This window comes from Polynucleobacter sp. MWH-UH2A, assembly GCF_018687195.1.
Lineage (GTDB): Bacteria > Pseudomonadota > Gammaproteobacteria > Burkholderiales > Burkholderiaceae > Polynucleobacter.
In genome coordinates this window covers 1,546,798-2,005,251 of record NZ_CP061321.1, presented here as the reverse complement: position 1 = coordinate 2,005,251, position 458,454 = coordinate 1,546,798, and the positions used below count along the sequence as shown (strand labels likewise).

Sequence of the window (458,454 nt, the reverse complement as noted above, 5' to 3'; positions counted from 1 at the left end):
CAGGCGATGAAGGAAATGGTCAATGACTTCCGAGATTTTGCCAAGACTCCAACACCCCAATTAAAGCCGGTTTCAATTAATACGCTGACTTCAGAAATTTTGGGCCTTTACGAGGGTAGCTCAATACGAACACAGCTTGATCCCCGTTGCCCCAGCATCATGGGGGATCCGACTCAACTGAGACAAGTCATTCATAATTTGCTTCAGAATGCCCAAGATTCCACTTTGGAAGGAAATAGGCAGGCAGATCCAGTGGAGGTTAAAACGGAACTGGTTTCTTATGGGGAACAAAGCGGTGCAACACAAAATGCAGTTCGCTTAACAATAAGTGATAGTGGCGTTGGATTTCCAGCTAAGATATTGGCAAGAGCATTTGAGCCTTACGTTACTACGAAGACCAAAGGCACAGGATTGGGTTTGGCTGTAGTCAAAAAGATTATTGATGATCACGGTGCCAAAATAGAAATTCGGAATCGTATGCAGGGAGAAGAAGTGGTTGGCGCGCAAGTATCCATTTTGTTTATGAACTTAGCAAAAGAGGCTGCCTAAGTATGGCGAGTATTTTGGTTGTTGATGATGAGATGGGAATTCGTGAGCTTCTCAATGAGATCCTCACGGACGAAGGCCATACTGTGTATGCTGCTGAAAGCGCAGTACAGGCGCGTACCATTCGCGAACAAATGCGACCCGATTTAGTTCTGCTCGATATTTGGATGCCAGATACCGACGGCATTACTTTGCTGAAGGAATGGTCGAAGACTGGTCAATTGACAATGCCGGTTGTAATGATGTCAGGCCACGCAACCATTGATACCGCCGTAGAGGCAACTCGTATCGGCGCATTAAATTTTTTAGAAAAGCCAATCGCCTTACAAAAGCTATTAAAGACAGTTAGCAAAGCATTAGAGAGTTCACCAAAACAGGTTGAGCCCGTTGAAGAAAAAACACTTGCTGCAGGAGCTTCGGCTAGTGCCACATCAAAACCTTCAGCTGCCGAGCCAGTTTCTGCTCCCCTTGAAGGTGAGTACATTAGCGGAATTGCGAAGACCTATTTTGATTTACCTTTGAGAGAGGCTCGCGATCTTTTTGAGAAGGCCTATTTCGAGCATCAAATGCAAATCATGGGCGGTAGTATGACCAAGATTTCAGAGTACACAGGCCTAGAGAGAACACACTTGTATCGGAAATTGAAGGCTCTTGGTATCGATACCTCTCGCAATAAGGGTGAGCAATAAAGACCTATAAATAATTTGTCAAAATTGTTTGGCAAATTATTTGCATGAGTTTTTGAAGTCACCTCCTTACTCATGCTAACGGCACATCATATTCGGAATTACTTCTATGGAAATTAAAGTCAACTTTCTTGACAAGCTTCGCCTAGAGGCTAAGTTTGACGACTTTACCGTAATTGCTGACCAGCCCATCCGCTATAAAGGCGATGGCTCGGCGCCTGGCCCATTTGATTATTTCTTAGCATCCTCTGCTTTATGCGCCGCATATTTTGTAAAGCTGTATTGCGATACACGAAATATCTCCACTGAAAATATTCGCCTCTCGCAAAATAACATTGTTGACCCTGAAAATCGCTATCAACAGATTTTCAAAATTCAAGTTGAGTTGCCTGAAGATATTTCCGCAGTAGATCGCCAGGGAATTTTGCGATCTATTGAACGCTGTACTGTAAAAAAGGTAGTGCAAGCCGGTCCAGAGTTCGTGATCGAAGAGGTGAAGAATCTAGATGCGGACGCTCAGACTTTATTAACCTTAAAGCCAGCTGTCGATAAAAGCACTTTTATTGTTGGTAAAGATTTGCCACTAGAGCAAACCATCGCCAATATGTCCAGCGTTTTGGCGAACCTTGGGATTAAGATTGAGATTGCTTCCTGGCGTAATCTCATCCCAAATGTATGGTCTTTACACATCCGTGATGCACACTCGCCCATGTGTTTTACCAATGGCAAGGGCTCAACAAAAGAGAGTGCTCTAGCCTCGGCCTTGGGCGAATATATTGAAAGGCTGAGCAACAACCATTTTTATGCTGGCGCATATTGGGGCGAAGATATCGCCAATAAACCATTTGTTCATTACCCGAATGAGTGCTGGTTCAAGCCAGGCATAAAAGATGCATTACCTCCTGAAATTCTGGATGAATATTGCTTAAGCATTTTTAATTCGGATGGTGAGTTACGTGGTTCACATTTAATCGATACGAATTCTGGAAATGCTGAACGAGGCATTTGTGCTTTGCCATATGTTCGTCAATCAGACGGCAAGACGGTTTATTTTCCGACGAACTTAATTGAAAATTTGTACGTTAGTAACGGTATGAGTGCGGGCAATACTTTGGCCGAAGCCCAAGTGCAATGTTTATCAGAAATATTTGAGCGCGCGGTCAAAAGAGAAATTTTGGAAGGTGAGATTGCTTTGCCTGACGTGCCACGAACAGTGCTTGAAAAGTACCCAAGCATCTTGGCGGGTATTCAGGGGCTAGAAGAACAAGGGTTTCCAGTCTTGGTAAAGGACGCTTCGCTTGGAGGTGTTTATCCAGTGATGTGCGTTACTCTCATGAATCCCCGAACTGGGGGGGTATTTGCCTCTTTTGGGGCTCACCCAAGCTTGGAGGTTGCCTTAGAGCGAAGCTTAACTGAACTACTTCAAGGTCGAAGCTTGGAGGGTTTGAATGATTTGCCCCCACCCACTTTTGCAAGTGAGGCAGTAACTGAGCCCAATAACTTCGTTGAACACTTTATCGATTCAAGCGGAATCGTGTCGTGGCGCTTTTTTAGTGCAAAGGCTAATTATCAATTTGTTGAATGGGATTTTTCTGGTCACGGTGTGGACTCTAATGAGCAAGAGGCAGCAACATTATTTGGCATTCTTAAAAACATGGGTAAAGAAGCTTATGTTGCTGTGTACGATCAACTGGGTGCAATCGCTTGCAGAATTCTCGTGCCCAACTATTCCGAGATCTATCCAGTAGAAGATCTGGTGTGGGACAACACAAACAAAGCATTGTTATTCCGCCACGACATTTTGAATTTACATACATTAAGCGATGCAAAACTTAGTCTATTGCTTGATCGACTAGAGAATAACGAGCTTGATGAGTATGGAGATGTTGCCACGCTGATCGGTGTCGAGTTTGATGAGAATACCCCTTGGGGCCAATTAACAGTTTTAGAGCTGAAACTATTAATTCAGTTAGCACTGAAAAATTTTGATGAAGCACAAGAGCTGGTGGGCGCTTTTCTTCAATACAACGACAACACGGTTGAGCGCAAATTGTTTTATCAGGCCCTCAATGCGGCCCTAGAAATAGCGCTTAATGAAGATTTGGCGTTGGAGGACTATGAGACAAACCTTCGTCGAATGTTTGGTAATGAGCGTATGGATGCAGTGCTGGGCTCGCTAAATGGCTTAGTGCGCTTTTATGGATTGACCCCAACTAGCATCAAGCTAGAGGGCCTCGACCGGCACCATCGCCTGCTCGACAGCTATGGGAAATTACATGCTGCCCGCTCAAAGGCGATAACTGCCTCTAGTTAGCGTTAGTAGCCCTCTATCCAATAGGTCTAAGCAAGCAAGACCCACCGCCCGCCAAGCTCCGAATCTATTGGCCTCCATCGGTTTCACATACCCCCCAAATGGCATCGACAGTGTTGAGTTGGCGAGATATTTTTTGAATAATTGAATTAATACACAGCATCGTGATCACCAACATTGATCAAAACAATTTCAATTTCTGTGATGATCATTTCAATGACAATGCGATATTTCAAATTAATAGAAATGCTTTGTAATCCATCTAGCTTCCCCGTTAAGCCATGGAGACGTAAAGAGGGATGATGGGGGTTGAGTTCAAGCAACTCTAAAGTTTTAGCGTATTGCTTCTCAGCATCGGGATGGCGCTTTAAAAATTTAGCAGCACGCTTGTTGTATTGATCGGTAAAAATTAATTGCCAAGTCATTACGTGGCTTTGTTGATTTGCTTTAAGCGCTTGATATGTTGCGCCACAGTTTCTTTAACAAACTTACCATTGGTTAAATCAGCTTTAGATTCAGCTAAAGCAGCTTCAAGCTCACATTCACGCAGATATTGATATTGTTGCTGGTTCATCACCACATATTTCACTTGTCCGCGTACAGTTACAGGCGCTTCTAGCTGACCCAGTAGCGCGTCTTCAATGGCTTTAATGCCTTTGGTCTTTAAATCATTGGCTACGACAGCACCCATAATCACCCCTTTAATAACACGATTAATAATATTGTATATGGGATTATTGGTTTACACAAGCGCCCATTAACTAGGTGCTTAATTTCTTCAAACAATCCTTATACAAGCATTGATCTTTTGATTTTTCTTTCAATGCCTCATTTAGCTTGGCTTTATCTACTGGCATATCAAAACACCGGCATTTTTTATTGCCGCCAATTTGATAGTTGTTAGCCCTTTCGTAGACCGGGCAAATAGTTCCAATATCTTCCGTTCTCATGCCTCGATGCCAAGAGGTTGGATGGATAGAAGACGATCAATCCTCTGCTCCATCACTCTCACCATCAGCAGGATGAAATATCCTAACCAGCTAGGATTTACAAGGTTTTACTAAGGGTTGGCTACAGCCATCATATTTAGACAGCATAAGAAACAGTTTGCGTATAATAGTCAGTCTTGGCCTGGTAGCTCAGTCGGTAGAGCAGAGGATTGAAAATCCTTGTGTCGGTGGTTCGATTCCGCCCCGGGCCACCAAGAAATACCAAAACCACCTTCGGGTGGTTTTTCTTTTTGATTTCCGATTAATTCCCCGCGTATTTGAAACCAGGCGCCCATGGATTGTTTTAAGATGGCCTGAAATTCTTTGGAAAATAAATGAATCATTACTTTATCGGTATCCGTACCCTTGTGGGCTTATCTTTTGTGTTGCTGTTGGTCTCGTTTGGGTTTGCTGGCCCAGTCCAAGCTCAATTCAAGGCAGAGGTTAAATATGCTCAGGTTGGGGAAGTGAGGCTTGCTTACTACACCCGTGGTCAGGGCGATGCCATGATTTTGATTAATGGGTATTCGGCAACGATGAGCATGTGGGATCCGGCTTTGATTGATGAGTTATCCAAAAACAATACTTTGATACTGTTTGATAATCGCGGCATTGGACTATCTGGCGATACTAAAGAAAATAAAACCACTATGGTTCAGATGGCTGATGATGCCGCTGGGCTGGTAAAAGCGCTTGGTTATAAAAAAGCCAATGTCCTGGGCTGGTCAATGGGGGCCCGTGTTGCGCAACAGTTTTTGATTAGACATTCCGACTTGGTTATTAAAGGCATTCTTTGTGCTCCAAACCCGGGCGGCAAGTATCAGGTCAAAGCAAGTAAAAAGACCGAGGAGGAGTTAAACAATCCCCATTTATCAGTTATGGAAAATGTCGCACTTCTGTTCCCGAATAATGAAGCTGGAAAACAAGCTGCTAAAGATGCGTTAGCAAGGGAGCAGGCTGCGAAATTGGCGGGAACCATTCCTGATGATTTTGTTATTTCTAAAGAATCTAAGTTACGGCAAACTCGGGCAAGAACAACCCTATGGGATGCGGACAATAAGAACTTCGTTGATTTAAAGAATGTCAAGGTTCCCGTCTTGGTGGCAGATGGTCAATATGACATTCTTGATGTTCCCAAAAATTCACAAATCATTGCGAATCAGATCCCATTTGCATGGTTAGCCTATTTTGATGGCGGCCATGCGTTTTTATTTCAGCAACATCAGAAATTCGCTGAAACTCTTAATGCTTTTATGAGGTAAGCCATGAAAGAATCTTTGCAGCCCGGCATTCAATACGAACATAAATTCAAAATCCCCAAGTCCAAAACAGTTCCGTCTTTGTACCCCGAGTCCGAAGAGTTTGTGGTAATGCCTGATGTATTTGCTACCGGTTTTCTGGTGGGCTTTTTAGAGTGGGCCTGTATTAAAGCAATTAACCCGCATTTGGATTGGCCACAAGAGCAAACATTGGGAACCCATATTAATGTGAGTCATGAGGCAGCGACCCCTGTTGGTCTGGAGGTCACTGCTAAAGTCAAATTAATTGCTGTAGATGGAAAAAAATTAACGTTTGAAGTTGAAGCTCACGACGGGGTCGATTTAATTTCCAAGGGGCTACATGAGCGATTTGTTATTAATCGACAAAAGTTTGACGAGCGCATAAAAACAAAAGCAAAGAATATTGTTTAAAGCGCTACTCTAAGGCTGTCCTGCTAAGCAAACCCTATTAGGCATTTACTGCTTTTTCTAAGACCTGGCTTAATCCGGCAAAATATTTTGTCGATTTTTTTGTTAGCTCAATTTGCTTTACTCTGCCATCGCTGGTCGATTTTAGTTTTAGATAGCCATCATCTACTAGGGCATGAAGTCTTTTGTGAAGAGTGGCCTGGGATCCCAGTTGGCTAAGCATGAGAATGTCGCCCACCACAATCTTGCCTTTGTTTAAAACAATATGTTTGCTGATGTGTTCAAGAATATCTTTGCTTAGGGAGTCCAAGGGTTTTTCATTGGGATTGATCAGCGTATCTGCTAGATGCAAAAACCGTAGGTAAGAATTAGTCATTTTAGAATGGTCTCCTCTTTTTAAGTATGATGGGTCTGTGCCCATGTTTTCAATAAATCAAATACGACTGCCCATTATCCTCCTAAAAATAGGAGTGCCGTTCTGCCTATATTTTTTCACCTTATATGTCGTTAAAGCTTTTCCGGCGCTAGAGAATCGACCTGAACTAAGTTACTTCATTTATCTTCCCGCCGGCATTAAGGTGCTTTCGGTGCTCATTTTTGGTTGGATGGCCGCTATCGGCGTAGGCTTGGCAGTATTTATCAGGCTACTGATTTTTCAGCCAGAGCAACATTGGTATATATGGTTAACGGTTGCGGTGGTCGGAAGCATTGTTCTGCTTCTTGCGGTGAATTTAACACTCAAGGGGCTTGGTATTGCACGGGATCTACATAACTTGAAATACCGTGATGTTGTTACGCTAGCCCTATTTGCCAGTATCGCCCATGGATTTAGTTATACCTATGTGATCTTTATTGTTCATCACCATCCTTTTGACAACTTCATGCGTGAAAGCATGATTATTGTCATGGGCGGTTTTTTTGGAAACATGTTGGTTATCGGCCTGTTGACCTACTTTGCCCAACACAGTCGATGGTTGCAGCATCAAATCCAGCGACTCAATAAAAATGGCGCCTAGATTGGCCTGAAATCCAAAGGCGCCAGAATTTATTCCTCAAGCAGACTTCTAAGCATCCATGCAGTTTTTTCATGAACATCTTGTCTTTGAGTAAGCAAATCAGCCGTTGGTTGATCACTTGCTTTTTCTACCAATGGAAATAATTTACGGGCTGTCTTCGCCGTTGCTTCCTGTGCTTTTACAAGCAACTTAACCATCTCCATTGCTTTTGGAGTTCCCTGTACCTCATCAATAGAAGTTAGCTTGGCGAATTCTTTGTAGGTTCCTGGTGCCGGCTCACCCAGGGCCCTGATTCGCTCCGCGATTAAATCAAGCGCCGCCCATTGCTCCGTATATTGAGCCATGAACATGGTGTGAAGGGTATTAAACATTGGCCCCTTAACATTCCAGTGGAAGTTATGGGTCATTAAGTAAAGGGAATAACTGTCAGCCAAAAGCGCTGATAGGCCTTTGGCTATCGCCTTACGATCTTTTTCGCTAATTCCAATATCAATTGCAGTTTTGTTTGATTTTGTAGCCATGGTCATGTCTCCTTTAGTCAACGAACACCATAGGATCATTATGATGAAATTATTTATTATTGGCTTAACAAATAATTTTGATTTCATTAATCTGAAAAATCGATAATATAAATAATTCGTATACGATTAGATAGGCACTATTTTTGGAAATACAAATAAACGAGGGCTTATGAAAAGATTTGGTTTAATGATTTTTGTTCTTGGAATGACGATTGGTCTGAGCGCATGTCTTGCAAGCACGACATCGCCAGTCGGAGTGAATTGCGATTTCAGTCAAGAAAAACCATTGTGGGAAATGCCGGTCGCTTGTCAGGGCAGGTAGTGGGCAGCGCGAGTGAGAAACAATCGCTTTAATTTAGAGGCTTAAAAAATGAGACCGATCATCTGTATTAAGCATGCCATCTTAGTCGTACTTATTGGCTTGTTTGGCATCACCTCAGTACTTGCGGCTGATATTCAGGTGATCACCTCTGGAGCATTCGCAGAAGCATTGAAGGCATTGGTGCCAGAGTATGAAAAACAATCGCCCAATAAAGTAATTATTTCTTATGGCTCATCAATGGGCGCTGCACCAGACTCTATTCCATCAAGACTGGCAAGAAACGAGCAATTTGATGTGTTGATTCTGGCTGGGCCCGCATTAGAGGGTTTTATTAAGAGTGGAGCGGTGCAGCCTGGCAGTCGCGTAGATTTGGTTGCTTCAGTCATTGGTGCCGCAGTAAAGGCGGGCGCCCCCAAACCAGATATCAGTACGGTCCCAGCCCTAAAGCAAGCTTTGCTCAATGCAAAATCTGTGGCTTATTCAGCTAGTGCGAGCGGAACGTATTTATCTACCGAGCTTTTTCCTAAATTAGGAATTGCGGAGCAGATGAACAAAACTGCAAAGAAAATTTATAGCGAGCGCATTGGCACAGTGGTTGCAAGAGGTGATGCAGAGCTAGGGTTTCAGCAGGTGAGTGAATTAATTCCCATTCCTGGAATCGATTTCATTGGAGAGATTCCTCCCGAGGTTCAGCAAACAGTTTTGTTTTCCGCTGGAATTACGAATAATGTGGCAAACCTGAATGCTTCAAGAGAGCTCATTGCATTTTTAGCTTCACCCAAAGCGGCTCCTACCATTCAGAAGGCTGGACTTAAGCCGATGTTGCCTGCATTGCCCTGGTAAATTCAATTTAGGTTGATATAGCGGGCGCGTAGTTGCTGCGTTGCTTATCTATTCGGATTTGTATTGGCGTGCTTACTTAAAGCGATAAGCTAGTGCCGCAAAAATATTATCTTGGAATGAGCGATTCATGACGGGGCTGTTATTGATGCCGTTGCCCAACCATTTGCGACGCCCATAGAGATTGACATACCAGTTATCTACTACGGGAATTTCTACCATGAAGCCAGCGATTAAATTATTGGTCGCTGGCGCAACATAGGCGCCATAGCCCGTTGCATTTGCTTCACCAGTATTCATGCCATAGTAATAATTAGCGTACTGGCTAGACTGTCTTTCAATCCCCAGCTCTGGATATACAACGATATTTTTGTAAGTTTCGACCTCAGCAAAATATAAAAGCTCATATAGAGCACCATGAGATTTGCCAAAGTCATGATAGGCGTTCGCAAAAAATCCACCAATAGGAGTTTCTTGATAAGTACCAATGCCAAGAGGAATAGGGTCGCTACGATTGATCGATGCACCATTAAATGGCGATTTGACTTTATAAGTGTTCAGGTCGATCTTCCCAATAAGCTCAAGGTAGCCATTGCCTAATTCAAACGTTTTTATTCCGACCTCATCAATCCGGACAAAGAATCGCTTGTAATCAAAAAACGCATATGGGAGCACTAAAGATTGCGTTCCTTCTGTACCGATATGCATATTCGAGCTATAGACCGCAAGCCCGATATCACCAACGATTCGATCAGGAAGGCCGTTGGGCACGTCAACTGGCTCTAAATCTGCAGCAGAGGCAGAAATAGATAGTGCGATGGCTATTAGGCTAGTCAATAGCTTAATCATGAATTTCATGCCAACATCATAGGCTATTTTGGTATGCTAAAGATCTAAATTGTCGAGAGCCACGTTTTTTAAGTGACTAGTATCAGCCCACTTGTCGACTTGCCAAGTTTGGCCATTATGACGAATCCAATTTAGGGATGCATTAGGTACAGCCACAGCTTTTTCAGATTCTAGAGATTGACTGCTTGCTAGTCGATACATCATATCTAGCGCACCGCCATGACTCACCAACAATATAGTTTTGCCTTCATGCCGCATTCGAATATTTTCTAGGGCGGTATGAATGCGGTTAGCAAATTGTTTGATACTTTCCCCGCCTTCTAACGGGTGATCAAGATTGCGGCTCAGGTGAATAGACCAGAGTTCTGGTTTGATCTGTGGAGCCTCGTCAATAGTCAGGCCTTGAAGTGCTCCAAGATGACGTTCTCGGAGCGCCTGATCTGAAAGAGATTTCACCCCAAATTGAGTTTCTATTGCTCCCGCCGTGTTGGCGGCTCGTTGCAGGTCGCTGGAATATAAAACATCAAATTGCAAATTAATTGCTTTAAGAGCCTTCGCCATTTGTGCTGCTTGGGCAAGCCCATGTTGATTTAGTGGAATATCGGTATGCCCTTGCAGGCGTCGCGCGACATTCCAGTCAGTTTCACCATGACGGACTAAGCAAAAGCGAGTGATTTTCATACTAATTTTTCAGCGTCCAAGCCCGCGGGTTGTGTTCAAAGCCAATATGCTCGTAGTATTCATTCGCTTTTGGCGCTGCTAGCAGAACAATCATGCAGTTGGGACCCAATCGTTTTTTAGTTTGTGCAATGAGCTCTTTGCCAACCCCTTTGCGTTGATATTGCTCATCAACCGCAAGATCGGCCAAATATGCAACATATGCAAAATCAGTCAGTGAGCGTGAAATTCCAATCAGCTTATTGCCATCCCATGCCGTGATGGTGAGATTGGCATTTTCTAGCATTGCCTCAAAAGTTTCTTTGCTATTAATTGGTCGACGCTCTCCAAGTGTGGAGCGGACATACAAATCAATGGCTTCTTCGGCAGTAACTGTAGCGTCATCTCGATACTGAATCATGATCAATCCTTTATTTGTAAGCGCAATATATCGCCCACCGAAATTTCTCCAGCCAGAATAATTTCTGCCCTTAAGCCACCTCGCCCTTCAAATGCATCCATAAAGCTTGGTTTGCCCAAGAGCTGAGCGGGTCTTTCACAAGGCGTACACAACTCAACACCTTTCAGAATTAGTACTCCTAATGCAAATGTTTTGCCAACCAATAGATTGAGATCATCCGCGCTCATGTTGCTAATAACAATATTTCTACGGGTTTGCGAGGCATCAAAAGTCGGCTCTTCTCCGGCCAAAAGCCACTCATTAGCGATAGCTATACCCGATTCAGCGATGAGACTGAGATGGCGTATTTTGCTGGGAGTTGTATCTGAGTAAGCGCCCTTACCATTGGCATATCGATCACCTTGAATCCCGGTCAGCGTGATTTTGGCTTTAGACAGCGACTGCATGGTTGCGCCAGCGTTTGGGGCAATATAGATAGCCTGGATGTAGGGCAATTTTGTACTCATGGGTATTTGTATATTACAGCGCATCGACAGTGCTTTATTAATACAATGATCTCAAATACATCAAAAGGGACAAGAGTGAATCAAGAGAGCAAGGGGATGCTGATTGGCTTTATTGGCATTCTGATTTTTAGTTTGACCTTGCCAGTAAGTAAGATTGCCGTCTTGAGTTTTGACCCTTATTTCATTGCATTTGGAAGGGCGTTTTTGGCCGGACTAGTTGCTTTGGCCTATCTCATTTATAAAGCAGATCCATTGCCCCAAAAATCCGATTGGATCAAATTTATCGTCATTGCTCTTGGGGTTGTATTCGGCTTTCCAATATTCACTACTGTGGCAATGAAAGAGGGATCCTCATCACATGGGGCGGTCATTTTAGGCATGATGCCTTTGGCCACCACCGTAATTGGCGTCATCCGTTTTAAAGAACGTCCATCAATTGGTTTTTGGCTAGTGTCTCTGCTCGGCGCTGCATTGGTTGTGGTTTATGCATTGTTAAAAAGTTCGGGAAGCTTTACTTATATCGATGGCTTATTAGTGGCGGGTGGTATTTGCGCTTGCATCGGATATGTTGAGGGTGGAGAGTTGTCACGCCGCATGAATCCACGTGCGGTGATTTCTTGGGCTTTGGTAGTGTCTTTGCCAATTAACGCCATCGTTGCCTACTATCTATTTGCTCCAGACTATTGGGGTGCTGGTTCGTTCGCTTGGACAAGTTTTATTTATTTAAGCCTATTCCCCATGTTTCTTGGCTTCTTCTTTTGGTATGAGGGCCTTGCGGTTGGCGGCATTGCCAGGGTCAGTCAGGTTCAGCTCATACAACCGTTTTGCACATTAGTGGCCGCCAGCGTTTTATTGGGCGATCATTTGACCATGATGAATATGGTGTTTGCATTCTTGGTGGTTTCAACAGTTATCCTAAGTAAAAGAATGCTAGTAAAGCGTACCTAATATATATTCAAAAGATGATCAACCTTCCCAATCTTATTTTTGCTCTGGTGATGGGCTTTTTAATGTCTGCCAGCATCACACTCGCAACAACATTTGTGCGTATCGGCGCAGTAGAAAATTTCTTTGCGCTATGGCTAGAGGTGTGGCTGGTTGCCTATCCCGTTGCAATCGTTTGTATATTGGCTTATAGACCTTTAGCAACAAAAATAACCGCCGCAGTTCTTGAAAAGCTAAAGAGCTAAGCATGAAAATTCTTGGCTTATTGATAAGTATTTTTGCGCTAGGAGCTTGTACGCCGGTATACACGGATGCATCAGATTCAAACCATGTCACTTTTTTGAATGCAGATGGCGAGTCAATTGATCAATTGACTCAAAAGGCAAATGCTTACTGTGCTCAGTATGGCAAGGTGGCCAAGTACAAAAGTGGCGACTCTTCCCTGGCAACAGTCTTTAGTTGTAACTCCGTGCGCTGATGTTGGATTAGCCGGCTAAGTCGGATTGATAAATGAGGCCGGCGTGTTCTCTTAAGGCGTGGAACTGAATCGATTCCCAACGTTGTTGAGCCACATCTAACTCAGACTTGTGAGACGCTAGAAATACTGGCGCCCCAACAACATCTTCCGCCATGCGATGAATGTTTTCTTGGGTAAATTTTTTTAATGCCACTGGATCATCAGAGCTGACCCAACGGGCAAGACTATAACGCGCTGGTAGTAGACGAACTTCAGCGCCGTACTCTGTCTGGAGGCGGTGGCTAACCACTTCAAATTGCAGCTGTCCAAATGCGCCCAACAACATGATGCCCCCTGCCATCGGACGAAATACCTGGATAGCGCCTTCTTCGCCAAGTTGCATGAGTCCGGTGCGTAATTGCTTGGAGCGTAATGGATCGGCTGATTCAACTAGTCGGAAAATTTCTGGGGCGAAGAACGGTAGCCCAGTAAATTGCAGTTGTTCACCCTCGGTCAGCGTATCGCCTAAGCGCAATAAGCCGTGATTTGGTAAGCCAATAATGTCGCCTGGAAAGGCTTCATCTAAGATATCGCGCCGCTGCGATAAAAATGAAAGCGCATTGTTAGTGCGAACTTCTTTTCCATTGCGACAAATCTTCAGCTTCATGCCGCGCTCAAAATGACCCGAGCAAATTCGCAAGAACGCCACGCGATCGCGATGAGCGGGATCCATGTTTGCTTGAATCTTAAAAACCACTGCTGAGAATTTATTTTCTGCTGGACTAACTTCACGTTGAAGTGCTTTGCGACCACCAGGAGAAGGGGCAAGCTCAACCAGGGTGTTCAAAATTTCTCGCACACCAAAGTTATTAATTGCGGAGCCAAAGAATACGGGAGATTGGCGGCCTGCCAGGAAAGCCTCACGATCAAATGCTGGCATCGCTTCTTTAATCAGCTCGACTTCTCCCAAAGCATTTTCAAGATCGATACCAAGGCGCTCTTTAAGTGCTGGATCATTGATGTCTACCACCGCATGAGAGTCTTCGGTGACGCGGTCTTCGCCAGCCTTGAACATGCGCATGCGATTATTGGCAATATCAATCACGCCGGCAAACGATTTGCCCATACCAACAGGCCAGGTAAATGGCACAACTTCAATGCCAAGTGCGGATTCAATTTCATCCATTAACTCCATCGGCGGCTTTACTTCGCGATCCATTTTGTTAATGAAGGTAACAATTGGCGTGTTGCGTGCGCGACAGACTTCCAGTAAGCGTAATGTTTGTGACTCCACACCATTCGCTGCATCGATTACCATCAAGGCAGAGTCAACCGCTGTAAGCACTCTATAGGTGTCTTCAGAGAAGTCTTGGTGACCTGGGGTATCTAGAAGATTAATAATGCAGTCGCGATATTCCATCTGCATCACCGAGCTTGCTACAGAGATGCCGCGCTGCTTTTCAATTTCCATCCAGTCAGATGTAGCGTGCCTACTGGCTTTACGCGCCTTAACGCTTCCAGCAATCTGAATCGCTCCCGCATAAAGCAATAGCTTCTCAGTTAGCGTTGTTTTACCTGCATCTGGGTGAGAGATGATGGCAAAGCTGCGACGTCTAAGTACTTCTGCGGCGGGGGTGCTGTGGGTATTGGTTTCGATGGTAATTCTGCGCTGATTGATCTAGTTCGGTGGCAATTATAAGCGGGCAAGCCCCTCTAGAATTGCTCTCCTGGCTTTAGATAGCGCCATTGGCCAGGCGGTAGAGGGCCCAAAGAAATACGCCCCATACGTACACGTTTTAATCCAAGTACTCTTAAGCCCACCATTTCACACATACGACGAATTTGACGTTTGCGACCTTCTCGTAAAACGAAGCGTAATTGATCCTCATTTTGCCAGCTGACTTGAGCAGGTTTGAGTGCGACACCATCTAGTGAGAGACCATGTTTTAGGCGATCCAAATCTTCATATGAAAGCCTGCCTTCCACGCGCACCAAATATTCTTTTTCAATTGGACTGTTCTCTCCAATGAGGAGTTTGGCAATTCGACCATCTTGAGTTAGAACGAGTAAACCCGTAGAGTCAATATCCAAGCGCCCTGCAGGCGCAAGACCTTTGGTGTTAAAGCGAGGACTTCGATTTTTATCGAGTGGATTGGCAAAATAATTTTCAGGCGTAATTAAAGATGCAGCAGGTTGATATTCTTGTTCGTCATCGTAATGAGATATAAAGCCAACGGGCTTGTTCAGAATGACCGTAATGCGAGATGCTTGTTGCGCCTTGGCTCCAGATTGCAGCTCAATTTTCTGATGACGATATGCGCGAACGCCTAGTTCATTGACCACTTCACCATCGACTGTAACCAGTCCTTGCTCAATATAAGAGTCAGCTTCGCGCCTAGAGCACAAACCAAGTTCTGACAGCAATTTAGAGACGCGTACTTTTTCTTCCATGGCTACATTATCCGATAAAGAGGCGTCTGTATTGATGCGAGGCAGCATTCGAGATTAGCTACACTAGAAGCCCCAAGACTAACGAATAAAGGAAGAGCCATGACGGTTACCTTAAAGAAGCCACCAATTTATAAAATTCTTTATTTTCAGGTTCTTGTGGCTGTGGCTTTAGGCGTTTTGCTTGGCCATTTTTACCCTTCGTTAGGAACGGATATGAAGCCTTTTGGGGATGCCTTTATTAAGGGCATCAAGATGCTTATCGCTCCTATTATTTTCTGTACTGTAGTGGTTGGTATTGCCGGCATGGAAGATATGAAGAAGGTTGGTAAGACTGGTGGTATTGCACTTTTGTACTTCGAGATTGTTAGTACGATTGCATTGATCGTAGGCCTCGTTGTAGTGAATGTATTGCAACCTGGTGCAGGGATGAATATTGACCCAACTACTCTGGATACCAAAGGAATCGCCGCTTATACCGGCCCAGGAAAAATGGGCACCACCACTGATTTTTTGCTCAACATTATTCCAAGTACAGCGGTTGATGCCTTTGCCAAAGGCGAAATTTTGCAAGTGCTTTTTATTGCGGTTCTATTTGGATTTGCTTTACATCGGTTTGGTGGCCGCGGAACTTTGGTATTTGATTTAATTGAAAAGTTCTCGCATGTCTTATTCGACATCATCGGCATCATCATGAAATTTGCACCAATTGGAGCGTTTGGTGCAATGGCATTCACGATTGGCAAGTACGGAGTGGGCTCCCTGTTCTCATTGGGCAAGTTAATGGGCTCTTTTTATTTAACTTGCTTGTTGTTTGTATTTATTGTCTTGGGAATCATTGCTCGTCTAAACGGGTTCAGCATTTTTAAGTTTGTTCGTTACATTAAAGAAGAGCTTTTAATTGTTTTGGGAACCTCTTCTTCCGAATCCGTCTTGCCACGCATGATGGAAAAAATGGAGCTCTTAGGCGCTAAAAAGAGTTGCGTGGGCTTGGTGATCCCGACGGGTTACTCGTTCAATTTGGATGGCACCTCGATTTACTTAACGATGGCTGCCGTATTTATTGCTCAGGCAACAGATACTCCAATGACAATCATGCAGCAAATAACGCTATTGCTGGTTCTGTTGCTAACCTCAAAAGGTGCAGCAGGAATTACGGGCAGCGGATTCATCGTCTTGGCCGCAACACTCTCCGCTGTGGGCAATGTTCCTGTTGCTGGCTTGGCAATTATTTTGGGAATTGATCGTTTTATGTCTGAGGCTCGCGCTTTAACGAACTTAGTTGGAAATGGCGTTGCCACTATCGTGGTTGCAAAGTGGACAGGCGAACTAGATAGTCGACAATTAACCGAAGTGCTCAATAAAGACAATTGGGTTGAGGCACAAGAGCCAGAGATTATCTTGGATCAAAAGCAAGAAACCATGAAGTGATCGGCATAACAAAGATGATTATGAGATTGTTATTTGCTGCCCTCATCTTTGTATTTTGGAATGGAGCGTTTGCGCAAACGCGTCTTCCTGATATCCCTCCAGAGCAATATACGGTTGAGCAACAAAAAGCTGCGCAGGAGTTTGAGCTCGCTCGTAAGAAGGCGCCTTGGGGCCCTTTTGCGATGCTGATGTACAGCCCGCAACTGATGAATAATGCCCGCGCCATGGGAGACTACCTGCGCTACAACTCTGCATTTGATGCTCGATTAAGTGAGTTCGCTATTTTGATTACAGCCCGTGAGTGGTCGCAAGATTACGAATGGTATGTGCACTACCCAATTGCTATTAAAGCCGGCCTAAAGCCTGAAATTGCACAAGCCTTAAAAGAGGGAAGAAGGCCCGAGGGCATGAGTGAAGACGAGACCATTGTTTATGACTTCACGATAGAGTTACAAAAAAATAAACAGGTTTCTAATGCAACTTTTGCAAAAACAGAAAGTCGCTTTGGTAAAAAGGGTGTCATTGATTTAGCAGGAATATCGGGTTACTACACTTTTCTGGCGATGGAGATGAATATGGCAAGGCACCCAATCCCGGCAAATGCTGAGCGCCTGCCGCGCTTACCGCAATAGATTAAGTTCTGACGATATGAACGCTACAAGGCGCCTCTTCGACAATCTTGGTCATTGAGGTTCGCCAGGGCGTTACCTTGTTTGGCAGTTTATGTGATGCGCCGATCAAGATAAGCGAAGCATCATTGTCTTTTGCGAATTCGACAATGCGTGATGCGGGGTCCATCGCTTCAAGTACGTGATACGAGATTCGTTCTGGCGGTAGCTTGAGTGGCTTTGCCCAATCCATCAATTGCACTAAGTGTCCACGAACAATGCCGCTTGCAGTCTCACTTTCGTGCTTACCTTCATAGGTAGGCGTACTTGCGATTGTGCTGATACAAACAAGCCGGCTCTCTGGATAAGCTTGCAATAAATTCTTCGCAGTAGTTTGCATTCTTTCGCGCAAATTTTCATCGGACTGACGAGTATCAATTGCCGCAATCATCAAAGGCGCATCATAATTTCCCATGCTCGGCTTGGGGCTTGGGGATGGCTCATAGCCTGCAGCTCTGAACATCCCTTTTAGATTTTCCCAGAAACTTGGCGGCTCAACTCGATCTGCGCGTTCGGTTAGGGTGACGCCCTCGGGGTCGCGTAACATTTGGCGTAAGCGAGCAGCACTTTGATAGCGATCTGCAGCGCGAGGCTCTAGGCAACGAAGCACGATTTCTTGCAGCCAACGGGGAATTTCTCGGCGAATGGCGCGCGGTGGAAATGGTTCTGCCCACATGCGTCTTCTGAGACCCGTCATGGTTTGAGGGTTTCCGAAAGGAAGTTCGCCAGTCAGGAGTTCATACATGATGGCACCAATCGAATAGATATCGCTGCGCGAGTCTGTCCGTATGCCAGCCACTTGTTCGGGAGAAATATAGGGGGCGGAGCCAACGCCCTTGCGCATCTCTTCAGCTAGTAAATCTGGAAAGCGATCGTGATGAGAGAGGCCGAAATCAATTAGCGTTAGTTTGCCTTTGTCATCAATCAGAATATTTTCTGGTTTGATATCTAAATGAATCGCATCCTGAGAATGTAGTGATTGAACTGCTTGCGCAAGGTCAGCCCCGATGCGAACAACCTCATCAATTGAAAATTCTTTACCCTCTTTAATTAAGTCTTCGAGCGGCCTTCCTTCCACTCTTTCCATTGCAATATATGGCCTTGTTGCCATATTGCCAGCGCCTAAAAATTTAGGCACATACGGGCTTTTTAAGGAGCGCAAAATAGTGAGCTCTGTTTCAAAACCAATCAGACTTTCTACGGGTTGATCTCTACCAACCCTTGGGATTTTCAATAGAATTGGAACGTCAATTCCTTCTTTGGTTGCCGAGAAAAGACTTGCCATGCCACCGCGATGCACCTCTTGCCCAAGAACAAAACCATCAACGACTTTGCCTTCTTGGAAGATATCGTCTACCGCTTCAATTTCAGTATTAATGGGCATAGCTTATTTGCCCGTAATTAAGCGATTGGCCAAATCCTCGGGAAGTCCCGCGCGTCGGACTTTATCGGCAGCTGTAAAGTGGTCATAAGCAGTGCGATGAAAAGTCAGCACTTCTGTTTCTGGCTCAAAAACTGCAAAACAAGCCTCAGGATTTCCATCCCTAGGTTGCCCAAGAGAGCCAACAACACCAACCCACTGACGATGCTGTAAAACGGGAATGTCATCCCCAGGATGTGGCGCAAAGCGAATGAGCTTGCCAACAGCACTTTGATAAAACAGCGCTTGCTCATGAGCATGACCTACAAAGGTATAGCTTTTGCCAGAGCTCTGAGCACATCGCCAGGCACTCATGCTATCGGTAACGTAGTTCCAGTCTGATGGGTTGTGTGCAGAAGCATGCACAAAGCAAATTTTTTCTTCATTAACAATCAACGGAAGATCTTTTAGGAACTGCACATGAGCATTGCTAAGTTTGCTCTTGGTCCATTCAATCGCAGCATTGGCGCTGGCGTTCATGTGATTGCGACTATCTTTGAATATCGCTTCATCATGATTACCAAGAATTGCCAATGCCCTTTTAGAGTCGACTAGTTCAGCAATTCTTTCAATGACCGCAATTGGGTCTGCGTTGTAGCCAACAAGATCGCCTAGAAAAACCATGCGAGTGACCCCGAGCTCTTCAGCTTTGGTCATGCAGGCCTCAAAAGCCTCTAAATTGCTGTGAAGATCGGCGAACAGCCCAATGCGCTCAGTCATCTTCTAATGATAGGACAAAAGTCCTTTACTTAGAAGGGTTGTAGGGATTTGTTTCGTGATTTGGGCGATTTTTGAATCGCTTGTGAACCCAGTAATATTCAGCAGGCCGTAGACGAATTTCATCTTCGAAATACTGATTTAAACGTGCTGTATCTGCTTTATGGTCGGCAGTGGGAAAGTCCTTCAATGGCTCACCAATTTTGCACAGATATCTAGACCTATCCTGATTCAGGGTAGTTGTCATTAAACAAACTTCAGCGCCAGTAATGTTTGCTAGGCGAGAAACAGTGGTAATCGTATTTGTTTCAATGCCAAAGAAGGGCACAAACTCAGAGTCCTTGAGTCCTAGGTCTATATCTGGCGCCACAATAATGCAGTCACCATTACGAATTTCGCGAATAATCGCCTTAGTATTTCCTTGTCGATCAATGGAATTACCTCCAAATCGATTACGCCATTCAATGATTTTTTGATTGAAGAAGGGATTCTTCATTCTTTGAAAAAATCCTGAGGTTCTTGGCCAATTCATGCGCTTTGCTAGCGCACTCAAAATAATGGCCCCCTCAATCCCTGTAAAGTGCATATTCACCAAAATGCGAGGTTTGCGGCTTGTCAAATCAACAGATGATTGCACTTCAATCAATTTCGAAAGCTGTTTTTCGCTACCTAGCCAAATAATACTTTTTTCTACTAGGCTTCGACCCAATAAGCGCCAATGCTCTTTTCTCAATAGATTGATCTGCGTTTCGCAAAGATCGGGAAAGCATAATTTCAAATTAATTTTGATTACGCGATTGCGATCGCTTGGAATGTTGGCTGCAATATATCCAAGTCCATAGCCAATCGATACCAGCACTCTATAAGGAAGTATTGACAGTAGCTTCAAGCATGCAATGCTTGCATGATTTGTAAAAGCGTTTAACACTAACTCTTACTCTGACTCGTAACGCTTGATTGATTTTGTGTAACGATCCAACATTTCTTCAGTTGAGCTGCAAGACATGCCAAGGTCGTTAACTAGGCCGGTATCCAAGCGATAAGCCCAGCCATGAACTGTCAAGTCTTGGCCGCGAGACCAGGCATCTTGCACAATGGTAGTTTCACAGACGTTCACTACTTGTTCGATGACATTCAGTTCGCATAAACGATCTTGACGTTTGGGAGTTGGCAAAACTTCACCAAGATAGCGCTCGTGTTTTTGATGAACATCTTTTACATGGCGCAACCAATTATCGGCAAGACCTACTCTTTTGTCGCTCAGAGCGGCATGAACACCAGCACAGCCGTAGTGCCCAACCACCAAAATATGTTTGACCTTTAAAAGGTCAATTGCAAATTGAATAACCGATAAGCAATTGAGGTCGGTGTGTACAACCACGTTGGCTACGTTGCGATGAACAAACAGTTCGCCAGGCAACAAGTCGACGATTTCATTTGCGGGCACCCTACTATCAGCACAACCAATCCAAAGATATTCAGGGGCCTGCTGACTTAATAGTCTTTTAAAGAAATCCGGGTCCTTAGCAACCATGCCTTCGGCCCATTGGCGATTGCTTGCAAAGAGATGATCCAAAGCTTGAGAATTTTTGTATGGCATGGGTTTAAGTTTAAAGTACTTTAATGATGCCGATTTGGTTAAAACAAACCCCTTCTGGAATTACGCTTAGTCTGCACTGCCAGCCAGGAGCCAAGCAGACCAAGGTTGTGGGCTTGCATGACGATTGCCTCAAAATTGCCTTACAAGCCCCGCCGCTTGAAAATAAAGCAAATGCATTGTTAGTTGCATGGCTGTCTAAGCAGTTAAAGGTACCGCAAAAACAGATTCAATTTATTTCTGGGCAAAATAGCCGCAAAAAACGAATTGAAGTTCAGGGTGATATTGGTGTTGAACAAATTATTCAAACACTAATGCCAGAGTAATATTTGAGCTGCCGATTTACGACTACCAAAAAATTGCCCACAAGATTCCCAAAATCAGCACCCATTTGCCAATGTAATAAATCGAGCGGTGCTTGGCTTTTAGTTTTTTTGCTTGTGCGCGAAGGTGGTAAAAGTAAGTAAATAAAACATTAACAAATCCAACTTTTTCGCCTGGTACATTTTGTGAGGCAGCAGCACTCATAATGTAGCGTCCAAACCAGCGATTAAACAACTGCACCACTTTTGTATGAACGGGTCTTTCAACGTCGCAAAACAATACAATTCTCTGGTGATCTGTTTCGTTGGCAGCGTAATGAATAAATGTTTCATCAAACATCACAGGCTCACCGTCTTTCCAAAAGTATCGCTCCCCATCTACATCGATAAAACATTTGGGGTCATTTGGTGTTACCAAGCCAATGTGATAGCGCAGTGATCCAGCATAGGGATCACGGTGTCGTACCAGCGTTGCTCCTGGTGGCAGCGAAGCAAACATAGCGGCCTTAATCGAAGGTATTGATTTCAGTAAAGCAACGGTTTTGGGGCAGCTTGTTTGGGCAGAGGGCAAATCTTTGCCATACCAATACAGGTGGAAGCGTTTCCAACCAGTCCTAAAGAAGGAGTTAAAACCGATATCGTTATAACCAGTAGCAGCAGCAATTGCACCATCGGCATTTAAGGAAAGCGCTTCTTGACGAATAAATTCCCAATTATCTTGCAGGGGTTTCATTTCAGGAAATTGGCTTACCGGAATAAAAGCGCTTGCTTTTACTTTAGAGAATAAATACAGTAGGGCATTTATGGGGGCCAAAAGTACCTGGTAATCCGTCAGCGATCTCACAACGCCAAAGCGAACTTTTCCCCTGAAATACACATAAATTGCCGATGCTACGAATATAAAAAAAATAATGTGACGAGCTTGCATTGCTTGTGCCAAGTAAGGTGATGGATCAATTTTAATTTGGAACTAATGGTTTGGCGGACTATTTCTTGTTCTTATAGGCACCTATACTTGACGTAAATCAAGAGAGTTACCCAGTTAGGGTTAATGTGGATATAAATGGAGAACACCGCATGAATAGGTTTACAAAATGGTTCTTAAGCCTTGTTTTAATTGGCTTAGTGGGGATTTCAGCTTACACCTGGTTGATGCTCACTTGGAGCTACGGTAGTGGAGAAAGGGCTGGTTACGTGCAGAAATTTTCTAAACGCGGATATGTTTGCAAGACGTGGGAGGGGGAGTTAGCGATGGTTTCGATGCCGGGAACGATGTCTGAAAAATTCCTCTTCACGGTGCGAGATGATAGTGTGGCGCAAAAAATAAATACTAATTTAGGAAAAAAAGTGGCGCTAAAATATGATCAACACATTGGCTTGCCGACAACTTGTTTTGGGGAGACGGAATACTTTGTTTCCGGCGTAGAAGTATTAAATGATTAATTTGCGGTAGTTTCAAAATTGTTGTCGCGAAGCTTTATTTTTATAATTTTTTGTGGTTAAAATCATGGAAGCGCAATATGCGCCGACATCACTATCTATAAGGAGCTTCATTTGAACAAAGCCGAATTAATCGCAGCGATTGCTGACGACGCGGAGATCTCTAAAGCCAAGGCTGAATTTGCATTGAATTCTGCAATTGAGAACATTATTAAAGCCGTTACTAAAGGCGATTCAGTACAGCTGATCGGTTTTGGTACTTTTGCCTCAGGCAAGCGTGCAGCGCGTATGGGCCGTAACCCAAAAACTGGTGAGCCTCTGAAAATTGCTGCTGCAAAAACTGTTAAGTTTTCTGCTGGTAAAGCGTTTAAAGATTCAGTTAACAAGCGTAAGAAGTAATTATTCATTGTTAATAAAAAAGCCCGGCATGCCGGGCTTTTTTATTAACCTAAAATAAATGAGAAACCCATGAACAAAAAAGGCTTAGATTATTTTGCGCTAGCTTTGTACTAACCGACGGTGTCGATGAATGCTCATCAAAATGCCGGCCCCAAACCCTAGGGTTACTAATGCAGTTCCTCCATAGCTAATAAACGGTAGAGGCACGCCAACCACGGGAAGAAGTCCACTAACCATGCCAATATTCACAAACGCATAAGTAAAAAAGATTAGTGTTACTGCAGCACCAAGCAGGCGCGTAAATAAATTTGGCGCACTTGCTGAAATAGTGAGGCCGCGCTTGATTAATGCAAAGAAGAGGGCAATCAATACTAGGTTGCCAAGCAAGCCAAATTCTTCAGAGAAAACAGCAAAAACAAAGTCAGTATGTTTTTCCGGAATAAATTCTAGATGTGCTTGTGTGCCCTGAAACCAGCCTTTGCCAAAAAAGCCGCCTGAGCCGATAGCAATCATAGACTGAATGGTGTGAAAGCCTTTGCCTAGAGGGTCGCTACTAGGATCCAAAAGAGTGCAAATGCGATGCTTTTGATAATTGTGTACAAAAGGCCATGCAATATCATGCGCACAAATCGTGCCGCCAAAAATAATAATTAAGAAAATGCCAATGGCCCCAACCGCTACAAATGGCAGTATCCACTTCCAAGGCAGGCCCGCCAAAATAATGACATAAAGTCCGGCTGCAAAAACTAGCAATGCGGTTCCGAGATCAGGTTGACGTGCAATGAGAAAAACGGGGATCGCCAAAATAATCATTGCAACAGCGTAATCCCATACTTTTTGAATGCCTTCTCGTTTTTGAAAGTACCACGCCAACATCAGTGGCATTGCAATTTTCATAATTTCAGAGGGTTGAATCACGACGCCAATATTGAGCCATCGTCGCGCTCCTTTTTTGATTAAGCCAAAGACTGCAACAGCAACCAAGAGCACAATACCAAGGCCGTAAATCCATGCAGCGCTGATTTCTAGCCACTTTGGTGGGATGCGAGAGGCTAGCCACATAACTGCAAATGACAATGCAAGATTACGAAGTTCATCTGCAATTTGCACAGGCGTATTTTGGCTGGCAGATAAAAATGTAAAAAAGCCAACGGCTGATAAGCCAAGCAAAATAAAGCCAAGCTGGCGATCTAAGCCAGCAAAAAAACTAAACAAGAGCATCTGGATTCTTTTTACGGGGCTCTTTTCCATTCAGGAACCTCCTTGGGCCACTTTCCCTCGATGTAGTAATCCAGTGCTTTTCGGGCGATGGGGGCTGCATATTGCGCGCCAAATCCTGCATTCTCAACCACCATAGCAATCACAATGGTGGGCTTATCCGCCGGAGCAAAAGCAATGTAGAGCGCATGGTCTCGCAAGAATTCTGCGGTTGCCCCATGTTTGTAATCTTTTGAGTTCAAGCTAAATACTTGAGCCGTGCCTGTTTTGCCGCCTGCAATGTATCCTGCGCCTCTAAATGCCGCGGCAGAGGTGCCAGAAATGTTTACTTCAATCATCGCTTTTTTAATAATCTCAATATTTTCTGGGTTTAAGTCAATGCGATAGCTTTCCTTTGGTGTTGTGAGTATGCGATTGCGTGTAAATGGATCTTCGATAGCTTTTACAAGGTGGGGCTTCATCACAATGCCATTGTTGGCTAAGTTCGCCATTGCATGAGCAAGTTGCAGAATGGTGAATGAGTTATATCCTTGACCAATGCCAAGCGAAATAGTTTCCCCTTCGTACCATTTTTGTTGCTCCGGTTTTTTGAAGGCTGTCTTTTTCCAATCTGTGGAGGGGAGCACACCTTTTGACTCTCCTTGTAAATCAATGCCGGTAATTTGACCAAAGCCCAGGGGTTTCATGAAGTCATGCATCATGTTTACTCCCATATCACGGGCAAGCATGTAGTAGTAGGTATCGCAAGATTCAACGATAGACTTTTGCATGTCCACAATTCCATGCCCACCTTTTTTGTCATCTCGGAAGGTATGATTGCCAAAATCAAAATATCCAGGGTCAGATATGGTTTGTGATGGCGTGCGCTTCTTGTTTTCTAGTGCGGCTAGAGCCATAAATGGCTTATAGGTTGACCCAGGCGGATAGATGCCTTTGAGTGGCCTGTTATATAAAGGTTTTTGTGGTGAGTCATTCAATTCTTTCCATGTCACCGAATCAATGCCTTCGACAAAATCGTTGGGATTAAAATTTGGTTTAGAAACAAATGCCAATACATCGCCGGTTTCTGGTTCGATCGCAACAAAGGCACCTCGAAAGTTTCCATAAAGCTCTTCAACTAAATACTGCAGCTTGACATCAACCGACAGTACAATATTTTTCCCTGGGGACGAGGGGGAGCTTGAGAGTGTGCGAACAGGTTTGCCGCCGGCGGTAATTTCAACTTGGTCATATCCAGGCACGCCACGTAAAATGCTCTCATAACTTTGCTCTAGACCAATTTTTCCTACATATTGGATGCCCGGTAAAAATGAGGTTTGTAAAGCATCCAAATCATCTGCTTTAGAGTTCTCAATTTCAGCCTGCATGCGCTCTTTATCGCGCTGTGAAACTCGACCGATGTAGCCAACTAAATGAGAAGCTAATTCGTTATATGGATATTCGCGAAAATTTCTTGCGCGAATCTCAACACCAGGAAAGCGGTAACGATTTGCCATAAAACGCGCTGTTTCAGCTTCATTTAGCATGGAGCGCAATGGAATTGTGCCCATATTGCGCGAATCTTCCAGAGAGCGTTTGAAATTTCGGCGATCTCTTGGGGAGATGTCAATAATTTCGGAGAGCTCATTTATCAGTTTGTCTATATTGTCTTTTGCTTCCTCTGCATTGATGTCGAGCGTTAAGGCGGAATAATTTCGGCCAATCACAATGCCATTCCGATCGATAATCAATCCTCGATTGGCTGGTGCTGGCACAAGTGCAATACGATTGCTTTCCGCAAGAAGAGAATATTTTCCATGGCTAATTAGCTGTAGCCAAACTAGGCGCGTAATTAAAAGTAAAAAGCAGACGGTAATAAACAAGGTCGCAATGTGAATGCGTTCCTGGAAAGAATCTAGGTTGGGTTTTTTAAAAGAAACCATGTAACTTTTTAAAGCGGACGATTGTAGTCAACGTCAATTGGACGACGTTGTGGCGCTAACAAAGTTCGCGTTACAAATGGCCAGAGCGCTGCTTCTATTAATGCTTGTATAGAGCCCGTCAATGCCCACCAGTAAAGTTCGCCACTAAGCAACCAGTGTGCCAACGCGGGAAACAGGGAGACCAATAAAAATATGGGTATGAGGTGCAAGGCTTGCGATAAAACAGTTAAAGCAATAATGCGTCGATGCCAAGAGATTGCAATGTAAGCCACCAAAGAGTAGCTAAACGCGTGCAATCCCAAAAGATCGGAATTGTGTACATCCATAAATAGGCCCAAAATAAAAGCCCAAACAACATCAACATAGCGGTGTTGGTGGATATTCCAAAACACAATGCACAGGATTAGCCAATCCGGCGCCCAACTGTAATTGCCGATTGGCAATAGATTAAGTAGTAATGCGCAAAATAGGCTGAAGTAAATAAATGCTGGATTTACCGGTCGCAAGATATAGCCGCTTTGAAAATCGATCATTGCATGCCTCTTGCGCGGGTTTGTCGCCGACCAGGGGTGTTATTTTGGGGTCCAGTGGCCGGCTGGTTGTTGGTGGGCGCTTTAGCGTCAAATTGTGGATCGTACAAAATGGCCAAGGCCTGGCGATAGCGATTGACTGCTGCAATCGGCTCGCAAAATACATTAGAAGAGTTTTTATCTGCGTTACGCTCTATTTTGCTGATGACTGCAACTGCAAATCCTGGAGGATAGACGCCATCAATTCCTGAGGTCAGCAAGATGTCGCCAACCTCTAGGTCGCTAGCTACGGGAAGATAGCGTAGCTCTAATGGGTTTCCACGCCCAACGCCAAAAACAGCAGCCCTAAGCCCGTTGCGGGCAACTTGTACTGGAACTGCAAAGTCACGATCTTCTAAAAGAGATACTTCTGCAGAGCGCTCATAAAGACGCACCACCTGACCAAGAATGCCGACATCGTTGGCAATTGGGTTCCCGAGCTTTAAACCATCATTGCTCCCACGATTAATCACAATTCGTTGAGAAATATGGTTGGGTGGATTAAACAGAATTTCAACGGATAAGGTTTTAAAAGAAACTTGCTTTTGCAGTGCCATCAGTTCGCGCAAATTCTGATTTTCAATCATTAGAAATTCTGATTGATTTGCTAGTAGCGAGAGCTCTGCTAGGCGAGTCTTTATTGCCTGATTCTCTTTATCTAAGGTAGAGCGCGTTGTGAAATATTCTGAGGTATTTTTAAAGGCGTTACGTGGCGCCATCATGACATACTCAAGTGGACGCAAAATCCAATTTACATAATTGCGGATTGGATCAAGTGCTTTAAAGCGAAAATCAATCAGCATCAGGGCAATGCTGATTGACAGACAGACAATCAGCTTAAGTAAGGCTGGGATGCCCTGTCTGAAAAGTGGTGGAGCGCTATGTTGCAATTCCTTGGGCTACGAGTGTGTCGTTTATTCGTGTGAGAACACGCCACCTAACTTATCCATGCGCTCAAGTGCGATTCCGCAACCACGAGCGACGCAAGTCAATGGATCTTCAGCCACATGAATTGGTAAGCCCGTCTCTTCCAATAAGAGACGATCTAAGTCTCGCAACAATGCGCCACCGCCCGTGAGCATCATGCCACGTTCAGCGATATCTGATGCCAGCTCCGGTGGAATTTGTTCTAAGGCGGCTTTTACTGCGGTAACAATTTGATTGAGTGGATCCGTTAATGCTTCCAAAATTTCATTACTGGTTACCGTGAAGCTACGGGGGATGCCTTCTGACAGATTGCGTCCTTTTACTTCCATTTCACGCACTTCTGCGCCGGGGAAGGCAGAGCCAATAGTCTTTTTAATAAGTTCGGCAGTTTGCTCGCCAATGAGCATTCCATAGTTACGACGAATATAGTTTGTAATGGCCTCATCAAATTTGTCCCCACCTACGCGAACAGAGCCTTTGTAAACCATGCCACCTAATGACATCATGCCAACCTCTGTTGTGCCGCCGCCAATGTCAACAACCATTGAGCCCGCCGCTTCTGATACAGGCAGGCCTGAGCCAATTGCAGCGGCCATTGGCTCTTCAATTAGGAACACTTGTGAGGCGCCTGCACCCAATGCGGATTCACGAATAGCGCGACGCTCAACCTGAGTTGATCCACAGGGTACGCAAATGATGATTCGAGGGCTTGGTTTTAGAAGTTTGCTCTCATGCACGAGTTTGATAAATTGCTTAAGCATTTGCTCTGTAATAGTGAAGTCAGCAATGACTCCGTCTTTCATGGGACGAATTGCTTCAATGTTCCCTGGAACGCGTCCCAACATCGCTTTTGCCTCTTTGCCGACAGCTAAAATGGTTTTTTTGCCGTTTGGACCACCCTCTTGACGGATTGCAACAACTGATGGCTCATCAAGGACAATTCCCCGCTCACGCATATAAATTAAGGTGTTGGCGGTACCAAGGTCGATGGCTAGGTCGTTGGAAAAGTAGCTGCGGAAAAAACCAAACATGATGTAGTGGGAAAATAGAATGTGTTAATAAAAATATTTAGTAATGATACTCTAGCGCCCCATGAAACTTGATGATGTTCAGCGCATAGCGCACCTTTCCAGGCTTGAGTTAAGTCAAGCCGAAGCTGAAGCGGTTTTGCCTCAATTGCAGGCTGTTTTTTCTCTTGTTGAGGAAATGCAGGCGGTCGATACCAAGGGTCTCGAACCGCTTGCCCACCCCATTTTGTTTTTGCGCGAATTGGCTCAACCATTGCGTGCCGACCAAGTTACAGAGTCAGATCAGCGTTCGGAAAACATGCAATCTGCGCCCGCTCAGCAGGATGGCTACTTCTTGGTTCCCAAGGTGATTGAATGAGCTGGCACAACACTTCCGTTGCCTTAATGGCAAAAGCACTGGCCGCTAAAGAGGTCTCCAGCAAAGAGCTAACCCAGTACTTTTTAGATCGAATTGAGTCTGAAAAGCGGTGGAATGCATTCATTGATGTGAATACTCACTTAAGTTTAGACCAAGCAAATAAGGCGGACTCACTTATTTCAGCAGGTAAATCAGGTAGGTTGACCGGCATTCCAATTGCGCATAAGGATGTCTTTGTCACTCGCGGGTGGAAGACCACTGCCGCCTCCAAAATCTTGGCTGGTTACCAAAGCCCTTTTGATGCCACGGTGGTTGCTAATTTAGGAATCCCAGATGCAAATAACCCGAATGGCGCCGGAATGGTTTGTTTAGGCAAAACCAATATGGATGAGTTTGCGATGGGTTCATCGAATGAGAATTCAGCCTTTGGGCCGGCGCTTAATCCTTGGAATGCATCCTGTGTTGCTGGCGGCTCATCTGGTGGATCAGCTGCTGCAGTTGCTGCAGGTTTAGCCCCGATAGCAACTGGTACCGATACGGGCGGCTCTATCCGTCAGCCGGCTGCATTTTGTGGCTTAACAGGAATTAAGCCTACTTATGGGCGCGTTTCTCGCTACGGCATGATTGCTTACGCATCTTCTTTAGATCAGGCTGGTCCAATGGGCAAGACGGCTGAAGATTGCGCATTACTGCTGACGGCAATGTCTTCACATGATTCGCGGGATTCCACTTCTTTGTCTGATTCAGGCGAAGATTATGGTCGTTATCTCAATCAAGCTTGGCAAGAAGGAAATGCAAATCCTGCAAAACCTTTAGATGGTTTAAGAGTGGGTTTGCCAAAAGAGTTTTTTGCTGAGGGCTTATCTGCAGATGTTGCAAAGTCAGTAAACGAAGCAGCAAAACAGTTGGAAAGCTTGGGCGCTAAATTAGTTGAAGTCAGTCTACCGAAAACGAAATTATCGATACCGGTCTATTACGTATTGGCACCAGCGGAAGCATCGAGCAATTTGAGTCGCTTCGACGGTGTTCGCTATGGGCATCGCGCTGGCGAATACAAAGATCTTGGCGATATGTATCAGAAGTCGCGCACTGAAGGATTCGGTGCGGAAGTGAGGCGTCGTATCTTGATTGGAACTTACGTTCTTTGTCATGGTTATTACGACGCTTATTATTTGCAAGCCCAAAAAATTCGTCGCATTATTGCTTCAGATTTTCAGGCCGCGTTCAAAGAGTGTGATGTCATCTTAGGCCCTGTAGCGCCAGATGTGGCATGGCGTTTGGGTGAGAAGTCAAAAGATCCAGTGCAAATGTATCTTGAAGATATTTACACGCTATCTACCAATCTCGCTGGGTTGCCTGCAATGAGTGCTCCATGCGGATTTAACGAAAACAATTTACCCATTGGAATGCAGTTAATCGGTAATTATTTTTCTGAAGCGCGTCTATTGCAAATCGCTCATCAGTATCAGCAAGCCAGTGATTGGCATTTGCGTCAAGCAAGCGAGGTGGCATGATGCAATGGGAAGTCGTTATTGGTTTAGAAACACACGCGCAGTTACAAACCCAATCGAAAATTTTTAGCGGTGCTAGTACTCGTTTTGGCGCTGCGCCAAATACGCAAGCATGTGCAGTGGATTTGGCTTTGCCTGGCGTATTGCCAGTTCTCAACCGAGAAGCGGTTGAGCATGCGATTCGTTTTGGATTGGCAGTAGGCGCAACCATTTCACCGGCAAGTATTTTTGCCCGTAAGAATTATTTTTATCCTGATCTACCCAAGGGCTATCAAATTAGTCAGTTTGAAATTCCAGTAGTCATCGGCGGGAAAATTGAGATTTTGGTGGGCGATGAAGTCAAGACGGTGGAGCTTACCCGCGCCCATATGGAAGAGGATGCTGGCAAATCTGTTCATGAGGAAGGTTTCATTGGCCCACATGGCGAGCCTTCGAGTGGTATTGACCTAAATCGTGCTGGCACCCCACTTTTGGAGATTGTGACCGAGCCCGTGATGCGAAGTGCCGCTGAAGCAGTGGCTTATGCCAAGGCTTTGCATGGCTTGGTTGTCTGGTTGGGTGTTTGTGACGGCAATATGCAAGAAGGATCTTTCCGTTGCGACGCCAACGTATCAGTGCGCCCAAAGGGGCAAGTTGAATTTGGTACGCGTTGCGAGATTAAAAACTTGAACTCCTTTCGCTTCTTGGAAGAAGCGATTCAGTATGAAGTACGTCGTCAAATTGAGTTGATTGAAGATGGCGGTACAGTTGTTCAAGAAACGCGTTTATACGATCCCGATCGTGGTGAAACTCGTAGCATGCGCAGCAAAGAAGATGCGAATGATTACCGGTATTTCCCTGATCCTGATTTATTGCCAGTAGTGATTGATGATGCTTGGATTGCTCAGGTGCGCAGCACAATGCCTGCATTGCCTGCCGATCTGCGCGCCCAATGGCAAGCTGATTACGGACTAAGTGCCTACGATGTGCAGCTACTAAGCCAAGATCGCGATACGGCTAAAGTTTTTGAAGAGTTGGTGGTAGCTGTTGGTAAGTCATTGGCAAAAGCCGCAGCAAATTTAATTGCAGGGGAATTTGCTTCTGCTATTAATCGAGCCGGCATTGCGATTGCTGATGCGCCATTAAAGGCTGAGCATTTGGCGCCGCTATTGACTCGTGTTGCTGATGGCACGATTTCCAATAAGATTGCAAAGGATATTTTTGCAGTCCTTTGGGATGATGCGATTGCAGGTAACTCGATCAGCACAGTTGATCAAATTATTGATGCAAAAGGCCTCAAACAAATCAGCGATAGCGGTGCACTAGAGGCCATTATTGATCAAGTGTTGGCAGCCAATCAAAAGTCAGTTGAAGAGTTCCGCTCTGGGAAAGAGAAGGCCTTTAATGCATTGGTGGGTCAGATTATGAAAGCCTCGCAGGGCAAGGCCAATCCTGGCCAGGTAAATGAGTTGCTGCGCAAAAAGCTGAGCTAAAAAGAGTTAAGAAAGAGATACATGAGTGCAATAGATCCAAAGCAGGCCGAGCAAGAAGAGTTGGTTGCTGAGTGGTTGCGAGCAACCCCCGGCTTTTTTGAGCGCTATGCTAATTTGTTTAATGAAATTCGGATCAAGCATCCTCACGAAGATCGCGCCATCTCTTTGCAAGAGCGTCAGATGACGGTCTTGCGTACGCAAAACCAAGAGCTCAATCGACGTCTAAGTGAAATGTTGCACTTTGGTAGCCGCAATGACAAAACACAACAAAGTCTAGTGGCTTGGTTGTTACGTTTAATGAAAGCAAACAATAAAGCTGATGTTGAAGCTGCAATTATTTCTGGTTTGGCAGAGGTTTTTGAGGTTGAGGCAGCAAAATTGTTATCACCTAATTCGGCATTTGGCCCTTGGGTAGATACGCCTCTGTGTGGTTCTACAAAAGAGTTGGCCGCCAGTGTGGATTTGCTGGCCAGTCAAACCCAGATTGACCCTGAGTGGCAAAGTATGGTGGCTATCGGCCTCCCGCTAGGTAAAAGCATCGGCGTGAATCAATCCCCGGCAGTTCTACTCTTGGCAAGCAAAGATGAGACTCGGTTTACTGCCGATATGGGTGCCTTCTACTTAAGACAAATTGCAGAACTTACAGCGGCAGCTTTGGATCGCATCCAGGCTTATGAAGCTAAAGCCGACTGATCTGCATCCACTTATGCAAGAGTATTTGCATGAGCTTCATGTATTGCGTCAACTGTCTGCGCACACGTTAAAAGCGTATGGCATGGATTTAAGTGATTTACAAAACTTTGCTCAAGACGATTCAATTGATTTATTAAAGGTGACTAATGCCCATGTTCGTCGCTGGGCAGGACGTTTGCATTCCAAAGAAAAATCTTCGAGAAGCATTGCGCGAGCTTTATCTGCTTGGCGCGGATGGTATGACTGGTTGACAGAGAAAAGCGCTAGGCGTGATGCACAGGCGGGTAAAGCTAGCTTGCAGCTAGCTGCTAATCCTGTAGATGACGTGAAGGCGCCAAAACGCCTAAAGTCCTTGCCCAAGGCCCTATCTGTTGAACAAGCGCTTGCGCTGGTCAATCAGGCAGTTAAAGAGGCGGATGAGAAAAAGGACCTTGAGTCGATTCGGGATGCTGCTATCGTTGATTTGTTGTATTCCTCTGGCTTGCGTTTATCAGAGCTTCTGGGCATTGACGTTATGCAGAGCAAAGATCGTCAGCATGAGTCCGCGGGATGGTTGGATTGGGATGCGGCTGAAGTCACCGTACTGGGTAAGGGCAGCAAAAGACGTTCAGTTCCAGTTGGGGTGCCTGCAATGCAGTCTTTGCTTGCGTGGCGAAATATTCGAGATGCAAGCATGAATGCAAATACTGAATCCATTGCCTTATTTTTGTCGGCAAATGGCAAGCGTTTATCCCCTCGTACCGTGCAGGCACGATTGCGAACTTTAGCGATCCGCGCAGGTTTGCCCACCCATGTGCATCCGCACATGATGCGGCATAGTTTTGCCAGTCATGTTTTGCAATCTTCACAAGATTTGCGCGCCGTGCAAGAGATGTTGGGACACGCCAGCATTGCCAGCACACAGATTTATACCTCTTTAGACTTTCAGCATCTAGCTCAGGCATACGATAAAGCGCATCCCCGAGCTAAGGCTGGCAAAGCTTGAGGAACTCGGTAAGATAGTAGGTTTCCCGACTTTGGGGTCGCAATACCAATACCCAAAGAGATTTTTAGATTTTGATTGGATCATTCATGGCATTAATTCCAGTAACCATATTGACCGGCTTTTTAGGAAGCGGCAAAACCACTTTGTTGAAACACATTCTGACTGAAGATCATGGCAAAAAAATTGCGGTGATCGAGAATGAGTTTGGCGAAGAAAATATCGATAACGATATTCTGGTTCAGGATCACGAAGAGAACATTGTGCAAATGAGTAATGGTTGCATTTGTTGCACCATTCGCGGCGATTTAGTTGAGGCTTTAAACTCCTTATGGGAACAGCGAAAAGATAAAAAGATTCAGTTTGATCGCGTCGTCATTGAGACCACTGGAGTGGCTAACCCAGGCCCTGTGGCGCAAACATTCTTTATGGATGATGATGTTGCAGACCACTATGTATTGGATGCTGTAGTGACGCTGGTCGACGCTAAGCATGGCCAGCAGCAATTGACTGAGCACGAGGAAGCCCAGCGGCAAGTAGGTTTCGCAGATCAAATTTTTATTACTAAAACTGACTTGGTAACGGCATCTGAAGTTGAGGCGCTTCGTGGCCGTTTAATGCACATGAATCCAAGGGCGCCCATCAGTGCAATCTCTAAAGGCGTGGTGCCATTAAATGCCGTTTTGGATCTTAAGGGCTTCAACTTAAATGCGAAGCTAGATATTGACCCTCATTTTTTAGAGCAAGACGATCATGATCATGCGCACTGCGGTCACGACCATTCCCATGATCACGATCACAGCAATTGCGGACATGATCATGACCATGATCACCATCATGGTCATGCGGGGCATACAGATCGCATTCAGTCTTTTGTTTTTCGTAGTGATAAACCCTTTGACCATAAAAAATTGGAAGATTTCCTGGGGGGCATTTTGGAGGTCTTTGGTGAGAAGATGCTACGTTACAAGGGCGTGCTTTATGTCAAAGGAAGTGGCCGAAAAGTGGTGTTTCAGGGGGTGCATCAAATGATGGGCAGCGATTTAGCTGGTCCCTGGGGGTCTGAGCCCAAACAAACCCGCATGGTCTTCATAGGCATTGATTTGCCTAAGGACACCCTACTGGCTGGGCTTGAGGGATGTTTGGTCTAGCAAGATTCGGGTACAATCCGCCGCCACGGCCAAGTTTGTGAAAGCTTGAAGAATATTGGCTGGCAGCGGCAAAAGTTTGGCAGAATGAGGCAATAATGCTTCAAATCTAAGAAAGAATGAGATGACGGTAAAAACAGCAACAAAACCTGCAAGTGCTGCAAAAGCAAGCAGCAAAGCGACTAGCACAAAAGCAGCGAAGGGTGTACCTTTGACTGAGGCTGAATTGCTCAAGATGTCCGATAAGGATTACATGAATGCTGCCCAGTTAGATTTTTTCCGTCAAAAGTTGTTGACTTTAAAAGATGACATTTTGAAAAATGCGTCTGAGACAACTGAACATCTCCGCGAAAATATTTTGGTTCCAGATCCAGCCGATCGTGCCACGATTGAAGAAGAACATGCATTGGAATTGCGCACTCGTGATCGTGAGCGCAAGCTATTGAAAAAAGTTGAGCAAGCGCTTGGCCGAATTGAGTCTGGTGATTATGGTTGGTGTGAAGAAACAGGTGAGCCAATCGGCTTGAACCGTTTAATTGCAAGGCCTACAGCCAATTTATCTCTTGAGGCGCAAGAGCGTCGCGAACTCCGTCAAAAATTATTTGGCGAATAAATACCATTTGTAATGACTAAGCATTTGACATCTATTAGTGATATCTCGCCTTTATTAAAGGCGGAGATTCTTGCTGAGGCATTGCCTTACATTCGTGCGTATCACGGCAAAACTATCGTTATTAAGTACGGTGGAAATGCCATGGTCGAAGAGCGCTTGAAAGAAAGTTTTGCGCGTGATGTGATCTTGTTGAAATTGGTTGGCATGAATCCTGTTGTGGTTCATGGTGGTGGCCCACAAATTGATGAGGCTCTAAAAAAGATTGGCAAAACGGGAACCTTCATTCAGGGGATGCGTGTGACCGATGAAGAAACCATGGAAGTGGTTGAGTGGGTTCTTGGCGGTGAGGTACAGCAGGATATCGTGATGTTGATTAACCATTTTGGCGGGCAGGCAGTTGGCTTAACCGGCAAGGATGGTGGCTTAATTCACGCGAAGAAAATGATGATTCCTAGTGACACTGAGCCTGGTAAGAAGTTAGACATTGGATTTGTGGGCGAGATTGAAGCAATCAATCCAGCGGTTGTGAAAGCCTTGCAGGACGACGCATTTATTCCAGTAATTTCACCGATCGGTTTTAGTGCTGAAGGTCAGGCATACAACATCAATGCTGATTTGGTAGCGGGCAAGATGGCAGAGATCCTGCATGCGGAGAAATTAGTCATGATGACGAATATTCCGGGTGTAATGGATAAAGATGGCAAGTTGCTGACCGATTTAACAGCGAGAGAAATTGATGGCTTGTTTGCAGACGGCACTATTTCCGGTGGGATGTTGCCAAAGATTTCTTCTGCATTGGATGCGGCTAAGAGTGGCGTAAATTCAGTACACATTATTGATGGTCGTATTGAGCATTCTTTGTTGTTAGAAATTTTGACTGAGCAGGCTTTCGGTACGATGATTCGTTCCAGATAAGTAGATGACGATGCGTGAATCTTTAGAACCAGCAGAAATCGACAGCAGTAGCGCTGACGCTGGCAAGACACGCAAGCGCCCTCGTCCTGGTGAGCGTCGCTTGCAAATTCTGCAAGTGCTCGCAGAAATGTTGCAAAATCCAAAGGGTGAGCGCGTCACAACGGCCGCTTTGGCAGCAAAGATTGATGTTTCAGAGGCCGCTCTGTACCGACATTTTGCGAGTAAAGCCCAAATGTTTGAGGGTCTGATTTCATTTATTGAGCAAACCGTTTTTGGCTTAATCAATCAAATTAATCAAAAAGAAGAATTAGGCCTTGCTCAAGCTCGTGGCATTCTGCAGATGCTCTTATTCTTCGCAGAAAAAAATCCTGGAATGACGCGCGTCCTGTTGGGCGATGCCTTATTACAAGAAGATGATCGTTTGCAAGAACGCATCACTCAAGTATTGGATCGTGTGGAAGCCTCTCTTAAGCAGGCTTTACGTATTGCCCAGACTCAAGGTGGGGCATGGTCTAAGTTGGGCCAAGAAGAAGTGAGTATCCGCGCTGCCATGTTGATGAGTTTCATATTGGGTCGTTGGCATCGTTTCGCACGCAGCGGTTTCAAAAAGTTGCCAACAGATGCTTCTGATGTGAGTTTGCGTCTGCTGCTGTCAGAATGAGCGAGCTACACCTCTCTAGAAATACCATTCATTTTGCCGAGCCACTGCCTTTGCAAAGTGGTGCCCTGTTGTCGGGATATGACTTAGTCATTGAGACCTATGGCAAGCTCAATGCCGATAAAAGCAATGCTGTATTAATTTGTCACGCTTTAAATGCATCGCATCACGTAGCGGGTCCAAGTCCAGATAACCCTGAAGATATTGGTTGGTGGGACAACATGATTGGGCCAGGTAAGCCAGTCGATACCAATCATTTTTTTGTAATTGGCGTGAATAATTTGGGCTCTTGTTTTGGGTCTACGGGCCCCATGAGCGTGAACTCTGCCACTGGCAAGCCCTATGGTGCCGATTTCCCCGTGGTTACGGTAGAAGACTGGGTTAACACCCAAGCTCGCCTTGCGGATAAGTTGGGCATCCGGAAATTTGCGGCGGTAATGGGTGGAAGTCTAGGTGGCATGCAAGCCTTAGCATGGGCTATTCAGTTTCCCAAGCGTCTTGATCATTGCATTGTGATTGCTTCGACTCCAAAGTTAAGTGCGCAGAATATCGCGTTTAATGAAGTAGCTCGCAATGCTATTTTGTCTGACCCTGATTTTCATGGTGGCAATTACTACGAGCATGGCGTAGTACCTAAACGCGGATTGCGTTTGGCCCGCATGGTTGGGCACATTACTTATTTGTCTGATGATGATATGGCTGAAAAGTTTGGCCGTGCATTGCAGCGCCCTCATGGCGAATCCAAAGACTATCGTTTCAGTTTTGATGTGGAGTTTGAGGTTGAGAGCTACTTACGTCATCAAGGCGATAAGTTCTCTACCTATTTTGACGCCAACACTTATTTGCTGATTACCCGCGCTCTAGATTATTTTGATCCAGCGCGCCGTTCTGATGGCAGCCTCAATCGCGCTTTAGCTGAAGTGCAGGCGAAATTTTTAGTGGTGAGTTTTTCTACTGATTGGCGCTTTCCTCCAAACCGTAGTCGCGAGATTGTTCAGTCATTGCTTAGCAATAAGAGCGAGGTTACTTACGCTGAAATCGATGCGCCGCATGGTCATGATGCTTTCTTGTTAGATGATGGGCGTTATCACAATCTAGTGAGAGCGTATTTCAAGCAAATGTGCGAGGCTCATCATGAGTAATCTAAATAAGCGTGCTGATTTTGCTGCCATTGCTAATTGGATTGCGCCCAATAGCCAGGTGCTGGATCTCGGTTGCGGTGATGGTAGCTTTTTGGAGTTCTTGCAAAAGCAAAAACCGGTACATACCTACGGCGTAGAAATCGATGACAGTCGTGTATTGGCTTGCGTCCAAAAAGGCTTGAATGTAATTCAGCAAGACCTTGAGGGTGGGCTTGCGCTATTTGAAGATAATAGTTTTGATACGGTTGTGCTGTCCCAGACAGTGCAGACTATTCATCAAACTGAAAAGATTTTGCGTGAAATTGTGCGCGTTGGAAAAGAGTCGATCGTTTCTTTTCCAAATTTTGGACATTGGTCCCACCGTTTGGCGGTTGCCTTGGGTCGTATGCCGGTATCCAAGAGTTTGCCTTACCAGTGGTACAACACGCCAAACGTACGTGTATTGACGGTAGCTGATTTTGAAAAACTAGCATCCAGTCTTGGTCTTAAAGTGATTGATCAGTGCATCTTGCATGATGGTCGACAGGTGACCTTAATGCCAAATCTTTTTGGTAGCCTTGCCTTATTTCGCGTGCGTCGCGCATAAGATAAAACGTCAAGTTGCTGTCCGCCATTCAATCTTGGTTAAAAGACTTTCGGGTTTATCTCGAATGGCCTTGCTTAAGAATGTTATTTCTTGGCTTTTCGGCCGGCTTACCCCTTTTGTTGATTCTAGGAACGCTGAGTTTTTGGTTGCGTGAAGCAGGGATCGACCGCAGCACCATTGGTTACTTAACTTGGGTTGGTTTGATCTACGCATTTAAATGGGTGTGGGCGCCCTTAGTAGATCGCGTACAAATTCCATTCTTAACAACCTTATTGGGTCGCAGAAGAAGCTGGTTGATATTGGCGCAAGCATTAATTGTTCTCGGCTTGGTAGGCATGTCTGCCTTGGACCCAAAGCTGGCCCTGAATTCAATGGTTTGGTGTGCCTTATTGGTGGCATTTGGTTCTGCCACTCAAGATATTGCTCTGGATGCATTTCGCATTGAATCGGCCAATAGTGATCATCAGGCTGCGCTTGCAGCTACATATCAAACGGGTTACCGTTTGGCTCTCATCTGGGCAGGTGCGGGTGTATTGTGGCTGGCCGCAAGGGCTGAAACAGGCAAAGGTTATGATGCCAATGCCTGGCAGTTTGCCTATCTTTGTATGGCAGCATCAATTGGTGTTGGCGTGTTGACAACCTTATTTAGTAAAGAGCCTGTTCGCTATGAATTAGCCAAAGCGCGCAATGCAAAAGCATGGCTTTATCAAACCTTAATTGAACCTTTCGCTGAATTTATTCGCCGCTATCGTTGGCATGCCATATTAATTTTGTCCCTCATTGCCATTTATCGTATTAGCGATGTAGTCATGGGCATTATGGCGAACCCATTTTATGTAGATATGGGTTACACCAAAGATGAGGTTGCTGCAGTAAGCAAAGTATTCGGTGTTGTGATGACCCTAGTTGGCGCCTTTGTAGGCGGTGTTCTGACGCTACGATTTGGAGTGCTCAGAATTTTGTTTTTGGGCGCCGTGCTGTCAGCGGTAAGCAATCTTTTGTTTGCTTGGCTTGCCCATCAGGGGCATGATTTACACGGTTTAATTTGGGTAATTTCTGCGGATAACTTAAGCTCAGGAATTGCTAGCTCGGCCTTTATTGCGTTCCTTTCATCATTAACCAACGTTCGATACTCGGCAACGCAATATGCCTTGTTTAGCTCAATGATGCTGTTGTTGCCAAAGTGGCTCGCAGGATTTTCTGGGGTGTTTGTTGATCACTTTGGGTACCCTGCTTTTTTCTATGGCACCGCCATCATCGGCCTTCCAGTGCTGATCTTAATTTGGGTGACCATGCACTTTCAAGTTGTGCAGATTAAAAAAGAAGGCGAATAGTCCTTAAAGTTTCCAGTCGTAATCTACGGTTAGTGGCGCATGATCAGAAAAGCGTTCATCCTTGTATACCGCAGTTTTTTTTGCTGATGCGGCAATTTCGGGGGTGCTGATTTGATAGTCAATACGCCACCCCACATTTTTTGCATAAGCCTGTCCACGATTGCTCCACCAGGTGTAGCAAGATTCACCAGCTTGTGGCTCTAGTTTTCGGTAAACATCAACATAGCCAACTTGATCAAACAGTTTGGTTAACCAAGCACGCTCTTCAGGGAGGAAGCCGGAGTTCTTAAGATTGCCTTTCCAGTTTTTTAAATCAATTTCATGATGGGCAATATTGACGTCACCACAAAGAACAATTTCACGACCAGATTTTTTGAGCTTGATGAGATGTGGCATAAAACTATCGAGATAGCGATATTTCGCCTCTTGTCGCTCAGGCGAGCTTGAACCCGAGGGCATATACACCGAGATCACCGAAAGATTTTTGAAGCGCGCTTCAACATAACGCCCCTCTGCATCAAATTCTGCATTGCCGTAACCATAAAGCACATCATCTGGTTGGTGGTGCGTATAGATGCCACACCCGCTGTAACCCTTTTTCTCGGCATGATGGAAGAATCCATGCAGTCCATCAGGGTTCAGAATGGCATCTTCCAAATCATCGCGCTGAGCTTTAAGCTCCTGCATGCAGATAAAGTCTGCCTTTTGTTTGACGGCCCAAGATAGAAAGCCTTTTTTAACTGCAGAACGGATACCGTTGAGGTTCGCGGAAATGATGCGTAACATGTAGGTCTATGAGCTCAAATAATTCAAATCAAGATAACTTCATTCGTTTTGCCTTGGAGGCAAAGGTTTTGTCCTTTGGGGAGTTTAAAACCAAAGCGGGCAGGCTCTCTCCATATTTCTTTAATGCGGGCGAGTTTAATGATGGCGCTCGCTTAGGCGCGCTTGGGCATTACTATGCCAAGGCGCTAGTGGAATCGAAAATCCCATTCGACATGCTGTATGGGCCTGCTTATAAGGGTATTACCCTTGCTGCCGCAACTGCCATCGCCTTAGCGAATGACGGCATTAATGTCCCTTATGCCTATAACCGCAAGGAAGCCAAGGATCATGGTGAAGGTGGCGTGTTGGTTGGGGCTCCAGTTAAAGGCAAGGTCATCATTGTTGATGATGTGATTTCAGCAGGCACTTCAGTTAGAGAGTCTGTAGACCTCATTCGCAAAGCAGGTGCGGAGCCGGTGGCTGTATTAATTGCATTGGATCGGATGGAGCGATCCGGTAATGCAACAGACATTGGTGACAAGTCTGCAGTTCAGGCTGTTGAACAAGAGTTTGGTTTGCCAGTCATTTCGATTGCGAACTTGACTGGTTTGATGTCTTTCTTGACTGCATCTAGTGATGCCCAATTAACTGCTTGCTTGCCGGCAGTAAAAGCGTATCGAGAAAAATACGGAATCTAAGAAATAAGTTCTTAGATTTCTGTTTCACCTACGAAAACAGTAACAGCTGGGCCCGTCATGATGACAGGCTGAATTTCGTTGTTCGCAATTCCACCCCAGGCAATTTGGAGATCGCCCCCACGGGTATGAACTTTTACAGGTGAGTCTAGTAGACCTCTTCGAATGCCTGAGACGACGGCCGCACAGGCGCCAGTTCCACAAGCTAGGGTTTCTCCAGCGCCACGTTCATAAACTCGCAACGCTATCTCATTGCGACTCATGATTTGCATATAGCCAGCATTCACTCTTTTTGGAAAGGCGGCATGCTTTTCGATTTCAGGGCCTTCCTCTAAAACGGGGGCGCTTGCAACATCACCAACCACTTGCACAGCATGAGGGTTGCCCATGGAGAGAACACCCACCAAAGTATCGTGTGTCGCAGGATGATTCAGTGGCAGTGCATAGAGTGTTTCATGAAACTCTTGCAGGCTTGCCAAGCCATTGGCATTGAATGGAATTTGACTGTGTTCAAAAATAGGGGCGCCCATATTTACCTCAACCTGCCCATCGGGATGGGATTTGAGTGTAAGGACGGTATGCGCTACTTCAACACGTAGAGGATTTTTATTGGACAAGCCTTGATCAAGTACAAAACGTACAAAGCAACGCGATCCATTGCCGCATTGTTCTACTTCTCCGCCATCCGCATTAAAAATGCGATAACGAAAGTCAGCATCATTCTGAGTAGGCTTTTCAACCAAAAGAATTTGATCTGCGCCAATACCAAATTGACGATGCGCCAAGGCTTGCCATTGCTCGCGAGTGATATTGCTTAAGTCTTGATCGATGCCATTGAGCACGATGAAGTCATTGCCAGCACCATGCATTTTGGTGAAGCGTAATTTGCGTCTAGGCTGGCTAAGAGTAGTGCTCAAAATAATCCATTAATCGTAAAGGCTTGGTTCGCCAGGAGGGCGATGCTTAAAGCGTTTATGAACCCAATAGTACTCTGCCGGCCTTTCTCGAACAAGCTCCTCAATATATTGATTGAGGCGAGCGGTATCTTTTTCAACATCATCACTAGGAAAATTCGGCAGAGGCTCACTAATATGACAAGTGTATCCCTTGCGATCTTTATTTAGTGTTGTGGTCATTAAACAAACCTCAGCACCACTTAACCTAGCCAAGCGTGATACAGAAGTAATAGTATTCGCCTGAATTCCAAAGAAGGGTACAAATACCGAATCACGCGGGCCTAAGTCGATATCAGGCGCTATGAAAATAAAGTTTCCCGTTTGGATTTCTCGGATCAGGTCGCGTAAGCGGCTCTGTCTCTCGATCGATTTGCCACCAAATCGATTTCTCCATTCAATCATTTTTTGATTAAAGAAGGGGTTCTTCATTTTTTGATACAGCCCGGCCCCTTTAGGCCAGTCACGCTGACTTGCCATTACAGATAGCGCCATGAAGCCACCTTCAAGGCCAACAAAGTGTGGATTGATGAGGAGTCGTGGCTTGCGGTCGCCCAGCGTGATGGCAGATTCAATCGTCACAATATCGGTGATTTGTTTTCCGCTTCCAAGCCAAATTCGACTTCTTTCTAAAACGCTACGACCGAATAATTTCCAGTGCTCTAGCGCGAGTGCATCAATTTCTTTTTCATTGAGATTAGGAAAACACAGGCGTAAATTGGTTTTGACTACTTTAGAGCGACTATTAGGAATGTGGGCAGCAAGCCAACCAAGACCATACCCGACGTAGATGGTGACGCTGTATGGAAGAAAGGCAAATAAGCGCAATAGGCTGAGCGCTAAAAAATTAAAAAGGTTTGAAAGCCAATTCATACCAAAAATAATAATGTGCTTTATGTGCTCGGCGGTAATTCTGCGCCTATTGGATGTTTGTAGCGGTTATATGACCAAATAAATTGTTCGGGAGCAATCAAGACAGCATTCTCGATGGCGGTGTTCAGTTCAGCTGCTGCGATCGTGGCATCTTCATTAAAAGGCGCTAAACGCGTTGCTTGCATTAACCAACCTCTTCCAATGGCTTTGCGTTTTGCAGTAAACATCACCACAGGTGTATGGTTGCGATTAGCCAGGCGGGCAGGTAATGGTGTTGTATAGGCCGGTTTTCCAAAGAAAGGCACCCATACACCTTCGCCGCCGCTAGGTACTTGATCGGGAAGAATGCCAATCGCCTCGCCACGCGTCAGCGCTCTCGTCATTTGCCTTACGCCATTGAGGTTGGTGGGTACAAAATGCATATTAGGATATGCGCGCCCTTCCTCTACTACTTCATTGAGCCACTCTTGTCGTGATGGTCGATACAAAATAGTTGCGGGGAAATGTTTCGCCAACACTCTAGGAATAATTTCAAAGCCACCAAGGTGTGGAGTTAACATGACTAAGCCGTGACCTGCTTGAATTGCATGCTCTACTAGATCCCAGTTCTGAATTTCTACCAGCTCGAGTGCTTTTTGAGGGTTTCGCCAAATCCATAAGCTATCTGAAAAAAGCATTCCGGAGGCGCGCACGGCTTCCCAAAGTTTGAAAGGTAAATTGCGTGCCTTAACTACAGCTTCATATTGGGGCCTAAATAAAGATCGATATTGTTTTGATCCTAAATAGGCAAGAAGCCCCAAAAAAGCTCCCAATACCTGCACTACTGCTAGGGGTAGCGCAGCAATAATGTTAAGACCAATCTTTAATAGGAGTTTTTGCACCCCCCAATGATATTCAATGCTGCCAGTAAGACCAAATTTCAGGGCGCCTTGATGAATATGGCGCTTTTCAGATAGAATGGCATCATCGCTGAGTTAAGACAACTTGCAGGGCGATTCAAAAATTCTGCTAAAGCGTCGCCGTTGTAGTTCCAGGCACGTCGAGTTGTCCGATAGATCGTGTTAATTTTTAAAGGAATATGCAATGGCAAATGATTACTTCTTTACCTCAGAATCGGTTTCTGAAGGCCACCCCGATAAAGTAGCGGACCAAATTTCAGATTCGATTCTTGATGCCATCTTGGCGCAAGATCCAACCGCACGTGTTGCGGCAGAAACTTTATGCAACACTGGCTTAGTTGTATTGGCTGGTGAAATTACTACCAATGCAAACGTAGACTACATTCAAGTCGCCCGTAATACCTTGCGTGAAATTGGTTACGACAATACTGCCTATGGTATCGATTACAAAGGTTGCGCCGTATTAGTTGCTTATGACAAGCAAAGCCCAGATATTGCACAAGGCGTTGATAAAGCGCATGACGATGGCTTGGATCAAGGCGCTGGCGACCAGGGCTTAATGTTTGGTTACGCTTGTGATGAAACAGCAGAGCTCATGCCATTGCCGATCCACTTGTCACATCGCTTGGTAGAGCGTCAGTCTCAATTGCGTCGCGATGGCCGTTTGACATGGTTGCGTCCCGATGCAAAGTCACAGGTAACTTTGCGTTATGTTGATGGCAAGCCCGATTCGATTGATACCGTGGTGTTGTCTACTCAGCATGACGAAGACATTTCATTAGAAAAATTGCGTGAAGCGGTTGTTGAAGAAATTATCAAGCCAGTATTGCCCAAGCATTTGATTAAGGGCGCAATTAATTTCTTGGTAAATCCAACAGGACGATTTGTTATCGGTGGCCCCCAAGGTGATTGCGGTTTAACTGGCCGTAAAATTATTGTGGATACCTACGGTGGCGCTGCTCCTCACGGAGGTGGTGCATTCTCTGGCAAGGACCCATCAAAGGTTGACCGTTCAGCGGCATATGCTGGTCGTTATGTTGCGAAGAACGTGGTTGCTGCTGGATTGGCAAGCAAGTGCTTAATTCAGATCTCTTATGCAATTGGCGTTGCAAAACCAACTTCAGTAATGGTGAGCACATTCGGAACGGGCAAGATTTCTGATGAGAAGATTGCGCAACTGGTATCCGAGCATTTTGATTTGCGACCAAAAGGAATTGTGAAGATGCTCAATCTCTTGCGCCCTATCTATCGTAAAACTGCTGCTTATGGCCACTTTGGTCGCGAAGAGCCAGAATTTACTTGGGAGCAAACAGATAAGGCGGCGGCATTACGTGCAGCCGCAGGTCTATGAGCCTTAATTGATGAATTAAGGACTCAAAAAGCGTTTTTAAGATGTATTGAGGCGCATTGAGACAAACCATGGCGAAATTGATTACAATTTCGCCATACCTTCAAGGAGCGTTGCAAGGATTGCCAATTGGCAACTCCCCAGGCTTGAAGGGGTAAATCTAAGCAGATTTACTAATTGCAACTGCGCTCGCTAACCCATGATTCAACGGCTAGCGAGTTTGTACTCCAGCATTGGATCGTATTTAGCTGGAGCATTACATGAATACCGTTTCCGATTTCAATTTAAAAGACTTTGTTGCAACTCGTTGCGCAATTGCTGATATTTCTTTGGCTGACTTTGGCCGCAAAGAAATTGCGATTGCTGAAACTGAGATGCCTGGCTTGATCGCTATTCGCGATGAGTTTGCTGCTCAACAGCCATTGCGTGGCGCACGCATTACTGGCTCTTTACACATGACTATTCAAACTGCAGTCTTGATTGAGACTCTTGAAGCGCTTGGTGCGGAAGTGCAATGGGCCTCATGCAATATTTTTTCAACACAAGATCATGCTGCCGCAGCGATTGCTGCAAACGGCACACCAGTATTTGCTATCAAAGGTGAAACACTTGAACAGTACTGGGATTTCACCCACCGTATTTTTGAATGGGCTGATGGCGGCTATACCAATATGATTTTGGATGACGGCGGCGATGCTACTTTGCTATTGCATCTTGGCGCACGTGCTGAAAAAGACCAGGCATGTTTAAACCATCCAACCAGTGAAGAAGAAACCATTCTGTTCGCTGCCATCAAGAAAAAATTGGCTCAAGACCCAACTTGGTACTCTACTCGTTTAGACAAAGTAAAAGGCGTTACTGAGGAAACCACTACTGGCGTTCATCGCTTGTATCAAATGTTTGCCAAAGGTGATTTGAAATTCCCAGCAATCAACGTGAATGACTCTGTAACCAAGAGCAAGTTCGACAATCTTTATGGTTGCCGTGAGTCTTTGGTTGATGCGATCAAGCGCGCTACCGATGTGATGGTTGCTGGCAAGGTTGCTGTTGTTTGTGGTTACGGCGATGTGGGCAAGGGTTCTGCGCAAGCATTGCGCGCATTGTCTGCTCAGGTATGGGTAACTGAAGTAGATCCAATTTGTGCACTCCAAGCAGCAATGGAAGGTTATCGTGTTGTAACTATGGATTACGCTGCAGACAAGGCCGATATTTTTGTTTCAGCAACAGGTAATTACCATGTGATTACGCATGACCATATGGTGAAGATGAAGGATCAGGCGATTGTTTGCAACATCGGTCACTTTGATAACGAGATCGATGTTGCTGGTATTGAAAAATACAAGTGGGAAGAAATTAAGCCACAGGTAGATCACGTGATTTTCCCTGCAGCCAATGGTATGCCGGAGAAGCGTTTAATCATCTTGGCTAAAGGCCGCCTGGTAAATCTAGGTTGCGGTACTGGTCACCCTTCCTATGTAATGAGCTCTTCATTTGCAAACCAAGTGATCGCTCAGATCGAGTTGTGGAATGCAGTTGGTACTAACAAGTATCCAATTGGCGTATACACCTTGCCGAAGCATTTGGATGAGAAAGTAGCGCGTTTACAGTTGAAGAAATTGAATGCGCAGCTGACTGAATTAACTGATCAGCAAGCAGCTTATATTGGCGTCACTAAGGAAGGCCCATATAAGGCTGACCACTACCGTTATTAATCCGCTGTTAAAGACCTAGGCCCCAATCATGGAATTAAGCGTCGAATTCTTCCCTCCAAAAACACCAGAAGGTGAGAGTAAGCTGCACTTAGTGCGCGAGCGTTTCAGCGAAACACTGAAGCCCTCGTTTTATTCCGTGACTTTTGGGGCTGGTGGCTCTACTCAGTCAGGCACATTAAAAGTAGTTAGCGATATCCATGCTGCTGCTGCGGCGGTTGCCCCGCATTTATCTTGTGTAGGTAGCTCACGCGAAAGCGTGCGCGAAATGCTCAAGCAATATCAGGCTCTCGGAGTAAGGCGTATCGTGGCGCTGCGTGGCGATCTGCCATCAGGCATGGGGCAGTATGGTGAATTTCATCACGCCAATGAATTGGTAGAGTTCATTCGCTCTGAGACTGGCGATTGGTTTCATATTGACGTCGCTGCTTATCCAGAAACGCACCCACAGGCTAAATCTCCCGCAAGTGATATCGATTTCTTTGTGCAAAAAATGAAAGCGGGTGCAAACTCTGCTGTTACTCAGTATTTTTATAACAGCGATGCTTACTTTCGATTTGTTGATGAAGCCTATGATTTAGGCGTTACGCAGCCAATCATTGCTGGCATCATGCCAATAACAAATAGCAGCCAATTGTTGCGATTCTCGGATGCGTGTGGCGCTGAGATTCCTCGCTGGATTCGTTTGCGACTCCAATCGTATGGCGATGACATAGCTTCGATTCGCGCATTCGGCGAAGAAGTCGTAACGGACTTATGCGATCAGTTACTGACCGCTGGCGCCCCAGGCTTACATTTTTATTCTTTAAATCAGGCTGATGCCGTGTTGGCTATTGCTGAGAATTTAGAGTTAACGAATTAATTAGCGTAGCAAACCTGATTCGGTGAGCAACATATCCAAAGGCTCATCGTGAGTTTGAGCAGACCACTGAGCATCATCCAGTTTTTGCCAATCAAACCCAATCCCAACGCAAATCAGCTTGGGATTTTTTTTGCGCAATGCCAACAGGGTGCGATCAAAATAGCCACCACCATACCCTAGACGCCAATAGTGTGCTTTGCCGTTCTCGGTGGAGCTTGACCAGCCTACGCAAGGAATGAAGATGCAATCTGGGTTGATAATGGGTCTGTCTTGATTATTAGGATTTGGTTCAGGAACCCCGTGTTGGCTAGGAACTAAGCTGTCGCCATCGCGCCATTCGTAAAAATTAAGGTGTTTGTCTGGGCGAGCATAGGGTAAAGCTAAGCGACGCCCCTCCTCGTTGCTAGCCCAGCTAAGTAAGGGGGCTCTGATATCAAGCTCGTCTTGAATTGGCCAATATAGGGCAATAGTGCGCAGGGCTTTGCCCTCGCCAGTAAGAAATTCTGGAATAGCGGAAATCAGTTTTTCTCTAATTTGAGGGAAAGCGCTAGCCGCAGCAAATTCCTTGCGTTGTTTTAATAATTCTTGGCGCAGAGTTTTTGGTGAATTACCGTGCATATCGCCCATTATCGGGCGAAAATTAGAAAATATAGTAAATAAGGTTCGATAGTGAAAAAGACGCATCAGATTCTGAAAGGGCATTGTGCCCGCTGGGCTGGAATATTGGTCATGGGGGTGGTTTTTGCTATGCCAAGCGCATTTGCAGAGAAAACCAAAAAGCCAAAGTTACCAAAGTCTTATGAAAGTAAGATAGCGCCCGCAGAAATTACCGATACAGATCGCATGTTCATTGATTTGCGTGATGCCGCAAAGAAAAATGATGTATTTCGAACACAGCAACTATCTTCAGCTTTAGTGAATTATCCGTTTGATGATTACGTTGCGTATTTTCGAATTAAGCCGCAAATGTTTGATAGTGCGGGTGGCCCTCGCAATGATTATGCTGCTGACTCACAGGTAATTGCGTTCCTGAATCAATATCAAGGAACCGCATTGGCCGACCGTATGCGTAACGATTGGTTGCTAGTACTTGGCAAGCGCAAAGATTGGGTGCGCTTTGATGCAGAGTATGCCAAGTTTGTATTGGATGACGATACTCAAGTGAAGTGTTATTCCTTGTTATCTAAATTATCGCAAGGAGAAAACCCAACTAAGTTAGCGATTGATTCGCGCGCGGTGTTATTAGATCCTAGTTATTTTGGACAGGCTTGCCAAGAGTTGGTTCCCGCATTGGTAGCTGCTGGTGGTATGACACCAAGTGAGGCAAAAGCGATTGGCCGTGCTGCAAGTGAAAAGGGCTATGACACGATGGCACGACGCCTCGGTGGCGATGATCCAATAGGCGACATTGTGAAAGTTGCCAAGACAGATCCTGCCAAGGCATATCGGGATTTTTCGCAAACCGCATCTCGCTACAGCAAAGAAAATCAAGCGCTTGCTTGGGGCGTGATTGGACAATTTCTGGCGAAGAAGTTAGATCCGAATGCTGATGATGCATATCGTTTACAACAGGAACTCGGTTACAACGAGCTATTGTCTATAGAGTCGCAAGAGTGGAAAGTGCGTGCTGGTTTACGTGCAAAGGATTGGGCCTTAGTTAAGAATGCAATAGATGGCATGAATTCCGCAGTGAGAAGCAAGGACCCCGCGTGGGCTTATTGGTATGGCCGTGCATTAAAAGCAGAAGGTCAAGACGCAAAAGCAAAAGAAAGCTTCGAGTTAATTGCAGATCAATATAACTTTTACGGCCAATTGGCTCGCGAGGAATTAGGCAAGCCAAATCAGGCGCCAAGCCGGACTAAGGTAACTGAACAAGAAATTGACGCCATGGCAAGTCGCAAAGGCTTTGTCCGTGGCGAGCGTCTATATGCCATGAATTTGCGATTTGAAGGTAATCGCGAGTGGAATTGGGAACTCCGTAATATGACGGATAAGCAATTACTGGCTGCAGCTGAGTATGCTAAGCGCATCAATTTATATGATCGCGTTGTTAATACTGCAGATCGTACAAAACTAGAGCATGACTTTCATTTGCGCTATCCCACACCGTATCGTGATGAGTTATCTCCGATTGCAAGACAGATTGATTTAAATTTAGCTTGGGCATATGGCTTGATTCGCCAAGAATCGCGCTTCATCATGAATGCATCTTCTTCAGTGGGCGCTTCTGGTTTGATGCAGGTCATGCCTAATACCGCAAAGTATGTTGCGAAAAAGATTGGCATGAGCAATTACACAAATGATAAGTTGAGTGATACCAACACCAATCTCACATTGGGCAGTAACTATCTCAATATGGTATTGATCGATCTTGATGGCTCTTGGGTATTAGCTTCCGCGGCATATAACGCTGGCCCATCTAGATCTAAGGCCTGGCGAGAAAAGTTAACTGGTCCAACTGAAGGGGCAATTTTTGCTGAAACAATTCCGTTTAATGAAACTCGCACTTACGTAAAGAATGTGTTGTCAAACGCAAATTACTATTCATCGATATTGAATGGCCAGACACAGTCTTTGAAGCAGCGCTTGGGCGTCATTACTCCTAAAGCTGCCACACAATCCGAGCTACCTTAGATTGATCAAAGAGATTTCTATGCAATACGACATTTTGTTAATTGGGGGTAATGGATTTGTAGGGCGTGTTTTGGCTGCGCAATTGCAATTGGCTGGCTACTCTGTATTGATTCCCTCTGGACATCCATTCGCTGGACGTGATTTACGTTTGTTGCCAAAAGTGCATATTGAAGAAGTGGATATTCACGAGTTTGATGCCTTGCAATCATTGTGTTCGAGGATCAAGCCAAATGGTGCGGTCATTAATTTGGTTGGTGTGTTGCACGATAAGCCAGCCCAACCTTATGGCAAAGTATTTGAATCGGCCCACGTAGAGTTACCTAAAAACATTATTATTGCGATGCAGTTACATGGCCTTAAGCGCTATCTTCATATGAGTGCGCTAGGCGCAGACGCTAATGGCCCATCTAAGTATCAACGAAGCAAGGGCGATGGCGAGTTGGCAGTGAAAGCCAGCAATTTAGATTGGACTATTTTTAGACCATCCGTCATTTTTGGTTCTCAGGACCAATTTATTAATTTATTTACCAGGCTTACAAAGTTGCTGCCTTTAATGCCGTTGGCAAACTATGGAGCAAAATTTCAGCCGGTTAGCGTTGATGATGTTGCTAGTGCTTTTGTTAAGGCATTGGATTTACCGCAGACGATTCACCAATCTTATGATTTAGTGGGTCCGGAGGTATTTACGATGAGAGAAATTGTGGAATTGGCGAAGCGTAAAGCAAATACCTTTTGCTGGATTATCCCTGTGCCCGCTTTTGTGGGCTACCTGCAAGCATTGGCATTTGAATTTTTGCCAGGCCCCACGCTAATGTCTCGTGACAATATTGCGTCTATGCAATTACCGAATATTCTTCCATTGAATGGTGTTGATGCATTAACACACGTATTTAAAATAAGTCGTCACCATTTAGAAGGCATATCGGGATGAAAATTTACGCCGTTGGCGGAGCAATACGTGATGCCCTAATGGGCTTACCAGTACACGATATTGATTATGTGGTGGTGGGCTCGAGCGTAGAAGAAATGCTTGCTAAAGGCTTTCGGCCTGTAGGCAAGGATTTTCCAGTCTTTTTGCATCCAGACACTCAAGCCGAATATGCCTTGGCTCGCACTGAGCGTAAGACAGGTAAGGGTTATAAGGGCTTTCATTTTTACGCAGATCCATCTGTCACCCTAGAGCAAGATTTACTACGCCGTGATTTGACGATTAATGCGATGGCCCAAGAAGTTGGCGAAGATGGAAGTTTGTGTGGACCAATCTTGGACCCCTATAACGGTCAACAAGATTTAGCTGCCAAAGTTTTTCGACATGTTTCAGACGCGTTTGCTGAAGATCCACTTCGTCTATTGCGTATTGCTCGCTTTGCTGCACGTTTTCCTGATTTCAGTGTTGCCGATGAAACGATGTTGGCTTTAAAAGCAATTGTTCAGGCGGATGAATTGCGGGCATTATCAGCTGAGCGTATTTGGCAAGAACTAGCCAGAGGTTTGGTTGCTAATAAGCCTATGCATATGTTTCAAGTCTTGCTCAACACGGGGGCAGCAACAACACTCTTAGCGCCAACACTCGCAGTGCAATTGTCACAAGAAGCATTTCGTGAGGCGATGTTGATCCATTTAAGTCAGGCGGGAGAATCATTGGAAGAGCGTTGCGCCATCGTATTAATGCAGGTGCCTGAGGCGGAGATTCGGTCGTGGGCCGATTGTGTGCGAATGCCAATAGAGATTCGGGACTTCAGTGAAATATTTAGTGCCTTATTGGAGTTGATGAATCAGAATTCGCAAAACTTGCAGCCTGTGAATGTATTGGCGTGGTTTAATCGCGCAGATGTTTGGCGCAAGCCCGATCGCGGGCAGGCCTTGCTAAATCTCGCAGAAAAAATTGGACTTCGCGTTTCACCATTGCTTAAAGCGATGCGCAATGCGCAGGCGCTCATTACTGCGGAGGTTATTGCTGGCGTCGCCGCTCAAGATCGCTCAAATAGTGAGCGTATCGGCAGTGCATTTGAGGCGGCAAGATTGGCCGCAATTACTGTAGCCCTTCAGCCTTAACTATTAAAGTCGATTCCTGCCGCGCAATCCTGGCAGGTCTTCTAGTGAATGTCCTGGAAGTATTTTTTCAAGATTTTTAGAGAAGGCAAAAGCTTTAAACAATTCACCCATCTCGGCTTCTGATAACAGTTTTTGTAATGAGTTGGAGATTGGCAGAAATGTTTCCGGATCGCTAGGATCTGCAATTTCGAGTGCGATATCACCAATGCCGGCATCTAAGAGATAAGCAGCCTGGTTGGTTAAATAAACATCATCAGCATTTTCTGCTAAAGCAGTACGAGCAATTTGTGACCATTCAACGTGAGTCGTTAGATCGCATAGTCCTGGTAAATAAAATGGGTCCTGAATCGCATGATGACGGTGATGTGCCATCAGCGTTCCTTCGGTCCTTTGTGAGTGGTAATACTCGCCCTCAGGGAAGCCGTAGTCAAATGTCAGAAATAAACCGCTATGTAAATGCTTGGCAACGTGATGCATCCAAGCAATGGCTGGCGTGTGTAACTCAGTGACGTAGTCCTCAGGAAAGCTACCATTCAACAGAGTTTCAGGAAGTAGATTTTGTTCAGCGGGTAAGCCAGTTTTCCAAACGAGTTTGTTGTTTTCAACAGCAACACCATGTGAATACCAAAATCCATTTTGATAAATGATGGTGTCGCAAGGAATGGCATCGATCACTTCATTTGCCAAAATCACACCAGAAAAATCTTTTGGCAATTCACTCAACCAATGACACGACGTTTGGGTATCGATCTCTTTGAGTGTTTTCTGAATGCGCACTTCTTGTCGTTGAGCTAAGTCTGGCGAAATTTCAATAATGCTGTAAGAGTCCAAAGCAAATTCAAGATCATGAAGTCGCGTCAGTATGGCCGTGGCTAACTTGCCAGTGCCTGCGCCAAATTCCAATATCTGAGCGGGCAATCCTTGGCGCTTGAGACTCTCAAGTACTGGAATGAGGGTTGAGCAAATCGCAGCCCCAAATAGGGGGCTCAGTTCGGGCGCGGTGGTGAAGTCCCCTCCAGCGCCGAGTTTGTGAGCTCCCGCACTGTAGTAGCCAATTCCTGGCTCATACAGGGCCATTTCCATATAACGAGAAAAAGGTAGCCACCCACCGTTAGAGTCGATTTGGGAGGCTATTTTTGCCTTTAGAAGCTCGCTATGCTCCGTTTCAAGGCTGGTCAAGGTAATATCCATAGCTCGCTAGTCTAAGAGAATTTAATTGAACCCAAGTTCAGCCCATCCTTCAGAGCAAAAAAAAGCAGTTTTAGTGACTGGCGCTGGTAAGCGCCTAGGTCGAGAAATCGCTTTGCAGTTTGCGCGCCAAGGATGGCAAGTGGCAGTTCATTATGGCCGTTCTCAGCAAGAAGCGGAGAAAACGGTAGCTGAAATTCAGGGGTTAGGAATGAAATCCGCCGCCTTTCAGGCTGACTTGTCGGTCGAGGCGGCTGTCAGTGCTTTATTTACTGATGTAACCCAGCAATTTCCAAATTTATCTTGCTTGGTTAATAGCGCCTCAATCTTTGAGTATGACCGCGCCAATTCTGATGCGCCGTTAACTGGTAAATCTTTGCTGGGCCATATGCAGGTGAATTTATTGGCGCCGGTCTTATTGGCGCAATTGATGTTTGCGTACCAAAAAGAAAAAAATCAAACATCCGACTCTATGCCGTCAGTAATTCAATTGCTCGATCAAAAGCTAATCAATCTCAATCCAGATTATTTGTCATACACATTATCAAAGGCGGCACTCGCGTCTTCAGTTGAAACTTTGGCAAAGGATTTTGCTCCCCACCTCAGAGTGGTTGGGTTGGCACCAGGAATTTCTTTGCCATCTGGTGATCAATCGCAACAAGGATTTGAGCAAGCCCATAAAATGACACCTTTGGGTCAATCCTCTTCGCCAGCCGATATTGCTAATGCGGCTGTATTTTTGGCTAACGCCAATGCCATTACCGGAACAACCCTATATGTAGACGGTGGCCAACATTTATTACCATCATCACGTGATGTGATGTTTAAAACGAATTAAGTATTCAACTAAGCATTTAGAAAAAATCCCAATTTATGCACGCCATTCTTTCGCATCCTGCTTTAATTGACTGTCGCCGTTTATTTCTGCGCGACTACGAAATCTATATCAATATTGGCGTTCATGACTTTGAGAAAAAGGCAGAACAACGCGTGATTTTGAATGTGGACTTGTATATTCCGCTCGCTATGAATACGCCAACTCATGATCAATTGAATGAAGTGGTTGATTACGACTTTATGCGCGAGACTATTAAAGGGCTTGCCTCTAAAGGCCACATACAACTTCAAGAGACGTTTTGCGATGACATTATTAGTGCCATGTTGGCGCATCCCAAAGTCTTGGCGGCGCGCGTCAGTACATCAAAACCTGACGTGTATTCAGACTGCCATTCTGTGGGCGTAGAAGTGTTTCGTATAAAGCAGTCTTGAATCTATTGCAAAAGAATTGAGTGCTTATGGGCGATATTCGTAAAGTTGTTTTTGAAGAAAACAAACTAGAGAAAAAGCTTTGCCGTTTAGTTGGCCAGGCCATTGGCGATTTTGGCATGATCGAAGATGGCGATAAGGTAATGGTGTGCGTATCTGGCGGTAAGGACAGTTATGCCATGCTGGATATTTTGATGAAGTTGCGCGAACGTGCGCCGATTCATTTTGAAATTGTGGCTGTTAACTTAGATCAGAAGCAACCTAATTTTCCTGCGGAAATATTGCCAAACTATTTGAAGAGTTTAGGCGTTCAATTTCATATTGAAGAGCAAGATACCTACAGCATTGTGAAGCGCGTTATCCCAGAGGGGAAAACGACTTGTGGACTCTGTTCTCGCTTGCGTCGTGGAATCCTATATCGAGTTGCAGATGAGCTGGGTGCTACAAAGATTGCTTTAGGTCATCACCGAGATGATATTCTTGAAACGCTAATGCTCAATATGTTTTATGCAGGCAAGCTCAAAGGTATGCCGCCAAAGTTGCGATCCGATGATGGTAAGCATATTGTGATTAGGCCACTCGCCTATGTGCCAGAAAAATTATTGGAGCGTTACGCGGGCGATATGAATTTTCCAATTATTCCCTGTGATCTTTGTGGCAGTCAGCCCAATTTACAGCGCCGGGTGATGAAAGAAATGTTGCGCGATTGGGAAAAGAAGCACCCAGGTCGAGTAGAAAATTTATTCCGCTCGATGCACCATATCGTTCCTTCACATTTAATGGATGCCGAGGCTTTTGACTTTAAAAATCTAGAGATTTCAACTGAGCTAACAGGTATTGCCGCAAGGTCTCTGGGAGACAAGGCAATTGATGAGGCGGAATTAGACGAATTGGCTTGCGGAACCCTTGTGCAAGGGATTTATAATCCCCCTTTATGAATATCGTCATATTGGCTGCTGGGCAGGGAAAGCGGATGAAATCCGCGCTACCCAAAGTTTTGCAAACGCTGGCAGGCAAACCTCTTTTGCATCATGTTCTCGATACTGCTTTAGCGCTTCAAGGTAAGTCTTCCAAAAAAGGTCCGATAGTGGTTGTTGGGCATGGCGCTGCTGACGTTAAAGAATTTTTATCAGCCGCTGCTGAAGAAGATTCCAGATTTAGCAAGGTAAGTACCGCGCTCCAGGCCCAGCAAAAGGGAACTGGCCATGCCCTATTACAAGCATTGCCAAAATTAGATGCACAAGAGCCAACTCTCGTTTTGTATGGGGATGTTCCTCTTACTACGCAAAAGACTTTAAGTAAGTTGGTTAAATTGGCCGACGGTGTACGAGGCAAGGATTGCGCGTTCGCTTTGCTTACCCAGAATTTGAGTAATCCAACGGGCTATGGTCGCATCGTGCGAGATGCTGATGGCTCTGTAAAAGAAATTGTTGAAGAGAAAGATGCTTCATCAACGCAGAAAGCGATTCAAGAGATTAATACCGGCATCATGGTGTTGCCAACAAACTCTCTGAAGAAATGGCTCAAGGCTCTGCGTGCTAGCAATGCACAGGGCGAGTATTACTTAACCGATGTGATTGCAATGGCAGTCAAAGATGGTGTCCCCATTCGAACGACACAAGCAGACAATGAGTTTGAAACTATTGGCGTTAATAGTCGTGAGCAATTGGCTGACTTAGAGCGAGTCCACCAACTGAATATTGCAAGTCAATTAATGGACTCAGGTGTATCACTTGCTGATCCTGCGCGTATTGACGTTCGTGGGGCTCTAGAGTGCGGACCAGATGTTTATATCGATGTGGGTTGCGTCTTTGAGGGTTGCGTTACCTTAGCTGCAGGAACCAAAATTGGGCCATATTGCGTTATTCGCAATAGTGCAATTGGTAAGGATGTTACGGTTCATGCATACAGCCATATTGATGGAGCTAAGGTTGGTAACCAGTCTCTTATTGGACCTTATGCTCGCTTAAGACCAGGTGCAGATTTATCAAATGATGTACACATTGGTAATTTTGTTGAGGTAAAAAACAGCAAGATTGCAGCAAATAGCAAGGCCAACCATTTGGCTTATGTTGGCGACTCGATTGTGGGCACAAGAGTCAATATCGGTGCTGGCACTATTACTTGTAATTACGATGGCGTTAATAAGCACCAGACTATTATTGAAGACGACGTCTTCATTGGCTCCGATACCCAGCTAGTCGCGCCAGTGCGTGTTGGTCGTGGTGCTACTTTAGGTGCAGGAACAACGCTCACCAAAGATGCTCCTCCGAATCAGTTAACCGTTTCCAGAGTTAAACAAATTTCTTTGCAGTGGCAGCGTCCTGTCAAAAAAGAAAAAGCTGTTTCTAAGAAGTCAGTCGCTAAAAAAGTAACGGTTAAAAAAACGACAGCAAAAAAGCCCTTGAAAAAAGTGGTTAAAGCTAAGGGTAAAAAATAATGTGCGGCATTGTTGGCGCAGCCTCTCATCAAAATATCGTTGAGGTGTTGGTAGAGGGATTGCGTCGCCTTGAATATCGTGGCTATGATTCTTGTGGCTTCGCAGTTATCAATGGCGATGACGCAAAACATCCTATTGAGCGCGCTCGTACTACTGCTCGTGTTTCTGAATTAGCCGAACAAGGTAAAGATTTCAGGGGAACCCTGGGTATTGCACATACTCGTTGGGCGACGCACGGCAAGCCAGACACTCAAAATGCCCACCCCCATATTTCAAATGGACTCATTGCGGTTGTTCACAACGGCATTATTGAAAATTACGAGACGCTTCGTGCAGAATTAAAAGCAGCTGGATATGTTTTTAATTCCGAGACGGATACAGAAGTGATTGCTCATTTGGTTCATCAGCAATATGTTGGTAGTGGACAAAAAAGTATTGCAGATGCAGTCAAGGCGGTATTGCCAAAATTGCACGGTGCTTATGCAATTGGCGTGATTGCACAAGATAGCCCTAGTACTCTCGTGGGGGCGCGAGTAGGATCCCCTCTGGTCATTGCACTTGGTGATCAGGAGAATTTCTTAGCATCCGATGCGCTTGCTTTGGCGGGTCGCGCTCATTCGATGATGTATTTAGAAGAGGGCGATGTAGCCGTTCTAAAAGCGGATAGCGTACAGGTGCTTAATCAAGCCGGTAAGTTGGTAGAGCGTGAGCGTAAACCGATGCCAGCACAAGCTGACTCGGTAGACCTTGGCCCCTATCAGCATTACATGCAAAAAGAAATCTTTGAGCAACCTAGAGCGATTGGCGATACGCTGGCGAATATTGCTTCTTTTGGCCCAGAGTTATTTGGAGCCAAGCCAGATGAGTGGCAGTCATTTAATCAAATTTTGATTTTGGCGTGCGGTACCAGCTATTACTCGGCATGCGTTGCTAAATATTGGTTAGAAGATATTGCAGGTATTCCAACACAAGTGGAAATTGCTAGTGAATATCGTTATCGCACAACAGTTCCAAATCTGAAGGCTTTAGTTGTAGTGGTTTCGCAATCGGGTGAGACAGCTGATACGCTGGCGGCATTGCGTCATGCTAAAGAGCTTGGACATCGTTACACATTAGCAATTTGCAATGTCGCTAGTAGCGCAATGGTCCGTGAAACTCTTTGGCATTTTTTAACCAAGGCTGGTACAGAGATTGGCGTCGCCTCAACCAAAGCATTTACTACTCAGCTCTTAGCGTTATATCTCTTGGCCGTTTCATTAGCAAAGCGTGCAGGAAAAATATCTGCGGAAAAAGAAAAAGAGCTATTGCGCGAGTTGCGTCATTTGCCCAAAGCATTGCATGCAGTATTGGCGCTCGAGCCACAAATTATTGCTTGGAGTGATGCGTTTGCAAAATGTGAGAACGCGCTCTTTTTGGGTCGTGGCCTTCACTATCCAATCGCCCTTGAGGGTGCTTTAAAGCTGAAAGAGATTTCTTATATTCATGCTGAGGCTTATCCTGCTGGCGAACTTAAGCATGGACCATTGGCGCTAGTAACAGACAAAATGCCAGTAGTAACCGTTGCACCCAATGATGCACTTCTCGAAAAATTGAAGTCCAATATGCAAGAGGTGAAGGCGCGCGGCGGCAAGCTTTATGTCTTTGCTGATCAAGACACAGAAATTGTGAATAGCGATGGAATTAATGTGATTCGTTTACCGGAGCACTATGGAAATCTATCGCCTATTTTGCACGTCGTTCCACTGCAACTACTGGCCTATCACACAGCTTGCGCACGCGGTACAGATGTTGATAAGCCAAGAAATTTAGCAAAAAGCGTAACTGTCGAATAATTTTTTGTTCATTTGACTTTCACATAAACTTGTGTACAAATTTCAGTAGATAAATCAGGGTGTTACATAACCCCTGCATCATTTTTGTGTTCAAATAACTCTTACAAAAGAGAATATTTGCCGCGTCCATGTTTTTTTTAAAAACGATTTCTTCCCTGCGTTCTAAGTTGCTCCCGTGCCTATGCGTGAGCCTACTTTCCGCATGTGCGGTTGGGCCTGATTTCAAACAGCCTGAGGCGCCTAAAACCTCTTCATATACCGAAGGTGTTGTAAGTAAGAAATTAGCAACGGCTCCAGGTGTTCCGGGCGGAACGGATCAGGAGTTTGTAGAGGGCGCAGATATAGAAGCGCAATGGTGGGAGTTGTATAAATCTCCCGAGCTTGATGCGCTGATCAAAAAGGCATTGGAACAAAATCCAAATTTAGGTGCGGCTGATGCCGCATTACGTGCAGCCCAAGAAAATGTGAATGCTCAAATCGGCGGCCAATACTTTCCCGCTATTGGCCTTGGTGCAGGGGCTACTCGTCAACTTCAGCCATCCGCCATTTATGGTTTGCCATATGGCTCAGATACTTACAACCTGTATAACACCTCCGTTAATGTCACTTATAAATTGGATGTATTTGGAGGGGCGCGTCGTGCAGTGGAAGGTGCCAGAGCGCAGGCCGAGGTTGCGCAGTTTCAGTTGGAGGGCGCGTATCTTTCTTTAACGGCTAATGTTGTGACCAGCGCAGTAAAGGAGGCTGCGTTACGCGCTCAGATGAATGCCACTGAAGAGATTCTAAAAGCGCAAACCAATCTTGCTGAGGTGACTGAAAAGCAATTAGTCATTGGCACTGTTTCTAAAGTGGATGTCACTTCGCAAAGAACGTTGGTATCGAATTCACAAGTTGATTTATTAAATTACGAAAGAAATCTGGCATTCACGCGTAATCAGCTCGCAGTTTTGGTTGGTGAGTTGCCTAGTAATGCCGATATCACCCATTTTGATTTAAACAAGTTGCACTTACCGGAGAAGCTGCCGCTGTCAGTCCCTTCGAGTCTTGTACGTCAGCGTCCTGATGTGCGTGCTGCCGAAGCCCAATTAAAAGCGCAGAACGCTTTTGTTGGAGTGGCCACGGCAAATCTATTGCCGCAATTTAATATCACGGGGTCTATTGGCTCGGCTGCCCTTACTTCTGCCGCTCTATTTGGCCCAAATGCAGCCTTATGGTCTATCGGTGGTGGAATCCTGCAACCATTGTTTCAAGGTGGCCAGCTCTTAGCGCAACGTCGCGGCGCGCTTGCTAACTATGAGCAGGCTGCTTTTCAGTATCAGGCTACCGTCTTGAATGCTTTTCAGGAAGTTGCTAATGCCCTACGCGCTTTAGAGACTGGAGCTCAAGCGCTTAAGGCCGCTTCCGATGCAGAGCGTTATGCCTATGAGACATTAGATCTTGTGCAGCAACAATATAAATTAGGGACAGCTAGTTATTTGGCGGTGCTCTATTACCAAAATCAGTATCAACAAGCCAAGGTGAAATCTGTTGCTGCCCAAGCAACGCGGTTTTCGGATACGGCAGCATTATTTACAGCATTAGGCGGTGGTTGGTGGAATCGAGTTGGCCCTGCCTTTAAACCAAAAGACGTAGCGAACAAAGATCAAAATGAAACTTCTGGAAACAATTAAAAGCAAACTGATTGCCATTGTTCTCGCTGTGTGGGCATGGTTAAAGTTAAAGGCCGTGCAATGGAAGTTGCGCGAAAGGGCTGTTGCACTTTGGGAGAAGGCCAAGGCATTCTATGCTCGTATGGGTGTTAAGTGGCGTGGCACCAAGGCATATGCCAAGTTGATGGCAATGGAGCCTTTGCAACGTCGTATGACAGTCATGTTGTGTGGGGTTTTCTTATTGCTCGGTCTGATTTTTGCTTTTAATCAGTTCAAGACATTCATGATTAAGCATTTCATATCAGGAATGGGTCTACCCCCTGCTACAGTTTCAACGATGGTGGTTGCAACTTCAGAGTGGCAACCAAAGTTAACTAGCGTTGGTAACGTGCGTGCATTCAGAGGGGTTGATCTCAGTACGGAAATTGGTGGATTAGTACAAACGGTTCCTGTGAAATCTGGTCAAGATGTGAAAGAGGGCGACTTGCTCATTAAATTAAATGACGCTTCTGACGTTGCGCAGCTGAATTCTTTAAAGGCCATGGCAGATCTCGCAAAAGTAATTAATGAGCGCGACAAGCTGCAGTTAGCCATTCAGGCGATTAGCAAAAACGTTTTTGATACCAGCAAAGCCGATGCAAAATCAAAGCAAGCCCAAGTTGAGGCGCAAACCGCTTTGGTTGCCAAGAAAAATCTGAAAGCCCCATTTAGTGGTCGCGTTGGTATTGTGTCAATTAATCCTGGTCAGTTTGTGAATCCTGGAGACAAATTGATTACTTTGCAGACTTTGGATCCTATATTTGTAGATTTCACATTGCCTCAAGGTAATGCTGAACAAATTCAGGTGGGACAAGAGGTGGTTGTTACTACCGACGCATTTAAAGATGCCAGTTTTACTGGAAAGATCACTGCCGTTAGTCCAAAAGTTGATACGAATACTCGTAATATTCAGATTGAAGCGCAGATTGCCAATCCAGATAAAAAAGTATTGCCCGGCATGTTTGCCAACGTCAATATCAAGCTTGGCGACGAAGTGAAATTGCTAACCTTGCCGCAAACGGCCGTGACCTATAACCCATATGGTTCAACTGTTTTTATTGCTAAACCGACTGGTAAGAAAGATAAGCAGGGCAATCCAGCTTTAGAGGCGCAGCAAGTATTTGTGACAACCGGTGCGACTCGTGGCGATCAGGTAGCGATTCTCAAAGGAATCAATGAGGGCGACACTGTTGTCACTAGCGGTCAATTGAAGCTGAAAAATGGTACGCCACTCATTATTAATAACAAGGTGCAACCTGCGAATTCACCTGATCCTAAGCCGCAGGAATAAGTAGCAGATGAATTGGACTGATATATTCATTCGTAGGCCAGTGTTATCGCTGGTGGTGAGCGCTCTCGTGCTCGTCTTTGGATTGAAGGCAATCGGTTCTTTGCCGGTGAATCAATATCCACAAACTCAAAATGCCATCGTTACGATTACGACTGCCTACTACGGCGCTGATCCAGAAACCATCGCAGGATTTATCACTCAGCCATTAGAAGCCTCAATCGCGCAAGCCCAGGGTATTGATTACCTTTCCTCAACTAGTGTGAGTGGCGTCTCCACCATCATTGCGACTCTGAAGTTGAACTATGACTCCAACTCTGCATTAACCCAGATTCAGACGCAAATTAGCGCAGTTAAGAATCAACTACCCCCACAAGCACAGCAACCTGTTTTGACTGTTCAGGTTGGTCAATCAACTGCTGCAATGTATATGGGGTTTTATAGTGATCAATTGCCTAATAATGCGATCACCGATTACTTATTGCGTGTTGTAAAGCCTAAGTTAGATTCTGTCGAAGGCGTACAAAACGCCGAGATCATCGGCGGAAGAAAATTTGCATTGCGTGCTTGGTTGGATCGCGAAAAAATGGCGGGCCTTGGTGTGGGTGCAGATGATGTGTATAGCGCCATGTCAGCAAACAACTATCTATCAGCGGTAGGCAGCACGAAAGGCGATATGGTCTCTGTTGACCTCGTTGCTGGTACCGATCTGCATACGCTAGAAGAGTTTCGTAAGCTGGTTATTAAAAAGGACGGCGTCAATATTGTTTACTTGGATCAAGTAGCCAATGTCACTTTGGGTTCTGAGGACTACAACACCAATGTGGCCTTTAGCGGTAAACAATCCGTGTTTATTGGCATCAAGGTTGCTCCACAAGCGAATTTGCTCGATGTAGCGCAACGTGTCAGAGATGTGGTTCCGAGTATTCAAAAACAGTTGCCAATTGGAATGAACGGCCAAATTGTTTATGACTCGACAGAATTTATTACAAGCTCAATTGATGAAGTGATCTCCACTTTACTTGAGGCCTTGGTAATCGTGACGGTGGTGATTTATTTATTCTTAGGAAGCGTTCGTGCGGTTGCCGTGCCTGTGATTGCAATGCCCTTATCGTTGATTGGCACTTTCTTCTTGATGCAAATTTTGGGTTACTCCATTAATTTGCTTACGCTCTTGGCTTTGGTTCTAGCGATTGGCTTAGTAGTAGATGACGCCATCATCGTAGTAGAAAACGTTGATAGGCATATGAAGGAAGGTAAATCTCCATTAGAGGCCTCATTAATCGCTGCACGTGAGTTGGGTAGCCCAATTTTGGCAATGACAGTAGTTTTGATTGCTGTTTATATCCCAATTGGGTTTCAGGGCGGTTTAACAGGCGCACTTTTTACTGAATTTGCATTCACCTTGGCTAGCGCAGTAGCGGTATCGGGATTGATTGCGCTGACTCTATCCCCGATGATGTGCTCACGCATTTTTACTGAAGAACAAGAAGCTTCTTCTTTTGTGCACAAGATTGATCAGATTTTTGATAAGGTACATCACAGCTACCAAACTACTTTGCGCGACTTATTAAGTACTTGGCAAGTCATTATTGTGATGGGCGCAATCTTATTGGGTGGAGTGGCTTACCTCTATGCTACTGCGCGTGCCGAATTGGCCCCAACGGAGGACCAAGGCATTGTTTTGATGCAAGCATCTGGACCACCAAACAGTACCGTAAACCAGATGCAAACCTATGCAGATCAAATTTACGCAATTGCAGCAGCCGAACCAGAATACGAACAAGCATTTCAGATCACGAGTCCAACATCGAGTTTTGGCGGCATCTTGCTAAAAGACTGGAGCTCTCGTAGCCGTAATGCGACGAAGTTCCAAGAAGATATGCAGCAAAAATGGAATACGATTGCGGGCGCACGCGTAGCGGCATTCCAATTCCCCGCTTTGCCCGGTGCCCAGGGTTTACCTGTTCAGGTTGTGATCAATACTACTGAGTCCTATGATCAATTGAATGAGGTATCTCAAGCGGTATTAGATAAAGCGCGTCGAAGCGGTAACTTCTTCTTTGTAGATTCAGATTTGAAGATTGATAAACCGCAAGATGTTTTAGTAATTGATCGTGAAAAAGTTGCGGCCTTAGGAATGACGCAACAGCAAGTTGGTGCGGCTCTTTCGGCTGCATTAGGCGGTGGCTACGTCAATTACTTTTCAGTTTCTGGACGTTCGTATAGGGTGATTCCGCAGGTCAAGCAAGTAGATCGTTTGAATCCAGATCAAATTTTGGATTACTACATTCGTACCCCAAGTGGCGCGATGATCCAGGCGCGCACGATAGCCAGTATTCAACAGCGCGTTGTGCCGCAATCAATCAACCACTTTCAGCAATTAAATTCTGCAACGATTTCGGGCGTTAGTACGCCATTTATTTCTCAGGCAGATTTATTGGAATACATGCGTCAAACTTTGAAAGAGGTTGCCCCTAGTGGTTATTCCATGGACTATGCTGGGCCTTCACGCCAATTTATGTCTGAATCAGGCGGCTTTTTGGTAACCATGTTCTTTGCCATTCTGATTGTTTTTCTGGTGCTTGCTGCGCAGTTTGAAAGTTTCCGTGACCCAATTGTTATTCTGGTGTCCGTGCCATTAGCTCTCTTTGGCGCATTGATTTTTATTAATCTCGGCTTCACAACCTTGAACGTTTACACGCAGGTGGGTCTAGTAACTCTGATGGGTTTGATTAGTAAGCACGGTATTTTGATTGTCGAATTCGCAAACGAATTGCAAGAAGCAGGCCGCAGCAAATTAGACGCCATTGTGGAGGCAAGTAGTGTTCGTTTAAGGCCAATCTTGATGACTACCGCAGCGATGGTTTTGGGAGTTGTGCCGCTGGTGATTGCTTCCGGGGCTGGTGCGGCTGGCCGTCAATCGATGGGAATCGTGATTTTTACAGGCCTGTCGATTGGCACCTTATTTACTCTCTTCGTAGTGCCAGCAATGTACCTCTATATGGGTGCCGATCACCATCAGAAGAAATTCAAGCAAGAATAGAATGCGAGATTGAAATGCTCAATATCACTTATTAATGATATTGAGCTCTTTCTCGGCAAATGCTTCGAAATGGGTTTCTGCTTTCAGTTGATTTAGCCAGCGCTCTAAGTTCTTTAGATTTGCGCGTGAACCGGTTTGTTTTGGGAACGTCTCATTGATTAACATCCAGCGATGCGCGCACAAGCTAAGAACAATATCGCCAAGATGAAATTTCTTCCCTGAGCAAAACGCTTGTGAGGCTAATGTTTGATCCAGTACTTCAAATAGCTGATTTGTTTCTTGATAAGACTTCAGAATCAGCTCATGGTTTTGCTCGGCCAGTGGAACTCTTGTGAGGCCCAGAAACGCGGGACGCAAAACCGGCCACAGCGTACCGACTTGCCAATCCATCCACTTCTCAGAGCCATATTGAGAGGCAATGTCCGCAGGAAAGCGACTGTTTTTGTTATGTTGTGAAGCAAGGTAACGCATGATGGTATTAGATTCCCACAACACGAGACCTTTGTCTTCTAGTGTAGGTACTAAACCATTGGGGTTGAGTTTTAAGAACTCAGGAGTGCGCACTTTACCAAACTGAAGGCCGGCATCAATCCGTTCAAAATCAATACCCTCTTTGAGTCCCAATTCAGCGAGACACCACAGAACTTTTTGGACATTAATAGAGCTTTTCCGCCCCCATAAACGCATCATATTTATTCCTATAAGAATTTTGTGAATTAGCTAGCTTTAGTCTCAGAAAAATCTAAGCCCACAAATTTGCTGCGAGCAAATATAAGCGGCTCTCTTTCGGGATAATTTTTTAAATGAATCACTTTAGCAACAATAATATTGTGGTCACCACCCGTGTGAACTGAAACAGTTTCGCATTCATAGTAGGCTACGCAGTGATTGATTTGAGTTAAGTCGCTGTTAGTGCGCTGATGATCAATTCCGGCAAACTGATTAACTTTGACTGTTGCGAAGTGCATTGCTAGTGACTCTTGTGAGCGTTCTAGCACGTGAATCAAATGCTTTTTGCCGACTTCGACCCACGGCATCAGTCGCGAATGCTTCTTAAGGCTCCATAAAATGAGGGGAGGCTCTAGGGAAACGGTATTAAATGAACTGATCGTGATGCCGTGTGGATTCTGATCTTCATCAACACAGGTAATGACGGTGACCCCAGTCGCAAAAGAGGCAAATCCTTTGCGAAGATCTTGCGATGTGAACGGGGCCATATCTTTTTACTTGCTATCTGCTTTCGGTGTTGATTCGATCGTGGTGCCTGGAATTGGAATCAAAACTTCGTTTTCTTCAGCCTTTACGCACTTAAAGCGGTACTCTTTGCCGGCTTTGGATAAAAAGCTTGCACCTTGGTAAAAATCGTTTTTACAGGCTTTGGTAGCGAAGTCCATGACATCTTGCGGATTTGCGCTAGAGCTAATGAGGCGCATATTGCCCATCGACATATTAATTTCGGTCGAATAGCACCCTGCAAGCAATGAGCCAGAAATTGCGGTTAATAGTAGAATTTTTTTCATGGAAGCCTCCATAATCGACAATGCTCGTTAGGATAAACCTATTACACAAAAGCTGCGGGGAAATGAGATATGTTTAAAGCAATCTTGATTAATAAAGATGACCAGGGATACAGGGCCGAGCTTGGGCAGGCTGATGAATCTAGCCTTCCTGAGGGTGATGTCAGGGTCAAAGTTCTGTATTCCACCTTAAACTACAAGGATGGCCTTGCAATTACTGGCAAAGGCCCTGTAGTGCGGAGCTTTCCAATGGTCCCTGGGATCGACTTTGCTGGAGAGGTAATTGAAAGTGCTAGCCCTGACTTTAAGGCGGGCGATATGGTGCTCCTCAATGGCTGGGGAGTGGGTGAGGGTCACTGGGGCGGTTTAGCTCAGCAAGCGCGTGTGAAATCTGAGTGGCTAATTCCATTACCCAAAGGCTTTACTGCAAAACAAGCCCTTGCTATTGGTACTGCTGGATATACCGCTATGTTGTGTGTCATGGCATTACAAAAACATGGACTCAAGCCAAGCGATGGAGAGGTGTTGGTGACTGGCGCTGCAGGTGGTGTTGGTAGCTTTGCGATTACCTTACTTAGTAAATTAGGTTTTACGGTGGTTGCTAGTACTGGGCGAATGGCTGAAGCGGATTACTTAAAAAAATTAGGTGCTGCAGAAGTGATTGATCGTGCCGGCTTATCTGCGCCAGGCAAACCTTTGGCTAAAGAGCGTTGGGCAGCAGTATTGGATAGCGTTGGTAGTCACACCCTGGCAAATGCTTGTGCACAAACCAAGAGCAATGGCGCGGTAGCTGCTTGTGGGCTTGCTCAAGGCATGGATTTTCCCTCAAGTGTCGCCCCTTTTATTTTGCGCGGCGTAACCTTATACGGAATTAATAGCGTTACAGTGCCTCGTGAAAAACGGATCGCTGCTTATGAGCAACTCAGTAAGTTGGTTGATCTGAAGACGCTAGATGAAATTTCTCAGGAAATCACTTTAGAGGAATCATTAAAGTATGCCCAAGAGTTGATGCTTGGAAATGTGCGTGGTCGCTTGATTGTTGATGTTAATCGCTGCTAGATGATGGGCGGAGTTACTCACTCTTTGACTTGTAGTTTGCGAGCAGTGATTGCCTCCCAAATTTTCAGCTTGTCATCATTCGGTAGTTCCGACCAATCTGCGATTTCAGAAAGCGTGCGATAACAACCGCGACAATAGCCGTTTTCAGGGTTGATGTCGCACCAATTAATGCAGGGTGATGGAATCGTTGTCAAAGCGATCTTTAATGCAATAAAAGAAATTAAATATGAGTAAGCAACAGCAAACCACAAATGAATCCGCTATTCATTATCCATTAGGTGATCAAGTTCCGCAGCTAGGTCAAAGTATTGAGCTTGCTCCTGGCGTTCGCTGGTTGCGGATGAAGCTACCCTTTGCTTTGGACCATATTAATCTTTGGTTATTGCGCGATCAAATGAATGGTATTCAAGGCTGGACAATTGTCGATTGTGGGATTGCGAATGATGAGACAAAAGCGTCATGGGAAACTATTTTTGCAACTCAATTAGAGGGGTTGCCAGTATTGCGCGTGATTGTGACGCATATGCATCCAGATCATGTTGGTTTGTCTCAATGGTTATGTGAGAAATGGAATGCTCCTTTGTGGATCTCAATGACCGACTATTTGACGGCGCAATGGTTGAGCTGCAAAGAGGGAGGCGCGGCGGTTGGTGCACGAGCAGGTGGCGGCGGTTCGGCCGATCATTTTCAAAAGCATGGTTTAACTGCCCCAGAGGATTTGGAAAAAATTCGGGCGCGTTCAAATTACTACAGCAATATGGTTCCTGGTGTTCCAAGGCAATACCGACGTATCCTTGATGGCGAGTTGATTTCCATTGGTGGAAATGATTGGCAAGTCATTATGGGTTATGGGCATGCACCAGAGCACGCATCACTTTATTGCAAAGGTTTAAATGTTCTAATTTCAGGGGACATGTTGCTGCCGCGCATCTCTACAAATGTGAGTGTTTATGATGCGGACCCCGATGCAGATCCATTGGGCTTGTACCTGCAATCTCTGGCAAAGTATTTGCCTTTGCCTGATGACGCATTAGCACTGCCATCCCATGGCAAACCTTTTGTTGGAATTAAACCCAGAATTGCACAACTCAATGCCCATCATGATGAGCGTTTAGCAGATGCATTGGAAGCATGCAAAGAACCGATTACTGCTCGCGAAATCGTGCCAGTTTTATTTAAACGCGAGCTCGATATTCACCAACTAACTTTTGCAATGGGTGAGGCTATTGCTCATCTGAATTACCTACTTCGTCGAGGTAAGTTGGATCGCCAGCTTTGCGAGGACGGCGTGTTGAGGTTTTCCGCGGTTTAGCTTTTGTTGTTTTAGGGCTTTCACCGGAATCTGATTTTGTCGTTGCGGCAGTGCTGGCAGCAGAGACTGCATCCCCAAATGACTTGAGGGCCATCATCGTTGCATGTTGTACTTCAAGCCCCTGAATCGTGGACTTCAGGATATTGAGGTTGAGGTTGAGCCAGTTTTCAACGCTTTTCAGGTCTTTAATGCGTTTCTCAAGTTCCTCGATGTCCATGCCTGGAAATGCGGCGCCAAAGCCTCCAGCCGCTTTTGAGGCGTCTGTAGTGAAAGGGAACTGTCCAGCTTGGCCTGCTGCGCCTTGTCCCCACATAGTTTTAAACATCTCAAGACTTTGATTGAATTCAGGAATGGTTCCAAACATAGCGGCTCCAAGGTAAATAAAAAGTGGCTTTTCCAATAGAATAAGGGATTCTAGAGATCAATCCCGGTTAAGCAATGCAATTTAATGGTTTGTCCCAGCCTTACACCCGTGGCAAGGCGCTTCCTGAGCTTTTAAAGCAGCGCATCCTCATATTGGATGGCGCGATGGGAACCATGATTCAGCAATATAAGTTAACTGAAGCGGATTACCGTGGTTTACCTGGCAATACTCGTTTTGTAGATCACCCTGGTGACCTCAAGGGAAATAATGAGTTATTGGTACTGACGCAACCTCAAATTATTAGTGAGATTCATGAGAAGTATCTAGATGCGGGTGCCGACATTATTGAGACGAACACTTTTGGGGCTACTTCGGTAGCCCAAGAGGATTACAAGATGCCTGGTTTAGCGCGGGAGATGAATGAGGTATCCGCAAAGCTCGCGCGCGCTGCTTGTGACAAGTACAGCACGGTTGATAAACCACGTTTTGCTGCTGGCGCGATTGGCCCTACTCCAAAGACTGCGAGCATTTCTCCGGATGTGAATGATCCAGGTGCGCGCAATATTACATTTGACGCTTTGCGTGCTTCTTATCGCGAGCAAATTGAAGGGCTCTTTGCGGGCGGGGTAGATCTATTTTTAGTCGAAACTATTTTTGATACTTTGAATGCCAAAGCAGCATTGTTCGCTCTTGATGAATTCTTTGGGGATACGGGTGAGCGTTTGCCAGTGATGATTTCAGGTACGGTAACAGATGCTTCTGGACGTATTCTTTCAGGACAAACCGTGGAGGCATTTTGGAATAGCTTGCGCCACATTAAGCCTCTAACCTTCGGACTCAATTGCGCTCTGGGTGCAGCCTTGATGCGCCCTTATATTGCTGAGCTTGCGCGTATTTGTGATGCAGCAGTATCTTGCTATCCAAATGCAGGTCTACCTAATCCAATGAGCGATACCGGATTTGATGAGACCCCTGAAATTACTTCTGGATTGGTGGATGGTTTTGCAAAAGATGGATTGGTGAATTTGGTGGGTGGTTGTTGTGGAACGACGCCGGATCACATTCGCGCAATTGCAAATGCTGTTGCAAAACGCAAACCGAGAGTTTTCTATCGCGAACAAGCTGAGGAAGTATGAGCAAGATAGAAAACAAAAATCAGAAGCAAATAATTCCAGCGATGAAGCTTTCTGGATTAGAGCCATTTAATGTGACCACTGATGTGGGCTTCGTGAACATTGGTGAACGTACTAACGTGACGGGCTCCAAAGCATTTGCGCGAATGATTCTGAATAATCAATTTGATGAAGCACTCGCTGTAGCGCGACAGCAAGTTGAAAATGGCGCCCAAGTCATTGACATCAATATGGATGAGGCAATGCTTGATTCCGAGTCGGCGATGACGCGCTTCCTCAATCTCATTGCATCTGAGCCTGATATTGCTCGCGTGCCTATCATGATCGACTCATCAAAATGGAGTGTGATTGAAGCGGGTTTGAAGTGCATACAGGGCAAGCCCATCGTTAATTCGATTTCTATGAAGGAGGGCGAGGAGCCTTTCCGTAAGCAAGCTGCTCTGATTCGTCGTTATGGTGCTGCAACGGTCGTGATGGCATTTGATGAAGCGGGTCAGGCTGATACGTTCCAACGCAAGATAGAAATTTGTCAGAGAAGCTATGACATTCTCGTAAACGAGATTGGCTTTCCTGCGGAAGATATTATTTTCGATCCTAATATCTTTGCGATTGCGACGGGCATTGAAGAGCATGACAACTATGCCGTGGATTTTATTAACGCGACTCGTTGGATAAAAGAAAATCTTCCTGGGGCCAAGGTTAGCGGCGGTGTTTCAAATGTGAGCTTCTCTTTCCGTGGAAACGATCGGGTACGAGAGGCGATTCATACAGTATTCCTTTACCATGCCATTCAAGCAGGCATGGATATGGGTATCGTGAACGCTGGCCAGTTGGGCGTGTATGCTGACCTTGACCCAGAACTGCGCGAACGCGTTGAAGATGTTGTCCTTAATCGTTTTAAAGAAAAAGAGGGTCAAACACCAACCGAAAGACTGTTAGCGATTGCTGATCAATTTAAGGGTGATGGCACCAAGCAGGTTGAGAACTTAGTCTGGCGCGAGGCGCCAGTACGCGAACGTTTAACCCATGCATTAGTCCATGGCATCACAACATTCATTGAAGAAGATACCGAAACATTGCGCGCAGAAATCATGGGCGCAGGTGGCCGACCGATTGAGGTAATTGAAGGCCCGCTGATGGATGGTATGAACGTTGTGGGTGATTTGTTTGGTGCCGGAAAAATGTTCTTGCCGCAGGTTGTTAAGAGTGCGCGCGTAATGAAGCAGGCTGTTGCAATGCTTATTCCTTATATTGAGGAAGAAAAGCGCCAGCACATCGCGGCGGGTGGCGAAGCCAAGGCTAAAGGCAAAATTGTCATGGCTACCGTTAAAGGTGACGTTCACGATATTGGAAAGAATATTGTGACGGTAGTACTTCAGTGCAATAACTTTGAAGTCGCCAATATGGGTGTGATGGTGCCTTGTGCGGAAATCTTGAAGCGCGCCAAAGAAGAGAATGCAGATATTGTTGGCCTTTCAGGATTGATCACACCATCTCTGGAGGAAATGACATACGTTGCACAAGAGATGCAGCGCGATGAGTATTTTCGTTCTCGACAAATTCCGTTGATGATTGGTGGTGCCACAACTTCGCGCGTTCATACTGCCGTAAAGATTGCGCCTCATTACGATGGCCCAGTGGTGTATGTGCCTGACGCATCCCGTTCTGTATCGGTAGCTTCAAGTCTTTTGTCTGATGAAAGTGCCAAGAAATTTATTCAAGAATTACGAGATGACTATGCTCGTATTCGTGAACAGCATGCGAATAAAAAAGCGACGCCAAGTATTTCATTGGAAGCGGCACGCAAAAACCGCGAGATGATCGATTGGTCAGCATATGTGCCAGAGAAGCCAAAATTTATTGGACGTCGTGTTTTCAAGAACTTTGCTCTTTCTGATATTGCGAAATATATCGATTGGACGCCATTCTTTCAAACTTGGGATTTAGCAGGAAAGTTTCCAGCAATACTCGATGATGAAGTGGTTGGCGATGAGGCCCGTAAGGTGTATGCAGATGCACAGAGCATGCTGGATAAGCTGATTAAAGGTCAGTGGCTACAAGCTGATGGCGTGGTTGCTTTTTATCCTGCCAATACAGTTGGTGATGACATTGTTTTGTATAGCGATGAAGAGCGCAAGCATCCTTTATTTGTTTGGCATAACTTACGTCAACAATCAGAGCGTCCAGTGATTGATGGTGTGCGTAGACCGAATCGATGCCTTGCAGATTATGTCGCCCCAAAAGACGCAGGTGTTGCCGATTACGTTGGTTGTTTTGCGGTGACTACTGGACATGGCGTCGAGAAGAAAGTTGCTGAGTTCCAAGCAAAGCATGATGATTACAGCGCCATTATGTTGAAGGCTTTGGCTGATCGTTTAGCTGAAGCTTTTGCTGAATTAATGCATCATCGCGTTCGTACGGATCTGTGGGGCTATGCGATTGATGAGCTTCTCACCAATGATCAAATGATCAACGAGGAATATCGTGGTATCCGTCCGGCACCAGGCTACCCTGCGTGCCCTGCCCATGAAGTGAAGGAAGATTTGCTTCGTGTAATTGGGTCTGAAGATATCGGTATGACTCTTACCGAATCTCTGGCGATGAATCCTGCGTCAAGCGTAAGTGGATTCTATTTGGCGCACCCAGATGCACAATATTTCAATGTTGGAAAAATTACCTCTGAGCAACTTGAGGATTTGGCAAAACGTCGCGGTCAATCCGTCGATGACGTACGTCGGCAACTTGCTAGCTTAGTGGATTAAATGCCCCACATGACAGGCTCGTTTTTTGCTCGAGCCTGCTTCATCAGTTCTAAGAATGGATACGCCCTTTGACCGAGTCGATCAGCTAGTTTGGGTTTCTCGGATTCGCCATCTTTGTTTTCACTCGCTTTTTTACGTTCCTCGAGATCATTCAATATAGCGGTTTCTAGGGCGGTAATCAGGGCGGGCAATTGCTCTTCAGTCAAAATTCCCCTGGGTTCAAGCGGGCGACCCAAGATATCGAAGATTCGCTTGGTCAGATCAGCTAGCATGATGACATCTGGACCGGCTTTGGAGCGAAATTGATAGATCATTTCGACAGCTTACCACCTGATAAACTCACTTATCTATGTTGCAGACCAATAAAAACCGTTTAATTGATATGTTGAGTTCGGCTCTAAAGGGCTTAGCTCAGGAGCGTGGCTTAGATGATGCCCCAAGCCCTCGTTTAGAGCGACCTAAGGCGGTCGATCATGGAGACGTGGCATGCAATATTGCCCTCCAGCTTTCCAAGGCGTGGAAGCTGAATCCGCGGGAGTTGGCCCAGGCTTTGGTAGAGCGTTTGCAAAAAGAGGCTGGTTTTGACAAACTCATTTCGTCCTGCGAAATTGCCGGGCCTGGGTTCATTAACTTCCGTCTGAGTAACTCGGCTAAAACTGCAGTTGTTGGAGAGATCCTTTCGTCTGGTGTTCATTTTGGCGAAGTTGCTCAGGGCTCTGGACCGGTTAGTAGCGCCATGATTGAGTTTGTTTCAGCAAACCCAACTGGCCCTCTACATGTGGGGCATGGCAGACAGGCAGCGTTGGGTGATGCGCTAGCAAATTTATTGGCGACCCAAGGAATTAAGGTGCATCGTGAGTTTTACTACAACGATGCTGGTGTGCAAATTGCCAATCTTGCTTTATCTGTTCAAGCGCGCTTACATGGTTTAAAGCCAGGTGATGCGAATTGGCCTGAGCAAGCATACAACGGCGAATACATCGCGGAAATTGCTTTTGCTTTTAAAGCATCACCTGATTATCAAGATGACCTCGAATCAATTCGTAAATTTGCAGTGGCATATTTACGTAATGAACAAGATATTGATTTGAAGACATTCGGCGTGAAATTCGATTGTTACTATTTAGAATCTTCTTTGTATACCGATGGAAGCGTAAATCAGATTGTTAAAGATTTACAAAATATCGGAAAAACGTATGAGGCTGAGGGCGCGCTTTGGCTTAGAACAACCGATGACGGCGACGATAAAGATCGTGTAATGCGTAAATCAGATGGCAGCTTTACTTATTTTGTTCCAGACGTGGCTTATCACACCAGTAAGTGGAATCGTGGTTTTGAGAAAGTGATTAACGTTCAAGGCAGCGATCACCACGGTACGATCGCACGTGTTCGTTCAGGCTTACAGGGAGTAGCGCAGAAGCGTGGCTGGGATATTCCGAAAGAATACCCAGATTATGTATTGCACAAAATGGTTACCGTGATGCGTCATGGTGAAGAAGTTAAGATTTCTAAACGCGCAGGTTCTTATGTGACCGTGCGAGATCTGGTTGAATGGTCTGGCGGTGTTACTTCCGACATGAGCCCTGAAGAGCGAGAATTGGCGCTGCAGCGCGGACGTGATGCGGTGCGTTTCTTCTTGATCTCTCGTAAAGCAGATACTGAATTTGTCTTTGATATTGATTTGGCGCTTCAACAAAATGATGAAAATCCAGTGTTCTATGTGCAGTATGCGCATGCGCGCATTAGCTCAATCTTGCAGCAATGGGGTGGTAAGCCTGCTGATTTAGTTAACGCAGATTTGTCCTTATTACAAAGCAAGGCTTCCGATCATTTGTTAAGGCGACTAGCAGAGTACCCAGAGGTATTAACTAATGCTGCAGCAGAGTTGGCACCACATGCTCTCGCTTTTTACCTGCGTGATTTGGCTGGTGATTTTCATACCTTCTATAACGCCGATCGCGTATTGGTAGATGACGAAGCTCTGAAGCTTGCGCGCCTTGCCTTGCTATCGGCAACGCGCCAGGTTCTGCAAAATGGATTGAGGGTCTTAGGGGTATCTGCGCCAGCAAAGATGTAGTGGCAATGAATGAAGTGAATATGTAAGATGAGGATATGATGAAAAAACCGAATCAACTAGCAAGCTTCAAAAAGCAAAACATAGACTCCAATACGGGTACTTCAAATCGCAATTCCCAGTATGGCGGAACCATTCTGGGCTTTGTGCTTGGCTTGGGTGCAGGACTAGGAATTGCTTTTGTAATTGCCTTCTATCTTTCTAAAAATACTCCACAAGAGCGCCCTGGTGTCCGTGCGCCGAATTTGCCAATGACAATCAAGCCAGCCGCTCCTGCTGAGGGTGAGGCTGCCCCTCCTGCTGAGCAACCAGATTTAAATAGGCCTCTACAAGGCAAGGTTCCAGCGCCTGCATCTAGTGATCCTATAGGCGATTTAGTCAGCGGCAAAAAATCATCTGATAGTGGCGCTAGTGGTTCATCTACAGCAGCCCCAAAGGGCGATGCAATATATTTCTTGCAAGTGGGCGCCTTTACAAAACGTGCTGACGCAGATGCTCAAAAAGCAGCTCTAGCGATTCAAGGCATTCAGGCGCAATTGAGTGAGGTGACCAGCGATGGCAATACCTTGTGGCGTGTTCGAACTGGCCCTTATGCAAGCGTGGATGAAAGCAACCCCGCTCGCGATAAATTAAATGGCATGGGTATTAAATCTACTCTCATTAAATCAAGTAAATAAACCGTAAATATGATCTCATTAAGCAAACGAATTTTTTTGGCGTTCACTCTAGTAGTTTTGTGTGGTGCAGTTCATGCACAAAAAATCGAGGAAGGTTTTGATTATCGAGTTCTTCCTGTCCCTCAGCCGGTAGAGACAAAAGGCAAAGTTGAAGTGATTGAGTTCTTTTGGTACGGCTGCCCGCATTGTTATGACTTCGAGCCTGAGTTGAGCGCCTGGGTTAAACGTCAGCCCAAGGATGCTGTTTTCCGAAGAGTGCCAGTGGCATTCAGGGATGATTTCTTACCCCATAGCCAGCTTTACTATGCTCTTGAAGCCATGGGTAAAGGTGATGCGCTCAATGAAAAAGTGATGTATGCGATGCACAAAGAGAACAAGCGTCTACTCACCGAAACTGAAATTGCGGATTGGGTTGCTTCACAGGGAGTAGATCGCAATACTTTCCTGGCGACTTATCGTTCTTTTGCTGTGGTTTCAAAAGCAAGAGCTGCAAAACAATTGACCGAGGCTTATCGTATTGATGGCGTGCCCACCATTGTGATGCAAGGCAAGTATGTAACCTCACCGTCGATTGCTGGCACTAAGGCTAAGGCGATTGCAGTGATGGATTACCTTGAAGAAAAAATTCGTAAGGATAAATATCGGCAGTAGTCATGCCGGCAGCAATCAATCAAGCCTGCCTAATAAGCAGGTTTAGATTTTGACGAAGTGACGCACAATCCAAAAATAGATTGGGTAAGGCAAGATTCTTAGGAATTTCAAAAACCTTGAGAATCGTTTTGGAAAGTGAATATCAAATTCACCTTTCTGAATACCTTTTAATATTTCTGAGGCTGCTTCTTCAGCGCTAATCAGAGCGGGCATTTCAAAATCATTCTGCGCAGTTGCTTCTGTTGCTACAAAGCCTGGAGAAATCATGTGCACCCCAATGCCTTTGGGAAGTAAGTCATAGTACAGGGTTTCGCAAAAGTTGATGATGGCTGCTTTGCTAGGGCCATATGCCAAAGCCTTAGGTAAGCCGCTGTAGCCAGCAACACTGCCTACAATCGCAATATTTCCTCTTTGTGCTTGAAGCATTTTTGGGAGAACCAGCGCTACTGCTTTCATGGGCCCAAGAAGATTGGCATCAACAGTTTGTTCGGCAATGCGGATATCAAAGGTATCAGCCCTCAATGGGGTGTAGATGCCTGATACAAATAAGAGCAAATCGATTCCGCCCCACGTGTTGATGATCTTTTCATAAGTAGTAGCTAGCTGCTCATCATTGGTCACGTCCAGTGGCACTACTAATGCTTGATCAACTTTAGCTTCTTGTGCAATTGCATTGAGACGCTCAATCCTTCTACTTGAAAGAATGACGCGCGCATTATGGCCGATTAATGATTTAGCGCATGCCTCGCCAATGCCACTAGAGGCACCAATAATCCATATGCGCTTATTTGAAAAGCTGTCGATCCCGGTTTGCTTCATGCAGTCAGAGCATCAGACGATGCCTTTGGAGATGAGTGGCTCAGGGTGAATTGCACAACATCAATGTTGCGCTCGGCAAATCCGGCGGCGCAATACATAAGATAAAAATTCCAGAGCCGAATAAAGGCTTCATCGAAGCCTAAAGCACGAATTTCTTGAAGTTTTTGATTGAAATTGTCACGCCAAATGCAGAGTGTTTTGGCGTAATCCACCCCGAATGCAAATTCGTTTTCGATTATTAACCCTGCTTTAGTGGCGGCAGCTTTAAAACTAGCACGTGATGGAAGCATGCCTCCGGGAAACACATATTGCTGAATAAAGTCTGTGTTGTGACGATAGCGCTCAAATAAATGATCGGCAATGACAATCGTTTGAATGCATGCTTTACCGCTAGACTTAAGACATTTTGCAAGTGTTTGAAAATATTCAGGCCAGTGCTTTTCGCCAACAGCCTCAAACATTTCAACTGAAGCGATACCATCAAATTGCTCTTGGCAGTCCCGATAGTCCTGAAGCCTAACTTCAAACTGGCTTTGATTATTTGTAAGTGCTTTGATATTTTGCAATCGATTTTCTGCAAAGGCTTTTTGTTCGGTAGATAAAGTAAGTCCCGTGATTGATCTGCCGCTGAGTAATGCTTCTTCCATAACTCCGCCCCAGCCACATCCAATTTCTAGAATGTGATCGCCTGCGTTTGTATTGAGAGAACTTAAGATGCGCTTGATTTTGGATCTTTGTCCATCAGCAAGGGTTTGCTTCGCGCCTTCAGAAAACCATGCACTGGAATAACTCATGCTGGGGTCAAGCCACAGGCTATAGAATGCGTTGCCTAAGTCATAGTGCGCATGAATATTCTTGCGACTTCCAGATTTCGTGTTGTCTCTTAACCAATGCTTCGTACGGTAGAGAATGGAGCCAAGCCAGCTACCGTAAATCGCTTTTTCTAGGATGGCACGGTTACGAATGGCAAGTTCCAAAATCGTTTTTAGGTCAGTGCTATCCCATTCACCTCGAATGTAGCTTTCTGCAAAACCAATATCCCCATGAGACATTAGATCTTTGAATACATTCCAGTCGAAGATTTGAATGTCAGCTTGCAGTGCATCTGCTTTATTGCCAAATTCTCTTACCTGACCATCCGGTAAAGTCATTTTGAGACAGCCGCTATTCAGCTGGGATAGCAGGCCGAGAACAAATTTTGTGCTGTGGTCACCGTTGGGTGAATGCGATTTGCCTCTTTTATGATTTGAAAAATTGAGGCGTGAAAGTAAATTTTGTCCTGGGCGATTCATTTGCTAACTTCAAACTTGGGTGGTTTTGGTTTTGAATGAAAGGGTACACCTTTTAGCCATAATTTCAATGCTTGCCAATGAATACGGAATATCACACCTAAACTCATCAAGGGGTAGCGCAGCAAAGCCAAATAAAGGGCAGATTTAGTGAGGGGGCGACTCACGCCACTGATGCTGGTATTGATGAGGGGCAGCCCATCCTCATGAAGTTCGATGCGGGCGAGTGTATTTCTTTGCGATTGGCTATCTTCTGGAAACAAGAATCGAAACCGGTATTCACCACGCACTTCGCAAAATGGCGATACATGAAATACCTTTTTGCTAATGAGCGTTTCCCCAGATCGGAGTGCCTCTCCAGAATCTTTGTGCAACAGATAACAGTGCCGCTCCCCAAAGGTATTGTTTACTTCGGCCAATATCGCACGAACCTTCTTATCAGAACTGGTGCAGATCCAAAAACTGACGGGATTAAAGACGTACCCTAGTACCCTAGGAAAAGTCTGTAACCAAATTTCACCATCAATTTGACCGATGCCATGTTCCTGCAAAATCCCTTCTATCCATGCAAGGCTATTTGCTTCACCGCGACCATGGTCTTTGTCGTAAAAAGAGCACAAGCCTGGGCGATTGTCGTTTAATCCCGTTTTACTTAGAAGGTTCGTGTCGCTCTGGCGCGAACGCATTGGAATAGAGATGGTGAAAACGCCATAAGAAAACACATTTCTTGCCGGCCTAAAACGGCTGTGTTTTACTACTCCAAAGTTAATCTTTGCCTGACTCATCTAGCATGTATCTTGTTTGGACATTGTGTTTAATGGTGAGTTCATGCTCTCGATTAATGCCTCCGCAACAAGCTCTCCAGAGCGTAATCCATCTTCGTGAAAGCCAAATCCAGTCCAAGCGCCGCAATACCAGATTGAAGACATCCCTTGAATAAGTGGTAATGCCTTTTGCGCCTGAATTGCTTTCATATCAAATACAGGGTGAGAGTATTGAATTTCTTGTTGCACTAATTGAGGGTTAGGCTCGGATGAGGGGTTTAAGCTCACAATAATTTGTGTGTCCTTCAACTCTTTTGGTAGGGGCTGTAGAAGGTTAATGAGGTAGTTCACGCTTACATGTTGTTTGGATGTTGGTGCGGCACCTGATTTAGCGGTGTAGTTCCATGCCGCCCAGCAACGTTTTGTTTCTGGCAGAAAATTGGTGTCAGTGTGGAGAATGGCGCGATTCTCTTGATATGGAATTGCAGCCAAAATATCTTTGGCATCTTGATCAATACCATGCAGCAAGGCGAGAGATTGATCGCTATGGCATGCCATGACTACCTCATCAAAAAAGGCCGATCCTGAAGCGCTAATAACTTCCGCGGCGGATCCATCTTGAGCCGCATTAACACGCAAAACACCCTCGCGTTTGATGGCGACTTGATTTTGTTCAAGGGCATGCACGATACGCTTGACGTATTCACGCGACCCCCCTCGAACCGTAAGCCACTGGGGCCGATTCTGAATCTGCAGAAGCCCATGATTGTGACAAAAGCGAATCATGGTTTGGATGGGGAACTCGAGCATCTGCTCAACAGAGCATGACCATATCGCGCCGATCATGGGTAAAAAATAATTCTCTCTAAAGCTTTGACTAAAACGATTGCGATCTAAGAATGTTGCAATTGCTTCATCTGGCTCAGCATAATGATGGCCAGCTGCAATTTGATCATGAGCCAATTTGGTTGCAAGGCGATTAAAGCGCAAGATGTCATAAACCATGCGCCAAAAAGAGAGGGATAGCAAATTGGCTCGTTGACCAAATAATGAGTTGATGTCATTGCCAGCCCATTCGAGTTTAGGGTGCGCTGGATTTTTCTCGGATGTATCGATTGAAACTGAAAAAGACATTTCAGAAGGTGCTATTGGGGCCTGAATCTCTTCAAATAGTCTCACTAAGCGCGGATAAGTTTTGCGATTGAAAACTAAAAAGCCAGTATCGACGCCATAAGACAATTGTTTGCCAGTATGCTTATAAGTAAAATCGACAGTATTGCTGTGCCCGCCAATGTGGTTTCCGCCCTCATACAAGGTAAGCTCTATATTGGGTTGCTGGCGAAGTGTATATGCGCATCCTAAGCCAGAAATGCCAGCGCCAATGATGGCAATTCTTTTTTTAATCACTGCGCTTTTTCCTCTAACAGTTTTTCGATCTGCTCTGTAATTGAGCTACTAGTTGGTTTGGTGACGCTGCCAAAAGAATCGACAACATTGCCTTTACGGTCAATTAAGTATTTGTAAAAATTCCATTTAGGGGTGGTGCCTGTTTTTGCAATCAGCATTTTAAAAAAGGGATTGGGATTGCTTCCTGAAACACTGCTTTTTGCAAACATCGGAAATTTCACGTCATAGGTGTTTTTGCAGAAATCAGCAATTTCTTTATTGCTACCAGGCTCTTGCTGGCCAAAATCATTTGAAGGAAATCCTAGAACTACAAAACCTTTATCTTTGTATTGTGCGTAAATCTTTTCTAGCCCTTGGTATTGGCTTGTAAAGCCGCAAAAGCTAGCAGTATTCACCGCCAAAATGACCTTGCCTTGATATTGGCAGAGGTTTTGGGGCGCATCATCTTGTAGACGAGGGAAGGTATGGGATAACAGGGGGCTGCAGCTAGATGCAGCTTGTGCGGTGTTAAACAGGGAAAATCCAATAAAAAACAGGAAGAGCCAAACGGTCAAGCGGCGATTTACTATAGGGTTCATAAGGTCTCCATTCTTCTTGTTTTGCCTGCCAAGTCTAAGACATTCTGATGAATATCGCAGGGTAAGACTCAAAGCTATTAATATTGCAATATGAGTACATATTCTTCGCCCTCTTTTGAGTCTAAAGTTTGCACCCCGGCACAACTTCAAGAGCGTATTTCAAAATTACCAAGACCCCTTGTTTTTACCAATGGTGTCTTTGATATTTTGCATCGTGGGCATGCCAGCTATCTCGCTCAGGCACGTGCACTGGGTGCCAGCCTGGTAGTCGGAGTTAATTCAGATGCCTCAGTCAAAATGTTGGGTAAAGGTGATGATAGGCCAATCAATTCTGAAGCTGATCGCCAAGCATTGCTAGCAGCCCTAGAGAGCGTTGATTTAGTCGTGATATTTTCTGAGCAAACGCCTGTGAATTTGATTGAACAAATTCGTCCAGATATTTACGTCAAGGGCGGAGATTATGAAATCGATACCCTGGCAGAGACTAAGCTCGTAAAGACTTGGGGGGGCAAAGCTGTCGCAATCCCATTCTTATACGAGCGCTCCACTACAAGCTTGCTAGGAAAAATACGCTCGTAGAGTTTGGATTGCTTTGGTTCACTTAGTTTTTAGATATTTTTTAAAAGCCAAGCCCAAACACCACGTAACACCAGGCCTTCACTGACTTCAATCTTCTGGGTGCTTAGTAGATTCGCCTGCTGAATTTGATTCATAAGCGTCTTTGCATTGCCACCATCAAGCCAAATTTTTTCTATTGGTAAATTCATTTGTTTAGCCAGGTCTAGTGCATATTGAATTGCACCAATTTGTGCGGCATCACAACCGCCGATGATGGCTTCATTCGTAGACGTTCCAAATCCCTGCTCAGATGCATCACGTACAGCAAGCGGTAGTTGCGCAGTATTCGTTTCAAGACTTTGATGCATTAATCCAAGCCCAGGCAGAATCCAACCACCATAGTGCACTCCATTTGAGCCTAACAAATCAATGGTGGTTGCAGTGCCGGCATTGATGATGAGTGAGTTTGCTTTTGTTAGTGAACGTGCGCCAATAATGGCACTCCAGCGATCAGATCCCAATTTGCTTGGGTCTTGATAAAGTGTGCGCACTCCATCAAAGGCGTCATCACCACTAAGTTGTTTCCATTGAATATCTTGCCATTGTGGAAATAAAGACTGGAGTTGTTGGATTGCCTCTGTACCAGCAACACAGCTAAATGCAATTGCATCAGGCTTTGGCAATGTTTTAGAAATGTAATCAGCTAACTCTGCTCGATGTTCGGCTGACTTTAGTGATTGGGTGCTAATCGAACCAGAGTAATCCCACAATTTTTTTTGTTGATCGGATGGTTGCTTGCTTGACTCGACAGCAGCCCATTTGAGGCGGGTGTTACCAACATCAAAAATTAAATATAGGCTCATGGCTGGACTCTTAAGGAAACATCACCTGCATAAATAGAAATCATTCTTCCTTCTTGCTCAAGCAAGAGTGCGCCATCCATGCCGATGCCTTTTGCTAACCCATATATAGGTTCTTTACCAGCCCCAGAAAGGCAAACAGTTTGGTTTGCATAAGCATCCCATGTGCTCCATTCCTGCTGATATGGGGCAAATCCTTGAGCATCAAAATTCTGAAAGTATTGCTCCAGGGAGTCAAGCAAGCTTAACCAAAGATATTCTGCATCTGGCAGCGTTGAATCTTTTGACAGCAGATCTTCAATTGCACTAACTTTTGCGCCGACCTCATGAAGATTTTTTTCTATTGAACTTGCGTTGCGTAAATTGAGGCCAATACCAACAATCATCCAACTTGGGTCGGTCGGTTTTGCTTGCCCACCCTCAATCAAAATTCCGCCAAGTTTGGCGTTGTTTAACAGTAAATCATTTGGCCATTTGAGACGTAGGCCAGATTGCAACAGCAGCGACTTATTTAGATTGCAAGCTCTCGCAATGCCTTCAATTACCGCTAAGCCCACTAATAGACTAAGACCTGCTAATTGAGCAGGGCTTCTCTTGAAGGGGTAGGCAACGGAAAAGCAGATGGAGTCATCTGGATTTGATAACCAAGCGCGACCAGCCCTCCCTTTTCCGGCAGTTTGTCTATGGGCAATTCTGGCTACAGGGTCTATCAGTTGACCCGAGCGCCAGCGCTCCAATAGGTCATCATTGGTGGATTTGGTCTCGGCAACACGTTCAAGGATGCAATTAGCAGTCATTTCGCCATTGTAGAAAGGTCTGACCTAGAATTGTGGAATGCATGCAAAAGATCACCGCCCCCGGAAGTTGCTTTGGCCATTACAGGCAATGCCACTCGCACGTGCAATGAGTCTGATCTATGTCTTGTTGATTGTCTATATGAGCTTAAACCCATTTGATTTTGACTTTCATAATGGCATTAGCGCATATGCTTGGATTGATGCCCCGTTGCCTCGGTTTATTACGCTTTTCGATGTTTCAGTCAATATTCTGGCGTACATCCCTTTTGGATTTTTATTGGTTTTTGCTGCATATCCTCGTTGGCAAAATTTTGTGGCATTAGGTATAGCTATTGGCTTAAGTGCAGTGCTTGCGCTTACTGTGGAAACACTACAGTCATGGCTGCCAACACGCATCCCCAGTCTGATGGATTGGTGGGCCAATGTATTCGGATGTTTCTTAGGTGCGTTGTTAGCTATTCCTCTAGGCCCCCAGTGGTTATCGGGCAGCGCATTACGGCGAAGATTTGATCAGTGGTTTGGTCTGAATTGGGCTGTGTGTGCACTCTTCCTGCTTTTCCCGTGGTCGCAAATTTACCCTCAAAGCTCATGGCTAGGCGTTGGTGTCTGGGGGCATGTCATTTTTGGTTCAATTGATTGGGGCACTCTCGTAGTCAATCAAGTTGCGCAAGAGATGTTCATCACCGGCTTTTGTTGGCTTGGTGTAGCTTTGCTTCTTTCTTTAGGTATGCGTGCCAAAGCTCCGCAGTGGCAGATCTTAAATGGCTTACTCTGTTTCACAGTTGTTCTGAAGACCTTATTTACGGCCTTGCAATTTGGTGTTGAGTTCAGTTTTATTTGGCTGACTACGGGTGCATTTTGGGGAATGTTTTTATCAACTATCGCTCTACGCTGGGCCTTAGGCTTGCCTCAGAGGACTAAATGGTTTTTAGCAATCTCTTGTTTGATTGGCGTTACTGTCGTGATTAACATAATGCCCGATAATCCCTATTTCATTTTGACTTTAAGGCATTGGAATCAAGGACGGTTATTGCACTTTAATGAATTGATGCAGTGGGTTTCAGTGATATGGCTACCCATGGCTATTGTTTGGATGATTCGGAATGCGTTTCGTCCTCAACCACACTCCCAATACTAAATAAATTTACTTATGGCTTTTTCTCATCACTTATTTTTTTGTTTAAATCAACGTAGTAACGGTGAAGATTGCTGTGATCGTCATAATGCATTTGCTTTATTTGAGTATGCAAAAAATAGGGTCAAAGAATTAGGTCTTGCAGGCCCTGGAAAAATTCGGGTCAATAAAGCGGGCTGCTTAGACCGTTGCGCTGATGGTCCGGTAATGGTTGTGTATCCAGAGGGTATTTGGTATACCTTGATTGATCAAGAGGATGTAGAAGAGATCATTCAATCCCATTTAATTAAAGGCATCCCCGTTGCTCGTTTGCAACTTACCTAAGTTGCAATGATCATTTTTATTGTTGAAAGTATTTTGTATGAATAGTCGCACTAAATTAATTCAGATTGATGGAATTGTTGGTCCAATCGAAATGTCGATTGATCTCCCTGATGAGTTGAAGAGTGATCCAACCTTTCAAGTGCGCGGCCTTGCTTTAGTAGCTCATCCTCATCCGCTGATGGGTGGAACAATGGATAACAAGGTTGCCCAAACAATGGCCCGTTCATTCAACCAATTGGGCTATGTCAGCGTGCGCCCTAATTTTCGGGGTGTTGGTGGAACGGCTGGTGTGCATGATGATGGCGTTGGTGAGTTAGAAGATTTATTGCATGTCACTGAGTGGATGCAAACTCCATCTAGCTGGTCTCAGTTTGAAGCGACATCTAATCAGCCTTGGGTTAACTCGGCCAATACCTTACCTTTAGTAGTTTCTGGATTTTCATTTGGTAGCTTTGTTGGTAGCCATCTGGTTCAGCGATTGGCTGAGTTAGGTCGACCTGCTGAAAGATTGGTGATGGTGGGAAGTGCTGCGGGCAAATGGACCTTAGCGCAAGTTCCTGCTGACACCATCTTGATTCATGGTGAATTGGATGAAACGATTCCATTGATTGATGTGCTTGACTGGGCCCGCCCTCAAGAACTAACGGTTCAAGTAGTTCCTGGAGCTGATCATTTTTTCCATCGCAGATTACATTGCATTCGCAATATCATTACTGGTGCTTGGCTGGGAATGCCAGATCACCGCAAACAATAAAACCTAAAGAACAGAACAAGAACAAAGAACATCACTATGGCTGAAGAAAAATCGTTAATTGAATACCCTTCTTTATTCCCTATTAAGGTGATGGGAAAAAATATTCCTGAATATTTGCCAGCGATTGTGCACATTGCAAAACAGCTTGACCCGACCTTTGATGAAAGCAAGGTAGAGCAGCGACCTTCAAAAGATGGAAATTATTTAGGTATTACATTGCCAATTACTGCAACCAGTCGTGAGCAATTAGATGAGCTCTATCGCACGCTCTCTACCCATCCCCTCGTGAGCATAGTTCTTTAAAGCTTTATGAGGGTTTTAATTAAACATCTTGGAGTAGCTGATTACGCTAAAACGTATGAGGCAATGCAGGTGTTTACTAAAGAGCGTGCTGCAAATACTTCAGATGAGATCTGGGTGCTAGAGCACCCTCCAGTATTTACTTTGGGGTTGGCGGGTGACGCTGGCAATTTGCACTCACCAAGCAATCAGATTCCGATGGTTCAAGTAGACCGAGGTGGTGAGATTACCTATCATGGTCCAGGGCAGCTTGTGGTCTATCTATTGTTGGATTTAAAGCGCTTAGGAATCTACGTTAAAGAGTTGGTTTTTCGAATTGAGCAAGCATTAATTGATACTTTGTCAGACTTTGGGATCCAAGCAGAGAGAAAATCTGGCGCCCCTGGAATTTATGTTTCTGAACAGGGCGGAGTGCCTAACGAGTGGGTTGGGTCTAAGGTGGCCGCCCTTGGATTGAAAGTCTCTAAAAGTTGCTCCTATCATGGCCTGGCGCTAAATGTAGCCACCGATTTGGAGGCATTTGGACGTATCCACCCCTGTGGATATCAGGGCTTAAAGACGGTAGATATGCAAACCCTCGGGATCAAGGACAATATAGGCATGATTAGCCAAGTGCTTTTGAAGCATTTGCAAAAGCAGCTAATGTTAGATGGGCTAGAGAGCTAGATAACTCTGAATGACAATGAATAAATCCGATCCCAAGCAGACGATTGAAGAGCGTCAAGATCTTCAATACGATGCCACTCGAAAACAAAAATCGAGTGAGAAGACTGCTCGTATTCCGATCAAAATTGTTCCTCTTGAAGAGGTGCTAAAAAAACCTGATTGGATTCGGGTGAAAGCGGCCTCTGGAAATTCTCGATTTGCTGAAATCAAAAAGATTCTTCGTGAAAACGAACTGGTGACTGTTTGCGAAGAGGCAAGCTGTCCAAATATCGGTGAATGTTTTGGTAAAGGAACTGCGACATTCATGATCATGGGTGATAAGTGCACAAGGCGTTGCCCGTTTTGCGATGTAGGCCATGGAAGACCTGATCCGCTTGATCAAAAAGAGCCCGCCAATTTGGCTCGCACTATTGCAGCCTTAAAACTGAACTACGTAGTTATTACTAGCGTCGACCGCGATGATCTGCGTGACGGTGGCGCTATGCATTACGTAGACTGCATTACGCAGTCTCGTGAACTTTCGCCATCCACTCGCATAGAGGTGTTGGTGCCAGATTTCCGTGGGCGCCTAGACAAGGCATTGGATATTTTTGCCGAGCATGCCCCCAGCGGTTTACCGGATGTGATGAATCACAATTTAGAAACAGTCCCGCGTTTGTATAAACAGGCTCGTCCAGGCGCAGACTATTTGCATTCTTTAAAGTTATTGAAAGAGTTCAAAGAGCGCTTTCCACATATTCCAACTAAGAGTGGATTGATGGTCGGACTTGGTGAGACTGATGAAGAAATACTGGAAGTCATGCGTGATATGCGCGAGCACAACATTGATATGTTGACCATTGGACAATATCTTGCACCTTCAGGTCATCACTTACCCGTGACACGCTATGTACATCCAGATGTATTCAAGATGTTTGAAGAAAAAGCTTATGAAATGGGCTTTTCTCATGCGGCAGTAGGTGCTATGGTGCGCTCCAGCTATCACGCTGATCAGCAGGCACATGGAGCGGGTGTTGTCTAAAGGCCTTGTTCGGCCTTGCCTGCTGGCAACCTTTTTTCTCCTATTAGTTGCTTGTAGCCCAAAGCTCAATTGGCGAACAGTGCAATCACCGGAACAAAGATATACAGCCTTATTTCCTGGTAAACCAGATAAGTTAGAGCGTCAGATTCCATTTGGCGATCAAGAGTTTCATCAGGCCCTAGAGGCTGTCAAGATTGATGACGATATTTACTCCATCAGCACTATTGAAATACCAGCACAACAAGCCGATTCTGATTCGATCAAGAAAATTACTGCGCAGTTGCAAAGTAATTTGTTAGATAGGGCGAAAGCTTCTGGTGGATCTGTTGCTACTGAAGTAGCCAATTTTCAAAATAGTCAACATCAACGTATTGCAACAACCGACTATTACATTGTCTTTAATCAACCCAGCAAAGCTCAGCAAGCTATGCGAGTTCGGTGGATTACTCGAACAGGTGAGAATAAGAGTGTGTGGGTATATCAAATATCGGTGTTGCACTCTAATGCAAATACCAATGATGCAAAAGCGCTTTTATCTAAAGAAGAATACGCAAACTTTTTTAATGAATTTGTTCTAGAGTAAAAATTCTGGAACAAAGAAATTACCGAGAGAAATTATTTCCCTTGCTCAAGGGCAGCTACTTTTGCTTCAAGCACTTCTAATTTTTCTCTAGTTTTTGCAAGAACCTTGGTTTGCAATTCAAATTCTTCGCGAGTAACCAAATCCATCTTTTGGAAGCCTTGGTTCATCATGGCTCGTACATTTTTTTCGATCTCTTGTGCTGGTGAATTGCGAATAGCCTCACCTACTTTGTTTTGCATGTCGTTGGCAATGCGCTGAATTTGCTCGAGGATTTCGCCAGGTTTTTGCATGATGGGTTCTTTATTGGGATTAGTGGTTGCGTAAAACACACAGATTGATATTTTAATTTGAGGCACCAAAAATGGGGAAAAACGTTAAAAAAGCCTAAAAACTGAAGAAATTCACATAATAGGTGCAATATAAAGCACCAAAAAAGTGCATTGGCATTAATAAGGGGAATGACTGGGAATTCAAAAGGGGTCAGCCCCTCATCATCACCACATGCAATAAGCATTAATCCCTTTTTTGAATACAAACAGTAAGGAGTAATACATGAAAACTTTACACAAGAGAGCAATTTCTGCAGCAGCAGTTGCGTTGCTATCAGGTTTGGCGTGTTCTTCAGCATTCGCTGCTGATACACCAACCGATCCAGAAGATGCTGGTAGTCCCATCGCTGCAAACGTAACAATCGTTAACGACTATCGGTATCGTGGTATCAGCCAATCAAACTTTAAGCCAGCGATTCAAGGTGGCTTTGATTACGCTCATGAGAGCGGTTTCTACATTGGCAACTGGAACAGCTCGATTAGCTGGATCAGTGACTACTATGGACCAAGTGGCGGCTGGAACGGCAAAGGAAATTCTTCTTCGGCTGGTGTATCTTCTCAGATCGAAATGGATTTTTATGCGGGCTTTAAGAAAGAATTTTTAGGGGAAGGGTTCGCATCTGATTTCGGTGTTCTACAGTACTACTACCCAACATCTGGAATTCCTAACACAAGTGGTTACACCGCTAATCCGAATACAACAGAAATTTATGCAGCGCAAAACTTTGTGTTTGGCCCAATTACTGGATTCGCTAAAGTGTCCTATGCTGTCTCAACGTTATTTGGAACAGTAAATTCAACTGGATCTTATTACCCTGATTTGACTTTGAATTACGATACTGGCGTATGGGGTCTGACGCTTAATGGCCACGTAGGCTACCAATATGTTGCTGGTAATGTGAAAAATAGCTCACCTAACAACTGGGTAAACAACACAGTGCCAAATGGAACTTCAAATAGCTCCCTTTACTCCTACACAGACTGGAAACTTGGCGTAACAAAAGACTTCGGTGGTGGCTTATCAGGCGCTCTAGCATACGTTGGTACAAATGCTCCAACGTATAAAGGTGCTTACTCCTACACAAGCCCCTCAGGCAAGAACTTGGGTCAAGCCGGCGGCTTAATTTCCTTAACCAAGACTTTCTAATTTCCACCTCTGAACGGAGATACACATGAAATTAATTACCGCAATCATCAAGCCCTTCAAGCTTGACGAAGTGCGCGAAGCTCTCTCGGAAGTGGGAGTTTCGGGCATTACCGTCACTGAAGTTAAAGGCTTTGGTCGTCAAAAAGGTCACACCGAGTTGTATCGCGGTGCTGAGTATGTTGTAGATTTTTTACCTAAGGTAAAAATTGAAGCTGCTGTTGAAGATGGCATCTTGGAGCGTGCGATTGAAGCAATTGAAAAATCTGCACGTACTGGCAAGATTGGTGATGGCAAGATTTTTGTCTCTCCAGTTGAGCACGTCATTCGTATTCGTACCGGTGAAACCGGCGCGTCGGCACTTTAAAGAGAGGTTCAAAATGTTAACTTGGATGAAACGACTTGTTGCTGGCGGTGCGATGGCCTTGGCCATTGGCGCTACTGGCGTAATGGTGACTTCGCCAGCCCATGCTGATGAAGTTAAAAAGCCAGCAGTAACTGCACCTGCCGCAACTCCAGCTGCAGAACCTGCGCCCGTGCTTTGTTCTGAGAAGTGTAATAAGGCTGATACAGCATGGATGATGGTATCCACTGCATTGGTGTTATTGATGACACTTCCAGGCTTGGCTTTGTTCTACGGTGGCTTAACTCGTAGCAAAAATATCCTCTCCATTTGCATGCAATGCTTCATGGTCTTCTCTTTGATTACAGTGCTCTGGTCTATTTATGGCTATAGCTTTGCATTTACAGAAGGTGGGGCATTTTTAGGTGGACTTGATCGCCTGTTCTTGGGTGGCATGAATCCAGATTCAGTAGCAGCAACCTTTAGTAAGGGTGTTGTGATTCCTGAATATGTATTTATGGCTTTCCAAGCAGTGTTTGCAACGATTACATGCTGCTTGATCATTGGTTCTTTTGCAGAACGCGCTAAGTTTTCTGCAATCCTAGTGTTCATGATCATTTGGTTCACATTCAGCTACTTGCCTATCGCTCACATGGTTTGGTTCTGGCCTGGTCCAGATGACATTAAAGATGCTGCTTCTCTCGAGGCTATTACAGCCCGTGCTGGTTGGTTGTGGCAGAAAGGTGTTCTCGACTTTGCTGGCGGTACCGTTGTTCACATCAATGCCGCGATCGCTGGTTTGGTGGGTTCGTTTGTGATCGGCAAACGTATTGGTTACGGTAAAGAAGCAATGAAACCACATAACCTTGTTTATGTAATGACTGGTGCTGCACTCTTGTGGTTCGGTTGGTTTGGTTTCAATGCAGGTTCTGCACTTGAAGCAAACGGTAGCGCTGCATTGGCATTCGTAAATACTTACTTGGCAACCGCTGCTGCTGTATTGGGCTGGTCTGTTGCTGAATGGGTTCTCAAAGGTAAGCCTTCCATGTTGGGCGCTGCATCTGGTTGCGTAGCAGGTCTAGTAGCGATTACTCCTGCAGCTGGTTTTGCTGGTCCAATGGGCTCAATCGTTATTGGCTTAATCGCTGGCGTAGTTTGCCTTTGGGGTGTTACTGGTCTCAAGAAAATCTTGGGCTCTGATGACAGCTTGGACGTTTTTGGTGTTCACGGCGTAGGCGGTATCACTGGTGCTTTATTGACCGGCGTATTTGCTGACCCTGCTTTGGGTGGCTCAGGCATTTGGGATTACGTAGCAAATGCTGTTGCTCCTGATTACTCAATCGCTAGCCAATTATGGATTCAGGCACAAGGCGTAATTACTACTGTGATTTGGTCTGGCGTAGTTTCTTACATCGCTTTCAAATTGATCGATATCGTGATCGGTTTGCGTGTGAAGGAAGAAGAAGAGCGCGAAGGCTTGGATATCAGCTCACATGGTGAGTCTGCCTACGAGTCTTAATCTGTTTTACCCCTCGCCGGACGGCTTTTAAGGGCTGTTCGGTACTTTAAGCGCGGGATCCTAGGATCCCGCGTCTTTCTTTTAAAAATCTTACAATGGTGGAATGGTTCCACATCTCATTACTGCCCTAAGTGGCCCTTTACTCGAACTCGAGTCAAAGGTGCTTGAAGCAACCCCAACCATTGAGCGCTGGTTCAGGCTTGAGTGGCAAGAGCACACGCCGCCATTCTATTGTTCGGTTGATTTACGAAATTCAGGTTTCAAGCTCGCCCCAGTTGATACCAATTTGTTTCCTGGAGGATTCAATAACCTCTCTCCGCAAATGTTGCCTTTAGCAGTTCAGGCTGCAATGGCTGCGATCGAGAAGATTTGTCCAGAAGCAAAAAATTTATTGTTGATACCTGAGCGTCATACTCGTAATACTTTCTATTTACAGAATATTGCTCGCCTGTCTTCAATTCTGCGTCAAGCAGGATTGAATGTTCGCTTAGGAACTTTTTCTGAAGAGATTAAGAAGCCAACCTGGATTGAATTACCAGATGGCAATCGACTTCTTATGGAACCTTTATCGCGTTTGGGTTTGAAGAAACAACGCTTGGGTTTGAAGGACTTTGATCCTTGTTCTATTTTATTGAACAATGACTTGTCTGCTGGTATTCCACCTATTTTGGAGAACATATACGAGCAATATTTATTGCCAGGTCTGCATGCTGGATGGCATGTACGTCGTAAGTCTAATCACTTTGCCGCGTATGAAGAAGTGGCGAAGAAGTTTGCAAAAGTAGTTGATATTGATCCGTGGATGATTAATCCGTACTTTACAAGTTGCTCAAATATTAATTTTCATGAGCGTAAAGGTGAGGATGAGCTTCAAGCCGCAGTAGAGCAGGTGCTCAAAAAGACTGCAAAGAAATATCGTGAATACGGAATTAAAGATAAGCCTTATGTTGTGGTGAAGGCTGATGCTGGTACCTACGGTATGGGCGTGATGGTGGTGAATGATCCGGCACAACTCAAAGGCTTGAACCGCAAAGACCGAAACAAGATGAGCGTTGTAAAAGAAGGTCTTGAAGTTAGCGATGTATTGATTCAGGAGGGGGTTTATACCTTTGAGAAAGTCAATGAAGCTGTCGCCGAGCCGGTTGTTTATATGATTGATCGATATGTGATTGGCGGTTTCTATCGCGTTCACACTGATCGTGGCCCTGATGAAAATCTCAATGCGCCAGGCATGCATTTTGTTCCGCTTGCATTTGAGCAAAACTCGATGCCAGACCTAGCCGCTAAACCGGGCAGTGCGGCCCCCAATCGATTCTATCTATACGGTGTTGTTGCTCGATTGGCTTTGTTGGCTGCCTCACTCGAATTAGAGAGAACCGATCCCGATATGGAAGTGGCATAAGTCCTGCTCTGAGGGCTACAGAAAATATGGATCTTTTATTTATTGCCGACCCCCTAGAATCTTTCAAGATTAAAAAAGATTCCACTTTGGCAATGATGCGTGTGGCTCAAGAGGCGGGGCATCATTTATGGTTTTGCCAAAGTCGCAATATCTTATGGAAAGATAATTTAATTGTTGCAGATTGTCAGAGCTTGCAGATTAAGCCTGCCTCGACATCCTGGTTTGAATTGGGTGCGCTCGAATCACGTTCTCTAAATACTTTCTCAGCAGTGCTCATGAGAACAGATCCTCCATTTGATATTGAGTATCTCAACACCACTTGGTTGCTTTCTGCCGCGGAAAGACAAGGCGCAAAAGTTTTTAATAATCCAAGTGCCGTTCGTGACCATTCTGAAAAACTTTCCATTACTGAGTTCCCTGAACTAATTCCCCCAACATTAGTCACTCGCGAGTTAAGAGCGGTTGAAGAGTTTCATCGGCAACATCGTGACATCGTCATTAAGCCTCTTGATGGTATGGGTGGGATGGGTGTATTTAGGGTGGGCGCTGATGGTTTAAATTTAGCTAGCATCGTAGAAACTCTGGGTGAGAACGGTGCAAGAACATTAATGGTTCAGCGTTTTCTGCCGGAGATTGCCCAAGGCGATAAGCGTGTATTGCTAATTGGTGGGGAGGTAGTGCCATTTGCTTTAGCCCGCATCCCTCAGGGTTCCGAAATTCGGGGCAATTTGGCTGCTGGCGGTAAAGGTGTTGCAATGCCATTAACGGATGCTGAAAAGCAGGTTGCAGAGAAGTTAGCTCCTATTTTGAATCAACGAGGTTTATTCTTAGTGGGATTGGATTTGATCGGCGGTCGTCTTACTGAAATTAATGTGACTAGTCCGACCTGTTTTGTTGAAATAACAGATCAAACCCAGTTTGATGTACCCCAATTTTGGTTAAAGGCGCTTGAAAGGGCGGTGTCATAACATGGCAGGAATCGTAATTGTTGCGCATACCCCGGTAGCTAGCGCAATGCTAGGATTTGTTGAGCATACATTTGGCGCATTACCTGAACGAATTCGAGCCGTGGATATTCCACCTCACGAAGATATTAAAGCCAGTTTCGATCGTGTTCTAAAAGCTGCTTACGGCGTGAATTCGGGTAACGGCATTCTGATTTTGACGGATGTGATGGGTGCGACACCTGCAAACGTGGCTTCTAAGTTAGAGGGTTTGGGTCCGCTATCAGGCCTGAATACCCCCGTCATTGTTTTAGCGGGTTTAAATCTGCCGATGTTGATGCGTTGTATTTCACATCGCACCGAGGATCTTGAAGAGTTGGCCAAAAAGGCTTTAGCTGGTGGTCAGAATGGCATTTTGCGCTTAGGTGCAAAAGTAAGCCAAGTGTAAATAGGAGAGAAGCGGAATATGCCTGTTGCTGAAATTGAGATTATCAACAAATTGGGTTTGCATGCAAGGGCTTCAGCCAAGCTCTCGCAGTTAGCTGCGCAGTTTCCTTGTGAAATATTGTTGTCACGTAACGGGCGTCAAATTAATGCAAAGAGCATTATGGGCGTGATGATGTTGGCAGCGGGTATTGGTAGCACGGTTACGTTGGAGACTGTTGGCGAGAAGGCGGATGAGGCTATGGAAGCTCTCACAGCATTAATTAATGATCGCTTTGGAGAAGGCGAATAAGCATGACATTTGCATTGCACGGAATTCCAGTATCAAAAGGCATTGCGATTGGCAAGGCCGTACTGATTTCGCGCGCGGCATTAGAAGTAAGTCATTATTTAGTTGAGCCGGGTAAAGAAGAGACTGAGGCCAAAAAATTATTAGATGCGTTTGATCAAGTGCGTTTGGAGTTGGATCAATTGCGTCAAGGATTGCCCAAGGATGCTCCGCAGGAGATGGCGGCATTTTTAGATGTACATGGCATGATCTTGGTCGATCCCGCTCTTGCAGAAAAGCCGCTTAAATTGATTCGTACCCAGCGACTCAATGCTGCTTGGGCCTTGACTACGGAGCTCAACGATCTGTTAGAACAGTTTGCGGAAATTGAGGATCCCTATTTAAAAGAGCGCGCGAATGATATTCGTCAAGTTGCAGAGCGCGTCATTAAGGCGATTAATTCACAAAAAGATACTCTGGAAACTGAGTTCTTGCCATCGAGCGATGTAGGTGTCGAGTCCATCATTGTTGCCCATGATATTGCTCCGCATGACATGTTGCGCTTCAAAGATCATGCATTTACTGGTTTCGTAACAGATCTTGGTGGAAAAACTTCTCACACTGCGATTGTTGCGCGAAGCATGGAGATTCCAGCGGTAGTTGGTGTACGACATGCTAGCGAAATGATTCGTCATGGTGACTGGCTCATTTTGGATGGCGAGCAAGGTATGGTCGTTGTTGCTCCTGATGAGCAATTATTGGCCGAATATCGCAAGCTACAAACACAGGCTGCAAAAGATGCGCGAAAACTTCAACAGTTAAAACACGCAAAAACGGAAACTTTAGATCGTGTTGATATTGAGCTTTTTGCCAATATTGAGTTACCTGAAGATGCTATACAAGCAGTGAAGTTAGGCGCAGTTGGTGTTGGCCTATTCCGTTCTGAGTTTTTATTCATGGATCGCAAGCAAGCCTTGCCGGATGAAGAACAGCAATACCAGGAATACCGTCGGGTCATTGACTTGATGCATGGCTTGCCAGTTAACATTCGAACGATTGACGTTGGTGCTGATAAGGCATTAGGCATGGGTGGAGCCGAAGTTTCGCAAACTGGCACATCACCATTGGGTTTGCGAGCAATTCGTTGGTCCTTAACTGAGCCAGAAATTTTTCTCACTCAGCTAAGAGCAATATTGCGAGCATCTGCCCACGGTCAAGCACGCATCATGATTCCAATGCTTGCTCATGCAAAAGAAATTGATGAAACATTTCGCTTGATTGAAAAAGCGAAACAGCAGTTGCTACAGCGTGGGCAGTCATTTAATCCCAATATTCAAGTGGGCGCGATGATTGAAATTCCTGCGGCTGCACTAGTACTTCCTTTATTTATTGACCGATTTGATTTTTTATCAATCGGCACTAATGACTTAATTCAGTACACCCTGGCGATTGATCGTGCAGATCATGCAGTGGCGCATCTATACGATCCATTGCATCCTGCAATTCTCAATTTAATTGCCAACATCATTGAGCAAGCAAAGCGTGCGGGTGTGCCAGTGGCAGTCTGTGGCGAGATGGCGGGCGATCCCAGCTTAACGAAGTTGTTGCTTGCGATGGGCTTAACTGATTTTTCAATGCACTTCAGTCAGCTGTTGTTAGTGAAGCGGGAAATTCTGCAGGCTAATGCGGGCATCTTAAAGGCTCGCTTCCCACGCGTTCTAAAAGCTTACGAGCCTGAGGCTCAAGCAAAAGCCTTGGAGCGTTTGTTCTCCTCTTAACTAGAGTGATGTTTTCCGCAAACTGGGCAGTCAGGGTTGCGGGCTATTTTGATTTGATCTACTTGTGTGGTGCGAGCATTCCAAAGCAACATACGCCCGACTAGCGACTCACCAAAACCAATGATGACCTGAAGTGCTTGCGCAGCTTGAATGGTGCCAATGATGCCAACGAGCGGAGAAAAAATGCCCATGCTAGAGCAACTAACTTCTTCGAAGTTTTCATCGGGGGAGAAGATACAAGCATAGCAAGGGGAGGCTTCAATTCGAGGATTAAATACGGAAACTTGCCCATCAAAGCGCAGTGCAGAGCCTGAAACTAGTGGTGTTTGATGTTGAACGCAGGATGCATTGATGAGCTGCCTAGTTTTAAAGTTGTCAGTGCAATCTAAAACAACATCAACTGTAGGTAAAAGTTTAGCTAGAAGAGTGGCGGTAATTTTCTCTTGAATGCTATCAACTTGAATGCTTGAGTTCAGTTGAGCTAAAAAATTCTCACCTGAGCCTACTTTGCTTTTGCCAACCATCTGTTCGGTATGCATGATTTGTCGTTGGAGATTGGTTAGCTCCACTACATCATGATCAACGAGCGTGATTTTGCCAATGCCCGCAGCCGCCAAGTAGGGTGCAGCTGCGCTACCTAGACCCCCGGCGCCAATGATTAAGGCATGGCTGCGTAATAACTTTTCTTGACCCTCAACATCGATATCCTCAAGCAATAAATGTCTTGAGTAGCGAAGTAACTGCTCATCATTCATATTTTCTGAATGCTATTCAAGCTTAGATGACGAGCGTTTAACGGGTTGACCATTAATAAATGCCACTGCTTGCGTTAGCATGAAATCGTCAGCGCTGCCCAATTCAACAGGCTTCTTGTTTTTATCCTTTTCTTTTTCCTCAGGAGTTTTCTTAGCATTCTTATCTTCAATGCGCTGAAGTTCCTGAAGACGTCGTTCTTCGCGATCTTTAATTAACTTATCTTCGGCAGATTGCTTATTGCGTAAGTGTTTTTCGCTATCAATCTCGCGCGTAGTCAACACATCATCAGGATCGCCATCTTTATTTTGATCAACTGGAATATCTGGTTTAATGCCAAACGCCTGAATAGACTTGCCACTTGGTGTGTAGTAATAGGCGGTTGTGATTTTGAGGGCCGAGTCATTTGTTAATGGACGAACAGTTTGTACAGAGCCTTTACCAAAAGTGGTTTTGCCAATAATGGTTGCCCGTTTGTAATCTTGTAAGGCACCGGCAACAATTTCAGAGGCTGATGCTGAATACGCATTGACGAGAACGACCATCGGCAATTTCTTGAAGATGGGAGGAACGCTTGCCAATGGATCACCTGGTTCACTGAGGCGGTACATTGCCGGAGTGGCGTTAAAGACCTGCTTGGAATCAGGGGCCTGACCCTTGGTAGAGACAATCACAGAGTCTGCAGGCAAGAATGCTGCGGCAACCCCAACGGCACCTTGTAATAGGCCGCCACCGTTATTGCGCAGATCCAAAATAATGCCCTTCAATTTTGGATCTTGATTGGCGAGATCGGTCAGCTTTTTAGCAAGATCTGGAACCGTACGTTCTTGAAAGCTAGTAATGCGAACCCAAGCGATGTCGTTGTCAAGAATTTTGGCTTTGACGGATTGCACTTTGATTTCAGCGCGAGTAATCGTTACTGGAAAGCTACGTTCCTCACTTTTGCGATAAACCGTTAAGGTGATTTTTGTACCAGGGGTACCACGCATAGTGCGCACTGCTTTATCAAGAGACATGCCACGAACAGGTTTGTCATCTAAGCGAGTGATTAAATCTCCCGCTTGCAAGCCTGCGCGTGCAGCTGGACTATCTTCAATTGGATTGAGTACTTTTACTACGCCATCTTCGGAAGTGATTTCAATTCCGAGTCCTGCGAATTTCCCAGAGGTTTGCTCTTGCATCTCTGCAAAGTCTTTTTTATCCAAGAAAGTGGAGTGTGGATCAAGACTGCTGACCATGCCTTTGACTGCATCTGTTAAGAGCTGCTTATCTTCAATAGGCTCTACGTATTCACGTTTGATTTGAGCAAACACATTAGAGAGTGTGCGCAGCTCATCTAAAGGCAGCTGTCCACCTTGTTGCGCAGTTGCGGATAGCTGAATGGTAGCGGCTACGCCGGCAATCAAACCAATGGCAATCAGTGCAAAGTTCTTCAGAAATTTACGCATATTTTTTTAGGACTTAATCTAAGTAGAAGTGTTGTATTGGCTTGAGGTTATCGTCTAGTTCATAAACTAGCGGTACGCCATTCGGTACGTTGACTTCCATGATGGCTTCATCCGACATTTGGTCAAGGTATTTAATCAAGGAGCGAATGCTATTGCCATGTGCGACAAGTAATACCCGCTTGTTTGCTTTCAGTGCGGGAGCAATCGATTCATTCCAAAGCGGTAATACACGCTCAACGTTATCTTTGAGACACTCACCCAGAGGAATATCAGAAGGATTGAGTTTGGAGTAACGCGTATCATTTTTTGGATTACGCTCATCATCCATTTCAAGAAGCGGTGGGCGCACATCATATGAACGTCGCCATATGTGAACTTGTTCGTCACCATATTTAGCAGCGGTTTCAGCTTTGTTCAAACCTGTTAGTGCGCCGTAATGTCGTTCATTTAATCTCCAGCTATGTACTACTGGAATCCACATGAGGTCCATAGTGTCTTGAACATGCCAAAGGGTGCGAATGGCGCGTCTTAAAACTGAGGTGTAGGCGATATCAAATTCATAGCCCGCTTTTCGAAGATTTTCACCCGCAGCCAGCGCTTGTTCGGTGCCTTTTGGGGTTAAGTCAACATCCGCCCAGCCAGTGAAGCGGTTTTCAAGGTTCCAGGCGGATTCGCCATGACGAATAAGGACAAGTTGTTTCATAGAGCCATTCTATAATCTGATGATGAACTTTCTCACGCAAATTGATAATTTAGCGCTTATAGCCCTGTTGTTGGTATCGGGCGCTGCGCTTTTCCTGCCTACATTATCTACGCTTATTAGCGGTAAAGGCTTATCGCCTACTGAGGCCACTATTTGGATTAATCGTCGTAAGGCGTATGTTTTGGATTTACGTTCTGAGGACGCCTATAAAGCTGGTCATTTACCAGGCGCAAAATCCGCCAATGCTTCTGGTCTAACTGCCGCGATTGAGGGGATGAAGCTAGATCGCAAACACCCAGTAGTTTTGGTGTGTGACACTGGTGCGCACTCACGCAAAGCCATTGCTGAAGTGAAAGGTCTTGGATTTTCTGAAGTCGGCATTTTGGAAGGCGGTGTACAGGCATGGAAGGTTGCCGCACTGCCTTTGGTGAAACAAGGTAAGTGATATGCCACAAGTAACAATGTACAGCACTCAAGTTTGCCCATACTGTGTGATGGCTGAAAAGCTCTTGGTAAAAAAGGGTGTAAATAATTTAGAAAAGATTCTGATTGATCGTGATCCAGCCCAGCGTGAAACCATGATGACAAGAACAGGGCGTCGGACAGTGCCTCAAATTTATATCGGTGATATCCATGTTGGTGGATATGATGATTTGGTAGCCTTGGATCGTGCTGGCAAACTCGATCCATTATTGGTTTAATAGATACAACATTAAGAAAGTTTGTAATGACTGAACAATCTTCTGCACCTAGTGCTACAAATTCTGAAGCAAAAGACCCATCTTTTCGCATACAGCGTATTTATTTAAAAGACTTATCTCTTGAGCAACCTAATGCTCCTGAGATTTTCTTGGTAGTCGCAGAACCACAAGTACAAGTGGAAGTGGACATTGCGGTAAAGCGAATCAATGATGAACTGTTTGAGGTTTCTTTGAGTTCTACTCTGACAGCGCGAGTTGAGGGCAAAGTGTTGTTTTTGGTTGAGGCTAATCAGGCTGGTATTTTTGAATTCAATAATATCCCCGCAGAACAAGTGGATCCGATGTTAGGTATTACTTGCCCAACTATTTTGTATCCATACTTGCGTTCAAATATGGCTGATGTGATCAGTCGTGCTGGCTTCCAGCCAATTCACTTAAATGAAATTAATTTCCACGGCATGTACGAGCATAGATTGATGCAGGCACAACAGACTGCAACGAGCTCTGATAATGATGGTGCTGATGAGAGCAAAATTATTCTCCCGAATTAAATTTCCTAGGCTGAGTCACTCATTATGAAAGTGACATTGCTCGGTGCTGGCGCATGGGGGACTGCAATGGCCTCCCAGGCGGCCCGTCAACTACGTGAAGAAGATGTTTGTTTGTGGTCTCGTAGCGCAGATCAATTAAAGGCAATTTCCCAGAGCGGCGAAAACCAAGCCTATCTTCCTGGCATTTCTTTGTCGAAGAATCTTCATCTTGAGAGTGACTTTGTTGCAGCTGTAAAAAGGCTGGGTGTTGATGATTTGCTAGTGATTGCAACCCCGATGTCAGGCTTATCAGAAATGATTGCGCGGGTTCTGGATTTGGCTGATCATTCATTGAATATTGTTTGGCTCTGTAAGGGCTTAGAGCCTGCAACAGCTCTGTTGCCGCATCAAGTAGTTGAGCGTGAAGATCGACTACATAGTCATGGCATCCAGCATGCATACGGCGCCTTATCTGGCCCCAGTTTTGCTCAGGAAGTCGGCTCTGGAATGCCTTGTGCATTAACGATTGCTAGTTCATCCGAGCGTCTTTGCAAAATTGTGCAAGCGGCATTTCATCATGGCAATATGCGCGTTTACTCAAGCGATGATTTGATTGGTGTTGAGTTGGGCGGCGCCGTTAAGAACGTTTTAGCCATTGCTGCCGGCATTGGTGATGGCTTAGATCTTGGCTTAAATGCTCGTGCTGCTGTATTAACTCGTGGCTTGGCCGAAATGATGCGCTTGGTAAAAGCTGCAGGTGGCAAATCCGAGACCTGTATGGGATTAACTGGAGTGGGAGATTTAATTCTGACGGCCACCGGTAATCTCTCTCGTAATCGTCGGGTGGGCCTCGAGTTAGCATCTGGCAAATCTCTAAATGAAATATTGGAAAATTTAGGGCATGTTGCAGAGGGTGTTTTATGCGCTGCTGCGGTAGGAGATCTTGCCAAGCGATTGAATGTCGAGATGCCTATCACCGCCATGATGGGCGATGTCCTATCAGGTAAGCTTCAAGCGCAAGATGCAGTCAAAAAATTGATGGGACGTGATCCCAAAATTGAATCGTAATTTGACTTCGTTTACTTACCACCTATAAATTCATTCTGGCGCCAAGCTTCATAAGCAACAATTGCTACAGTGTTCGACAGGTTAAGGCTACGACTATTGTCTTTCATCGCTAGTCTTAATTGGTTGTTGGTCGGAATGGAATTGCGCACCTCATCGCTTATGCCTTTTGTTTCAGAGCCGAAAACAAAATAGTCATTCGCTTGAAATTTACTCTCATGAAACTTGCCGCTGCCTTTGGTGGTTAGGGCAAAGAGACGTTGTGGTTGAGGGGATTCGTTTTTGAGGAACTCCGACCAGCTTTGGTGAATCTTAATGCTTGCAAACTCGTGATAGTCCAAGCCAGCCCGTCTCAACTTTGCATCTTCCATTGGAAAGCCTAGGGGCTCTATCAGATGTAGTTTTGCACCTGTGTTGGCGCATAGGCGAATGATGTTGCCTGTGTTTGGGGGGATTTCTGGCTCGAATAAAACAATATTAAACATATGAATTCTTTACTTTATGCAACTCATGGCGCTCAGTTTATGGGTTTAGTTTAGTGGTTCTTAACAATACCCAATTACTAACCCAGACAACACCAATTATTTTGAGGGTGCGGGCAATCTCATTTAATGTTGCCCCACTAGTCATGACATCATCAAAGATGACAACAGATTTACCTTTAAGCGATTCGATGTCTTTTGCATCAACATAAAACATCTGACGTATGTCATGTTTTCGTTCTGAGAAGTTTTTCCCCGCCTGATGCTCTATGTCATGAAATCGTTTCAGAGTGGAAGGTAGTTTTTGAATGTGGCTTCCACATCGAATTCTTTTTGCAATCTCCCAGCTTTGATTGAATCCGCGAGCAAGTAATTTTTTCTGACTCAATGGAACGGGTAGTAGGTAATCAATCGATTGATCATCTATGTCGTTTGCCAATATAGAATTCCAAGCATCACTGAGTCCAAATGCATATGCAAGACGTTTCTGGTATTTGAATTGATGTAGTGCTGCTTGAAGGAGTCCATCATAACGATCAAGGCAGATCGTTTGATCAAAAGCGGGCACTTGTGTACTGCAAGCATGACATTGAATGGAGTGAAGTTCTGCTGCCTGCAGAGGGATTCCGCATTGATAGCAACATTCATAATGCAAAAGACTTTCGTGGTAAAGCATTGGCAGGCAATGCGAACAAATGCTTGCAGACTGAAATTCTTGGCAGATGATGCATGCAGTGGGTAACACTTGCGCACTGATTGACTGAATAAGATTCTCTAGAAATCGCATGGGGCGCTGAGTATACTGAGCCAATGACCCAACCGATCAGATGGTTACAAGATGAAATTGCAGATCGCATGCTGCAAAAGCTCGATATCGTAAAGCTCGATGTCCGAGATATTTTGGTGATCCCAGACTTTCCTGGCAATCATCATGCGGCGTTGGCAAAGCGTTTTCCACGTGCGCATATTCATAGCGTTCTTGAAGACAATTCATCAAAACTTCAATTGTGGATTGCTAAAACTCGCGCGAATTGGCGTTCAATATTTGGCGGTGGAAAAACAAGTTCACTGACACATCTTCGCAGCACTAATAAATTTGATATTCCTGACAATTCTGTAGATTTAATTTTTAGCAATTTATTGCTGCAAGATCTGACTGATCCCAAGTTGTTTTTGCGGGAGTGTTGGCGTGTTTTACAAGAAGGGGGTTTGGTTGTTTTTAGCTACTTGGGGCCAGATACTGGAAAAGAATTGCGCGCCATACAGAGCGAGAGCGGCATTTTGCAGCTGAAGAATCTATTGAGCCCCTGGGATATGCATGATTTAGGGGATGCATTGATGGCGGAGCAGTTTGCAGATCCGGTAATGGATATGGAATACCTCACGCTTGACTATGAACGGCCTAGACTTTTATTGAACGATGTTGAGGCGTTGAAGTTGGCGAATAAAAATCCCCATTTAGATGCTGAAATCGGCGATTTGCCCAAAAAATTGACCCTAGAAATTGTTTATGGACATGCCTGGGCCCTCGGAAAACACCTCGCCAAATCGCAGGACAACGTAGCCTATATTGACGTAAATCAAATTGGACGCAAGACTAGGACAGATTCTCATTAAGTGTAAGTGCTTACTATCATTTTAAGCTCGACCAAGATTGGGTGGAGGGGGGTTATCCCTGTTTGTTGTTGCGTCTAATTAACCCTATAATCACCGCTGGATGTATTGGCTTGAGACCGCATTTTGAGCATTGTGTGGCGTTTTTTGCTGCTGTGCTCGCGACAATAAACAGAGAATAAGATGAATTTATTTGGAAAAGTCACTAGGGCATCGCTCTATTTAGTAGCAGCCTTCGGCTCTGCTTTTGCTTACGCAACAGAAAACATGCCAGGCGGCCCGGCTGTAAACCAGCTGAATTTCGCTGCCCCAGCAACCAAAATCATGCAAGAAATCCACTGGTTACATTGGATGATGCTCGTCATTTGCGCATTGATTTTTGTGGGTGTATTTGGCGTGATGTTCTATTCGATTTTGAAGCATCGCAAATCACTTGGACATAAGTCAGCATCTTTCCACGAGAGCACATTAGTGGAAATCATTTGGACTGTGATTCCATTGTTAATTGTGATTGGTATGGCATTGCCCGCAACGAAAACCGTTGTGGCAATGAAAGACACCACGAATTCTGATATCACCATTAAAACTACTGGCTACCAGTGGAAATGGGGTTACGACTACATTAAGGGTGAAGGTGAGGGCATTAGCTTCTTGTCAACGCTTTCAACTTCACGTGAAGCCATTAATAACCTCGCGCCTAAATCAAATACATATTTGATGGAAGTGGATAACGAAATGGTTGTGCCTGTTGGCAAGAAGATTCGTTTGATCACTACAGCAAATGACGTTATCCATGCGTGGACTATTCCAGCATTTGGCGTTAAGCAAGATGCGATTCCAGGATTTGTTCGTGACACTTGGTTCAAGGCTGAAACAATCGGCACATTCCGCGGTCAGTGCTCTGAGTTGTGTGGTGCCGAGCATGCGTTTATGCCGATCGTAGTTAAAGTAGTTTCACAAGATGACTACACCGCTTGGGTTGCTCAGAAGAAAAAAGAAATGGGCGCTGCCGGCGATGACCCTTCTAAGGTCTACACCTTGGAAGAGCAAAAAGAGCGCGGAGCAAAAGTGTATGCCGCTAACTGTGCTGCATGCCACCAGCCTAACGGTAAGGGCGCTGGTGCATTCCCAGCCCTGGACGGCAGCAAAGTAGTGAACGGTCCAAAAGCTGGTCAATTCAATATTTTGTTGAACGGTAAAAATGCAATGCCGAAGTGGGCTGGCGTAATTTCTGATGGTGATATCGCTGCTGTTATTACTTACACCCGTAACTCATGGGGTAATAAGACAGGTGAAGTCATTCAGACTCAAGAAATTATTACCGCACGCGGTGGCAACTAATCCAGATTAACTAATACAGATAAAACGAAACCGGAGTAATCCATGAGCACAGTCTCTACTACCCACGATCACGCACACGACCACGCGCATGATGATCACACGCCACACGGCTGGCGTCGTTGGTTGTTCGCAACCAACCACAAAGACATCGGTACGATGTATTTGATCTTCTCATTTGTCAGTTTGTTGGCAGGTGGCGTAATGGCTTTGGGAATTCGCTTGGAATTGTTCCAGCCAGGTTTGCAGTTCTTGCGCCCTGAGTTCTTCAATCAGCTCACCACTATGCACGGTCTCGTGATGGTGTTCGGTGCGATCATGCCAGCGTTCGTAGGTTTTGCGAACTGGATGGTGCCTTTGCAAATTGGCGCATCTGATATGGCGTTTGCTCGTATGAATAACTTTAGCTTCTGGATTCTTCCAGTTGCGGCAACTTTATTGTTGAGTTCATTCCTTGCTCCAGGCGGTGCGCCTTCTGGTGGCTGGACAATTTATGCGCCTTTGACATCACAGATGGGCCCAGGTTTAGACATGGGTATCTTTGCGCTTCACTTATTGGGCGCTTCTTCAATCATGGGTTCGATCAACATCATCGTAACCATCTTGAATATGCGCGCTCCTGGCATGACATTGATGAAGATGCCAATGTTCTGCTGGACTTGGTTGATTACTGCTTACTTGTTGATCGCTGTAATGCCTGTATTGGCTGGCGCGATCACCATGGTGTTGACTGACCGCCATTTCGGCACATCATTCTTTTCTGCTGTTGGCGGTGGCGACCCAATTATGTTCCAGCATATTTTCTGGTTCTTTGGTCACCCAGAGGTTTACATCATGATCTTGCCTGCGTTCGGCATCATTAGTGAAATCGTGCCTGCTTTCTCCAGAAAGACATTGTTCGGCTACAGCTCTATGGTGTATGCAACTGCATCGATTGCGATCTTGTCATTCATCGTTTGGGCTCACCACATGTTTGCAACAGGCATGCCAGTAACTGGTCAACTGTTCTTCATGTACGCAACGATGTTGATTGCTGTTCCAACCGGCGTGAAGATTTTTAACTGGGTAGCAACAATGTGGAAAGGTTCAATGACCTTTGAAACTCCAATGTTGTGGTCTGTTGGTTTTATTTTCGTATTTACGATGGGTGGCTTTACTGGTTTGATTTGTGCGATGGCACCAATTGATATCGGTATTCAAGATACTTATTACATCGTTGCTCACTTCCATTACGTGTTAGTGGCGGGTTCATTGTTTGCGATGTTTGCAGGTTTCTACTATTGGTGTCCTAAGTGGACAGGTCGTATGGCTAGCGAAACTCGTGGCAAGATCCATTTCTGGGCTTCCATGATTTTCTTTAACATCACCTTCTTCCCAATGCATTTCTTGGGTTTAGCAGGAATGCCACGTCGTTATGCAGACTACCCAACACAGTTTGCTGACTTCAACATGATCGCTTCGATTGGTGCTTTAGGCTTCGGTTTAGCTCAGGTTTACTTCTTGTTCTGCGTAGCATTGCCTGCTTATCGCGGACATGGCGAGAAGGCTCCAGCTAAACCATGGGAAGGTGCAAAAGGTCTTGAGTGGACAGTGCCTTCACCAGCACCACATCACACTTTTGAAACTCCTCCAAGCGCTGAGCAGTTGCGTGAAGCAGGAATTTAAATCGTCTTCCAATCAGGCCCTGGCTGCGAATAATCGCCGCTTAGGGCTGATTCTTTTGAGCATTGTCATCGTATTCTTTATCGGCATTGTGATGAAGTGGAGCGTTTTGGGTTAAGTGCTTTTCATATGACAGCCAATCAGTCTGCAAACCGTCAAATCTTACTGAAGCTATTGATCGCCTCAGTAATGATGTTTGGCTTTGGTTACGCACTCGTGCCGATGTATCAAGCCTTATGTAAGGTGACCGGCATCAATGTAGTGACCAGCAAGAATGATTACGGAGTCAGAGCATATAGTCCAAACAAGGTTGGTAATACTCAAGTTGATTACTCACGTAAGGTAACGATCGAGTTTGACTCAAATAGTCGCGGACCGTTTACGTTTAAGCCGCTGAAAAACTTTTTAGAGGTTCATCCTGGTGAGATGACTGAGATTGTTTATGAGGTCACCAATAACTTAGGGCGAACTGTAGAGGCGCAGGCAATTCCAAGTTATGCGCCAAAGAGCGCGACTGAGTTTTTTACCAAGTTAGAGTGTTTTTGTTTTCAGCAGCAAACCTTGGCTGCTCATGAAATGAAAAAGATGCCGGTTGTTTTTGTGATCGATGCAGGGTTGCCGCAAGATGTCAAAACAATCACTTTGTCATATACCTTCTTTGAATTAGGTGTTGGCGTGCCACCTGCTGGCTCTACAACTCCAAAGTCTAAAGGCGCATGATGGAGAAAAAGAAAAGTACTTTTATGCAGTCTATGAAAGCCGTGATGTGGGGCTTCTTGGGTGTGCGTAAAAAATCTGGTTTGCAGGAAGATGTAGCTACATTAAGTTTTGTGCACATTATCATTGCGGGTGTTGTTGGGGCCTTGATTTTTATGGCCATCCTGCTCTTGATAGTGAAAGCAGTTGTATCCCATTGATTATTTTTTGATTGAATAGAGAGAATACGATGTCATCCAATTCAACCCCTTACTATTTCGTCCCAGGATTGTCTCGTCATCCTGCTATGGCAGCAGCTGGCTTAATTGCCTTCGGCTATGGCATGACTGGCTGGGTGAACCATACTTCTTGGGGCGGCGCGCTTACTCTAGTTGGCGTAGCTTGGGTTTTATTTGTTCTGTACAACTGGTTCGGTGACACTATCGCTGAATCAAATGCTGGCAAGAACGGCGTGAATGTAGATATTTCTTATCGCTGGTCTATGGCATGGTTCATTTTCTCTGAGATTATGTTCTTCGGCGCATTCTTTGCAGCGCTTTTCTATGCTCGTAATATTGCGATGCCTTGGATGGGCGATGTCGAGAGCAAATTGATTTGGCCTGATTTTCAAGCAGTTTGGCCTAATGATGGTCCTGCTGGTTTGGTTGAGAAGTTCACCACAATGGGCCCATGGCCAATTCCAACCATCAATACTTTGTTGTTGTTGAGCTCTGGTGTAACGATCACGATCGCTCACCATGCTTTAGTAGAAAACCATATGAAGAAGGCCGTTAACTTCTTGGCAGCGACTGTTGCTTTGGGCGCGATCTTCTTAGGTTTCCAGGCTTATGAGTACTACCATGCATACCATGCCCTGAACTTGAAGTTGACTTCAGGCATTTACGGCTCAACATTCTTTATGTTGACTGGCTTCCATGGCTTCCACGTATTCCTTGGTGGCACCATGTTGGCAATTGTTTTGCGTCGTATGATTCGTGGCGACTTTACAGCTAAGCATCACTTTGCGTTTGAAGGTGCTGCCTGGTATTGGCACTTCGTTGATGTCGTATGGCTTGGTCTATACATCGCTGTTTACTGGATGTAAGACAAATAAAAATCGGGGCTTGAAAGCCCCGATTCAGTTTTAAGCGCTTTAGTTTTGCTCTTGTGCTTTGGAGACTTAGTTGGTGCCCACTTTGATTCCAGTTGCTTCGATTAGCCCAAAGTAGTGCGCAAGCAAAATTCCCAGGAACAGGGCAATTGATAGGCCAATACGTAAAATCAGTGAGTGAACCATTCGAGAGCTATTGCCACGATCTTTCATCATGAAATACAGGGCTGAGCCCAAACTGATCACAATCATGAGTAGCACAACGGGAATAATCCACTTCATTTCAAACCCTTATCTTGAATCTTAAAAATAGCCTCTTCGATACCTTGATAGCAAAGCGTGCAGTTGCTACTGTATCAGCCTTATTGGTGATTGCCATAGGTTGCGGGGCTGGAATTTGGCAAGTTAGCAGGGCGCATGGCAAGATCGCTTTAGCTGCTAATTTGTTGGCGCGTCAACAGATGCCGATATTGAATGCGAACGCTAATACATGGACTCTTCAAGAGGCTAGTGAGCGTCGCATGATTGCTCGCGGTAGATATCTTCCTGAGGCTGCCATTTGGCTAGATAACCGCCCACAACCGGTTCCCTCGGGAGGGGCTGGTGCAACCGCGCAAGCGGGTTTCTATTTGATGATGCCGTTTCGCTTGGAGAGTCGTGACGAAATCCTTTGGGTCAATCGAGGGTGGGCGCCGCGTAATCGTGAGAACCGAGAATTGCTGCCAAACATAGAGACCTCAGCTGGTACGGTAAATATTGAAGGTATTGTTTTTGCTCACCCTGGTAAGTTATATGCATTGGGCTCTGAAGATCGGAATGTGGATGTCAATAAACCCCGTATTGCGCAAAATTTTGATTTAGTGCGAGAGGGTCAACTTCATGGCTGGACACAAGCACCCTTTATTTTGCGTTTGGAGGAGGTGGGGATTGTCGATGGCCTAGTCCGAGAGTGGACTCCGCTGACAACGGGTGTCGATCGCCATTATGCTTATGCCTTTCAGTGGTTTGCTTTGGCATTTGCAGGTTTTGTATTTTGGTTGGCTGGTGGTTTGCGTCAATATTGGCGACAAAGTGCTGCACATGGGGATTGAGAGTGAGCGATAAAGATTTGCTGATACCAGCATCACAGACGGATTCTTCCGCAATTAATGCGCAAACCCGTCGAGGCCGTATACAAATGTTGTTTTTGTTGCTTGCATGCGCAGCGCCAGTGATTGCCTCTTATTTTGCATATTATGTGATTAAGCCAGAGGGTGGGAAAACCAACTTCGGCACCTTGGTCTACCCCGCTCAAGCAGCAAATTCAGGATGGTTCGATGTTCCCTTGCAGGGTAAATGGACACTGTTGATTGCTCGTCCCGCAGGCGAGTGCCATATTGAAGATAAAAAATGTATTGAAGCGCTTTTTCTGATGCGACAATCAAAAGTGGCAGCTGGCAGGGAGGGTAGCCGTGTTCAACTTTTATGGGTCAATATGGATGGCAAGCCAGTTGATCCAGTTGTAGCGCAGGCTTACGATGAAAAAGTTGCCGGCTTCAAAGTCGTTACCTTGCCAGTAGATGCTAAGTTGCGTGATGAATTTATGAGCTGGTTGAATAAAGAGGATGCTGGTGATCAGATCCAATTGATTGATCCAAGTCCTGCCAAGATGATGACCATTCCAGTGACTAATTCTCCAAAAGAGTTTGCAGCGATTAAAAAAGACTTGGAGAAGCTGCTACGTCTTAATCACAAGGGTGAGAATTTGTAATGCCCAGCTTTATCTTGCTTTTGGAATTAGCGCTGATTGCGATCGTATTCGCAGGGCTGCCACTCGCATACCTGTGGACGAGACCTGGTTATAGCTTCTTTCAAAGGCTCAATTGGGTCTTAGTATTTATGACCTTCGACTTAATTGTGTTCGGTGCATTCACACGTTTGACTGACTCTGGCCTGGGTTGCCCTGATTGGCCCGGTTGCTACGGCAACTCCAACCCCTTACATGCGCTTGTCGATATTAAGCAGGCTGAACATCTTTTGCCTGATGGCCCAGTGACAGTGATGAAGGCATGGATAGAAATGATTCACCGTTATTTGGCAATGACGGTTGGCATGCTCATTTTGGTGCAGGTGGGAGTCGCCTTTTCTAAACTAAAGTCTTTAGGTAGAGGCCCGCTATTGGGCAGCCTAGGGTTGCTGTTATTGGTTTGCGTTCAAGGGGCTTTTGGTGCTTGGACAGTAACCCTGAAATTGCAACCCATTATTGTTAGTCTTCATTTGATCTTAGCCCTGTTTTTATTGGCAGCTTTAACTGCTTACGCACAACAAGTTTGGGTGGAAAAAAATTCAACAGTTCGCACGCTACGAGTAAGACCTGTTTCTGGTTGCTTATGGCTATTCGCTTTTGCAACTCTCTTCTGCCAAATATTTTTAGGGGCATGGGTTAGTACAAATTACGCAGTTTTAGCTTGTCCTGATTTCCCGACCTGTCTCGGTTCGGCTTGGCCTGAAACCAACTGGCAAGAAGGTTTTACCTTATGGCGACAACTGGGGCTAAATGCCCAAGGTGAATATATATCACCTGTAGCATTACAAACCATTCATTGGACACACCGTCTTTTTGCATGCCTGGCCTTATTGATACTTTCTTTTTTATCTTGGAAAGTCTTGCGGCAATCTAGCGCTGCAACAGAGGGTCTTCATCGTTTCGCTAGACTTTTGTTGGGCTTGCTTGTCTTGCAGATTATTACCGGAGTTTCTAATGTGGTTTTCCAGTGGCCCTTAGTGGCTGCCTTGTTGCATACCGCAGGGTCTGCTGCTTTGGTATTCTGCATGGTCAGAATAAGTTATTGGACTTCTTGGAAGCGCCTATGAGTACAACAAATGTGAGCGAGCAACAGGCTATGCCGCGTTGGCGTCAATACTGGGTTTTAACTAAACCCAGAGTGACTCAACTCGCTGTTTTTTGTGCCGTAATTGGTATGTTCTTGGCTACACCTGGAATGGTGCCCTACCCCATTCTCATTGGCGGTGCAGTTGGCATTTGGTTATTGGCGGGCGCAGCATTTGCTATGAATTGCTTAATAGAGCAGGCAGTAGACGCCAAAATGAAACGCACTTCATGGCGCCCTTCAGCAACCGGTGAAGTCACGCCATTTCATATCGTTCTGTTTTCGATCATTCTTGGTTCACTCGGAATGATTATTTTGTGGAATTTCTGTAATCCTCTGACGATGTGGCTGACTTTGGCAACGTTTGTTGGTTACGCTGTGATTTATACCTGGTTGCTAAAGCCCGCAACCCCACAAAATATTGTGATTGGGGGGCTCTCAGGAGCAATGCCACCGGCATTGGGTTGGGCAGCCGTTACCAATGGCCTCTCGGCTGAAGCCTGGCTTTTGGTATTAATTATTTTCGTTTGGACCCCACCGCATTTTTGGGCGCTGGCTTTATATCGTCGCGATGATTATGTGCAATCGGGTCTGCCAATGCTACCCGTGACACATGGCGAGCGATTTACTTTGTTGAATATTTTGCTCTATACCCTGATTTTGATTGCAGCAACCTTACTGCCTTATATCTACGGGATGAGCGGCGTGGTTTATTTGCTATCTGCAATTATTTTAGGACTGATATTTTTGGGATATGTGATCGCTCTATTTATTTCATATAGCGATGCTTTAGCCAAAAAGACATTTCGTTTTTCGATTACCTATTTATCTTTGCTCTTTGCAGCATTGCTAATAGACCACTATTTTCTTTGAGATGGTTTAAATGAATATTTCCAAATTGCGTAGATTGTTGATTGCCGCATTAGCCATTCTGTTGGTTGCGTGTAGCCCCAAGCCAGAATTTAAGAATATTGATATCACTGGCAGCACTGCATTTGGAAAAGACTTCAGTTTGCAAGATCCTGATGGAAACGTTAGAAGTCTGGCTGACTTCAAGGGCAAAGTTGTGGTGATGTTCTTTGGGTATACGCAATGCCCCGATATCTGCCCTACGACTTTAACGGAGATGCAACAGGTGATGACTTTATTGGGTCCACAGTCCGATAAGGTACAGGTCTTATTTGTTACTGTTGATCCAGAGCGAGATACAGCTGCGATTTTGAAGCAGTACGTGCCGTCCTTTGACCCTCGATTCTTAGGTTTGCGTCCTGCAGATGAGGCTGCTTTAGAAAAGGTGGCGAAGGACTTTAAAATTTATTACAAGAAGGTGCCGGGAAAGAGTCCAGGCTCGTACACGATGGATCATGCGGCTGGCAGTTACGCCTTCGATCCGCAGGGACGCTTACGTCTCTATATCAAACACGCGCAAGGCCCGGAGACCTTAGCGCATGACTTAAAAGAATTAATGAAATAAAGAAAAGGGTTCTGAATCGAACCCTTTTTATTAGGCCGCTTGAAGCAAGCCGCGCATCTTTTTGAGCGCTGCTGTTTCAATTTGGCGGACACGCTCTGCAGAGATGCCGTATTCCTCTGCAAGATCATGCAGAGTTTTTGTGCCGTTACCATCCGCATCCATTGCTAGCCAGCGAGATTGCACAATATTGCGACTGCGCTCATCCAATGCCATGAGAGCCTGATCAAGTTTCGGACCTTGTAAAGCCTCTGCCTGGGCATTAGCAATACGCTCAGTTGGCTCTTGACTATTGTCTGCTAGCCACTGAATTGGGGCATAGGCCGTCTCATCGTCACTGTCATCGCCTTCAAGTGCAACATCACCACCAGCCAGACGCATTTCCATTTCTTTAACATCAGAGCCTTTTACGTCGAGGGCTTTTGCGAGTGCATCCACTTCCGCTGTAGTTAACGAATTTAATGTGGGCTTATTGCTACGTAAGTTAAAGAACAATTTACGTTGCGCTTTAGTGGTTGCTGTTTTTACCAAGCGCCAATTTTTGAGAATGTACTCATGAATTTCCGCTTTGATCCAGTGAATTGCATAAGACACTAGGCGAGCGCCATTGCTTGGGTCGTAACGCTTCACCGCTTTCATAAGGCCAACATTGCCCTCTTGAATAAGGTCAGCATGTGGAATGCCATAGCCAAGATATTGACGAGCAACTGAAACAACTAAACGCAAATGCGATAGCACTAAAGTTTTTGCAGCGTCTACATTTTCAGTGCGACGAAACTCCTGCGCAAGATGTAACTCTTCCGCAGCGCTGAGCATCGGTACGCGGTTTACGTACGCGATGTAAGAATCGAGTGTGCCAACCCCAAGGGATGGCAGCATTGGAAATGCGGACGCCGCTGCAGCCTGCGCTACAGGCAGCCTTTGCAAATTCGGTTTGTCAGATTTCTTTTGAACCATTTTCTTTTTATAAATATGAGGTGTTAATAGAGTTCTATTTTAGCACTCTTGTCAAGAGAGTGCTAATGGTTTCTATTGAATGTAAGTTATTGAATTAATTGAATAATTCAGAGGAATATTGCCCTGCCGTGAATGGGGCTAAATCATCAATTTTTTCGCCTTTACCTAGAGCCAAAATTGCCGGCTTGGGTCCCTCTTTGAGGGTATGGGCCAGGGCGCAAATTACACCCCCTTTAGCAGTACCATCAAGTTTGGTAACAATGATTGCGGTGAGGCCCAAAGCAGCATGAAACGCCTTTACTTGGCTTAAGCCATTTTGTCCGGTATTGCCATCTAGTACCAAGAGGGTATGGTGAGGCGCTCCAGGAAGGGCTTTGCCAATCACTCTTTTAACTTTCTTGAGCTCTTCCATCAGATGGTCTTGAGTGGCAAGGCGACCCGCGGTATCGATAATCAGAACATCATTTTTGCGAGAGATTGCAGAGTGAATTGCATCGTGTGCAACAGCGGCTGCATCCCCACCCTCTTGGGTAATCACATCTACTTGGTTGCGACCACCCCATTCTTGCAATTGATTGCGTGCGGCTGCCCTAAAGGTGTCGCCTGCTGCCAACAATACCGATTTGCCTTGAGATTGAAAGAGCTTGCAAAGCTTGCCAATGGTGGTTGTTTTGCCCGCGCCATTGACGCCAACCACTAGCCACACTTCAGGAATATGGCTTGAAGTGCTGGCAAACAATGGGTTGGGGTTGGGCTCAAGGCTTTGTAATAGGCCTGTAACCTCTTGGATGAGCAAGGCCTGTAGTTCTTCGGCGCTGGATGCTTTTTCTGATTTAGCAGCCTTGCGTAGCTTCGCCATCAATTGTTCAGTCGTGGGTAAACCCACATCACTCTGAATCAGTGATTCTTCTAAATGATCAAACCAAGCATCATCCGTTTTGCTTGATTTAAATAGAGATCCTAGGGTTTTACGTAATCCAAACATAATCGATACAATTTAATCCTTGCATCTTATCAATTTAATTCTTGGGATATGGTGATTTAGCAGATGCGTTCCAATTTACTCCGAATTTCTTTCCTATTCTTGCTGTTTACCCAATTTTCTTGGGCAGCAGGTAAAAATCCATCCGATACCCAGGAGTTTCTATTAAATAACGGTCTCAAGTTGATTGTGCGTGAAGACCATCGTGCGCCAACGGTGGCGCACATGGTTTGGTATCGCGCAGGATCTATGGATGAGACAAATGGCAGAACGGGGGTTGCCCATGTTCTTGAGCACATGATGTTCAAAGGCACGGATAAGGTAAAGGCAGGAGAGTTTTCACGGTTAGTTGCGGCAGTTGGCGGACGCGAGAATGCTTTTACCTCGCGTGACTACACCGCCTATTTTCAGCAGGTAGAGAAATCAAAATTAGAAGAGGTGATTAAGTTGGAGGCTGATCGCATGTCCAACTTAAATTTTGATGATGCGGAATTCTTAAAAGAAATCCAAGTGGTGATGGAGGAGCGTCGTCTTAGAACGGAAGATAACCCAAGTAGCTTGCTCAATGAAGCATTAATGGCAACGGCCTTTATGAGCTCTCCTTATCGTCATCCAGTAGTTGGTTGGATGAATGATTTGCAAAACATGACTGCGTCAGATGCACGAGATTGGTATCGTAGTTGGTACAAGCCAAATAATGCGACAGTTGTCATTACTGGTGATGTGGATGCTCAGCAAGTGTTGGCGATTGTTGAAAAATATTACGGTGCAGTATCTGCCAAAGAGCTTCCCGTTCGTAAGCCACAAATTGAGCCAGCCCAAAGGGGTGTAAAGGAAGTTCAAGTCAAAGCTCCGGCTGATAACGCCCAGTTCACTATGGCTTGGAAGGTTCCCCGACTTGAGCCAGGTAAGCTTGATGAACCTGATCCCTATGCGCTTGAGTTACTAACGGCAGTCTTGGACGGCTATGACAATGCGCGCCTCAATCGAAGTTTAGTAAAGCAAGAAAAAGTAGTGAATGATGTTGGGGTTGGGTATGACATGATTTCTCGAGGCCCAGCGTTATTTGTTATTAGTGCCACTCTTGCTAAGGGTAAGACGATAGAGCAAGCGCAATCGAGCATTCGCAAAGCGCTTAATGAGATTAAGAAAAACGGTATTTTGGAGTCTGAACTCAAGCGTATTAAAGTTCGGATTCTTTCTGATCAAATTTATAAGCGTGACTCTATTTTTGGTCAGGCAATGGAAATTGGTGGAACCGAGATGGCTGGATTCTCTTGGAGAGATATCGACTACATGCTGGAAAGAATGCAGTCAATTACCCCTGAGCAAGTGCAAGCCGTTGCTAAAAAATATTTAGCAGAAGATCAATTAACAATTGCTACATTAGACCCGCAGGCTCGTAAATCAGGCGATAAAGGGAGTAAGCCATGAGATTCCTTCAGCAGATCTCTATTCTTCTTTTGTCTATTTTCGGCTTGCTGACTAATGCTCATGCGACCTTGCCTATTGAAAAATTAGAGTCCTTTCAGGGTGCAAGGGCATATCTTGTGCAAACGAAGTCTTTGCCTATGGTGGATATTGAGGTCAGCATTGATGCTGGAGATCGCTACGACCCTGCCGGCAAGAGTGGTCTGGCTGATTTAACGGCAAGCTTAATGACTTATGGCGCTCGAGGTGAAAAGGGTCTCTTAAGTGAAGCGCAAATCGCTGATGAGATTGCTGATCTTGGCGCGAATATTGGCTTGTCGGTCAGTGGCGAGCGTGCTATTTTACGTATCCGTAGCTTGAGTAGAAAAGACTTACGTGATCGAGCGGTGCAACTTGCCGCTGCCATGTTGAGTGCACCAACCTACGATGCCAATATTGTTGCGCGTGAGAAACAGCGAACCATTACTAGCTTACTTGAGGCAGAGACAAAGCCAGAGTATGTTCTCGAGCGACGTTTTAAGTCCATGGTTTACGGTAAATATCCTTTGGCGGAGAGTCCATCGGTTAAATCAGTTTCTTCAATCACACCCGGTGAGCTCACACAGTTTCACAAGCGCTTTTATCGAGGCGATCGCATGATTGTGAGTATTGTTGGAGATGTAGATCAGAGTCAGGCAAAAGAGATTGTTCAAGGCCTACTGAAAAGGATTCCTCAATCAGGGTCGAGCATTCCTGCGCTTCCGCAATTGCAGCGATCTCCTGTGGAGCCATTAGCTGAGCGTGAGGTGACAATTCCATTTGATTCTCAACAGGCGCATATTGCCATGGGGATGACTGCGGTTACCCGCAACAATCCAGATTACTTCCCATTATTGGTGGGTAATTACATTTTGGGTGGTGGCGGCTTTGTATCGCGTTTAATGGCAGAAGTTCGGGAAAAACGGGGTTTAGCCTATAGCGTCTTTAGTTATTTTTCCCCTGGGAAAGATGTTGGTATTTTTCAGGCGGGCCTGCAGACCAAGAGTGATCAGGGGTCTTTGGCTCTTGAGGTGATGAGTGAGACGATTGCGAAGTTCATTGGTAACGGCCCAACAGTCTCTGAGCTGACTGCTGCTAAGGCAAATTTAATCAATGGTTACCCATTGAGAATCGACAACAATCGAAAATTATTAGATAACGTTTCTTCAATTGCTTGGAATGATCTTCCATTGGATACGATGGAAATTTGGACCAAACAAGTTGAGGCAGTTACTTTAGATCAGGTGACGGCCGCCTTTCAGAAGTATTTGGCAATGGATCGCATGAAGATTGTTCTTCTGGGAGCTCAAAATAAATAAGTCTAAATCCGTGAAGGGTGAACCACCAAAGAAGGTCCGAATTATTGGTGGAAATTGGCGAAGTCGCTTGCTCACGGTAATAGACTTGCCGGGCTTACGTCCCACAACTGATCGTATTCGTGAAACTGTATTTAATTGGTTGGGGCAGGATTTAACCGGGCTCAAATGCTTGGATTTATTTGCTGGTACTGGGGCTCTTGGATTTGAGGCGGCATCACGTGGAGCAAGCGCGGTTATTTTGTTGGAGAAAGATAAAAAAGCCCACGCAAATTTATTGAAAAATTTGCAGCTATTAAATTCATCTCCTGCGACAGGTTCAGTAGAAATTCTGCAGGGAGACTGCATAGAATTTCTTAGGCGACAAGCTGATCGATCTGCCAACTTAATATTGATTGATCCCCCATTTCAAGACACGGACTTATTTAATCGCGCGGTGCTTGAGGCGGCGAGAGTATGTGATGACGCTTTGGGAGGGGGGATTTATATGGAATTTCCTGCGAATCGTTCCCGTGAAGAGGTAGAGTCACTATTGCCATCATGGCATTGTGGAAAGTACTTAGAGGCTGGACAGGTAAAAGCCTGCCTATTTCGGAGTGGAAGAGGCTAAACTCTTGCCTGTAGCCGATAAAGCCTTAGGAGATGTATGACTGTAGCCGTATACCCAGGAACGTTTGATCCCTTAACTCGTGGTCACGAGGACTTGGTGCGTCGCGCGTCCAGTATTTTTGATCAGCTGATTGTGGGCGTTGCTTCGAGCCGTAGCAAGCATCCTTTCTTTACTCTTGAAGAGCGTATCGATATCGCTAAAGAAGTTCTTGGACACTATCCTAATGTGAAAGTGGTCGGCTTTGATGGCTTATTAAAAGATTTTGCACGCGATCACAATGCGCGCGTGATTGTTCGTGGCTTACGCGCAGTATCCGATTTTGAATATGAGTTTCAAATGGCCGGTATGAACCGCTACTTATTGCCAGATGTAGAAACATTATTTTTGACCCCATCTGACCAATACCAATTTATCTCAGGCACTTTTGTTCGTGAAATTGCTCTCATGGGTGGTGACGTTAGTAAATTTGTTTTCCCCTCTGTGGAGAAGTGGCTAACGAAGAAGGTAGAGACTTCGCACCAAAAAACAAAGTAAGTAGATTGGTAAAGTAAGTATGGCATTAATGATCACAGACGAATGCATCAATTGCGATGTATGTGAGCCAGAGTGCCCAAATGATGCGATCTACATGGGCCTAGAGATCTATGAGATCGATCCCAATAAGTGTACGGAGTGCGTAGGCCATTACGATGCGCCTCAATGCCGTCAAGTCTGCCCAGTAGACTGCATCCCATTTAATCCGGAATATGAAGAGACCCAAGAGCAGTTAATGGTGAAGTTTAGGTTATTAACCGCCAATAAAAAGGCTGTCTAGGATCGCAGAATATTAGAGCTATGCTTTGGAGTGAAGCTCTAGCATGGCGGTTTGGGGGTCGCCCTTTAAAAACAGTGGCAATATTTGCAAACCGTTTTCAATGCTCGCATCAATGAGTTTCTGTTCGGTCAATTGGGGCCTGCGCAAAACATAATCAGCCACGTCCATTGCGCGACCATCGCCAGCCAAATCTCGTGGATGACCTATGCCAAGACGTAAACGCCAATATTGAGGAGTTCCAAGGTGGGACTGGATATCTTTTAAGCCATTGTGGCCGCCAGTGCCGCCCCCCAGTTTGAGGCGGGCAGTCCCTGGTTTTAAATCCAACTCATCCTGAACTACCAAAATATCTTCAGTATTGATTTTATGAAAACGGCACAGAGCGCCAACTGCTTGCCCGCTGAGATTCATATAGGTAGTTGGTTTGAGGAGAAAAAGATCATCCCCATCCCACTTTGCTTTAGCTACTTTGCCATGAAAGCGCTTCTCGGTTTCAAAGCGGGTATTTAATTGTTTTGCGAGGACGTCGACAAACCAGAAACCGGCGTTGTGCCGATCTTCTTCGTGCTCATCGCCAGGATTACCAAGGCCAACAATTAATTTGCTCATGATGAGAGTTTAAAGATATAAAACGGTTTCGAGCAAAAAATCTAAGTAAAGGAGTTCTGGAAAAAAATAAAGCCCGCTTGCGCGGGCTTTGGATACATAGATAAGGCTTAATTTATTAAGCTTTGTCCTTAGCATCGGCAGCAGGCGCGGCTGCTGGAGCTGCGGCGGCTGCTGGAGCAGCTTCTTCAGTCTCAGCGGCTTTAACAGCTGGAATACGTGCGTTTGCAATCACTGGGTTTTCTTGCTCAACGTGCAATACCAATGAAACACCTTTTGGCAATGGAACGTCTTTTGCATGAACAGAGTGACCTACTTCAATCTTGCTCAAGTCCACTTCAATGAACTCTGGCAAGTCTGCTGGTAAGCAAGAAACTTCGATGTCATTGAGAATATGGCTTACAACAGCGCCTTGCAATTTCACTGCAGCTGAAGTTTCCGCATTAGTGAAGTGCAATGGAACGCGCATGTGAACTTTCTCAGTCGCAGAAACGCGCTGGAAGTCAATGTGCAAAACCAATGGCTTGAATGGATGCATTTGGTAATCACGTAGCAACACTTTTTGTGTTTTGCCAGAAATTTCCAAATCCAAAATGGATGAGTGAAATGCTTCTTTACGGAGAGCATGGAATAAAGCGTTGTGATCTAACTCGATAACCAAGGCTGGTTCTTTACTACCGTAAACGATTCCTGGAGTTTTTCCAGAATTGCGCAGACGGCGGCTCGCACCCGTTCCCTGTACGCTTCTTTCAAAGGCGACAACTTTCATATTAAATTCCCTTTTAAGGTTAATTTCCGTTCGCGACCAAACAGAAAAGCCTTCGATTATATCGTGGGAACGGTGTTTTTCATCTATAAATGGCAAAAAACACCCAGAAACTGCCAAAAAAGGGGTAAAAAAGCCTTTTTCGCTTATTCGGCGAACATGGACATGACTGAGTCACCCTTGCTGATACGAGACAGGGTCTCGGCAAGCAATGGGGCTACAGACAATTGGCGAATTTTGCTGACTTTTGAGGCTTCGGCTGTCAGAGGGATGGTGTCGGTTACAACCAGCTCATCCAACTCGGAGGCAGCGATACGAGCCACTGCACCACCTGAGAGAACTGCGTGAGTACAGTAAGCAGTAACGCCTTTTGCGCCACGTTCTTTGAGTGCTTCTGCCGCCTTACAAAGTGTGCCGCCAGTATCGATGATGTCATCCATGATTACGCAATGACGACCTTCTACTTCGCCAATCAAATGCATGACTTCAGAAACGTTTGCTTTAGGGCGACGCTTATCAATAATCGCTAAGTCAGTGCCTAGTTGTTTGGCCATTGCGCGAGCACGAACAACGCCGCCGATATCTGGAGATACAACGATTAAATCTTTCTGTGTTTTTTGGGCTTGCAAATCTGCCAATAAGACAGGTGAAGCATAAATATTGTCTACAGGGATATCAAAGAAGCCCTGGATCTGGTCGGCATGTAGATCCATTGTGAGTACACGCTCAATGCCTGCAACGGATTGGAGCATATTCGCTACGATACGAGCGGAGATGGCTACACGAGCAGAGCGCGGACGACGATCTTGGCGAGCGTATCCAAAATAGGGAATGACTGCAGTGATACGACTTGCAGAGGCGCGTTTGAGTGCGTCAATCATGATCATGAGCTCCATCAAGCTATCGTTTGTTGGAGCGCAGGTAGATTGAATGACGACGACATTTTTGCCGCGCACGTTTTCTTGAATCTCAACTTGAATTTCACCGTCAGAAAAACGGCCAACAAAAGCTTTGCCCAGTGGTAACTTTAATTCCTTGGCTACAGCCTGCGCCAAAATCGGATTTGCGTTTCCTGTAAATAAAGTCAATAAATCTGAGCTGGTGGAGGACATAGTTTTAGGGATTTTGTAGGGTCAAAAGATTATCTTTGTCATTTCTACAGTATTTGGCAGGGGAAGAAGGATTCGAACCTTCGCATGCTGGAATCAAAATCCAGTGCCTTAACCAGCTTGGCGATTCCCCTACAGCTCAATCTGAAGAAATCAAATTGTAAGCGGGATTTTTGTTTAGCCCCCGAACAACCCGACCTTTCCACCCTTTAGGAAGATTTTGCAGAAGATTTTGCAGTTTTTCGCGTCCTATCTTAGGGTCTAAGATGGCAAAAACGCTACTGCCGGAGCCCGACATACGGGGTTCAGAACCCGGTATTGCCTGACTAATCCAATCCAATGCTTGCTTCACTTCAGGACATATCCGCATCGCTACTGCCTGGCAATCATTCGAAAGACTAGACCATGGCGATGCAAGAAAGCCTTCTATTGTAATCTGACCGTGATCTCGGGTCAATTCGGGGTCTTGGAAAATGCGGATAGTCGGAATTCCTTGATTGGGGAAGATAACCAAAAAATCCCGCTGATCAAGGCTGATTTCTTGCATCTGCTCGCCAATCCCCTCAACAAAGGCGTTTTTCCCGAAGAGGAAGAATGGCACATCTGCCCCAAGTTGAAGACCCAATTTACAGAGCGTATTGGTGTCAAGCTGAAGGTTCCAAAGGGCGTTTAAGCCAATTAAGATAGTAGCAGCATCGGATGATCCTCCGCCTAAACCAGCGCCCATTGGGATTTCTTTTTGGAGATGAATTTCTACCCCAGCTTTGATCTGGCAAAAATCTTTCAAGAGTTTTGCTGCGCGCACCACAAGATCGTGTTCTGGTAGAACGCCTGGGATTGGATTAGTGTGGCGAATCTCGTTTTCAGCAATTCGCTTGAGCGTAATCGTGTCACACCAGTCGATTAGTTGAAAGGCTGATTGCAGTAAGTGATATCCATCGGATCTGCGACCCACAATATGTAAAAACAAATTGAGTTTGGCAGGCGATCGCAGCGTTAACTTGTTGTGAATGAGTTCACTCATTTGCTTGATCAAACACAAGTCGAATATCAATCGATCCAATGTTAGAGCTGCGGGTCATTGTTAATTTATCCAGGCGATTTTGATCACTCCAGCTATAACGTAAATTCCATCCATCTTGACGAATTTCGCTGACTTGCCCCTTGTTGTTTCTCTCAACACTTGCTTCGCTGCCTGGCCGGGTTTCTCCTCTTAGCCAATTAGATAAACCTCTTGCTGGCAATGGGAGTCCTAATGTGTTTTGCACTAAGGTGTCTGCATCAATTGCGCTTGTGATTTGACCGTCGCGCTCTAGAGTGGCTTCTCCGGGAGTGATGGTAATTTTTGCAATCGCGCCGCCGACAGGGTTGCGAATCTCGAGAGTATCTTTGAGATTGTCTTGAACAAGCGTAAAACCACCAGAGCCCCCTTGATTTTGGGCATCAGTCAGGCCAGTAACTTTGACGGCAAATCGTCCATCCCATGAGCCCTTGAGAGCTTGAGTTGGGCTTGACCAGTCAGGCTTTAGTCGTTTTAACGTTTCTTGAAGAGTGGCATTGTTGGCATCTAATTTCTGCCCCTCTTGCCACATAGCCTCTGCTTCAGCCTGTCGTCCCATTGACCAGAGCACTTCACCAGTATGTGCAGCAATATCCGCTTCGGGTTTCATGCGAAATGCTTGCTGCAACTGTTCTAAAGCAAGTGCATTTTTACCAAGGCGAAAATTAACCCAGCCTAAGCTATCTAATATGAAAGCATCTTGTGGTGAAAGTTGATGCGCTTTGCTGATGAGGGCAAATGCTTCTGGTAATTTGGTATTGCGATCAGCAAGAGAGTAACCGAGTGCATTGAGAGCATTCACATCATTAGGACTTTTGCGCAAAATTTCTCGCAAAGTTTTTTCCATAACATCCACTCGACCCGCTTTCTCTGCTGACATGGCATAGGTATAGAGCAAACTTAAATTTTTGGGGCTTGCTCTTCCGTTCGATGTGATTTCATAGAAAGCGCGTAAAGCCTCGGATTCGTCCTTGGCTTTGCTTAGCAATGCTTGTAGTTGTAACAGTGTGTTTTCTTGTTGAGCAGGCGTCTGTTGGCGTAGTAGCGAAACTGCAGGCTTTACAGCATCAGACCAGCGATTATTGAGAATTAGAAGGGTGATAAATACTTCTTTAGGTTTGGTATCGGAAGCAGGCGCTAGGCTATCCCAAACTTTCGCGGCCTGTAATGCGAGCTCAGGCGAGCCGCCTGCTATCCCAATTTCCATCGCTCGTTGAGCTAGGCGAGGGTCTTTGTATTGCCGAGCCATCTCCAAATAGGTGTTGTAGGCAAGACCTGCTTCTCCCCGCTGTAGCGCAATTTCAGAGGCTAAGACTTCAAAGACGGCTTGCCCAGTTGAGGTCTCATCTGTTTGAGCCTGAGCCGATCCCAGCAACAAAGTCCCACCAGTTAGGGTGGCTAGGATGAAAAGTAACAATTTGCTCATAAGCACATTCTAATCTGCGAATCTACAATCCACTTATGCCAGAACTTCCAGAAGTAGAGGTCACTAGATTAGGAATTGCCCCTCATTTACAGGGGCGAGCTGTTACTGCCGTTCAAATTTTGGATGGTCGTTTGCGTTGGCCAGTTCCCAAAAATCTCCCTAAGATCTTGCTTGGTCAAAAAGTGAGGGGCATTCAACGACGTGGGAAGTATCTATTAATTGAATTTGCAACAGGCCACCTATTGATTCATTTGGGTATGACCGGAACCTTACGAGTGCTTCCTCTTAAAGAACCCCTGAAATTGCATGATCGGGTGATTCTAGAATTCGGAAACTTAAGCCTACGACTTCATGACCCCAGAAAATTTGGAGCCGTTTTGTGGCATGCCAAATCAAAAGGTCCTATAGAGCAAAACTTGTTGTTACAGAAGCTAGGGGTTGAACCTTTTTCGCAAGAGTTTGAAGGTGAGCTTGGTGCCGAACTGTTATTTGAGACTTCGCGTAATCGCAGTGTCGCTGTAAAGCAATTTCTGTTGGCAGGACAAGCGGTTGTTGGGGTTGGCAATATTTACTGTTCTGAAAGTTTGTTTAAGGCAGGCATTCATCCCGCCAAGCCAGCTGGTAAATTAACGCGCCCTCAATGCTCGAGATTGGCTGAGGCAGTGCGAGTCATTTTGAAAAAGGCGATTGCCGCTGGTGGTAGTAGCCTCAAAGATTTTGTGAATAGCGATGGAGATCCTGGCCATTTCATGGTGCAAACCAAAGTCTACGATCGCAAAGATCAGCCGTGTAAAGTTTGTAAAACGCCGATTAAACAAATCGTGCAGGGGCAACGGTCTACTTATTTTTGTCCTACATGTCAAAAACGCTAACGGATCTTTTTTCGCAGAAGCTGATCGCCTGGCATTCTCATCATGGCCGCTCTGGCTTGCCGTGGCAAGGTATTCGTGACCCCTACGCCGTTTGGGTTTCGGAGATCATGTTGCAGCAAACACAAGTTGCCACTGTCTTAGAGCGTTACCCCCGTTTTATGAAGCGTTTCCCCACGGTCAAAAAACTGGCTACCGCGCATATTGATGAAGTACTAGCAGAGTGGGCTGGTTTGGGGTATTACTCTCGTGCTCGCAATTTACATGCGTGTGCACAGCAAGTAGTGAATGAGTTCAATGGAAAATTTCCAAGTGATCCTGCTTTGCTTGAAAAATTAAAAGGGATAGGGCGCTCAACAGCAGGTGCAATTGCTGCATTTGCTTTTCATGTAAGAGCACCCATTCTGGATGCTAACGTTAAACGCATACTGGCTCGCCTATTTGCAGTAGAAGGACCGCTGCAAAATAAGCTTGTGAATGATGGATTGTGGAGTTTGGCAGCACAATTGTTGCCAAAGAATTCCTCGGATATGCCTGTGTACACCCAGGCTTTAATGGATTTTGGTGCTACTTGGTGCACTTCTCGTAAGCCAGTCTGTATGGGTAACGATAAAAAGTGCCCTTTTGAGAAAGAGTGCCAAGCTAGTCTAAGTAATCAAGTGCTTGCCTTCCCCCATAAGACGGTGAAAGCAAAGTCACCTGAATTTGACTGCGATATGTTGCTGATTCGATCGGGTAATTCCATTCTTTTGCAAAAACGTCCGAGCAAAGCCATTTGGGGTGGATTGTGGTCTCTTCCAGAAACAGCTTGGGTCGCAAAGTCTGATAAAAAAAGAAAACTACCGGCGTTCAAGAATATATTTGAGGAGGCTTTGCCAAGCGAGAATGCAGCCCCATGGCTGAAGGCTTGCAAAGGCGCTACTCTGGGCCCCCAGATTAAACATGTCTTTACTCATCGACGCTTATGGATGCAGATTTGGGAAGTTACCGCTTCTCGACCTTTGGGGCCAAAAGGTGAGGATTTACAGTGGGTGCCTTTAAGTCAGTTAGGCCGTTATGGCCTTCCACAGCCCATCAAGATTTTGTTGCAGGGATTGAGTCTAGTTCGCGATGACGATCTAAAAAATTAAGTTGTAAATCCGTAAGATCTTTTTGAGCGCGGAAATGCTCGCTGATGCGATTGACTAAATAGACTGAGCGATGTTGCCCACCAGTGCAGCCTATTCCTATTGTTAGATAGCTACGACCATCTGCAATGTAATGCGGTAACCATTTCTCAATAAATTGAGTAATGTCGTTTTCCATGCTCACCACCTCAGGAATTTTTTCCAAGAACTCTTTCACGGGCTTATCGTTACCCGTAAGTGGTCTTAACACCTTGTCATAGTGAGGATTGGGGAGGCAGCGTACGTCAAAAACGAGATCGGCTTCACTAGGGATGCCTTTTTTAAATCCAAAAGATTCAAAAATGACGGTGAGCCCAACCGGCTTATCTTTCAGGAGATCTTGAATCCATGAGCGCAGGGCATGAGCAGGAAGATTGCTCGTGTCGATGCTGTGGGCTTGGGCACGCAATGGTTCAAGCAGATTGCGTTCTTTATCAATGGCCTCAATCAAGGTGGCTGATTGTGATTGTTTAGCATCACTAGATAAAGGATGCCGACGCCGCGTTTCTGAGAAACGTTGCACCAAGGTATTGGTGTCGGCATTTAAGAAAACAACCCTGACTTGATGCTTGCGCTTGAGTGTGTCTAGAATTGAGGGAAGCTCAGCAATTGATTGACCGCGACGCGCATCTATTGCTACAGCTACCCGTTCACTATTTTCTTTTGAGAGGGTATCAATTAAATTTTCCAACAACGACACTGGAAGGTTATCGACACAGTCGTATCCAGCATCCTCAAATGCCCTCAGGGCAACTGATTTACCTGAGCCTGAGATTCCGGTAATCAGATTAATTTGCATGACTTACAGTAGGCGTCCTTGAGACTTGACGGAATCTGCTTCAGTATTCATTTGAATGCGCTGGCGCTCAATAAATTCTTTTAGGGTATCAATACCGCGCAGTTGCAAAATAGTATTGCGTACTGCTGCTTCAACAAGAACGGCTAAGTTTCGACCTGCGGCCACTTGAATTTTTACAGTACGAATCGGTATGCCCAATACATCAATGTGTTGGGCTTCTAATGGAAGACGCTCAAACTCCCCATCAGTTCTACGAACGAGTTGAACAATAAGGCGAAGCTTTAATTTGCGGCGGACAGCAGTTTCGCCAAAAATAGTACGAATATCGAGCAAGCCAAGACCGCGTACTTCGAGAAGATTCCTGAGGATGGCTGGGCAGCGACCTTCAATGTAATCTGGGCCTAGTCGAGCAAAATCAACTGCGTCATCAGCCACTAGGCCATGGCCACGTGAAATCAGCTCAAGGCCTAATTCGCTTTTGCCGAGGCCGGATTCACCAGTGAGTAAGACACCCAATCCCAAGATGTCCATGAAGACGCCATGCATCGTAATTTGTGGGGCACCAATTTTGGTGAGGTAAGTGCGCAGATGATCAATTACCTCTGCTGCAGAAATTTGTGTTGTAAATAATGGCGTGGAAGAGCGCTGACAAAACAATTGCAAATCGGGATCAGCGGATTTTCCATCGGCCACAATCACGCAAGGTGGCGTTTTTGAAATCAAGCTCGCAATTTGCTCTTGTTTCTGTTTGGGATCTAAGGCTGCGTGGTAATCCACTTCTTGCTCACCAAAAATTTGAATCCGGCTTGGGTGAATGAGGTTTAAGTGGCCCACAAGGTCAGAGCTGGCTGCCGCTGCTTTAACAGCTTCAGGCGGAAAAGTTCGGTCAGCGCCTTCAAGGCCGCCGATCCAAGAGAGCTTGAGATCAGAGACATTGTCGTCAAAAATCTGCTGGGCAGTTACTCCATCCAGGAGTAATGGCTGCGTCATTTTGTATTGCCCCAATGTTGCAATAGTTCACAAACTTTTAATGCATCTGTAGAAGTGCTTAAGGTCTCACGAACATCTGCATCCGAAAGTAGTTGGGCTATGGAGGACAAGATTTCTAGGTGCTGCTGTGTTGCCTTCTCGGGCACTAGCAAGAATATGAGGGTCTTAACAGGTTCGCCATCGGGCGCGGCAAATTCAATGGGATCTTTAAGGCGGATTAAAGCGGCAGCTGGTTGCTTTAATCCCTTAACTCTACCGTGCGGTATTGCAACACCTGCACCAAGGGCTGTAGAGCCTAATTCTTCACGAGCATTCAAAAACTCGACAACTGAGCTTGCATCGATTCCAACTTGCTTGGCAAATAGATTCCCGGCGGCTGCAAACGCATCAGCTCTGTTTTTGGCAGGATTGTCTAATGCAATGCAGTCGGGGGTGAAAAGATTGGTCAGGGCATTCATTAGAAATGATTATAGGTGTCCTGACGCTGGGTATCACTCAAAACGCTTTTCGTGATGATGATCTTGAATCTTTTCCTTGTGTTTCACTACTTGGCGCTCCAGTTTGTCAACAACGGCGTCCATGGCATGGTAAAGATCCGCATTATGAGCCTCGGCAAATAATTCTTTGCCCTTGAGGTGGATGGTGATCTCCGCGCTTTGGCGCAAATCTTTTTCCTTGGCGTTATCAACCACCAAAAAGGCTGAGGCATCAATGACGTGGTCGAAGTGCTTTCGAATTTTTGCTAAGCCGGCCTCCAAGTGGGTACGCATGGCGGGGGTAACTTCAACATGACGGCTATTAATTTTTAAATTCATTAGCAACTCCTTGTATCAAAGTCTGCGCATGGCTATATCCGGGGTGCGCAGCATGCCCCTGTGGAATTTGAGCTGTTTTTTTTGAGAAGTAATGCATGAACCTCCAGCGTATCAGCGAATTTGCTGAAAACCAAGAGGGAAAAGAGATTTTTTCTTACTTATACGGATAGAAGCCTGATGCCTTGCACAAGACTGGGGAATTACATCCGGAAGTTCTCGCCTAAGTAGACCCGACGGACCGCATCATTCTGAATAATTTGATCTGGTTGGCCTTCCGCTAGAACGCTGCCTTCACTGATGATGTAAGCATGATCGCAAATACCAAGGGTTTCCCGAACATTATGGTCGGTAATCAGAACACCGATTTGTCGATCCCTTAAGAAGCGAACAATTCGCTGAATTTCCCCAACAGCAATGGGGTCAACCCCTGCAAAGGGTTCATCCAGCAAAATGAATTTAGGTTGGGATGCTAAGGCGCGAGCGATTTCCACTCGCCTACGCTCACCGCCTGAAAGTGAGAGTGCTGGGTTATTGCGCAGGTGACCGATTTGCAGTTCTCCTAAGAGCTCATCCAATCGATTGGCAATTTCTGCTTTGCTTAATGGCTTACCACCCTGAACTTGGAGCTCTAGAACGGCCTGAATGTTTTCAGCCACATTCAATTTTCTGAATACGGAAGCTTCTTGAGGTAAGTAAGAGAGTCCCATGCGGGCACGCTCATGGATGGGCAAATGGGTGATGTCTTTACCATCAAGCACAATTTGACCACCATCCAATGGAACCAGTCCAACAATCATGTAGAAGGAGGTAGTTTTGCCGGCGCCATTAGGGCCTAAAAGGCCAACCACTTCACCGCATTTCACTTCTACGGATACATCTCGCACTACTGTTCTTGAGCCATAACGCTTTTGTAGTTTATGGGCACTGAGTGTTGCGCTTGATTTGGCTTGAGCGAGGTCCGTAGTCATTTTTCTAATGTGGCTTTTCGTCTTGGTGAGAGAACTGCTCTTGCTAAAGGAAGGTCCTCAGATTTTGCGTTGGGTGGTGGTGTTACACGATAACGTTCAGTAATGTCATCGTACTCAATTTTCCAGCCTTGTAGTTGATCAAGCATTTGCATGTTCAGTAAGCGTTTTAATCTGGCGTCGCCTGTGATGGTTAGCAACTCTGTTTTTGCATTGTAGGAGACCTGAGTGCCATGACCCTGCATAAATTCATCGGCTAGACCTTCTCTTCTTTGTCTAAAACTTGCCGCTGTATCAGTAGTTCCTTTGACATCCACAAATTCATAGCCTTCAGGATCGACTTGAATATGACCATCGTCTCCAGTCACAACTATGCTGCCTTTGATTAATAGAATTTGACCTTTGAGATCGTATATCTGCTGCACATCATTTACTGAAACACTTTCAGCCTCAAGGATGACGGGTTTATCTTGATCAGCTTTTTCTGCATAGGCAAGACTCGTGCACACAAGCAAGCAAAACGAAATCCAAAGAGTGAAGAGTCGAATCATGAGGGTATTTTATTGACCATTACGCGGAGCGCGTTCAATTCGACCTTTTACTTGCCCTGACAGAGTCATGCTTTGCTGAATATTGTCAAAGGTGCCACCATCCGTTGAATGCATTACCGACATCCCTTGTTCAAGCGTAATTGGTTTATCTGTTTGAACGATGTCATCGTTAATCAGCACTTTGTAATAGCTTGATGAAGCTAACATCCTGAGGGTTGCTGGCTCAGTGGCGGTAGCGGGCTGAGGTGGTCTGTAGATTGTTGCGTTATCAAATAACTCCAAAATCGTCAGGTCACCATCAAGATGACCTGTATTGGATTTAACGGTAACAGGTGCTTTATCTGGCTGAAAGAGTCGCATGCGAGGCAAGTCAATATCGATTGAAGCATCGTCATCATAGTGAGTCACCTTGTCGCCCAGAATGCGGTACTTCGTATTGCCTTGTTCATTTAATGCAGATAGCGTGCCATGTTGAATAATGTAGTCAGGCTCATGAAGGCGCACTCGCTCTAGTCCAGAGTGTTCAGCTGGATTATTTTTTCTCACCAACCAAAAGGTGACTAAAGTTAGCAGGCCCATCAATATCAAAGGCATCAGACGTAATACGGTACGGCCAATGCTAAATTTGATTTGTTGGGAATTGAATAACATTGCTCGATTGGCTAATCTTAATTGCGTGCTTTGTTGAGCAACTCTTCATACTGATTCTGAGATTTCAGAATCAGGTCGCACGCTTCTCTGACTGCGCTATTGCCGCCAGTTCGTGTGGTGACAAAATGCGCGAATTCTTTAACAGCTTCATGTGCTTGTGCTGGCGCAATGCGCAGGCCTGCTTGCTTCATCATGGCTAAATCAGGCCAGTCATCACCCATCACAGCACAATCACTCGTCTTGAATCCAAGTGCTTTGAGTACTTCTTCAAGAGCAAGTGCTTTATTCTCAACGCCCATATGTACATGTTTGATGCCAAGTTCATCGCAGCGAGCCAATACCATTTTGGAATTTCTGCCAGTAATAATTGCAGTCGCAATGCCGCATTGCTCTAATAGCTTGATGCCCAGACCATCTTGAATATCAAATGCCTTTAAGCATTCTTTTCCTTCAGCATCAATCCAAACCTGGCCATTTGTTAATACGCCATCTACGTCCAAAACCAATAACTTAATTTTGCTGGCGCGTTCCCAGGCTTGCGGGTAATTCGATAGAGGGTTTGTATTGTGAGTATTAAAAGCGCTCGGCATGGAATGAAATTAGGTGACTACGTTAAATAACTTTGGCCGCAAACAAATCATGTAAGTTCAGTGCGCCAAGCAAAAGACCAGCTTTATCCGTTACTACCAAATGATTAATCCGATGTTTTTCCATCATTTCAATCGCTTCTTCAGCCAATAGTTCGGGCGGAATAGTTCTAGGACTGGAGGTGGTGGCGTTTTTCAGGGTGATGTTGCTGAGGTTGGGGCTCTTCTCGAGCAAACGACGTAAATCACCGTCAGTCAAAATGCCAAACACCTTATCGCTTTCATCAAGAGTGACGACCATGCCCATGCGTTTCGCAGTCATCTCTAGTAGAGCGTCTTGTAATGAGGCCTGAATCGAAATTTTTGGCGTGTCTTCAAAGCTTCTCATGACTTCGCTGACATGCATTAATTGCTTGCGACCTAAGCGACCACCAGGATGTGAGCGTTGAAAATCTTCCGCTTGAAAACCGCGAGCGTCAAGTAATGCAACTGCGAGTGCGTCGCCCATAGCAAGCGTTGCGGTAGTGCTAGTAGTAGGCGCTAGATTGAGAGGGCATGCTTCTTTTTCTACGCTAGTGTCTAGATGCGCATCTGCTAATTTGGCTAGAGAAGAATTCGGTGCGCCGGTGAGTGCAATGAGTTTTGCTCCAGTACGCTTCACGATGGGGACGATTGTCAGTAATTCATCCGTTTCACCTGAATTGGATAACGCCACAAAAACATCTTCACGAGTAACCATGCCCAGATCGCCATGACTGGCTTCGGCAGGGTGAACAAAAAAAGCAGGCGAACCGGTTGAAGCAAAGGTGGCGGCAATCTTGCGGGCAATATGCCCCGACTTCCCAATGCCGGAGACCACAATTCTGCCTTTGCAACCATGGAGTAATTCCACTGCGTGGATTAGGGCATCTGCATTGGCGCCCTCAAGGCGATCGCGCATTGTTTGCAGTGCAGCAGCCTCAATAGTGAGGGTATCGCGTGCAAGCTTTAGGGTACGTTCACGAGTCTTAGCTATCATCGAGTAAGTATATGCCGTCAGTCCTTCAATTAACTCTTATTCTCTTAGCCTCTGGTGTGGCTGGAGTGGTTATTTTCCGCTATTTTGGCTTACCCCCTATTTTGGGCTATTTGGCTATTGGGGTGTTAATTGGGCCAAATGCCTTGGGCTTAGCCAGTGATACCGCCACGGTGAAGTATTTAGCGAAATTTGGAGTTGTCTTTTTGATGTTCTCCATTGGTCTGGAATTTAATCTGCACAAACTCCGATCTATGCGAAATATCGTATTTGGCTTGGGTGGTAGTCAGGTAATTTTGACAATGGTGCTGGCAGTACCTGCCAGCTTACTGATGAATTGGATTTACCCGATTTCATGGCAGGCTGCAATTGCGCTAGGCGGAGCACTAGCAATGTCATCTACAGCGATTGTTACCAAACTCATTTCAGACCGTGCTGAGTTAGAGACAGAGCACGGCCGCAATGTTGTCGGGATATTGTTGTTCCAAGATTTGGCTGTGGTTTTCTTATTGATCTTATTGCCGTCCCTGGGAAAAAATCCTAAAGATCTTTTTGTGGCGCTGACCGCAGCCTCTATCAAAATCACAGTTGCTCTGACCCTGATTTTCTTTATTGGCCAAACCTTAATGAGCCATTGGTTTAGGTTGGTTGCGAAATTACGCTCACAAGAATTGTTCATGCTCAATTTGTTATTAATTGTGCTGGGCATGGCTGGCTTGACTGAGCATTTTGGTTTATCGCTGGCTCTCGGCGCATTCTTGGCCGGCATGTTGATTTCTGAAACACCTTATCGTCATCAGGTTGAAGAAGATGTTAAACCCTTCCGCGATGTTTTATTGGGGCTCTTCTTTATTACGATTGGCATGCTGCTTGATTTCAATGTCATTCGTGAGCAGTGGATGTTGGTATTGGCTTTATTAATCGGCCCATTGGTGTTTAAGTTTGGGCTCATTGCCTTACTCTCGAAGGCATTTGGCTCTAGTGCCGGCATCTCAATACGGACAGGACTATGCCTTGCTCAGGCCGGTGAATTCGGTTTTGTTCTGCTTACGCAAATCGATGGCTTAGATTTGATTGATCCAACCTTAAGTCAAGCCGTTCTTGCGGCAATGCTGCTCTCGATGTTTTGCGCCCCATTTCTGGTTGAGTACAGTGACCGTATCGCAATGCGCTTCTCGAGCAACGAATGGCTTTTGCAATCCCTTGCATTAACTCGGGTTGCCGCGAAAAGTGTTCGTAATGAAAATCACGTCATCATTTGTGGCTTTGGTCGATCTGGTCAAAGCCTAGCTCGCATGCTTGATCAGGAAAAAATTCCTTACATTGCCTTGGATTTAGATCCCGATCGAGTGAAAGAAGCTGCCGCTGCTGGTGACAACGTAGTGTACGGGGATGCTAGTCGTGAAAATTACTTGGTAGCTGCTGGTCTCTCCAGAGCCAAGACGGTTGTGATTACCTATGCCGATACTGCAGCAAGCTTAAGAGTGTTACGTCAGGTTGAGCATTTACGTCCTGGCATGACTGTCTTAGTTCGCACAAAAGATGATGCTGATATTGCCAAGCTGCAGGCTGCAGGGGCTACAGAGGTGGTGCCTGAGTTAATTGAGGGCAGCTTGATGATTGCATCGCATGTCTTGCTCATTATGGGTGTGCCGATGCGCAAGGTGGTCAGGCGTATTACGACTGCGCGTGAAGAGCGTTATAGCTTATTAAGAGGATATTTCCGTGGAGCGGGTGACGATGACTTTGGTTCGAATGAATCTTGGCGTTTGCATTCCATCACTTTGCTGCCTAATTCTCAGGCGGTTGGTAAAACACTTTCTCAGCTTCATCTAGAAATCGACGGAGTTAGTATTCAGGCGGTTCGTCGCAAGGGTCGTAATGCAAACTACAGCAAGTTGACCTTGGCCGCGGACTTACTGCTTCAGGCAAACGACATTCTGGTGATTTCCGGTAATTCAGAGGCCATTGATTTAGCCGAGGCTAAATTACTCTGAAATGTCTGCCATTAGTAGATGGCGAAGGTTCGCCATCTACCTTTTCTTTTTGTTAGTAGTCGTTTTGCGAGTTAACAAGGGCGCCAAATAATGACCTGTGAAACTCACTTCATTCTTGGCAACTTCTTCAGGGGTGCCGGTCGCGATGATTTGTCCGCCACCTGCGCCACCTTTAGGCCCTAAATCAATAATCCAGTCGGCGGTTTTAATAACATCCAAATTGTGCTCAATGATGACAATGGTGTTGCCTTGTTTCTTGAGGGTTTGAATGACGGTTAACAACAATTGAATATCGTGGAAATGTAAGCCAGTTGTCGGTTCGTCCAGGATATAAAGAGTTCTACCAGTATCTCGCTTAGAAAGCTCCAGCGAAAGCTTTACACGCTGAGCCTCACCCCCCGATAAGGTTGTGGCGCTTTGACCAAGCTTTACATAACCTAAGCCAACATCTAACAATGTCTTCAGTTTTCGTTTAACAACTGGAACCGCTTCAAAGAATTCATGCGCTTGCTCAATCGTCATTGAGAGCACTTCATGAATATTTTTTCCTTTGTAGCGGATGTCTAGAGTTTCGCGGTTATAGCGTTTGCCATGGCAAACATCGCAAGGCACATAAACATCTGGCAAGAAGTGCATCTCTACTTTTAAAACGCCATCGCCTTCACAGGCATCACAACGACCACCTTTGACGTTAAAGGAGAAACGACCTGCTTCATAACCACGTTCACGCGCAGCAGGCACACCTGCAAAGAGCTCGCGAATGGGCGTGAAAAGACCGGTATAAGTAGCAGGATTGGAGCGTGGCGTACGACCAATTGGTGATTGATCTACGCTGATCACTTTGTCGAAGTGCTCTAGGCCCTTGATGGCATCGTGCGCAGCTGGCTCAGCACTTGAGCCATATAAATGTTGTGCAACAGCATGATGCAGGGTGTCATTGATCAGGGTTGATTTACCCGAACCTGAGACACCTGTTACGCAGGTCAATAGACCTACAGGAATCTTCGCGTGTACGGATTGCAAATTATTTCCACGTGCGCCAATGATTTCTAGAAAACGATCATTTACGGGAATGCGTTTTTCTGGAACTTCTATTGCTTCGCGTCCAGCAAGGTAGGCGCCAGTCAGTGATTTGGTGTCAGCTTCTACTTCTGTAGGAGTGCCTTGCGCAACAATTTCACCACCATGAACACCAGCGCCTGGACCAATATCAATGACCCAGTCTGATGCGCGGATCATATCTTCATCATGTTCAACGACTAGAACGCTGTTACCTAGGTCGCGTAAATGCTTGAGAGTACCAATCAATCGATCGTTATCACGTTGATGCAGTCCAATCGATGGTTCATCAAGCACATACATCACACCCGTTAACCCGGAACCAATTTGGCTTGCCAGGCGGATACGCTGTGCTTCACCGCCTGAAAGGGTATCGGCACTACGTTCGAGAGAAAGATAGTCGAGTCCAACGTCGTTTAAGAAGCGTAGACGGGCGCTAATTTCTTTAATGATCTTGTCTGCAATCTCTTTTTTAGCCCCTTTGAGTTCAAGAGCCTCGAAATATTCTTTCGCTTCTTTTAATGGCAACGCGCTGATTTCATAAATAGCGCGCGATTGCTTTTTCTCGCCCACTCGTACGAAGCGCGCTTCTTTTCGTAAACGACTACCGCTGCATTCAGGGCAGGTTTGAATGTTCTGATAACGAGAGAGCTCTTCGCGGACAGTAACTGAATCTGTTTCACGATAGCGACGCTCGAAGTTGGCAACGATACCTTCAAAAGCATGTTCGCGGATGGTGTTTTTACCGCGCTCATTGATGTATTCAAAGGGTATGGTGACATCACCAGACCCCAATAAGATCAAGTCTTGCTGTTTCTTGGTAAGTGATTCAAAAGGTTTTTCAACATCAAAGCCACCATGTTTAGCAAGAGTTTGTAGTAGCTTGAAGTAAAACTGGTTACGTCGATCCCAGCCCTTAATGGCACCTGATGCTAGTGATAAATCAGGATGCGCAACAATGCGTTTAGGATCAAAGAAAGACTGATGACCCAGTCCATCGCATGAAGGGCATGCACCCATTGGATTATTGAAAGAGAAAAGACGTGGCTCTAATTCTTGAAGGGAGTATGAGCAAACTGGACAAGCAAACTTGCTCGAGAAAATCATCTCTTTACCAGTGTCCATATCAACAATCATTGCTTTACCATCGGCAAGACGCAGTGCAGTCTCAAACGATTCAGCAAGACGTTGTTGAATATCTGGTCGAACTTTAATGCGATCTACTACAACTTCAATAGAGTGTTTGTCATTCTTCTTTAGAGCAGGTAATTGATCTACTTCGAATATTTCCGCCTTAGCAGCATTCGCAGTACCTCCGCCAGAGCGGACGCGAAAGCGCACAAAACCCTGGGCTTGCAGATCTTGAAAGAAGTCCACAAACTCACCCTTACGCTCACTTACTACAGGAGCAAGAATCATGAGCTTGGTGTCTTCTGGCATTGCCAATACTGTGTCCACCATTTGAGATACGCTTTGCGCCTCTAATGGAAGATCGTGGTCTGGACAATGCGGTGTTCCAGCGCGTGCAAATAAGAGGCGCAGGTAATCATGAATTTCTGTTACGGTGCCGACAGTCGAGCGCGGATTGTGGCTAGTTGCTTTTTGCTCAATGGAGATTGCTGGCGAGAGACCTTCAATCGTATCGACGTCCGGTTTTTCCATTAATTGCAAAAATTGACGGGCGTAAGCCGATAATGACTCTACATAACGTCGTTGACCCTCTGCGTAGAGCGTGTCAAAAGCAAGAGAGCTCTTTCCCGAGCCAGACAAGCCGGTTAATACAACCAGCTTCTCCCTAGGAATGTCTAGATTGATGTTTTTGAGGTTGTGGGTGCGGGCACCGCGGATCTTGATTTCGTTATTCATGATTTTTTAGCGTAACTTGTTAATATAGCTCTTTCTCATGAATCCTTCTGAACTTCGCTCCACTCTCGCTTTAGCAGGCATTTTTGGCCTGCGAATGCTGGGCCTATTCTTGCTATTGCCAGTCTTTAGCATTCATGCGCGTGGTTTGCCGGGTGGCGAGCATGCGCTTTGGGTGGGCTTGACCCTCGGCATCTTTAATATTATTCAAGCTTGCTTTTATATCCCCTTGGGGCGTCTTTCTGACCGTATTGGACGGAAGCCAGTGGTACTTTGGGGGCTTTCTTTATTTGTAGCTGGCGCGCTCATTTGTGCTGCTCAAGATGATTTGCTGTGGATTGCAATCGGTCGGGGAGTAATGGGTGCGGGCGCAGTATCTGCTGCCATTTCTGCGTGGGTTGCTGACCTGACGCGTGAGCAGGTTCGTACACGAGCGATGGCTTTGGTCGGCGGCAGTATCGCGCTCTCATTTGCTTTGTCTTTGGTGATTGCTGCGCCGATATATCGATTAATCAGTCTCAGCGGAATTTTTATTGTCCTTGCGATTTTGGGCGTTGCTGCAATGATGGTCACATACTTTGTTTTGCCAAGCAATAAGCCCGAGGTAAATGCTCAGGCCTCACTAAAAGAGGTTTTTTTACGACCTGAATTAATGCGTTTAAATTTGGGCGTCTTTGTTCTGCATGCAACACAGGTAGCCATGTTTTTGGTTGTGCCACGCTTACTTGTTCAGGCGGGGCTACCCTTAGCTTCCCATTGGGAAATTTATTTACCCGTTGTGTTGTTGTCATTCTTCTTGATGGCACCCATTTTGATTTTTGGTGAGAAGAAACAAAAAATGCGCACCATTTTGCTGTTGGCAATCATATTGTTATTGCTTGCAGAAATTTTGTTCACTAAAACCTCTTCAGTCATCTCAATTGCAATTGCTCTCTTGATTTACTTTGTAGGATTTAACTTATTAGAAGCATTGCAACCTTCTTTGGTGTCCCGTTTTGCAAAAGAATCAAAAGGCACTGCACTGGGCGTTTACAACACCACTCAGTCAATTGGTTTATTTTCAGGGGCAGCTCTAGGGGGCTATTTAATGGATAGCCATGGTGATTTATCGGTCTTTGTGATGGGTGCTGCGCTCTTGGTATGCTGGCTTATAATTGCTTGGTCGATGAGTGAAATGCCTGCGAAAGCAGTTGATTCAAAGGACCAAGCTACAAAGATTTAGCAACATTGATTTCATTAAGACAAGCAACTTTTTAAGCAGCAATAACAGCAGTATTTTCTTCGGGAGACAACATGGCTTCGGTAAATAAGGTCATCATCGTAGGTAATGTCGGGCGCGATCCAGAAACGCGTTATATGCCAAGTGGCGACGCAGTTACCAATATTTCAGTAGCAACTTCAGATCGCTACAAAGATAAGCAAACAGGTGAAATGAAAGAAACCACGGAATGGCATCGCGTTGCATTCTTTGGAAAGCTTGCAGAGATCGCAGGTCAATATCTTAAAAAGGGTTCACAGGTTTACGTAGAAGGTCGTTTACGGACACGTAAATGGACTGACGCAAGTGGTCAAGAAAAATACTCAACCGAAATCGTTGCTGAAACCATGCAAATGCTTGGCGGTAAACCAGTTGGTGGCGGTGATGGTGGTGAGAGCTACAGTCGCTCTAAGTCTGCTGAACAGCCTGCTCCAGCAGCTTCCAGTGCCGCATCACTAGGTGCAATGGATGATGATATTCCGTTCTAAGTAGTAACAACATGCCATTTAAGTAATTGATGGCTGCTAAGAAAAACCCCTCAGAAAATTCTAGAGGGGTTTTTTATTTATTGGCGAGCATGACGAATGTTGTCTGGCCAAGGTGAGTTGTAGTCTGTTCTAAATGGATTGATATCTAGACCACCGCGACGAGTGTAGCGCGCATAAACGGATAATTTTTCTGGCTTACATTGCCGCTTGATATCAGTAAAGATCGTTTCAACACAGTGTTCATGAAATTCCCCTAATTGTCTAAAGCCAATCAGGTAACGCAATAAACCTTCTTCAAGAATGGGTCGACCTTGGTATCGAATTTGAACGCTAGCCCAATCAGGTTGACCTGTAACTGGGCAATTAGATTTCAGTAAATGAGAAATCAAGCATTGTTCAATAGGGCCGAATGATTCATTTACGCCTAATACGCTTGCGTCTGCAGGTAGATTGGGGTCGACTTCAATATCGAGTCTGTCCATCAGAATGCCGTCCATTTCCTGCATTCCTTTTTTAGCTACAGCTTCAGTTGCTTGAATGCGTGTTGTGATCTTGCTTCCTGCAACAGTGGAGAGATCATTGATGAGTAAGTCGCACAACTCATTTTCATCTTCAAAGCGCGCATTATTCAGGCTATTGAGATAGAGCTTGAACGACTTGGATTCAATCATGTTGGGTGAATCTGCTGGAATTTGAAATTCAGCGAGTGCGATCTGAGGCTTCCCTTTTTTATTAAGCCAACTGAGTTCAAAGGCATTCCAAATATCTACACCAATAAACGGCAAGGCTTGACCTTCTTTTAATCCAAGCTTGGTGCGATTCTCTGATCTTGGAATAGGGAATAGCAGACTTGGATCATATTGATCTGGGTATTGCGTTGTTTGCCCAAGTGAGAGTGTCGCCATGGTTACTTTGGGTTTTTTGGCTGATTAGAGACGCCAGATACTACGTGACCAGTGGGTGCAACAGAGGCCGCCGATTGGCAGTGACCTGTTTGGTCATCAAAGAAAAAGTCTGGTTCAAATTCTCGAAGAAATTCACTCTTCGTTAAGCCGCCAAGAAACATCGCTTCATCCACGTCAATGCCCCAAGCCATTAGAGTGCGAATGGCGCGTTCATGGGCGGGTGCTGAGCGAGCAGTTACTAAAGCGGTACGAATGCGCATACCGTTTTCACTAGTTGAGCGTTGCAGTCTATGTAATGCTTCTAACAAAGGCTTGAATGGACCTGGTGGCAGGGGGATATCCACCTTTTTGCTCTCATGATCAACAAATGCTTCAAGACCTTTGTTCTGGAAAACTTGTTCCGCTTCATCTGAAAACAGTACTGCGTCTCCGTCAAATGCAATTCGAATTTCATTGGGGTGAGACTCGGCAATTTTGCTAGATTCTGGAAATACGCGAGCCGCCGGAAAGCCGGCATCAATGGTAGCTCTCACATCATCTTCATTGGCTGACAAGAAGAGGTTGGCGTGGAGAGAGCGCAGGTAATGGTATGGCGGGCGCCCTCTGGTAAAGACACCGCGCTCTAGATGAAGGCCGTGATGTTCTGCAGAGCGGAATACTCGTAAGCCGCTCACTGGATCATTGCGCGAGAGAATCACCACTTCAACCCGTTGTTCGCCCGCCTCATTAAAGGCGAGTAATTTTTTAACAAGTGGAAAGGCCACGCCTGTTTGCGCCGCTATCCCCAAACGTTCAAGCTGAAGCTTCATGTAGGCGCTGTCATCGGTAGATTCGAAGATACGATTTTCTTCTTCAAAATCAAACAAGGCACGCGATGAAATCGCAACGACAAGTTTTCCGGTGAGCGTGTAAGACATAGTTATTTCAAGAATAAGCGATAAGCAGGGTTGTTGCTTTCATCCCAATGTGGATAGCCTAGAGTGGCTAAGAATTTCTGGAATTTCTTCTGCTCATTTTTTGGAACTTGAATGCCGACCAAAATGCGACCATAGTCTGCGCCATGATTGCGATAGTGGAACAAGCTAATGTTCCAGTTCGGGGCCATGCTGGTTAAGAACTTCATCAACGCGCCTGGGCGCTCAGGAAATTCGAAACGGTACAGCAATTCATCTTTGGCCAATGCTGAGTGTCCGCCCACCATATGGCGCAAATGGGATTTTGCTAATTCGTCATGAGTGAGATCAATCGTCGCAAATTTGGCTTTACGGAAATGTTTTGCAATCGCATCACTATCGCCAGATTTTTGAGTGCTGATGCCCACAAAAATATGCGCTTCTTTTTGATCACCAATACGATAGTTAAATTCCGTCACATTGCGTTTGCCAAGTAGTTCGCAGAAGCGTTTAAACGAGCCACGCTCTTCAGGAATGGTTACTGCAAATACCGCTTCACGGAATTCACCCACATCAGCACGCTCTGCAACAAAGCGTAGGCGGCTGAAGTTCATATTGGCACCGCAGGCCACTGCTACTAGGGTCTTCTTCTTGAGGTGTTTTTTCTCGACATACTTTTTCACGCCGGCGATAGCTAAGGCGCCCGCGGGCTCAAGAATGCTGCGCGTGTCAGTAAAAACATCATTAATTGCTGCACAGATTTCGTCGGTATCCACCGTAACGATTTCATCAACTACTTTTTTGCAGATACGAAACGTTTCTTTGCCAACCAATTTAACGGCCGTACCATCGGAAAATAATCCAACATCTTTCATCTCAATGCGTTTATTTGCTTTGAGTGATTGATTCATTGCATCAGAGTCAGATGCTTGAACACCGATGACTTTTGTTTTTGGGCTAACGGCTTTTACATATTCGCCAATACCAGCAATCAAGCCACCACCACCAATTGCAACAAAGACAGCGTCGATAGGATCTGGATGTTGAGTAAAAATTTCTTGCGCGATCGTGCCTTGTCCTGCAATCACATCGGGATCATCAAAAGGATGGACAAAGGTGAGACCCCGTTTTTTTGCCACGACTTCAGAATGCTTAAAAGCATCGCTATAGGATTCGCCGTGCAGGATAATTTCTACCCAGGACCCGCCTCTGGCTTTAACGGCATCAATTTTGACGCTTGGCGTGGTAACCGGCATCACAATGACAGCCTTGCACTTCATTTTTGCTGCTGCCAAGGCTACGCCTTGAGCATGGTTGCCAGCTGAAGCAGCAATAACCCCGCGCTTTAAGGCTTCTGGCGCCAAATGCGCCATTTTGTTGTAGGCGCCTCGGAGTTTGAATGAGAAAACGGGTTGGTTATCCTCCCTTTTGAGCAAAACTTGGTTGCCCAAACGCTTGCTTAATTCTGGGGCGAGCTGAAGCTCAGTTTCTCTCGCTACGTCATAGACGCGAGCCGATAAAATTTTCTTTAGGTAGTTCGTTGCCATCCGATGAGCGTACCACGGATGAGCCCTAAGCCCTTAGATTTTCAGGGGTTTATATCTTTGGTCGGCAACTTTCTCGGTTTCCTGCCAGTATCGAGGTAGCTCAATTAAAATGCATATTTACCAAATATGTCGATATGAACGCACCGTTGGCTTTGAACCAGTTGCAGGATTTTGAGGCGGATTCTCCCCGACTTCGCGAAATTCCCTACAACTACACCTCTTTTTCTGATCGTGAGATTGTGATTCGCCTCTTGGGCGAGGAGTCATGGCGCGTTTTAAATGATTTGCGTGGTGTTCGCAGGACTGGTCGCTCAGCACGTATGTTGTTCGAAATCCTGGGCGATATTTGGGTCGTACAGCGCAATCCTTTCTTGCAAGATGACTTGCTTGATAACCCTAATCGTCGACAGCAATTAATTGATGCCTTGTGGCACCGCTTAGGCGAAGTGAAAAAGCGAAACAATGGCGACTCTGCTGAGCAGGTAGAGGTTTTGTTGAATGCCGCTTATCGCGCGATTGAAAATTTTGAAAATGGCTTTAAAGAAGTTGAGCAAATTCGGAAACGTGCTCGAAAAGAATTAGGTCGTCACACTGCAAGTGACAACATTTGTTTTGACGGTGTTTCTCGTGCTGCGCATGTTACCGATGCAACGGACTGGCGTGTTGAGTTCCCCTTAGTCGTTCTCAAACCCGATTATGAATCCGAGATTCCTGGATTGGTTAAAGCCTGCGTTGAATTGGGTTTGACCATCATTCCGCGTGGAGGTGGCACGGGCTATACAGGCGGCGCCATTCCTTTGTATGCGATGTCTGCGGTGATTAATACTGAGAAGCTACAACAAATTGATGGTGTAAAAAATAAACGCTTACCAGGTGTTGATCATGAAGTTTCAACCATCTTCACTGGTGCTGGTGTTGTAACGCGTCGTGTATCTGATGCTGCTGAGCATGCTGGCCTTGTATTTGCGGTTGATCCTACTTCAGCAGATGCAAGCTGTATTGGCGGCAACATCGCGATGAATGCTGGCGGTAAGAAAGCGGTTTTGTGGGGCACTGCCCTAGATAACTTGGCCAGCTGGCGCATGGTAGACCCAGAGGGAAATTGGCTTGATGTAGAGCGCCTTGAGCACAATCTTGGCAAGATTCATGATGTTGAGAAAGTTCGCTTTCAGCTGACTTGGTCTGATGGCAATAGTGAGCCTGGCCAACGTATTTTGAAGACAGAAATATTAGAGGTAGAAGGGAAGCGTTTCCGTAAAGAAGGTCTCGGTAAAGACGTTACCGATAAGTTTTTAGCGGGCTTGCCTGGCGTGCAAAAAGAAGGTTGCGATGGCTTGATTACAAGCGCAACCTGGGTTCTACATCGTATGCCTAAATTCATGCGCACGGTTTGCCTCGAGTTTTTCGGTCAGGCCCGTGAAGCGATTCCTAGCATTGTGGAGATCAAGGCTTACCTCGAAACCTTAAGCAAGCAAGGTGGCCCAATATTGGCTGGTCTTGAGCATTTGGATGACCGTTACTTGCGTGCAGTTGGCTATTCGACAAAGTCCAAGCGCAATAGTTTGCCAAAGATGGTGTTGATTGGTGATATTGCTGGTGATGATGAGGAAGCGGTTGCGGCTGCAACGAGCGAAGTGGTGCGCATGGCTAACTTACGTGTTGGAGAAGGCTTTGTAGCAGTCAGTGCAGATGCGCGTAAGAAGTTTTGGTTGGATCGTGCTCGTACAGCAGCGATTGCTCGCCATACCAATGCATTCAAAATCAATGAAGATGTAGTGATTCCGTTGCCACGTATGGGTGAGTACACCGATGGCATCGATCGAATCAATATTGAACTCTCTCTGAAGAACAAGCTTCAGGTTTTAGATGGCCTCGAATCCTTCCTCAAAAAGAGCGCTTTGCCCTTGGGTAAAAACGAAGAGGATTATGAAATTCCGACCGCTGAGATCTTGGGCGATCGTGTTCAGCAAGCATTAGAGTTAATTGCAGAAGTACGTTCGCGTTGGTCTGAATGGCTAACGCAAATGGATGCCTATTTCCCGCAGTTGCAGAACTATAGTCTGCGTGCTTCTTGGAAAGAAGAAGTGCGCTCAGAGTTGCGCATCATATTTGGTGGCTTAGCGTTTGAACCCATTCTGAATGAGTTAGAAGCCATTCATAAAAATATTTTACGTAAGCGCGTCTTTGTTGCTTTGCATATGCATGCGGGTGACGGGAATGTGCATACCAATATTCCCGTGAATTCAGATGACTACGAGATGTTGCAGGATGCGCATCGCGCTGTCGATCGCATCATGAAGTTGGCGCGTTCTTTGGATGGCGTTATCTCTGGTGAGCATGGCATTGGTATTACCAAGTTGGAATATCTAACCGAAGCAGAGCTGAAAGACTTCCGTAGCTACAAGAATCGAGTAGATCCTGAGGGGCGCTTTAATAAAGGCAAACTCATGCCACATGCTGACTTGAGTATGGCCTACACGCCCAGCTTTGGTTTGATGGGACACGAGTCCATCATCATGCAGCAAAGTGATATTGGTGCGATTGCTGATAGCGTGAAGGATTGTTTGCGTTGTGGAAAGTGCAAGCCTGTTTGCTCCACGCATGTCCCGCGCGCTAATTTGTTGTACAGCCCGCGCGACAAAATTCTTGCTACTTCATTGTTAATCGAAGCATTTTTATATGAAGAGCAAACACGTCGCGGCATCTCAATTCGACATTGGGAAATGTTTGATGATGTTGCCGCGCACTGCACCGTATGTCACAAGTGCTTAACCCCTTGCCCCGTGAAGATTGATTTCGGTGATGTCACCATGAATATGCGCAACTTGTTGCGCAAAATGGGGCAACAGCGCTTCAATCCTGGAACAGCTGCCTCGATGTTCTTCTTGAATGCAACTAGCCCAGATACGATTCATCTTGCTCGCAAGACCATGATTGGTTGGGGTTACAAATTACAGCGTTTCGGCAATGATGTATTGCGTAAGTTTGCCAAACAGCAAACCGCACATCCACCGGCAACTGTAGGTAAGCCCAGTGTGAAAGAGCAAGTCATCTTTTTTGTAAATAAAAAGATGCCAGGCAATTTACCTAAGAAGACTGCGCGCGCCTTGTTGGATATTGAAGATGCGAACTATGTGCCCATTATTCGTGATCCGAAGATCACTTCTGCGGATAGCGAGGCGGTGTTTTATTTCCCTGGCTGTGGTTCTGAACGTCTATTTTCTCAAGTCGGCTTAGCAACCCAAGCGATGCTTTGGAATGTTGGCGTACAAACTGTATTGCCTCCAGGCTATCTCTGTTGCGGCTATCCCCAGCGTGGCAATGGCGATTTTGATAAAGCCGAGAAGATGATTACTGACAACCGCGTATTGTTCCATCGCGTTGCCAATACTTTGAATTACTTAGATATCAAAACGGTCGTGGTTTCTTGCGGAACTTGTTATGACCAGCTGGCAGGTTATCAGTTTGAGCAGATTTTCCCTGGCTGCCGCATTATTGATATTCATGAATATTTGATGGAGAAGGGCGTTAAGCTTTCTGGTGTGAATGGCGTCAAATATATGTATCACGATCCTTGCCATTCACCTATGAAGTTGCAAGATCCATTGAAGACAGTAAACGAGTTGATTCAGCTGGAGGATGGCAAAGCGATTGCTAAGAACGATCGTTGCTGCGGTGAGTCTGGAACATTGGCGGTTACTCGCCCTGACATCTCCACTCAGGTTCGTTTCCGTAAGCAAATCGAAATGGAAAAGGCTGCCAATGATTTGCGTAAAGATAATTTCACGGGTGATGTAAAAGTCTTAACGAGTTGCCCATCTTGTTTGCAAGGATTGTCTCGATTTAATGCGGATAGTGAAACCACTGCAGACTACATTGTGGTGGAGATGGCGCAAAAATTGCTTGGTGAGAATTGGATGCAAGATTATGTTGCCAAGGCAAATCAAGGTGGCATTGAAAGGGTGTTGGTTTAATGATTCCAAGCAATGTAGTAGTGCATCAGCAATCTAAAGTGCTAGAGCTTGCTTACGATGATGGTCAAACTTATCGCTTGCCATTTGAATTATTGAGAGTGGTCTCGCCATCGGCCGAAGTTCAAGGTCATGGTCCTGGTCAAGAAACCTTGCAAACAGGTAAGCGCGATGTGCTGATTTCCAGTCTTGAGCCTGTTGGCCACTATGCCTTAAAGCCTACCTTTTCTGATGGCCATGATTCTGGTTTGTATTCGTGGGAGTACCTACGGTTCTTGTGTGAAAACCAAGATCAAATATGGCAAGAGCATCTTGATAAATTAGCAGCCGCTGGGCTTGATCGGGATGCTCCGATGGCGTCAACAGGCCATTCCCATGACCATTCTTGTGGAAGTCACTAATGAGTAAAACCCATTTTGGTTACCAAAGCGTTGATGAGAAAGAAAAAGCCGGCAAGGTGGCGGAGGTATTTCACTCAGTCGCTAATAAATATGATGTGATGAATGACTTGATGTCATTTGGTTTGCATCGTGTTTGGAAAAAAATTACGATTGCGCGCGCCAATGTACGCCCTGGTCAAAAGATCCTGGACATTGCCGGGGGAACAGGCGATCTTGCCGCAGCTTTTGCAAAAGCAACTGAATGGGATCGTAATCCTGATGCTCAAGTTTGGTTAAGCGATATCAATGCATCGATGCTTGGTGTTGGGCGCGATCGTTTGCTCGACCGCGGTATTGCGCTCCCTTGCGTGCAATTTGATGCAGAGAAAATCCCCTTTCCTAATAACCATTTTGATGTGGTGACGGTTGCATTCGGTTTACGGAATATGACCCACAAAGAGGATGCCCTTGGTGAAATGTGTCGCGTGATTAAACCAGGTGGACGTGTCTTAGTGTTGGAATTTTCCAAGCCAGATGCGTTTTTGCAGCCCGTGTATGACGCTTACTCATTTAAGGTGTTGCCTTGGTTGGGCGAAAAGATTGCGCAAGATTCAGAAAGTTATCGTTATTTAGCTGAGTCAATTCGCATGCATCCTGATGCGGATACGCTGAAGCAGATGATGTTAGATGTTGGCTTTGATGAGGTAGAAACCCATAGGATGACTGGGGGTATCGTTGCCTTACATATTGGTATTAAATACTGATAGTTGTGTATTTTTCAGTAATAAAAATGCCAAAAAGTAATTAAAAGGAGTAATCCAAATGAGACAACATTTTTTTAGAGCTGTAATAGTGAGTATGGCATTAATGTTTGCAAGCATGAGCCATGTAGAAGCTGCGCGCCTTGGTGGCGGTAAAAGTTTTGGTCGGGCCCCTAGTGCACCAATTCAAAAACAAGCTACTCCGGCTCAGAAGCCCGCTCAACAAGCCCAGCCAACAGCTCCAGCTCCAGCAGTTACTCCACCTGCGCCTGCACCAAGTCGTTTTGGTGGGATGGGTGGAATTTTGGGCGGCTTAGCCGCTGGTCTTGGTATTGGATATCTTTTATCCCATTTTGGTTTGGGTGAAGCTGCAGCCTCGCTGGTAACCGGTTTACTCATTGCGATGTTGGCTGGTTTTGTCATCATGTTTTTGATTCGGAGATTGCTACCAGTAATGTCACCCTCTGGCGTGCAACGTACCAATCTTGGTCAGCCATCCAGACAAGAGCCTGCATTTATTCCCGCAGCCAATGCGTTTGCTGATGTTGGTGCTGATTCAGAAACCTTTCAATCCACTTTGCCTCCAGGTTTTGATGAGCGTACTTTTTTGGAAAATGCCAAGCAATTTTTCGTGACGTTGCAAAGAGCTTGGGATCAGGGCGATTTGCAATCTTTACAAGAGTTCACAACACCAGAGATGTTTGCAAGAATTTCACAGGATCTTGCGGGACGTGTTGATGCCGCAAATCAAACAGATGTGATTACTGTTAATGCGCGCCTATTGGGAATTGAAACCAGTGAAGCGCATTATTTCTGTAGCGTTCAATTTAGCGGGGTCATTTGTGAGCAGCCGGGAGCGCCGGCCAACGACTTCTCGGAAATCTGGAATTTAAGTAAGCCCTTGGAGGGTCCGGGAGGCTGGGTACTAGCGGGTATCTCTCAGTTGGTTTAAGCTTAAGGTACTTTCCGACGGAAAACCCGCACTTGTGCGGGTTTTTTACACTAATGAATACGCTCTCTTCTTCTACCCATACGATTGCAGCAAGTGCGGCTTGCCGTGGTATCAATCATGTTTTGGAGAGTGAACCCTGGGCCTGTACTGAATTAGCAAAGCATGCGGGTAAAACAATTTCGCTTGAATTGCCTTTTGGGCGGCTTGCTTTCTGTATTGGGAGTGCAGGACGTCTTGAAGTTTTGAAAGAGCTTGAAAATCCAGACTTAGCTTTAGAGGTGTCCGCCAAAGCTCTTGGCGATTTAGTTGGCGGTTCTGGGAATTTAAAGGAACAAGCATTTAAAGCAGTGAAAATTACTGGTGATGCGGATTTAGCCCAGTTAATTGGACGATTGGCTGGTCAACTCCGCTGGGAGTATGAAGAAGATTTGGCACGCTTCTTGGGTGATGCTCCGGCTCATTTTGCCGTTCGCAAGGGAAAGAAGTTTGTATCGGCCACTAGATCAGCGACGGGTGATTTGCTGGACAATCTCGTGGAATATGTCAGCGAAGAAAGAAAAGTACTGTTGAATAAGCGTGACTTTATAGTTCATAAATCGGGGTTAAGTGATTTGCGTGATTCCGTTGATCGCTTGGAAAAGCGCATTCAGTTTCTTGAGCAAAAAGGAAGATAGATCGTGCGCCGAATTGCTCGTCTCTCATTTATTTTCTTTACCGCATGGCGTTATGGTTTATTGCCATTGCTACGTGATGTACTAAAGCCAGGTATTGGACGTAGTTGTTTAACAGTGGTTTGTTGGACCTCTCCAGGAACAAAGTTGCCGAGAGGTGAGCGCATTCGCCTAACGCTTGAGGCGCTAGGCCCAATTTTTGTGAAGTTTGGCCAGGTACTGTCTACTCGTCGTGATTTGTTGCCAGAAGATATTGCCAATGAGTTGGCAAAGCTACAAGATCAGGTGCCGCCATTTTCTAACGCAGAATCTCAACACTTAATTGAGACGGCATTAGGACAATCAATTAATGAAACCTTCATTAGTTTTGATGCTTCCCCAGTGGCCAGCGCATCTGTCGCTCAAGTACATTTAGGTGTTCTAAGAGGAACAGAAAAACACCCTGAGTGGCAGGGTCGACCTGTTGCGGTGAAAGTGTTGCGTCCTGGAATTTTGCCTGTGATCGAGGGTGACCTTGCCTTGATGTATGACTTGGCAAAGATTATCGAAAAGAGTTCTGAGGATGGTCGCCGTCTAAAGCCTCGTGAGAACGTTGCAGAGTTTGATACCTATTTGCATGATGAGTTAGACCTCATGCGTGAAGCAGCTAACGCTAGCCAGCTACGTCGATACTTTGCTGATTCCACTAAGCTCATGATTCCAGAAATGTACTGGGATTTATGTCATACCAATGTCATCGTGATGGAAAAAATGGATGGCATTTCTATTGGACGAACTGCGGAGTTGCGTGCTGCGGGTGTTGACTTTAAAAAATTGGCTGCGGATGGCGTGGAAATCTTTTTTACGCAAGTATTTGAGTATGGTTTTTTCCATGCTGACATGCATCCCGGAAACATCATGATTAGTCTCCAGCCGGAGACATTCGGTCGTTTTATCTCTTTGGATTTTGGAATTGTTGGTGCCTTAAGTGAATCAGATAAAAATTACTTAGCCCTGAACTTCTTGGCATTTTTCAATCGGGATTACCGTAGAGTGGCTGAGTTGCATATTGAATCAGGCTGGGTGCCCGCCAATACGCGCGTTGAAGAGTTAGAGGGTGCAGTGCGTTCCGTATGCGAACCCTATTTTGATCGACCTCTCAAAGAAATTTCATTGGGTATTGTGTTGATGCGTTTGTTCCAGACCTCGCGTCGTTTCAAGGTAGAGATTCAGCCGCAATTAACCTTGTTACAAAAGACCCTGCTAAATGTTGAAGGCCTTGCTCGTCAACTAGATCCTGACTTGGATCTATGGAAGACCGCTAAGCCGATCTTAGAAAAATGGGTGAGCAAGCAATTGGGTTGGCGTGGATTGATTGATGGCTTAAAACAAGAGGCGCCTACCTGGGCCAAAATCTTGCCATCATTACCCCGTTTGATTGCAGATAGTTTGGCTCAAAGCAGATCCCCAGTAAAAGACCAAAACGCTGAATTAGAGGTTCTAAAGGCGCTTTTATTGCAAGAAAGGCGTACACATCGCCTATTAGCAGGCTTCTTGCTATTTGCCGGCGGTTTTTTGGCTGGAATATTGATCATTACCCTAGGCATTTACTAGCCTCCCCCTCATTGGGCTCTAACCCGCTAAAATAGCGGGTTAGGCAAAACACATGAAAAAATACTTTATCGCTGGCATTCTTGTATGGGCTCCCATGGCGGTCACCATTTGGGTGATTACATGGGGCTTGGGTTTGCTTGACGGTGTTTTTGGCTCTGTTATGCAAGCCATCATTGCCGTCTTCCCTCATCAGTTCGCTGCTGATCTACAACATTTTCGTGAGCTACCGGGTGTAGGTATTTTGATTGTGGTTGCGGTGATTGTCTTGACCGGCGTTCTCGCAATCAGTTTTGCTGGACAGTGGTGGATTAAGGTTTGGGATAAATTTGTGAATCGTATTCCGGTTGTACGTTCAATTTATTCAAGCGTACAGCAGGTGTCCTCCACATTATTTTCTGGTAGCGGTCAGGCTTTTAGTAAGGCTCTATTAATTCGTTACCCACATGCCGACTCTTGGGTGATTGCGTTTCAAACAGGCACCCCTGCTAAAGAGGTTGCAAGTAAGTTAGGCGATGGATACGTGAACGTATTTTTGCCAACTACACCCAACCCAACCTCTGGATTTTTCATGATCGTGCCACGTGCACAAACGATCGAACTAGAGATGAGCGTAGAGGAAGCATTGAAGCATATTGTTTCAATGGGTTCTGTCCCCCCAAATAATTCCAGTGGATTAACTTCTCCAGAGTTGCCACACCATTTTTGATTTATAGGAAATTGTTATGTCAATGCGTAGCCATAATTGCGGTCAAATAACCGATGCACTGATTGGTCAAGAGGTCACCCTCTCTGGTTGGGTCAATCGTCGTCGTGACCATGGGGGCGTGATCTTTATTGACTTGCGTGACCGCGAAGCATTTGTGCAAGTGGTTTGTGACCCAGATCGTCCTGAGATGTTTGCGCTCGCAGAACAAGTGCGTAATGAGTTCTGTATTCAGATTAAAGGGCTTGTACGTGCGCGTCCTGCAGGTACTGAAAATAATGATTTGGCGACAGGTAAGGTTGAAGTGCTCTGTCATAGTTTGGTGATTCTGAATGCTTCAGTGACTCCACCGTTTCAGATTGATGATGAGAACTTATCTGAAACCACGCGCTTGACACATCGTGTATTGGACTTGCGTCGTCCCCAAATGCAAAAGAATTTGCGTTTGCGTTACAACGTTGCAATGGAGTGCCGTCGTTATTTAGATGACATGGGCTTTATTGATATCGAAACCCCGATGTTGACTAAGAGCACGCCTGAGGGTGCACGCGATTACTTAGTCCCATCACGGGTGCATGACGGTCAATTCTTTGCCTTACCGCAGTCGCCTCAATTGTTTAAGCAGCTCTTGATGGTGGCGGGTTTTGATCGTTACTACCAAATTACGAAATGTTTTCGCGATGAGGATTTGCGTGCCGATCGTCAACCTGAATTTACTCAGATCGACTGTGAGACCGCTTTCTTAAGCGAATTAGAAATTCGGGATTTATTTGAAAACATGATTCGTCATATTTTCAAGAAGACTTTGAATGTTGAATTACCAAGCCCATTCCCAACGATGCCGTATTCAGAAGGCATGGCGCGTTTTGGCTCAGATAAGCCAGATCTTCGTGTGAACTTTGAGTTCACTGAGTTAACGGATTTGATGAAGGACGTTGATTTCAAAGTATTCTCTGGCGCTGCTAATCAGGCTGGTGGGCGTGTGGTTGGTTTGTGCGTTCCTGGTGGCGCTGAAATTAGCCGTAGTGAAATCGACGATTACACGCAATTTGTCAGCATCTATGGCGCCAAAGGTTTGGCATGGATTAAGGTGAACTCTGTTGCAGAGGGTCGTAATGGTTTGCAATCCCCGATCGTCAAGAATTTGCATGACGCAGCAATTGAAGGCATTTTGAAGCGCACTGGCGCAAAAGATGGTGACATTATTTTCTTTGGTGCCGATAAAGAAAAAGTTGTGAACGATGCCATCGGTAACTTACGTTTACGTATTGGCCATTCTGCTTGGGGTAAAGAACATGGTCTCTTTACTGAGGGTTGGAAACCATTGTGGGTTGTAGATTTCCCGATGTTTGACTATGACGAGGGTGAAGCCCGTTGGGTTGCCTGTCACCATCCGTTCACCAGCCCTAAAGATGAACACATGCAGTATCTAGAAGCAGATCCCGGTAAGTGTTTGGCTAAAGCGTATGACATGGTTCTGAACGGTAGTGAAATTGGTGGTGGTTCTGTGCGTATTCACCAAGAAGCAGTTCAGAGCCAAGTATTCCGCGCTCTGAAGATTGGTGCTGAAGAAGCGCAGGCAAAGTTTGGTTTCTTATTGGACGCCCTGCAATATGGCGCCCCTCCTCATGGCGGTATCGCATTTGGTTTAGATCGTATCGTGACAATGATGACGGGTGCTGAGTCAATTCGTGACGTGATTGCATTCCCTAAGACTCAGCGTGCGCAATGCTTATTAACTCAGGCACCAAGCCCAGTAGATGAGCGTCAGTTGCGTGAGCTGCACATTCGTTTGCGTCAGGCAGCACCAGCCGCATAAAAGTACTTAGATTAGTTAGCAGTATCTATCTTGAAAATCCCTATTTCGGTTTTAGTTGTTATCTACAAATCGAATAGGGATGTTTTATTGATAGAGCGCGCTGATCGCCATGGCTTCTGGCAGTCTGTCACCGGCAGCCTAGATTCACCAGATGAGAATTTAGCCTTAGCAGCAGCGCGAGAGGTATTTGAAGAAACTGGTATTGCCGTTGACCACTTACCAGCTAGTTCTTTACGCAATATGCATCATCAGATTGAGTATGAGATCTACCCTGAGTGGCGTTTTCGATATGCTCCTGGCGTTACTCGAAATACTGAACATTGGTTTTCACTCGAAGTGCCTGAGAGAATTCAAATTCAGTTAGCGCCACGAGAACATGTTGCCTATGAGTGGTTGCCATTTGAAGAGGCAGCTAAGAAATGTTTTTCTCGTAGCAATGGCGAGGCCATCATGAGGCTCTTCTCGGCAAATCACAGTAGAACCGAATAAGATAGAACGATGAGACATTCATCGAGTCACCATCGATCCAGCGGAGATGCAAATACGCCTCAACGCGGTGATTGGCGCGTTATTCGTGACCTCCTGCCTTATCTGCTGGAGTATCGCTTTAGAGTCATTCTGGCACTGACTTGTCTAGTAGCAGCTAAGTTCGCGAATTTAGGCATTCCTATTTTGATGAAGGAGTTAATTGACTCTTTAGATATCAAAGCAGGATCTCCTCAAGCCATATTAGTAGTACCTATGGGCATCATTGTTGCCTATGGCTTATTAAGAATCTCTGCTTCTTTGTTTGCGGAGTTGCGTGAGGCTTTATTTGCTCGTGTTACACAAAATGCGGTACGGAAGGTAGCACTTCAAGTTTTTCAGCATTTACATTCATTAGCGCTAAGTTTTCATTTGGCTCGTCAAACGGGTGGCGTTAGCCGCGATATTGAGCGTGGTACTCGAGGCATACAGTCCCTCATTTCTTATTCGCTCTACAGTATTTTGCCGACTTTAATTGAGTTTTGCCTGGTGCTTGGTTACTTCGCTTATTCCTATGACATCTGGTTTGCGGCAATTACTCTAGTCGCTTTGGTTTTATATATAGCGTTCACGATTGTGGTGACTGAATGGCGTACGCACTATCGACGTGCCATGAATGATATGGACTCGAAAGCCAATCAAAAAGCAATTGATTCTTTGTTGAATTTTGAGACTGTTAAATATTTTGGGAATGAGGCTTTTGAAACTGCTCGATACGATGACAATCTTTTGCGTTATCAATCAGCAGCCATCAAGTCCCAAAAAACCTTAGCGTTCTTAAATTTAGGCCAGCAAATCATTATCGCGATTGGTTTGATGTTGATTTTATGGCGCGCTACGCTTGGTGTAGTTAACGGCTCAATGACTCTAGGTGATCTAGTACTAGTGAACACCTTAATGATTCAGTTGTATATCCCTTTAAATTTTCTGGGAGTTATTTATCGCGAGATCAAGCAATCCCTAACCGATATGGACCGCATGTTTTCTTTGCTCAATACGGAAAAAGAAATTGCAGATTCTCCAAATGCGCAGCCTTTACACATTGATAACCCTAATCGGGGCCCTGATGTGCGCTTTGAAAATGTGTCGTTTCATTATGAGAGCAAGCGAGAAATTCTCCGTAATGTCAGTTTTACGATTCCAGCAGGCACCACTACTGCGGTTGTGGGTCAGAGTGGCGCCGGGAAAAGTACCTTGGCAAGATTGTTATTCCGTTTTTACGATGCGCAGTCAGGAAAAATCGTTATTGATGGTCAAAATATTCAAGATGTGACGCAGTTCAGTTTGCGCAAGGCCATCGGCATCGTTCCTCAAGATACCGTCTTATTTAATGACACCATCGGTTACAACATTGCTTATGGAGATCCTTCGGCGAGTTTTGAAGAAGTCCAAGAGGCTGCTAGAGCAGCTCAAATTGATGGCTTTATCAAACGCCTACCGGATGCCTATCAAACTCAAGTGGGTGAACGTGGCTTGAAATTATCGGGCGGGGAAAAACAACGGGTTGCTATTGCGAGAACGCTGTTGAAGAAACCGGCGATGCTGATTTTCGATGAGGCTACCTCCGCATTAGACTCCAAAACGGAGCGTGCATTTCAGGAGGAGTTGTTTAATTTGGCAAAAAATCGGACGACGCTCATCATTGCGCATCGTCTTTCAACGATTGTTCACGCTGACCAAATTTTAGTCATGGATCATGGGCAGGTCGTAGAGCGGGGTACTCATCTAGAGCTATTGGCAGCTAAAGGCAAGTATGCCGAGATGTGGCAAATGCAAGAGCGTGCTGGGCTTGATTAGAATAGACTAATGACGCAGCAATCTTCCCAGCCAATACCCCGCGAGACTATTCTAAAGAATGCTTTTGCAGCAGCGGTGGCAGTAGCAGATCCGCAAGTGATTGTTCCTCAATACTTGGCAAAGATATTTCCTGTTGGGCAAGAGCCTAAAGGGAGATGTTTAGTGGTTGGCGCTGGCAAGGCGAGTGCATCTATGGCAAGCGCATTAGAGGCTTATGCTCAAGATCATTGGCCACAAGTCAAGATTGATGGTGTTGTATTAACCCGCTATGGCCATCACTCACCAACCTCCCGCATTCAGATCGTCGAGGCAGGCCATCCTGTGCCAGACCAAGCGGGCATGGATGGAGCAAGAGCAGTATTGGAGTTAACTCAAACGCTTGAAGCTGACGATGTATTAATCGCCTTAGTTTCCGGTGGTGGATCCAGTTTGTTAACACTACCAGTTGAAGGAATTTCCATCGATGATATGCGTAAGACTACCGAAGCCTTGCTTCGTAGCGGCGCTCCTATCGAAGAGATGAATGTTGTGCGCAAGCACTTATCTGCGATCTTAGGAGGAAATCTTGCAAGATGCGCAATTGCTCGTGGTGCACGAGTGGAAGCATTGTTGATTTCAGATGTAACGGGTGATGCTCCAGCCGATATTGCTAGTGGCCCTTGTGCGGCTGACTATTCAACTTATTTGGACGCACTCAATATTATTGAATCTTATCGTTTGCAAGAACTTGTGCCTGCATCGGTGATGAATCATCTCAAACAAGGTGTATCAGGGCAGAAACCTGAAACCTTAAAAGATATTGATCTGCTGAGCGCAAGAGTATCTAACCATGTGATTGCAACGGCTTATAAGAGCTTAGAGGCTGCTGCGAATGTGGTGAGAGATTATGGATATGAGCCTATTGTGTTAGGCGATACGATTACGGGTGAGGCTCAGGAAGTGGGAGCAGCTCAGGCGCAGTTAGCTCGCGAGCATCTAGTAAAAACAGATAAACCAATTGCGCTGATTTCTGGTGGGGAATGTACGGTGACGATCCCTGTAGGTAGCAAAGGTCGTGGCGGTCGTTGTAGTGAATATCTACTTTCTCTTTTTGCTGCAAGCCCAGATTTGCTTCGCATCTCAGCATTAGCCGCAGATACTGATGGTATTGATGGCAGCGAAAAGAATGCAGGCGCTTGGTTCGATAGCGGTATTCGAGAGTCTGCTAGAGCGATGAATTTAGAGCCAAAGGAATATTTAGCCGCCCATGATTGTTATGGATTCTTTGCACAATTGGGGGCTTTAGTGGAAACTGGCCCTACACTTACGAATGTCAATGATTTCCGCATTATCTTGCTTGATAAATAACTATGTCGAATTTGAATATGCCTTCAACAATTGAAATGATTCAGCCAGATGACTGGCATTTGCATATTCGTGATGGCAATGTCATGAAAGATGTGTTGGCGGATACCGCTCGTCAATTTGCGCGTGCGATCATCATGCCAAATTTAAAGCCACCAGTGACCACCGTGGAATTGGCAAAAGCATATCAATTACGTATTGATGCCAACTTAAAGACCTTGGGTATTACTGACTTCACTCCGTTAATGACTTTGTATCTCACAGATAACACTTCTGCAGATGAAGTTCACAAAGCAAAAGCCGAGGGCATAGCGGCCTTTAAGTTATATCCCGCAGGCGCCACAACCAATAGCGATGCTGGTGTTAGTAACATTAAGCATTGCTATAAAGCTCTGGAAGCGATGCAAGCGGTTGGCATGCCTTTGTTAGTACACGGCGAAGTGACTACTGCTGAAATTGATATCTTTGATCGTGAGGCGGTGTTTATTGATTCCGTGCTTGAGCCCTTGCGCAAAGATTTTCCAGAATTAAAAATCGTGTTTGAGCACATCACTACCAAGCAGGCGGCCCACTACGTGCGTGATGCTCATGCTGGCGGAAAAAATACCATCGCGGCAACCATTACCCCTCAGCATCTTCTGATGAACCGTAATGCTATTTTTGCGGGAGGCATTCGTCCACATAATTATTGTTTGCCGGTATTAAAACGCGAAGAGCATCGAGTTGCACTGGTTGAGGCTGCTACCAGTGGTAATTCACGCTTCTTCTTGGGCACCGATAGTGCACCCCATGCCAAAGGCGCTAAAGAAGCTGCTTGTGGTTGTGCGGGTTGTTATAGCGCCTTCAACGCCTTGGGTTTGTATGCCGAAGCATTTGAGAGTGTGGGCAAGTTAGAAAGACTAGAAGGCTTCGCCAGTTTCTTTGGTCCCGACTTTTATTCTTTACCGCGCAATACTAAAAAAATTACCCTGTCTAAAAAAACTCAAACGATACCCATGGAATTACCTTTGGGTGATGCAACGATTGTTCCTCTGCGCGCAGGGGAAACAATTGCCTGGTCCTTGCTTTAACGTCGTTTCAACTTAGATAATTTATTTTTACCAGCTAATTTGCTCTGACTGCGTTAGACTGCAGGCGCAGAGTCAATTAGGCAATCGCCGCCTCTTTATCGAGGGGGAGGAAAGTCCGGACTCCATAGGGTAGGGTGATGGCTAACGGCCATCCACGGTGACGTGAGGAATAGGGCCACAGAGACGAGCGTATTTAGTTACGGTGAAACGCGGTAACCTCCACCTGGAGCAATCCCAAGTATGCAGACGATGAGGCGTCCCGCTGAGTCTGCGGGTAGGGAGCTTGAGCCGTTAGGTAACTAACGGCCTAGAGGAATGATTGCCCCTAAATGAAAATTTAGGCGACAGAATCCGGCTTATCGATTGACTCTGCACTTATTCTGCAAGGATTTCAACGCTGTATGTCAGTTCAGCAGTTTTGGATAGCATCGTAGTGGCAGAGCAGTACTTTTCATGTGATAACTTCACTGCGCGGTCTACTTTTGCGGGATCCAAGTCTTTCCCTTTAACTTTGAAGTGCAGGTTGATTTTGGTGAAGACCTTTGGGTCTTCTGTTGCTCTTTCTCCCTGGAGAAGCACTTCGCAGCCGCTGACAGCCTGACGGGATCTTTGTAGGATTAATACGACATCAAAGGCAGAGCAGCCACCAGCACCAGCCAAAATGAGTTCCATTGGTCTTGGGGCGAGGTTTCTACCTCCCGCTTCGGGGGCTCCATCCATATTGACGAGGTGCCCACTGCCAGTTTCTGCAGAAAAAGCCATGCCGCCATTACCCAACCAAGATACTCGACATTCCATATTGGTGACCCCTAACTTACTAAATTAATCAATTTTTTCAAGAGTTTATCAATTTTTAACAGATTCAGAGTTGTTGCATAGCAACATAAAATAATTGATTTTGGTCAATTTTCTTGCATTGCAGTAAGTTCTTTGTGTAGAATGACCATATTGGTAGTCAGTCTTATACAAGACTGCGACTTACCTCCCAGTGTCTCCTCCACCCAAACATAGGTGGATTCCAACCCAGGACTAGCTCCTGGGTTTTTTTTTGGGTTATAATCCAAGGCTTTACTGGATTACCAAATAGTCAGCGGTAATCGTTGTACCAGTTAAATTGCTGAATCTGCGAGCTTGCAAATATAAGCAGGGCCAAAGTGGATGTCGTTTGATTGGGGTATTTTTTGACTATAACAATTTGAGAAATCATGAAAACTTTTTCCGCAAAATCCCATGAGGTAAAGCGTGAATGGTTCGTGATTGACGCAACGGACAAAGTCCTCGGTCGTGTCGCCAGTGAAGTGGCACACCGTCTACGCGGCAAGCACAAGCCTGAATTCACTCCACACGTTGACACTGGCGACTTTATCGTCGTGATCAATTCATCTAAGTTACGTGTTACAGGCACTAAAGGCTTGAACAAAATGTACTACCGTCACAGCGGATACCCAGGTGGTATTTCTGAGACTAACTTTGACAAGATGCAAGACCGTTTCCCAGGTCGCGCCTTGGAGAAGGCTGTGAAAGGTATGTTGCCAAAAGGCCCACTCGGCTATGCCATGATCAAGAAATTGAAAGTCTATGGCGATGCTAATCATCCGCATGCGGCTCAACAGCCAAAAGCGTTAGAGATTTAAGGAAACCAAATGGCTATTAATTACGGAAGTTGGAATTACGGTACAGGTCGCCGCAAGAGTTCTGTTGCGCGCGTCTTCATTAAATCTGGCAAAGGCGAAATTACTGTTAACGGTAAGCCTATCGATGCTTATTTTGCTCGTGAAACATCACGCATGATCGCTCGTCAGCCTTTGGCTCTCACAGCCCACTTAACGACCTTTGATATCAAAGTAAACGTTTCTGGTGGCGGTGAAACTGGCCAAGCTGGTGCAGTTCGTCACGGTGTAACACGTGCATTGATTGACTACGACAACGCTCTGAAGCCAACCCTGTCTAAGGCAGGCTTGGTAACTCGCGATGCTCGTGAAGTTGAGCGTAAAAAAGTTGGTCTGCATGGCGCACGTCGTCGTAAGCAGTTCAGCAAGCGCTAATTCTTTCAGTCGCTGTTGTTTTGTCGAAAGGGTCGCGCAAGCGGCCCTTTTTGTTTCTACAATGAGGTTATCAAGTTTGAATAAAACTTCTCGCTGTGAGCATCTTGGAGAAAGATATGATTAAAGTTGGAATTGTTGGTGGCACTGGGTATACCGGAGTGGAATTGTTGCGTTTATTGGCGCAACATCCTGAGGTCAAGATCGTTGCCATCACTTCTCGCACAGAAGCTGGTATGCCAGTGGCTGAGATGTTTCCATCATTGCGTGGCCGAGTTGATCTGAAATTTACTACCCCAGATGAGGCCAAGCTAAATGAATGTGATGTGGTCTTCTTTGCCACACCCCATGGCGTGGCAATGGCACAAGCAAAGGAATTGCTTGCAAACAATGTCAAGATTTTGGACTTGGCTGCCGATTTTCGTTTGAAGGATGTGAAAGAGTTTGCCAAGTGGTATGGCATGGAGCATAGCTGCCCAGATATTTTGGCTGAAGCGGTATATGGTTTGGCGGAAATTAATCGTGAACAAATTAAGAAAGCAAGAGTTGTTGGTTTGGCGGGGTGCTATCCAACATCAGTGCAGTTAGGACTTGCACCATTGCTGTCCCCAAAGTCAACGGGTGGAAAGCAGTTGATTGATGGCGAGCATATTATTTCGGATTCGAAGTCAGGTACCTCTGGTGCTGGACGTAAGGCTGAGATTGGCACTTTGTTGTCCGAAGCAAGTGATAACTTCAAAGCCTATGGTGTTAAAGGTCATCGCCATCTTCCTGAAATCGTGCAGGGTTTAAAAGCCATCGCTGGTCACAACCAGATTGGTTTGACATTTGTGCCACATCTCACGCCAATGGTGAGAGGCATTCATTCGACTTTGTATGTGCGTTTGACTGAGGCTGGTAAAGCAGTGGACTATCAGAAGCTCTACGAGAACTTTTATCAAAATGAACCGTTTGTTGATGTGATGCCTGCTGGCAGTCACCCTGAAACGCGTTCGGTGCGGGGTAGTAACGGAATCCGAATCGCAATTCATCGGCCAGGCGGTGGCGATACATTAGTTATTTTGGTCGTAGAAGATAACTTGGTAAAAGGCGCTTCTGGACAGGGTGTGCAGTGTATGAACCTCATGTTTGGCTTGCCTGAAACCACGGGTCTTACCCAGATTGCTGTATCGCCTTAATGCTTGTGGGGGTATGAATCCATACCCCTTCAGCAAACTAGGCATTAAAAGCCTAAAATAAGACATTGCCTTTTGAATTAGGAGCAAATCATGACTGAACTGGCTACGCAAACCACACAAGATTTAGCTGAACCACCAACCCCATTGGTGTTTACAGACGCTGCTGCCGCTAAAGTGGCTGACTTGATTGCAGAAGAAGGCAATCCAGAGTTGAAGTTGCGTGTATTTGTTCAAGGCGGTGGCTGCTCTGGTTTCCAGTATGGCTTTACATTTGATGATGCCGTAAATGAAGACGACACCCAGTTTGAAAAAAATGGCGTCACCCTGTTGGTTGATTCAATGAGCTTCCAATATTTGGTGGGTGCTGAGATTGATTACAAAGAAGACATCAATGGATCTCAATTTGTTATCAAGAATCCAAATGCAACAACCACTTGTGGCTGCGGCTCTTCTTTTTCTGCGTAAGAGTAGTTAAAGCAATTTAAGCAGGATAGCAAGCGCCTAGAATTCTAGGTCCCTTAGCTCCGGTAACGGCTGGCAAATTTGCTGGCCGTTTTTGTTGGTGGGCCCAGGCAAGCCATGCAAAAGCTAAGCCCTCAACTAGTTGTGGGTCAATTCCCTCGATATCGCTGGTAGTAATTTCTAGGCTATGTTTAAAGAATTCAGTGCTCTTGGATTTAAGTAAGTTCATTAGGGCGGTATTACGGGCACCACCACCACACACAATGAGCTTCTGGGTTTTCGGGGCATGACGAACTAGAGCCTCTATGGCAGATTGTGCAGTTAAGTGAAGTAGTGTTGCTTGTATATCTTCTAATGGATGATTTTCTTTCCCCAGTTTTTCTTGTAGCCAAGCAAGATGAAAATCATCTCGACCGGTACTCTTGGGTGGGGCTTTCGAGAAAAAAGAATCCGCTAATAAATTTTTTAGTAGGGCTTCATTGAGTTTTCCTTGGCTTGCCCAATTGCCATTTTCATCAAAAGTATTTCCTTGGTGCTCATATATCCAGGCATCCATCAACATATTTCCTGGGCCACAATCAAAGCCTGACACTTCTCCGTTTGCTGGAAGCAAGGTCAAGTTCGCTATGCCACCAATGTTCAGAATGGCAATATCTTCTGTGGACAAAAATTGTTGTGCATGAAATGCGGGCACCAAAGGTGCGCCATGACCACCTGCGGCAAGATCCCGACTTCTAAATTCAGCAATAACAGTAATCCCCGTTTGTTCGGCAAGAAGGGCGGGATTCAGTGTTTGGTGGGTATAGGCAAGTTCGCCAAGTTGCGGTTGATGACGTACAGTTTGTCCATGGGCGCCGATAGCGGCAATATCGGAAGCTTGTAGTTTTGATTTTGCGAGAAGCTGCTTGACCGCATCTGCATATGCGAGGGCTAGGGCATTTCCGGCCTGCTTGTCGCGATGAAGTTCATTGGGGCCAGGGCTTTGAAGCTCAAATAAGGCTTTACGTAATTCTGGCTGAAAGGGGAGGCTTACTGCTTCCATGGCAACAGCCTCGCCATTTGAGCCAATTTTGGCAAGTACTGCATCAATCCCATCTAGGCTGGTGCCTGACATGATGCCGATATAGAGGGAATGGGGCTGATTCATGGGGTTCTGGGCTTTGTTCTCAGGAATGCGACAATTATGCTTTAGCAATTTAAATACTAATTTAACTGTATCAGTTATCAGAATCAGCATGGCGGATAAACCAGAACAAAAACACCCTTTAACACCTGAAGTCTTTGCGGCGCTGGAAGTCACTAAGCGTGGCTGCGATGAATTATTGGTTGAAGCGGACTGGGTGCAGAAGTTAGCGCGTAGCCAAGCTACGAAGACTCCTTTACGCATTAAGTTGGGCTTAGACCCAACTGCCCCAGATATTCATTTGGGCCATACCGTTGTTTTAAATAAATTACGCCAATTACAAGATTTAGGACACACCGTCATTTTCTTGATTGGTGATTTCACGAGCATGATTGGCGACCCATCTGGTCGCAATGCTACTCGTCCTCCATTAACTGCAGAAGAAATTGCCGTAAATGCGGAAACCTACTATCGCCAAGCGAGTATGGTTCTCGATCCAGCGAAAACAGAAGTGCGATACAACAGTGAGTGGTGTGATCCTTTAGGTGCCAGGGGCATGATTCAGCTCGCTGCTAAACACACCGTTGCTCGGATGTTGGAGCGAGATGACTTTACTAAGCGTTATCGCAATGGCGTGCCGATTTCAATTCATGAGTTTTTGTATCCGCTGATGCAGGGTTATGACTCGGTCGCTCTCAAGAGTGATTTAGAGCTGGGTGGAACGGATCAAAAATTCAATTTACTTGTTGGTCGTGAACTCCAGAGAGAATATGGCCAGGAGCCACAATGCATCTTGACTATGCCTTTATTGGTGGGTCTTGATGGCGTTGAGAAAATGAGTAAATCGAAGGGGAACTACATTGGTATCAGCGAGCCTGCTGGCGATATGTTCGGTAAGCTTTTGAGTATCTCTGATGATCTCATGTGGGACTACTTCACGCTGTTGTCATTCCGACCCATGTCGGAGATTGATTTAATGAAGCAGGAAGTTGCAGCGGGCCGTAATCCAAAGGATTGCAAAGTACTACTCGCGCAAGAGATCGTCGCGCGCTTTCATTCCCAGGCAGCGGCAGAGAAGGCCTTGGAAGACTTCAATCACCGCGCGAAGGGTGGCGTTCCAGATGACATTCCACAGATAAATCTATCTGGCGCTCCAATGGGGATTGCTGCGCTATTAAAGTCTGCTGGTTTAGCCCCATCCACCTCAGAAGCAATGCGTAATGTAGAGCAAAATGGGGTAAAGGTTGACGGCGTCACTATATCTGACAAGCAAGTAAAGATTGAAGCGGGCACTTACGTTGTGCAAGTGGGCAAACGCAAGTTTGCTAAGGTTACGCTTAGCTAAATAAGCTTTACTTAAATATTAAATATCTAGACTACCTGAACCGCTTGGTGGTGTTAGGCCAAAGTGCTCGTAAGCTTGGCGAGTAGCTACGCGACCACGAGAGGTTCTCTGAAGATAGCCTTGTTGAATGAGATAGGGCTCGAGTACGTCTTCAATGGTGTCGCGCTCTTCGCCAATTGCAGCGGCCAAGTTATCAATTCCTACGGGGCCACCATCAAACTTATGCAAAATAGCTTCAAGCAGCTTTCTGTCCATGACATCAAACCCGCTAGGATCAACGTCTAGCATCTTTAAGGCAGCATCTGCTATGGCCTTGGTGATGGTGCCGGTGCCTTTAACCTCCGCATAATCTCGTACGCGTCGTAATAGACGGTTGGCAATTCGTGGTGTGCCACGAGCACGTTTGGCAATCTCAACGGAGCCTTCAGAATCAATCTTCGCTTTCAACAGATTCGCAGAACGCTCGATAATTTTTGTGAGTTCTTCGGTGTTGTAAAACTCTAATCTAGCAACAATGCCGAAGCGATCACGCAAAGGATTGGTCAACATGCCAGCGCGTGTCGTTGCGCCAATCAAAGTAAATGGTTTGAGATCAATCTTGACGCTACGTGCTGCAGGACCTTCGCCAATCATGATGTCCAGGCTGTAATCTTCTAGAGCGGGATACAGAATTTCTTCTACTACGGGTGAGAGTCGATGAATCTCATCGATAAAAAGCACATCATTTGCTTCCAGGTTTGTTAGTAAGGCTGCAAGATCACCCGGTCTATCTAAGACAGGACCGCTAGTTTGGCGAAGATTGACACCAAGCTCTCTGGCAATAATATGAGCCAGGGTCGTTTTGCCAAGGCCTGGGGAGCCAAATAGCAAAACGTGATCGAGCGCTTCTTGTCGTGCTCTGGTAGCGCTGATAAAGATCTCTAATTGGGCGCGCGCCTTGCTTTGACCTACGTACTCATCTAATTGTTTGGGGCGCAAGGCTTTTTCAAAAATGGCTTCCGCATTTCCTGCGGCACCACTGACAATACGATCTTTTCCCTCGGGTAAATCTTCGGGAATAGAGCTTAGGTCGTCAGTATGAATTGCCATGCTATGAGTTTATTCGGTTTGGCGGGTTAAGCCTTGGATAAATACTTTAAGCCCATACGGATACCATCGGATACCGATGTATCAGGCGGAATTTGCTTCAACGCTAAGAGCGCTTCTTTCTCGGAATAACCAAGAGCTAGGAGTGCTTGTAGGACTTCGCTATTGGTATCAGGAGTCAGTGCTTTACCTGGAGTTATTCCTAAATCAGGGACAAGCTTGCCTTTGAGTTCTAGGCAAAGTCGTTCTGCAGTCTTTTTGCCAATGCCGGGAACTTGGGTAAGGCGATTAGCCTCTTGTAATGCAATAGCTTGGGCAAGCTCGTTCACGCTCATCCCAGAAAGAATAGCCAACGCAGTCCGTGAGCCAACACCGCTAATTTTAATTAGCTGTCGAAATGCTTCACGTTCTGCTTCTGTTGCAAAACCAAAAAGTTGTTGCGCGTCTTCACGCACCTGAAAGTGAGTCAGTAAAGTAATTTTTTGCCCAGCTTGAGGTAATTGGTACAAGGTACTCATTGGTACATCCACCTCATATCCAATGCCTTGGCAATCAACCAATAAGCGGGGCGGGTGAACTGAAACGAGGATTCCTTGAATGCGACCAATCATATGAGAATCTTAACCTGTAATGCGCTTAAACATCGTCTATGCAACTCTTAGCGCTTGGGGTTTTTGGGTGTTAAGGCAGACGTGATTGCCTTAGGGACTTGTGCGTGATGAGCTGCGCAAATCGCGACCCCTAGTGCATCGGATGCATCGCTACCGGGTGCGCGACTCAGTCTAAGCAAGCGCTTGACCATCTCTTGTACCTGAGGTTTTGCTGCTCGACCTGTGCCAACAATTGCTTGCTTCACTCTCAATGCACTGAACTCGGATACCGGTAAATTTGCAGAGACCAAGGCAGCAATCACTGCACCCCTGGCTTGGCCCAGCATCAGAGTGGAGCGAGGGTTGACGTTGAGGAAGACTTCTTCAATCGCGGCAGATTCTGGATGATAGGTATCCAAAACCTCTTTTACGCCCTGATAGAGAGTTCCTAGTCGATCCGGTAAGCCCTTAGCGGGGTCTCCACTCTCAATAGTCCCAGAGGCTACGTAAGTGAGTTTTTGGCCATCAACATCAATGACGCCAAAACCAGTAGTACGTAGACCCGGGTCAATTCCAATCCAACGCATGAATATTGATTAGCCTATTTTCTCTGAAAGCTTAGTGACGGAAGTGTCGTGTGCCAGTAAAGATCATGGCAATCCCATGCTCATCAGCAGCAGCGATGATTTCTTCATCGCGCATGCTGCCGCCTGGCTGAATTGCGCAGCTGGCACCACCATTCACTACAACATCTAGACCATCACGAAATGGGAAGAATGCATCGCTAGCCACCGCTGAGCCTTTGAGACTGAGACCAGCATTTTCCGCTTTGATGCTTGCCATGCGCGCAGAGTCTACGCGGCTCATTTGGCCTGCACCAATACCTAGAGTCATACCGTTAGCGCAATACACAATCGCATTAGATTTAACAAATTTAGCAACGCGCCATGCAAACATCATGTCATTCATTTCGCTAGGAGTTGGCTGTCTCTTACTAACTACGCGCATTTCATTTTGTAAGACATTTTTTGCGTCAGGTGATTGGACTAATAATCCGCCGCCAACACGTTTGAAGTCATAAGTATTAAATACATTGCCCAGTGGAATTTCAAGGAGGCGAACATTTTGCTTGGCTGCAAAAATAGCTTTTGCTTCTTCGCTAAAGCTAGGTGCAATTAACACCTCAACAAATTGTTTTGAAATTGCTTCAGCGGCTACACCATCACATGGCACATTGAAAGCAATAATTCCACCGAAAGCTGAGCTTGGATCTGTTTTAAATGCCTTTTGGTAGGCTTCAAGAGCATTTGCACCAACTGCAACGCCACAAGGATTGGCATGCTTAATGATGACGCAGGCTGCGGCACCGCTGGCATTGCCAGTAAAGCTTTTCACGCATTCCCAAGCAGAGTCTGCATCAGCAATATTGTTATAAGACAACTCTTTGCCTTGAAGTTGCTTGTAATTAGCGAGTGCGCCAGCAACAGGATGGATATCTTTATAAAAAGCGGCTGATTGATGTGGGTTCTCGCCATAGCGCATCTCTTGCACTTTTTCGAAGGCAAGATGCAGGGTTTCTGGATAGGCTGAACGCGCTTTGTGATCCAAATCATCACCCAATGCAGATAGGTAGTTGGCAATAGCACCATCGTATTGAGCTGTATGTGCGAATACTTTTTTAGCGAGACTCAAGTTGGTTTTATAAGAGACGGCATTGTTGTTTGCTTTCATCTCCGCTAGAACGGGCGCGTAATCTTCGGGTGAAATCAGCACAGTGACATCCTGATGATTTTTAGCTGCTGCACGCAACATCGCTGGACCGCCAATATCGATGTTTTCAACTGCATCTTCAAAAGAACAATTTTCTTTGGCAACGGTTTCATTAAAAGGATAGAGATTAATTACCAACATATCGATGGTATCGATCCCATGTTCTTTAAGTGCAGCCATGTGATCAGGAAAATCTCTGCGTGCCAGTAAACCGCCATGCACCATTGGGTGTAGAGTTTTGACGCGTCCATCAAGCATCTCTGGAAATTTAGTCAAGGAGGAAACTTCGACCACTGGTAATTGATTCTCTGCCAATAATTTAGCGGTGCCACCAGTTGAAATGAGTTTGATGCCTTGATCGTGTAGGGCTTTAGCAAAGGGCACGATGCCATTTTTATCGGAGACGGAGAGGAGTGCTGTGCGGATCATATTTTTAAATGTTATTGAATCAATGGCTAAAGGGGATTGATCAAAATTCAAATTATTTGAGTAATTGATGTTCAACCAATTTTTTATGCAAGGTGTTACGGTTAATGCCGAGGTACTGTGCTGCAAGAGATTGGTTTTGTTTTGCATGACGCATTACAAGTTCCAGCATTGGCTTTTCTACTACTGCTAGTACCATTTGATAGACATCAGTCGGAGCGGTTCCCTTGAGGTCATTTAGGTAGCCTTGTAAGTGGGTTTCAATACATTCGGTAATTGGATGCTTATTGCTCATAAAAATCAGAAAAAACTAAAAAATAAAGATAAGAATAAAAAAATTAGAAAAAGTGAATAAATTAAGCTGCTTCTAAAAAGAGCAGGCGATCTGAGTGAGATTTCATTTCAACAAAATAATCATTCACCATTTGCAGCTGTGTTTTGCAGTCATCAGCAGTGTTCATGCGCTGACGAAATGCGTGTGAGTTTCTGAGGCCTTTGCAGTACCAGCCTATGTGCTTACGGGCTGTTCTTAAACCAATGTGCTCACCGTAGAACTCGTAATGATCTAGGAGGTGAGCATTCATGATGCCTTGAATTTCATTAATTTCGGGTATGGGTAATTTTTCACCCGTATTCAAGTAGTGCTGTATTTCCCGGAAAATCCAAGGGCGCCCCTGTGCGGCACGACCAATCATGATGGCATCGGCACCAGTGGTTTTTAGGACGCGGACGGCTTTTTCGGGGCTATCAATATCCCCATTGGCAACCACAGGAATCTTGACGCTATTTTTTACGGCTTGAATGGTGTCGTACTCTGCTTCACCATGATAAAGATCAGCACGTGTGCGACCATGAACAGTCAGCATAGAGATGCCAGACTGTTCTGCAATATGAGCGATCTCTAATGCATTTTTATGATCGCGATCCCATCCCGTGCGAATTTTTAATGTGACCGGTATCGCATCTGGGCCAACGCCTACTGCATTCACTACGGCTTCCAAAATAGTTTTGACTAGCGGTTCATCACGCAAGAGTGCAGATCCCGCAGCAACGTTACACACTTTCTTTGCTGGACACCCCATGTTGATATCGATAATTTGGGCACCATGATCGACGTTTACTTTTGCAGCGGCAGCCATCATCGCAGGATCTGCGCCGGCAATTTGAACGGCAATTGGCTTGAATTCGCCTTGGTGATTTGCGCGACGTTGTGTCTTTTCACTCTTCCAAAGCAAAGCATTAGATGCCACCATTTCTGAAACCGCGTATCCAGCCCCTAAGGTTTTGCAAAGCTGCCTAAATGGGCGATCTGTAACCCCGGCCATTGGGGCGACAAATAGTCGATTTGCAAGGGTGTGAGGGCCAATCTTCATCTATTGGGGTTTGGGGCTGAAAAAGTATTTATGTGTGTTGCGGAAAGCATGACACTTTAGCACATTTAGCCTCTAATCTGCCTATTTTTTAAGCAGATGATAAAGCGGTATCAAGCCAAGAATTAAAGGCTTTTAAGGGGCTTTAGGAGCCTCCTAGCGCCTTCCAAACATCATCTGCCGAGCTAAGGCTGTTTTGACTGGAGGGAGCCATTGAAGCGCTGATAAAGCTAGTCCGCGAGCAATGACAATTGGCGTCAAATTTGAAGTGAAAACTCTAGCCATGAAATCTGTCAGGCCAATGGTTGCTGTTCTATCCGCCTTACGACTTTGCGCATACTCTTCTAGCGCTTGATGAATTTGCCTTGGGTTTTGTTCTTCAGGAGGGCCTGCAAAAACACGACATAGTTTTTCTGCAAGCAAAAAAGCGTCTCTTAATCCAAGATTCAGACCTTGCCCTGCTACGGGGTGAAGCGTTTGTGCAGCATTACCAATCCAGACTTCAGTGTCTTGGATAATTTCTTTACGATAGTTCAAACCTAATTCGTATAAACGACGGTCTTGCACTTTTAGAAATCTACCAACGCGAGAGCCGAATTCATTTTGCAAAGAAATCAAAAACTCTGCATCACTGAGTTGTAGGCGATGCTGTGAAGATTCTGGAGATCCGCACCATACGAGATTCAAGGTATTGGACCCATAATGACTTGGCAAGATGGCTAGTGGACCTTCTGGGGTGAAGCGTTCCCAGGCTTGGTGGGGCTCAGCCTTTTCTACTTCGATAAGGCCAACTAGGGCGGATTGCCCATAATCTTTTCCAGACTCAACCCAATCTTGTTGTTTAAACAGACCACCTTCGGCATGCACGACACACTTCGCTTGAGTGGCTTCGAATGCGCCATCACCAGTAATATGTTGCCAATCAAAATGAGGGCTTTTTTCTTGAATGGTTCTTAAGGCTTGGCGTAAGGCCATATGAATATCGTGATAACGAACGATATGCCCGAGTGCATTTTGATTGAGTTCTTCTCGGGTCATTAAGGCTCTACCAAAACGACCTGCTTGTGAAACATGAACTCGATGAATTTCAGCGCCATCTTTGGGCCAGGCATGAATCGTATCGAGCAGTAACTTGCTTCCATGAGAAAGAGCAATCCCGCGACTGTCGCCTGCTTTTAAGTCGGCATCATTAATGGGGTTGCGATCGATTAGAGTCAGTTTTGCTTGAGGAAGCTTCTGCAATATCCAAACAGCGCAAGCGAGCCCAACGGGGCCGCCACCTTGAATCACGATATCGCAAGAATGGGTGCTCATAGATCTAATGGAAATAACTAGCGCTTCATTAGCGCTTCAATCTCGTCGGCCTTCACTGGGACTCCACGAGAAATGAGTTCACAGCCTGATTCGTTAATCACCGCATCATCTTCAATGCGAATACCAATATTCCAATAGGCCTCATCAATATCATCGGCTGGCCTAATGTAAAGACCAGGCTCAATGGTGATGACCATGCCGCTCTTCAGAATGCGCCATGGTTTTTCTGCTTGAGATTGAGAAATTTCTTCTCTATAAGAGCCCACATCATGTACATCCATACCCAACCAATGAGAGGTGCGGTGCATATAAAAACGTCTATAGGCGCCCGATTCAATCGCATTATCTAAAGAGCCCACATCACTCAGTTTGATTAACTTCTCATCCAATAAACCTTGTGTTAAGACTTTAACTGCGGCCTCATGAGGTTGCATGAAAGTGTTGCCAGGTTTGGTCATGGAAATTGCTGCCTCTTGGGCGGCAAGGGTGATGTCGTAAAGAGCGCGTTGTGGACCAGTAAATTTCCCATTAACTGGAAAGGTGCGAGTGATATCTGAGGCGTAACCATCTAATTCGCATCCTGCATCTATTAGGCAAAGCTCGCCACTACGTAATTCGGTAGAACCTGCTTGATAGTGAAGGATGCAAGAGTTTGCGCCACCAGCAACAATACTGTTATATGCCACGCTTTGTGCACCACTGTTACGGAATTCATGGAGCAGTTCAGCCTCAAGCTGGTACTCGCGCATACCTGGTTTGCAGATTTGCATCGCACGAATATGAGCACGAGCAGAGATAGCAGCTGCACGACGCATGATGTCAATCTCATGCACATCTTTGAATAAACGCATTTCATGAATAAGCACTTCAATATCGTGCAACTCGGATGGTGGATTTATGCCGCTCCGTGCTTGAGCTCGCACTTGTTTCATCCAGCGTCTGAGTTGCGCATCAGCTTCCTTGCTTTCAGCGAGTCGCATATATATCGCAGTTTGATCCGCTAGAAGTTCGCCAAGCTTTTGATCAAGATCGAGATTGCTATGAGCAAACTCAATTCCTAATACTTTGGGCGCTGATTCAGGCCCCAAACGAATGCCGTCCCAGATTTCACGTTCAAGATCTTTAGGTCTGCAGAATAAGTGAGACTCAACGGCGCATGATGTACCGCTACCACTGACTTTCATGACTAAGGTAGCGCCCGGCTCTTCAAAGCCCGTTAAATAAAAAAAGTCACTGTCATGGCGATAAGGAAAATCACTGTCACGGTTACGTGCAAGCTCTGGTGCAGTAGAGATAACGGCAATACCACCGCCAGTTTTGGCAAAAATATGCTTCGCTAAAGCGTTTCTGCGATGCTGATAGATATCCGTTTTATTCATATGCTGCATTGAGTTCTTGTAAGCGTTGTGGCGTACCTACATCGTGCCATGGTCCCAGATATTTTTCACCAGATACTTTATTTTGGTCCATTGCCGCTCGTAATAGCGGCGCTAATTTTGCCGGGCTACCAATCTCAATATTTTGGAAAAGATCTTTGTGGTAGATGCCAATTCCAGAAAAGGTTAACTTTTCTGAATCAGGTAGCTTTTGAGTGCTTACCTGATTGCCTTGGAGGTAAAAATCCCCGTCAGGATGTTGGGTGGGGTTTGGCACCATCAGTAGGTGTGCCAATACTGGATTGGCTTGCCCTTTAAGCCTACCAACTTGCTCTAGGATTTTATTGATTGGTAGGTTTGGGCAAAATACATCTCCATTAATGACTAGGAAATAATCTTCTACCTCAAGTAGAGGCAGTGCTTTTGCAATGCCTCCAGCGGTTTCGAGGGCAGTCTCTTCCGGGGAGTATTGGATTTTGAGACCAAATTGATCTCCGCTGCCCAAAGCTGTCTCAATTTTGTGGCCAAGCCATGCGTGATTAATCACCACCGCTTCAATGCCAGCTTTTGCAAGTGCCTCCAGGTGCCATGCAAGTAAAGATTTATTTTGTATCGTTAGTAAAGGCTTTGGCAAATTATCGGTAAGCGGACGCATGCGTTCCCCCCTGCCAGCGGCAAGCAAAAAACAGGGAAGTGATGTGCGTCGATTCATTGAGGCTAAGTTTAGTTACTTAGTAGTTCTGGTGGATTCCAAAATACGTGCTAATGGTTTCAGTTCTATATAGCGATTGGCAGCTGCAATAGCGTATTCCAAAACCAATGGAATGTCTTTTAAGTAACCATCTTTGCCGTCACGATGAAATAGTCTCGCAAAGATACCAAGAACCTTAAGGTGGCGCTGCAAGCCCATCCATTCAAAATCGCGGTAGAAGTGTCCAAAGTCATCGGGCATTGCTAGCCCTGCTTTGCGACCTTGCTCCCAGAATTTAATGACCCAATCGATGACGCGCTCTTCTGGCCAGGATACATAGGCATCACGCCAAAGCGATGCAGCATCGTAAGTGATTGGTCCATACACCGCATCCTGAAAGTCCAGTACACCGGGGTTATGCTCAGATGTAACCATCAAATTGCGCGAATGGTAATCGCGATGTACATAGACTTTAGCTTGTGCCAAATTGTTTTCGATGATCAATGCAAACGCATTTTTGAGTTGTTGCTTTTGGATATCAGTAAGTTCAATTTGAAGATGCGCTTTGAGATACCAGTCAGGAAATAAATCTAATTCTCGTTGTAATAGTGCTTCATCATAATTTGGCAGGATGTCAGGCTTACTTGCCATTTGCATTTGTATTAATGCATGCGTTGCGTCTTGATAAAGTGCGTTTGCAGTTTGATCATTTAGTGCTGCAAGATAGGTTTGATTGCCAAGATCGTTTAGTAACAAAAACCCTTCAGTAGCATTTTGCTCTAAGATTTTTGGCACATTTAATCCCGCATCTGAAAGCAGTAAATCAACCTGAATGAATGCGTCTAGAGGTTCATGCTGGGGCGGGGCATCCATGATGATGAGACTCCCAAATTTCGGATTTTGGGACTGAATGCGGAAATAACGTCGAAAGCTGGCATCCGCAGAGGCTGGGGCCAAAGTGTCGAGATCTAATTGCCAGTTAGCCTGGAGGGCTTTTAGCCAGTTTTTTAGGGTGTTTAAGCGAGAGTCAGTCATGGTCGATTCGTATAATAAGGCGGTCTGGATCCATGAGTCATTATCGCCGTCGCGCCGGCTTTTGCGCCCCTCTTTTTTTAGCCATAACCCTGCGCATACTGATGGGGGTGGTATTGCTTCCAGTTTCGCTTTTGGGACATGCTCAGGCGCCAGCGGCATTGCCACCAGTTTCGCAAGCTACACAGAATTTCACGCTCTTGCCAGACCGTGGAAATGTCACCGTACTCAAGCTTGATGATCAACTACGTGTAGGCAAGCCAATCTCTGATGGTGAAGCTCTCACATTCACTTCCAGTGATGTGATTGATGGTGTTGTTGAGCGTGATATGCATTTAAAAGGCCGTGCGCAAATTCGCCGTAATGGCGCTGCATTAAAAGCTGATGAGATTACCTATAACCCCGATACCGATATTGCTGACTTAATTGGTAATGCTGAACTGTCAAAAGGAAATACCACTTTTAAAGGACCAAAGGGTCAATTTAAAGTAGATGCACGCGAAGGTTTCATGGAAACACCATCTTATGAACTCAGAGATACGCGTGGAAATGGCACAGCCAATAAGTTAACGATCGAAAACTCAGACATCTTTGTATTTGATCGAGCGACATACACGACATGTACTCCAGAGAATATGGATTGGTATTTCACGGCGAGCAGTCTGGAAATTGATAATGAGCAAAAAGAAATGGTTGGCACTAATGGCGTGATGCGTTTCTTTAATGTACCAATCGCCTACGTGCCTTATTTCACAGCACCAACCTCAGGTGAACGCAGGACTGGTTTGCTGGCACCAGTTGTTGGTTATAACTCCAACAATGGCCTAGATATCACAGCGCCATACTATGTAAACATCGCTCCGAATCGTGATCTATTGCTATTGCCTCGCGAGATGAATCATCGTGGTTTTATGTTGGGTGCTTCTTATCGTTTTCTTGAAAAAGAATATTCTGGTGTTGCTACAGGTGAGTATCTTCCTTACGATAAACAAACTGGCACAAACCGTTGGAAGTACGATTGGCAACAACGTCAGATATTCGCAGGAGGTGTTGGTCCAGGTGGTGCACCATTACCTGGGTCTTGGAGTGGTTATGCCAATATGTCGCGCGTCTCTGATAGCTTGTATCCAACGAACTTTTCACAAAGCATTGCAGGTCAGGTTACCAGTCAGTTTCGTCAGGAGCTTGGAACATCTAAGCAGTTAACTGGTGAACTAAGTAACTGGATGGTTGGTGCTAAAGCGGCCACTTTTCAAACATTGCAGCCAGATCCTAATAATTTAGTGCAGGCGCCTTACAACGTATTGCCTAATATCACCGCTGCTTACAACAGTCAGCTTAGTCCCGTGGTATCAGATGCAAGTGGACGATATTTAGCTTTGCCAACAGGACCGAAGACCACCTTCTCTGCAGACTACACGCGTTTCGCTTACGCATTGGGAAGTAACTTTAATGCACCGCCACCAGGCGCATACACACAGGCAGATCGAACTGTAGTGAAGGCTGGATTATCACTGCCACAAATTACGCCTGGTTATTACATTACACCTACAGTGAGTTTTCAGTCGAACACTTACAATGCAACAGCTAATCCAGCAGCCTTTACTGGCACAAGTCCTGCGGCTGTTCAAGGTTTCACGATACCGACATTTAGTTTGGATTCTGGTTTGGCATTTGAAAGAGATGCCAAAGAGCTTCATGGTTTCTTTGGTCGCGATATGTTGCTAACAATGGAACCAAGAGCGTTCTACGCATACACGCCATATCAAAGTCAGGCCAATACACCTGTATTTGATACTGCTGATGCTGGTTTTGGTGTGTCACAAATTTTTACAGCCAATACCTTTATCGGCAACGATCGTGTTGCTGATACGAATGCTGCGACCTTGGGTTTAACTAGTCGCATGATTGAGTCAAATACGGGTGCAGAGCGCGCGAATGTGACTTTAGCTCAGAAGCAACAATTTACAGGACAAAAAGTAGGCTTAAACGGAAATATTGCCAGCCCTACAACCTACTCAGATACTTTAGGTTCCGCTTCAGTTCGACTGCTTGGCAACTTTAGTGCAGATATGTTTGGGCAGTACAACACCCAATTGAATCGTTTTGTGCAAACAACAGTTGGTGCAAGTTGGCGTCCTACGGTTGGTAGAAGTTTGAACTTTGGTTACCGTAATGTATGGTCGCCACCAATCCAGGCGTCCGCACAAAATAATCAACTGGCAACACCTGCAGCAACAACTACCGATCAGTACAATATTTCTGGTCAATGGCCACTGACGCGCGAAGTTTCAGTATTGGGTCGTTGGGGCTACGATGCTTTAACAACCAAGACTTTAAATACTTTAGTCGGCCTAGAGTGGACAAGAGACTGTTGGACTTTCCGAGGCGCTTATTCCCAGGCAGTGAATACATCCCTCATTACGACCACCCAAGTCTTGTTCCAAGTCGAATTTAGGGGTTTTGCTAGTGCAGGAAGCAATCCAGTTGATATCATGAAGTTAAATGTACCTGGGTATATGCCGACTTCTAAGCCTATCCCTCCATCCATATATGAGAATTACCAATGATGCTTTGTAGGTTCAGTTTGAAAAAAATAGTTCGTTGCTCCATTTTTGTCAGCGCATTTTTATTTGCTGGGGTGGTGGGCGCACAAGATGCATCCAAAACGTCCACATCAAGCGATAGCAAAATTCGCAATATTGATGGCGTGGCTGCAGTAGTCAATACAGGTTATGTCACTCGCAAAGATATTGATGATCGAATCGCAGCACTCAAAAAGCAGGGCGCTAAATTGCCAGACGATGGTTCTTTGCGAAAGGTGATCTTAGAGCGTTTAATTATTGAAAAAATTCAATTACAAAATGCTGAGCAAGAAGGCGTTACGGTTACTAATAAAGAGCTAGACAAGATCATTGCCGATATTGCAGAAAAAAATAAAATTAGCGTCGCTGAATTTAAGGCAAAAATAGTTGCATCAGGAAGCACTTTCGACCGTTATAAGCAGCTATTGCGTGATGACGTTGTATTAAGCCGTTATCGAGAGCGAGAAGTTGAGGCGAAGATTAAGATTTCGGATGCAGAGATTGATAACTTTATTGCCGAGAGAACCCGGTCGACTGGTGGTGCTGCACCTCGCTCTGCACCCGCAGCCAAGGGGGAGCCAGAAGAAATTGACGTGGCCCAAATTTTTATCCCGGTAGATACTTCTGCCGGTGTAGGCGCGCAAGCGGATGCAAAAAGAAAAGCAGATCAACTTTTGCGTGATGCAAAAGGAGATGCGGATTTTATGCAGCTAGGCGCTATGGCTGCAAAAGAAAATCCGAAGATTAAATTTCAGGATTTAGGTTATCGCTCCCCCGATCGACTGCCGCAATTATTCTATGAAGCAATTCGCAATACGGGCGGTGGACAAGTAGCAAATGCGGTTGTGAAAAGCCCTGCTGGTTATCACGTTCTCAAGGTAATGGATCGTCGGGCCATGTCAGCTGGGCAGGCTTCTCAACAGCCTGAGCCAGCAGCATCGACGACAAATACCCCTCAAAATATTCCTATCACGCAGACAATGGCTCGCCATATTTTGTTGCGTAATCGTCCGGGTTTAACCGACCAAGATGCGGAGCGCCGTTTAGCCGGATATCGTGATCAGGTTCGCGCAAAGACTGCGGATTTTGGTGACTTGGCAAAAAAATATTCCGAAGATGGTTCTGTGCCAAATGGTGGAAATTTGGGTTGGATGGGCCCAGGTGATTTGGTTCCTGAATTTGAGCAAGCCATGAATCGTTTACAAATTGGTGAAGTGAGCAATCCCGTAAAAACAGAATTTGGTTGGCACTTAATTCAAGTATTGGAGCGTCGTGAAGCCCAATTAACTGTTGAGAAGCAGCGCCAATTTGCACGTGCGGCTATTCGGGAAAGAAAGTTTGAACAAGCCTATCAGGATTGGTTGCGTGAAATACGAGACACTGCAACTGTAAAAATCTTGAACGTTGAAGATGCAGCAACTGGCGCCACTCGTTAAACTCGTTATTACTACTGGTGAACCTGCTGGCGTAGGCCCTGAGGTATCTATAGCTGCGGCTAAGCAATTTTTGCTTGAGCAAGCAAATGCGAGCATTACCCTATTGGGGGATCAAAACCTTTTAAATAAGGTAACTCAAGACCTCAATGCTGAGCGTCTCCAGGTAGAAGCTGTACCACTTATTGCTGCAGCAACCCCGGGTATATTAAATGCCCAAAACGGACCTTATGTCATTCAGCTCTTGGATCGAGCAATTGATGGTTGTCTGGCGAAGCAGTTTGATGCAATGGTCACGGCACCTATTCAAAAAAGTGTTATTAATCAGGCCGGACTCTCTTTTACTGGGCACACAGAGTACCTCGCGCAACGTTGTGGCGTGAACCATGTAGTGATGATGTTGAGTGCTACCCTAGATAAAGGATTTTTAGGGTTAAGTTCGTCCAGGGATTTTAGGGTGGCTTTAGTCACAACCCATTTGCCATTACAACAAGTGCCTGCTTCATTAAGTCGGGAGCTGATATTGGACACAATCCAAATTGTGCAGCGAGATCTTCAATTAAAAATGGGGATCACTAAGCCCGTAATTCATGTATCGGGATTAAATCCACACGCTGGTGAATCTGGTTATTTGGGTCGAGAAGAAATTGAGGTGATTTCTCCTGCAATTGAAGCCGCTAAAAAAATGGGTATTCGTGTATCTGGTCCGTATCCTGGAGATACTATGTTCGAGCCCAAAGCTTTAGAAGAGGTTGATGCTTTCATAGCCATGTATCACGATCAAGGTTTAGCCCCATTTAAGTTTGTTACTTTTGGGGGTGGCGTCAATATCACCTTGGGTTTGCCCATTATTCGTACCTCAGTAGATCATGGGACGGCTTTAGATATTGCCGGCAAGGGCATTGCTGACTCTGGATCAATGTTGGAAGCCATGTGTGTGGCATATCAAATGGCGCTTACAAAAAAGCAGTTGGTTAACTAATGCATCGAGCGCGTAAACGTTTCGGCCAGAATTTCTTACAAGATCAGGGCGTTATTCATGCCATTGTGCGTTTGATTAACCCAAGTTCAGATATGCATGTCATTGAAATCGGTCCAGGTCTGGGCGCACTAACAAGGCCATTGCTGAGCAATCTTACGCATCTTGATTTATTAGAAATTGATCGAGATTTAGTAGCCTACTGGAATCACGAAAATCTTCAAGGATTAACCGTGATTGAAGGCGATGCTCTCAAGTTTAATTTTAATGAGTGGGCACAGCAACCTACAGCAACTGGTTTATGCAAAGTAGTTGGCAATCTGCCATACAACATTTCATCGCCTTTGCTGTTCCATTTGGTTTCTGCGGCCTCACGCATCGATGAACAAGTATTCATGTTGCAGGCTGAAGTAGTTGAGCGCATGGTGGCGCAGGCCGGTAGTTCTGATTTCAGCAGGCTTTCTGTAATGTTACAGGCACGCTACGATATGGAGCTAGTTCTTGAGGTGCCTCCTGAGGCATTCGAGCCAGCGCCTAAGGTGAACTCAGCAGTAGTGCGAATGATCCCTAGAAAAGACTTCAATTTAAATAATGTTCAATGGACTGCTTTGGAGCAGGTAGTCGCAGCTGCTTTTTCACAAAGAAGAAAAATGCTGAGAACTAATCTACAAGCATTTGCTGGCAAGCTTAAGCTCTCTGAAGGGGAGCTTAAAGCCAGAGCTCAAGATATTTCAGTGGATCGCTATATTGAATGGGCTAAGATCTTAGCCGCTTAACTTTCTTCAAGTTACTTATAAGCGCTCGGGTCTATCAAGCGCATTTCAGCTTCAATCCAGCCTTCAACTTCTTGTTGTAACTCTTCCCCCGATTTGCCCTCGGAATTAATGGCCGGACCGATTGAGAAAATGACAGTACCGGGGCGCTTGAGAAAGCTATTTTTTGGCCAGCAAATACCGGCATTGTGTGCAATCGGAATCACTAAAGCTCCAGTAGCGCTCGCAAGTCTTGCGCCACCTTTTCGGTAGGGATTGGTAGAGCCTCTTGGAGTCCTTGTACCTTCGGGAAATAGCATGATCCATTTGCCTTCACTCAAGCGCTTGCGCCCTTGACTGGCCACTGATAGGGCTGCGGTCTGTTTATTGGCACGATTAATGTGGATCATTTTTAATAAGGCAAGAGCCCAGCCAAAAAACGGGATCCAAAGCAGTTCACGTTTAAAAACAAAGCAAAGTTGTTTTGGCAGTAGCGCTATGTAAGCAATCGTTTCGTAAGCAGATTGATGTTTGCTCAGAATAACTACAGGCTGATCTAAAACGGCACGCATGTTTTCCATGCCCCGAATTTCATAATGAATGCCACAGAGATGCCACAAGAGCCAAATGACTACTTTGTTCCAAAGCCCAATGAAGTTATAGCGATTTTCTGGACTTAGAAAGGGGAAGGCGAGCATGCAGAGCACTGACCAAATTGGCGTGAAGACCAATAAGAAGAGGGTAAATATCGTAGACCGTAGAAATACCATAAATATCCTAAATCTTATTTGCTAGTAAAGAATTCGCAAATGCCATCAGGTCAGCATGAATTTGTGTGCCCTCTGGAAGTTCGCCTTTAGCCAAAGTTTTTTGTCCTTTTCCAGTAAGCACTAAATGGGGTGATGCTCCTAATACTACGCCTGCTTGTAAATCTCGAAGGGAGTCGCCAACAATGGGAACGCCCAATAAAGGTTGTTTCGTATCTGTTCTCTTGTAGCGTAAAGCGATCTCTTTCATCAGCCCTGGCGCGGGCTTCCTGCAATCGCAAGCATGCGCATCGGTATGAGGGCAGAAAAAGATGCTATCAATATTGCCGCCTAGAGGCTTAAGAAGCTTATCCATCTTGCTATGCATGGCATGCAATTCATTGATGGTGAAATACCCCCTAGCCAATCCAGATTGATTGGTGGCAATGGCGATTTGATAACCGGCTTGGTTAAGTAATGCAATCGCCTCTAAACTGCCCGGGATGGGAATCCATTCATCAACTGATTTGACGTAGTCATCACGATCTTCATTGATCACACCATCGCGATCCAAAATAATGAGTTTAGAAGAGCTGGCGCTCATGCTAATTTGCCGAGATCGGCAACAAGGTTCATTTTCTGGTGTAGTTGTTGCAATAGGGCTAAACGGTTATCCCGCAGTTCAGTATTGGGATCCATCACCATGACATCCGCAAAAAACTGATCAATGGGCGCACTCAAGGCAACCAATGCCTGTAAAAGCTCAACGTATTGACGTTTCTCATAAGCTGCATTGAGTGTTGGGGCAACTGATTCGAGGGCTTGATGCAAAGCAATTTCAGCAGGAATTTGCAAAAGTTTGCTTGAGCAGTTTGCTGGAATGGCAGTAGTTGTCTTTTTCAGGATGTTGCTGATGCGTTTATTGGCGGCGGCTAACTGAGCTGCCTGAGGTAATGCATTAAATTCACGAAGGGCTGTCAAACGTTCAATGACATCATTGATTTGATCTGGAGACTGGCTGAGGGCCGCCTCTATTTCAGCACTAGTAAATGGTTTGCCCGCTATTGACTGGTCACGTAAATAAGCGCGCAGGCGATCGATGATGAACTCGTAGATATCAGCTGTTTTGGCTTTTTCTTGAACATCTTTCTGGGTAAATTGCGTGCGTGCCAGTTCAATTAACTCTGGCAAGCTCAATGAAAGATTCTTTTCTAACAGTAGTCGACAAATACCAAGTGCATGGCGACGTAAGGCGTACGGATCTTTATCGCCAGTTGGCGCAAGTCCCACACCCCAGATTCCTACCAGTGTCTCAAGTTTATCGGCGATAGCTAGTATCGTTCCAGTTTGGGTTTGAGGCAGAGAGTCACCAGCAAAACGTGGCATATAGTGCTCACTACATGTTGAGGCTACATCTGCATTTTCGCCATCATGCTTAGCGTAGTAAGTTCCCATGATGCCTTGTAATTCAGGGAACTCACCAACCATGTCGGTGAGTAAGTCTGTCTTGGCAATCTCTGCGGCGCGGCTAGCTAATTTTTCATCGGCTTTGAGTTCCTTGGCGATCCCAACAGCAATGCCTTGTACGCGTTTAGTACGATCAAGTTGGTTCCCAAGTTGATTGTGATAGACCACCTTACCAAGGTCGGCCACACGAGAGGCTAATGGACGTTTTTGATCTTGTTGGAAGAAGAAACGTGCATCCGATAAACGGGGGCGTACCACTCGTTCATTACCCGAAATGATTGCGTCAGGCGTAGCGGTTTCAATATTCGAGACGATTAAAAATCGATTGCGCAATTTGCCTTGCTTATCCGTTAGCGCAAAGTATTTTTGATTAGTCTGCATTGTAAGAATCAGACATTCTTGCGGCACTTCTAAAAATTCTGGGTCAAAGTGACATTCATAAATGGCTGGCCATTCAACGAGTGAAGTCACCTCATCTAAAAGGCTATCAGGCATCAGAACCAAATCATCCCCAGCCGCTTTCAGTAAGGCTGTTTTGATTTGTTCCTGACGTTTGGTAAAGCTAGGGATTATTTTTGCTTTGCTTTGCAGTTCGCTTTCATATTGGTCTGCATTACTGATAGTAAAGACGCCAGGCGCCAAGAAGCGATGCCCCTCAGTTTTATTGCCGGCATCAATGCCAAGACTGTGAATATTGAGTGTCTTATCGCCGTGCAGCGCAAGAATACGATGCGCTGGACGCGCAAACTGAACATCGCTGAGTTCGCCATTTTTTTGTTGCACTTGGTAGTGCATCATTTTGGCAATCGGTAATTTGTTCAATGTTTGTTCTAGTGCAGTTTGCGCAGTCTTTTCAAGTGAAGCACCTTTCGCAACTACATTGAGGTAAAGCGCTTCATTTTTACCTTCACCCGATTTTTCAAGGGCAGATAGGTCAACATCAGAAAAACCAAGAGCAGCTAATTTTTTTAGTAAAGGAGCTGTTGCTTTGCCATCTGCATCAAACGCAATGCTGGTTGGTAAGAGCTTTTCTCTTACTGGGTAATCTTGGGCTTGGTTTAATACATTGCTTACTTGAACTGCTAAGCGACGCGGTGTTGCAAACCCAGTTACAACAGAAGTTTCAGTGGTCAGATTAGCGGCTTTGAGGATTGCAAAAATTCCTTCGCTAAAGGCCTCACCTAAACGACGTAGTGACTTTGGCGGTAATTCCTCGGTAAAGACTTCAATCAACAAGCTTGCTGATGGAGTGTTTGAATTTGATGAGCTCATAGATAAGACGGTAATTTCAATCAGTCAGGCTCTTAAGCCTTAGTTTGGCGTTGGCACATAGGAAAGCCAAGTTTTTCTCGGGAATCAAAGTACGCTTGCGCAACTGCGCGAGATAGATTGCGAATGCGTCCAATATAAGCAGCACGCTCAGTCACTGAAATAGCGCCACGAGCATCTAAGAGATTAAAAGTGTGCGCAGCTTTCAAAACCATTTCGTAAGCGGGTAAGGCTAAAGGCACTTCCATTAAGCGCTTTGCTTCACTTTCGTAGTTTCCAAAGTTCGCAAATAACAACTCTGTATTTGAGTGTTCAAAGTTGTAGCAAGATTGCTCAACTTCGTTTTGGTGATAAACATCACCATAAGAAATTCCATCTGCCCAAACGAGATAATAAACATTGGAGCAATTTTGGATGTACATCGCTAAACGCTCAATGCCATAGGTGATTTCGCCCAAGACTGGTTTACAGTCCAAGCCACCTACTTGTTGAAAGTAGGTGAACTGGGTGACTTCCATGCCATTCAGCCATACTTCCCAGCCTAAGCCCCATGCGCCAAGGGTTGGATTTTCCCAATCGTCTTCAACAAAACGAATGTCGTTTTGTTTGAGATCTAGACCGAGTGCTGCCAAAGATCCTAAATACAATTCCAGAATATTTTCAGGAGCCGGCTTTAAAACCACTTGATATTGATAGTAATGTTGCAAGCGGTTTGGGTTTTCTCCATAGCGCCCGTCTTTAGGTCGACGCGATGGTTGCACATAAGCAGCCTTCCATGGCTCTGGGCCAATTGCTCTTAAGAAGGTCGCGGTATGGGATGTCCCTGCGCCAACCTCTAGGTCGATGGGTTGTAATAGGGCGCAACCTTGTTGGTCCCAATATTCTTGAAGTTTGAGAATGATTTGCTGAAAAGTAAGCATGATTAACCTGGCTAAGCCATTGATTTTACATGGCTAGCTCGCTGTAGAGTTAAAAATGCTTAAAAACGACGATGACGAATCAAGCCCCAGATTAGCAATGCCGCAGAAAGGCTGAGGATGGGCAGGTTGCCCCATCTGACATAGGGCGTTTGACCACTGTATGGCTGGATTGTGACGGTGAGCGTGGCTTGAGTAAATTCCGGAAGGGTTTGAATTACTTTGCCATCTGATCCCAAGACGGCGGTAATCCCAGTATTGGTTGCTCTTATGGCGGGTAAGCCTGTTTCGAGCGACCGTAGTTGTGAAAGACGTAATTGTTGAGTCGGGGCTTGTGATTCACCAAACCAAGCTAAGTTAGTCATATTGATGAGCAAGTGAACAGGTTCTTGACTGCGTCGTATGCGCAAAGCCAATTCATCGCCAAAGACATCCTCATAGCAAATGGTGATTGTTGCATTTACGCTCGCCTGATTCTTGCGTTCAATCCTAAAGGGCTTTTGATCAAAACTACCTCGTGCAAAGTCACTCAATGGAACATTAAATGCTTTGATAAACCAGTGAAAGCCTGGAGGAATAAATTCACCAAATGGAACCAAATGAACCTTATCGTATTGATACGGCTGTGTATTGGGCGACAAGCCAATAGCGCGATTGGTGTATTGCATCTCTTGATCGCCGCGAGCTTCACCCACCAAGCCCAGCAAAAGATTGCTTAAGCTCGTATTGGAATAATTTTGTAGGTAATTGAGTAAGCCGTATGGGAGATTATTTTGTGGCCAAGGAAAAGCAGTTTCAGGAATGATGATGAGATCAGCAGCCTGTTTCTGAATTTCTGAAACATAAAAATCAATCTGTTGACTAATTGCTTGAGGATTAAATTTGAGGCTTTGCTCAAAATTTCCCTGAATGAGACGGACGCTGATTGGTTCGCCAAAAGGTTTGGTGTAGGAGCCTTGTCCGGCTAATTGAGTGAGAGCGATTGTTGCAAATATTGTGATAATGCTGGTGAAGGGTCGCACTCTCAGAGCTAGGATTTCCCATGAAGTCCATACCACTAGGAATGTGCACGCAAGCCCGCCAAAGATTGGTGCTATGAGCGCAAAAGGACCATTGAATTGGTTTTCTGCCAACCCCATCCAAGGAAAGCCGGTAAAGATATAGCCGCGCAAATATTCCATTACTACCCAACTAGCTGCAAGTAGTAAGCCAGCGATGCGACTTTGCTTGCAGTAGCGAATAGTGAAAGTGGCCGCAGAAAAATACATGGCCATGTAGAGTGACAGAAGTAAAACGGCAACCCCGGAGAGGATGGGGTTCATGCCGCCAACATCATGCATGCTGATGTACAACCACCACAATCCGACTAGGAAATAACCAATACCGAAGGTAAGGCCCAGACCAAAATAGCGTTTTGCTGTTTCAGGGACCTCAAGGCGAAGCCTCCACCAAACGATACTCAGGATTGGGATTTGCAGCCAGCCACCGTAGGGTAGTTCAGCAACTAAAGCAAGAAGTGCCCCAAGCCCAAGAAGCATGATCCATGCTGAAATACGTTTTGTAATGTATTGGGGGATGAGCAAGTTGTGCCCTAGTCAATCTTTTGAGCTAATTGCCGTGCTAACAACACATGTATTTGTCGTGGATCGGCACGTTGTACTTCAAATTCAATGCCATCAATAGTGATGCGTTCGCCTATTTTAGGAACACGTCCTAGGTGCTGTATTACAAGGCCTGCAACAGTATCAATATCTTCAATCGCAAAGTGGGTGCCAATGGTATCGTTAAATTGCTCAAGCTCAGTGATGCCTTTAACTCGAATGTCGCCATTATCTAGAGCGATGATGTTATCGGCTTCCTCGTCAATATCGTGTTCATCTTCGATATCACCAACAATTTGCTCGAGGACATCTTCAATCGTAATAATGCCCGCTACGCCACCATATTCATCTACTACGATTGCCAAATGATTGCGATTGTCTTTAAAGTCACGCAATAAAACACTTAAGCGTTTAGATTCCGGAATAAATACTGCAGGTCGCAACCAGTCTCGTATTTGAAAATCCTTTTCAGTCGCATGACGTAATAAATCTTTAGCCAGCAGAATGCCAATCACGTTATCGCGTGTTCCTTCGAAGACTGGGAAACGGGAGTGGGCCGCTTCAATTGCGACCTTCATTAATTCCGATAAAGGTAGATTGATGTCAATCCAGTCGATTTGTGCTCGCGGTACCAAAATATCCCGCGCACACAATTGCCCCACCTGAAAGACGCCCTCAATCATGGAAAGTGCATCATCATCAATTAGCCCCTCTATTTGGGCTTCGCGCAGCGTTTCAATGAGTTCTTGGCGACGCTCGCTCGGGCTAGTTGGTTGTGGCGATAAGAAATCAGCCAGGCGATCTAAAAGGGATTTGGGGTCAGGCATATAGCAAGAATAGCGTAGAACGATGACAAATGAAAATTATGTATTTAAATAGGGATTAGCAAATCCGAGCACTTTAAGAAGTTTAATTTCCAGCGCTTCCATCTTTTTTGCTTCTCGATCGGTTTCATGATCAAGACCCTGGGCATGAAGACATCCATGAATAATTAAGTGCGCTAAATGGGCTTTCAATGTTTTCCCTTGTTCCTTTGCTTCTTTTTGAATGACGGGCAAGCAAAAAATGATGTCTGCTGTGAGGCTATTCTTTGAACGCTCATACGGAAAAGTCAGCACATTCGTAGCGTAATCTTTTTGGCGAAAAGCTGCATTTAACTTTTTACCTTCGGTAGCATTTACAAACCTAAGGGTAATGAGTCCTGAATTGGCGCCCGTACTTTTCACCCATTTTTTGATTAGCGCTGCCGAAGCAGTCTTTTCAACAACGCTCTCAAGAGTTGGGCTAGCAAACTGAAGATCAATCATTAATTTAGCTGGCATGCACTTCTACCATCTCACCTCTGAGGGTGTAATTGAGTACTTCGGTAATTTGAATATCAACCATTTGTCCTGTGAGAGATTCAATCTCATCGCTGGGGGCGGCAAAGTGGACTACGCGATTATTCTCAGCCCTACCTTGTAGGTTTGCACCATCTTTTGCTAGGCCTTCAACTAAAACAGTTTCAATATTGCCCAACATTTTTTGACTGATTTGATTTGCTTGTTCCTCAACGAGACCAAGCAATGTTTGCAAACGCTTTAACTTCACTTCATATGGTGTGGTATCACTTAGATTGGCTGCAGGTGTACCAGGGCGTGGACTAAAGATGAAGCAAAAACTGTTATCGAAATGCAGTTCACGAACCATCTTCAGGAGTTTTTCAAAGTCCGCATCGGTTTCACCTGGAAAGCCAACAATAAAGTCGCTAGAGAGTGTGAGGTCGGGTCGCACAGCACGCATTTTGCGAATAATGCTTTTATATTCAAGTGCCGTGTAGCCTCGTTTCATCGCCGATAGCATGGCATCTGAACCATGTTGTACGGGTAAATGTAGATGACTTACTAATTTCGGAGCTTTTGCATACGTATCAATTAAGCGCTGTGTAAATTCTTTCGGATGACTAGTGGTAAAACGAATGCGCTCAACACCCGGCACCTCGGCAATGTATTCAATGAGTAATGCAAAGTCAACTAGCTCTGCGGTATCACCCATTTTCCCTCGGTAAGCATTGACATTCTGACCTAGTAAAACAATTTCTTTAACGCCATTCGCAGCAAGTCCAGCAACTTCAGTCAGAACATCATCAAATGGACGCGATACTTCCTCGCCTCGGGTGTAAGGAACAACACAGTAGCTGCAATATTTTGAGCAACCCTCCATGATGGATACATATGCAGATCCACGCGTTTGTCGTGAGGCTGGCAGGCGATCAAACTTTTCAATTTCTGGAAACGAAATGTCAACCTGAGGAATTCCTGTTTTACGACGTTCGGCAATCAGATCGGTCAGGCGATGAAGAGTTTGAGGGCCAAAGACAACATCGACATAGGGTGCGCGACTGACGATTTGTTGACCTTCTTGGCTGGCAACGCAGCCACCAACTCCAATCAGTAAATTAGGTCTTGTCTTTTTTAACTCTCTTAGGCGACCAAGGTCAGAAAAGACTTTGTCTTCCGCTTTTTCTCTGATTGAGCAGGTATTTAGAAGAACAACATCCGCATCTTCTGGGGAGTTAGTCATTTCCATACCCTCATCGGCATGGAGAAGGTCGGCCATTTTGCCCGAGTCGTACTCGTTCATTTGGCAACCAAAGGTTTTGATATAGAGCTTTTTCATATGCCGTTCTCAGGTTTATAGCTGGGGGCGAAGCTCAGATTTTACTGTGGATAGCTTTGTTGGACCTAAAGTAGTCGATAGACGGCAATTGCTACTAGCGTGGGCGGTATTGCAGCAATCAATAGATAGAGTGCCGAGACCGCGGCACCAGGAAAGTAGCTACGCAGTATGGCAATGCCTGCTGGATTTGGAGCATTTGCAATGACCGTAAGACCGCCACCAGCAACAGCTCCGCCGACCAGTGCAAGTTTGAAGTCCAGTGATGTGCCCGTTACCAATGATCCCAAATACGTTAGAGCGGCATTGTCGGTAATTGCAGTGAGAGCCAGGCTGCCATAGAACACAGCCGTTGGGCTCATCATTTCGAGGATGGGTTGTAGCCACCAGCCTTGAAGACCTCCAAGGACAACCAAGCCAGCCAAGAAAAATCCAACTAGCAAAGCCTCTTTTAATATGAGTGGGCTCTGATATTTTGGGTAAGCTGTGGTGTAACCAATAAAAAATAAGAGAAGCCATATAAAAATAATGGGGTCGTGAGCAAATACCACCACTCCCAGCAAGAACAGTAGATGAACTGCAATCACGGTCAACGGAATTTTTGTGTGATGATCGGATGTTGTTGGCTCTTGAATTTGGCGATGGAATAAGAGCGTTGCTACTAAAGCGTTAATGAAGATGGCAATACAGGATTCAATGCCGAAATGATGAAACATAAATGCTGAGCTCCACTCCCAGGTGGATGCAACCATCAGTACTGGCGGTGCTGCGAAATTAGTCAGGGTGCCACCAATCGAAATGTTGACAAATAGCGCGCCAAGAGTGCCAAACAGTAATGGTTTAGAGCATTGATGTCGATAGACGAGGTCACGCAATAGGAATGCTGCCAAAGTCATTGCTGCTGGTTCGGTTATTAACGACCCCAAAAGAGGGGTTAAACCAAGTGTTAGGAAATACAGTACTGGAGCGCCTCTGATGCCAAGTAAGCGCTGTAATGCCCGAGTTAAAGCATGTAGTAGTTGTGTTGAAAAGTGCAATACTGGTTTGCTACCAGCCACGATCATGATGGCAAATACAAATAAGGGTTCTGTAAAGTTCCGAGAATTTAAATAAGACTTGGCGGTATGCAAGTCGCCCACTAAGCAGATATAAATGATCAGAGCAGCAGCCCAAAAACCAAATACGATCTCGACTTCCCCCAAAAGATGCCAAAGTCCTGCGTGTCTGGGCGAATGCTTTGCTAATGATTCAAAATAACTAGTGCAAAAGGTGTGCAAAACAGCTATTGCAAAAATAATGCTTGCACCAAGTTCTATCGGGGTAAAGTTCATAGGAGAATGTTAGCAGGTGACCCAACAATAAAGAGAATTGTCACTTTAGGAGATTGTGGTGAAATTAAAGATTGGATATAGAGCGCTCATTGATAGTGCCATGGAGAAAATAGAGACGATTGCGCTCAATCAAGCGCAAAAATTACATCAAGATCCTAATGTGGTGTTTGTAGATATTCGGGATATTCGAGAGCTTGAGCGTGAAGGAATGATTCCTGGCGCTTTGCATGCCCCTCGGGGGATGCTGGAGTTTTGGGTGGATCCAGATAGCCCCTATTACAAACCTATTTTTGGCGAGGACAAGCGCTTTATTCTGTATTGTGCTTCGGCTTGGCGATCTGCTCTCGCTGCTAATACATTACAAGATATGGGTCTTCCCCATGTGAGCCATTTGGAAGGTGGGTTTAGCGCCTGGAAGCAGGCGAACTTGCCGGTCGCAGAGAAGCCAACAAAATCCTCAAAGAGTTAAGCTTTGCTAAATGATGATTAATCTAATTTCGGAGACAGTATGAGAAAAGTTGTTTCACAATTTGGTGATGGGCCATTGCAGCAGAAGTTGCACACGGGTGAGTTACATTTCTTATCAGATGCCTATGCGAGTAATGGTGGACAAGATACCGGACCTACACCTCATGAATATTTGGGGGCGGCATTAGCGGCATGCACTAGCATGACATTAAAAATGTATGCGGGTCGCAAATCCATGAATTTAGAGAATGCGATTGTGACTATCGATATTGAGCGAGCGAATGATGTTGAGATATTTACGCGCGATATTCAACTGCAAGGCAATCTGAGCGATGAAGAAAAAAACCGCTTAATTGAAATTGCCAATAAATGCCCCATTCATAAAGCGCTGGCTGGAGAAATCCAAATAAAAACCCAGCTTGTAAGTTAATACAAGCTGGGTAGTTTTTGCACTAACGCTGTTACCAACGTTAGGTAGGTTGAGCTTAGTTTGGTGAGTTTGCTGGCTTGTTATTCTTCCCAGCGTTATATCCTGCGTTGTATTCAGATGCCTGCTCTTTTTTGTAGGAATCATAAATATAGCCAGATGCTGCACCAACTGCTGCACCACCGACTGCTCCCCAAATTGGGTTGCCATGGAAAATTGCGGTGCCAATAGCGCCCGCTGCTGCGCCAATGCCAGCACCGGATAATGTGCGTTGTTCAGTGTTGCTCATATTGGAACAGCCAGCAATTGCAAGAGTTGCTGCAGTAATCGCGATAATTTTTTTCATATCAACAGATCCTTTTAATTAATTTGAATTGAACGGAATGATCGGATTATTTTCTGGCGCAAGGGAATCGTGCTGCCAAGAAACCTAAGAACACACCAGCAGCAGGTTTGTCTGCGGTTTGTGGATTGTCTTGTCCGAATTTCACAAAATCAGCGATAACTTCATCACGTGATGGAGCGGGTTGCTTTACACAGATAAATGGTTTTGCGCGCTGGGGATGACGCGTAGCTAGGTAAGTGTCATAAATAGCAGTTGAGTAGCCCACGCAAAAGCTTCTAGATTCTGGGCTGGCGGGTAACTTACAAACATTGACCAGCTCTTGTGTGCTGAGAACCTTAACGGCTGCATTGGGTTGGGCTTGTACTAAGCCAGAAAAAGCTGCCGCTACAGCTAAAAAAATAAGGACTTTTTTCATGGGTTCTCCTGTTGGTGTGTGTAAATCCATCATAAACCATCATTTTAGCCAATATATGCACTAATTAAGTGCATTTTGCACCGTAATAGGTTTATTAACTCCCCATAATGATGCAAAAAATAGAAGGGGAAAACAAGTGGAAATTTTGAAATCTGGCAGCGATGCCCTATTCATTTTGTTGGGCGCCATCATGGTGCTTGCTATGCATGCAGGCTTTGCATTTTTAGAGTTGGGCACTGTGCGTAAAAAGAATCAAGTAAATGCCTTAGTAAAAATCTTGGTGGATTTTGCGGTTTCAACTATTGCCTATTTCTTCATTGGTTACAGCATTGCATATGGAGTCAACTTCTTTTCAGGCGCAGAACTGTTGGCCGAGAAAAATGGCTATGAGCTAGTGAAGTTTTTCTTTCTCCTCACTTTTGCTGCTGCAATTCCTGCCATTATTTCTGGTGGTATTGCCGAGAGAGCTAAATTCAATCCTCAATTGATTGCCACTTTTGTTTTGGTCGGTTTTGTTTATCCTTTCTTCGAAGGCATTGCGTGGAATCAGCATTACGGTATTCAGGCATGGATCAAGGGTTTCACTGGCGAAGAGTTCCATGATTTCGCAGGCTCAGTGGTGGTTCATGCTGTTGGCGGTTGGATTGCCTTGCCAGCGGTTATCTTGCTGGGCGCACGTCGTGGTCGTTACACCAAAGAAGGGCAAATTTCTGCGCATCCACCATCCAGCATTCCCTTTTTGGCATTAGGCGCTTGGATCTTAGCGGTGGGTTGGTTTGGTTTTAATGTGATGAGTGCCCAAACTATCGACAAGATTAGCGGTTTAGTTGCCTTGAATTCATTAATGGCAATGGTTGGTGGAACACTTGCAGCATGGGTTGTCGGACGAAATGATCCTGGCTTTGCCTACAACGGTCCACTTGCTGGCTTGGTTGCAGTTTGTGCCGGATCTGATTTGATGCATCCAGTGGGCGCTCTTTTTGTAGGTTTGGTTGCTGGTGCTCTCTTTGTATATATGTTTACCTTGGTTCAAAACCGTTGGAAGTTAGATGATGTGTTGGGTGTTTGGCCTCTGCATGGTTTGTGCGGACTTTGGGGTGGTTTAGCTGCTGGTATTTTTGGAACAAAAGCATTCGGCGGCATTGGTGGTATTGCTTTTACAGGCCAACTGATTGGTAGTTTGATGGGCGTGGGCATTGCCTTGGTTGGTGGCTTTGTAGTTTATGGTGCGCTGAAGGCCGTCATTGGTATTCGGATGTCTCAAGAGGAAGAGTTTGAGGGCGCTGACTTAAGTGTTCATCGAATTTCTTCAACTCCAGATCGCGAGCCTAACTGGTAAGTCGTTTCAGGAGCCATGCTGATATAGCCTGATTCATACCTATAATGGATCATGGCTATATTTGAACTAGATGGAAATGCACCTCAACTCTCTGAGGGTGCTTGGGTTGCCGAGAGCGCTGAGGTCATCGGCAAAGTAGTACTTCACAAAGATGCCAATGTTTGGCCCAAAGTTGTTATCCGTGGCGATAACGATCTTATTCAGGTGGGCGAAGGCAGTAACGTGCAGGACGCATCCGTCTTGCATACCGATCCTGGCTATCCACTCACTATTGGGAAGAATGTCACCGTAGGTCATCAAGTGATGCTGCACGGGTGCCAAATCGGCGATGGGAGTTTGATTGGTATTGGCGCGGTTATTTTGAACGGCGCAAAAATTGGCAAGCGTTGCCTAGTTGGTGCTGGCGCTCTCGTAACTGAGGGAAAAGAATTTCCCGATGGCTCAATGATTATTGGGTCGCCTGCTAAAGCGGTTAAAACTTTAACCCCCGAGCAAATTGCAGGGATTGGTGAGATCGCAGGGCGTTATGTGAAAAATGCGCAACGCTATACCAAAACCCTGAAAAAGATTTCCTAATTCTGCTTACGCTATCTTGCTCTACGTATTTAATGTAGTCCTTCCAGTTTTTGCCCTCATACTGATCGGGTATGTTTGTGGGCGTACTGGGAAGCTGGGCGAGAGTGCTTCGGTTGAGCTCAATCGCTTTGTAGTTTGGTTAGCACTCCCAGCGCAGCTGTTTAATTTTGCCGCTACAAGTGGTTGGCAAACGCTCTGGCAACCCGGCTTTATCGCTGCCTTTTTCTTTAGCTGCTTCATTGTCTTTGTGGTGGTTCTTGCCATTAGCTACTTGAAGAGCAAAGATTTGGCTGCGGCGAGCTTTAATGGATTAAGTGCTTCGTATTCAAACACGGGCTACATGGGTATACCGCTCTGCGCTCTTGCATTAGGTCAGGAGGGAATGGCCCCTGCAATTATTTCCACATTTATTGTGTTTGTAATGTTTGCATTAGTGACGGTGTTAATCGAGATCGATATTCTGTCCCATAAAAAACCTCATGAAATTGTGCTTAGCGTATTCAAGTCGCTCTGTGCTAATCCATTGTTGGTTGCACCGGTTGCTGGCTTGGCATGGGCCTCCTCCGGTCAAACTTTGTACGAACCCATTGCGCAAGTGATTGCCTTCTTAGCTGCTGCGGCAACACCTTGCGCTTTAGTATCTATTGGATTGTTTCTACTGCAAAAGAGCAAAGCTTCGGCTAGTCAGACATGGGGTATCAGTATTGCGAAGCTGATTTTCCAGCCTCTCATTGCCTGGTTGATTGCGGGACCAATTTTGAACTTGCCAACACTTTGGTTAAATGCGATTGTGATTTTGAGTGCGCTTCCAACAGGTACAGGCCCTTTTATGTTGGCTCAGTATTACAAGGCTGATGGCAGTGTGATATCGCGAGTGGTATTAATTACTACGATTGGCTCTCTATTAACGCTGTCCTTATTTTTGTGGTGGAATGCTAGGGTTTAAACCCTCTGCATCGATTTGTTTTTCCCAAGAAGCATCCATAAAGGCTGGTAACTTTAAGCACTCATGCAATATTTTGACTAAGCTAGGGTAGGGAGTGAGATCCATGCCGCTACTAAGTGCGTTGAATAATTGGGGTACTAAGCAAGCCTCAACTAGTCCCGGTTGATCTCCGTATGCAAAACGTCTAACACGAGAATCGGTGCTGAGCTGTTTTTCTAAGCTGTTAAGACCTAACTTTATCCAGTGCTGATACCAAGTATCTTTTGTTTCATTAGTACTGCCGACATTTTTTACTAGGTATCGCAACACACGTAAGTTATTAATGGGATGAATATCACAAGCAATATCCATTGCCAAAGATCGAACCCAAGCGCGGTCTTCGGGTGATGTGGGCAAAAGCCTTGGGTTGGGATGCGTTTCTTCTAGATACTCAATAATGGCTAATGATTGATGAATGCTGACTTTGCCATCTTCAAATAGCGGCACTAAGTGAGTGGGATTTTTTTCTGAGTAATCTAGATCAAATTGGGCGCCACCACTTTTAGTTATGTGAACAGGAGTGATGTCGCAGGGGATGCCTTTGAGGTTTAAGGCAATACGAACACGGAAGGCGGCTGAGCTACGCCAAAAGCTGTAGAGCCTAGGCTTGGAATTCGATGTCGTAGTCATATTGTGGTTTTCAAGAATAAGTTGCTCTCAGTATATGCAGGGCGATGCATTTGGATGAAGTTTATTCAAAGTGTTTTAGACTAATTCCTATGGAACATATTCAGTTTTGGGTTGGCGTCATTGCAACTATGGCGTTTGCGGTGACAGGCGTATTGGCGATTGCGGATCGCGGCGTTGATCTTTTTGGCGTTTTGGTGCTGGGTTTGATTACGGCAATTGGGGGCGGAACCATTCGCGACATCATTTTGGAGGCCCCCGTTTTTTGGTCTGAGAATCAAATGTATGTGTGGCTTGCTTTAGGAGCAAGTGTGCTGACATTTGTTGCCGAATCATTTTTTACGCAACCGCAAATTTATCGTTGGATGCTTTACATCGACGGTTTTGGTGCGGCGCTTTTTGGAATACAGGGTGCCGATAAAGCATCTAGCATGAATTTCGGGCTACCAGTTGCCCCCGTGATTCTGGGTGTGATTACTGCCATTGGCGGCGGTTTGATTCGGGATGTTTTGGCTGGAAGAAAAACCCTCATCATGTCGCATGAGCTCTATGCCATCCCAGTGACTTTGGGGTGTTGTGCTTATGTTTTGGTTTTGAATTTTTTACCTCAATATGCGATCGAGGGCTCTGTACTCTGCATGTTGGGAATATTTGGATTACGCGCAGCCGCTATTCATTGGGATCTGCGCGTGCCCAAATTGTTTATTACTAAAACGCGCTAACAGCGCCATCACTGCGCGGATCCCATCCGCCACGGAGTGTTCCCGAGGGTTCGCGAATGATGCAGCCCGCGTGACCAACTGTTTCATCAAACGCATCAAGCATTTCAATTTCATGGCCTAAAGCATGTAACTCTTTTGCAACCCATGGACTAAAGCGTGACTCTAATTTCAAACTGTCACTGGTTTGTCCCCAAGTGCGACCCAATAACCAACGAGGGCGACTGATGGCATCTTGTGGATCAAGTCCATATGTAGCAGTGCGTGTGAATACCGCACATTGCGTTTGTGGTTGGCCATCACCACCCATAGTGCCGTACACCATTGAACGACCATCTTTAAATAAAGCCATGGCTGGATTCAGCGTATGAAATGGTTTGCGATAGGGCTCAAGGTGATTGAGTGTTTTCGGATCTAGTGAAAAACTGCAACCACGGTTCTGCCAATTAATTCCAGATTTCGGCAGAACAATTCCTGCACCAAACTCGTGATAGATACTTTGGATAAATGAAACGCAGTTGCCGTCACCATCAATGACGCCCATCCAAATCGTATCGGCTGGGCCTTTTCCTTGACCCCATGGCAGCGCCTTATTGGGGTCAATATTCTTGGCAAGTTTTTTCAGAAACGCTGGTGCCAAGAAGGATTGCGCATTCTTGGTCATATAAGCGGGGTCTGTGACAAATTGATCGCGAATCTTAAATGCTTGTTTGGTCGCCTCAACGCAATGATGGACATATTCAGCGCTATCGACTTTGAAACGTTTCAGATTTAATTGGTCCAAGATGCCAACAATCATGAGTGAGACCACGCCTTGGGTAGGCGGAATCATGTTGTAAACATGACCCATGCTGTGTTTGAGTTCAAGCGGATCAATCAGCTTTGCATGATGGCGATGGAGGTCGGCTAGACGTAGAGGACTTCCAATATCCGTAAGTTCTTTTCCGATTAATTCTGCAAGTTCGCCGCGATAGTAATCATCTGTTCCCTTGTCGGCAATTTGTCGCAAGGTTTTTGCAAGGCGAGCCTGTTTAAAAATGCTGCCAACAGCAGGCGCTTTTCCATCTACTAAAAATGTTTTAGCAAATCCGGGAATAGATTTCAGTTCTTCCCGTTTTTTTGCTGTCAGGCTGGATTGGCTGTGGGTAACCGGCACACCAGTTTCTGCATAGTGAATGGCATCTGCCAGCAATCTCGATAGTGGCATTCTTCCGCCCAAGCCTTGCTTGGAAAGTTTGTGAGCGGCACCCCAGCCAGAAATGGTTCCTGCAACCGTGTTGGCGGCTACCGGCCCTCTAAAAGGGATCGCTTTGGTAATGCCGCGCTCTCTGTACCACTCTTTTGTTGCCAAACCGGCAGCAGCACCGCAAGCATCAATTCCACCCATGGCTTTGCCAGGAGAGTGAATGACCCAAAAGGAATCCCCGCCAATGGAATTCATGTGTGGATAGACGACGGCAATCGTTGCTGCTGCAGCGACCATCGCTTCGAGTGCGTTGCCGCCCTCACGAAGAACTGCTAAAGCGGATTCGGATGCGAGAGAGTGAGGCGCTACCGCCATCCCTCTGATTCCCCATTTTGGTTGCATGGTTATTTTGTCCCTAGTTATATGAGTGTTTGTTGATATTAGACATCAGGCGAACATTTGTTGCTTTAATGCAATCGGTTTGAATGTTTCTCGGGAAAACCCGCACACCAATTGATGGGGAATTACCCTAATTAGTAGATTTCTTGATTTTTTTTCACAGCATAATCAGTTCGTTGTTTTTTATTTCAATAAAAATAGTTAGGAGCTACGGATGTCAACAGCGCATAAAGCAGCCCCAATGACCGCAGAAGAACGCAAGGTTATTTTTGCATCTTCATTAGGTACGGTTTTTGAGTGGTACGACTTTTATTTATACGGTTCACTTGCGGCAATTATTGCTAAGCAATTCTTCTCAGGCCTAGATGCTGGCTCTGCCTTCATTTTCGCTCTCTTAGCGTTTGCTGCCGGTTTTATCGTGCGCCCATTTGGTGCACTGGTGTTCGGTCGCTTAGGCGATTTGATTGGTCGTAAATATACCTTCTTGGTAACCATCTTATTGATGGGTGGCGCGACTTTCATCGTCGGTATTCTGCCTAACTACGCAACCATTGGTGTTGCTGCCCCAGTCATTTTGATTGCATTACGTATGCTTCAAGGTTTGGCTTTGGGTGGTGAGTACGGTGGTGCTGCTACTTATGTTGCAGAACACGCGCCTCATGGCCGTCGTGGTGCCTACACAGCATGGATTCAGACAACAGCTACTTTGGGCTTGTTCTTGTCCTTGCTCGTGATTCTCTTCACACGTGAATTCACTGGCCCAGACTTTGATGTTTGGGGCTGGCGCGTTCCTTTCATCGTTTCTATCGCATTGTTGGCGATCTCTGTTTGGATTCGTTTATCCATGAATGAGTCACCAGCTTTCAAGAAGATGAAAGAAGAAGGTAAGTTATCTAAAGCACCTTTGTCTGAGTCTTTCGGTCAATGGAAGAACTTGAAGATTGTTATCTTGGCATTGTTTGGCTTGGTTGCAGGTCAGGCAGTGGTTTGGTACACCGGTCAGTTCTACGCTTTGTTCTACCTCACTCAAGTATTGAAAGTAGACGCAAAGACTGCGAACTTATTGATTGCCGCTTCTTTGGTTATCGGTACACCATTCTTCGTAGTGTTTGGTAGCTTGTCAGACAAGATTGGTCGTAAGATCATCATTATGGGTGGTTTGTTGTTGGCTGTAATTACTTACATTCCAAACACCCCAGTTTCTGTCTTTAACGCTTTGACTCACTACGCTAACCCAGCGTTAGAAAAAGCGATGGCAACTGCACCAGCAACGATTACTGCTGACGTGAATGAATGTACATTCCAGTTCAACCCAACTGGTACAGCGAAATTCACTAGTTCTTGCGATATTGCAAAACAGGTGATGGCTTCAAACTCTGCTAGCTATAGCACTGTTCCTGGTCCAGCTGGTTCTACAGCGGTAGTAAAAATTGGTGATATTGAAATTCAGGGCTATACAGCTAAGGGTATTGATCCTGCTGAAGCTAAAACAAAAGATGCTGAATTCAAGAAGGCCATTCGCGAAGCTTTGAACAAAGAGGGTTATCCAACTAAAGCAGATCCAGCACAAATTAACTATGTTGCTGTGTTGCTCTTGTTGGTTTACTTAGTGATTTTGGTAACCATGGTTTATGGCCCAATCGCTGCAATGTTGGTTGAGATGTTCCCAACCCGCATTCGTTATACCTCTATGTCATTGCCATACCATATTGGTAACGGTTGGTTCGGTGGCTTATTGCCAACGATCTCCTTTGCTTTGGTTGCGCAAAACGGTAATATTTACTACGGTCTCTGGTACCCAATCATCATTGCTGCTATTACCTTAGTAATCGGCACACTGTTTGTTCGTGAAACCAAAGACGTGGATATTTATGCGCGTGACTAATGCGTAGTCAATATCTGCAGTAGGCTAAACCCGATCAGAAATGATCGGGTTTTTTATTTCAATCCCAGAGATCTTTTTGATTGCGATTAGCTAAAAGATTTCGGTTTTGCTGGGCGATAGACGTATCTCTTGGGCCGGGAATTAGCTGAATCCTTTCTCCTGCAGAGACTATTCCTGTCTTGATTACCCGTAAGTACCAGCCGCTATAGCCCGATTGCACCATGGCTTTAGCAGCACCTTTGTAGCCAAGTGCTGCATTGAATTTAAAACATGGTTCGCGTAATTTAGTAACAGCAAATTGCAGTTCGCCGATCACCAGTTTGTCGCCAACAAAGACTTCGGTTTCGAGTAGACCCTCAATCGTGAAGTTTTCACCAAGAGCACCATGTTGAAGAGCAATCGGTTTTTTGGTTTCGCGAGTGAGTAGTTCATTCCAAAATGTGTAATGTTCTGTTGGGTAAACATAAACCGCTTTTTCCAATCCACCATGCACATTGAGATCTGCCTGTTCATCACCCTTAACGCCAAGATTATTGATGTCAACAGCCATTGCATTTTGTAGGTTGCTAATGCTTGTCTTACGAATTGCAGATGGCACAGATTTGTAATCTGGGTGGTGGTTGCCAAATAAAGGCGTCACCTTGCCAGAAGAAATAGAAAGTAGTCGCATTGGCTAAAGATTGTTAATTGGTATTAATAACGACAGCGCGCATCACTCTTGTACTTTGTGTAATAGACAATAAGGTCGGCATCGGATTTATATTGGGTGTAATAGATTACGGCACGGGCATCACTTTTGTATTTTGTATAGAACCATACGCCAGGTTCGTTGTCGCTGGAGTATTGGGTCTCATACACAATGCAATTAGCTTCCGAAGGATATTTCGTGACGAAGACTTTTGCATTTGCTTCTGATGGGTAGTTGGTGATGAAGATCTGAGCGGCAAATACCCCCGAGGGCGCAAAGGCGAGAAAAACAAACAAGCTCAGTATTTTTGAGAAGGGCGTTTTCATGTACCTATATTACGGTTTATGTGGTTGGCGACTACAGAATTGAGCGAATTAGCTCAGCTGGTTAGAGCGACGGAATCATAACTCGCAAGGTTCTTAGGTTGCCAACCCTTTCCCTAATAAAATCAACAACTTAGAAAACCATGGTTTTCGCCGTCCTACACAATGTGTGATACACCGCCCGCAAAGTGCCGAAGAATAAGGTTTTCGTGGAATAAATCCTTAAAACATAAGGCTCAGATCGGAGGGTAGTGGCGAGTGTTGCCGTTTAAAATGATAGTTCTGAGTTAGCCTATTTTCTTTTATGGTGCTGTTTATTTTTCTCTGATGGCAACAACTAGCTAACCCTTCTTTGCTCACGCATGCATTAGTTTTGTTATGTAACTGTGCTTGATGGTGGCGCAAAAAAAGAGGTGTAGAGCGTTCCTTGGCGCACTAACTATTACCTATACTAGCTCTCATGTTAATAGCCTAAAGGTGAATATTCAGTCTCATGAATGTTCAGTAGTATTTCCCTCATTATGGAGGGGGCAATGGCTAACGTAGAACAAATAAAAATAGCCAAATTAATAGGAAAAAAACTACGAGCTAACAGAGAAAAGCAGGGCCATAACTTGGCCATTCTTGCATCAAAATTACAAATGTCAGTAGTCGAGCTTGTGGCAATTGAGGATGGCAATATATTTTCTACCAAAAAGTCATTTCATCAATTCATAGAAGGCGCCCAAGCTTATGCAAAGGAAATAAGCGCACACATAGAGGAATTTTCCAGTCCTGCAAAGAAAATTCAGTCCACTACCGCCAAGGAGTGGGATATAGAAATTCCAGCATTTTTGCGAAAGAAGGATTAGTGATGAATTGGAAAATTCGCTTTAGAGTTAACAAAACTGCTAATAGCCCAATTTCAACTATTCGCATTGATGCCGATAGTTTGCGTGAAGCTTGTATCGAAGTGGTAAGTTTATACAGGGATGCCACTATTTTGGAGTATCAAGAAGGGGAAGGGGCGCTTATTCAATTTGATCTATCAGATATTGGTGCTCAATCTTACCCAATAGATCCAAATGCTTTTTCGGCTATTAAATAAATTGAGCGCCAAGCCTTCATCTGAAGTGATTAAGCATTATTTAGAGCGTGGTGATCTTGCTCTAAAGAATGAACAATTCTCAGTGGCATTTGGACACTATATGCAGGCCGAATCTTTGTCTCCAGAAAAGCATTATTCAAAGACAAGTCAGATGGCAATTAATGGCCAGTTAAATGAATCCGAGATTGAAAGTTTGCTTGATGCCTTGCGCCACGAATATTTAATAAACAAGGCTAGGGCCAGCTTGCACTACGGCTTAGTTTGCAATTACCTGCAGCAATACGAGGAAGCGGGTGAGGCCTATAAAAAAGCCCTATCTCTAGGTATCACAGAGGCAAATGGCTTGCTTGATCAAGTGATTCAAATAAATCAACAAACTAATAGTTAATAAAATTGAGTGCATTAGAAAATTGCTAAGAAGGAGAGTCAATGTCTAGCGTGGAACTGGGAGAATTAAATCTTCGAAATGGAAAAAATGATGCAGCGTTTGATATCTTTTTTGATTTAGCGCAGTTTGAACTAAGCGCAGATGCCCAATTTGCCCTAGTAAAGATGTGCTTTGATGGCCTGCTAAAGACGGAGCAAGCAGAGCGGTTAATGAACTGGCTCAATAGAGAGACCGCTAGAGGCAATGGTTACGCTGATTACAACTTGGGTTTAATTCATGAGCAGGGCACAGTTGGTGGTAAGCCCGACTTTAAAAAGGCAGTTGAGTTTTATGCAAAGGCCATCAAGGAAGAGGTTCATGATGCATTCTGTAATTTAGGAAATATTTTTATTACCGGTTCAGGCTCCGCACAGGGAGTTCCCCAAGATATCAATAGGGGCTTAGAGTTGCTTGAAAAGGGTGCGCAGCTAGGGAGTCGTCAAGCTGCCTATACGGTTGGCAGCTATTATGGCAAAGGTGAGATCGTTCCAGTAAACCATCGCAAAGCGTTTCTTTATCTTACACTCGCAAGTTTAGAAAAACATGATCAAGCTAAAAGAGTCTTGTTAATTATGCAACATGCAGTTAAGGAAGATTTTTCTAGGGAGCTTGAAGAGGCACAGCACATGTATGCAAAGACTCAGAACATGCGTCAGCTATACAAGCTACTATGAGAGATAAGCTTAAAATCCTCATTACCAACCAAAAGGGCGGGGTGGGAAAAAGCACAATCTCAGCTAATCTAGCTGGATTTATTGCCATTGAAAAAAATCATAAAGTCTCGCTTATAGATTACGACAAACAGGGCACTTCATCAGTCTTAATCAGTAAAAATCCCCACGCCAATATTCAGACATATAAGTCAGGCTTGTCTTATCAGCAAAACTCAAATCAAACAATGCTTGAGGCTAAGGCAGCGCTACGGCGCTATGGCGCCCATGCTGAAATTACGATTGCAGATTTGACTTGGACTTTTGGCTTGCCTTATGACTTCATGCTTGAATTTGATGTCATTATTGTGCCCAGCTCTAATAGCAAGGTTGAGATTGCCAGCACCGAAATCTTTATTCTTGAATATGTTCAAAGACAAATGATGAAGATAAAGCAAAAAGGGCAAACCATCTTGGTTGCCCCTAGTCGCATTGATCGTAATCAGCTCAATGAAATTAAATTCCTTGGATTGGAGTTTTTAGATAACTGCGCTATCTGCCCGCCGATATATCGAATCTCGCAAATTAATAATGAAGTATTAAATGATTTTTGGTTTCGTATTGATAACGGTATTATTTCTGAGAACATGATCGAGTTCGGCGATTTTGTTTATGAAAAGATCATGGAGGTAAAAAGGCGAAAAGCGCAAGCTCCTCAGGTATTGCAGCCCCAGATTGTGATGCGCCCAACCTACCCAGTTCAAGCTGCTGAGGTACGGCAGGGGTCAATATTTAACCCGCCAATAGAGCCTGTTTCTAGTCAGGCGGCTCAAGCGGAATTTAGCTTTATTCCTTCTTTTTTGAGAAAAAAGTAAGCCTCGGAGTAGTAATAGGTCGCACTAATTAATTCGCCAAGTAATACAAGAGCCTAAGACTGATTTAGGCGGGTGTGTAAGAGGGTGTCGTTTTAAACGACACTTTAGGATAGAGTTAAATATCCTGGTTGATATTGGGCTAGGTTCAAAATACATGCTTATATAAGTAATAATAAGCACTCCTTGATCTATGGCGCTCTAAGCGATGATTAGGGTTCTGTTATATTTCATTCTCAAACGACCTAGTCAGCACTTGGAGACATTATGTTTTTAGAGCGAATTTCGGTTGGAGTCTCAGTTGTATTGATAATGACATCTTCGGTCATTGCACAAACTACTGCAAATACTTCTTCAAAAAACCCCAATGTCATTTTTATTTTGGCAGATAACGTTGGTTATGGAGATTTGGGTTCATATGGCGGCGGAGAGTTGCGTGGCGCACCCACACCTCGTTCAGACGAATTAGCGAAAAGTGGTTTGCGTCTAACGCAATATTTAGTTGAGCCCGCATGCACTCCATCACGTGCTGCATTAATGACTGGTCAGTATTCAATACGCAATGGATTATCGCTAGTTATTATTCCTGGTTCGCCAAGCACTTTATCTGGCAAGGCTTACACAATGGGTCAATTATTCAAAGATGCTGGCTATTCAACAGCGCTTTATGGTAAGTGGCATCTAGGTAGCGCCCCTCAGAGCTTGCCAGGTGCCCATGGATTTGATCAGTTCTATGGCATCCCACCCGATATTTCTTGGGACTCCGCCAGCCTCGTGCCTCAGGCTATACAAACACATTCATTTGGCGATGTCCCCGATAAAGTTTTGTATGACAAAGGCCCTTGGATCAACCAGCAAAAGGGCAATGGACCTCTGGAACGAGTGAAGCCCTACACCATGGCTGTTCGAGCTGAGATTGATAATGAGCTGACTGATAAATCCATAGCATTTATGAAGCAGCAAAATGCTGCGGGCAAACCCTTCTTTTTGTATTTGCCTTTCTCTATGGGGCATTATCCAAATTTACCCTCCAAGCAATTTGCTGGTAAATCACGCATTGGTCAATATGGCGACAAAATGATGGAGGGTGATTATCACCTTGGTCAGGTTATGGATGCTCTTAAGGAAATGAATATCGAAGACAACACGATTTTGGTGTTCGCCTCCGATAATGGCTCAACGGGTCAAACGGTGATGCACTGGGATCGTCAGGGGCTTGGAGCTCCAGATATGGGATCGAATGGCCCATTTCGTGGCGATTTAGGTGAAGCAACTGAAGGTGCTGTCCGTACGTTTTGCATCATTCGATGGCCAGGGCATACGGCGCCTGGCAGCACATCTAACGCAATGTTTTCTATTATGGATTTCATGCCAACATTTGCAAATATTCTGGGTGCAAAACTTCCAACTGACCGAGCAATTGACGGTGTAAACCAGCTTGATGTACTCATGGGCAAAAGCGCAACAGGTAATCGGGAGTCCTTGCTATCTTTCATTGGACCTGATTTAGTTGCTGCTCGTTGGAAGCAGTGGAGAATTTATTTTAAGGATATGAATCGCACTGGGACGGGGCAGCAAACAGTCGGTGGATTGTGGGCTAACTCAGCGCCTTTATATACCCCAAAGTTCTATAACGTTGAAATGGATCCTCATGAAGATTTGCAATTGACCAACTATGCATGGATTGGTGGACCCATATTTAAAGTGGTTGAAGAGTATTTGGCTTCGGTTAAGAAGTTTCCAAATCCGCCTCCATCAAACGTCACCAATTTTTCTCAGCCGTTGAGTAATTAATTGCGAATAAGAGGCCACTCTTAGACACGCTTATAAAATGAATATGCCTGCATGGACTCGACTAAAAATAGTCGAGTCTTTTTTTCTATTTACCACCTTGGTCACTCCCTTTTACACCTACGCTGATGAGGGCGGAGTTCCTTTTTGGATGTCGGGTCAATACGCAAGTATGGCTGCAGTACCAATGGCAACCGGTTGGTCATTGGTAGCAATGCCCTATGTCTATAGTGGAAGCGCAGATAAATCTAAAACCTTTCAACATGGTCAAAGTGTCAACGCGGGATTGTCAACAAGCATGACTCTTGGACTCATTCAGCTGGGATATGTTGCTGAGGAAAAGATTCTGGGTGGTCAACCTTATATTGGTTTGGGGTGGGGTCCTGGAACAAACACAACCACCGCATCAGTGAGTGTCACTCACCCGAATATTGATCTCAATCGCACAAATACCATGACTGGTGGTTCAGATATTTACCCGTTAGCAAGTCTGACTTGGAATAGTGGAAACAATAATTACAAAACCTATATCACTGGCGACATTCCAGTTGGCGCCTATAGTCCAGCTAGTTTGTCGGGCATTGGAATTGGGCATGGCGCGATGGATGCAGGTGGCGGATATACCTATCTCAATAACACTACAGGTCTAGAGTTTTCAGGTATAGCTGGTGCAACCTATAACATGCAGAACAATCAGACCAACTATAAAAATGGCGTTGATTCGCATCTTGATTGGTCTGTTTCTCAATTTTTGTCTCAGCAATGGCAAGTGGGTATTGCGGGCTATGTGTACTACCAGTTGACGGGTGATTCGGGTAGTGGGGATAAGGTTGGTGCTTTCAAGTCACAAGTGGCAGCCGTTGGCCCCCAAATAGGCTATGTATTTAATATGGGGGCTAATCAGGCTTACATTAACTTAAGAACTTATAAAGAGTTCTGGGCCAAGAATCGTGTTGAGGGGTATGCCACAATCGCAACGATTAGCCTGCCACTAGGTAAATAAGAAATGAATGTTTTACAACGAAAGATTTTGTTAGCTCTCGCAATTGTCTTGTTAGGCATCGGTGCTTTCTTTGCGTGGAAGCAATTCTTCTCCAAGCCAAAACAAGTTACACCAGCAATCATATTAAGTGATGGAAAAAATGCGCCCATTGGTATGGCCTGGATTCCAGGAGGTGAATTTTTAATGGGTAGCGATCATCAAAAATCTCAAGCCAATGAGAGACCGACCCATAAAGTGAAAGTATTTGGTTTTTGGATGGATACCACTCACGTTACCAATGATCAATTTGCTCAATTTGTAAAAGAGACTAATTACAAAACCACTGCAGAGCAAATTCCCGACTGGGAAACCATTCGAGTGCAATTACCCCCAGGAACGCCTAAGCCACTAGCTTCCGTATTTGTGCCAGGCGCTATGGTGTTTGTGGGTACAAAGGCTAAGGTAAACCTCAATGACTATTCGCAATGGTGGGCTTACGTACCGGGTGCAAATTGGCGTCATCCAACCGGACCTAAAAGCAATATTGACGGCAAAGGAAATCATCCAGTTGTCCAAGTGAGTTACGAGGATGCGCTTGCATACGCTAAATGGGCTGGCAAAAGATTGCCAACAGAGGCTGAGTGGGAATTTGCAGCAAGGGGTGGCCTCAATCAAGCCACCTATGCTTGGGGTGATCAACTTGAGCGGGATGGCAAATTACAAGCCAATATTTGGGACGTTAAGAAACAGGCTTTTCCTGTAGTGAGCCCTAAAGCGGGTGGTGCAGTGGGTACTACTGCAGTAGAAGCCTTTCCGCAAAATGGCTATGGCTTATACGATATGACCGGTAATGCTTGGCAATGGGTTGCAGATTGGTATCGCGCAGACTACTTTGCAATGCAGGCTAAAGAATTTGGCAATACTGTCATCCTAAATCCACAGGGGCCAAGCAACTCATATGACCCTGATGATAGTGGTGTGCCGCCCAACGCACCCAAGAGAGTTATTCGTGGGGGATCATTTTTGTGCAATGAAGATTATTGTCAGTCATATCGCCCTAGCGCCCGTCGAGGAGCGGATCCCTATAGCCCAATGTCGCATTTAGGGTTCCGGCTGGTAAAAGATTCCCAATAAGCGTTTCATAGACTCTCGGACTGGTAATAGATCGTACTAATAAATTTTCTAGGCGATATAAGGGTCTAAGACAGATTTAGGCGGGTGTGTAACAGAGTGTCGTTTTAAACGACAAAAACTAGTAATTACTTTCGAGATTTTTGTTGCTCAATCATCAAATTGCGAAACTTCACAAATGCCTCATGATGGTCCAACGCATCAATAGTTTCAATCTCTGTCTGGCCATTACTTAATTTGTACGTAACCACCCAGTATTTGCCACCAGCGTTTTCAATGGAAAGTATTTCATATGAGCTCAAGTTGTCATCCTACAAATGGTCTTGCTTCTTAAGTCGATTAATTAAGTCGAAAAATAATTCTTCAGATTTTTTAGAGAATTCCTCAAGATCTAGCGCTGGCAAGCTAGTGATGCGAAGTTGTTTTTTCTCATCTTGCTCTAAGTAACCCATTTCCTCTAATTTAAGAATCTTGCGCCTGACAGTTTCTCTGGGTATGCCAGTCGACAGGCTAATGGAGTGAGCGTTGCTACCTCTATATTTGGAGGTGAACTCACTTAGCATCACTCTTTCTTGGATGAGCTCGGAATAAACATTGCGAGCGTTGTAATGGGCAATTTCACCTAGCACAATGCAACATTCAATATCACCATCAAAAGCTTGATACAGCCGAATCAAGTGACTTAGGTAATGATCATTAATTGCGAATAAAAATGCACTTTTTTTAAGTGAAACCTGTTTGTCCATAGATTGAGAATACCTTCAAAATGAATGGATTAAATGAAAACTGCCCAAAATGGGTAATTTACTTACAAATTCGACATCATCCCTTGTATTGTTTGCTTGGCGGTTTGTTATTCAGACCCTTTGGAAAGTAATTAGATAGGGCAATTTTGTGGATTTAGGATTCGAAAACACATCTAGTAGCGATAGCTATAACTTCAATCATCCCAAACTCGAGTTGGCTGTATCTAATTTGAATCGTGGTCGCTACGAAGCAGCATTTGATATCTTTTTTGATTTAGCAGTAAACGAATTGGATTCTGAGGCTCAGTTCGCTTTAACCAAAATGTGTTTTGATGGGCACTTAGATGCGGGGCAGCTCGATAAGCTTTTTGAATGGGTGAACTCAAACAGTAGTTTGGGTAATGGCTATGCTCACTTTAATGTTGGTTTAATGCATGAACGCGGTATGGGGATGATTGAGCGAAATATTCCTGTGGCAGTTGAGTATTATGAAAAAGCCATCAAAGAAGAAGTGCTTGATGCTTACTGTAATTTAGGCAATATCTATGTTGTTGGCACTGGCGAGGACCAGGGTGTTCAAAAGAGTATTTCTCGAGGTGTGGAGCTTCTTACCGTGGGTGCCAACGAAGGCAGCCGTCAGTCGGCTTATAACTTGGGCGTTCTTTATGAAAAAGGCGAATACATCAAGCAAGACCATCAAAAAGCCTTTTATTTCTTAACGCTTGCCACTCTTTTAAAGCACCAACATGCACATCGTTGTCTAATCATCATGCAGCACGCCATTAAGCAAAACTTTACCCAAGCCTTTGATGCAGCAGAGAGACAGTATCACAAGATTGAGAATCTAAGAAAGATGTATAAGGTTTTATAAAGCAATCTAATCGAAAGCTATTCGCAGTGGTAAAAGATCGTACTAATCAATTCGCTGATTAATACAGGGGTCTAAGGCCGACTGAGGTGAGCGTGTAACAGACTGTCGTTTGAAACGACAATAAGACACTACGGTGCTAAATTGAGCCTGTCATGTTTAAGTATTCTTGCTAGCGCAACTCTTCTTTAAATAATGTCTTGATGAGTGATACTATTTTGGTATCACCATAAAACCCTACCAGAGGGAGTAGACAAATGAATTACTCTAGATATTTCGCATGGCTCTCCACATTGGTATTGGCGGCCCTCTTCTTTTTTTACAGTATTCCACTGGCGATTCTTTTTAGCGCGCTATTTTTAGTGGGTCTTACAGATGTTATTCAAAATCGCCATTCTATTTTGCGCAATTACCCATTGATTGGGCATCTACGTTTTTTACTTGAATACATTCGCCCAGAAATTCGTCAATATTTCTTAGAGGATGATGAAGAAAAAATTCCCTTTTCAAGGAACCAAAGGGCGATGGTCTACAGTCGTTCTAAGAAGGTAAATGACAAAAGAGGGTTTGGCTCAACCAAATTAATGTATGGGCAAGATGGAGAGTGGTTGGGGCACTCTAATGCGCCACTGCATCCTGACCCTGTGACTTTTAGGATTCAAGTGGGCGGGCCAAGTTGTTTGCAGCCCTATTCACTTTCCATATTCAATATCTCAGCAATGAGTTTTGGAGCGCTCTCCTCAAATGCAATCAGAGCTTTAAATAAGGGTGCAAAGTTGGGTGGGTTTGCGCACGATACTGGCGAAGGATCGATATCTCCATATCACCGAGAATTTGGTGGAGACATTATTTGGGAAATTGGTTCAGGTTATTTTGGCTGTCGAAATGATGATGGAACTTTTTCTGAAGAAAAATTTGCAGCGCAAGTTGTAGATCCACAAATTAAGATGGTCGAGATCAAGCTCTCTCAAGGTGCCAAGCCAGGTCATGGTGGCGTCTTGCCCGGACCTAAGGTAACTGCTGAAATTGCCTTAACACGTGGAGTACCTATTGGTGAAGATTGCGTTTCTCCGGCTAAGCATTCGGCATTTTCTTCGCCTACAGAGTTGATGCAATTTATCGCCCGTTTACGAAAATTAAGCGGTGGCAAGCCGATTGGCTTTAAATTGTGCATTGGTCAGCCTTGGGAGTTTTTTGGAATTGCAAAGGCGATGCTGGAGACGGGTATTAGCCCTGACTTTATTGTCGTCGATGGCAGCGAAGGTGGAACTGGCGCCGCACCAGTGGAGTTTACCGATCATGTGGGCATGCCATTGCGTGAAGGCTTGCGTTTAGTACATAACACCTTGGTTGGAATTGGCAAGCGAAAAGAAATAGCCATAGGCGCTTCTGGAAAAATTATTTCTGCTTATGACATTATTAGAGCGCTTGCTTTAGGGGCAGATTGGTGTAATTCAGCCAGAGGGTTTATGTTTGCCTTAGGATGTATTCAATCAAGATCTTGTCATACCGACAAATGTCCAACAGGGGTTGCAACACAAGATCCGCTGCGACAAAAAGCCTTGGTTGTACCTGATAAGGCGGAGCGTGTTCACGCTTTTCATAAAAATACGATTACATCTCTTTCTGAGTTGATTGGTGCGGCTGGGCTCATGCATCCCAAGGAAATAACTGCTGATTACCTGATGTGCAGAGATGCTTTAGGTAGGGCAATACCGTTTTCCTCTAAATTGCCAACTGTAAGTGCAGGCGCCCTATTGAACAGGGTTGATGGTCAATCTCATTTGCCTCAGGAGTATGAGTTGTATTGGAAGAGGGCTCTAACGAATAAATTTGGATTAGCATTAGCCGATTGAATTTTAATGTACGTTTTACTGTCGTTTTAAACGACAAATGTATATGCGGTTGATATGTCAGTGAATGTATATTGAACGTATGACAAATAGAAACCCTTCGAAACGCCCAATCTTGCTTGAGGCAATGAGTATTTTTCTGGGAATGATTGGGGTAACTGCCTTATCCCATGTGGTTGATGATTATCTTGGTTTAGCGGGGGTGTCATTTCTCTATTTGATTCTTGTCATCTGGGTTTCCTACAAGAGCCAATTAGCCACCTCTATTTTTGTAGCAATAGCATCTTTTCTTCTCATTAATTTCTTTTATGTAGAGCCGAGATATACCTTTGCTATTGGAAGCATTGAGTCTTGGAGCGCATTGCTTGGATTTCTCTTGGTATCTATTGCGATTACCTCTTTGGTCCATCAGCTAAGAGGGCAAAAGGACATTGCCGAAAAAGAAACATTCAAAGCCAATCTATTGCGAGCGATTATCGAAATATTCTCAGTAGAGACGGACTCCATAGTTGCTTTACAAAAATTCTGCCTATTACTTAAAAAAGAGCTAGGGTGTGAGGTGGCGATTTTGAGATTGGACCAAATAACTAAAAATAGCGTTGAGTTGGCAAGCTCAAAACCAGGTGAGGTAAGGCTAGACTCTTGGTACCTCTCGCACGCAATTGAGTACGGTGCAATGTTGGGCCCTCATACGGGAACCCTAGAGGCAATTGATTATTGGTGCGTTCCCTTTGGAAGGTTTTACAAAAGCCATGAATTACCAGCTTTAGTGATTGAGAGGGCGCATGAGGAAGATATTGAGGTCAGTCTTATAAGGGCTATAGCTGATCAGCTGTCCGTTCACTATCAAAAACGAATAGCAGAAATTAAAGCAAAAGATGCTGGCGAGCTAGCGCATCGAGAGTCCATTCAAAAGGCGTTTTTGTCGTCTATCTCACACGACATGAGAACTCCTTTAACAACTATTATCGGTGCTAGTTCATCACTGCTGAAGCAAGGTCGACAGTTGGGGGAGGCACAATTCATAAAGCTGTTAGAGCTGATTCACTCGGAATCTGTATACCTCAATGACTCAACAGAAAATATACTGTCTTTGGTTAAGCTGGGCATGTCTGATGGCAATCACATTCGAATGGATTGGCAGTCGCCTGAAGAAATTGTTGGGGCGGTCATGTCGAGATATAGCAATAGAGAGATAAAGCCTTCCTTGGAATTAGTAATGAGGGCAAAAGATGAGCTCATCTACGGCGATCAAGCTTTAATCGTATTGGCGTTAACAAATTTAATCGAGAACGCAAGCAAAGCGCACTTAGGTAGCAACCCCATTCAGATATCAGTAGATAGAGTTGATGATCAAATTCGAATTGGCGTAATTGATGAAGGCGCTGGATTCCCTAAAGATTTTGATAAAGGATTGGCGGGGCAGCAACAGTCATATCAGCGCAATAAAAAAGGATTTGGATTGGGCTTATCTATAGTTAGGGCGGTGATGGATAAGCACGAAGGGCGATTGATTGTTGAATCTGAGTTTGGTGGCAACCAACGAACTTATGTGGGCATGGCCTTTCCTTATAGGGTAAGCGCATGATTTCAGATTACATATTAGTCGTTGAGGATGATGAGCAAATTGCTCATTTCTTAGTGGCTAGCTTGAGTGCCGCAAAACATCTTCCTAAGTTAGCTAAATCTTTAGAAGAGGCAAATAAATGCTTGGGTGAAAATACCCCAAAGCTAATGATTCTGGATTTGGGTTTGCCTGATGGTGATGGAAAAGATTTAATTCAGAAAATAAGAAAGCAATTTGATTTCCCGATTATTGTTTTATCAGCAAGGCAAGAAGAGCAGGAAAAGATTATTGCTCTGAATGAAGGCGCGGATGATTATTTGTCCAAACCTTTTAATGTAGAAGAGTTACTGGCAAGAATTAATGTTTGTCTCAGGCGCACTCTGAAGATGTCTATGCGTGATCAGCGTTATCAATACAAAGATTTGATAATTGATGTCTCTGCTGGGCTTGTAATGTGTGAAGGTAATGAGATTCATCTAAGTCCTATAGAGCACAAATTGTTGATGTTATTAGCTACAAAGCCGGGCAAGATTTTTACTCAACGCCAATTGCTTTCGGAAATCTGGGGTCCTGAATATGTGGATGACACCCATTACCTCAGAATACACATGGGTAGATTAAGAGCTAAGGTAGAAAAAGTATCTGCTGAGCCCGAGTACCTATTAACAGAGCTTGGCATAGGTTATCGCTTAGCTATTTCATAGTTGTTTATGCGATTGATACATCGCACATGATTTGATGGGATATTCAAATTACTGAGTAAGCCCATGTCTATTAGCAATCCTGAGTATTCACAATCTACTATTCTTCGCCCAATTGAGATTAAGAGCGATAATCACAATAAGGGTAGCCTACCCGCTCTAACGCTTGCTGCAATTGGTGTAGTTTTCGGAGATATTGGAACTAGTCCCTTATATGCGCTGAAAGAATGCTTTAGTCCCGAACATGGCGTTCCCTTTTCTCAGGATGCGGTATTTGGGGTGATATCGATGGTCTTTTGGGCTTTTCTGATTGTTGTCTCGCTTAAATATGTTCTGTTTGTTATGCGGGCAAACAATCATGGTGAGGGTGGCATATTAGCCTTAATGGCTTTAGCTCTCAGAACGGCTCCAGCAAACTCTAAGCGAGCATTAACCATAATGATGCTTGGTGTATTTGGTGCATGCATGTTTTATGGAGATGCTGTTATTACCCCTGCGATTTCAGTGTTATCAGCGGTTGAGGGCCTTGAAATTGTTTCTCCGCAATTCACGAAGTATGTCATTCCCATTACGCTCACCATTCTTGTTGCCTTGTTTCTGATTCAGAAAAAAGGCACGGCTTTAGTGGGTTTTTTATTTGGGCCAATTATGGTGGCTTGGTTCTTGGTTCTGGGATTAATGGGTGCATACAACGTTATTGATAACCCAAATATTTTGCTTGCGGCCAATCCAATATTTGCCGTTAATTTTTTACTTGAACACTCTCTACAGGCGTTCATAGTTTTGGGGGCGGTATTTTTGGTATTAACTGGCGCAGAGGCTCTCTATGCTGATATGGGGCACTTTGGTATTCGACCTATTCAATATGCATGGTTTTTATTAACAATGCCTTGTTTGCTCATAAATTATTTTGGGCAAGGAGCTATGCTCTTATCTAATCCAGAGGCAATATCAAACCCATTTTTTCTAATGGTGCCTGAAGCCTATACGCTTTGCCTGGTAATCCTAGCAACTATGGCCACTGTCATTGCTTCGCAGGCAGTGATTTCTGGTGCGTATTCAATGACAAGCCAAGCTATATTGTTAGGTTTTGTGCCACGCATGAAAATTGCCTATACATCAGACAAAGAGGTCGGGCAAATTTATATGCCAACAATTAACTGGATGTTATTGGCTTTAGTCATCGCCGTAGTGCTGGCTTTTAAGCAATCTAGCAACCTGGCGGCCGCCTATGGAATAGCTGTAACTACCACAATGGTAATCACCACATTGTTGGCGGCAGTAGTTATGAAAGTTGTATGGAAGTGGAATTCAATATTCGTGACGATGATTATTGGTACTTTCCTTTTGGTAGACTTTGCTTTCTTTGCGGCTAATGCTCTCAAAATAGCTGAGGGTGGATGGTTCCCATTATTGCTTGGTGCGTTGTGCTTCCTTTTGTTGATTACTTGGTACAGGGGCAGAATGTTGTTGCGTCAAAAGGCAATCGAGGGCGGCATTCCACTTGAAGCATTTATCAAGTCATTATTGGTAAGTGAACCAATTCGAGTAAATGGCACAGCAGTATTTCTAACGGCGCATGTTGACTATGTTCCTGTGGCAATGCTTCATAATCTTAAGCACAATCAAGTTCTACACAAGAGAGTCATTTTTCTCAAAATGAGCATTTGGGATGTTCCTTATGTTGAGGACAAGGATCGAATTAACTTGAAAGAGATGGGTGGTGGAGTTTATCTAGTAAGAGCAATGTATGGCTTTAAAGAGACTCCAGATATTAATCAAATTATGGAGTTGCTGACGACCCAATACGATATTAAATGTGAGCCAATGGAAACTTCCTATTTCTTGGCTCGCGATACGGTTGTTCCTTCCGCAATTCCGGGTATGGCATTGTGGAGAGAAAAGCTATTTGCTTGGATGTACCAAAATGCTGCTAAGCCATCAGATTTTTTCTCAATTCCAACAAACAGGGTGGTTGAGCTAGGGGCAAAGGTAGAGATTTAGGGTTTGCTAATGTCGTTTAAAACGACATTCTAGAACTAGAGTCAGGGATCCTGGGCCCCGGTCGATTCCGCTCGGAGCCACCAAGAAATACCAAAACCACCTTAGGGTGGTTTTTCATTTGGGGCATGTCGTTTAAAACGACAAAATTGTGAAGAGTAAAATTTATTGCTAGATGGCAATTAAATTTTTACAGCTTCTCACTAGCCCACAGCGTTCAACTAAAACCAATTTTCAATTGGGATGCCTGCTTGCGTTTGTTGCTGGAGCGGTAAATGCTGGAGGTTTTCTTGCTATTAGTCGCTACACATCACATATGAGCGGGATTATTTCTGGCATTGGCGATGACCTTGCTTTAAGTAATATTCTTGCTGTTTTAGGCGGCATCACTTTGCTCGTCTCATTCATTATGGGCTCGGCAACTACGGCAATGTTGGTGAACTGGGGGCAACGCAAACGCATCCATAGCCAATTCGCATTGCCGCTATTAGTAGAGGCATTTCTATTGCTTTGTTTTGGCCTTCTTGGAGCAAACCTTAATTTATATACATCATTGACTGTGCCCACAATTGCCTTGATGTTGTGTTTTGTTATGGGCTTACAAAATGCCATTATCACTAAAGTATCGAGAGCGGAAATTAGAACAACGCATATGACAGGTGTTGTGACTGATATTGGAATTGAGCTGGGCAAATTGTTTTATTGGAATCGATCAGAAGAAGCGAATAAAAAAGGTCATGTAAGGGCAAATAAACAGAAGCTAAAAGCACACGCTTTAATTCTTTCAATGTTCTTAATTGGGGGGATTGTTGGAGCTTTGAGTTTCAAGAAGGTTGGCTATGGCTCAGTAATTCCTCTGTCGCTTGTCCTCGTCGTCATTGCCGGCCTACAAATTTATCGGGATATAAGGGTGATTGTTAAGGGTCGAACATCCTGTGCCCTGGTCGATTCCGCCCCGGGCCAACAAGAAATACCAAAACCACCTTAGGGTGATTTTTCATTTCCCGATTAGTATTTAGGAATTCTTCTGGGAGATCTAAATGCTACTAGTCACTTCAATCATTGCCTCCGTTTTAACCATCATCTTTATAAAACTCTCTTTTGCGGTCATTGGCCTTCGAAGAAAGAACAAAGTGGGCTTAGGTAGCGGTGGTTACGAAGATCTTGAAAGGGCGATTCGTGCCCAAGGTAATTTTGCTGAATACGTTCCCTTTGGAATCATTTTGATTGCTGGCTTGGAATTAAATGGTGCGCCCTCGTGGTTAGTCGTGATTCCTGGGATAGCACTCATCATCGGTCGCTTGATTCACGCCAAAGGAATCAATGTGCCTCCGCCTGATTTCAGCAAAAGAGTGATGGGGATGAAGTTTACTTTTGGAACGCTTATTTCACTGGTGGCGTTGAACCTCGGGTGGTCGCTTTATAAGTTGTTTGTTTAGAGTCAGACATCATAGGCTCTGGTCAATTCCGCCCCGGGCCACTTAGCAACACCAATAATGGCTTGTACTCAATAGTGAAGTGCCTCGATTTGGTGCGGATGTTTTCATAAGACTACTATCCATTTTTTTAAATTCGGTTGATATAATTTCCGTAAAAATTAACCTAGAAAGTAATAAATGGCATCAATCGAATTAGGACAGAGCAATCTTGAGCGTGGCCGCAATGATGCAGCATATGAAATCTTCATGGATTTGGCCCAGAATGATTTGAATGATGACGCTCTATACGCATTAACCAAGATGTGCTGGGATGGCAAGCTTAATGCAGAGCAGTTAGCCAAGTTTTATGAATTTCAAAATTCTAGTAGCTCGCTAGGCAATGGTTATGCTCTCTTTAATGTGGGGCTGATGCATGAAAAGGGTATGGGGCTAATAAAGCAAGACTATAAGATTGCTGTGCAGTATTACGAAAAAGCCATTAAGCACGAAGTCATGGATGCGTACTGTAATCTAGGCAGTATTTTTGTTCTCGGAACCGGCATGGAGCAAGGCGTTCCGCGTAATGTTGAGCGTGGTGCTGAGCTTCTGGCTGTTGGCGCTAATGAAGGCAGTCGCCAGTGCGCTTATACACTGGGCTCTTTATACGGAAAAGGCGAGTTCATCGCCCAAGATTTAAAGAAGGCATTTTACTTTTTAACCTTAGCTGCTCTAGCAAAACACGATCAAGCCCATAGGGTATTGCATATTTTCCAAGTTACGCATAAAGGTGACTTTACAGAGCAGTTCGATGCTGCCCAGAACCAATTTTGGAAAATTGAGAATATGAGGCGTCTCTATAAGTGTATTTAATCGCCCTGGCGCGACTTATGTGGTGGGGTCAACTCAGGATAAAGAATAAAGAGTTCATAAGGTCTAAATTGCCTATGCGCTTTGCATGGCTATTGATGGGTTTGGTTTATTTTTCGATCGCAATCCCTGCTGAATCATCGCCATCTACTTTAGAAACTAAAAATTCGGCGCCTATCTTTGCGGATATAGGCTCTGACGATTCATCAATCTCGAAGGCGCATTGGGCTTTGTCTGTCGAAGCAATTTCACTCAAGAGATCAAACAGCAGCGTAAATCAGCCATTGGTGAGCACCCTTCCTGGCACGGATACTTTTGGCCAAACAGCATATAAACCTACAGCTGAGGTTTTTAATAGCAATCAATTTCAACAAGGAAGTGCTATTGGTCCAAAGTTCACCTTGGAATACTCTAGTAACTCTGACTATGGTGTTGAGTTGTCCTATTTTGGCGTTCAAAATTTGAACGCAAACAATACTATTGGACCCTCTAATCCTGGTAATTGGTATGTCATGAAGGCGCCGGGGTCCTTTTGGCAGACTCAAGACTTTGCATATCAAGGAATGAATTGGAGTTCATCAACTAGCTTATATAGTGCCGAGGCTACTGGAAAAATTAAGGCATCTGACAGCTTTAATTTTCTAGCAGGCGTTCGATGGCTACAATTAAAAGATAGCCTTATAGGGTCGGTTACCCCTGGCGATCAAAATATTCCGCTATGGAAGACTGGCGGTTGTGCTCCGCTAGGGGCGGATATCCCGCTGACAATTGCCAGTACTACCTTATCTCAAACGAATCAAGCATGCGCTTCAGGCGATGCTATCAGTGGTTACCCACCTTTTTGGACTACAAATACAAGTAATAATCTTTTTGGCTTGCAGCTTGGTGCCCAAGGAAGGCTATTTGAGATTGGCCGACTCTCATTTGGTGGATCACTAAAAGTCGGAGCATTTAATAACCAAGCCACACAAAATGATGCAGTAAGTATTACTAAAGTGATGTATTTAACAAGTGCCACAGTTAATCGAATGGCATATGCTGGAGAAGGAGTAATCCAGCTGAAATATTTGATTACAGATGACCTATCTATAAAAATGGGCTATCAAATGCTCTGGTTAAATCAGGTGGCTTTGGCGCCTGGCCAAATACCTTATGTGTATTCAGGAAGCAGCCCCACAAGCGTCAATGCAAGGGGTGTCAATACTAGTTCAAGCATCCTCTTTCAGGGTGGTACCGTAGGGCTAGAATATTTGTTCTAAATGGAAAAATTTATTGAGCGTCTAACTATTGGGTGTATGTTGCTGATTTCTTTTTCACTGCAGCGTATCGATGACAAGATATAAGATGATCATTAACCATTCCACTCGCTTGCATAAATGCATAGCATATCGTTGTGCCAACAAACTTAAATCCTGCCTGTAGGAGTGCTTTACTCATTGCATCAGATTCAAGGGATCTTGCAGGTACTTCATTCGAAGATTGGCGTTTATTTTGAATGGGCTTATTTTGTACAAAGGACCAGATAAATTCATTAAATGGCTGCCCGCTTTTTTCTAGTGCCAAATAAGCTTTGGCATTGCCTATAGTGGCAGCTACTTTTAAGCGATTGCGAACAATTCCAGGATTTGTCAATAACTCAGAAATCTTCTTATCGTCATATTTGGCAATCTTCTTTGGATCAAAGAAATTAAAAGCTTCACGATAAGATTCGCGCTTCTTAAGGACAGTTGACCAAGAAAGACCAGCTTGGGCACCCTCTAGTATCAGCAATTCAAATAGCTGCCTGCTGTCACGTAGAGGAACACCCCATTCGGTATCGTGATACTGGCGGTACAAATCAAAACCCTCGCACCACGGGCAACGTATTAATGATTTCATATCATGATTTTACTGTTTTAGGTCAATCGTTAATGTATAGCACTTTGCTTCCACTTTAAGTCCTGGTGGACCCACCAGAAAAGCAAACCCTCATCAGCAATAGTGGGGGTTTTGTCTTTTGAGCGTTACTTAAAGTAACGTTTGGATAATCCTAGGTTGTTCAGTGCGAATTAAGTATCTTAGATCCCGGTCGATTCCGCCCCGGGCCACCAAGAAATACCAATACCACCTTCTGGTGGTTTTTTCATTTGTGGATTACTCAGTCAAAATTCGGTGCGGCAATAAATTTCACTACCCAGTTATCACTTACCGCAGTCACGCCTTTACCAACCCCAAAGTTAAAAGTTGATTTTTTATATTTGGCATCCATCACAAGGTAGACTGTATTGGGTTGTTGTGTGACGCTGAATAAGCCTTTGATGGGTAGGTTATCAGCGTAGTACTCCATACCAACATCAACGGTATTGTTTAGCCCGTAAGAAATTTTGGCTGAAGGTGAAAATGTCACAGTACTATTTTTATTGAGAGTCACATCCACACTGGAATTAATGGTAAATCGCTAGTCTTGTAGTTGAAGAGCAAGGATTGGTGTTAATTCATAAAAAGTAGTTTCTGTGCCACCTACATCTTTGATGTAATTAATTTCATTCTTAACACCGTAATGCCATAAACCTTCTTCATCGTGAGTGGGGATGTACATATGACTTACTTTACCGCCATTGACATAGCTTGCGCCGTTGTAGTTGCTCAGATAGAGATTGACTCCAGCTTCACTTCTCTCGGTAATCCCATAGCCATATTCAAGACGGGTTTGAAAAACATCACTTTTAAGTCCTTGCGAGGCGGGAGCTTGAAAAAGATTAGTTTCAATTTCGTAGGCTGAATGCTGGTAATCAGCAATTAGTTCATCGTGAACCTTAATTTCAAAGGGAGTCGCAATAGATGGATCACAAATAATGCTCAAAAGAAAAAAGGGTGCAAGCTTAAGGGAGATTGTGCGGCGAAATACAAGTATATCGGCACTATAAAGGACTCATATGAAATGTCGTTTAAAACGACAAAATAAGAGTAAATTGAGTTTGTAATGTTTAAAAGTATCCTCTCTCTTCCTCGAACCGTGTGGCTCATCGGGCTCATTAGTTTAGTCAATGACTCGGCTAGTGAAATGCTTTACCCCTTAATGCCTTTGTACCTAGCATCAGTCTTAATGGCGGGGCCAAAGGCGCTGGGCATTATTGAAGGGATTGCTGAGGCTACTTCGAGCATCTTTAAGTTAGTTTCAGGCGTAATCGTAGATCGCACTAAAAAGGCAAAGCCATGGATTGTGCTGGGTTATTCACTTGCCGGCATTGGTAGACCCCTAATAGCAATCGCCAATTCCTGGTTATGGGTTTTGGCAATTCGTTTTACAGATCGTATGGGTAAGGGCCTTCGTAGTTCGCCTCGAGACGCCTTATTGGCCGAGAGCGTCAATGAAAATCAAAGAGGCATTACCTTTGGACTTCATCGCTCTATGGATAATGCTGGCGCAGTTATTGGCCCTCTATTAGCCGCGTTATTTCTATCTATGGGTGTACCACTCAGAGATATTTTTCTATGGGCGATTGTGCCGGCAATCGTCACCATTGCTCTTGCCTTGTGTATTAAAGAGCCCCACAAAGAGGCTGTTCCACAAGCGAGTAAATTTAGTTGGTCTCTAGAAGGTATGCCTGATCAATTTAAAAGATATCTTGTTGTAGCCGGTATCTTTGCCTTAGCTAACTCATCAGATATGTTCTTGTTGTTAAGAGCAAGAGAGGCTGGGGTACCTCAAGAAGACATTCCTTTGTTATGGGCGGCCATCTCTCTCATCACAACTGTATTTGGAACGCCTTTATCGGCATTATCCGATCGATTTGGTCGCAAGAGATTTATTTTGATTGCGTGGATTGCTTTTGCTTTTTTTTACATCGCCATGGGTATGCCCAGTATTTCGATATTCCAAATATTTGCCCTATTTGCGGTCTATGGATTATTCAAAGCCGCAACAGAAGGAGTGGAGAAAGCATTGGTAGCCGACATGGCTCCTAAAGGTCTGGCGGGGACGGCATTTGGTTGGTTCAATTTAGTCACCGGACTGATGCTGTTTCCAGCCTCGTTTATCTTTGGTTGGATTTATGAGGCGATTGCGCCTTTATATGCTTTCCTATTTTCAGGCGGCTGTGCGCTTGTAGCGTTTATGTTGATGGCGTTTTGGGTTGATGGAAAAAAGCACATTAAGTCGAATTCAATCTAGTCTTGATCTAGAAATCGATGTTGTGCGCTCTATTTGTCCAATGTTTACTGGGCTGAAAGTTCTCTGGCTACAGAAATGGTCGTATTTGATAGGCGTAGAATGGAAAATTAACCTAAATATATTGGCAATTCAATGTACACATCAGTAAGACTTAAATTTGCAATTGCCTTAATTTTTTCATTGAGTTGGATGGGATTATCAATTTGGCTTTCTCTGCCTTGGTACTCTGATCTGGCGGCTCAAATTGGGAAAATATTTGCATGTTTTCTGATTACGATGATCGCAATTGTTCCAGGCTTCATGAATGCATTTGTTTTTATTTCTCTGCTTCTGGATAAGCGCCCGCCAGTAATTGCTGATCAGCGTTATATACCAGTAACTGTATTAATGGCCGCTTATAACGAGGTTAATTCGATTGAAGATACTCTGGCGAGCTTAATCAAGCAAGAATATCCAGATAAGATAAAAATCATCGTAATAAGTGATGGCTCAATAGATGGAACTGTTGATAAAGTCCGCAGCATTGCTGCAAATAACCCAAATATCGAATTAATTGATTTGCAAGAAAACGTAGGAAAAGCCGCTGCGCTCAATCATGGTCTGAGTCATGTAACTACTGATGTAGTTATTACGATTGATGCTGACGGCTACGTGTTCAAAGATGGAATCCGAAATCTTGTTGGGCGGTATTTGTCTGATCCTGTTGATACAAAAGCTGTTGCCGGTGAAATACTGATACGAAACTCTCGTGAAAATTGGATCACAAAAGCTCAAGAATGGGATTATTTTTTAGGTATTGCTAGCGTTAAAAGAATTCAATCTTTATTTCAGGGTACCTTGGTAGCTCAAGGCGCCTTTTCTCTCTATGACAGAAAGACCTTATTAGAGCTTGGCGGTTGGCCGGAGATGGTAGGCGAAGATATTGTATTGACCTGGAAAATGCTTAATCGTGGTTATCGGATTGGTCACGCTGAAGACGCTCTTGCATTTACTGATTGCCCCAACACTCTTAAGAAATTTGTAAGACAACGACAGCGTTGGTCTAGGGGGTTGATTGAGGCTTTTAAAGAAAACCCATTGTTGCTGTTTAAGCCACGATTGGCTACTTTGTATATTTGGTGGAACACCATGTTTCCATTAATGGATATTGCTTACACCTTTGGATTTATCCCAGGCTTAGTTTTGGCATGCTTTGGAATCTATTGGATAGTTGGTCCCATGACCTTGTTCTTGCTACCAATGGCTGCATTATTAAATTGGCTCATGTACACCAGAGGCAAAAAGATGTTTGAGAGTGAACATCTTCATATTCGATCTAATTGGTTTGGATTTGTATTTTATGTATTTGCCTACGGCCTAATACTCCAGCCTGCATGTGTGTATGGCTACTTTTCTGAATTTTTTAATCTTAAAAAATCATGGGGTACGAAATGAGTAATGCCCTAAAAGGATTTATCTACTTTTTGTTTAGCGTGGCAAGTGGAAATGTCCTTGCGCAACAAAGCCCCCCAACGCAGGCGATATCCATTCCTAACGCATATATAGCATCAGATAGCGAGGGATTTTCGACCTATAAATATCGCGCTGGCTACATGCCTTTGTATAGTAATGGTGAAAAATATACTGGCATTAACTATCAACATAATTACTTTACGCAAGGGTCTTGGGATTCGTCAGCCGAGGTCTATACATTGCTAACTAAAGCGATTAACCCTAGAAATGGACTGGGTTATAACGCAAATATTAGCTATAACATTGAAAATGGTCATAAATTAATTGCGACAGATAGTTCATATAGTCTGCAGGCAACCGATACGACAATTGTTGAAGCTTTATTAAGTCGAGATCGGGTGGAGACGCAAAATTCACTAAACAATGGGATTTATTACACTTTTCCAGCCATTAGCGTTGAGCAAAAAATTATTGATCGTCTGTCGGTGGTGCTGATGGGTGGGAATATGTATTTCTCAGATACTAATACAAGGCCAACAGCTAAAGCAAAATTAATCTATGACTTGGTGCCTGAGTATGGACTCACGGCGCAATTACGATATCGCCAATATCGTGATACGAATACTGCAGTCCCAAACAATTATTTCAACCCATCAGAATATAGTGAAACCATGATTGCTTTTGGTTTTAGAAGGCATTTCGAGGGTTGGATGTTTAATGGCACGGCTGGGGTGGGGCGACAAACCGTTAATCAGGATCCAAGCACTACGACTCAGCTCTATGAGTTGGCGGCTACAAGTCCTGTAGCATCAAATGACTACTACTTTAAAACTCGAGCAGGTTATGGAAAATCAGCAGGATTTTTGGGCCCCAATTACTTTTACCGTTATTTCATGGAAGAGTTATTGATTCCGTTTTAATTCTTAAAGCGATATTTGATTTCTGCCGTTATTTTTTGCTTTATACATTGCCTTATCAGCCTGCTTAATAAGCGCTTTGCCAAGATCATCAATATTAGCGTTTGACTCTGCTAACTCAGCTACGCATATGCCAACGCTAATGGTTAACTTAATTGGTTTAGCGCTCGATTGGCTATAGCCGTCTTTTCTCTCTACCTGTTCTCTAATGCGGTCAGCAATTATCCTGGCTTGCTGCTCGTCAGTATCTGGAAGAATAATAACGAATTCTTCCCCACCTACTCGCCCAAAGTGATCATTACTACGCAGCAGACTTTTTATAAAAGCAGCTAATGAATGAAGTACTTCATCGCCAATATTATGGCCATGTTGATCATTGATTATCTTAAAGTGGTCAATATCAAGCTCAAGAACAGCAAAAGATTTTTTTGTTCTCAGGGACCTCTTAATTTCATTTGATAATTGGTATAAAGTTTCTGTACGACTTAAGCAATTGGTTAAAGGATCAAATTGAGAGAGGATCGAAAGTAATTGATTATCAGCGTTCACTTGAGACATCAACTTGTGAATGCCAATAGTGCCAATCAAAAGCGAGACGGAGATTGGTAAAGAAAGTACAGCATCTGTCATATTGAAATGATTAGTTTCTAGTATGGCAAAAAGAGGGCTAATTCTTCGCCCTAACATTAGAGTTAAGCCAAGGCATAAGAAAAGCCATCCCCACCTGTACCTTGTTGGCGATTTGATTGCTAGCAAAAACGAGAAGAAAGCCGTTCCTGCTTGCGTTAAAAAGGACAGAAAATACAAAATTAGAGCGAATATGATCATAAAAAATCAATAAACGATTTATTTAATTCAATTTCGCACAGTAGACTTTAATCGTCAATGCAAATATCTGATATTGGGTAAATTTATCGGCTAATATTGAACGATGAATGATCATCAGCTAGTAAAACAAGTTTGGGCCTTAGCAGCTTATTCAAATGCAATTAAAGTTTTGCTTAGGGCAAAAACACAGCTAGAGCTAGTGCAGGGTGTTTGTGAAGGAATTACAAATCAATTTCCTTACGTAGTTTCTTGGGTAGGATTGATTAAGGAAAATCACACTAAGGATCTACTAGTTGCAGGCGTGTCTGGTACTGCTAGTGCTTACGCTGATGGAATTGTTGTGAGCTGGGATGAGAATGTGCCCAGTGGTAAAGGTCCTTTAGGTGCCGCAATCCGAACTCAAAAACCGTCGATAGTTCATGATTGTGATGTTGACCCAAATTTTTTGCCCTGGAGAGATCGAGCACAAAAATTTGGAATTAAAAGCTGTGTTGCCGTTCCGTTGCAAACAGGGAAAAAAGTGCTTGGTGGCTTAGTTGTCTATGCAAGTATTGCTAATGCATTTTCATTGCCTGAAATCCATTTATTTGAAGGTCTTGCAGATGAAATTGCTTTTGGCATAGATGGTTTACAAAATCAAGCAATCATAGAGCAAGATAAGTTGCGCCAAGAAGAGTCTCAAAAACGACTGATTAATTCATTGGGGTCAATGGTCAGTGCAATGTCTACAACTATGGAATTACGCGATCCATATACTGCAGGACATCAATATCGTGTAGCCGTCATTTCAGAAGCTATCGCCAAGGAGATGGGCTGTACTTCAGATCAAATTCATGGATTGAAATTAGCCGCTTTAGTTCATGACATTGGAAAAATATCTATTCCTGCAGAAATATTGATGAAACCCGTTGCGCTGACTGACCATGAACATGCTATTTTAAGAGACCATGTCAATAATGGATATAAGGTGCTTAAGGAAGTTCCTTTTGTATGGCCAATCGCCGAGATAGTCAGGCAGCATCATGAGAGGATTGACGGCTCTGGTTACCCGCTGGGGCTAAAAGGCGATCAAATATTACTAGAGTCAAAGATACTCGCTGTTGCTGACACGCTAGAATCAATGTCATCGTTTAGGCCGTATCGCCCTGCATTGGGTATTGATAAAGCAATGGAATTAATATTAAGTGAGTCAGGAAAAAAACTTGAGGTTGCGCCTGTTATGGCCGCGAAGAAGCTTTATGAGAAAGGCTTATTACAGAAATTAGTTAATCATAGGTAGTTTTATTAGGTTGGAGTTGAAAAATATCATTAATTCTCGGACTGGTAATTTATCTAACCACCCGCAAACCTTGATGTCGTTTAAAACGACAAACTTTGTGCGCAAGGTGTGTACCGTGGATTTACCGTGAAAACACCATTTTTCAAGGGAAGAAGAGTTTAGGGTGGTTCGGCTGGCTCTTGAGGCGATTTGACCTTATAATCACGAGTTCGGCGAATTAGCTCAGCTGGTTAGAGCGACGGAATCATAATCCGCAGGTCCGGGGTTCAAATCCCTGATTCGCCACCAAATCTAAAAGCCATTGCCCGGCGGCAGTGGCTTTTTTCTTAGGGTAGCTCGGTGTTTGGGTATGGCTAAATTTTGGAACTTTGTCTTTTTTCAGCTTGGGTGGTTTGCTTGCGTTTTGGGCGCGGCTAATCAACAAGTCTTTTGGGCGGTTCTCGTTACTTTGGGCTATATAGCTTTTCATATCTGGTGCCTGGATGAGCCTAAGGAGTCGCTGCGCCTGTTAAGTAAAGCATTGTTGTACGGCATTGTTGCCGACAGTCTCTTAGTGCAACTTGGATGTTTGAATTTCCAGGACTCCTGGCCAACAAGCCAACTTTCTCCAATCTGGATGTGGGTTTTATGGGTTTTGGTAGCCACTACCATTAATGGCTCGCTTTCTTGGCTTCGGGGTAGACCTATTTTGGGTGCAGTTTTGGGAGGTATTTGCGGTTCAATGTCTTACGAGGCTGGCATTCGGATGGGGGCTGGATCTTGGGGTTCTGGTGGCCAAACTCTCGGTTTGATACTGGTCGGGATGGTCTGGGCACTCGCTATTCCACTCTTTTTCTATTGGGATCGGACCCCAATAGAACATGGATTAGTGGGAAATCCGTAAATTCTTTAAAAAAGTCGCTTGCAAAGAATACTGTTTTTATATACAGTGACTCCTAAGTTGTTGGAAAGTAGATAAAACTTCGGGAAATAGCCCAATACAAAGCGAAAAAGGAATAAAAAATGGCCTTGGATGATAAAAGAAAGTCAGCCTCCTCAGAATTTGAGGGAATGAGTGGAGATAAGCAAAAGGCGTTAACAGCAGCTTTAGCGCAAATTGAAAAGCAATTTGGCAAGGGCTCAATCATGAGATTGGGTGACGCTGAAATCAGTCAAGATATTCAGGTCGTATCCAGCGGTTCATTAGGGTTGGATATCGCACTTGGCGTCGGTGGTCTTGCACGTGGTCGCGTAATTGAAATTTATGGTCCTGAGTCATCCGGTAAAACCACTTTAACTTTGCATGCGATTGCAGAAATGCAAAAGCTTGGTGGTACCTGCGCATTTATTGATGCTGAACATGCGTTAGATGTTCAGTACGCCGGGAAACTGGGTGTTGATGTAAACAATCTGCTGATTTCTCAACCAGATACTGGTGAGCAAGCTTTGGAAATTGCAGATGCATTAGTCCGCTCTGGTTCAATCGATTTGATCGTGGTTGACTCAGTTGCCGCATTGGTTCCAAAGGCTGAAATTGAAGGCGACATGGGCGATTCATTGCCAGGTTTGCAGGCGCGTTTGATGAGCCAAGCCCTACGCAAATTGACTGGCGCCATTAAGCGTACTAATACAACGGTCATCTTCATCAACCAAATTCGTATGAAGATTGGTGTGATGTTTGGCTCTCCAGAAACAACTACTGGCGGTAACGCTTTGAAGTTCTATGCTTCTATGCGTTTAGATATTCGCCGCATCGGTAGCATCAAAAAGGGCGATGAAGTTGTTGGCAATGAAACCCGCGTGAAAGTCGTGAAGAATAAGGTTTCCCCGCCATTCCGTGAAGCCATTTTTGACATTATGTATGGCGCTGGTATTTCAAGAGAGGGTGAAATTATTGATATGGGCGTAGAAGCTGATCTCGTTGAAAAATCTGGTTCTTGGTACAGCTACAACGGCGATCGCATTGGGCAAGGTAAAGACAATGTGCGTGAATTCTTGAAAGAGAATCCAGAAATCGCTAAAGACATCGAAGCAAAAATTCGCGAGAAATTAGGTGTTAAAGCGGGATCTGCTGTAGTGACGGATGTGCTAAGTGAGGAAGAGGAAGTCGAATAACTCGATGTCAGAAGTCAGTAGCAAAAAGCAAAAACAAAGCCCGAGTCTCAAAGCTCGGGCTTTGCGTCTTTTATCGTTGCGAGAATATAGTCGCAAGAGTTTGGCGGCAAAGCTCGCTGAGTCAGAGGCACGATGGGCAAAGTTGACTGAGGTCGAGCCAAATCCACAGGCTAGTGCTTCGAGTATTGAGGCGGTTCTCGATGATTTTGAGGCTCGAGGCTGGCTATCAGATGAGCGTTTTGCAGAGGCATTGGTTCGGCGCCGTAGCGAGCGATACGGTACCCGGAAAATTCAGGAAGAGCTCCAACGAGCAGGTGTAGATGGCAAGCAGTCTGCCAAACTTCTGGCGGATTTAAAAGGGTCCGAGTTTGAGCGTGCTTATGGGCTTTGGTCGAAAAAATATGGCACAAAAGCGCAAGACCAGAAAGAGCGAGCAAGGCAATATCGCTTCTTGGCTAGCAAGGGGTTTGGCCTGGAAGTGGTGGCAAAGATTGTTGGTGGCCAAACGCCTGATTAGGGCAATTACGGATCAGAAAACCCTATTTGCGGCATTGCAACATGATAGACTTAGGAAGTCGGTCAAGCCCTTCGCATTTATTCAAAAATTGGCTAATTTAGCTATTTCCAGAGTAAGTATGGGATTTTGGCGACATTGTTTTTAAATCCTCATCGCTTGCTAAAAAAGATACCGTTTCGGAGTCATTATGAAAATTCATGAGTACCAAGGCAAAGAACTTCTGCGCCAATTTAATGTGCCTGTTCCAAACGGCATTCCTGCATTTAGTGTGGATGAGGCAATAAAAGCCGCAGAAAAACTGGGTGGACCTGTATGGGTTGTGAAAGCCCAAATTCATGCTGGTGGACGCGGTAAGGGTGGTGGCGTGAAGTTGGCTAAGAGCATGGATGAAGTGAAGAAATACGCTTCTGAAATCTTGGGAATGCAACTCAAGACACACCAAACTGGCCCAGAAGGTCAGAAAGTAAATCGCCTCCTGATCGAAGATGGCGCAGATATTAAAAAAGAGTATTACTTCAGTATCGTTACAGACCGTGCGACACAAAAGAATGTGATCATGGCTTCTAGCGAAGGCGGAATGGATATTGAAGAAGTAGCTGAGTCACATCCTGAAAAAATTATTAAGGTGTTTGTTGATCCATTGATTGGATTAACCGATGCGGATTGCGACATTGTGGCTAAAGGAATCGGCGTTCCTGAAGCCTCCATTCCAATGGCTCGCGATGTATTTAAGAATTTGTACAAGACCTATTGGGATACAGATGCCTCTTTGGTTGAAATCAACCCATTAATTCTTGAGGGCAATGGCAAGATCAAGGCTTTGGATGCTAAGTTCAACTTTGATCCAAACGCATTGTTCCGTCATCCAGAAATCGTGGCCTATCGCGATATTGATGAAGAAGATGCTGCTGAAATTGAAGCATCTAAATTTGACCTTGCTTACATTTCATTAGATGGCAATATTGGCTGCCTAGTAAACGGTGCTGGTTTGGCAATGGCAACGATGGACACGATTAAGTTGTTCGGTGGCGAGCCTGCCAACTTCTTGGACGTTGGCGGTGGCGCTACTGCAGAGAAGGTTACTGAAGCATTCAAGATCATGTTGAAAAATAAGAGTGTTGAAGCGATTTTGGTCAACATCTTTGGCGGGATTATGCGTTGCGATGTGATTGCTGATGGTGTTGTTACTGCATGTAAAGCAGTAAACCTCACAGTACCTTTGGTGGTGCGCATGAAGGGTACAAACGAAGAGCTAGGTAAGAAGATTCTTGCAGATTCAGGTTTGCCAATCATTAGCGCTGACTCCATGGCCGAAGCCGCTACTAAGGTAGTCGCTGCTGTTGCTAAAAACAAATAATCCAGGAATTTCAATATGTCTATTTTGATTAATAAAAACACCAAAGTCATTACACAAGGTATCACTGGTAAGACAGGTCAGTTTCATACTGAAAAATGTCAGGAATACGCAAACGGCAAAAACTGTTTTGTTGCTGGCGTGAATCCAAAAAAAGCTGGCGAATCTATTTTTAATATTCCAATTTATGCAACTGTAAAAGAGGCTGCGCAGCAAACAGGTGCAACCACTTCAGTAATTTATGTTCCGCCTCCTGGCGCAGCTGCAGCGATTTGGGAAGCGGTTGATGCTGATCTCGATTTTGTTATCTGTATTACAGAAGGTATTCCAGTGCGTGACATGCTTGAAGTGCGTAACAAGATGAAAGCTAAAGAAGCAAAGGGCGGCAAAAAGACTTTATTGCTCGGCCCTAACTGCCCTGGAATTATTACTCCCGATGAAATCAAAATCGGCATCATGCCTGGCCATATTCACAAGAAGGGTCGCATTGGTGTTGTAAGCCGCTCTGGTACTTTGACCTATGAAGCTGTTGGTCAATTGACTGCAATCGGTTTGGGTCAATCTACTGCTGTTGGTATTGGCGGCGACCCTATTAACGGTCTTAAGCATATTGATGTAATGCGCATGTTTAACGAAGATCCAGAGACAGATGCTGTTATCATGATCGGTGAAATCGGCGGTCCAGACGAGGCTGAAGCAGCCCGCTGGTGCAAAGAGAACATGAAGAAGCCTGTAGTTGGCTTCATCGCTGGTGTTACTGCTCCTCCAGGCAAACGTATGGGCCATGCAGGCGCATTGATTTCTGGTGGTGCTGATACTGCAGATGCCAAGCTTGCCGTAATGGAGGAGTGCGGTTTCAAGGTAACGAAGAACCCATCTGAAATGGCTGCGCTATTAAAGGCAATGTTGTAATTAAAAAAGGGCGCTGCAAACACGGCGCCCTTTTTGTAGTATTTGAAGTGTTGCAAATAAAAAGATAAATACAGTAGGGAGACATAATGGATTTTTCAGCATTCTCGGGCCCAGCATTTTGGGCTGCACTTTTATCAATCATTGTTGCCAACATCTTATTATCGGGAGATAACGCGGTGGTGATCGCTTTGGCATCGCGTAATTTGCCGGCACATCAGCAAAAGAAAGCAATCTTTTGGGGTAGTGCTGCAGCGATTATTTTGCGTGTTGTGCTTACCGTTACAGCAGTTCAACTGCTTACATTGCCTTATTTAAAGATTATTGGTGCGGTTTTATTGGTCTATATCGGAGTGCAGTTGCTGGCTGATAGTGATGATGAAGGAGAAATGGAAGGCAGCGCTAATATTTGGGGCGCCATCCGCACTATCTTGGTGGCTGACCTGGTAATGAGTTTGGATAACGTGTTGGCCGTAGCGGCTGCTGCTCAAAAGGGCCCAGAGGAGACGCGTTTAGCTTTGCTGATTATTGGCCTTGGTTTATCGATTCCATTGATTATTTTTGGTAGCACGATGTTGCTAAAAGTAATGGATCGCTTCCCGATCATCATCACATTGGGAGCTGGCTTATTGGGTTTATTAGCCGGCGGAATGTTGGTGGAAGATCCGGCAATTAAAGAATCTATGCAAGCGGCATTTGAAGATGCGCACATGATCTTTGAGGGCATTGGTGTGGCTATCGTTATTTTGCTAGGCTCATACTTAAAGAAGAAAAATGCTAAGAAAGAATCTCATTAAAGGGATTCAATTAAGAGACTTAATAAAGCGTAATTCGTTTCTGAATTCAAAATCAGATAAAGCCGGCTTCAATAGCCGGCTTTTTTATTTTCAGTTGCCTTGTTTAAAGGAGGTATAGACTGGAATATGAGGTATTTGACCTCAGGAGCAGAAGATATGAAATTAAATAGAGAAACACAAGCGGCACAGGATCATCGCGAGGCAGGATTTACGCTCATTGAAGTGATGGTTGTAGTTGCCATTATTGGTATCCTAGTTGCGGTAGCAGTGCCGCAGTATCAAGACTATATTGCGCGTACTCGCGTTGTAGAGGGGATGAATTTGTCATCCAGTGCAAAGCTTGCAGTAACTGAGGCGTTTGCCAGTCGAGGCACTGTACCAATGGATGAAGCCACTCACGGTTCTTTTACCTTTTCGCCTACTCGAAGCGTGAAGCTAATTGAAATTACGCCATCGGGCGCGATTGCAATTGACTATCAAGTTAATGTGGCGCCAGAAGGCAAAAATACTTTGCATCTTGTGCCCACCAATGAACCAGATGCGAATTCACCGAAGCCGATTGATCTATCTATGCCAGAAGGTGCAACTTGGGCTGGAGGTTGGTCTTGTAGGTCAACTCAAACCAATTTAATACCGCAGTTGTTGCCCTCAGAGTGCAGAATCACCAAATAAGGTTTTGAGCGAAAGTGAACCACCTAGGCAGGTGGTTCATATAAGTATATTAGGCCTTCCAGTCGCCAGACTTGCCACCACTCTTCTCAAGTAGCTTTACCTCGCCTATCACCATTCCTCGGTCAACTGCTTTGCACATGTCATAAATTGTGAGTAGGGCGACTTGAACTGCAGTGAGGGCCTCCATTTCAACACCAGTTGGTCCCGTAGTTTCCGCCCTAACTTGGCAGTGGATGCTATTGGTTTTTGGGTCTGGAGCAAATTCGAGGCTGACATGGGTTAGCGCTAGTGGGTGGCAGAGTGGAATTAAATCAGAGGTTTTTTTGGATGCTTGTATGCCTGCAATTCTGGCGATGCCAAGAACATCACCCTTTTTGTGGGTGCCACCCTCGACCATTTTGAAGGTCTCTGAGAGCATCGTAATTTGGCCTATTGCGATTGCAATGCGATGGGTATGGGGCTTATCTCCCACATTTACCATATGGGCTTGGCCACTGGCATCAAAATGAGTTAGTTTGTTCATGGGATAAGTTTTACCATATAGGGATGAAGGAAATAAAGTCAGGACAAAATACCGCAATTTGGCGCCGCATGGTGGCGGGTCAGCTTGTGTTGGCCTTGTGGTGTTCTTACGCTTCCCCTGCTTATTCTGCTGGCGCCGCTCCCGCGGGTGATGTGTCGGTAGAGGGTAATTCAGCGGCGATTCAGAATATTAATCGTGCCATGCAATCTCCGGATGCGCGCCCCACGAATGCTCCAACCCGCAGCGGTCTACAAAGTCAGCCTGCGATCGTCTTACCAGATATGGGTGATCCTGGCGGTGATGCGCTAAGTCGAGTAGATGAGCGAAAGTATGGCGAAATGATCATGCGCCAAATTCGTCCTGATGCAGATTATTCAAATGATTTGCCTATTTACGACTACCTCAACCAGATGGAGAGGCGTCTATTGCAGGCTGCTAAAAAGTTACAGCTTGGGGGCGCTAATGAGCAAGGTAGTGGAGCCTACAATTTTGAATTATTTGCGGTGAAAGACAGCAGCATTAATGCGTTTGCATTGCCTGGCGGATTTATTGGCTTTCATACCGGATTGATTGTGAGCGCAGAGTCAGACTCTGAAGTTGCTTCGGTAATGGGTCATGAAACGGGTCACGTATTGCAGCGCCACTTGGCCAGACAGATGGACAAGCAGACTACCAATACGATGATTGCGATTGCTGGTATGGTGTTGGGCGCTTTAGCAATGTCGCGTAATCCTCAGGCTGCAGCAGGTTTAATGCAGGGTGGTCAAGCCGCTGCTATTAATAATCAACTTTCTTATTCCAGGGATGCGGAGCGAGAAGCGGATCGTATTGGCTTTCAGATTTTGGATGCCAGTGGATATGACGTCAATGGTGCTCCCGGATTTTTCCAGCGCTTGCAAAAAGCGACTGGCATTATGGATAAAGGTGTTCCTGCTTATGTTCGTACTCACCCGCTTACAACGGATCGTATTGCAGATATGCAAGATCGGGCGCGTACTGTTCCGGCACGCAATGTCCCCACTGCTGTGGAGTTTTATTTCATTAAGGCGCGAGCTCGCATGGAGCAGGCGGGTACATCTAGTGGCCTTTACGACTTAAAAAATACTTTTGATAGCCTTAGTAAGCAGCCTCAAGTGGGCAAACAAATGGAAGGTTTCTACGGCTTGGCTTTAATCGCGCAGCGACAGGGCAAGTGGGATCAAGCCGAGTCCGATCTTCAGCAAGCACGCAATTTAGCTCAGAAAGCCAGCGCACCAGGATCTCCAATTCAGCGACAAAGTTTGTCTCTCGAAATCACAGCCTCTGAATTGGCTTTGGCAAAAGGAAGAAATGAAGAGGCATTGCAAATTGCCCAGAATGCATTGCGCGCCTATCCTCAGTCATATGCTGCCGGTGCTGCAATGGTCAATGCTGAACTCAAGATGGGACGCACTACCGATGCGATTGCCTGGTTAAAAGCGCGTACGCGTTCACAACCCAATGAAATCCTGTGGTGGAGCATGCTATCCAATGCTTATGATCAAGCAAAGAATGTGCCTATGCGTCACTTTGCTTTGGGTGAGAAATATGCTTTAGAGGGCGCCTGGCCATCCGCAATAGAGCAGCTTAAGATTGCGCGCAATGCCGGCGGTGCTGATTTTTATCAAAGTTCCAGTATTGATGCCCGCCTGCGGGAAATGCAGCGGCAGTATCGAGATGAATTAAAAGATCAGGGAAAGCAATTCCCGGGCTAGCTTATTAAAGTGGTTCCGGGTCTTTGATAAAGCCAAACCGCTCGCTCAACTCCGAAGAGTGAATGGGATCCAGTGCAAGCTGCCTGCCTTGCCAATTCCATGAACCCCCAAAACTGCAGGCTTCCTCACGTAATTTAGCAAGCTCGGAAAACTGATCCAAGTCATGGTCATGCAGTAAAGCAACGCTAGTGCAATCTTCTGTCTTGAACTCTTGAGTTGTCAGATCTATACAAATACTTTGTTTGACTGAACCAGCGATGTAAATATTTCCTTGTTCATCGCTCAAAGCAGATGTTGGACTTATTTCAGTGTGGCACTGCGTGACTATTTTTTGCGCATCATTACTAGGAATAATTCGCGCAATCCAAGGGGCAATACTCAAGCTAATAAATACTCGTTGCGGACCATTTTGGAAAAAGTATCTTCCTAAGTCATCGCAAGCGTAATTTCGGTAAATAAATTCTTTAAGAGCGGTGTGTTCAATCACCTGACCTGGCAATCCATTTTGTTGCGCAAATTCATCCCGCATCCGCCATTGACCTCTACGGTCTAAGGAAAGCCAGCCGTAGCAATCTGGCACATTAGGCCATTTAATGAGTGAGCGTAAAACTTGCTCATCCATAGTGATTAGTGCAGACCGTGAGGTGTAGAAGGTGCGTCGTAGGTGTCGTCGGTTGAGCGGCTGGCATGTAAATGCGCAATACGCCAACCTTGGTTATCTTGTAACAGTACAAGCGTGATATTCAGGAAAAACTCAGCTTCAATTTGATCCGCCCTGAAATGAACCGCTTCAGTGGTGTCATAAACTGCAGCACCCAAAATGGAGTGACTGATACAGGCGATGGGTTCTAAAAATAAGGCTTGCTTAGAAAGCAATCTTTCTAGACCGTCCCGAATTTCAGCATGCCCACTCAGACGATGACCCTCTGGCAGTACGCAGGTAATGGAATCATCATCCAACCAAATTGCTAGTGCTCCTTGAACATCGCGATGACGAAGGGCGTCACGCCAAGCATCAACTACTTCATCGGCATTATGAAAAAGTCTAGCGAGTTTGGTCATAGCTAGTTTCCTGTAGGCTGTAGCAAGGTATTCAGTGTAGCGAATACTTGTTGCGGAAGGATGTCATTTAGGCACTTTAGATGGCCAAGAGGACATTCTTTTTTATGGCAAGGGCTGCATGGGAGATTGAGCCAAATCACTTTGGCCTTTTCTGATAAGGGCGGAGTGTGCGAGGGATCGCTTGAGCCAAAAATAGCTACTTGAGGTGTTTTGAGAGCGGCAGCGATGTGCATCAACCCAGAGTCATTGCTAACAACGGCTTTAGCCATTCCAATTAATGCGATAGCTTCATCGAGCGATGTCTTGCCGCACCAATTATGAATTTTTGTTGGGCTTTGGGATTGCTGAAGTATTTCTTCGGCTAGAGGTTGATCTCCCTTGCTACCCAGAAGAATGATGCTTGCATTCGGATGATCATGTGCAAGATTATTTGCTAGTGCTGCAAAGTGAGAGGCTGGCCAGCGTTTGCTTGGACCGTACTCAGCACCTGGACAAAGTACAAAAATCGAATTGGGATCAAGATGGGCATCTAACAGTTTTTTGTCAGTAGATTGTTTAGCATCCGATGAAACATTTAACTTTGGTTGAGGCGCATTAACTGCATTTGCCGATAATGCCCCCTCATCCGATAGCAGTTGGCTCAGAGCTAGATAGTGATCCACCATGGGCGGGCGATTTACTTTGCCTGGGTTATCAAGCGCTATATTAATTAAGCCATAGCGTAATTCACCACGATAGCCAATGCGAAACGGAATATTTGCCAACCAAGGGATCAGTGCCGACTTCAAACTGTTTGGTAGCACAAAACAAGCTTGATAGTTTTTTGCTTGAAGATCTTTTGCTAACTGCTTGCGTAATCCCCACTGCAATTGTTTATGCTGAAAATCGGCCTCGATGACTTCATTGACTTCGGTGCATGCACGATAAATTGGCGCAACCCACTTGCTGGCAAGAATATCAATTGTGGAATCTGGATATTGAGCCTTTAGGGTGGCCAATAGCGGTTGTGTCATGACCGCATCCCCGATCCAGTTTGGGGCGATGATCAGAATACCTTGCATGAGATGTATCCCGACTCAGCACCCCTTAATGAATGGGTGCTGATACGAATCAGTGTCCGTGTGGCTCAGTGCCAGGAATGAGTTTGTACTCAGCGCCACAGTACGGACACTTTGCTTCCCCGGTCTTTGTGATATCCAAAAAGACGCGTGGATGAGAGTTCCATGCAGGCGTTTTATTTGTAGGGCAATGTAAAGGAAGATCTTTACCGTCGACCATCACAGCTTGAGATTGAGTCATCACTTGCTTTCTAGGAGTTAAATAGGGTTGAGCTTATTTAACGAAGGTGAGCCAAGATTTGTACTTATCATTTCTGCCATAAACAGCATCGAAGTAAGTCTTCTGGATTTTTTCAGTAATCGGGCCGCGTTTGCCATCACCAATCGTGCGATCATCAAGTTCGCGGATTGGAGTTACCTCGGCAGCAGTGCCCGTAAAGAAGGCTTCGTCGGCGGAATACACTTCATCGCGCGTTAGGCGTTTCTCGCGTACTTCATAGCCAAGATCTTTAGCAATCTGAATGATGGAGTCACGGGTGATGCCATCTAGGCAAGAGGCTAAGTCTGGTGTGTAAACAATGCCGTTACGAACCATAAAGAGGTTTTCGCCAGAACCTTCTGAAACGTAACCTTCGGTATCGAGCAACAATGCCTCATCGTATCCATTGGCAGTTACTTCTTGATTGGCCAAAATGGAGTTGATGTAATAACCAGAGGCTTTAGCGCGGACTAAGGAAGAATTGACAAAGTGACGCGTAAAAGAAGAGGTCTTAACCCGAATACCTTTGTTAATGCCATCTTCACCTAAATAAGCACCCCATTCCCAGGCGGCGATTGAAGTGTGAATGCTGTTGCCCTTGGGAGAGATACCTAGCTTTTGCGAGCCAATAAAGATAATCGGACGGATATAGCAAGCCTCAAGCTTGTTGCTATTAATGACATCAATAATGCCCTTGCTAATCTCTTCAGGGCTATATGGCATGCTCATTTGGAAGATTTTGGTGCCATTGAATAGGCGCTTGACGTGCTCTGGCAGGCGAAAAATGGCGGTTCCTTGAGAGGTTTTATAGGCACGAATACCCTCAAATACGCCCATTCCATAGTGCAGGCTGTGGGTTAATACGTGAACATTAGCTTCGCGCCAAGGAATCAGCTTCCCATCGGACCAAATAAAACCATCGCGGTCGGACATCGACATTTTTTCTACCTTTTGTGTCTATAGGCTATCTGTAAATAGCGGATTAATCGGGGCGCCAGGCCAGGCGGTCTATGACCATTTGGCTCGAGGTGCGTCCAAGCCTCTATTGTAGAGCAGGCGACCCCATTTGTAGGTAAGGACCTAGGGGGTTGTAGGGCGGGACGATTTAGAATGGAGTATTCCCCATAAACCACCATATTTAGCCTATCTCATGCCTGAATCCTTATTTAAAGTGAAGCGTTTAAGCGAATTAGCCCAATCGGGCCAATTAAAGGGTAAGCGAGTACTGATTCGCGCCGACCTAAACGTTCCTCAAGATGACGCTGGCAATATTACCGAGGACACCCGTATTCGCGCATCAATGCCTGCTGTACAGATGTGTTTGGATGCGGGTGCTGCTGTGATGGTGACATCCCACTTGGGTCGCCCTACTGAAGGTCAATTTAAGCCTGAGGATAGTCTGGCACCAGTTGCGGATCGGATTGCGACATTGTTAAATCGTAAAGTGCCTTTGATTAGTGATTGGGTTGAAGGTGGATTTGAGGTGAATCCAGGCGAAGTAGTTCTCCTGGAAAATTGCCGCTTAAATGTCGGTGAAAAAAAGAACAACGATGAGCTGGCGAAAAAAATTGCCGCGCTTTGCGATGTTTATGTAAATGATGCTTTTGGAACTGCGCATCGTGCTGAAGCTACTACCAATGGTGTGGCGAAGTTTGCTCCAGTCGCTTGCGCGGGGCCATTAATGGCTGCTGAATTAGATGCATTAAGTCGTGCGCTTGCAAGTCCTAAGCGCCCACTGGTGGCGATTGTTGCGGGTTCAAAAGTATCTTCCAAGTTAACCATCTTGAAGGCGCTCTCTGAAAAAGTGGATGAGTTGATTGTTGGTGGTGGTATTGCCAATACATTCATGCTGGCCAAGGGTCTTCCGATTGGCAAGTCTTTAGCAGAGCCCGATTTGGTAAATGAAGCTAAAGAGATTATGGATCTCATGGAAAAGCGCGGAGCTCATGTGCCCATCCCGGAAGATGTGGTGGTTGCGAATGAACTTTCACCATTGGCACGTGCAAACCGAGTGCCAGCAGACCAAGTTGCTGAAGACGACATGATTTTGGATATTGGGCCTAAGACTGCTGCACGACTTTCTATCATGCTTGCTCATGCTGGAACCATTGTATGGAATGGACCGCTAGGCGTATTTGAGATTGATCAGTTTGGCGGCGGCACAAAAATGTTGGCTGCAGCAATTGCGCATTCTCCTGCGTTCTCGATTGCTGGGGGTGGCGATACCTTAGCAGCGATTGCTAAATACGGTATTGAAAATCAAGTAGATTACATCTCCACCGGCGGTGGCGCGTTCCTAGAATTTTTAGAAGGTAAAACACTCCCGGCCTTTGCGGTGCTAGCCGAAAGAGCGAAAGAATAAATATGCTCAGAGCAACCAAAATTATTGCGACCTTAGGCCCTGCTTCTGAAAAGCCAGAAGTTTTGCGCGAGATGATTCGCGCGGGCGTCGATGTCGTGCGTATGAATTTTTCCCATGGAACTGTTGCCGACCACAAGGCACGTCATGATTTAGTACGCAGTATTTCTGCTGAAGTGGGCAAGGAAGTTGGCATCATGGCCGATTTACAGGGGCCGAAGATTCGCGTGGGCAAATTTGCTGACACCAAAATTTTGCTCAAAGAGGGCGATAAATTTACCTTGGATGTAGATTGTGAGTTGGGCAATCAGGATTGTGTTGGCTTGGATTACAAAGAGCTACCAAATGATGTGAAGCAGGGCGATCGACTGTTATTAAACGATGGCCTAGTGGTATTGCGAGTTGAAGGCGTTCAGGCTGGCAAAATTTTGACGCTGGTTGAGCAGGGCGGACCACTCTCCAATAACAAAGGCATTAATCGTGCGGGTGGTGGTCTAACTGCTCCTGCGCTAACCGAAAAAGATATCGCCGATTTAGATGCAGCGATTGCCATGGGCGTCGACTTTTTAGCTATTAGCTTCCCTAAAGATGGCGCCGATATGGCTTATGCCCGTAAGCTTGCTGATGCGGCCAGCAAAAAGCACGGTGTTGGTAAGGTGAGAACGATTGCCAAAGTAGAGCGTGCTGAAGCTATTGAGTCAGGGGCACTGAAAAGTATTATTGCTGAGAGTGACGGCATTATGGTGGCCCGTGGCGATCTTGCGATTGAAGTGGGCAACGCTGCAGTACCTGCTTTACAAAAGCGCATGATTGCTTGGGCGCGAGAGGCTGATAAGTTCACCATCACCGCAACGCAAATGATGGAGTCGATGATTAATGCTCCAGTACCAACCCGCGCCGAGGTAAGTGATGTGGCTAATGCGGTGCTCGATGGCACTGATGCAGTAATGCTCTCAGCGGAGTCTGCGGCCGGTATGTATCCAGTGCAAACTATTAAAGCAATGGCAGAGATTTGTGTAGAAGCCGAGAAATCCGATCGCGTCCAATTGGATACAGACTTCCTAGATCAAACATTTACACGCATTGATCAAACAATTGCTTTAGGCGCTTTATTTACTGCCCATCACCTTAATGCGGATGCGATTGCCGCTTTAACAGACTCAGGATCTACTGCAATATGGATGAGTCGTCATAACATTCATGTGCCAATCTTTGCCTTGACCTCCAAGATCGCAACGCAGCGCGCCTTAAGTACGTATCGCAATGTCACCCCCATTGGTTTGGATTACACCAAGGATCGAGATACCGCTTTACAAGAAGTTGAAGCCTGCTTAAAAGGTTTGGGTGCGGTGAAGCAAGGCGATACGGTAGTGCTTACCTCTGGGGAGCCTATGGGCGAACCAGGCGGCACGAATACTCTCAAGATTATTCATGTCAAATAAACCAACATCATCATTATTGAATTACAACCTTAAATCTATTTCAAATTAAGAGAACAACATGGCTTTAGTATCTTTACGACAACTTTTGGATCATGCCGCTGAAAACGGTTACGGCTTGCCGGCATTTAATGTGAATAACTTGGAGCAAGTAACTGCGATTATGGAAGCCGCTAACGAGGCGGATTCTCCAGTCATCATGCAGGCGTCTGCAGGCGCCCGTAAATATGCTGGTGAGGCATTCTTGCGTCATTTGATCTCTGCAGCTGTTGAGGCCTACCCACATATTCCAGTGGTGATGCACCAAGATCATGGCCAAAGTCCGGCAGTCTGTATGGCGGCGATTAAGAGTGGCTTTACTAGTGTGATGATGGATGGTTCATTAGAGGCAGATGGTAAGTCAGTAGCTAGTTATGAATACAACGTGGATGTTTCTAAAGAGGTTGTTAAGTTTTCTCACTCAATTGGCGTGACGGTTGAAGCAGAACTTGGAGTCTTAGGTTCGCTAGAGACTATGAAGGGCGACAAAGAAGATGGTCATGGCGCAGATGGCATGATGACTCGGGAGCAATTGCTGACTGACGTCGAGCAGGCAGCTGACTTTGTTAAAGCAACCCAGTGCGACGCATTGGCAATTGCGATTGGTACCAGTCATGGCGCGTACAAGTTCACCAAAAAGCCTACGGGCGATATTTTGGCGATTGACCGTATTAAAGAAATTCATGCGCGCATTCCTAATACGCATTTAGTCATGCATGGCTCCTCCAGCGTTCCTCAAGAACTGCTCGCGGAGATTCGTGAGTTTGGTGGTGATATGAAAGAAACGTACGGTGTACCCGTTGAAGAGATTCAAGAGGGCATTAAGAATGGGGTACGCAAAATCAATATTGATACCGATATTCGTCTAGCAATGACGGGCGCTATTCGTCGCTACTTATTTGAAAACCCAAGCAAGTTTGATCCACGTGATTATTTGAAGCCAGCTCGTGAAGCTGCCAAGAAAGTCTGTATTGCTCGCTTTCAAGCTTTTGGTTCTGCTGGTCAAGCATCTAAGATTAAGCCTATTCCATTAGAAAAAATGGCCGAGTTATATAAGAGCGGTAAGTTAGCTCAGATCGTGAAGTAATTGATATGCCAGCTCTTTACGCCACCTCTATCAAGTCTTTGCCCCTCCTTTCTAAAGGAAAAGTGCGTGATGTATATGCACTGGGTGATGACAAATTATTGATGATTACTACCGATCGTTTGTCCGCATTTGATGTCGTCATGGGTGAACCTATTCCAGAGAAGGGTATCGTCCTCAATCAAATGGCCAATTTCTGGTTTGATAAGCTGGGAAAGGTTATTCCTAATCATTTAACTGGGATTGATCCTGCGACTGTTGTTGCTCCTGATGAAGTTGATCAGGTTCAAGGTCGTGCTGTGGTTGCCAAGCGCTTGAAACCTATTTTGGTTGAAGCGGTTGTGCGTGGCTACCTTGCTGGTAGCGGTTGGAAAGATTACAAAGAGACTGGTAAGGTGTGCGGTATTGCATTGCCTGCTGGTCTGGAAAATGCTCAAAAATTGCCAGAGCCTATCTTTACCCCCGCAGCAAAAGCGGAGGTGGGCGAGCACGATGAAAATATTTCTTTTGAAAAAGTGGTTGAGTTGATTGGTGAAAAATTAGCAAACCAAATTCGTGATATCAGTATTCGCTTATATAAAGAGGCTTCCGAATATGCGGCGACGTGCGGCATCATCATTGCCGATACCAAGTTTGAATTTGGTCTAGACGATGCTGGGCAGCTGGTACTCATGGATGAAATCTTGACTGCGGACTCTTCTCGTTTTTGGCCTGCTGAAACCTATTACGTTGGCTCAAATCCGCCGTCTTATGACAAGCAATTTGTGCGTGATTGGCTGGAGACTGCCCAGGTCAACGGTAAGTTATGGCCCAAGACAGCCCCAGCTCCTCAACTGCCTGCTGAAGTCATCAAAAAGACTGCTGAGAAATATCGCGAGGCCCTTACTCGCCTGACCCAGGGATCTCGGGGATAATAGAGCCCCTGAGGGTCTTAAAGGGCCCTAAAGGCATGGAAGTGATTTGGAGAGCTAAATGAGCAAAAAGTCAGTGGTCGGAATCGTGATGGGGTCCAATTCAGATTGGGACACGATGCAGCACGCTGCTCAAATGCTGGAGCAATTTGGCGTAGCTCACGAAGCTAAGGTGTTATCAGCCCATCGCATGCCTGACGATATGTTTCAGTATGCAGAAAATGCCCAAGCAAATGGCTTGCAAGCGATTATTGCTGGTGCTGGTGGCGCTGCCCACTTGCCTGGCATGTTGGCATCCAAGACGATTGTTCCAGTGTATGGCGTTCCTGTTGCCAGCAAGTATTTGCGTGGCGAAGACTCTTTATATTCGATTGTGCAAATGCCTAAAGGAATTCCCGTTGCTACTTTCGCGATTGGTGAAGCTGGTGCTGCGAATGCGGCTTTGCATGTAATAGCCGGTTTGGCTTTGCATGATGCCGACTTGGCAAAACGTTTGGAAGAGTTTCGTATTAAACAGTCTGATGCAGCGCGTTCAATGAATTTGCCGGGATATAACTAGATGGCAGATCGCATGGAACCCATTTTGCCGGGTTCGTATTTGGGAATTCTAGGTGGTGGTCAGTTGGGGCGAATGTTTACGCAGGCTGCTCAAGCTATGGGCTATAAAGTTTGCGTGCTCGATCCAGGCCCCGATAGTCCTGCTGGCTCAATTGCAGAGAAATTTATTCAAGCCGACTACACAGACTCTGCCGCCTTAAAAGAGATGGCTGCTTTGTGCGCGGCGGTGAGCACTGAATTTGAAAATGTCCCAGCTCAAGCGCTTGATGAGTTAGAGGCATTAGGTGCTTTTGTAGCGCCACGCAGTAGTTGCGTTTCTTTAGCCCAAAATCGCATTGCTGAAAAGAATTTTCTAGCTACCTGGAAGTCTGAGACCAATATTGGACCAGCACCCAATTTCGTGATTGAGCATGATGCTGATATTGCTCATGTACCCAAAGATTTATTTCCTGGAATCCTCAAGACAGCTCGCATGGGCTATGACGGCAAAGGTCAAATTACCGTTCCTGCCACAGAACAATTAACTGATGCTTGGGCAGAGTTGGGTAAGGTTCCTTGTGTATTAGAAAAGCGCATGGAATTGGACTTCGAGGTTTCTGCTTTGGTGGCACGAGGCTATGACGATTCAGTCGTTGCATATCCAGTCTCACAAAATGTTCATCGTGATGGAATTCTGCATACCTCGACAGTGCCTGCACCTTCGCTAAAACCAGCGCAAGAGAAAAAAATTATTGATGCCGCCAAAGCGCTGATTCGGAAGATTGATTACGTCGGCGTATTGTGTGTTGAATTCTTTGTTTTGAAGAATGGCGATATCGTTGCTAATGAAATCGCACCTAGACCCCATAATTCAGGGCACTACACCATGGATGCTTGCGTGAGCAGCCAGTTTGAGCAACAGGTTAGGGCAATGGCTCGACTTCCTTTGGGTGATACCCGACAGTTGGCCCCCGTTTCGATGTTAAATCTCTTGGGCGATCTTTGGTTTAGCGGTAATGAAGACCAAGCAAAAGAGCCAGCGTGGAATAAGGTGCTTGCACATCCGGATGCCAAATTACACCTCTATGGGAAGTCAGCGCCACGCGTTGGTAGAAAAATGGGCCACATCAATTGTTTGGGTGAGGCGCTAAATGAGGCTCGTCAAAATTGTGCTGCTGTCGCCACTGAGTTAGGCATAGAACCCTAGAAATGTCCGGGGCAACATCTGGCGGTTCGACGCCACAATCCTTAGTTATTAATGAAGCTGCTCAGGCCTTGCGTGATGGTCGCTTAGTCGCCTTTCCAACGGAAACAGTGTATGGCTTAGGTGCAGATGCTCGCAATCCCCAGGCTATTCAAAAAGTATTTACGACAAAAGGACGTCCATCGAATCATCCTTTAATAGTGCACATTGCTTCCCCTGGTCAGATTGATCAAGCGCAAATCGATTGGGTTTCGGTTTTAGCCCCATGGGCAAGAGATATTTCTGAGGATGCTCTTAAATTAATTCAGGCCTTTTGGCCCGGCCCGTTAACTTTGGTCTTTAAAAAAGATAAGCGTGTTCTCAGTGAGATTACGGGTGGTCAAGATACGGTTGCTATTCGGTCTCCTGCACACCCGATTGCCCAAGAATTATTGCAACAATTCCAAGGTGGAGTGGTGGCGCCTTCAGCCAATCGCTTTGGTAAGGTTTCTCCAACAAGTGCAGCAGATGTACGTAGTGAATTTGAAGATAATGCGGATGTGCTAGTGATTGATGGCGGTGATTGCGAAGTTGGTATTGAGTCGACGATTGTGGACGTCTCTAATGGGGATCGCGCAATACTGCTGCGTCCAGGCGTGATCACTCCAAAAGAAATATTGGCCAAAACAGGTGTCCAAGTCTATAGTCCTGGAGAGGTGGCGGATACTAATGTTCATCCGGAATCTTTACCAAGAGTTTCTGGAAGCTTGAAGGCCCATTACGCACCCACAACACCGTTGCGCCTGTATGCTCCCGGCCGAGTCCTTGATGCCCTCACTGAATTCCCAGACACAAAGTCACGGGTTGCTGTTGCTGTTTGGGATTCTGAATCCTCTTTGGGGGATGACGGGCATCCATCGGTGCAGCTTGAGGAAGTCGAGGTGCCAAGTGATAGTAATGCTTTTGCAAGTCGCTTGTATCGTACGCTGAGAGATTTGGATGAACAGGGGTGGGATCTCATATTATTCCCAGAGCCGCCTGCTGGTGAAGAGTGGGATGGAGTGAGAGATCGTCTTCAGCGTGCGTGTTTTGGTTCTGGACCATCTTTTAGAAGCCACGATAGCAATTGATCGTGAGCTTCTAAGCCTCTCCAAGCATTGGGGTGGTTAATAAATGAGCTGACGGCATACATCCTGCCAGATTTGCTGACTACATATCCCGAGATCGCCCGAACATCTGCTAGTGAGCCAGTTTTCATTCTGACTTCAGGTTTTTTCTTGAGATGTAAAAATTTTCGTAATTGGGTCATGAGGCGATTGCGCATCGTTCCATCAGTACCTGCAATAGGTAAGCTGTTATAAAACACTTCTCCTACGGGCAAGTTACGTGCTTTTAATAAGAGTTGATTCATTTGTTCAGTTGAAATAGCCTCATTTCGAGAAAGGCCAGAACCATTCTCGATCACCAGATTGGCAAACTGCAGGCCATTTTGTTTAAGCCAGCTCTGAATAACGAGCTCGCCATTCGTGGTAGTTGCTGGCTTACCCATTTTCTCCAAGGCCATGGTCAACAGTAGTTGTCGTGCCATCACATTGTTGGAGTATTTATTAATGTCTTGCACATCATCGGCAAGCGGGATTCCTTCAAATTGCAGCAAGAGTCTGGCCGCTAGGGGAACGGTACCCTCTTTACCAATAGGCGGCTTGACCCAAGTTCCTCCAGCAAGCTCCCAGGCGGCAGCAAAACCTTGTGTCAAAAAGGTATTGGCATCCAATGCGACAACATTGAAGTTCACCCCCTTGCATGCATTTGGAAATAATCCTGAAAATTGGGCGGTGATAACTTGATCTGTGTTCAATACACTTTCTGGCTCTAGGTTGAAACGAATATTGCTTTTCCAGTTATCGCAAGATCGATCAACGAGCTGCATTTGATTGACAATCTTCAGCTGAGATAGTGTCGGTGTGTAGCTAATATCGATGAAGTCAGCTGTACGAGATTTTCCCAGTTGAAAAGACAATGTTCTAAAGGCATATAGAAGCGGATCGGGCGGAACGTTATAAGCTCTTAAGGATTCGCCATCAATCGTGTAGTGCTCCATTACGCTGGGCGCATAGGCAGTTCGATCAAAAAATAAATTACCATCAATTTTCTGAATGCCAAGCGCCTGTAAATCTTTCATGAGTTTGGCGAGTTCCTCGGGGATCAATTTAGGATCACCACTACCTTGCAAGTAGAGATTTCCTTGGAGCGTACCTTGGCGAATAACACCATCGGTGAATATTTTTGTGCGCCAGCGATACTGCGGACCCAGAATATCCAAGCCCGCTAAAGTCGTTAAGACCTTCATGGTGGAGGCGGGGTTCATGGGCTCGGATTCACGCCAACCCAAAATCGCCTTACCTTGATGTTTCCCTGGTTTTCCAGGTTCAATTTCGGTTACTGTAATGCTAATGGCATCTAGAGGTATCTGGTTGCGCTCTAGGCTGCTAATGATGGGGCGAGGAATCGCAGACTCAGGACTACCTTCTGCTCTTGCGGGTAGGCTATGTAACCATCCACTAAAACACAGAATGGCTAGAACATATTGCGCTATTGAGCGAGATGCGGTTTTCATTGCACATAGGATAAACCGAGACGACTAAAAGATAAATCAATCTTAGTGACTAATTTAAGTTGAAATGCCTAGTTCAAATGCGCATCTACTTTTCTTGGTAGCGCTCAATCAGCTGGTTTTGCTTAAGCAAAAGACATCTAAAGGCGCTGATTTGCTTCAGAAGATCTTTTTCTTGTTCGAGAGCTTCGCAGTTCTCTACAAAACGAGTTGCTTGCAATAAAAGTGCCCCGCCTTTCACTTTATGGATCAGGCTGGCAAGTTCATTTTTACCAATCGATGGGTCGCTTAACTTCAAAAGCGCTTCATCATGCACTTTTTTAATTTCATCCAATATGACCAGTATCTGCCCAGGATCGTTAGCAATTAAGTTTGCGAATGCATCAAATGAATAGGTTTCCTCTTCTGCATTCAGAGAAATGGGGGATATGGCGAAATGGCGGGCTAATTCATTTTCAAGACCAAGAAGGCTGAGTGGCTTGATAAGAACCCCATTCATTCCGGCGGATAAAAAGTGGTTGCGAGATTCAAGCGCGTAAATATCTGCAGTTACCCCAATAATTACTAGATCAATAAAACCCATCTCTCGAATGCGTCGTGCTAATTCGGAGCCTTGCATACCAGGAATGGATTGATCGGTAATTAGTAAATCAAATGCAGTTTGTTGAATTTCTTGCAAGGCTGTATCTGCGTTATCACAAACTAAAGCCTGGATGCCTAAAGCTTCAAGTTGAAGCGAGATGATTTGCCTGCTGGCGGGGTGGTCCTCAACGACCAGGGCTTGAAGTCTTTGATTTGGCCGATTTCTGGAGGTAAATTGCTTCGTATTGAAGCTTGCAGTCTCAGTGCTTGTAACGTCGAGGGCTGCAATACTGGTGCGTGGAAAGGCAATCGAAAAATGAATATTGCTGCCTAGGCCTGGAGTGCTCTCAAAATATAACTGGCTGTTCATTGAGCATACTAAGTGATTGGTAATGGTGAGTCCTAAACCAGTTCCGTTTTCATTGCCGCCTTTACCGGGTATTTGCTCAAAAGGTTGTAGGGCTAATGCAATTTCTTCTTTGCCCATACCAACGCCAGTATCAATAATTCGAAACTCTATTAGCTGACCAGCATGATCATCAGCTAGAACGCTAATAGAGAAATAGATTTCGCCTTGCTTAGTAAATTTAATAGCATTGCTTAAAAGGTTTTGCAGTACCTGACGAAGGCGAAGGGCATCCATCATCAATACTTCAGCGATACGAGGGTCTATTGAGGTATGAAGAATTAAATTGTGCTTAGTGGCAACTGCCGAAAACGCATGATCAATGTTGTTAATCACGCTATTCAAACAGCAGGGCTCTAAGTTCAATGTGAGTTTGCCTGCTTCAATCTTGGAGAGATCTAGAACTTGGTTAAGAATTCCCAGTAGCGATTCTGCGGAAGCGTGCGCGCTTTTCAGTAACGATTTTTCATGTGCGGGAAATTGCTTGCTGCTGAGCAGTAATTCCTGAACGCCTAAAATCGCATTCATGGGAGTGCGTATCTCATGGCTCATAGTGGCTAAGAATGAAGATTTAGCGACATTCGCTTTTTCAGCGATCTCTTTTGAGGCGTTTAGGCTGGCTAGGGCTTGCTCTTGGGATGAGCGCTTCCGATAAAGATTCCATATCAACAAGCTTCCAGCCATCAGTATTGCAAGACTGGTGAGCCAACCAAGCATGTCCTCTGAGGTGGAAATATTTTCCTGAGTAATATTTTCTAATGCAAAAAGCTGCCTTGATTCAATCGGATCAAGACGTAATAGAAAACGCTCTAGTAGCTGATGCAAGGGCCTGTCTTCATGGGAAATAAGCCAGCGATAAGCAAAAGGCTCTCGTTGATAAATTCCGTCTAATTGAAGTTCGGGGTTAGCTTGGCTCTTGAGTAGGTGCTGGGCCAAGCGAATGGGGAGCACCAAGGCTTCAATGTCATTTGCCAACAGACTCAACATTAATTTCTCGGGATTGTTGGATGGGCTGATTTGCGGATCGGTAATGGGAGGTGGATTTTCATAGCCACGGTCAAAATACCCAAGCTTTACTTGTGAATGAAGATCATCCGCCTGATTTCTTTTGGTAACCACCGCATCTTGCCCCCAAAAGATCGCTTCAGACAAAGATCCAAAGCGAAGATATTCATCATTGAGGGGTGGTGGATCAATCATGAAATCCACTTCTCCGCTGGCTAGCTGTTTTAAGCCTTCTTGTTCAGTTGTTCGCCATTTCGGACGAAATTCTTGTTGAGTGTATTCACTGAGTTTTTGTAGGATTTTGAAGAACACACCATGTGAACCAACATCTTCACTCTCTAAAAGGTAAGGGGCATATTTCTCATGAATACTAAAGTGGACAACTGGATGCGCATCGATCCAACGCTGCTCAGCGGAGCTGATTGGGGTGGCATAGGCAACCCCGCTAAACAATAGCCCGCTAGATAGAATTGCTTTAGCAAAGAATCGATGCATAAGGCGCTTAGCTTTCGATGATGTTATTCATTCTGCAGAACAGAATTAAATCAGCGATATTGTTAATGCCGAGCTTGTCAAAGACACGTGTTTTATATGTAGCTACGGTTTTATTGCTGATATGCAATAAATCAGAGATTTGCTGATTAGAATTTCCTTTGCCAAGATACTTCATGACTTGTAGTTCGCGATCGGAAATCAGCGCCAATTTTTCGTTATCAGTTAATGAGCTATTTCCATTTTTTCCATAAGTGAAAAAAGTGTAGCCTTGAGATATGGCAACGCAGGCCGCCATAATGACATCTGCTCCAGCGGTCTTGTTAACAAATCCATGTCCACCCAAAGATCGAACACGTCCACCATAAACGGCTTCATCCATGCTGGATAGAATCAACATGCGTATATCGGGGTACATGAGCCCAATACGGCGAATAACATCAAAGCCATCGGTCTTGGGCATATCCAAATCTAAGATCACCATATCTGGGTTGATCTCCTTAATGGATCGAAGGCATTCTTCGCCATTCTGGGATTGTCCTACGACCTCAAATACCAACTGGTCTTGCAACATACTTTTTAGAGCCATCAGCATTGCAGGATGGTCATCTACCAACATCACGCGTTTTCTCATTACTTGTCTCCATTCGGGTTTAGGTGTTGATGAGGGTGCAGCGAAAAAATGGCTTTAGCGATTCGACTATCGTTAATCTGTAACATTTGATGCCTGCTAATGGGAGGCATCATGAGGCCTCCGTAGCAGTGATCTATTTGCCAAGTAGTCGCATTTTCTAAATCTTTGACAAGCGTCATATTGCTTGCGTAAATCTGGGTAGATGAATAAGGGCCTCGTCTAATGCTGCATAGAACATCTGGTGAAAGCGCTTGATCGCGAAGCGCATTCATATTGATGTGAATGCCTTCCATCTTCAATTCATCCACCCATTGCAATTCTTCTAGCGTTCCAGAGAAATGAATGAAGTGGAGCAAAACACCAATACGACGCATCCGTAGCAATCCCTCTTTGCAAGCATCAGCAAGATCGGGATCGGGAAGCGACTGAATACCCAAAGCAACCAATCCAACTGGAAGGCGAGAATTCAGTATTAGGTCGCTTAGTGCATCGATGTAAGCGCTCGACGCAATGGCATGTATTGGAATCGGCAAAATTCCAGGAATAAAACGACCACTTCGATGCCAGTAGGAAATCGTATCTAGACCTTCCATGAATAGGCGAAGCAATTGCATGTCTGAGGCCTGCAGTAGCGGTCTAAATAAAGATCCCGTCAGTTTTGTTCCTTTGTTATTAAAAATAGGTTCATGACTAATCGCTTGGCGCTTAGACCAGGATTGATGTTCTTCAAGGGCTTGGCTATTTAGGCCAAGCCAGGGTGCGCCACAGGCGTCTCGTACTTCCTGGAAGGGCTTGTTCTTCCATGCTTTTACAAGCGTGTACAGCCGGGATTTCGGGCTCATCAGCATTCTCCAATCGGTGACTGTTCAGTCTAGGCAGGTCAGATTGGAGCGGTAAGGGCTTTGGGTTGATTTATCTGTAGGAATCCTCCTACTGCCCTATTCAAAGTATAGATAGGGGCTAAATCCTTAAATAATTTGTGGAGATGAGCCCTTGAAATCCAGAGAAGCGGACCTATATAATCAGCACTCCCTCCGTGCGAGTGCTAAAGTTTGGTGTTTTTCGCCTTTTAGACCTTAGATATCGTATGGTGGACTATAAGGTATTGATTTATATAGATTTTTAATTAGTTAACACTTACTAACATAGGAGAAGAGATGAATTTGCGTCCTTTACATGATCGCGTAATCATCAAGCGTTTAGATCAAGAATCAAAGACAGCCTCTGGAATCATCATTCCGGATGCGGCTGCAGAAAAGCCTGATCAAGGTGAAGTTCTAGCAGTTGGCCCAGGCAAGCGTGATGACAGTGGCAAATTAAATGCACCAGACGTCAAAGTAGGCGACCGCGTGTTGTTTGGTAAGTACGCTGGCCAAACTGTAAAAGTCGACAACGAAGAACTCATCGTGATGCGTGAAGATGACATCATGGCTGTTGTTCAGAAGTAATTTCGGTATTTAAGAGAGGAATCTAATCATGGCAGCAAAAGACGTTGTATTTGGAGATAGCGCTCGCACCAAGATGGTCGAGGGTGTCAATATTCTTGCGAACGCAGTAAAAACAACTCTCGGACCAAAAGGTCGTAATGTTGTTATCGAGCGTTCATTTGGTGGCCCAACCGTTACTAAAGACGGTGTGTCTGTAGCAAAAGAGATCGAACTCAAAGATAAGTTGCAAAACATGGGCGCGCAGATGGTTAAGGAAGTTGCTTCCAAAACTGCGGATATCGCTGGTGACGGTACAACTACCGCTACTGTTTTGGCGCAATCGATTGTTCGCGAAGGTATGAAATATGTTGTGTCTGGTCACAATCCAATGGACCTCAAGCGTGGTATCGATAAGGCAGTAACTGCTGCTATCGGCGAACTCGCTAAGATCAGCAAGCCTTGCACAACTACCAAGGAAATCGCTCAAGTAGGCTCTATCTCTGCTAATAGCGATCACAGTATTGGTCAGCGTATTGCAGAAGCAATGGAAAAAGTAGGCAAAGAAGGCGTTATCACTGTTGAAGACGGCAAGTCTTTGGATGACGAGTTGGAAGTAGTTGAGGGTATGCAGTTTGATCGTGGTTACCTCTCTCCTTATTTCATTAACCAGCCTGAGAAGCAAGTTGCTGTTTTGGATAATCCATACGTTCTCTTATTTGATAAGAAGATTGCTAACATCCGTGATTTGCTGCCAGTTCTTGAGCAAGTGGCGAAGTCTGGTCGTCCATTGTTAATCATTGCTGAAGATGTTGAAGGCGAAGCCTTGGCAACTTTGGTTGTGAACAATATCCGCGGCATTATCAAGACTTGTGCTGTTAAGGCTCCAGGCTTTGGTGATCGTCGTAAGGCAATGCTCGAAGACATCGCAATCTTGACTGGCGGCACTGTTATTGCTGAAGAGATCGGCCTCACGCTAGAGAAAACAACTCTTGAGCACCTCGGTCAAGCAAAGCGTATCGAAGTAGGTAAAGAGAACACCATCATTATTGATGGCGCTGGCGATGCTAAAGCAATCGAAGCACGCGTGAAGAATATTCGCGTACAAATCGAAGAAGCCACTAGCGACTACGACAAAGAAAAATTGCAAGAGCGTGTAGCCAAGCTGGCTGGCGGTGTTGCAGTGATTCGCGTTGGTGCTGCTACTGAAGTTGAGATGAAAGAGAAGAAAGCTCGCGTTGATGACGCATTACACGCGACTCGTGCTGCTGTGGAAGAAGGTATTGTTCCTGGTGGTGGCGTAGCATTGATTCGTGCAATGCAAGGTATCAAAGGTCTGAAAGGCGATAACGCTGATCAAGACGCTGGTATCAGCATCGTATTACGCGCTATGCAAGAGCCACTTCGCACTATCGTTAGCAATGCTGGTGAAGATGCTGGTGTTGTTGTGAATGCTGTGCAAGAGAGCAAAGGCAATAACGGTTACAACGCAGCTTCTGGTGAATATGGTGATCTCGTAGCTCAGGGCGTGATTGATCCAACTAAGGTTACAAAAACTGCCTTAGTAAACGCAGCATCTGTTGCTGGTTTGCTGTTGACTACCGATTGCGCAATCTCTGAAGCGCCAAAAGAAGAATCTGCTGGTGGCGGTATGCCTGATATGGGTGGTATGGGCGGCATGGGTGGTATGGGCGGCATGATGTAATTGCCTTACCATTCTGCAACTTATCCGCAGAAGTAAAGAAGTGCAAACGCCTGGTTCATCGCCAGGCGTTTTTTTATTTCTTTTTGATTGCGCACCATTCAAATATCCGTATGATTCGAAAAGAGGCATGTTGCACCGTAGTGGATCATTTGGTAATTAGTATCCGTATTTGATCTATTAATAATAAGAGAGTCAATCAATTGATTTATATAAATAGGAGATAGGCAATGAGCGAAGGCACAGGTATCTTAAAGTCAAAGTGGGTTCAACTTGCTTTAGGCGTGATTTGTATGATGTCGATTTCAAGCCCGCAATATGTTTGGGCTTTATTTACAAAACCCATCATGGGTCAGTTGGGCGTAACACTAACTGAACTGCAAGTCACATTTTCCATCTTAATTGTTTTACAAACTTTCTTCTCGCCGTTTCAGGGCTATTTGGTAGATAAGTTTGGTCCTCGTTTGCTGTTGTCCATCGGTACGATATTGACCGGATTAAGTTGGGTGTTATCTGCCAACCTAACAACCGTTTCTAATCTCTACATTACCTATGGCGTGCTTGGTGGATTGGGCACAGGTATTGTCTACATCGGTGTAGTTGGTTTGATGGTACGTTGGTTTCCCAATAATCGCGGCTTTGCTGTTGGTATGGTTGCTGCTGGTTATGGAATCGGTGCATTGTTGACTACATTCCCAATCTCTACCAGCCTTGCTGAATCAGGCTTGCAGGGCACTTTAACCTTCTTTGGTTATTTGATTGGCGTAGTAGGCTTATTGGCTGCACAAGGAATTCGTGTGCCGCATGCTGATCGTGTTCAGACTGCTGGTCAAATTGAAGCGGCAGCATCTGGTGTCGCCCCCAAGACAATGTTGAAGACCCCAGTTTTTTGGCTCATGTTTTTAATGATGTCCATGATGTCAACTTCAGGTTTGATGGTGATTTCACAAATGGGCGCATTTGCAAAAGATTTCGGCATTACTTCTGCGACCGTGTTTGGAATGGCAGCATTGCCGTTGGCGCTCACAATTGACCGCGTCACTAACGGACTAACAAGACCATTTTTTGGTTGGGTATCAGATAAGCTCGGTCGTGAATACACCATGACAATTGCATTTGGTCTTGAAGCTGTTGCAATGTTGTTATGGGTGATGACTCGCTCAGATCCTCTCATGTTTGTACTGCTATCTGGCATTGTTTTCTTTGGTTGGGGCGAGATCTTCTCATTATTTCCATCAACCTTGACAGATACCTTCGGTCAAAAGCATGCGACCACAAACTATGGCTTTTTATATATGGCTCAAGGCGTTGGCTCCATTATTGGCGGTCCAATTGCTGCGTACATTCATGGTGTAGCTGATAGTTGGATTCCAGTATTTGCCATCATGATTGCCTTGGATGCAACAGCGGCAATTCTGGCTTTCTTTGTACTGCGTCCTATGCGCGCTAAATATATGCAGACACGAGCCGCTTGATTATTTAGTCAAAATGCTTGAATAAAAAGGCTAGCATTTGCTAGCCTTTTTATTTGTAAATTACAAAAGATTAATCCGGTTGAATCCCGCCATCTTTAATTACTTTTTTCATCTTTACCAAACCTTGCGATATCATTTCTTTTAAATGTTCTGGCCCTAGTGGAACAAATTCAAAACCTTGTTGGATGAGTTGTTCGCGAAGTTTGGGGTCTTTCAGGGCTAATGCTAGAGAATCGTTGAGCTTCTCGATAATTGCGGGTGAGGTTCCCTTTGGAGCAAGCAAAGCCCCCCAAGTTGAGAACTCATAACCTTTAACACTTTCGTTAATAGTGGGCACATTTGGCAACAAGGGGGATCGAGTTTTACTTGCCACACCCAATACCTTCAATTTGCCAGCACGAATATGCGGCAGCACTACAGATAATGCGCTAATCATTACAGGTACTTGGCCAGCCATGACGTCAGTCACTGCTGCTGCTGCACCCCGATAAGGAATATGCACAATAGGCGCCCCAGTGTATTGACGGAATATTTCCATGCCAATATGTTGCGGTGATCCATTGCCGCCAGAAGCGTAATCAATCTTGCCTGGTTTTTCTTTGGCTATGCGCACAAGGTCTGCCGCGGTATTGCCTGGAAACGAAGGGTTGGCAACCATGACAAATGTAATCGCCGCTACTTCTGAAATTGGCGCGAAGCTTTGGATAGGGTCGTAATCAATTTTTTTATAAAGATTAGGAAGCATTGTCAGGATGCTGTCATTGAATGCGCCTAGCACATAACCGTCAGCGGGACTTTGGGCAACCTTCGCAGTTCCAATAAGCCCTGCACCCCCAGGAATATTTTCAATCGTGATGGCTTGGCCGAGGCTTTCCCCCATCTTTTGTGTAATCGGTCGCATCAAAATATCTACGCCACTACCTGCTTGGAGTGGCATGATTGTTTGGATTGTGCGATTAGGGTAGTTGGCTTGCGCATTGGTTGAGGCAGACCAAAAGAGGGTGCTCGTAATAAGGGCTGGCAGAAATATAAAGGATTTAATATTCATTTTGTCTCAATCATTTTTATGTTTAATTTTGTCGATGCAGAATGTTTTTTCATATCTTAGCGCAATAAAAAACCGCCCGTAGGCGGTTTCTAAAAGACTAGTTCAAGTGTTACTCAACTGCCTTGACCATATCTTCAACGACTTTCTTCGCATCACCGAAGACCATCATGGTTTTATCCATGTAGAAGAGTTCGTTATCTAGGCCGGCATAACCCGCTGCCATCGAACGCTTATTCACAATAATCGTTTTGGCTTTAAAGGCCTCCAAAATTGGCATACCAAAGATGGGGCTACCTGGGGTGCGAGCCGCAGGGTTAACCACGTCGTTCGCGCCAAGCACCAATACTACGTCTGCTTGACCAAAGTCGCTGTTAATGTCTTCCATCTCAAATACTTGATCATATGGAACTTCAGCTTCAGCCAATAGAACGTTCATATGACCAGGCATACGACCTGCTACTGGGTGAATTGCATACTTAACAGTAACGCCATGGTGAGTTAGCTTCTCTGTTAACTCTTTCAAAGCATGCTGAGCGCGAGCAACAGCAAGACCGTAACCAGGAACAATAATGACAGTGTCAGCGTTTTCCATTAAGAATGCAGCATCTTCAGGAGAGCCTGTCTTGTAATTTTTTGGACCGCCATCATCGGCGCCACCAGCAGCCGCTTCGGCACCAAAGCCACCAAGCAATACCGCAAGGATAGAACGGTTCATAGCCTTACACATAATGTAAGAAAGAATTGCGCCTGAAGAACCTACGCATGCACCAGCAATAATCAACACTGGGTTATTGAGGGTGAAACCAATACCAGCAGCAGCCCAACCAGAGTAGCTGTTCAGCATAGATACCACTACAGGCATATCCGCGCCACCGATAGGAATAATCAAAGTGATGCCAAGTACTAATGCAATCGCACACATGGCCATAAAGGCTGCATGACTATCTGCCATGTAGTAAGCAATACCAGCACCAACCATCGAGATAGCAAGAATCAAATTGAGCAAATGTTGGCCGGTGAAGCTAACTGGCTTGCCGCTTACTTTTCCTGAGAGTTTGCCAAACGCAATGACGGAAGCAGTGAAAGTAATCGCTCCAATAAAGGCGCCAATGAAGAGCTCAATCTTTTGTGCCCCAGTATGGTCATGGGCAGTATTAAATACTGCTGCGATCGCAATTAAAACTGCGGATAAGCCCACAAAGGAGTGCATCAATGCCACGAGCTCAGGCATCTTGGTCATTTGTACGCGTTTCGCTGCGAGGGTGCCAATAATTGCGCCACCAACTACTGCTGCTGCAATAAGTGATACAGCTGGCTTGAAGTCAGGAATGAAGAAAGTAGTAATGACGGCTAACAACATACCAATCATGCCGAAAGTATTGCCTTGGCGTGAGGTGGTTGGTGAAGACAAACCACGCAGTGCGAGGATGAACAACACCGATGAAATGAGATAAGAAATAGCAGTTATGTTTGACATTGTTTTGGTCTCTTGTGTTCTCTATCGAGGTCTTGTTCTATTTATTTAGCTGCATCAGCCGAATTTGTTTTGGGCGCTTTTTTCTTGAACATTTCAAGCATGCGGCGAGTCACCATAAAGCCACCAAAAATATTGATGGATGCTAGAAATACAGCAATCGCACCAATAACGCTAGTGAGGGTAATTTCATCACCGCCGATTACTTCAGTTTGCAGAAGTGCGCCCACAATGATGATTCCAGAAATGGCGTTGGTAACCGCCATCAAAGGAGTATGAAGTGCTGGAGTAACGTTCCAAACAACGTGGTAACCCACAAAAATAGCCAAAACAAATACGGTAATGTTTTGGACTGTGAGGATGCTTTGAAAAGCAGCGAGATCCATGATATTTCCTTCGTATGAATATTATGAGTTTTTGCGGATGGCTTGACCATCACGGCACATCAAGCAGGCAGTCACGATATCGTCGTCTCTTGGGATAACTAACTTTGCTTCTTTATCAACAATCAATTTCATGAAGTCGAGTAAGTTGCGTGCATAGAGTGCGGAAGCATCAGCGGCAACCATGCTGGCCAAGTTTGTGTAGCCCACAATCTTCACGCCATTGACGTTCACTACTTTGTCTGCTTGAGTTAATGGGCAATTGCCAGAACCGTTATCACCCTTGCCAGCAGCCAAGTCAATCACTACAGAGCCTGGTTTCATATTGGCAACAGTGTCGCTATGCAACAGGACCGGTGGCTTACGACCTGGAATCAATGCGGTAGTGATAACGATGTCTGCTTGTTGAGCGCGCTCAGCAACCAAAGCTGCTTGACGCTTCATCCAGGCTTCTGGCATTGGACGAGCATATCCACCAACACCTTGAGCAATTTCGCGCTCTTCATTAGTCTCATAGGGCACATCCACAAACTTTGCACCCAAAGATTCAATTTGTTCTTTAGCAGCAGGGCGTACATCAGATGCCTCAATGACTGCACCAAGACGTTTTGCTGTTGCAATCGCTTGCAAGCCTGCAACACCGGCACCAAGAATCAGAACACGTGCTGCTTTAACGGTACCAGCAGCAGTCATCAACATCGGCATAAAGCGTTGATATTCATTGGCGGCAACCATTACTGCTTTATATCCAGCAATATTGGCTTGTGAAGAGAGGACGTCCATGCTTTGTGCGCGGGTGGTGCGTGGCGCTGCTTCTAATGAGAAGCTAGTAATTCCTTGCGCAGCCATCGCAGCAATATTGTCGTTATCAAATGGATCGAGCATGCCAATCAGTACGCTGCCAGATTTGATTTGCTTGAGTTCAGCCGCTTCAGGGGCGCGCACTTTAAGGACAATCTCAGCACCAAAGGCATCGGCAGCACTTCCAACAGAGGCGCCAACCGCTTCATAGGCAGAATCTGGTTGACTGGCTTGGACACCAGCATCTTTTTGGATGACAACGGTATGACCTTGGCCAATCAGTTTTTTAACGGTTTCTGGCGTTGCGGCAACCCGCGTTTCCCTAGTTCTTGTTTCCAGCGGCACTCCTATGCGCATGGCATGTCTCCAAAAGCGAAATTTTTAAAAAATCTATTTTAGTTAAATGGGTCAAAAATTACCCACCAACTTACCCCTACAAGCACCTACAGCCCTTTTGCCTAAATTTCTGTCAATCTAGACTAAGACTTCTACAATATGGCCTGTCAGCTTATATTGAATTCTCGCATTTTTTGATGATCCAGCTCAATTCCTCAGCAATCCCGCCTACAAACCCCAAGAAAGTCGTTATTGGCATGTCTGGAGGGGTGGATTCATCGGTTGCGGCCTGGATGCTCAAAGAGCAGGGTTATGAGGTCGTCGGCCTTTTTATGAAAAATTGGGAGGACGACGATAACGACGAATATTGCTCTGCCCGCCAGGATTGGTTGGATGTAGTCTCGGTAGCGGATTTGATCGGAATCGATGTTGAGGCAGTCAATTTTGCCGCCGAGTACCGTGAACGGGTGTTTGCTGATTTTTTACGTGAATACGCTGCTGGGCGCACTCCTAATCCCGATGTTTTGTGTAATGCTGAAATTAAGTTCAAGGCATTTTTAGATCACGCTATGAGTCTAGGCGCTGATGCAATTGCTACTGGTCATTACGCTAGAGTGCGACATGAGAATGGCAGAGTGCAATTATTAAAAGCATTGGATTCAAGCAAAGATCAAAGTTACTTCTTGCATCGTTTAACTCAGCAACAGCTAGCGAACGTTATGTTTCCTTTGGGTGAAATTCCAAAAACAGAAGTGCGAACGATTGCAGAAAAAATTGGCTTACATAATGCCAAGAAAAAAGATTCCACCGGCATTTGCTTTATTGGTGAGAGACCCTTCAGAGAATTTCTGAATCGTTATCTACCGCGTATACCGGGTCCAATCAAAACCCCTGAAGGAAAAATAGTTGGCGAGCATATGGGCTTAGCCTTTTTCACCTTAGGTCAACGCAAAGGGATTGGTTTGGGTGGAAGCCAGGATGGTACTGGCGATGCTTGGTATGTAGCTCGTAAAGACGTTGCAAACAATACTTTATATGTCGTGCAAGGCCATGAGCACCCGTGGCTATTGGCCAGCCGCCTTGAGGCAATGGATGCCAGTTGGATTGCAGGCGATGCGCCAGCTCCTGGTGCTTACTTCGCTAAGACTCGATATCGACAAGCTGACTCCGCTTGCACTCTGAATGCGGGTAATACATTGCAAGAGTTCAGTTTAGATTTTTCTGAGCCTCAGTGGGCGGTAACTCCTGGACAATCAGCTGTTTTGTATGATGGCGATATTTGTTTGGGTGGCGGAATTATTTCCGCCTAAACCAAACAATATTTTCAACATTCCAAAATTAAGTTGTTGGCGGTTCAGTTTCTTTAAACGAAGGTCGTTGCAATAATTTTTGATACAAGCGATCTAGGTTTGGGTACTGGCTTTGCCATTGAATCTCTGGGAATCGAAAAGCCAAATAACCAAGAGCGCAACCCACTGCAATATCAGCAAGCGTGATCTGATTTCCAAAGCACCAAGCATTTTCACCAAGTTGTTCTGACATTTGACGGAGTGCTGCATGTACTTTACCGATTTGGCGATCAACCCATGCTTGGCTTTGCTCGTTTGCTGGACGCCATGTTTTTTCAAGCCGCGCCAAAATGCTGGCATCCACTAATCCATCGGCTAGAGCTTCCCAAGTTTTGACGGTGGCGCGCTCACGGTGATCGGCTGGAATGAGCTTGCTTACCGGGCTCAAAGCGTCAGCATATTCAGCGATGACTCGAGAATCCTGTATTGCCTCTCCATCGTCTAAAACAAGGCATGGGACCTTGCCTAATGGGTTGTAGCTGGTGATATTGGTGTCTGCAGCCCAAACACTATTGGTTTCAAGGTCAATATCGACTTTTTTCTCCAAAAAAACGATTCTGACTTTACGAACATATGGGCTGGTAGGGGAGTAAATGAGTTTCATAGGGCTCAGTATAGTCATCCCAACCTTAGTTTGCTCATAGGCAGAACGCATTAAAATTAGGCTTTATTGACATATTCCCAGCAAAGGCAATACCCGTGAGTCAGCCGCTTTCAACCCTAAATGCCCTTTCCCCATTAGACGGCCGTTATGCCGGAAAACTGGATGCTTTGCGTCCATGGTTATCCGAGGCTGCTTTTATGCGCCAACGTGTTTTTGTGGAGATTCATTGGTTGCTAGCGTTAGCTGCTGCTGGTTTGCCTGATGTGCCGAAGATTAACGCTGCTGATGAAGCATTTTTATTATCGCTTCCTGAGAACTTCTCTGACGCGGATGCACAGCGCATTAAAGATATCGAGGCGGTTACCAACCATGATGTGAAAGCGGTGGAGTATTTCTTAAAAGAAAAGGTTGCGAATCGACCTGATCTCTTAAAAGCGAGCGAGTTCATTCATTTCGCTTGTACCTCTGAAGATATCAACAACACCTCCCATGGATTGATGTTGCGTGGTGCCCGCGATGAAGTGCTATTGCCACAGCTTCGCAAAGTACTCTCTGTTTTGACCGACTTAGCACTTGAGCATGCAAAGGTGCCTTTGCTCTCGCGCACACATGGCCAGCCTGCATCGCCTAGCACTCTTGGTAAGGAGATCGCAAATATTGCAAAGCGACTAGAGCGTGCTATTGATGCAATTGCCGCTGTTCCTTTGCTTGGAAAAATGAATGGTGCGGTTGGTAACTACAACGCCCACATATCTGCATACCCTGATTTTGATTGGGAGAGCTTTTCTAAGAATGTGGTGGAAAAGCGCTTAGGCCTGACCTTTAATCCCTACACTATCCAAATTGAACCCCATGATGGTATGGCTCAATTGTTTGATGCGATTGCTAGAGCAAATACGATCTTGTTAGATATGGATCGTGACTTCTGGGCTTATATCTCTGTGGGCTACTTTAAGCAGCGCACTAAAGCTGGTGAAATTGGTTCATCCACCATGCCGCACAAAGTCAATCCGATCGACTTTGAAAACTCCGAGGGAAATTTGGGTGTTGCTAATGCTTTGTTACGCCATCTCGCTGAAAAATTACCAGTCTCTCGTTGGCAGCGTGACTTAACAGACTCTACTGTTTTGCGTAACTTGGGACCAGCTTTTGGTCACAGTGTGTTGGCGTATGACAGCGCCTTGCGTGGCTTAGGTAAGCTCGAGGTCAATCATGCCGCAATTGCTGCTGATCTGGATGAGTGCTGGGAAGTATTAGCTGAACCAGTGCAAACAGTCATGCGTCGCTATGGCATTGAAAATCCCTATGAGCAATTAAAAGAGCTCACTCGCGGTAAAGGTATTAATCAAGCGGATTTACAAAACTTCGTACGTGGCTTGAAGATTCCAGAAGACGCAAAGGCGCGCTTACTGGAGATGACTCCATCTACATATTTAGGCAAGGCGGTCGAATTGACCGAACGTCTCAAAAAGTGAGTGTGAACTCGAGCTCAGAATACGGGGCACGCCCTCGGTTCTGGTTTGCTGTATATCAATTGCTGTGGCACCTGTTATTGCCATTTGCGTTTGTGCGTTTAGCCTGGCGTGCCAGATACTCTTTTGCGTATTTACACCACATTCCTGAGCGTCTTGGTTTTGGCTATGACAAACCCATTCCAAGGGATTGTATTTGGATACATGCCGTGTCCGTTGGCGAGACGCGGGCAACCCAACCTCTCATTGAGGCGTATTTAGCGCGTGGCCAATCGATATTGCTCACTCACATGACCTTAAATGGTCGCAGAACAGGGAAGCAGCTTTTCTCCAATGCTATTGCTACAGGACAAGTTCGTCAGGTGTATTTACCTTACGACCTGTGCTGGTCTGTTGAGCACTTTCTAAAAACTTTTAAACCTAAGTTTGGTCTCTTCATGGAAACCGAGGCTTGGCCAACAGCGGTATTTCGTTGCAAACAAATCGGGCTGCCTTTGTTTTTAATTAATGCTCGATTATCCGAAAGAAGTGCACGTCGTGTGAATCGATTTGGTAATGCTGGACGGGCATTATTTCAGGCTTTTGCCGGCATTTTGGCGCAAACGGAATTTGATGCGCAGCGTTATCGCAGTCTTGGCGTAATCAATGTTCAGGTTACTGGCAACCTTAAGTTTGATGTTCCATTGGATCCAACATTGGTAGCGCAGGGTAAAAAATGGCAACAGGATTTACATGCGGGTGGACGGCTAATGGTTTGTGCTGCCAGCACACGTGATGGCGAAGAAGAAATAATTCTCAAGGCCTGGAAAGATTTGCTGCAGGACCATGCCTTTCAAACAGCGCCGCTACTGTGCATCGTGCCACGGCATCCCGAGCGCTTTACAGAAGTGGCAAGTCAAATACGAGCGACTGGTTTGAGGTTTCAAGTTCGATCTGAACTAAAGGAGATCTCGAGCGATTTTGCTGGGATTGACGTAGTTCTAGGCGACTCCATGGGCGAGATGCCGATGTATTACAGCGCCTCAAATTTCGTTGTGATGGGTGGCAGCCTATTGCCTTTCGGAGGCCAGAATTTGATTGAGGCCTGCGCTGCAGGTTGTCCGGTCTTGCTAGGTGAGCATACCTACAATTTTCAGCAAGCGGCTCTAGATGCGATTGCAATTGGTGCGGCAAAGCGGGTTAACGGTGAGTTACTACTTGGGCAGACTGTGGCGCTAATGGAATCACTGAAAGAATTGCTTTTGCATGCTGCTGAACTTAGCAAGATGTCTATGGCAGCTAAAGCCTATGCCGTTGAACATCAAGGCGCAACTAAAAATATCTTAGCTGCCCTTGATCAACAAATTGCCGCCTAGCGGAATCTGTTTATTTAAGCTGTAGCTTAAACCCGAGCTCCATAGTTCGGATCTTCATTACGGGCATTGTCATCAGGTTTTTTATCACCCTTAACTAGGTCTTCGCGAGTTACACCTAGCCACATTGCTAATGCTGCCGCAACGAATACGGAAGAGTAAATACCAAACAAAATACCAATGGTAAGAGCTAGAGCGAAATAAAACAGCGTTGGGCCACCAAAGATCAGCATAGCTAGAACCATCATCTCAGTGCTGCCATGGGTAATGACGGTACGGCTAATTGTGCTGGTGATTGCGTTGTCGATAATTTCGCGGGTATTCATCTTGCGGTACTTGCGGAAATTTTCGCGAATACGGTCAAAGATCACCACTGATTCATTCACGGAGTAGCCAAGCACTGCAAGCACTGCGGCTAGCACGGAGAGCGAGAACTCCCAGTGGAAAAAAGCAAAGAAGCCCAGAATGATGACAACGTCATGCAAGTTCGCAATGATGCCGGCGAGTGCAAATTTCCATTCGAAACGGAAGGAGAGGTAAAGCACGATACCGATGATCACAAATACCAAGGCTTTTAAACCGTCAATCGCCAATTCTTGGCCTACTTGTGGTCCAACGAATTCAACTCGCTGGAGCTTTACACCAGAGCTAGCGGGATCAAGTGCTTGCATCACCGCATTGCTTTGATCGGCTGATGAAATTAGCTTGCCTTCAGCATCTTTTTGTAAAGGCAAACGAATCATGACATCACGTGAGCTACCAAAGTTTTGGATTTGCGTATCCGCATAACCTAACTTTTCTACTTTGGCGCGAATCGAATCTAGTGGTGCAGTCTGGGGGTAAGACACCTCCATGACGGTGCCGCCAGTAAATTCAATGGAGAGGTGTAAGCCGTTATGCCAAAGGAAAAAGACAGCCGCTAAAAAAGTAATTAAAGAAATCGCATTTAGCACCAATGCATGGCGCATGAATGGAATATCTTTTTTGATACGAAAAAATTCCATGACTTATTTCTCCTGTGGGCGCCAAACTTGGCCAATCGCGAGCTTCTGAATTTTCTTATGTCGGCCATACCAAAGATTGACCAGGCCGCGTGAGAAGAAGACGGCAGAGAACATCGAAGTCAAAATGCCGAGGCAATGAACCACGGCAAAGCCTTTGATCGGACCGGAACCAAAAGCCAAGAGCGCAAGGCCTGCGATTAAGGTTGTCACGTTAGAGTCCAAGATGGTGGCCCACGCTTTGTCGAAACCAATTGCAATCGCAGTTTGAGGTGAAGACCCATTGCGCAGCTCTTCACGAATACGCTCGTTAATTAATACGTTAGAGTCAATCGCCATACCAAGCGCTAAAGCCATAGCGGCGATGCCTGGTAGTGTGAGGGTGGCTTGCAGCATAGATAGGACTGAAATCAATAGGAGTAGGTTGACTGCCAAAGCCACTACGGAGAAAGTTCCAAATAGCATGTAGTAAACCATCATGAAAATTGCGATTGCAGTAAAGCCGATCAAAAGAGATTTAAATCCTTTTTCAATATTCTCGGCGCCTAAGCTAGGACCAATCGTGCGTTCTTCAATAATTTCCATTGGTGCGGCAAGTGATCCAGCGCGCAATAAGAGTGCTAAGTCATTGGCGCTCTCAGTGGTTGGTTGGCCGGTAATCTGAAATTTAGAGCCAAATTCGCCTTGAATAGTGGCAATAGTCAGAACTTCACCTTTGCCTTTTTCAAACAAAATCATGCCCATGGGTTTGCCAATGTTTTCACGGGTGACTTCTTGCATGACACGGCCACCAGCGGCATCTAGGGAGATGTTGACTGCAGGACGCTGGTTTTGATCAAAGCCGGCACTGGCATCGGTAATGCGATCGCCGCTAAAAATGACTGACTTTTTAAAGACGCCCAAGCGGTTTTCGCCAAAGCGGAAGGTGTCCATTCCGGGGGGTGGCGTTTCACCAACCCCAATGGTCGATACCAACGGATCGGCAAGGCGAGATTCTAGTGTTGCAGTACGACCAATGATATCTTTGGCGCGAGCAGTATCTTGCACGCCTGGAAGCTGTACAACAATTCGTTCAGCCCCCTGTTGTTGGATTACGGGTTCTTTTACTGCTAACTCATTGACGCGCTTGTTTAAGGTAATGATGTTTTGTTTTACCGCATTGTCTTGAATATCTTTTAATGCTTTCGGTTTGAATTCGCCTAATAGCTTTGTGGCACTACCATTTGCTTTCACTAACCAAGTGAGATCAGGTTGGGATGTATTCAAAAGTGAGCGAGCAGCTTCCGCTTCATCAGCGCTACCAAAATTAATCGTGATGGAATCAACCCCACGATCAATGCCTTGATGACGAATACTTTTATCGCGCAATTGGCTGCGGATATCGGTAGCCAATGAAGTCACTTTCTTTTGCACCGCACCCTTCATGTCCACTTGCAAGAGAAAGTAGACGCCGCCGCGTAAATCAAGGCCCAATGGCATCGGTAGTGCATTAATCGCATTAAGCCAGCCTGGCGTATTCGACAGGAGATTAAGAGCTACGGTGTAGTTAGGGTCATTCTGATCAGCATTCAGTTTTTGCTGCAAAAGGTCGCGAGCACGCAACTGAATATCGGTGTTGTTAAAGCGAATCTTAATGGAGCCTACATTGCCTGCGGCTTCAAAAAATATGCCGGTGTTGTCAATGCTGGCATCAGCCAGGATTTTTTCAACACGAGATTGCGTTGCTAAATCCACTTTAATAGTTGGTTTGGCAGATGAGACCTGAACCGCTGGAGCCTCTCCATAGAAATTGGGTAATGAATATAGTCCACCAATCAGTAAGGCAATGATGATGACTAAATATTTCCAGAGAGGATAGCGATTCATGTCGAGATACTTTTAATAAAAATTAAGCGGACTTCAATGTGCCTTTAGGCAACACAGTGGTAATGGCACCTTTCTGTAATTGCACTTCAGTGCCAGCAGAAATTTCAACAGTAACGACTTGATCTTTCAATGCAGTTACTTTTCCCATGATGCCGCCAACAGTCACCACTTCATCGCCTACTGCGAGCGCTTCGAGCATTGCTTTTGTTTCTTTTTGGCGCTTCATTTGTGGGCGAATCATGATGAAGTACAACACTGCGAACATCAAGATTAAAGGGAGGAAGCTCATCAAGCCACCTGCATCTGCGCCCGCAGCTGGAGCCTGGGCAAAAGCGTTACTAATCCACATATCAAACCTCCGTTAATGACTAATTGGAAACTGCTGCATTTTTAAGCTTTTAAGAGAAAGCCGTAAACCCGCAATTCTAAACTGTATGGGGCTTTGGAGGTGATTTGAAGGGGTTTATTGCCCCTAGAGGGGATTAATCCTGCCCTGGCTCTACGCCTCGCTGACGATTGGCATGGAATTCCTCGCGATATGCGCTAAAGCGGTCTTTGCTTAAGGCCTCCCTAACCTCAGCCATTAGTTGCAAGTAGTACGAGAGGTTATGGATCGTATTGAGCTGAGATCCAAGAATTTCGTTGGCTTTTTGGAGGTGGTTTAAATAGGACCTAGTGAAATTTTGGCAGGTGTAGCAAGCGCAAGTTGGGTCCAATGGTCGATCATCATCTTTGTAGCCAGAATTACGCAGTTTCAAATCACCAAAGCGAGTAAAGAGCCAACCATTGCGTGCATTTCGAGTAGGCATGACGCAGTCGAACATATCGATCCCTAGGCTTACACCCAAGATGAGATCTTCTGGGGTACCTACGCCCATGAGGTAGTGAGGCATGTGCTCAGGTAATTTGGGCGCAGTGAAATTGAGAATGCGTTCGAACTCTGGTTTTGGTTCGCCAACGGATAGACCGCCAATGGCAATGCCATCAAAGCCTTGTTGACTCACGGCATTCAAAGAAAACTCGCGAAGATTTTCAAACATGCCTCCCTGAACAATGCCGAAGAGTCCATTACCAGTATTGAGCTCACGAAAACGTTTTAATGAGCGGTCACCCCAGCGCAAAGACATTTCAAGAGATGCGCGCGCTGTTTTTTCGCTAGTAGCTTGACCCTTAGTTTCATAGGGAGTGCACTCATCGAATTGCATTGCAATGTCGCTATTAAGCACTGCCTGAATTTCCATTGAAACTTCAGGCGACATAAAGAGTTTGTCACCATTGATGGGCGAGGCAAAAGTAACACCTTCTTCTGAAATCTTTCTTAGTGCGCCCAAGCTAAACACTTGAAAGCCACCTGAGTCCGTGAGGATGGGTTTATCCCAGCCCATAAAGCGATGAAGGCCACCATGTTTTCTGATGACATCTAAGCCTGGTCTGAGCCAGAGATGAAAGGTGTTACCTAAAATAATTTGCGCTTTTGCTTCATTGAGATCGCGCGGAGTCATGGCCTTTACCGTGCCATAAGTTCCTACTGGCATGAAGATAGGGGTTTGCACACTGCCATGCGGAAGATCGAGCTGACCAAGTCGTGCTGGACTTGTAGAGTCCTTTGCCAAAATTGAAAAATGAACAGGTTTGGTCATGGTGATGGTTTTCCGAGTCGACTTAAAAACATCGCGTCGCCATAACTAAAGAAACGATATTTTTGATGAATAGCATGTTGATAAGCTGCACGAATATTATCCATGCCAGCAAAAGCACTTACCAGCATTAATAGGGTGGATTTTGGCAGATGGAAGTTTGTTAACAGGCAATCCACTGTTTTAAATTGAAATCCAGGGGTAATAAAGAGATTGGTTTCGCCGCTATTTTTCTGGCTTAACGCCTGACTTTCTAAGGCTCGTAAGCTAGTTGTGCCAACAGCAATCACACGTTTCCCCTCTTGATGCGTTTTTTTAATCGCATCTAGCGTTGAGTCTGGAATCGAGAACCATTCATAATGCATTTGATGTTTCGATAAGTCTTCTTCGCGTACAGGAGTAAAGGTGCCCGCGCCGACATGTAAGGTGACAGTAGCTCGATGAACTCCCCGAGCTTCCAGTTGCGTCAGGATGTTTTCATCAAAATGAAGACCAGCAGTAGGTGCTGCTACTGCGCCCGGATTTTTGGCGATGACGGTTTGATAGCGCTGCGCATCATTGCTGTCAGGCTGATGCTCAATATAGGGAGGGAGAGGTAATTCACCAAAGCGCTCAAGCAAGGAGAAAATATTTTCTGGGAAGCGAACCTCATAAAAGCGCCCATCGTGACCAATCATTTCTGCTGGGAAGGATTCACCTGCGGCATTGTGAATACGAACGATATCACCAGTCTTAGGCACTCTTGATGCTCTGATTTGGACCCAGGCTTGTTGGTCGCCACTAATCCGCTCGATGAGCAGTTCAATGTTCCCGCCTGTCTCCTTTTTGCCATGCAGTCTGGCCGGGATAACTTTGGTGTCATTAAAGACCAGCAAGTCCCCTGGATTAATAAGGTCTAGGATGTCCTTAAACTGTCGATCTAGCAATTGAACACCCACATCTCCATTTGGCTTAAGCTCTAGGAGGCGGCTATCAGTTCTATTCGCCAAGGGGTGCTGAGCGATTAGTTCGGGTGGGAGTTCGTAATTAAAGTCGGAGAGTTGCATAGCATTACCATCAGGTATTAGATTTTAACGATGACTACCAAGCAAGCGCCAAACACACTCCAAAAAATGGGTTTAGATAGCCCTATGGCCCTCGCTTTGCATCTTCCTTCTCGTTATGAGGATGAGACGGAGTTACTTTCGATTGATGAGGCCCTGATTCAGGGGCGATTTGGCTCAGTTCAGACTCAGGGTGTGGTGATTCGTAACCAGGTATTATTTAGACCTAGAAGACAAATGCTTGTCACGATAGAGGACAACACAGAAACTTTGCATTTGCGTTTCCTCAATTTTTATCCAAGTCAGCAAAAGCAAATGGCTGTTGGTGCCCATATTCGAGTGCGGGGCGAGATACGCGAAGGATTTCAGGGTGCCGAGATGGTTCATCCGACAGTGCGCGCCGTTGCGCCAGATACACCATTGCCAACCAGCTTGACGCCTGTTTACCCAGCAAGCGCTGGCGTTTCTCAAGCGGCAATTCGTAAGGCGATTAATCAGGCGCTACGAGACCCAAGCTTGCAAGAAAGTTTGGCGGAATTTCTGCCGATCCAATTAATGGGTCAGTTATTACCAAGCAATGATTGGCCTAGTTTGCAATCTGCTATTACGTATCTGCATCAACCGCCAGCAGATGCGGATACGCAAGCATTGTTGGAGCGTACGCATCCTGCATGGCGTCGTGTTCAGTTTGAGGAATTGCTAGCGCAACAGATTTCATTAAAACGTGCACATGCGATTCGTCGAGAACGGCAGGCATCAAGCTTCCATAAAAGTGATGTATCAAGCATCAGTCTTGAAAAAGGTTTGTTAAATGCCTTGCCATTTCAATTAACCGGGGCTCAGTCTCGTGTCTGGGATGAAATTGGAGTGGACTTATCGCAATCGTTCCCAATGAATCGCTTGCTACAAGGTGATGTTGGTAGTGGAAAGACGGTTATTGCCGCATTGGCTGCAGCACGGGTGATGGATCATGGTTATCAGGCGGCAATCATGGCGCCAACCGAGATACTGGCTGAGCAACATTACCTCAAAATGAGGGAATGGTTTGAGCCCCTAGGAGTCCAAATCGCTTGGTTATCGGGAAGCTTGAAAGCGAAAGAAAAGAAATTGGCACAAGAGTTGATTGAGAGTGGCGTTGCTCAACTCGTTGTTGGCACTCATGCCTTAATTCAAGAGAATGTGCACTTTGCCAAATTGGGTTTGGCTGTGATTGATGAGCAACATCGATTTGGTGTCCGACAACGTTTAGAAATTCAGCAGAGAGTCGGCTCAGAATTATTTTATTGCCACCAACTCATGATGTCTGCAACGCCAATTCCACGCACCTTGGCGATGACCTATTACGCCGATTTAGATGTTTCGGTAATTGATGAGCTGCCTCCAGGGCGTAAGCCAATTGCCACTAAAGTGGTGAAAGCAAGTCGAAGAGAAGAGGTGACCCATGGTTTGCAAAGTTGGCTTTCGAAAGGTTTACAAGCGTACTGGGTATGCCCTTTGATTGAGGAATCTGAGGCGCTGCAACTACAAACTGCGGTTGAGAGTTTTGAAGAGCTCACCAAGGCCTTGCCAGAATTCAAAGTGGGCCTAGTTCATGGGCGCTTAAAGGCCGATGAGAAGGCGGCGGTCATGGCTGCATTTAAGATTAATGAAATTCAATTATTGGTTGCGACTACGGTGATTGAAGTGGGGGTTGATGTCCCTAATGCAGCACTCATGGTGATTGAGCATGCTGAACGTTTTGGGTACGCTCAAATTCATCAGCTACGTGGGCGTGTGGGTCGCGGGTCGGCAGATTCGGTATGTATTTTGATGTATGCAGAACCTTTGTCATTAGCGGCAAAAGAACGCTTGCAAACTTTACGCGAAACATCCGATGGATTTGTCATTGCAGAGCGTGATTTATCGCTTCGTGGCCCTGGAGAGCTTTTGGGTGCCAAGCAATCGGGGGATGCCATGCTACGTTTTGTTGACTTGCAGCGAGACGCTTGGTTAATCGAGCTGGCGCAAAAAGCGGCTGAACGTTTGTTAAGAGACCATGGTGAAATCGTTGAGCATCACTTAGAGCGCTGGCTTGGCTCCCGCGCAGAATTTCTGAAGGCATAATTCTGAATATGTCTTTTCATGAACGACTACGGGCTTATGCCCATCTGATCCGCTTAGATAAGCCGATTGGAACTCTATTACTATTGTGGCCAACTCTATGGGCCCTATGGCTAGCTAGTTCTGGGATGCCAGATCTCAATATCTTGTTTATTTTTGTAGCAGGTACTTTCTTGATGCGCAGTGCTGGTTGCGCTATGAATGATTACGCTGACCGCGATTTTGATCGTCATGTACAAAGAACCAAAGAACGTCCAGTAACCAGTGGCAAGATTTCTGGCAAAGAAGCTGTAGCTGTCGCTTTCATTCTAGCTTTGATTGCGTTTCTATTAATTCAACCATTAAATGCCTTTACCAAGCAATTATCAGTACTTGCGTTAGCGGTGGCATTTATTTACCCATTTACTAAGCGTTTTTTTGCAATGCCTCAAGCAATCCTGGGGGTTGCTTTTGGGTTTGGTATTCCTATGGCATATGCTGCAATCCTAAACTTTATTCCACTAGAGGCATGGGTTCTATTTGTGGGCAATATATTTTGGGCGATAGCCTATGACACTGCCTATGCCATGGTGGATCGAGAAGACGATTTGCGCTTGGGTTTGCGCACTTCGGCGATTACCTTCGGAAAATATGATGTCGCTGCGATTGGTATTTGCTACGGAATTTTATTCATTACTCAACTGTGGGTAGCGCAGTTGGCAGATCTGAGTAATTACTTTTTAGTAGGTTGGTTTATGGCGCTAGCTTGCGCTATCTATCACTTGCAACTAGTTTCAACTCGAGAGCGCGAGGAGTGTTTCCTCGCTTTTCGCCATAACAATTGGTTGGGTGGATTTTTGTTCTTAGGAATTGTGCTCGGATTGAGCATCAATTAGCGTTGCCCTAGTTCATCGCCCATCGTTTTGCCGCGTTGACTAGCGGCATCAATCGCTTTCTCTAAGATCTCATGCCAGCCATGTTGCTTCATGACATCCAAGGCTGCTGCAGTGGTACCGCCTTTAGAGGTAACGCGTTCACGCAAAATGCCGGCATGTTCATCAGAGTTGTGAGCTAATTGAGTGGCGCCTTCGAGCGTGGCATAGGCTAACTGACGAGCCGTCTTAGCATCTAAGCCCAATTTTTCACCAGCAGATTGCATTGCTTCCAAGAAAGCAAAAACATAAGCAGGGCCACTACCAGAGACTGCAGTAACCGCATCCATCAGTTTTTCATCGGATACCCAAACAGTTTGACCTACGGCAGTACAAATGGTTTGAGCAAGCGCGCGATCGGATGCATTAACAGCGGCATCAGCGAATAGTCCGGTAATGCCTTTACCAATCAAAGCAGGAGTATTTGGCATTGCTCGCACACAGCGTGTGTGATCTAGCCAGCGACTCATATCTTTGAGCCGAATACCAGCGGCAATACTTAAGATCAAAGGACCCGGTGCACTAGCATGCTTAAGTTTAGAAGCCAGCCCTTTAGCAACGACATTAAAGTCTTGCGGTTTGATGGCCATCACTACTACATTATTTTTGGAGAAATCAAATGCAATTTGCTCAAGGGCGCCAATGCCTTGAACGCCAAAATCTTCATATAGCTTGAGAGCGGTACTTGCATTTGCTTCTACTACTGAAATTTGATTGGGTTCAAATCCATTTGCCAGTAAGCCGCTAATTAAGGCGCGCCCCATATTGCCACCGCCGATAAAGGTGATGTGTGCGTTGCTATTATTTTGATTGGTCATTTGTTGGCTCATTTTGTAATCTTATCGCGCTTCCCAAAAATGGCGGTTCCCACCCGAACCATTGTGCTTCCTTCTGCAATGGCGGCCTCGAGATCGTCCGACATGCCCATCGATAGGGTGTCAAAAGATTGATAGCCTGGGTCGACCAAACGATTCGATTGAATTTGCTTGAAACAGTCACGTACTGCCGCAAACGCTTGGCGCTGCTTTAGTGGATCTGAAGTTGGTTCTGGAATCGCCATGAGGCCTCGAAGGACAATATTTGGCAGCTTACTGACGACATCACAGAGTTCTAGTGCATCTGAGAGAGGAACGCCGCTTTTGCTCTCTTCCTCGCTAACATTTACTTGTATGCAGACTTGTAATTCAGGCAAGTCGGGAAACTCTCCACGCTGAGCCGAGAGGCGCTCTGCAATCTTCAGTCGGTCAACACTATGAACCCAGTCGAAATGCTCGGCAACATCACGGGTTTTGTTACTTTGCAGTGGGCCGATGAAGTGCCACACTAACCAAGGGCGTAGCTTTTCAAGCTGAGTAATTTTTTCTACGGCCTCTTGGACGTAATTTTCACCAAAAGCCGATTGGCCGGCATGCATTGCTTCTTCAATCGCACTAGCAGGAAATGTCTTGCTAACTGCTAAGAGCTCAATCTCTTCAGGTTCACGCTTTGCCGCTAGGGCCGCAAGCTCGATGCGTTCCTTAACCTGAATCAGATTAACAACGATTGATTTCATTTGCTCCGTACTTGCTTACCAATGAGTTGATCAACGATTTCAATCCAGTGTAAGACGGGCTTCTCATCTTGTTGGAGATGGGTAATGCAACCAATATTTCCAGAAACAATGACATCGGCGCCAGACTCTTCGCAGGCAACTGTTAAGTTATTCAACTTATTTTTGCGCAATTGCTCAGAAAGTTCAGGCTGAGTCACTGAGTAGGTGCCAGCAGAGCCGCAACAGAGGTGGCTGTCATTGCACAGGCGAACACCAATGCCTAAGTTGCTAAGCAAGCCTTCAACTTTGCCTCGAATTTGTTGACCATGTTGAAGAGTGCAGGGTGGGTGATAGACCACGCCCGGTTTTTGATCGGTACCAATTAATTCGACAAGTTCATTTTGTAATGCTGCCATTACCTCGGAAATATCTTTTGTCAGATCCGAAATTTTCTTGGCTTTAGTTGCGTAAACAGGGTCATTTGCTAATAGATGTCCGTAGTCTTTCACCATCACGCCACAACCAGAGGCTGTCATGATGATTGCCTCAACGCCGTTTTCTACCATTGGCCACCAAGCATCAATATTTTGTTTAACGTTGTCTAGGCCACCCGTTTGATCGTTAAGGTGGTAACGAAGTGCACCACAGCAGGTAGCACTTGGTGCACTGACAAGTTGGATTTTGAGGGCATCTAGTACTCTTGCCGTAGCAGAGTTAATATTCGGGAGCATGCCGGGTTGAACGCAGCCCTCAAGAATGAGCATCTTGCGAGCGTGTTCTGTATCGGGTCTGGCATAAGGATTGATCTGTTGATCTAGCGCCTTATTTTTCACAAGCGGAATCTTGCGTTTAATGCCATTGGGCATTAATGGCCGTACTAAGCGACCTAAAGACATTGCTGAATTAAACAAAGAGGGCTTTGTAAGACCTTCTTTGAGGGCCCAACGAGTAAATCGTTCGCTAATTGGGCGTGCAGGGGTATTTTCTTCGGCCCACTTACGCCCAATATCAACCAAATTGCCGTATTGAACTCCGCTGGGGCAGGTACTTTCACAATTGCGACAAGTTAAGCAGCGATCCAAGTGCAAGCGAGTCTTTTCAGTGGGTGCTTGTCCTTCTGCAATCTGTTTAATTAAATAGATGCGACCACGCGGACCATCTAATTCATCGCCAAGTAACTGATAGGTTGGGCAAGTTGCAGTACAAAAACCACAATGAACACATTTTCCTAAAATGCGTGCGGCTTCAGTGCCTTCGGGTGTATTGGCAAATTGGGGAGCGAGTTGAGTTTGCATATGAAAACGAAAGAAGTGCGCTTAAAGGGGCGTTTAAGGAAGACGGTTAGTCGCGAATACGCCAGCAGGATCAAATGCAGATCTTAGGCGCGCTTGAACTGCTTCAAGAGCTTTGGAGTGTGCTTGCTCACTGAGGAGGGTAAACCGCTCAAACGCAGGATTGACATTTCCACCTTGCTTAAAGCGAGTTGCGTGTCCGCCGTGACTGCTCGCTAATTTTTTGATGGCATCGAATGTCGCTTGATCGCCAGGGGCTTTGATCCAACGTTGCTGTCCATGCCATTCCAGAACTGCATCAGTTTCAGCTTGAGCAATGTTGAGTGGTCCACATGCGGCTGGCAGGGCTAGGCGATATAGCGTTTGATCGGCACCAAGGCTAGTAAAGGGTGAGAGATTTTGTTCGCGTAAGTTGTTCCAAAACTCTTCTGCCTCATCGGGCGAAACGATTTGAGCGTTGACCTGTGCACTCATGAGTGGAGTGGCTGACTTTACTGCCGCAGCTGCGCCAGCTAAGCGAATGGTTAGCTCTCCATCACCATTAGAGCTTCCTATCCAACAGCTTGCCGATAGCGGCAGCGGTTGGCCTGCCCATTCATTTAGTGCTTTAAGCGCTTTTTCTTGAGAAATGCGGCAGCGAAGTGTTGCAGTTGCTGCGGGCTTTGGCAACACTTTGACTGATGCCTCTAGTAGCAAAGACAGCGTTCCCATTGAGCCAGGCAAAAGGCGAGAAATATCATAGCCTGCAACGTTTTTCATGACCTTTCCGCCAAAGGATAGATCTTGTCCTTTGCCATCAAGGATGCGCGCGCCTAAAACAAAATCGCGAAAGTTACCTACGCTGATGCGTCCCGGACCAGCAAGTCCTGCTGCGATCGCGCCACCAAAAGTTGCCTGTTCGCCAAAATGAGGTGGTTCAAAAGCAAGCACTTGATTTTTTTCTTTCAAGGCGGCTTCAATTTCTTTCAATGGGGTGCCGGCACAAGCGGTAATCACTAGCTCTTCTGGTTGGTATTCCAAAATTCCAGAGAAGCTACGTGCGTTTAATTTTCCAAACGAGTTTGGATTGCCGTACCAAGATTTTGTGCCACCACCCTCAATAGAGAGAGGAGTTTTACTTATAGAGGCATTGAGAATTTGCTCGCGAAATGCATCAATCGCTACCTTGTGCGCATTGGAGTTTGTCATTAGAAGCGCTCCAATTCTGGATGAGGTAATTTTCCATTGCTGATACGCATGCGCCCATATTCTGCACAGCGGTTGAGAGTTGGGATGGCCTTATCAGGATTCAATAATTTTTCAGGATCAAAAGCAGCTTTTACGCCCCAGAAGGATTCGCGTTCACCCTCACCAAATTGAACACACATGGAATTAATTTTTTCAATGCCAACACCGTGTTCACCAGTAATCGTTCCGCCGAGCTCAACGCAGGCCTCTAAAATTTCTGTGCCGAATTCTTCAGCGCGATGCCATTCATTCTGGTCAGCACCATTAAACAAAATGAGTGGGTGCATATTGCCGTCACCCGCATGAAATACATTCAGGCAGCCAAGACCATATTTTGTTTCCATACCCTGAATACGTTTGAGCAGAGTGGCAATGTGACGACGGGGAATGGTGCCATCCATGCAGTAGTAATCAGGAGCCAAACGACCTGCCGCTGGGAATGCATTCTTTCGCCCACTCCAAAACTTGAGACGCTCAGCTTCATCTTTTGAAATCTGAATGCCACTTGCACCAGATTTTTCTAGAACTTGTGTCATGCGCTCAATTTCTTCAGCGACTTCTTCCGGTGTGCCATCAGACTCACACAGCAAAATTGCTTCCGCGTCTAAGTCGTAGCCCGCATGTACAAATTCTTCTACAGCGCGGGTAGTGGCTTTGTCCATCATCTCTAAACCAGCTGGAATAATGCCTGCCGCAATAATTGCCGCAACGGCATTGCCACCTTTTTCGATATCATCAAAACTCGCCATGATCACTCTAGCCAGTTTAGGTTTGGCTACGAGTTTTACCGTCACTTCAGTAACCACTGCGAGCATGCCTTCGCTACCCATCATGATGGCAAGTAAATCAAGTCCTGGAGAATCAGGTGCCAGACTTCCAAATTCGACAATCTCACCATTCATGAGAACGCCACGAACACGTAAGACGTTATGTAGCGTGAGGCCATACTTAAGGCAGTGAACACCACCGGAATTTTCATTCACATTGCCACCAATCGAGCAGGCAATTTGTGATGAGGGATCTGGGGCGTAATACAAGCCTAGATGACTGACTGCTTCAGAAATGGCCAAATTGCGTACGCCTGGTTGAACAACCGCAGTGCGCGTGAAGGGGTCGATGCTAAGAATTTTCTTCAGCTTAGCAAGGGATAGAACTAAGCCTTGAGAGAGGGGCATGGCGCCACCAGAAAGACCTGTGCCAGACCCGCGTGGCACAACTGGAATTTCCATGGCGAAACAAATCTTCAAAATCTGCGCAACTTGCTCTTCTGTTTCGGGAAGGGCAACGGCTAATGGCATACGCCGATAGGCTGCTAAACCATCGCATTCATAAGGAATCGTGTCTTCTGGCTCCCAAAGCAGGGCGTGTTCCGGGAGAACGGGGCGCAAGGCAGAAACCAGTTTGGATTGAAGGGCGCTAATTGCGGCCAAATCAGGGGGCGGGGTCACCATATTCATAGCAATCATTTTAGCCATTTACCTATAATTAAGCTTATGGGAAATCGACTATCAAAAATCGCTACTAGAACCGGTGATGCAGGTATGACTGGCCTCGGGGATGGCAGCCGTGTTGAAAAAGACCATTTGCGCATCTGTGCGATGGGTGATGTTGATGAGCTTAACTCCGAAATCGGTGTTTTGATGACTGAAGAGCTTCCTGTCAGTATTGCGGAAGAGTTAAAAACCCTGTTTTTACAGATTCAGCATGATTTATTTGATTTGGGTGGCGAGCTTTGTATTCCTAATTACAAATTGCTAAATCCTGAACACGTAGCTCAACTTGATGTATGGCTGGAAAAATACAACCAGCAATTGCCACCATTAACGGAATTTATTTTGCCTGGCGGTACACGTGCCGCTGCGCAGGCTCATGTATGTCGAACAGTATGTAGAAGGGCAGAACGTTCGATTGTGCGGTTGGGTTGGGAAGAGCCTTTGTACGATGCACCACGACAGTACGTTAATCGCTTATCCGATCTCTTATTTGTTTTGGCGCGAATTCTGAATCGTGCTGCGGGTGGCTCTGATGTTTTGTGGAAGCACGAAAAAAAAGAGACTAAATAAATTAGTCTCTTTTCATTCTTCAGAGCACTTACAGTTATTATTTTTTCTTTGCTCTGCGCTTTTTAACTGCAGCGGCAAGTCGTTCAAGCACTTGCGCGGAATCATCCCAGTTAATGCAGGCATCAGTGATGCTTCTGCCGTACTCTAGCTTACTTGGATCATCTTTTCCTGGCGTGAATTTTTGCGCGCCATCATTGAGATGACTCTCAACCATGACACCAAAAATCTGATGTGAGCCTGATTCAATTTGCTTAGCAATGTCATCTGCCACAACGATTTGACGCTCATGTTTCTTGCTGGAATTGGCGTGAGATAAGTCAACCATCAGACTGCCTGGAAGCTTGGCTGCCTCAAGTTCAGCACAGGCCGCCTGCACAAATTTAGCTTCGTAGTTAGGTTCTTTACCGCCGCGCAAAATAACGTGGCAATCTTTATTACCCTTGGTTTCCACAACGGATACCTGACCATTTTTGTGAACAGATAAGAAGTGATGTGGGCGTCCAGCTGCTTGGATAGCGTCAGTAGCAATTTTGATATTGCCATCCGTGCCATTCTTAAAGCCGATTGGCGCAGATAATCCAGAAGCAAGTTCACGATGTACTTGGCTTTCTGTTGTGCGCGCACCAATTGCGCCCCAAGAAATAAGATCGGCAATGTATTGCGGAGAGATTACATCTAAGAATTCGCTACCTGCTGGCATGCCTAGGCGGTTAATTTCCATTAACACTTGACGCGCTAAACGAAGGCCTTCTTCGATACGATAAGACTCATCAAGGTATGGGTCGTTAATTAAACCCTTCCAACCAACGGTAGTACGAGGTTTTTCAAAGTACACCCGCATCACAATTTCGAGCTCGCCAGAGAAACGAGCACGCTCCGCTAAGAGACGATGACAATATTCCAAAGCAGCCCTTGGATCATGAATAGAGCAGGGGCCAATGATGACTAGTAATCGATCATCTTTGCCATGAATAATGTCGCGAATCTTATTGCGTGTTTTGCTGATCAACGCTTCTGTTGGTGTTCCCGAAATTGGGAAAAAGCGAATCAAATGCTCTGGTGGTGGCAGAACAGAAATTGTCGCAATGCGTTGGTCGTCAGTATCTGACGTTTTATCAACGGCAGAGTACCAATTGGTAGGGTTGGTATTTTGTTGGCTCATGCGGCTATTTTAAGCCGTATTTAGAACAAAATCAGGCAGTTCCGCCTACGGTAAGGGTATCAATTCGCAAAGTTGGCTGTCCAACCCCAACTGGAACGCTTTGCCCCTCCTTGCCGCAGACCCCAACTCCGCCGTCAAGTTTGAGGTCATTTCCGATCATCGATACCTGCTTTAAAGACTCTGGACCGCTACCGATGATGGTGGCGCCTTTAACAGGGTATTGAATTTTGCCGTTCTCCACCCAATAGGCTTCCGATGCTGAAAAAACAAATTTGCCACTGGTGATGTCGACTTGGCCGCCGCCAAAATTGACTGCATATAAACCACGTTTGATGCTCGCCACAATTTCCTCGGGGTCATCTTTTCCGGCCAGCATGTATGTGTTTGTCATGCGTGGCATTGGAAGCGAGGCAAAACTTTCTCGGCGACCATTGCCAGTGAGTGGCATTTTCATGAGGCGCGCATTCAGGCTATCTTGAATGTATCCCTTCAAGATGCCATCTTCAATTAAGGTGGTGCATTGTGTAGGCGTACCTTCATCATCAATATTGAGAGATCCTCTACGTCCCGAGAGGGTGCCGTCATCAACAACAGTCACCCCTTTGGCAGCTACTCTTTGGCCTATGCGCCCAGCAAAAGCAGATGAACCTTTGCGATTAAAGTCACCCTCAAGCCCATGTCCAACCGCTTCATGTAGAAGTACTCCAGGCCAGCCTGGCCCCATTACTACTGTCATTGGACCAGCAGGTGCGGCACGAGATTCTAGGTTGACTAGCGCCCCATCTACCGCTTCATCAACATAGCGGTTAATGAGATCCGCATCAAAGTAGAGGTAATCATGACGTGCACCACCGCCAGATGATCCAGACTCGCGGCGACCATTTTGTTCGGCAATCACATGAACGGAAACCCGCACGAGTGGACGAATATCAGCTGCAAGCAAGCCATTTGCTCTTGCTACGAGCACCACATCAAATTCACCTGCAAGACTAGCCATCACTTGAATAATGCGGGGATCACGTGCCTTTGCGCGACGCTCAATACTCTCTAGTAGCGCAATTTTTTCTTGGGGCTTTAATGAATCCAGCGGGTTTAAATCGGCATATAACTTATTGGATAGCGGATTAAATATTTTGCTCGCGATGGCTTGTTTACCGCCAGCGGGACCAATAACACGAGTTGCTTTAGCAGCCTTATTTAGCGCATCCAGATTAATTTCATCGGAGTAGGCAAACGCAGTTTTGTCGCCATAGATAGATCGAACACCAACACCCTGATCAATATTGAAGCTACCCGATTTAACAATGCCTTCTTCTAGACTCCAACTCTCACTACGCGTATGTTGAAAATACAGATCTGCATCATCCAAGCGATGGGTAAACATATTGCCAAAAGTGCGATGCAAGTCTTGCTCTGATAATCCTGTGGGCTCGAGCAAGATGGATTTTGCGAGTTTGACAAGATCGGCTTGTTTTTTGGATTTAGTCCAATTGGCTGGAAATAATGCTTCGGGCGCGTTCATGTTTTGTGTTGTTCATTTAAGCTTGCGATGTGCAAGTGCCGGTAACTGAGAGCGTACCTCGTTTAGTTTTTCTTTGCTTAAGACGCCAGTAATATAGCCTTCGCCTTCAGGAAGGTCAGCTAAAACTGCGCCCCAAGGATCAATTAACATGCTGTGCCCCCATGTTCTGCGCTGATTGAGGTGGAGGCCACCTTGAGCGGAAGTAATGACATAGGCTTGATTTTCAATGGCACGGGCTCGTAATAGGATATCCCAGTGGGCTTTGCCTGTTGTGTAGGTAAACGCGGCAGGGATGATGTGGCAATCTACCGTCCCCATAGCTCGATATAGTTCGGGAAAGCGGATGTCATAGCAAATGCTGAGCCCAAAAATCCACTCTTGACCATCCACATGAATTTTTAAGAGCCCTGGGGTGTTGCCCGCTTCAATCGTTTCAGATTCTTGGTAACGTTCTTTTGGTGTTTGAAAGCCGAACAAATGAATTTTGTCGTAGCGACCAATTTGTTTGCCATTGGGATCGAAAGTAAGGGTCGTATTTAAAACCTTGTTTGAATCTTTGGTCTCTAAAGGAATGGTTCCAGCGACCAAGTGAATCTGATTGTTTTGAGCAATCTGTGCAAGCTTATCTTGCATAAGGCCACTACCAAAGGGTTCACGAATACGCACTTTATCCGTATCTTTTAAGCCCATCATGCAAAAATATTCAGGCAATACCACCAACTGAGCGCCTGTATTAGCAGCTTCTTCTATTAGCCTGTTCGCAGTATTTAAATTCTGCTCAAGGTCTGGCGTGGAAACCATTTGTACAGACGCGATCTTTAGCTTAGCTGTCGTGCTCATCAGATTCCAGAAATTTATTTTGTGGGACTGGTAGCGCCATTTGCGCTAGGTTTATTTTGTTCGATGAGTAAATTTTTACTCCGAATGGTATTTAAGGTGTTGGAGTCAATCGGTTGACCTTTTTGGTCCAGTGGAATCACTTCCGGATCATCCCATGATCCCTGAATTAAATAATCAGATTGAAGACCGCGATTAATTTGACTTGTTAGAAGATATTGACCAACCAATGCGCCCAATCCAACAATCGGATTAATCGCAAATGCCGCTAGTGACCCAGCTGTCGCATCAATTGTTGGGAAGATGGTAATACGAAGATCTTGAGTTTGTTTTGGAATGTTGATTTGACCACTCATCACCATATTGGCTTGGTCTAAATTCATATTAAATTGTTGGGTTTGAGCAATACCATTGTTGATATCAAAGTTACCGCTAATGGTATTAAAGGGTGTACCTTTAGTAACAATGTTGCCAAGGCTGCCTTTGAGATCAAATGTCGCAAATCGAAACAAGCTTTGTAAGCTGAGCACATCTAGCAACTTAGCTCCACTAGAATTGACTTCTAATAGACGCCCTTTTTCAAGGTTCAAGCTAGCTTTGCCTGCTAGCGTTTCATATTTAGGATCAAATGGAGGGCCATCCCACTGAACATTGGCGCTAACTTTGCCTTGTCCACCTTCAACTGACTTTTGAGGTGTCCAATGGGCAATTATTTGACCAGCATCTTTAATGGCCATATCTATATTGAGGGTGCTATGGTCCGGTGTATTTTTTGTTGCCCCAGTCCATTGGCCGCTGATCGTAGAGTTGCCTTGCGGGTTATTCGTCTGAATTGAATCAATTTTTAAGACGTTATCTACTGTGGTTGATTTCACTTTCAATTGACCGAGTTGGGCTTTTGACCAAGAAAAATCCTCAATCACAATATCCAGGCTAGGTATAGATTCAGGCTTCAATAATTTTTTAGGGGGCGAAGCTTGTTTTGTTGAAGATTCACTAGGGGCAGGCACATCAGCAATTTTTAATTTAGTGAAGCGTCCACTAATTAACCCATTCACCCCAGATTTTTGTGCCTCTTGATACTGAATCTGTCCAGAAGCCTGAGGTGAGTTAATGCGTAACTCCCACACATTCTTTTTATTGTTTGCTGATAAATTGACATCCTGCCAAGGGCGATCAAAGAGCGTCAGTTTCTTCGCTTGCGCTGTAATATGGATATTGCTAGCGCTGGAGTCAGAATTTATTTTGTTTTCTTGAGCGCGACTTGATTTATTTGCTTGCAAGAAACGTTGCCATATATCCAGATTGAGTTCATTGCTTGCAATATTCAGTTGAAAACCTTTTTGGGGGAGTGTTGCTACACCACCGATGCCTAGCCCAAAACGCAATTGAGCATCACGACTTATCGCTCCTTCAAGAGTGTAGAGCTCGCCAATTTTCCCAGACCAACTGATTCGGTTTGCGTTATTGGCATCATTTAATGTTTTAATATTGACCTGTCCAGTCATGGTGGAGCCATTCACCTTTTTGATTGGAGCTGGCGCATTCATTGACCAGTTACGAAGATCAAATTGCAAGTTTGAGTCGCTACCTGTCTTATTAAAGCCAATGATCCCATCATATTTAATGGATCCATTCATGCTATTGAGAAATGCTTGCGCTTCTAAGTTGGAAGAATTTGCAAAATAGTCTTGAATAAACTTGGACTGAATATCGCCAGCAATTTTGAAGCGTTGATTATCTTTGCTTTCTTCTGTGCTGGTGATATTGATGGCTCCCCCTAAAAAGCTTGCTGTGACATTCTCAAATTCTGGATGGGCTTCGGTAATTCGTATGTCGCCTTTGAGGTTTTCAAATGGGGGGAGGTCTGCCCATTGGGCGCGATTGCCTGGTAGGTTTAGTTTCAAATCGACATTTGTATCAGCGGAGCCAGATAAAGGCACTTTTAGACCAAGATTAAAATTGACCGGGCCAGTAACGCGTAAGTTTTGCTCTAGCCCAGTTTCTTTCTTGCCAGCTGGTGATTGGTAAAAGTATTCAAGTAACTGAGGCGCATCCCCTTTTGCATTTCCATTCACCGATAGTGTTAGTTGATTGGCACTAACATTCGGGATTTCAGCATGAAAGGTGTCTAAGCCAACTTGCTTGTAATTTGCTTTCGCGATGTCAACTGCGAAGTAGGCGTTGTTCATGGTGATCTTGCCATTAACGCCCGTGAAGGTTGACCATGTCCCCTGATTACTTGGCAGTAATGGCACTGGACTAAAAGAAGCGCCAGTGATTGGAAGATCCAATGTCAGCTCACCCTGCTGTTTGCCTGGAAAGGGGGCTTGATTCGGATCGCCCTTAATATGCAACTGCCCATTTCGAATGAGGCCCGCATCAAAAGCTTTGCTGAGATACGTTCTCACATCTTTCCCCATTCCTACAGGAAGGTAGCGATAAGCAGTTATGAGATTGGCTTGATCAAAACCCATATCTAGCACCATGAAGTCTGATTCTTTGCCGTTACCTATCTTGTAATTGAGGCTGAGGTTAGCACTAATTTCTGGATTGCTAAGGCTGAGTTTTTTGGTGGCAATAACCCAATTGCCTCTCTGCTTAGACCAACTGATTTGCCCAGTGGCTCGATCTAGTTGAATTTTGGGGTTATCCAAAAAGTTATCAACTTCCAAGCCTAGATTTTGTGAGTCTACAGAAAAGCTCCCCTCTTTTTGATTGCTGGTAACAAACCCAGATAAATGTGAAACAGAGGGTATGGATTTATTAATGCCGACGAAACTTAAATTAATGAGTTTTGCACTGACGTTGAAATCGAGTTTGTTGGATTTAAACCAGCCGCCAGGAATATTGAGCGCGGATAGGGGTGACTTACTTTCTGCCCATTGAATATCAACATCCTCAAGATCACCTTCAGCTTGAGATGCCTTGATCCATTGGTGCACTTTTTTAGAGAGTGGAAGATTTAATGCAAATAAGGCAACATCTTCTACGGAAATTTTGGGTGATGAAAAACCAAATTCTTTGATTTCTCCGTCGGCGCCAGGTGGTCGCCAGCGGAATGTCATGGGGCTAAGATTTTCCAATGGCGCAGATTTTGAGCTGCCCATTTCACGCCAAGCAAATGTTTTAGTGGTAATCCCAATTAAACCGTCAGTAGTTTCTTGAGAAAGGTTGGTTTCCAATCTACCCAGTGCAATAGCCTCTTCACTTTTTGAAGATTGCACCACCAAGTTGTCAACAGCAACAAAGAATTCGCCGCCATCTGGATGTGCATTATCAATCTTTAAATTTCCAGTTGAACTCAATGTGCCTTCTAGGGCGCTCAACTTAAGTTGAAATTCTTCAGCGATTTTTTTGAGATTGAGATTATTAAAGCTCCAGGAAACATTGCCAATCCAGTTATGCCAATCACCCCTCTCTCCACCGAGATGGTGTGCAAAATTCACTTTTACTTCTGCGGGGCCTTGATTCCATGGCGTGCTAACCATGATGGAGCCTGTATGTTGACGAATGCCATTCGTCAAAGACAGATCTTGAACTTCGATGAGGATTGATGATTTTGGGTTGAGCTTATCGTCCCAATTAAGTTTGATCTGTTTTGCTTCAATCAGGTCTTGCGAGAATAACCAGTTCTGAGCTGAGTAGTCACTTGGACTGCTATCAATCGGAATGCCAGCAATCGTAATGATGCCTTTGGCATTTCTTTGGGAGCTAATCTCAGCACCTTCAAAATGGATTTCATGAAAGTAAGGCAGCAAATGGTAGAAGGATTTCCAACTCAGTTGACCATAGATTTTTTCAATTGAAAGAGTTGGCTTTGTTTGTTCGGGAACAGTAAAGCGCAGTCCATCAATTTCAAAAACAGGTCTAATACCGGTCCATGAAACACGCAAATCATCTATAGAAACATTGACCCCAACTCGAGCGCCAATGAGTTTTTCAACGGAAGACTTAGATTTTTCAATTTGTGGCCAAACCACAAATCTGACTGCAAGATGACCCAGTACAAATAGTGTGGCCAAAGTAGCCGTCAAAATAAAGGCGCGTTTATGCCAATTTTTACTCAAATCCTGAAAGCCTTTTGCCAATAGGTCTTTTAGGTGGGGTGGTAAGAAATTTTGCGGCATGGGTTCTATTATCCGTCAGCCTTTGCCTCATCGCCAAGCTTCTGTGGGGTTCTCTTTGGTCGGGATTAAGATGATGGAATGGATGCTTTTTCAAAACAAATCGCGTTTTTAGAGCAACACTCAAATTATGCCCGTCGCTGGCTAAGCGCCAAACCTGAGTGGCGGGACTGGTTGCAGTCTCATGGGCCTCAGAAAATTACTTTAGAGGGAATCCAGGGGCTCTTAGAGTCTTGTAATGTCGAGGGTCTTGGAGCAGGGCAGAGCGAAGCGGATCAAGATGAGCCACGGCTTATGGCGGATTTACGTTTAGCCCGTCAGCGATTAATGCTGTGGTTGGCCTTTCGTGACCTCAATGGCTTGGCCGATCTAAAAGAGGTTACACACAGTCTGAGCCATTTTGCTGAATTGGTAGTAACTCATGCATTGACATTTATTCGTCAGGATTTACAGATGCGCTTTGGTGTGCCTTGGAGCGACTCCACTGATTCTGAAATGCCATTGATGGTTGTTGGCATGGGAAAGTTAGGAGGGCTCGAGTTAAATCTCTCATCTGACATCGATTTGATATTTTTGTATGAACATGAAGGCGAGACTCGAGATGGGCCCAAGAGTTTGTCGAATCATGAATGGTTTACTCGCATGGGAAAGCGTTTGATCAAACTCCTATCAGAGCATGATGCGAATGGCTTTGTATTTCGGGTGGATATGCGTTTACGACCAAATGGTGATTCAGGCCCATTGGTATGCAGTCTCGATATGTTGGAAGAGTATTTGTTGGTGCAGGGCAGGGAGTGGGAACGTTATGCCTGGATCAAAGGCCGGTTGATTGCGCCACTGCCAGGCAGTAAAGACTATGCCCATTGCGAAAAAAGTCTAGAGCAATTAATTCGTCCATTTGTCTATCGGAGGCATTTGGACTATGGGGTCATAGCATCGATTCGTGATTTGCATGTGCAAATTCAGCGAGAGGCAGAGAAGCGTTCAACTGGGCATCAAGGTCGCTCGCATGATATCAAGTTGGGGCGTGGCGGAATTCGTGAAATTGAATTCTTAGCGCAAATGTTTCAGCTCATGCGGGGTGGCACAGACCCACGATTCCGGGTGCGCCCCACTTTGCAGGTTTTGGATTTGATTCGCCAACGTGGCATCTTGCCCGCAGATGATATTACGCAACTTGAAACAGCTTACGTTTTTTTAAGACGCTTAGAGCACCGTATTCAGGTTTGGGATGATCAGCAAACGCATTACTTGCCAGATGAAGTGGAGGCCCGTGCACGCTTAGCTGGCTCTATGGGCTTTGAGAGCGAGGCCAGTTTCTTGAATGAGCTACAACAGCACCAGAACAATGTGGCACGCTTATTTGAAAAAGCATTTTTATTAGATGATGAGACGCGACTCGATCTAGTACCACTAGAGGAAAATTGGCTGCCAGATGCTCAGGTGTTTCCGCAATCATTGGTTCGCTGGAATGCATGGATCACAAGCACTAAAGCAAAACAGTTGCCTGAAAAAAGTCGCCTGATTTTTGATAACTTGGTTCGGAGCGCCGCCAATATATTGCTTGGTGAAATAGGTAGTTCAGGTGATGCTGACCAGACTTTGTCCCGTTTCTTTGATTTGCTAGAGGCCATTGCGAGAAGAAGTGCCTATTTATCTATATTGGCTGAGTACCCAGGCGCACTGTCGAATGTTTTAGCCTTGCTTCAATCATCTCAATGGGGCGCGCAGTACCTTATCTCTCACCCGCACTTACTTGATTATTTGCTCAACTCCCATATGGAGCGAGTATTGATCGATCATCCAGAAGATTATTGGCGAGAGGTGAAGGCGCATCTGGATATGCGCTTAGATGATGTGATGGCCGAAGGCGATGGTTCAGAACAGGCAATGGATATATTGCGTGTAACCCATCACACCGAAACATTTATTACGCTCTTGGCAGATTTAGGTATTGGCGTTGAGCGCGCTCTTTCGGTGGAAAAGGTAAGTGACCACTTATCTGCACTTGCGGACTTAATTCTTCAGGCTACTTTTGAGCGTGTATGGTCAATGGTTGCCAAAAAATTTGGCTTATCAGAAACGGCAATCCCGACATTCGCAATCATTGCCTATGGAAAGCTAGGCGGGAAAGAGCTTGGCTACGCTTCAGATCTAGATTTGGTATTTTTATATGAAGCCGCAGAGAATGATTACGACGCACAGGAGATGTACGCACTACTTGCCAAGCGCATGATCAATTGGTTAACTGCATTTACTTCCACCGGCAGCCTATTTGAAATCGATATACGTCTACGCCCGAATGGATCAGCGGGTTTCTTGGTCACGAATGTAGATGCATTTAAAAAATACCAAATGCGCGAGGGTGATAACGCTGCATGGGTTTGGGAGCACCAGGCGCTCACTCGCGCCCGCTTTGCCGCAGGAAATGCCTCAGTCGGTAGTGAGTTTGATGCTGTTCGTCGCGAGGTTCTCAGCCAACAACGCAATGTTGATCATCTTCGCAATGAAATTGTCGATATGCGGCGCAAGGTTCATGAGGGTCACCCCAATCCAACCCCCGATTTTGATTTAAAGCATGATGCAGGTGGCATGGTTGATATTGAATTTATCGTGCAGTTTTTGGTGTTGGCATATGCGCATCAATACCCGCAGATGATAGGTAACCTGGGCAATATTGCCTTATTGCGTATTGCTGCAGAGGTGGGGTTGATTGAGGCAAATATTGCCAAAGACGTGGGCGATGCTTACCGCTTGTTAAGAGCAAGACAACATCGATTGCGTTTGGATGGCGCTGATAAGACGCGTATTCAACTAAGTGATGAGCCTGATTTAATTGCGGCTCGTGATAGTGTCACATTGCTTTGGCAAGAAATCTTTAAGACCCCTTCCAATATAAAGATGGCTTAATCTTGTTCTAGTAGCTCGCGAGCATGACGGCGTGTTGTATCGGTAATAGTCGCGCCCCCAAGCATTCTGGCGATTTCTTCAACGCGCTCTGCTCTACCCAGAATTTGTACTTGTGAAACAGTTTTATCCCCGGCCTGCGATTTACTGACTTTCAAGTGGTGGTTCCCTTGCGCTGCCACTTGGGGCAAATGAGTGACACACAAAATTTGATGTGATTGACCCAATTGATGCAATAGTTTGCCGACGGTTTCAGCGACAGCGCCACCAATGCCAGCATCAACTTCATCAAATATGAGTGTTGGGGTAAAGGATGCTTTGCTTGTAATGACGCTAATCGCAAGACTAATACGAGCGAGTTCGCCCCCTGAAGCCACTTTAGCTAGTGATCTGGGTGTGCTCCCAGCATGGCCCGCCACTAAAAATTCGACCTGTTCAAGACCATGTGATCCGCCTTCTTGAAGTGGGCTTAAGGCGATTTCTAAACGACCCCCCGTCATCGATAAATTTTGCATTGCATTTGTTACTTGAGTACCAAGGTCGCTAGCGGCTTTATTGCGTTTCTCTGAAAGTTGTTTTGCTTGCTTTAGGTAAGCCGCTTCTTCCTGCTTTACTTTCTCTCTCAGGGCCTCGATATTTTGTGAGGCAGTCAGCGCATCTAAGCGATCTGCAGTTTCTAAAAGAAGTTGTGGCAGCCCATCTACATCTGCTCGGTATTTTTTGGCAGCGCCATGCAATGCTTGCATCCGCTCTTCGACTTGTTCGAGGCGGACAGGGTCTAAATCCATTTTTTGTAAATACCGATTTAAACCATGAATGGCTTCATCGAGTTGAATGTGCACGCTTTCTAGGGATTCGCTGATGTCCTGTAGTGTGGCATCGTGTTCTGCTAGGCCGCTAATGTTGTTGCACACTTTGGATAGCGAGGACTCTAGCGAGTTATCGGCGTCGCTCAAGATCTCTAAAGCTTCTTGGCAACCGCCAATTAATTTGGCGCCGTTAGCTAATCTGGCATGTTCCGATTGAATGTTCGCCCACTCACCCTCTTGTGGAGAAAGTTCGGTGAGCTCTTCTAGTTGCCACTCCAGTCTCTCGCGTTCGCGCTCAATGTCTTGTCCTGCGTTCTCCGCCTGCATCAAGCGCCGACGAGAATCACTTAACGTTTTGTAAGTTTGCGCAACATCTGTAGCTAAAGGCAATAAGCCAGCATGGCGATCCAGTAGCTCTCTCTGGGCGCCACTTTTGAGTAGCAGTTGGTGCGCATGTTGCCCATGAATATCCACCAATTGATCGCCCGCTTCGCGTAGTTGAGTTAGGGTAGCAACACTGCCATTAATAAAAGCACGACTGCGGCCGTTGGACTCTACCGTTCTTTTGAGTAAGAGAGTTTGACCCTCATCCTCACTCGGAAATCCTTGCTCATCAAGCCATTGCCCAAATGATTGAATTAATTCAGGCTCTACTCGGAATGTGGCGGAAATTTCGGCGCGGGTACTGCCCTCCCGAATTTGACTGCTATCAGCCCGTTCGCCAAGGACCAGACCCAAAGCGTCCAGCAAAATAGATTTGCCTGCACCGGTTTCGCCGGTCAGTACTGTGAAGCCGCTAGCAAAGTCGAGCTCAAGCTGATCAACAATGACAAAGTCACGAAGGGAGATGGTTTGAAGCATGTATTAGCGTAGCAGGAAACCCAAGATCAAAAAGTCGACGGGTATTCATTCCAATGTAATTTCTCGCGCAATGTCTTGTAGTCGCTGTGACTGCGAGGGTGTAGGAAGGTGATGGTCTTTTTAGATTGACGCACTTCAACCTTATCGCCACTTTGCAAATTCGTTTGTGATTGCATATCAAAGTTCACAATGACACCAAGACCATTAATGACTTCAATGGTGGTGACGCTATCTTGTGGCAATACGATTGGGCGGTTAGATAGTGAATGCGGCGCAATCGGCACCAGTAATATGCCGGCAACATGAGGGTGCAATATCGGCCCGCCAGCGGAGAGTGCATAAGCAGTTGAGCCGGTCGGCGTAGAAACAATCAAGCCATCGGATCGTTGGTTGTACATAAATGATCCATTGACGTGTACTGCTAACTCAACCATGCCTGATATGCCTGAACGATTTACAACCACATCGTTGAGCGCCAAAGCATGGTTAATTTCTTTGTTAGCGCGAATCACAACTGCATCGAGTAATGTACGTGTATCCGCCTCATACTCACCTGCAATAATTTTTGGTAAGGTGTCCTGAACTGATTGAAATGGGATGTCGGTCATGTAGCCAAGTCGTCCCATATTGATACCGACAAGCGGTACTTGGCTGCCGGCTAATTGGCGACCAATTCCCAGCATCGTGCCATCACCTCCTAAAACGACGACCAGGTCGATAGCCCCAGCAAAATCTTCGGTAGTTTTGCTAGGGTAGTCTTTTATGCCCAATTGGGAGGCGGTAGATGCCTCTATATAGACTTCGCAGCCCAAGCTGCTGACCAGTTTGGCCAATTCCCGAAGGTGCTCATCAATGCCGTCTGCCTGAAATTTGCCTACGAGGGCAACTCGGCTAAAGGCCTTCTTGGAAGAATTTGGGGATGGGCTTAACATATGATGATTAAACCATAGGCATAAAATCCCTTCCACCATGGATGAACGTTCCCGCGCCTTACTAAAAACCCTCATCGAGCGCTATATCGAGGAGGGTCAACCTATTGGCTCGCGCACACTATCCCGGTTTTCGGGCTTAGACCTCTCGGCTGCGACTATTCGCAATGTCATGGCGGATTTGGAGGATATGGGCTTGGTAACCAGTCCACATACTTCCGCTGGTCGAATCCCTACCCCTAGGGGGTACCGGCTCTTTGTAGATACGATGGTGACGGTGCGCCCGTTGGAGGAGATGGCTACAAGAGAGGTGGAAAAGGGTCTACTGCCAGATTCCCCGCAACGAGTACTAAATTCAGCAGCACAAATATTGTCAAATCTCAGCCATTTCGCTGGGGTGGTGATGACTCCAAAGCGAGCTCAGGTGTTCAAGCACATCGAATTCTTGCGCTTGGGCGAAGGCAAAATTTTGCTCATTATGGTGACGCCAGAGGGTGATGTGCAAAACCGTATTCTGCCAACCAATCAAGACTACACACCAAGCCAACTGATCGAAGCAGGTAATTACATTAACACGCAGTTTGCTGGAAAAAGTTTTGAGCAAGTGCGCCAACATTTGCGATCAGACTTAGATAGTTTGCGTGCAGATATTTCTGGGTTGATGGCATTGGCTTTGCAAAGTGGTGTAGCAGATTACGACATGAGTCGAGGCGACATGCTACTTTCTGGAGAGCGTCGTTTGTTGAATGTCGGCGACCTCAGCTCCAATCTTGATAAATTGCGCAAGATGTTTGACATGTTGGAGCAAAAGTCTGTACTCATGCAATTGCTGGATGTATCTAGCCATGCGGACGGTATTCAAATCTTTATTGGCGGGGAAAGTGATCTATTGCCATATGAAGATCTGGCGGTGATTAGCGCCCCATATAGCGTGGATGGCCAAGTCGTAGGCACCTTAGGTGTCATAGGCCCTACTCGCATGGCATATGACAGGGTGATCCCAATTGTGGACATTACTTCTAAATTATTATCAGGCGCTTTGAGTTCTTGAGCTTCGAGCTCTATCAATAGTTCACATTAAATAGTTACTAGAGAAATTTATCTTGAATCAAAACCCTCACTTGCGCCAAAGTAAAACAGCGGTGCTGCTCTTGAATTTGGGAACACCTTCTGCGCCAACACCGAAGGCTGTGAAAACCTATTTGAAAGAATTTCTTTCTGATCCACGGGTTGTTGAGATTCCCCGTTTCATTTGGTGGTTTATTTTGAATGGCATTATTTTGCCCATTCGTAGTAGCGCATCTGCTAAAAAATACGCATCAATTTGGTTGCCTCAATTAGGCTCCCCGTTAATGCATTACTCACGCTTGCAAGTAAAAGAACTTCAAGAAAGATTCACTAATGAAGGCCACACCGTTTTGGTGGATTTGGCAATGCGCTATGGCAAGCCATCAACCCAAGAAGTGCTTGAGAGCCTGAAGGCAGAAGGCATGGAGCGTTTATTGCTATTGCCTTTGTATCCACAGTATTCAGCTACTACGACCGCATCCAGCTTTGATGAAGTATTTCGAGTGCTTAGCACTTGGCGCAATCAACCTGAATTACGTTTAGTGAAGCACTATCACGACAGCCCCGCTTATATCGCCGCCTTGCGCGACCAAGTGCTAAGCAGTTGGGATAAAGATGGACGTCCAGACTTTTCAAGAGGCAATCGATTGGTGATGTCCTTTCATGGCCTACCAAAACGCAATTTGATGAAAGGTGATCCCTATCATTGTGAATGCCTCAAGACAGGTCGATTGCTTGGAGAGGCGCTTGGTTTAGATTCCAGTCAATACATTGTTACGTTTCAATCGCGCTTTGGAAAAGCGGAATGGTTAAAGCCCTATACCGCTCCCACGTTAGAAAAATTAGCAAAAGAGGGTTGTCAGCGCGTAGATATATTTTGCCCAGGATTCCCTGCGGATTGTCTTGAGACTCTAGAAGAAATTGCGATGGAAGCCAGAGAGTTATTTTTAGAGCGTGGCGGTAAAGATTATCGATATATCCCATGCTTGAACAGCAACCCCAAGTGGATTGAGGCTTTGAGTGATATTGCCTATACCCATTTGCTGGGTTGGTCTTTGGGATCTGAGTCTGCCGAAGAGCTTGCAAAGCGCCATGAGCGAGCAGAGTTTGTGAAGAGTCAGTCTTGAAATTGAATAAACTGACCCCACATAACAAAGCAATTGCCTTCAATTTAGAAAAGTGAATTCCCGTCCATGACACAAGAAAACTCAAATCCATCTCCCGAGCAAGAGGCTGCTGCCAACCCATCTGGCGCTGAAAATACAGCTGCTGCAGAGGCGTCCACAGCAAAGACTCCCGAACAAGAGATTGCTGAGCTCAATCAAAAGATTACAGATTTACAAGACAACTTTTTACGTGCTAAAGCCGAAGGTGAGAACATCCGTCGTCGCGCAGTTGAAGATGTTGCGAAAGCGCATAAGTTCGCTATTGAGAGTTTTGCCGAGCATTTAGTGCCTGTAACGGATAGCCTATATGCAGCACTGAGTACAGATGCAGTGGATGCAAAAGCGTTTAAAGAAGGCTTGGAAATTACGCTAAAACAGCTTTTATCCGCCTTTGAAAAGGGCAAGATGACTGAAATTAACCCTGCGGTGGGAGATAAGTTTGACCCCCATCACCATCAGGCAATCGCCTCAGTTCCCTCTGAGCAAGAGTCCAATACGGTGGTTTCGGTATTGCAGCGAGGCTACACCGTAGCTGACCGAGTTCTGAGGCCGGCTTTGGTGACTGTAAGCGCTCCAAAATAAGAAAAAACCTCAAAAATGGCATGAAAAAGGCAGATTTCTGCCTTTTTTGCTATTTCAGCCCTTGAATTCAGGTGAATTGACCCCATCTATGGAGTATTGGAATATTCGCGGCAATTCACGGTCATTCAGTAAGTTGCCGCTGAAACTTAAATAACCTAGAAGTACAACAAAACAATTTATTTTTGGAGCCATTATGGGAAAGATTATCGGAATCGACTTAGGAACCACTAACTCATGTGTTTCAGTCGTTGAAAACAATGCACCTAAAGTTGTAGAGAACGCAGAAGGTGCTCGCACGACACCATCGATCATCGCTTACGTTGAAGATGGCGAAGTATTAGTTGGCGCCCCAGCGAAGCGTCAATCAGTTACTAATCCTAAAAACACTATCTACGCAGTAAAGCGTTTGATGGGCCGCAAATTTACAGATCCTGAAGTGCAAAAAGACATCGGCTTGATGCCTTACGCGATTGTTCAAGCGGACAATGGTGATGCTTGGGTTGAAGCGCGCGACAAGAAAATGGCGCCACAGCAAGTGTCTGCTGAAATTTTGCGCAAGATGAAGAAAACGGCTGAGGATTACCTTGGTGAAGAAGTTACCGAAGCGGTCATTACTGTTCCTGCGTACTTTAACGATAGCCAACGTCAAGCAACTAAAGATGCTGGCCGTATTGCTGGTTTGGATGTGAAGCGCATCATTAATGAGCCTACCGCAGCTGCGTTGGCATTTGGCTTGGATAAGCAAGACAAGGCTGATCGCAAGATTGCTGTCTATGACCTAGGTGGCGGTACCTTCGACGTATCCATCATTGAGATTGCTAACGTTGATGGTGAGAAGCAGTTTGAAGTGCTTTCCACAAACGGCGACACATTCTTGGGTGGTGAGGACTTTGACCAGCGCATTATTGATTGGATCATTGCTGAGTTCAAAAAAGAGCAAGGCGTAGATTTGAGCAAAGACGTATTGGCTTTGCAGCGTTTGAAAGATGCTGCTGAAAAAGCTAAGATCGAATTGTCATCTGCTCAACAAACCGAAATCAATTTGCCTTACGTTACAGCGGATGCCAGTGGTCCTAAGCATTTGAATTTAAAACTGACACGTGCCAAGTTGGAATCTTTGGTTGAGGAATTAATTAAACGCACAGCTGGCCCTTGCTTGACTGCAATTAAAGACGCCGGTGTAAATGTTGCCGATATTGATGATGTGATTTTGGTCGGTGGTCAAACACGTATGCCTGCAGTTCAAGACAAAGTAAAAGAAATCTTTGGTAAAGAGCCACGTAAAGACGTCAATCCTGATGAAGCGGTAGCTGTTGGTGCTGCTATTCAAGGATCAGTATTGTCTGGTGATCGCAAGGACGTATTGCTCTTGGACGTTACCCCATTGTCTTTGGGTATCGAAACCCTTGGCGGTGTAATGACTAAGATGATTCCAAAAAACACCACAATTCCTACTAAACATTCACAGGTGTACTCAACCGCTGAAGACAATCAGCCTGCGGTAACTATTAAGTGCTACCAGGGTGAGCGTGAGATGGCTTCTGCCAATAAATTGCTCGGTGAATTTAATTTGGAAGGTATCGCGCCTGCACAACGCGGCATGCCACAAATTGAAGTGACTTTTGATATTGATGCCAACGGTATTTTGCATGTCACCGCAAAAGACAAAAACACTGGCAAAGAGAACAAGATCACGATCAAGGCAAACTCTGGTTTGACTGAAGAAGAGATCCAGCGCATGGTCAAGGATGCTGAAGCGAATGCTGCGGAAGACAAGAAAGCGCTTGAGTTGGTAACTGCGCGTAATACAGCGGATGCATTGGCTCACTCCACTAAGAAAGCTTTGGAAGAGCATGGTTCTGGCCTAGAGGCTTCTGAGAAAGAGGTGATTGAGGCTGCACTCAAAGAGTTGGATGAGGCTATTAAAGGTAGCGATAAAGCGATCATTGAAGCCAAGACCGAAGCATTGGGTAAAGCAAGCCAAAAACTTGGTGAGAAGGTGATGGCTGCAGAACAGGCTAAAGCAGGCGCTGGTGGAGCTGGCGCAGCTCCTGGTGGCGCAGCCCCTGGTGCCGCACCAGATGCGGATGTAGTCGATGCTGACTTTAAAGAGGTTGATGACAAGAAGTAATGTAGTCGGAAACCATTTTTAATAAATTTTTGAAGTACTTAAATAACAAGTCGGCCTTGCGCCGACTTGTGCCATTCGGGTTGTTGGGAAGTTGAGAGGAATAGGCCGTGCCTAAAAGTAAACGCGATTTTTATGAAGTGCTTGGTGTAGCGAAGGGTGCTAGTGATGATGAGCTGAAAAAAGCTTATCGTAAGTTGGCAATGAAGTATCACCCCGATCGCAATCCCGACAGCAAAACTGCTGAAGCCCAATTTAAAGAAGTGAAAGAGGCCTACGAGACTCTCTCTGATCCTAATAAACGTGCTGCTTATGATCAGTATGGTCATGCCGGTGTAGATCCATCAATGGGCGGCGGTTTTGGTGGTGGATTTGGCGGCGGCGGATTTGCTGATGCCTTTGGTGACATTTTTGGCGATATCTTTGGTCAAGGCGGTGGTCGTCACGCAGGCCCGCAAGTCTACAAGGGGGCGGATTTACGTTACAACATGGACATTACTCTTGAGCAGGCTGCTGAAGGGTACACCACACAAATCCGAGTACCAAGCTGGAGTAATTGCAAACCTTGTCATGGAACGGGGGCTGAGCCAGGTACAAAAGCGGAAAAATGTTCTACTTGTGATGGCCATGGTCAGGTGCGTGTGCAACAGGGATTTTTCTCAATGCAGCAAACTTGCCCCAAATGTCGTGGCACTGGCGAGTACATTCCGAAGCCTTGTAAGACTTGTCACGGTACAGGCAAACACAAAGAGCAAAAAACGCTGGAGATCAAAATTCCTGCGGGTATTGATGACGGAATGCGCGTGCGTTCCGTTGGTAATGGTGAGCCGGGTATTAATGGTGGCCCAGCCGGCGATCTCTATGTAGAAGTGCGTGTTAAGCCACATAAAGTATTTGAGCGTGATGGTAGCGATTTGCATGTGCAAATGCCGATCTCTTTCGCGACAGCTACCATTGGTGGCGAGATTGAGGTGCCAACGCTATCTGGTCGCGTGGAGTTCCCGATTCCGGAAGGAACTCAGACGGGTAAAACATTCCGCTTGCGTAATAAAGGCATCAAAGGCCTTCGCTCAACTTTAGTTGGTGATTTGTTTGTTCATGTCCTAGTTGAAACGCCTGTGAAATTGACTGACGAGCAAAAGCAATTACTGCAAAAGTTTGATGACAGCCTAAAGTCGGGTGGTGATAAACATAGCCCACAACAAAAGGGCTGGTTTGAGGGCGTAAAGAGTTTCTTTAGTTGATTGACTGGTTAATTGAGTTAACCAGCAAAGCCATGTTCGGGGCTGGGAAACTTTCCGGACTTGACTTCGCGTACGTAGGCTTTAACAGCTGCTTCAATCGAATGGTGGCCTTCCATAAAGTTCTTAACGAACTTGGGGGGCTTTCCAGGGCTAATGCCCAACATGTCTTGTAGCACTAACACTTGGCCTGAACAATCTGGTCCAGCGCCAATACCAATGGTCGGAATCGATAAGGCTTCCGTAATTTTTTGACCAAGTGATGATGGAATGGCTTCGAGCACGATCATTTGTGCGCCAGCTTGTTCGCATGCAATTGCTTGTTCCAGCATGAGGCTTGCAGCGTCCTTGGATTTTCCTTGCACTTTATAACCGCCTAAAACATGAACGGATTGCGGAAGCAGTCCTAGATGCGCACAAACAGGCACGCTACGTTCAACTAAATATTGAATGATGTCGATTTGCCAATCACCACCCTCTAGTTTGACCATATCAGCGCCAGCACGCATTAAGGTCGCGGCGGAATCTAAGGCTTGCACTGGATCGCCATAGCTGGCAAATGGTAAATCGGCAATCACAAATGCTTGGGCATTGGCGCGAGCGACGCATTCGGTGTGATAGGCAACCTGTTCTACCGTGACGGGGGTAGTGCTAGTGTGCCCTTGAATCACATTACCAAGAGAATCGCCAATCAAAATGGTTTCTACACCACAGCGATTGAGAAGCGCTGACATGGTTGAGTCATACGCCGTCAGCATGGAAATCTTTTCACCCTCAGCGTGCATCGCGAGGAGCTTGGTAATTGTGATTGGCTTATCGCCCTGTAAGTAACCCATGGCGAGAGTGTAATGAATTAATGTGCCGTTTGGCTATAAACGTCTTTTTCACCGCAATTGCAGTTGCGGCAGGGGAGTTTTTCGATACGCTGGTGAGCTACTTTAGGGAGGTAAGCCTTTAATTCACCTAAATTGGGTAGAAAGAAATTAGGGGCAATTTCTAGCAAAGGCAACAAAACAAATGAGCGCTCAATGATTTTGGGGTGGGGCAACATCAACTCGGTTTCATTCTGAGTGATGCCCTCAAAAGACAAAATATCCAGATCTAAAGTTCGCGGAGCATTTGCGTAGGGCCGCTCCCTGCCAAATTCTTGTTCAATTGCTTGGCAAACATGAAGTAAGCCGTAAGGACTGAGCTCTGTTTCAATCTCAATGACGGCATTAATGTAATCGCCACCAGTCGCTTCAACGGGAGCACTTTGATAAAAACAACTTTTGGCAAGAATGTGAAGTTGAGCACGTTGCGCTAAGCAAACAATGGCGTCAGTAATGAGCTGACGCGTGTCGCCGATGTTGCCGCCAAATCCGATAAAAGCTCGTGCCATACGATTCCAAATTCAAGATGGAATTACTTTACCGAAATTTTTATAAGTTTGCTTAGCTCGAAGAAACTTCTGCTGGGCTTGTGGATTTTGGTTTTCTACGACGACGCCTTTTGGTGGGCGAGTTAGTGGTATTACCTAGTTCGGTTTTGGCGCTAGTCATCAAAGCCTCTTGCCCAGCAGGATCTGCTGCGATGAAATCAGTCCACCATTGACCAAGTGCTGGATTTTGTTCGCCAGTTGCACAGCGCAGAAGCATGAAGTCATAGCCTGCCCTAAAACGGGGCATTTCAATTAAGCGATAAGGGTAGCGCCCTACACGCCTTTCGAAGCGCGGTTGCATTGACCATATTTCTCGCATGTCACTTTCAAAGCGGCGTTGTATCGTCATGCCGCTACTTTGAGTGGCAATCGTTTCGTCCATTGCATCTTGAAGGGCAGGAATATTGGCCATGCCTTTGGCGAGATTGGCTTTCCAATTCTTTAAAAGATCTGGCCATAGCAAAGTGGCAAATAAAAATCCTGCCGATACACTTTTTCCAGATTGAATGCGCTGGTCTGTATTGGCGAGCGCTAGCTTCACAAAGCCATTTGCTCCAACAGCGTTTTCACTCTCATCCAAGATGTGGTCAAGCAATGGTAGAAGTCCGTGGTGTAAGCCTGCCTCTCGAAGGCCTTGAATAGCAGCCCAGGAATAGCCAGACATGAGGAGTTTCAGAATTTCATCAAAGAGTCTTGCTGCCGGCACGTCCTGTAAGAGCCTGCCTAATTTCGCAATCGGCGAGCGTGTGTCGGAATCCAGGTTGAATCCTGTCTTAGCTGCAAAACGAATGGCCCTGAGCATCCTGACAGGATCTTCGCGATAGCGTTTGGCTGGATCGCCAATCATGCGCAAGGTTTTTCTTTGCATATCCGCCATGCCACCGTGATAGTCAAGGACAGTTTCGGTGGAGGGTTCGTAATACATTGCGTTGATCGTAAAGTCGCGACGGGCAGCATCCTCGCCCTGAGAGCCCCAGACGTTGTCACGCAAAATACGACCACTTTCAGCTACATGATCACCCGCGTTATCCAGCAATGCCCTGAAGGTGGAAACCTCAATGATTTCAGGGTGGCCTTTGCCAAAGAAGGTCACGTGAACAATTTGAAAGCGTCGACCAATGAGGCGGGCTTTGCGAAAGAGTCTTTGGACTTGGTCTGGGGTGGCGTTAGTGGCCACATCAAAATCTTTTGGCTCAATTCCTAGGACAAGATCACGTACTGCACCACCCACAATAAAGGCTTCGAACCCAGCTTGTTGCAGGGTCTGCGTAACCTTAACTGCGTTTTTAGAAAGTAGATGTGGAGCAATCCGGTGAGATTTTTTAGGAATCCGTTTGGGGGCTCCAGCCAGATTAGCCTGCGTGTGTTTAACCATGGGGTCACGACGCAAGATGCGTTTAAAAAACTTAGTAATCATGCAAACAGTTCAAGGATGGGCCAATTGCGTTTTTGTGCCTCATTACGCAAGCGCTCATCTGGGTTAGTGACCACAGGATGACTGACTTGCTCAAGTAGCGGTAGGTCGTTCATGGAGTCAGAATAAAAATAGCTGCGTGGCAACTGATCAAGTTTGAGCTCTTGTTTTGCTAGCCAGGCATGCAAATTCAGAATTTTGCCTTCACGAAAATTTGGGCTTCCCTTCACTTCGCCTGTGAAATCAGCCAATGGATTATCGCCACTGGTTGCCGGTTCGGTGGCGATAAGATGTTCAATACCAAAGCGTTCAACAATGGGGCGCGTGACAAAACTATTGGTCGCGGTTACAACGCAGCAAAGGTCGCCAGCATCTTGATGTTGTTTGACTAAATCGATGGCTTTTTGCCGTAGCTGCCCATTGATTACCTCTTGCATAAATTGATCGTGCCACTCTTTGAGTTGCGCGCGTGAGTGCTCAGAGAGGGGCTTGAGGGCAAATCGCAGAAATTCATGAATGTCGAGCTTACCGTCTTTGTAATCTTGATAGAAGCGTTCATTTTGTCGAGCGTAGTACTCACTATCCACTACACCAATGCGAGCCAAAAACTGTCCCCATTCATAGTCGCTATCACAAGGGAGTAGGGTGTGATCTAAATCGAAAAGGGCTAACTGTGTCACGAATGAAATATTAAGAAAATTATTTAGGTTGCAGAAGCTCGCGCACTAATGGCAAGGTTACTGCACGTTTTGTTTCTAATGAGTAAGCATCCAAAGCATCGATTAAGGCCATTAAGTTAGGCATGTCACGATAGAAGCGATTTAATAACCACGGAACCACTTCTGGGGAAAGCACCAGTCCACGGTCTTTGGCGGCTTGCTCTAATGCTTGTATTTTCTCATCATCGCCCAGAAGTTGGGTTTGAAAGATGAGACCCCATCCTAGGCGTGTCCGTAGGTCCTCGCGAAGCGTTAACTTAGCCGGCGCGGCATTGCCAGCCATAAAGATATGGATATTTTTACTAGCCTGGACGGTATTGAGAATGCGAAAAAGTGCGCCTACCAGTCTGTCGTCAAGACGGTCAACGTCATCAACAGTGATGACCGAAGGCTGCTCATTTTGTGCCAATGCAGAAATGCGCTCTTCGAGGCGTACCCAGCTAATAGGTTCGCTGGGTGTTAGTGAGAATGCATGCAGTCCAACATGCTCCGCTGCATTTGCCACGGCTTGAAGTAAGTGTGTACGTCCAGACCCTTCAGGGCCCCACCAATAGATCCAGTGATGATTCAGCGGATTGCTAGTTTCTTTTGATGTGGCTTGCTTCCAGGAATCGGCAAGTGTTTGCAGAGTCGAAATGAGGGCGCGATCGTTCCCAGGCAGGTAGTTTTCTAGACTCGCTTGTGGGGTATGGCCAATATCTAAAGCAAATTGTTTTGGAAGCGGTGGCGTATTCATTACGGCGAAATTATTTTTGATACCAAGAGCTTTGCGTATAAACAGACCAGAGATATTTCACTAGCACCAAGCTCACTGCACTGATAGGTAACGCTAAAAGAACGCCAAAGAAACCAAACAGTTTTCCAAATAAAAGCAATGCGAACAAGACGGCTACGGGGTGTAAGCCAATACGCTCACCCACTAGACGTGGGGTGAGGAAGAAGCCTTCAATGAACTGCCCAAAGCCAAAAAGAATGAGGACTCCAAGCACTTCTGCGTTAGGACCAAATTGCAAAAGTGCTGAGATAGTTGCTAGGCTTAAACCTATTGTGATCCCAATGTAGGGAATCACAATCATTAAAGCTGTGAATACACCTAAGGCGACGGCACCCTTCACGCCGATTAACGCTAAGCCAGCGCTGTAGTAAACCGCCATGATGGAGACTACAATTAACATGCCACGCAAGTATTGCGAAAGCAATCCATCGGTATGCATTGCAAGGTGATGCACAGTGTCTTGCGCGCGCACTGGAACAATGGTTCTGAGTAGACCAAAGAAATGGGTCCAGTCAATTAACAAATAGAACATCACAAAGATGATCAGTATCGCGTTCACAAAACCTGCAATGACAGAACTGCTCGATAACAGAACAGTGTCGAGTGCGGTACTCATCAAGCTGTCGGCATTCTCGTTAATATGCGCCGTAATTTTTTGAATGACATCAACCTTGAGGGATGCCCAATCGAAATTGATATGCAGATCATTTAGCTTTGGGCCGAGCCAAGTTTGGGTGTTATTAATCCAGTTTGGGATTTGAGTGCGAATAAGCGGAATTTCATATTTGAGTAGCCCAATGAGGAGGCTGAAAATGAAAAAAATGAGGCCAAGACCAAAAAGGACCGCTAGAGCGGCAGCAAGACCACGAGGGAGGCGGTGTTTTTCAAGCCATAGGCAAACGGGTCGCAGGGCATACGCCAAGATGAATGCGGTCAAAAATGGGGTAAAAATTTCAGCCATTACGAGTAATCCTCTAGAATTCAATGATTCTACTGACCCAGTAGCATTTTTTACTAATATTCCAGCCCAGATATGACTTCTTCTACCAATTCTTCTTCAAAAGGCCTTTCCTACCGCGATGCGGGCGTTGATATTGACGCCGGGGATGATTTAGTTGATCGCATTAAGCCCTTGGCCAAGAAAACCATGCGGGAGGGTGTTTTGGCAGGAATTGGTGGTTTTGGAGCTCTTTTTGAGGTTCCGAAGCGCTATAAAGAGCCTGTTTTAGTATCTGGCACTGATGGAGTGGGTACCAAGCTACGTTTAGCTTTCGAGTGGAATCGTCACGACACTATTGGCCAAGATTTAGTGGCCATGAGCGTCAATGACATTTTGGTGCAGGGCGCCGAGCCATTATTTTTCTTGGATTATTTTGCTTGTGGCAAGCTCTCTGTAGAGACTGCAGCAACGGTAGTGGGTGGTATAGCCAAAGGTTGTGAATTATCGGGCTGCGCATTAATCGGTGGTGAAACTGCAGAGATGCCTGGAATGTATCCTCCGGGCGAATATGACTTGGCAGGTTTTGCGGTGGGTGCAGTTGAGAAATCCAAAATCATTACGGGTAATACGATTGTTCCTGGTGATGTGGTTTTGGCGATAGGTTCTAGTGGCGCGCACTCCAATGGTTACTCTTTAGTACGAAAAATTATTGAACGCGCTGGTGCAAAACCGAGTGATGATTTGGGCGGCCGTTCATTGGGCGATGTGGTCATGGCTCCAACAGAAATTTATGTGAAGCCGTTCCTGAAATTGATTTCTGAAATCGATGTTAAGGGTATGGCTCATATTACTGGTGGCGGTCTAGTGGATAACGTGCCACGTGTACTGCCCGAGAATACCCAGGCTGTATTACATCGCGATAGCTGGCAGTTGCCTGAGCTCTTCCGTTGGTTGCAAATGAAGGGTGGCGTTGCTGATGCGGAAATGGTGCGAGTATTTAACTGCGGTATTGGTATGGTGGTGATTGTGTCCCCAGCTCAGGTTGATGCAGCGATTCAATCACTAACTGCACAAGGCTTAAAAGCATGGACCGTGGGCGAAGTTGTTGAGCGCCCTAAGGATGCCCCACAAACCATTGTTATCTAAGCTTATTTAAGCATTCGCCTTCAAACTATTTTTGCAATAGTCTAGCGCTGCCTTCATCTCAATTGGATTGAAGGGGTCAAATGTGTTTCTGCCAGAGATTGCTCTGAGCCAAGTGAGCTGTCGTTTTCCGAGTTGTCTGGTTGCTGCCAAGGCTTTGTAACGCATTTGCTCTGCATCGATTTCTCCATTGAGAAACTCCCAAGCTTGGCGATAGCCTACTGAGCGAATGGCAGGTAGGTCAGCATGCAGGGCTACATTTTTTCGCAAGAGCTTTACTTCCTCTAAAAATCCCGCCGCGAGCATTTCATCGAAACGCTTTTCTAAATTCTGATGAAGTCGCTTGCGATCACTGGGCTCTAATGAAACTAAGTTAATCCATTTGGGGATATCGGAACCCTCCCTTCCATCTTCGCTGGGGGATTCTGATAACAAGGTCGACATTGCTTTGCCGGTGATTTCATAAACCTCGAGTGCGCGTTGAACCCGTTGAGAGTCATTGGGCTCTAGACGCATCGCGGTTTCTGGATCAATGATTGCCAGTTTGGCATGCATTGCGGGCCAGCCAATGCGCTTGCCTTCATCATCGAGTCGAGTACGAATCTCAGGGTTTGCAGGAGGTAATGACGATAATCCATATGCCCATGCTCTCCAGTAGAGCATGGTGCCCCCAACAACCACAGGAATATGTCCTCTGCCCGCAATTTCTGCGCAGAGTTGTTTTGCATCTTTTGCAAAGCGCGCCGCTGAGTAGACTTCTGTTGGTTCCAGAATATCAATCAGGTGATGCGTGACCGCTGCTTGTTCTGCTTTGGTGGGTTTTGCACTGCCAATGTCTAGTCCACGATAGACCAATGCTGAATCCATGCTGATGATCTCAATCGTAAGACCAATGGATTTAGCGTATTCTGCCAGCGACATGGCGAGATGGGTTTTGCCGGCACCAGTCGGACCCACAATACAAAGTATCGGATTACTTGCTGGTGGCTGCATAGGCTGAATGTGTGGTTCAGTTTGCATAAGACATTATAAGAGCCTGTTAATATGCCCATCAAACCTATTTTTGGAGAGCAAATTGATTGATGCCCTTTTGCAGTTGAGTGACTTATTGCTGCATATTGATCGCCATTTAGATGTGGTTATTTCTCAATATGGCTCTTGGGCATACGGTTTGCTTTTTGCAATTGTGTTTGCTGAAACAGGTTTAGTGGTTGCGCCATTCTTGCCGGGCGATTCTTTGCTCTTTATTGCTGGCGCTTATTGCGCAACAGAACACTTTAATCTTTGGACTTTGTGTCTTGGTTTATTGATTGCTGCAGTTGCAGGCAATACAGTCAACTATTTCATCGGTCGTTGGATTGGTAAAAAAGTATTTAGTAGCCAGTCGCGCTGGATTGATCAAGGCGCCTTACTAAAGACTCATGCATTCTATGAGAAGCATGGCGGTAAAACAATCATCCTCGCACGCTTTCTGCCAATCATCCGTACCTTTGCGCCATTTATTGCCGGCGTATCTGAAATGAACTTTTCTCGTTTTCAGCTCTTCAATATTACCGGTGCTGCGCTTTGGGTATTTGGTCTGGTAATCGCAGGCTATTTCTTTGGCAACATTCCCTTTATTCGCCAAAATCTGAACGTCATTGTTTTGGTGGGTATTGGCGCAGCGGCAGTGCCTGTGATCTTGGCTGCGCTATATAAGATTTTTCAACGCAAGAAAAACTAACAAAACAAGAAAATAAAACAAAAGCCCGTTTTTCTTTATATAGTTTTCTTAGTGAAGTTTTGTTTGGCTTTCCAGTGCCGCGATGTGTTCGCGAATATCACCTGCATCTTCAGCCTCTGGCACTTCGCTTAAATAGCGATGCATGTCTGCCAAAGCAGGACGCAAATACTCTAGTTGCGCAAAGATCAAGCCACGATCTCGAATCTCTTCGATGGAGTCGGGTAGCAAAATAACGAGACGCTCTTGGATTCCCAATAAACGCTCCCAGCGCTCGTGCTCTGAGTAGATCATCTTGAGGTTTCTCAGGAAGCGGGAGACGATTTCTCTGGGGCTGGAGGCCCGCAGGAAAACGTTTAGGGGGAGGCTGAGCTCGCCCCGATAGCCTTTGGCATCAAGGTAGGGGTCAAGCATTTCTTGTAACTGGTTTTTAGAGAGTGAATCACCGGTTAAGGGATCCATGATGACTTCGCCTTGTTGTAAAGAGATTCGCATCATGAAGTGATTTGGGAATGAAACCCCCCGAATCTTCAAGCCAATTTGTTGCCCTAGTTCGATCATCAGAATGGCTAGGGAAATCGGTATGCCTCGACGATTTTCAAGCACATAGTGCAAGTAGGAATTCTCGGGTGCATAAAAATCATTCGGGTTAGGGCCAAAACCTAACTCGGTATAAAAAAAGTGTTTCAAAATTTGCAAACGCTGAATCGGTGATGTATCTGGCGTGATACGCGCTTTTAATTTATTGCCTAACTCATCAAGTTGATCTAGCACCCCTTGAACATCAAGATCGGGATATGCATGTTGCGCCACTGCGATAGCGGCTTCCGTTAACGGAAAGTGTTCATCTTCAGCAACTAAGGATGTGAAGTAGTCGAGCTGTTGTGTTGGCATACATCCTATTTTGCATGACGCAAGAATTTTTGCCAGCGAATTCCTACTAAAGCTAGGGCGCCAAAGTAAATTAAGGCCGCAGCAGTTAGCCAGAGCGTTAGTAGGCCAATGCGCGTCCACGGCTCAGCCTGCAGGGCAATCCAGTTATGTGCATTAGCCGCATAAAACAGCACGGTTGAAAAGGGAATTAAGGCTAAAAAGAGTTGTCCTAAATACTTTAGCCAAGCAGCATTCGGCAGGGCGCCACGCTTGCTAAGCCCAATCCATAGTAGGGCCGCATTTAAACAGGCACCAGTCCCAACAGATAAGGCTAGTCCTGCGTGTCCTAGCCAAGGCACAAAGACGAGGTTGGCTAGCTGGGTAGCAATCAGCACGACTGAGCCAATTTTGACGGGGGTGCGAATATCTTGGCGTGAGTAAAAGCCAGGCGCCAAAATTTTTACCAGGATCAAGCCAATTAAGCCAACACCATAAGCTGCTAAAGCACGCTGTGTCATCAGCACATCTAGCGCATTAAATTTTCCGTAGTGATACAAGACGGCCGCCAAAGGCTCTCCAAAAATAAAGAGAGCAATAGCAGAAGGAGCGGCCAATAAGAAAGTGAGTTGCAAACCCCAAACCAATAGTTCACCAGCATGTGCTAAATCATTTTTAGCATTGGCTTTGCTCAAGCTGGGTAATAGAACGGTGCCAAGTGCTACACCAAGCAACGCAGTCGGAAATTCCATTAAGCGATCTGCATAGGAAAGCCATGAAACACTTCCTGCCTGTAGGCGAGATGCGATATTGGTATTGATGATGAGCGAGATTTGCGCAACGGATACAGCGAAGACTGCGGGCCCCATGAGTTTTAAAACTCGTCTTGCATCGGGGTTCTTGAAAGCAGATTGAATCGCGCCTGGCAATAGACCAATGCGTGGCAATAAACCAATGCGCGCAAGTGCGGGTACTTGAATGAGCAACTGCAGTACTCCGCCAATCAGCACACCAAGACTGAGGGCATAAATGGGTTGGTCTAAGTGAGGAGCTAGGAAGATTGCACTAGCAATCAGCGCAAGATTTAAAAGGACAGGTGTAAATGCCGGAATGGCAAAGCGATGATAGGTATTTAAGATTCCGGCAGACAAGGACACCATGGAAATGAGTCCAATGTAGGGGAACATGATTCGGGTCATGACAACGCTGGCATCGTAGGCTGGACCGCCACTAAAGCCGGTAGCGATCACCAAAATTAACAAAGGGGCGCCAATGACTCCTGCTAATACTGTCAGCAATAAAGCCCAAAACAAGAGGGTGGCAACGGCATTAATAAGGATTTTGGCCTTATTTTGGTCCTCGTTAGTGGAAACTTCCCCCAAAATGGGCACAAAAGCCTGGGAAAATGCCCCCTCGGCGAATAGTCGACGAAGCAGGTTAGGCAGCCTAAAAGCCACATTAAAGGCGTCCGTCCACTCTGAAGCCCCGAAACTACGGGCAATGAGCGTTTCCCTCAGCAGCCCCGTGATACGGGAGAGCATGGTGAGGGAGCTGACCTTGGCAGCAGCAGAAAGCAGGTTCATGAGCCGATTTTCCCCTATTTATGGTTTGACTGGGCTTTTTTGGCCCTTTCAGGTAAAATCTTGGGTTTTGGCGAGCTTGCTTACAAATTTGGCAGGGTCGCAAGATGTTTAACTAATCGTATTTAGCAATTTATAGAGGCAAGGTTTAAAGATGGCCAATACAGCACAAGCGCGTAAGCGCGCACGCCAGGCAGTAAAACAGAACGAGCACAATTCCAGCTTGCGTTCAAAGCTCCGCACTTCCATTAAGACAGTTCGTAAAGCTATCGAGGCTGGTGATAAAGCTGCTGCAGCGAAAGTTTTCGCAGCGGCACAGTCAACAATCGACAAGATTGCTGATAAAAAGATTGCTCATAAAAATACTGCGGCTCGTCAAAAGTCTCGTTTGTCTGCAGCTATTAAGGCGATGGCAGCGTAACTTAGTAATTGTTTTAGGCTGGTCGAAGCGTATTTCGACCTAGGCCCGCTCCTCATCAGAGCGGGTTTTTGTTTTTAAGGCTGGGGTGGCGATGTTGGGTTGAATTCGCAAGCCTCTTCGATCGGTAGATTGTTGTCTTTGGCAAAGTTCATGACAAAGTCCAGCGCTCTTGGATCGAGATCACCTAGTCTGGTATCAATAACAACGCATTTCACTTTTGCAATCAGTACTGGTCTTACATAGGGCGAATATGTGAAGCGAGGGTCTCCTGAATCACCGGGAGGGCGAAAGGTAGCCATGACCCCGCAAAGACGCTCCGCCCAATCGCTGGGCCGAAACGGTTTGCCAGAGGTCGTAATGCCTTGAATGAAAAGCGTTTTGTGGTTCAAGTGGGCGTTTGGAAATTGATAAGAATTAGTACTAAGCCCTCTAGCTTAACAGCCTGAGGTAGCCGTAAGATGGCTTTATGTTCTATTTTCGTGCAGTTGAATGGTTTAAGAAAAAAATGCAAGCCAAAACTTTAGTGGAAAGCTCAACTATGACATCTCTGGCAAAGCCTCAAGTGCCTGGTCAGGTAAAGCACTATCTGCAGTTTGCTGACCTTACTCGTGATGAGTATGACTATTTGCTGAAAAGATCGGCATGGTTAAAGGCCAAATTCAAAAGTTACGAAACATGGCATCCACTGCATGATCGTACCTTGGCAATGATTTTTGAAAAGCATTCAACGCGTACACGCCTTTCTTTTGAGGCTGGAATACACCAACTAGGTGGTCATGCGGTTTATCTCAATACTCGCGATACTCAACTCGGTCGTGGCGAGCCTGTAGAGGATGCTGCGCAGGTGATTTCTAGAATGACGGACATCATCATGATCCGCACCTTTGGACAAGAAATCATTGAGCGCTTTGCTGCGAACTCTCGGGTGCCAGTTATTAATGGCCTCACCAATGAATACCACCCATGCCAAGTTCTGGCAGATATTTTTACCTATGTTGAGGCGCGTGGCCCGATCCAAGGAAAAACCGTTGCTTGGGTTGGCGACGCAAACAACATGGCTTACACCTGGATTCAGGCAGCTGAGTGTTTAGATTTTCAATTGCGCTTTTCTGCGCCCCAAGGTTATCAATTAGATCCAGCACGCCTGAGTAGTAATGCCGCAAAACATTTGACTGTTTGCGCAGATCCTAAAGATGCCTGCAAGGGTGCTGACTTGGTGACTACGGATGTGTGGACCAGCATGGGTTATGAAGCTGAGAATGCTTCAAGAATGAACGCCTTCCAGGATTGGATGGTTGATGAAGAGTTGATGGCGCTCGCAAAGCCAGATGCATTATTTATGCATTGCCTACCTGCTCACCGCGGTGAAGAAGTTTCAGCTGGTGTAATGGATGGCCCTCAAAGCATTGTGTGGGAAGAAGCAGAAAATCGTCTGCATGTCCAAAAGGCGTTAATGGAGTATTTACTCTGTGGCCGTTTGGATTAAAAAGTATTAAGTAATTTGTTTGTTAATTTTTAATTGAATAAGAAACCATGTCTGATATTAAAAAGGCCGTACTAGCGTATTCCGGTGGACTCGACACCAGTGTGATCTTGAAGTGGCTTCAAGACACCTATGGTTGTGAAATTGTGACTTTCACTGCAGACTTAGGCCAGGGTGAAGAGCTTGAGCCTGCACGCGCTAAGGCGCTCCAATTTGGCATCAAGCCAGAAAATATTTTTATTGATGACCTGCGCGAAGAGTTTGTGCGGGATTTTGTGTTCCCGATGTTCCGCGCCAATACGATTTATGAAGGCGAGTATTTGCTCGGCACTTCGATCGCTCGTCCGTTGATCGCAAAGCGTCAAATTGAAATTGCTCGCTTAACTGGCGCAGATTCTGTATCGCACGGCGCTACTGGCAAAGGAAATGACCAAGTTCGTTTCGAGTTGGGTTATTACGCTCTTGAGCCGGGAATTAAGGTGATTGCCCCTTGGCGCGAGTGGGACCTGCTCTCTCGTGAGAAGTTGATGGCCTACGCTGAGAAGCACGGCATTCCAGTAGAGATGAAACACAAGCAAGGTGGCTCACCTTATTCAATGGATGCCAACTTATTGCACATCAGTTATGAGGGTCGCCATTTAGAAGATCCAAATGCTGAAGCAGAAGAATCCATGTGGCGCTGGACGGTTTCTCCTGAAAAAGCTCCTGATGCTCCTGAAATTATCGAAATTGAATTTAAATCAGGCGATCCAGTTGCTATTAATGGCAAGGCATACAAGCCTCATGAGTTGTTGGCTGAACTCAATCGCCTTGGCGGTAAGCACGGCATTGGTCGTCTCGACTTAGTGGAAAACCGTTTCGTTGGCATGAAGAGCCGTGGTTGTTATGAAACCCCTGGGGGCACGATTTTGTTGAAAGCACATCGTGGTATTGAAAGTATTACGCTTGATCGCGAAGTTGCCCACCTTAAGGATGACCTCATGCCACGTTATGCAAGCTTGATTTATAACGGCTTGTGGTGGGCTCCAGAGCGCATTGCTTTGCAAACATTGATTGATCACACACAGCAGGCGGTGAATGGTCTTGTGCGCCTCAAGCTCTACAAAGGTTCTGTTTCTGTGATTTCAAGGGATTCAGCGAATACCTTGTTTGATCAAACGATTGCAACCTTTGATGATGACGGTGGCGCTTATAACCAGGCTGATGCAGGCGGCTTTATCAAGCTCAATGCCTTGCGTATGCGGATTGCTGAAACTGCAAAGCGTAAGCGCGCAAAGAAATAATTTAAACAATAAAGAGAGAATTCAGATGCAATTTGATCAAGTTTCTGTTGGCAAGAAAGCCAATGTATTTTTTGATGGCAAGTGTGTTTCACATACCGTGACATTGCCTAATGGCGTACGCAAATCTGTAGGCGTTGTATTGCCAAGTACTTTACGCTTTGATCTCAGCACTAAAGAGGTTATGGAAGTGGTTGATGGCAATGCATTTGTCAGTATTAATGGTGCTCCAGAGCAAGAGTTCAAGGCGGGCCAAAGCTGGGAAGTTGAAAAGGGTGGTTATTTCATCATCCGCGCTGAACAGCCAGTGCATTATGTTTGCCACTTTGAGTAAACGTACTTCTGCTTAAAGCAAAACGCAGGCCTAGGCCTGCGTTTTTTTGCCACTTCACTTTTCTTGATCGATTGCTTTTTATCTCTTTGGTAGTCCAGTAATAACGCTTCCAGGAGTGATCACCCGATCAGAGAACCATTGCTTATTCATCTCCAGGGCATAACGTACTGCAGCCTTAGGGCAATGATTATTAGTAGTCTCGGCCTGCATTTCTTCGATGTTCACAATCTTGCCATCGTCAGCTATAAAGGCAATCGAGAGTGGAATTTTGGTGTTGTTCATCCAAAAGCAATGCCCAGCTTTCTGCTCGAAGATAAACAACATCCCCGAATTGGTTGACATGCTGGTGCGATTCATTAAACCTATTTCTCTGGCCTTGGGTGTGTCAGCTAGTTCTGCCTGAATTCGGTAAATGCCTGTTTTGAGTTCAATAGTCGGTAGCCCCACATTGAGCTGAGCCCAAACGTTTGCCGAGCTTAGTAGACAGCAGGTAATAAAGATTTTATGAATGAGTTTTACTTTTGTATGCATACTTGCATTTTAAGTGAGTCAATTTATAGGCGAAAAAAAACCCAGGAACAAATCCTGGGTTTCTCATGATGATCTAAGGACTATTAAGCCGCTTGGATATTTGTAGCTTGTTTGCCTTTAGGACCTTGGGTAATATCAAAAGTTACCTTTTGGTTTTCCTTGAGGGTCTTGAACCCAGGCATAGTAATTGCGCTGAAATGCGCGAACAACTCTTCTTCACCATCATCCGGTTTGATAAAGCCAAAACCTTTTGCATCATTGAACCACTTAACAATTCCGGTCGCCATGCGAACTCCATTACATAAACTTAAAACAACCGTGATGAGGGTAAATACTTTTTAATCAGTTTCAATCCACAACACGCCTAAATAGAACCTCTTTAAAGGCCTACCCCTGATTGTTTGCCCTTTTTGTAGGGGTGTCAAGGAGTTAAATGGCCTTATTACCCAGTAATTACCCCTTTTTTTGTCAAAAAATGCCCCAATATGGGTTAAATCAGGATTTTTTAGGGTTTTTCATAACAAGAACCCCCTTAAATCAAGTTTAGATATCTGTGTTTAGAATGTTTCTCATGAGTCGCGCACCAAAGAATCCCACTACCGGCATACCCGTCAATCCCCATGTCGAGGACACCCTTTTACTCGAAAAACAAGTCGAGCAAGTTAAGGTTCCCTCGATGTATAAAGTTTTATTACTGAATGATGATTACACCCCAATGGAATTTGTGGTGATGATCATTCAGGAGTACTTCAATAAAGATCATGAGACTGCAACACGGATCATGTTGCAAGTGCATTTAGTTGGCAAAGGTATCTGTGGCGTATTTACACGCGATGTTGCAGCCACTAAAGTACATCAAGTAATTGAATTATCGCGTGAAGCTGGTCACCCATTACAGTGCACTATGGAGGAAGCATGATTGCTCAAGAACTAGAAGTAAGTCTGCACATGGCGTTTGTTGACGCTCGTGCATCCAGACATGAGTTCATTACGGTAGAGCATTTGCTTGCAGCCTTGTTGGATAACGCCACTGCAGTTGAGGTACTTAAAGCTTGCGCGGTTAATATTGCGGAGCTGCGCGCTCAGCTAAAGAACTTCATTAATGACAACACTCCAGTAGTTCCTGGCAACGATGAAGTAGATACACAGCCAACATTGGGTTTTCAGCGTGTGATTCAGCGCGCGATTATGCATGTGCAATCGACCTCAAATGGGAAGAAAGAAGTTACTGGCGCAAATGTACTGGTAGCAATTTTTGGTGAAAAAGATTCGCACGCAGTGTATTTCTTGCAACAACAAGGCGTGACCCGTTTAGATGTAGTGAACTTTATTAGTCACGGTGTACGTAAAGATCAGGCTGAACATGTGAAGCCAGTAGAGTCGACACAAGATACCGAAGAGTCTGCTGCCTCCGGCAAAGAAAGTCCTTTAGATCAGTACACCCAAAACCTCAATGCTATGGCTCGCCAGGGCAAGATCGATCCTTTGATTGGTCGTGAGAGTGAGGTTGAGCGGGTTATTCAGGTTCTGTGCCGTCGTCGTAAAAATAATCCCTTGTTAGTAGGTGAGGCAGGCGTTGGTAAGACTGCGATTGCCGAAGGTTTGGCTTGGAGAATTGTGAAGGGCGATGTGCCAGAGATTTTGGCGAACGCAACTGTCTATTCATTGGACATGGGCGCATTGCTGGCGGGAACTAAATACCGTGGTGATTTTGAGCAGCGTTTGAAGAGTGTGCTGAAGTCTTTAAAAGATCATGCACACGGCGTATTGTTTATTGATGAGATTCATACACTGATTGGTGCTGGCGCAGCTTCAGGTGGTACCTTAGATGCCAGCAACTTACTAAAGCCTGCTCTATCTAATGGTTCTCTGAAATGTATTGGTGCAACCACCTTTACTGAGTATCGCGGTATCTTTGAAAAAGATGCTGCCTTATCTCGTCGCTTCCAGAAAGTGGATGTTGTTGAACCAACCGTCGATCAAACTGTACAAATTTTGCGTGGCCTAAAGTCACGGTTTGAAGAGCACCATAGCGTCAAGTACTCTGCTGGGGCTTTGGTAGCTGCCGCTGAACTTTCTTCACGTTACATTAACGATCGTCATCTGCCTGATAAGGCAATTGATGTGATTGATGAGGCTGGCGCAGCACAACGTATTTTGCCCAGATCAAAACAGAAGAAAACGATTGGCCGTCCTGAGATTGAGGAGATTGTTGCCAAGATTGCCCGCATACCGCCTCAATCCGTAACCGTTGACGATCGTAGTAAGTTGCAGACTCTTGATCGAGATATTAAGAGTGTGGTGTTTGGTCAAGATCCCGCCATTGAAGCTTTGGCCAGTGCCATTAAGATGACGCGCGCAGGTCTTGGTAAGGTTGATCGCCCGATAGGCTCTTTCTTATTCTCCGGTCCAACAGGCGTTGGTAAGACAGAGGTAGCAAAGCAATTAGCCTTTATTTTGGGTATTGAGCTTTTGCGTTTTGATATGTCTGAGTACATGGAGCGTCACGCCGTAAGCCGTTTAATTGGCGCCCCTCCTGGATATGTTGGTTTTGATCAGGGTGGCTTATTGACTGAGGCAGTGAATAAAAAACCTCACTGTGTATTGCTCTTGGATGAGATTGAGAAGGCTCATCCAGACATCTTCAATATTCTGTTGCAAGTCATGGATCATGGAACTTTGACTGATAACAATGGCCGTAAGACAGACTTCCGTAATGTCATCATCATCATGACTACCAATGCAGGCGCTGAGGTAATGCAGAAGTCCACCATTGGATTTACCAATGCTCGCGAATCTGGCGATGAAATGGCGGATATCAAGAAATTCTTTACGCCTGAGTTCCGCAATCGTTTGGATGCTATCGTTTCATTCAAGGCGCTCGATGAAACCATCATCATGCGTGTGGTTGATAAGTTCTTGATGCAATTAGAAGAGCAACTGCATGAGAAGAAAGTGGATGCCACCTTTAGTCCAGCTCTACGAGCCCATTTGGCGAAGCATGGATTTGATCCATTAATGGGTGCGCGTCCAATGCAGCGCATTATTCAGGACACCGTTCGTAAGGCCTTGGCTGATGAGTTGCTGTTTGGTAAGCTGGCTCAAGGTGGCCATGTGGATGTGGATATTGACTCTGACGGTAAGGTGAACTTGAGTTTTGATATTCCAAAATTACCAGGCAAAGCTGCCAAGGTTGATGTTGCCCCTGTAGAAGAGATTTAAATCGTTACCATTCTTAATCAAAAGGAAAATATGTCACATCACGATAAATTGCTTGAAGCGTTTGAAACGTATAAAGCTGAGAATGAAAAGTTTCAGGGTAAAGGCATTAAGGCTTCGGCTGCCCGCGCTCGTAAGGCCCTGCAAGAAATTGCTGGATCCTGCAAAGAGCGTCGCAAAGAAATCTCCGCAGAAAAGGAGTCTCGCGAAGGTAATGGGGCTGGCATGTCGCAAGACGCAGCTCGTCATGCCCATATTCGTAAATAAGTTTTACCTAAAAACAAAAGCCACCCTAGTGACACTGGGGTGGCTTTTTTATTGCTTTCCTGATTCTAATTTTACTTAGCTGCGCCCAGTGCTGCCAAAGCCCCCGGCACCGCGACTGCTCTCAGTAAATTCTTCAACGACTTTGAGTTCAACTTGTTGTACGGGCATGACCACTAGTTGAGCAAGGCGCTCCATAGGCTCAAGCTTGAATGGAGTAGACCCGCGGTTCCAAGTGCTCACCATGAGTTGGCCTTGATAGTCAGAATCAATGAGACCAACTAGGTTGCCTAAAACGATGCCGTGCTTATGGCCAAGGCCAGAGCGGGGCAGAATAAATGCGGCATAACGTGGGTCTTCAACATAAATGGCTAGGCCTGTTGGAACGAGTACGGTTTGACCCGGAGCAATTTCAATAGCTTCTTCAATGCAGGCGCGCAAATCTAATCCTGCGCTACCGGGTGTGCCATAAGCCGGTAATTGATCGCGCATACGCTCATCCAGAATTTTGACTTGTAAAGATTGCATGAAATTTCCTAAATTAAATTTTTTTAGCTACCAACTGAATGAGTTGGCGTGCGAGTTGTAATTTTTCTGCTTTGGCAATTTTTTTACTGCCGGCCGCATCGATGACTAACAGTTGATTTAAATCGCTACCAAATGTATCGGGACCAATATTCCCCACAATCATCGGAATGCCTTTGCGTTTCCGTTTTTCGTCAGCATGTTTTTCAAGGTCGGTAGATTCGGCGGCAAATCCGACGCAGTAAGGATGGGGCTTGCCACCCTTAGTTTTTACTGCTTTAGCCACATCCAACAGAATGTCGGGGTTAGCGACAAATTCAATATTGGGTGCTTCTTTGCCATTGCGCTTGATCTTTTCTTTGGCTGGCTTAGCGATACCCCAGTCAGCAACCGCAGCAACCGCGAAAAAGACATCGCAATTTGTAGCTGCTAGCGTTGCTGCATGCATTTCTTTGGCGCTGACGACATTCGTACGAGTAATACGCCCAGTCGCCTCTAGGGGTGTGGGTAAGTCGCATGGACCAGCTACTAAATGGACATCAGCCCCAGCTTCTAGTGCTGCTCTAGCAATAGCAAAGCCCATTTTTCCGGAGCTGTGATTGGTGATACCTCGTACTGGGTCGATTGCCTCGAATGTTGGTCCTGCAGTGATCAGTACTTTTTTACCGAGCAAAGTTTTTTTCTGAAAGAAGGCAATGACTTGTTCTGCAATCCCTACTGGTTCGAGCATTCGACCCATGCCTACTTCGCCACAAGCCTGAAATCCGCTAGCGGGACCCAGTAGCGTGACACCATCTTTACTTAATCGTTCCGCACTTCTTTGGGTCGCAGCATGCTCCCACATTTGCTTATTCATTGCTGGGGCAATGAGTAGAGGGCAGTCTCTAGCGAGACATAGAGTGCTCAATAAATCATCCGCTAATCCTAAAGAAAGCTTTGCCATCAGGTCTGCGCTTCCTGGGGCAATCACAATCGCATCGGCAGCGCGCGAGAGTTCAATATGCGCCATGTTGTTGCCAACACTGTTATCCCACTGGCTAGTAAAAACAGGGTTGCCAGTTAGAGCTTGCATCGTTACTGGGGTGACAAACTGTTGCGCAGCTTCAGTCATCACCACTTGGACCGAAGCACCTTCTTGCATCAGTAATCGAGCAAGCTCAGGTGTCTTATAAGCAGCAATGCCACCAGAGATGCCGAGAACGATTTTTTTATTGATTAAAGATTGCATGGCGCCAGCTTACTGGGATTGAGGGGATTTGCCAAATGACTTGCATAATTCGCTAACAATGATCAGTACGGCCCCTATGCAAATAGCGCTATCAGCCACATTAAAGGCTGGCCAGTGCCAGTTAGCATAGTGCAGGTCAATGAAGTCAACGACGGCGCCATACATCAGACGATCTAAGACATTTCCAGCCGCTCCTCCGAGAATGAGGCTAAGAGCGATGCAAAGTAGCTTCTCATCTTGATGCTTGCGCAACATATAGACGATATAAATACAGGCAAGTAATCCGAGGGCTGTAAAAAACCAGCGTTGCCAACCAGAGCTTTGCGCTAAGAACGAAAACGCAGCGCCAGGATTCAACAGCAATAACCAATTGAAGAAAGGCAGAACGGGTTCCGGAATCCCGAGCTGCAATTGACTCAAGGCTAGCCACTTGCTTACTTGGTCAAGAAGTAGTGTGATGCTGGCCATCGCCAGGCATCGTAAAAACGGAATGTTCTGTTGGCTCATTAGAAATTCGGTTTAAGCAAAGAGTCGATGGTCGCCATCGCCAAAAAGATTGCTAATACAGCGACTGCAGAGATCAGGATGATCCACATTGCCGCCAACATCTTGGGTATGGTGCCAGCAACGACCACATTTCTTGTATTGACTGCCGCGTACTAAGACTTCCAAACCATCATTGCTTAATTCAATATTGGCGCTTGAGGTAATAGTGACAAAGCGTAAGTCATTCTCGAGCGAGTGCAGGATGGCAAAGTCAACATCACCAAGCTTAATGGTGAGCTCGGCCTGGAGGGATGAGCCTACATTGCCTGTTTCACGCTCTACCTCAATAGCCTTAGTTATTTCTGATCGAATCTCGCGAATGCGATTCCATTTGCCAAGTAATTCTTCTGCATTGGCGATTTCTGGGAAAGCGCCAAATTCTTCCATGAAGATGGATTCAGAAAGTTTCTTATTGGCCTCTTGAGGAAGTGACTGCCAAGCCTCTTCAGCGGTAAACGAAAGAAATGGGGATAACCACTTCAAGAGATTGCGGGTAATGTGAAACAGCGCATTTTGTGCCGCCCTACGATCTGTAGAATCAGGCGCGCTAGTGTAGAGGCGATCTTTAAGGATATCCAAGTAGAAGCCGCCTAAATCCTCTGAGCAGAATGTGAGCATACGTGCGACTGCTGGGTGGAACTCATAAGCCTTGTAATGCGCCTCAATATCACTTTGTAATTGATTGGCTAATGCGACCGCATAGCGGTCAATTTCCAACCATTGATCGGAAGGCATCGCATGCTTGATGGGATCAAAATCCGAGAGATTCGCTAGCAAGAAGCGCAAAGTATTACGAATGCGACGATAGCTTTCAGTCACGCGCTTCAGGATTTCATCGGAGATCGTCATTTCTCCTGAGTAGTCAGTGGAGGCGACCCATAAGCGAATAATTTCCGCACCAAGCTTATCTGCCACTTGTTGTGGGGCGATCACATTGCCTACGGATTTACTCATCTTGCGACCTAGGCCATCAACGGTAAAGCCGTGAGTCAAAAGCGCTTTGTAAGGGGGTTTACCGTCAAGCATTGCGCCAGTGAGCAATGAAGAGTGGAACCAACCACGGTGCTGGTCTGAACCCTCTAGATACAAATCGGCTAAACGACCAGCAGGGGTTTCTGCATCTGCAGTGCGTAGCTCATCGCGATGCGATCCGCGAATGACATGCCAATGCGTTGTGCCTGAATCAAACCAGACATCCAATGTATCGCGATTCTTTTCGTATTGGGCTGCCTCATCGCCGAGTAATTCGGAAACCTCAAGTTGCTGCCAAGCTTCAATGCCACCTTTTTCTACGCGTTTAGCAACTTCTTCAAGCAACTCTACTGTGCGAGGATGTGGGTCACCAGTTTCTTTATGAACAAAGAAGGCCATAGGTACGCCCCATTGACGCTGTCGCGAGAGTGTCCAATCAGGACGATTGGCGATCATGCTATGCAGGCGTTGCTTGCCCCATGCAGGGAAGAAGTCAGTGCCATCTATGCCAGCTAAAGCAGTTTCACGTAAGCTGGCTTTGCCATCTGATGGTTTTTTATCCATGCTCGCAAACCACTGGGATGTAGCACGATAAATAATAGGCGACTTGTGGCGCCAGCAATGCATATAGGAGTGGGTATACGTTTTGTCACGCAATAGGCTTCCTGCTTCACGCATCGCCTCGACAATTTTTGGATTTGCTTTCCAAATATATTCGTTAGCGAAGAGTGGTAACCAAGATGCATACACACCATTTCCCATTACGGGGTTCAAGATGTCTTTGTCTACAAGCCCATTTGCTTTGCATGACTTAAAGTCTTCTTCGCCATAGGCTGGGGCGGAGTGAACAATTCCTGTGCCAGTATCCAGCGTGACATATTCAGCAACATAGATCGGCGATAGACGTTTGTAGCCTTCGTGTAAAGAAGCGAGAGGGTGCCAGAAAGAAATGTTTGCGAGCTTCTCACCAAGGCAGGTTGCAATCACTTTGCCTTCAAGACCGTAGTCTTGTAGACAGGTTTCAACACGATCTTTTGCAAGAATCAACAGCTTGTCGCCTACATCAACTAAAGCATAGGCTAACTCGGGGTGAACGTTCATTGCTTGGTTAGCAGGAATAGTCCAAGGAGTTGTTGTCCAGATCACAATCTGACCTGGCTTGTTAGGCAATTCGGCAAGGCCAAAGGCCTTAGCGAGTTGTGGGCACTGCGCATCATCAAATGCAAAACCTACATCGACTGTGGGATCAGTTTTATCTTGGTATTCCACTTCGGCTTCTGCAAGCGCAGAGCCACAATCAAAACACCAGTTCACTGGTTTTAAGCCACGGAAGACATAGCCCTTTTCCCAAATCTTGCCGAGCGCACGAATTTCATCGGCCTCGTTGCGGTAATTCATGGTGAGATAGGGGTTATTCCAATCGCCCAAGACGCCTAATCGCTCAAAATCTTTCTTCTGCTTGTCTACCTGCACTTGCGCATAGGCACGGGCTTTAGCCTGTACTTCAGCTGTGGGCAGATTCTTGCCAAACTGTTTCTCAATTTGAATCTCGATTGGCATTCCGTGGCAATCCCAGCCTGGTACGTATGCGGAATCGAATCCCATCAACCAGCGGGATTTCACAATCATGTCTTTCAGAATCTTATTCACCGCATGGCCAATGTGAATATCACCATTGGCGTAAGGAGGACCATCATGCAAGATGAATTTAGTTTGACCGGCATGCGCCGCACGAATCTTTTCGTAGAGCTTATTTTTTTGCCATTGAGCAACCCATTGCGGCTCGCGTTTTGCTAGATCGCCCCGCATAGGAAATGCGGTATCTAGCAGGTTGACTGGATAGGTATTTTCTTTTTCAGACATAAGATTTTTTCTGGAAATAATTTCTGGCTACTTTTGCATCTTGTGCAATGGCATTAGTGAGTGTATCGAGGTCATCATATTTTTCCTCGTCACGAATTTTTTCTAAGAGTTCAACGGTAATGATTTTTCCGTAAACATCTTGTTGGTAATCAAAGATGTGGGTCTCAAGTAACACGCGACCCTCATCTTCTACTGTAGGTCGAACACCCAGGCTAGCTACGGCTGGCAAGGCTTCGCCACCGAGACCTAGCACCTGTGCAGTAAAGATGCCGGTTGTGGCAGGCTTGCGATGATGCAAGTGATTTGCTACCGCTAAATTTAAAGTGGGGAATCCCAACTTGCGACCAAGCTTTTGCCCATGAATAACATGCCCAGAAATAGCATAAGGACGTCCCAATAATTTTTCTGCTTGCTTCATATCGCCATTAGCAAGAGCTGAGCGTAATGCTGAACTCGAAATGCGTTCACCATCTTCTAAAATCGTTTGAATGCTAGAGACTTCAAAGCCATATTTTTCGCCAGCTGCTTTAAGGCTTGCAAAATTTCCGGCGCGCTTGGCGCCATAGCAAAAGTCATCACCAATCAAAATCCATTTGGTATTGAGTCGTTTGACAATAATCTCTGAAACAAATTCTTCCGGCGAAAGACGAGCGAATGCTGAGTTGAAGTGCTCTACAACCACTCGATCAATACCCAGATCTGCAAGAGCAGCCAATTTGTCGCGCAGATTCAGAATTCGGGGTGGCGCTTCCTTGGGGGAGAAAAATTCCTTGGGATGGGGCTCAAAGGTCAGGACACAGCTGGTCAAATCCCTTTCGCGGGCGCCGGCAACCAACTGCTTGAGCAGGGCGTGATGACCCCTGTGCACGCCATCGAAATTTCCGATGGTTAGGGCACAAGCAGGTCCTGCGGAAAACGGGGTCGAGCCACGGAATACGTTCACAAAATCGCTTTCAGGGTAGCCATCAATTATATTGTGGGCATGCTTTCTATCGTTACCTTAATCTCCGGCCGCGGATCTAATTTCGAGGCCATCGTTAAAACAGCTCAAAAAGAGCAATGGCCAGTCAAATTTGCAGGGGTCATAGCGAATCACTCCGCAGCTAAGGGCCTTGATTTTGCTCGCTCGCAGGGCATTCCAGCCTTTGCAATCGAGCATAAAGAGCACGCCACCCGAGAATCCTTTGATGCTGCTCTGATCCAGAAAATTGATGAGCTTGGAGCTGATTTGGTGGTCTTAGCCGGTTTTATGCGGATTTTGACCCCGAGTTTTATTCGTCATTTTGAGGGTCGTTTGATCAATATCCACCCAGCCCTTTTGCCAGCCTTCCCAGGCTTACATACCCATGAGCGCGCCTTAGAGGCGGGGGTTAAGGAGCATGGGGCTACAGTGCATTTTGTGACCGATGGTGTCGATGAGGGACCAATTATTTGCCAGGCCTCTGTGCCAGTCCTCGCAGGTGATGATGCCGATACACTCGCTGCTCGAGTTTTGAAGGCGGAACATCAGATTTATCCTCGAGCCGTAAAATGGTTTCTTGACGGACGATTGCGCATTGAAGGTAATCAAGTGAAGTTACAACCCCCAGAATCGCAATTATTTAAATTATGAGCGCAGAACGTTCGAATCCAAAATCCAATAAGCGCTTAGGTCCGCAAAAAAGTTATGCGGCTAAATCAAAAGATCCATTGCGTCGTCCTGAGCGACGAAATGCTAGTGGCAACTTGATTGCACCTGAAGGTCAGAAAAATTTCTCGAACGCAAAAGCCTTGCCTCAGCATGCGATTCATTTGGAGCGCTTGCTTCTAGAATTACTGCAGTTTGATCAACCTGCTGATCGAGTCGTTAGTCGTTATTTTCGATCTGAGCCAAAGCTCGGTAATCGTGATCGCGCATTAATCGCAGAGAGTGCATTTGCTATTTTGCGTCGTAAAAATGAGTTCTCACAATTTGCCTCCAGTGGTGAGGGTTCTCAGGCTAGACGCTTAGCCCTATTGGGTTTGCTGTCCGCTCTTTCTGAAGGCGGGCTTGGCTCTGGTAATCGTGCGGAGAGCGCGATTGCGGACTTAGCGCATGTTCTTAAGCCTGGTGAGTATGAATGGTTGCAACGGATTTCAACGGTAGATCCAAGTTCTTTAAATCCCCTTGTACGCAACAATTTGCCTGAGTGGTTATGGGATGCTCTCGGAAAATATCCGGGTGAGGAAGAGCGTGAAACATTAGCGAAATCACTCATGCAGCCCGCTTCATTAGATTTACGTGCGAACACGATGAAGACCAATCGCGAAGAATTGCTTGCGCAGATGAATGCATTAGGCGGTCGTTATCAAGCCACTCCAACTCCGTTTGCACCAGATGGTGTGCGCATTATGGGTAAACCCGCTTTGCAAAACACTGCAGGTTTTAAAGCGGGCATGTTTGAAGTGCAAGATGAAGGCAGTCAATTGTTGGCTTATTTGCTGGCTCCAAAACGTGGCGAGATGGTTGTCGATTTTTGTGCAGGCGCCGGTGGCAAGACATTGGCAATTGGCGCGTTGATGAGATCTACAGGTCGCCTATATGCATTTGATACATCTGAGCGGCGCTTGGCCAATCTCAAACCTAGGCAGGCTCGCAGCGGCCTTTCTAATGTACATCCTGTGTGGATTGATTCTGAGAATGATGCCAAGATCAAACGTTTGGCTGGCAAGATTGATCGCGTTCTAGTTGATGCCCCTTGTAGCGGTATGGGTACCTTGCGCCGTAATCCTGACCTGAAGTGGCGCCAAACCCCAGAGGGTGTTGCGGAATTGAATCAAAAACAGGCCAGTATTTTGAATTCAGCAGCCCGTCTGTTAAAGCCGGGTGGTCGCTTGGTATACGCCACTTGCAGCCTATTACCCCAAGAAAATCAAGGAGTTGCAGAAGATTTCCTCAAGAATCACCCTGATTTTGAGGTGGTTCCAGCAGCTGAAGTTCTCAAGCCATTGTTTCCAAAGGAAAAATTACTATTGGGCTGTTCTACAGAAAATCCTTGGTGGCAACTGTGGCCCCATATTCACGGCACAGATGGCTTTTTTGGGGCTGTTTTTCAGAAAAAGAGCGTTAAATCTGAAAACCCAGAAATACTAAAATCTAAGAATTAACGAAAGATAGGTCAAAAAAAGCCTGAAAAGCGTTAAAATGAAAGCTGATACTTAAAGGACACGCTTTTGAATACCGTTTCAAGCTCAGGTTTTGATTTATTCCTTCATTGGTTGGCCAATGGATATTTAGATTGGTCTTGGTGGCAGATCACCCTGTTCACATTGGTTGCCACCCACATCACGATTGCTGCCGTAACCATCTTTTTGCATCGTTGTCAGGCGCACCGTGCCCTCGACCTGCACCCGATTGTTTCTCATTTCTTCCGTTTTTGGCTTTGGCTCACCACCGGCATGGTGACCAAGGAGTGGGCCTCGATTCATCGTAAGCACCATGCTAAATGCGAAACCGTTGATGACCCTCATAGTCCACAAGTTTTAGGCATTGGCACTGTTCTCTCACGCGGCGCAGAGCTTTATAAAAAAGAAGCTAAGAATCAAGAGACGATGGAGAAGTTTGGTCATGGCACCCCGGATGATTGGCTGGAGCGCAATATTTACTCTAAGTTTTCATGGCAGGGCGTTGCCATCATGCTCATCATTGATGTGTTTTTATTTGGCGCAGTCGGCTTAACCGTTTGGGCTGTGCAAATGCTGTGGATTCCAATCACTGCCGCTGGTGTCATTAACGGTATTGGCCACTACTGGGGTTATCGCAACTTTGATTGCGAAGATGCTTCTACCAATATTTTCCCTTGGGGTATTTTGATTGGTGGTGAAGAGTTGCATAACAACCATCACACCTTTGCTACCAGCGCCAAGCTTTCCAACAAGTGGTATGAATTTGATATTGGTTGGTTGTATATTCAAATGATGAGTGCGGTTGGTTTAGCGACCGTGAAGAAGACGCCACCAAAACCGGTATTAAGAGACTTGCGTCCTGCAGATCAAAATACGCTAGAAGCGATCATTGCCAATCGTTATGAAATTATGGCGCGTTACAGCAAGACATTGCGTAATTTCTTTAGCAATGAAGTGCAACATATGCAGGTACTGGCAACCCATTTAAGCGATGCTCGTACTTGGCTGGTTAAAGATGAGTCCCGCTTAAGCGAAGAAGAGAAAGCCAAGCTAGAAGAGCTAATGGCCAGTAATGCTCAGCTTCGTAAGATGATCGAAATGCGTCGTGATCTTCAGGCTATCTGGGGTCGCTCAACGGCAACACGTGAACAACTGGTGTCGCAATTACATGTATGGTGTCAGCGCGCTGAAGATAGTGGCTTAGCAAGCTTACGAGAATTTTCTTTGAGATTGCGTCGTTACGCCTAAGCAATCAAAAGACAAATCAAACCATCTAATATGGATAATAAAAAACCCGCTTAGTAGCGGGTTTTTTATTTACTTCAAGTAATGATCAGTGTCGATTACTTGAGTTTTGTTTCTTTATAAGCAACGTGCTTGCGAATGGTTGGATCAAATTTCATAATCTCCATTTTCTCAGGCTTAGTACGCTTGTTTTTTGAAGTTGTATAGAAGTGACCAGTACCAGCTGATGACTCTAATTTGATTTTTTCTCTGCCGCCTTTAGCCATTTGTGCGCTCCTTAAATTTCGCCACGTGCACGGAGATCAGACAAAACAGCATCGATGCCATTTTTGTCGATAACGCGCAAACCAGCGTTGGTTAAGCGCAAGCTAACCCAACGGTTTTCAGATTCAACCCAGAAACGACGGTTTTGCAAATTCGGCAAAAAGCGACGCTTCGTTTTATTGTTTGCATGGGATACATTGTTGCCAACCATCGGCTTTTTCCCAGTGACTTGGCAAACTTTTGCCATGACTAACTCCATTAATTGCGAAAAAGAAAGATTGTATCAGCCAAAGCCTATTTTGGGCTAGTCCCATGTGGCTTTCGGAGGTGCTCTGTGGGGTCAAAATGGCGTGAAAATACCCCTAAAATCCTGACATTCTGCAATTATGTTAGTAAACACTATGAATTTTATTCAATATCCATAAGGCCACTCTCTGAGAAGGAGAAAAAACCGCCATTACTCACGATGCAGTGGTCAAGTAGTGGGATATCCACCAGTTGCAAGGCCTTCCTGAGGGTCTGCGTCAATTCTTGATCTGCTTTGCTGGGCAGCGGTTTGCCACTCGGATGGTTGTGGGCAACGATCAGGGCGCTGGCATTTCTGGAAAGGGCCTCTTTTAGGATTTCTCGGGGGTATACCGCCGTATGGGTAATTGAGCCCCGAAATAGCTCTTGGCACTCAATCAGGTGCAAGCCTGAGTCTAAGTAGAGACAAAGAAAAACTTCATGTGGCAGACCCCCAATTTTGGCCTGTAAAAACTCTTTGACGCGACCTGGGGAAGAAAAGATCGAGCGCTGGGCAAGGTCATCCTCAAGGCTGCGCTTGACCAGCTCATAGGCTGCTTGAATCTGACTCCACTTGGAAAGCCCCATTCCATGAATGCGGGTAAATTCGGCGGGGTTGCTAGCGAGAAGGCGGGGTAGGCTACCAAAGTGATGCAAGAGATCGTTTGCTAGGGTGACGGCATTTTTGCCCTTAACGCCAACCCGTAAAAATATCGCAAGCAATTCTGCATCAGTGAGGCATTTGGCACCATGGAGGCGAAGCTTTTCTCGGGGTTGTTCATTTTTGGGCCATTGGGGTATTGAAGAGTGCACTCCCGGCGCAGGGCTAGATACAATCACCTTATGACTAAGCTTACTGTTTTGCCCAACTCCTATTTGACTCTGAACTACCGGCTGACCTTGCCCAATGGGGAGGATTACATCAATACGTTTGTTGATCGCCCTGCGACGGTTCTGATGGGTTCTGGACAATTTGCGCCTTGCTTTGAAAAGGTGTTGTTGGGACTGGGTGTTGGTGACAAGAAGAGCGCTTTACTTTCGCCAGATGAAAGTTTTGGCGATCGCAAAGAAGATTTGGTGCAGTGGGTTTCATTGAAGGCGCTGAAAGAAGGGCGCGATGATGATGTGGAATTTAATCCGGGTGATGTGATTGAATTCAACGCTCCTGGCGGCGCTCAATATGCGGGTGTTTTGCAATCGATTGATGACGAAGGTGCATGGTTTGATTTCAACCATCCTTTGGCTGGCAGAGAAGTTACGTTTGAAGCGCAGATTGTCGCTATTCTTTAAAGCAATATGAGTGAATCTGATCACGCAGAAATTTTGATGGCACAACCCCGTGGATTTTGTGCGGGCGTTGATCGCGCTATCAATATTGTGAACGAAGCTTTGGTGCGTTTTGGTGCTCCGATTTATGTGCGCCATGAAATTGTTCATAACGCTTATGTAGTAAACGAATTGCGCGAGAAAGGCGCAGTGTTCGTGGATGAATTGCATGAAGTACCTAAGGGTGGAATCGTCGTGTTTAGTGCGCACGGCGTGTCCCAGGAGGTGCGTAAAGACGCTGAACAGCGTGGCTTGCAGGTGTATGACGCGACCTGCCCTTTGGTCACGAAAGTCCATCTTGAAGTGGTCAAGATGTGTAAAGAGGGCTTTACGGTATTGATGATTGGTCATGCGGGTCATCCAGAGGTGGAAGGCACCATGGGCCAAGTGAAGGAAGGCATTTTCTTAATTGAAAAGATTGGTGATGTAGAGAAGCTGCCTTTTCCAAGCAATGAAAAAATGGCATTCGTAACGCAAACGACATTGTCAGTTGATGAGACCAAAGAAATAGTTGAAGCGCTCACAAAAAAATTCCCCGATATTGTTCAGCCCCGTAAGCAAGATATTTGTTACGCCACTCAGAATCGTCAAGACGCTGTGAAATTTATGGCGCCGCAAGTCGAGGTTGTTATTGTGGTGGGTAGCGCGACAAGTTCGAACTCCAATCGTCTGCGTGAACTATCGGAAAAGTTAGGCGTACCGTCCTACATGGTTGATGCACCAGAGCAGTTGAAGCCAGAATGGTTTGCAGGTAAAAAGCGGGTGGGTTTAACGGCGGGCGCATCTGCCCCTGAGAGCCTTGCTCAATCCATTGTGTCTCGTATTCAAGAATTTGGCCCCAGAAGTGTTCGCCCTTTAGCGGGTGTTGTCGAAGACGTTACTTTTTCTTTACCTAAAAATTTAGTTGATTGAAGTTTGATTCATAACAGAGGAGCTGTAGATGATTAATTCCAATGCATCAAAAGTGAATTTTATGAAGAGTGCGATTGCCTTGTCGGTAGCCGCATTAATTTTGACCGCTTGTGGAAAGGGTGGCGATAAGGCTGCTGCCGTTCCTGCTGATGGGATTGAAGTCAAGATTGGACATGTAGCCCCATTAACGGGGCCGATTGCTCACTTGGGCAAAGATAATGAAAACGGTGCACGCTTAGCCCTTGAAGAAATTAATAAAGCCGGTTTAACGATTGATGGCAAAAAGGTAGTTTTGACTTTGGTTCCTGAGGATGATGCTGAAGATCCAAAAACCGCCACACAGGTCGCCCAAAAATTAGTTGATGCAAAAGTAGTTGGTGTTGTGGGGCACTTAAATTCTGGTACGAGCATTCCAGCATCGAAGATCTATAGCGATGCAGGCATTACCCAAATTTCTCCATCTTCAACCAATCCCGATTACACCAAACAAGGCTTCAAGACAACCTATCGTCTAGTGGCGACTGATGCGCAGCAAGGCCCTGCTTTAGCTAATTACGTTGCAAATACTTTAAAAGCAAAAACAGTTGCGATTATTGATGACTCAACTCAGTACGGCAAAGGTCTTGCTGATGAGTTTGAGAAGACTGTCAAGGCAGCAGGCGTAAAAGTAGTAACTCGCGAAGCAAGCAACAATAAAGCAACTGACTTCAAGGCTATTCTGACCAAGGTAAAAGGTAGCAAGCCTGATGTCATTATGTATGGTGGTATGGATGCCACTGGTGGTCCTTTGGCTAAGCAAGCTACTGAGCTAGGCATTAAGGCGAAGATTGTTGGTGGCGACGGTATGTGCACTGAAAAACTCATTGAGCTTGCTGGCGAAGCAGTTGTGAATGTCACTTGCTCAGAAGCGGGTAAAGCCCTTTCTAAGATGGCTCAAGGCGCAGACTTCCAAAAGCGTTACAAAGAGCGCTTTAATTCTGATGTCCAAATTTATGCGCCATTTACCTACGATGCGGTTTATGTGTTGGTCGATTCTATGAAGCGTGCTAACTCAACTGATCCAGCAAAGATTTTGTTGGCCATGCCTGACACTAAGATGAATGGCTTGGTTGGCAATATTGCATTTGATAGCAAAGGCGATATGAAGGAAGGCGTGATTACCTTGTACGACTTCAAAGACAAAAAGAAAACAGTTCTTGACGTCATCAATATGTAAGAAGTCTTAAAAGAGCGCCGCATTCGGCGCTCTTTTCATCAGAATTAAGTAATGGATATTTTTCTTCAACAAATCATCAATGGCTTGGTGCTGGGTAGCATCTATGCCTTGATCGCCTTGGGTTACACCATGGTGTACGGCGTGTTGGGGATTATTAATTTTGCGCATGGCGAAGTGTTGATGATTGGCGCCATGGTGTCCTTGTCATTGCTACGTCTTATCTTGGGCCTCACAAGTGATTTGCCGGGTTGGTTAACCTTGCTAATTGTTTTGCCTGTGACGATGGCGGTTTGTGCTGGCTTGAGTTATTGGATTGAGCGGATCGCCTATCGTCCTTTGCGTAATGCGCCACGATTAGCGCCGCTGATTTCGGCAATTGGTATGTCGATACTCTTGCAAACGCTGGCGATGTTGATTTGGTCGCGCAATCCAATGACCTATCCGCAGTTACTTCCATCCACTCCAATTGAGTTGGGAACTACAGGCGCAACCATTACAGGAAAAGAGATTGTCATCATTCTTGTTGCTATAGCGGTGATGTGCGGATTACTGTTTCTGGTTGAAAAAACTAAATTGGGAAGAGCAATGCGTGCAACCGCTGAGCAAACGCAAATTGCTTCTTTGATGGGCGTGAACCCCAATCGCGTGATTTCTGTAACGTTTATGTTGGGTGGTGCGCTTGCAGGCTTAGCTGGCGTGATGATTGCCAGCAATTATGGCAATGTGCATTTCTATATGGGATTTATTCCCGGCCTCAAAGCATTTACTGCGGCCGTGTTGGGTGGCATCGGGAATCTACAGGGCGCCATGTTGGGTGGTCTCCTATTAGGTTTAATTGAGTCATTGGGCGCTGGCTATATTGGTGAGCTCACTGGCGGAGTCTTTGGTTCCAACTACCAAGATATTTTTGCCTTCTTAGTGTTGATTTTGGTGTTGGTGTTGCGTCCCACTGGTTTATTGGGCGAGAAAGTTTCTGATCGTGCTTAAGAAGCTTGTACAGAATCATCTCAGTCGCAATGCCTATCTTGGCTTGGGCGTAATTGCACTTGTTTTATTGCCATGGATCGTGGGTGCCGGTGGCGGTAACTATTGGGTGAGAGTTCTAGATTTTGCTCTGCTCTATATCGTTCTGGCTTTGGGTCTGAATGTCGTTGTTGGATTTGCTGGCCTTTTAGATTTGGGTTACATCGCTTTTTATGCTCTTGGCGCTTATAGCTACGCTTTGCTTGCTTCTCCACACTTGCCAAATCATTTTGAAACTATTGCCGCTGCGTTTCCATGGGGTCTGCATTTTTCGCCTTGGATGGTGGCGATGTTTTCAATTGCGCTAGCAGCGCTCTTTGGGATTGTGCTGGGTTTGCCTACATTGCAATTACGCGGCGATTATTTGGCGATTGTGACTTTAGGTTTCGGTGAAATCATTCGTATTTTTATGAACAACCTAGATCGCCCTTTAAATCTAACCAATGGACCAAAAGGCATTACGGCGATTGATCCCCTGCAGGTGTTTGGTGTCACCTTTACCAAGCCATTGGATTTGGGGTTTATTCAAATCCCAGGTTTGTATTTGGTGTTTTACCTTTTTCTAATCTTGGCGGTTCTAGTCACCATTGTTTGTTTGCATTTGCAAAACTCTCGAATTGGCCGTGCGTGGGTTGCTATTCGTGAAGATGAGATCGCAGCCAAAGCAATGGGTATCAATACCCGCAATATGAAGTTACTGGCATTCGCGATTGGCGCTTCTTTCGCTGGTGTGGCAGGCGTGCTCTTCTCCGCTTTTCAGGGATTTGTATCGCCAGAATCATTTACCTTATGGGAGTCCATTGTTGTATTGGCCATGGTGGTGCTCGGAGGCATTGGTCATATCCCTGGTGTGATCTTAGGCGCAATTGTGTTGGCAGTATTTCCTGAGGTGTTGCGTGGGGTTGCTGAGCCTGTACAGAAAATGTTATTTGGTCATGTGATCGTTGATGTGGAAGTGATTCGACAACTGATCTACGGCCTTGCTCTAATTTTGATCATGCTTTATCGACCCGGTGGAATCTGGCAGAAGCGGGGTAACCAATAATGGCTGCCCATTTGTTATTAGATGTTACTGACGTCTCTAAGCGTTTTGGTGGTGTGCAGGCACTCGATTCTGTTGGCTTACAAGTTCCTCACGGCGCAATTGTCGGTTTGATTGGACCCAACGGCGCAGGTAAGACTACGTTCTTTAACGTCATTACTGGCCTTTATCCTGCCGATTCCGGAATTTTCTTATTTGATAGAGCCTCTTATTTCCCAGAGTCGGTATCGCAAGTCACGAAATCTGGATTGGCAAGAACTTTTCAAAACATTCGCTTATTTGGCGAGATGACCGTCCTCGAGAATGTGATGGTGGGTTGCCATTGTCGATCTAAGGCGGGATTGCTTGGTGCTATTTTTCGCCTTCCTTCCACTCAACGTGAAGAGCGTTCAATCAAAGAGAAGTCCCTTCAACTGCTGGCGTATGTTGGGTTGAGCGACTACGCAGATATGCAAGCACGCAATCTTTCTTATGGGCATCAACGACGTTTAGAGATTGCTCGAGCATTAGCAACCGAACCAAAACTATTGGCATTGGATGAACCAGCGGCTGGTATGAATGCCACCGAAAAGCTAGAACTACGCGAGTTGCTATTACGTATCCGCGCTGATGGAAAAACCATTCTGCTGATTGAGCATGATGTGAGTTTAGTGATGGGTATTTGTGATCACCTTACGGTGCTCGATTACGGGAAGGTAATTGCCTCGGGTAAGCCGGCTGATGTGCGCGAACACCCCGAAGTGATTAGGGCCTATCTTGGTCAGGGGGCTGTGTAATGAGTGCACTGCTCAGAGTCGAAGATTTGAAGGTAGCCTACGGCGGCATTAATGCGGTTAAGGGTATCGATCTGCATGTTAATCAAGGCGAGCTCGTTGCTTTAATTGGTGCTAATGGCGCTGGCAAAAGTTCTAGTCTTAAAGCCATCGCTGGTTTATTGACTCCAGCGGCAGGCGTTATCCAATTTGCCAACCAGCAAGCCAATGGACAGCCCGCTTATGAATTGGCTCGATTAGGTCTTGGTTTAGTGCCAGAAGGGCGCGGCGTATTCAAGCGCATGACGATCCTAGAAAATTTGCAGATGGGCGCTTTTTTGAAGAGCGACGCCAAAGCAATTGAGCGAAAACTCGAAGAGGTCTTCCAATATTTCCCAAGATTGAAAGAAAGACTCTCTCAATTGGCGGGAACGCTTTCTGGCGGCGAGCAGCAAATGGTGGCAATGGGTAGGGCAATGATGGCTGAGCCAAAATTATTGTTGCTCGATGAGCCTTCAATGGGTCTATCCCCCATCATGGTTGAAACAATCTTTGATGTCGTTCGCAATCTCTCTAAGAATGGGATGACCATTTTGTTGGTAGAGCAAAACGCACGTCTTACCTTGCAAATCGCCGATCGGGCTTATGTGATGGAAAGCGGGCTGATCACCCTCGCTGGGCCTGGATCAGAATTGCTTCAAGATCCAAGGGTGCGCACTGCCTATTTAGGTGAATAAGCGGCTATTCAGTAGCTACTAATTAGCTACTAAGCAGTTTCTTTAAGAAGTTCGCGCAAGATATTGCACATTTGCAATATCTCATCATTGCTTACATTGAGTGCCGGCATAAAGCGCAACAAGTTTGGTCTTGGCGAATTGATTAATAGACCTTCAGGACTGCGATCACGAGCTAGATCGACTAGTTTTCCACCAATATCTTTACCCAGCATTAGCGCGCGCAATAATCCTTCACCACGCTCGCCTTCTAAACCAAACTCTGCGGAGAGTTTAAGAAGCTCAGATTTCAGGAGCTCACCTTTTGTTTTAACGCTATCTAAAAATCCTGGGGCAAGTAATTGCTCAATCACGCTAATACCAACCGCAGTCATGAGTGGATTGCCATTGTAGGTGCCGCCTTGATCTCCAGGAACAAAGCAGGCTACTGCATCAGTTGTCATGAGTGCCGCAAGGGGAACGCCACCACCAATGCCTTTACCTAAGGTCATGATGTCTGGTTCGATACCAAATTGTTGATAGGCAAATAAAGTGCCCGTACGGCCACAGCCTACTTGCACTTCATCCACAATCAACAGAATATTGTTTTCTTTGGTGAATTTGCGCAATGCTTGCATAAATTCTTTAGTGGCTGGAATCACGCCGCCTTCGCCTTGTACGGGCTCAAGCATGATTGCGACAGTTTTATCTGTGACTAATTTTTTAACCGAATCCAAATCGTTAAGATCTGCTTTTGGAAAACCTGGCACTTGAGGAGCAAACATCGTATCCCAACCTGGTTTTCCTGAAGCACTCATAGTCGCCAAAGTGCGGCCATGAAAGCTGTGATCGAAAGTGATGATTTCAAAGGCGCCATTTTTATTGAGTTGACCCCATTTGCGGGCTAACTTGATTGCGCCTTCATTCGCTTCTGCACCGCTGTTTGCAAAAAAGACTTTGTTAAAGCAGCTATTGGCTGTTAGCAAATTCGATAAACCAATCATCGGCTCGTTGTAAAACGCGGGGCTTGGATTGATCAGTTTCTTTGCTTGGGTATTGAGCGCAGCAATCATGCCGGGGTTGCCATGACCTAAACAATTGACCGCCCAGCCTTGCAAGAAATCTAAATAGCGCTTGCCATTGTTATCAGTTAACCAAGAGCCATCTCCTTCAACCATGATCACGTCTGGACGTTGGGTGATAAACATCACTGAATGGGTATCGATAGGGGCGGGTGTGTTCATACAAATAAGGGTAAGAAGTGGGATTGCTAAAGCTGATCAGGTTTCTATTATCTAACTTTATTAAGACTGCTCGGTGATTAAATCAGCAGTGCTTGTGAAGGAGTCGGCAAAAAACTCCTCCTCGGGTAGTTGGCATTGCGCAGAAAAGTCGGTTCTAGCGGCGCTCACCATCACAGGGGCTCCACAAGCGTAAACCTGAAAGTCCTTAAGACTTGGGTGGTCTTGCATTACCGCTTGATGGACAAATCCAGTGCGGCCCTGCCAAGTATCCTCAGGGAGGCTATCCGAGATCACGGGAATATATTGAAAATTAGGAATGTCTTTTTCCCAGGCTTTGCAAAGATCACTCAGGTAGAGGTCGCTTGGGCGACGTCCGCCCCAATACAGATAAATAGGCCTTGCGATCTTCTTGGCTTGCATCTGTTCAATGATGGATTTAATCGGTGCAAAGCCAGTGCCTGCAGCTAAAAAGATAATCGGTTTCTTAGAGTCTTCTCTCAAGAAAAAGCTGCCCAAAGGCCCTTCAAATCGGAGGATATCTTTTTCTTTTAAGGCGGGATTAGCCACTCCAAATACAAAATCAGTGAACACACCGCCGGGCAGGTGACGAATATGAAGCTCTAATGGACCTTCTTGATCAGGGGGTGTGGCAATCGAATACGCGCGACGTTGACCATCTTTTAATAAGAATTCAATATATTGACCTGCCAGGAACTGGAAGCGCTCTGCTGCAGGTAGTTGCAGTTTCAGAATGGCAACATCACTACTCGGTTTGCTAATCGTGTTGACGCGGCAGGGTACTTTACGGATAGCAATATCCCCGGCGCCTTGAACTTCACGCGCTACGATGAGTAAATCAGATTGGGGATGTGAGCAACAAAATAGGATGCCACCAGCGGTTTCATCGGCCTTGCTGAGGGCGCTTTCACTATGTTGGCCATGACTTACCTTGCCTTCGACCACTTTTCCTTTGCAGGATCCGCAGGCGCCGTTTTTACAACCATAGGGCAAATTGATGCCTTGACGTAATGCGGCCTCCAAGAGAGTTTCATCTTGGGTAACAGTAAATTGTTTGCCGCTCGTTTTGAGCGTGACTTGGTAAGACACTCTCATTCCTTTCAATAAATCGTTACGATGTTACTTATGCGTACTTTTGGTAAACCTTCAATCCTGATTATTGGCTGTGGCGATATAGGCCTTCGGGTGGCAAAACAGCTTTCAACCAGCCATCGGGTTTTTGCTCTGACTTCTTCACAACATCGTTTTCAGGAGTTACGAGAGGTTGGCGCGACACCGATTTTAGGAAATCTGGATGAACCAGAGTCTTTGTGGCGACTGGCGAGCTTAGCTCAAACCGTCATTCATTTAGCCCCACCCCAAAATCAAGGAAGTCGTGATTATCGAACCCGTAACCTGCTCAGAATTTTAGCCCAAGGGTCTTCGGCCGTCAGGCGGCTGATCTATATCAGCACTACCGGCGTATATGGCGACCACCGGGGCGCTAAAGTTAGCGAGTTGACTCCAGTAAGCCCGCGGAGTGAACGAGCGCAGAGGAGGGTGGATGCAGAGCGAATGCTCCGTTTGTGGGGCCCCGCTCACGGAGTGGCCATCACTATTTTGCGAGTGCCCGGTATCTATGCTGCCGATCGATTACCCATTGAGCGCTTGCAATCACAGACCCCTGCATTATTGCCAGAGGAGGATGCCTATTCCAATCATATTCATAGCGATGATTTAGCACGCTTAGTTTGTGCGGCCGTTTATCACGGCAAGCCACAAAGAGTGATTAATGCATGTGATGGCAATGAAACCAAAATGGGTGATTACTTTGATGAAGTGGCAGATGCTTTTGGCCTAGCCAGAGCGCCAAGAATGCCGGCGAAACAATTGCAAGAAATTGTCAGCCCGATGTTGTGGTCTTTTATGCGGGAATCGAGACGCGTGACCAATGCACGCTTATCAGAATTAAAAACGCCGCTACGTTATCCGAGCGTAGCGGATTTTCTAAAGACTATTTCCAAGAATCCTTGAGGCCAACCGTACGGTTGAATACCAGCTTCCCTGGTTTGGAGTCTGTTTTATCGACAATAAAGTAGCCATGACGTTCGAATTGGAAGCGATCTTCTGCTTGAGCATCTTTCATGCAAGGCTCTAAGTAAGCCGTAATGGTTTCTTTGGAATTTGGATTAATGGCATCCAAGAAATTCTTATCACCACTATCGGGATGGGGATCTGTGAAGAGATGATCGTAGAGGCGAACCTCTGCTGGAATGGCTTCCGCAGTGCTGATCCAATGAATATTGCCCTTGACCTTGTAATTATTTGACCCCGGTGTGCCACTCTTACTATCAGGGAAATGTGTGACATTGACTTGAGTGACATTGCCTTGAGCGTCGGTTTCAAAGCCAGTGCACTCTACTACGAAGCCATGGCGTAAGCGCACACGACTGCCGGGTTGATCACCAATCGGCGGATAGAGCCTAAAGAATCCTTTTATAGGCTCTTTCATAAAGTCATCCGCCTCAATCCATAACTCGCGCGTGAAATGAAACTCACGATTACCCCACTCTGGGTGTTGTGGATGACGTGGAGCAGCGCATGGCTCTTTGGCATTTGCATCAAAGTTCTCAACTACCAACTTCAATGGCTTGAGAACCGCAGTAGCACGGGGTGCCCTGACTTCTAGATCATCACGTAAAGCTTGATCTAGGGTGCTCATATCAATCCAGCTGTCTGCTTTAGATACGCCAATGCGTTCACAGAACAGACGAATACTTTCGGGTGTGTAACCGCGACGACGAATACCAACAATCGTTGGCATACGAGGATCATCCCAGCCCTCAACATGCTTTTCTTCAACGAGTTGCAATAACTTCCGCTTGCTGGTGATGGTGTAGGTGAGATTTAGGCGAGCAAACTCGTACTGGTGCGGTACGGGGTCATTAAAGACACCCAATTCTTTTAGAGAATTGACGATCCAGTCATAGAGTGGGCGATTGTTCTCAAACTCCAAGGTGCAAATGGAGTGAGAAACATTCTCTAGTGCATCAGAGATGCAATGCGTGAAGTCATATAAGGGGTAGATACACCATTTACTGCCAGTGCGGTGATGATCGGTATGGCGGATGCGATAAACAACAGGGTCGCGCATTACGATATTGGGGTGCGCCATATCGATCTTCAAGCGCAGAACATGTTCACCATCTTTAAACTTGCCATCGCGCATTTCGCGAAAGAGGGAGAGGTTTTCTTCTGGGCTACGATCGCGATACGGACTGTTTTTCCCTACTTGGCCGAAGTTGCCGCGATTGGTATGAATGTCGTCAGCACTTTGGCTATCAACATACGCTTTGCCATTTTGAATGAGGATTTCTGCGAACTCATAGAGGCGATCAAAGTAATCGCTTGCATGATACAAATGCGTTCCCCAATCAAACCCTAGCCACTTCACAGCATCCAAAATACTGTCAGCGTATTCAACATCTTCTTTGACAGGATTGGTGTCATCTAGACGCATATTGCAACGCGCGCCACCTGCTTGTTGGTTGTAATCCGCTGCTAAACCAAAATTCAGGCAAATACTTTTCGCATGACCAATATGCAAATAGCCATTTGGCTCTGGTGGAAAGCGAGTAATGATGGAGGGAATGGGCTCGCCAGCTAAATTGGTGCGCTGTGAGAACGCGCCACTCGCCAAATCCTGATCGATGATTTGACGGAGGAAGTTAGATGGTTCGGCAATTGCGCCTGCGCCTGCCGCACCTACTTTAAGGGATTTGCTATCTTGGGACATAGCCACATTGTAGAGAAAACCCTCGACCCATAAAGAAAAAGCCCGCAAACTGCTGCGGGCTCGTTTCTGTGAGGTTTAAGACAATCAGTCTTCGACAAACGCCTCTTCACGAGTCTTCTTGACTGCTGGCAAAGCAACGATCACCACCAGCAAAGCGGCTGCGATCAGCAATCCAAGCGACAGTGGGCGGGTGACGAAGGTTGAGAAGTCGCCGCGAGAGAGTAACAATGCGCGACGGAAGTTCTCTTCCATCATTGGTCCAAGAACAAAGCCCAAGAGCAATGGAGGAGGTTCGCAACCTAATTTGAAGAATAGGTAACCAATCAAGCCAAAGCCTGCAGTCACATAGACGTCAAATACAGTATTGTTCACGGTGTATACACCAATACAGCAGAACACCAAAATCGCTGGGTAGAGGAAGCGATATGGAATCTTCAAGAGCTTCACCCAAATACCAATGAGTGGCAAGTTCAAGAGAATCAACATCACGTTACCGATCCACATAGAAGCGATCAGACCCCAGAACAAAGCAGGGTTGCTGGTCATCACCTGTGGACCAGGTTGAATGTTATGAATGGTCATCGCGCCAACCATCAAAGCCATCACCGCATTTGGTGGAATACCCAAGGTAAGCAATGGAATGAATGAAGTTTGAGCTGCAGCATTGTTTGCTGATTCAGGACCTGCAACACCCTCAATTGCACCCTTACCAAACTCATGGGTGTACTTAGAAGATTTTTTCTCAACTGAATAAGCGCCGAACGCTGCTAAAGCTGCGCCACCGCCAGGAAGAATACCCAAGATGGAACCAATTGTTGTGCCACGCAGGATCGAAGGAATCATCCGCTTCACATCGCTCTTGGTGGGGATCATGCTAGTGAGTTTGTTGAGGAAGCCCTCATCTTCGCCTTGCTTTTCAAGGTTGCCCATGATTTCCGCAAAGCCGAATACACCCATCGCAACAGCTACGAAGCCAATGCCGTCACTCAACTCAGGAATATCAAATGCATAGCGTGATACACCAGAGTTCACGTCTGTACCAATCAAGCCCATGAGCAAGCCGAGGATGATCATGCCAATCGCTTTAATGAGTGAGCCAGAGGCCAACACTACTGCGCCGATCAAGCCAAGCACCATCAGCGAGAAATATTCTGCAGGACCAAACTTAAACGCGAGTTGTGAGAGTGGCGCAGCAAATGCAGCCAACACTAAAGTTGCAACGCAACCTGCGAAGAATGAACCCATACCAGCAGTAAACAAAGCAACGCCCGCTCGACCATTCCGGGCCATTTGATAGCCGTCGATTGCCGTCACCACCGAGGACGTCTCTCCAGGAATGTTAAGCAAAATCGCTGTTGTGGATCCACCGTACTGTGACCCGTAATAAATGCCAGCCAACATAATGAGTGCGGCAATAGGAGGCAATGCGTATGTTGCTGGTAAGAGCATCGCAATAGTTGCGATCGGGCCTAAGCCAGGCAATACACCAATCAAGGTTCCCAAGATACAACCAATAAGGCAGTACAAGAGATTTTGTAGAGTGAACGCGGTATCGAAACCGAGAGCTAAGTTAGCAAATAAATCCATTTTTCAGAGTCCCGGTTCGTTATTGTTGTAGGAATACAGGCAGCAGCGGGAACTGAAGCTTCAAGCCCACCACAAATACTGAGTATGTGAATATCACGAGGAAAGCGGCATTGATAAGCGAACCTTTCCAGGTGAACTCTTTGCTGGCGCTTGCAGAAACGAGAACTAATACCACCACTGCAATCAAGAATCCCATTCTCGGTAGTAGCAATCCGTATAGAACTACTGAGCCCGTAATTTGAGCAATCACTCTCCAGTTGAATTTAGGGATGGTCTCAATAGCTGCCGTAGCGCTCAATGCCTTAATAGCAACGATGAGGCCCAAAAGGGTCATTAATATGCCAAGAAAGAATGGAAAGTAGCCTGGACCCATTTTGGCTGCAGTGCCCATTGGGTATTGGGTAGCCACGATGGTGAAGAAGAGGCCAATGACCATGTACATGATCCCAGCCCCAAAATCCCGTTGATTGCGAATTTTCAAGTTGCGCTCCTTTTATATCGGACTTGGAAGCCGATTATTTATTGATGTTGAGCGATTGTAAGCCACGAGGGGGGTACCTTGTCTAGGGTTTGCCCTAGACGGGTGCGAATGCCATAATTACGGCTATGAAAGTCTCCCAAATTCGCCAGGCTTACCTGGATTTCTTTGCTCAAAAAGGCCACCAAATTGTCCCGTCTAGCCCAGTAGTTCCTGGCGACGACCCAACCTTGCTCTTTACTAATGCGGGGATGAACCAATTTAAGGACGTATTTTTAGGCTTTGATAAGCGCCCTTATACCCGCGCTACAACCGCCCAAAAATGCATCCGGGCAGGCGGTAAACACAACGACTTAGATAACGTGGGGTATACCGCGCGTCACCACACCTTTTTTGAGATGCTGGGCAATTTTTCTTTCGGGGACTATTTCAAGAAAGATGCGATTCAATTTGCTTGGGATTTATTAACCCAAGTATTTAATTTGCCAAAAGATAAGTTATTAGTCACGGTATATGCCGAGGATGATGAGGCGTATGCCATTTGGGAGGATCAAATTGGCGTGCCTGCAGATCGCATTATTCGCATTGGCGACAATAAAGGCGCGCGTTACGCTTCAGATAATTTCTGGATGATGGGCGATACCGGTCCATGCGGACCTTGTACTGAAATTTTCTATGATCACGGTGAACATATTCCGGGTGGCCCCCCTGGCAGCCCTGAGGAAGATGGCGATCGTTTCATCGAAATTTGGAATAACGTCTTCATGCAGTTCAATCGTGATGAAGCGGGCGTGATGCATCCACTACCCAAGCCTAGCGTTGACACGGGCATGGGTTTAGAGCGCATTGCAGCGGTATTACAGCATGTCCATTCCAATTATGAAATCGACCTCTTCGTCAATCTGCTCAAGGCTTCCAAGGATGCAGTCGATGCAGCTGGCGGTGGTAATTGTGATGCTGCCTCTCCTTCATTAAAGGTGATTGCAGACCATATTCGTGCATGTAGTTTCATCGTAGTAGATGGCGTTATTCCAGGTAATGCAGGGCGTGGTTATGTATTGCGTCGTATTGCGCGCCGCGCGATTCGTCATGGTTATAAGTTAGGTGCACGCAAACCATTCTTCTATCAGCTCGTACCTGCACTCGTTCAAGAAATGGGTGATGCCTATCCAGAGTTGCGCGCAGCACAAGATAAAGTCAGTGAAGTTCTAAAGCAAGAGGAAGAGCGTTTCTTCCAAACTATCGCCAACGGTATGGAAATTTTGGATGGCGCATTAGCTGGTGGCGCCAAAGTGGTTGATGGTGAAACTGCATTTCGCTTGCATGACACTTTTGGTTTCCCATTGGATTTAACAGCAGACGTTTGTCGTGAGCGCGGTGTTACGGTTGATGCTGAAGGTTTTGAAGTGGCGATGCAAAAGCAGCGCGATCAGGCTAGGGCAGCAGGCAAGTTCAAAGTTGCTCAGGGCCTGGAGTACAAAGGCCAGCCAACCCAGTTCCATGGCTACGATACTCTCAAGCATGAAGGCGCCAAGGTCACTGCCTTATACGTAGATGGCTCTGAGGTGACTTCAGTTAAGGCTGGCGATGCTGCGGTAGTCGTTTTAGACCACACCCCGTTTTATGCAGAATCTGGCGGTCAAGTTGGTGATCGTGGTGAGTTGCGTAATGAGTCTCTTCGTTTTACTGTTGAGGATACTTTCAAGATTCAGGCGGATGTGTTTGGTCATCAAGGCGAATTACTAGAAGGTGAGATCAAAGTAGGCGATACTTTAAATGCCTTGGTGGATGTTCAGCAAAGAACGGACACCATGCGCAACCATAGCGCTACGCATATCTTGCATAAAGCTTTGCGAGAAGTGCTGGGTGATCATGTGCAGCAAAAAGGTTCTTTAGTTGATGCGACTAAAACGCGTTTTGACTTTACCCACAATGCCCCCATTACGGCAGAACAAATTCGTCGCATTGAAGATATTGTGAATGCCGAGATATTGGCCAATAGCGCTACCTCTGGAAAGGTGATGTCTTTAGAAGATGCCCAGAAGACTGGTGCCATGATGCTCTTTGGCGAGAAGTATGGCGATGAAGTGCGCGTGCTAGAAATCGGTAGCTCAAAAGAATTGTGTGGAGGTACTCACGTATCTCGTACTGGTGACATTGGTAGCCTAAAGATTGTTTCTGAAGGCGGTGTTGCTGCTGGTATACGTCGTGTTGAAGCAGTGACCGGTAATCAAGCTCTCCATTTCTTACAAGGCCTTGAGGATAAGGTCAATGAAGTCGCAGCTATCTTGAAGACGCATCCTGGCGATTTAGTAAATCGTGTGGCACAGCTTCAAGAGAGTTTGCGACAAGCTGAGCGCGAGTTAGAGAAAGTCAATTCCAAATTAGCAGCCAGCCAAGGCGATGAACTAGCTGGTCAAGCGATTGATGTCAATGGCATCAAAGTGCTCGCAGCGCGTTTGGACGGTGCAGATGCTGGAGTGTTGCGCGAGACTATGGATGCACTTAAGGCAAAACTCAAATCAGCAGCCATTGTTTTGGCATCGGTTCAGGGTGGTAAGGTCAGCTTGGTTGCGGGCGTTACTGCGGATTCAATATCTAAAGTGAAGGCCGGTGATCTCGTGAACTTTGTCGCTCAGCAGGTAGGCGGTAAAGGTGGCGGCAAACCAGAAATGGCGATGGCAGGTGGCAATGACCCTAGTAAGCTCAATGCGGCCCTTGCTGGCGTGAAGGATTGGGTGGCAAGCAAATGAGTGAAGTCAGCAATATCGCATTCAATGCTGAAGTAGATGCGATTGGCATGAATTGCCCATTACCCATTTTGCGTACCAAAAAAGCTTTGGCCACCATGCAATCTGGTGAAGTTCTTAAAATTAAAGCCACCGATTCTGGTGCAGCTAGAGATTTTCCCGCTTTTGCTAAGCAAACCGGTAATGAGTTAATTGCCAGCACTACCGAGGGAGATGTATTGGTTTTCTTTCTGAAAAGAAGATAGCAAACAGTCTGAATCAAACAGGGTGCAAAGAAAAAGGCAGGTAATTCCTGCCTTTTTTGTTTTATGTCGCTAGCAACTTAGGCGAACTAAATTCAGCGAAGAAAGTTACGTTAGCGAGCGACTCTTTAGGTAGGCTGCAAAATCTTTTGATACTTCGGGGTGTCGCAATGCAAATTCCACCGATGCTTTGAGATAACCCAGTTTGCTGCCGCAGTCATAGCGAACACCATCGTATTCATAGGCAAATACGGGATCTTCTTTTAGAAGTGAGGCAATCGCATCGGTTAGCTGAATTTCGCCACCCGCCCCCGGCTTGAGGTTGCGAATATGTTTAAAGATGTCGGATGACAAAACATAGCGACCCACAACGGCCAGGTTTGATGGCGCGTCCTTGGGTTGCGGCTTTTCCACAATGCCACTTAAACGATGGATTCCTTTAGCTACTTCGGAGCCTGCAACAATGCCATAAGAGCTGCTTTGAGCGGGATCAATTTTTTCAACTGCCAGTACTGAGCCATTTTGCTCTTCATACACTTTCAGCATTTGCTTGAGAGCGGGCGGATTACCATCCAATAAGTCATCAGCCAAAATGACTGCAAAGGGTTCGTCACGCACCAACTTTTCTGCACACAGCACTGCATGACCAAGACCCAGCGCTTCTGGTTGACGTACGTAGACGCAGTCAACGTGACTGGGTTTAACGCTTCGTACAATCTCTAGCAGGGCTTGCTTATTTTTTGCTTCAAGCTCAGCTTCAAGTTCATAGGCTTTATCAAAGTGATCTTCAATCGCGCGTTTGCTACGACCAGTCACAAAGATCATCTCAGTGATGCCCGCAGCAATCGCTTCTTCAACCGCATACTGAATGAGTGGCTTATCAACCACATTGAGCATTTCTTTTGGGCTGGCTTTGGTCGCCGGCAAAAAGCGCGTGCCTAAACCTGCAACTGGGAAAACCGCTTTAGTGACCGCTTTGGTAGTTAAGGGCATTGCTCATCCAATCTTTATTGAAGACGCTCTAATTGTGCAACAAGCTTCTCGTGATTTTGCTCAAAGCCTGCAAGGCGTTGTTTTTCTTGGGCAACTACATCAGCTGGCGCGCGAGCTACAAAGCTCTCATTGCTTAACTTGCTGCGGGCTTTGGTGATTTCGTTAGCAAGGCGCTCAATCTCTTTACCAAGGCGGGCGCGCTCAGCGGCCACATCGACCTCAATCTTGAGCAAGAGCTTTATATCGCCTACAAGAGCAATTGGGGCGCCAGGCGCATCTTTTTCTAAAGCAGATTCATCGCTGTAGATTTTGACTTCTGTTAGCTTGGCTAAAGCGAGCAAATAAGGAGTCGCTTTTTGCAAAAACGCTTCTGGACCATAAATCCATAAAGGTACTTTTTGGCCTGGAGGCACTTGCATTTCACCACGAAGGTTTCTGCAGGCATCCACAATCGATTTCACTTGGGCTACCCAGGCTTCACTTTGCTCATCAATTTTTTCTGGTTGAGAAACAGGGTACGATTGTAATGCAATGGTTTGCTTAGACTGCTTAGCTAACTCTTTTCCAGACTTAGGCCCAACGGTTTGCCAAAGTGTTTCGGTAATAAATGGAATGAGTGGGTGCGCCATACGCAAAATGGTTTCCAGTACGCGCAATAAAGTACGACGGGTTGCGCGTTGTTGTGCTGGCGTGCCAGTTTGTAGCTGCACTTTGGCAAGTTCTAAATACCAATCGCAGTATTCATCCCAAACGAATTGATAGATGCTGCTAGCGATATTGTCAAAGCGATAGTTTTGGAATCCTTTGGCTACTTCGGCCTCGGTTCTTTGCAACTGCGACACAATCCAGCGGTCTGCAGGCGAGAAGTCTAAATAGCCATCTGGACCACACTGGTTATCGCATGGAGCAAGACCATTGTCCTCATCGCCACCTGGACAATTCATGAGCACAAAGCGGGTTGCATTCCATAATTTGTTGCAGAAATTGCGATAGCCTTCGCAACGCTTCTGATCAAAATTAATGTTGCGGCCAAGCGATGCTAAAGAGGCGAAAGTAAAACGCAGCGCATCTGTACCAAATGCAGGAATACCATCCGGAAATTCTTTTTTTGTTTTCTTGCTAATGCTCTCGGCTTGCTTTGGATTCATGAGGCCGGTAGTACGTTTGCCTACCAGCTCATCCAGTTTGATGCCGTCGATTAAGTCAATCGGATCCAAAGTATTACCTTTGGATTTGCTCATCTTTTGACCTTCAGCATCCCGCACGAGACCATGAACATAAACAGTATGGAATGGCACTTTTCCTGTGAAGTGGCAGGTCATCATGACCATGCGCGCCACCCAGAAGAAAATGATGTCAAAGCCGGTTACCAATACTGAAGATGGTAAGAAGTGATGTAGCGCTGGGGTTTCTTCAGGCCAGCCTAGTGAGCTAAATGGAACTAGAGCAGAACTAAACCAGGTGTCGAGTACGTCAGGATCGCGATGAAGTTTGCCGGTGTAGCCAGCAGTTGCAGCTTTGGACTTAGCTTCTTCTTCAGAGCGTGCCACGAAAATTTGACCATCATCGCCATACCAAGCTGGAATCTGATGACCCCACCAGAGTTGTCTGGAGATGCACCAGTCCTGAATATTCTCGAGCCATTGCGTGTAGGTATTAATCCAATTCTCGGGAACTAACTTAATATCGCCTTTAGTAACAGCATCTAAGGCCGCGCCTGCAATAGAAGAGCCGGGTTGATATTGATTATCAGGACTTGGTTTAGACATAGCCACAAACCATTGGTCTGTGAGCATCGGTTCGATGATGGTTTGCGTGCGATCACCGCGGGGTACCATTAATTTATGAGGCTGAACTTTTTCAAGTAAGCCTGCTGCATCTAAATCAGCAACCACTTGCTTGCGTGCTGCAAAACGCTCCATGCCTTGATAAGCGGCTGGAGCATTTTCATTAATCTTGGCGTCAAGGGTAAGGATGTTAATGAGTGGTAGCTGATGACGCTGTCCAACTGCATAGTCATTGAAGTCATGCGCTGGAGTCACTTTCACAACACCTGTACCAAAATTCAGATCAACATACTCATCGGCAATGATGGAGATCTGGCGATCACATAAAGGTAGGTTGACTGACTTGCCAATGAGATGTTTGTAGCGTTCATCAGTTGGGTTAACCATGACGGCAACGTCACCCAGTAAGGTTTCTGGGCGGGTAGTGGCAACGGTTAAGTGGCCTGAGCCATCAGCCAGCGGATAGCGGATGTGCCACATTGAGCCATCTTCTTCTTCGCTCACTACTTCCAGATCAGAAACCGCAGTTCCTAAAACGGGATCCCAGTTCACTAAGCGCTTGCCGCGATAAATTAAACCTTGTTCATGCAATCGAACGAAAACCTCAACCACGGCCTTGGACATTTTGCTGTCCATCGTGAAGTATTCTTTGCCCCAATCAATTGAAGCGCCGAGTCGACGAATTTGGCGCGTGATGGTATTGCCGGAGGTTTCTTTCCACTCCCAAACTTTTTCGAGAAACTTTTCACGACCGAGATCGTGACGAGAAATCTTTTGCGCATCGAGTTGGCGTTCAACTACGATTTGAGTGGCAATACCTGCGTGGTCTGTGCCTGGTACCCATAAAGTATTTTTGCCGGACATACGAGCATGACGTACCAGGCCATCCATGATGGTTTGATTAAAAGCATGCCCCATGTGCAGGGTGCCGGTCACATTGGGTGGCGGTAATTGAATCGAAAAGTCGTCTTTACCTTCGTCCATGCTGGCATCAGCAATACCTCTGCGCTCCCATTCTGGGCCCCAATAGGCTTCAATCGGTGCAGGCTCGTAGGATTTAGCTAACTCTTCCGCGGAGTTGGCCACTGATGAATTGGGGGTATTTGAGGCATTTGGCATAAGAGGCAAATTATAATTGGGCTGATGTATTCAGATATGCTCGCGAACCTTAATCCAGAACAACGCGAGGCCGTAACCCTCCCGCCCGTAAACCCAGATGGCCAAGCCCAATCTGCCTTGATATTGGCAGGTGCTGGCAGTGGTAAGACGCGTGTATTGACTACCAGGATTGCTTGGTTGATCCAAACGGGTCAGGTTTCACCGATTGGAGTCTTGGCGGTGACATTTACCAATAAGGCGGCAAAAGAGATGATGGTGCGCCTGAGTGCCATGCTGCCAATTAATACCAGGGGTATGTGGATTGGAACTTTCCATGGCCTATGCAATCGTTTATTGCGAGCTCACCATAAAGAGGCGGGCTTGCCATCCACGTTTCAGATTTTGGATACCCAAGACCAGCTATCGGCAATTAAGCGACTCTTAAAAGGCCTGAAGGTGGATGATGAAAAGTATCCACCCAAACAATTGCAGTATTTCATTGCGCATGCCAAAGAGCGCGGACAGCGTGCTAAAGATTTATCAGTCGGCGATGATTTTCAGGCAAAGATGGCGCAGCTATATGCCGCCTATGATGAGCAGTGCCAGCGCGAGGGTGTTGTGGATTTCGCTGAATTATTGCTGCGTAGCTATGAGTTGCTAAAACATAGCGAGCCTATTCGCACGCATTATCAAGAGCGTTTCCGTCACATTTTGATTGACGAGTTTCAGGATACCAATGCCTTGCAATATGCCTGGCTTAAATTACTTTCAGGACATGATGCTAATCGCGTCAATGTCAGTGGCATGGGAAGTAGTTCGGTATTCGCAGTGGGCGACGATGACCAAAGTATTTATGCCTTCCGTGGCGCCGATGTAGAAAACATGCGCCTGTATGAAAAGCAGTTTCATCCATTGCTGGTCAAGCTAGAGCAGAACTATCGCTCGCATGGCCATATTCTGGATACTGCCAACCATTTAATCGCGAATAACTCTGAGCGTCTTGGTAAGAATTTGAGAACTGATGCTGGCCATGGCGAGCCAGTTCGGATTTATGAGGCGCCAAGCGATCATGCTGAAGCAGCTTGGTTAGTCGATGAAATTAAGGCTTTAGTAAATAGTGGTATTAAGCGCACCGAGATTGCTTTGCTCTATAGAAGTAATGCCCAATCACGAATTATTGAGCACGCACTTTTCTCGGCAGGCATCCCATATCGTGTGTATGGTGGCTTACGATTCTTCGAGCGCGCTGAAATTAAGCATGCGCTCGCTTACTTACGTTTGCTTGAAAATCCAAATGACGACACGTCTTTCTCGCGAGTGGTTAATTTCCCTACGCGCGGAATTGGTGCTAGATCGATTGAAGCTTTGCAAGATGCTGCTAGAGCGCAGCAATGTTCTTTGTATGCAGCAGCATCTTCTCTTGAGGGTAAGGCGGGCGCGGCTTTGGGTGGCTTTATCCGACTAGTGGATCATATGCGTGAAGCAACGCGTCACAACACCTTGCCTGAAACCGTTGAGTTTGTGATTCAGCACAGCGGCTTGATTCAGCATTATTTGTCTGAGCGTGAAGGTCAGGATCGAGTTGAAAACTTACAAGAATTGATAAATGCCGCCACGGCATTTATTGCAGAAGAAGGCTATGGCCAAGATGCTGTTGCTGCGCTACTACCGGGTGAGAACGATCCAGGCGCAGTAGAAATATCACCACTCGCCGCTTTCTTGGCGCATGCTTCGCTAGAGGCTGGCGATAACCAAGCGCAAGCTGGACAGGATGCTGTTCAGTTGATGACAGTGCACTCTGCAAAAGGTTTGGAATTTACTTCGGTATTCATTACTGGTCTTGAAGAGGGCTTATTCCCTCACGAGAACAGTGTGAATGAGCAAAACGGACTGGAAGAAGAGCGGCGTTTAATGTACGTCGCAATTACCCGCGCTAAAGAACGCTTGTATTTATCTCATACTCAGTCGCGTATGTTGCATGGTCAAGTGCGCTACAACATGCCTTCTCGTTTCTTGGAAGAGTTGCCATCTGAATCACTGAAGTGGCTAACGCCCAAGGCTAAAGATGCACGCTGGGGCGGAAGCTCAAGATCAGGTTCTACATGGCAAGATGGCTACACCCGCCAGCGTGAATACGAATCCAACGACTTTTTTGATTCAGGTAGCGAACGCCCAAGACCAACTAAGCGAGTGGGCTCAGCCTCTATGGAGGTAAAGCGCTTAGCTTCGCCGCCCCGCGGAAATTATCCATTCACCATTGGTCAGAATGTTTTTCACACTAAGTTTGGTGAAGGGCGCGTTACTGGGTTAGAGGGGGTTGATGCCGATGCTCGAGCACAAGTGAACTTTAAGCGCCACGGTGTCAAATGGTTGCAACTCAGTATTGCAAAACTCGCTGCGATTGATTGAGCTTTGTTAAGCCAAACTGATCGTTTGTTTAGTCTTCAGTAAAGCAGGCTTTCCAAGTGGCGTAGAAAGAGCAATGCATGATGGTTAGGCCTGCCATCGAGATTGGAGCCACGATAAACGAAGCAGCTTGACCAAAATTGAGAGCATCAAAGATCATGCCAATCGTTAAAGGAATAGCAATCAAGATTGCACTCCAGATTGCTAGATAAAAGAAGAATGCAGCCTTATTTGTCCAGCATGCCAGCCAACTAGAAAACAAGGCTTGCGGAACGGACATGTCAGCCCACGCAATCAAGATGGGCGAGAACCACATCAGCATTGCAATCGGAATGTATAAAACGGCACCAAAGACCAGTACGAGATACACCTGTCTGAGTGCTTCAGGGGTGATAGGTTTGTCCGTCGTCATGAGGGGCAATAGCGTCTCGAAGTCGACTAAGAGGCTCAATGCAAAACTCATCAATAGGATGAGGGCCGCGTACACCAAACCTAATTGCAAAATTCGATTACGTACAAACTGCCCAGATTGCAGTGCAATTAAATAGACGCTTGGTCGAATGCGCTCTTTCTGAATTGCTTGTCGACATGCGGTCATAAATCCAACGGAAAGAGTTGGTGTTAATAGTAGAACTGCAAATACGCCAATCACTGGAACGATGACAGCAAGCTGTGCCACAAAAACATACATGAAGACCAACATTAAAAATCCCAAAGGATTTTGCTTGAATAACCAAATGCCCTGCCTGATCCAGGTATAGCCTTCTTTGGGGTCGACAGCATTGAGTCTCATAGGGTTCGACGGCTTAAAAGAATACGTTCGAAGTGTGTTGGGTCATGAGGAGTCAGCATTTGAGCGTCACGAGGCAAGTAAAAGTCCCATAAACGGGATACCCAGAAACGTAAGGCCGCAGCCCTCACCATTAGGGGCCAGCTTGCTTGCTCTTCTTTGGTGAGCGGGCGCACAGATTGATAGGCTTGCATCAAAGCATCAAAGCGCGCCGGATCTAAATCCTGCTTGTTCTCAGCTAAACACCAATCATTTACGGTGACCGCAAGATCAAACAACCATTTGTCGGTACCTGCAAAATAGAAATCAAAAAAACCACCCAATTGATCATTGCTAGCATCAGGGGATCCCTTGGGATCAAACAAGACGTTGTCTCTAAAGAGATCGCAATGACTTGCACCTTGCGGAAGTATGTCGTAATTGCTGGATGAGAAGAAGTCTTCTTGGGTACTAAGCTCGTGAGTGAGTAATTCTTTTTGTGCGGTATTTAAGTGCGGCAACACTAGCGGAATAGTTTGCTGCCACCAGCCAAGGCTGCGAAGGTTCTCTTGCGATTTTGGAAAATCTTTTCCAGCGAGATGCATTTTGGCAAGCATCTCACCCACCAAGGCGCAATGCTTTACTTCGGGCTGCATGCGGGACAGGCCCGGTAGCTTGCTGACGATCGCTGCGGGCTTACCTTTGAGAGAGAAGAGAATTTCTCCTTGCTTGTTCTCAATTGGCTTAGGGACTGGTATGCCCTTGTTTGCCAAGTGGCGCATCAACTCTAAGTAATAGGGCAACTGCTCTGCAGATAAGCGTTCAAAGATGGTCAGAACATATTCTTGCTTCTTACCATCTTTAACGGTGTCTAAGAAAAAGTTGGAGTTTTCAATACCACCATGAATGCCGCGGATGTCTGCAGCTTCGCCGATAGTAAATTCTTGGGAGATCCATGGGGCGATCTCACCAAGTTCAATCGGAGTAAATACAGCCATTGATAAATCTGTTTTTTATTGAATTGGGATGCTAATACTAGGTACGCTAAGAAGCGCGCCTTCACCTGATGGTGGCCCAGGCATTACTGAGTCTGGTGGCGACATCTCGTAAGTTGTGTACTTTGTTTTAACTTGTACCTGGGTTGGGCTATTGGCATCCTTGTATTCAGTAATTTCGGTGCCAGTCGCTTCTTTATGTTGGAAGCTTGGTTTACGAGTTTCTGGATTGCTCACAACACCAGCGGGGCTCATCATTGGAGACAGCGGTTGATTGTTAATTCGGTTGAGCTCGGATTGACTGAGGGCTTGGCTGTTATTCTGAGCCTGTGCGGATCCTGCTCCAAAGACAGCAAAAATCACCAAAAAGCTCGCTAGAACGAGATTTTGACTAAAAATATGACTGATTACGTTTGTTAGGGCATGCATCATTTTCACCTTTTTTGGCCTACTTTTGGGCGGTACATTAATCCACCCTGTAGGTAATTGTTAACTAGATTGTACGATTGCGGTATGACGAAACATAGACTCTTGTTGGTAGACGGCTCTAGCTACCTCTATCGCGCCTTCCACGCCATGCCCGACCTGAGAAATGGGGTCGGGGAACCCACGGGGGCTATCTATGGCATGGTAAATATGATGCGCCGTGCCCGGTCTGAGCTAAAGGCTGACCATATTGCTTGCGTATTTGACGCCAAGGGAAAAACCTTCCGGGACGAGATGTATTCCGAGTACAAAGCGCACCGCTCACCCATGCCCGAGGATTTGGTGAAGCAAATTGAGCCCATTCACTTAATGGTTAAGGCTTTAGGTTGGCCAGTTTTGATGGTGTCGGGAGTCGAGGCCGATGACGTGATTGGTACTTTGGCTTGTCAGGCTACTCAAGCGGGCTGGGAAACCATCATCTCCACAGGTGATAAAGATTTAGCGCAATTAGTCAATTCCTCAGTCACGCTGATTAATACGATGACGAATGAAAAGTTGGATATTGATGGCGTCATTGAAAAGTTTGGTGTTCCACCAGAATTGATTGTGGATTACTTATCCATCATCGGCGACGCTGTAGACAATGTTCCTGGTGTTCCTAAGGCGGGGCCTAAAACAGCAAACAAATGGTTAGCCGAGTTTGGTAATTTAGATAAATTAATGGCGAATGCAGATCAGGTGAAAGGCGTCGTTGGGGAAAACTTACGCGCAACTCTTGACTGGTTACCACAAGCGCGACAACTCATTACCGTCAAAACCGATTGCGATTTATCGCCACACTTACCAGGTTTAGATGATTTGCATGCCAAGCCTGAAAACGCTGCGTTATTGCGTGAGCTATTCGAGCGCTATGCCTTTAAAACCTGGTTACGCGATGTTGAAAAACAGTTGGAAAGCCCATCCAGTAATGCTTCAGAGGGAGGCGCCTTCGATCTAGCTGGCACGCCTATCGCATCCGTAGCCAGCAAGAATGAAGAGGTTGAATCTAAGAAGTCTGTAGCAGCTAATAGTGCACCAGCAAAAACAGCGACGCCAGATTTACTTGAGCGTCATTATGAGTGTGTTACAGATGAAGCTGCTTTAGAGAAGTGGTTGAAAAAAATTGAAGCAGCTGAGTTAACGGCTGTCGATACAGAAACAACTAGTCTAGACGCATTAGCTGCAGAGTTGGTTGGTATCTCACTTTCAGTGAAGGCGGGGGAAGCTTGCTACATTCCGGTGGCGCATCGTAATGGCGAGACGCAGCTTAATCGTGAGCATGTATTGTCACGTATGAAGCCTTGGCTAGAAAGTAAAACGCATTTAAAGGTCGGACAAAACTTAAAGTACGACATCCATGTCTTTGCAAACTATGGCATTACTTTGGGTGGTGTTGCATTTGATACCTTGCTAGAGTCTTATGTGTTGGAGTCGCATCTTCCGCACAATATGGACAGCATGGCCGAGCGCCATCTTGGCGTGAAAACGATTCGCTATGAAGAGGTGTGTGGCAAGGGTGCGCATCAGATTGGTTTTGATCAAGTAGATCTTCAGGTTGCTACTGACTATGCGGCTGAAGATGCCGATATCACCTTGCGCTTACACCAAGAGCTTTGGCCCCAAATTCAGGGAAATCCGGGTCTCTTGTATGTCTATCAACAGATTGAAATGCCCGCGATGCATGTGCTTGGAGTGATGGAGCGCAATGGTATCCGCATTGACTCAGCGCTGCTGGGGAAGCAAGGACAACAAGTTGGCAAGCGCCTCTTGGAGCTAGAGGGCGAGATTCATCAATTGGCAGGTCAGCCCTTCAATATTCAGTCTCCCAAGCAAATTGCAGAAGTCCTGTTTGGCCAATTAGAACTACCGGTAATTAAAAAGACACCGTCGGGCGCGCCATCTACGGATGAAGAAGTGCTGCAAAAGTTGGCAGAAGACTATCCATTGCCAGCACGTATTCTGGACTATCGTAGCTTGGCGAAGTTGATGTCAACCTATATTGAGAAATTGCCACGCATGGCTGATCCTAAGACGGGTCGCGTGCATACCAATTTTTCTCAGGCAACTGCGGTGACAGGTCGTCTTGCATCAAGTGATCCTAACCTACAAAACATCCCTGTTCGCACCGAGGAGGGTCGTCGTATTCGTGAGGCCTTCGTGCCTGCGGATGGTTGCAAACTATTGTCAGCAGACTATTCACAAATTGAGCTGCGCATCATGGGACACATTGCTGAAGATGAGAATCTATTGGCTGCCTTTAGGGAAGGTAAAGATGTACACCAAGCTACAGCGGCAGAGATTTTTGGCGTTCCACTAGATGAAGTAAGTTCTGAGCAACGCCGTTATGCCAAGGTCATTAACTTTGGTTTGATCTATGGCATGAGTGCATTTGGATTGGCAGGTAATTTAGGGATTGAGCGCGCAGCTGCACAAAACTACATTGCTAAATATTTTGATCGCTATCCTGGCGTTGCGCAGTATATGGAGCGCACTCGTTTGGAGGCCAGAGAAAATGGCTATGTGGAAACTGTCTTTGGTAGACGCTTATGGCTTCCAGAAATCAAAGGTTCAAATGGTCCTCGTCGCCAAGGCGCGGAGCGCGCTGCGATTAATGCGCCAATGCAAGGTACTGCCGCTGACCTGATTAAGCTGGCTATGGTTGCGGTTGAGGATTGGCTCGAAAAAGAGCAACTTAAAACCAAGCTCTTACTGCAAGTGCACGATGAATTGGTTTTTGACGTGCCTTTTGATGAAATCGATCGCTTGCAAGCAAACTTACCTGATTTGATGTGCAATGTAGCTAAATTGAAGGTGCCTTTGGTAGTGAGTATTGGTATTGGCGATAATTGGGAAGAAGCGCATTAAATAATGACTCGGAGGCAGACATCATGAGTGAAAAAACACAAGATCAAAGCAGAAGAAGTTTCATAAAGACATCCGTTGCAGGGGCTGCGGCAACCACCTTGGGCGTTGGTTTTGTCGCTGCAGCAGATCCCGTGTTAGCCGCTGCGATTGAAACGGATTTCAAGGGTATCAAAGCGGGTGAGCAAATGATTCCGGTAGGCGGCTTTCAATTGCCTGCCTATGTTTCTCGCCCGGAGAAAGCCAAAGGTAACTTGCCTATCGTGATTGTGGTGAGCGAAATCTTCGGTGTGCACGAATACATTGCTGATGTCACAAGACGTTTTGCCAAATTAGGATATTTGGCAATTGCCCCAGAATTTTTTGTCCGTGCTGGTGATCCGAATACATATGGAACGGTCGCCGATATCTTGACCAACATTGTGGCCAAGACACCCGATGCGCAAGTCTTAAATGATCTACAGGCAGCTTTAGTATGGGCTGGCAAAAATGGCGGGGATTTAAAACGTGTTGGCGTTACCGGCTTTTGTTGGGGTGGCCGCATTACCTGGCTATCAGCAACATTGCCACAAGTGAAAGCAGGCGTGGCTTGGTATGGGCGCTTAGTTGGTGAAAAGACTGAGGGCAATCCACGCCATCCCGTTGAATTGGCTACCGACTTAAAAGCCCCAGTGCTCGGCCTCTATGGTGGTGCTGATCCTGGCATTTCTTTAGAGAGTGTTGAGCAGATGCGCGCTGCACTTGCGCAAGCAGCTGCCAAGAATCCTGCTGCTAAAGCATCAATGATTGAAGTCTACCCTGATGCACCTCATGCATTCCATGCGGACTATCGCGCAAGCTATCGTGAGGGGTCTGCAAAAGATGGTTGGGAAAAATGTATCGCCTGGTTCAAGAAAATGGGCGTTGCTTAATACTTTATGACCGTCTTACAAAGCATTCTTCTGGTAACGGCTCTTGCGGGTACTGCGAGTGCGCTGGTTGCCGCTAGTTGTTCCTTGGCTTTGCTTGCAAAGATGGTTAACAACATGGTGAGCCTATCAGTAGGCATTCTGTTGGCTACCGCATTACTCCATTCGTTGCCGGAAGCTTTTAGCATGCAGTCCACCAATCCGCAGTTGTTGTTTGCAACGCTATTAGCGGGCTTATTGGGATTCTTCTTACTAGAAAAAATTGCACTATTACGCCATGACCATCACCATGAAGGTGACGGTCACCACCATCACCACGGACATGATGCCGAGAATGCGGGTCGTAGCGGCTGGATGATTCTAGTGGGTGATGGTTTGCATAATTTTGTTGATGGTATTTTGATTGCCGCTGCGTTTATGGCTGACTATCAGGTTGGCATCTTTACAGCGATTGCCATCATCGCGCATGAGATTCCACAAGAGATCGGTGATTTCATCGTGTTGCTGAATGCCGGATTCTCACGCACTCGTGCCTTGCTCTATAACTGCATTTGCGGCTTATCCGCGGTGGTTGGCGGTGTGCTGGCATATTTCTTTTTAGAAAAAGCCCATGTAGCCATGCCGTATTTGTTGGTGATTGCCTCTAGTAGTTTTATTTATATCGCGGTCAGTGATTTGATTCCCCAAATGCACCGTCGCCCACACTGGGCTGAGTCATTGCGTCAAACGATCTTGATTGCCTGCGGTGTGGGATTCGTGGTGCTGCTCTCAATGATTCACTAAAGTGAATTAGGTTTCAATTGGTCTGCTGCTATCGGCACACCATTCGCTCCAGCTGCCCGCATAAAGACGTGAGCCTCTAAGGCCAGCAACTTCCATGGCTAATAGATTGTGGCAAGCTGTCACACCAGAGCCACATTGATGAATCACTTGCGCTGGCTTATGTGGGCCGAGCAATTCCACAAAGTCTTTAAAAAGATGTTCGGCTGATTTAAAAGCAGTAGCTGATAAGTTTTCTTTAAAGAAATGATTGAGTGCACCCGGAATGTGGCCGCCTACTGGATCTAATGTTTCGTTTTGCCCATGAAAGCGATCATTGGCGCGCGCATCGATCACGATATGGTTTTGAGATTGCAAATTACCCGCTACCTCATCTACCAAAACCAGTCCTTCGTACGGTCTTGCTGCAATCGGGGTGGGTGATGGCGTAGGTTTGCGTGGCACTGTACCCATAGGACCATTCCAGGCATCCAACCCACCATCTAATACTTGCACCTTGGCATGACCAGTGGCCTTGAGCATCCACCAAAGACGACTAGCATAGACAGAGCCTTGTTTATCGTAAGCGACTACCAAGGTATTTGGGTTAATGCCTAAGCGAGTCTTAGTATGTGCCCACGCTTCAGGCGTGGGTAATGGATGCCTACCGTTTTTGCCAGTTTTGGTGCCTGATAGGTCTTGATCGAGGTCGACATAAATCGCACCTGGAATGTGACTTTCTTCGTAGGCTTTTTTGCCTGCTTGGGTGTCTACTAAATCAAAGCGGCAATCGCAGAGTAATACGTTTTCACCACTATTAATGATTTCTTCTAACTGGTTTGCGGTAATTAGAGGAGTCATGATGCTTCCTATTTTGTGGTGGCGAGAAAGTGCTTACTGAGATTATGCGCCTTGAAAGTTCATGACGCGTCGATACCATTCATGGAAATGTTGCATGCCATCTTCCATGGGGCTTTGGTAAGGGCCAACCTCATTTACACCGCGCGCAAGTAAGGCTGCTCTACCCTGATCCATGCGTTCGGCGATTTCATCATCTTCGATGCAGGTTTCCATGTAGGCGGCGCGTTCTGCTTCTACAAATTCACGTTCAAATAGAGCGATTTCTTCTGGGTAGTAGAACTCAACGATGTTGCGTGTTTTATTGACGCCCATTGGGTGTAATGTCGATACACACAGCACGCCTGGATACCATTCCACCATCACATTGGGGTAGTAAGTTAGCCAGATTGCACCATGGCGTGGGGCTTTGCCATTGAATTGGCGCAGAACTGCTTCATGCCAGTGACGGTATGTTTGTGAGCCTGGCTTTTGCAAGTCTTTGTGAATACCCACGGTTTGTACGCTATGCCATTCACCAAATTCCCAGTGCAAGTCTTCACAAGAAACAAATTTTCCTAAGCCTGGATGAAAAGGAACGACATGGTAGTCCTCGAGGTAAACCTCGATAAATGTTTTCCAGTTGTAGTTGCAGTCGTGCACTTCAACATGGTCGAGCATGTAGCCATCAAATTGGAGATCATCAGCAACACCCAGCTTTGCAAGATCAGCGCGCACATCGCGTGGACCCTCAAACAAGAGACCTTGCCAATTTTGTAGTGGTGATTTGCCAAGGTTTAAACAAGGCTTATCTTCAAAGTGTGGCGCGCCCAAGAGATTGCCGCCTAAGTCATAAGTCCAGCGATGTAATGGGCAAACAATATTTTCGGTTTTACCTTTGCCGTTAAGCATGAGCGCTTGACGATGACGACAAACGTTGGAGAGGAGTTCAACACCCTCTTGATTGCGCACCAGAATGCGACCCTCGTTTTCAGCGCCCAAAGTTTGATAGGAGCCCACTTCAGGCACCATGAGTTCGTGGCCTACATAGCCAGGACCCTGCTTAAAAAGCAGTTCAATTTCCCGCTGATATAAGTCAGCGTCAAAATATGCCGAAACCGGCAGTTGTAGATTGGACGGCGCAAGCTGCTGCGCGGTAGCCAGATTAGTCATTCTCCCCACCCCCGAAAACGTCAGCCGAAGCTAAGCGGAATAACCAATCCAACCATCGACGGATCGATATTGGAAAGGAAGGGGGGAATTATACCCATCCGGGGGTCTTCTCGCTTTAATATGTAGGGCTATTCGTGTGGGAAATCAGAAGGAAACTGCTTATGGCAAGCAAAAAGTCAGAGAGTTCAAAACCAGGCCTTGAAGTCCAAATTGATCCAGATCTGCGTTACGAGCAGGCTGTGAAGGAGCTAGAAAAGCTCATTTCCGACATGGAGTCTGGCAAATTTTCCCTTGAAGAGACCTTGTTGGCGTATCAACGTGGCGCAGCCTTGCTCAAACATTGCCAAGGCGTTCTTGCTCAAGTAGAGCAACAAGTGCGCGTATTCGAGGCTTGAGGCTTAATTGACAGCAATTGCATTTCAAGAGTGGCTCAGCACACGCTCTGAACGAGTGGAGTCAGTTTTAGAGCGTTTACTCGATTCACCACAAACCATTCCCCATCGTTTACATGAGGCGATGCGATACGCCGCACAGGGTGGCGGTAAACGGATTCGTCCTTTATTGGTTTATGCGGCTGGTCAACTAGGGGATGCAGTCTCATCACAAAAAACAGAAATGCTTGATGCCGCTGCAGTAGCAGTCGAGTGTATTCACGCGTATTCATTAGTGCATGACGATATGCCGTGTATGGACGACGATGATTTACGTAGAGGTAGACCCACTGTTCATAAAGCATTTGATGAAGCAACTGCATTATTGGTTGGCGACGCATTGCAGACGCGAGCATTTGAAGTTTTAGCCAATACCTCTGGCGATGCAAATCAACGCTTACGCATGATTGCGTGTTTAGCAGCTGCTTCAGGATCGCGTGGCATGGCAGGCGGCCAAGCAATTGATCTAGAAAGTGTGGGCAAAAAATTAGATGTGGCAGGCTTGAAGCAAATGCATGCCATGAAGACAGGCGCATTACTATCTTGCGCGGTTGAATTAGGTGGTATTGTCGCCAATCTCAATGCAGATCAACTGGCGCAGTTAAGTCAGTACTCCAAAGCGCTGGGCTTAGCGTTTCAAATTGTGGATGATGTCTTGGATGCGACGGCCGATAGCCAAACACTCGGAAAGACTGCTGGGAAAGACGCTGCCGCCAACAAGCCAACCTATGTGACCTTGATGGGTTTAGACTATGCACAGCAGCAGGCTAAAGAATTGCAAGAAATCGCCATGAGCAGTTTGGATGGTTTTGGCAATCAAGCTCAAGCCCTAAAAGATTTAGCTCTATTGGTAGTCAATAGGGGTAAATAAAGAATTAATGCAATAACGTAATGACTTTACTTTCGATTAACTCTCCTGATGATCTAAGAAAACTGACGCGCGAAGAGCTTCCGGCTCTTGCTGATGAGTTGCGTCAATTTGTTTTGGATTCTGTTTCTAAAACCGGCGGCCACTTGTCCTCCAACTTGGGAACCGTAGAGTTGTCGATTGCTTTGCACTATGTATTTGATACCCCACGGGATCGAATCGTCTGGGATGTGGGTCACCAAAGTTACCCACACAAAATCTTGACAGGCCGTCGTGACCGTATGAATACCTTGCGTCAGTACAAAGGCCTTTCAGGATTTCCGCATCGAGCTGAGAGTGAATATGATGCCTTTGGTACCGGGCACTCTTCCACAAGTATTTCTGCCGCAATGGGCATGGCACGCGCTTTTCAAACAAAGGGTGAGCGTCAAGTCGCTGTTGCAGTGATTGGCGATAGCGCGATGACCGGTGGCATGGCTTTTGAGGCCATGAATAATGCTGGCGTCTATGACGATTTGCCTTTGGTGGTGATTTTGAATGACAACGATATGTCGATTTCACCAGCGGTGGGCGCTCTCAATCGCCACCTTGCGCGATTGTTGAGTGGCAATATTTATTCCACTACCAAAAAGGGAATTGATAGTGTTCTTTCAATTGCACCTCCTTTGCGTGAGTTTGCAAAACGATTAGAAGATCATGCCAAAGGTATGGTTTCACCAGCGACGATCTTCCAAGAATTTGGTTTTAATTATTTCGGTCCGATCGACGGCCATGATTTGGATGCGCTTGTACCAATGTTGCAAAACGTGCGCCGTTTAGCCTTGGAGGGTCGCGGACCCCAGTTCTTGCATGTCGTGACCAAAAAAGGTCAAGGGTATGAGCTCGCTGAAGCCGATCCGGTTTTGTATCACGGCCCTAGCAAATTTAATCCGCAGGAAGGCGTTAAAAAAGCAGCTGCCAGCAAGAAAACCTTCACTCAAGTTTTTGGTGAATGGCTTTGCGACATGGCTCACGCTGATCCGATGTTGATCGGCATTACGCCTGCGATGCGCGAAGGCTCTGGTCTCGTAGAGTTTGAGAAGAATTTCCCCAGGCGTTATTACGACGTAGGAATTGCTGAGCAACATGCGGTTACTTTTGCGGCCGGCATGGCTTGCGAGGGCATGAAGCCAGTGGTGGCAATTTATTCCACATTCTTGCAACGTGCCTATGATCAATTGATTCATGATGTGGCTTTGCAAGATTTACCCGTTCTGTTTGCGCTCGATCGTGCGGGATTGGTGGGTGCCGATGGCGCAACCCATGCTGGCGCGTATGACATTCCTTTCTTGCGCTGCATTCCGAATATGTTGGTGATGACGCCAGCAGATGAAGCAGAGTGCCGCGATTTATTGACAACGGCATTTCATCAACCGCATCCAACCGCAGTGCGTTACCCCCGCGGTTCCGGTGTGGGCACTACTCCATCAAGCGAGTTGCGCACCTTGCCATTAGGAAAAGGTGAGATTCGTCGTAAGTCATCTGCACCTGCAGGCAAGAGAGTGGCAATATTGGCATTTGGCACGCTGCTTTACAGCGCTTTAGAAGCCGCCGAAAGTTTTGATGCTACCGTGGCTAATATGCGCTTTGTTAAACCATTAGATGTGGATTTGATTCAATTGCTTGCGGCAGATCATGATTACTTTGTCACCATCGAAGATGGTGCGATCGCTGGTGGTGCTGGCAGTGCTTGCTTAGAGGCACTCACAAAATTAGGAATTCAGAAGCCCTTACTTCAGTTAGGCCTTCCCGATGAGTTCATTGAACATGGCGACTATCAGTTGCTGATGACCAAGTGCGGCCTGGATGTTGAAGGCGTTACAAACTCCATAAAGCAGCGTTTTCCGGTGGTATTCGTGGCAAATTCAGTGATTTCAGGCAAATAAGATCGTTTTGCTTGAAAATAGAGTTATGAATGACATGAACCCCGCCTTTCTCAAAGCTAGTGCAATGCCTGACGTGCAGTCCACTTTGGACAAGCGCGCCTTGCCTATTGAGCAAGTTGGTATTCGTGGGGTACGTCACCCATTAATGATTCGCAGCAAGACTGGTAACTTTCCATCAGTTGGCACTTTTGAGATGGACGTGGCTTTGCCAGCACATGTGAAGGGTACGCACATGTCGCGTTTTATGGCGCTGCTGCAAAAGCAAGAGCAGGCAGTTGATAGCACTACAGTAGTTGCTTTGGTGCGCGAGATGTTGCCTTTGCTTGACGCTAAAGAAGGTCATGTGCAATTTACCTATACGCACTTCGTGAAAAAAGCAGCGCCTGTATCGGGTGTTGAGAGCCTAATGGATTACGAAGTGACTTGGATGGCAACGGCCAAACAAAATGTCAGTGGTGCAGCAGACATTGAATTGGGTTTACGTGCACAAGTACCAGTCATGAGTTTGTGTCCATGCTCAAAAGAGATTTCAGAATTTGGTGCTCACAATCAGCGTTCCCACGTCACGATGACAGTAGCCTTAGATTCAGCAACGCAAATGACGGTAGAAGATTTGGTTGCCGCAGCAGAGAGCGAAGCATCCAGTGAGCTATGGGGTTTACTCAAGCGCCCAGATGAAAAGTGGGTCACTGAGCATTCTTACAGCAATCCTAAATTTGTTGAAGATTTGGTGCGTGATGTGGCTGGCCGTTTAAAGGCGGAACAGCGTATTCAGTCCTTTGTGGTCGAGGCTGAGAACTTTGAGTCGATTCATAACCACAGCGCGTTTGCCAGAATCTCCCACCAGAAATAAAGCACGCTTAAGTAAGCTAAACCAAGTTATTACTTTGCAAATCCCAGCGGGGTTTGATATCAAAGGCTCCAGATGTTGTGGAGTCATTATTTTTGCTCAGCAAACGCAGTGCTCCAGCAAATGCAATCATGACGCCGTTATCAGTGCATAGTTCTAGAGGCGGGTAGTGCACTTCAAAGTTATTCTTCGTGGCTTTTTCATTCAGCGCATTACGCAGTTGTAAGTTGGCGCCTACACCACCAGCAAGAACTAAGTGTTTGCAACCCGTTTGCTTGAGTGCTTTCTCAGACTTGCTAACGAGTACGGCGACGATGGCATCGACAAAACTTCTGGCAAGGTCAGCATGAAACTGCGCCACTTCAGCAGAATCTGTCACAGATTGCGCTTCAAACTTTTTGACTTGATTGAGGACGGCAGTCTTTAATCCTGAGAAAGAAAAATCCAGATCGCCGGAGTGCAACATCGGTCTAGGTAAATCAAAAATGCCGACACGACCTTTTTCGGCTAATTTGGAAATCGCGGCACCACCTGGGTAATCCAAACCCAACAATTTGGCAGTTTTATCAAAGGCTTCGCCAGCAGCATCATCCAAGGTCTCACCCAAAAGTTCATATTGGCCTATGCCGGAAACTTTCATGAGTTGGGTGTGCCCACCAGAAACCAAGAGGGCGATAAAGGGAAATTGCGGGGCAGTTTGACCCAAAAGCGGGGAAAGGAGGTGGCCCTCTAGGTGGTGAACCCCGATAGTGGGTAAATTGAGGCCTTGGGCTAAGGATTTGGCAAAAGCACTGCCAACTAGGAGGGCTCCGGCCAAACCGGGACCTTGGGTGAAGGCAACTGCATCAATATCACTCAATTTGAGGCCGGATTGACTTAAGGATTGGTCTAAAAGGGGTAAAACACGACGAATATGGTCTCGGGAGGCCAGCTCAGGAACAACACCCCCATAATCCCGGTGCATGGCGATTTGGGAGTGCAAACCCTGGCCTAGAATGCCTAAAAATGCAGGTTTTCCGGCTTCCCAGGGGTTGGTGTCGTAAATCGCCACCCCAGTCTCATCACAGGAAGTTTCTATGCCTAAAACAATCATTTTTCGCTTGGTCGTGCTAGAATCGCAATTCAGTTAATTTTTTCGATACCCATCGAGCATATACGAGTTAAATAAGTATGACTACAGTCCGCCTTCGCGAAAACGAACCATTTGAAGTGGCATTGCGCCGTTTCAAGCGCACCATTGAGAAAAATGGTCTTTTGACAGACTTGCGTGCACGCGAGTTTTACGAGAAGCCAACGGCTGAGCGTAAGCGTAAAAAGGCTGCAGCTGCTAAGCGCCATTACAAGCGTATTCGCAGCCAAATGTTGCCTAAGAAGCTTTACTAATAGAATTTAAAGCTCTCTTCACCGAGAAGCTTTGAAACCCGCTGACGGTGAAACGCAGCGGGTTTTTGCTTTTTAAACACCACCTCAGAAAACTAGGATCGTCCCATGAGTTTGAAAGATCAAATCACTGAAGATATGAAATCCGCAATGCGTGCAAAAGAAACTGCACGCCTAGGAACTATTCGTCTTTTATTGGCCGCTATTAAGCAACGTGAAGTGGATGATCGTATTGTGCTCGACGATGCAGCGGTGATTTCTACGGTTGAAAAAATGATCAAGCAGCGCAAAGATTCTATTTCTCAGTTTGAGAAAGCGGGACGTGATGATCTAGTTGCGGTTGAGTCTGCTGAGATGGTGATATTGCAAACCTACTTGCCAGCCCAAATGTCAGATGCAGAAGTGGAAGCGGCGGTTGCTGCGGCGGTAGCATCTACTGGTGCGGCAGGCCCGCAGGATATGGGCAAAGTGATTGGTGTATTAAAAGGGCAGTTAGCTGGTAAGGCCGATATGGGTAAAGTGTCTGGCTTAGTAAAAGCTGCTCTAGCGAAGTAACTCACTAGTAAAACCCAGAAAACCGTCTCATACTGATCGTATGGCGCTCATTCCACAATCCTTCATTGCCGATCTGTTAAATCGGGTCGATATTGTCGATGTGGTTGGGCAGCATGTGAAGTTAAAAAAGGCTGGCGCAAACTACCAAGGTTTGTGCCCTTTTCACTCAGAGAAGTCACCATCATTTTCTGTTTCACCAACTAAGCAGTTCTATCACTGCTTTGGATGCGGCGCCCATGGCTCTGCAATTAGTTTCTTGATGGAGTATTCAGGACTGGGTTATGTCGATGCGATTGAAGAGCTTGCGCGTTCTGCTGGACTAGATGTTCCGCGCGAAGAGCGCACCGCCAATGATGTTGCACGCCAACAGCAAGCAATGGCCTTAAGTGAAGTGATGAGCTCAGCAGCAGATTGGTATCGCCAACAACTCAAAGGAAGCACGCGCGCAGTTGAATACCTCAAAGGGCGCGGCCTGACGGGTGAGATAGCGAAGCGCTACGCTCTCGGCTATGCCCCTGATGGTTGGCAAGGGTTAGAAGCAGTCTTTGGGCCTTACTCAAATGATGAAATTGCGAAGACTCTTGTAGAGGGTGGTCTGATTATTCAGGGCGAGCAGTCTGAAGGTGCGCCGGTGAAGCGTTATGATCGCTTCCGCGATCGCATCATGTTCCCAATTCGCAATCCAAAAGGGCAAACCATTGGATTTGGTGGACGCATTTTGGATCAAGGCGAGCCCAAATATTTAAATTCTCCAGAAACACCATTGTTCTCAAAGGGCAATACGCTTTATGGATTGTTTGAAGCAAGACAAGCCATTCGCGCTAAAGAGTATGTCTTGGTGTGCGAGGGATATATGGATGTTGTGGCTCTTGCGCAGTTGGGTTTCCCAAATGCAGTAGCGACATTAGGTACTGCTTGTACCGCAAATCACGTACGCATGTTGCTGCGTCAAACGGATAAAGTGGTTTTCTCATTTGATGGTGATGCAGCCGGGCAGCGGGCGGCGCAACGTGCACTTGAAGCTTGCTTGCCACTTATGTCTGACGATAAAGAGATTCGTTTCTTATTCTTGCCAACAGAGCATGACCCAGATAGTTATGTCAGGGCATATGGTGAAGCCGCTTTTGAAAAAGTGATTAAAGAAGCGATGTCTTTATCGAGTTTCTTCTTTAAGGTTGCCAGCGAAGATCATGAGTTGACTACGCCAGAGGGCAGGGCTCAGACGCACCATGCGGCCAAGCCTTTACTCTTGTCTATGCCACCGATTGCCTTGCGTACGCAAATACTACGTGAGTTGGCTATTCGAACCAACACCACTCCTGCGGAGTTGGAATCATTCTGCGGTCTCACTGTAGTTCCTGCTCCTGTGCAGACATCGCCCTATCAGGCGACACAAGCAAAATCGACATATGTAGCAAATAATCCTAGTGGCTTAGGTAATCGACAGGGTGCACCATGGCAAGCATCTAAGGGCTCTGCAAAACGCATCGCTACGCAAGCGATCGAACCACCAAAAGCACCAATGGATTTAGCAGAACAAATTTTGCGAGTGCTGATTCAGTTTCCCCATTTGGGTAAGGCGTTGAATGAAGGTAATCGTATGTTGGCATTAAAGGCTGCAGAGCAACGCTCAGCAAATGCTTTGGTATTGATGACAGATTTATTAGTGCAATGTAATCAGGTTGAACTGATTCCAGATGAAAGTGGCAAGTTGACGGTCGGCGCAGGATCATTTGCAATGTTCCAGGATCAACTCTCCCGCAGCGAACTTGCACCCATGTATGAGGTATTAAGAAAGCGCATTATGGGTAGCGATGTTGAGCTTGAAGGCGCCTCTGCCGACTTAGAAGGGGCTCTCAATAAGTTGGAGAAAGCGAGCCTGAAGCAGGAAATGACGGAAATTGCCCAAAAAATTGCTGCGGGCAATTCCAGCGAACAAGATAAGGTCCGATATCGGGAATTGGGCGAAAAGCTGAAATTTGCCTAAAATTTCCTGAAATACCCCTAGAAATCACCTGAAAATGCCCAATATTTTTAGGTAAGCGGGGGTCAAAAAAGTCGCAATCGACTATAATCCTCTGTTCCCAAGAAAAAAACGAATTAATTCAGCCACTTGCGCTTAGTTTTTAGGAAATTTTGGGTGTAAGTGAGTAAATAAGTTACGTGACTGTTCTTCAACAGTCACGATCAACAACCGTTATGTGAGTAAGTGCTAATAAATGCCGAATACCAAGACCAAAAAAAACGCTAAACCTGCCCCAAAAGCAAAGGCACCTGCTAAACCAGCACCAAAGAAAGCTGCAGTAAAGGCGAAAGCACCTGCAAAGCCGGCAGCTAAGGCGAAGACACCAGCCAAGCCAGCCCCAAAAGCGAAGGTTGCAGTAAAAGCAAAAGCGCCTGCTAAGCCCGTTGCTAAGGCAAAAGCGCCAGCTAAACCTGCACCGAAAGCAAAGGCCCCAGCAAAGCCAGCAGTAAAAGCGAAAGCACCTGCAAAGCCAGTTGCTAAAGCAAAAGCGCCAGCTAAGCCTGCACCGAAACCGAAAGTTGTTGCGAAGGCCCCCGCTAAACCAGCACCAAAATCTAAAGTTGTTGCGAAAGCTCCCGTAAAAGCGGAGAAGCCAACTAAGGCAACAAAAGCAGAAGTAAAAGTAGAGCCAGCAAAAAAAGGTAAGGCTACTGCAAAGGTTGAAGAGGTAAAAGAGTTAAAAGGCAAAAAAGCGAAAGCGGTTGAGGCTGAGGTTGTTGCTCCTCAAGAAGAGAAGAAGCGCGGCCGCAAAGCTAAAGAAGCTGCCACAGATGGCGCAGAGCCAGTATTAACTGATCGTCAAAAAGCGCGTGAGCGTAAGGCTAAAGAAAAAGCCCTCTTAAAAGAATTTGCTGCACAACAATTAGGTACTGAAGAACAACAAGAGTTACGCCGTGCCCGCTTAAAGACTTTGATCAAGATGGGTATGTCCAAGGGTTACCTGACCCATGGCGAAATGAATGACGTGATGTCTGATGAGTTATCTGATGCGGATGCATTGGAAACTTTGATCAGCTTGTTAAATGACATTGGTATTACCGTTTACGAACAAGCGCCAGACGCAGAAACATTAATTCTGTCAGATAACACCGCAGCCGCAGCTTCTGAAGAAGAGGCTGAAGAAGAGGCTGAAGCTGCACTTTCTACTGTGGACTCTGAGTTCGGACGCACAACCGATCCAGTACGTATGTATATGCGTGAAATGGGTACGGTAGATTTGTTGACTCGCGAAGGCGAGATCGTCATCGCGAAAAAGATTGAAGCTGGCCTCAAAGATATGGTGATGGCTTTGTCCGCATGCCCTGTAACCATTGCCGAGATTCTCAGTAACGTAGACAAGATTGCCGCCGGTGAATTAGAGATTGACCAATTCGTGGATGGCTTAGTCGATCCAAATGCGGAAGACATCAAGTTAGGACCTGAAGAGTCTGAAGTAGATCCTGATGCTGAAGACGGTGAAGAAGACGGTGACGACGAAGGCGGTGGCGGCGGTGGTGCTGCAACTGCGAATGCCAAGCAATTAGAAGAATTAAAGCAAATCTCACTAGAGAAATTTGCAATCGTTCGCACTCAAGCAGAAAAAATGCGCCGTGCCTTTGATAAAGATGGCTACAACTGCCCTGCTTATGTCAAAGCACAAGATGCGATTCGCGCAGAATTACTAGGTTTCCGTTTAACAGCGAAGAGTGTTGAGAAATTATGTGACACCATGCGCGCCCAGGTAGATCAAGTTTGGAAATTGGAGCGCGGCATCGTTAGCTTGCTGGTTGATAAAGTAGGCGTGAATCGTGGTGAAGTATTAAAAGATTTCCCTAAGATGTCTATGAACTTAGGCTGGACAGATAAGTTGCTCAAAGAGGGCAAGCCATACAGCGCGCTCTTGCAACGTAACGTTCCGGCGATTCAGGAATTGCAACAGAAGTTAATTGACATTCAGAAGAATGTAGTTATTCCATTGCCTGAACTCAAAGAAGTAAATAAACAAATGATCGCGGGCGAGAAGCGTGCCCGTGAAGCGAAGCGTGAGATGACTGTAGCCAACTTACGTTTGGTTATCTCGATCGCCAAGAAATACACCAACCGTGGCTTGCAGTTCTTGGATTTGATCCAGGAAGGCAACATTGGTTTGATGAAGGCGGTAGATAAGTTTGAATACCGTCGTGGTTATAAGTTCTCAACTTATGCAACTTGGTGGATTCGTCAGGCGATTACTCGTTCGATTGCTGACCAAGCGCGTACGATCCGTATCCCTGTGCACATGATTGAGACCATCAATAAGATGAACCGTATCAGCCGTCAGATCTTGCAAGAAACTGGTCATGAGCCAGATGCAGCAACCTTGGCGCTGAAGATGGAGATTCCAGAAGATAAGATCCGCAAGATCATGAAGATTGCGAAAGAGCCAATCTCGATGGAAACCCCAATTGGTGATGATGAAGATTCTCATTTAGGTGACTTCATTGAAGACGGAAATACCCTTGCTCCTTCTGAAGCGGCATTGCATGACTCCATGCGCGATGTTGTGAAGGATGTATTGGACTCACTTACGCCACGTGAAGCAAAAGTATTGCGTATGCGTTTTGGTGTAGAGATGAGTACAGACCATACTCTTGAAGAAGTGGGAAAACAGTTTGACGTCACTCGTGAGCGTATTCGTCAGATTGAAGCGAAAGCACTCCGTAAGATGCGTCATCCAAGCCGCAGCGACAAGCTCAAGACTTTCCTCGAGGAAGATTGAGCCAAAGACTAACGGGCCTATAGCTCAGTTGGTTAGAGCAGAGGACTCATAATCCTTTGGTCCCAGGTTCAAGTCCTGGTGGGCCCACCAACCATAAAAAATGCCAACCTTAGGGTTGGCATTTAAGCATGCATTAAGCTTATTGAGGGCTTATTTTGCAGCATTGCCCAAAATATCTACTTGGGCTGTATCTATTACTAGAAACTGCTTTACGGCATCATTTTTTGCAATTACAGTCGCGCTAGCAACGCCAGCAGAGAATGCAATTAAAGCAATGATCATATATGTGGTGATTTTATTCATCGAATTTCCCCGTAGAAAAGTTAATTAAGGACTTAAATATTTAAGTACCCGAATGGTAAGGGAAAAATAGGTTAATTCTTATTAACTTTAGTTCTAGTTTTAATAAAAATAGAACTAAAGTACTACCTGTTTTGGACAATAAATAAAGGGACTGGTTTTAACTGGTCCCGGCTAGCACTTATGAGCTATAGCTCCTCAGCAAAGAGCTGGTTGAGGCCTTTTGGTAAGTTTTGGCTAGGGAAGTATCTACCTTTAGCAGCTCCCTTTCGCAAAGTAATTAAATTCACCGCCATCAATTTCTTTAGATGGAAATCCAAGGTCCCCGAATCCAATCCATATTGCTCAATAATGTCCTTCGGCCTTGCTCCATTTTGACCAGATCGGTAGATAAAGTTAAATGCATTCAAGCGAGTCTGATTACCTAGGGCTTCAAATACTGATAAGTATTGCATCATATCTACCCCCCTGTTTTATATGCAAAATTATTAAGTGCTCACTGAAATTAATTTGAAGTGCCTGTGGCGTAGTCTAGGGTTGGATTGACATAGGCAACGGACTTATCAAGCACCATACTGTGTAGCGCTTGCACGGAACCAACTGAGGATTCCTCTACGGAATAGTTTTGATCAAGCCGCTCATTTGCTCTAATTAATCTTGGATTCAGGTTATCGGGAATCTGATGTGGATTATTTAGATGGCCGCTGACGCGGAACTCATTATATGTACCTAGGTTATTACCAAATAAATTCATGGAAAAGCCGGTGAGCCCAAGCGCAATGGCTAAACCAATAGATGCTCCAAGGATGTGACGATTTATTTTTAGCATGTTGATCTCCCTTTTGTGCGTTACTTTTTTAATCGACGCGTTGTTCTAATGTGTGCCTGCCTAATTCGAGCAATCCCAGCATGACAGGTAAATGGTAGGAAGTTCCTCATGCAATGAATATAAAACTTTAGCTCTATTGCCTATGGCCTACTAAGTAATGTTGGTAGGGGTGTAGGACTGACTAGTAAAGACCCTAATCATTGATTTATAAAGTGATAATTCAGTCATTCAGATGGGACATATAAAACTAAAGTTCTAGATTGGAAATGCCCATGAATGCCATAATCGATTCAATTTTTTACCTTAAATGGGGCATCGCCATGCAAACCACATCGATACTCATCGTTGACGATCATCCGGTTTACCGGGATGCCTTGCAGCAGCTATTAAACAAGAAATTCATCTCTAGTAATATTGCTGTTTATGCCGCTGAAACTCTGGCACAAGGGTTGAGTACCGTTAAGAACTCTATTTCTTCATGGATTATTTTGTTGGATCTCCAAATTCCAGATTCTGAGCACGAGCTCTCTGGAATTAAGCAGTTCATGCAGCTTAGTAATGTTGCTACCATTGCCGCTATATCGGGGCTTGATAAGGAGGATGTTGAACAAGCTTGCTTGGATGCTGGCTGCGCTTTGTTCATCTCTAAAAATAGTGATTCTTCATCCATTTACGAGAGTATTTGTAACTTAATAGGACATATACCCAATGCCCCTGAGATCACTCAACTCACTGGAAGACAGCAAGAGATTTTGCGATATGTTTCCGAGGGCCACTCAAATAAAATGATTGCCTATTCTTTGCAAATCAGCGAGCAGACAGTCAAGATCCATTTGGGCGATATCTTTAAAAAGCTTAAAGTATTTAATAGAACCCAGGCAGTCATTAAAGCCAAAGAGCATGGTTGGGGCTAACGCATGGCTATAAGTAACGCGCAGGAAAATAGTCTTCTACAGAAAGAGAAATTCCAATTTCTTCAAACGGCGTCTAGAACGAATACGATTGGCACTGTTATTGGCCCACTATTCACGGCATTTTTAGTAATCGAGGAGGTTAACGCACTAAACAATCTGATTGTTTGGCTTGCTGCGATGACATTTTGCGTTTTATTGAGAGCTTATATAGTTTTTTATAAAAACAAACATTCCTCACAATCCATCGAGCAAAAGATAGTTAATTTAAATTGGGCAATCTTTTCTGTTACTGCCTGCTGGGGTTTAGGTTGGCTTATCGTTGTGCCTGAATTGCCATTTAATCTTCAATGCTTGTATCTATTGATGAGCTCTACGGCGATTTTCGTTGGGCTCTATGGCTATTCTATTAACCGTGCCACCATTCTTTGCTTTGCGGCCCCAATATTTATTTGTCAATTCATCATCACGTCTATCCCCCCATTTATTTTTCCATGGCCAATTATTTTGGGGGAGCTCGCTTTTTCGCTCTACACATTAAAAATGGCTTCGTATTTTTCTAATTCCTGGACAAATACAGTTAGACTGCAGATTCAGAACCAGATGCTGAACCATGCTCTTGAAGTGGAGCGCAATACCGCCATTGCATCAAATATATCTAAATCCAAATTTATTGCTACAGCCAGTCATGATCTGAGGCAGCCACTCCATGCTGTCAATATTTATTTAGATTTATTTGATCCTAATTGCCTCCCACCTAAAGAAAGGATTAATTTTTTTCAAATACGCAAGAGCGTTCAAACCCTGAACTCCATGTTTAAGTCTTTACTAGATTTGAGTAAGCTTGATGCAGGAACGACTAAGAAGATCCATAAATCATTCGAGCTTATTGAGCTTGTTGGGCCTCTGTCTGACACATTTACCCCAATTGCTACTGGTAAAAATATATCGCTACAGATTGATTTCATGAATATGCTTGTAGATGGCGATAGAGTTCTGCTACAGCAGCTCATTGGAAATTTGATTTCCAATGCCATTCAATACACCGCCACGGGCAGTGTCTCTATTGTGCTTACAGCACAAGAAGGTCATCTACAAATTGCTATCAAAGATACAGGTTGTGGCATTGACTCAAACGTATTAGATAAAATCTTCGATGAATTCTATAGGGTCGACGGTACACGCAGCATGCATGATGGACTTGGGCTTGGCCTTTCCATTGTGAAGAGACTATGCAAAATCTCAGATTCTGAAATCACGATTACTTCAGCGCCGGGTGAAGGTACCAACTGCATTGTTCTAACAAAATATGCTGCTCAACCTCTACCTGAATATGTCACTCCGCATCCTTCAAGGGTTAAGAGCGGATCCACCAGCGGGCAACAGTCATTATTGAGTACCAAAACAATCGCTATATTTGAAGATGACCAAACTATTTTCGAGGCTTACAAAAAAGCTCTCAGTGAAAATGGCTTCAATGTGCTCTCTCTTCCCGAAAAGAGCCAAGATTTAATGAGGGATTTGGCCGGCATTAACCGCATTGATTGCATTTTGAGTGACTATCGTCTTGTCACCACTACTGGCGACCTGATTATCCAGCTGCTACGCGATAGTTTCGGGGATGACATACCAGCACTGATTATTACCGCCGACACCTCTCCACAACATATCCAGCTGTTTAAAGAGCTCAATATTGAAGTGCTCTATAAACCCATTGGCTACAGCGAAATTGTGAATGCAATTAAAAACCTGTTGTTCAAATAAAAACAATATAAAGAACCCATATGAGAATTTCATGCCGTAAATTTTTAGCCTTAGCTGCCGCAATAATTATTTCTTCTAGCACATGGGCCCAATCCAGCCAAAGCTCTTGGGCTGGCGCTTATGGTCAGATTGGCCTCATCGGATATGAAAGCTATATTCCAAAGAGTGCAAGTGGTACAACTACCCTTCCAAGTGGATCAACGCTAACCACGAACTCAACTGCGAATCATGCCAATGGTCCAGTGGCAAATCTTGCGGTCGGCTATAACTTTGAAGTTCAGAATCAATTTTTATTGGGACTTGGCGCCGCACTCTACCCAGGGCACTCTAGGTCTGCAAATACCATCGCAATTACACACGGGGCTCCAACCTATGGAACCTATGATGTTTCAAATGTGTTTAGTTTTAGCCTGTTACCTAGCTATGTAATTGATGGTAGCCGCTTAGCTTACTTAAAAATTGGGTATGCAGGTTCAACGCTAAATGCCAACTCTCCAGGAAATTATCCTCAACAATCAACAAGGGTATCTGGCATTGTTTACGGCGCCGGATATAAACAAATGATTACTGAATCTGTTTATGGGTTTCTAGAGGGTAATTATGCGGTAAACAAAGCGAAATCTGTTACTGTCCAGACTGATAGCGGGGCAATAGTTAATTCCACGCTAAATGCGACTGGCTATGATTTTTTAATTGGCGTAGGATACCGTTTCTAGAGTTTTTGCTAAAAAAATCACCCCAATGGGGTGATTATCAATACTCAAAAATCCGTTTGGAAATCTGAATAGCTACGGACTTTCATACTAAGCCCGCAAGCATTCCTCACGCAAGACAATTTGGGGCATCTAGAACCAAAGTACTACCAATAGAAATGCTTACATTAATATGTGTATTCACAATTTAACTGGAACAAGCTTGATTTAGGTATGTAATTACTCCGTCTTTGGTAAGACCAATTTTACCCACTTCCAATGTTGAGGCACTTACAACACCCATACACATTCCAATGGCAAATCCTGCAACTAAGTATTTAATTTTCATTTTTTGTCTCCGCCTCACACTTGAATCTTTATAGAAATAAAAACTAAATGTATATTGATGCTGTTAGTAGATTAAAACTTGATGAAAGTCAATTTTCTAAATTGTTGATGTAATGCTTTGGCTCTACCAACTTATTGACATTGGCGGGGTGTATTCTGCATTCTTAAGTATTGAAATGCGCTGTTTTTGATGTCCCCTTGCTATGGTTAAGATGAATGAATAGTTCAATTAAATGGTTGTTTGCGATTTTGGCCTTATTTCTTATGATTTTTATTGTGATTGATCAGTTAGTTTGCGGTAAATGGATTTATCACGACTACACCGCTGGAATAGATCGTCGACTTTCCTGCTTTTGGAAATATTAATAAGCATTCATGGAATGATTGGACTAAAGACGTCTCGAATGCCTTTTGTCGCCTGAGGTTATTCAAGTGGATTCTGTGTAAATTTGAGTAAATATGAAATGAATAAAAAAAGCCTACTAAAGAGATTCAATTTCCCCGCATATTTTTTTCACGCTCTTCATACTTTTATTATTCGAAATAAAGGTAGATCATTTCGTCAAAAGATTTTTTCTCTTTTAAATCCGACTCCGACATCGGGAGATTTGCATCATATTATTGATGATGTAATCGTTATTTCGGTTTTATTGTCAGTAATTTCAATCATTTTGGAAACGGTATCTTGGATTCATACTCCTCTGAAATGGGAGTTTCACGCAATTGAGATTTTTACTGTCGCCATATTTTCACTTGAATATATCGGGCGAATATATTCCTGCTGTGAGCTGGATAAATACCATCGGCCTATTATTGGCAGATTAAAGTACATGTTTACGATTGGCGCTTTAATTGATTTGGTCGCGGTGTTGCCATTTTTTGTTGGTCTTGCATTCCACGAGTCGTTTGATCTGAGGTTCTTGCGAGTCTTTAGGCTCTCACGTTTGCTAAAGCTTACGCGCTATACCGGCACACTTAATACAATGTACAAGGCAATTTATCGTGAGAGGCGAGTGCTATTTGCCGCTGCCTTTATGATGACATTACTTGTCATACTTACTGCAAGCTTAGGGTATGAGTTTGAACATATTGCTCAGCCAGATAAATTCGATACGATTCCAGATGCTATGTATTGGGCTGTTATTACTCTAGCCAGTGTGGGCTACGGGGATTTAACGCCAATTACACCTCTAGGAAGGGCGATGACTGTGGTGATTAGCCTAATTGGTATAGGAATTTTTGCTATTCCCGCTGGATTAATGGCGTCTGCATTTACTGATCAGCTACGAATTGATCGAGAAGCATTTGAAAATGAATTTAGAGATGCAATCGCTAAGGGGAGGCTATCTTCAGGTGATCGTCAGGCATTAGAAGCAGAAGCTGAGAGATTGCATTTAAGCATGGAGGATGTCGAGAGAATCACTGATAAAGTTAAAAAAGAACTAATTAGTAATACTGGCGTACTTCCTGATGATATAGATCCTCAGATAGTGTGTGAAAAATACAGACAGCAAGTAAGTCATTTAAAGATTTTTTCTTTAAGCAAACAGTCTGCTCATATTGACTCGATGCTTAGCAATTCCAATGATTTCACCGAGCTAGAGCGACAGATTTGGGTCTTGATAAAAAAACAATCTAGTTAGATTGTTTGATGTGCAGGAGTTGATATATGGATTCGTGAACAGGGCTTGGCAGGTCTTGTTGTCCAGATTCCGCTAAATCAATGCTTATTTTTCCACGAAGAATAATAAGCCCTTTGAGGGTTTCTCTTTTGTGAAAATGATCGTGCTCGCGATCAATTTCTTGAAGCAAAAATTGGTGTAGAAATACATGGTTTGAGAGATCAAGTTTTAAAGCAAATGCCAAGCGAATAATTTCTTGATTAAGTTGATGGACAACAGTTTCAAGCTCATTGTCTAGGTAAGGATTATCAGATTTGTTCATGTAATTTGAGCAATTTATTGACGTTTATAGTGGAGCTATTTGCTGCAATAGAATGGCTTTAATTATAAATAAAGACCACGAGCTTTCATTCTTTTTGAGTCTAATTTGCCACGTATAATTCAAATTAACACTTTGAGTGATTAGTTAAAGATAATATGGATCAAACACCCTTTAGATCTGAGTGGTATGGCTTTGATGAGCTTGCAAAATCTTTGGATGACTCGATTCACCATCATTTAGCAAAATCTAGCATGGGGATCTCACCCATTGCCATAGCGGTTGCAATGAACGATTGGTTGATGCATTTATCAGTTTCGCCGGGTAAGCAGTCCATATTGATGCGTAAAGGGCTGGAATTAACGGCTGATCTAATCGGTAAAAATTGGAATCAATATTCCAACGAGTCAAGCTCTAAGGCGCTAGACGCTAGATTTGATGATCCGGCTTGGAGTCAATATCCGTTCTCAAATTTGAGAGATATCTACTTGGCGCACCATGATTGGTGGAGCGATGTAGTGCATGTGGATGGCGTAGCAAAGCACCATGACGATCTGGTTAGTTTTTATTGCAAGCAATTTTTAGATGCTTTTTCACCATCAAATTATTCAATTACAAATCCTGAATTCTTTAAGCATTCATATGAGAGTCTTGGGGAAACTTGGTTTAATGGCTTTAGTAGCTATATTTCAGATTTGTTGGCTCACCCGTTGCTTGTTGGCGAGCGCGCAAATAAAGATCTGCTCAAGCTAGCCTTTGAGCCGGGAAAGAATGTTGCGCTTACTCCTGGGGCGGTGATTTACGAAAATGATTTGATTGAGCTTATTCAATATGCTCCCTCAACTAAGCAGGTATTTTCTGTACCGCTTTTGATTGTTCCATCCTGCATCATGAAATACTATATTTTGGATTTGTCGCCGCGCAATTCCATGGTGAAGTATCTAGTTGAACAAGGCTTTACAGTCTTCATGATTTCATGGAAAAATCCCGATGCTAGCGATCGAAACATTGATTTTTCAGACTACTTAAGTTTAGGTGTAATAGCGTCGCTTCGCCAGATCAAGAAAATAACTTCTTGTGATGAGGTGCACGCAATGGGGTACTGTCTGGGTGGGACTTTCTTATCTGTGGTGTCCGCTTATTTGGGTCATCATCAGTCTGCAGGTAACCAGGGTGGAAAGAACAAAAAGAGCGAGTCATTGTTGGGCCTACCAAAACTGGCGAGCACAATTCTATTGGCTGCACAGACTGATTTTTCTGACCCTGGTCAATTGGGATTGCTAATTGATGAAGATCAGTTGAAGTCACTACGTATAGAGATGGCTCGCACTGGTTATCTGTCTGGCAAACAAATGGCGGAATCATTTCAATTTTTGAATGCTCGCGACTTAGTGTGGGCAAAAAATACTAAACGATACCTATTTGGCAAAAATGATTCTGCAACAGATATGACCAGTTGGAATGCTGACGTTACTCGCTTGCCAGAAAAAATGCACTTAGAGTATTTAAATAGACTATTTTTAAATAATGAGCTTTCTATGGGCTATTTTCAATTTGAAGGCAATGGTATCGCTTTAATCGATATTCAGTCACCACTCCTAGTTGTTGGTACGGAGCGTGACACCGTTTCACCTTGGCGATCGGTTTATAAAATTCATTTGCTTACCAATGTTGATACTACGTTTATCTTGGCGTCGGGCGGTCACAATGCAGGGATTATTTCGGAGCCAGGACACCCTAATCGCAGTTATCAAATTCATGCGGTTGATAAAGGGCATGGATGGCTTGATCCCTCTGGATATTTGGATCGCTCCATCAGGAAGGAGGGGTCGTGGTGGCCCGCGATGCGTGATTGGTTGGCGGACATTTCGGATGTTAAGGTGCCAGCTCGTGATATAGATGAGAGGCTGATGCTTCGTAAAGCCCCCGGGCGCAATGTTCTTATTAGATATGCGGATTAAAGAATGAATCAAATATTGAATTTAAATGGTAAAAAGGGCCTCATTCTTGGGGTGGCTAATGATCAAAGTATTGCCTGGGGATGTGCGCTTATGGCAAAGAAGCTGGGTGCTGATGTGATTGTCACTTGCCTTAATGAAAAGGCAAAGGGTTATGTTGAGCCTTTGACTAATCCTGAGAATATTGGTCTAGAGGTTTGTAATGTCGAGGATCAGGGCGCTTTAGAGCTTTTAGTAAATAATGCCGTAAAAAAATTAGGGCGTTTGGATTTTGTTATCCACTCGATAGCGTGGGCACCCTTAGAGGACCTCCATGGGCGGGTGGTCGATAGCTCCAGCACTGGTTTTGCTAGGGCAATGGAAGTTTCATGCCATTCTTTTGCAACGCTAGCGAAGCTCTGTGCCCCCCATATGCCAACAGGGGGTGCTTTATTGACGATGACCTATTTAGGCGCTGATGAAGCGGTGCCTCATTATGGTCTGATGGGGCCTGTTAAAGCGGCGCTCGAATCTTTGGTTCGGTATATGGCGGTTGAATTGGGGGGTAGAAAAATTCGGGTTCATGCCGTTTCACCAGGACCCATATTGACGCGAGCTGCTTCAGGCATCGATCATTTTGATGAGCTCATGCAAACTGCCGCTCAAAAGTCACCCTTGGGTAGACCAGTTCGATTGGATGAAATTGCTAGTTTATGTACATTTTTATGTGCCGATGGTGCATCAGGAATGACTGGTCAAACTATTTATGTTGATGGTGGTTGTCACGCTGTTGGTTAAAGGGAATTAAATGGATATTGAAATGGAAGAAAATGCCTTAATTGAAAACGTCACATATGATGAGCTCAGTATTGGACAAAGTGCTCGCTTATTGCGCACCTTAACTCTTGAGGATATTCAGGCATTTGCGGCAGTCTCTGGCGATACGAATCCTGCGCATTTAGATCCCGAGTATGCCAATGACACCATGTTTCATGGCGTCATTGCTCATGGTATGTGGGGCGGGGCTTTAATATCAGCATTGCTAGGCACCAAATTTCCGGGACCTGGAACCATCTATTTGCAACAAGACTTGCATTTTTCAAAGCCGGTTCGCATTGGCGATACTTTGGCGGTAGTTGCAACAGTTCAATCCAAGGATGATGAAAAAAAACGTGTTGAGCTTGACTGTGTAGTGCAAAACCAAAATGGTGAAAAAGTTTTACATGGCACAGCACGCATCATTGCTCCAACTCAAAAAATAGCTAGACCCAGATTAAGCGTCCCACATATTCAGATTTTTGATCCAGAAGCTAGGTTTCATGAGCTTTTAGGAAAGGCGCGCAATCTTGATCCAGTGTTTTGTGCTGTAGTTCATCCATGTGATGTAGAGTCGTTAATGGGTGCTGTGGATTCCGCGGTTGCAGGCCTCATTAAACCTATTTTGATTGGACCGGCTAAGAAAATTTTGTCTATTGCAGCCGCCGCCTCTATTAATATATCGCCCTATGAATTAATTGATGTTCCTCATAGTCATGCAGCTGCCGATAAAGCGGCAGATATGGCCGTCGATCGCAAGGTTGAAATGATGATGAAAGGTAGCTTGCATACGGATGAACTTTTGCATGCAATATTGGCTCGACCTCAGTTAAGGACTGGTAGGCGGATGTCACATGTGTTTCGTTTTGATATTCCCATGTATAGCAAACCTTTGCTCGTGACAGATGCTGCGCTCAATATTCATCCTACATTGATGGAAAAAGTAGACATTATTCAAAATGCAATCGACTTTAGTGTGATCATGGGCATACCCAACCCTAAGGTTGCTATCTTGTCAGCGGTTGAGATGGTTAACCCCGATATTCCTTCCACCATTGAGGCGGCTGCACTTTGTAAGATGGCGCAACGCGGCCAAATTAAGGGCGGTATCTTAGATGGCCCTTTAGCGTTTGATAATGCTATTTCTTTGCACGCGGCGCAAATTAAAGGAATTGACTCAGTAGTTGCTGGCGATGCTGATATTTTGAATGTCCCTGATTTAGAGTCTGGGAACATGCTGGCAAAACAGCTGGAGTATTTTGCTGGAGCAAGTGGAGCCGGCTTAGTACTAGGCTCCAAGATTCCAGTGGCATTAACTAGTAGGGCGGATAGCGCTCGCACAAGAGTAGCTTCGGCCGTACTAGGTTTGTTGGTGGCGCATGCGCATCGTCAAAACAGCCAGTAATACTGGATTAAGACAACAAAAAAATAAGAATTTGCAATGGCAATCCTTTCTGTAAATGCTGGTTCATCAACCTTAAAGTTTGCAATTTACCCAGTTGATAATAGCGTTGTCCAGCCATCAATTCTGGTAGGTAGTTACGAAGGCTTAGAACCAAATGGTTCGCCAACGCTCAAATATGGCTATGGAGGTGAATTGAAATCCATGCCGCTAGATTGCATCTCAAAAGATCCTTTTACTTGTGCTCTGACTCAGTTAAAGGAATTGATCTTCAGCCTTCCAAATATGCCTAAGATTGAGGCAATTGCGCATCGAATTGTGCATGGGGGTTCGGTTTTTACTCAAAGCATTATCTCTACAAAATCGATTTTAGATGAGCTCTCAAAACTCAATTCTTTGGCACCCCTGCATCAGCCGCACAATATAGAGGGTGTGCGTGCTTTTGCAAAAGCCTTCCCCGATATTCCGCAGGTACTTTGCTTTGACACCGCATACCATAAGACGGTTTCAAGTATTGAATCTGCTTTTGCTCTGCCGGCAGAAATTACTTCTCAAGGTGTTCGAAGGTATGGTTTTCATGGTTTATCTTATCAATACATTATTGGCGTGCTATTGGATAGTTCGAAACGCGCAAAGGATAGGGTGCTAATGGCTCACCTTGGAAATGGTGCGAGTCTTTGCGCTGCTGTTGCTGGTAAGAGCATAGCAACTACGATGGGATTTTCTGCTTTAGATGGGTTGATGATGGGGACAAGGGCTGGTTCTTTAGATGCTGGTGTTTTGCTATATCTTTTGGAAAATGGCTATACACATGATGGCCTAGAAAAATTACTTTATAAGCAGAGTGGTTTGCTAGGCGTATCGGGAATTTCAGCAGATATGCGCAAGCTTAGAGACAGCCATGAACCATTGGCGACTATGGCGATTGAATTGTTCGCTCATCGAGTGGTACGTGAGGCAGGTGCAATGATTGCTTGCCTTGAGGGATTAGATGTCATTGGCTTTAGCGGTGGTATTGGTGAGCATGATTGTCAGTTGCGGCAAGACGTTTGTGAAAAGCTTTCTTGGCTGGGCATTAAGCTTGATCAGGAACTTAATCAAAATGCCAATCAGGATCAAATTACTAAAATCAGCGCAGATGACAGTGCCGTTGAAGTATGGGTTGTTCCTACAGATGAAGGCCTGGTTGCTGCTCGTGATGCTCAAATGTTAATCGGAAAACATTGAATATCGTTGCAAAAAATAAATCAATAATTTATTAGTTTCTTGGCTTTGGGTAAGCGGTAGATTTTGCAACATCATCTGCCGTCCAGGTTTTGCTCAAATCACCAGTTGGACCAAAGGCGACAAATGAATAGCATATTCCTAGGATAATGGCGGCTAATCCAACGATTTTTATTACCCTATAGTCCCGCTCCTCTTTGATAATATATTTGGGGGCGGGGTGATGCACTTCAAATACCTCGGGGAATGCTTCCTCAATTAATTCTTTTGCAGATTTGATATGGCGATAGCGCTCGTCTTCAGGAGCGCCAGCCTCAATCGATTCCGCTGCCTTTAAATAGAGTTCGCTAGCAGAGCTAAGAATCTTAGATCTTTGTATGCACTCGATGTGCCTTTCTTGCTCAAATGGTGTCATTGTCATTAAGTACTCACGCGGATAATTTGTTAGTTTTAATTTTACTTTCCCGGGATGCAAAAGTCATCTGTTAAACATTGCTTAAAGCGATGTTGGATGAGGCTTCCCTTTTTGGGCTAATGGCTGTTGTTGGTAAGCCACTGCAGATCCAACTATCAGAATACAACTTGATAGCGTTAACCCCATAGAGAGGCTGCCAAAATGATCTGAGATCCAGCCGGTTAATGTAGGTCCAATGACTTGACCAATGGCGAAGGTAATAGTGAAAACAGTTATTCCTGATATCCACTGAGATTGCGGAAGATTGTGTTTAACAAATGCCGTGGTTGAGGCAACTGCAGACAGAAAGCAACCACCAAAAATAACGCCAGAAAAATAAATAGCCCCAATGCTCAATGGGCTAAGAGGCCCTGTTTCTGAATGCCATGCGTCTATTATTGCGGGGATGAGGGTTGCAATGGCAAGCAATCCATTTAGAGTGAAAAGCGATTTGCCACCTTTGTAGACATCTAGCATCCTAGCCCAAAGTCTTGAGGAGGCCATGACGCAACAACCTAAGATTGCGTAAAAGATATTAATAAGTTGTGCACTCATGCCAATTTGCCTGAGAAGAGCGATGACGAAGGTCATATAGCCTATGTACCCCATGCCAAAACAAAAATAAGCAAAAACAATCTTTCCATAACTTGATATTGCAGTAGTTTGAGATGAGTCTCTAACTGAAGGCGCTGTCTCTATTGATAAGCTGGGCTTTGCTAAAAACAGAGTTAGTAAGCACCCTGTCAATGCCAGTGCCCACCATCCTAGTTGCCATATATGATTTAGTTTCTGGTGAATAGACCAATCAACGGCGATGGGTGTAATCAAGCAGGCCAAAACAATGCCTATGCCTGTGCCTCCATAATAGATCCCAAGAATCAGGCCAGATTTTCTGTGATGCAGATTAGCAAGCTGTGCAGCTAGAATACCGCCACCAACAAAGACAAATGCGCTGAAGATGCCAGCGAAAAGTCTTAAGAGAAAAAGTGCGGTCGTATCAGTAACCGCTCCAGAAATACCAAGAAATATGGATGTCAGTAGGGCAGATGCAATAAATATCTTGGGCGCTGAAATTTTTTTGAAGACCCATGGACAAAATAAGGCCCCAATAAAATACCCGCCTGCATTTGCGGTATTCATTGAGCCGGCAATCATATAAGACCAGCCAAGATCTTCGCGCATAGAGGGTAAAAGTAATGCGTAAGAAAACCGAGCTAACCCCAAAGAAATTGCCGCACCTAGAGCCAGCGCTAAAGCGGTAGCAATAGGTTGTGGTTGCGATGCATCAGAGGGGTGCGCCATAGCCAAACAATACCAAAATTATCTAGATATGGTTTTACTTCGCTAGCTTTGATATGGAGCCCCATATTCGGGATGTCATAAAACTGTCATATTGCAGATTTATCGTTCTGATATCGCGCAAATGCGCATATATCTAAGGACCGGTTTAATGAAATCTTTCTTGAAAAAAGCCCTCGTAATTGGTGCTATTTCACTTGCTCCAGCAGTTTTCGCGGTAGATATGACAGGCGCGGGTGCTACTTTCCCGTACCCAATTTACGCAAAATGGGCAGAAGCATATAAAGCAAAGACCGGCTCAAACTTAAATTACCAGTCGATCGGCTCATCTGGCGGTATTAAGCAGATCAAAGCCAAGACAGTGGATTTTGGTGCCACCGATAATCCAGTCAAATTTTCCGATTTAGAGGCTGATGGCCTTGTACAGTTCCCCGCCATTATTGGTGGCGTTGTTCCGGTGATCAACGTAGATGGTGTTAAGCCAGGCGAAATCAAATTAGATGGCCCAACACTTGCGGATATTTTCCAAGGTGTGATTTCCGATTGGGGTGATAAGCGTATTGCCATCATGAACCCTGGAGTCAAAATTCCATCAGGTCCAATTACTGTAGTGGTTCGTGCGGACGGATCTGGTACTACAGCGATTTTTACAGACTACTTGGCAAAAACTAGTTCCTTATTTAAAGACTCTGTTGGTGCTGGCGCTTCTGTAAAGTGGCCTGCAGCCTCTACAGTGGGCGGTAAGGGTAATGAGGGCGTTGCCGCAAACGTGACTCGAGTTAAAAATGCGATTGGTTACGTTGAGTACGCCTATGCCAAGAAAAACAAGATGACCTTTATTTCTCTTAAAAATAAAGATGGTCAATTTGTAGCGCCTGATGACTTAACATTCTCTGCTGCAGCGGCAAGCACAGATTGGTCTGCTGTTCCTGGTATGGGCACTTTTATTACAAATGCTCCAGGCGCTAAATCTTGGCCAATCACAGGTGCTTCATTCATCTTGATCTACAAAAATCCTGAAAACAAGACCAATGTTGCGGAAGTCATTAAGTTCTTCGACTTTGCGTTCAAGGATGGCAAGAAAATGGCTGAAGATCTTGACTACGTGCCAATGCCAGATAAGACAACTGACTTCATTCGTAAGAATGTATTCACCAAAATTGTAGTGAAGTAATTGTCAATCTAATGTCAACTTGATCAAATAAGGCGGCGCTACCAAGTTAGTGTCGCCTGATCAATAAGTGCAAATCAAAATGAACAACAGCGCTCAGCAATATTCCGCTCCAACTGCACAAGCGCTGAGAATCGCCAAGATCCAAAGGATCCAAGATTTTCTGTTTCATCGCATTACCCAATTCTTTGCCTGTAGTGTCTTAATTGCTTTGTTAGGCATCATTATTTCTTTGATCATCAATGCATGGCCTGCCTTGCATACCTTTGGCCTGGGATTTTTCTTTACGCAAGAGTGGGATATTGTTAATGGCGAGTTTGGTGGCTTGATTGCTATCTACGGAACGCTCGTTACCTCGCTGATTGCGCTCTTGATTGCTGTACCGCTGAGTTTTGGAATCGCCGTCTTTTTAACTGAACTATGTCCTGGTCCGTTGCGCAGACCATTGGGCACAGCTGTAGAGCTTCTAGCCGCTGTTCCTTCGATTATTTACGGCATGTTTGGTTTGTTTATATTTGCCCCATTGTTTGCTGAATATGTTGAACCCGCATTGGCTGCAACACTTGGCAAGATGCCTGGCTTAGGTATTTTATTTTCAGGCGCATTCAATGGTATTGGGGTGTTGTGTGCCGGATTAATTTTGGCGATGATGATTTTGCCTTTTATCTCATCAGTCATGCGAGATGTATTTGAAATTGTTCCTCCAGTTCTCAAGGAGTCTGCTTATGGCATAGGCTGCACTACTTGGGAGGTAGTAAAAAATGTCGTGCTGCCATATACGAAAGCCGGTGTTATTGGTGGTGTGATGCTGGGTCTGGGTCGAGCCCTCGGTGAAACTATGGCGGTCACCTTTGTGATCGGTAATTCACAACGCTTATCTGCCTCACTATTTGCTCCAGGCACGTCTATTGCTTCAACACTTGCCAATGAATTTGGTGAAGCAGAGGCTGGCAATCATTTGTCTTCACTCTTTGCATTGGGTTTGGCACTATTCATTATTACCTTCATTGTTTTGGCATGCGCTAAATGGATGCTGAACAATATGGAAAAGAAGCAAGGTCTGAAGTCATGAACAAGGCTAACAACATTAATCCTGCGGTATTTGCTCGCCGTAAGCGAACAAACAAGATTGGGTTGGCTCTATCTATGAGTGCCATGGGTCTGGGCATGATTTTCTTATTCTGGATTTTGAGCGTCTTATTGATTAAGGGATTTTCTTCGATTGATTTTTCTCTTTTCACGCATAGCACGCCCGCCCCTGGGTCTGAGGGTGGTGGATTGGCTAATGCGATTGTTGGTAGCCTCATGATCATTGGCTGCTGCACTTTAATTAGCACCCCTGTTGGTGTATTGGCCGGCGTCTATCTTTCTGAGTATGGTGATCGCAGTAAGGTTGCGGCTACAACCCGATTTGTTACGGACATCATGTTATCTGCGCCCTCGATTGTGATTGGCTTATTTGTTTATGCCTTTGTCGTGGCGCAGGCAAAACATTTTTCCGGATGGGCGGGAACGATTGCCTTGGCATTAATTGCGATACCGGTAGTTGTCAGAACAACGGAGAATATGCTGCGCTTGGTTCCTGGGAGTTTGCGCGAAGCAGCGTATGCCTTAGGGGCGCCAAAGTGGAAAGTAGCTTTCATGATTACTTTGCGAGCTGCGCAAAGCGGTGTCATGACGGGAATTTTGCTCGCACTCGCGCGAGTCAGTGGTGAAACTGCACCACTCTTATTTACAGCCCTGAATAACCAATTCTTCTCAACCAATATGAATGCACCAATGGCGAACTTGCCAGTGGTGATCTTTCAGTTTGCGATGAGCCCATATGACAACTGGGTAAATTTGGCATGGGGCGGAGCGCTATTAATTACGTTTGCTGTCCTTGGATTAAATATCTTGGCTCGCGTTGTATTTCGAGACAAGGTTAAGGCGTGACAAGCAATATGAGAACAATGTTTGACTTAAATCAGCTTGATGGTCAAGGGGGTGTAATGAATACGGGTAGTCAAGAACCGCAAAATACTGCTGTGAATGCGATCGAAGTCAGGAATCTGAATTTCTTCTACGGCTCATTCCAGGGTTTAAAGAAAATTAATCTGGATATCGAGCAAGGCAAGGTTACCGCCTTTATTGGGCCATCTGGTTGCGGCAAATCCACTCTGCTAAGAACGTTAAACCGGATGTATGACTTGTATCCAGGTCAGCGAGCAGAAGGTGAAATTAACTTTTATGGCCAAAATATCCTTGAGCCAGGCTTAGATTTAAATCTATTGCGCTCTAGGATCGGCATGGTCTTTCAAAAACCAACTCCATTCCCGATGTCGATTTATGAAAACATCGCTTTTGGTGTGCGCCTCTACGAAAAGCTCTCTCGTTCTGAAATGGACGAGCGTGTTGAATGGGCCTTAAATAAAGCAGCCCTATGGAGCGAGGTCAAGGATAAGCTCAATCAAAGTGGCTTATCTCTATCTGGGGGTCAGCAGCAACGTTTGTGTATCGCTAGAGGTGTGGCTGTAAAGCCTTCAGTCATTCTGTTGGATGAGCCGACTTCAGCCTTAGATCCGATATCTACCGGTAAGGTCGAAGAACTGATTCATGAGCTGAAAAATGACTACACTATTGCTATCGTTACACACAATATGCAGCAAGCGGCTCGGGTATCAGACTATACGGCGTATATGTATTTAGGAAGTCTTATTGAATACGGTAAGACGGATGAGATCTTTATTAAGCCAAAACGAAAAGAGACCGAAGACTACATTACTGGTCGATTTGGTTAACAGGAGACGACTATGCCAGATAAACATTTATCCTCACAATTTGATGCTGATCTGAATTCTTTATCTAGTCGCCTGTTGGAGATGGGCGGCTTGGTGGAGTCTCAAATTGCAACGGCTATGCGCGCATTCACGCAAATGGATGTTGATACTTGCAATGTAGTTATTGAGAATGAAAAATTAGTAAACGATCTAGAGATTCAGATCGATCTAGCTTGCACTGAATTAATAGCTCGAAGACAGCCGACTGCACGAGACTTGCGCTTGGTCATGGCAGTATCAAAAGCCATCACGAATTTAGAGAGAGCAGGCGATGAGGCGGAGCGAGTGGCCAAAAGAACAAAACGACTCATTGAGTCTGGTGTAAATAGCAAAATCAATGTAGCTGAAATCCGTTTATCTGGCCAAATGGCGATATCTTTATTAAGACGGAGCTTGGATGCCTTTGCTCGACTCGATACAGTTGCTGCTGCTGAGGTGGTTCAGGAAGATCGTCAGATTGATGAGGAGTTTCGTGCATTTGTGCGTAAACTAATCACCTATATGATGGAAGATCCCCACACAATTACTACAGGCTTGGATATGCTGACAATCGCAAAAGCAATTGAGCGTATTGGCGACCATGCCAAAAATATTGCCGAGTTTGTTATTTATGTTGCCAAAGGATCAGACGTACGTCACATGGCGCATGAGGACCTCATTCGCGAGGCAAGTAAGTAGGATTGATGAGTCAGTCGACCCAGCAAATACTCATTATTGAGGATGAGCCATCTATTGCCGAGTTAATTGCGGTGAACCTAACGCATGCGGGTTATGCGGTAAGTAGGGCGATGCAGTCGGATGAAGCATTATCCATGCTGACTACTCAAGCACCTGATTTGATCGTGCTCGATTGGATGTTGCCCGGTAAATCCGGTGTCCAATTTGCTAAAGAGCTCCGTGCAAATGAAAAGTACAAAGATATCCCAATTTTGATGTTAACCGCCAAGGGCGAAGAGGTTGATAAAGTGACTGGCTTAGATGCTGGTGCCGATGATTATGTGACAAAGCCTTTTTCACCCAAAGAGTTGATTGCCAGAGTAAAAGCGCTTTTAAGAAGATATTCAGTGGCATCAGAAGAAGGGCCATTAATTGTGGGCCCCATGAGTCTTGATGCCATCACGCATCGAATTGCTATTCACTGGCCCAATCAGGACGTTAAAAATTTAGCTTTGGGTCCTACGGAATTTCGGCTCCTGAATTTCCTCATGGCCAATCCAGAACGGGTGCACTCAAGAGCCAATTTGCTTGATCATGTATGGGGTAACGAGGCATATATTGAGGAGCGGACGGTAGACGTTCATGTGAAACGACTCAGAGCAGCGCTAGCCCCATTTGATTGTGATCAGTTTATTGAAACTGTTCGGGGCAGTGGATACCGTATTACCAAAACACCACTTTCCCAATAAATCTCCTCATGCTCTAAGATGATGGCATGTTGGCTGTAATTACCCGATATCTCACTATTTTGGCGGTTGCGATTCTATTCGCATGGCTTGCTAACGGCTTTTGGGGGCAATACGCTGCTTTTGTAGCTGGCTTAGGTGTTTTATCGGTACCCCTTATCTATGCCTACTTTAATTTGGCAAGACTTCAAAAGTTTATTTTGCTAAATCGCGTAGAGGCGCTGCCTGCTGCTAGCGGATTGTGGGGAGAAGTTTTCTCTCGTCTTGAAAGATTGGTCCGCAATATGAAGGGCCAGGTTCGCAATATTGAGAAGCAGCACGAGCGCTTTATTCAAGCATTTCAGGCATCCCCAAATGGAATCATCATGCTGGATGACCAGGATCAAATTGAATGGTGCAATTCGATTGCTGAACATTTCTTCGGCCTGAACTTTAAGAGTGATGCCTTACAAAAAATCAATTTTCTCATTAGAAGACCAGAATTTATTCGCTATTTAAATGATCGATTGTTTGATGAGCCATTGCTCATTGAGCAAATGGGGCCATCAGCCAATCTATCTCTATTGCTCCAGGCTTTTCCATTTGCCGAGAATCGCCGTTTATTGCTAGTTCAAGATGTAACAGATTTGCGTAAAGCTGAAGCAATGCGCCGGGACTTCGTTGCTAATGTCTCTCATGAAATGCGCACTCCGCTCACCGTCATGATGGGATTTTTGGAGACTGTGCAGACTTTAGATCTAGAGGAGGCTCAAAAAGAGCAATACCTTGAGATGATGATGACTCAAGCAAGGCGTATGAAAAACCTTGTAGAGGACTTATTGACTTTGGCGAACTTAGAAGCAAATACCTTGCCAGCACCAAATCAAAAGGTGCAAATGAGCACTATCTTTGCCTTATTAAAAAATGATGCTGAGGCTTTATCTCAGTCTAAGCATGCTTTGAAATTCACTACAGATAATGATCTCAATATTCTGGGTGATGAGCGTGAGTTGCTTTCTGCATTTGGCAATTTAGTATCTAACGCTGTTCGGTATACCCCTGAAGGCGGAAAAATTGATGTCAGTTGGTCTGTTTCAGACCAGGGTCAAGGAGTATTTGCGGTAAAAGACAGTGGTCCAGGGATTCCCGCTGAACATTTGCCGCGCTTAACCGAGCGCTTTTATCGCGTTGATCGCAGTCGCTCTCGCGAGACTGGTGGTACAGGACTTGGCTTGGCAATTGTCAAACACATTGCAAATCGACATCAGGCGCAACTGTTAATAGAGAGTACTCCTGGAAATGGCAGTACTTTTAAGCTCATTTTTCCGTTGGATAGACTTATTTCTTCTTAAAGAATTTACAAGTGAATTTATCCATCGCTAATCAGGAGCAAGAATTTGTTGCTGCAGTTGATCTCGGATCAAATAGTTTGAGGTTGCTGGTCGCCCAGGTTATTGACACACCATCCGGAACGCAATTGAGGCCCATCGATACTTTACGTGAAACGGTCCGTTTGGCTGCAGGTTTGACTGAAGGTAAGATTCTTGGGAATGACGCTTATCAACGAGGGTTGGTAGCGATTCGCCGTTTCGGTGAGCGTATTCGTGGATTTAACCCAGCCAATGTGAGGGCTGTTGCAACCAATACTTTGAGGGTTGCAAAGAATGCAGCTCAATTTGTGGCGGACGCTGAAAAAGTTCTAGGTTTTCCGATAGAAGTGATTGCAGGTGTAGAAGAAGCGCGACTCATTTATATTGGTGCGGCTCATGAAGTCCAGGCAGTGCCAGGCAATAGATTGGTTGTGGATATTGGCGGTGGATCAACTGAGTTTGTTATTGGTAAAGGATACGAGCCAAAGCAAATGGAGAGCCTTTACATCGGCTGTGTCTCTCATAGTATGCGATTTTTTCCTAAAGGTAATATTGATGCCCATGCATTTAAAGAAGCGGAATTAGCCGCGCGCCGTGAAATACAGGTTATTTCAGGCGCGTACTTAAAGAGTGGTTGGGATCAAGTGATCGGATCCTCCGGAGCTGCTAGGGCACTTGCCGAATTAATTGCTGACAATCAATTGGGTGAGCATGGCGATAGCTTAAGTATGGGGCGCATTAATGGCGCAAGTAGCTTGATCACACGTGATGGATTAAAAAATCTCAAGAAGCACTTGCTGAAGTATGAACACGTGAATCAAGTGGAGTTAATCGGCCTCAAGGATGATCGTAGAGCAGTTTGGCCAGGTGGTTTGGCGATCATGTTGGCGGTGTTTGATGAATTGAATATTGAAAGCATGGAAGTAACCGATGCCGCCCTAAGGCTGGGGGTGCTCTATGACCTATTGGGTCGATCCCAGCATCACGATATGCGCTATGTGACGGTTGAGCAATTTATGCAGCGTTATGCGGTGGATCGCGAGCAAGCCAACAGAGTTGGTAAGTTATCTGCAGAGTTCTTGGCGCAACTACCTGAGCCTAATGTAGAGAGTAGATCTGACAATATCGCTTTATTGCAATGGGCAGCCAATTTGCACGAAATAGGTTTGTCAATCTCTCATAATGGATATCACAAGCATTCGGCATATATTGCTGGGTATGCCGATATGCCAGGTTTCTCTAAAAATGATCAGGCTCGTCTAGCTGCTTTGCTGTTGGGTCACACCGGCAAATTAGGCAAGCTCGCAAACAATTTGGCATTCAATGACTGGCGCATGCTTTTCTGTTTGCGTTTAGCGCATGTATTAAATCGGGGTAGAAGCGATCTCATCCAGCCTCAAGTTAAAGTCTCTGAGACTAAAGGCTCATTTGCGGTAGAGATTTCTAAAGATTGGGCTAAAAGCCATCCGCTGACCGAGTTTAGTTTGCAGAAAGAGGCGGCCGAGTGGGAACGTGTAGGCCGCTCATTCAAGATCATCTCAAAATAATCAAATACCCAAAAAATGCTTGGCGTAACGAGGGTTAATTTCCGAAAGACGTAGCATAGTTAAAACATCTGCAGTGTTAAAGTCAGGATCCCAGGCTGGGGAGCTACAAATTTTTGCGCCTAATTTCAAGTAGCCTTTAATAAGTGGGGGTGGCTGTACATCTAATCCGCCATTCAATTTCTCAAGCGGTAAGGGAAGTTTTGGGAATGCATGAAACTCGGTCGGTGCAATTTGATTTTTGTCTAAAGAGTTATAAAGGCTTGCGGCAAAGTGCCCACCATCAGCCATTGGAATGCTGGCGCAACCTAGCATGATCTCGTAACCATGTTTTTGCATGTATTGTGCTAGGCCGCTCCAGAGCGCCATAATTACAGCGCCCGAACGATAGTCTTGATGTACGCATGATCTTCCCAATTCAACTAATTTAGGGCGAAGGTGATTGAGGCGAGATAAGTCAAATTCGGAGTCAGAGTAAAGCCTCCCTAATTCTTTTGCTTTATGGGGCGGTAGCACTCGATAGGTGCCAACTACCTTTAGGGTATCTTGATCGCGAATGAGTAAATGATCACAATAGGCATCAAACTCATCAACATCTAAGCCATTTGGATTGAAGGGTAAATTTGCTCCCATTTCTTCGGCAAATACTTTGTAACGCAAACGTTGCGCTTCTTTAATTTCCGTAGCATTACTTGCCCAAATAATTTGGAGCGCTGGTTTTTTATCCTTTAAGGCCTGGGGGGCTTTCTTAAGCTCAGGGCTCTCAATTTGTACCCTGGACTTTGTGGCAAATTTTTTGCCAAATAATTTTCTGGCAATTTTTTTGGAAAATTTTTGGAATGGGTGTGTGTTTTTTGCCTTCAGTACCTTAACTTTTTTCCTTGAAAAAATATCAAAAGCACCGATTGGATTGGGTATGTCAGACATAAATATTCTTTCGTTTTGATTGGATGATGAGTTTTTAGTTCTGTAGAAATACGGGCATACAAATGGCAAGCCAGATGAGTAAAGCAATCAATAGGGCTAGCATTACTGCGGCACTGCCAAAGTCTTTGGCTCTTTTCGATAAATCGTGATGCTCGAAAGAAATGCGATCAATCGCTGCCTCTACACTGGAATTGAGTAATTCAATAGCGAGCACCATTAACAAGGAGCTAATCAGCAAGGCCTTCTCTAAATAGCTAATTGATAGCGCTAGTGCAACTGGAGTCAGCAGTACAAGAAGAGTGAGCTCCTGTCTAAATGCGCTCTCTTCTTGAAATGCATAAACTAGACCACACCATGAGTTTTTGGCTGCACGTACCGCCCTTACAAGACCACGATTCCCTTTATGGGGATTCTGGTCAATGTGATAAGGGTGAGTCATGATGTAAATCTCTTAAGCAAGCGCTGTCACATGCACCTCAGGCGAGGGAACGGGTTTTAAGTGCATCGCAAACTGTTCTGAGGCTGCTCTCCAAGAGAACTTTTCTGCATGTGCACGGGCAACTTCACGCGGAATCTTGAGTGCCTCTATACAAGCCTCACGCAAATCATCATGCATAGCCCCAGCTTTTGAGTTTCCTAGCACATCGATAGGGCCGGTTACAGGATAGGCTGCAACTGGTGTGCCGCAAGCCATAGCCTCAAGTAGTACCAAACCAAAGGTGTCTGTCTTGCTCGGAAATACAAATACATCTGCCGCAGCATAGACTTTTGCTAACTCATGTTGCTGTAATACGCCTAGATAATTGATATCTGGGTACTTTTCTTTTATGCCAGCCATGGCTGGACCGTCTCCTACTACCCACTTCGAACCTGGTAAATCGATTTCTAAAAAGGCATTGATATTTTTTTCAATGGCAACTCGACCTACATAAAGAAAGATTGGGTGCGCTGTATTCAGCGCCTTTGATTCTTGCATTTTGAAGATATCTAAGTCGACACCACGTGACCATAGCACCACATTATTGAGACCATATTTTTCTAAGTCTTCTTTAACCACAATGGTGGGTGCCATAACGGCCATAGAGGGGCCATGGAACCAGCGAATGAATGCATAGGTAATAGTCAGCGGTATTCCGGTACGTGCTTTTACATACTCTGGAAAGCGAGTGTGATATGCAGTTGAGAAAGGGAAATTATTTTTAACAGCATAAGATCTGGCGGATAAGCCTAGTGGGCCTTCAGTAGCGATGTGCATAGCATCAGGGGCAAATTCTTTAATGCGTCGCGCCACTTCCTTTCCTGGAAATAAGGACAAGGCAATATCAGGGTAGGTTGGGCATGGAATAGATTTAAATCCAGTCGGTGTAATCATTCTCACTTCATGGCCCATGGCGGTGAGTTCGGCGCAAGTTTGTTTTAGAGTGCGTACTACACCATTCACTTGCGGATCCCATGCATCCGTGATGATCATTATTTTCATTACACAGCCTCTTTTAATAAGGAATCAATTGCGGGTTGGAAGGTAAATTCAGTTGACTCGACTGGCTCACCTTTAATGTGGGGCCAGTGAATAATTTTGAGTTCGCCAGTGTGGGTTTCTACTAAAGCAGTAAGGCTCTCAACCCAATCGCCATCATTGCAGTACAGCAGACCATCGATTTCACGAATTTCTGCTTTATGAATATGCCCACAAACTACGCCATCGCAACCGCGTAGGCGTGCTTCTCTAGCCATGAGGTGTTCAAAATCGGCGATGTAACTTACAGCATTTTTGACTTGATGTTTGAGATATTGGGATAAGGACCAGTACTGCAAGCCCATCTTGACGCGCAACATGTTGAAGTATCTATTGACGTGCAAAATGAAGGAATAAAGGCTGTCACCCACATAGGCAAGCCATTTGGCATATTGCATAACACCATCAAATTGATCGCCATGGGTTACCCATAGTCTTTTGCCATTGGCGGTAGTGTGAATTACCTCTTCAACTACTTTAACGTCGCCAAAAGAGAGTCCAAAAAATTGACGGGCACTCTCGTCATGATTGCCTGGCACATAAATAACTTCTGCACCCTTACGAGCCTTACGTAGCAGCTTCTGAACTACATCGTTATGAGACTGAGGCCAGTAAAAAGATTTTTTGAGTCTCCAGCCATCAATAATGTCGCCCACTAAATAGAATTTCTCGGCTTCATTGTGCTTCAGAAAATCCAGAAGATAATTTGCCTGACACCCGGATGTTCCAAGGTGTACGTCTGATATCCAGATGGCTTTGTAATACATCATGTTTATGTATTAGGCCAAGCTTGTATGAAAATGGCATGACAATTTAAAGTCAGTTTGATGACATCAATAAGTATTTGAATAAATGATTTATATTCTGAATTCTGATGCCATCTTTAAATCAAGCCCCACATACAAAAACACCATTACTGATTCAAAGTTGGTGCTGGTTACGAATTGCTTTGCATGTTGTTTATGGGCTTTTATTGCTGTCTATACGATTTCCATTTGCCCAGCAACGCACTAAAGATCAATACATTCAGTCTTGGTCTTTAACCTTGTTATCGATATTTGGCATTACTCTCAGAATTCGTAATCAAGAAATCTTGCCTTCTACGCCATACATGCTTGCTGCAAATCACATTTCTTGGATGGATATTCATGCGATTAACGCATTTAAGCCTATTCGGTTCGTAGCCAAGTCTGAGGTTGCGAGTTGGCCCATTTTTGGTTGGATGGCAAGGCAGCTAGGGACAGTGTTTATTCGCAGGGATAGTACTCGTCATGGTAAGCATATTGCAGGTGAGTTAGGCACTTTACTGCACCATGAATCTGTTTGTATTTTTCCAGAGGGAACCTCAACATCAGGGGGCAATGCCTTACCATTTAAGCCAAATTTATTTGAAGCGGCAGTATTGGCGAATACTCCAGTTTTCTCTCTAGCCATTTCTTATAAATCTTCTTTAACAAATCAGAGAACGGAAGTCCCTGCATTTATTGGTGATATGGGCTTACTCGAATCGATATGCAATATGTTGAGAGATCGACATTTGCTTGTTGAGTTGGTATTTTTGCTACCAGCTGGCTCGAGCCCGGACTCTCCAAAAGATCGCAAATGGTTGGCTCTACATAGTCAGGAGGCAATCGCAGCCCAACTTTCTAGTGATAATTCCTCCATGTAATAAAAGTGTCACTTTCACTCGTTATAAGTAATGTAGGAGTGAAGGGCAATGAAATCAAAACGTAATGAAATGGCAGAGTGGTACCAACGCGCTCAAGAAGAGATTCTTGACAGCATGGACGAAGAGCTTGAGATGGAGCTCGATGATGATCGCTTATCTCCAGATGGAGATAGTGCTTCTCAAATTCCAAGGGGCTTGTATTTCAAAGAATTATTTCATTTGCAAGGCGAGCTCGTAAAGCTACAAGATTGGGTTGTGGCCAACAAAGTTAAGGTGGCCGTGTTATTTGAAGGTAGGGACTCTGCAGGTAAGGGTGGTGCTATCAAGCGAATTACTCAAAGATTAAATCCTCGGGTATGCAAGGTTGTTGCGTTACCGGCGCCAAATGAGCGTGAAAAGACTCAGTGGTATTTCCAGCGCTATATCTCACAACTGCCTGCGGGCGGCGAAATTGTTTTATTTGACCGTAGTTGGTACAATCGTGCAGGTGTCGAAAAGGTAATGGGTTTCTGTACGAAAAAAGAATATGAAGAGTTCTTGCATACAGTTCCCGATCTAGAGCGGATGATGATTCGCTCAGGAATTATCCTCATTAAATATTGGTTTTCCATCTCTGATGATGAGCAGTACAACCGTTTCATGATGCGCATTCATGATCCTTTGAAACAATGGAAGCTAAGTCCTATGGATTTAGAAGCTCGCAGACTTTGGGAGGCTTACACCAAAGCAAAAGAAACCATGTTAGAGCGCACCCACATTCCAGAGGCACCTTGGTGGGTAGTTGCGGCAAATGACAAGAAAAAAGCACGCTTGAACTGCATCAGCCATCTTCTAGCGCAGATTCCCTATAAAGAAATTGATCATCCAGAAATTAAACTTCCTGCCAGGGTTCATAATCCAGATTACCTTAGAGGCCCTGTACCCCCAGAGATGTATGTGCCTGAGGTTTACTAAGTCATCCGTTTAGCTAGATTCTTTTTATTTAGTGTGTGGACTTTATGGAAAAGCTCCACTAGACTGATATTGCTAACTCAGCAATCCATCAGCCATGAAAATCCGCCCATTCAGATTCTTACTTCTTGTTCTATTGAGTTTTGTAACCGCACATCTGTATTTAACTGCTCATGCAAGTGAAGACGCAGTAGAAATTGATAGGGCCAGGGTATTTCCAGTGCAAAGAAATACTGCCGTGATTCATGGTGCTGGCAAGGATGCTACGGATGCAAAATGCAGACCAAGCATCTAGCTCAACTGACAAACAAAAGAACCCGAAAGATACAAGCCTGCAGATTAATGGTAATGGCGGCTCTACCAATCGACCAGCAGGGGGTAACGCAACCCTTCGCAAGCGCTTCACTTTTGACTAGACGCTGTTTTAACACTGCCTTTAAATCAAATGTAAGATGTAAAAGGGTGAACACATGAATTTCATCTTTTCTAGTGACGCCCCTAAAGTATTTCAATCTGTAATCTAGGTCATGAAAGACATCGATATGCGCTCTCTTAAGAATATTATTTTTCCATCCATACTTGCTCTTCTATTCTTTTGCCAAACTGTAGGGGCGTGCACTAGTTTTCAGTTGGTTGCAGCAGATGGCTCTCGAGTCTATGCACGTACTATGGAATTTCAGTTCCCCCTGTATTCCGATGTGGTGATCATGCCCCGTAATTTCCATTTCGTGGCGACTGGCCCCAATAATCAGCCCGGCGCTTCTTGGGATGGTAAGTACGGTGTTGTTGGTATGAATGGTTTTGGCAAGCCGCTAGTCATTGATGGCTTAAATGAGAAGGGCTTGGCTGGCGGGATTCTCTATTTCCCAGATCACGCAGTTTACGCGAACCCAAAAGATGTAGATGCCAAAAAATCGATGGCTCCCTGGGAGTTTATGTCCTGGGCTCTAATGAATTTTGCAAGCGTTGCACAAATTAAAGCAGCACTGAATGACGTTTCGGTCATCAATATTGTGCAGCCAGATCTCAAAGTAGTGCCACCGTTTCATTATGTTTTTCATGATGCAAGTGGCGCTGTTTTAGTGGTGGAGCCAATCAAAGGAAAATTAGTGGCTCATGACAACCCCTATGGCGTAATGACGAACTCACCCCCATTTGATTGGCATGTGAATAACCTCGGTAATTATGTGAAGCTTAGTCCTGTAGAGCCTGATCCAATCAAAGTATTTGGCCAATCCGTTAGCCCAATCTCTACCGGCGCAGGTTTCTTGGGAATGCCTGGCGATAGTACTTCACCATCACGTTTCATTCGGGCTCTAGCGTATACCTCGACCATTACGCCTGCAAAGAGCGCAGACGAAAATGTGCGGTTGGCTGAACATGTATTGCATAATTTTGATATTCCGATTGGTTCAATTAGAACACCTATTAATAAAAAAACCTTTATGGAGTTGACGCAGTGGAGCGTGATATCAGACTTAAAGAACATGCGCTTCTATTTTTCCACTTATGACTACCAACCCCTCAGAATGGTGGATTTAAATCGAACCAATTTTGATAAGCCGACACCTACCTTTATCTCTTTAAAGAGTAAGTACTCAATCGAAACCCTTGCTACTCAATAATCTAGGTAATAGATAAAACTACCGATAAAGATACTTTTTGAACAATTCAACATCAATATGAAAAAACTACTCTGCACTTGTATTCTTGGTATTTCATTAGGCGCTCTATCTGCACCGGCATTAGCCGATCCGCCTTTGCCGCCGTTCTATGACTCCGTTACCAAGATGCCTGCAAATGGAAAATTAGGTCAAATCATCAAGAAAGAAGCGATTAAGACTTCAGTCAAAGGTGCGCAAGCTTGGCGCATTGCTTATATTTCTTCTGATACAGCCGAGCGCAAAACGATCGCTACGGGAACCATTATTTCTCCAATTGGATCTGCTCCAAAAGAAGGAAGACCAATTCTGGCCTGGGCACATGGAACTACTGGCTCTGCACAAAACTGTGGACCGTCTCAAATTACTGACCCTACAGCGCCCTTGAATGAATATTTTTTAGCAGATGGAAACTCATGGACTGACTATGGCATTCCTAATGTAGAGCAATTTATTAAAGAGGGTTACGTGGTTGTTGCAACCGACTATCAAGGATTGGGTGGCGGTGGAAAGCATCAATATGCTGTAGCAGCTACTAATGGCAGGGATCTGATTAACTCAGCAAGAGCTGCTAGCGCTTTCAAAGAAGTGGGCGCAGGTAAGAAGGTTATCGCTTATGGTTGGTCACAGGGCGGCGGGGCCGTGATCGCTGCTGCAAGCTTGCCTGATTACCAGGGGCTTAAAGGAACAGCTGCCGATGATTTGCAATATCTTGGTTTCGTAGGCTTGGCACCGGATGATCAAGCGGTCATGTTGCAAAACCCGCCAACGGATGAAGCAGGTGCTACAAAGTTGATCAACGAGTTCACTCAAGCAAATGTGCCAAACGTATTTTTATTCGCACATTACGTCATGGGCCTGTGGGGGACGCAAGCCGCCTACCCTAATCTCAAGTTAACGGATATTTTGACGGATGAGGGCGCCGCATTTGTGGATAAGTTATCAACTAACAAATGCGTTCATGTGATGGCAGACTCTTTTAACTATGCTTATGGCGATCAATACAAATCCTTGTTAAAGCCTAGCGCTACTAATTCCTTAGCATGGGTAAATGGATTTATTGATGGTAGCGTCAAGCTAGTTAAGCCAGTTGCGCCGGTAGTCATTTACTGGGGCACTAAAGATACCGCAGTTCCTCCGATTGAGCATGAGCTTTACCAAAAGCAGATGTGCGCTATGGGTGCCAATGTGGAGCGCATTCAATTGCCAGGAGAGCAAACACACTTCTCAACTCCCGGAGTATCTGCGCCAATGTATCTGCAGTGGGTGAAAGATCGTATCGCTGATAAACCGTTAGCAAATGCTTGTCCTAAAAGTTAGCGTGATATAGAGATCAATTTTCGTTATTGATCTTCAGTGGCACTCTGAAACCCCCAATCTTGGGGGTTTTGTTCATTTGATGGCTATTAAGCCTATGCCGTGTGTGGCTAATGCAAAGATTTTAGAAATTCCCTAATATAGAAACATGAGCAATTTCCTAGATCCAGCAATATTATTTTTTATATTTGGTGTATTTGCTGGTTTGGTGAAGTCCAATCTTGAGATACCGCAACCGATCGCTCGGTTTTTATCTCTGTATCTATTAATGGCCCTAGGTTTAAAAGGAGGCTTTGCTCTTCATAAATCGGGCTTCACCACTGAAATTGGTTTAGCTCTTGGCCTCGCAATATTTTTGGCAATCCTCGTTCCTTTAATGGGTTATGCCATCCTGAGAAGTAGACTCAATAGTTTTGATGCTGCTGCAATTGCTGCCACTTATGGTTCGGTTAGTGCGGTTACTTTTATTACTGCTACGCAAGTATTGGGTCAATATGGCGTTGAGTATGGCGGCCATATGGCAGCAGCAATGGCATTGATGGAGTCGCCCGCGATTATCTTGGCGATCTTATTGGCTAATAAAGCACGCGCTGAATCTTCTGGCAGCAGCCAGTCTGTTGGCCTGTCAAAAATTCTTCATGAGTCATTTACCGATGGTGCGCAATTGCTGTTGCTAGGTTCAATGGTAGTTGGCTTGCTTAGTGGTGACGCAGGCCAGAAGTTGATGGCGCCATTTTCAATTGATCTATTTAAAGGGATGCTGGCATTCTTTTTATTGGATATGGGCTTAATGGCTGCAAAGAACTTTGAGGGATTGAAAGGGAAGCCGCCCATTACTTTGTGCTACGCCATTCTGGCCCCGCTCTTGCATGCATCAATAGCACTGGGTTTATGTAAGTTATTGGGCTTACCACTCGGAGATACTGTCTTATTGATGGTGCTTGCAGCAAGTGCCTCGTATATTGCGGTCCCCGCAGTCTTGAGGCATGCCTTGCCCGAAGTCAATCCCGCACTCTATATGGGCATGTCTCTAGGAATTACCTTCCCATTCAACATCATCCTGGGCATTCCCCTTTATATCTACATCGCTAGATTGACCTATTAGGCCCTTTTTAGGGTCTTGAAATCTGGAAAATAGCCCTTATATACAGAGAGTTATTGGATTTTTATAGGACGCTGAAATGACGGTTGCAACTAAAGAAACGATGGGATTCCAGGCGGAAGTGAAGCAGCTTCTGCAATTGATGATTCACTCTTTGTATTCCAATAAAGAGATCTTCCTACGCGAGCTGATTTCAAATGCATCAGACGCCGCCGATAAATTGCGATTTGAGGGCATTGCTCATCCAGAGTGGTATGGCAATGATCCAGAACTTAAGATCAAAGTAGAGTTCGATAAAACTGCTAGAACGATTTCTATTTCCGACAACGGCATTGGTATGAGTCGTGAAGAGGTGATTAGCAATCTTGGAACTATTGCTCGATCAGGTACTAAAGAATTCTTTTCCAAACTTTCAGGCGATCAACAAAAAGATGCGGCATTAATTGGTCAATTCGGGGTGGGTTTTTATTCTGCCTTTATCGTTGCCGATCGCATCACTGTTGAAACGCGTCGCGCAGGATTGCCTGATTCTGATGGCGTTCGTTGGGAATCTGATGGCTCTGGCGAATTTACGGTTGAGGCGATTGATCGCCCACAGCGCGGTACAACCATTACCTTGCATTTGCGTGAAGGAGAGGATGATTTCCTTAACAGCTATCAGCTGAAATCGATTATTCGTAAGTACTCAGACCACATCTCTTTGCCTATTCAGATGCGTAAAGAGGAGTGGGATGAGGAAAAGAAAGAGCAAGTCATTAAAGATGAGCTTGAGAGCATCAATCAATCTTCAGCTTTATGGGCGCGCAATAAATCTGAGATTACCGAAGAGCAATACAACGAGTTCTATAAACATCTATCTCATGACTATGAGAATCCTCTCTGCTATTCATTAAATCGAGTAGAGGGTAGAAATGAATTTACGCAACTACTATTTGTGCCATCGCGAGCACCATTTGATTTATGGGATCGCAACAAGCGTGGTGGTATTAAGTTGTATGTCAAACGTATCTTCATCATGGATGATGCTGAAAAGCTGATGCCAATGTATCTCCGCTTTGTTACCGGCGTGATTGATTCAGCTGATTTGCCATTAAATGTGTCACGTGAGATTTTGCAAGAATCACGTGACATTAAGGTTATTCGTGAAAGTTCGACAAAGCGGGTATTAAGCATGCTTGAGGAGCTTGCGAATAGCGATGATGAGGCGAAAAAAGAAAAATACCGCACCTTCTGGACTCAGTTTGGTCAGGTATTAAAAGAGGGTGTTGGTGAAGACCAAGCGAATCAAGAGCGCATCCTCAAACTCTTGCGCTTTGCAAGCACGCATACCGATTCTTCTGAGCAGACAGTATCACTCGCTGAATATGTGTCTCGCATGAAAGAAGGTCAGGACAAGATTTACTACGTCACTGGTGAGTCTTTCAATGCAGCTAAAAATAGCCCGCATCTAGAAATCTTCCGCAAGAAAGGTGTTGAAGTTCTCCTGTTGTCGGATCGCGTAGATGAGTGGATGCTTTCATTTATCACCGAATTTGATGGCAAGCAATTAGCCTCTGTTGCCAAGGGTGGATTAGATCTAGGTAGTCTCAGCGATGAAAAAGAGAAGAAGGAGCACGAGGAAACTGAGAAGCAATTCAAGAATTTGATCGAGCGTATGAAAAAAGTCCTTGAGGATAAGGCTAAAGATGTGCGGGTCACTTTCCGCTTAACCGATTCCCCAGCTTGTTTAATTGCAGATGAGAATGAGCTTTCTGGCAATCTATTGCGTATGCTAAAGGCTGCTGGACAGCAGGCGCCAGACATGAAGCCTATCCTGGAAATTAATCCAGAGCATCCGCTGCTGTTAAAGCTCAAGGGCGATGATAAGCAGTTTGATGATTGGACTAATTTGCTATTTGACCAAGCATTGCTAGCTGAAGGCGGTCAATTAAATGACCCCGCCAGCTTTGTAAAGCGAATGAATCAATTGCTATTGAAGTAATTGATTAGCCTGCAAGCTAAAACGCCAACCCTAGGGTTGGCGTTTTATTTAGTACGTAATACTTTATTTAATCCAGCTAATAAATTGATCAGCAGGGCGTCGAACTTTCTTGAGATTCAATAGCCAATCTTCGTCGGCTTTGCGATAGCCTAGTGGCAACATGACCACGCTACGCAATCCCTTTGCTTTGAGATCCAAAATCTCGTCTAGGGCTTTAGGATCAAAGCCTTCCATTGGAGTGGCATCTACTTCAAGTTCAGCAGCAGCAATCAGGGCGGTACCTAGGCCAATATAAGCTTGTTTCGCCGTGTGTGTGAAGTTCACCTCTGGATCTCTGGCTGGATAATTTTTGAGTAGCATTTGACGGTAAGCGACGCCCGCATCATTTTTGAAGTTACGAACTTTCTCAGTCATATCAAACGCATCATTAATGCGCTGCTCTGTGTAGTGATCCCAAGCTGCAAAAACGACTAGGTGAGAGCAATCAGTAACTTGAGACTGATTATTCGCAATCGCTTTAATCTTTTCACGAAGATCTTTATTAGTAATCACAATCAGCTCGTAGGGTTGTAAGCCGCTAGAACTCGCTGTATATCTGACAGCTTCCAAAATTTGCTCGACTTTCTCGGTTGCAACCGCTTTGCTTGGGTCCATTTTCTTGGTGGCATAGCGCCATTTGAGTTTGTCTAAGAGACTCATGTTTTTCCTCTTGTATTGGTATGTTGTTTGATCGGTAAATAGTAACTTAAGTTCTTTTTTGGTGTAGCAGGTGCTCGATGAGCATGGTGCAGGCTGGAGATTGCCGTCCATACTCTTTGGTGGCAAGTAGCAGATTGCGTTTTGCCCAGCTATCTTCAAGGCGAACCACTTTGAGATCCATGGCCTTAATTTGAGGGGCACAGGCTTGTAGCGGCAATATGCCAACTCCGAGGTTAACGGCAATCATTTGACACATCGCATCATAACTACGCACCTGAATACGCAGGCGCATTTGCTTACTGAGGCGTTCCGCCTGCCTTGAGGTGAGTTCAAGCAATGAACTGCCACGATTAAGTCCAACAAAGTCGTAATCAAGACATTCTTCAAAAGAAATGTTCTTATGATTTTTGATGGGGTGCGATTTACTACAAACTACAACCAGCTCATCTTGGCCAATGATGCTGGTTTCTAATCCGGCTGTCGGTGTGCCATCAGCGAATACGCCAATATCTGCAATGCCATCGAGTAATGCTTTGACAATATCGCCACTGATTTGTTCTTCCACTTCCACTTGAATATCGGGATGTGTTTTTAAGAAGCTGGCGAGAGAGCTTGGCAAGAACTCCGTTAGAGCTGACATATTTGCCCACAATCGCACATGGCCTTTGACACCTTTGGCGTACTCGCCTAGTTCATTGCTAAATTGTTCGAAACCTTGGAATAGACGCAAGGCATGCTGCATCACTGCATGACCAGCTTGCGTAAGTGTCACGCCTTTGGCTGAGCGATCGAGTAGGCTAAGCCCTACGGTTTCTTCTAGTTCGGAGATTCTTCGGCTTGCTGCTGAAAGGGCAAGGCTACATTCATTAGCCCCTTTGGTAATGCTGCCGGATTGGGCGATGGCGCAGAACAGCTTCAGGGTGACAAAGTCCACTCTGGCGGGGTTTATTTGCGGTTTCATGGGGATATTCTAGCAAGCCTTCGCAAAATGAGAAGGCTTGCTAGATAGATAGCAATTCCCAAAGGGGAGAACTGGGGTTATTTTTCTACTATTGAAAAAACCAAGACGCAAAAAGCAGGGGGAGCTCGCATGGAGCCGCTAGCAGGATTAAAAGTAATTGAGATGGGTCAGTTGATTGCTGGGCCATTTGCCGCAAAAACATTGGCGGATTTTGGTGCTGATGTGGTGAAGATTGAACCGCCAAAAGTAGGTGATGCATTACGTAAGTGGCGCCTATTAAAAGATGGCACTTCAGTTTGGTGGCAAGTGCAATCCAGAAATAAGCGATCCCTATCTTTAGATTTGCGCCAAACTGATGCGCAAGACATCGTCAGAAAGCTCGCTACGGAAGCGGATATATTGATTGAGAACTTCCGTCCGGGAACGCTGGAAGGGTGGGGGCTCGATCCAGAAAAATTACTTGAGCTCAACCCAAAACTGATCATTCTGCGAATTAGTGGATATGGCCAGACCGGTCCTTATAAAGATAAGCCCGGTTTCGGTGTTGTAGCGGAAGCAATGGGCGGTCTTCGACACTTAACTGCTGAGCCTGGGAGAGTTCCGGTGCGCGTGGGTGTGAGCATTGGTGATACCTTGGCATCACTGCATGGCGTTATTGGTATTTTGTTGGCACTACAAGAGCGTCATCGTAGTGGCAAGGGTCAAGTGATTGATGTTGCCTTATATGAGGCAGTCTTTAATTGCATGGAGAGCTTGCTGCCTGAGTACAGCGCCTTTGGTGAAGTAAGGCAAGCTGCTGGTAGTGCGTTGCCAGGTATTGCGCCATCTAATGCTTATCAGTGTGCGGATGGTGGCTATGTCTTGGTTGCTGGTAATGGCGATAGTATCTTTAAGCGGCTCATGAAACTGATTGGTCGCGATGATTTAGGTGGCGACCCCGAATTAGAAAACAATGATGGGCGCGTCAAGCGAGTACAAGAGTTGGATCAAGCAATCGGTGCTTGGGCAAAAGCAATCACTACCGATAAGGCGCTTGAATTATTAGATTCGGCTGCTGTTCCGGCTGGTCGTATTTATACCGTAGCAGATATTGCTAACGATCCGCACTATCGCGCGCGTGAGAATATTCAAAGTATTCAGATGCATGACGGTAGTAGCCTAGAGGTGCCTGGTGTTCTGCCAAAGTTATCTCGTACACCGGGATCAATTAAGACTCTTGCACCAACGATTGGTCAAAACACTGATGAGGTCTTAAAAGAAATTGGTTTGAATGACTCACAAATTGCCTCCCTAAAAGAGCGCGGCGTTGCCTTTACACAATAAGACTCAATAAGGGAAGAATAAGAACATGACCAGAATTTACTTTAATGACGTAGTCACTAGAGATGGATTTCAGATTGAGCCAAACTTTATTCCAACCGAAGATAAAGTGCGTTTGATTGATGCCATGAGTCAGTGTGGCTTCGCAAAAATCGAAGTGACCTCCTTTACCTCTCCCAAGGCTATTCCGATGCTGAGAGATGCTGAAGAGGTCATGGGCAAGATTAAAAGGGTTCCCGGTGTTGAATATACGGTGCTTGTGCCTAACCTTCGAGGTGCAGAGCGCGCCTTAGAATCCCGTGCAGATGAATTTAATCTAGTGATGTCCACATCAGAAACACATAATCTCGCTAATTTGCGCATGACCCGTGAAAAGAGTTTTGCTGGTTTAGCGGAGGTTATTCGCTATGTCGATGGCAAGACGCCAATCAATGTTTCTTTATCTACGGCATTTGGTTGTCCAATGGAAGGCGATGTACCGCAAGAAGTGGTTGAACAATTTTGCCAACGCTTTGCAGATCTGGGTGTTCGTGGTTTAACTATCTGCGATACCACTGGGATGGCAAACCCAGCACAAGTTACAAAAATGTCCGAATCTTTGCAAAACAAATTTCCGCAACTGCAAATGACTATGCACTTTCATAATACGAGAGGCATGGGGTTGGCTAATGTGCTGGCAGCGGTGCAGAGTGGCATCGTTCGTTTCGATGGTTCACTAGGCGGCCTAGGCGGTTGCCCATATGCACCAGGCGCTAGCGGCAATATCTCGAGTGAAGATGCGATTCATATGCTCGATGCCATGGGCTACGACACGGGTGTAGATATTCCTAAGTTGTTAGGGTTGGCTAGAGAGTTGCCAGAAATTGTTGGTCATACCGTTCCGGGTCAAGTTGCTAAAGCCGGGCGTAGCTGCGATTTGCATCCCGCCCCAACTTACATCAATGAATTGAAGTGAGATGAAGCAATGATTGACCACTTAGATCATTTAGTCCTAACCACTGCTAATGAAGCGGCATGTATTGATTTTTATACACGTGTGCTTGGCATGAGGTTGGAATCGTTTATTGGTGGAACTCCACCAGTGGAGCGAAAAGCATTTCTCTTTGGCAACCAGAAAATTAATCTGCACATCAAGGGGAAAGAGTTTGAGCCTAAAGCCAATATCCCAACACCTGGCTCACTTGATTTGTGTTTTATTGCTGATCGCCCGTTAACCGAGGTAATTGCACGCTTAGAAAAAGAGCAATGGCCAATCATTGAGGGGCCAGTTGTACGGACAGGTGCGACATCAAAGATTAATTCGGTCTATGTGCGAGACCCAGATCAGAACCTTATTGAAATTAGCGAGATGATAGGGTAATTCTCTGAGTTTTTATAGCGGTCAAGAATTTCTCCAAGAATCTAGTGTAGAGTAGTTGAAATAAAAAAAGTATCTTGGAGACAATATGAAATTCACTATTAAAGCTATTTGGCTTTCTGTTTTGAGCTTACTCATTTTTGTAGGTTTTTCTCAGGCATTTGCCGCAGGGAAGATCGAAATGAATGAGTACATGATTCAGAGCGATACGCCAGGCATTTCTCTGTATGTACGCAATAAACATTTGGCGGGAATGAAAAAATTCTCTCCAGAGAAAACCTTGCTGTATGTACATGGTTCAACCTATCCAGCTGAAACCGCCTTTGATTTATCTCTAGGTGGTACTTCTTGGATGGAATATATCGCCGTTAGAGGATATGACGTTTGGTTGGTTGATTTGCGCGGCTATAGTAAATCTACTCGTCCACCGGAAATGGATCAGCCAGCAGATCAAAACTCGCCAATAGTGCGTACTGATGTTGCTGTTCGTGATGTTTCAAGTGCTGTTGATTACATTCTTGCTAAACGCAACATTAATAAACTCAATTTGCTTGGTTGGTCTTGGGGTACAACCATTATGGGTAAATACACAACCCTTAATAATCAAAAAGTAAATAAATTGGTTCTCTACGCCCCACAATGGTTGCGCCAGGGTGGTGCGCCATTGACTGATAAAGGCGGTCAATTAGGCGCTTATCGTGTGGCATCCGTTGCTGATGCGAAAAATCGTTGGTTAACAGGTGTTCCTGAAAACGCAAAAGCAACATTAATTCCTGAAGGTTGGTTTGAGAAGTGGGCAGAAGCTACATTTGAGACTGACCCTTGGGGTAAAACACAAAATCCTAAGAAACTGCGCGCGCCAAACGGTACTGTGCAGGATGCACGCGAGTTTTGGACAGCAGGTATTCCTGTTTATGACCCTAAAGATATTCGTGTGCCAGTGATGTTGGTGCATGCAGAGTGGGATGCTGATTTACCAAGCTACATGATGTATGAGTACTACACAAAGCTAGAGAACGCACCATACAAAATCATGTTGCAAATCAGCGAAGGTACTCACACCATCATCATGGAGAAAAACCGCATGCTGATGTTCACGGGGGTACAAGACTTTTTGGATAGTAATTTCAAGCCTGAGAAATAATAAAAGCCACCCTAGGGTGGCTTTTTAGTGACCAGAGGCGGATATAGAATTAGCCTCTGCCGACAAAAGGCATCTTGGTTGCCATGATGGTCATATTGAGAATATTGGATTCCAAAGGGAGTTGTGCCATGTGAAGCACTGCTTGACCAACATGATCAACATCCATGCGAGGCTCCACCTTAATAGATTGATCGGCTTGTATGATACCTGCAGCCATGCGCTCAGTCATTTCAGTAGCGGCATTGCCAATATCAATTTGCCCGCAAGCAATATTGAATGGACGACCATCTAAAGCAATGGTCTTTGTTAAACCGCTGATAGCATGTTTAGTAGCGGTGTAGGGTGCTGACATGGGTCTAGGTGCATGTGCTGAGATTGAGCCGTTATTAATGATTCTGCCGCCTTGTGGTGATTGTGCTTTCATCATGCGAATAGCTTCTTGAGAGCACAGAAAGGCGCCACACAGATTGGCATTCACTACATTCATCCATTGCTCATACGTTAAATCTTCCATTGGAATTGCGGGTGCGCCCATACCGGCGTTATTAAATAGGACATCAATGCGTCCAAACTTTGCCTTGGTTTCTGCAAATAGCTTTTTTACTTGTTCTGGGTTGCCCACATCGCATGACACAGCAAGACAGTTCTCATGATTACCGCCAATATCAACAATTGCTTTCTGCAATTTCTCTAAATTGCGCCCTGTCAGCACAACCTGATAACCGCCTTTTAATAGAGCCTTAGCGGCTGCTCGTCCAATGCCAGCACCAGCACCAGTAACTAAGGCTACTTTGGTTTTTGTTTCAGTCATGATGTCTTTCTTTGTCTCGTAATGGATAAATATTTTTTATTAAATTAGCGTCAGTCTACGCTAAATCAAGCCCCTGACCTTAGTTTTTGATACGAGCGCTTTTACGCGTTCTTTCATAAAACGCATTAGGCTTTGTTTTAACCCAGCGGATAAATCGCTGCATTTCGGGATGATCTTGAAGGGCTAGGGGATGGTTAAATTGATTTGCTAACTCAGTTTCGGTAAACAGTGCATGAATTTGCTGGTGACAAATGCGATGAAGAAATTCCGTGGTTCTGCCACCTTTAGATTTGGGGATGAGGTGATGAGCATCCTGCTGGGATGCTGGAATCGGGCGATCGCAAATCGGGCATATGACCTTTTGTAACTTTGTCATTTCCCTGGGTGCTTGCGAGATCAATTTTTGACGAATTTTGCCAATCATCTTGAGTTGCAGAATTAATAGCTCAGTACAAGTTTATTGAATAAGTCTTAAACTTGCAGGATGGCAAAAGTTCTATCTAAATCTCTTTCCGAATCAGACTTATCCCGTCTGATCGAGATGGCATGGGAGGATAGAACGCCGTTTGATGCTATTGAAATGACTTATGGCCTATCCGAATCTGAGGTGATTGATTTGATGCGCCGTGAACTGAAAAGAGGCTCCTTTAAGTTATGGCGTGAACGCGTCTCAGGTAGATCAACGAAGCACACTGCGCTTCGTAGTCGTTTGGTTATGCGCGCCTATTGCCCAACCCAATATAAAAACAAATGAAGCAATCCAAAAGACTCGTCTTGATTCTGGGTGATCAGTTGGATAAACAGAGTTCTGCTCTGAAAGACTTTGACTTTAAGCGTGACGAAGTAGTGATGATTGAGTCAATTCCTGAGGCTCAAGTGGTGTGGTCTCACAAAGCCAAGATTGCTCTATTTCTATCAGCCATGCGCCATTTTGCTGATGAGCTAATTGCCGATGGTTATTCGATTCATTATGTTCGCGATTCGAATTTATCAATAGTAGATACTCTTAAGTCATTATTGCGGCAAAAAAATATTACTCATTTAGTTTGTGTTGAGCCCGGAGAGTGGCGCTTAAAGATTGCTATTGAAAAACTAGCGCAAGATGCCAATTTGCAATTAGATATGCGTGAAGATGAGCACTTTTATTGCAGTCATCGCGAGTTTCGAGAGTGGGCTGCCAATAAAAAAGAGTTGCGTCTTGAGTTTTTTTATAGACTCATGCGCAAAACGCACAATATTCTTATCGACCGCGAGGGTAACCCTGAGGGTGGTCAATGGAACTTTGATCAAGATAACCGCAAGCCTTACCCAAAAGCGGGCCCAGGAATTATCGAGGAGCCTGTTTTATTTGAGCCCGATGAAATTACGAATGAGGTGCTCGCATATATGGAGGCAAATCACTCTGAGCACCCTGGTTCACTTAAGAATTTTCGTTGGCCGGTAACTAGAGACCAGGCTCTTGAAGCTCTACAGTACTTTGTGGACTATCGCCTCAGAAATTTTGGCATTTACCAAGATGCGATGTGGATAGATACACCGTATGGGTGGCATTCCATTCTGTCGAGTTCCTTAAATCTGAAGTTGTTAAACCCACGAGAAGTTATTACCGCTGTTTTAGATGCTTGGAAGAAATATTCCCTTGACCTATCAACTGTTGAGGGATTTATTCGTCAGATATTGGGTTGGCGTGAATTTGTTAGGGGTATGTATTACCTCGATATGCCAAAAATGGCTCAAGATAATTACTATGATCATCAGCACGCTTTACCTAGTTGGTATTGGACGGGAAAAACGAAGATGCGTTGCATGCAGGATGCTGTGGGTCAAACGCTGGATTATGGTTACGCCCATCATATTCAACGTTTGATGGTGACTGGTAACTTTGCCTTATTGGCTGAGATATTGCCGTCTGCCGTATGCGATTGGTATTTGGCCATTTATGTAGATGCGATTGAATGGGTCGAATTGCCCAATACCGCTGGAATGGCTTTATTTGCTAATGGCGGTCGTTTTACTAGTAAGCCCTATATTGCCAGCGGCGCTTACATTAAGCGCATGAGTAACTACTGTGGCGGTTGTCAATATAAGCCTGATGTTCGATTTGGTGAAAACGCATGCCCTGTGACAACCCTGTATTGGAATTTCTTGATCAAACATCGCGAACAGTTTGACGGCAACCCACGCACTCGTCTAATGACCGCTAATTTAAAAAAGATTAGTGATATGGATCAGGCTTCAATCGTGAAGCATGCTGAGCATATATTAAATAATCTCGACACACTATAAATTTCATGAAGCCCTCTTTTAAAGGCAATAAATCTTTCTTGCCAAGCAAGATTTGCGTTGTTTGCAAAAGAGAAATGACTTGGAGAAAGTCTTGGGAGAAAAACTGGGAGTCGATTAAGTATTGCTCAGATGCCTGTCGCAAGCGCTCAGGTAATTCTCAGGCCTAAATTGCCCCTACCAAGGCAATCTTTCTCCAGAATAAGAAATAAAACTCCCTGAATCTTTTGGTTCAAGGCTTTTCATGATGTTCAGCATATCGGTACAAGCGTCCAGTGTGGGCCTGCCAATTTGTTGACCACGAAAGGGTTGCGATAGCCTAGAGTTCACGGTTCCTGGATGCATGGCGATAAGGGCAATATTAGGTTTGGTTCTGGCAAGCTCAATCGAGGCAGTTTTGATGAGCATATTGAGTGCCGCTTTAGAACTGCGATAGCTGTACCACCCACCGAGTCGGTTATCTTCGATGCTGCCGACTTTTGCAGAGAGCGTTACCATCAAACTGCCTGAGGGATCTAATAGAGATAAAAAATAACGTATGGTTAATCCAGGTCCAATAGCATTTATTTGCATAAGCTCAGTGAGCTGTTCAGACTTGAGGTCGTCCAATCGTTTTTCAGGCATCCAGTGATCTGTATGCAAAACGCCGATCGTATTAATAATCAGTTGATAGGGGCCTTGTTGGGCTAGTGAGCTTGCGCAAGTTTGAATAGTCTCTGGATCGAGATAATCAATGGCGGGTATAGATTTGCGGTGAATACCTGCAACCCCGATACAAGAAGGGTCATTTTGTAGAAGATCAACAAATCCAGACCCAATCGTTCCTGAGGAGCCGATGACTAGTGCGCGAAAGGGCTTAGATAGAATTTGCAAGGTTTTTTATTGAATTTAATTGCTGCCCTGCCAGTTTATTCAATAAGTCTTACACTTGCTTAATGGCTAGCAATTTGCAAAAACTAACCTTGTTTTACGATGGCGCATGTCCTTTGTGCCAGGCGGAAATCCTGTTTTTGTCTAGCCGAAATCATCAGAAATTATTGGATTTTGTCGACGTTAATTCTGATCAATTCGACGCCAATACAGTCGGGGTTTCTTGCGAGCAGGCCTTAGCCGCAATGTATGGTCAGTATGCTGATGGAACGTTGATTCATGGTGCCGCCGTATTCCCGGAGGCATATTGCAGAGCAAATCTCCCATTTCTAGCTTGGTTATTCTCCAGAAAATCTCTTCAGCCATTTCTGAGATTTTCTTATCAAGTTTTTGCTAAAAATCGGCATGCGATTTCACGAGTGATTGGTCCTAGTGCTTTGCGATTGGTGCAAAAAAATATAGCGCAGAACAAATGAAGAAACTTTCTAGGATTACTTTAATCTTTATATTGCTCGCGCATTGCGGAATATCTTCAATTGGGTACGCCCGTGAACCGGGCTATATTGATCAAATTCTGAATACTGCCAAGCTACAAGGAAGTGGGAGGCTGACTTGGTGGGGATTGCATATATATGACGCTAACTTTTATCGAGCTGGCTCCTTCAACTCGCCTGAGTTTGCCTTGCATCTTCAGTATCACAAATCTCTGAGTGGGCTTGCGATTGCAAACCGCTCTGCAGAGGAAATGAGTAAGTTAGGTGTTCCTGAAACGCAGGCGCAATCTTGGGGAAAGCAATTAGCGACATTTTTGCCAAATGTAGAGCCAGGCCAAAGTTTGACCGCAATCTATAACCCTAAGCAAGGAACCACTTTCTATTTCGATGGAAAGCCTCTGGCGCAAATTGCCGGTGCGGATTTTTCAAAGGCATTCTTTGGCATATGGCTAGACTCAAAAACTACTGCGCCAAAACTGCGCGAACAATTATTGGGGCAATATTGCCCGCCACCTTTACTCGAGGAAACCTGTAAGCAATGAAAAATTTAGCAAAAAGATTTTTAGCTATTACCTTATCTACGATTTTTTTGTTTGGTTGCGCAGGCCCGCAGGTTTCACAATATGCCAATGAGAAGCCTTCCCTAGATATTAGTGATTTTTTCAATGGCACGATTGATGCCTATGGGATCTTTACTAACCGTAGCGGTGAGGTGGTGAAGCGCTTTACTGTTTTAATGCAAGCCAGTTGGCGAGTGGTGGATGGAAAAAAGGTGGGCACTCTGGATGAGAGTTTTGAATACTCAGATGGCACAAAACAAAAGCGAATTTGGGTAATAACTGAGGTTTCACCAGGCAAGTATGTCGGCAGAGCCGATGATGTAGTTGGTGATGCCAATGGTATTGCGGCCGGCAACGCACTCAATTGGGCTTACACGCTGGCGTTACCAGTGGATGGCACGATCTATCACGTTCAGTTCGATGACTGGATGTATCTCATGAACTCCAAGGTCATGATCAATAAAGCCAAGATGAGCAAATTTGGGATTGAATTGGGTGAGGTCACCCTAAGCTTTTATAAGCGCTAGATTTTCTTCTCCCCTCTTGTAACTCTATTAGAATGTTTTCTTATATAAAAAATATTTAATAGAGACAATTTATGAATACAGCACATTCACAGAAAACTCGGGTAGCGGTTGTTACTGGAGGTGCGCGGGGTATTGGCCTTGCAATCGGTAAATGGTTTCTGGATCACGGATATCAGGTTGCATTACTGGATATAGACCAAAAAACACTGAATGCAACTATGCAGACATTTGGGGGCTCACCAAATGTCATTGGGGTCCATTGTGATGTATCGAAACCTCATGAAGTGCAGAGCGCATCTCAAAAAATTATTCAGGTATTTGGGCATGTGAATGCCTTGGTCAATAACGCTGGAGTGGCAATATTTAAGCCAGTGTTCGAAACATCTTTTGAAGAATGGCGTACGGTTCTTAATACCAATTTAGACGGCGCTTTTATTTGCACGCAAACATTTGGCCCCTTAATGGTTGAGCGGGGTGGTGGCGCCATAGTCAATATTGCATCCATTTCTGGTCTAAGGGCGAGCACCTTAAGAGTAGCCTATGGCACCAGCAAAGCTGCGCTTATTCAATTAACCAAGCAATATGCAGTTGAGTTGGGTAGCTTTAATGTGCGTGTGAACGTAATAGCACCAGGACCAGTGGATACTGAAATGGCTAAGCTAGTTCACAGCGTCGCTATTCGTTCGGACTACTACGACACCATCCCGCTGGGGCGCTATGGTACTCCTGAAGAAATGGCGAATACGGTTGGATTCTTATGTAGCGACGAAGCGGCATTTATCAATGGCCAAGTGCTTGCGGTCGATGGCGGCTTTGAAGCTACTGGTGTGGGCTTACCCACATTGCGACGGAATTCAGGGGCGCCTACGGCGGGCTAATCTAGCGTTTTCCCTTGATTTTCCTTACTTGAATAGAATCTAACGGTATAGTTAGTGGCAAATAAATGCCTAAATATGAATAGGCTGTTTTGTTAAAGAATTTCAGTACACACCCATCGGAGACAACATGACGTTTACAAGACGCGACTTTATTAAAAGCGCTGGAGTTGCAGCATTACCATTGGTAACAGGCAATACATTTGCTCAAAGTGCCGAATTCAATATGAAGTTTGGTAGCAATCTGCCAGCCACTCATCCCTTAAATATTCATGCTTACAAGATGGCATCAAAAATTAAGCTTGAGACTAAGGGTCGAGTTGATATTCAAGTGTTCCCATACAACCAATTGGGTAATGACACTGATATGTTGTCTCAGTTACGTTCTGGTGCTTTAGATTTCATGACTTTATCTCCGCTCATCTTGGGTTCTTTGGTTCCGCAAGCTCAGATTAATGGCGTGGGATTTGCCTTTAAAGACTACAAGCAAGTATGGGCCGCCATGGATGGTGAATTAGGCGCATATGTACGTCGCCAAATCGCAAACACTGGCACTATCTTTGCTTTTGACAAGATTTGGGATAACGGCTACCGTGAAGTAACTAATAGCGTGCGCCCCATTAATAAACCTGACGACTTGAAGGGCATTAAGTTGCGTACGCCGCCTGGACCAATGTGGGTTTCTTTGTTTAAAGCTTTGGGTGCAGCGCCAACTCCTCTCAACTTTGCTGAAGTGTATTCAGCATTGCAATCAAAGGTGGTTGATGGTCAAGAAAATCCTTTGGCGATTATCTACACGGCTAAGTTATATGAAGTTCAAAAATATTGTTCAATGACCAATCATATGTGGGACGGCTATTGGTTTATGGGCAATAAAAAGTTATTTGAGCAACTGCCTCCAGATTTGCAGGCGATCGTCACTCGCAATGTGGCTGAATCTGCAATTGCCCAAAGAGCAGATGTACGCAAGATGAATGATGGTTTGCAAGCAGACCTCAAGGCAAAAGGTATGGCTTTGAATGACACAAACGCAGATCCTTTCCGTGAAAAACTAAGACAAGCTGGTTTTTACTCAGAGTGGAAAGCCAAGTTTGGTGAAGAGGCATGGTCTTTGCTTGAAAAATACACGGGCAAACTCGCGTGAGCGTGTTATCACCAAGTAACGAGGCCCCTTTAATGGGGCCTTTCGGTAAATATGCCTCATGGCTTGAAAAGGCAGTAGCTACGCTAGTTGAGTGGGTGGCTGCTTGTCTTGTTCTTGCCTGTATTGGGATTTTATTTTCAGGTGTAGTAGGTCGCTACGTATTTAATTCGCCCTTGGTATGGTCTGATGAGTTGGCCTCCATTTTGTTTCTGTGGCTAGCCATGATTGGTTCGGTAATCGCGTTGAAGCGTGGTGAGCATATGCGCATGACGGCGTGCATTAGTAATCTGGCCGATCGCAATAAAACTTACTTTGAGACTCTCGGAGTGTTAGCGTGCTTCTTATATTTAGCAATCATCCTGAAACCGGCATACCATTTTGCTTTGGATGAGCTCATTGTTACGACACCTTCTTTAGAGATATCAAATCTGTGGCGGGCTGCTGCTATACCTAGCGGCATTGTCCTAATGATGTTTTTCTGCCTATTTCGTTTAGCCAGAATTTCGACTTTGAAAATTACATTCAATAGCTCGCTATTTTTTGCTGCAATCTTTGCTGCTTTATATTTTTGTTCGCCTTGGTTTGGTGGTCTCGGAAAATACAATTTGCTACTTTTCTTTGTGGGTGTATCTGGCTTCAGTATTTTGGCTGGAGTACCTATCGCTTTTGCTTTTGGTCTTGGTACGGTTGCCTATCTAGGGTTGAGTACTCATATGCCCTTGTCAGTGGTGATCGGTCGAATGGATGAGGCAATGTCTCATATGGTGTTGTTAGCCGTTCCCTTGTTCGTCTTTCTTGGTCTATTGATGGAGATGACCGGAATGGCTAGGGCCATGATTGCTTTTCTGGCATCGTTGCTCGGGCATGTGCGTGGCGGTCTATCGTATGTGTTGGTCGGTGCCATGTATTTAGTTTCAGGAATCTCAGGTTCAAAAGCAGCCGATATGGCGGCGATTGCCCCAGCTCTCTTTCCTGAAATGAAGAAAACTACACCTCCAGGGGAATTAGTTGCTTTATTAGCGGCCACTGGAGCACAAACCGAAACCATTCCACCTAGCTTGGTGTTAATTACGATTGGGTCAGTAACAGGAGTTTCAATTGCTGCCTTATTTACAGGTGGCATGTTGCCAGCATTAATACTTGCTCTGATATTGTGCGTGCTGGTATGGTGGCGCAATCGTCATGTACAAATTGCACATGTTGCTCGTCCTAAGCCTGTTGAAGTAATCAAATTAAGTGTAGTGGCACTGCCCGCTCTAGCTCTGCCATTTGTAATTCGTGCTGCAGTGGTGGAGGGTGTTGCTACTGCTACCGAAGTGTCGACTATCGGCATTGTTTATGGTTTGATCTGTGGAATATTGGTTTATCGCCAATTTGATCTCAAGCGTATCGTGCCAATGTTAATTGATACCGCTTCATTGTCTGGTGCAATTCTGTTAATTATTGGTGCAGCTACAGGTATGGCTTGGGGCTTAACTCAATCTGGTTTCTCCCAGGTAGTCGCTCAAATCATGACTGACCTCAATGGCGGCCCTAATTTATTTTTACTGATCTCCATTATTGTTTTTGTAGTTTTGGGGTCTGTGCTTGAGGGCATTCCTGCCATCGTTCTATTTGGACCCCTTTTATTTCCAGTCGCTCGTCAATTGGGAATTAATGACGTTCACTATTCCATGGTGGTTATTCTGTCTATGGGTATTGGATTATTTGCCCCGCCTTTGGGTGTTGGGTATTACGCTGCCTGCGCAATTGGTAAAGTAAATCCAGATGAGGGCGTAAAACCAATCATTGGGTATTTAATTGCTTTAGTTATTGGAACATTAATTGTTGCATTTGTGCCTTGGATTTCTACTGGGTTTTTATCTTAATCAATAACAATAGTTTGGAGACGATGATGAAGAAATTATTTTCAATAAAACCTTTTATTTTGTTTGCATTTCTCGGATGTGCATCTCTACATGTTTATGCACAAGCCAGCGCAAAAGACTTTGTAGTTGTTAAGCCAGATCAAGTAGTTTGGGGTGATGCGCCAGCAGGTGTAAAGACTGCCGTCTTATTTGGTGATCCCAATAAGCCTGGAATGTATGTGGTACGCAATATTTTCCCAGAGGGCATCATGAGCGCACCCCATTTTCATACTCAAGATCGTTTTGTGACGGTCATTAAAGGAACTTGGTGGGCCGGTACGGATGCCAGTTGGGACCCATCCACTACAGTAGGATTACCGGCTGGAAGCATGATGTTTCACCCTGCTGGCGTAGTGCACTTTGACGGTGCTATTAAAGGGCCTACAGAAATTCAGATCATTGGTATGGGCCCAGTTAGCACAACTCCTGTCTATCCCGATGCACCTCGTTTTGGCAAGCCGCATAAGCTTAACTAAGTTAAAGGCTGCTCTATAAATAAAACCCCAGATATGACTCTGGGGTTTTTATTTTGCTGCTGACGCTACTTATGCAGCAACCTCAGCCGGCTCTTCCTCGGTAACAGAGTGGCGAATCAAGTAATCAAATGCGCCCAGAGAAGCTTTTGCGCCTTCACCCATGGCAATGATGATTTGCTTGTAAGGAACGGTGGTGCAATCGCCCGCTGCGAATACGCCTGGAACAGAGGTTTCACCTTTTGCATCTATCATAATCTCTCCGCGGGGGGATAGATCTATCGTGCCTTTGAGCCATTCTGTATTTGGTAACAAACCGATTTGCACAAAGATGCCTTCGAGTTCAACTGTGTGCTCGGTATTACTGTTGCGATCTTGATAGCGCAGGCCATTAACCTTGCTGCCATCACCCAAGACTTCTTTAGTAAGCGCGCTCTTGATAACGGTCACATTAGGTAGGCTGAATAGCTTTTTCTGTAATACTGCATCAGCGCGCAATTGACTATCAAACTCAATCAAGGTGACATGGCTCACAATGCCTGCCAAATCAATTGCTGCCTCAACCCCAGAATTACCCCCACCGATTACTGCAACGCGCTTACCTTTAAACAAGGGACCATCACAATGTGGGCAGTAGGCAACGCCTTTATTGCGATACTCTTGTTCGCCAGGAACATTCATTTCTCTCCAGCGTGCGCCGGTGCCAATGATGACGGATTTGCTTTTTAATACTGCGCCATTCGCCATTTCTACTTCAATGCCAGAGTTGGTTTTACGCAATGCATTAGCACGCTGCAAATTCATGATGTCGACTTCATAGTCTTTGACATGCTGTTCAAGAGCCTGAACTAATTTAGGGCCTTCTGTATGAGAAACAGAAATGAAGTTCTCAATACCTAAGGTATCCATCACTTGGCCGCCGAAGCGCTCAGCAACAACACCGGTGCGGATGCCTTTGCGAGCTGCGTAAATTGCTGCAGCTGAACCAGCAGGGCCACCACCAATCACCAGTACATCAAAATCGCCCTTGGCATTGAGCTTCGCCGCTTCTTCTTCTGCGCTACCGGTGTCGAGTTTGGCAATGATTTCTTCTGCACCCATGCGGCCCTGGCCAAAGACTTCACCATTCAAGATCACGGTTGGAACCGCCATGATTTGAAATTGGTCGACCAAGGGTTGGAAAAGAGCGCCATCAATCATTTCATGTTCAATATTCGGATTGATCGCGGCCATCAAATTGAGTGCTTGAACTACATCGGGGCAGTTATGGCATGACAAAGAGATGAAAGTTTGGAAGTGGAACTTACCATCCAATTTACGAATACGCGCCAATATATCTTCTTCCACTTTTGGTGGATAACCGCTGGCTTGCAAGATTGCCAAAATGAACGAAGTCATTTCATGACCCATTGGCAGACCAGAAAAACGAATGCGAGCTGTTTCACCGGTTTTGCTAACGGTAAAGCTCGGCACATTTTTATCGCTACCGTTAGTTGCTACAGTAATTTTGTCTGATTGCTCAGCTACTTCATTGAGTAGCTCGCGCATTTGTGCAGAAGCAGGGCTATCGTCTAACGATGCAGTTAGTGTGATTGGAGAAACAATCTTTTCAAAATACGCTTTTAATTGGGTCTTGATGTTGTTATCTAACATGATGACATCCTTTGTACTGGTTTCAGTGAGTCCATTGGGCAGGATCTTGTCCTCTCCAATAGACTCTCCGGAGAGAGTCTGATTGGTTAAGGGCGATCGATTAGATCTTGCCTACGAGGTCCAAAGATGGAGTCAAAGTAGCAGCGCCTTCTTTCCATTTGGCTGGGCATACTTCACCTGGGTGAGCAGCTGTGTATTGAGCGGCTTTGAGCTTACGCAATGTTTCAGAAACATCACGAGCGATTTCATTGGAATGAATCTCAGCAGTTTTGATTACTCCTTCAGGGTTGATGATGAAGGTGCCACGCAATGCCAAACCAGCTTCAGGAATATGTACGCCAAAAGCATTGGTCAATGTGTGTGTTGGGTCGCCAACGAGTGGGAACTTTGCTTTACCAACAGCAGGGGATGTTTCGTGCCAAACTTTGTGTGAGAAATGAGTATCGGTTGTAACGATATACACTTCAGCGCCTAATTTTTGGAACTCAGCATAGTTCTCAGCTGCATCTTCAATTTCAGTTGGGCAGTTAAATGTAAATGCTGCTGGCATAAAAATGAGAACTGACCACTTACCCTTGAGGGTTTCGTCAGTGATAGTTACAAACTTGCCATTGTGGAACGCTTCGGTTTTGAATGGTTGAACGGCTGTATTGATAATAGACATGGTGCTCCTTTTCTTTTTTAACTAAATGATTCGTGAAAAACTGTGACAACAGAATCCATTCTAGGCACTATCTTTATATTTGTATAATGAATAATATTGATATAAATAATCGATTTATTAGATAACAAAAACAGGGTTAAAACCCCCTAAAAAGCGGGATAATGACCGCTTAGTTCAGCCTCCTCAGCAAAAACTTAAAAAGAACCTGTTTATGCGCATTTCATTTTTCACACTTCTAAAGCCAATTTCCCTAATTGCCTTTGCTCTCTTGACTCTTTCGGGTTGCCAATCCACTGGTAAAGATGGCAAACCACTTACTCAAGAAGAGATCATGCAAAAGCGCGAAGCGACCCTGAAGATGGCGCAAACTGGTTTGGATGCTTTGCTGAAGCAAAATCCAGCCGTCAGGAAAGAGATTGATGCGGCAGCGGGATATGCCGTTTTTGATGCAACCAATGTCAACATTGTGTTGTTGGTAGTAGCGCGCGGCGAAGGCGTTCTATATGACAAGCGTCGTAAGCAACCTATTTTTATGCAAGACATTAAAACAGGTGAGGGCCTTGGAGCAGGCTATCAAAAGCAGTATCAGGTTGTGATTTTTAAAACCACTTCTGCAATTGATCAATTTTTACTTTCAACTGTAGATGGGCAACAGGGTGGAATTGATGTGGATGCGAACTTCTCTGCAGGTTCTGGCGGTACGATTCGCTCATTTAATCCCAATATTACGTTTTATACAGTTGGCTTGTCTGGGTATGACTTGCAAGCAAACTATGGTGGTGCCCTCTATTTAGTGGATCAGCAATTAAATGATGCTGCGACCTTAAATAGCATGCCAAAGAAAGCGACATCGGGCACACCCGCAAAATAAGTATTTGTAATCTAGAAGCCTGGCCGCCTATTAAGCCAGGCTCTACTGGTATTTCTCTATAGCAACACCCCAAAACCGGAGTAGATTGGTATTAGCCAATGTCTCTAATGGAGGGGTTATGAGTAAAAGTCCACAAAAAGCAATTGATGCTAGCAAGGCGGTAAGTCGTGTTGCCATGGAAAGCGCGCAAGCGATTGCCAAAATTAATCAACAGGCTGCGCAAGAGTTCGCTGAGTTAATCCAAAAGCGCGTCTCTGATCTGATGAAAACGCAGGATCCCAAGGCAGCTTTTGATTTTGTTCACGCAGAGGTTTTGCAAGATGCCGCAAAAGAGGTGGCTCACTATCATCAGCAACTTCTTGATGTGCTTCGTAGTGGTAATAAAGAGCTATCAGAGATCGCTGAAGAAATGATCCAAGACTCAAAAGCGGATCTCATTCACTTTGTGAATGATGCAACCAATAATGCGCCTGTTGGAAGTGAGGCTTATGTATCTGTATTTAAGACCTCATTTAATAACGCGCTCCAGAATTTTGAATTAGTGCGCGCTGCAATGGCCGATTCTTTCGCAAACTTTGAAAAAAGTGTTGAGAGTGTGACTAATTTATCGGGTGCGAAGGCTTCTTCAAAGAAAAAAGGCAAGTCTGACAGTTAGGGCAGCTAGTAGCGCAACTGATATTGCAGGGCGGTTTGAATGGTTTGGTAGTGAATGTCAACGGTAGAAGTGATCTCTTTGCCATATCCGCCCGCCATTGAAAATGCAGTTGGGATATTTCGATCTAGTCCGTATTGAAATACAGTCTCATCCCTGCATCGCATTCCGTCTTTAGTAATCTTCAGTCGACCTAGGCGATCCCCTTCGTGGGGATCTGCCCCAGCCAGATAAATCACAAAGTCAGGCTTAAATTGATCATCTAGTTGATCAAGGCATTGATTGAGCGCGTGCAAATAGGTTTGGTCATCGCAGCCATCCTCAAGCCCATAATCTAAATTACTCAGCTCTTTCTGAAACGGGAAATTATTCTCTCCATGAATCGATAAGGTAAATATCGATGAATCATGTTGCAGTATTGATGCTGTGCCATTGCCTTGGTGGACATCGAGATCAACAATGGCCACTTTGAGCTTGGAGTTCACTTCCTTTTGTAAGGTTCGCGCCGCAACTGCCGCGTCATTAAAAACGCAGAACCCGCTACCGCGATTGCGATAAGCATGATGCGTGCCGCCAGCTAAGTTGCCTGAGATACCTTCTTGTAAGGCAGTTTTTGCTGCGGCAATAGTTGCGCCAGCAGAGCGTCTAGAGCGCTCTACCATTTTCTCGCTCCATGGAAAGCCAATCTCCTTTTGTTCTGCATCGCTCAATTTCCCATTCACGACTTTGGTTAAATAGCTTGGATCATGGGCGTAAAGTAATTGCGTATCGCTCGCTGCAGGCGCTTCGACCAATGAGATATTGGGAAGGTTGCCAACCAAATCACGCAAGCGTGAGTACTTGTCCATCGGAAAGCGATGTCCCGGTGGAAGGGGTAAAACAAAGTGGTCAGAATAATATGCCTTCAAAGCTTGCCAATCGACTATTTAAATTATTCTAGCGGTGCTTTTGAGCCCCTGCTGAAGAATGCCTTTTGGGGTATGATAATTTTTTCTCATAACAAATATAAATAGGTGACACGTGACTAAAGCGCGAGTAGTGAGCTTAGACAAGCTAGGCAGTTCAGACGTAATTCAATTGATTGATAAAGAATTGCCGGCCCCAAGAAAGGGCGAAGTGCAATTGCGACAAACGGCGATTGGCTTTAACTTCATTGACGTATATCAGCGCTCAGGAGTCTACCCATTAGATTTGCCAACTGGCTTAGGTCATGAAGCTGTGGGTGTAGTAGAGGCTTTGGGTGAAGGCGTGACTGGCCTCAAAGTGGGCGATCGCGTCATGTATATGAATGCTGGTATTGGTGCTTATGCAAGCGCACGTAATGTGGCTGCCGACAAATTAGTTCCTGTGCCCAGCAATGTATCTGATGAAGTGGCTGCTGCAGTTTTCTTTAAGGCAATGACAGCGCAATACTTGGTGCAAAAGACTTACAAAGTAAAAGCGGGTGATATTGTTTTGGTGCATGCTGCTGCTGGTGGTGTTGGGCAAATTTTGGCGGGCTGGGCAAAGGCGTTAGGCGCCTTTGTGGTGGGCACCGTTGGTTCGCAAGCTAAGGTTGCAGCAGCAAAAGCGGCTGGTTGCGATGCGGTAGTTGATTATTCCAATCCAAATTGGGTTGAGGAAGTTTTGAAGGCAACCGGTGGGAAAAAAGCGAATGTGGTTTATGACTCTGTAGCTAAAGATACGTTCTTGGGTTCCCTGGATTGCGCCGCACCTTTTGGTACGGTTGCACTCTTTGGCGCGGCCTCTGGACCCGCCCCTGAAATTCAGCCAGAAATCTTAAATAAGAAAGGTTGTTTATTCTTGACGAGACCATCTGTTTTTCCGCACAACGCAACACATGCTTTGCTACAAGAAAATGCGAAGGCAGTATTTGATGCGATTGCGAAAGGTCATGTCAAAGTACAAATCGGCGCCAAATTTCCTCTGGAACAAGCGGCTGATGCGCATCGCGCTGCGGAAGGAAGAAAAGTGTCTGGCGCCATTGTGATGATTCCTTAAGTCAACAATGACTTAATTGAAGCCCTGCTGAGTGAACTGAGCCGGGCTTTTTTATTTTGTGCGCTAGTTGTAATATCAAAGTATGAAAACACTGCTTAAACATATTTGTGCCTGCTTGGTATTTGTTTTTGGGAGTTTTGCGTTTGCCCAAATTCCTGCTACCCAGCATTCGAATGGTATCTCCTACATTTCTGGTGGAGTTGGAGAGGAAGAGACTGTTGCGATTTTGGCTGAAGCAAAACAGTGGTCCGTGCTACTGGAGTTATCTCAGATTGAGAATGGCAGGGGAGTATGGATCTTTGGTGCCAATATCAAAATCGTCAACACTAAAAAGCAGGTAGTGTTTAGCGCCCCGGCTGATGGTCCATACATGCTTATCAACTTGGAGCCTGGTGATTATTCTATTGAGGCGAGTTATCAAGGTGTTGAGCAGAAAAGAGCATTAAGCGTGAAAGCAAATGCACCACAAAAGATATCTCTTTTCTGGAAATAAGTAGTTTTGTCTTTCAGTCTCGCAAATCTACAGAAAATATTTACTTGGTTGGCGATCGCCAGCCTTTGTTTTGTTTCGATTTCATCTCATGCGCAATCATCTCGTTCATTAACTTCTGGGGATGAACTTTGGACAGGTACTTACGATCAGATGCTTGAGCGTGGATTGATCCGAGTTGCTGTTCCATATGACCGAACAATCTACATTAACGACAAAGGAACGCCGCGAGGGCTCGCAGTAGATATGGCTCGTGTATATGAGTCATGGGCAAATGCTAAAAATGCGGGACAAGGTAAGAATAAGGTTGTTGTTAAGCTGATTCCCGTTGCTAGAGCTGATTTGTTTACTGCCTTGAGTTCCGGTAAAGCCGATATCGTGATTGGAAATCTAGGGGTTCATCAATCCTTACCAAATTCCAATGAGTTTCTACTCAATCATGCCTTTCGATTTAATCGAGAGGTGCTGATATCCGGTCCCAGCTCAATCAACGTTGCTAACATCCAAGATCTTTCGGGGCAAACTGTCTATGGTGGCCCCAATATCAATTTTGATGCTACCTTGCAGCCCTTAAACAAAGATTTGAAAAAGGCTGGTAAGTCACCTGTTAATCTCGTTTCCCCCTTGGGTGTTTTGGATGACGAAGATTTATTGGAGATAGTGGATGCAGGCCTGATCCCATTCGTCATCGTTGCTGATTGGAAAGCCAAGCTGTGGCAACCGGTTTATAAACAATTAGAGATCCACAATGATATTTATGCAGATGATTTGGGCTGGGTTGGCTCAGCTGTTCGAGCCAGTAATGCGGACTTAAATGCAGAGCTCTCAGAGTTTTATCGAACCGATATCTTTAATAAAGCCTTGGATGCATTTCATGAGCAAGAATATAAAGATCACGCAAAAGGTTTGAAAGACCCTGTTGAAAAATCCGCTTGGGCGCGCTTTGAGTCTATGCGCCTGCTCTTTGATAAGTATGGCACCGAGTACAAAATTGATCCGCTTTTCATCGCATCGCTTGGATTTCAAGAAACATTATTGAATCAAAATTTAGTTAGTAAGGTTGGCGCGGTGGGCGTGATGCAGCTCATGCCTACTACTGGTAATGCTCTTGGCGTGGGAGATATTCATTTATTGGAGCCTAATATTCATGCAGGCGCCGACTACATGAATGAGCTCATCACAAAATATTTTCCAAATATCAATTTCACCGGCAATAATCGCGCCATATTTGCTGTGGCTTCTTACAATATCGGCCCCAATAATGTTGCTAAGGCCAGGGATCTTGCCAAGCAGCAAGGATTTGATCCAGACCAATGGTTTGGTAATGTTGAGTTTGCTGCGGCAGAGCATATGGGCTATGAGCCCATGGTTTACGTGAGGAACGTCTATAAGTACTTTATTTCTTATGAGCTAAAGCTTAAAAAGATTCAAAGTATTCAACCTTAAGCAGCCCTAAATATTGGTGCGGTGCCATATAAGAAATGGCAGTACTCACGATTTCAATTTGCGCTATAGTTTTCCAAGTTACATAAAAAGATCATAGGAGACAGCATGATAGGAAGTAATTCACTTAAACAAGCTTTGGCTATCGCATTGGCGATCCCCTTATTGTTTGTTACTGGACATTCTGCCTTTGCTCAGAGTGCCCCTAGTGCACAAGGCAAAACAGAGTTGTTGTGGTTTGGCCAGGCAGGTTTTCGGATTAAGACACCCGAAGGTAAGATGATTTTGATTGACCCTTGGATTACTGGCGGACCTAAAACACCTCCGCAGTATAAGAATGATCTTGCTGCCATTGGACCAATTGATGTTGTGCTGGTTACCCATGCGCACGTCGATCATATTGGTGATGCACCGACTGTTGCCAAATCGAATAATGTGAAGTTGTATGGCCCAGCAGATATGGTGACTCCATTAATTACTTTGGGTATCTTGCCTGCTGATCTAGGTTGGCGTTTCAACAAGACCGGGCGAGTGACTCCATTGCCGGGTGTTAAGGTAACTGCAGTGCAAGCAGAGCACTCTTCTTTGTTAGTTTGGAAAAATCCTGCAACCGACAAAATGGAATCGCATCCTGCTGGTGAGCCAGTGGGCTACATCATTGAGTTAGAGAATGGCTTCAAGATTTGGCATATGGGTGATACCGGTTTGTTTAGTGATATGAAATTCATTAGCGAACACTACAAACCAGATTTGGTGCTGATTCCGATCGGCGGCAATTTCACGATGGCGCCAGATGATGCAGCATATGCTTTAAAAACTTGGGTGAAGCCCAAAATGGTGATACCAATGCACTACAACTCCAATCCAATGACAAAGGGCACGTTGGCCGAGTTCCAGGCTGCAATGAAGGGGAGCAATATCAAAATCATTCCCATGACCGAGGGAGAGACAGTGCAGTTTTAGTGTTCTAAGCGTTAAAAAGACAAACCCCACATAAATTGTGGGGTTTTTTATTGGGAAAACAGGCGGGTATTGCAATTAGTTCTAGTTAGTACTAAACTAGTCCTAGTTAGTACTTTTAGAGTTAATTGAATCGATATGACCTTTTTGCCTGTTTTGAGAAATTTGGTGTCTGCCTATCAGGCCTTTGAGCGGTATTCAGCGCCAGATCTTCGATCTATGGGTTTAACCATGACCCAGTTTGATGTCATTGCGACATTAGGCAACCAACCACCAATGACCTGTAAAGAGCTAGGTGAAAAAACCTTGGTTACTAAAGGCACCTTAACAGGTGTACTGGAGCGATTGAAATCAAAGGGCATCTTGGAGCGTAAGTTAAATCCAGACGATGCACGTAGTCAGATGATTGGATTAACTCAAGAAGGACAGAAGTTATTTGAAAGAGTGTTTCCAGCCCATTTGCAACATCTGGGAAAAGCATTTAATCAATTAAGCGTTAAAGAGCTTGCAAGCGTTTCAGATGCTTTGCAAACCCTAACAACTGTTTTTGACAAATAAATTTTTTACAAAGAAAAGGAATCAATATGAACGCAATTTGCAAATCTAGCGCAGGTCCATTGGCATTGGTAGCACGTATCTTGTTGGCAGCAATTTTTATCTCTGCTGGTTTATCAAAGCTCTCTGGCTTTGATGGAACAGTTGGTTATATTGCATCAAAAGGCTTACCTCTTCCAGCAGTATTGGCTACCCTCACAATCGCCTTGGAAGTGTTGGGTGGAATTGCTGTGGTGATGGGCTACAAAGCCCGTGTAGTAGGCTTCTTGCTGGCTGGTTTTTCAGTGGTTGCCGCCTTTATTTTTCATAATTTCTGGGCTGTTCCTGCTGATCAAGCCTACATTCAGAATATTATGTTTATGAAGAATTTGAGTATGGCTGGCGGCTTGTTGTTGTTGACTGTTTTTGGCGCTGGTGGTTTTTCTATCGATGCTAAAAACAAGGCAAATGAGTCTTAACAAATAGTATTAACAGGAGATTGAAATGACAAAAGTAGCAGTTGTATTTCATAGTGGCTATGGCCACACAGTAAAGCAAGCGGAAGCGGTTGCAAAAGGTGCAAATGGTACTTTGGTTGCTATTGATGCTGAAGGCAACATTACCGATGCGCAGTGGGCAACTTTGAATGAGGCAGATGCAATTGTGTTTGGTTCACCAACTTATATGGGTACTGTCAGTTGGCAATTTAAGAAATTTGCTGATGCCAGCTCAAAGCAATGGTTCTCGCAGCAATGGAAAGATAAAGTGTTTGGTGGCTTCACTAATTCCGCAACAATGAATGGTGATAAGCATTCCACACTGCATTATTTCTTTACATTGGCAATGCAGCACTCAGGATTGTGGGTAGGCACTGGATTGATGCCGTCAAACTCAAAAGCAGCAAAGCGTGACGATGTGAACTATGTTGGTTCATTCGCAGGCGCGATGATGCAAACCCCTTCAGATGCAGGTGCGGACGAAGTTAATTCGGGTGACCTAGAGACGGCTAGACTGTATGGTCAACGTATTGCGGAGATTGCAAAGCGCTTGAAATAAGCGGATTGCATTTCCTGTCTAGTGAAAACCACCTTCGGGTGGTTTTTTCTTTTGAGAGAGACAAGGTTTATAATGACGTAAGCAATTGAATTAAAAGAGATTATTCTCAAAAAATCCCTTTCCGTATGTTTGACAGCCATTAGGGGCTCTTGGACAATGCGTTTGGCGGTTTGATTCAAGCCCTAAGCCCTAAGCCCTCATGACAGTCCATTTTTCCACAACCTCCAGTACCAACAGCTTGACGCTACAGGCTCGAGATTTGACTTGTGTACGGGGTGAGCGGAAATTGTTTTCCGGCATCAGTTTTGACTTATCCGCCGGGAATGGTCTTCATGTCCGCGGTGAGAATGGTGTTGGTAAAACCAGTTTGTTACGTTTATTGACTGGCTTATCTAAGCCCGATGTAGGCCAGATTCTTTGGAATCAAGAATCCATTGCAAAACAGACGGATCGATACCATCGCGAACTATTGTTTTTGGGTCATCGCGATGCACTCAAGGAGGAGTTAACTGCCCTTGAGAATCTCCAAATCTACGCTGCACTTGATGACATTGCACTACCTGTTGAGAAAGCGTTAGCGGCCTTGTGGCGTTTTGGATTGCGTGGCCGTGAAAATCTGCCGGTCAATTGTTTATCAGCTGGGCAGAAACGTAGGGTGTTGATGGCGCGTATGCTAACGAGACAAGCTAGGTTGTGGATACTCGATGAGCCTTTCAATGCGTTGGATGTCAATGCAGTTGCGCAACTCGAAGAGTTAATGGCTGAACATTTAGCCTTGGGTGGCTTGTTGGTATTGACTAGTCATCAAGCGGTCAATATTCCTAATATGAGAGCGCTGGACTTATGAGCGCTCTATTTGCGGTGGTCCATCGTGACTTGTTATTGGTAGCGCGCCGTAAGAGCGAAGTGCTTACTGCTCTATTTTTCTTTGTAGTTGTTACTAGTCTCTTCCCGCTCGGCATCGGTGCAGATGCCGCACTCTTGCGCAAAGTGGCGCCAGGGGTAATTTGGGTTGCAGCGTTGTTATCCACTTTGCTGGGACTGCATCGCATGTTTGCTACAGATTACGCGGATGGTTCCCTTGAGCAAATGGTCTTATCGCCTCAATCGATGGTGATGATTGTTGCAGGGAAAATTTTGGCACATTGGATTGTTTGCGGCCTTCCGTTAGTGATCTTGGCTCCGATTATTGGAATTCAGTTTGATCTTGATAGAACCTCTTTGTATGTATTAATGGGAACGCTTTTATTGGGTACCCCAGTGTTATCTCTATTGGGATCAATTGGGGCGGCGCTGACCCTTGGCGTACGTGGCGGTAGTTTGCTTGTTAGCTTGCTCATTTTGCCGCTTTACACTCCAGTATTAATTTTTGGTGCTGGTGCAGTTTATGCCTATAGCGTTGGTCTAGATGCTTCAGGACATTTTTCCCTATTGGGCGCGATATTCATTTTGGCTTTAGCATTTGTACCTTGGGTCAGTGCTAGCGCTGTAAAGATTGCAATTGAATGACAGAGATCAATACCTTTTCGAATAACCGCTTGATTAATTGGTTTAAGTTATCAAGCCCAAGCACCTTTTATCCGGTTGCGGGTAAGCTCATTCCTCTTTTCTGGCTCTTAACAGCTCTGTTCGGGGCGATTGGTTTGTGGATTGGCTTTTTTGTTGCACCTGTGGATGCTGTACAAGGACAAGGCTACCGAATTATTTTTATTCATGTTCCCGCCTCATGGATGTCGATGTTTATTTATATCGTGATGGCGCTTTGGGCTGGAATGGGCCTCATCTTTAATACACGTTTGTCTGCGATGATGGCTCAAGCCTTGGCACCGGTTGGTGCTTGGATGGCGTTCTTGTCTTTATGGACTGGTGCATTTTGGGGTAAGCCAATGTGGGGTGCATGGTGGGTTTGGGATGCGCGCCTGACATCGGAATTGATTTTGCTATTTTTGTATTTGGGTTTTATTGCATTACAAGCCTCAATCGATAATCCACGTAGAGCAGATAAAGCAGGCGCAATCTTGGCATTAGTTGGTGTCGTAAATGTGCCGATTATTTATTTCTCAGTGAAATGGTGGAATACCTTGCATCAAGGTGCTTCAGTTTCATTAACAAAAGCCCCTGCAATGGCACAAACGATGTTGTGGGGAATGCTGATGATGGCACTCTGTTTTTGGATGTATTCGATTGCGGTCGGTTTGATGCGAGTGCGTGCGATTATTTTGGAGCGTGAATCCCATGCAGATTGGGTAAAGCAGCTAGATGAGGTAAAAGGCTAATGTGGAATAGTCCAGCAGAGTTTTTTGCGATGGGTGGTTACGCCCTATATGTATGGTGTAGCTTTGGAGTTTGCTTATTGGTGATGCTCGTCGAGCCAATCAGTATTCGCATTCGCAGAAAAGCCATTATTCAACGACTTCAGCAAGAGCATTTAGCAGAACAGTTTGACAAAGAGGGTCGCCAGTGAAGCCAAGACACAAACGCGCGCTCATTATTGTTGCTGCATTAGCGGTGATCGCAGTTGCTGCCCTACTTATTCTGAATGCGCTCAATAGCAATATTGCCCTTTATGTCACACCAAGTGAAGTCGCTGCTGGGAGAGCTCCACAGGGTCAAGCATTTCGAATTGGCGGTATGGTGAGAGATGGCTCTTTAAAGCGTGATGGTTTGACAGTGCATTTTGTGATCACCGATATGGTGAAAGATATTCCTGTGTCGTACACCGGCATTCTTCCTGATCTATTTAAAGAGGGTAAGGGCGCTGTTATACAAGGACGCTTGAATCCTAACGGCGAGTTTGTTGCAAGTGAAGTTCTGGCAAAGCATGATGAGAATTACATGCCCCCAGAAGCAAAGCATGCTTTAGAGCAGGCGCAGAAAAATGGAAGTCAGAAATGATTCCTGAGTTTGGGCATTACGCGCTGATCTTGGCGCTTTGTGTGGCGCTGATTCAAGGCATCTTGCCTTTACTGGGTGCACATTATGGGCGTCGTGAATTCCTGGTTCTGGCTCGACCAGCTGCACAAACAGCGTTTCTGTTGCTGGCAATTGCTTTTGGAACTCTGTCATGGAGTTTTTACGTCAACGACTTCTCCGTTCTTTATGTAGCAGAGCATTCCAATTCTCAGTTACCAGTTATTTATCGCTTGGGTGCAGTATGGGGTGGTCATGAAGGTTCGTTATTGCTGTGGATCTTCTTATTGAGCACTTGGACTATTTTGGTTGCCCAGCTTTCAAAAGCCTTAGATGAATTTATGGTTGCGAGAGTGATTGGTGTTTTGGGCTTGGTGAGCAGTGGCTTGTTGTTGTTTGTGCTGACAGCTTCAAACCCCTTCGAGCGTTTATTGCCTGCCGCCCAAGATGGACGTTCATTAAATCCTTTGTTGCAGGATCCTGGTTTGGTGTTTCATCCACCAATGTTGTACATGGGATATGTTGGTTTTTCTGTGGCCTTTGCTTTTGCCATCGCTTCTTTGCTCTCTGGAAGATTAGACGCGGCATGGGCTCGTTGGTCACGTCCTTGGACTACAGCAGCCTGGATATTTTTAACGCTGGGTATCGCGCTGGGATCTTGGTGGGCTTACTATGAACTTGGTTGGGGCGGTTGGTGGTTCTGGGATCCTGTAGAGAACGCTTCATTTATTCCATGGTTAGTGGGCACTGCTTTGCTGCACTCTTTAGCAGTAACAGAAAAGCGCGGGGGCTTTAAGAGTTGGACTGTACTTTTAGCTATTACTGCTTTCTCACTCTCCCTATTGGGAACATTCTTGGTGCGTTCTGGTGTGCTGACTTCTGTGCATGCTTTTGCGACAGATCCAAGACGTGGAATATTTATTCTGATATTCCTCTCTTTAGTAGTGGGCTCTTCTTTAACTCTGTATGCATGGCGTGCACCAAAAAATACCTTGGGTGGCAAATTTAGTCTGAGCTCTAGAGAGACCTTCATTTTGTTGGGCAATGTGTTCTTGGTAGTAGCGGCCGGATCTGTATTGCTTGGAACGCTTTATCCCTTGCTGATTGATGCGCTTCACCTAGGAAAAATATCGGTAGGGCCTCCATACTTCAATAGTGTTTTTGTACCCATCATGGTTCCACTCTTGGTATTGATGGGCTTGGGTCCCTGGACTAATTGGAAAAATACCGATTTGCTGTCAATCATTAAGCGTTTATGGGCTGCCGGTTTGGTTGCAGTCATCGCAGGTGTGGCGATTCCTTTGATCATGGGGCAATTCACCTGGCTGGCTGGTCTCGGTTTCTTATTGGCTTTTTGGATTATTGCTTCAGGCTCTTTGCAAGTTTTGCGACAGATCAAATTGGGCAAGCCAACGCGTTCCTTTATTGGTATGCAGCTGGCACATCTAGGAATAGCGATCTTTGTTATTGGCGTCACTATGGTGGGCGCATATCAAGAAGAAAAAGATGTACGCATGCTTGCTGGTGACACAGTGAGCGTTGGGGGTTATCAAATTCAACTGGAGGGTGTTGAGCTTGTCCCTGGACCGAACTATCAGGCAATGCGTGGCACATTCACCTTAAGCAAGAATGGATCAACTCAGGCCATTTTGTATCCTGAAAAGCGCAATTACTTCTCATCTACCATGCCAATGACCGAGGCTGCAATTGATATCGGCTTAACTCGTGATGTTTATGTATCCCTTGGTGAAGAATTGAGTGATAAAGCATGGGCTGTGCGCGTTTACTACAAGCCATTTGTGGACTGGATTTGGGGTGGCTGCTTATTGATGGCTTTGGGCGGAATCTTGGCGATGATGGATAAGCGTTACCGCATGAAATTGAAGAAGGTCTCGCCATGAAGGCTAAATTTTTAATACCATTGCTTTTATTTATTGTCTTGGTGATATTTTTAGGTATTGGCCTCAACCGCGATCCACGTGAGGTGCCTTCACCTCTCATTAATAAGCCAGCACCTGCTTTTGAGGTTGCGCAATTGGCTCAACCTAATAAAACGTTTTCGCCAGTCAGCATGAAGGGTCAGGTGTGGATTCTGAATGTGTGGGCATCTTGGTGCGTCGCTTGTCGTGAGGAGCATCCGGTATTGGTTGAGTTGGCAAAATCTGGGCAAGCACCTGTAATTGGCCTTGATTACAAAGATAAGCGTGAAGATGCTTTAGCGATGTTGCAACGTCAAGGTGATCCCTATGTGTTGTCAGCGTTTGATGCGAATGGCAGAGTGGGTATTGATTATGGGGTGTATGGCGTCCCTGAAACATACATCATTGATCAGGCGGGTGTTATCCGTTTCAAGCATATCGGTCCTGTCACGATGGAAGTATTAAATGAAAAAATGTATCCATTAATTCATGAGTTGAAAAAATCATGAAATCGTTTTTCTTGGTGATTGCTTCCATCTTCATTTTGCAGATGTCATATGCAAATGATGCCGTGCCACTGGCGGATGATCCAGTAACCGAGCAGCGCTTAATTAGCATATCTGAAGAAATGCGCTGTTTAGTTTGCCAAAATGAATCTTTGGCAGGATCACGTTCTGATCTAGCAAATGATCTTCGTAGAGAAATTCGTACGCTCATCAAACAAGGCAAGAGTGATGAGCAGATTCGCAGCTTTATGGTGGAGCGTTACGGTGATTTTGTGCTGTATCGTCCACCCGTCAAGCCAATTACTTGGCTTTTGTGGATCGGCCCGTTTGTAATTTTGCTGATTGGTATTGGTTTTTTATTTTCCTACTTACGCCGTCGCAATACTAATGTTGCCGCAAAAGAACTAAGCGCTGAAGAGAATCAAAAGGTTGATGATCTTCTTGATACGCTTTCTAAGGATGATCGGGTCTGACATTATGATTAGTTTTCTCATTCCCGCCTTGCTTCTGTTGGCAATAGTTCTAGCACTGTTGCTTAGACCATTCATCTTTAGTAAAGGTTCTGAAAGTACGTCGCGTCGTCAAATGAATGCCGCTATATACCAAGAAGAGCTAGAGAAGTTAGCAACAGAGCGAGCGGCCGGAAGAATTGATGCGCAAGAGTATGAAATGAGTCATGCTGAGATGCGTCAGCGTCTTTTCCAGGATGCAGAGGTTGAAGATGACAAGGCGGTAATGGGCTCCACCAAAAAAGTCATTATTGGTCTCAGTGTATTCATCGTTCTTTTATCTGTTGGTTTATATCTCATCCTAGGCGATGCATATCGAGTAGCACAAAGAAATGATCAAAAGCCCATGACTCAAGCGGGCGTCGAGCAAATGGTTGCTGATTTTGCACTCAAGATGGAGAAGGACCCAGGCAATCTGAAGGGGTGGGCCATGTTGGCACGCTCCTATCGCATCTTGGGGCGTAATCAAGATGCCGCAAAAGCATACGCTCGCGCGGGCAACTTCATTAACGATGATCCTGAGCTTTTGGCTGAATATGCAGATGTGTTAGTAGGTGTTGCTAATGGAAGTTTTGCGGGTAAGCCAACGCTACTTCTTCAACAGTCCCTTAAATTAGATCCTAATAATTTGTTAGCGCTATGGTTATCTGGCACTGCTGCCTATACCAATGGGAATTATTCTTCGGCAGCTCAAACTTGGGAGAAGCTTGCCAAATTGCTGCCTCCGGGATCAGATGAGGCACGCGCTATTGCTGGCTCTATTGAGGAAGCACGTTCGAAGGGTGGGATTGCTGCCACCCCTGCGGCAGCTGGAAAAACAATCAGCGGTCAAATTGAGTTGTCCGCTGAGCTCAAGCCCAAGGTAAGGCCTGGAGATATGTTGATGGTCATTGCAAGACAGCCGGGCGAGCGTATGCCGGTAGCTGTTCTAAAAGTACCTGTAAGTCAATTTCCATTTAGCTTTGTATTGGATGACTCATTGGCTATGAATCCGAATAAGCGCATTTCTGAGCTATCTGAGGTCAATATTGAAGTGCGAATTTCCAAGACTGGTATGGCAAAGGCTGAGCCAGGTGATTTGATGTCCGCAGTGCAAACTGTCAAGCTGGGTTCAGCTAAAGTACGTATATTAGTTAATCAGGTTTATCCGTAATTATTTAATCCCACTCTATGACAACTTATAAAAGATATCTATACAACCCTTTTGCGATTGCTGTGGGTTTCTGTGTGGTGCTGGTTGCTATTTTTACGGTGTTATGGATTTTGGTGCCGCCACCACCAAAAGTGATCGAGATGGCTACGGGATTTCCAACGGGTCTCTATTACCAATTTGGTGAACGCCTCAAAGAAGAGGTTGCTAAAGATGGCGTCAATCTAGAAGTAAAGGCAACAGGCGGAACGATTGATAACTTGGGTTTATTAAATGACCCAAACTCTGGTGTGAATTTCGCCATGGTGCAGGGTGGTGTTGCTGATGTCAGCAAATATCCCAATTTGGTTTCTATTGCCGGCATGTTCTACGAGCCCATCTGGGTCTGGTATCGCGAATCAGGATTTAAAAGTGAAGGCGGACGCTTACAGGTATTAGGTCAACTCAAAGGTAAACGAGTGGCCATCGGTAATGAGGGAAGCGGAACACTTGCCTTAAGCACGGCTTTACTGAAAATTAGCGGCATAAAAGAAAATGAAATCCACGGTGAAAAATTAAAGCCAGATCAAGCATTGGCAAAGCTCAGTAATGGTGAGTTGGATGCGGTATTCATCGTGGCCGCAGCTGAAGCTCCGATTTTGAAAAAATTCTATGAAGTTCCTGGCATTCGATTGATGAGCTTTGATCAAGCGGATGCCTATACACGTAACTTGCCTTACTTATCTAAGGTCAGTGTTCCTAGGGGTTTATTGAGTATTGAGCACGATGTTCCAAGGCAAGACATTCAGGTGATTGCGCCAACCGCCACTTTGGTGACACAAGATAAAGTCAGCCCGGCAATGATCTCGCTCATGCTGAGTGCCTCTTATGACATTTTGAAATCCTATTCTCGTTTGCAAAAACCAGGAGAGTTCCCTTCTGGTGTTGGCATGGATTTTCCCTTGCACGTCGATGCAGAAATCTATTTAAAAGATGGCCCATCATTTTTACATCGCCATCTGCCATTCTGGACTGCGGTTTGGGTAGGGCGCTTCGTCAAGATTGTGATCCCACTATTGGTTATTTTGATTCCACTCTTTACCTATATTCCTTCGGCAAAGAACTTTTTGCTGAGATTAAAGCTAGCTCAGGTATATGCGGAACTACGCGAGCTTGAGAGAAATGCATTTAATCCTGATCTGAAGGAGAAAAACTTTCGCGATCTAGAAACCATTGAGAAGCGTGTCAGCAATATCAAGGTATCGATGATGGACTCTAAAGAGTTGTATGACTTGAAGGGTCACGTTGGTGATGTGCGTGCACGATTAAAGCACCTGTATTCCTGAGTTCCCAAGCGAGAGCCTCAGGGGTATACGAGGCTCTCGTTAGTAGTTCATTAAAAAATAAAAAAGCTGGAGACAATGCAATGGATAAATTAATTTATAAGTTAGTCACTCTTGCGGGTGGAGCGTTTCTTTCTCTGTCGTTAGCTGCGCAACCTTATCCCAACAAGCCGATTTCTTTAGTGGTTCCACAAGCGGCAGGTGGAACAAATGACATTGTGGCGCGTTTAATTACGCCTGCATTTGGGGAGGCAATTGGCGGTTCTGTAGTGGTTGAGAATAGGCCTGGCGCTGGTGGAAACATTGGCACGCAAAGCGTTGCCCGTTCCGCTAAGGATGGTTACACCTTACTTCTAACGATTAATAGTGCCCAAGCGATTAATCCTGCTTTATATAAGAACCCGGGCTTTGATCCCATCAACGATTTTGTTCCCTTGTACTACATCGGTGCAACACCATATGTTCTAGTGTCGCCACCAGGCTCACCATACAAGACCCTGGCTGAGGTGATTGCTGCTGCTAAAAAGAAACCCGGTGAGCTGTCTTATGCCTCTGCTGGCAATGGAACTATTAGTCACCTCTTAGGCGCAATGCTTAATACGAGTGCTGGTGTTGATATGCAACATATTCCCTATAAGGGCGTAGCACCTGCAATTAATGATGTGCTCGGTGGCCAAGTTCCTTTGGCATTCGCTAGTTTGCCCTCCGCATTAAATTACATCAAAGCGGGCAAGCTACAAGCAATTGCAATTAGTTCGGCAAAGCGTTCTAGTGCAGCACCAGAGATTCCGACAATCGCAGAGACCTATCCAGATTGTGTTGGTGAGGTATGGGTTGCCCTATTTTCCCCAATCGGAACTTCACCAGATGTTGTTAAGAAAATTCAAATGGCAATGGATAAACTGATGGCCAAGCCGGATGTTCGGGAAAAATTGATTGCTCAAGGTTTGGATCTGAATCCCGTGCCGCCAGTGAAACTCTCTGGATTACTTAAAGATGAATTAGCTAAGTGGGCAAAAATAGTGAAGGCATCTGGCGCTCAGCTTGATTAAGCGCTTGCTTGCCCTACAATAAATCAATGACCGCCGCCATTCTTTCGCCTAGGCTGACTTCAGCCAAAGAACTTGCTCAAGCTTTGAGTCGGGATGGTTTTGTGGTCGCATCTCCAGAAACCGTAGCGGAAGTGAGTGGTGTGCCCTTAGTCAGCTTGCAAAATCTTTCTCAATATTGGGAAGGCTTGCCGCGCGATCCCTATTTAAAAGATGGAGGTCGCTATCGTTTTCGGCGGCATGCCAGCTTTGAAATTCAAAATCAACACTTGAATTTGGTTCCGCACCGTGCTCACTGGCAATCGCTCGACTACAACGCCTTGCATGGAGGAATAGAGCGTTGGTTTGAGCCTATTCTTCCGGCGGTCATTGGTGATGCTGCATGGCAAGGTGTATTGCTTGGTTTATCTAATCTCTTGAGTGGTTTAAAACCAGTCAAGACATGGTTTATAGAAGCGCATCAGTTCCGTATTGATACTGCCGATGGTATTGGGCGCCCAACACCCGAAGGCGCGCATCGTGATGGAGTGGATTTTGTTGCAGTATTTTTATTGAATCGCGTGGGTATCAAAGGTGGTGAAACCCGCATCTTTGATGCAAAAGGTTCTTCGGGGTTACGCTTTACCTTATCTCAGCCTTGGTCACTGCTGTTGATGAATGATGAGCGGATGATTCATGAATCTACGCCTATTCAACCGCTTGCCGACTACGGATATCGCGATACCTTAGTTCTCACATTTAGATCTAATGGTTTTCAGGATTCACCTAACCGCAATCAACAATAATTTCTAATAACGCCGTGTCGGATATCTATCGCGTCGCATGTGCCGCCGGGTTCTCAGGAGATCGCCTGGGGGTAGCCAAGCCCTTAGTTGACTCTTTGCTGAAAAGTGGTGGGCCTGCCTGCTTGATTTTTGAAAGCCTAGCCGAGAGAACGCTAGCACTTGCTCAATTGGAGCGTCGTCAGAATGATCATCTTGGCTATGAGCCCTTGCTTGAAGAGATGGTGGAGCCTATCTTGTTGGATTGTGTGCAAGCAGGTATTCCGATTGTGGGGAATTTTGGTGCTGCCAATCCGTTTGCTGCCGCTGCAGTTATTGCGCGCTTAGCAAAAGAGAAAAATCTACCAAAATTGAAGATTGCCGTTGTCACGGGTGATGACATTTCTGGGTCTGAGTATCAAGCCACTATTAATGCACATCTTACAAAGTCAGATAAGGGTCTATTGGAGCGTAGTCAGCTCGTCAGTGCGAATGTATATCTTGGCGCTAAAGAAATTGCCAACGCAATAAGCTCTGGTGCTCAAGTTGTAGTGACCGGTAGGGTTGCTGATCCCGCTCTTACCGTCGGCCCATTAATGGCCCACTTTAAAAGGCGCTGGGATGATTGGAATTTTTTAGCTAGCGCTACTATGGCTGGGCATTTGCTGGAGTGTGGAGCACAAGTCACTGGTGGGTACTTTGCAGACCCGGGATATAAAGAGGTTCCCAATTTAAGTCAGGTAGGTTTCCCTATTATCGAGTTTGATGCGCAAGGAAATATTTGCGTTACCAAGCCAGAGGGTACAGGCGGTGTTGTTAATCGTTTAACTGTCACGGAGCAATTGCTATATGAGCTGCATGATCCTGCCGCTTATTTGACTCCAGATGTAGTGGCGGACATTACTCAGGCTACGATTCATGATTGTGGGGATAACCGAGTCGAGTTAATAGGTGTTAAGGGGCATCCTAGACCCGATTCTCTGAAGGCGAATATTTGCATCGATGGTGGTTGGTTGGCTGAAGCAGAGATTTCTTATGCAGGTCACCATGCTCTTGAGCGCGCTCAGCTAGCGGCGAAAATTATTCGCGATCGCATTGGCAAAGAGTTAACTCTTAGAGTTGATTTTATTGGATCATCCAGCGTCTTCGTGAGTGATGCTGGAGAGGGTCCCGTAATTAAGCCTTCACAATCCTTTGAAGATATTCGTTTGCGCGTTGCAGCAGCTCATCAAGATCGAGGGTTGGCAATAAAAGTATGTCGTGAAGTGACTGCTTTATATACATGTGGTCCTGCTGGGGGTGGGGGCGTGAGAACCAGTCTAAAGCCCAGATTGAATACTCTAGTCGCCCTGATTCCTCGGGATGAAATAAAACCTTCCTATTCCTTTTATGGAGCGGGAAAGTGAAAGTGAAAAATCATTTAGCACCTCTTCATTACATTGCCCATGCACGTACAGGTGATAAGGGTTCTCGCTCTAATATTAGTGTGATTGCGTATCGGAAAGAGGATTTTTTGATCTTGCAAAGAGAATTAACGGAAGAAAAAGTTAAGGCTCATTTTGAGTTTCGTAATCCCAGTGCCGTGAAGCGCTATGAGCTACCGAACTTACAAGCGCTCAACTTTGTTATTGACGACCTATTGGATGGTGGCGTCAATCTTTCATTAAATCTGGACTCTCATGGCAAGAGCCTTTCTTATTGGCTCTTATCCATGGAGATTGATATCAGCTAAAGTGACTTATTCCGCTTCCATTCCAGCAGCTTTAATTGCTTGTGCCCACTTTGCAGTTTCTAGCTTAATTTTTTGACCAAGCGCTTCAGGGCTTCCAGGTTGTGTTTCAAAGCCCAGGGAAGCAAAGCGTTCTGTTAGCTCTTTAGATTTAGCGGCATCGTTAATTGCCTTATTAAGTTTCATTACCGCATCCTTAGGCATCCCAGCAGGACCAAAGGCTGCAAAGAACGCAATCAATTCATAGTTCTTAATACCTAACGCCTCATTGACAGTTGGTAATTCGGGAATAGCTGGTGAGCGTTTCATTGAGGTCACTGCTAGACCTCGAATTTTTCCTGCTTGAACTTGTGGCAAGGTCACTGCAAAGTCTGCCGTGAACATATTGACTTGACCGCCAATGAGATCAGTCATTGCATTGGGGCCGCTCTTATAAGAAACGCCAGTCATCTTGATCCCGGCATCGCTAGCTAATATTTCAGAGGAGACGCGTTGAGATGTGCTGGCATAAGCAAAAGTCATTTTTCCAGGATTGGCTTTCGCAAGGGAAACAAAACCATTAAGCGATTTAGCTGGCACATCATTATTGATGGCAACAATTAATGGTACTGAGCCAAAGTAACCAATTGGAGTAAATGCTGTATCTTGGTTATAAGGTAAGTTCTTGACTAAACTTTTTAACGCAGCGTTGGTGCTATTGGTTCCAAAGAGCAGGGTGTAGCCATCAGCGGGAGATTTTGCAACGACATCAGCGCCGATCATTCCATTTGCCCCGGGTCGATTTTCAACAACTACTGGTTGTCCAAGGGATTCAGCCATCTTTGCGGCGAAAGCGCGACCAATTTGATCAGTGGCACTGCCTGGTGCAAAGGGAACAATCGCCTTGATGGGTTTAGAGGGATAATTATCTGCAAATGCGAATTGACTGCTGAGTGCAAGCATTGCGCTAGCAAGGTAGCCTAGGAAAATTGCACGTTTCATATTGTCTCCATTCTGTTTTTTATTAGTGTAGCGGGTCTCGATCCTCTAGGCGAGTAGAATTGGGTTGACCTTTTTATCGGCACCTTATGCGCTTTCGATCAGTTGGCTACACCCCCTTTATGCTTATGGCGCAAACCTGCGCTTTATTGGGTTTCGCGTGTTATGCCGTTGTGCTCGCTCCTTTGCAGGAAGAGTGGCATTTAACTAACCTTCAGTCCGGTTTAATTGCAAGCGCGTTTTTCTTTGGCTATATGTTGGCTGTACCTCTAGCGACAGCCCTTACCGATCGAGTGGATGCTCGTAAGGTGTATTTAGTAGGAGGTCTCTCTGCCACCTCAGGTTTATTGGGCATGAGCCTCTTGGCCCACAACTTTTGGACGGCACTGTTATTTATGTCCATCAATGGCGCTGGTCTTGCTGGAACCTATATGCCGGGACTCAAAATATTGTCTGATCGTATTCAGTCTGGGGAGTTAACTAGGCATATTGCTTTTTACACAGCGTTCTTTGGTATTGGCACCGGTTTTTCTTATTTATGTTCCGGATGGATTTTGAGTGCTCTGGGTTGGCATTATGTATTTGGCATTATTGCGCTAGGACCGTTTACAGCATTTTTGATTGTGCTCTTTTGTATTCCGCCGTTAGCACATGAAAAGTGGAAGGGTCCGATTCGAATTCGCTTGCATGACATATTTCCAGTGGATAAATGGAAGTTAGTCTTGATGGATAAAAAGGCATCAGGATTCATTTTTGGTTATACCGCGCACTCTTTAGAGCTGTTTGCTTCTAGAAGTTGGATTGTGGCGTTCTTTGCATTTTGTGCCGTTGCTTCGGGGGAAAGCTTCTTTTTAACCGCCACCACATTGGCTGGAGTGATTAATTTCTTTGGCGTACCTTCATCAATTCTTGGCAATGAAATAGCCTTACGAGTCGGACGGCAAAAGTGGGTTTGTATTGTGATGCTGACCAGTGCGGTTATGGGAATTGCTTTAGCCTCATCTACTGGCCACTCGTGGTGGTTGGTTGTTGCCTTAGCAATTGGCCACGCTATTTTCATCATGGCGGATTCTTCAACATTAACTGCAGGTTTAGTGATCAGCGCTCAAGAAAATATTAAAGGTGCTGCGATGGGCTTACATTCCTTGATGGGATTTGGCGGTGGATTAATGGGGCCCGCTATTTTCGGTTTTGTATTGGATGTTGCTGGATCGCGTGCATCCTCCACGGCTTGGATATGGGCTTATGCGGCTGTCGTGATTTGGGGCGTTCTGTTTGTAATTTATGAACGTCGCAATGGTTGGGTTGACAAAACCACTGCATGATTAACCAAGTATGAGTAGCAGCCCTTCATTTACGTGTTACCACTGCTCAAGCGGCATTCTGCCCAATGAGCTGATAGAGGCCGAGTTAGCGGGTGTACAGCGGCAATTTTGTTGTGCAGGTTGCATGGCGATTGCCCAAACGATTCATGGTGAAGGTCTTGAAGTTTTTTATACGCGACGCGCACAATCTGGCGAAAAGCCTGCTGCCTATCTTACTGGTAATGAGGTTCCAGAAAATCTGAAGCCTTACGATGATCCCTCATTGTGTTCGCGCTTTACTCGCCTAGATGACAATACAGGCGATTTACAAACAACCTTACGCTTAGAAAAAATTCGTTGTGCTGCATGTGTATGGTTGTGTGAGCAACACCTCCGAAGAATTTCTGGTGTGAAGGAAGTGCAAATTAACTACGTAACGCAGAAAGTCATTGTGCGTTTCTCACCAGAGAAGACTAGTCTTGCGCGCCTATTATTTGAAATTGAGCGCATTGGCTATGAGGCTTGGCCATTTGAACCATCGCTCTCAGCGGAAAGATCAAAGAAGGAGCGCCGTCAATTATTAACAAGGCTTGGCGTGGCGATGTTAGGAATGATGCAGGTCATGATGTATGCATGGCCAAGTTATGTGGGCGCGGATATTACGCCTGAGTTTGAGGTGTTATTGGGTTGGACGAGTTGGGCCTTGACCGTTCCCGTGATGGTGTATTCAGCGGGTCCTATTTTTCAGGCTGCTTGGCGCAGCGTCCGGACATTTCAGAAAACACATCTGTTGGGTATGGATGTGCCAATTGCCCTGGCACTATTTCTGGCATTTACCGCTGGCACGATTAATCTCATTAAAGGATCAGGGCAGAGTTATTTTGATTCCATCACGATGTTTGTCGCATTTATTTTGGCTGCGCGTTATGTGGAGTTATTAGCCAGACAAGATGCACAAGGTGGTGCAGAAGCATTAGCAAAACAACTTCCTGCAACCTGTGAGCGATTAAGCAATTACCCAGAGTCAAGGGCAACCTCGGTAGTGCCTGTAGTCAATTGCGTTACGGGTGATTACTTACGAGTATCACCAGGCGAAGTACTTCCTGCCGATGGTGTTTTGCTTGAAAACCCAAGCTCCTTAGATGAATCTTTGCTTACTGGGGAGTCCAAACCTGTTGAGAAACAAGTTGGCGATCGCGTCTATGCCGGAACCCACAATATTCTGAATCCCCTAATTATGCGAATTGATGCCATTGGACAGTCAACTCGCATTGCCGGTATTGCTTCCTTGCTAGACCAAGCGCTACTTGCCAAACCTGTCATGGTTAGTCTTGCAGAAAAATGGACAGCTTATTTTGTCGGATTTCTCTTGCTGAGCGCATTTGTATCTGCAGCTATTTGGCTGTACTTTGATCCGAGCCAAGCATGGACAGTATTGGTATCCGTTTTGGTAGCAAGTTGTCCGTGCGCACTCTCGCTAGCAGTTCCAACGGCGCTTGCAGCAGCACAGGGTGCTGTTACAAAATTGGGCTTGTTGATTGTGCGTGGTCACGTTCTTGAAGGTTTATCGAAAGCAAGTGATTTAGTTTTAGATAAAACTGGCACGCTGACTATGGGTCAGCCTGAGCTGAAAAAAATTGCGCTCCTGCGATCTGGGTTTTCTAGACAAGATGCATTAGCGATTGCAGCGGCGCTAGAAGTTGGTCAAAAGCATCCGTTGGCCCTATCAATATTGCGCGCTGTTGAGCTAGAAAATATTATCCCCGTAGCTCTATCTGAACCGGTGAATAATTTACTAGGGAAGGGTCTCAGCTCTGGCCCATATCGACTGGGAAGCGCCCATTGGCTAGGCCTGCAGCAGAATTTAATGGATTCTGCTGAGGGGCAATATGGTCAAGTCCATTTAGCAGATGAGCAAGGTTTAATCGCAAGCTTTGTTTTCTTGGACACGCCGCGACCAGGCCTAGAAAAGCTATTGCAAGCAGTAAAGAGAAAGCATATTCGACTGCACTTGGTGTCTGGTGATAATGCCCAAACAGTAGCTTGGTGGGCAAAAGAAGTAGGCATCGAACACTATCGTGGTGCTTGCACACCTGAAGATAAGTTTGATTACATTGAGCAATTGCAAAAAGAAGGGTGTTTTGTTTGGGCTATTGGAGATGGTGTAAATGATGCGCCATTGCTGGCGCGCGCCGATGTCTCTATTGCGGTAGGTGCAGGCGCACCACTTGCTGCTGCTGGCGCAGATGCAATTTTGATTTCAAGCTCCTTAGAGCCTCTAGCAAATGCAGTTGCTCTAGCTGATAAGACTCAAGCCATCATTAAGCAAAATTTGTTGTGGGCATTGGTATACAACGTCTTAGTAATACCAGCGGCAATGTTGGGTCTGGTAAATCCTTGGGTAGCGGGAATAGGGATGTCTCTCTCTTCTTTGGCGGTCACATTAAATGCTTGGCGCTTAAGAAAGGCATAGACTGTTGGGATGGAAAGCCTTTTTATTCTGATTCCTCTATCTCTTCTTTTGGTGGCTTTATTGGCTTGGATCTTGCACTGGTCCGTAAAAAGTGGGCAGTTCGATGATTTAAGTGGTCCAGGTGAGTCCATTTTGATGGATGATGACGCTCCAAAGCCACAAAAAGTTAGCGAACACTCTCAAAAATAGTCATTTAAAACAATAAGTTATATGGTTCAGGCTTGCTCTCCTTAACGAATCCTGATTTTGCCCCACCCTTTTTGACATAGATCAAACCCCGCCTAAAGCCTTAATTTGATAATCAATCCAGTCTATTTGGATTATGTCGCTGTTTGGTCAGAAAAAGGAGAAACCATGGGATCTGCCGTGGGGAGTAATCAAGATACCTTCAATTACAAGGTAATCAGCCAATTTGCCATCGTTACCGTATTGTGGGGAATTGTTGGCATGCTCGTCGGGGTTATCCTCGCTGCGCAATTAATTTGGCCTGAAATTACATTCAACATCCCTTGGTTAAGTTATGGTCGCTTGCGCCCACTACATACCAACGCCGTGATTTTTGCATTTGGCGGATCAGCGCTATTTGCAACTTCGTATTACATCGTACAAAGAACGTGTCAGGTACGTTTGTTCTGCGACAAGTTAGCGGCCTTTACCTTTTGGGGTTGGCAAGCCGTCATTGTTTCTGCAGCTATCACTTTGCCATTAGGTATCACCACTTCTAAAGAGTATGCCGAATTAGAGTGGCCAATCGATCTTCTGATTACAGTTGTTTGGGTTGCATACGCGATTGTGTTCTTCGGTACAGTGATCAAGCGCAAAACCAAACATATCTATGTTTCAAACTGGTTCTTTGGCGCATATATCTTGACGATTGCAGTTCTGCATATTGTTAATAACATTGAAATGCCAGCTAGCTTATTTAAGTCTTACTCGGCCTATGCTGGTGCGCAGGATGCAATGATCCAGTGGTGGTACGGACATAATGCGGTGGGCTTCTTTTTGACAACCAGCTTCTTGGGCATGATGTATTACTTCATTCCAAAGCAAGCAGAGCGTCCAATTTACTCCTATCGTTTGTCCATCGTTCACTTCTGGGCATTGAACTTCACTTACATGTGGGCAGGTCCTCACCACTTGCAACACACCTCCTTGCCTGATTGGACCCAATCTTTAGGTATGGTGTTCTCATTGATCTTGTTGGCTCCTTCATGGGGCGGCATGATTAACGGCATCATGACTTTATCTGGCGCATGGCATAAATTGCGTCGTGATCCAATCTTGAAGTTCTTAGTTGTAGCGTTGTCCTTCTACGGTATGTCTACCTTTGAAGGCTCCATGATGTCTATCAAGACGGTAAATAGCTTGTCTCACTACACCGACTGGACCATCGGTCACGTGCACTCTGGTGCATTAGGTTGGGTTGCAATGATCACGATTGGATCTTTGTACTATCTCATCCCACGTTTGGTTGGTCAAAAAGATATGTACAGCACGAAGTTAATTGAGCTGCATTTCTGGGTAGCTACGATCGGTGTGGTCATCTATATCGCTGCGATGTGGATTGCCGGTGTAATGCAAGGTTTGATGTGGAGAGCCTTTGAACCAGACGGCACATTGACTTACAGCTTTGTGGAGTCTGTAAAGGCGACTTACCCCTTCTATGTAATTCGTTTGTTGGGCGGTCTCTGCTACTTAGGTGGCATGTTGATCATGGCCTACAACGTGTACAAGACAGTGATTAACAAAAAATTCATTGATGCTGAGATTCCACAAGTATCTATTGCCGCTCACTAAGGAAAAGAACATGTCAGAACAACGTCGATTTTTCTCCCACGAAACGCTTGAGCGTAATGCTGGTTGGTTGATCATTGCTACCATTGCAGCGATTTCGATTGCGGGCTTGGTGCAGATCGTTCCACTATTCTTCCAGCACTCCACTACAGAACCGAGTCCTGGAGTGGTGCCTTACTCTGCATTGCGTTTGGCAGGTCGCGATATTTATCAGCGCGAAGGTTGCTTGGGTTGCCATTCACAACAGATTCGTACACTACGTTCAGAAGTAGAGCGCTACGGTCCTTATTCTTTGGCTGGCGAATCTGTTTTTGATCACCCATTCCTGTGGGGTAGTAAGCGTACTGGTCCAGACCTGGCTCGCGTAGGCGGTCGTTATTCTGATGCTTGGCATCAGATTCACTTAAACAACCCACGTGATGTAGTGCCTGAGTCCAACATGCCTGCTTATCCTTATTTGGCAAAGAATGCTGCGGATGCGAGCACTATTCAGTCACACATGACTGCAATGCGTCGCTTAGGTGTGCCTTACACCGATGAAGATATTGCAAATGCGCCAAAAGAATTAGAAGGCAAGACTGAGCTTGATGCTTTGGTTGCTTATTTACAAGGACTTGGTATCAATCGTAGATACATCATTGTTGATGAGGTGGTAGCTAAGTAATTCTTAGCTATTGGGAAACTATGCAAAATATCGCACCCTACCTCTCAGCAATATCTACAGTACTTGGCTTAGTAGTTTTTTTAGGAATCGTTTGGTGGGCTTGGTCTGCAAAAAGACAGCCCGCTAATCAAGAATCCGCAGAACTCCCGTTCGATCTACCCGATGAATTCAGTAAGGATAAATCATGAGTGACTTTCTTGGTGCCGGTTGGAGTACCTATATCGCCTTAGTAACTTTGGTCGGTATTGTATGGTGCATCTGGTTATTATTTTCTCAACGCAAGACAAAGGTAACGCTAAAGCCTGATGGCCAAGTAGCCGACACTGGTCACGTTTGGGATGGAGACTTACGCGAGTTGAATAATCCATTGCCACGTTGGTGGATGTGGATGTTCTTAATCTCTTGCATATTTGCTTTGGTTTATCTAGTGCTCTATCCAGGCTTGGGTTCTTATCCAGGTGTATTGGGCTATAGCACTGATGGTGCTTTGATGAAGTCGATGACGAATGCAAATGATGAGCTCAAGCCAGTCTATGCGAAATACGTGAAGATGGATATTGAGCAAATTGCTGCCGATCCACAAGCCCGTGAAATGGGTCAACGTTTATTCTTAAATTCTTGTGCGCAATGCCATGGCTCAGATGCTGGCGGTTCTAAAGGCTTCCCGAATTTGACAGATGGTGATTGGTTATATGGCGGTTCACCTGAGAACATCAAAACAACCATTACCAATGGTCGTGGTGGTGTAATGCCTCCATTCCCACAATTGGATAGCAAACAAATTGTGGATGTAGCAAATTACGTTCGTAGCCTGTCTGGTTTACCTGCTGATGATCTCAAGGTGGCACGTGGTGCAGAGGTATTTAAAGCAAACTGCGCAGCTTGTCATGGTCCAGATGGAAAAGGCAATATTGCTTTAGGCGCACCTAACCTAACTGATAAGACTTGGTTGTATGGTGGTTCTGAGGCAACCATTATTGAGACAGTTACTAAGGGTCGTATGGCAATGATGCCTGCTCAAGATAAGGTGTTGAGTCCTGAAAAGATTCAGTTGCTAACAGCTTATGTCTGGGGCTTATCAAACAATAAGCAAGCTCCAGCAAGCAAGTAAATAGGGTAAGTGAAGTAACAGTGTCAGAGAATTCGCCGGGTGGGAAGCCCGTTCCAATAGAAGTAATAGAGGAGTCTCTTTACGAGGTCCGGCGAAAGATTTACCCTCGTTCAGTCTCGGGCCTATTTGCCCGTTGGCGTTTTATCCTCGTATTTGCCACCCAACTCCTCTTTTATGGTCTTCCTTGGCTGAGTTGGAATGGTCGTCAAGCCGTTCTCTTTGATTTAATCCAGCGTAAGTTCTATATCTTCGGCTTGGTTTTATGGCCGCAGGATGTGATTTATCTCACGCTGCTTTTAATTCTGTCTGCCTTAGCTTTATTTTTATTTACTGCAGTAGCTGGCCGCTTATTTTGTGGGTATGCATGTCCACAGACGGTGTATACCGAAATCTTTATGTGGATCGAGCGCAAGGTCGAAGGTGATCGTTTTGCGCGGATACGTCTAGACGGGGAAGAGTGGCCATGGAGTTTTAGAAAATGGCGCCTGAAGATAACGAAGCATTTCCTTTGGTTGCTTATTGCTTTCTGGACAGGCTTTACTTTTATCGGCTACTTCACGCCGATTGAAACCTTGGGCGCAGCGATTTTGCATTTGTCCTTAGGCCCATGGCAGACATTCTGGTTGTGCTTTTACAGCTTCGCCACTTGGGGCAATGCAGGCTTTATGCGCGAGCAAGTTTGCAAATACATGTGCCCTTACGCACGCTTCCAAAGTGTGATGGTCGACAAAGACACCTTCTTAGTGACCTACGATAAAGTGCGTGGTGAACCACGCGGTAGCCGTAGTAAGTCTGCAGATCATGGCGCTTTGGGTTTAGGTGATTGTGTTGACTGCAGTATTTGCGTACAAGTCTGTCCAACGGGCATTGATATTCGAGATGGCTTGCAATACATGTGTATCGGTTGTGGTGCCTGTATTGATGCGTGCGATCAGGTGATGGAGAAGGTGAATTATCCAAAAGGTTTGATTCGGTACACCACCGAGAGAGCAATGCTGGATAAGGAGTCCAATCAAAGTGCCATTAGGCATATATTCCGTCCAAGAGTAATTTTCTATACTGGTTTTATTACGCTGTTGGCTTCCGCTTTTCTATTTTCTTTGGCTACCAGAAATCCACTGCGTGTGGATGTCATGCGTGACCGTGGCGCATTAGCGCGTGAAGTAGAGGGTGTTCGTATTGAGAATATTTATCGTATTCAAATCATGAACGCTTCCGAGAACCCAATGAAGGTTCAGATTAAGGCGACTGGTCTGAATGATTTGAGAATTCTGAATTCTCAAGGTCAAGAAGTTACTGAGATTAATGTTGGGCCCGCAAGTAATCAGTTGATGCCAATTAAAGTGAGCACCAATATTGGCCAAAACGATTCTGGGAATTACCCAATTCATTTTGATGTCACTGCGCAAGAGCAGGCCGGCAACGAAATCATTTCTAGAACGCGTAATGAAAAATCCAGCTTTATCATTCCTCGTTAAGCTAGCAAGCAAAAGATGGAGAGCAAGCATATGACCGAACAGCAGATCAGCAAGCCCTGGTGGAAACAGTTGTGGCCTTGGCTCTTAATTAGCGGGCCAGCAGTGGCAATGATTGGTTGCATGATCACGATTTGGCTTGCAGTAAATATGTATACGGATAAGCCTTTGCGGGATGGCGTAGTGAAGCAGGGTTTAAAGGTTGAACAACTGAAAGATGCGCAGGTTCACAAATGAAATATCGCTTGCTTACTTGGATTTTGTGGCCTTCATTCTTGGTTGCTGGTATGGCAGAGGGCTTGTTGTTTACCGTTATCCACCCACAAGATTTGTTGTTCTTTGGATATCATCCAGACGTATCTGATGAGGGTATTTACACCATTGGATTTTTTATCATCTGGACATTTTGTGCGGTCTCTAGCGCTTTAACCGCCTATATATTGCCTGGTATTGAATCATCCGAGAATAAAGAAATCGATCGCGGATTGATTTAAGTGCTTATCCCTGTTTTATAGGGATATCAGCGCTAACGCAGGCTGTTCTATCTGGGTTTGGTATGCCCGCCAGTTCGTAGAGCCCATTCATATCAATGAGTTTGATATGTCGTTGTTTAATTTGAATGAGTCCTGATTCAGCAAAGCGTGAGAGCATGCGGCTGACGGTTTCTATCTGAATACCAAGGTAGCTGCCAATATCCACGCGACTCATGCGTAAATCAAATTCATTATTTAAATAACCGCGCGCTGCTAAGCGTTGGGAGAGGCTTAATAGAAAAGCTGCCAATCGCTCTTCAGCACGCATTGTGCCAAGAGAAAGTAAATGACGCTGATCTTGAGTGAGCTCACGACTCATGATGCGGTGAAACTGATTTTGTAGAACTGGGATTTGTCGCGCCAGTTCCTCAAATGCTTCGTAACGAATAATGCATACGTCACTCTCTTCTAGAGCGATCGCATCAGATTGGTAGTGGCCGTCCCCAATCCCGTCTAAACCTAAAATTTCACCGGGAAGATGAAAGCCAATGACTTGTTGCCGACCATCTTGTAGGCAATATTCTGTTTTGAGAGTGCCAAAGCGAACGCTATAAACCGAGCCCAATGGATCGCCATGACGATAGAGGCTTTCCCCTTTTTGTAAATGCACCCGCTCTTTTACAAGGGTATCAATTTTGGATACATCACTAGAGCTTAGCCCCACCGGAAGGCAAAACTGCCCCAAGACGCAAACCGAGCATTTGCTGGTAGGGGTATCGGTAGGTTTGTAATTCATAATGGCTTAATTATGCAGACAGTTTATTCTACTAGGGTGAACGATAGTCCCACCCCTTTTAAATGCTGACCGCCAGCCTGTTAACTGCAGTTTTTTTGGGCGCACTCGTGAGTGGTTGGCATTGCGCTTTGATGTGTGGAGGTATTGCTGCTGCAATTGAGCGTCCCGTAGCCTCTCAGGTGCCTTTGCGCCCCAAATCCCAGCTGATATATGAACAGTTGGTTATGCATCTCGGGCGTATCAGTACTTATGTTTTATTAGGCGCTCTTGCTGCTTGGATTGGGCTTGCTGTTTGGCAGCAGAATGTATTGCCAATCCAGCGCGCATTATTTGTATTGACCTCCATCTTGTTGTTTTTCATGGGGGCTCGTTTGTTGGGTATGAATAGATCCAACGCACGTATTGGTAGTGGCTGGTTGAGCGCTCAAATTGCAAATTATTGGACTAAGTATTTAGGTCGTTTTGCTAATAACCCATCTCGCTGGTTTAGTGGAATGCTGTGGGGGCTTGTACCTTGTGGCTTGGTTTATGGAGTGCTGCCATTGGCATTTCTATCTGGTGATGTATTGACTGGTGCAACCATCATGCTTGCCTTTGGTTTGGGTACTTTGCCAAACCTATTATTAATCTCTAAGTTTTCTGCAGCGTTAACTCAGTTTGGGCAATATGCATGGGTTCGATATTTTGCCGCTTTATTACTATTTATTGGCGCCGGGTTCGGTTTGTATCGGGCATGGACTTTGCCTAGCGCATTGCTAAATGGCGGCTTCTGCCTTTCTTAGGCGCTATTCATTTTTAGCTTGAAAGAACGCTAATTTTTGCGATCGAGCTAGACGCTTTAATTGCGCCTCAGCTATAGAAGCTGCAGATCGGTCTGGATGTTCTTGGGTTGCTAATAATTTGACCGGTCCACGGGATCGGGTATAGCGTGCGCCTTGCCCCAAATTATGGGCGTTAATGCGATGTTCGAGGCGATTGGTAATGCCGGCATAGTAACTGCCGTCAGAGCACTCTAGAAGGTAAACACACCAGGTCAAAATGAGGTCAAATTTGGGTTAAAAAGAGCTGTAAAAAGCCTTGAAATTCACAATATAGCCCTTATATTCTATAGATATAAATACATGGAATACATGAGGCAATAAAAATGAGAATAGATAAATTAACCACTAAATTTCAGCAGGCTTTGAGTGAGGCTCAGAGCATTGCTTTGGCTAAAGACAATCAATATATTGAGCCAGCCCATTTGTTGCTGGCGATGTTGCGTGACTCGGATGGTGCTGCAAAGAGTTTATTAACCCGTGCTGGGGTGAATATTTCTGGTCTTGAAAAAGGCGTAGAAAAGATCATTAATAACCTCCCGGAAGTGCAAGGCACTAGTGGTGAGGTCCAAGTAGGGCGTGATCTCAGCAATTGGCTTAACTTATGTGAAAAAGAAGCTAACAAACGTAATGATCAGTTTATTGCTGGTGAATTATTTTTACTAGTAGTGGCTGATGACAAGGGCGAGCTTGGTAAAGTGGCTCGTGAGAATGGTTTAAATCGTAAATCACTAGAAGCGGCGATTGATTTAGTCCGCGGAGGAGAGTCGGTGAATAGTGCAGATGCTGAAGGCCAACGTGAGGCCTTGAAAAAATATACTGTGGATTTAACAGAGCGTGCCCGCATGGGTAAGCTTGATCCCGTAATTGGTCGTGATGATGAAATTCGTCGCACCATTCAGATTCTGCAAAGACGCGGTAAAAATAATCCCGTTTTAATTGGTGAGCCAGGCGTAGGTAAAACTGCGATTGTGGAAGGTCTGGCGCAACGAATTGTGAATGGCGAAGTGCCTGAGACATTGAAAGACAAACGTGTTTTGGTTTTAGATATGGCTTTACTATTGGCAGGCGCGAAATATCGTGGCGAATTTGAAGAGCGTCTGAAGGCAGTTTTAAGTGATGTCGCTAAGGACGAGGGTCAGACCATCATCTTTATTGATGAAATTCATACGATGGTTGGCGCTGGTAAGAGTGATGGCGCCATGGATGCCGGCAACATGCTCAAGCCTGCTTTGGCGCGTGGCGAACTGCATTGCATTGGCGCAACTACTTTAGATGAATATCGTAAGTACATCGAGAAAGATCCTGCTTTAGAGCGCCGCTTCCAAAAAGTGATGGTGGAAGAGCCAAGCGTAGAGGCAACTATTGCCATCTTGCGTGGTTTGCAAGAGCGCTATGAACTTCACCATGGAATTGAAATTACTGATCCAGCAATCGTGGCTGCTGCTGAGTTATCTCACCGCTACATCACTGACCGCTTCTTACCTGATAAGGCAATCGATTTGATCGATGAAGCGGGCTCACGTATTCGGATGGAGATTGATTCCAAGCCTGAGGTGATGGATAAGTTGGATCGCCGCTTAATTCAGCTCAAGATTGAACGTGAAGCGGTCAAGAAGGAGAAAGACGAGGCTTCGCAGAAGCGTTTGGCTTTGATTGAGGATGAGATCAAGCGTCTTGGTGCTGAGTATGCAGACTTAGAGGAGATTTGGAAGGCAGAGAAGGGTGCTGTATTAGGTGCCGCTCATCTCAAAGAAGAGATTGAGAAGGTTCGTGCAGAAATTGCTAAGTTGCAACGTGAAGGCAAACTCGAAAAAGTAGCTGAATTGCAATATGGCAAATTACCCGAACTGGAAGCAAAGCTCAAATCCGCTGCCGCTGCAGAAGCTAAAGGCGATAAAGATGGTGTTGTGAAGAACAAGCTACTTCGTACACAAGTTGGTGCAGAAGAAATCGCTGAGGTAGTTTCTCGTGCGACAGGCATTCCTGTATCTAAGATGATGCAGGGCGAGCGTGACAAGCTTCTGAAAATGGAAGAGTTGCTGCATAAGCGTGTAGTTGGTCAAGATGAGGCTATTCGCGCAGTGTCGGATGCGATTCGTCGTTCTCGTGCTGGTTTAGCTGAAGAGAATCGCCCTTATGGCTCTTTCTTATTCTTGGGGCCAACTGGGGTTGGTAAGACCGAGCTATGCAAAGCATTAGCTGGTTTCCTATTTGATAGCGAAGATCACTTAATTCGTATCGATATGAGTGAGTTTATGGAGAAGCATAGTGTTGCACGATTAATTGGCGCGCCTCCTGGTTATGTTGGCTACGAAGAGGGTGGTTATCTCACGGAGCAAGTACGTCGTCATCCATACAGCGTGATCTTGTTTGATGAAATTGAAAAAGCACACCCCGATGTTTTCAATGTACTTTTGCAAGTACTTGATGATGGACGTTTGACTGATGGTCAGGGTCGTACAGTAGACTTTAAAAACACTGTCATCGTGATGACCAGTAATATTGGATCACAGTTAATTCAATCTATGGCAGATAAGAAGCAAGCCGAGATCAAAGAAGCTGTTTTTGAAGAGTTGAAAAATCATTTCCGTCCTGAATTCTTAAATCGTATTGATGAGATCGTGGTGTTCCATGGTTTGGATAAAGACAATATTTCTAATATTGCCAAGATTTTGTTGAAGAATTTGTCGGAGCGCTTGGCGAGAGTAGATATGCAGCTCGAAGTCAGTGATGCTGCTTTAAGCAAGCTTGCGGAGGTTGGTTTTGATCCGATCTTTGGTGCACGTCCATTAAAACGAGCCATCCAACAACACATCGAGAACCCTGTTTCCAAGATGATTTTGGAGGGCAAGTTTGGCCCTAAGGATGTCGTTCCGGTAGATGTAGACAAGAATGGCGAGTTTAGCTTTACCCGCCAAGTTCATTAATATCGCGTAGTTTTTGCAGGAATCATCCTGCGCTAGTACACTCGGTACATGACTGTTGCGCTTAGTAGGCGTGCCAGTGATGTCCGGGTTATTAGTCTTATTAGCCTAGCGCACGGCAGCTCCCATTTTTTTCATCTCATTCTTCCACCGATGTTTCCGTGGTTGAAGAATGAATTCGCCCTCAATTACGCAGAGCTTGGGCTATTGATGTCCATCTTCTTCGTGGTTTCTTGTGTGGTGCAAGCATCTTCGGGGTTTTTGGTCGACTGCATTGGCGCAAGACCTATCCTATTTGCGGGTGTTGGTTTGTTGGCTTTAGCTGCCCTTACTTACTCTCAAAGCAATGGGTATTGGATGTTGGTGATGGGGGCGATCATCGCCGGTTGTGGCAATGGCATTTTTCATCCAGTTGATTACACGCTAATTAATCACAAAATCTCCCCACCAAATTTACCTTATGCCTACTCGATGCATGGCGTAACAGGTTATTTGGGTTGGGCTGCCGCACCAGCATTTATGGTGGGGATTGCGCAGATATCAGATTGGCGTATCGCTTTCTTATCCGCGGCCCTATTAGAGGCGATGATTTTGTTGATTCTTTGGTTTAACAGAAATCAACTAATTGATAACGTCAAAGAGCGCCATGAGCATGGCCAAGAGAGTAATTCATCAAGCAAATCGGGTGCAAGCACAGAAGGAGCGTTTGCGTTCTTGAGATTAAAAGCCGTTTGGTTATGTTGGGTCTTCTTTTTCTTTAGCATGGCTTCTACCTCAAGCCTGCAATCCTTTTCACCCAGCGCGCTCTTTAAGATCTATGACTTACCGGTTAATGTCGGTAATTACTACTTAACGCTTTTGGCACTAGGAAGCGCGGCAGGTGTTTTGGTTGGTGGGTATTTAGCAGCAAAGCTTTATACCCCAGAGCGAATTGTGTCGAGTTTTCTGTCGATTACCATCATTATTTGTTTGCTTCTTGCGACGGGATTTATACCTCTGCAATTCATCCCAATAATTTTCTGTACATTGGGATTTGGCTATGGTGTTGTTGCTCCCTCAAGAGACTTGTTGGTGAAAATGGCAACGCCAAAGGGTGTGGCTGGACGGGTATATGGAATTGTGTATTCGGGAATTGATTTGGGCGCGGCTGTAGGCCCATTTGTGTTTGGCTTCTTTATGGATGCCGGACTTCCTAAGGCGCTCTTTATTGGTATTGCGCTATTTCAGTTGATGATTATTCCAACAGTATTTAAAGTCTCATCGACAACCCAAAAGCCAGCTTAAATTATTCGCGGCATTAATGTAAAGCCGCTTTGATTTTCTTTGCAAACTCGACAGCATGTGGATTGTCGCCATGAATACACAAGGTATCAGCCTGAATGGCAATCTCTTTTCCATCGATTGACTTGACGATGCCGTTATTTGCCATACTCAATGCCTGCTGAAGTGCTTGTTCATCATCTTCAATTACTGCGCCCGCTTGAGTGCGTGGTACCAAAAATCCTTCTGGAGTATAGCGACGATCAGCAAACACCTCTTGCCATACAGGCACATTGATTTCTTTTGCCGCTGTAATGAGGCAGCTACCCGCTAAGCCATACAAAATCACATCATTACTAAGATCTTTTACTGCTTGTGCAATTCCGCGGGCCAGCTTGATGTCTCGAGCGGCTTGGTTATACAAAGCGCCATGAGGCTTAACGTGATGCAGTGTCCCGCCTGCTGCTTTCACAAATGCTTGTAGAGCACCAGCTTGATAGAGTGTGTAGCGATAGGCATCTTGTTCTGAGATAGCCATTTCGCGTCTGCCAAAACCAGCTAGATCAGGTAGTCCTGGGTGCGCGCCAATATGAACATTTTTTTGGATTGCTAGTTCAACCAATTTTTGCATGCGAGCGGGGTCACCAGCATGCCAGCCACAGGCGATGTTTGTGGAGGTAATGTAGTCAAGTAAAAGGGCGTCATTGCCCATTTCCCAGGCCCCAAAACCTTCGCCCATATCACTATTAATATCCATACGAATTTCCATTAGTTATCAATGATGGTCTGAATTGCATTCATGGTTGATTCTTGTAACTTTACAGCTTCTGAATTGCATTTATCTGCCTCTTCCAAGTCAATCAACTGAAGTTGTAATTTACTGCCAGGTTTTGCTTGGGCTAGTTTGATGAGGTCTGAGCGAATGACCTCTGCAAGTCGTGGGTAGCCACCAGTGGTTTGGTGTTCAGCCAACATCACAATCGGTTCATGGGATGGGGGGAATTGCACTGTTCCAAAGGTAATGGCCTGAGATGGGATGTTAGGCAAATCTTTTTTCACTTTGAAATCACCCTGTAAGCGCACACCCATGCGATTACTTTGATTGCTTACCGTCCAGATGGTAGACCAGAACATTTCTCGTTCTTTTGCGCCGAGAAGCGATAGGTGTGGCCCAGCTAAACAGCGGATTTGAGTGATGGGGCTGGTTGGTAAAAACGGCGATCGAATCTGCCACTTTGGATAAGAGGGTAGATCATCTTCCTTGTGAAGTGCTTTTAGGAAGGCAGACTTTAGTGGCGCCTTAGGATTTGCGAGCGGGAGCAGATTTCCTTTTTCCAAACGCTTAGGTCCGATGTCTGCGCTAATGTGGGAGCCAAAGCGACCTAAGGTTTCAGGAAGATCTAGCCCACCACCAATGGCGAGTATGGCTCTAAATCCTGGACTCAAAGGTGAAAATTTAATGGTGCCACCTTTTGGAATCCACGCAGGTCGATTGCCGGGAATGCGTTGACCGTTCACAATCCCATCGCAGCTAGCACCAACCCAGGCTACGCAAGTTGCTTCAGAAAAAAGTAGAGTCGGTCCAGTAGAGGTCATTTCAATAGCTGCAGTATTTGGTGGGTTGCCAACCAATGCATTTGCTAAATGAAGAGAGGCAGTGTCGCATGCGCCTCCGGGGCCCACTGCCCAATGAGATAGACCTGAACGTGGATCATCTTGTATGGTGCTAAAGGTGCCTGCTTGCAAAATCTCAATTGATGCCGTGGATTTATTTTGCTCGAGTGATCGAATTACATCCTTAGGTGCGTTTACTTGATCAAGCCGATGAAATTGATCAAGTGAGATTTCTTCAATCTGCATTTGATCTCCGGCCATAAATAAGCCGGGAGGGTTATTGTCGATATCAAATAGCTTGTTGGGTGATCGGCCAATAATATTCCAGCCCCCTGGTGTGACGCGAGGGTAAATGGCGGTTTGTAATTCCGCAATGGCTACGCTTCCCTTAGGTACCGCTGGTCTAGGCGATGCCAATCTTGGTAAACGCAGCTCAGGGTTGAGGCCGCTGAAATAGGCGAATCCAGGCATAAAGCCCAGAATGTCTGCGGTATACAAACTCTTTTTATGCAAACGAATAACTTCTTCAATAGACAGCTTGCAGGCTTTGGCAATTGCGGGCAAATCTAATCCAACATCAGGGTGATAGCAAACTTGAATCCGATGAATCT

Annotated in this window: 466 protein-coding genes, 4 tRNA genes, 1 other RNA gene and 1 riboswitch (2 of these 472 cut by a window edge); of the genes, 282 read left to right on the top strand and 189 right to left on the bottom strand. The window is 45.4% G+C overall.

The features are described 5' to 3' along the window. The 3 genes from IC571_RS10395 to IC571_RS10385 form a co-directional block, all read left to right on the top strand. Positions 1–549: the 3' portion of an ATP-binding protein gene (locus IC571_RS10395; protein ID WP_215316586.1), read on the top strand. Its footprint begins 1,731 nt before the window's first position; 549 of the gene's 2,280 nt are visible here — the last part of the coding sequence; its start codon lies off the left edge, out of view; the stop codon is at positions 547–549. Positions 550–551: 2 nt separating this feature from the next. Next, complete coding sequence (locus IC571_RS10390; RefSeq protein ID WP_215316585.1) at positions 552–1,235, top strand: response regulator; 684 nt, start codon at positions 552–554, stop codon at positions 1,233–1,235. 106 nt (positions 1,236–1,341) lie between these two features. Beyond that, entirely contained in the window at positions 1,342–3,546 is a 2,205-nt protein-coding gene (locus tag IC571_RS10385; RefSeq protein WP_215316584.1) for an OsmC domain/YcaO domain-containing protein, read from the top strand. 146 nt (positions 3,547–3,692) lie between these two features. Here IC571_RS10385 and IC571_RS10380 read toward each other — a convergent pair whose 3' ends face one another. The 3 genes from IC571_RS10380 to IC571_RS10370 form a co-directional block, all read right to left on the bottom strand. After that, the gene (locus IC571_RS10380) at positions 3,693–3,968 is read right to left on the bottom strand and encodes a hypothetical protein (protein ID WP_215316583.1); all 276 of its coding nucleotides are present in this window, start codon (positions 3,966–3,968) and stop codon (positions 3,693–3,695) included. Beyond that, entirely contained in the window at positions 3,968–4,234 is a 267-nt protein-coding gene (locus IC571_RS10375; protein WP_215316582.1) for a hypothetical protein, read from the bottom strand. Before IC571_RS10375 ends, IC571_RS10380 begins: the two co-directional genes overlap by 1 nt. A 70-nt stretch (positions 4,235–4,304) precedes the next feature. Then, positions 4,305–4,493 (bottom strand): cysteine-rich CWC family protein, encoded by a 189-nt coding sequence (locus IC571_RS10370; RefSeq protein ID WP_215316581.1) that lies wholly within the window; start codon positions 4,491–4,493, stop codon positions 4,305–4,307. A gap of 178 nt (positions 4,494–4,671) precedes the next feature. Here IC571_RS10370 and IC571_RS10365 point away from each other — a divergent pair. The 3 genes from IC571_RS10365 (at position 4,672) to IC571_RS10355 (ending at position 6,223) form a co-directional block, all read left to right on the top strand. Beyond that, positions 4,672–4,747 (top strand) — tRNA-Phe (locus IC571_RS10365). Positions 4,748–4,867: 120 nt separating this feature from the next. Further along, positions 4,868–5,794, top strand: coding sequence for an alpha/beta fold hydrolase (locus IC571_RS10360; RefSeq protein ID WP_215316580.1), 927 nt, complete (start codon positions 4,868–4,870; stop codon positions 5,792–5,794). Between the two features lie 3 nt (positions 5,795–5,797). After that, on the top strand, positions 5,798–6,223 hold the full coding sequence (locus tag IC571_RS10355) for a thioesterase family protein (RefSeq protein WP_215316579.1): 426 nt from the start codon (positions 5,798–5,800) through the stop codon (positions 6,221–6,223). Positions 6,224–6,260: 37 nt separating this feature from the next. On the opposite strand, the gene IC571_RS10350 is transcribed toward IC571_RS10355, so the two are convergent. Continuing rightward, a complete protein-coding gene (locus tag IC571_RS10350) occupies positions 6,261–6,641 on the bottom strand; it encodes a hypothetical protein (RefSeq protein ID WP_215316578.1) in 381 nt (126 codons plus the stop codon). Here IC571_RS10350 and IC571_RS10345 point away from each other — a divergent pair. After that, the gene (locus tag IC571_RS10345; protein WP_215316577.1) at positions 6,640–7,236 is read left to right on the top strand and encodes a hypothetical protein; all 597 of its coding nucleotides are present in this window, start codon (positions 6,640–6,642) and stop codon (positions 7,234–7,236) included. The genes IC571_RS10350 and IC571_RS10345 overlap by 2 nt on opposite strands. 29 nt (positions 7,237–7,265) lie before the next feature. Here IC571_RS10345 and IC571_RS10340 read toward each other — a convergent pair whose 3' ends face one another. Then, positions 7,266–7,757 (bottom strand): Dps family protein, encoded by a 492-nt coding sequence (locus tag IC571_RS10340; protein WP_215316576.1) that lies wholly within the window; start codon positions 7,755–7,757, stop codon positions 7,266–7,268. A gap of 370 nt (positions 7,758–8,127) precedes the next feature. Here IC571_RS10340 and IC571_RS10335 point away from each other — a divergent pair, with 370 nt between their 5' ends. After that, positions 8,128–8,922, top strand: coding sequence for a substrate-binding domain-containing protein (locus IC571_RS10335; protein WP_251373413.1), 795 nt, complete (start codon positions 8,128–8,130; stop codon positions 8,920–8,922). Positions 8,923–8,994: 72 nt separating this feature from the next. On the opposite strand, the gene IC571_RS10330 is transcribed toward IC571_RS10335, so the two are convergent. The 4 genes from IC571_RS10330 to IC571_RS10315 are packed head-to-tail and all read right to left on the bottom strand — an operon-like array spanning position 8,995 to position 11,352. Then, entirely contained in the window at positions 8,995–9,777 is a 783-nt protein-coding gene (locus tag IC571_RS10330) for a MipA/OmpV family protein (RefSeq protein WP_215316575.1), read from the bottom strand. A gap of 27 nt (positions 9,778–9,804) precedes the next feature. After that, positions 9,805–10,449 (bottom strand): histidine phosphatase family protein, encoded by a 645-nt coding sequence (locus IC571_RS10325; RefSeq protein ID WP_215316574.1) that lies wholly within the window; start codon positions 10,447–10,449, stop codon positions 9,805–9,807. Between the two features lies 1 nt (position 10,450). After that, positions 10,451–10,846 carry a GNAT family N-acetyltransferase gene (locus IC571_RS10320; protein ID WP_215316573.1) on the bottom strand — a complete coding sequence of 132 codons (396 nt, stop codon included), beginning with the start codon at positions 10,844–10,846 and terminating at the stop codon, positions 10,451–10,453. 2 nt (positions 10,847–10,848) lie between these two features. Then, positions 10,849–11,352, bottom strand: a complete 504-nt coding sequence (locus IC571_RS10315; protein ID WP_251373410.1) for an MOSC domain-containing protein — start codon at positions 11,350–11,352, stop codon at positions 10,849–10,851. Positions 11,353–11,427: 75 nt separating this feature from the next. Here IC571_RS10315 and IC571_RS10310 point away from each other — a divergent pair, with 75 nt between their 5' ends. The 3 genes from IC571_RS10310 to IC571_RS10300 all read left to right on the top strand — a co-directional run bounded on the left by IC571_RS10310 (position 11,428) and on the right by IC571_RS10300 (position 12,775). Further along, the gene (locus IC571_RS10310; protein WP_215316571.1) at positions 11,428–12,300 is read left to right on the top strand and encodes a DMT family transporter; all 873 of its coding nucleotides are present in this window, start codon (positions 11,428–11,430) and stop codon (positions 12,298–12,300) included. Between the two features lie 62 nt (positions 12,301–12,362). Beyond that, positions 12,363–12,542 (top strand): DUF2798 domain-containing protein, encoded by a 180-nt coding sequence (locus IC571_RS10305; protein ID WP_251373407.1) that lies wholly within the window; start codon positions 12,363–12,365, stop codon positions 12,540–12,542. A 2-nt stretch (positions 12,543–12,544) separates the two neighbouring features. Beyond that, positions 12,545–12,775: a hypothetical protein gene (locus IC571_RS10300; RefSeq protein ID WP_215316568.1), complete on the top strand. Its 231-nt coding sequence runs from the start codon at positions 12,545–12,547 to the stop codon at positions 12,773–12,775. A 7-nt stretch (positions 12,776–12,782) separates the two neighbouring features. On the opposite strand, the gene IC571_RS10295 is transcribed toward IC571_RS10300, so the two are convergent. Both IC571_RS10295 and IC571_RS10290 read right to left on the bottom strand, forming a co-directional pair. Then, positions 12,783–14,411, bottom strand: a complete 1,629-nt coding sequence (locus tag IC571_RS10295) for a peptide chain release factor 3 (protein WP_215317909.1) — start codon at positions 14,409–14,411, stop codon at positions 12,783–12,785. Positions 14,412–14,467: 56 nt separating this feature from the next. After that, positions 14,468–15,205, bottom strand: coding sequence for a pseudouridine synthase (locus IC571_RS10290; RefSeq protein WP_215317908.1), 738 nt, complete (start codon positions 15,203–15,205; stop codon positions 14,468–14,470). 99 nt (positions 15,206–15,304) lie between these two features. On the opposite strand from IC571_RS10290, the gene IC571_RS10285 reads away from it, so the two are divergent. Together IC571_RS10285 and IC571_RS10280 are read left to right on the top strand one after the other, a co-directional pair. Further along, positions 15,305–16,633 carry a dicarboxylate/amino acid:cation symporter gene (locus IC571_RS10285; protein ID WP_215316566.1) on the top strand — a complete coding sequence of 443 codons (1,329 nt, stop codon included), beginning with the start codon at positions 15,305–15,307 and terminating at the stop codon, positions 16,631–16,633. Between the two features lie 20 nt (positions 16,634–16,653). Then, entirely contained in the window at positions 16,654–17,265 is a 612-nt protein-coding gene (locus IC571_RS10280) for a carboxymuconolactone decarboxylase family protein (protein WP_215316564.1), read from the top strand. Between the two features lies 1 nt (position 17,266). On the opposite strand, the gene IC571_RS10275 is transcribed toward IC571_RS10280, so the two are convergent. From IC571_RS10275 to can, 4 genes are read right to left on the bottom strand one after another with little or no spacing between them, the layout of a single operon-like run. Then, positions 17,267–18,685, bottom strand: coding sequence for a protein kinase (locus IC571_RS10275; protein ID WP_215316562.1), 1,419 nt, complete (start codon positions 18,683–18,685; stop codon positions 17,267–17,269). 3 nt (positions 18,686–18,688) lie between these two features. Further along, positions 18,689–19,441: a metallophosphoesterase gene (locus IC571_RS10270; protein WP_215316560.1), complete on the bottom strand. Its 753-nt coding sequence runs from the start codon at positions 19,439–19,441 to the stop codon at positions 18,689–18,691. Positions 19,442–19,466: 25 nt separating this feature from the next. Further along, complete coding sequence (locus tag IC571_RS10265) at positions 19,467–20,327, bottom strand: lipid A biosynthesis acyltransferase (protein WP_251373404.1); 861 nt, start codon at positions 20,325–20,327, stop codon at positions 19,467–19,469. Between the two features lie 45 nt (positions 20,328–20,372). Next, positions 20,373–21,038, bottom strand: coding sequence for a carbonate dehydratase (gene can / locus IC571_RS10260; RefSeq protein ID WP_215316556.1), 666 nt, complete (start codon positions 21,036–21,038; stop codon positions 20,373–20,375). A 23-nt stretch (positions 21,039–21,061) separates the two neighbouring features. Between can and IC571_RS10255 the strand changes: the two genes are divergently transcribed. Further along, positions 21,062–21,361, top strand: a complete 300-nt coding sequence (locus tag IC571_RS10255) for a DUF167 domain-containing protein (RefSeq protein WP_215316554.1) — start codon at positions 21,062–21,064, stop codon at positions 21,359–21,361. 22 nt (positions 21,362–21,383) lie between these two features. Here the strand turns inward: IC571_RS10255 and IC571_RS10250 are convergent, their stop codons facing one another. Next, complete coding sequence (locus tag IC571_RS10250) at positions 21,384–22,286, bottom strand: aspartyl/asparaginyl beta-hydroxylase domain-containing protein (RefSeq protein WP_215316552.1); 903 nt, start codon at positions 22,284–22,286, stop codon at positions 21,384–21,386. A gap of 149 nt (positions 22,287–22,435) precedes the next feature. Between IC571_RS10250 and IC571_RS10245 the strand changes: the two genes are divergently transcribed. Further along, positions 22,436–22,801 carry a hypothetical protein gene (locus IC571_RS10245; protein WP_215316550.1) on the top strand — a complete coding sequence of 122 codons (366 nt, stop codon included), beginning with the start codon at positions 22,436–22,438 and terminating at the stop codon, positions 22,799–22,801. Between the two features lie 111 nt (positions 22,802–22,912). Continuing rightward, positions 22,913–23,197: an HU family DNA-binding protein gene (locus IC571_RS10240; protein WP_087908896.1), complete on the top strand. Its 285-nt coding sequence runs from the start codon at positions 22,913–22,915 to the stop codon at positions 23,195–23,197. Positions 23,198–23,296: 99 nt separating this feature from the next. Here IC571_RS10240 and rodA read toward each other — a convergent pair whose 3' ends face one another. The 5 genes from rodA to IC571_RS10215 are packed head-to-tail and all read right to left on the bottom strand — an operon-like array spanning position 23,297 to position 28,864. Beyond that, positions 23,297–24,448 (bottom strand): rod shape-determining protein RodA, encoded by a 1,152-nt coding sequence (rodA, locus tag IC571_RS10235; protein WP_215316548.1) that lies wholly within the window; start codon positions 24,446–24,448, stop codon positions 23,297–23,299. Beyond that, positions 24,430–26,337 carry a penicillin-binding protein 2 gene (gene mrdA, locus IC571_RS10230; RefSeq protein ID WP_215316546.1) on the bottom strand — a complete coding sequence of 636 codons (1,908 nt, stop codon included), beginning with the start codon at positions 26,335–26,337 and terminating at the stop codon, positions 24,430–24,432. The genes rodA and mrdA overlap by 19 nt, the downstream gene beginning before the upstream one ends. Positions 26,338–26,345: 8 nt before the next feature. Beyond that, a complete protein-coding gene (gene mreD / locus IC571_RS10225) occupies positions 26,346–26,870 on the bottom strand; it encodes a rod shape-determining protein MreD (RefSeq protein ID WP_215316544.1) in 525 nt (174 codons plus the stop codon). Then, positions 26,867–27,796 (bottom strand): rod shape-determining protein MreC, encoded by a 930-nt coding sequence (gene mreC, locus IC571_RS10220; RefSeq protein ID WP_215316542.1) that lies wholly within the window; start codon positions 27,794–27,796, stop codon positions 26,867–26,869. The genes mreD and mreC overlap by 4 nt, the downstream gene beginning before the upstream one ends. Positions 27,797–27,820: 24 nt before the next feature. Beyond that, a complete protein-coding gene (locus IC571_RS10215) occupies positions 27,821–28,864 on the bottom strand; it encodes a rod shape-determining protein (protein ID WP_215316540.1) in 1,044 nt (347 codons plus the stop codon). A 61-nt stretch (positions 28,865–28,925) separates the two neighbouring features. On the opposite strand from IC571_RS10215, the gene gatC reads away from it, so the two are divergent. From gatC to IC571_RS10155, 12 genes are all read left to right on the top strand, one after another. Next, positions 28,926–29,219, top strand: coding sequence for an Asp-tRNA(Asn)/Glu-tRNA(Gln) amidotransferase subunit GatC (gene gatC, locus IC571_RS10210; protein WP_215316538.1), 294 nt, complete (start codon positions 28,926–28,928; stop codon positions 29,217–29,219). Next, entirely contained in the window at positions 29,216–30,733 is a 1,518-nt protein-coding gene (gatA, locus tag IC571_RS10205) for an Asp-tRNA(Asn)/Glu-tRNA(Gln) amidotransferase subunit GatA (RefSeq protein WP_215316536.1), read from the top strand. Before gatC ends, gatA begins: the two co-directional genes overlap by 4 nt. After that, the gene (gene gatB / locus IC571_RS10200; RefSeq protein WP_215317907.1) at positions 30,733–32,202 is read left to right on the top strand and encodes an Asp-tRNA(Asn)/Glu-tRNA(Gln) amidotransferase subunit GatB; all 1,470 of its coding nucleotides are present in this window, start codon (positions 30,733–30,735) and stop codon (positions 32,200–32,202) included. Before gatA ends, gatB begins: the two co-directional genes overlap by 1 nt. Positions 32,203–32,223: 21 nt before the next feature. Beyond that, entirely contained in the window at positions 32,224–32,895 is a 672-nt protein-coding gene (locus IC571_RS10195) for a DUF484 family protein (RefSeq protein ID WP_215316535.1), read from the top strand. Further along, the gene (locus tag IC571_RS10190) at positions 32,876–33,880 is read left to right on the top strand and encodes a tyrosine recombinase XerC (protein WP_215316533.1); all 1,005 of its coding nucleotides are present in this window, start codon (positions 32,876–32,878) and stop codon (positions 33,878–33,880) included. Before IC571_RS10195 ends, IC571_RS10190 begins: the two co-directional genes overlap by 20 nt. Before the next feature lie 86 nt (positions 33,881–33,966). Beyond that, positions 33,967–35,028 carry a GTP-binding protein gene (locus IC571_RS10185; RefSeq protein ID WP_215316531.1) on the top strand — a complete coding sequence of 354 codons (1,062 nt, stop codon included), beginning with the start codon at positions 33,967–33,969 and terminating at the stop codon, positions 35,026–35,028. 232 nt (positions 35,029–35,260) lie between these two features. After that, positions 35,261–35,638, top strand: coding sequence for an RNA polymerase-binding protein DksA (dksA, locus tag IC571_RS10180; protein ID WP_173956792.1), 378 nt, complete (start codon positions 35,261–35,263; stop codon positions 35,636–35,638). A 12-nt stretch (positions 35,639–35,650) separates the two neighbouring features. Beyond that, on the top strand, positions 35,651–36,553 hold the full coding sequence (gene argB / locus IC571_RS10175; protein WP_215316529.1) for an acetylglutamate kinase: 903 nt from the start codon (positions 35,651–35,653) through the stop codon (positions 36,551–36,553). 10 nt (positions 36,554–36,563) lie between these two features. Further along, positions 36,564–37,214, top strand: a complete 651-nt coding sequence (slmA, locus tag IC571_RS10170; protein WP_251373397.1) for a nucleoid occlusion factor SlmA — start codon at positions 36,564–36,566, stop codon at positions 37,212–37,214. After that, positions 37,211–38,353: a homoserine O-acetyltransferase gene (locus IC571_RS10165; RefSeq protein ID WP_215316525.1), complete on the top strand. Its 1,143-nt coding sequence runs from the start codon at positions 37,211–37,213 to the stop codon at positions 38,351–38,353. The genes slmA and IC571_RS10165 overlap by 4 nt, the downstream gene beginning before the upstream one ends. After that, complete coding sequence (metW, locus tag IC571_RS10160) at positions 38,346–38,939, top strand: methionine biosynthesis protein MetW (RefSeq protein WP_215316523.1); 594 nt, start codon at positions 38,346–38,348, stop codon at positions 38,937–38,939. Before IC571_RS10165 ends, metW begins: the two co-directional genes overlap by 8 nt. Before the next feature lie 14 nt (positions 38,940–38,953). Then, positions 38,954–40,273, top strand: a complete 1,320-nt coding sequence (locus IC571_RS10155) for an MFS transporter (protein ID WP_305848876.1) — start codon at positions 38,954–38,956, stop codon at positions 40,271–40,273. A 3-nt stretch (positions 40,274–40,276) separates the two neighbouring features. Here the strand turns inward: IC571_RS10155 and IC571_RS10150 are convergent, their stop codons facing one another. After that, positions 40,277–41,059, bottom strand: coding sequence for an exodeoxyribonuclease III (locus tag IC571_RS10150; RefSeq protein ID WP_215316521.1), 783 nt, complete (start codon positions 41,057–41,059; stop codon positions 40,277–40,279). 8 nt (positions 41,060–41,067) lie between these two features. On the opposite strand from IC571_RS10150, the gene pyrE reads away from it, so the two are divergent. Beyond that, positions 41,068–41,736 carry an orotate phosphoribosyltransferase gene (pyrE, locus tag IC571_RS10145; RefSeq protein ID WP_215316519.1) on the top strand — a complete coding sequence of 223 codons (669 nt, stop codon included), beginning with the start codon at positions 41,068–41,070 and terminating at the stop codon, positions 41,734–41,736. Positions 41,737–41,747: 11 nt separating this feature from the next. Here pyrE and dapF read toward each other — a convergent pair whose 3' ends face one another. Genes dapF through IC571_RS10130 form a run of 3 tightly spaced genes read right to left on the bottom strand, consistent with a single transcriptional unit; the run spans position 41,748 to position 44,440 of the window. After that, positions 41,748–42,602 (bottom strand): diaminopimelate epimerase, encoded by an 855-nt coding sequence (dapF, locus tag IC571_RS10140; RefSeq protein WP_215317905.1) that lies wholly within the window; start codon positions 42,600–42,602, stop codon positions 41,748–41,750. 57 nt (positions 42,603–42,659) lie between these two features. Then, positions 42,660–43,559, bottom strand: a complete 900-nt coding sequence (locus tag IC571_RS10135; protein ID WP_215316518.1) for a lipid A biosynthesis acyltransferase — start codon at positions 43,557–43,559, stop codon at positions 42,660–42,662. Positions 43,560–43,579: 20 nt separating this feature from the next. Next, on the bottom strand, positions 43,580–44,440 hold the full coding sequence (locus IC571_RS10130; protein ID WP_251373394.1) for a lysophospholipid acyltransferase family protein: 861 nt from the start codon (positions 44,438–44,440) through the stop codon (positions 43,580–43,582). A gap of 202 nt (positions 44,441–44,642) precedes the next feature. Here IC571_RS10130 and metK point away from each other — a divergent pair, with 202 nt between their 5' ends. From metK to metF, 3 genes are all read left to right on the top strand, one after another. Beyond that, complete coding sequence (gene metK, locus IC571_RS10125; RefSeq protein WP_173956573.1) at positions 44,643–45,809, top strand: methionine adenosyltransferase; 1,167 nt, start codon at positions 44,643–44,645, stop codon at positions 45,807–45,809. A gap of 96 nt (positions 45,810–45,905) precedes the next feature. Continuing rightward, positions 45,906–46,004: riboswitch (S-adenosyl-L-homocysteine riboswitch) on the top strand. 62 nt (positions 46,005–46,066) lie between these two features. Beyond that, positions 46,067–47,518 carry an adenosylhomocysteinase gene (gene ahcY / locus IC571_RS10120; RefSeq protein ID WP_215316516.1) on the top strand — a complete coding sequence of 484 codons (1,452 nt, stop codon included), beginning with the start codon at positions 46,067–46,069 and terminating at the stop codon, positions 47,516–47,518. Positions 47,519–47,546: 28 nt separating this feature from the next. After that, positions 47,547–48,377: a methylenetetrahydrofolate reductase [NAD(P)H] gene (metF, locus tag IC571_RS10115; protein ID WP_215316515.1), complete on the top strand. Its 831-nt coding sequence runs from the start codon at positions 47,547–47,549 to the stop codon at positions 48,375–48,377. Here metF and IC571_RS10110 read toward each other — a convergent pair whose 3' ends face one another. Next, positions 48,378–48,995, bottom strand: coding sequence for a 5-formyltetrahydrofolate cyclo-ligase (locus IC571_RS10110; protein ID WP_251373392.1), 618 nt, complete (start codon positions 48,993–48,995; stop codon positions 48,378–48,380). It abuts the gene before it with no gap. Positions 48,996–49,106: 111 nt separating this feature from the next. Between IC571_RS10110 and IC571_RS10105 the strand changes: the two genes are divergently transcribed. The 3 genes from IC571_RS10105 to IC571_RS10095 are packed head-to-tail and all read left to right on the top strand — an operon-like array spanning position 49,107 to position 53,066. Then, positions 49,107–51,011, top strand: a complete 1,905-nt coding sequence (locus tag IC571_RS10105) for a lytic transglycosylase domain-containing protein (protein WP_215317903.1) — start codon at positions 49,107–49,109, stop codon at positions 51,009–51,011. Between the two features lie 19 nt (positions 51,012–51,030). Continuing rightward, entirely contained in the window at positions 51,031–51,942 is a 912-nt protein-coding gene (locus IC571_RS10100) for a complex I NDUFA9 subunit family protein (protein WP_215316511.1), read from the top strand. After that, positions 51,939–53,066 carry a polynucleotide adenylyltransferase gene (locus IC571_RS10095; RefSeq protein ID WP_215316509.1) on the top strand — a complete coding sequence of 376 codons (1,128 nt, stop codon included), beginning with the start codon at positions 51,939–51,941 and terminating at the stop codon, positions 53,064–53,066. Before IC571_RS10100 ends, IC571_RS10095 begins: the two co-directional genes overlap by 4 nt. A gap of 3 nt (positions 53,067–53,069) precedes the next feature. On the opposite strand, the gene IC571_RS10090 is transcribed toward IC571_RS10095, so the two are convergent. Beyond that, positions 53,070–54,257, bottom strand: coding sequence for a class I SAM-dependent methyltransferase (locus IC571_RS10090; protein WP_215316507.1), 1,188 nt, complete (start codon positions 54,255–54,257; stop codon positions 53,070–53,072). 25 nt (positions 54,258–54,282) lie between these two features. Between IC571_RS10090 and IC571_RS10085 the strand changes: the two genes are divergently transcribed. From IC571_RS10085 to IC571_RS10050, 8 genes are all read left to right on the top strand, one after another. Continuing rightward, a complete protein-coding gene (locus IC571_RS10085; protein WP_215316505.1) occupies positions 54,283–55,092 on the top strand; it encodes an SDR family oxidoreductase in 810 nt (269 codons plus the stop codon). Positions 55,093–55,127: 35 nt separating this feature from the next. Then, positions 55,128–55,523: a dihydroneopterin aldolase gene (locus IC571_RS10080; RefSeq protein ID WP_215316503.1), complete on the top strand. Its 396-nt coding sequence runs from the start codon at positions 55,128–55,130 to the stop codon at positions 55,521–55,523. Positions 55,524–55,549: 26 nt separating this feature from the next. After that, on the top strand, positions 55,550–56,458 hold the full coding sequence (ttcA, locus tag IC571_RS10075) for a tRNA 2-thiocytidine(32) synthetase TtcA (RefSeq protein ID WP_215316501.1): 909 nt from the start codon (positions 55,550–55,552) through the stop codon (positions 56,456–56,458). Continuing rightward, positions 56,455–57,960 (top strand): bifunctional UDP-N-acetylglucosamine diphosphorylase/glucosamine-1-phosphate N-acetyltransferase GlmU, encoded by a 1,506-nt coding sequence (gene glmU, locus IC571_RS10070; RefSeq protein WP_215316499.1) that lies wholly within the window; start codon positions 56,455–56,457, stop codon positions 57,958–57,960. The genes ttcA and glmU overlap by 4 nt, the downstream gene beginning before the upstream one ends. Further along, the gene (gene glmS / locus IC571_RS10065; protein WP_215316497.1) at positions 57,960–59,792 is read left to right on the top strand and encodes a glutamine--fructose-6-phosphate transaminase (isomerizing); all 1,833 of its coding nucleotides are present in this window, start codon (positions 57,960–57,962) and stop codon (positions 59,790–59,792) included. Before glmU ends, glmS begins: the two co-directional genes overlap by 1 nt. A 185-nt stretch (positions 59,793–59,977) precedes the next feature. Continuing rightward, entirely contained in the window at positions 59,978–61,462 is a 1,485-nt protein-coding gene (locus IC571_RS10060) for an efflux transporter outer membrane subunit (RefSeq protein ID WP_251373390.1), read from the top strand. Positions 61,463–61,631: 169 nt separating this feature from the next. Further along, positions 61,632–62,771 (top strand): efflux RND transporter periplasmic adaptor subunit, encoded by a 1,140-nt coding sequence (locus tag IC571_RS10055; RefSeq protein WP_215317902.1) that lies wholly within the window; start codon positions 61,632–61,634, stop codon positions 62,769–62,771. 7 nt (positions 62,772–62,778) lie between these two features. Next, positions 62,779–65,814, top strand: coding sequence for an efflux RND transporter permease subunit (locus IC571_RS10050; protein ID WP_215316495.1), 3,036 nt, complete (start codon positions 62,779–62,781; stop codon positions 65,812–65,814). Positions 65,815–65,838: 24 nt separating this feature from the next. On the opposite strand, the gene IC571_RS10045 is transcribed toward IC571_RS10050, so the two are convergent. The 3 genes from IC571_RS10045 to IC571_RS10035 are packed head-to-tail and all read right to left on the bottom strand — an operon-like array spanning position 65,839 to position 67,334. Further along, the gene (locus IC571_RS10045; RefSeq protein WP_215316494.1) at positions 65,839–66,504 is read right to left on the bottom strand and encodes a glutathione S-transferase family protein; all 666 of its coding nucleotides are present in this window, start codon (positions 66,502–66,504) and stop codon (positions 65,839–65,841) included. Between the two features lie 26 nt (positions 66,505–66,530). Beyond that, entirely contained in the window at positions 66,531–67,031 is a 501-nt protein-coding gene (locus IC571_RS10040) for a flavin reductase family protein (protein WP_215316492.1), read from the bottom strand. A 6-nt stretch (positions 67,032–67,037) separates the two neighbouring features. After that, complete coding sequence (locus tag IC571_RS10035; protein WP_215316491.1) at positions 67,038–67,334, bottom strand: hypothetical protein; 297 nt, start codon at positions 67,332–67,334, stop codon at positions 67,038–67,040. A 69-nt stretch (positions 67,335–67,403) separates the two neighbouring features. Between IC571_RS10035 and IC571_RS10030 the strand changes: the two genes are divergently transcribed. Then, positions 67,404–68,390 (top strand): MDR family oxidoreductase, encoded by a 987-nt coding sequence (locus tag IC571_RS10030; RefSeq protein WP_215316489.1) that lies wholly within the window; start codon positions 67,404–67,406, stop codon positions 68,388–68,390. A gap of 17 nt (positions 68,391–68,407) precedes the next feature. Here the strand turns inward: IC571_RS10030 and IC571_RS10025 are convergent, their stop codons facing one another. Next, positions 68,408–68,584, bottom strand: coding sequence for a DUF1289 domain-containing protein (locus tag IC571_RS10025; RefSeq protein ID WP_215316488.1), 177 nt, complete (start codon positions 68,582–68,584; stop codon positions 68,408–68,410). Positions 68,585–68,616: 32 nt separating this feature from the next. Between IC571_RS10025 and IC571_RS10020 the strand changes: the two genes are divergently transcribed. Continuing rightward, a complete protein-coding gene (locus IC571_RS10020; protein ID WP_215316486.1) occupies positions 68,617–69,702 on the top strand; it encodes an MBL fold metallo-hydrolase in 1,086 nt (361 codons plus the stop codon). On the opposite strand, the gene IC571_RS10015 is transcribed toward IC571_RS10020, so the two are convergent. After that, positions 69,614–70,066 carry a PhaM family polyhydroxyalkanoate granule multifunctional regulatory protein gene (locus IC571_RS10015; RefSeq protein WP_215316485.1) on the bottom strand — a complete coding sequence of 151 codons (453 nt, stop codon included), beginning with the start codon at positions 70,064–70,066 and terminating at the stop codon, positions 69,614–69,616. The two genes, IC571_RS10020 and IC571_RS10015, sit on opposite strands and share 89 nt — an antisense overlap. Before the next feature lie 74 nt (positions 70,067–70,140). Between IC571_RS10015 and IC571_RS10010 the strand changes: the two genes are divergently transcribed. Together IC571_RS10010 and metH are read left to right on the top strand one after the other, a co-directional pair. Then, positions 70,141–71,202, top strand: coding sequence for a homocysteine S-methyltransferase family protein (locus tag IC571_RS10010; RefSeq protein WP_215316483.1), 1,062 nt, complete (start codon positions 70,141–70,143; stop codon positions 71,200–71,202). Then, on the top strand, positions 71,199–73,961 hold the full coding sequence (gene metH, locus IC571_RS10005; RefSeq protein ID WP_215316481.1) for a methionine synthase: 2,763 nt from the start codon (positions 71,199–71,201) through the stop codon (positions 73,959–73,961). Before IC571_RS10010 ends, metH begins: the two co-directional genes overlap by 4 nt. Here the strand turns inward: metH and IC571_RS10000 are convergent. After that, the gene (locus tag IC571_RS10000) at positions 73,958–74,275 is read right to left on the bottom strand and encodes a DUF1840 domain-containing protein (protein WP_215316479.1); all 318 of its coding nucleotides are present in this window, start codon (positions 74,273–74,275) and stop codon (positions 73,958–73,960) included. The genes metH and IC571_RS10000 overlap by 4 nt on opposite strands. Positions 74,276–74,310: 35 nt before the next feature. Between IC571_RS10000 and argS the strand changes: the two genes are divergently transcribed. From argS to IC571_RS09985, 3 genes are read left to right on the top strand one after another with little or no spacing between them, the layout of a single operon-like run. After that, positions 74,311–76,038 (top strand): arginine--tRNA ligase, encoded by a 1,728-nt coding sequence (gene argS / locus IC571_RS09995; RefSeq protein ID WP_215316477.1) that lies wholly within the window; start codon positions 74,311–74,313, stop codon positions 76,036–76,038. 35 nt (positions 76,039–76,073) lie between these two features. Beyond that, entirely contained in the window at positions 76,074–76,712 is a 639-nt protein-coding gene (locus IC571_RS09990) for an SPOR domain-containing protein (protein ID WP_215316475.1), read from the top strand. Between the two features lie 9 nt (positions 76,713–76,721). Beyond that, the gene (locus IC571_RS09985) at positions 76,722–77,363 is read left to right on the top strand and encodes a thiol:disulfide interchange protein DsbA/DsbL (protein ID WP_215316473.1); all 642 of its coding nucleotides are present in this window, start codon (positions 76,722–76,724) and stop codon (positions 77,361–77,363) included. A gap of 42 nt (positions 77,364–77,405) precedes the next feature. Here IC571_RS09985 and IC571_RS09980 read toward each other — a convergent pair whose 3' ends face one another. From IC571_RS09980 to IC571_RS09960, 5 genes are all read right to left on the bottom strand, one after another. After that, positions 77,406–78,182: an SDR family oxidoreductase gene (locus IC571_RS09980; RefSeq protein ID WP_215316471.1), complete on the bottom strand. Its 777-nt coding sequence runs from the start codon at positions 78,180–78,182 to the stop codon at positions 77,406–77,408. Continuing rightward, positions 78,179–79,333: a cyclopropane-fatty-acyl-phospholipid synthase family protein gene (locus IC571_RS09975; protein WP_251373387.1), complete on the bottom strand. Its 1,155-nt coding sequence runs from the start codon at positions 79,331–79,333 to the stop codon at positions 78,179–78,181. Before IC571_RS09975 ends, IC571_RS09980 begins: the two co-directional genes overlap by 4 nt. A 137-nt stretch (positions 79,334–79,470) precedes the next feature. Continuing rightward, a complete protein-coding gene (locus IC571_RS09970; protein WP_215316467.1) occupies positions 79,471–80,256 on the bottom strand; it encodes a DUF1365 domain-containing protein in 786 nt (261 codons plus the stop codon). Further along, the gene (locus IC571_RS09965) at positions 80,257–81,642 is read right to left on the bottom strand and encodes an NAD(P)/FAD-dependent oxidoreductase (protein ID WP_215316465.1); all 1,386 of its coding nucleotides are present in this window, start codon (positions 81,640–81,642) and stop codon (positions 80,257–80,259) included. Next, the gene (locus tag IC571_RS09960; RefSeq protein WP_251373384.1) at positions 81,639–82,220 is read right to left on the bottom strand and encodes a glutathione peroxidase; all 582 of its coding nucleotides are present in this window, start codon (positions 82,218–82,220) and stop codon (positions 81,639–81,641) included. Before IC571_RS09960 ends, IC571_RS09965 begins: the two co-directional genes overlap by 4 nt. A 90-nt stretch (positions 82,221–82,310) precedes the next feature. Here IC571_RS09960 and rfaE2 point away from each other — a divergent pair, with 90 nt between their 5' ends. After that, a complete protein-coding gene (gene rfaE2 / locus IC571_RS09955) occupies positions 82,311–82,799 on the top strand; it encodes a D-glycero-beta-D-manno-heptose 1-phosphate adenylyltransferase (protein ID WP_215316463.1) in 489 nt (162 codons plus the stop codon). A 29-nt stretch (positions 82,800–82,828) separates the two neighbouring features. On the opposite strand, the gene IC571_RS09950 is transcribed toward rfaE2, so the two are convergent. Both IC571_RS09950 and IC571_RS09945 read right to left on the bottom strand, forming a co-directional pair. After that, positions 82,829–83,641 (bottom strand): type III pantothenate kinase, encoded by an 813-nt coding sequence (locus IC571_RS09950; protein ID WP_215316461.1) that lies wholly within the window; start codon positions 83,639–83,641, stop codon positions 82,829–82,831. Then, on the bottom strand, positions 83,638–84,435 hold the full coding sequence (locus tag IC571_RS09945; protein WP_215316459.1) for a biotin--[acetyl-CoA-carboxylase] ligase: 798 nt from the start codon (positions 84,433–84,435) through the stop codon (positions 83,638–83,640). Before IC571_RS09945 ends, IC571_RS09950 begins: the two co-directional genes overlap by 4 nt. 37 nt (positions 84,436–84,472) lie before the next feature. Between IC571_RS09945 and IC571_RS09940 the strand changes: the two genes are divergently transcribed. The 7 genes from IC571_RS09940 to IC571_RS09910 all read left to right on the top strand — a co-directional run bounded on the left by IC571_RS09940 (position 84,473) and on the right by IC571_RS09910 (position 89,218). Then, a complete protein-coding gene (locus IC571_RS09940) occupies positions 84,473–85,573 on the top strand; it encodes a VanZ family protein (RefSeq protein ID WP_215316457.1) in 1,101 nt (366 codons plus the stop codon). A 12-nt stretch (positions 85,574–85,585) separates the two neighbouring features. Next, entirely contained in the window at positions 85,586–85,894 is a 309-nt protein-coding gene (locus IC571_RS09935) for a ferredoxin (protein WP_215316456.1), read from the top strand. A 37-nt stretch (positions 85,895–85,931) separates the two neighbouring features. After that, positions 85,932–86,648: an alpha/beta hydrolase gene (locus IC571_RS09930; protein ID WP_215316453.1), complete on the top strand. Its 717-nt coding sequence runs from the start codon at positions 85,932–85,934 to the stop codon at positions 86,646–86,648. A 36-nt stretch (positions 86,649–86,684) separates the two neighbouring features. Then, the gene (locus IC571_RS09925) at positions 86,685–86,951 is read left to right on the top strand and encodes a YbeD family protein (RefSeq protein WP_215316452.1); all 267 of its coding nucleotides are present in this window, start codon (positions 86,685–86,687) and stop codon (positions 86,949–86,951) included. 6 nt (positions 86,952–86,957) lie between these two features. Further along, a complete protein-coding gene (gene lipB / locus IC571_RS09920; protein WP_215316450.1) occupies positions 86,958–87,614 on the top strand; it encodes a lipoyl(octanoyl) transferase LipB in 657 nt (218 codons plus the stop codon). Between the two features lie 16 nt (positions 87,615–87,630). Continuing rightward, entirely contained in the window at positions 87,631–88,635 is a 1,005-nt protein-coding gene (gene lipA / locus IC571_RS09915) for a lipoyl synthase (protein ID WP_215317901.1), read from the top strand. 79 nt (positions 88,636–88,714) lie between these two features. After that, positions 88,715–89,218 carry a hypothetical protein gene (locus IC571_RS09910; protein ID WP_251373381.1) on the top strand — a complete coding sequence of 168 codons (504 nt, stop codon included), beginning with the start codon at positions 88,715–88,717 and terminating at the stop codon, positions 89,216–89,218. Positions 89,219–89,250: 32 nt separating this feature from the next. Here IC571_RS09910 and IC571_RS09905 read toward each other — a convergent pair whose 3' ends face one another. After that, positions 89,251–89,508 carry an accessory factor UbiK family protein gene (locus tag IC571_RS09905; protein ID WP_215316447.1) on the bottom strand — a complete coding sequence of 86 codons (258 nt, stop codon included), beginning with the start codon at positions 89,506–89,508 and terminating at the stop codon, positions 89,251–89,253. Between the two features lie 262 nt (positions 89,509–89,770). Here IC571_RS09905 and IC571_RS09900 point away from each other — a divergent pair, with 262 nt between their 5' ends. From IC571_RS09900 to ptsP, 8 genes are all read left to right on the top strand, one after another. Continuing rightward, a complete protein-coding gene (locus tag IC571_RS09900; protein WP_215316445.1) occupies positions 89,771–90,694 on the top strand; it encodes a TorF family putative porin in 924 nt (307 codons plus the stop codon). A 25-nt stretch (positions 90,695–90,719) separates the two neighbouring features. Then, on the top strand, positions 90,720–91,058 hold the full coding sequence (locus IC571_RS09895) for a P-II family nitrogen regulator (RefSeq protein ID WP_011903792.1): 339 nt from the start codon (positions 90,720–90,722) through the stop codon (positions 91,056–91,058). Between the two features lie 13 nt (positions 91,059–91,071). Next, entirely contained in the window at positions 91,072–92,553 is a 1,482-nt protein-coding gene (locus tag IC571_RS09890) for an ammonium transporter (protein WP_215316443.1), read from the top strand. Positions 92,554–92,656: 103 nt separating this feature from the next. Further along, positions 92,657–93,955 (top strand): glutamate--cysteine ligase, encoded by a 1,299-nt coding sequence (gene gshA / locus IC571_RS09885; protein ID WP_215316441.1) that lies wholly within the window; start codon positions 92,657–92,659, stop codon positions 93,953–93,955. Between the two features lie 26 nt (positions 93,956–93,981). Then, positions 93,982–94,923 (top strand): glutathione synthase, encoded by a 942-nt coding sequence (gshB, locus tag IC571_RS09880; RefSeq protein WP_215316440.1) that lies wholly within the window; start codon positions 93,982–93,984, stop codon positions 94,921–94,923. 1 nt (position 94,924) lies between these two features. After that, the gene (locus IC571_RS09875; protein WP_215316438.1) at positions 94,925–95,347 is read left to right on the top strand and encodes a PTS sugar transporter subunit IIA; all 423 of its coding nucleotides are present in this window, start codon (positions 94,925–94,927) and stop codon (positions 95,345–95,347) included. An 18-nt stretch (positions 95,348–95,365) separates the two neighbouring features. Then, the gene (locus IC571_RS09870; protein WP_215316436.1) at positions 95,366–95,635 is read left to right on the top strand and encodes an HPr family phosphocarrier protein; all 270 of its coding nucleotides are present in this window, start codon (positions 95,366–95,368) and stop codon (positions 95,633–95,635) included. A 2-nt stretch (positions 95,636–95,637) separates the two neighbouring features. Beyond that, positions 95,638–97,389 carry a phosphoenolpyruvate--protein phosphotransferase gene (gene ptsP / locus IC571_RS09865; protein WP_215316434.1) on the top strand — a complete coding sequence of 584 codons (1,752 nt, stop codon included), beginning with the start codon at positions 95,638–95,640 and terminating at the stop codon, positions 97,387–97,389. Here the strand turns inward: ptsP and IC571_RS09860 are convergent. From IC571_RS09860 to gpmA, 3 genes are read right to left on the bottom strand one after another with little or no spacing between them, the layout of a single operon-like run. After that, complete coding sequence (locus IC571_RS09860; protein WP_215316432.1) at positions 97,386–98,144, bottom strand: HesA/MoeB/ThiF family protein; 759 nt, start codon at positions 98,142–98,144, stop codon at positions 97,386–97,388. The two genes, ptsP and IC571_RS09860, sit on opposite strands and share 4 nt — an antisense overlap. 12 nt (positions 98,145–98,156) lie before the next feature. Further along, a complete protein-coding gene (locus IC571_RS09855; RefSeq protein WP_215316431.1) occupies positions 98,157–99,590 on the bottom strand; it encodes a S41 family peptidase in 1,434 nt (477 codons plus the stop codon). A 13-nt stretch (positions 99,591–99,603) separates the two neighbouring features. Then, a complete protein-coding gene (gene gpmA, locus IC571_RS09850; protein WP_215316429.1) occupies positions 99,604–100,293 on the bottom strand; it encodes a 2,3-diphosphoglycerate-dependent phosphoglycerate mutase in 690 nt (229 codons plus the stop codon). 19 nt (positions 100,294–100,312) lie between these two features. On the opposite strand from gpmA, the gene IC571_RS09845 reads away from it, so the two are divergent. From IC571_RS09845 to IC571_RS09830, 4 genes are read left to right on the top strand one after another with little or no spacing between them, the layout of a single operon-like run. Beyond that, positions 100,313–100,738 (top strand): rhodanese-like domain-containing protein, encoded by a 426-nt coding sequence (locus IC571_RS09845; protein ID WP_251373379.1) that lies wholly within the window; start codon positions 100,313–100,315, stop codon positions 100,736–100,738. A 1-nt stretch (position 100,739) separates the two neighbouring features. Beyond that, positions 100,740–100,994, top strand: a complete 255-nt coding sequence (grxC, locus tag IC571_RS09840) for a glutaredoxin 3 (protein ID WP_215316428.1) — start codon at positions 100,740–100,742, stop codon at positions 100,992–100,994. 26 nt (positions 100,995–101,020) lie between these two features. Next, positions 101,021–101,545 (top strand): protein-export chaperone SecB, encoded by a 525-nt coding sequence (gene secB, locus IC571_RS09835; protein ID WP_215316426.1) that lies wholly within the window; start codon positions 101,021–101,023, stop codon positions 101,543–101,545. A gap of 24 nt (positions 101,546–101,569) precedes the next feature. Then, positions 101,570–102,592, top strand: coding sequence for an NAD(P)H-dependent glycerol-3-phosphate dehydrogenase (locus IC571_RS09830; protein WP_215316425.1), 1,023 nt, complete (start codon positions 101,570–101,572; stop codon positions 102,590–102,592). Between the two features lie 11 nt (positions 102,593–102,603). Here IC571_RS09830 and trmL read toward each other — a convergent pair whose 3' ends face one another. Together trmL and IC571_RS09820 are read right to left on the bottom strand one after the other, a co-directional pair. After that, positions 102,604–103,074 carry a tRNA (uridine(34)/cytosine(34)/5-carboxymethylaminomethyluridine(34)-2'-O)-methyltransferase TrmL gene (gene trmL, locus IC571_RS09825; RefSeq protein ID WP_215316423.1) on the bottom strand — a complete coding sequence of 157 codons (471 nt, stop codon included), beginning with the start codon at positions 103,072–103,074 and terminating at the stop codon, positions 102,604–102,606. Between the two features lie 37 nt (positions 103,075–103,111). After that, positions 103,112–103,858, bottom strand: coding sequence for a ComF family protein (locus IC571_RS09820; RefSeq protein WP_215316421.1), 747 nt, complete (start codon positions 103,856–103,858; stop codon positions 103,112–103,114). A 23-nt stretch (positions 103,859–103,881) separates the two neighbouring features. Here IC571_RS09820 and IC571_RS09815 point away from each other — a divergent pair, with 23 nt between their 5' ends. The 7 genes from IC571_RS09815 to IC571_RS09785 all read left to right on the top strand — a co-directional run bounded on the left by IC571_RS09815 (position 103,882) and on the right by IC571_RS09785 (position 109,486). Next, a complete protein-coding gene (locus IC571_RS09815) occupies positions 103,882–104,688 on the top strand; it encodes a methyltransferase domain-containing protein (protein ID WP_251373375.1) in 807 nt (268 codons plus the stop codon). A 180-nt stretch (positions 104,689–104,868) separates the two neighbouring features. Next, positions 104,869–106,026, top strand: coding sequence for a cytochrome c oxidase subunit II (gene coxB / locus IC571_RS09810; RefSeq protein WP_215316419.1), 1,158 nt, complete (start codon positions 104,869–104,871; stop codon positions 106,024–106,026). Between the two features lie 42 nt (positions 106,027–106,068). Continuing rightward, positions 106,069–107,688, top strand: coding sequence for a cytochrome c oxidase subunit I (gene ctaD, locus IC571_RS09805; protein WP_215316417.1), 1,620 nt, complete (start codon positions 106,069–106,071; stop codon positions 107,686–107,688). Continuing rightward, positions 107,591–107,803, top strand: coding sequence for a cytochrome oxidase small assembly protein (locus IC571_RS10510; protein WP_256437689.1), 213 nt, complete (start codon positions 107,591–107,593; stop codon positions 107,801–107,803). The genes ctaD and IC571_RS10510 overlap by 98 nt, the downstream gene beginning before the upstream one ends. 11 nt (positions 107,804–107,814) lie before the next feature. Beyond that, entirely contained in the window at positions 107,815–108,405 is a 591-nt protein-coding gene (locus tag IC571_RS09795) for a cytochrome c oxidase assembly protein (protein ID WP_215316414.1), read from the top strand. Further along, a complete protein-coding gene (locus tag IC571_RS09790) occupies positions 108,405–108,602 on the top strand; it encodes a DUF2970 domain-containing protein (RefSeq protein ID WP_173956514.1) in 198 nt (65 codons plus the stop codon). The genes IC571_RS09795 and IC571_RS09790 overlap by 1 nt, the downstream gene beginning before the upstream one ends. A 29-nt stretch (positions 108,603–108,631) precedes the next feature. Further along, positions 108,632–109,486, top strand: coding sequence for a cytochrome c oxidase subunit 3 (locus IC571_RS09785; protein ID WP_215316411.1), 855 nt, complete (start codon positions 108,632–108,634; stop codon positions 109,484–109,486). 75 nt (positions 109,487–109,561) lie between these two features. Here IC571_RS09785 and IC571_RS09780 read toward each other — a convergent pair whose 3' ends face one another. Further along, positions 109,562–109,774, bottom strand: coding sequence for a twin transmembrane helix small protein (locus tag IC571_RS09780; RefSeq protein WP_215316409.1), 213 nt, complete (start codon positions 109,772–109,774; stop codon positions 109,562–109,564). 14 nt (positions 109,775–109,788) lie between these two features. Here IC571_RS09780 and IC571_RS09775 point away from each other — a divergent pair, with 14 nt between their 5' ends. Genes IC571_RS09775 through IC571_RS09755 form a run of 5 tightly spaced genes read left to right on the top strand, consistent with a single transcriptional unit; the run spans position 109,789 to position 113,836 of the window. Beyond that, positions 109,789–110,583, top strand: a complete 795-nt coding sequence (locus tag IC571_RS09775; protein WP_251373372.1) for an SURF1 family protein — start codon at positions 109,789–109,791, stop codon at positions 110,581–110,583. A gap of 2 nt (positions 110,584–110,585) precedes the next feature. Then, positions 110,586–111,242 carry a hypothetical protein gene (locus tag IC571_RS09770; protein ID WP_215316407.1) on the top strand — a complete coding sequence of 219 codons (657 nt, stop codon included), beginning with the start codon at positions 110,586–110,588 and terminating at the stop codon, positions 111,240–111,242. After that, a complete protein-coding gene (locus IC571_RS09765; protein WP_215316406.1) occupies positions 111,242–112,345 on the top strand; it encodes a heme A synthase in 1,104 nt (367 codons plus the stop codon). Before IC571_RS09770 ends, IC571_RS09765 begins: the two co-directional genes overlap by 1 nt. Continuing rightward, positions 112,342–113,235 (top strand): heme o synthase, encoded by an 894-nt coding sequence (cyoE, locus tag IC571_RS09760; protein WP_215316404.1) that lies wholly within the window; start codon positions 112,342–112,344, stop codon positions 113,233–113,235. Before IC571_RS09765 ends, cyoE begins: the two co-directional genes overlap by 4 nt. Before the next feature lie 10 nt (positions 113,236–113,245). Then, positions 113,246–113,836: an SCO family protein gene (locus IC571_RS09755; protein WP_215316403.1), complete on the top strand. Its 591-nt coding sequence runs from the start codon at positions 113,246–113,248 to the stop codon at positions 113,834–113,836. 30 nt (positions 113,837–113,866) lie between these two features. On the opposite strand, the gene rpoH is transcribed toward IC571_RS09755, so the two are convergent. Together rpoH and ftsY are read right to left on the bottom strand one after the other, a co-directional pair. Next, positions 113,867–114,790 (bottom strand): RNA polymerase sigma factor RpoH, encoded by a 924-nt coding sequence (gene rpoH / locus IC571_RS09750; RefSeq protein ID WP_215316401.1) that lies wholly within the window; start codon positions 114,788–114,790, stop codon positions 113,867–113,869. A gap of 94 nt (positions 114,791–114,884) precedes the next feature. Beyond that, entirely contained in the window at positions 114,885–115,775 is an 891-nt protein-coding gene (gene ftsY / locus IC571_RS09745) for a signal recognition particle-docking protein FtsY (protein ID WP_215316399.1), read from the bottom strand. A gap of 63 nt (positions 115,776–115,838) precedes the next feature. Here ftsY and IC571_RS09740 point away from each other — a divergent pair, with 63 nt between their 5' ends. From IC571_RS09740 to IC571_RS09720, 5 genes are read left to right on the top strand one after another with little or no spacing between them, the layout of a single operon-like run. Then, positions 115,839–117,206 carry a pitrilysin family protein gene (locus IC571_RS09740; protein WP_215316397.1) on the top strand — a complete coding sequence of 456 codons (1,368 nt, stop codon included), beginning with the start codon at positions 115,839–115,841 and terminating at the stop codon, positions 117,204–117,206. Beyond that, on the top strand, positions 117,203–118,540 hold the full coding sequence (locus IC571_RS09735; RefSeq protein WP_215316395.1) for a pitrilysin family protein: 1,338 nt from the start codon (positions 117,203–117,205) through the stop codon (positions 118,538–118,540). The genes IC571_RS09740 and IC571_RS09735 overlap by 4 nt, the downstream gene beginning before the upstream one ends. Positions 118,541–118,550: 10 nt before the next feature. Then, a complete protein-coding gene (gene rsmD, locus IC571_RS09730) occupies positions 118,551–119,147 on the top strand; it encodes a 16S rRNA (guanine(966)-N(2))-methyltransferase RsmD (RefSeq protein WP_215316393.1) in 597 nt (198 codons plus the stop codon). A 36-nt stretch (positions 119,148–119,183) separates the two neighbouring features. After that, positions 119,184–119,681 (top strand): pantetheine-phosphate adenylyltransferase, encoded by a 498-nt coding sequence (gene coaD, locus IC571_RS09725; RefSeq protein WP_215316391.1) that lies wholly within the window; start codon positions 119,184–119,186, stop codon positions 119,679–119,681. A gap of 19 nt (positions 119,682–119,700) precedes the next feature. Continuing rightward, positions 119,701–119,961 (top strand): YfhL family 4Fe-4S dicluster ferredoxin, encoded by a 261-nt coding sequence (locus tag IC571_RS09720; RefSeq protein WP_215316390.1) that lies wholly within the window; start codon positions 119,701–119,703, stop codon positions 119,959–119,961. Positions 119,962–119,979: 18 nt separating this feature from the next. On the opposite strand, the gene pth is transcribed toward IC571_RS09720, so the two are convergent. The 6 genes from pth to IC571_RS09690 form a co-directional block, all read right to left on the bottom strand. Then, the gene (pth, locus tag IC571_RS09715) at positions 119,980–120,570 is read right to left on the bottom strand and encodes an aminoacyl-tRNA hydrolase (RefSeq protein ID WP_215316387.1); all 591 of its coding nucleotides are present in this window, start codon (positions 120,568–120,570) and stop codon (positions 119,980–119,982) included. A gap of 115 nt (positions 120,571–120,685) precedes the next feature. After that, entirely contained in the window at positions 120,686–121,336 is a 651-nt protein-coding gene (locus IC571_RS09710) for a 50S ribosomal protein L25/general stress protein Ctc (protein WP_215316385.1), read from the bottom strand. A gap of 143 nt (positions 121,337–121,479) precedes the next feature. After that, positions 121,480–122,445: a ribose-phosphate pyrophosphokinase gene (locus tag IC571_RS09705; protein ID WP_215316383.1), complete on the bottom strand. Its 966-nt coding sequence runs from the start codon at positions 122,443–122,445 to the stop codon at positions 121,480–121,482. 54 nt (positions 122,446–122,499) lie between these two features. Then, a tRNA-Gln gene (locus IC571_RS09700) sits at positions 122,500–122,576 on the bottom strand. Positions 122,577–122,581: 5 nt separating this feature from the next. Then, the gene (ispE, locus tag IC571_RS09695; RefSeq protein WP_215316382.1) at positions 122,582–123,466 is read right to left on the bottom strand and encodes a 4-(cytidine 5'-diphospho)-2-C-methyl-D-erythritol kinase; all 885 of its coding nucleotides are present in this window, start codon (positions 123,464–123,466) and stop codon (positions 122,582–122,584) included. Next, entirely contained in the window at positions 123,459–124,928 is a 1,470-nt protein-coding gene (locus IC571_RS09690) for an outer membrane lipoprotein LolB (RefSeq protein WP_215316380.1), read from the bottom strand. The genes ispE and IC571_RS09690 overlap by 8 nt, the downstream gene beginning before the upstream one ends. Positions 124,929–124,963: 35 nt before the next feature. On the opposite strand from IC571_RS09690, the gene mutM reads away from it, so the two are divergent. Beyond that, a complete protein-coding gene (gene mutM / locus IC571_RS09685) occupies positions 124,964–125,800 on the top strand; it encodes a bifunctional DNA-formamidopyrimidine glycosylase/DNA-(apurinic or apyrimidinic site) lyase (protein ID WP_215316378.1) in 837 nt (278 codons plus the stop codon). Next, on the top strand, positions 125,785–126,927 hold the full coding sequence (gene mutY, locus IC571_RS09680; RefSeq protein WP_215316376.1) for an A/G-specific adenine glycosylase: 1,143 nt from the start codon (positions 125,785–125,787) through the stop codon (positions 126,925–126,927). Before mutM ends, mutY begins: the two co-directional genes overlap by 16 nt. On the opposite strand, the gene rapZ is transcribed toward mutY, so the two are convergent. The 9 genes from rapZ to IC571_RS09635 all read right to left on the bottom strand — a co-directional run bounded on the left by rapZ (position 126,872) and on the right by IC571_RS09635 (position 133,339). Next, on the bottom strand, positions 126,872–127,762 hold the full coding sequence (gene rapZ, locus IC571_RS09675; RefSeq protein ID WP_215316374.1) for an RNase adapter RapZ: 891 nt from the start codon (positions 127,760–127,762) through the stop codon (positions 126,872–126,874). The two genes, mutY and rapZ, sit on opposite strands and share 56 nt — an antisense overlap. Before the next feature lie 3 nt (positions 127,763–127,765). After that, positions 127,766–128,752 (bottom strand): HPr(Ser) kinase/phosphatase, encoded by a 987-nt coding sequence (gene hprK / locus IC571_RS09670; RefSeq protein WP_215316372.1) that lies wholly within the window; start codon positions 128,750–128,752, stop codon positions 127,766–127,768. Then, entirely contained in the window at positions 128,749–129,210 is a 462-nt protein-coding gene (locus IC571_RS09665) for a PTS sugar transporter subunit IIA (RefSeq protein WP_215316370.1), read from the bottom strand. Before IC571_RS09665 ends, hprK begins: the two co-directional genes overlap by 4 nt. A gap of 33 nt (positions 129,211–129,243) precedes the next feature. After that, a complete protein-coding gene (gene hpf, locus IC571_RS09660; RefSeq protein ID WP_173956490.1) occupies positions 129,244–129,567 on the bottom strand; it encodes a ribosome hibernation-promoting factor, HPF/YfiA family in 324 nt (107 codons plus the stop codon). 200 nt (positions 129,568–129,767) lie between these two features. Next, a complete protein-coding gene (gene lptB, locus IC571_RS09655) occupies positions 129,768–130,535 on the bottom strand; it encodes an LPS export ABC transporter ATP-binding protein (protein ID WP_215316368.1) in 768 nt (255 codons plus the stop codon). Beyond that, positions 130,532–131,083 (bottom strand): LptA/OstA family protein, encoded by a 552-nt coding sequence (locus IC571_RS09650; RefSeq protein WP_215316366.1) that lies wholly within the window; start codon positions 131,081–131,083, stop codon positions 130,532–130,534. The genes lptB and IC571_RS09650 overlap by 4 nt, the downstream gene beginning before the upstream one ends. Positions 131,084–131,092: 9 nt before the next feature. After that, positions 131,093–131,734 (bottom strand): LPS export ABC transporter periplasmic protein LptC, encoded by a 642-nt coding sequence (gene lptC, locus IC571_RS09645; RefSeq protein ID WP_215316364.1) that lies wholly within the window; start codon positions 131,732–131,734, stop codon positions 131,093–131,095. Between the two features lie 17 nt (positions 131,735–131,751). Continuing rightward, positions 131,752–132,324, bottom strand: a complete 573-nt coding sequence (locus tag IC571_RS09640; protein WP_215316362.1) for an HAD family hydrolase — start codon at positions 132,322–132,324, stop codon at positions 131,752–131,754. 22 nt (positions 132,325–132,346) lie between these two features. Further along, the gene (locus tag IC571_RS09635) at positions 132,347–133,339 is read right to left on the bottom strand and encodes an SIS domain-containing protein (protein WP_215316361.1); all 993 of its coding nucleotides are present in this window, start codon (positions 133,337–133,339) and stop codon (positions 132,347–132,349) included. An 11-nt stretch (positions 133,340–133,350) separates the two neighbouring features. Here IC571_RS09635 and IC571_RS09630 point away from each other — a divergent pair, with 11 nt between their 5' ends. After that, positions 133,351–135,333 (top strand): monovalent cation:proton antiporter family protein, encoded by a 1,983-nt coding sequence (locus IC571_RS09630; RefSeq protein ID WP_215316359.1) that lies wholly within the window; start codon positions 133,351–133,353, stop codon positions 135,331–135,333. A gap of 36 nt (positions 135,334–135,369) precedes the next feature. Here the strand turns inward: IC571_RS09630 and uvrA are convergent, their stop codons facing one another. Further along, on the bottom strand, positions 135,370–138,258 hold the full coding sequence (gene uvrA / locus IC571_RS09625; RefSeq protein ID WP_215316357.1) for an excinuclease ABC subunit UvrA: 2,889 nt from the start codon (positions 138,256–138,258) through the stop codon (positions 135,370–135,372). A gap of 37 nt (positions 138,259–138,295) precedes the next feature. Here uvrA and IC571_RS09620 point away from each other — a divergent pair, with 37 nt between their 5' ends. After that, positions 138,296–139,477 (top strand): MFS transporter, encoded by a 1,182-nt coding sequence (locus tag IC571_RS09620; protein ID WP_215316355.1) that lies wholly within the window; start codon positions 138,296–138,298, stop codon positions 139,475–139,477. Between the two features lie 71 nt (positions 139,478–139,548). Continuing rightward, positions 139,549–140,001, top strand: coding sequence for a single-stranded DNA-binding protein (ssb, locus tag IC571_RS09615; protein ID WP_215316353.1), 453 nt, complete (start codon positions 139,549–139,551; stop codon positions 139,999–140,001). A gap of 77 nt (positions 140,002–140,078) precedes the next feature. Here the strand turns inward: ssb and queF are convergent, their stop codons facing one another. From queF to ilvA, 3 genes are read right to left on the bottom strand one after another with little or no spacing between them, the layout of a single operon-like run. Then, positions 140,079–140,906: an NADPH-dependent 7-cyano-7-deazaguanine reductase QueF gene (gene queF, locus IC571_RS09610; protein WP_215316352.1), complete on the bottom strand. Its 828-nt coding sequence runs from the start codon at positions 140,904–140,906 to the stop codon at positions 140,079–140,081. Between the two features lie 2 nt (positions 140,907–140,908). Beyond that, positions 140,909–141,823, bottom strand: a complete 915-nt coding sequence (locus IC571_RS09605; protein ID WP_215316350.1) for a 5'-nucleotidase — start codon at positions 141,821–141,823, stop codon at positions 140,909–140,911. Positions 141,824–141,825: 2 nt separating this feature from the next. Beyond that, positions 141,826–143,346 (bottom strand): threonine ammonia-lyase, biosynthetic, encoded by a 1,521-nt coding sequence (gene ilvA, locus IC571_RS09600; protein ID WP_215316348.1) that lies wholly within the window; start codon positions 143,344–143,346, stop codon positions 141,826–141,828. A gap of 134 nt (positions 143,347–143,480) precedes the next feature. On the opposite strand from ilvA, the gene IC571_RS09595 reads away from it, so the two are divergent. The 13 genes from IC571_RS09595 (at position 143,481) to rnpB (ending at position 159,307) form a co-directional block, all read left to right on the top strand. After that, entirely contained in the window at positions 143,481–147,320 is a 3,840-nt protein-coding gene (locus tag IC571_RS09595; RefSeq protein WP_215316347.1) for an FAD/FMN-binding oxidoreductase, read from the top strand. Then, entirely contained in the window at positions 147,320–147,718 is a 399-nt protein-coding gene (locus tag IC571_RS09590) for a gamma-butyrobetaine hydroxylase-like domain-containing protein (protein ID WP_215316346.1), read from the top strand. The genes IC571_RS09595 and IC571_RS09590 overlap by 1 nt, the downstream gene beginning before the upstream one ends. Continuing rightward, entirely contained in the window at positions 147,718–148,461 is a 744-nt protein-coding gene (gene ubiE, locus IC571_RS09585; protein ID WP_215316344.1) for a bifunctional demethylmenaquinone methyltransferase/2-methoxy-6-polyprenyl-1,4-benzoquinol methylase UbiE, read from the top strand. Before IC571_RS09590 ends, ubiE begins: the two co-directional genes overlap by 1 nt. Before the next feature lie 58 nt (positions 148,462–148,519). Further along, positions 148,520–149,410: a Tim44 domain-containing protein gene (locus tag IC571_RS09580; RefSeq protein ID WP_215316342.1), complete on the top strand. Its 891-nt coding sequence runs from the start codon at positions 148,520–148,522 to the stop codon at positions 149,408–149,410. 53 nt (positions 149,411–149,463) lie between these two features. Then, entirely contained in the window at positions 149,464–150,084 is a 621-nt protein-coding gene (locus tag IC571_RS09575; RefSeq protein ID WP_215316340.1) for an SCP2 domain-containing protein, read from the top strand. A gap of 3 nt (positions 150,085–150,087) precedes the next feature. Beyond that, a complete protein-coding gene (gene ubiB, locus IC571_RS09570) occupies positions 150,088–151,674 on the top strand; it encodes a ubiquinone biosynthesis regulatory protein kinase UbiB (protein ID WP_215316338.1) in 1,587 nt (528 codons plus the stop codon). A 52-nt stretch (positions 151,675–151,726) separates the two neighbouring features. Beyond that, positions 151,727–152,380, top strand: coding sequence for a DUF502 domain-containing protein (locus tag IC571_RS09565; RefSeq protein ID WP_215316336.1), 654 nt, complete (start codon positions 151,727–151,729; stop codon positions 152,378–152,380). Positions 152,381–152,396: 16 nt separating this feature from the next. Further along, positions 152,397–154,196 carry an aspartate--tRNA ligase gene (gene aspS / locus IC571_RS09560; RefSeq protein WP_215316334.1) on the top strand — a complete coding sequence of 600 codons (1,800 nt, stop codon included), beginning with the start codon at positions 152,397–152,399 and terminating at the stop codon, positions 154,194–154,196. 30 nt (positions 154,197–154,226) lie between these two features. Further along, a complete protein-coding gene (gene nudB / locus IC571_RS09555) occupies positions 154,227–154,685 on the top strand; it encodes a dihydroneopterin triphosphate diphosphatase (protein ID WP_215316332.1) in 459 nt (152 codons plus the stop codon). A 9-nt stretch (positions 154,686–154,694) separates the two neighbouring features. Next, on the top strand, positions 154,695–156,518 hold the full coding sequence (locus IC571_RS09550; RefSeq protein ID WP_215316331.1) for an ABC transporter ATP-binding protein/permease: 1,824 nt from the start codon (positions 154,695–154,697) through the stop codon (positions 156,516–156,518). A 9-nt stretch (positions 156,519–156,527) separates the two neighbouring features. Continuing rightward, a complete protein-coding gene (locus tag IC571_RS09545; RefSeq protein WP_215316329.1) occupies positions 156,528–157,865 on the top strand; it encodes a glycerate kinase in 1,338 nt (445 codons plus the stop codon). 17 nt (positions 157,866–157,882) lie between these two features. After that, positions 157,883–158,932, top strand: a complete 1,050-nt coding sequence (gene pyrC, locus IC571_RS09540; RefSeq protein WP_371742892.1) for a dihydroorotase — start codon at positions 157,883–157,885, stop codon at positions 158,930–158,932. Positions 158,933–159,000: 68 nt separating this feature from the next. Continuing rightward, positions 159,001–159,307: RNase P RNA component class A (rnpB, locus tag IC571_RS09535), an RNA gene on the top strand. Here rnpB and IC571_RS09530 read toward each other — a convergent pair. Beyond that, positions 159,308–159,730 (bottom strand): OsmC family protein, encoded by a 423-nt coding sequence (locus IC571_RS09530; RefSeq protein WP_215316328.1) that lies wholly within the window; start codon positions 159,728–159,730, stop codon positions 159,308–159,310. Positions 159,731–160,137: 407 nt separating this feature from the next. Between IC571_RS09530 and rplM the strand changes: the two genes are divergently transcribed. The 4 genes from rplM (at position 160,138) to erpA (ending at position 162,617) form a co-directional block, all read left to right on the top strand. Continuing rightward, on the top strand, positions 160,138–160,566 hold the full coding sequence (rplM, locus tag IC571_RS09525; RefSeq protein ID WP_173956464.1) for a 50S ribosomal protein L13: 429 nt from the start codon (positions 160,138–160,140) through the stop codon (positions 160,564–160,566). 9 nt (positions 160,567–160,575) lie between these two features. Continuing rightward, positions 160,576–160,977: a 30S ribosomal protein S9 gene (rpsI, locus tag IC571_RS09520; protein WP_215316326.1), complete on the top strand. Its 402-nt coding sequence runs from the start codon at positions 160,576–160,578 to the stop codon at positions 160,975–160,977. A 116-nt stretch (positions 160,978–161,093) separates the two neighbouring features. Beyond that, entirely contained in the window at positions 161,094–162,152 is a 1,059-nt protein-coding gene (gene argC / locus IC571_RS09515) for an N-acetyl-gamma-glutamyl-phosphate reductase (RefSeq protein ID WP_215316325.1), read from the top strand. A 90-nt stretch (positions 162,153–162,242) separates the two neighbouring features. Beyond that, entirely contained in the window at positions 162,243–162,617 is a 375-nt protein-coding gene (gene erpA / locus IC571_RS09510; protein WP_215316323.1) for an iron-sulfur cluster insertion protein ErpA, read from the top strand. Between the two features lie 16 nt (positions 162,618–162,633). Here erpA and IC571_RS09505 read toward each other — a convergent pair whose 3' ends face one another. Further along, positions 162,634–163,761 (bottom strand): anhydro-N-acetylmuramic acid kinase, encoded by a 1,128-nt coding sequence (locus IC571_RS09505; RefSeq protein ID WP_215316322.1) that lies wholly within the window; start codon positions 163,759–163,761, stop codon positions 162,634–162,636. An 88-nt stretch (positions 163,762–163,849) separates the two neighbouring features. On the opposite strand from IC571_RS09505, the gene tyrS reads away from it, so the two are divergent. Next, complete coding sequence (gene tyrS, locus IC571_RS09500) at positions 163,850–165,082, top strand: tyrosine--tRNA ligase (protein ID WP_215316320.1); 1,233 nt, start codon at positions 163,850–163,852, stop codon at positions 165,080–165,082. A gap of 18 nt (positions 165,083–165,100) precedes the next feature. On the opposite strand, the gene ruvB is transcribed toward tyrS, so the two are convergent. The 10 genes from ruvB to IC571_RS09450 form a co-directional block, all read right to left on the bottom strand. Continuing rightward, a complete protein-coding gene (gene ruvB, locus IC571_RS09495; protein WP_215316318.1) occupies positions 165,101–166,171 on the bottom strand; it encodes a Holliday junction branch migration DNA helicase RuvB in 1,071 nt (356 codons plus the stop codon). Positions 166,172–166,197: 26 nt separating this feature from the next. Beyond that, positions 166,198–166,779 (bottom strand): Holliday junction branch migration protein RuvA, encoded by a 582-nt coding sequence (gene ruvA, locus IC571_RS09490; protein ID WP_215316316.1) that lies wholly within the window; start codon positions 166,777–166,779, stop codon positions 166,198–166,200. Between the two features lie 47 nt (positions 166,780–166,826). Further along, entirely contained in the window at positions 166,827–167,345 is a 519-nt protein-coding gene (ruvC, locus tag IC571_RS09485) for a crossover junction endodeoxyribonuclease RuvC (RefSeq protein WP_215316315.1), read from the bottom strand. Positions 167,346–167,376: 31 nt separating this feature from the next. Then, complete coding sequence (purH, locus tag IC571_RS09480; protein WP_215316313.1) at positions 167,377–168,957, bottom strand: bifunctional phosphoribosylaminoimidazolecarboxamide formyltransferase/IMP cyclohydrolase; 1,581 nt, start codon at positions 168,955–168,957, stop codon at positions 167,377–167,379. A gap of 52 nt (positions 168,958–169,009) precedes the next feature. Beyond that, positions 169,010–169,249, bottom strand: coding sequence for a helix-turn-helix domain-containing protein (locus IC571_RS09475; RefSeq protein WP_215316311.1), 240 nt, complete (start codon positions 169,247–169,249; stop codon positions 169,010–169,012). Between the two features lie 61 nt (positions 169,250–169,310). Beyond that, positions 169,311–170,327, bottom strand: a complete 1,017-nt coding sequence (dusB, locus tag IC571_RS09470) for a tRNA dihydrouridine synthase DusB (protein WP_215316309.1) — start codon at positions 170,325–170,327, stop codon at positions 169,311–169,313. A gap of 153 nt (positions 170,328–170,480) precedes the next feature. Further along, a complete protein-coding gene (locus IC571_RS09465) occupies positions 170,481–171,638 on the bottom strand; it encodes an FAD-dependent monooxygenase (RefSeq protein WP_215316308.1) in 1,158 nt (385 codons plus the stop codon). Positions 171,639–171,655: 17 nt separating this feature from the next. Continuing rightward, positions 171,656–173,017 carry a Xaa-Pro aminopeptidase gene (gene pepP / locus IC571_RS09460; RefSeq protein ID WP_215316306.1) on the bottom strand — a complete coding sequence of 454 codons (1,362 nt, stop codon included), beginning with the start codon at positions 173,015–173,017 and terminating at the stop codon, positions 171,656–171,658. Next, on the bottom strand, positions 173,010–173,669 hold the full coding sequence (gene murU / locus IC571_RS09455; protein WP_251373369.1) for an N-acetylmuramate alpha-1-phosphate uridylyltransferase MurU: 660 nt from the start codon (positions 173,667–173,669) through the stop codon (positions 173,010–173,012). The genes pepP and murU overlap by 8 nt, the downstream gene beginning before the upstream one ends. A gap of 72 nt (positions 173,670–173,741) precedes the next feature. Further along, complete coding sequence (locus IC571_RS09450) at positions 173,742–174,740, bottom strand: aminoglycoside phosphotransferase family protein (protein ID WP_215316302.1); 999 nt, start codon at positions 174,738–174,740, stop codon at positions 173,742–173,744. A 32-nt stretch (positions 174,741–174,772) separates the two neighbouring features. Here IC571_RS09450 and IC571_RS09445 point away from each other — a divergent pair, with 32 nt between their 5' ends. Genes IC571_RS09445 through rsmA form a run of 4 tightly spaced genes read left to right on the top strand, consistent with a single transcriptional unit; the run spans position 174,773 to position 180,510 of the window. Beyond that, positions 174,773–177,307 (top strand): LPS-assembly protein LptD, encoded by a 2,535-nt coding sequence (locus IC571_RS09445; protein WP_215316300.1) that lies wholly within the window; start codon positions 174,773–174,775, stop codon positions 177,305–177,307. 17 nt (positions 177,308–177,324) lie between these two features. After that, on the top strand, positions 177,325–178,758 hold the full coding sequence (locus tag IC571_RS09440) for a peptidylprolyl isomerase (RefSeq protein ID WP_251373365.1): 1,434 nt from the start codon (positions 177,325–177,327) through the stop codon (positions 178,756–178,758). Beyond that, positions 178,733–179,737: a 4-hydroxythreonine-4-phosphate dehydrogenase PdxA gene (pdxA, locus tag IC571_RS09435; RefSeq protein WP_215316294.1), complete on the top strand. Its 1,005-nt coding sequence runs from the start codon at positions 178,733–178,735 to the stop codon at positions 179,735–179,737. Before IC571_RS09440 ends, pdxA begins: the two co-directional genes overlap by 26 nt. Then, entirely contained in the window at positions 179,737–180,510 is a 774-nt protein-coding gene (rsmA, locus tag IC571_RS09430; protein ID WP_215316292.1) for a 16S rRNA (adenine(1518)-N(6)/adenine(1519)-N(6))-dimethyltransferase RsmA, read from the top strand. Before pdxA ends, rsmA begins: the two co-directional genes overlap by 1 nt. A gap of 11 nt (positions 180,511–180,521) precedes the next feature. On the opposite strand, the gene IC571_RS09425 is transcribed toward rsmA, so the two are convergent. The 9 genes from IC571_RS09425 to IC571_RS09385 all read right to left on the bottom strand — a co-directional run bounded on the left by IC571_RS09425 (position 180,522) and on the right by IC571_RS09385 (position 190,472). Next, on the bottom strand, positions 180,522–181,256 hold the full coding sequence (locus IC571_RS09425; RefSeq protein WP_215316289.1) for a 1-acyl-sn-glycerol-3-phosphate acyltransferase: 735 nt from the start codon (positions 181,254–181,256) through the stop codon (positions 180,522–180,524). 7 nt (positions 181,257–181,263) lie between these two features. Beyond that, the gene (gene gmhB / locus IC571_RS09420; RefSeq protein ID WP_215316288.1) at positions 181,264–181,836 is read right to left on the bottom strand and encodes a D-glycero-beta-D-manno-heptose 1,7-bisphosphate 7-phosphatase; all 573 of its coding nucleotides are present in this window, start codon (positions 181,834–181,836) and stop codon (positions 181,264–181,266) included. Further along, positions 181,833–183,971, bottom strand: a complete 2,139-nt coding sequence (gene glyS, locus IC571_RS09415) for a glycine--tRNA ligase subunit beta (RefSeq protein ID WP_215316286.1) — start codon at positions 183,969–183,971, stop codon at positions 181,833–181,835. Before glyS ends, gmhB begins: the two co-directional genes overlap by 4 nt. Positions 183,972–184,003: 32 nt before the next feature. Then, on the bottom strand, positions 184,004–184,888 hold the full coding sequence (gene glyQ, locus IC571_RS09410; protein WP_215316284.1) for a glycine--tRNA ligase subunit alpha: 885 nt from the start codon (positions 184,886–184,888) through the stop codon (positions 184,004–184,006). Between the two features lie 59 nt (positions 184,889–184,947). Continuing rightward, positions 184,948–186,468, bottom strand: a complete 1,521-nt coding sequence (gene lnt / locus IC571_RS09405) for an apolipoprotein N-acyltransferase (protein WP_251373362.1) — start codon at positions 186,466–186,468, stop codon at positions 184,948–184,950. 8 nt (positions 186,469–186,476) lie between these two features. Further along, a complete protein-coding gene (locus IC571_RS09400; protein WP_215316282.1) occupies positions 186,477–187,313 on the bottom strand; it encodes an HlyC/CorC family transporter in 837 nt (278 codons plus the stop codon). 36 nt (positions 187,314–187,349) lie between these two features. Next, the gene (gene ybeY, locus IC571_RS09395; protein ID WP_215316280.1) at positions 187,350–187,808 is read right to left on the bottom strand and encodes an rRNA maturation RNase YbeY; all 459 of its coding nucleotides are present in this window, start codon (positions 187,806–187,808) and stop codon (positions 187,350–187,352) included. Continuing rightward, positions 187,798–189,144, bottom strand: coding sequence for a tRNA (N6-isopentenyl adenosine(37)-C2)-methylthiotransferase MiaB (gene miaB / locus IC571_RS09390; protein ID WP_215316278.1), 1,347 nt, complete (start codon positions 189,142–189,144; stop codon positions 187,798–187,800). The genes ybeY and miaB overlap by 11 nt, the downstream gene beginning before the upstream one ends. A 65-nt stretch (positions 189,145–189,209) precedes the next feature. Beyond that, the gene (locus IC571_RS09385; RefSeq protein WP_215316276.1) at positions 189,210–190,472 is read right to left on the bottom strand and encodes a putative Na+/H+ antiporter; all 1,263 of its coding nucleotides are present in this window, start codon (positions 190,470–190,472) and stop codon (positions 189,210–189,212) included. A gap of 58 nt (positions 190,473–190,530) precedes the next feature. Between IC571_RS09385 and IC571_RS09380 the strand changes: the two genes are divergently transcribed. After that, entirely contained in the window at positions 190,531–190,941 is a 411-nt protein-coding gene (locus IC571_RS09380) for a rhodanese-like domain-containing protein (protein WP_215316274.1), read from the top strand. Between the two features lie 39 nt (positions 190,942–190,980). Further along, the gene (locus IC571_RS09375; RefSeq protein ID WP_215316272.1) at positions 190,981–191,370 is read left to right on the top strand and encodes an OsmC family protein; all 390 of its coding nucleotides are present in this window, start codon (positions 190,981–190,983) and stop codon (positions 191,368–191,370) included. 55 nt (positions 191,371–191,425) lie between these two features. On the opposite strand, the gene IC571_RS09370 is transcribed toward IC571_RS09375, so the two are convergent. Further along, the gene (locus tag IC571_RS09370; RefSeq protein WP_215316270.1) at positions 191,426–191,713 is read right to left on the bottom strand and encodes a glycine zipper family protein; all 288 of its coding nucleotides are present in this window, start codon (positions 191,711–191,713) and stop codon (positions 191,426–191,428) included. Between the two features lie 46 nt (positions 191,714–191,759). Further along, on the bottom strand, positions 191,760–192,128 hold the full coding sequence (locus IC571_RS09365; RefSeq protein ID WP_215316268.1) for a Rap1a/Tai family immunity protein: 369 nt from the start codon (positions 192,126–192,128) through the stop codon (positions 191,760–191,762). Positions 192,129–192,318: 190 nt separating this feature from the next. On the opposite strand from IC571_RS09365, the gene IC571_RS09360 reads away from it, so the two are divergent. Genes IC571_RS09360 through IC571_RS09350 form a run of 3 tightly spaced genes read left to right on the top strand, consistent with a single transcriptional unit; the run spans position 192,319 to position 194,989 of the window. Next, a complete protein-coding gene (locus tag IC571_RS09360) occupies positions 192,319–193,467 on the top strand; it encodes an ammonium transporter (protein ID WP_371742915.1) in 1,149 nt (382 codons plus the stop codon). Between the two features lie 51 nt (positions 193,468–193,518). Then, positions 193,519–194,043 (top strand): gamma carbonic anhydrase family protein, encoded by a 525-nt coding sequence (locus IC571_RS09355; protein ID WP_215316265.1) that lies wholly within the window; start codon positions 193,519–193,521, stop codon positions 194,041–194,043. 16 nt (positions 194,044–194,059) lie between these two features. Then, the gene (locus tag IC571_RS09350; RefSeq protein ID WP_215316263.1) at positions 194,060–194,989 is read left to right on the top strand and encodes an AEC family transporter; all 930 of its coding nucleotides are present in this window, start codon (positions 194,060–194,062) and stop codon (positions 194,987–194,989) included. Here IC571_RS09350 and maiA read toward each other — a convergent pair. Beyond that, positions 194,960–195,658 (bottom strand): maleylacetoacetate isomerase, encoded by a 699-nt coding sequence (gene maiA, locus IC571_RS09345; protein WP_215316261.1) that lies wholly within the window; start codon positions 195,656–195,658, stop codon positions 194,960–194,962. The genes IC571_RS09350 and maiA overlap by 30 nt on opposite strands. A gap of 89 nt (positions 195,659–195,747) precedes the next feature. Between maiA and IC571_RS09340 the strand changes: the two genes are divergently transcribed. Beyond that, a complete protein-coding gene (locus IC571_RS09340) occupies positions 195,748–196,377 on the top strand; it encodes a trimeric intracellular cation channel family protein (protein WP_215316259.1) in 630 nt (209 codons plus the stop codon). Here the strand turns inward: IC571_RS09340 and IC571_RS09335 are convergent. Further along, positions 196,364–197,935: a gamma-glutamyltransferase family protein gene (locus tag IC571_RS09335; RefSeq protein WP_305848875.1), complete on the bottom strand. Its 1,572-nt coding sequence runs from the start codon at positions 197,933–197,935 to the stop codon at positions 196,364–196,366. The two genes, IC571_RS09340 and IC571_RS09335, sit on opposite strands and share 14 nt — an antisense overlap. Positions 197,936–198,173: 238 nt before the next feature. Here IC571_RS09335 and IC571_RS09330 point away from each other — a divergent pair, with 238 nt between their 5' ends. Next, on the top strand, positions 198,174–199,844 hold the full coding sequence (locus IC571_RS09330) for an MFS transporter (protein WP_215316256.1): 1,671 nt from the start codon (positions 198,174–198,176) through the stop codon (positions 199,842–199,844). A 58-nt stretch (positions 199,845–199,902) separates the two neighbouring features. On the opposite strand, the gene IC571_RS09325 is transcribed toward IC571_RS09330, so the two are convergent. Together IC571_RS09325 and IC571_RS09320 are read right to left on the bottom strand one after the other, a co-directional pair. After that, entirely contained in the window at positions 199,903–200,514 is a 612-nt protein-coding gene (locus IC571_RS09325) for an MOSC domain-containing protein (protein WP_215316254.1), read from the bottom strand. 23 nt (positions 200,515–200,537) lie between these two features. Continuing rightward, positions 200,538–200,858: a DUF6150 family protein gene (locus tag IC571_RS09320; RefSeq protein WP_215316252.1), complete on the bottom strand. Its 321-nt coding sequence runs from the start codon at positions 200,856–200,858 to the stop codon at positions 200,538–200,540. Positions 200,859–201,388: 530 nt separating this feature from the next. On the opposite strand from IC571_RS09320, the gene IC571_RS09315 reads away from it, so the two are divergent. From IC571_RS09315 to IC571_RS09280, 8 genes are all read left to right on the top strand, one after another. Continuing rightward, positions 201,389–201,706: a hypothetical protein gene (locus IC571_RS09315; protein WP_215316250.1), complete on the top strand. Its 318-nt coding sequence runs from the start codon at positions 201,389–201,391 to the stop codon at positions 201,704–201,706. A gap of 2 nt (positions 201,707–201,708) precedes the next feature. After that, positions 201,709–201,942 (top strand): hypothetical protein, encoded by a 234-nt coding sequence (locus IC571_RS09310; protein WP_215316248.1) that lies wholly within the window; start codon positions 201,709–201,711, stop codon positions 201,940–201,942. 1 nt (position 201,943) lies between these two features. Further along, positions 201,944–202,330: a hypothetical protein gene (locus IC571_RS09305; RefSeq protein WP_215316247.1), complete on the top strand. Its 387-nt coding sequence runs from the start codon at positions 201,944–201,946 to the stop codon at positions 202,328–202,330. Between the two features lie 41 nt (positions 202,331–202,371). Continuing rightward, entirely contained in the window at positions 202,372–203,043 is a 672-nt protein-coding gene (locus IC571_RS09300) for a tetratricopeptide repeat protein (protein WP_215316245.1), read from the top strand. Continuing rightward, positions 203,040–203,894 (top strand): ParA family protein, encoded by an 855-nt coding sequence (locus IC571_RS09295; RefSeq protein WP_215316243.1) that lies wholly within the window; start codon positions 203,040–203,042, stop codon positions 203,892–203,894. The genes IC571_RS09300 and IC571_RS09295 overlap by 4 nt, the downstream gene beginning before the upstream one ends. A 309-nt stretch (positions 203,895–204,203) precedes the next feature. Continuing rightward, positions 204,204–205,685: an arylsulfatase gene (locus IC571_RS09290; protein WP_215316242.1), complete on the top strand. Its 1,482-nt coding sequence runs from the start codon at positions 204,204–204,206 to the stop codon at positions 205,683–205,685. Between the two features lie 43 nt (positions 205,686–205,728). Then, positions 205,729–206,685: a transporter gene (locus tag IC571_RS09285; RefSeq protein ID WP_215316240.1), complete on the top strand. Its 957-nt coding sequence runs from the start codon at positions 205,729–205,731 to the stop codon at positions 206,683–206,685. 3 nt (positions 206,686–206,688) lie between these two features. Then, the gene (locus IC571_RS09280; protein ID WP_215316238.1) at positions 206,689–207,798 is read left to right on the top strand and encodes a formylglycine-generating enzyme family protein; all 1,110 of its coding nucleotides are present in this window, start codon (positions 206,689–206,691) and stop codon (positions 207,796–207,798) included. Between the two features lie 125 nt (positions 207,799–207,923). Here the strand turns inward: IC571_RS09280 and IC571_RS09275 are convergent, their stop codons facing one another. Together IC571_RS09275 and IC571_RS09270 are read right to left on the bottom strand one after the other, a co-directional pair. Then, on the bottom strand, positions 207,924–208,097 hold the full coding sequence (locus IC571_RS09275; protein WP_215316236.1) for a hypothetical protein: 174 nt from the start codon (positions 208,095–208,097) through the stop codon (positions 207,924–207,926). 9 nt (positions 208,098–208,106) lie between these two features. After that, positions 208,107–208,541 carry a hypothetical protein gene (locus IC571_RS09270; RefSeq protein WP_215316235.1) on the bottom strand — a complete coding sequence of 145 codons (435 nt, stop codon included), beginning with the start codon at positions 208,539–208,541 and terminating at the stop codon, positions 208,107–208,109. Positions 208,542–208,689: 148 nt separating this feature from the next. On the opposite strand from IC571_RS09270, the gene IC571_RS09265 reads away from it, so the two are divergent. The 9 genes from IC571_RS09265 (at position 208,690) to IC571_RS09225 (ending at position 219,075) form a co-directional block, all read left to right on the top strand. Then, on the top strand, positions 208,690–209,412 hold the full coding sequence (locus IC571_RS09265; protein ID WP_215316233.1) for a tetratricopeptide repeat protein: 723 nt from the start codon (positions 208,690–208,692) through the stop codon (positions 209,410–209,412). A 254-nt stretch (positions 209,413–209,666) separates the two neighbouring features. Further along, positions 209,667–211,265, top strand: coding sequence for an FMN-binding glutamate synthase family protein (locus IC571_RS09260; protein ID WP_215316231.1), 1,599 nt, complete (start codon positions 209,667–209,669; stop codon positions 211,263–211,265). Positions 211,266–211,344: 79 nt separating this feature from the next. Beyond that, a complete protein-coding gene (locus tag IC571_RS09255; protein WP_215316230.1) occupies positions 211,345–212,850 on the top strand; it encodes a DUF4118 domain-containing protein in 1,506 nt (501 codons plus the stop codon). Beyond that, positions 212,847–213,533, top strand: coding sequence for a response regulator (locus tag IC571_RS09250; protein WP_215316227.1), 687 nt, complete (start codon positions 212,847–212,849; stop codon positions 213,531–213,533). Before IC571_RS09255 ends, IC571_RS09250 begins: the two co-directional genes overlap by 4 nt. Positions 213,534–213,596: 63 nt before the next feature. Next, positions 213,597–215,534, top strand: coding sequence for a potassium transporter Kup (locus tag IC571_RS09245; RefSeq protein ID WP_215316225.1), 1,938 nt, complete (start codon positions 213,597–213,599; stop codon positions 215,532–215,534). Between the two features lie 172 nt (positions 215,535–215,706). Then, positions 215,707–216,519 (top strand): YoaK family protein, encoded by an 813-nt coding sequence (locus IC571_RS09240; RefSeq protein WP_215316224.1) that lies wholly within the window; start codon positions 215,707–215,709, stop codon positions 216,517–216,519. A 52-nt stretch (positions 216,520–216,571) separates the two neighbouring features. Beyond that, positions 216,572–216,970 carry an MAPEG family protein gene (locus IC571_RS09235; RefSeq protein WP_215316222.1) on the top strand — a complete coding sequence of 133 codons (399 nt, stop codon included), beginning with the start codon at positions 216,572–216,574 and terminating at the stop codon, positions 216,968–216,970. Between the two features lie 177 nt (positions 216,971–217,147). Then, a complete protein-coding gene (locus IC571_RS09230) occupies positions 217,148–217,819 on the top strand; it encodes a tetratricopeptide repeat protein (protein ID WP_215316220.1) in 672 nt (223 codons plus the stop codon). A 74-nt stretch (positions 217,820–217,893) separates the two neighbouring features. Next, positions 217,894–219,075 (top strand): hypothetical protein, encoded by a 1,182-nt coding sequence (locus tag IC571_RS09225; RefSeq protein ID WP_215316219.1) that lies wholly within the window; start codon positions 217,894–217,896, stop codon positions 219,073–219,075. 25 nt (positions 219,076–219,100) lie between these two features. Here the strand turns inward: IC571_RS09225 and IC571_RS09220 are convergent, their stop codons facing one another. From IC571_RS09220 to IC571_RS09210, 3 genes are all read right to left on the bottom strand, one after another. Then, positions 219,101–219,694, bottom strand: coding sequence for a DNA-3-methyladenine glycosylase I (locus IC571_RS09220; RefSeq protein WP_215316217.1), 594 nt, complete (start codon positions 219,692–219,694; stop codon positions 219,101–219,103). Positions 219,695–219,953: 259 nt separating this feature from the next. Next, complete coding sequence (locus tag IC571_RS09215; RefSeq protein ID WP_215316215.1) at positions 219,954–220,202, bottom strand: hypothetical protein; 249 nt, start codon at positions 220,200–220,202, stop codon at positions 219,954–219,956. A gap of 51 nt (positions 220,203–220,253) precedes the next feature. Beyond that, a complete protein-coding gene (locus IC571_RS09210; RefSeq protein ID WP_215316213.1) occupies positions 220,254–220,658 on the bottom strand; it encodes a hypothetical protein in 405 nt (134 codons plus the stop codon). A 120-nt stretch (positions 220,659–220,778) separates the two neighbouring features. On the opposite strand from IC571_RS09210, the gene IC571_RS09205 reads away from it, so the two are divergent. The 3 genes from IC571_RS09205 (at position 220,779) to IC571_RS09195 (ending at position 224,341) form a co-directional block, all read left to right on the top strand. After that, a complete protein-coding gene (locus IC571_RS09205) occupies positions 220,779–221,969 on the top strand; it encodes an MFS transporter (RefSeq protein ID WP_215316211.1) in 1,191 nt (396 codons plus the stop codon). Positions 221,970–222,158: 189 nt separating this feature from the next. Further along, positions 222,159–223,403, top strand: coding sequence for a glycosyltransferase family 2 protein (locus IC571_RS09200; RefSeq protein WP_251373360.1), 1,245 nt, complete (start codon positions 222,159–222,161; stop codon positions 223,401–223,403). Next, positions 223,400–224,341, top strand: coding sequence for a hypothetical protein (locus IC571_RS09195; RefSeq protein ID WP_215316208.1), 942 nt, complete (start codon positions 223,400–223,402; stop codon positions 224,339–224,341). Before IC571_RS09200 ends, IC571_RS09195 begins: the two co-directional genes overlap by 4 nt. A gap of 3 nt (positions 224,342–224,344) precedes the next feature. On the opposite strand, the gene IC571_RS09190 is transcribed toward IC571_RS09195, so the two are convergent. Further along, positions 224,345–224,968: a GGDEF domain-containing protein gene (locus IC571_RS09190; protein WP_215316207.1), complete on the bottom strand. Its 624-nt coding sequence runs from the start codon at positions 224,966–224,968 to the stop codon at positions 224,345–224,347. A 301-nt stretch (positions 224,969–225,269) separates the two neighbouring features. On the opposite strand from IC571_RS09190, the gene IC571_RS09185 reads away from it, so the two are divergent. The 9 genes from IC571_RS09185 to IC571_RS09145 all read left to right on the top strand — a co-directional run bounded on the left by IC571_RS09185 (position 225,270) and on the right by IC571_RS09145 (position 232,788). Then, a complete protein-coding gene (locus IC571_RS09185; RefSeq protein ID WP_215316205.1) occupies positions 225,270–226,445 on the top strand; it encodes an HD domain-containing phosphohydrolase in 1,176 nt (391 codons plus the stop codon). A 211-nt stretch (positions 226,446–226,656) separates the two neighbouring features. Then, a tRNA-Met gene (locus IC571_RS09180) sits at positions 226,657–226,733 on the top strand. Between the two features lie 61 nt (positions 226,734–226,794). Beyond that, positions 226,795–227,328 (top strand): DUF2878 domain-containing protein, encoded by a 534-nt coding sequence (locus IC571_RS09175; protein WP_215316204.1) that lies wholly within the window; start codon positions 226,795–226,797, stop codon positions 227,326–227,328. Between the two features lie 119 nt (positions 227,329–227,447). Then, complete coding sequence (recA, locus tag IC571_RS09170) at positions 227,448–228,539, top strand: recombinase RecA (protein WP_215316202.1); 1,092 nt, start codon at positions 227,448–227,450, stop codon at positions 228,537–228,539. Between the two features lie 4 nt (positions 228,540–228,543). Further along, positions 228,544–229,056 (top strand): recombination regulator RecX, encoded by a 513-nt coding sequence (recX, locus tag IC571_RS09165; RefSeq protein WP_215316200.1) that lies wholly within the window; start codon positions 228,544–228,546, stop codon positions 229,054–229,056. A 187-nt stretch (positions 229,057–229,243) separates the two neighbouring features. After that, positions 229,244–230,413: an ADP-forming succinate--CoA ligase subunit beta gene (sucC, locus tag IC571_RS09160; protein ID WP_215316198.1), complete on the top strand. Its 1,170-nt coding sequence runs from the start codon at positions 229,244–229,246 to the stop codon at positions 230,411–230,413. Positions 230,414–230,428: 15 nt separating this feature from the next. Further along, entirely contained in the window at positions 230,429–231,322 is an 894-nt protein-coding gene (gene sucD / locus IC571_RS09155; RefSeq protein ID WP_215316197.1) for a succinate--CoA ligase subunit alpha, read from the top strand. An 86-nt stretch (positions 231,323–231,408) separates the two neighbouring features. Next, positions 231,409–232,116: a TerC family protein gene (locus tag IC571_RS09150; RefSeq protein WP_215316195.1), complete on the top strand. Its 708-nt coding sequence runs from the start codon at positions 231,409–231,411 to the stop codon at positions 232,114–232,116. Positions 232,117–232,272: 156 nt separating this feature from the next. Next, positions 232,273–232,788, top strand: coding sequence for a pilin (locus IC571_RS09145; protein WP_215316193.1), 516 nt, complete (start codon positions 232,273–232,275; stop codon positions 232,786–232,788). Between the two features lie 49 nt (positions 232,789–232,837). On the opposite strand, the gene moaC is transcribed toward IC571_RS09145, so the two are convergent. Beyond that, complete coding sequence (gene moaC / locus IC571_RS09140; RefSeq protein WP_215316192.1) at positions 232,838–233,311, bottom strand: cyclic pyranopterin monophosphate synthase MoaC; 474 nt, start codon at positions 233,309–233,311, stop codon at positions 232,838–232,840. Between the two features lie 23 nt (positions 233,312–233,334). On the opposite strand from moaC, the gene IC571_RS09135 reads away from it, so the two are divergent. Then, entirely contained in the window at positions 233,335–235,044 is a 1,710-nt protein-coding gene (locus IC571_RS09135) for a M48 family metalloprotease (RefSeq protein WP_215316190.1), read from the top strand. Between the two features lie 4 nt (positions 235,045–235,048). On the opposite strand, the gene IC571_RS09130 is transcribed toward IC571_RS09135, so the two are convergent. The 5 genes from IC571_RS09130 to IC571_RS09110 are packed head-to-tail and all read right to left on the bottom strand — an operon-like array spanning position 235,049 to position 238,362. Next, positions 235,049–235,666, bottom strand: a complete 618-nt coding sequence (locus IC571_RS09130; protein ID WP_215316188.1) for a DUF2946 family protein — start codon at positions 235,664–235,666, stop codon at positions 235,049–235,051. Positions 235,667–235,671: 5 nt separating this feature from the next. Further along, a complete protein-coding gene (locus tag IC571_RS09125) occupies positions 235,672–236,106 on the bottom strand; it encodes a nuclear transport factor 2 family protein (protein WP_215316186.1) in 435 nt (144 codons plus the stop codon). A gap of 2 nt (positions 236,107–236,108) precedes the next feature. After that, on the bottom strand, positions 236,109–237,167 hold the full coding sequence (gene waaF / locus IC571_RS09120; RefSeq protein WP_215316184.1) for a lipopolysaccharide heptosyltransferase II: 1,059 nt from the start codon (positions 237,165–237,167) through the stop codon (positions 236,109–236,111). 49 nt (positions 237,168–237,216) lie between these two features. Continuing rightward, positions 237,217–237,405: a zinc-finger domain-containing protein gene (locus IC571_RS09115; protein WP_215316182.1), complete on the bottom strand. Its 189-nt coding sequence runs from the start codon at positions 237,403–237,405 to the stop codon at positions 237,217–237,219. A gap of 33 nt (positions 237,406–237,438) precedes the next feature. Then, positions 237,439–238,362, bottom strand: coding sequence for a branched-chain amino acid transaminase (locus IC571_RS09110; RefSeq protein WP_215316180.1), 924 nt, complete (start codon positions 238,360–238,362; stop codon positions 237,439–237,441). Positions 238,363–238,573: 211 nt separating this feature from the next. On the opposite strand from IC571_RS09110, the gene IC571_RS09105 reads away from it, so the two are divergent. Genes IC571_RS09105 through IC571_RS09075 form a run of 7 tightly spaced genes read left to right on the top strand, consistent with a single transcriptional unit; the run spans position 238,574 to position 246,105 of the window. Then, a complete protein-coding gene (locus IC571_RS09105) occupies positions 238,574–239,785 on the top strand; it encodes a phosphoglycerate kinase (protein WP_215316178.1) in 1,212 nt (403 codons plus the stop codon). Between the two features lie 2 nt (positions 239,786–239,787). After that, on the top strand, positions 239,788–241,224 hold the full coding sequence (gene pyk / locus IC571_RS09100) for a pyruvate kinase (RefSeq protein WP_215316176.1): 1,437 nt from the start codon (positions 239,788–239,790) through the stop codon (positions 241,222–241,224). Between the two features lie 58 nt (positions 241,225–241,282). Further along, a complete protein-coding gene (gene fba, locus IC571_RS09095; RefSeq protein WP_215316174.1) occupies positions 241,283–242,347 on the top strand; it encodes a class II fructose-bisphosphate aldolase in 1,065 nt (354 codons plus the stop codon). Positions 242,348–242,352: 5 nt separating this feature from the next. Beyond that, positions 242,353–243,258, top strand: coding sequence for a phosphoribosylaminoimidazolesuccinocarboxamide synthase (locus IC571_RS09090; protein WP_215316172.1), 906 nt, complete (start codon positions 242,353–242,355; stop codon positions 243,256–243,258). A 58-nt stretch (positions 243,259–243,316) separates the two neighbouring features. After that, positions 243,317–243,814 carry a 5-(carboxyamino)imidazole ribonucleotide mutase gene (gene purE, locus IC571_RS09085; RefSeq protein ID WP_215316170.1) on the top strand — a complete coding sequence of 166 codons (498 nt, stop codon included), beginning with the start codon at positions 243,317–243,319 and terminating at the stop codon, positions 243,812–243,814. Continuing rightward, positions 243,815–244,999, top strand: a complete 1,185-nt coding sequence (locus tag IC571_RS09080; protein WP_215316168.1) for a 5-(carboxyamino)imidazole ribonucleotide synthase — start codon at positions 243,815–243,817, stop codon at positions 244,997–244,999. A 2-nt stretch (positions 245,000–245,001) separates the two neighbouring features. Beyond that, positions 245,002–246,105, top strand: coding sequence for an L-threonylcarbamoyladenylate synthase (locus tag IC571_RS09075; RefSeq protein WP_215316167.1), 1,104 nt, complete (start codon positions 245,002–245,004; stop codon positions 246,103–246,105). On the opposite strand, the gene dacB is transcribed toward IC571_RS09075, so the two are convergent. From dacB to IC571_RS09055, 4 genes are all read right to left on the bottom strand, one after another. Beyond that, on the bottom strand, positions 246,051–247,592 hold the full coding sequence (gene dacB / locus IC571_RS09070; protein WP_215316166.1) for a D-alanyl-D-alanine carboxypeptidase/D-alanyl-D-alanine-endopeptidase: 1,542 nt from the start codon (positions 247,590–247,592) through the stop codon (positions 246,051–246,053). The two genes, IC571_RS09075 and dacB, sit on opposite strands and share 55 nt — an antisense overlap. Positions 247,593–247,677: 85 nt before the next feature. Then, positions 247,678–250,077, bottom strand: coding sequence for an ATP-binding protein (locus tag IC571_RS09065; protein WP_215316164.1), 2,400 nt, complete (start codon positions 250,075–250,077; stop codon positions 247,678–247,680). Positions 250,078–250,084: 7 nt separating this feature from the next. Then, complete coding sequence (locus tag IC571_RS09060) at positions 250,085–250,708, bottom strand: response regulator transcription factor (protein WP_215316163.1); 624 nt, start codon at positions 250,706–250,708, stop codon at positions 250,085–250,087. Continuing rightward, a complete protein-coding gene (locus tag IC571_RS09055; RefSeq protein WP_215316161.1) occupies positions 250,708–251,550 on the bottom strand; it encodes a diguanylate phosphodiesterase in 843 nt (280 codons plus the stop codon). Before IC571_RS09055 ends, IC571_RS09060 begins: the two co-directional genes overlap by 1 nt. Before the next feature lie 315 nt (positions 251,551–251,865). Between IC571_RS09055 and IC571_RS09050 the strand changes: the two genes are divergently transcribed. From IC571_RS09050 to oxlT, 3 genes are all read left to right on the top strand, one after another. Beyond that, positions 251,866–252,156 (top strand): co-chaperone GroES, encoded by a 291-nt coding sequence (locus IC571_RS09050; protein WP_173956397.1) that lies wholly within the window; start codon positions 251,866–251,868, stop codon positions 252,154–252,156. A gap of 28 nt (positions 252,157–252,184) precedes the next feature. Next, positions 252,185–253,837: a chaperonin GroEL gene (groL, locus tag IC571_RS09045; protein ID WP_173956396.1), complete on the top strand. Its 1,653-nt coding sequence runs from the start codon at positions 252,185–252,187 to the stop codon at positions 253,835–253,837. A 227-nt stretch (positions 253,838–254,064) separates the two neighbouring features. After that, a complete protein-coding gene (gene oxlT, locus IC571_RS09040) occupies positions 254,065–255,309 on the top strand; it encodes an oxalate/formate MFS antiporter (protein ID WP_215316159.1) in 1,245 nt (414 codons plus the stop codon). A gap of 70 nt (positions 255,310–255,379) precedes the next feature. On the opposite strand, the gene IC571_RS09035 is transcribed toward oxlT, so the two are convergent. The 4 genes from IC571_RS09035 to IC571_RS09020 all read right to left on the bottom strand — a co-directional run bounded on the left by IC571_RS09035 (position 255,380) and on the right by IC571_RS09020 (position 259,372). After that, positions 255,380–256,357, bottom strand: coding sequence for a tripartite tricarboxylate transporter substrate binding protein (locus tag IC571_RS09035; protein ID WP_215316157.1), 978 nt, complete (start codon positions 256,355–256,357; stop codon positions 255,380–255,382). A 109-nt stretch (positions 256,358–256,466) separates the two neighbouring features. Next, entirely contained in the window at positions 256,467–257,834 is a 1,368-nt protein-coding gene (locus IC571_RS09030) for an NAD(P)(+) transhydrogenase (Re/Si-specific) subunit beta (RefSeq protein ID WP_215316155.1), read from the bottom strand. Between the two features lie 41 nt (positions 257,835–257,875). Beyond that, positions 257,876–258,217, bottom strand: a complete 342-nt coding sequence (locus IC571_RS09025; RefSeq protein ID WP_215316153.1) for a proton-translocating transhydrogenase family protein — start codon at positions 258,215–258,217, stop codon at positions 257,876–257,878. Between the two features lie 21 nt (positions 258,218–258,238). Further along, the gene (locus IC571_RS09020; RefSeq protein WP_215316151.1) at positions 258,239–259,372 is read right to left on the bottom strand and encodes a Re/Si-specific NAD(P)(+) transhydrogenase subunit alpha; all 1,134 of its coding nucleotides are present in this window, start codon (positions 259,370–259,372) and stop codon (positions 258,239–258,241) included. 176 nt (positions 259,373–259,548) lie between these two features. On the opposite strand from IC571_RS09020, the gene mnmA reads away from it, so the two are divergent. After that, positions 259,549–260,661, top strand: a complete 1,113-nt coding sequence (gene mnmA, locus IC571_RS09015) for a tRNA 2-thiouridine(34) synthase MnmA (RefSeq protein WP_215316149.1) — start codon at positions 259,549–259,551, stop codon at positions 260,659–260,661. A 28-nt stretch (positions 260,662–260,689) separates the two neighbouring features. Here mnmA and IC571_RS09010 read toward each other — a convergent pair whose 3' ends face one another. Continuing rightward, positions 260,690–261,304, bottom strand: coding sequence for a glutathione S-transferase C-terminal domain-containing protein (locus IC571_RS09010; RefSeq protein ID WP_215316147.1), 615 nt, complete (start codon positions 261,302–261,304; stop codon positions 260,690–260,692). Between the two features lie 95 nt (positions 261,305–261,399). On the opposite strand from IC571_RS09010, the gene purB reads away from it, so the two are divergent. Both purB and IC571_RS09000 read left to right on the top strand, forming a co-directional pair. Next, on the top strand, positions 261,400–262,779 hold the full coding sequence (purB, locus tag IC571_RS09005) for an adenylosuccinate lyase (protein WP_215316145.1): 1,380 nt from the start codon (positions 261,400–261,402) through the stop codon (positions 262,777–262,779). Positions 262,780–262,781: 2 nt separating this feature from the next. Then, positions 262,782–264,131, top strand: coding sequence for a 3-deoxy-D-manno-octulosonic acid transferase (locus tag IC571_RS09000; RefSeq protein WP_371742891.1), 1,350 nt, complete (start codon positions 262,782–262,784; stop codon positions 264,129–264,131). A 26-nt stretch (positions 264,132–264,157) separates the two neighbouring features. Here IC571_RS09000 and secF read toward each other — a convergent pair whose 3' ends face one another. The 5 genes from secF to queA all read right to left on the bottom strand — a co-directional run bounded on the left by secF (position 264,158) and on the right by queA (position 269,678). Continuing rightward, a complete protein-coding gene (gene secF, locus IC571_RS08995; RefSeq protein ID WP_215316137.1) occupies positions 264,158–265,132 on the bottom strand; it encodes a protein translocase subunit SecF in 975 nt (324 codons plus the stop codon). Between the two features lie 3 nt (positions 265,133–265,135). Continuing rightward, entirely contained in the window at positions 265,136–266,995 is a 1,860-nt protein-coding gene (gene secD / locus IC571_RS08990) for a protein translocase subunit SecD (protein ID WP_215316135.1), read from the bottom strand. A gap of 22 nt (positions 266,996–267,017) precedes the next feature. Next, on the bottom strand, positions 267,018–267,344 hold the full coding sequence (yajC, locus tag IC571_RS08985; protein WP_173956385.1) for a preprotein translocase subunit YajC: 327 nt from the start codon (positions 267,342–267,344) through the stop codon (positions 267,018–267,020). A gap of 133 nt (positions 267,345–267,477) precedes the next feature. Next, positions 267,478–268,635 carry a tRNA guanosine(34) transglycosylase Tgt gene (gene tgt / locus IC571_RS08980; protein ID WP_215316133.1) on the bottom strand — a complete coding sequence of 386 codons (1,158 nt, stop codon included), beginning with the start codon at positions 268,633–268,635 and terminating at the stop codon, positions 267,478–267,480. Beyond that, complete coding sequence (queA, locus tag IC571_RS08975; protein ID WP_215316131.1) at positions 268,632–269,678, bottom strand: tRNA preQ1(34) S-adenosylmethionine ribosyltransferase-isomerase QueA; 1,047 nt, start codon at positions 269,676–269,678, stop codon at positions 268,632–268,634. The genes tgt and queA overlap by 4 nt, the downstream gene beginning before the upstream one ends. A 30-nt stretch (positions 269,679–269,708) precedes the next feature. Between queA and recG the strand changes: the two genes are divergently transcribed. Together recG and ubiA are read left to right on the top strand one after the other, a co-directional pair. Continuing rightward, a complete protein-coding gene (gene recG, locus IC571_RS08970; RefSeq protein ID WP_215316129.1) occupies positions 269,709–271,778 on the top strand; it encodes an ATP-dependent DNA helicase RecG in 2,070 nt (689 codons plus the stop codon). 8 nt (positions 271,779–271,786) lie between these two features. Then, positions 271,787–272,650 (top strand): 4-hydroxybenzoate octaprenyltransferase, encoded by an 864-nt coding sequence (gene ubiA / locus IC571_RS08965; protein WP_215316127.1) that lies wholly within the window; start codon positions 271,787–271,789, stop codon positions 272,648–272,650. Here the strand turns inward: ubiA and proC are convergent. The 5 genes from proC to IC571_RS08940 are packed head-to-tail and all read right to left on the bottom strand — an operon-like array spanning position 272,647 to position 278,202. Further along, the gene (gene proC, locus IC571_RS08960) at positions 272,647–273,504 is read right to left on the bottom strand and encodes a pyrroline-5-carboxylate reductase (protein ID WP_215316125.1); all 858 of its coding nucleotides are present in this window, start codon (positions 273,502–273,504) and stop codon (positions 272,647–272,649) included. The two genes, ubiA and proC, sit on opposite strands and share 4 nt — an antisense overlap. A gap of 8 nt (positions 273,505–273,512) precedes the next feature. After that, a complete protein-coding gene (locus IC571_RS08955; RefSeq protein ID WP_215316123.1) occupies positions 273,513–274,238 on the bottom strand; it encodes a YggS family pyridoxal phosphate-dependent enzyme in 726 nt (241 codons plus the stop codon). Then, positions 274,235–275,512 (bottom strand): glycolate oxidase subunit GlcF, encoded by a 1,278-nt coding sequence (gene glcF / locus IC571_RS08950; RefSeq protein WP_215316121.1) that lies wholly within the window; start codon positions 275,510–275,512, stop codon positions 274,235–274,237. The genes IC571_RS08955 and glcF overlap by 4 nt, the downstream gene beginning before the upstream one ends. Before the next feature lie 33 nt (positions 275,513–275,545). Then, positions 275,546–276,697, bottom strand: a complete 1,152-nt coding sequence (gene glcE / locus IC571_RS08945; protein WP_215316119.1) for a glycolate oxidase subunit GlcE — start codon at positions 276,695–276,697, stop codon at positions 275,546–275,548. After that, the gene (locus IC571_RS08940; RefSeq protein WP_251373575.1) at positions 276,697–278,202 is read right to left on the bottom strand and encodes an FAD-linked oxidase C-terminal domain-containing protein; all 1,506 of its coding nucleotides are present in this window, start codon (positions 278,200–278,202) and stop codon (positions 276,697–276,699) included. Before IC571_RS08940 ends, glcE begins: the two co-directional genes overlap by 1 nt. A 27-nt stretch (positions 278,203–278,229) precedes the next feature. Here IC571_RS08940 and IC571_RS08935 point away from each other — a divergent pair, with 27 nt between their 5' ends. Then, positions 278,230–278,799, top strand: coding sequence for a cob(I)yrinic acid a,c-diamide adenosyltransferase (locus tag IC571_RS08935; RefSeq protein WP_215316117.1), 570 nt, complete (start codon positions 278,230–278,232; stop codon positions 278,797–278,799). 37 nt (positions 278,800–278,836) lie between these two features. On the opposite strand, the gene IC571_RS08930 is transcribed toward IC571_RS08935, so the two are convergent. The 4 genes from IC571_RS08930 to IC571_RS08915 are packed head-to-tail and all read right to left on the bottom strand — an operon-like array spanning position 278,837 to position 286,450. Continuing rightward, positions 278,837–279,961 (bottom strand): 3-deoxy-7-phosphoheptulonate synthase, encoded by a 1,125-nt coding sequence (locus IC571_RS08930; protein ID WP_215316115.1) that lies wholly within the window; start codon positions 279,959–279,961, stop codon positions 278,837–278,839. Positions 279,962–279,992: 31 nt separating this feature from the next. Then, entirely contained in the window at positions 279,993–281,483 is a 1,491-nt protein-coding gene (gene tldD / locus IC571_RS08925) for a metalloprotease TldD (protein WP_251373358.1), read from the bottom strand. A 12-nt stretch (positions 281,484–281,495) separates the two neighbouring features. Beyond that, on the bottom strand, positions 281,496–282,323 hold the full coding sequence (locus IC571_RS08920; RefSeq protein WP_215316114.1) for a carbon-nitrogen hydrolase family protein: 828 nt from the start codon (positions 282,321–282,323) through the stop codon (positions 281,496–281,498). Positions 282,324–282,337: 14 nt separating this feature from the next. Next, on the bottom strand, positions 282,338–286,450 hold the full coding sequence (locus IC571_RS08915) for a YhdP family protein (RefSeq protein ID WP_215316112.1): 4,113 nt from the start codon (positions 286,448–286,450) through the stop codon (positions 282,338–282,340). Between the two features lie 78 nt (positions 286,451–286,528). Between IC571_RS08915 and glnE the strand changes: the two genes are divergently transcribed. Beyond that, on the top strand, positions 286,529–289,357 hold the full coding sequence (gene glnE, locus IC571_RS08910; RefSeq protein WP_215316110.1) for a bifunctional [glutamate--ammonia ligase]-adenylyl-L-tyrosine phosphorylase/[glutamate--ammonia-ligase] adenylyltransferase: 2,829 nt from the start codon (positions 286,529–286,531) through the stop codon (positions 289,355–289,357). On the opposite strand, the gene recN is transcribed toward glnE, so the two are convergent. After that, positions 289,354–291,024, bottom strand: coding sequence for a DNA repair protein RecN (gene recN, locus IC571_RS08905; RefSeq protein ID WP_215316108.1), 1,671 nt, complete (start codon positions 291,022–291,024; stop codon positions 289,354–289,356). The two genes, glnE and recN, sit on opposite strands and share 4 nt — an antisense overlap. 26 nt (positions 291,025–291,050) lie before the next feature. Next, positions 291,051–291,956, bottom strand: a complete 906-nt coding sequence (locus IC571_RS08900) for an NAD kinase (protein WP_215316106.1) — start codon at positions 291,954–291,956, stop codon at positions 291,051–291,053. 37 nt (positions 291,957–291,993) lie between these two features. Between IC571_RS08900 and hrcA the strand changes: the two genes are divergently transcribed. The 5 genes from hrcA (at position 291,994) to dnaJ (ending at position 298,141) form a co-directional block, all read left to right on the top strand. Next, the gene (gene hrcA / locus IC571_RS08895; RefSeq protein WP_215316105.1) at positions 291,994–293,004 is read left to right on the top strand and encodes a heat-inducible transcriptional repressor HrcA; all 1,011 of its coding nucleotides are present in this window, start codon (positions 291,994–291,996) and stop codon (positions 293,002–293,004) included. 52 nt (positions 293,005–293,056) lie between these two features. Beyond that, on the top strand, positions 293,057–294,148 hold the full coding sequence (gene hemH, locus IC571_RS08890; RefSeq protein ID WP_215316103.1) for a ferrochelatase: 1,092 nt from the start codon (positions 293,057–293,059) through the stop codon (positions 294,146–294,148). Positions 294,149–294,214: 66 nt separating this feature from the next. Beyond that, complete coding sequence (gene grpE, locus IC571_RS08885) at positions 294,215–294,769, top strand: nucleotide exchange factor GrpE (RefSeq protein ID WP_215316101.1); 555 nt, start codon at positions 294,215–294,217, stop codon at positions 294,767–294,769. A 193-nt stretch (positions 294,770–294,962) separates the two neighbouring features. Continuing rightward, positions 294,963–296,900: a molecular chaperone DnaK gene (gene dnaK / locus IC571_RS08880; protein ID WP_215316099.1), complete on the top strand. Its 1,938-nt coding sequence runs from the start codon at positions 294,963–294,965 to the stop codon at positions 296,898–296,900. A 107-nt stretch (positions 296,901–297,007) separates the two neighbouring features. Further along, positions 297,008–298,141, top strand: a complete 1,134-nt coding sequence (gene dnaJ / locus IC571_RS08875; RefSeq protein ID WP_215316097.1) for a molecular chaperone DnaJ — start codon at positions 297,008–297,010, stop codon at positions 298,139–298,141. Positions 298,142–298,158: 17 nt separating this feature from the next. Here the strand turns inward: dnaJ and panB are convergent, their stop codons facing one another. The 6 genes from panB to IC571_RS08845 are packed head-to-tail and all read right to left on the bottom strand — an operon-like array spanning position 298,159 to position 303,427. Continuing rightward, entirely contained in the window at positions 298,159–298,974 is an 816-nt protein-coding gene (gene panB, locus IC571_RS08870; RefSeq protein ID WP_215316095.1) for a 3-methyl-2-oxobutanoate hydroxymethyltransferase, read from the bottom strand. 17 nt (positions 298,975–298,991) lie between these two features. Continuing rightward, the gene (gene folK / locus IC571_RS08865) at positions 298,992–299,519 is read right to left on the bottom strand and encodes a 2-amino-4-hydroxy-6-hydroxymethyldihydropteridine diphosphokinase (protein ID WP_215316093.1); all 528 of its coding nucleotides are present in this window, start codon (positions 299,517–299,519) and stop codon (positions 298,992–298,994) included. A 52-nt stretch (positions 299,520–299,571) separates the two neighbouring features. Next, entirely contained in the window at positions 299,572–300,975 is a 1,404-nt protein-coding gene (gene pcnB / locus IC571_RS08860) for a polynucleotide adenylyltransferase PcnB (protein ID WP_215316092.1), read from the bottom strand. Continuing rightward, the gene (locus IC571_RS08855; protein ID WP_215316091.1) at positions 300,972–301,652 is read right to left on the bottom strand and encodes an HAD family phosphatase; all 681 of its coding nucleotides are present in this window, start codon (positions 301,650–301,652) and stop codon (positions 300,972–300,974) included. The genes pcnB and IC571_RS08855 overlap by 4 nt, the downstream gene beginning before the upstream one ends. A gap of 19 nt (positions 301,653–301,671) precedes the next feature. Then, positions 301,672–302,427 (bottom strand): DnaA regulatory inactivator Hda, encoded by a 756-nt coding sequence (gene hda / locus IC571_RS08850; RefSeq protein WP_215316089.1) that lies wholly within the window; start codon positions 302,425–302,427, stop codon positions 301,672–301,674. A 10-nt stretch (positions 302,428–302,437) separates the two neighbouring features. Further along, complete coding sequence (locus IC571_RS08845) at positions 302,438–303,427, bottom strand: AI-2E family transporter (protein WP_215316086.1); 990 nt, start codon at positions 303,425–303,427, stop codon at positions 302,438–302,440. 72 nt (positions 303,428–303,499) lie between these two features. On the opposite strand from IC571_RS08845, the gene purM reads away from it, so the two are divergent. Further along, positions 303,500–304,552: a phosphoribosylformylglycinamidine cyclo-ligase gene (gene purM / locus IC571_RS08840; protein WP_215316084.1), complete on the top strand. Its 1,053-nt coding sequence runs from the start codon at positions 303,500–303,502 to the stop codon at positions 304,550–304,552. A gap of 6 nt (positions 304,553–304,558) precedes the next feature. Here the strand turns inward: purM and miaA are convergent, their stop codons facing one another. Beyond that, complete coding sequence (miaA, locus tag IC571_RS08835; protein ID WP_215316082.1) at positions 304,559–305,569, bottom strand: tRNA (adenosine(37)-N6)-dimethylallyltransferase MiaA; 1,011 nt, start codon at positions 305,567–305,569, stop codon at positions 304,559–304,561. 58 nt (positions 305,570–305,627) lie between these two features. Between miaA and IC571_RS08830 the strand changes: the two genes are divergently transcribed. Next, on the top strand, positions 305,628–306,272 hold the full coding sequence (locus tag IC571_RS08830; protein ID WP_215317892.1) for a VTT domain-containing protein: 645 nt from the start codon (positions 305,628–305,630) through the stop codon (positions 306,270–306,272). A 48-nt stretch (positions 306,273–306,320) separates the two neighbouring features. On the opposite strand, the gene IC571_RS08825 is transcribed toward IC571_RS08830, so the two are convergent. After that, positions 306,321–307,163, bottom strand: a complete 843-nt coding sequence (locus tag IC571_RS08825; protein WP_215316080.1) for a SirB1 family protein — start codon at positions 307,161–307,163, stop codon at positions 306,321–306,323. 5 nt (positions 307,164–307,168) lie between these two features. Then, the gene (gene murJ / locus IC571_RS08820) at positions 307,169–308,722 is read right to left on the bottom strand and encodes a murein biosynthesis integral membrane protein MurJ (RefSeq protein WP_215316078.1); all 1,554 of its coding nucleotides are present in this window, start codon (positions 308,720–308,722) and stop codon (positions 307,169–307,171) included. 151 nt (positions 308,723–308,873) lie between these two features. On the opposite strand from murJ, the gene rpsT reads away from it, so the two are divergent. Further along, positions 308,874–309,140: a 30S ribosomal protein S20 gene (gene rpsT / locus IC571_RS08815; RefSeq protein ID WP_215316076.1), complete on the top strand. Its 267-nt coding sequence runs from the start codon at positions 308,874–308,876 to the stop codon at positions 309,138–309,140. A 74-nt stretch (positions 309,141–309,214) separates the two neighbouring features. On the opposite strand, the gene IC571_RS08810 is transcribed toward rpsT, so the two are convergent. Continuing rightward, on the bottom strand, positions 309,215–309,529 hold the full coding sequence (locus IC571_RS08810) for a DUF3579 domain-containing protein (protein ID WP_215316074.1): 315 nt from the start codon (positions 309,527–309,529) through the stop codon (positions 309,215–309,217). 149 nt (positions 309,530–309,678) lie between these two features. On the opposite strand from IC571_RS08810, the gene argF reads away from it, so the two are divergent. The 3 genes from argF to IC571_RS08795 are packed head-to-tail and all read left to right on the top strand — an operon-like array spanning position 309,679 to position 312,237. Beyond that, entirely contained in the window at positions 309,679–310,626 is a 948-nt protein-coding gene (gene argF / locus IC571_RS08805) for an ornithine carbamoyltransferase (protein ID WP_215317891.1), read from the top strand. Between the two features lie 47 nt (positions 310,627–310,673). Next, positions 310,674–311,906, top strand: coding sequence for an argininosuccinate synthase (locus tag IC571_RS08800; RefSeq protein ID WP_215316072.1), 1,233 nt, complete (start codon positions 310,674–310,676; stop codon positions 311,904–311,906). A gap of 25 nt (positions 311,907–311,931) precedes the next feature. Continuing rightward, a complete protein-coding gene (locus tag IC571_RS08795; protein WP_071466051.1) occupies positions 311,932–312,237 on the top strand; it encodes a pyrimidine/purine nucleoside phosphorylase in 306 nt (101 codons plus the stop codon). Positions 312,238–312,315: 78 nt separating this feature from the next. On the opposite strand, the gene IC571_RS08790 is transcribed toward IC571_RS08795, so the two are convergent. Both IC571_RS08790 and IC571_RS08785 read right to left on the bottom strand, forming a co-directional pair. Further along, complete coding sequence (locus IC571_RS08790) at positions 312,316–312,768, bottom strand: DUF192 domain-containing protein (RefSeq protein WP_215316070.1); 453 nt, start codon at positions 312,766–312,768, stop codon at positions 312,316–312,318. 83 nt (positions 312,769–312,851) lie between these two features. Further along, positions 312,852–313,055: a cold-shock protein gene (locus tag IC571_RS08785; protein ID WP_011903586.1), complete on the bottom strand. Its 204-nt coding sequence runs from the start codon at positions 313,053–313,055 to the stop codon at positions 312,852–312,854. Between the two features lie 275 nt (positions 313,056–313,330). Between IC571_RS08785 and clpS the strand changes: the two genes are divergently transcribed. From clpS to IC571_RS08770, 3 genes are read left to right on the top strand one after another with little or no spacing between them, the layout of a single operon-like run. Next, positions 313,331–313,687 (top strand): ATP-dependent Clp protease adapter ClpS, encoded by a 357-nt coding sequence (gene clpS, locus IC571_RS08780; RefSeq protein ID WP_371742890.1) that lies wholly within the window; start codon positions 313,331–313,333, stop codon positions 313,685–313,687. Further along, positions 313,684–315,990, top strand: coding sequence for an ATP-dependent Clp protease ATP-binding subunit ClpA (clpA, locus tag IC571_RS08775; RefSeq protein ID WP_215316068.1), 2,307 nt, complete (start codon positions 313,684–313,686; stop codon positions 315,988–315,990). Before clpS ends, clpA begins: the two co-directional genes overlap by 4 nt. A 30-nt stretch (positions 315,991–316,020) precedes the next feature. Further along, positions 316,021–316,254, top strand: a complete 234-nt coding sequence (locus tag IC571_RS08770) for a hypothetical protein (protein ID WP_215316066.1) — start codon at positions 316,021–316,023, stop codon at positions 316,252–316,254. Between the two features lie 75 nt (positions 316,255–316,329). Here IC571_RS08770 and dut read toward each other — a convergent pair whose 3' ends face one another. Genes dut through IC571_RS08745 form a run of 5 tightly spaced genes read right to left on the bottom strand, consistent with a single transcriptional unit; the run spans position 316,330 to position 322,328 of the window. Further along, the gene (dut, locus tag IC571_RS08765) at positions 316,330–316,779 is read right to left on the bottom strand and encodes a dUTP diphosphatase (RefSeq protein ID WP_215316065.1); all 450 of its coding nucleotides are present in this window, start codon (positions 316,777–316,779) and stop codon (positions 316,330–316,332) included. 13 nt (positions 316,780–316,792) lie between these two features. Beyond that, the gene (gene coaBC / locus IC571_RS08760; RefSeq protein WP_215316063.1) at positions 316,793–318,004 is read right to left on the bottom strand and encodes a bifunctional phosphopantothenoylcysteine decarboxylase/phosphopantothenate--cysteine ligase CoaBC; all 1,212 of its coding nucleotides are present in this window, start codon (positions 318,002–318,004) and stop codon (positions 316,793–316,795) included. A 9-nt stretch (positions 318,005–318,013) separates the two neighbouring features. After that, positions 318,014–318,511, bottom strand: coding sequence for a signal peptidase II (gene lspA / locus IC571_RS08755; protein ID WP_215316061.1), 498 nt, complete (start codon positions 318,509–318,511; stop codon positions 318,014–318,016). A 12-nt stretch (positions 318,512–318,523) separates the two neighbouring features. Further along, positions 318,524–321,403 (bottom strand): isoleucine--tRNA ligase, encoded by a 2,880-nt coding sequence (gene ileS, locus IC571_RS08750; protein WP_371742914.1) that lies wholly within the window; start codon positions 321,401–321,403, stop codon positions 318,524–318,526. After that, entirely contained in the window at positions 321,378–322,328 is a 951-nt protein-coding gene (locus IC571_RS08745; RefSeq protein WP_215316057.1) for a bifunctional riboflavin kinase/FAD synthetase, read from the bottom strand. The genes ileS and IC571_RS08745 overlap by 26 nt, the downstream gene beginning before the upstream one ends. 39 nt (positions 322,329–322,367) lie before the next feature. Between IC571_RS08745 and purN the strand changes: the two genes are divergently transcribed. The 3 genes from purN (at position 322,368) to IC571_RS08730 (ending at position 325,777) form a co-directional block, all read left to right on the top strand. Then, complete coding sequence (gene purN / locus IC571_RS08740; RefSeq protein ID WP_215316055.1) at positions 322,368–322,997, top strand: phosphoribosylglycinamide formyltransferase; 630 nt, start codon at positions 322,368–322,370, stop codon at positions 322,995–322,997. Next, complete coding sequence (locus IC571_RS08735; protein WP_215316053.1) at positions 322,994–324,511, top strand: RsmB/NOP family class I SAM-dependent RNA methyltransferase; 1,518 nt, start codon at positions 322,994–322,996, stop codon at positions 324,509–324,511. The genes purN and IC571_RS08735 overlap by 4 nt, the downstream gene beginning before the upstream one ends. Positions 324,512–324,577: 66 nt before the next feature. After that, on the top strand, positions 324,578–325,777 hold the full coding sequence (locus tag IC571_RS08730) for an acyl-CoA desaturase (protein WP_215316051.1): 1,200 nt from the start codon (positions 324,578–324,580) through the stop codon (positions 325,775–325,777). A 95-nt stretch (positions 325,778–325,872) separates the two neighbouring features. On the opposite strand, the gene rpmG is transcribed toward IC571_RS08730, so the two are convergent. From rpmG to radC, 3 genes are all read right to left on the bottom strand, one after another. Beyond that, positions 325,873–326,040 (bottom strand): 50S ribosomal protein L33, encoded by a 168-nt coding sequence (gene rpmG / locus IC571_RS08725; protein WP_015421876.1) that lies wholly within the window; start codon positions 326,038–326,040, stop codon positions 325,873–325,875. An 11-nt stretch (positions 326,041–326,051) separates the two neighbouring features. Further along, positions 326,052–326,285 (bottom strand): 50S ribosomal protein L28, encoded by a 234-nt coding sequence (gene rpmB / locus IC571_RS08720; protein ID WP_076023792.1) that lies wholly within the window; start codon positions 326,283–326,285, stop codon positions 326,052–326,054. A 161-nt stretch (positions 326,286–326,446) separates the two neighbouring features. Next, positions 326,447–327,163 carry a DNA repair protein RadC gene (radC, locus tag IC571_RS08715; RefSeq protein ID WP_215316050.1) on the bottom strand — a complete coding sequence of 239 codons (717 nt, stop codon included), beginning with the start codon at positions 327,161–327,163 and terminating at the stop codon, positions 326,447–326,449. Between the two features lie 3 nt (positions 327,164–327,166). Here radC and IC571_RS08710 point away from each other — a divergent pair, with 3 nt between their 5' ends. From IC571_RS08710 to IC571_RS08680, 7 genes are all read left to right on the top strand, one after another. After that, complete coding sequence (locus tag IC571_RS08710; RefSeq protein ID WP_215316048.1) at positions 327,167–327,613, top strand: peptidylprolyl isomerase; 447 nt, start codon at positions 327,167–327,169, stop codon at positions 327,611–327,613. A gap of 6 nt (positions 327,614–327,619) precedes the next feature. Then, positions 327,620–328,561: a 4-hydroxy-3-methylbut-2-enyl diphosphate reductase gene (ispH, locus tag IC571_RS08705; protein ID WP_215316046.1), complete on the top strand. Its 942-nt coding sequence runs from the start codon at positions 327,620–327,622 to the stop codon at positions 328,559–328,561. A gap of 61 nt (positions 328,562–328,622) precedes the next feature. After that, complete coding sequence (locus IC571_RS08700; protein WP_215317889.1) at positions 328,623–329,777, top strand: branched-chain amino acid ABC transporter substrate-binding protein; 1,155 nt, start codon at positions 328,623–328,625, stop codon at positions 329,775–329,777. Positions 329,778–329,828: 51 nt separating this feature from the next. Further along, positions 329,829–330,764, top strand: a complete 936-nt coding sequence (locus tag IC571_RS08695) for a branched-chain amino acid ABC transporter permease (RefSeq protein ID WP_215316044.1) — start codon at positions 329,829–329,831, stop codon at positions 330,762–330,764. Next, positions 330,757–331,845 carry an ABC transporter ATP-binding protein gene (locus tag IC571_RS08690; RefSeq protein ID WP_215316042.1) on the top strand — a complete coding sequence of 363 codons (1,089 nt, stop codon included), beginning with the start codon at positions 330,757–330,759 and terminating at the stop codon, positions 331,843–331,845. The genes IC571_RS08695 and IC571_RS08690 overlap by 8 nt, the downstream gene beginning before the upstream one ends. Further along, positions 331,845–332,618: an ABC transporter ATP-binding protein gene (locus IC571_RS08685; protein WP_215316041.1), complete on the top strand. Its 774-nt coding sequence runs from the start codon at positions 331,845–331,847 to the stop codon at positions 332,616–332,618. The genes IC571_RS08690 and IC571_RS08685 overlap by 1 nt, the downstream gene beginning before the upstream one ends. Next, a complete protein-coding gene (locus IC571_RS08680; protein ID WP_215316039.1) occupies positions 332,618–333,331 on the top strand; it encodes an ABC transporter ATP-binding protein in 714 nt (237 codons plus the stop codon). Before IC571_RS08685 ends, IC571_RS08680 begins: the two co-directional genes overlap by 1 nt. Before the next feature lie 29 nt (positions 333,332–333,360). On the opposite strand, the gene IC571_RS08675 is transcribed toward IC571_RS08680, so the two are convergent. Next, positions 333,361–334,551: an acetylornithine transaminase gene (locus IC571_RS08675; protein WP_215316037.1), complete on the bottom strand. Its 1,191-nt coding sequence runs from the start codon at positions 334,549–334,551 to the stop codon at positions 333,361–333,363. 60 nt (positions 334,552–334,611) lie between these two features. Continuing rightward, a complete protein-coding gene (locus IC571_RS08670; RefSeq protein WP_215316035.1) occupies positions 334,612–335,658 on the bottom strand; it encodes a CDP-6-deoxy-delta-3,4-glucoseen reductase in 1,047 nt (348 codons plus the stop codon). A 36-nt stretch (positions 335,659–335,694) separates the two neighbouring features. Between IC571_RS08670 and IC571_RS08665 the strand changes: the two genes are divergently transcribed. Beyond that, positions 335,695–336,582 (top strand): SDR family oxidoreductase, encoded by an 888-nt coding sequence (locus IC571_RS08665; protein ID WP_215317888.1) that lies wholly within the window; start codon positions 335,695–335,697, stop codon positions 336,580–336,582. Here the strand turns inward: IC571_RS08665 and IC571_RS08660 are convergent. The 3 genes from IC571_RS08660 to IC571_RS08650 form a co-directional block, all read right to left on the bottom strand. Further along, positions 336,563–338,344 carry a glutamine--tRNA ligase/YqeY domain fusion protein gene (locus tag IC571_RS08660; protein ID WP_215316033.1) on the bottom strand — a complete coding sequence of 594 codons (1,782 nt, stop codon included), beginning with the start codon at positions 338,342–338,344 and terminating at the stop codon, positions 336,563–336,565. The genes IC571_RS08665 and IC571_RS08660 overlap by 20 nt on opposite strands. Positions 338,345–338,428: 84 nt before the next feature. Then, entirely contained in the window at positions 338,429–339,931 is a 1,503-nt protein-coding gene (locus IC571_RS08655) for a tripartite tricarboxylate transporter permease (RefSeq protein WP_215316031.1), read from the bottom strand. Between the two features lie 19 nt (positions 339,932–339,950). Beyond that, positions 339,951–340,412: a tripartite tricarboxylate transporter TctB family protein gene (locus IC571_RS08650; protein WP_215316030.1), complete on the bottom strand. Its 462-nt coding sequence runs from the start codon at positions 340,410–340,412 to the stop codon at positions 339,951–339,953. 125 nt (positions 340,413–340,537) lie between these two features. Between IC571_RS08650 and alaS the strand changes: the two genes are divergently transcribed. Next, positions 340,538–343,162 (top strand): alanine--tRNA ligase, encoded by a 2,625-nt coding sequence (gene alaS / locus IC571_RS08645; protein ID WP_215316028.1) that lies wholly within the window; start codon positions 340,538–340,540, stop codon positions 343,160–343,162. Positions 343,163–343,176: 14 nt separating this feature from the next. After that, positions 343,177–343,404 carry a sulfurtransferase TusA family protein gene (locus IC571_RS08640; RefSeq protein WP_068949805.1) on the top strand — a complete coding sequence of 76 codons (228 nt, stop codon included), beginning with the start codon at positions 343,177–343,179 and terminating at the stop codon, positions 343,402–343,404. 105 nt (positions 343,405–343,509) lie between these two features. On the opposite strand, the gene galU is transcribed toward IC571_RS08640, so the two are convergent. Continuing rightward, positions 343,510–344,394 (bottom strand): UTP--glucose-1-phosphate uridylyltransferase GalU, encoded by an 885-nt coding sequence (gene galU, locus IC571_RS08635; protein ID WP_215316026.1) that lies wholly within the window; start codon positions 344,392–344,394, stop codon positions 343,510–343,512. Positions 344,395–344,408: 14 nt separating this feature from the next. Further along, a complete protein-coding gene (locus tag IC571_RS08630; RefSeq protein ID WP_215316024.1) occupies positions 344,409–347,300 on the bottom strand; it encodes a valine--tRNA ligase in 2,892 nt (963 codons plus the stop codon). Between the two features lie 24 nt (positions 347,301–347,324). On the opposite strand from IC571_RS08630, the gene IC571_RS08625 reads away from it, so the two are divergent. Further along, entirely contained in the window at positions 347,325–349,688 is a 2,364-nt protein-coding gene (locus IC571_RS08625) for a UvrD-helicase domain-containing protein (protein ID WP_215316022.1), read from the top strand. 28 nt (positions 349,689–349,716) lie between these two features. Here IC571_RS08625 and IC571_RS08620 read toward each other — a convergent pair whose 3' ends face one another. Genes IC571_RS08620 through IC571_RS08610 form a run of 3 tightly spaced genes read right to left on the bottom strand, consistent with a single transcriptional unit; the run spans position 349,717 to position 351,881 of the window. Continuing rightward, positions 349,717–350,478: a BPSS1780 family membrane protein gene (locus IC571_RS08620; RefSeq protein WP_215316020.1), complete on the bottom strand. Its 762-nt coding sequence runs from the start codon at positions 350,476–350,478 to the stop codon at positions 349,717–349,719. Next, positions 350,475–351,452: a homoserine kinase gene (locus IC571_RS08615; RefSeq protein ID WP_215316018.1), complete on the bottom strand. Its 978-nt coding sequence runs from the start codon at positions 351,450–351,452 to the stop codon at positions 350,475–350,477. The genes IC571_RS08620 and IC571_RS08615 overlap by 4 nt, the downstream gene beginning before the upstream one ends. A gap of 15 nt (positions 351,453–351,467) precedes the next feature. Further along, positions 351,468–351,881 carry a hypothetical protein gene (locus IC571_RS08610; protein WP_215316016.1) on the bottom strand — a complete coding sequence of 138 codons (414 nt, stop codon included), beginning with the start codon at positions 351,879–351,881 and terminating at the stop codon, positions 351,468–351,470. 81 nt (positions 351,882–351,962) lie between these two features. On the opposite strand from IC571_RS08610, the gene polA reads away from it, so the two are divergent. From polA to IC571_RS08595, 3 genes are read left to right on the top strand one after another with little or no spacing between them, the layout of a single operon-like run. Then, the gene (gene polA / locus IC571_RS08605) at positions 351,963–354,779 is read left to right on the top strand and encodes a DNA polymerase I (protein WP_215316014.1); all 2,817 of its coding nucleotides are present in this window, start codon (positions 351,963–351,965) and stop codon (positions 354,777–354,779) included. Positions 354,780–354,802: 23 nt separating this feature from the next. Continuing rightward, a complete protein-coding gene (locus IC571_RS08600; protein WP_215316012.1) occupies positions 354,803–355,687 on the top strand; it encodes a dienelactone hydrolase family protein in 885 nt (294 codons plus the stop codon). Between the two features lie 6 nt (positions 355,688–355,693). Then, a complete protein-coding gene (locus IC571_RS08595; RefSeq protein ID WP_215316011.1) occupies positions 355,694–356,467 on the top strand; it encodes a ZIP family metal transporter in 774 nt (257 codons plus the stop codon). A 6-nt stretch (positions 356,468–356,473) separates the two neighbouring features. On the opposite strand, the gene IC571_RS08590 is transcribed toward IC571_RS08595, so the two are convergent. Together IC571_RS08590 and IC571_RS08585 are read right to left on the bottom strand one after the other, a co-directional pair. Next, positions 356,474–357,304, bottom strand: a complete 831-nt coding sequence (locus tag IC571_RS08590; protein ID WP_215316009.1) for a sulfurtransferase — start codon at positions 357,302–357,304, stop codon at positions 356,474–356,476. Positions 357,305–357,346: 42 nt separating this feature from the next. Then, positions 357,347–358,453 (bottom strand): SRPBCC family protein, encoded by a 1,107-nt coding sequence (locus IC571_RS08585; RefSeq protein WP_215316008.1) that lies wholly within the window; start codon positions 358,451–358,453, stop codon positions 357,347–357,349. Between the two features lie 161 nt (positions 358,454–358,614). Between IC571_RS08585 and xseB the strand changes: the two genes are divergently transcribed. Genes xseB through folE2 form a run of 4 tightly spaced genes read left to right on the top strand, consistent with a single transcriptional unit; the run spans position 358,615 to position 362,530 of the window. Then, positions 358,615–358,848, top strand: a complete 234-nt coding sequence (gene xseB / locus IC571_RS08580) for an exodeoxyribonuclease VII small subunit (protein ID WP_173956315.1) — start codon at positions 358,615–358,617, stop codon at positions 358,846–358,848. A gap of 7 nt (positions 358,849–358,855) precedes the next feature. Next, a complete protein-coding gene (locus tag IC571_RS08575; protein WP_215316006.1) occupies positions 358,856–359,755 on the top strand; it encodes a polyprenyl synthetase family protein in 900 nt (299 codons plus the stop codon). Positions 359,756–359,775: 20 nt separating this feature from the next. Further along, positions 359,776–361,677 (top strand): 1-deoxy-D-xylulose-5-phosphate synthase, encoded by a 1,902-nt coding sequence (gene dxs, locus IC571_RS08570; protein ID WP_215316004.1) that lies wholly within the window; start codon positions 359,776–359,778, stop codon positions 361,675–361,677. A gap of 25 nt (positions 361,678–361,702) precedes the next feature. Then, on the top strand, positions 361,703–362,530 hold the full coding sequence (folE2, locus tag IC571_RS08565) for a GTP cyclohydrolase FolE2 (RefSeq protein ID WP_215316002.1): 828 nt from the start codon (positions 361,703–361,705) through the stop codon (positions 362,528–362,530). Positions 362,531–362,546: 16 nt separating this feature from the next. On the opposite strand, the gene tsaD is transcribed toward folE2, so the two are convergent. Continuing rightward, on the bottom strand, positions 362,547–363,620 hold the full coding sequence (tsaD, locus tag IC571_RS08560; RefSeq protein ID WP_215316001.1) for a tRNA (adenosine(37)-N6)-threonylcarbamoyltransferase complex transferase subunit TsaD: 1,074 nt from the start codon (positions 363,618–363,620) through the stop codon (positions 362,547–362,549). 77 nt (positions 363,621–363,697) lie between these two features. Between tsaD and rpsU the strand changes: the two genes are divergently transcribed. The 5 genes from rpsU (at position 363,698) to IC571_RS08535 (ending at position 369,315) form a co-directional block, all read left to right on the top strand. Further along, complete coding sequence (rpsU, locus tag IC571_RS08555) at positions 363,698–363,910, top strand: 30S ribosomal protein S21 (RefSeq protein ID WP_011903537.1); 213 nt, start codon at positions 363,698–363,700, stop codon at positions 363,908–363,910. A gap of 105 nt (positions 363,911–364,015) precedes the next feature. Continuing rightward, positions 364,016–364,462, top strand: a complete 447-nt coding sequence (locus IC571_RS08550) for a GatB/YqeY domain-containing protein (RefSeq protein ID WP_215315999.1) — start codon at positions 364,016–364,018, stop codon at positions 364,460–364,462. A 40-nt stretch (positions 364,463–364,502) separates the two neighbouring features. After that, positions 364,503–366,449, top strand: coding sequence for a DNA primase (gene dnaG / locus IC571_RS08545; RefSeq protein WP_215315997.1), 1,947 nt, complete (start codon positions 364,503–364,505; stop codon positions 366,447–366,449). Between the two features lie 232 nt (positions 366,450–366,681). Further along, complete coding sequence (rpoD, locus tag IC571_RS08540) at positions 366,682–369,225, top strand: RNA polymerase sigma factor RpoD (RefSeq protein ID WP_215315995.1); 2,544 nt, start codon at positions 366,682–366,684, stop codon at positions 369,223–369,225. A gap of 13 nt (positions 369,226–369,238) precedes the next feature. Beyond that, a tRNA-Ile gene (locus IC571_RS08535) sits at positions 369,239–369,315 on the top strand. 60 nt (positions 369,316–369,375) lie between these two features. Here IC571_RS08535 and IC571_RS08530 read toward each other — a convergent pair. From IC571_RS08530 to IC571_RS08520, 3 genes are all read right to left on the bottom strand, one after another. Continuing rightward, on the bottom strand, positions 369,376–369,528 hold the full coding sequence (locus tag IC571_RS08530; RefSeq protein ID WP_215315994.1) for a hypothetical protein: 153 nt from the start codon (positions 369,526–369,528) through the stop codon (positions 369,376–369,378). A 185-nt stretch (positions 369,529–369,713) separates the two neighbouring features. Next, positions 369,714–369,983, bottom strand: a complete 270-nt coding sequence (locus tag IC571_RS08525) for a winged helix-turn-helix domain-containing protein (protein WP_215315992.1) — start codon at positions 369,981–369,983, stop codon at positions 369,714–369,716. Positions 369,984–370,030: 47 nt separating this feature from the next. Beyond that, a complete protein-coding gene (locus IC571_RS08520) occupies positions 370,031–370,354 on the bottom strand; it encodes a hypothetical protein (protein WP_215315990.1) in 324 nt (107 codons plus the stop codon). Between the two features lie 272 nt (positions 370,355–370,626). Here IC571_RS08520 and IC571_RS08515 point away from each other — a divergent pair, with 272 nt between their 5' ends. Genes IC571_RS08515 through IC571_RS08505 form a run of 3 tightly spaced genes read left to right on the top strand, consistent with a single transcriptional unit; the run spans position 370,627 to position 373,745 of the window. After that, positions 370,627–371,268 (top strand): response regulator transcription factor, encoded by a 642-nt coding sequence (locus tag IC571_RS08515; protein WP_215315988.1) that lies wholly within the window; start codon positions 370,627–370,629, stop codon positions 371,266–371,268. A 3-nt stretch (positions 371,269–371,271) separates the two neighbouring features. Further along, on the top strand, positions 371,272–373,029 hold the full coding sequence (locus IC571_RS08510) for a hybrid sensor histidine kinase/response regulator (RefSeq protein ID WP_215315986.1): 1,758 nt from the start codon (positions 371,272–371,274) through the stop codon (positions 373,027–373,029). 20 nt (positions 373,030–373,049) lie between these two features. Then, positions 373,050–373,745, top strand: a complete 696-nt coding sequence (locus IC571_RS08505) for an outer membrane protein (RefSeq protein WP_215315984.1) — start codon at positions 373,050–373,052, stop codon at positions 373,743–373,745. A 184-nt stretch (positions 373,746–373,929) separates the two neighbouring features. On the opposite strand, the gene IC571_RS08500 is transcribed toward IC571_RS08505, so the two are convergent. Continuing rightward, positions 373,930–374,070, bottom strand: coding sequence for a hypothetical protein (locus IC571_RS08500; RefSeq protein ID WP_215315982.1), 141 nt, complete (start codon positions 374,068–374,070; stop codon positions 373,930–373,932). A gap of 215 nt (positions 374,071–374,285) precedes the next feature. Between IC571_RS08500 and IC571_RS08495 the strand changes: the two genes are divergently transcribed. Both IC571_RS08495 and IC571_RS08490 read left to right on the top strand, forming a co-directional pair. Further along, positions 374,286–374,435, top strand: a complete 150-nt coding sequence (locus tag IC571_RS08495; protein ID WP_215315981.1) for a hypothetical protein — start codon at positions 374,286–374,288, stop codon at positions 374,433–374,435. Positions 374,436–374,533: 98 nt separating this feature from the next. Next, positions 374,534–375,712, top strand: coding sequence for an ion transporter (locus IC571_RS08490; RefSeq protein WP_215315979.1), 1,179 nt, complete (start codon positions 374,534–374,536; stop codon positions 375,710–375,712). Here IC571_RS08490 and IC571_RS08485 read toward each other — a convergent pair. Continuing rightward, positions 375,705–376,013, bottom strand: coding sequence for a hypothetical protein (locus IC571_RS08485; RefSeq protein WP_215315977.1), 309 nt, complete (start codon positions 376,011–376,013; stop codon positions 375,705–375,707). The genes IC571_RS08490 and IC571_RS08485 overlap by 8 nt on opposite strands. Before the next feature lie 155 nt (positions 376,014–376,168). Here IC571_RS08485 and IC571_RS08480 point away from each other — a divergent pair, with 155 nt between their 5' ends. The 4 genes from IC571_RS08480 to IC571_RS08465 are packed head-to-tail and all read left to right on the top strand — an operon-like array spanning position 376,169 to position 381,392. After that, a complete protein-coding gene (locus IC571_RS08480; RefSeq protein ID WP_215315975.1) occupies positions 376,169–377,971 on the top strand; it encodes an alpha/beta hydrolase in 1,803 nt (600 codons plus the stop codon). Between the two features lie 15 nt (positions 377,972–377,986). Then, a complete protein-coding gene (gene fabI, locus IC571_RS08475) occupies positions 377,987–378,745 on the top strand; it encodes an enoyl-ACP reductase FabI (RefSeq protein WP_215317887.1) in 759 nt (252 codons plus the stop codon). A 10-nt stretch (positions 378,746–378,755) separates the two neighbouring features. Then, complete coding sequence (locus tag IC571_RS08470) at positions 378,756–380,168, top strand: bifunctional enoyl-CoA hydratase/phosphate acetyltransferase (protein ID WP_215315973.1); 1,413 nt, start codon at positions 378,756–378,758, stop codon at positions 380,166–380,168. 36 nt (positions 380,169–380,204) lie between these two features. Continuing rightward, a complete protein-coding gene (locus IC571_RS08465; RefSeq protein WP_215315972.1) occupies positions 380,205–381,392 on the top strand; it encodes an acetate/propionate family kinase in 1,188 nt (395 codons plus the stop codon). Positions 381,393–381,423: 31 nt separating this feature from the next. Here the strand turns inward: IC571_RS08465 and IC571_RS08460 are convergent, their stop codons facing one another. Then, positions 381,424–381,810 (bottom strand): hypothetical protein, encoded by a 387-nt coding sequence (locus IC571_RS08460; RefSeq protein ID WP_215315970.1) that lies wholly within the window; start codon positions 381,808–381,810, stop codon positions 381,424–381,426. Positions 381,811–381,885: 75 nt separating this feature from the next. Further along, positions 381,886–383,145 (bottom strand): YbfB/YjiJ family MFS transporter, encoded by a 1,260-nt coding sequence (locus IC571_RS08455; protein ID WP_215315968.1) that lies wholly within the window; start codon positions 383,143–383,145, stop codon positions 381,886–381,888. 148 nt (positions 383,146–383,293) lie between these two features. On the opposite strand from IC571_RS08455, the gene pstS reads away from it, so the two are divergent. The 8 genes from pstS to IC571_RS08415 all read left to right on the top strand — a co-directional run bounded on the left by pstS (position 383,294) and on the right by IC571_RS08415 (position 391,431). Further along, the gene (gene pstS, locus IC571_RS08450) at positions 383,294–384,316 is read left to right on the top strand and encodes a phosphate ABC transporter substrate-binding protein PstS (protein WP_215315966.1); all 1,023 of its coding nucleotides are present in this window, start codon (positions 383,294–383,296) and stop codon (positions 384,314–384,316) included. A gap of 79 nt (positions 384,317–384,395) precedes the next feature. Next, positions 384,396–385,385, top strand: coding sequence for a phosphate ABC transporter permease subunit PstC (gene pstC / locus IC571_RS08445; RefSeq protein WP_215315964.1), 990 nt, complete (start codon positions 384,396–384,398; stop codon positions 385,383–385,385). After that, positions 385,382–386,248: a phosphate ABC transporter permease PstA gene (gene pstA, locus IC571_RS08440; protein WP_215317886.1), complete on the top strand. Its 867-nt coding sequence runs from the start codon at positions 385,382–385,384 to the stop codon at positions 386,246–386,248. Before pstC ends, pstA begins: the two co-directional genes overlap by 4 nt. A gap of 56 nt (positions 386,249–386,304) precedes the next feature. Beyond that, positions 386,305–387,093: a phosphate ABC transporter ATP-binding protein PstB gene (gene pstB / locus IC571_RS08435; protein ID WP_215317885.1), complete on the top strand. Its 789-nt coding sequence runs from the start codon at positions 386,305–386,307 to the stop codon at positions 387,091–387,093. A gap of 12 nt (positions 387,094–387,105) precedes the next feature. Beyond that, a complete protein-coding gene (phoU, locus tag IC571_RS08430; protein WP_215315962.1) occupies positions 387,106–387,810 on the top strand; it encodes a phosphate signaling complex protein PhoU in 705 nt (234 codons plus the stop codon). A 5-nt stretch (positions 387,811–387,815) separates the two neighbouring features. Next, positions 387,816–388,538, top strand: a complete 723-nt coding sequence (gene phoB, locus IC571_RS08425; protein ID WP_215315961.1) for a phosphate regulon transcriptional regulator PhoB — start codon at positions 387,816–387,818, stop codon at positions 388,536–388,538. Positions 388,539–388,564: 26 nt separating this feature from the next. Next, positions 388,565–389,866, top strand: a complete 1,302-nt coding sequence (gene phoR / locus IC571_RS08420; RefSeq protein ID WP_215315959.1) for a phosphate regulon sensor histidine kinase PhoR — start codon at positions 388,565–388,567, stop codon at positions 389,864–389,866. An 11-nt stretch (positions 389,867–389,877) separates the two neighbouring features. Then, complete coding sequence (locus IC571_RS08415) at positions 389,878–391,431, top strand: Ppx/GppA phosphatase family protein (RefSeq protein WP_251373351.1); 1,554 nt, start codon at positions 389,878–389,880, stop codon at positions 391,429–391,431. On the opposite strand, the gene IC571_RS08410 is transcribed toward IC571_RS08415, so the two are convergent. From IC571_RS08410 to IC571_RS08395, 4 genes are read right to left on the bottom strand one after another with little or no spacing between them, the layout of a single operon-like run. Further along, positions 391,432–392,355, bottom strand: a complete 924-nt coding sequence (locus IC571_RS08410) for a GNAT family N-acetyltransferase (RefSeq protein WP_251373348.1) — start codon at positions 392,353–392,355, stop codon at positions 391,432–391,434. It lies immediately after the preceding gene. Positions 392,356–392,389: 34 nt separating this feature from the next. Next, positions 392,390–392,794 carry a diacylglycerol kinase gene (locus IC571_RS08405; protein ID WP_215315957.1) on the bottom strand — a complete coding sequence of 135 codons (405 nt, stop codon included), beginning with the start codon at positions 392,792–392,794 and terminating at the stop codon, positions 392,390–392,392. Between the two features lie 12 nt (positions 392,795–392,806). Next, complete coding sequence (locus IC571_RS08400; protein WP_215315955.1) at positions 392,807–393,835, bottom strand: glycosyltransferase family 1 protein; 1,029 nt, start codon at positions 393,833–393,835, stop codon at positions 392,807–392,809. Beyond that, on the bottom strand, positions 393,835–394,638 hold the full coding sequence (locus IC571_RS08395) for a UDP-2,3-diacylglucosamine diphosphatase (protein ID WP_215317882.1): 804 nt from the start codon (positions 394,636–394,638) through the stop codon (positions 393,835–393,837). The genes IC571_RS08400 and IC571_RS08395 overlap by 1 nt, the downstream gene beginning before the upstream one ends. A 107-nt stretch (positions 394,639–394,745) precedes the next feature. Here IC571_RS08395 and IC571_RS08390 point away from each other — a divergent pair, with 107 nt between their 5' ends. The 7 genes from IC571_RS08390 (at position 394,746) to htpG (ending at position 402,552) form a co-directional block, all read left to right on the top strand. Next, positions 394,746–395,540 carry a 1-acyl-sn-glycerol-3-phosphate acyltransferase gene (locus IC571_RS08390; RefSeq protein ID WP_215315953.1) on the top strand — a complete coding sequence of 265 codons (795 nt, stop codon included), beginning with the start codon at positions 394,746–394,748 and terminating at the stop codon, positions 395,538–395,540. A 48-nt stretch (positions 395,541–395,588) separates the two neighbouring features. Further along, positions 395,589–396,494, top strand: coding sequence for a polyphosphate kinase 2 (gene ppk2, locus IC571_RS08385; protein WP_215315951.1), 906 nt, complete (start codon positions 395,589–395,591; stop codon positions 396,492–396,494). 266 nt (positions 396,495–396,760) lie between these two features. Beyond that, entirely contained in the window at positions 396,761–396,907 is a 147-nt protein-coding gene (locus tag IC571_RS08380) for a hypothetical protein (RefSeq protein ID WP_215315949.1), read from the top strand. Between the two features lie 111 nt (positions 396,908–397,018). Further along, a complete protein-coding gene (locus IC571_RS08375) occupies positions 397,019–398,116 on the top strand; it encodes a linear amide C-N hydrolase (protein WP_215315947.1) in 1,098 nt (365 codons plus the stop codon). A gap of 57 nt (positions 398,117–398,173) precedes the next feature. Continuing rightward, positions 398,174–399,472 (top strand): lipase family protein, encoded by a 1,299-nt coding sequence (locus tag IC571_RS08370; protein WP_215315945.1) that lies wholly within the window; start codon positions 398,174–398,176, stop codon positions 399,470–399,472. Between the two features lie 145 nt (positions 399,473–399,617). Beyond that, complete coding sequence (locus tag IC571_RS08365) at positions 399,618–400,574, top strand: sodium-dependent bicarbonate transport family permease (protein ID WP_215315943.1); 957 nt, start codon at positions 399,618–399,620, stop codon at positions 400,572–400,574. A gap of 76 nt (positions 400,575–400,650) precedes the next feature. After that, positions 400,651–402,552, top strand: coding sequence for a molecular chaperone HtpG (gene htpG / locus IC571_RS08360; protein ID WP_215315941.1), 1,902 nt, complete (start codon positions 400,651–400,653; stop codon positions 402,550–402,552). Positions 402,553–402,615: 63 nt separating this feature from the next. Here htpG and IC571_RS08355 read toward each other — a convergent pair whose 3' ends face one another. Both IC571_RS08355 and IC571_RS08350 read right to left on the bottom strand, forming a co-directional pair. Further along, positions 402,616–403,251, bottom strand: coding sequence for an NAD(P)H-dependent oxidoreductase (locus IC571_RS08355; RefSeq protein WP_215315939.1), 636 nt, complete (start codon positions 403,249–403,251; stop codon positions 402,616–402,618). 46 nt (positions 403,252–403,297) lie between these two features. Next, positions 403,298–404,212, bottom strand: coding sequence for a LysR family transcriptional regulator (locus IC571_RS08350; protein ID WP_215315938.1), 915 nt, complete (start codon positions 404,210–404,212; stop codon positions 403,298–403,300). 129 nt (positions 404,213–404,341) lie between these two features. On the opposite strand from IC571_RS08350, the gene IC571_RS08345 reads away from it, so the two are divergent. The 4 genes from IC571_RS08345 to IC571_RS08330 all read left to right on the top strand — a co-directional run bounded on the left by IC571_RS08345 (position 404,342) and on the right by IC571_RS08330 (position 408,033). Further along, a complete protein-coding gene (locus tag IC571_RS08345; protein WP_215315931.1) occupies positions 404,342–405,535 on the top strand; it encodes a CaiB/BaiF CoA-transferase family protein in 1,194 nt (397 codons plus the stop codon). Positions 405,536–405,560: 25 nt separating this feature from the next. After that, positions 405,561–406,487 carry a hydroxymethylglutaryl-CoA lyase gene (locus tag IC571_RS08340; RefSeq protein WP_215315929.1) on the top strand — a complete coding sequence of 309 codons (927 nt, stop codon included), beginning with the start codon at positions 405,561–405,563 and terminating at the stop codon, positions 406,485–406,487. Between the two features lie 9 nt (positions 406,488–406,496). Then, positions 406,497–406,892: a VOC family protein gene (locus IC571_RS08335; RefSeq protein WP_215315927.1), complete on the top strand. Its 396-nt coding sequence runs from the start codon at positions 406,497–406,499 to the stop codon at positions 406,890–406,892. A gap of 85 nt (positions 406,893–406,977) precedes the next feature. After that, complete coding sequence (locus IC571_RS08330; protein WP_215315926.1) at positions 406,978–408,033, top strand: alpha/beta hydrolase; 1,056 nt, start codon at positions 406,978–406,980, stop codon at positions 408,031–408,033. Positions 408,034–408,082: 49 nt separating this feature from the next. Here the strand turns inward: IC571_RS08330 and IC571_RS08325 are convergent, their stop codons facing one another. Together IC571_RS08325 and IC571_RS08320 are read right to left on the bottom strand one after the other, a co-directional pair. Further along, entirely contained in the window at positions 408,083–408,844 is a 762-nt protein-coding gene (locus IC571_RS08325; RefSeq protein WP_215315924.1) for an SDR family oxidoreductase, read from the bottom strand. A 79-nt stretch (positions 408,845–408,923) separates the two neighbouring features. Further along, positions 408,924–409,220 carry an HNH endonuclease gene (locus IC571_RS08320; RefSeq protein WP_251373345.1) on the bottom strand — a complete coding sequence of 99 codons (297 nt, stop codon included), beginning with the start codon at positions 409,218–409,220 and terminating at the stop codon, positions 408,924–408,926. A gap of 108 nt (positions 409,221–409,328) precedes the next feature. Between IC571_RS08320 and IC571_RS08315 the strand changes: the two genes are divergently transcribed. Genes IC571_RS08315 through IC571_RS08305 form a run of 3 tightly spaced genes read left to right on the top strand, consistent with a single transcriptional unit; the run spans position 409,329 to position 411,297 of the window. After that, positions 409,329–409,598, top strand: a complete 270-nt coding sequence (locus IC571_RS08315; protein WP_215315920.1) for a TIGR03643 family protein — start codon at positions 409,329–409,331, stop codon at positions 409,596–409,598. Further along, entirely contained in the window at positions 409,595–411,130 is a 1,536-nt protein-coding gene (locus IC571_RS08310) for a cryptochrome/photolyase family protein (protein ID WP_215315918.1), read from the top strand. Before IC571_RS08315 ends, IC571_RS08310 begins: the two co-directional genes overlap by 4 nt. A 5-nt stretch (positions 411,131–411,135) precedes the next feature. Beyond that, entirely contained in the window at positions 411,136–411,297 is a 162-nt protein-coding gene (locus IC571_RS08305; protein WP_215315916.1) for a DUF2256 domain-containing protein, read from the top strand. Between the two features lie 7 nt (positions 411,298–411,304). On the opposite strand, the gene IC571_RS08300 is transcribed toward IC571_RS08305, so the two are convergent. Then, positions 411,305–412,000, bottom strand: coding sequence for an SDR family NAD(P)-dependent oxidoreductase (locus tag IC571_RS08300; RefSeq protein ID WP_215315914.1), 696 nt, complete (start codon positions 411,998–412,000; stop codon positions 411,305–411,307). 62 nt (positions 412,001–412,062) lie between these two features. Here IC571_RS08300 and IC571_RS08295 point away from each other — a divergent pair, with 62 nt between their 5' ends. The 7 genes from IC571_RS08295 (at position 412,063) to IC571_RS08265 (ending at position 417,980) form a co-directional block, all read left to right on the top strand. Next, complete coding sequence (locus IC571_RS08295) at positions 412,063–412,473, top strand: thiol-disulfide oxidoreductase DCC family protein (protein WP_215315912.1); 411 nt, start codon at positions 412,063–412,065, stop codon at positions 412,471–412,473. After that, positions 412,470–413,033, top strand: coding sequence for a chalcone isomerase family protein (locus tag IC571_RS08290; protein WP_215315910.1), 564 nt, complete (start codon positions 412,470–412,472; stop codon positions 413,031–413,033). The genes IC571_RS08295 and IC571_RS08290 overlap by 4 nt, the downstream gene beginning before the upstream one ends. Continuing rightward, positions 413,030–413,578, top strand: coding sequence for a DUF3833 domain-containing protein (locus tag IC571_RS08285; protein ID WP_215315908.1), 549 nt, complete (start codon positions 413,030–413,032; stop codon positions 413,576–413,578). The genes IC571_RS08290 and IC571_RS08285 overlap by 4 nt, the downstream gene beginning before the upstream one ends. 71 nt (positions 413,579–413,649) lie before the next feature. Then, the gene (locus IC571_RS08280) at positions 413,650–414,456 is read left to right on the top strand and encodes an SDR family NAD(P)-dependent oxidoreductase (protein WP_215315906.1); all 807 of its coding nucleotides are present in this window, start codon (positions 413,650–413,652) and stop codon (positions 414,454–414,456) included. 127 nt (positions 414,457–414,583) lie between these two features. Next, positions 414,584–415,597, top strand: coding sequence for a TRAP transporter substrate-binding protein (locus IC571_RS08275; protein ID WP_215315904.1), 1,014 nt, complete (start codon positions 414,584–414,586; stop codon positions 415,595–415,597). 32 nt (positions 415,598–415,629) lie between these two features. Beyond that, on the top strand, positions 415,630–417,465 hold the full coding sequence (locus IC571_RS08270) for a TRAP transporter large permease subunit (protein ID WP_215317881.1): 1,836 nt from the start codon (positions 415,630–415,632) through the stop codon (positions 417,463–417,465). A gap of 23 nt (positions 417,466–417,488) precedes the next feature. After that, positions 417,489–417,980: a cupin domain-containing protein gene (locus tag IC571_RS08265; protein WP_215315902.1), complete on the top strand. Its 492-nt coding sequence runs from the start codon at positions 417,489–417,491 to the stop codon at positions 417,978–417,980. A 69-nt stretch (positions 417,981–418,049) separates the two neighbouring features. On the opposite strand, the gene ahpF is transcribed toward IC571_RS08265, so the two are convergent. Beyond that, complete coding sequence (ahpF, locus tag IC571_RS08260; protein WP_215315900.1) at positions 418,050–419,630, bottom strand: alkyl hydroperoxide reductase subunit F; 1,581 nt, start codon at positions 419,628–419,630, stop codon at positions 418,050–418,052. Between the two features lie 100 nt (positions 419,631–419,730). After that, on the bottom strand, positions 419,731–420,294 hold the full coding sequence (gene ahpC / locus IC571_RS08255; protein WP_173956236.1) for an alkyl hydroperoxide reductase subunit C: 564 nt from the start codon (positions 420,292–420,294) through the stop codon (positions 419,731–419,733). A 211-nt stretch (positions 420,295–420,505) separates the two neighbouring features. Here ahpC and IC571_RS08250 point away from each other — a divergent pair, with 211 nt between their 5' ends. Both IC571_RS08250 and IC571_RS08245 read left to right on the top strand, forming a co-directional pair. Then, complete coding sequence (locus tag IC571_RS08250; RefSeq protein ID WP_251373343.1) at positions 420,506–421,165, top strand: hypothetical protein; 660 nt, start codon at positions 420,506–420,508, stop codon at positions 421,163–421,165. A 118-nt stretch (positions 421,166–421,283) separates the two neighbouring features. Continuing rightward, positions 421,284–421,820, top strand: coding sequence for a phasin family protein (locus IC571_RS08245; protein ID WP_215315898.1), 537 nt, complete (start codon positions 421,284–421,286; stop codon positions 421,818–421,820). A 5-nt stretch (positions 421,821–421,825) separates the two neighbouring features. On the opposite strand, the gene IC571_RS08240 is transcribed toward IC571_RS08245, so the two are convergent. After that, entirely contained in the window at positions 421,826–422,725 is a 900-nt protein-coding gene (locus IC571_RS08240) for a histone deacetylase (RefSeq protein WP_215315896.1), read from the bottom strand. Between the two features lie 112 nt (positions 422,726–422,837). On the opposite strand from IC571_RS08240, the gene IC571_RS08235 reads away from it, so the two are divergent. The 21 genes from IC571_RS08235 to IC571_RS08135 all read left to right on the top strand — a co-directional run bounded on the left by IC571_RS08235 (position 422,838) and on the right by IC571_RS08135 (position 440,159). Next, complete coding sequence (locus tag IC571_RS08235; RefSeq protein ID WP_215315894.1) at positions 422,838–423,818, top strand: quinone oxidoreductase; 981 nt, start codon at positions 422,838–422,840, stop codon at positions 423,816–423,818. 82 nt (positions 423,819–423,900) lie between these two features. Then, a complete protein-coding gene (locus IC571_RS08230; RefSeq protein WP_215315892.1) occupies positions 423,901–424,311 on the top strand; it encodes a carboxypeptidase-like regulatory domain-containing protein in 411 nt (136 codons plus the stop codon). A 6-nt stretch (positions 424,312–424,317) separates the two neighbouring features. Then, positions 424,318–425,754, top strand: coding sequence for a transglycosylase SLT domain-containing protein (locus IC571_RS08225; protein WP_215315881.1), 1,437 nt, complete (start codon positions 424,318–424,320; stop codon positions 425,752–425,754). Between the two features lie 105 nt (positions 425,755–425,859). Continuing rightward, on the top strand, positions 425,860–426,714 hold the full coding sequence (locus IC571_RS08220) for a metal-dependent hydrolase (protein ID WP_215315879.1): 855 nt from the start codon (positions 425,860–425,862) through the stop codon (positions 426,712–426,714). 135 nt (positions 426,715–426,849) lie between these two features. Beyond that, entirely contained in the window at positions 426,850–427,269 is a 420-nt protein-coding gene (locus IC571_RS08215; RefSeq protein ID WP_215315877.1) for a MarR family winged helix-turn-helix transcriptional regulator, read from the top strand. A 26-nt stretch (positions 427,270–427,295) separates the two neighbouring features. Next, positions 427,296–427,724: a DoxX family protein gene (locus IC571_RS08210; RefSeq protein WP_215315875.1), complete on the top strand. Its 429-nt coding sequence runs from the start codon at positions 427,296–427,298 to the stop codon at positions 427,722–427,724. Positions 427,725–427,749: 25 nt separating this feature from the next. Next, a complete protein-coding gene (locus tag IC571_RS08205; protein WP_215315874.1) occupies positions 427,750–428,301 on the top strand; it encodes a flavodoxin family protein in 552 nt (183 codons plus the stop codon). Between the two features lie 199 nt (positions 428,302–428,500). Beyond that, entirely contained in the window at positions 428,501–429,148 is a 648-nt protein-coding gene (gene ccmA, locus IC571_RS08200) for a cytochrome c biogenesis heme-transporting ATPase CcmA (protein WP_215315872.1), read from the top strand. Further along, positions 429,145–429,810: a heme exporter protein CcmB gene (ccmB, locus tag IC571_RS08195; RefSeq protein WP_215315871.1), complete on the top strand. Its 666-nt coding sequence runs from the start codon at positions 429,145–429,147 to the stop codon at positions 429,808–429,810. The genes ccmA and ccmB overlap by 4 nt, the downstream gene beginning before the upstream one ends. Then, positions 429,807–430,577, top strand: coding sequence for a heme ABC transporter permease CcmC (ccmC, locus tag IC571_RS08190; protein ID WP_215315869.1), 771 nt, complete (start codon positions 429,807–429,809; stop codon positions 430,575–430,577). Before ccmB ends, ccmC begins: the two co-directional genes overlap by 4 nt. Further along, a complete protein-coding gene (gene ccmD, locus IC571_RS08185) occupies positions 430,577–430,765 on the top strand; it encodes a heme exporter protein CcmD (RefSeq protein ID WP_215315867.1) in 189 nt (62 codons plus the stop codon). The genes ccmC and ccmD overlap by 1 nt, the downstream gene beginning before the upstream one ends. Next, entirely contained in the window at positions 430,762–431,196 is a 435-nt protein-coding gene (gene ccmE / locus IC571_RS08180; protein ID WP_215315865.1) for a cytochrome c maturation protein CcmE, read from the top strand. The genes ccmD and ccmE overlap by 4 nt, the downstream gene beginning before the upstream one ends. Then, positions 431,193–433,112, top strand: coding sequence for a heme lyase CcmF/NrfE family subunit (locus IC571_RS08175; RefSeq protein ID WP_215315863.1), 1,920 nt, complete (start codon positions 431,193–431,195; stop codon positions 433,110–433,112). The genes ccmE and IC571_RS08175 overlap by 4 nt, the downstream gene beginning before the upstream one ends. Next, positions 433,109–433,639, top strand: a complete 531-nt coding sequence (locus IC571_RS08170) for a DsbE family thiol:disulfide interchange protein (RefSeq protein ID WP_215315861.1) — start codon at positions 433,109–433,111, stop codon at positions 433,637–433,639. The genes IC571_RS08175 and IC571_RS08170 overlap by 4 nt, the downstream gene beginning before the upstream one ends. Next, positions 433,636–434,109, top strand: a complete 474-nt coding sequence (locus IC571_RS08165; protein WP_215315859.1) for a cytochrome c-type biogenesis protein — start codon at positions 433,636–433,638, stop codon at positions 434,107–434,109. The genes IC571_RS08170 and IC571_RS08165 overlap by 4 nt, the downstream gene beginning before the upstream one ends. Positions 434,110–434,113: 4 nt before the next feature. Beyond that, positions 434,114–435,298, top strand: a complete 1,185-nt coding sequence (ccmI, locus tag IC571_RS08160; RefSeq protein WP_215315857.1) for a c-type cytochrome biogenesis protein CcmI — start codon at positions 434,114–434,116, stop codon at positions 435,296–435,298. A gap of 17 nt (positions 435,299–435,315) precedes the next feature. Then, positions 435,316–436,620, top strand: coding sequence for a TAXI family TRAP transporter solute-binding subunit (locus tag IC571_RS08155; protein WP_215315855.1), 1,305 nt, complete (start codon positions 435,316–435,318; stop codon positions 436,618–436,620). An 80-nt stretch (positions 436,621–436,700) separates the two neighbouring features. Then, positions 436,701–437,669 (top strand): tripartite tricarboxylate transporter substrate binding protein, encoded by a 969-nt coding sequence (locus tag IC571_RS08150; protein ID WP_215315853.1) that lies wholly within the window; start codon positions 436,701–436,703, stop codon positions 437,667–437,669. 26 nt (positions 437,670–437,695) lie between these two features. Continuing rightward, entirely contained in the window at positions 437,696–438,451 is a 756-nt protein-coding gene (locus IC571_RS08145) for a 2OG-Fe dioxygenase family protein (protein WP_215315852.1), read from the top strand. 14 nt (positions 438,452–438,465) lie between these two features. Continuing rightward, the gene (locus IC571_RS08140) at positions 438,466–439,833 is read left to right on the top strand and encodes an acyclic terpene utilization AtuA family protein (protein ID WP_215315850.1); all 1,368 of its coding nucleotides are present in this window, start codon (positions 438,466–438,468) and stop codon (positions 439,831–439,833) included. Further along, positions 439,830–440,159, top strand: a complete 330-nt coding sequence (locus IC571_RS08135) for a hypothetical protein (protein ID WP_215315848.1) — start codon at positions 439,830–439,832, stop codon at positions 440,157–440,159. Before IC571_RS08140 ends, IC571_RS08135 begins: the two co-directional genes overlap by 4 nt. 6 nt (positions 440,160–440,165) lie before the next feature. Here IC571_RS08135 and IC571_RS08130 read toward each other — a convergent pair whose 3' ends face one another. Continuing rightward, entirely contained in the window at positions 440,166–441,137 is a 972-nt protein-coding gene (locus tag IC571_RS08130; RefSeq protein WP_215315847.1) for a tripartite tricarboxylate transporter substrate binding protein, read from the bottom strand. A gap of 86 nt (positions 441,138–441,223) precedes the next feature. Here IC571_RS08130 and IC571_RS08125 point away from each other — a divergent pair, with 86 nt between their 5' ends. The 10 genes from IC571_RS08125 (at position 441,224) to IC571_RS08085 (ending at position 450,449) form a co-directional block, all read left to right on the top strand. Next, positions 441,224–442,459 carry an MFS transporter gene (locus tag IC571_RS08125; RefSeq protein WP_215315846.1) on the top strand — a complete coding sequence of 412 codons (1,236 nt, stop codon included), beginning with the start codon at positions 441,224–441,226 and terminating at the stop codon, positions 442,457–442,459. Between the two features lie 10 nt (positions 442,460–442,469). Further along, positions 442,470–444,911: a heavy metal translocating P-type ATPase gene (locus IC571_RS08120; RefSeq protein WP_215315845.1), complete on the top strand. Its 2,442-nt coding sequence runs from the start codon at positions 442,470–442,472 to the stop codon at positions 444,909–444,911. Positions 444,912–444,920: 9 nt separating this feature from the next. Continuing rightward, entirely contained in the window at positions 444,921–445,100 is a 180-nt protein-coding gene (gene ccoS / locus IC571_RS08115) for a cbb3-type cytochrome oxidase assembly protein CcoS (RefSeq protein WP_215315844.1), read from the top strand. Positions 445,101–445,265: 165 nt separating this feature from the next. After that, positions 445,266–446,708 (top strand): cytochrome-c oxidase, cbb3-type subunit I, encoded by a 1,443-nt coding sequence (ccoN, locus tag IC571_RS08110; RefSeq protein ID WP_215315843.1) that lies wholly within the window; start codon positions 445,266–445,268, stop codon positions 446,706–446,708. A 10-nt stretch (positions 446,709–446,718) separates the two neighbouring features. Further along, positions 446,719–447,369 (top strand): cytochrome-c oxidase, cbb3-type subunit II, encoded by a 651-nt coding sequence (gene ccoO, locus IC571_RS08105; protein WP_215315842.1) that lies wholly within the window; start codon positions 446,719–446,721, stop codon positions 447,367–447,369. 20 nt (positions 447,370–447,389) lie between these two features. Next, complete coding sequence (locus IC571_RS10495) at positions 447,390–447,557, top strand: cbb3-type cytochrome C oxidase subunit 3 (protein WP_071465248.1); 168 nt, start codon at positions 447,390–447,392, stop codon at positions 447,555–447,557. Continuing rightward, positions 447,554–448,480 (top strand): cytochrome-c oxidase, cbb3-type subunit III, encoded by a 927-nt coding sequence (ccoP, locus tag IC571_RS08100; protein ID WP_215315841.1) that lies wholly within the window; start codon positions 447,554–447,556, stop codon positions 448,478–448,480. Before IC571_RS10495 ends, ccoP begins: the two co-directional genes overlap by 4 nt. Positions 448,481–448,500: 20 nt before the next feature. Beyond that, positions 448,501–449,958, top strand: coding sequence for a cytochrome c oxidase accessory protein CcoG (ccoG, locus tag IC571_RS08095; protein WP_215315840.1), 1,458 nt, complete (start codon positions 448,501–448,503; stop codon positions 449,956–449,958). Positions 449,959–449,988: 30 nt separating this feature from the next. Continuing rightward, positions 449,989–450,192: a FixH family protein gene (locus tag IC571_RS08090; protein WP_215315839.1), complete on the top strand. Its 204-nt coding sequence runs from the start codon at positions 449,989–449,991 to the stop codon at positions 450,190–450,192. Continuing rightward, the gene (locus IC571_RS08085; protein WP_215315838.1) at positions 450,189–450,449 is read left to right on the top strand and encodes a hypothetical protein; all 261 of its coding nucleotides are present in this window, start codon (positions 450,189–450,191) and stop codon (positions 450,447–450,449) included. The genes IC571_RS08090 and IC571_RS08085 overlap by 4 nt, the downstream gene beginning before the upstream one ends. A gap of 4 nt (positions 450,450–450,453) precedes the next feature. Here the strand turns inward: IC571_RS08085 and fnr are convergent, their stop codons facing one another. Further along, positions 450,454–451,224, bottom strand: coding sequence for a fumarate/nitrate reduction transcriptional regulator Fnr (gene fnr, locus IC571_RS08080; protein ID WP_215315837.1), 771 nt, complete (start codon positions 451,222–451,224; stop codon positions 450,454–450,456). A gap of 62 nt (positions 451,225–451,286) precedes the next feature. Between fnr and IC571_RS08075 the strand changes: the two genes are divergently transcribed. Further along, positions 451,287–452,006, top strand: a complete 720-nt coding sequence (locus tag IC571_RS08075) for a sulfite exporter TauE/SafE family protein (protein ID WP_215315836.1) — start codon at positions 451,287–451,289, stop codon at positions 452,004–452,006. A 3-nt stretch (positions 452,007–452,009) separates the two neighbouring features. Here IC571_RS08075 and IC571_RS08070 read toward each other — a convergent pair whose 3' ends face one another. Continuing rightward, positions 452,010–452,261: a GIY-YIG nuclease family protein gene (locus IC571_RS08070; protein WP_215315835.1), complete on the bottom strand. Its 252-nt coding sequence runs from the start codon at positions 452,259–452,261 to the stop codon at positions 452,010–452,012. A gap of 107 nt (positions 452,262–452,368) precedes the next feature. On the opposite strand from IC571_RS08070, the gene clpB reads away from it, so the two are divergent. Both clpB and IC571_RS08060 read left to right on the top strand, forming a co-directional pair. Further along, positions 452,369–454,972 (top strand): ATP-dependent chaperone ClpB, encoded by a 2,604-nt coding sequence (gene clpB / locus IC571_RS08065; RefSeq protein WP_215315834.1) that lies wholly within the window; start codon positions 452,369–452,371, stop codon positions 454,970–454,972. A 48-nt stretch (positions 454,973–455,020) separates the two neighbouring features. After that, positions 455,021–456,253: an MFS transporter gene (locus IC571_RS08060; protein WP_215315833.1), complete on the top strand. Its 1,233-nt coding sequence runs from the start codon at positions 455,021–455,023 to the stop codon at positions 456,251–456,253. Positions 456,254–456,266: 13 nt separating this feature from the next. Here IC571_RS08060 and IC571_RS08055 read toward each other — a convergent pair whose 3' ends face one another. Continuing rightward, positions 456,267–456,998 carry a 5-oxoprolinase subunit PxpA gene (locus IC571_RS08055; protein ID WP_215315832.1) on the bottom strand — a complete coding sequence of 244 codons (732 nt, stop codon included), beginning with the start codon at positions 456,996–456,998 and terminating at the stop codon, positions 456,267–456,269. After that, positions 456,998–458,454, bottom strand: partial view of a 5-oxoprolinase/urea amidolyase family protein gene (locus IC571_RS08050; RefSeq protein ID WP_215315831.1) — the 3' portion only. 271 nt of this gene lie beyond the right edge of the window; 1,457 of the gene's 1,728 nt are visible here — the last part of the coding sequence; its start codon lies off the right edge, out of view — the gene reads right to left on this strand; the stop codon is at positions 456,998–457,000. The genes IC571_RS08055 and IC571_RS08050 overlap by 1 nt, the downstream gene beginning before the upstream one ends.

Coding starts and splice junctions, on each gene's coding strand:
- dusB (WP_215316309.1), bottom strand. CDS start 170,327: ATGAAGATTGGCCCTCACACCCTTGCAAATCGACTATTTGTCGCCCCA.
- IC571_RS09150 (WP_215316195.1), top strand. CDS start 231,409: ATGGATTTTTCAGCATTCTCGGGCCCAGCATTTTGGGCTGCACTTTTA.
- IC571_RS08845 (WP_215316086.1), bottom strand. CDS start 303,427: ATGGCTGAAATTTTTACCCCATTTTTGACCGCATTCATCTTGGCGTAT.
- IC571_RS10090 (WP_215316507.1), bottom strand. CDS start 54,257: ATGGATATTACCTTGACCAGCCTTGAAACGGAGCATAGCGAGCTTCTA.
- IC571_RS10245 (WP_215316550.1), top strand. CDS start 22,436: ATGAATAGGTTTACAAAATGGTTCTTAAGCCTTGTTTTAATTGGCTTA.
- ahpC (WP_173956236.1), bottom strand. CDS start 420,294: ATGTCTATTATCAATACAGCCGTTCAACCATTCAAAACCGAAGCGTTC.
- IC571_RS09580 (WP_215316342.1), top strand. CDS start 148,520: ATGAGACAACATTTTTTTAGAGCTGTAATAGTGAGTATGGCATTAATG.
- IC571_RS10100 (WP_215316511.1), top strand. CDS start 51,031: ATGCAATACGACATTTTGTTAATTGGGGGTAATGGATTTGTAGGGCGT.
- IC571_RS08075 (WP_215315836.1), top strand. CDS start 451,287: ATGCTGACCGCCAGCCTGTTAACTGCAGTTTTTTTGGGCGCACTCGTG.
- IC571_RS09090 (WP_215316172.1), top strand. CDS start 242,353: ATGCCAGCTCTTTACGCCACCTCTATCAAGTCTTTGCCCCTCCTTTCT.
- IC571_RS08295 (WP_215315912.1), top strand. CDS start 412,063: ATGGCTAGCAATTTGCAAAAACTAACCTTGTTTTACGATGGCGCATGT.
- IC571_RS08405 (WP_215315957.1), bottom strand. CDS start 392,794: ATGACTCACCCTTATCACATTGACCAGAATCCCCATAAAGGGAATCGT.
- dksA (WP_173956792.1), top strand. CDS start 35,261: ATGTCCGATAAGGATTACATGAATGCTGCCCAGTTAGATTTTTTCCGT.
- IC571_RS09705 (WP_215316383.1), bottom strand. CDS start 122,445: ATGTCCTCCACCAGCTCAGATTTATTGACTTTATTTACAGGAAACGCA.
- ccoO (WP_215315842.1), top strand. CDS start 446,719: ATGTCAGAACAACGTCGATTTTTCTCCCACGAAACGCTTGAGCGTAAT.
- IC571_RS09325 (WP_215316254.1), bottom strand. CDS start 200,514: ATGCGACTACTTTCTATTTCTTCTGGCAAGGTGACGCCTTTATTTGGC.
- IC571_RS10135 (WP_215316518.1), bottom strand. CDS start 43,559: ATGAATTGGCTTTCAAACCTTTTTAATTTTTTAGCGCTCAGCCTATTG.
- IC571_RS10050 (WP_215316495.1), top strand. CDS start 62,779: ATGAATTGGACTGATATATTCATTCGTAGGCCAGTGTTATCGCTGGTG.
- hrcA (WP_215316105.1), top strand. CDS start 291,994: ATGGATGAACGTTCCCGCGCCTTACTAAAAACCCTCATCGAGCGCTAT.
- IC571_RS10190 (WP_215316533.1), top strand. CDS start 32,876: ATGAAGCTAAAGCCGACTGATCTGCATCCACTTATGCAAGAGTATTTG.
- IC571_RS09310 (WP_215316248.1), top strand. CDS start 201,709: ATGAATTGGAAAATTCGCTTTAGAGTTAACAAAACTGCTAATAGCCCA.
- IC571_RS09690 (WP_215316380.1), bottom strand. CDS start 124,928: ATGAGCAAATTGTTACTTTTCATCCTAGCCACCCTAACTGGTGGGACT.
- IC571_RS08145 (WP_215315852.1), top strand. CDS start 437,696: ATGACCGCCGCCATTCTTTCGCCTAGGCTGACTTCAGCCAAAGAACTT.
- IC571_RS09970 (WP_215316467.1), bottom strand. CDS start 80,256: ATGAGTCAGGCAAAGATTAACTTTGGAGTAGTAAAACACAGCCGTTTT.
- phoR (WP_215315959.1), top strand. CDS start 388,565: ATGTTGGCTGTAATTACCCGATATCTCACTATTTTGGCGGTTGCGATT.
- mnmA (WP_215316149.1), top strand. CDS start 259,549: ATGATCCAGCTCAATTCCTCAGCAATCCCGCCTACAAACCCCAAGAAA.
- secD (WP_215316135.1), bottom strand. CDS start 266,995: ATGAATCGCTATCCTCTCTGGAAATATTTAGTCATCATCATTGCCTTA.
- IC571_RS09270 (WP_215316235.1), bottom strand. CDS start 208,541: ATGGACAAACAGGTTTCACTTAAAAAAAGTGCATTTTTATTCGCAATT.
- IC571_RS08220 (WP_215315879.1), top strand. CDS start 425,860: ATGATAGGAAGTAATTCACTTAAACAAGCTTTGGCTATCGCATTGGCG.
- IC571_RS09935 (WP_215316456.1), top strand. CDS start 85,586: ATGGCTTTTTCTCATCACTTATTTTTTTGTTTAAATCAACGTAGTAAC.
- IC571_RS08230 (WP_215315892.1), top strand. CDS start 423,901: ATGAAAACACTGCTTAAACATATTTGTGCCTGCTTGGTATTTGTTTTT.
- sucD (WP_215316197.1), top strand. CDS start 230,429: ATGTCTATTTTGATTAATAAAAACACCAAAGTCATTACACAAGGTATC.
- IC571_RS09870 (WP_215316436.1), top strand. CDS start 95,366: ATGCCTGTTGCTGAAATTGAGATTATCAACAAATTGGGTTTGCATGCA.
- IC571_RS09980 (WP_215316471.1), bottom strand. CDS start 78,182: ATGAAGCAAACCGGGATCGACAGCTTTTCAAATAAGCGCATATGGATT.
- moaC (WP_215316192.1), bottom strand. CDS start 233,311: ATGAACAAACTAACTCATTTTGATGCCAGTGGCCAAGCCCATATGGTA.
- IC571_RS10255 (WP_215316554.1), top strand. CDS start 21,062: ATGATGCCGATTTGGTTAAAACAAACCCCTTCTGGAATTACGCTTAGT.
- IC571_RS09475 (WP_215316311.1), bottom strand. CDS start 169,249: ATGAGCAATAAGCATCCAATTACCGAATGTATTGAAACCCACTTACAA.
- IC571_RS09245 (WP_215316225.1), top strand. CDS start 213,597: ATGTCTATTAGCAATCCTGAGTATTCACAATCTACTATTCTTCGCCCA.
- IC571_RS09735 (WP_215316395.1), top strand. CDS start 117,203: ATGAGATTCCTTCAGCAGATCTCTATTCTTCTTTTGTCTATTTTCGGC.
- IC571_RS08630 (WP_215316024.1), bottom strand. CDS start 347,300: ATGCCAAATGCCTCAAATACCCCCAATTCATCAGTGGCCAACTCCGCG.
- hpf (WP_173956490.1), bottom strand. CDS start 129,567: ATGAATTTAAAAATTAATAGCCGTCATGTTGAAGTTACCCCCGCCATG.
- IC571_RS09025 (WP_215316153.1), bottom strand. CDS start 258,217: ATGGATCTCGCTGCTTTTCAAAGCATCCTCACAGTCCAAAACATTACC.
- lptB (WP_215316368.1), bottom strand. CDS start 130,535: ATGACTACGGACCTCGCTCAAGCCAAATCAAGCGCAACACTCAGTGCC.
- IC571_RS09250 (WP_215316227.1), top strand. CDS start 212,847: ATGATTTCAGATTACATATTAGTCGTTGAGGATGATGAGCAAATTGCT.
- IC571_RS09375 (WP_215316272.1), top strand. CDS start 190,981: ATGAGAAAAGTTGTTTCACAATTTGGTGATGGGCCATTGCAGCAGAAG.
- IC571_RS09315 (WP_215316250.1), top strand. CDS start 201,389: ATGGCTAACGTAGAACAAATAAAAATAGCCAAATTAATAGGAAAAAAA.
- IC571_RS09425 (WP_215316289.1), bottom strand. CDS start 181,256: ATGGTATTTCTACGGTCTACGATATTTACCCTCTTCTTATTGGTCTTC.
- mreD (WP_215316544.1), bottom strand. CDS start 26,870: ATGATCGATTTTCAAAGCGGCTATATCTTGCGACCGGTAAATCCAGCA.
- IC571_RS08285 (WP_215315908.1), top strand. CDS start 413,030: ATGAAAAATTTAGCAAAAAGATTTTTAGCTATTACCTTATCTACGATT.
- tldD (WP_251373358.1), bottom strand. CDS start 281,483: ATGAACGCGCCCGAAGCATTATTTCCAGCCAATTGGACTAAATCCAAA.
- murJ (WP_215316078.1), bottom strand. CDS start 308,722: ATGAACCTGCTTTCTGCTGCTGCCAAGGTCAGCTCCCTCACCATGCTC.
- IC571_RS08550 (WP_215315999.1), top strand. CDS start 364,016: ATGAGTTTGAAAGATCAAATCACTGAAGATATGAAATCCGCAATGCGT.
- IC571_RS10330 (WP_215316575.1), bottom strand. CDS start 9,777: ATGAAATTCATGATTAAGCTATTGACTAGCCTAATAGCCATCGCACTA.
- miaA (WP_215316082.1), bottom strand. CDS start 305,569: ATGCAAACTGAACCACACATTCAGCCTATGCAGCCACCAGCAAGTAAT.
- IC571_RS08350 (WP_215315938.1), bottom strand. CDS start 404,212: ATGAAACCGCAAATAAACCCCGCCAGAGTGGACTTTGTCACCCTGAAG.
- IC571_RS09220 (WP_215316217.1), bottom strand. CDS start 219,694: ATGAAATCATTAATACGTTGCCCGTGGTGCGAGGGTTTTGATTTGTAC.
- IC571_RS08530 (WP_215315994.1), bottom strand. CDS start 369,528: ATGAATAAAATCACCACATATATGATCATTGCTTTAATTGCATTCTCT.
- IC571_RS10095 (WP_215316509.1), top strand. CDS start 51,939: ATGAAAATTTACGCCGTTGGCGGAGCAATACGTGATGCCCTAATGGGC.
- IC571_RS09665 (WP_215316370.1), bottom strand. CDS start 129,210: ATGAATGCCCTGACCAATCTTTTCACCCCCGACTGCATTGCATTAGAC.
- ptsP (WP_215316434.1), top strand. CDS start 95,638: ATGACATTTGCATTGCACGGAATTCCAGTATCAAAAGGCATTGCGATT.
- coaBC (WP_215316063.1), bottom strand. CDS start 318,004: ATGCAATCTTTAATCAATAAAAAAATCGTTCTCGGCATCTCTGGTGGC.
- rpsU (WP_011903537.1), top strand. CDS start 363,698: ATGACTACAGTCCGCCTTCGCGAAAACGAACCATTTGAAGTGGCATTG.
- IC571_RS09845 (WP_251373379.1), top strand. CDS start 100,313: ATGATGAACTTTCTCACGCAAATTGATAATTTAGCGCTTATAGCCCTG.
- IC571_RS09035 (WP_215316157.1), bottom strand. CDS start 256,357: ATGAATATTAAATCCTTTATATTTCTGCCAGCCCTTATTACGAGCACC.
- pyk (WP_215316176.1), top strand. CDS start 239,788: ATGCTCAGAGCAACCAAAATTATTGCGACCTTAGGCCCTGCTTCTGAA.
- IC571_RS08500 (WP_215315982.1), bottom strand. CDS start 374,070: ATGAAAATTAAATACTTAGTTGCAGGATTTGCCATTGGAATGTGTATG.
- IC571_RS08205 (WP_215315874.1), top strand. CDS start 427,750: ATGACAAAAGTAGCAGTTGTATTTCATAGTGGCTATGGCCACACAGTA.
- IC571_RS08320 (WP_251373345.1), bottom strand. CDS start 409,220: ATGACAAAGTTACAAAAGGTCATATGCCCGATTTGCGATCGCCCGATT.
- IC571_RS08655 (WP_215316031.1), bottom strand. CDS start 339,931: ATGGATTTATTTGCTAACTTAGCTCTCGGTTTCGATACCGCGTTCACT.
- IC571_RS10195 (WP_215316535.1), top strand. CDS start 32,224: ATGAGTGCAATAGATCCAAAGCAGGCCGAGCAAGAAGAGTTGGTTGCT.
- xseB (WP_173956315.1), top strand. CDS start 358,615: ATGGCAAGCAAAAAGTCAGAGAGTTCAAAACCAGGCCTTGAAGTCCAA.
- IC571_RS08695 (WP_215316044.1), top strand. CDS start 329,829: ATGGATATTTTTCTTCAACAAATCATCAATGGCTTGGTGCTGGGTAGC.
- oxlT (WP_215316159.1), top strand. CDS start 254,065: ATGAGCGAAGGCACAGGTATCTTAAAGTCAAAGTGGGTTCAACTTGCT.
- clpS (WP_371742890.1), top strand. CDS start 313,331: ATGTTTCTCATGAGTCGCGCACCAAAGAATCCCACTACCGGCATACCC.
- IC571_RS09465 (WP_215316308.1), bottom strand. CDS start 171,638: ATGAGCACCCATTCTTGCGATATCGTGATTCAAGGTGGCGGCCCCGTT.
- IC571_RS08470 (WP_215315973.1), top strand. CDS start 378,756: ATGGATATTGAAATGGAAGAAAATGCCTTAATTGAAAACGTCACATAT.
- rplM (WP_173956464.1), top strand. CDS start 160,138: ATGAAAACTTTTTCCGCAAAATCCCATGAGGTAAAGCGTGAATGGTTC.
- IC571_RS08525 (WP_215315992.1), bottom strand. CDS start 369,983: ATGATGCAATACTTATCAGTATTTGAAGCCCTAGGTAATCAGACTCGC.
- trmL (WP_215316423.1), bottom strand. CDS start 103,074: ATGTTTAATATTGTTTTATTCGAGCCAGAAATCCCCCCAAACACAGGC.
- recA (WP_215316202.1), top strand. CDS start 227,448: ATGGCCTTGGATGATAAAAGAAAGTCAGCCTCCTCAGAATTTGAGGGA.
- IC571_RS08155 (WP_215315855.1), top strand. CDS start 435,316: ATGACAACTTATAAAAGATATCTATACAACCCTTTTGCGATTGCTGTG.
- rfaE2 (WP_215316463.1), top strand. CDS start 82,311: ATGAGTACATATTCTTCGCCCTCTTTTGAGTCTAAAGTTTGCACCCCG.
- ybeY (WP_215316280.1), bottom strand. CDS start 187,808: ATGCCAGCTAAATTAATGATTGATCTTCAGTTTGCTAGCCCAACTCTT.
- dxs (WP_215316004.1), top strand. CDS start 359,776: ATGACTTTACTTTCGATTAACTCTCCTGATGATCTAAGAAAACTGACG.
- IC571_RS09360 (WP_371742915.1), top strand. CDS start 192,319: ATGGTGCTTGCTATGCATGCAGGCTTTGCATTTTTAGAGTTGGGCACT.
- gatA (WP_215316536.1), top strand. CDS start 29,216: ATGAGCTGGCACAACACTTCCGTTGCCTTAATGGCAAAAGCACTGGCC.
- IC571_RS08120 (WP_215315845.1), top strand. CDS start 442,470: ATGAGTAGCAGCCCTTCATTTACGTGTTACCACTGCTCAAGCGGCATT.
- IC571_RS08165 (WP_215315859.1), top strand. CDS start 433,636: ATGAAATCGTTTTTCTTGGTGATTGCTTCCATCTTCATTTTGCAGATG.
- IC571_RS08085 (WP_215315838.1), top strand. CDS start 450,189: ATGAAATATCGCTTGCTTACTTGGATTTTGTGGCCTTCATTCTTGGTT.
- IC571_RS08215 (WP_215315877.1), top strand. CDS start 426,850: ATGACCTTTTTGCCTGTTTTGAGAAATTTGGTGTCTGCCTATCAGGCC.
- dut (WP_215316065.1), bottom strand. CDS start 316,779: ATGCAATCTTTACAAGTCAAAATTCTGGATGAGCGTATGCGCGATCAA.
- IC571_RS09590 (WP_215316346.1), top strand. CDS start 147,320: ATGATTCCAAGCAATGTAGTAGTGCATCAGCAATCTAAAGTGCTAGAG.
- IC571_RS09030 (WP_215316155.1), bottom strand. CDS start 257,834: ATGTCAAACATAACTGCTATTTCTTATCTCATTTCATCGGTGTTGTTC.
- IC571_RS10315 (WP_251373410.1), bottom strand. CDS start 11,352: ATGAGTACAAAATTGCCCTACATCCAGGCTATCTATATTGCCCCAAAC.
- IC571_RS09985 (WP_215316473.1), top strand. CDS start 76,722: ATGATCTCATTAAGCAAACGAATTTTTTTGGCGTTCACTCTAGTAGTT.
- panB (WP_215316095.1), bottom strand. CDS start 298,974: ATGGGTTACTTACAGGGCGATAAGCCAATCACAATTACCAAGCTCCTC.
- IC571_RS08735 (WP_215316053.1), top strand. CDS start 322,994: ATGAGCGCAGAACGTTCGAATCCAAAATCCAATAAGCGCTTAGGTCCG.
- IC571_RS09075 (WP_215316167.1), top strand. CDS start 245,002: ATGTCCGGGGCAACATCTGGCGGTTCGACGCCACAATCCTTAGTTATT.
- ccmB (WP_215315871.1), top strand. CDS start 429,145: ATGAGCGCTCTATTTGCGGTGGTCCATCGTGACTTGTTATTGGTAGCG.
- IC571_RS08495 (WP_215315981.1), top strand. CDS start 374,286: ATGAATAGTTCAATTAAATGGTTGTTTGCGATTTTGGCCTTATTTCTT.
- IC571_RS10335 (WP_251373413.1), top strand. CDS start 8,128: ATGAGACCGATCATCTGTATTAAGCATGCCATCTTAGTCGTACTTATT.
- IC571_RS08900 (WP_215316106.1), bottom strand. CDS start 291,956: ATGTTAAGCCCATCCCCAAATTCTTCCAAGAAGGCCTTTAGCCGAGTT.
- IC571_RS08210 (WP_215315875.1), top strand. CDS start 427,296: ATGAACGCAATTTGCAAATCTAGCGCAGGTCCATTGGCATTGGTAGCA.
- IC571_RS08325 (WP_215315924.1), bottom strand. CDS start 408,844: ATGACTGAAACAAAAACCAAAGTAGCCTTAGTTACTGGTGCTGGTGCT.
- IC571_RS10275 (WP_215316562.1), bottom strand. CDS start 18,685: ATGCCCATTAATACTGAAATTGAAGCGGTAGACGATATCTTCCAAGAA.
- IC571_RS09200 (WP_251373360.1), top strand. CDS start 222,159: ATGGGATTATCAATTTGGCTTTCTCTGCCTTGGTACTCTGATCTGGCG.
- dapF (WP_215317905.1), bottom strand. CDS start 42,602: ATGCATGGTGCTGGCAATGACTTCATCGTGCTCAATGGCATCGATCAA.
- IC571_RS08480 (WP_215315975.1), top strand. CDS start 376,169: ATGGATCAAACACCCTTTAGATCTGAGTGGTATGGCTTTGATGAGCTT.
- IC571_RS09755 (WP_215316403.1), top strand. CDS start 113,246: ATGAATATTTCCAAATTGCGTAGATTGTTGATTGCCGCATTAGCCATT.
- ilvA (WP_215316348.1), bottom strand. CDS start 143,346: ATGGCAACGAACTACCTAAAGAAAATTTTATCGGCTCGCGTCTATGAC.
- IC571_RS08790 (WP_215316070.1), bottom strand. CDS start 312,768: ATGCATACAAAAGTAAAACTCATTCATAAAATCTTTATTACCTGCTGT.
- IC571_RS09130 (WP_215316188.1), bottom strand. CDS start 235,666: ATGGATGAGCAAGTTTTACGCTCACTCATTAAATGGCCTAATGTGCCA.
- lspA (WP_215316061.1), bottom strand. CDS start 318,511: ATGAGCCAACAGAACATTCCGTTTTTACGATGCCTGGCGATGGCCAGC.
- aspS (WP_215316334.1), top strand. CDS start 152,397: ATGTCAATGCGTAGCCATAATTGCGGTCAAATAACCGATGCACTGATT.
- IC571_RS09710 (WP_215316385.1), bottom strand. CDS start 121,336: ATGAAAGTTGTCGCCTTTGAAAGAAGCGTACAGGGAACGGGTGCGAGC.
- rodA (WP_215316548.1), bottom strand. CDS start 24,448: ATGGAAAAGAGCCCCGTAAAAAGAATCCAGATGCTCTTGTTTAGTTTT.
- pdxA (WP_215316294.1), top strand. CDS start 178,733: ATGCAGCAACTGGCGCCACTCGTTAAACTCGTTATTACTACTGGTGAA.
- IC571_RS10105 (WP_215317903.1), top strand. CDS start 49,107: ATGGGGGTGGTTTTTGCTATGCCAAGCGCATTTGCAGAGAAAACCAAA.
- IC571_RS08395 (WP_215317882.1), bottom strand. CDS start 394,638: ATGTATTACAAAGCCATCTGGATATCAGACGTACACCTTGGAACATCC.
- ispH (WP_215316046.1), top strand. CDS start 327,620: ATGAGTGAATCTGATCACGCAGAAATTTTGATGGCACAACCCCGTGGA.
- IC571_RS08455 (WP_215315968.1), bottom strand. CDS start 383,145: ATGGCGCACCCCTCTGATGCATCGCAACCACAACCTATTGCTACCGCT.
- IC571_RS08310 (WP_215315918.1), top strand. CDS start 409,595: ATGAAGCAATCCAAAAGACTCGTCTTGATTCTGGGTGATCAGTTGGAT.
- IC571_RS09640 (WP_215316362.1), bottom strand. CDS start 132,324: ATGCCGAGCGCTTTTAATACTCACAATACAAACCCTCTATCGAATTAC.
- rapZ (WP_215316374.1), bottom strand. CDS start 127,762: ATGCAAATTAATCTGATTACCGGAATCTCAGGCTCAGGTAAATCAGTT.
- IC571_RS08485 (WP_215315977.1), bottom strand. CDS start 376,013: ATGAACAAATCTGATAATCCTTACCTAGACAATGAGCTTGAAACTGTT.
- IC571_RS10015 (WP_215316485.1), bottom strand. CDS start 70,066: ATGTTTGGAACCATTCCTGAATTCAATCAAAGTCTTGAGATGTTTAAA.
- purN (WP_215316055.1), top strand. CDS start 322,368: ATGCTTTCTATCGTTACCTTAATCTCCGGCCGCGGATCTAATTTCGAG.
- IC571_RS08620 (WP_215316020.1), bottom strand. CDS start 350,478: ATGAGACTCAATGCTGTCGACCCCAAAGAAGGCTATACCTGGATCAGG.
- IC571_RS08940 (WP_251373575.1), bottom strand. CDS start 278,202: ATGATTGCTATGAATATGGTGACCCCGCCCCCTGATTTGGCCGCAATT.
- IC571_RS09335 (WP_305848875.1), bottom strand. CDS start 197,935: ATGGCGGTAGCGCCTCACTCTCTCGCATCCGAATCCGCTTTAGCAGTT.
- ubiE (WP_215316344.1), top strand. CDS start 147,718: ATGAGTAAAACCCATTTTGGTTACCAAAGCGTTGATGAGAAAGAAAAA.
- coxB (WP_215316419.1), top strand. CDS start 104,869: ATGAATTTATTTGGAAAAGTCACTAGGGCATCGCTCTATTTAGTAGCA.
- pepP (WP_215316306.1), bottom strand. CDS start 173,017: ATGAATAAAACGGATATCTATCAGCATCGCAGAAACGCTTTAGCGAAG.
- IC571_RS08595 (WP_215316011.1), top strand. CDS start 355,694: ATGACCGTCTTACAAAGCATTCTTCTGGTAACGGCTCTTGCGGGTACT.
- rpoH (WP_215316401.1), bottom strand. CDS start 114,790: ATGGTTCAAAAGAAATCTGACAAACCGAATTTGCAAAGGCTGCCTGTA.
- IC571_RS09450 (WP_215316302.1), bottom strand. CDS start 174,740: ATGACTGACTCTCGCTTAAACACCCTAAAAAACTGGCTAAAAGCCCTC.
- pstS (WP_215315966.1), top strand. CDS start 383,294: ATGAAATCTTTCTTGAAAAAAGCCCTCGTAATTGGTGCTATTTCACTT.
- IC571_RS08130 (WP_215315847.1), bottom strand. CDS start 441,137: ATGAAACGTGCAATTTTCCTAGGCTACCTTGCTAGCGCAATGCTTGCA.
- IC571_RS09255 (WP_215316230.1), top strand. CDS start 211,345: ATGACAAATAGAAACCCTTCGAAACGCCCAATCTTGCTTGAGGCAATG.
- mutM (WP_215316378.1), top strand. CDS start 124,964: ATGCCAGAACTTCCAGAAGTAGAGGTCACTAGATTAGGAATTGCCCCT.
- ccmI (WP_215315857.1), top strand. CDS start 434,114: ATGATTAGTTTTCTCATTCCCGCCTTGCTTCTGTTGGCAATAGTTCTA.
- IC571_RS09055 (WP_215316161.1), bottom strand. CDS start 251,550: ATGAGCCCGAAATCCCGGCTGTACACGCTTGTAAAAGCATGGAAGAAC.
- IC571_RS10185 (WP_215316531.1), top strand. CDS start 33,967: ATGGCATTAATTCCAGTAACCATATTGACCGGCTTTTTAGGAAGCGGC.
- IC571_RS08060 (WP_215315833.1), top strand. CDS start 455,021: ATGACTGTTGCGCTTAGTAGGCGTGCCAGTGATGTCCGGGTTATTAGT.
- pcnB (WP_215316092.1), bottom strand. CDS start 300,975: ATGATTACTAAGTTTTTTAAACGCATCTTGCGTCGTGACCCCATGGTT.
- IC571_RS08265 (WP_215315902.1), top strand. CDS start 417,489: ATGATGAAGAAATTATTTTCAATAAAACCTTTTATTTTGTTTGCATTT.
- IC571_RS08315 (WP_215315920.1), top strand. CDS start 409,329: ATGGCAAAAGTTCTATCTAAATCTCTTTCCGAATCAGACTTATCCCGT.
- tsaD (WP_215316001.1), bottom strand. CDS start 363,620: ATGATTGTTTTAGGCATAGAAACTTCCTGTGATGAGACTGGGGTGGCG.
- IC571_RS08055 (WP_215315832.1), bottom strand. CDS start 456,998: ATGGAAATTCGTATGGATATTAATAGTGATATGGGCGAAGGTTTTGGG.
- IC571_RS09790 (WP_173956514.1), top strand. CDS start 108,405: ATGGAGAAAAAGAAAAGTACTTTTATGCAGTCTATGAAAGCCGTGATG.
- IC571_RS09895 (WP_011903792.1), top strand. CDS start 90,720: ATGAAATTAATTACCGCAATCATCAAGCCCTTCAAGCTTGACGAAGTG.
- IC571_RS09650 (WP_215316366.1), bottom strand. CDS start 131,083: ATGATTCGACTCTTCACTCTTTGGATTTCGTTTTGCTTGCTTGTGTGC.
- lptC (WP_215316364.1), bottom strand. CDS start 131,734: ATGTTATTCAATTCCCAACAAATCAAATTTAGCATTGGCCGTACCGTA.
- IC571_RS08460 (WP_215315970.1), bottom strand. CDS start 381,810: ATGACAATGACACCATTTGAGCAAGAAAGGCACATCGAGTGCATACAA.
- IC571_RS10345 (WP_215316577.1), top strand. CDS start 6,640: ATGTTTTCAATAAATCAAATACGACTGCCCATTATCCTCCTAAAAATA.
- metW (WP_215316523.1), top strand. CDS start 38,346: ATGAGTAATCTAAATAAGCGTGCTGATTTTGCTGCCATTGCTAATTGG.
- IC571_RS09205 (WP_215316211.1), top strand. CDS start 220,779: ATGTTTAAAAGTATCCTCTCTCTTCCTCGAACCGTGTGGCTCATCGGG.
- folE2 (WP_215316002.1), top strand. CDS start 361,703: ATGAATGACATGAACCCCGCCTTTCTCAAAGCTAGTGCAATGCCTGAC.
- IC571_RS09400 (WP_215316282.1), bottom strand. CDS start 187,313: ATGCCTGACCCCAAATCCCTTTTAGATCGCCTGGCTGATTTCTTATCG.
- IC571_RS08930 (WP_215316115.1), bottom strand. CDS start 279,961: ATGAGCCAACAAAATACCAACCCTACCAATTGGTACTCTGCCGTTGAT.
- IC571_RS08410 (WP_251373348.1), bottom strand. CDS start 392,355: ATGTCTGACATACCCAATCCAATCGGTGCTTTTGATATTTTTTCAAGG.
- secB (WP_215316426.1), top strand. CDS start 101,021: ATGACTGAACAATCTTCTGCACCTAGTGCTACAAATTCTGAAGCAAAA.
- IC571_RS09285 (WP_215316240.1), top strand. CDS start 205,729: ATGCCTGCATGGACTCGACTAAAAATAGTCGAGTCTTTTTTTCTATTT.
- IC571_RS08680 (WP_215316039.1), top strand. CDS start 332,618: ATGAGTGCACTGCTCAGAGTCGAAGATTTGAAGGTAGCCTACGGCGGC.
- IC571_RS10305 (WP_251373407.1), top strand. CDS start 12,363: ATGTCTGCCAGCATCACACTCGCAACAACATTTGTGCGTATCGGCGCA.
- gshB (WP_215316440.1), top strand. CDS start 93,982: ATGGATCTTTTATTTATTGCCGACCCCCTAGAATCTTTCAAGATTAAA.
- IC571_RS08275 (WP_215315904.1), top strand. CDS start 414,584: ATGACGTTTACAAGACGCGACTTTATTAAAAGCGCTGGAGTTGCAGCA.
- IC571_RS10320 (WP_215316573.1), bottom strand. CDS start 10,846: ATGATTCAGTATCGAGATGACGCTACAGTTACTGCCGAAGAAGCCATT.
- IC571_RS09065 (WP_215316164.1), bottom strand. CDS start 250,077: ATGCATCGATTCTTTGCTAAAGCAATTCTATCTAGCGGGCTATTGTTT.
- sucC (WP_215316198.1), top strand. CDS start 229,244: ATGAAAATTCATGAGTACCAAGGCAAAGAACTTCTGCGCCAATTTAAT.
- coaD (WP_215316391.1), top strand. CDS start 119,184: ATGACTGTAGCCGTATACCCAGGAACGTTTGATCCCTTAACTCGTGGT.
- gatB (WP_215317907.1), top strand. CDS start 30,733: ATGCAATGGGAAGTCGTTATTGGTTTAGAAACACACGCGCAGTTACAA.
- IC571_RS08665 (WP_215317888.1), top strand. CDS start 335,695: ATGCGTACTTTTGGTAAACCTTCAATCCTGATTATTGGCTGTGGCGAT.
- pth (WP_215316387.1), bottom strand. CDS start 120,570: ATGAGCAAATTAATTGTTGGCCTTGGTAATCCTGGCGATGAGCACGAA.
- clpB (WP_215315834.1), top strand. CDS start 452,369: ATGAGAATAGATAAATTAACCACTAAATTTCAGCAGGCTTTGAGTGAG.
- uvrA (WP_215316357.1), bottom strand. CDS start 138,258: ATGAATAACGAAATCAAGATCCGCGGTGCCCGCACCCACAACCTCAAA.
- IC571_RS08090 (WP_215315839.1), top strand. CDS start 449,989: ATGACCGAACAGCAGATCAGCAAGCCCTGGTGGAAACAGTTGTGGCCT.
- IC571_RS08520 (WP_215315990.1), bottom strand. CDS start 370,354: ATGCTAAAAATAAATCGTCACATCCTTGGAGCATCTATTGGTTTAGCC.
- IC571_RS08305 (WP_215315916.1), top strand. CDS start 411,136: ATGAAGCCCTCTTTTAAAGGCAATAAATCTTTCTTGCCAAGCAAGATT.
- IC571_RS09195 (WP_215316208.1), top strand. CDS start 223,400: ATGAGTAATGCCCTAAAAGGATTTATCTACTTTTTGTTTAGCGTGGCA.
- IC571_RS08600 (WP_215316012.1), top strand. CDS start 354,803: ATGAGTGAAAAAACACAAGATCAAAGCAGAAGAAGTTTCATAAAGACA.
- gshA (WP_215316441.1), top strand. CDS start 92,657: ATGGTTCCACATCTCATTACTGCCCTAAGTGGCCCTTTACTCGAACTC.
- IC571_RS09960 (WP_251373384.1), bottom strand. CDS start 82,220: ATGAACCCTATAGTAAATCGCCGCTTGACCGTTTGGCTCTTCCTGTTT.
- ccoP (WP_215315841.1), top strand. CDS start 447,554: ATGAGTGACTTTCTTGGTGCCGGTTGGAGTACCTATATCGCCTTAGTA.
- IC571_RS09875 (WP_215316438.1), top strand. CDS start 94,925: ATGGCAGGAATCGTAATTGTTGCGCATACCCCGGTAGCTAGCGCAATG.
- IC571_RS09820 (WP_215316421.1), bottom strand. CDS start 103,858: ATGCGATTTCTAGAGAATCTTATTCAGTCAATCAGTGCGCAAGTGTTA.
- rpsI (WP_215316326.1), top strand. CDS start 160,576: ATGGCTATTAATTACGGAAGTTGGAATTACGGTACAGGTCGCCGCAAG.
- IC571_RS10020 (WP_215316486.1), top strand. CDS start 68,617: ATGAGTAAGCAACAGCAAACCACAAATGAATCCGCTATTCATTATCCA.
- IC571_RS10010 (WP_215316483.1), top strand. CDS start 70,141: ATGCAATTTAATGGTTTGTCCCAGCCTTACACCCGTGGCAAGGCGCTT.
- IC571_RS09060 (WP_215316163.1), bottom strand. CDS start 250,708: ATGAGAAAACGCGTGATGTTGGTAGATGACCATCCTGCAATGCTGATG.
- IC571_RS08615 (WP_215316018.1), bottom strand. CDS start 351,452: ATGGCTGTATTTACTCCGATTGAACTTGGTGAGATCGCCCCATGGATC.
- IC571_RS08245 (WP_215315898.1), top strand. CDS start 421,284: ATGAGTAAAAGTCCACAAAAAGCAATTGATGCTAGCAAGGCGGTAAGT.
- IC571_RS10045 (WP_215316494.1), bottom strand. CDS start 66,504: ATGATGCGTTTATGGGGGCGGAAAAGCTCTATTAATGTCCAAAAAGTT.
- IC571_RS08710 (WP_215316048.1), top strand. CDS start 327,167: ATGACTAAGCTTACTGTTTTGCCCAACTCCTATTTGACTCTGAACTAC.
- proC (WP_215316125.1), bottom strand. CDS start 273,504: ATGACCAATCAAAATAATAGCAACGCACACATCACCTTTATCGGCGGT.
- IC571_RS08340 (WP_215315929.1), top strand. CDS start 405,561: ATGACCAGAATTTACTTTAATGACGTAGTCACTAGAGATGGATTTCAG.
- IC571_RS09595 (WP_215316347.1), top strand. CDS start 143,481: ATGAACGCACCGTTGGCTTTGAACCAGTTGCAGGATTTTGAGGCGGAT.
- IC571_RS09330 (WP_215316256.1), top strand. CDS start 198,174: ATGTCAACAGCGCATAAAGCAGCCCCAATGACCGCAGAAGAACGCAAG.
- IC571_RS10035 (WP_215316491.1), bottom strand. CDS start 67,334: ATGAAAAAAATTCTACTATTAACCGCAATTTCTGGCTCATTGCTTGCA.
- pstC (WP_215315964.1), top strand. CDS start 384,396: ATGAACAACAGCGCTCAGCAATATTCCGCTCCAACTGCACAAGCGCTG.
- IC571_RS10150 (WP_215316521.1), bottom strand. CDS start 41,059: ATGTTACGCATCATTTCCGCGAACCTCAACGGTATCCGTTCTGCAGTT.
- glyQ (WP_215316284.1), bottom strand. CDS start 184,888: ATGCTTACTTTTCAGCAAATCATTCTCAAACTTCAAGAATATTGGGAC.
- IC571_RS08915 (WP_215316112.1), bottom strand. CDS start 286,450: ATGCCGCAAAATTTCTTACCACCCCACCTAAAAGACCTATTGGCAAAA.
- pyrE (WP_215316519.1), top strand. CDS start 41,068: ATGAGCTCAAATAATTCAAATCAAGATAACTTCATTCGTTTTGCCTTG.
- metH (WP_215316481.1), top strand. CDS start 71,199: ATGAGCAAGATAGAAAACAAAAATCAGAAGCAAATAATTCCAGCGATG.
- maiA (WP_215316261.1), bottom strand. CDS start 195,658: ATGACTACGACATCGAATTCCAAGCCTAGGCTCTACAGCTTTTGGCGT.
- IC571_RS08490 (WP_215315979.1), top strand. CDS start 374,534: ATGAATAAAAAAAGCCTACTAAAGAGATTCAATTTCCCCGCATATTTT.
- IC571_RS08125 (WP_215315846.1), top strand. CDS start 441,224: ATGCGCTTTCGATCAGTTGGCTACACCCCCTTTATGCTTATGGCGCAA.
- queA (WP_215316131.1), bottom strand. CDS start 269,678: ATGCAACTCTCCGACTTTAATTACGAACTCCCACCCGAACTAATCGCT.
- IC571_RS08150 (WP_215315853.1), top strand. CDS start 436,701: ATGGATAAATTAATTTATAAGTTAGTCACTCTTGCGGGTGGAGCGTTT.
- IC571_RS09575 (WP_215316340.1), top strand. CDS start 149,464: ATGAATACGCTCTCTTCTTCTACCCATACGATTGCAGCAAGTGCGGCT.
- IC571_RS09230 (WP_215316220.1), top strand. CDS start 217,148: ATGGCATCAATCGAATTAGGACAGAGCAATCTTGAGCGTGGCCGCAAT.
- IC571_RS09185 (WP_215316205.1), top strand. CDS start 225,270: ATGAATGATCATCAGCTAGTAAAACAAGTTTGGGCCTTAGCAGCTTAT.
- recG (WP_215316129.1), top strand. CDS start 269,709: ATGACTACCAAGCAAGCGCCAAACACACTCCAAAAAATGGGTTTAGAT.
- IC571_RS10390 (WP_215316585.1), top strand. CDS start 552: ATGGCGAGTATTTTGGTTGTTGATGATGAGATGGGAATTCGTGAGCTT.
- IC571_RS08625 (WP_215316022.1), top strand. CDS start 347,325: ATGTATTCAGATATGCTCGCGAACCTTAATCCAGAACAACGCGAGGCC.
- IC571_RS09050 (WP_173956397.1), top strand. CDS start 251,866: ATGAATTTGCGTCCTTTACATGATCGCGTAATCATCAAGCGTTTAGAT.
- ccoS (WP_215315844.1), top strand. CDS start 444,921: ATGGAAAGCCTTTTTATTCTGATTCCTCTATCTCTTCTTTTGGTGGCT.
- IC571_RS08335 (WP_215315927.1), top strand. CDS start 406,497: ATGATTGACCACTTAGATCATTTAGTCCTAACCACTGCTAATGAAGCG.
- rsmA (WP_215316292.1), top strand. CDS start 179,737: ATGCATCGAGCGCGTAAACGTTTCGGCCAGAATTTCTTACAAGATCAG.
- yajC (WP_173956385.1), bottom strand. CDS start 267,344: ATGTGGATTAGTAACGCTTTTGCCCAGGCTCCAGCTGCGGGCGCAGAT.
- pstB (WP_215317885.1), top strand. CDS start 386,305: ATGAATACGGGTAGTCAAGAACCGCAAAATACTGCTGTGAATGCGATC.
- IC571_RS09630 (WP_215316359.1), top strand. CDS start 133,351: ATGCCGTCAGTCCTTCAATTAACTCTTATTCTCTTAGCCTCTGGTGTG.
- polA (WP_215316014.1), top strand. CDS start 351,963: ATGACGAAACATAGACTCTTGTTGGTAGACGGCTCTAGCTACCTCTAT.
- IC571_RS10080 (WP_215316503.1), top strand. CDS start 55,128: ATGCACGCCATTCTTTCGCATCCTGCTTTAATTGACTGTCGCCGTTTA.
- IC571_RS09235 (WP_215316222.1), top strand. CDS start 216,572: ATGCTACTAGTCACTTCAATCATTGCCTCCGTTTTAACCATCATCTTT.
- mrdA (WP_215316546.1), bottom strand. CDS start 26,337: ATGGTTTCTTTTAAAAAACCCAACCTAGATTCTTTCCAGGAACGCATT.
- IC571_RS10380 (WP_215316583.1), bottom strand. CDS start 3,968: ATGACTTGGCAATTAATTTTTACCGATCAATACAACAAGCGTGCTGCT.
- IC571_RS09950 (WP_215316461.1), bottom strand. CDS start 83,641: ATGAGCCTATATTTAATTTTTGATGTTGGTAACACCCGCCTCAAATGG.
- IC571_RS10040 (WP_215316492.1), bottom strand. CDS start 67,031: ATGGCCCCGTTCACATCGCAAGATCTTCGCAAAGGATTTGCCTCTTTT.
- IC571_RS08505 (WP_215315984.1), top strand. CDS start 373,050: ATGAGAATTTCATGCCGTAAATTTTTAGCCTTAGCTGCCGCAATAATT.
- ahcY (WP_215316516.1), top strand. CDS start 46,067: ATGAATACCGTTTCCGATTTCAATTTAAAAGACTTTGTTGCAACTCGT.
- IC571_RS09260 (WP_215316231.1), top strand. CDS start 209,667: ATGAATTACTCTAGATATTTCGCATGGCTCTCCACATTGGTATTGGCG.
- IC571_RS09635 (WP_215316361.1), bottom strand. CDS start 133,339: ATGATAGCTAAGACTCGTGAACGTACCCTAAAGCTTGCACGCGATACC.
- IC571_RS09940 (WP_215316457.1), top strand. CDS start 84,473: ATGCATGCAAAAGATCACCGCCCCCGGAAGTTGCTTTGGCCATTACAG.
- ahpF (WP_215315900.1), bottom strand. CDS start 419,630: ATGTTAGATAACAACATCAAGACCCAATTAAAAGCGTATTTTGAAAAG.
- IC571_RS09975 (WP_251373387.1), bottom strand. CDS start 79,333: ATGACTTTACCGGATGGTCAGGTAAGAGAATTTGGCAATAAAGCAGAT.
- hda (WP_215316089.1), bottom strand. CDS start 302,427: ATGAATACGCCACCGCTTCCAAAACAATTTGCTTTAGATATTGGCCAT.
- IC571_RS09190 (WP_215316207.1), bottom strand. CDS start 224,968: ATGACAGATGCTGTACTTTCTTTACCAATCTCCGTCTCGCTTTTGATT.
- glcE (WP_215316119.1), bottom strand. CDS start 276,697: ATGACAAACTCCAATGCGCACAAGGTAGCGATTGATGCATTTCGCGAG.
- lipA (WP_215317901.1), top strand. CDS start 87,631: ATGAATAAATCCGATCCCAAGCAGACGATTGAAGAGCGTCAAGATCTT.
- IC571_RS08365 (WP_215315943.1), top strand. CDS start 399,618: ATGAGCAATTTCCTAGATCCAGCAATATTATTTTTTATATTTGGTGTA.
- ccmC (WP_215315869.1), top strand. CDS start 429,807: ATGACAGAGATCAATACCTTTTCGAATAACCGCTTGATTAATTGGTTT.
- IC571_RS08390 (WP_215315953.1), top strand. CDS start 394,746: ATGCCATCTTTAAATCAAGCCCCACATACAAAAACACCATTACTGATT.
- IC571_RS09365 (WP_215316268.1), bottom strand. CDS start 192,128: ATGAAAAAAGTCCTTATTTTTTTAGCTGTAGCGGCAGCTTTTTCTGGC.
- IC571_RS09445 (WP_215316300.1), top strand. CDS start 174,773: ATGAGTCATTATCGCCGTCGCGCCGGCTTTTGCGCCCCTCTTTTTTTA.
- IC571_RS09175 (WP_215316204.1), top strand. CDS start 226,795: ATGGCTAAATTTTGGAACTTTGTCTTTTTTCAGCTTGGGTGGTTTGCT.
- ruvC (WP_215316315.1), bottom strand. CDS start 167,345: ATGCGTTGGATTGGAATTGACCCGGGTCTACGTACTACTGGTTTTGGC.
- miaB (WP_215316278.1), bottom strand. CDS start 189,144: ATGAAAAAGCTCTATATCAAAACCTTTGGTTGCCAAATGAACGAGTAC.
- IC571_RS10350 (WP_215316578.1), bottom strand. CDS start 6,641: ATGGGCACAGACCCATCATACTTAAAAAGAGGAGACCATTCTAAAATG.
- IC571_RS10360 (WP_215316580.1), top strand. CDS start 4,868: ATGAATCATTACTTTATCGGTATCCGTACCCTTGTGGGCTTATCTTTT.
- ttcA (WP_215316501.1), top strand. CDS start 55,550: ATGGGCGATATTCGTAAAGTTGTTTTTGAAGAAAACAAACTAGAGAAA.
- ctaD (WP_215316417.1), top strand. CDS start 106,069: ATGAGCACAGTCTCTACTACCCACGATCACGCACACGACCACGCGCAT.
- fnr (WP_215315837.1), bottom strand. CDS start 451,224: ATGAATTACAAACCTACCGATACCCCTACCAGCAAATGCTCGGTTTGC.
- IC571_RS10325 (WP_215316574.1), bottom strand. CDS start 10,449: ATGAAAATCACTCGCTTTTGCTTAGTCCGTCATGGTGAAACTGACTGG.
- argF (WP_215317891.1), top strand. CDS start 309,679: ATGACATCTCTGGCAAAGCCTCAAGTGCCTGGTCAGGTAAAGCACTAT.
- mutY (WP_215316376.1), top strand. CDS start 125,785: ATGTCAAAAACGCTAACGGATCTTTTTTCGCAGAAGCTGATCGCCTGG.
- IC571_RS09830 (WP_215316425.1), top strand. CDS start 101,570: ATGAAAGTGACATTGCTCGGTGCTGGCGCATGGGGGACTGCAATGGCC.
- IC571_RS09300 (WP_215316245.1), top strand. CDS start 202,372: ATGTCTAGCGTGGAACTGGGAGAATTAAATCTTCGAAATGGAAAAAAT.
- IC571_RS08175 (WP_215315863.1), top strand. CDS start 431,193: ATGATTCCTGAGTTTGGGCATTACGCGCTGATCTTGGCGCTTTGTGTG.
- IC571_RS08825 (WP_215316080.1), bottom strand. CDS start 307,163: ATGCCAACACAACAGCTCGACTACTTCACATCCTTAGTTGCTGAAGAT.
- IC571_RS08795 (WP_071466051.1), top strand. CDS start 311,932: ATGCAATTTGATCAAGTTTCTGTTGGCAAGAAAGCCAATGTATTTTTT.
- IC571_RS09860 (WP_215316432.1), bottom strand. CDS start 98,144: ATGAATGATGAGCAGTTACTTCGCTACTCAAGACATTTATTGCTTGAG.
- metK (WP_173956573.1), top strand. CDS start 44,643: ATGGCAAATGATTACTTCTTTACCTCAGAATCGGTTTCTGAAGGCCAC.
- IC571_RS09930 (WP_215316453.1), top strand. CDS start 85,932: ATGAATAGTCGCACTAAATTAATTCAGATTGATGGAATTGTTGGTCCA.
- ruvA (WP_215316316.1), bottom strand. CDS start 166,779: ATGATTGGTCGCATTCAAGGAATCCTCGTTTCAGTTCACCCGCCCCGC.
- IC571_RS09545 (WP_215316329.1), top strand. CDS start 156,528: ATGACGCAGCAATCTTCCCAGCCAATACCCCGCGAGACTATTCTAAAG.
- IC571_RS08785 (WP_011903586.1), bottom strand. CDS start 313,055: ATGGCGACCGGAATTGTTAAGTGGTTCAATGATGCAAAAGGTTTTGGC.
- IC571_RS08660 (WP_215316033.1), bottom strand. CDS start 338,344: ATGTCCCAAGATAGCAAATCCCTTAAAGTAGGTGCGGCAGGCGCAGGC.
- rpsT (WP_215316076.1), top strand. CDS start 308,874: ATGGCCAATACAGCACAAGCGCGTAAGCGCGCACGCCAGGCAGTAAAA.
- pyrC (WP_371742892.1), top strand. CDS start 157,883: ATGCCTTCAACAATTGAAATGATTCAGCCAGATGACTGGCATTTGCAT.
- grpE (WP_215316101.1), top strand. CDS start 294,215: ATGACACAAGAAAACTCAAATCCATCTCCCGAGCAAGAGGCTGCTGCC.
- IC571_RS09620 (WP_215316355.1), top strand. CDS start 138,296: ATGAATCCTTCTGAACTTCGCTCCACTCTCGCTTTAGCAGGCATTTTT.
- IC571_RS10285 (WP_215316566.1), top strand. CDS start 15,305: ATGACGGTTACCTTAAAGAAGCCACCAATTTATAAAATTCTTTATTTT.
- IC571_RS10290 (WP_215317908.1), bottom strand. CDS start 15,205: ATGGAAGAAAAAGTACGCGTCTCTAAATTGCTGTCAGAACTTGGTTTG.
- IC571_RS08920 (WP_215316114.1), bottom strand. CDS start 282,323: ATGAGCACGACAGCTAAGCTAAAGATCGCGTCTGTACAAATGGTTTCC.
- dnaK (WP_215316099.1), top strand. CDS start 294,963: ATGGGAAAGATTATCGGAATCGACTTAGGAACCACTAACTCATGTGTT.
- IC571_RS08770 (WP_215316066.1), top strand. CDS start 316,021: ATGTCACATCACGATAAATTGCTTGAAGCGTTTGAAACGTATAAAGCT.
- murU (WP_251373369.1), bottom strand. CDS start 173,669: ATGCGTCCGCTTACCGATAATTTGCCAAAGCCTTTACTAACGATACAA.
- IC571_RS09530 (WP_215316328.1), bottom strand. CDS start 159,730: ATGGAATGTCGAGTATCTTGGTTGGGTAATGGCGGCATGGCTTTTTCT.
- IC571_RS08345 (WP_215315931.1), top strand. CDS start 404,342: ATGGAGCCGCTAGCAGGATTAAAAGTAATTGAGATGGGTCAGTTGATT.
- IC571_RS09765 (WP_215316406.1), top strand. CDS start 111,242: ATGCCCAGCTTTATCTTGCTTTTGGAATTAGCGCTGATTGCGATCGTA.
- ssb (WP_215316353.1), top strand. CDS start 139,549: ATGGCTTCGGTAAATAAGGTCATCATCGTAGGTAATGTCGGGCGCGAT.
- IC571_RS09295 (WP_215316243.1), top strand. CDS start 203,040: ATGAGAGATAAGCTTAAAATCCTCATTACCAACCAAAAGGGCGGGGTG.
- glmU (WP_215316499.1), top strand. CDS start 56,455: ATGAATATCGTCATATTGGCTGCTGGGCAGGGAAAGCGGATGAAATCC.
- IC571_RS09925 (WP_215316452.1), top strand. CDS start 86,685: ATGGCTGAAGAAAAATCGTTAATTGAATACCCTTCTTTATTCCCTATT.
- IC571_RS09280 (WP_215316238.1), top strand. CDS start 206,689: ATGAATGTTTTACAACGAAAGATTTTGTTAGCTCTCGCAATTGTCTTG.
- waaF (WP_215316184.1), bottom strand. CDS start 237,167: ATGCAAGGTATTCTGATCATCGCCCCAAACTGGATCGGGGATGCGGTC.
- galU (WP_215316026.1), bottom strand. CDS start 344,394: ATGCCCTTAACTACCAAAGCGGTCACTAAAGCGGTTTTCCCAGTTGCA.
- tgt (WP_215316133.1), bottom strand. CDS start 268,635: ATGACCAAACCTGTTCATTTTTCAATTTTGGCAAAGGACTCTACAAGT.
- IC571_RS09110 (WP_215316180.1), bottom strand. CDS start 238,362: ATGTCGATGTCCGACCGCGATGGTTTTATTTGGTCCGATGGGAAGCTG.
- IC571_RS09780 (WP_215316409.1), bottom strand. CDS start 109,774: ATGAAGTGGATTATTCCCGTTGTGCTACTCATGATTGTGATCAGTTTG.
- IC571_RS10030 (WP_215316489.1), top strand. CDS start 67,404: ATGTTTAAAGCAATCTTGATTAATAAAGATGACCAGGGATACAGGGCC.
- IC571_RS08800 (WP_215316072.1), top strand. CDS start 310,674: ATGTCTGATATTAAAAAGGCCGTACTAGCGTATTCCGGTGGACTCGAC.
- argC (WP_215316325.1), top strand. CDS start 161,094: ATGATTAAAGTTGGAATTGTTGGTGGCACTGGGTATACCGGAGTGGAA.
- IC571_RS08270 (WP_215317881.1), top strand. CDS start 415,630: ATGGGGCCTTTCGGTAAATATGCCTCATGGCTTGAAAAGGCAGTAGCT.
- IC571_RS09720 (WP_215316390.1), top strand. CDS start 119,701: ATGGCATTAATGATCACAGACGAATGCATCAATTGCGATGTATGTGAG.
- IC571_RS10250 (WP_215316552.1), bottom strand. CDS start 22,286: ATGCAAGCTCGTCACATTATTTTTTTTATATTCGTAGCATCGGCAATT.
- IC571_RS10375 (WP_215316582.1), bottom strand. CDS start 4,234: ATGGGTGCTGTCGTAGCCAATGATTTAAAGACCAAAGGCATTAAAGCC.
- IC571_RS09890 (WP_215316443.1), top strand. CDS start 91,072: ATGTTAACTTGGATGAAACGACTTGTTGCTGGCGGTGCGATGGCCTTG.
- IC571_RS09340 (WP_215316259.1), top strand. CDS start 195,748: ATGGAACATATTCAGTTTTGGGTTGGCGTCATTGCAACTATGGCGTTT.
- glmS (WP_215316497.1), top strand. CDS start 57,960: ATGTGCGGCATTGTTGGCGCAGCCTCTCATCAAAATATCGTTGAGGTG.
- IC571_RS08355 (WP_215315939.1), bottom strand. CDS start 403,251: ATGAGTCTCTTAGACAAACTCAAATGGCGCTATGCCACCAAGAAAATG.
- tyrS (WP_215316320.1), top strand. CDS start 163,850: ATGGCGGATAAACCAGAACAAAAACACCCTTTAACACCTGAAGTCTTT.
- grxC (WP_215316428.1), top strand. CDS start 100,740: ATGCCACAAGTAACAATGTACAGCACTCAAGTTTGCCCATACTGTGTG.
- ppk2 (WP_215315951.1), top strand. CDS start 395,589: ATGAAATCAAAACGTAATGAAATGGCAGAGTGGTACCAACGCGCTCAA.
- IC571_RS09010 (WP_215316147.1), bottom strand. CDS start 261,304: ATGAAACTCATTTACTCCCCTACCAGCCCATATGTTCGTAAAGTCAGA.
- IC571_RS10300 (WP_215316568.1), top strand. CDS start 12,545: ATGAAAATTCTTGGCTTATTGATAAGTATTTTTGCGCTAGGAGCTTGT.
- IC571_RS09740 (WP_215316397.1), top strand. CDS start 115,839: ATGCGTTCCAATTTACTCCGAATTTCTTTCCTATTCTTGCTGTTTACC.
- IC571_RS09145 (WP_215316193.1), top strand. CDS start 232,273: ATGAAATTAAATAGAGAAACACAAGCGGCACAGGATCATCGCGAGGCA.
- IC571_RS09990 (WP_215316475.1), top strand. CDS start 76,074: ATGATGAAAAAACCGAATCAACTAGCAAGCTTCAAAAAGCAAAACATA.
- IC571_RS08700 (WP_215317889.1), top strand. CDS start 328,623: ATGAAGAGTGCGATTGCCTTGTCGGTAGCCGCATTAATTTTGACCGCT.
- IC571_RS08290 (WP_215315910.1), top strand. CDS start 412,470: ATGAAGAAACTTTCTAGGATTACTTTAATCTTTATATTGCTCGCGCAT.
- hprK (WP_215316372.1), bottom strand. CDS start 128,752: ATGACGCAGCCATTACTCCTGGATGGAGTAACTGCCCAGCAGATTTTT.
- IC571_RS10215 (WP_215316540.1), bottom strand. CDS start 28,864: ATGTTTGGTTTTTTCCGCAGCTACTTTTCCAACGACCTAGCCATCGAC.
- IC571_RS09290 (WP_215316242.1), top strand. CDS start 204,204: ATGACATCTTCGGTCATTGCACAAACTACTGCAAATACTTCTTCAAAA.
- ccoN (WP_215315843.1), top strand. CDS start 445,266: ATGGGATCTGCCGTGGGGAGTAATCAAGATACCTTCAATTACAAGGTA.
- IC571_RS09550 (WP_215316331.1), top strand. CDS start 154,695: ATGAGACATTCATCGAGTCACCATCGATCCAGCGGAGATGCAAATACG.
- IC571_RS08370 (WP_215315945.1), top strand. CDS start 398,174: ATGAAAAAACTACTCTGCACTTGTATTCTTGGTATTTCATTAGGCGCT.
- IC571_RS09225 (WP_215316219.1), top strand. CDS start 217,894: ATGCGCTTTGCATGGCTATTGATGGGTTTGGTTTATTTTTCGATCGCA.
- glnE (WP_215316110.1), top strand. CDS start 286,529: ATGGATGCTTTTTCAAAACAAATCGCGTTTTTAGAGCAACACTCAAAT.
- IC571_RS09080 (WP_215316168.1), top strand. CDS start 243,815: ATGGCAGATCGCATGGAACCCATTTTGCCGGGTTCGTATTTGGGAATT.
- IC571_RS09020 (WP_215316151.1), bottom strand. CDS start 259,372: ATGCGCATAGGAGTGCCGCTGGAAACAAGAACTAGGGAAACGCGGGTT.
- IC571_RS08590 (WP_215316009.1), bottom strand. CDS start 357,304: ATGACTCCTCTAATTACCGCAAACCAGTTAGAAGAAATCATTAATAGT.
- IC571_RS10385 (WP_215316584.1), top strand. CDS start 1,342: ATGGAAATTAAAGTCAACTTTCTTGACAAGCTTCGCCTAGAGGCTAAG.
- IC571_RS08465 (WP_215315972.1), top strand. CDS start 380,205: ATGGCAATCCTTTCTGTAAATGCTGGTTCATCAACCTTAAAGTTTGCA.
- folK (WP_215316093.1), bottom strand. CDS start 299,519: ATGGCACGAGCTTTTATCGGATTTGGCGGCAACATCGGCGACACGCGT.
- IC571_RS09125 (WP_215316186.1), bottom strand. CDS start 236,106: ATGACCAAACTCGCTAGACTTTTTCATAATGCCGATGAAGTAGTTGAT.
- IC571_RS10355 (WP_215316579.1), top strand. CDS start 5,798: ATGAAAGAATCTTTGCAGCCCGGCATTCAATACGAACATAAATTCAAA.
- purH (WP_215316313.1), bottom strand. CDS start 168,957: ATGATCCGCACAGCACTCCTCTCCGTCTCCGATAAAAATGGCATCGTG.
- ccmD (WP_215315867.1), top strand. CDS start 430,577: ATGTGGAATAGTCCAGCAGAGTTTTTTGCGATGGGTGGTTACGCCCTA.
- IC571_RS09105 (WP_215316178.1), top strand. CDS start 238,574: ATGCCTGAATCCTTATTTAAAGTGAAGCGTTTAAGCGAATTAGCCCAA.
- recX (WP_215316200.1), top strand. CDS start 228,544: ATGTCAGAAGTCAGTAGCAAAAAGCAAAAACAAAGCCCGAGTCTCAAA.
- dacB (WP_215316166.1), bottom strand. CDS start 247,592: ATGAAAACCGCATCTCGCTCAATAGCGCAATATGTTCTAGCCATTCTG.
- IC571_RS09815 (WP_251373375.1), top strand. CDS start 103,882: ATGACCCAACCGATCAGATGGTTACAAGATGAAATTGCAGATCGCATG.
- IC571_RS08585 (WP_215316008.1), bottom strand. CDS start 358,453: ATGACTAATCTGGCTACCGCGCAGCAGCTTGCGCCGTCCAATCTACAA.
- IC571_RS10370 (WP_215316581.1), bottom strand. CDS start 4,493: ATGAGAACGGAAGATATTGGAACTATTTGCCCGGTCTACGAAAGGGCT.
- gatC (WP_215316538.1), top strand. CDS start 28,926: ATGAAACTTGATGATGTTCAGCGCATAGCGCACCTTTCCAGGCTTGAG.
- IC571_RS10270 (WP_215316560.1), bottom strand. CDS start 19,441: ATGACTGAGCGCATTGGGCTGTTCGCCGATCTTCACAGCAATTTAGAG.
- IC571_RS10055 (WP_215317902.1), top strand. CDS start 61,632: ATGGAGCCTTTGCAACGTCGTATGACAGTCATGTTGTGTGGGGTTTTC.
- IC571_RS08675 (WP_215316037.1), bottom strand. CDS start 334,551: ATGAACACACCCGCCCCTATCGATACCCATTCAGTGATGTTTATCACC.
- recN (WP_215316108.1), bottom strand. CDS start 291,024: ATGCTTCAAACCATCTCCCTTCGTGACTTTGTCATTGTTGATCAGCTT.
- glyS (WP_215316286.1), bottom strand. CDS start 183,971: ATGAGCTCATCAAATTCAAACACTCCATCAGCAAGCTTGTTGATTGAA.
- IC571_RS08250 (WP_251373343.1), top strand. CDS start 420,506: ATGCGCATTTCATTTTTCACACTTCTAAAGCCAATTTCCCTAATTGCC.
- IC571_RS08380 (WP_215315949.1), top strand. CDS start 396,761: ATGCAAAATGCAGACCAAGCATCTAGCTCAACTGACAAACAAAAGAAC.
- htpG (WP_215315941.1), top strand. CDS start 400,651: ATGACGGTTGCAACTAAAGAAACGATGGGATTCCAGGCGGAAGTGAAG.
- slmA (WP_251373397.1), top strand. CDS start 36,564: ATGCGTGAATCTTTAGAACCAGCAGAAATCGACAGCAGTAGCGCTGAC.
- IC571_RS09795 (WP_215316414.1), top strand. CDS start 107,815: ATGACAGCCAATCAGTCTGCAAACCGTCAAATCTTACTGAAGCTATTG.
- purE (WP_215316170.1), top strand. CDS start 243,317: ATGAGCAAAAAGTCAGTGGTCGGAATCGTGATGGGGTCCAATTCAGAT.
- IC571_RS08955 (WP_215316123.1), bottom strand. CDS start 274,238: ATGAAATCAATCGTTGTTAATCTGATTCAGGTTAAGGAACGCATCGAG.
- can (WP_215316556.1), bottom strand. CDS start 21,038: ATGCCATACAAAAATTCTCAAGCTTTGGATCATCTCTTTGCAAGCAAT.
- rpmB (WP_076023792.1), bottom strand. CDS start 326,285: ATGGCAAAAGTTTGCCAAGTCACTGGGAAAAAGCCGATGGTTGGCAAC.
- IC571_RS09785 (WP_215316411.1), top strand. CDS start 108,632: ATGTCATCCAATTCAACCCCTTACTATTTCGTCCCAGGATTGTCTCGT.
- gmhB (WP_215316288.1), bottom strand. CDS start 181,836: ATGAGCGCCAGCTCTTCTAAACTCATTATTTTGGATCGCGATGGTGTG.
- IC571_RS09855 (WP_215316431.1), bottom strand. CDS start 99,590: ATGCGTAAATTTCTGAAGAACTTTGCACTGATTGCCATTGGTTTGATT.
- queF (WP_215316352.1), bottom strand. CDS start 140,906: ATGGCGACACTCTCACTTGGGCAAACAACGCAATACCCAGATCAATAT.
- IC571_RS09320 (WP_215316252.1), bottom strand. CDS start 200,858: ATGAAAACGCCCTTCTCAAAAATACTGAGCTTGTTTGTTTTTCTCGCC.
- IC571_RS08170 (WP_215315861.1), top strand. CDS start 433,109: ATGAAGGCTAAATTTTTAATACCATTGCTTTTATTTATTGTCTTGGTG.
- IC571_RS09605 (WP_215316350.1), bottom strand. CDS start 141,823: ATGTCTTACACGCTCACCGGAAAACTTGTCGTTGCGATTTCATCGCGT.
- phoU (WP_215315962.1), top strand. CDS start 387,106: ATGCCAGATAAACATTTATCCTCACAATTTGATGCTGATCTGAATTCT.
- IC571_RS09565 (WP_215316336.1), top strand. CDS start 151,727: ATGAAAAAATACTTTATCGCTGGCATTCTTGTATGGGCTCCCATGGCG.
- ubiA (WP_215316127.1), top strand. CDS start 271,787: ATGTCTTTTCATGAACGACTACGGGCTTATGCCCATCTGATCCGCTTA.
- fba (WP_215316174.1), top strand. CDS start 241,283: ATGGCTTTAGTATCTTTACGACAACTTTTGGATCATGCCGCTGAAAAC.
- IC571_RS08330 (WP_215315926.1), top strand. CDS start 406,978: ATGAAATTCACTATTAAAGCTATTTGGCTTTCTGTTTTGAGCTTACTC.
- IC571_RS09945 (WP_215316459.1), bottom strand. CDS start 84,435: ATGACTGCTAATTGCATCCTTGAACGTGTTGCCGAGACCAAATCCACC.
- IC571_RS09385 (WP_215316276.1), bottom strand. CDS start 190,472: ATGAACTTTACCCCGATAGAACTTGGTGCAAGCATTATTTTTGCAATA.
- IC571_RS08280 (WP_215315906.1), top strand. CDS start 413,650: ATGAATACAGCACATTCACAGAAAACTCGGGTAGCGGTTGTTACTGGA.
- argB (WP_215316529.1), top strand. CDS start 35,651: ATGACTAAGCATTTGACATCTATTAGTGATATCTCGCCTTTATTAAAG.
- glcF (WP_215316121.1), bottom strand. CDS start 275,512: ATGCAAACTCAACTCGCTCCCCAATTTGCCAATACACCCGAAGGCACT.
- IC571_RS08400 (WP_215315955.1), bottom strand. CDS start 393,835: ATGAAAATAATGATCATCACGGATGCATGGGATCCGCAAGTGAATGGT.
- IC571_RS10000 (WP_215316479.1), bottom strand. CDS start 74,275: ATGATCTATCAATTTCGCTCCAAAGCCGGTCCAGATGTCATCATGCTA.
- phoB (WP_215315961.1), top strand. CDS start 387,816: ATGAGTCAGTCGACCCAGCAAATACTCATTATTGAGGATGAGCCATCT.
- erpA (WP_215316323.1), top strand. CDS start 162,243: ATGACTGAACTGGCTACGCAAACCACACAAGATTTAGCTGAACCACCA.
- rpoD (WP_215315995.1), top strand. CDS start 366,682: ATGCCGAATACCAAGACCAAAAAAAACGCTAAACCTGCCCCAAAAGCA.
- IC571_RS09905 (WP_215316447.1), bottom strand. CDS start 89,508: ATGCAAAAACCTGGCGAAATCCTCGAGCAAATTCAGCGCATTGCCAAC.
- ccmA (WP_215315872.1), top strand. CDS start 428,501: ATGACAGTCCATTTTTCCACAACCTCCAGTACCAACAGCTTGACGCTA.
- IC571_RS08685 (WP_215316041.1), top strand. CDS start 331,845: ATGGCTGCCCATTTGTTATTAGATGTTACTGACGTCTCTAAGCGTTTT.
- secF (WP_215316137.1), bottom strand. CDS start 265,132: ATGGAATTTTTTCGTATCAAAAAAGATATTCCATTCATGCGCCATGCA.
- ispE (WP_215316382.1), bottom strand. CDS start 123,466: ATGAGTGAACTCATTCACAACAAGTTAACGCTGCGATCGCCTGCCAAA.
- cyoE (WP_215316404.1), top strand. CDS start 112,342: ATGAGTACAACAAATGTGAGCGAGCAACAGGCTATGCCGCGTTGGCGT.
- purM (WP_215316084.1), top strand. CDS start 303,500: ATGACTTCTTCTACCAATTCTTCTTCAAAAGGCCTTTCCTACCGCGAT.
- ftsY (WP_215316399.1), bottom strand. CDS start 115,775: ATGTTTGGATTACGTAAAACCCTAGGATCTCTATTTAAATCAAGCAAA.
- gpmA (WP_215316429.1), bottom strand. CDS start 100,293: ATGAAACAACTTGTCCTTATTCGTCATGGCGAATCCGCCTGGAACCTT.
- dnaG (WP_215315997.1), top strand. CDS start 364,503: ATGGCGCTCATTCCACAATCCTTCATTGCCGATCTGTTAAATCGGGTC.
- pstA (WP_215317886.1), top strand. CDS start 385,382: ATGAACAAGGCTAACAACATTAATCCTGCGGTATTTGCTCGCCGTAAG.
- IC571_RS08935 (WP_215316117.1), top strand. CDS start 278,230: ATGGGAAATCGACTATCAAAAATCGCTACTAGAACCGGTGATGCAGGT.
- IC571_RS10110 (WP_251373392.1), bottom strand. CDS start 48,995: ATGCACGGTAATTCACCAAAAACTCTGCGCCAAGAATTATTAAAACAA.
- argS (WP_215316477.1), top strand. CDS start 74,311: ATGTTGCAGACCAATAAAAACCGTTTAATTGATATGTTGAGTTCGGCT.
- IC571_RS09135 (WP_215316190.1), top strand. CDS start 233,335: ATGAAGGAAATAAAGTCAGGACAAAATACCGCAATTTGGCGCCGCATG.
- lipB (WP_215316450.1), top strand. CDS start 86,958: ATGAGGGTTTTAATTAAACATCTTGGAGTAGCTGATTACGCTAAAACG.
- IC571_RS09355 (WP_215316265.1), top strand. CDS start 193,519: ATGGCTATATTTGAACTAGATGGAAATGCACCTCAACTCTCTGAGGGT.
- IC571_RS10280 (WP_215316564.1), top strand. CDS start 16,654: ATGAGATTGTTATTTGCTGCCCTCATCTTTGTATTTTGGAATGGAGCG.
- groL (WP_173956396.1), top strand. CDS start 252,185: ATGGCAGCAAAAGACGTTGTATTTGGAGATAGCGCTCGCACCAAGATG.
- IC571_RS08510 (WP_215315986.1), top strand. CDS start 371,272: ATGGCTATAAGTAACGCGCAGGAAAATAGTCTTCTACAGAAAGAGAAA.
- clpA (WP_215316068.1), top strand. CDS start 313,684: ATGATTGCTCAAGAACTAGAAGTAAGTCTGCACATGGCGTTTGTTGAC.
- metF (WP_215316515.1), top strand. CDS start 47,547: ATGGAATTAAGCGTCGAATTCTTCCCTCCAAAAACACCAGAAGGTGAG.
- IC571_RS10340 (WP_215316576.1), bottom strand. CDS start 7,757: ATGGCTACAAAATCAAACAAAACTGCAATTGATATTGGAATTAGCGAA.
- IC571_RS08515 (WP_215315988.1), top strand. CDS start 370,627: ATGAATGCCATAATCGATTCAATTTTTTACCTTAAATGGGGCATCGCC.
- alaS (WP_215316028.1), top strand. CDS start 340,538: ATGAAAGTCTCCCAAATTCGCCAGGCTTACCTGGATTTCTTTGCTCAA.
- IC571_RS08375 (WP_215315947.1), top strand. CDS start 397,019: ATGAAAGACATCGATATGCGCTCTCTTAAGAATATTATTTTTCCATCC.
- IC571_RS10165 (WP_215316525.1), top strand. CDS start 37,211: ATGAGCGAGCTACACCTCTCTAGAAATACCATTCATTTTGCCGAGCCA.
- IC571_RS09240 (WP_215316224.1), top strand. CDS start 215,707: ATGGCAATTAAATTTTTACAGCTTCTCACTAGCCCACAGCGTTCAACT.
- IC571_RS10495 (WP_071465248.1), top strand. CDS start 447,390: ATGCAAAATATCGCACCCTACCTCTCAGCAATATCTACAGTACTTGGC.
- ruvB (WP_215316318.1), bottom strand. CDS start 166,171: ATGGCAATTCATACTGACGACCTAAGCTCTATTCCCGAAGATTTACCC.
- IC571_RS08610 (WP_215316016.1), bottom strand. CDS start 351,881: ATGATGCATGCCCTAACAAACGTAATCAGTCATATTTTTAGTCAAAAT.
- IC571_RS09115 (WP_215316182.1), bottom strand. CDS start 237,405: ATGACTCAATCTCAAGCTGTGATGGTCGACGGTAAAGATCTTCCTTTA.
- IC571_RS09505 (WP_215316322.1), bottom strand. CDS start 163,761: ATGAATCAGCCCCATTCCCTCTATATCGGCATCATGTCAGGCACCAGC.
- rpmG (WP_015421876.1), bottom strand. CDS start 326,040: ATGGCTAAAGGCGGCAGAGAAAAAATCAAATTAGAGTCATCAGCTGGT.
- IC571_RS09900 (WP_215316445.1), top strand. CDS start 89,771: ATGAAAACTTTACACAAGAGAGCAATTTCTGCAGCAGCAGTTGCGTTG.
- IC571_RS09370 (WP_215316270.1), bottom strand. CDS start 191,713: ATGAAAAAAATTATCGCGATTACTGCAGCAACTCTTGCAATTGCTGGC.